The following is a 431253-nucleotide window of genomic DNA, read 5'->3' on the forward strand; positions in this document are numbered from 1 at the left end:
ACCGCGTGGGTGGCCGCGCGCCGCGAGCACGAGCTGCGCGCCCAGGCCGAGGACCTGCGCCGGTCCCAGGCCGAGGCCCGGGAACGGGCGGTGCTCGGCGAACGCGTCCGGATCGCCCGCGAGCTGCACGACGTCGTCGCCCACCACGTGTCGGTGATGGGCGTACAGGCATCCGCCTGCCGCCGGGTGTTCGACCGCGACCAGGGCAAGGCCCGCACCGCGCTGACCGCCATCGAGCAGAGCGCCCGCACCGCCGTCGACGAGCTGCGCCGGATGCTCGGCGTGCTGCGGACCTCCGCCGGCACCGACGCCGCGCCACCGGCGGCCGGCGGCGTCGAACGGATCGACGAGCTGGTCGAGCGGGCTCGGGCCGCCGGGCTGACGGCCACCCTCGGGGTGTACGGCGACCCGGTCGCGTTGCCCGAATCGGTCTCCCAGACGGCCTACCGGGTGACGCAGGAGGCGGTGACCAACACCCTGAAGCACGCCGAGGCGGCCCTGCTCGACGTGCGGGTCCGGTACCTGGCCCGGGAGGTGGAGGTCGACGTGACCGACGACGGGCGGGGCGGCGGCCGGGCCGACACCGTCGGGTTGGGCCTGATCGGCATGCGCGAACGGGTCACCGCCCACGACGGCGAGCTGGAGGCCGGGCCGCGGGCCGGCGGCGGCTGGCGGGTACGCGCCCGCTTCCCCCTGGCGGCGTCGGCGGACCGGCCGGTGGGCCCACAGCGGGAGCCGAGCGGCAGGCAGCAGGCGGCAGCCGGCGCGGAGCCGTCGGCATGAGCGCGGCCACCCAGCAGGCACCCGACACCGGTCCGACGGTGCGGGTGCTGCTCGCCGACGACCAGCACCTCGTCCGTACCGGCTTCCGGGTCATCCTGGAGGTGGAGGGCGACATCGAGGTGGTCGGTGAGGCCGCCGACGGCGAACGGGCCGTCACCATGACCCGAGCCACCCGCCCCGACGTCGTACTCATGGATGTGGAGATGCCCGGGATGGACGGCCTGGAGGCCACCCGGCAGATCGTCGCCGACGGTCCCGGGGCGCCCGCGGTGCTGATCCTCACCACTTTCGACCGCGACGACTACCTGTTCGCCGCGCTGCGGGCCGGGGCCAGCGGCTTCCTGCTCAAGAACGGCACGCCAGAGGAACTGGTCGAGGCGATCCGGGTGCTGGCCAGGGGCGACGGTCTGCTCGCCCCGGAGATCACCCGCCGGGTGATCTCCACTTTCGCCCGACCCGGCGACCCGGCGGGCACCGCCCACCGGGGCCCGGACGCCGATGCCGCGCTGGCCGAGCTGACCCCGCGCGAACGGGAGGTGCTGATGCTGCTCGCCGCCGGGTCGAGCAACGCGGAGATCGCCGCGGCCATCCACCTGGGAGAGGCGACGGTGAAGACGCACGTGAGTCGGGTACTGGCGAAGCTCGGCCTGCGCGACCGGGTGCAGGCCGTGGTGTTCGCGTACGAGAACGGGGTGGTCCGCCCCGGCGGGTGACGGCGTCCGCCGCGAGGTGGACCCGCCCGCTCACTCGCCGGGCGGACGGCGCGGCGGCGTGATCGATCTAGCGTGGGTGTGTGACCAGAACGCTTCGCCTCGACGGCGTCGACCGCAGCTTCGGCGACCGTCAGGTGCTCAGGAACGTGTCCTTCGAGGTGTCCGCCGGCCGGATGACCGGTTTCGTGGGCGCCAACGGCGCCGGCAAGACCACCACCATGCGGATCATCCTGGGTGTGCTCGCCCCCGACGCCGGCGAGGTGAGCTGGGGCGGCACCACGCTGACCCGGCAGGACCGCCGCCGCTTCGGCTACATGCCAGAGGAGCGGGGCCTCTACCCCAAGATGACCACCCGCGAGCAGGTGGCCTACCTGGGCCGGCTGCACGGGCTGGACGCCGCCGCGGCACGACGTTCCACCGACGCGCTGCTGGACCGGGTCGGGCTCGGCGAGCGCGGCGACGACCTGCTGGAGACGCTGTCGCTGGGCAACCAGCAGCGCGCCCAGATCGCCGCCGCGCTGGTGCACGACCCCGAGGTGCTGGTGCTCGACGAGCCGTTCTCCGGCCTCGACCCGCTGGCAGTGGAGACCGTCGTGGCCGTACTGCGGGAACGGGCCTCGGCCGGCGCGCCGGTGCTCTTCTCCAGTCACCAGCTCGACGTCGTGGAGCGCCTCTGCGACGACCTGGTGATCATCGGGGACGGGGTGATCCGGGCAGCCGGCAGCCGGCAGCAGCTACGCGACTCGTACACCGTGCCCCGCTTCGAGCTGGTCGTGGAGCACGACGCCGGCTGGGTACGCGACCACCCCGGGGTGACTCTGGTCGAGTTGGACGGCGCGCGGGTGGTCTTCGACCTGCCGGCCGGCACCGACGAACAGCCCGTGCTGCGGGCCGCCCTGGCGCGCGGCCCGGTCCGCGCCTTCCGTCCGGTCAGCCCCTCGCTCACCGAGATCTTCCGAGAGGTCACCCAGTGAACGTCACCCAGGCCACCCGGCTGGTCGCCGAACGCGAGATCCGGGTCAAGCTGCGCGACCGCACCTTCCTGTTCGGCACGCTGTTCTTCCTGTTGATCGCCGCGGCCGGCACCATCCTGCCGCCGCTGTTCTCCGGTGGGCCGTCCACGGTGGCCGTGACCGAGAGCCTGGCCGCGCCGCTGCGCGCCGCCGGGCTGGAAGTCCGGGTCGTCCCCGATGACCGGGCCGCCGAGCAGGCCGTCCGCGACGACGACGTGGACGCTGCAGTGGTCACCGGACCAGCCGTCCTGGCCATGGACGACGCCCCCGACGACGTGGTGACGGCCCTGAGCACCCAGCCGACCGTGCGCCTGCTCGATCCGGACGCGGTCGATCCGGTGGTGGCGTTCCTGGTGCCGTTCGTCTTCGCGTTCGTCTTCTTCATCACCTCGCAGACGTTCGGTGTGCAGATCGCGCAGAGCGTCATCGAGGAGAAGCAGACACGGATCGTGGAGATCCTGGTCGCCGCCGTGCCGGTCCGGGCCCTGCTGGCCGGGAAGGTGGTGGCCGGGGCCATCCTGGCGTTCGCGCAGATCGCCCTGATCGCGGTGGTGGCGGTGATCGGACTTCAGATCGGTGACAGCGGAGGTCTGCTCAGCCTGCTCGCCCCGGCGATCGGCTGGTTCGTACCGTTCTTCCTGATCGGTTTCGTGCTGCTCGCCGCCATGTGGGCCGCGGCCGGCGCGCTGGCCAACCGGCAGGAGGACATCGCCGCCGTCTCGACGCCGGTGCAGCTCGCCGTCATGCTGCCGTTCTTCGCGGTGATCTTCCTGAACGACAACGCCACAGCGATGCGGGTGCTGTCCTACCTGCCGTTCTCGTCGCCCACGGCCATGCCGCTGCGGCTCTTCACCGGCGACGCGGCCGGCTGGGAGCCGATCGTCTCACTGGTCCTCCTGGTGCTCACCGCCGGCGCGTTCCTCCTCGCCGGAGCCCGGGTGTACGAGGGGTCGCTGCTGCGCACCAACGGCCGGACCTCGCTGCGTACCGCCTGGCGGGAGCGGGAGACGATCGGCTGAGCCAGCGGTCCGCCCCACGCGGGCGCCGGTGTCCTGATCGGATGCCGGCGCCCGCTGTCGTGCGGCACCGTTCCGAGCGCTGTTCGGCGGCCGTGAACAGCGCGAACACTCCTACGTTGAGCCGATCCTCACGGCAACGACCTGGTCGTCGCCGGTTTCCGGACCGGAAAGGCTCTCGATGTCCCCACCGATCAACGCACGGCAACTCCGCCGTCTGCTCAGCGTCGTGCTCGCGGTCGCCCTCGCCAGCACCCTCACGGCCCTCGTCCGCCCCGCGCCGGCCGCCGCCGCCCCGGGCGACCTCATCCTCAACGGCACGTTCGACAACGGCAGCACCGAGCCCTGGTGGACCCGGCTCGCCTCGACCAGCACCACTGTCAACGCCGGGCAACTGCGCGTCCGCACCAGCGCCACGGTGGGCAAGCCCGTCTGGGAGGACCTGGTCGGTCACTTCGAGTTCGGGGTGACGGCCGCGCAGTCGTACCGGTTGCAGTTCGACGCCTCGGCCGACGTCAACCGTTCCCTGCGCGTCTCGGTCTCCCGGGCGGACACGCCCTTCACCTCCGCCGTCGACCAGAGCGTTGCGCTGACGTCCTCGATGCGCCGGTTCACCTTCGACTTCACGTCCCCGTTCGGCGACCCGAAGGCGGTGCTGCTGTTCCACTTCGGCGGCCAGGCCGCCTCGACGGTCCGGTTGGACAACATCTCGCTCACCCCGCTGGCCGTGAACCCGGCCACCGACCCGATCCTGTACTGGAACGGTGTCCTGCTGTCCACCTACAAGGCGCTGGACCTGCCACCCACCTCCTCGTCCCGCGAGGCCGCCATCCTGCACGCGGCGATGCACGACGCCGCCGTCTCGGTCACCGGGGTCGGCAACCCCTACCGGGTACGCGTGCCGGTCAGCTACCCCGGCACCATGGACAACGTCGTGGCGCCGTCCCTGCACGCGGCCATCGACAAGGCGGCGTACGACGTGCTGACCGCGCTCTACGGCGGTCAGGGCCAGTCCTACTCCCAGGCCCTCGCCGGCGCTGTCGCCCTCCGGCCGTCCGGGGTGAACGCCGCCGAGGCCGCCCGTGGTGGCACCGTCGGCGCGGCCGCGGCCGTCGCCAACCTCCAGGCCCGCGCCAACGACGGCTCCGGCAACAACACCCCGTACCAACTGGACGGCGTCCCCGGCTCGTGGCGGCCGACCAACGGCAAGGCGGCGGTCAGCCCGAACTGGGGCCTGGTCACCCCGTTCGCGCTCACCTCGGGCCAGCAGTTCCGGCCCGGTCCACCGGCCGGCGCCACCGGGTACGCCGACCTGCTCAGCAAGCAGGAGTACCGCACCCAGGTGCAGGAGATCCGCGACTACGGCGGCCGGACGTCGTCGCTGCGGACCCCCGAGCAGACGCAGATCGCGTTCTTCTGGGCCAACGACCTGGGGGGCACGTACAAGCCACCAGGTCAACTCTTCTCGCACACCCGGATCGTGTCGGAGCAGCGTCAGCTCGGCATCCTGGCCAACGCCCGGCTCTTCGGGCTGGTCGCCCTCGCCCTCGCCGACGCCGCCATCGCCGCCTGGGACGCCAAGTACCAGACGCCTGTCGACCTGTGGCGGCCGGTGACCGCCATCGAGGCGACGGAGGGCCCGGGTTGGCAGCCGCTGTCGCAGACCCGCGAGGGGGTGCCCTACACGCCGGCCTTCCCGGCCTACGTCTCCGGGCACGCCACCTTCGCGGGAGCCTGGTCCGCGGTGATGAAGAGGTTCTTCGGCACCGACGCGATCGCCTTCGACGCCACCACTGACGATCCGCACGCCGTGGACGTGGTCCGGCACATGACCGGCTTCGACCACGCCGCCGAGGAGAACGCGTTGAGCCGGATCTACCTCGGCGTGCACTATCGGTTCGACGCGGACGCCGGGCTCGCCACCGGCCGTTCCGTGGGCGCGTACGTCTTCGCCAACCGCCTGCGACAGTGAATCGTCAGTCGGGATGACGGGGGCTCCCCGTCCGGTTCCTGGACCGGGCGGGGAGCGTCACGCGTGACCGCTACGCCGCGCAGTTCCAGTGGCTGAAGTCGCCGGTACGAGACCAGACCTCTCGTGCCGTCCTGATGTTCCAGGCCGCGTCCAGCGCCGTCTGGCGGTCGACGCCGAACCGGGACACCTCCATGTCGCTGAACTGGAACAGCCCCCAGCGTCGTGTTCCGTCCTCGCCGACCTCCACCCGGTACGGGTCCAAGCCGGACAGGCAGCGCGCCACCTGCACCGCCCCGGCCGGGTCCTCCGGGAACGTCCGCCGCAGATGTTTGCCGATCCGGTCCTCCGACCAGCTGGCGGGCACCTTGCGATCGCCTGCCAACTCGTCGAACAACCGCTCGTCAGCGGTGCCACTGACCGGCAGAGCGCCAAACGCCTGGAACACCATCACCCGGCTGGTGGTGTCCGGGCCGAACCAGCCGTCGACCGGCACTGTGAGTCCGTCGGCCACCAGGTGCTGCTGGAGGTTCAGCACGCAGGGGCCGTACATGCCCTGGCGCAGCACCTCCGGGCATCCAGCGGTCGGCGAGCCGTCCGCTGTGGGAGGTGCGAGGGGTCGCAGCGCCCCGGCCGCTCCGACCGTCAGGACGCCGAGCACCGCCAGCAGCGCCAGGCGAAGCCAGCGACGGGCCGGCCAGGGCGCTTCGGGTCGCTGTGGAACCGAGCCGACGCTCGGGCGGATGTTCGCGGTGGCGGTCGTGGACGGGCCGGCAGGGGTCCGTGCCGCGTCATTGTCCCCCCGGCCCTGCTCGCCGAGGCGAGCCTCGAGGTCCCGCCGTGTCTCCAGCCACCTCTCGGCCTCGGCCGCCGGGGTGCCGCAGGCGGCCAGCAGCGCGACGACGGTGCGTTCCCGGGGCAGCGTCGTCCGCCCCAGCATCGTCGCGAGGGTGCTCGGTGGCAGCCAGTGCCCGGCCGCCGAGGCTTGTCGGGCGAGCTCCCGATAGGTCAGACCGGAACGTCGCCGCACCTCCCGGAGCGACGCCACGTACTCCCCCGCCGTGGCCGCCTGCGGCACCGGATCGCGGACAGCGTCATCCATCGAATCTCCCCGTGTCGTTGGTGGGCGGGCCCGAACCCGTGCCGGCGCGAGCCCGTCGGCCGTACACCGGTCAGCGGCGCGGCCATCGAGAAAAGACGCTAGGTAACCCGGTCGGCCAGGACAATGCCCTGGTCGCCGCGCTGGGCTGTCCGGGCAGCTCAGGGCAGCATGTCCGGATCCTGTCCGACCATCTCGGACAGTCGCCGGGACCCGACTTGCCTCCGCGTCCACAGTGTCTGGAGAATCGGGCGATGACCACGGGGGAGCTACGCCCGGACGACGCGTCCGACCCGGCCGAGTTCGTCGAGATGCTGCGCCAGCTCAAGGACCGGTCGGGGCTCACCTACCGGCAACTGGAGCAGCGTGCCGCGTCGACGGGTGACGTGCTGGCCCGTAGCACAGCGGCGGACATCCTGCGCCGGTCCACACTGCCGCGCCCCGAGGTGGTGGCCGCGTTCGTGCGGGCGTGCGGAGCGGGAGATCAGGCCGAGACGTGGGTGCGGGTCCGGCACCGCCTCGCGGCAGGTCAGCTCACCCCGCCGTCGCCGGCGGCGGACCCCTCGCCGGTCGACGCGGTCACGACCGTGGCCCCGGAGCACTCCGGCCCCGCCCGCGCACGGTGGTTCGCGCGGCCCGCGCCGCTGGCGCTGCTCGTCGTCGCCCTGCTGGCCACGCTCGGCGTCGGCTTCTGGATCGAGCGACGCGACGACGAGCGAGGGAAGACCGCGCAAACCACCGATCCGACCGCATCGGCGGGTGGCGGTGCCCGGTCGCCGAGCGCGGGGCCCAGTCAGATCCGCCCCGTCCGCAGCCCGCACCTCTGCCTCACCGAGGGTCGCGATCGCACCGGCCAGTACACCAAGGAGATAGCGGTCCAGCGGCCCTGCACGGAGGCCACCCCACCGGACACCTCACTGGAACCGGTGGCCGACGGAATGTTCTTCATCCACTGGGTCCACCCGGTGCTCGGCAAGGGCTGCCTCACCATCCGCGACGAGGATCCCGGCCGGAACCTGCTCGAACCCTGGAACGAGAAGGACTGCAGCGCGAACAGGCCGAAGCAGGTGTTCCACTTCGAACCAACCGGAGCGACGCCCGACACGTACCGCATCCGGCCCGACCGTACCGAGTTGTGCGTCGGCCTGCGCGACGACGACAGCGCCGTGGCGGACGCGGCGCTGGTCGAGCCGTGCACCGGTGGCCCGGATCAGGTGTTCCTGGTCAACGCGGTGCCCGGTAACTGACGTCGGCGCCGCTCAGCGCGCCGGTGGCACCTGATCCCAGCCGGCGGGCAGCGGGGGCGCCGTCCAGGTGGGGTCGGGCTGCCAGGTGGCCCACGACAGGTCCCACCAGCGCTCACCCCCGTCGAGTAGGGCGGCGATCCGGTCACCCTCGGCCTGGATGGCGTCCGCCATGCCCGGGTAGCGCCCCTCGACGAGGCGCTGGGCGAACATCTCCACGTCCTTCCAGACGTACCGGTCGGCGTCCGCGGCCCACCACAGGTCCAGTTCGTGGTCCAGGGTGTCCACCCCGATCGGGGTACGCCGCACCGGGTCCTGGAGGTTGAAGTACCAGCCGGCGAAGTCGCGCCCCGGCCCGGTCCAGAACACGTCGATCGAGTGCGCCTCACCGGGGCGTTGCAGCATCAGCTTGCCGTGCCCGGACCAGGAGCGGTGCCCGGCGGCCTCCCACGGGTGCCGCCCGCAGGGGAACACACCCGTGTCCGGAAAGCCGAACTCCGCCCCCGGTGGGAGGTAGAGAGCGAGCAGATCAGGCGAATCCTCGACGCAGATCGTCGGGCAGCCGAACCAGACCTCACCCCGCAGCACCTCACGCCGTACCACGGTGTCGCCAGGCGCGAACGGCTCCGCCACCACCAAGGCACCTCCTGGTTCGCCGCCCGCCGGCGACCCCCGCCGCGATCGTGCACTTCCTGTTGGCGATATGCCCTGCGTGACCCGGTCTGTCGGGTCAGAAAGTGCACGATCGCGGCGGGGTGAAGCGGGAGCGGGGCGGTCAGGCGTCGACCGCCGCCATCACGTCGTCGCTGACGTCGAAGTTGGCGTAGACGTTCTGCACGTCGTCGCAGTCCTCCAGGACGTCGATCAGCTTGAAGATCTTGCGGGCGCCCTCTTCGTCCAGCGGCACGTTGACGCTGGGGATCAGGGAGGACTCGGCCGACTCGTACTCGATGCCGGCGTCCTGCAACGCCGTGCGCACCGGGATCAGGTCGGTCGGCTCGGAGACCACCTCGTACGCCTCGCCGATGTCGTTGACCTCTTCGGCGCCGGCGTCGAGGACGGCCAGCATCACGTCGTCCTCGCTGGTGCCCTCCTTGGGGACGATCACCACGCCCTTGCGGGAGAACATGTACGACACCGAGCCGGCGTCGGCGAGCGAGCCGCCGTTGCGGGTCAGCGCGGTCCGTACCTCGGTCGCCGCGCGGTTGCGGTTGTCGGTGAGGCACTCGATGAGCATGGCCACGCCGCTCGGGCCGTACCCCTCATACATGATCGTCTGCCAGTCGGCGCCGCCAGCCTCCAGGCCGGAGCCGCGCTTGACGGCGCGATCGATGTTGTCGTTCGGCACCGAGCTCTTCTTCGCCTTCTGGATGGCGTCGAAGAGCGTCGGGTTACCGGAGGGGTCACCGCCGCCGGTCCGCGCGGCCACCTCGACGTTCTTGATCAGCTTGGCGAACATCTTGCCGCGCTTGGCGTCGATGACGGCCTTCTTGTGCTTGGTCGTCGCCCACTTTGAGTGGCCGGACATCTTCTACCTCCGTTGCTACCCGCCGTCTGCATCGACCGCACCGCTCACGCCCGCTCCCGCCGGCGCACGCGGAGGTGCCGGTCAGCTCTGGTGGAAGCCGTGGCGGGCAGATGGCCCTGCCGAATCTCCGCAATCCTACCGACGTCCCCCGGGTCCCTGTCACGCACCGCGCACGGCAGGACCGCCCGGCCCCGGCGGATCAGGGCAGACGGGACAAAAACCCTGGGCGAAGCCACGACCGCGGCGAGCATCATGGACAGCTCGGCGCGGTCGCCCGCCGTTCAGCAGGCGGCGCGGACCAGGTCCACGAAGTACGCGTGCACCCGCAGGTCACCGGTGAGCTCCGGGTGGAACGAGGTGGCCACCAGGTTGCCCTGTCGGACCGCCACGATCCGGTCGGCGGCCGGGCCGTCGGACACCACCCCGATGACCTCGACGCCGGCACCGACCCGCTCGACCCACGGCGCGCGGATGAACACCGCGTGGAACGGCTCGCCCGGCACCCCGACGACGGTCACCGGCGCCTCGAACGAGTCGACCTGCCGGCCGAAAGCGTTGCGCCGGACGGTCATGTCGATGCCGGCGAAACCGCGCTGATCGGGTCGACCGTCGAGCACCTCGGTCGCCAACATGATCATCCCGGCGCAGGAGCCGTAGACCGGCATGCCGTCGGCGATCCGCTTGTCGATCGGCTCGCGCATCTCGAAGATGTCGGCGAGCTTGCTCATGGTGGTGGATTCGCCGCCGGGGACGACCAGGCCGTCGACCGCGTCCAGCTCCGCAGGGCGGCGGACCGGGCGGGCGTCCGCGCCCGCCGCGGCCAGCGCCGCCACGTGCTCGCGGACGTCGCCCTGGAGCGCGAGCACACCGATCACGGGTGCCGTCATGGTCGCACCGTTCCTCTCCGCCTCCGCCGTTCGGGAAGAGCGCTCACCAACCGCGCTCGGCCAGGCGGTGCGGCTGCGGGATCTCGTCGACGTTGATGCCGACCATCGCCTCGCCGAGACCCCGGGAGACCTTGGCCAGCACGTCCGGGTCGTCGTGGAAGGTGGTCGCCTTGACGATCGCGGCGGCCCGCTGGGCCGGGTTGCCCGCCTTGAAGATGCCGGAACCGACGAAGACGCCCTCCGCGCCGAGCTGCATCATCATCGCCGCGTCGGCCGGGGTGGCGATCCCGCCCGCGGTGAACAGCACCACCGGCAGCTTGCCGCTCTCGGCGACCTCCTTGACCAGCTCGTACGGGGCCTGCAACTCCTTGGCCGCGACGTACAGCTCGTCGGTCGGCAGCGAGGACAGCCGGCGGATCTCCTGGCGGATCTTGCGCATGTGAGTGGTGGCGTTGGAGACGTCACCGGTGCCCGCCTCGCCCTTGGAGCGGATCATCGCCGCGCCCTCGGTGATCCGGCGCAGCGCCTCGCCCAGGTTGGTCGCGCCACAGACGAAGGGCACTGTGAACGCCCACTTGTCGATGTGGTTCGCGTAGTCGGCCGGGGTCAGCACCTCGGACTCGTCGACGTAGTCCACGCCCAGCGACTGGAGGATCTGCGCCTCCACGAAGTGGCCGATGCGGGCCTTGGCCATCACCGGGATGGAGACCGCCTCGATGATCCCGTCGATCATGTCCGGGTCGCTCATCCGGGACACCCCACCCTGCGCGCGGATGTCGGCGGGCACCCGCTCCAGGGCCATCACGGCGACGGCGCCGGCGTCCTCGGCGATCTTGGCCTGCTCGGCGTTGACGACGTCCATGATCACGCCGCCCTTGAGCATCTCGGCCATGCCACGCTTCACGCGGGCGGTGCCGACGACGGGGGCGGTACCGGTGTTCGAGGCGGTGTTTTCGGGCACGGCTCATCGCTCCTTGGACATGCTCTGGGGGTGGCAGCGAAAATGCTACGCGCGGTTCAACGCCGCACCGACAGCCAATCAGACCCCCGGTGGCCTGCACTGTGGCAGTGGTCACCGGCTCGCCGCGGCAGCCACGGCGCCGCTCGGAGGTCAGGCGGCGGGGACGTCCGCCGGCACGACGAGGGTCGGGTCGTCGATGTCGAAGTAGCGCGGCCACTCCCGGCCCCGCCCCATCCGCAACAGGCGCACCAGCGGCCGGCTGCGCGCCGAGCGGGCGTCCCGGACCAGGTCCGTGTGCACCTGCCGGGACAACGCCAGGCGACGACTCGCGGCGATCACCGCCGCGCAGTCCGGGTCGCCCGGGTCCAACTGGACGCCGCGCAACTGCCGGGTCAGGTCGTTCTCCGCCGCCTCCCGCTCGTCCGGGCTGGCGTCCAGGGCGATCCGGGCCGCCGCGTACAGCTCGACGCCGAAACGCCGCTCAGCCAGGACCGCGGCTGCCGCCGCCCGGCGCAGCAGGTGGGCGTCGAGGGCCCGGGCCGCCAGCTCCGCGCGGCCCTGTAGCCGCTCCACCCGGCCGGCGGTCCAGATGAGGTACGCCGCGACTAGCCCCACGACCACGCTCGCGGCCACCACCCACCACATGTGCGGCATCGTAGTGCTGCTCCGTTTCGTCCGATTGGGCGCGGCCGGACCGGTCCCACCGGTCACCTCCGCACCATCCGTCACACCGGCTCAGCTCAGCCCCACCCACTCCTGGTCGATGACACGCCCGTCAGTTGCCTCGATCGCCGCTGCGTATACCTCCAGAACACGGCGAGCAACCACCGGCCAGTCGAAATTCGCGACCACCTGATCGCCGCAGGCACTGAGCGTGGCCCGCGCGGCCGGGTCGTCCAGCAGCTCGGCCAGCACGTCACGCAGCCCCACCGGGTCACCGGTGGGGAAGAGCCGACCGGCGCGACCACCGTCGAGCACCCGCCGGAACGCGTCCAGGTCACTGGCGATGACCGTCGTCCCTGCGGCGAGGGCCTCGGTGAGGATCATGCCGAACGACTCACCGCCGGTGTTCGGGGCGACGTAGAGGTGCACACTGCGCAGCATGCGCGCCTTGTCCGCTTCACTGACCAGGCCGAGGAAGGTGATCTGCTCGTGCAGCTCGGCCGGGAACTGGTCGTACAGGTCGTCGGGGTCGCCCGGGCCGGCGACGAGCAACCGCAGACCGGGCCGGGTGGCGGCCAGCGCCACGAACGCGTCGCGCAGCACCGGGAAGCCCTTGCGTGCCTCGGTGAACCGGCCCAGGAAGCCGAGCGTGCCGCCGGTGCCGGCCGCGCACTCCCCCGGCCAGCCCGGCAACGGCTCGGCGTCGGCGAACTTGGCCACCGCCACCCCGTTGGGGATCTCCACCGCCCCGCCGTCCATGTGCTCGACCTGCACCTTGCGGGCCAGCGCGCTCACCGCGATCCGGGCCGTGATCCGCTCCAACACGATCTGGAGCACACCCTGCGCGGCGGCGAGGACCCGCGAACGGGTCATCGCGGTGTGGAAGGTGGCCACCACCGGGCCACGGGCGGACAGCACGGCCAGCAACGACAGACTCAGCGTGAGCGGCTCGTGCACGTGCAGCACGTCGAAGTCGCCGTTGGTGATCCACCGCCGCACCCGGGCGGTCGACACCGGGCCGAACGCGATCCGGGCCACCGACCCGTTGTACGGCAGCGGAACGGCCCGGCCGGCGGACACCACGTACTCCGGCAGCGGCGAATCCTCGTCGGCCGGCGCGAGCACGCTGACCTCGTGGCCCAGCACGATCAGCGCCTCGGCGAGGTCCATGACGTGGTTCTGCACCCCGCCGGGCACGTCGAAGGAGTACGGGCACACGATGCCGATCCGCATCCGTCAGCCCACCTCCTCAGGCCGGGCCGGAGGCCGACGAGGGCAGCGTCGCGCCCTGCCCCGACCTCGCCTGGTCCAGCCACATCCGCTGCAACATGTGCCAGTCTTCCGGATGCCGGGCGATACCCGCCGCCAGACGGTCGGCGATCAGCTGGGTCAGCGACCGGACCCGCTGGTCCAGCGGCCCCACCTCGGGCCCCGGCACCGGCAACGGACCAGCCAGCGACGCGCAGGCGGCATCCGGTTCGTACCACAGCGAGGCCACGTAGAGCGGCGCGCCGGTGTGCAGCGCGAGCAGCGCCGGCCCGGCGGGCATCCGGGTCTTCCCACCGAAGAAGTCCACCTCCACCCCCCGGGCGGAGAGGTCCCGGTCGGCCAGCAACGGCACCACCGCGCCAGCTCGTAGCCGGTCCAGCAGCACGTCGAACGCCGGACGCGGCCCCCCGTGGGTCGGCAGGATCTCCATTCCCAGACTCGCCCGGAAGGCCAGGAAACGCTTGTACACGCCCTCCGGCTTGAGCCGCTCCATCACCGTGGTGATCGGCCAACCGGTCGCCGCCACCCAGGCGCCCGCGGCATCCCAGTTACCGGCGTGCGGCAGGGCCACCACCGCGCCGCGACCGGCGGCCACGTCGGCGGCGAGCAGCTCGGCGCCGTCGAGCCGGAAACCGGACAGGATCTGCGAGCGGCTCAGGGCGGGCAGCCGGAACGCCTCCATCCAGTACCGGGCGTACGAGCGCAATCCGCGCTTGACGAGATCGTCCAACTCGGCGTCGGGCAGCTCCGGGCCGACCACCCGGCGCAGGTTCGCGCGCAGTCGGGCCGTACCCGCGCCGCCGGCGCGGTGGGCGCGGTCCGCGCCCGCCTGGAACACCGTCGCCACCAACGGCCGGGGTAGCGCGCGGACCACCCGCCACCCGGCGATGTAGCCCAGCTCGGTGAGGTTCACGCGACTCTGCCGCCGGTCGTCCGACGCCGGGCCGGAACGCCACTCATGCCTGGCCGTCCGGCTGGAGCTGCTGGGCCTGGCGGTAGACGTGCGTCATCCGCTGCCCCACCGTGAAGATCGACACGGCGGCGAGCAGCCAGAGCGCGATCTCCAGGGCCGGATCGACACCGACACCGGTGAGGATCCCGCCGACCCCGACGATCAGCAGTCGCTCGGTGCGCTCGGCGATGCCCACGTTGCAGGTCATGCCCAGCCCTTCGGCACGGGCCTTGACGTAGGAGACCAGGCTGCCGGCGGCGAGGCAGACCAGGGCGGCGGCCACCCCGGAGTGGTCGCCCTGCGTGGCCAACCAGTACGCCACCGCGCCGAAGACGGCGCTGTCGGCGACCCGGTCCATGCTCGAATCGAGGAAGGCGCCGAATTTGGTGGAGCCGCCGCTCATCCGGGCCATCGTCCCGTCGAGCAGGTCGGTGAGCGCGAACAGGGTGACGATCAACGCGCCCGCGACCAGGTGGCCGCGAGCACCGAAGCCGAGCGCGCCGACGAGCACACCAACGGTGCCCGCGACGGTGACGGCATTGGGGGTGACGCCCGCGCGCAGCAGGGCGCGGGCAATCGGCTCTACGACGCGGGTCATCCCCGCGCGGGCCGACACTTGGAAGATCTTCGCCATGGCGGTCCCCACGATAACGGTCCGCCCAGCTCCGCCGATACGGACGGTACCGCCGACCCGCCCGGGGGAGGCTTGTGCCTACCCGGCAACGGGTGTGAGATCGAGCCGGGAGGTGAGCCAGCTCACCCGTCCGCCCGTCCCGTTCCCGCTGTGCAGCAGACCACCGGAGGATATCGCCGCGCACTCGCCCCGGGCCGCTTCCCGTCGCGCGGCGGTCGCCACCACCACCGGCTGAGGGAGGTGCGCCCCATGGCGCAGAAGAGTCACGAGAAGGGTTCCACCGGCGGCACGCCGGTGGTGACCGAGCCCGAGCGGGTTCGCAACGTGGTGCTCGTCGGGCACTCCGGGGCGGGCAAGACCACACTGGTCGAGGCACTGCTCGCGGCGACCGGCACGATCGGCCGCGCCGGCACCGTGGTCGACGGCACCACGGTCGGCGACCACGACCCCGCCGCCGTACGCCAGCAGCGCTCGGTCAGCCTGTCCTGCGCGCCGCTGCTGCACAACGGCATCAAGGTCAACCTGCTGGACACCCCCGGGTACGCCGACTTCGTCGGTGAGCTGCGCGCCGGGCTGCGGGCCGCCGACGCCGCGCTCTTCGTGGTGTCCGCCGCGGGCGGCATGGACGCGGCCACCGTCGCGCTCTGGGAGGAGTGCGCCGCCGTCGACATGCCCCGCGCGGTCGCGGTGGCCCGACTGGACCAACCCCGCGCCGAGGTCGACGAGACGGTGGCGCTCTGCCAGCGCCTCTTCGGCGACAACGTGATGCCCCTCTACCTGCCGATGCTCGGCGATGACGGGGTCTCCACCGAGGGGCTGCTCGGCCTGATCACCCGTCGGGTCTTCGACTACAGCGCGGGGCTGCCCGCCGACGTCCGCGACCCGGACCCGGAGCACCAGCGGGCCATCGACGAGTCCCGCGACGAGCTGATCGAGGGGATCATCGCCGAGAGCGAGGACGAGACCCTCATGGACCGCTACCTCGACGGCGAGGAGATCAGCGACGAGGTGCTCATCGACGACCTGGAGAAGGCCGTCGCCCGGGGCCACTTCTACCCGGTGGTGCCGGTCTGCGCCCAGACCGGTGTCGGGCTGGACGTGCTGCTGGAGGTGCTGACCGCCGCGTTCCCGTCGCCGCTGGAGCACGAACTGCCGGCGGTGACCGGCGTGGACGGCTCGCCGCGTCCGCCGCTGAGCTGCGACCCGGCCGGGCCGCTGGTCGCCGAGGTCGTCAAGACCACCATCGACCGCCACGTCGGTCGGGTCTCGCTGGTCCGGGTCTTCTCCGGCACGCTGCGCCCCGACCAGACCGTGCACGTCTCCGGGCACGGCATGGCCGAACGTGGGCACCCCGACCACGATGCCGACGAGCGGGTCGGGCACATCTACACACCGCTGGGCGCCACCCTGCGGGAGGTGTCGCTCTGCGTCGCCGGTGACATCTGCGCGATCACCAAGTCGGGCAGCGCCGAGACCGGCGACACCGTCTCGACCAGGGACGACCCGCTGCTGATCGCACCCTGGGAGATGCCGGAGCCGCTGCTGCCGGTGGCGATCGCCGCCCGCAGCCGCGCCGACGAGGACGCCCTGGCCCGCAACCTCGCCCGCCTGGTCGCGGGCGACCCCACGCTGCGGCTGGAGCGCAACCCGGAGACCCACCAACTGGTGCTCTGGTGCATGGGCGAGGCACACGCGGACGTGGTGCTCGACCGGCTGCGCGCCGGCGGCGTCGAGCTGGACACCGAGCCGGTCAAGGTGTCGCTGCGCGAGACCCTGACCGTGCCCGCGAAGGGGCATGGTCGCCACGTCAAGCAGTCCGGCGGCCATGGCCAGTACGCGGTCTGCGACATCGAGGTCGAGCCGCTGCCCCGCGGCAGTGGCTTCGAGTTCGTCGACCGGGTGGTCGGCGGAGCGGTGCCGCACAACTACATCCCGTCCGTGGAGAAGGGCGTCCGCGCCCAACTGGAGCGCGGCCTGGTCGCCGGGCACCCCGTGGTGGACCTGCGGGTGACCCTGGTCGACGGCAAGTCGCACAGCGTCGACTCCTCCGACGCGGCCTTCCAGACCGCCGGGGCGCTGGCGCTGCGCGACGCCGCCGAACGTGGCCAGCCGGCCCTGCTGGAGCCGATCGACGAGGTCACCATCCGGGTTCCGGACGGCTCGGTGGGCACGGTGATGGGCGACCTGTCCGGCCGGCGCGGCCGGGTGCTCGGCACCGAACCGGACCCGGACACCGAGGGCCGTACCCTCGTTCGCGCCGAAGTGCCGGCCACCGAGCTGCTTCGGTACGCCGTCGAGCTGCGCTCCATGACGGCCGGCACCGGCACCTTCCGCCGCCACTTCGTCCGCCACGACCCCATGCCCGCCCACCTGGCCGACCAGACCCGCAAGGAACAACTCCCCTAAACCCCGCCCCAGGCCCGGCGATCTTGCACTTTCTGTTGTCCTCATGTCGCTGTTGCGGCACAGGTCGCCGCAGGAAGTGCAAGATCGGCGGAGCGTGAGGTGACGCCGGGGGTCTACGGGTGGACTGTGGGGCGGGTGGGGCGGGGCCAGTGGGGGCGGTCGGCGTCGCGCAGGGCCGCGGTACGGACGGCGGCGAGTTGACGCTCCACCTCGACGAACTGGTCCGCCGGCAGCGGGCCCCGGTGCAGCGCGGCGGCGTTCTCCTCGACCTGGGCGACCGTACGGCAGCCCGGGATCGGGATGGTGCGGCCGCTGCGCGCCCAGATCCAGCCCAACGCGCCCTGCGCGAGGGTGCGCCCGTCGGCGGTGAGCGCGGCACGGACAGTGCCGACCCGGCGCAGCCACTCCGGTGCCGGCCGGCCACCCCGGAACCACTCCAACCAGCCCGGGGTCAGCCCGCGTACGTCGTCGCGGGGCAGTGTCGACCCGGCCGAGTACTTGCCGGTGAGCAGCCCCATCCCGAGTGGGCCCCGGTTGACGCTGGCCAGGTCGTACTTGTCGCAGACGGCGAGCAGCTCGGGGGCGTCGCGCAGCACCGACAGGGCGTGTTGCACGGCGGTGGCACCGGCGGCGGCCTGCCCGAACGCGGCCGCCCGGTCGGTGCGGTCGGTGCTCCACCCGTACGCCCGGATCAGGCCCTCGGCCACCAGGTCCTCACAGGTCCCGATCAGCGCCTGCGCCCTCGGCACCGACAGGTCGGCCAGGTGCAGCTGATAGAGGTCGATCCGGTCGGTGTCCAGCCGGCGCAGTGAGGCGGTCACGGCACTGCGCAGGTATCCGGGCGACGCGTCCTCGCCGGTGGCCTGCCGGCCGGCCTCGTCGAAGGTGTAACCCCACTTGGTGGCGATCACGGCGTCGTCGCGGCGACCGGCGAGCGCGCGACCGAGCACCCGCTCGCCGTGCCCGGCCCCGTACGTGTCGGCGGTGTCGAAGAGGGTGATGCCGAGGTCGAGTGCCCGGCGGACCGCCCGCACCGACTCGTCGTCGTCGACCGCGCCCCAGCCCAGCGGCTGGGTGCCCTCCGCCCAGGGCCCGCCGATCGCCCAGCACCCCATGCCGAGGGCGCTGACCTCGATGCCGCTGCGCCCCAACACCCGCGTCGTGACTGCCATCGGCCGATCGTGCCACCTTCGGCGGGCCGGGGCGTAGCAGATCGGCGGGCGGACACGCGGGTGCAGGGAGACGGTCACGGTGCGGCATGATCAATGCCATGCGACGGCTCGGGGTGGACATCGGCGGGGTCATCATCGAGCCAGCCGACGACGACGCGGACACGTCGTTCTTCGGCGCGCACTACCTGCGTACCCCGGCCGTCGTCGGGGCGTTCGACGCGCTCACGGCGCTCGGTCCGGCGTTCGACGAGGTGCACCTGGTGTCCAAGTGCGGGGAGTCCACCGAGCGGCGTACCCGGGACTGGCTGGCCCACCACGACTTTCCGGCCCGCACCGGCATCCCGGTCGAGCGGGTGCACTTCTGCCGCACCCGACCGGACAAGGCGCCGATCGCCAGACGCCTCGGCCTGACCCACTTCGTGGACGACAAGCTGGAGGTGCTCGGCTATCTCGACTCGGTGCCGCACCGCTTCCTGTTCCGGCCCCGAACGGCCGAGGTCGCCGCACACGCCGCGCTGCTGCCCCGCGTACGCCGGGTGGAGAGCTGGTCGGAGCTGACCCCGCTGCTGCGCGCCGACTAGCCGGACCGGTGCGGAGGCCGCGCGACCGGCGCGGCGCGGCCGGCGGCGGTCAGGACGGCCAGGCGCGGGCGAGCAGGTCGCGGGTGTCGCCGAGCAGCTGCGGCAGGACCTTGGTACGGCCGATCACCGGCATGAAGTTCGCGTCGCCGCCCCAGCGCGGCACGACGTGCTGGTGCAGGTGCGCGGCGATGCCGGCACCGGCCACCCCGCCCTGGTTCATGCCCAGGTTGAAGCCGTGGGCGTTGCTGACCTTGCGGATCACCCGCATGGCGGTCTGGGTGTACGACGCCAGCTCGGTGGTCTCCGGCACGTCCAGGTCCGTGTAGTCGGCGACGTGCCGGTAGGGGCAGACCAGCAGGTGCCCCGGGTTGTACGGGTAGAGGTTGAGCACCACGAAGACGTGCTCGCCCCGGGCCACCACCAGGCTCTCCTCCGGGGGCAGCTGCGGCCCTCGGCAGAAGGGGCAGCCGGTGGGCTTCTCGTAGCCCTCGGCCGGGCGGTCCTCGCCGGAGATGTAGGTCATCCGGTGCGGCGTCCAGAGCCGCTCCAGGCCGTCCGCCATGCCGTCACTGTCCGTGTGCCGTTCCGCCCCTGTCACGAGCCGATCCTACGGAGCCCCGCGGGCACGCCGCGACACGCGCCTTCGGGAAACCCGGGACTGCAAGTTCTTGACGGATCAAAGTCAAGGCATGAAACTTCCATGCATCCACGTACTTCCATGCATTGATGGAGGGCTACATGTTCCGACGGCTCGGCAGGTTCCTCGCGGCACTGGCGTTGACCGCCGCCACCACAGTGGCCGGCGTCACCCTCACTGCCGGCGCGGCCCAGGCGGACGGCTGCTACACCTGGGGACGCACCCTGTCCCAGGGGGCGTCCGGCGAGGACGTCCGGCAACTCCAGATCCGGGTCGCCGGCTACCCCGGCTACGGCGCGGTGCTCACCCTCGACGGCGCGTACGGCCCGGCCACCCGATCGGCGGTGATCCGCTTCCAGCAGGCGTACGGGCTGCCCGCCGACGGCATCGCCGGCCCACAGACGTTCAACCGGCTCTACGCCCTCCAGGACGACGACTGCACCCCGGCCAACTTCAGCTACCCCGAGCTGAACAAGTGCAACAGCGACTGGTCCGGCGGCGCGGTCTCGGCGAGCACCGCCCGGTTCAACGCGCTCGTCTCGATGTGGAAACTCCAGGCCATGCGGCACGCCCTCGGCGACGTGTCCATCGCGATCAGCAGCAGCTTCCGCAGCTACGCCTGCAACAGCGCCGTCGGCGGAGCGTCGAACAGCCGACACCTGTACGGCGACGGAGTCGACCTGGTCGGGTCCCCGTCGTTCTGCCGGCTGGCACAGCAGGCCCGCAACCACGGCTTCGGGCAGATCCTCGGCCCCGGCTACCCCGACCACAACGACCACACCCACGTGGCAGCCGTCGGAGGCTGGTCAGCGCCCAACTGCGGCATCTGACACCCCGCCACCGCCTCCGGCGCTACCTCCGGGCGCAGCGCTCTCGGCGCCACGCTCTCGGCGCCACGCTCTCGGCGCCACCTCTGGCGAAGATCGCGCTCGAACATGGAAGTAGTGGCCTCCCCCACCTGGGAGGCCACTACTTCCTGGATCGAGCGCGATCATGCGGCACGCGGGCCGCGAGCGAGCCGTGACGGGCCGCGAGCGGGTCGCCCGAGCGGGCCGCGGGCGGCACGCCGACGGCAGGCAGGGGTCCCGTTACTCGGCGGCGGCGGACGGGCCGATGTTGGTCCGTGAGCTGACCACGTCCAGCACATGGGTGACGGCTTCGGCGACCGGCACCCCGTTGCGCTGGGAGCCGTCGCGGTAGCGGAAGGACACCGTGCCGGCGGCCACGTCGTCGTCACCGGCGATCACCATGAACGGGATCTTCTGCTGCTGGGCCGTCCGGATCTTCTTCTGCATCCGGTCGTCGCCCGCGTCCACCTGGGCCCGGATCCCCTCGGCGCGCAGCGCCGCGACGAAGCCGTGCAGGTAGTCGGTGTGGTCCTCGCGGATCGGGATGCCGACCACCTGCACCGGGGCCAGCCAGGCCGGGAACGCGCCCGCGTAGTGCTCGGTGAGCACGCCGAAGAACCGCTCGATCGACCCGAACAGCGCCCGGTGGATCATCACGGGCCGCTGCCGGCTGCCGTCGGCGGCCTGGTACTCCAGCGCGAACCGCTCCGGCTGGTTGAAGTCGACCTGGATGGTGGACATCTGCCAGGTCCGGCCGATGGCGTCACGGGCCTGCACGGAGATCTTCGGCCCGTAGAACGCCGCGCCGCCCGGGTCGGGTACCAGGTCCAGGCCGGAGGTCTCGGCGGCGGTCCGCAGCGCCTCGGTGGCCTCGGCCCAGTCCTCGTCGGCCCCGATGAACTTGGGCGAGTCGTCCCGGGTCGACAGCTCCAGGTAGAAGTCGTCCAGGCCGTAGTCGCGCAGCAGGTCGAGCACGAAGCTGAGCAGCGTGGACAGCTCACCGGCCATCTGCTCGCGGGTGCAGTAGATGTGCGAGTCGTCCTGGGTCAGGCCACGGACCCGGGTCAGGCCGTGCACGACGCCGGACTTCTCGTACCGGTAGACCGTGCCGAACTCGAACATCCGCAGCGGCAGTTCCCGGTACGACCGCCCGCGCGACCTGAAGATCAGGTTGTGCATCGGGCAGTTCATCGCCTTGAGGTAGTAGTCCGCGCCCTCCAGTTGCATGGGCGGGAACATGGTGTCCGCGTAGTACGGCAGGTGACCGGAGGTCTGGAACAGCTGCGCCTTGGTGATGTGCGGGGTGTTGACGAACTCGTACCCCGCCGCCTCGTGCCGCTGGCGGGAGTAGTGCTCCATCTCGCGGCGGATGATGCCGCCCTTGGGGTGGAAGACCGCCAGGCCGGAGCCGATCTCGTCGGGGAAGCTGAACAGGTCGAGGTCCGCGCCGAGCTTGCGGTGGTCGCGCCGGGCGGCCTCCTCCAACAGCTTCAGGTACGCCTTGAGCTCGTCGCGGGTCGGCCACGCGGTGCCGTACACCCGCTGTAGTTGGGGGTTCTTCTCCGACCCCCGCCAGTACGCGGCGGCGGAGCGCATCAGTTTGAACGCGCCGATCAGTCGGGTGGTCGGCAGGTGCGGGCCCCGGCACAGGTCCGACCAGCAGACCTTGTCCTCCTTGGCGTCGAGGTTGTCGTAGATGGTCAGCTCGCCGCCGCCCACCTCCATCACCTCGTCGGTGTCCAGGCCCTCACCCTTGACCTCGATCAACTCCAGCTTGAACGGCTCGTCGGCCAGCTCGGAGCGCGCCTCGTCCAGGCTGCCGAAGCGGCGACGACGGAACCGCTGCCCGGACTTGATGATCTCCTGCATGCGCTTCTCGAGCTTGCTGAGGTCATCGGGCTGGAACGGCTTGTCGACGTCGAAGTCGTAGTAGAAGCCGTTCTCGATGGGCGGGCCGATGCCCAGCTTGGCCTCGGGGAAGATGTCCTGCACGGCCTGGGCGAGGACGTGCGCGGTGGAGTGGCGCAGCACGTTGAGCCCGTCGGGCGAATCCAGGCTGACCGGCTCGACGACGGTCTCCTCGGCTGGCGTCCAGTCCAGGTCGCGCAGCTGGCCCTGCGGGTCGCGGACCACGACGATCGCCTTGGGGCCGTTCGCGGGCAGTCCGGCCGCGGCCACCGCGTCGGCCGCCGTGGTCCCGGCGGCGACGACGACGGGGTCGGCCACGGCGGGGGTACGGGGTGCGGACACGGTGACTCCTCCAAGTGGTACGAAACGGTGCCGATCCTCGGCTCCTGCCGATGCTATCGGTCGCCCCGCCTCCGACCGGGAAGGGCACCTCCCTACCGCCGACGTTGAACCTTTCGCGCCTCGCAGCCGAACTAGAAGGTGTGGCCGGAAACCGGTGCCGGCCGCGTCGACACGGATGGGGGCACGAGATGGCGAGCACGCACGGCGGTGGCCGTCGGCGGCGGATCGTGGCGGCGACCGCGGTGACCGCCGCTGGGCTGCTGCTCTGGCCTGGCACGGCGTACGCGGCGGACGTGACGACCACCCCGACCGAGGCCCGGCAGGGCGACGCGGTACGGCTGGAGTTCAGCGTTCCGGAGGAGCGGGCCGGCACGAAGACCAACCAGATCGAGGTCCGACTGCCGGCCGACGCGCCGATCGCCGAGGTCTACCCCATGTCGGTCAACGGCTGGGCGCCCCGGATCAGCTCCCGCACCCTGGACAAGCCGGTGGCCGGTATCCACTCCTCCGGGGTGAGCACTGTGACGACCGCGGTCACCTGGGTCCGGGTCGGGGCGAGTGACCCCGGGCCGGCTCGGCTGGCGCTCTCCATGGGGCCGATGCCGCAGGCCGAGCGGCTCACCTTCGAGGTCGTCCAGACGTACGCCGATGGCACTGTGGTCCGGTGGGCGGACGCCACCGGCCCGCACCGGGCCCCGACGCTCGCCCTGCTGCCGGCGGCGCCCGGCGCGGCGGGGCCGGCCGCACACGGCGGGCACGCCGGCCCGGCGGCCGGCGCACCGGACGCGGCGGACAGCGGTGCGGACGCCGCACCGCCGGCCCCGGCGGACGGCGCCGACGAGGGCAGCGCCGACGGGATGCTGGCCGCCGGCCTACTGGCCGGGCTGGGCGGCGGCGCGGCGATCGGCTGGCTGGTCAGCCGGTGGCGCCGCCGCGACCCGGACGAGGCCACCGCGCTCGCCGAGGTGACCGGCGGCCCGGACGAGGCCGCGACGCTGGCCGAGATAACCGGTCGCGGAGACGACACCGCAACGCCGGACCCGACGCCCGCCGACCCGCAGCCCGCTGTTCCCGCAGCATCGCGGTGATCCACTGCGCTTCCTGGGAACCGCGGCATCCCCGCCGCCCGGACGACCCGATTTGCAGGAAGCCGAGGTGATCGTGCGCAGGGCCGCGCAGGGGCAGGCGCAGCGCAGGGCAGCCCCCCGCCTGGCCAGGGCATCCCCCCGGGGAGTCAGGGGAGCCAGGTAGGTAGCGGCTCGCGGGCGGCGAGCCACTTTTCGGGCACCCCGCCCGGGGTGCCGACGCCGGTGTGCGCCGCCACCACCGCTCCGGCGATGGCGGCCGTGGTGTCCACGTCCCCACCGGCCCGTACGCACGTCTCGATGGCCGCCGGATAGTCGTCGAGGTGCGTGGCGGCCACCCAGAGGGTGAACCCGACGGTGTCCTGGGCGATCACCCGGGAGCCGTTGCCGAGCGCCGCCACCACCCGGGGCAGCGGCCGGCCGAGCAGCCCGGCGGCCCGGTGTACGCCCCGATGCACCTCGGTGCCCGGGTCGAGCGCGGCGGCGATCCCGGCGAGCAGCCGCTCCGGGGCCGGCCGGTGCCCGTCGAGGCGGGCCCGGGCGGCCAGCGCGGCGGCGACGGCGATGGCGACCGCCCCGGCGATCCCCTCCGGGTGCGCGTGCGTCACCTCTGCGGACGCACGGGCCTGCGCCGCGGCGCGCGCCGTCGAGTCGGCGAAGTACGCGCCCAGCGGGCCGACCCGCATCGCCGCGCCGTTGCCGCAGGAGCCCTGACCGTCGAAGGCGGACGCGGCGGCCAGCGGCCACGGGGTGCCGCTGCGGATCAGCCCCAGGATGAGCATCGCGCCCGCGCCGTAGCCCCGTCGCTCGGTACATCGCTCGGCGAAGGAGAGGGCCAGCCGGTCCCGGTCGATGCCGCCGGAGTCGGCCAACTGGGCGAGGACCGAGCAGGCCATCTCGGTGTCGTCGGTCCATTCCCAGGGCGCCGGCGGCAGCGCGTCGGCGGCGAGATCCACGGGCGCGGGCCCCGGCAGGAAGTACTGCGCGCCGAGCGCGTCACCGGTGGAGAGACCGGCGAGGCTGTCCCGGGCGAGCGCCAGGCGGGCATCGGCGAACAGGGTGAACGACATCGTCGTACCAGCTTGCCCGGTCGCCAGGCACGCCGCAACGCGATCAACTTGCCAGGCCAAGTACGGTCTTGTCGTGGCCTCCGTGCTCCTGGTCGAAGACGATCACGTCGTACGCGGCGCGATGCTGCGTTCCCTCACCGACCGGGGGCATGCCGTACACGCCGTGGGTACGGCGTTGGACGCCCTGCGCCGGGTCGCCGCGGAGACACCCGACCTGGTGGTGCTCGACCTCGGCCTACCCGATCTGGACGGCTCGGACGCGCTGCGGATGCTGCGCGGCATCACCGACATTCCGATCATCATCGCCACCGCCCGCGACGACGAGCAGTCGGTGGTCAAGCTGCTGCGCGCCGGCGCCGACGACTACATGGTCAAGCCGTTCACCGGCGCGCACCTGGACGCCCGGATCACCACGGTGCTGCGCCGGGCGGGCCGGGCCAGTCGGTCCGTGCAACCCGCGGTGCACAGCGTCGGCGGGCTGCGGGTGGACGTGGGCGAGCGCAGCGCCCAGCTCGACGGGGAGCCGCTGGCGCTGACCCGCAAGGAATTCGACCTGTTGGCGTATCTCGCCGCACGACCTGGGCGGGTAGTGTCCCGCCGGGAACTCTTGGAGGAGGTATGGCGGCAGCCATCGGTCGGCGAGGATCAGACCATCGACGTTCACCTGTACTGGCTCCGCAGAAAGATGGGCGAGTCCGCGGCGAAGCCGCGCTACCTGCGCACCGTGCGGGGGGTCGGATTCCGGCTGGTGGCACCGGACTGAGGACGGCGCTGGCCCTGCTCACGGCCGGCATGTGCAGTCTCGTGGCGCTCGCGTTCCTGATCCCGCTCGGGCTCAGCCTGCGGGAGCAGAGCCGGGACGAGGCGATCGCCGACGCGGCGCGGCGCAGCGCGCTGGTGACCGGCGCCCTGGCGGTGAGCACCGACCCGGCGGTCGTCGAGCGTGCCGTGGTGGCCAGCGCCGAGGGCGCACCCACCCGGCCCGTGGTGCACGGGTTGGGGCTGGACGAGTCGGCTGGTCGGGCCAGCGGCAGCGACCTGGACCGGGCCCGCTCCGAGCGCCAGTCGTTGGTCGTCGACGTCGACGGCGGTGTGGCCCGGCTCGACCCGGTCGTCCTCGGTGACCGGACGGCCGTGGTCGAGGTGTTCCTTCCGGAGTCGACGCTGGGCGAGGGCGCCGGCGGCACCTGGCTGCTGCTGTTCGCGGTCGGCGCGGCGATGGCCGGCGCGGCGGTGCTGGTGGTCGACCGGGTCGCTGCCCGCGCTGTGGACTCCACCCGCGGTCTGGTCAAGGCCGCGCTCTCCGTCGGCGACGGCGACCTCGGCGTACGCGTCGAGCCGACCGGTCCGCGCGAGCTGGCCGAGGCCGGGTACGCCTTCAACCGGATGGCGGATCGCCTGGACGCCGCCCGCACCGACGAGCGGGAGTTGGTGGCCGACCTGTCGCATCGTCTGCGTACCCCGCTGACGGTGCTGCGGTTGGACGCGGAGGCGTTGGAGTCCGACGACACCAGCGTGGGTTCGTTCAGCCCGGCCGAGCTGGACCGGCTGCGCGGGATCCGGCGGATCCGGCAGGCGATCGTCACCCTGGAGGGTGAGATCGACGTGCTGATCAAGACCACCCGTAAGACGGTGGCGCTCGAGGCCGGGCCGGCGATGTGCGACGTCAGCGAGGTGGTCCGCGACCGGATGGTGTTCTGGGCGGCGTTGGCCGGTGACCAGAACCGGCCGCACCGGGTCAACGGCGCCCAGCTGCGCATCCCGGCGCCGGTGCCGCGGGCCGAACTGGCCGCCGCGCTGGACGCGGTCATCGGCAACGTCTTCCGCTACACCCCGCAGGGCACCGCGTTCGAGGTGGCGGTGTCCCGGCGCGACGGTTACGTGGCGATCCGGATCGACGACGCCGGCCCCGGCATCGCCAACCCGGACCGGGCGCTGCGCCGGGGCGCCAGTGACCAGGGCTCGACCGGGCTCGGGCTGGACATCGCCAAGCGGGTCGCGTTGCAGGCCAACGGCTCGGTGAGCATCGACCGCGCCCGGTTGGGCGGGGCCAGCGTGGTGATGCTGCTCGCCGACCCGGAGGCGACGCCCCGGCAGGTCAGCCGCTTCGGTCTGGTCGGTCGGATGGCCCGCGACGCCCGAGACACGAAGGCCACCGGACGTCGTTGGCCCCGCCAGCGCCCCACCGACGACTGACCCGGCCCGAACCCGGGGCTGTGCGCCGGCGCAAGTCTTCCTTAGATCGCGGTTAACGACCGCGTTGGATCGGCTGCGGGCTGACAGGATCACAGCACGAACCCACCAGTTCCACCGGCCGAGCGCACCACGCACCCATGGCCGGTGGAGCCGCGCGCGCGGCGGGAGTCACAGGTCCCCCCACACCCACGCTCCCGCCGCGCGCCCTGCTCAACCAACCGGCCCAGCCGACCGATCAGCCCAGCCAACCAGCTCAGCCGGCCGTGGCGAGGTACGCGTCGATCTCGGCGAGGATCCGCTGCTGGCCGGCGGCGTCCAGGAAGGACGCGGTCACCGCGTTGCGGGCCAGCCCGGCCAGGCCCTCGGCACCGACGCCGAGCAGACGGGCGGCCACGGCGTACTCGTCGTTGAGGGTGGTACCGAACATCGGTGGGTCGTCGGAGTTGATGGTGACCAGCAGCCCGGCCTCGACCAGCCGGGGCAGCGGGTGCTCGTCGAGGGTGGCCACCGCCCGGGTACGGACGTTGGACGTCGGGCAGATCTCCATCCCGATCTGTCGCTCCGCCAGGTACGCGAGCAGCTGCGGGTCCTGCGCGGCGGAGATGCCGTGCCCGATCCGCTCGGCGCCCAACTCGTTCAGCGCGTCCCAGACGGTCTGCGGCCCGGTGGTCTCCCCGGCGTGCGGCACCGAGCGCAGCCCGGCGGCGCGGGCCTGGTCGAAGTAGGGCCGGAACTGCGGTCGGGGTACGCCGATCTCCGGACCGCCCAGACCGAAACTGACCAGCCCGTCCGGGCGCTCGTCCAGTGCGATGCGCAGCGTCTCCTCTGCCGCGGGCAGGCCGGCCTCGCCGGGGATGTCGAAGCACCAGCGCAGCTCGATGCCGAAGTCGGCCAGGGCGCGCTTGCGGGCGTCCTCGATGGCCTCGCAGAACGCCGGCGCGGGAATGCCCCGTCGGACATGCGAGTACGGGGTGATGGTCAGCTCCGCGTACCGGACCTGTTGGCGGGCCAGCTCGCGGGCCACCTCATGGGTGAGGATCCAGACGTCCTCCGGGTCGCGGATGAGATCCACGACGCTCAGGTAGACCTCGATGAAGTGTGCGAAGTCGCGGAACTCGAAGTAGCTGGCGAGCGCGTCCGGGTCGGCCGGCACGGGGGTGCGCCCCTCGTGGCGCGCCGCCAACTCGGCGACGATCCGGGGCAGGGCGGAGCCGACGTGGTGCACGTGCAGCTCCACCTTGGGCAGGCCGGCGATGAAGGTGGACAGGTCGGTCACGGGTTCTCCTGAACATGGTCGCCGGTGCGGGCGACGACGAAGACGCGGCGGAACGGGAAGTACACCTGACCCTGCCGCACCGGGTACGCCGCGCTGAGCCGTACCCCCAGCTCGGCCCGGAAGGCGGACCAGCCGGCGGCGTCCAGTGCGGCCCGGACCGGGCGCAGCGCGGTGCCCTCCATCCAGGCCAGCACCGGGTGCTCGGCGGCGGGTCGAGCCGGCAGCAGGTGCACGTAGGTAGTCTCCCAGGCGTCCACCGCGCAGCCGGCGGCGGTCAGCAGCGCCGCGTAGTCGGCCGGGTCGTCGACCGGGTCGGCGCGCAGCAGCGGGGCGACCTCGGCCCGCCAGGTCGGTCGGTCGGCGACCTCCCGCAGGGCGCGGTGGGAGTCGGCGGCGAAGTTGCCGGGGACCTGCATGGCGAGCCAGGCGCCGGTGGGCAGCTCGGTGGCCCATCGGCGCAGCAGCTCCTGGTGGCCGGGGACCCACTGCAGCGCCGCGTTGCTGACCACCACGTCCTCGTCGGCGGCCGGAACCCAGTCGCGCAGGTCGGCGACCGCGAAGTCGACCGGCGCACCGACAGCCTCGGCCCGCTCGATCATGTCGGGTGAGGAGTCGAGGCCGCGCACCCGGCTGGTCGGCCAGCGCTCGGCGAGGACGGCGGTGAGCTGGCCAGGGCCGCAGCCGAGGTCGACCACCGCCCGGGGTCGCTCGGCCGGGATCCGGGCGAGAAGGTCGTGAAACGGCCGTGATCGCTCGTCGCCGAAGCGCAGGTAGGTCGTCGGGTCCCACATGGTCGCCTCCCAAACCGTACGTCCGTACTGCTGACGGTACGGCTCGCGTGGCAGGGTGGCAACCCGATCACTAGGCTCGGGGCATGGAACAGCGCAGCTTCAACCGGCTCGGCCGGACCGTTGGCGCGGTCGGCCTGGGCGCGTGGCAACTCGGCGCCGACTGGGGCACCGTCAGCGAGGACGACGCGATGGCGGTGCTCGCCGCCGCCGTGGACGCCGGAGTCACCTTCCTCGACACCGCCGACGTGTACGGCGACGGCCGCAGCGAGCAGCTGATCGGCCGCTTCCTGCGCACCCGACCCGACGCCGGGCTGACCGTCGCCACCAAGATGGGCCGCCGCGTCGAGCAGCGCCCGGAGGCGTACACCCTGGCCAACTTCCGGCAGTGGACCGACCGCTCCCGGGCCAACCTGGGCATGGACACCCTGGACCTGGTCCAGTTGCACTGCCCGCCCACCGAGGTCTTCTCCTCCGACGAGGTCTTCGACGGCCTGGACACCCTCGTCGCCGAGAAGGCCATCGCCGGGTACGGAGTCAGCGTCGAGACCTGCGACCAGGCCCTCACCGCGATCGCCCGACCGGGGGTGGCGAGCGTCCAGATCATCCTCAACGCGGTCCGCCACAAGCCCCTGGAGCGGGTCCTCCCCGCCGCTGCCGCAGCGGGTGTCGGCATCATCGCCCGCGTGCCGCTCGCCAGTGGCCTGCTCTCCGGCCGCTACGACGAGCACACCGAGTTCCCCGCCGACGACCACCGCAACTACAACCGGCACGGCGCGGCCTTCGACGTCGGGGAGACGTTCTCCGGAGTCGACTTCGATCGAGGTCTGGCCGCCGTACGCCGGCTGGCCCCGCTCGTCGACGCGGACCGCACGATGGCGCAGTTCGCCCTGCGGTGGGTGTTGGACCAGGCGGGCGTCACAGTGGTCATCCCCGGTGCCCGCGACGCCGACCAGGCCCGACGCAACGCCGCCGCAGCGACCCTGTCCCCGCTCACCGACGAGCAGTTGGCAGCCGTCCGCGAGACCTACGACGAGCTGATCCGCCCCCAGGTGCACGACCGGTGGTGACCCGCGCGCCCGGGGTGCTCGCGTCACGTCACCCGGCCGGCGATGCTGGACGGCGGCGCGCCGCCCCGGGCGGCGGAGAGGGGACGCGATGAGGGGCTGGCTTCCGCTCACCCTCGGCCTGCTGGCCGTGGTGATCGGTGCGGTGTGGACGGTCCAGGGCCTCGGCTACGTCAGCGGCAGCGTGATGACCGACGAGAAGATCTGGGCGGTGATCGGCCCGCTCGTGACGGCGGCCGGGCTCGTGGTGATCTGGCTCGGCCTACGCTCGCGTCGACGCTGACCGCTCGCCCCACCAGCGAGCCTGAGCAGGCGAAAGCCCCGCATCCCAACCGGGATGCGGGGCTTCACCGTGACCCGTGAGCCGGATCGTCCCACTGGCCGGCGGGGGCCGGCCGTCCTACTCAGATGGGACGGACCTGCTCAGCCTGCGGGCCCTTCTGACCCTGAGCAATCTCGAACTCCACCCGCTGGTTCTCCTCCAGCGAGCGGTAGCCGCTGGTCTGGATGGCCGAGAAGTGGACGAACACGTCAGCACCCCCACCATCGACGGTGATGAAGCCGAAGCCCTTGTCAGCGTTGAACCACTTCACGGTTCCCTGAGCCATGTGTTTCTCCCTCTAAAAACTGGCGGCCGTGCACGCCGTCCGGCCGATTGGCCGTTTTTGAGCAGCGGTGCCTGAGGCGGCCCCACGAAGGAGACTTCTCTCAACCCACGCCATCTCGCAACAGCGGGGACCAGCAAATCACGGAGGTAAAAAGTCTGTCACGACCTCTCCGACGAATTTCTCCGACATGTGACCTGACGGATGCCTCAGGTGCGCTGGGCGGCGTGCGATGCCATGCGAAAGCCCCCTTCCCATCGATGCGGGAAGGGGGCTGAAGTCGCTGCTGGTCAGTCCGGCCAGCTGCCGGTCATCCGGCGTACGCCGACCGCGCCACCCCGGTCGACGGCGGCCCGGACGACCGCGAAGATGGCGCCCTGCAACGCCGCGGCGGCCAGGACCTCGCCCCAGCCGCGATCCTCGTCGGTCGCGTTGGGCGCCTCACCGTCGCCCGCGGTGACCTTCCAGACCTGCCGGAAGATCGCCCCGGCCACCGTGCCCGCGGCGATACCCAACAACACGCCGACCGGCCGGTACGCGACCCTGCCGATGCTCTTACTCACCTACGCCTCCCCCGCACGATCATCAGCACCACCACTGTGGCCACCGCGCCGGCCGCGATGGCCGCCCACGGCACCGGGTTGCGGCGCACCAACTCGCCCTTTTCGTACGCCTGTGCGCGTACCAACTCGCCCTTTTCGTACGCCTGCGCCCGCGCCATCCCGGCGCCACGCGCGGCCTGACCCCGGACCCGGGCGACGGTCTGCGCCGCCTGCTCCCGCATCCGCTCCTTGGCCTGCTCGGCGGACTCCTTCAGGCGCGCCTTGACGTCGGCCTTGGCGGCCAACGCCTCCATCGTCTCGCCCAACTCGACCCGGGTGCGACGGATCTCCTCGCGGAGGGCCTCCGTGTCGCCGGTCCCATTACCGGTCATTGCCGCCCCCTGTCCTTCACCGCGGCGGTGACAGTGTCCATGTCTGCCCGGAGGCTACGGACCGTGGCCGCCGGCACCGGCGGGACGGCACGGCTGACCTGCTTCTTGCCCACCAGGGCAAGGATGCCGGCCACCAGGAAGCAGGCCACCGCCACGATCAGCGCCGCGGCCCAGGCGGGCAACACCAGGTCGAGCAGCAGGATCGCCGTGGCGACCAGCGCACCCAGACCGAAGAACGCGAGCGCGCCGCCGCCGCCGAACAGGCCGATCCCGATGCCCGCGTGCTTACCCTTCTGGGTCAACTCCGCTCGGGCCAGCGTCAGTTCGTCCCGCACGAGGCGGGAGATCTGCTCAGTGGCCCGCTGCACCAACTCGGCGGTGGAGGGCTCGCTCCCGTTCTGGGATGTGCGGGCTTTCGCCACGTCAGCCATGCTGTCCTCCTTTCCTCATCACCGCGCTGTATGCCCGAAGTCGCCGCTCGTCAATCCTAAAGGGCGCCAAGCAGCTCACCGTCCCGGTTGTCCGGACGCCGCGCCGCCGATACGCGACCAGCCCGCCGCGATCACGCCAGAGACGTCCGGCAGCACATCCCCCACCCAAGCCCGACCAAACCTCCCGCAACCGACCCGCTCCCCGCCCCATCCCCTCCCCGCCGCCCCGTCCCCCTCCCTCGCAGCGGTGATCATGAAGTTGGCGGGGACAAACCGGGCGGACCCACCCGCCAACTCCATGATCGTCGGGTCTGACGCGCAAGATCGTGCTCAATCCTGGTTGTAGTGGCCTCGATGTGGGTGGAGGCCACTACAACCAGGAAGTTGCACGATCTTGCGGGGCAGGCGGCGCGGGCGGGGCGGCGGCGCGGGGCGAGGCGGGGCGGGGGCGCTGGGCGAGGGCGGGGCGGGCGGGCTGGGGGTGAGGGGTGGGTTATTGGGGGCGGGTTTCTTCGGGGCCTACGAAGGCTTCGCTGCGGGCGTCGCCGTCGTCGCTGCCGCCGAAGACACGGGCGTCGTCGGGCGCCTCGGTGTCGGACAGGCGTCGGGCCGGACGCCTCGGCTGCACCCACTGCCAGGACAGGTTGCTGTTGGAGTCGCCCAGCTCGGTGCGCAGCCGGGGCATCGCGGTCGGGCGGTTGTCCCGGATCCAGGCGACCAGGTGCTCCCGGACGAGGCAGCGCAGGTCCCACAGGCTGCCCGCGTCGGCGGCGCTGACCAGCGCGCGCAACCGGACCGTCCCGCCGGTGGCGTCGGTGACCTGGAGGACGCAGACGCGCCCGTCCCACAGCTCGGTGCCCTCGACGAGGCGGCGCAGCTCCTCGCGCATGGTCTGCACGGGCACCGCCCAGTCGACGTCGAATTCGGCGGTGCCGAGCACCGCCGCCTCCGTCCGGGTCCAGTTCTGGAAGGGCTTGCTGGTGAAGTACGAGGTGGGCAGGATCAACCGGCGGTCGTCCCAGATCTGCACCACGACGTAGCTGAGGGTCAGCTCCTCGATGCGACCCCACTCCCCCTCGACAACGACGACGTCGTCGAGCCGGACGGCGTCGCTGAAGGCGAGTTGGAGGCCGGCGAAGACGTTGCCGAGCAGGCTCTGCGCGGCGAGCGCGGCCACCACACCGACCACACCGGCCGAGGTCAGCACACCGGCGCCGATGCCGCGCACGCTGGGGAAGGTCATCAGCATCACGCCGACGGTCAGGATGACGATCACCGCGATGGTCAGTCGGCGCAGCATCACCACCTGGGTCCGGACCCGCCGGGCGTGGCGGTTGTCCGGTACGTCGACCCGGAAGCGGGCCAGCGCGGTGTCCTCCACGACGACCAGCAGGCAGGCGACCAGCCAGGCCAGGGTGGCGATGACACCGAGGATGAGCAGGTGCAGCAGCAGCCGCCGCCAGCTCTCGCCGACCGCGTACCCGGTGGTGAAGCGGACGGCGAACTGCACGGCCAGGACCGTTCCGGCGACCTGGAACGGGCGGTGCGCGTGGTCGGTCAACTCGGTCAACAGCAGTGACCGGCGACCGAACCGCCGGGTCAGCCGGTGGACGACCTCGACCAGGAACAGGGCAACCGCCGCCGCGACGAGCGCGGCGACGGCCGTTTCGAGATAGTTCTGCACGGCTTCGGTGCTCCCCTTCAACCAGGCGTCGGGCACTTCGGGCAAAAGCCCAAGAGTGCCCGACAGCCCGGGAATCGACCAGTTCAGACCTTGCGGTACCGGGACTGGAGGAAGCAGTAGACGCCGAAGGCGGCGATGCCGAGGGCGACCAGGGCCAGCAGGAACGTGCCGTAGGACTGCTCCTGCAGGGTGTGCAGCGCGGCGTCCAGACCACGGGCCTTCTCCGGGTCGTAGTTCACCGCGGCGACGATGACCAGCAGACCGGCGATGCCGTACGCGACGCCCTTGGCGATGTATCCGGCCATGCCCAGCCGGCGGGCGAGCTGGCGGGTCTTCGGGCTCATCTCGCCGGTCTTGAGGTGCTTCTCGAACTTCTTCCGGGCTCCGTAGATGATCAGGCCGATGCCGATCGCGGCGACGACCAGCCCGGCCAGGCCGACCAGCCAGCGGCCACCGCTGGAGGTCATCAGCTTGCCGGTCAACGCCTCCTGCTGGTCGGCGCTGTTCGATCCGGCGTCCTTGAAGACCTTGAAGGCGGTCCAGGCGAAGTAGAGGTAGACGATGGTCCGGCCGGCCGAGGCGAGCCGTTCCATGACCCGCTCCTTGCTGCCGCGCTCGGCGCGGTGCCCGACCGCCGCCTCCAGCGCCTGCCAGATCGCCATCGCGAGCAGGCCGACCGCGACGGCGATGACCAGGAACTTGCCGAGAGGCTGTGCGGAGAGGGTACGCAGCGCTCCGGACTGGTCGCCGTCGTCGGACGACGTGCCGAACGCGATCTGCAACGCCAACCAGGCGAAGAGGAGGTGGACGATGCCGTAGCCGATGAAGCCGGCCCGGGCGAGGAGTTCCAGCCACCGGCTGTCCGCCGTACGGGAGGCGGTGGCTTCGGCGCTACGGGTGAGTGACATGGCGTCACAATCTCCGATTCGGAAGATTCCCAAACGTCGGCCACCGCCGCCCGCCCAGCTCAGCTGCCCGGGTTGCGCGATACGCGAATCTTGACCTGCTGGTCGGTCACGCTGTCCAGGGTGACCGCGAAGCCCCCGGCCTCGGCGGCCTGCTGGCCGGTGGTGAGGGTGAGCTGCTCACCGGCGACCTCGACGGTCACCTGGTCGCCCTCGGCGCCGACCAGTTTGGCCTCGACACCCAGGATGGTGGCGCTGGCGTCGACACCCCGCTCGAAGGTGACAGTGCAGGCGTCCAGCCCGCAGTCGGTGGAGGCGCCCTGGGAGCTGCACCCGGCGAGCACGGCGAGGCCGAGTGCCAGACCGGCGAAGAGACCGGCGGCGCGGCGGACGGGGGGAATGGGCATGGTGGCGGGTCGGTTCGTCACCTCGCCAAGAGTACGAGACATCCGCGAGGTCGCCGCCGAACGGTGATCACTGGCGGCCGGAAAGGGTACGAGGAGGACCGGCTAGGGTCCGGGACATGCCGTTCGACATCGCCCGCACCCGGGCCGCCTACCCCGCCCTGACCGAGGGCTTCGTCCACTTCGACGGTGCCGGCGGCACCCAGACCGCGGCCGGTGTGATCGACGCGGTCACCGATGCCATGCGGTCGGCGGTCGGCAACCGCAGCGCCGCCAACGTTGCGGGCCGCCGGTCGTTGGAGCTGGTGGCCGAGGCCCGCTCGGCGGTGGCCGACCTGCTCGGCGCCGACCCGGCCGGGGTGGTGCTCGGCCCGAGTGCGACAGCGCTGACGTACACCCTGGCCCGCACGCTCGGCGCGGCCTGGCGCCCGGGGGACGAGGTGGTGGTCTCCCGGCTCGACCACGACGCGAACGTGCGGCCGTGGGTGCAGGCCGCCGAGGCGGCCGGCGCGACGGTGCGCTGGGCCGAGGTCGACCGGCACACCGGTGAGCTGCCCGCGGCCCAGTACGCGGACCTGGTGGGTGAGCGGACCCGGTTGGTCGCGGTGACCGCCGGCAGCAACGCCATCGGCACCATGCCGGACGTGCCGGCGATCGCCAAGACCGCGCACGCGGTCGGCGCGTTGGTCTACGTCGACGGGGTGCACTCGGTTCCGCACGGGCCGACCGACCTGGCCTCGCTCGGTGCCGACGTGCTGGTCACCAGCGCGTACAAGTGGTCCGGCCCGCACCTGGCGGCGATGGTGGCGGACCCGGCCCGGTGGGCGGCGCTACGCCCGGCGAAGCTGGTGCCGTCCTCCGACGCGGTGCCCGACCGGTTCGAGTACGGCACACCGAGCTTCCCGCTGCTGGCCGGCGTGGCCGCCGCGGTGGATCACCTGGCGGGGCTGGACCCGGACGCGGTCGGGGACCGGCGGGCCCGGCTGCGGGCCGGGCTGGCCGCCGCCCAGGCGCACGAGGAGGCGCTACTGGACCGGCTGCTCGCCGGGTTGGCGCAGCGGCCGGCGATCACCGTCTACGGCTCGCCGGCGCGGCGCTGCCCCACCGTCTCGTTCCGGGTCGCCGGGATGTCCCCGGCGGCCACCCAGGAGGCGTTGGGCGCCGCCGGGTTTTGCCTCTCCGTCGGCGACTACTACGCCTACGAGTACTTCCAGCTCATGGGTCTGCGCGACAGCGGCGGCGCGGTGCGGGCCAGCATCTACCACTACAACACTGCCGACGAGGTGGACCGGTTGCTCGGCGAACTCGACGCGCTGGCTGGGCGGGCGGGGAGAATGGCCGGATGAGCACCCTGGTCGAGGACAACCCGGCGAAGCACCGCTTCGAGATCCTGGTCGACGACGCGCTGGCCGGCTTCACCGCGTACCTGCCGCGCGGGGAGGTCCTGGTCTTCACCCACACGGAGGTGGACCGGGGCTTTCAGGGCAAGGGGGTGGGCGGCACGCTGATCCGCGGCACCCTGGACCAGCTCCGGGCACGCGGCACGACAGTGGTGCCGCAGTGCCCCTTCATGTCCGCGTTCATCGACAAGCACCCCGAGTACGCCGACCTGGTCGCCGACCTCCCGTAGCGCGGGCCGTCAGCGGGCGCCGGTGAGCACCTCGGCGGCGGCCTGCCCACTGGCCCGGGTGGCGCCGTGGGTGGCCAGGTGCACCGCACCGGTGACCAGCTCGGGCACGCCCAGTTCGACCACGACGGCGTCCGGCCGGGCGGCCAACGCGCGGTGCACGGCGGCCCGCATCCAGTCGTGCCGGTGCTGGTCGCGGACGACCAGGACCAGGGGGCGGCTGCCCGCACCGGCGCCCGGGTCCGCCGGCACGTCGGGTTCGGCGTAGCGGACCGTGCTGGTGCCGGGCAGCAGCTCGGTCAGCGGTCCGCCGATGCCCCACGGGGTCTCGGCGCCGATGGCGATGTTGCGCGGCGGCTCGAACTCGACGACGTGCGCCGCGCGGGTCAGGGGCAGCGCGACCGTCGTGCCCGGGGCGGCGGTGACCCGGACGGCCCGGCGGGCGGCGACCAGCCCGACGTCGGTGGCGGCGCGCGCTCCGGCCGAGCCGGCGCCACGGGCGGCCACCGTCCAGGCGGCGAGTTGACCGACGCGCTTGGCGGCCTCGGCGAGACGTTCCTCGGGCAGCTCACCGGAGACGACGGCGGCCACGATGGCGTCGCGCAGCTCGCGGGCGGCCTGCTCGTCGGCCCGTTCGCCACCGATGCAGATGGCGTCGGCCCCGGCGGCGAGGGCGCGGACCGTCGCCCCGGCGAAGCCGTACCGGTCGGCGACCGCGCGCATCTCCACCGCGTCGGTGACCACCACGCCGGAGAAGCCCATCTCGTCGCGGAGCAACCCGCCCAGGATGCGCTGACTCAGCGTCGCCGGCAGGTGCGGGTCGAGGGCGGGCACCAGCAGGTGACCGGTCATCACCGCCTGCACCCCGGCGGCCACGGCGGCGCGGAACGGGGCCAGTTCGCAGGTGTCCAGCCGGTCCCGGTCGGCGGTGATCCGGGGCAGGTCGTGGTGTGAGTCGACCCGGGTGTCGCCGTGCCCGGGGAAGTGTTTGGCGCAGGCCGCGACGCCGCCGGCCTGGAGCCCGCGGACCCAGGCGGCGGTGTGCCGCGCGACCAGCACCGGGTCGGCACCGAAGGAGCGGACGCCGATCACCGGGTTCGCCGGATTGGAGTTGACGTCGGCGTCCGGGGCGTAGTTGAGGGTGATCCCCGCCGCGGCCAGCTCGGCGCCGAGGTCACGGGCGACGGCCTCGGTCAGCTCCGGGTCGTCGACCGCGCCGAGGGCGAAGTTGCCGGGCCGGGAGCTGCCGTGCACCGACTCCAGCCGGGTGACGTCGCCGGCCTCCTCGTCGATCGCCACCATGACGTCCGGCCGTTCCGCGCGCAGCGTCGCGGTCAGGGCGGCCACCTGCTCGGTGTCGACGACGTTGCGGGCGAAGAGCACCACCGAGCCGAGACCCTCGCCGAGCCAGCGGCACACCCATGGCGGTGGGGTGGTGCCGACGAAGCCGGGTTGCAGGACGGCGGCGGCGAGCGCCGGGAGGTCGCCGTTGCTTGTTGTCACGCCGCCCCCTCGCAGTGATCGGTGTCGATCACCGGCGACGGTGCGCCCCCGTCGATCCGCTGGTTGCGCTCGCTCATGCGGCCCCCGTACCCCATCTCTCGCGCGCTCTTGGCGCACCGCCACCGGCAGGCGGTCCTGCCATGGTCACACTGAGCGATTCAATAGTCAATAAACCTTACAGTTGCCTGGCGGCCCGCTCCCCGGGGAGAGTGCGGGGATGGATCCCGTCCTGCTGGCCGACGCGACGAGCCCGGCCGACATCCCCGGCGTACGCCTGCTCGGCCTTGTGGTCGGCGCCCTGCTGCTCCTCGCCGCGATCCGGGCGATGTTCGGTCGACGCTGAGCGACCCGTGCCGATCCGGGCCCGACGGGCCGGGTGTGGTCGACCGCGACCGGGGTACGGCTCTCCCCATCAGCAGATCCGCGTGCCGAAGGGGTAAGCCATGAAGATCGGATATTTCCTGTCCAGTGAGGAGTTCACGCCAGCCGAGTTGCTGGAGCAGGCGCGCGGTGCCGAACGGGCCGGCTTCGAAGCGCTGTGGATCTCCGACCACTACCACCCCTGGGTGGACGCACAGGGCCAGAGCCCGTTCGTCTGGTCGATGATCGGCGCGCTCAGCCAGGTCTGTTCGCTGCCGGTGACCACGGCGGTGACCTGCCCGACCCTGCGGATCCACCCGGCCGTGATCGCGCAGGCGGCGGCGACCAGCGCGGTGCTGCACGGTGGGCGGTTCGTGCTCGGCGTCGGCACCGGCGAGGCGCTCAACGAACACATCTTCGGCGACGCCTGGCCGCAGGCCGACGTCCGACTGGAGATGCTGGAGGAGGCCGTCGAGGTGCTGCGCGCACTGTGGGGCGGCGACTTCGTCAGCCACCACGGCAAGCACTACACAGTGGAGCAGGCCCGGATCTACACGCTGCCCGACGCTCCCCCGCCGATCTACGTCTCCGGCTTCGGGCCGAAGTCCATCGACCTGGCGGCGCGGATCGGCGACGGTTACGTGAGCACCATGCCCGACGGCGAGATGGTCCGGCGCTTCCGCGAGAACGGCGGCGGCGACAAGCCGTGCCAGGCCGGCTTCAAGGCGGCGTACGCGGACAGCGAGGAGGAGGGGTTGCGCATCGCGTACGAGCGCTGGCCCAACGCGGGGGTGCCGGGTGAGCTGTCCCAGGTGCTGCCCTCGCCGCGGCACTTCGAGCAGGCCGCCGAGTTGGTCAGGCCGGAGATGCTGAAGGAGGCGTTCGTCTGCGGCAACAGCGCCGACGCGCACCTGAAGATGATCGACCAGTACGCCAAGGCCGACTTCGACGAGGTGTACGTGGCCAACACCGGCCCGCACTACCAGGGCCTGTTCGACCTCTACCAGCGCGAGGTCCTGCCCCGGCTGCGCTGAGGCGACGGTCAACGAGCCGGCCGTCGAGGGCGTGGCGGGTGCCCCTGCCTGTGATCGTCCGAACGCGTTTCGGCGGTCATGGGCTCGGGTACCTCCGGCCCTCGATGAAACTGTCCACGCACTCGATGACGTTGCGCCGCGCGGCCCGCAGCCTTTTCGGCTGGAAGGCGCTACGGCCCAACCAACTGGCCGCCATGCGCGCCGTGATGAAGCGGCGAGACGCCCTGGTGGTGTTGCCCACCGGAGCCGGCAAGTCGGCGATCTACCAGATCCCGGCCAGCCTGATCCCCGGCCCCACCGTGGTGATCTCCCCGCTGCTGGCCCTTCAGCAGGACCAGATCGCCTCCCTCAACGAGCGGCAACGCCCGGAGTTGCGAGCGGTGCGGATCAGCTCGAACGAGTCGCCCACCCAGCAGGCCGAGGCGATCACCGAGATCCGTGAGGGCCGGGCGGAGTTCCTCTTCATCACCCCGGAACAGCTCAGCAACCCGGACCGGATGGCCGAGGTCGCCGCGCTGAAGCCGGCCCTGGTGGCGATCGACGAGGCGCACTGCATCTCGGCGTGGGGGCACGACTTCCGCCCCGACTACCTGGCGCTCGGGCACCTCATCGACGGCATCGGCCGGCCGCCGGTGGTCGCGCTGACCGCCACCGCCTCCCCTCCGGTACGCGACGACATCATCGCCCGGCTGCGACTGCGCGACCCGGAGGTGGTGGTCTCCGGGCTGGACCGGCCGAACCTGTTCGTCGAGGTCGCGCACTGCCCCACCGAGGACTACCGGTGGCGGCGACTGATCGCGCTGCTGAGCGACGACGAGCGGCCCGGGATCATCTACGTGCCCACCCGTCGTGCCGCCGAGGAGCTGGCCACCCGGTTGACCGACGCCGGCTACCCGGCGCAGTTCTACCACGGTGGGATGGCGGCCGGCGCACGCCACGAACTGCACGAGGCGTTCCTCGCCGACCAGGTGCCGATCATGGTGGCGACCTCGGCGTTCGGCATGGGCATCGACAAGCCCAACATCGCCTGGGTGGTGCACATGGCGCTGCCCGACTCGCCGGACAGCTACTTCCAGGAGATCGGCCGGGCCGGCCGCGACGGGCAACCGGCCCGGGTGCTGCTGCTCTGGAAGGCCGAGGACGTGGGCCTGCAACGGTTCTTCAGCGGCGGCCTGCCCGACGTCGAGGAGCTGCGCGATCTGGCCGCGCTGCTGCGCCGCAAGCCGGCCACCAAGACCGAGCTGCGCGAGACCACCGGCCTCGGGCCGCGCAAGCTGGGCCAGTACCTCTCCCTGTTGGAGCAGGTCGGGGCGGCCGAGCCGCGCGCCCGGCAGCGCATCGGCGCACCCCGTTACTCGCCCACCCCGACCGATGCCGCCGCGGCGGCGCTGGCCGAGGCGGAGCGCCAGCAGACCGTGACCCGGTCCCGCACCGACATGATGCGGGCCTTCGCCGAGACCAACGCCTGCCGGGGGCAGACCCTGCTGGCCTACTTCGGCGAGCAGATGACGCAGGTCTGCGGCCACTGCGACAACTGCCACAACGGCACCAGCGTGGCCGACCAGGGCGCGGTCGGGCCGTTCCCGGTGCACAGCCAGGTGCGGCACCCGGAGTGGGGGTCCGGCATGGTGCTCTCCTACGAGGAGGACAAGATGACGGTCCTCTTCGAGGAGGTCGGGTACAAGACGTTGTCGGTGCGCGTGGTGTCCGAACAGGGCCTGCTGACCCTGGACTAGCCTGACCCGGGTGCCGCTATCGGGCCCGGTGGATCGAGCAAGCAGAGCACCGATTGACCAAGCAGAGCAGGGCGGAAGGGGCATTGCCGTGATCGAGCAGCCGGCGTACACCGGTTTCGGTTTCTCCGACGGGGAGTGGGGGTTGCTGGTCGGCCTGCCGCAGTCGGTGCTGACCGCGGCGAGCGCCGCCGAGTCCGACGGCACGCGCCGGACCATGGCGGAGAACGCGGCCGGGCTGGAGACCATCGCCGCCGGCCGGGAGTCGGCCAGCCCGCTGGTCGCCGCCGTGGCCGGCGAGATCGTCACCCGGGTCGGTGACCCGGACACCGGGGAGGAATTGCCGGCCATCGCGCCCGCCGACCCCCGGGCGTACATCGACGACGTGCTGCTGCGGGCCGGCGAGGCCGGCGCGTTGCTGGCGGCGCGGGTCGACGAGGGTGAGGCCGGTGCGTACAAGCACTGGCTCGTGAAGATCGCCGAGCAGGTGGTGGGGGCCGCGTCCAGCGGTGGGCTGCTGGGCATCGGCGGCGAGTCGGTCAGCGACTCCGAGCGGCGTTTCCGCGACCGTCTCGCGCACGTGCTCATCGACTGACCGACGACAGCGACGTGTCGGCCGGACCGGTCGGCTCGACGGCCAGCGCCGTGGAGTCGGCCGGTCGGACGCCGCGCAGCGCGACCAGCGCGGTGACCGCGCCCAGCAGCATCACCGCCATGGCGGCGTACGCGGCCAGGTGCAGCCCGTCGGTGAACGCGACGGCGGCGGCGTGCCGCACCGCGTCGGCCAGCTCCGCCGGCAGCCCCCGGGCGACCGCGAGCGCGCCGCCCAGGGTCTCCTGGGCCGCGGCGGTGGTGTCGTCGGGCAGCCCGGCCGGCAGGCCGTCGACGATCTCGCGGCGATAGACCGCCGCGCCCACGCTGCCCAGGATCGCCATTCCCAGCGCACCGCCCAGCTCGCTGCTGGACTCGGTCAGCGCCGACGCGACACCGGCCTGCTCGGGCGGCGCCGCGCCGAGGACCAGCTCGGTGACGAGGGACATCACCATCACCAGGCCGCCCGCGTAGACACTGGCGCCGACGAGCAGCAGCCACAGCGGCGTCTCCGGGGTCACCCGGGTCAACACCACGAAGCCGACCACGGCGATGCCGAACCCCGCACCGATCAGGTACGCCCGTTCGACGCGCTGGGCCAGGGCGGCGGCGGCCGGCGCGACTGCGCCCACGGCGAGGGACGGCACGAGGCTCCACAGCGCCGCCCGCAGCGGGCTCAGGCCGAGCACCAGTTGAAGGTGCTGGGTGGTGAAGATGGCGAAGCCGACGATGGCGAACATCGCCAGCAGGTTGACCGCGAGCGACCCGGCGAAGCCGCGACGGCGGAACAGCGCGAGATCGACCATCGGGTACGCCCGGGTGCGCTGCCGGTGCAGGAAGAGCGCCCCCACCAGCAGACCGCCGACGATGGCGAGGACCCGCACCGGGCTGAGGCCGTCGCGGGCCATCTCCTTGATGCCGTAGATGACCGGCAGCAGCGCGCCCAGCGACAGTGCCGCGCTGATCAGGTCGAACCGCCCGGTCGCCGGGTTGCGGAACTCGGGCACCAGGAGCGGCACGAGCAGGAGCAGCATCAGCATCGCCGGGATGTTGATCAGGAAGATCGAGCCCCACCAGAAGTGCTCCAGCAGGATGCCACTGAGTACCGGGCCGATCGCGATGCCACCGGTGAGGGTGGCGGTCCAGATGCCGATGGCGGTCCCGCGCTGCTTGGCGTCGTGGAACATGTTGCGCACCAGGGCGAGCGTCGAGGGCATCAGGGTGGCCCCACCGACGCCGAGCACGGCACGCGCGGCGATCAGCGTCGCGGTGCTGTCGGCGTACGCGGCCAGCAGCGACGCCGCACCGAACGCGGTGGCGCCGATCAACAGGAGTCGGCGGCGGCCGATCCGGTCACCCAGAGCGCCCATGGTGATGAGCAGCCCGGCCAGCACGAAGCCGTAGATGTCGAAGATCCAGAGCTGTTCGGTGGCGGTGGGATGCAACTCCGCGCTGATGAACGGGACGGCGAAGTAGAGCACCGACACGTCCATCGAGACCAGGAGCAGCGGCAGCATCAGCACCGTGAGCCCGATCCACTCCCGCCGACCCGCTCGCGGTGCCAGTGTGGTGGTGATCGTCATGGTCACTTCCCTTTCTGCGTAGGGCGTACGCTGTTATGCGTAGACCATACGCAGAACTAGGATGACGGGGCAAGGAGGAAATGTGGCGGCGAAGACAGACGACAGCGGGCCCGTGCTCCCGGCGGCCATCGAGAGCGCATGGGGGCTGCGGGAGCGGCCACCCAAGGGCCCCCGGCCGGGAATGAGCGTGCCCGCCATCGTGGACGCCGCCGTACGCGTGGCCGACGCCGACGGCCTCGCGGCCGTCTCGATGAGCCGGGTGGCCAAGGAGTTGGGCGCCGCGACCATGGCCCTCTACCGGTACGTCGGCTCGAAGGACGAGCTGCTGATGCTCATGGTGGACGCCGGATACGGCCCGTCCCCCGGCCCACCCGCGCCGGAGGACGACTGGCGCGCCGGCCTCACCCGGTGGGCCTGGGCCGAGCACGAGGTGCTGCGGCAGCGGTCCTGGCTGCTGCACGTGCCGATCAGCGGCCCACCGATCACCCCTCAGCAGCTCGGCTGGATGGACGACGGGCTGCGCTGCCTCGACGGCACCACGCTCGGCGAGGGCGAGAAGATGTCGGTGCTCCTGCTGATCACGGGGTACGTCCGCAACGAGGCCACCCTCACCTCGCAGATCGCCGAGGGCAGCCGGGCCGCCGGCGTCGACCCCAGCGAGATGATGCCGGCGTACGGTCGACTGGTGGCCCGGCTCATCGACCCGGCCCGCTTCCCCGCGCTGCACCGGGTGCTGAGCGCCGGTGTGCTCTACCAGGACGACGACCCCGACGACGAATTCGTCTTCGGCCTGGACCGGATCCTCGACGGCGTCGAGGTACTGATCCGACGCCGGGCGGGCTGAGGGAGCCCCATGCTGCCGAAAGACATCATCGACACCACAGTCCTGCCACCGGGCGAACGGTTCGGCATGTGGCTGGACCTGATCGCACGCACCTCGGTGCCGCTACGCATCCAGTCCGCGCACAGCGACGACTTCGCCGCCCGCGCCGACTTCGTCGACCTCGGCCCGATCCAGTTGGTGCAGTACGAATACCCGTCCCTGGACGCCACCCGGACCCGGAAGCTGGTCCGTCAGTCCGATCCGGAGCTGTACATCCTCGCCCTCACCACCGGCGGCGTCGGCACGTCCAGCCAGGACGGTCGTCGCAGCGAGATCCTGGCCGGCGAGTTCACCTTCTACGACGCGTCCCGGCCACACGACGTCTGCCACCACGCCACCGAGCCCGAGCGGGACCAGGCCACCTCGATCGTCACGATGATCCCGCACACGGCGCTGCCCCTGCCGCCGCAGCGGATGGCCGCGCTCTACGGCGGCCGAATGTCCGGCAGCGAAGGGATCGGGGCGTTGCTGGCGCAGTTCCTGCTTCAGGTGACCGGGCACCCCGAGCAGTACCATGCCGCCGACGCCAGCCGGCTCGGCGCGGTGGGGCTCGACCTGGCCACCACAATGCTCGGCCGGCACCTCGTCGCCGAGGACGCCGTGCCCACCGAGGTCCGCCGCCGGGCGCTGCTCACCCAGGTGCAGTCGTACATCCACCGCCACCTCGGCGACGCGACCCTCGGCCCGCAGGTGGTCGCCGACGCCCACCACATCTCGGTGCGGTCCCTGCACCGGTTGTTCGAGGCCGAGGACACCACGGTGGCCTCGTACATCCGGGATCTGCGACTGGCCCGGTGCCGGCGCGACCTGACCGACCCGGCGCTGCGCAACCAGCCCGTGCAGACCGTCGCGGCGCGGTGGGGTTTCTCCGACAAGGCCCACTTCAGCCGGGCATTCCGGGGGGCGTACGGCACCACACCGCAGGAACACCGCGACAGTGGCTCGGATCTGGCGCGGATCGTCAACCGCCAGGCGTCCACGGTCAACTCGCTGCCGGCAGACTGACACCAACGCGGCCGGCCATCACCTGGTGGGCCGCCAACGGGGGCCGTGGCGAGGCGCCCGCCGCGCGAGCGGCGGGCGGCCGCCCGGTGGCATCCCGCTGACGCCCGAACTCCGGCTCCGTCGCGCTTCCCCCCAGAACCGCCGACGGGGCCGGTCAGGCCCCCTCCAGCAGCTTCAGGACGACCTGCTCCGCCTCCTCGCGAGGCGCCCGCGGATCCACCGGCGCCACCACCCCGTCGTGGTAGAGATCGACCACCCGGGGGTCCACGTAGGACGCGCGAGCCACCGTCGGCGTGTTGCCCAGCAGCTCCGCCACCTCACGCATCACGGCGACCACCGCCTTCCGCCGGGCGGTCACCGAGCGGGCCGGGCCGACGGTGGCCAGCTCGGTGGCCGCGAGCACTGTGGCGTGCCAGGTGCGGAAGTCCTTCGCTGTCATCTCGCCACCGCTGGCATCGCGCAGGTAGCCGTTGACCTCGTCGCTGCGCACGTCGCGCCACTCCCGGCCGTCCCAGTAGCCGAACAGCCGCTCCGCCCGCCGCCGACGACGGCGCAGATTCACCAGCACCTGGCACAGCTCCGGGTCCTCGATCCGGCGTACCTGCTCGATGCCTCCCTTCGCGGGAAACACGAACACCACGCAGCCGCGCCGGGACCGGGCATGCTCGGGGCGCAGGGTGGCCACGCCGTACGTCGGGTCGTCGCCGTTGGCGTACTGGTCGCTGCCGACCCGGAACATCCCCATGTCCAACAGTCGGGTCACCGTCGCCAGCACCCGGTCCCGGCCCAGTCCACGGCCGTCCAGGTCGCGCCCCACCCGCTCGCGCAGCGCCGGCAGCCGCCGGGCCACCTCCAGCATGTGGTCGAACTTCGCCTCGTCCTGCTTCTCCCGCCACCGCTGGTGGTAGATGTACTGCTTGCGTCCAGCCGCGTCGATCCCGATCGCCTGGATGTGCCCGTTCGGGTGCGGAGCGATCCACACGTCCTGCCAGGCCGGCGGAATGACCAACTCCCGCAGCCGGGCCAGGACGTCCGGATCCCGCACCGGAGCCCCGGACGGGTCGACGAAGAGCCAACCCCGTCCGCGCCGACGCCGTCCGTACCCCGGTCGACCCGGGTCGCTACGCCGCAACCGCACCGGAGACCCGCACCACCCTCTCCACCTCGGCCACGGCGGCCAGCACCTCGTCAAGGCGCAGAGCCGCCATCGTCGGGTGGCTTCCTACCCCGTCCCATCTGGGCCAATCCGCCTCGCCGGCCCAGAGCACCCGGTGTCGTGGCCGATCCGGTGGAGGCCCCCAGAGCGCCGGTGGCACCGGCCCGAAGAGGACGACCGACGGGGTGCCGTACCCGGTGGCCAGGTGGGCGACCCCGGTGTCCCCGCTGACCACCAGCCGGGCGTCGGCCACCAGCGCGGCGAGCGCGCCGAGGTCGGTCCGGCCGGCCAGCACGGCGTCCGAGCTCAGGTCCGCCGCCTCGGCCACCCGGGCCGCCAACGCCCGTTCGTCGGCCGAGCCGGTGAGCAGCACCCGGTGCCCCTGGTCGGTCAGTGCCCGGGCCAGCGCGGCGAACCGCTCGGCGGGCCACCGCTTGGCCGGGATCTTGCTGCCGGGGTGCAGCACTGTGACACCGCTGGGCAGCCCCGTCGCCCCGGGCCGACGCAGGCTGAGGTCGGCGCGGTCGGCCGGGATGTCGTACCAGGACAGCAACCGGCACCACCGGTCCACCTCGTGCTCGTCGACGGCCCAGCGCGGGCCGTCGGCGCAGCCGGCGTCCGGGCTGGCGAAGGCCAGCAGCCGACCGGGCCGGGTCGCCGCGAGCAGCCGGTGCGACTGCGGGCCGCGCCCGTGCAGGTTGACAGCGACCCGCGGGGCCGACCCCACCCGGAGAGGGCGATCCAGCCCGGCGGTGTCCACCAACCGGTCGACGCCACCCACCAGGTCGACCAGCGGGGCCAGCCAGCCGGGCGCGGCGAGCGCCAGCTCCCGCGACGGGTACGCGGCCCGCAGCGCCCGCAGCGCGGGCACCGCGGTCACCAGATCGCCGACGCCGAGGGCGCGCAGCACGAGGATCACGGGTACGAGGTCTCCTGCTCGGCGCAGACCACCATCTCGCGCACCGCGCAACCGGGCGGCTGGTTGAGCGCGAACATGATCGCGGCGGCGGTGTCGGCGGGCTCGTTGAGGTTCGCGTCCGGCCCCGGCTTGTACTGCGGGTCACGTTCGTCGAAGAACGCGGTGCGCATCCCACCCGGAATGAGCAGGGTGACGCCGACCTGACCGGCCAGCTCGGCGGCGAGGGCTCGGGTGAACCCCACCACGCCGAACTTCGCCGCGCAGTACGCGGTGGCGTCGCTGACCGCCTTGACACCCAGGGTGGAGGCGACGGTGACGATGCGGCCCCGGGAGGTCAGCAGGAACGGCAGCGCGGCCCGGATCACCGCCGCGGTAGCCAGCAGGTCGACGGCGACGATCCGGTCCCAGGTCTCCCCCGGCAGGTCGGCGAGTCGGCCCGGCACGTCCGTGCCGGCGGCGGTCACCACCGCGTCCAGGCCACCGGCCTGCTCGGCGAGGTGCTGGGTGGCCACCTCGGCGGCTCGCGTGTCGGCCAGGTCGCACTCGGTCCAGGACACCCCGTCGGCCGGCGGCTGCCGGTCCAGCACGAGCGGTCGGCCACCGGAGGCGGCCACCGCGGCGACCACCGCGGCGCCGAGGCCGCTGGCGCCGCCGGTGACCAGGACGGTGGGCCCGGCACCAGGCCGCGTGGCGGTCATCGGGTCCGCTCCGCGAGCGTGCGGACGATCAGGTCGGTGGTGGAACGACCGTCCAGATAGGGCACCACCACGGTGTTCCCACCCCAGCGGCGCAGGACCTCCGCCTCCGGCAGGGTGACGCTCGCGTCCCCACCGCCGGTGGCGTAGTCGCCGCCCTTGACCCACACGTCGGGGCGTACCCAGGACAACGCCGTCTCCGGGGTCGGCTCGTCGAAGATGAGGACCGCGTCGACGCAGCTCAGGGCGGCCAGCAGCCGGCTGCGGTCAGCTTCGGACTGCACCGGCCGGTCCGGCCCCTTCAACCCGGCCACGCTGGCGTCGGAGTTCAGGCAGACGATCAGGCAGTCGCCGAGTTGCCGGGCCGCCTCCAGGGTGGCCACGTGCCCGGCGTGCAGCAGGTCGAAGCAACCGCCGGTCGCCACCACCGTGCCACCCGCGGCGCGTACCTCACCCAGGAGCGTGGCAACCGCGGCGACTCCCACCCGGTCGGCAACCGCACCACCTCGTGGTGGGTGTTGGAGGGCTCGCGGCCCCGGCGCACTCCTGGCCCGCACCGTCGGCGCCGACGGAGGCAGCGCCGTGGCCACTCCCCCACCCGCCACGTACGCGGACGCCTCGGCGACCGCCACCTGCACCGCCTCGGAGACCAGCGCGCCCTGGGCCAGTGCGAGGCTGGCCGCCGCCGCGAACCGGTCGCCGGCACCGCAGGTGTCCCCCTCGGCGCTACCCGGCGTCGGCACCACCAGCGGCGTCGACCCGGCGTGGCAGAGCAGCGCGCCGTCACCGCCCAGCGTCACCGCGACCGCGCCGGCCCGCCAGCGCCGCCGTAGCCCCTGGGCACCCCGGGAGGCGGTGGCCAGTCGGGAGGCGCCGGGCAACGCGGGGACCAGCTCGCGCACCTCGGACTCGTTGGGGGTGGCCAGGTGTACGCCGGGCACGGCCGCCGGGCCGCGCGGATGCGGGTCCCACACCACCGGCGCGCGGGTGGCGGCCAACGCGTCGCGCAGCGCGGGCTGCCGGGCCACCCCCCGGCCGTAGTCGCTGACCAGCACCGCCGACGCCGCGGCGATCACCCGGAGCACCTCCTCGGAGGGCTGGCCCGGCTCTCCCGACGTGCCGCCCCGGTCGTGGCGCAGCAGAACCCGCCCCCGGGCCCGCAGTCGGATCTTCTCGGGCGTCGCGCCGGAGAGGGCCAGTGGGTACACCTGCACGCCGGCGGCGGCGAGCAGAGCGCTCAGCCGGGCCCCGCCGGCGTCGTCGGCGAGCGCGGTCACCAGCACCACCTCGGCGCCCTGCGCGGCGGCGAACACCGCCGCCAGACCGGCGCCCCCCGGTCGGTCGGTGGCCGCGGTCTCGTCGAGCACCGGCACCGGGGAATCCGGGCAGAGCCGGTTCACCACACCTTCCACATCCCGGTCGAGCAGGGTGTCCCCGAGCACCACCACCGGTCCCCTCACGCTTGCCTCCTCATCCTCACGCGTCGACCTGCTGTCCGGCTCACGCGTCGACCTGCTGTCCGGGCCCGCCGTCGAGCACCACCTCGACCCCGGTGCGTACCGGCGCGGCAGGCAGCCGACCGGCCGGTGCGGTCTCCCCGGGCACGGGGTGGACGACCGCCGGATCGGCGGCTGCCGTCAGCGCGGCGGGCAACTCCTGTTCGAGGTACTCGCAGAGCAGATGACTGGTCACCAGGTGCAGCTCCTGGACGACCTGGGTGTCCGGGGACGCGACGGCCAGCACGTCGTCGCAGGCGTCGGCGAGCGGATTGGGCGCGGCGCCGGTGAGCGCCCAGGTGGTCACCCCGACGTCGCGGGCCGCCCGCGCGGCGGCGACCAGGTTGGCGCTGGTTCCGCTGGTGCTCAGCAACAGCAGGACGTCGCCCGGGCGGCCGTGGGCGCGTACCTGGCGGGCGTACACGTCGGTGTAGCCGTAGTCGTTGGCGATGGCGGTGAGCGCGCTCGTCTCGGCGTGCAGCGCGATCGCCGACAGCGGCTGGCGGTCGTCGTGCAGCTTGCCGACCAGCTCGGCGGTGAGGTGCTGGGCTTCGGCGGCGCTGCCGCCGTTGCCGGCCACCAGCAGGCGACCCCCGGCGGCCAGCCGGTGGGCCAGGTCCGCGCCCCAGCGCGCCAGCTGTCGCTCACACCGCCGGTACGGCACCAGCGCCGCCGCGAGATTCGTCAGGTGGGTGTCGAGCAGGCTGCCTGTCGGCATCAGGCCACCACCCGGGTCGGCCGGCGCACGGCGGCCACCTCGCTGTAGACCTCGACCAGCCGCTCGGCGGTGGCCGCCCACGAGTACCGCTCCCGGGCCCGCTCACGCGCCGCCGTCGCGTACGCGAATCGCCTGATCCGGTCGTCGAGCAACCCCTGGATCGCGGCGGCCAGCGCCTGCGGGTCCCGGGCCGGCACGAGGTCACCGGTCGTCCCGTCGACAACGGTGTCCCGGATGCCGCCCACGGCCGTTCCGACGACCGGCACCCCGCAGGCCATCGCCTCCAGCGGGGTCAACCCGAACGGCTCGTACCAGGGCGCCGCGACCAGCAGGTCCGCCGAGCGGTACCAGCGGCCCATCTCCTCCCGGGGCACCGCGCCGGCCAGGTGCACCCGATCGGCCACCCCGCACGACTCCGCGAGAGCCCGCAGCCGGCGGGCGTACGGGTCGGTCTCCAACAGCCCCTCGGGTGGCCCGCCGACGACCACGCACTCGGCGTCCGGAACCAGCGCCATCGCCCGGATCACGGTCTGGAAGCCCTTGCGCTCGACCAACCGACCCACGGTGAGGATGCGGGCCCGTCCCGGTTCCCGGTCGGCGGCCGGTCCGAGCGGGGCGAAGGTGGCGAGGTTGACCCCGGAGGGCACCACTGTCATCCGGGACCGCGGCACACCCATCCGGACCAGTTCGCCCACCTCGTCGCGGCACTGCGCGACGATCCGGTCCACCGAGCGGCCCAGCTCCCGCTCGTAGGAGACCCGTCGGGCCGGGCTGGTGTCCTGCACACCCTGGTAGCGGCGCTTCACCGTGCCCAGCGCGTGGTACGTCTGCACCACCGGCACCCCGGTCTGCCGGCCGGCGGTCAGCCCGGCCAGGCCGCTCATCCAGAAGTGCGCGTGGATCACCTCGGGCACCCAGTCGCCGCCGCGCCACCGCTCGATCAGCCAGTTGCTGAACTCCCGCATGTGCGGCAGCAGCGCGTCCTTGGCCACCGGCTCGGCCGGGCCGGCCGGCACGTGCACCACGTCGTACCCGTCCGGGCTGCGGACGGTCACCGGCAGGTCCGGCGCGTCGCGGCGGGTGTAGACCCGCACCTCGTGCCCGGCGGCGGCGAGCGCGGCGGACAGCTCCGCGACGTGCGTGTTCTGGCCGCCGGCATCCTCCCCTCCGAGGACGGCGAGCGGGCTGGCGTGCTCCGAGATCATCGCGATCCGCATACTTCCTCCTCCAGCAGCCGGTCCCAGTCAGCGAGGAAACGGTCGAGGCCGTACCTGTCGCGCGCGGCGGTTCGCGCCGCCGCTCCGGCCTGCCGCGCGGTAGCCGGTTCGGCGATGAACCGGCGGGCGGCGTCGAGCAGGGTGTCGGTCCGGGTGGCGAGCGCCCCCGCCTCCGGGGGCACCGCCATCACCGCCTCGGTGGTGGCGAGCGCGACGACCGGCATGCCGATCGCCATCGCCTCGATGAGGCTGAGCCCGAGGGAGGTCCACCGGCACAGGTGCAGGTACGCCCGCCGCCGGGCCAGTTCGGTGTGCATCCGCTCCTGAGGCACGTCGTCGTGGCTGGTCAGCCGGTCGGCGGGCAGCCCGAGGTGGTCGGCCAGGCCGGCGACACCCATGCCGAACACGTCCAGCGGCGCGATCTCGGCGAACTGGGGCAGCAGGTCGGTGCCGGTGACCCGACCTCGCCGTACCGGCTCGTTGATCACCACGGCGAGCCGGTCCAGCTCGCCGGTGTAGGACGCGGAGGGGGCGACGATGCCGTGGTCGACCACTGTGGTGCGGGTGGTGCCGGTGTCCCAGAAGATCTGGTTGAACCCGGTCACGTGGGCGATGAGGAGGTCGTCGCGGTCGGCCATCGGGTGGCGGGTGTTCGGCACGTCGCCCTTGGGAGTGTTGTGCTCGACGTAGATGGCGGGAAGGTCACGGCCGGGGCGGCGACGAAGCCACTGCTCGGCCCGGTCGATCTCCTCGGGACGTTGCAGGATGACCAGGTCGACGTCCGCGCTCGGCAGCTCCTCCGGGCTGACCTCGACCGCGCTGTCCGGCCACGGGTAGGTGCGGGCCCGGCCGAGGCCGTACGGGCCGCGGTCGGGTGTGGTGGGAATCAGGTAGCGATGGCTGCCGTGCACGAACGACGTGGTCCAGGAGCCGTGCACGTGCCAGAGCAGGATGTTCATCGGCCACCACCACCGCTGACGGCGAGGGTCCGCAGCGCGTCGACCACGTCGCCCGGGTCGACGCCACTGAGGCAGGGGTGCCCGGGGACCGGGCAACTGGCCGCCCGGGTGTCCCGGCAGGGAGCGGCGGCGTCGCCGAGCCGAACGGTCGGCACCCGGTAGGGCCCCCACTGACCGAACGGAACGGTCGGCGCGAAGAGACTCACCACCGGCACACCGGCGGCGGCCGCCAGGTGCGCGGGCCCGGTGTTGCCGACCACGACCGCGCTGGCGTCCGCGACGATCGCGGCCAGCCCGGCCAGGTCGGTGCGTCCCCCCAGGTCGGTGCCGCCGGCCGCGGCGACCCGGGCGGTGACCGCGCGCTCGTCCGGGCCGCCGGTGACCAGCACCCGGTGCCCCGCGTCGGCCAACGCCCGGACGATCCCGGTGGCCACGTCGGGCGGGCAGGCCCGGCTGGACGCGGCCGACCCGGGGTGCAGCACCACGTACCCCGGATCGCCGACGTCGACCGGGCGCGGCGGCACGGCGTCTCGGCGCAGCCGCAGGACCGGTTCGTCACCGTCGGGAAGCCGGTGGCCGGCGGCGGCGGCCAGGGAGAGGGCACGTTCGGGTTCGGGGACGCCCACCGGCACCCGGTGCCGGATGTCCAGCAGCGAGCCCGGATAGTCGTCGCTGATCGCCGCGATCCGAGCGATCCCCGCCATCCGCAACAGCAGCGCCAGCGGCAGGGCGGACTGGTGGAACGAGGTGAACACCACCGCCTGGTCCACGCCGACCGTGCCCAGCCGCGCGGACAGGCTCCGCATGGCCTCCGGGTCGACCGGCCCCGGCGCGGGATCGATCCACGGCAGCGGATGCTCGATGATCTCGTCGACGCCGGGCAACAGGTCGGCGGCGGCCCGACCGCGCGGCCCGCACAGCAGCACCACCCGCTCCGCTCCGGCCGCGACGGCACGGATCGCCGGGCCGGTGACCAGCACGTCACCCGCCGAATCCGAGCGGACCACGAGCGCTGTCCGTACCGGTTCGGTGGGCGGGGTCGAGGGCTGCACGGCCTGTTGGCGGCGCAGGATCTCCGCCACCGCCGCCGGCAGATCGGTGGCCACCCACCCGGCGGCGGCGACCTCCTCCGGCCGGGTCACCGGGGTGGGCACCAGGACCCCCGCGGCCCCGGCGGCCATGGCGGCACCGACGTCCCGGCCGATGTCGCCCACGAGTACGCAGCGGGACGGCGTGGTGCCCAGCTCGCGGGCGGCGGCGTACACCAGGCCCGGCGCCGGTTTGCGGCAGTCACAGCCGTCGGCGTCGTCGTGCGGGCAGACCAGCCACGCGTCGAACCGGCCCAGCAGCTCCTCGACGCGGGCGTGCACCGCCCGCATCTGTTCACCGGTGAAGTAGCCCCGGGCCAGGCCCGACTGGTTCGTGACGACCGCCAGCCGCAGCCCGGCCGCGCGCAGCCGGTCCAGCGCCGCCCGCGCGCCCGGCACCGGCCGCACCTTCTCCGGGTCGCCGTTGTACGGCACGTCCTCGATCAGGGTGCCGTCGCGGTCCAGCAGCACCGCGTCGTAGAGCACCGCTCGGGGGCTTGCGACAGACCCGGCGGCGCGGTCAGCAGCGGCATACACCTGGGCTGACCTGCGCTGATACGGATCCTCCTGGTCCTGTCGCACAGCCGGCGGGTTCCCTGCGCCCCGAGGAGTAAACGTCGTCGTCGAGGGGGTGGGCCAGCGCCGCCAGCGATGCCCCGGGTCGGCCTTACCCGCCGTCCGAGAGAAGCTAACCCGGTCAGCTGTTAGCCCGTGCCGTGCTCCGGGTATGGGATCCCGGTGGCGATTGTGGAGAAAGTGATCGACGCTTCCCCGCAGCAGGTGTTCGACGTGCTCGCGGACGGATGGACGTACAGCGACTGGGTGGTGGGCACCGCTCACGTGCGAGACGTGGACGACGCCTGGCCTCGGGTGGGCAGCCAACTGCACCACCGGGCCGGGCCGTGGCCGTTCTCGTTGCAGGACGCCTCGACGGTGCTGGTCTGCGAGCCGCCGCACCGGCTCGTGCTCAAGGCCGGGCTCTGGCCGGCGGGCGAGGCGATCGTGGCCTTCACCCTGGAGCCGGTCGGCGACGGCGCCACCCGGGTGCGTATCGGCGAGGACTTCGCCGCCGGCCCGCTGCGCTGGGTCCACAACAAGATCAACGATCTGGTGCTGCACAGGCGTAACCGGGAGACGCTGGCCCGACTCTCCGACATCGCCATCCGACAGAAGGGGTCCTCGTGACCCGGACCGTGGTGGTGACCGGCGCGAGTGCCGGCGTGGGCCGCGCCGTCGCCCACGCGTACGCGGCGCGCGGCGCCCGGCTGGCGCTGCTGGCTCGGGGCGAGGCGGGTCTGGTCGCCGCCGAACGGGAGTGCCGACTGCGCGGGGCGACCGACGTGCGGGTGTACCGGGTCGACGTGGCCGACGCGGGCGCGGTGCAGCAGGCCGCCGACGACGTGGTGCACCGCTGGGGCGGCATCGACGTGTGGATCAACAATGCGATGGCGTCGGTGTTCGCGCCGGCCTGGGAGATTCCGGCGCGCGAGTTCCGTCGGGTCACCGAGGTCACCTACCTCGGCACCGTGCACGGCACCCTCGCCGCGCTGCGGCACATGCGGGCGCACGGGCAGGGCACGATCGTGCAGGTGGGCTCGGCGTTGGCCTACCGGGGGATCCCGCTGCAGTCGGCGTACTGCGCGAGCAAGCACGCCGTCCAGGGGTTCAACGACTCGCTGCGCGCCGAGCTGCTGCACGACTGCCCGGGGGTGAAGTTGTCCATGGTGCAGCTGCCTGCGGTCAACACACCGCAGTTCTCCTGGGTCCGCACCCGGCTGCCCCGGCATCCGCAGCCGGTGCCTCCGATCTTCACTCCGGAGCTGGCCGCCCGGGCCATCGTCTGGGCCGCCGACCGCGGCACCAGGGAGCTGAACGTGGGTGGCCCGACCTGGCAGGCACGGGTGGGCGACGCCCTGTTCCCCGGCCTGCTGGACCGGAAGCTAGCCCGCGACGGCTACGACAGCCAGCAGACCGGTGAGAAGATCGATCCGGCGACCTGGCGGGACAATCTGGATCACCCCGGCGATGCGGACACGGACCGGGGCACGGCTGGCGTGTTCCGCGAACAGGCGCGTGACCGGTCCGCGGCGCTCTGGGTCGGCACGCACAAACCGGCGCTCTCCGGTGTCGCGCTCGCCGTCGCGGCGCTCGCCCTCAGCGCTGTCGCTCGCCGTCGTCGCTGACCAGCGCACGCCTCTGACCAGGGCTTCGACCCCCGTACGCGGTGGACGGCGAGGGTCCGCAACGCCCGGAAGGGGTGCCTCCCTCGGACCGAATGCGGGAACTAGATACCCTTTCCATGACCCTTGTCCGCAAACCGAGGATGACCGACATGATCAAGCCGGTGCAGTTGCCGACGCCGTGGCGGGACGCACGCCTGACCGTCGTGGTGCCCACGTACAACGAGGCGGGCAACCTCCCGGCGCTGGTCGAGCGGCTGCTCGCGCTGCCGCTGCCGGGGCTGCGCATCCTCGTCGCCGACGACAACTCCCCCGACGGCACCGGGGAGGTGGCCGACAAGCTGGCCATCGAACACCCTGACCGGATCGAGGTCGTGCACCGCGCCGGCAAGGAGGGCCTCGGCCGGGCGTACGTGGACGGGATGACCCGGGCGATCGAGGGCGGCGCCGAGTACGTGGCGCAGATGGACGCCGACCTCTCGCACCCGCCCGAGGCGCTGCCGGGGATGCTCGGCGCGCTGCTCTCCACCCAGGCCAGCGTGGTGATCGGTTCCCGCTACGTGCCCGGCGGCGAGCTGGACGAGAACTGGCCGCTCTACCGCCGGGCGCTCAGTGGCTGGGCCAACCTCTACGTGCACACCCTGCTGCGGGTACGCATCCGCGACCTCACCGCCGGCTTCAAGATCTGGCAGGCCGAAGCCCTGCGCGACATCGACCTGGAGCGGGTGCAGTCCAACGGCTACAGCTTCCAGGTGGAGATGCACTACCTCGCCACCAAGCTCGGGCACACCATCCTGGAGGTGCCGATCCGCTTCGAGGAGCGGCGCGACGGCGTCTCCAAGATGACCACCGCGACCAAGGTGGAGAGCGCACTCATGCCCTTCCGCCTCCGCAGCAAACACCGCAACATCACCCGCTGACAACGCGATCCCACTCCCCCGACCCCGCCTGGGTGATCAAGAGGTTTGCGTCAGATCCGCCGACGCTGGCGACGCAAACCTCTTGATCACCGGGAGCCGAGGTGGGTGGGGGCGGGCGTTAGGCGGGGTAGATGGCGCGGTTCGCTGTGGCGATGGCGGCGGCGTAGGCGCGGCCGGTCAGCGCGCGGTCGCGGGCCAGCGCGGCACGGGCCGCGTTCGCGCCCGGTGCGCCGTGCACACCGCCGCCGGGGTGCGCCGACGCGCTGGCCAGGAAGAGCCGGTCCACCGGGGTGTCCGCCCGGCCCAGGCCAGGGATCGGCCGCAGGAAGAGCTGCTGGTACGCGGCGGCGGTCCCGCCGCCGAGCGCGCCACCGACCAGGCTCGGATTGCCCTTCTCCAGGTCGGCCGGCCCGGCCACGTGCCGGCCCACGATCAGCTGCCGGAAACCCGGGGCCGCCGCCTCCAGCACCTCCTCCATCCGCTGCACGTGCCCGGCGACCTCCTCGGCCCGCCAGTTCCGCCGGAACGGCAGATGGGTGTACGACCAGAGCGACTCGGTGCCCGGCGGAGAGTGGCTCGGGTCCGCCACCGACATCTGCCCGACCAGCAGGAACGGGTCGCGGGGCAGCTCGCCACGGGCCAACTCGCTGGCGTAGTGGGTGAGCCCGTTCAGGTCCGCTCCGAGGTGCACGGTGCCGGCGCCGGCCAGCTGCCGGTTCGTCCAGGGCACCGGCGCGGAGAGCGCCCAGTCCACCTTCAGCGTGGAGCCGTCCCACCGGAAGTGCGCCAGGTCCTCCACCAGCCGGGACGGCAGTGCCGCGGCGCCGACCAGGTCGAGGTAGAGCGCCGGCGCCGGCACGTCGGCGAGCACGGCCCGCCGGGCCCGCCACAGCGCGCCGCCGACGGTCCGGACCCCCATCGCCCGACCCCGGGCGGTGAGCACCCGATCGGCCCGGGCACCGTAGATGATCGTCCCGCCGCGCCCCTGAAGCCGGTCCACCAGCGCGTTGGTGATCTGCTGCGCGCCGCCGTCGGGCACCGGCCAGCCGACCTGCTGGCCGAGCATGGCCAGCAGCCAGCCGTACACCCCGGAGCCGGCCTCCTCCGGGGAGAGGTCGGTGTGCAGGGCACAGCCGGCCAGCAGGGCCGGCCCGCCGGGGCCATCGAAGAGTTCGTCGCCGAGTTTGCGGACCGGTACGACGAGCCGGCGCGCGAGCCGCAGCGCGCCGGCGACGCGCAACCGGCGCAGCAGGCCCAGCCCGCCGCGTACCGGAGGGAACGGCGAGGTGATCGCGTCCAGCATCGGCTCGGCCACGTCGAGCCAGTCGGTGTACGCGTTGAGCCAACGCTTACCGTCCCCGGGTGCGAACTGCTCCAGCGACGCTGCCGTGACGTCCGGGTCCCGGTTGATCACCGCGGCTCGACCGTCCGGCAGCAGGTGCGCCAGCACGTCCGGCGAGTGCCGCCAGGACAGGCCGTGTCGACCCAGGTCCAGGCCGCCCAGCACCGGTGAGGCGTACCCGAGGGGGTAGAACGAGCTGTAGAGGTCGCTCAGGTAGCCGGGCGCGGTGACCTCGGCGGAGCGGACCGCGCCACCGGGCACCGCGGTCGCCTCCAGCACCACCACGTCCCAGCCGGCGTCGGCCAGCAGGTTGGCGGCCACCAGACCGTTGTGCCCGGCGCCGACGACGACGGCGTCCGCGCTCTGCGCGGTGGTGGTTGTCATCGGATCCGCCTACCCGGCGCGCAACCGGGCGAAACGCGTTTGCCTCCTCCAGGCCGGGGCATCCAGCGCCGCATGTACACGGTTGCGCAGCTGGTGGGCGGGGTGTGGGGTGCGGGCGGCGACGGCGGCGAACTGGTAGTGCGTGATCCGGCGGACGACGCGCTGGTGAGCACGGTGCCGGTGGCCACGGCCGACGAGGTGGGCAAGGCGACCCAGGCGGCCCGCAACGCGGCGGCCCAGTGGGCGGCGACCGCCCCGGCGGAACGGGCGGCTGCGCTGCATCGGGCCGCGGACGCGGTGGAGGCGGTCGTCGAGGAGTTGGCGGCAGCGGTCACCGCGGAGATGGGCAAGCCGTTGGCGGACGCCCGCGGCGGCGTCGAGGCGGGGATCGGCACCCTGCGACAGTATGCGGAACTGGCACCGCTGCGCGGCGGGCGCACGCTCAACGGCGAAGCCGGCGCGCTGGACTTCCTGACGCCGCAGCCACGCGGGGTGGTCGCGGCGATCACCCCCTGGAACGACCCGGTGGCGGTGTCGTGTGGACTGCTCGGCGCGGCCCTGGTGACCGGCAACGTGGTGCTCTACAAGCCGAGCGAACGGACACCGGCGACGGGTTGGCTGCTGGCCCGAGCACTGGACCAGGCACTGCCGGCCGGGGTGTTGTCACTGCTCACCGGTGGCCCGGAGGTGGGTGCGGCACTGGCGGCGCAGGACGTCGACGTGGTGGCCCACGTGGGTTCCACCGCGACCGGGCGGGCGATCGCCGCCGCGGCGGCCCGCACCGGCGCGAAGGTGCTCCTGGAGAACGGCGGCAGTGACCCGTTGATCGTGGACGCGGGCGTCGACCCGGAGTGGGCGGCGGAGCAGGCCGCGCTCGGCGCGTTCGCCAACGCCGGGCAGATCTGCGTGGCGTTGGAGCGGCTCTACGTGCACCGGGAGGTGGCCGACGACTTCGTGGCCGCGCTGGTACGACGCGCCGGAGCGCTGCGGGTCGGACCGGGCCGGGATCCGGGCACCGAACTGGGCCCGCTGGTCGACCGGCGGCACCGGGACCACGTGCACGGGCAGGTGGCGGCCGCGGTGGCGGACGGCGCACGGGTGCGGGTGGGCGGCGAGGTGCCGGACGGGCCGGGGGCGTTCTACCCGGCCACCGTCGTCACCGACTGCCGTCACGACCTGCCGTTGGTCCGGGAGGAGACCTTCGGGCCGGTCGCCCCGGTGGTGGTCGTCGACTCGTTCGACGAGGCGTTGCGCTGCGCGGCGGACTCCCCGTACGGGCTGGCCGCCACGGTGTTGACCCCGTCGATGAGTCACGCGCAGCGGGCCTGGCGGGAGCTGCCGGTGGGCACGGTCAAGGTCAACGCGGTGTTCGGGGGTGCGCCTGGGGGTGCCGCGCATCCGCGCCGGGCGAGCGGGCAGGGCTTCGGGTACGGCCCGGAGCTGCTGGACGAGTTCACCGCCACGAAGGCGGTGCACATCGAGGCGCCGGGCGGCGGGCACTGGTGAACGGTGCGGGCGGACGCAGGGGTGGCGCGTCCGCCCGTACCGCGTCGGTTGTGCTCCGGTGCGGCCGCGGTCAGTCGCCGCGGGCCTTGCGGGTGGCGCGGTCGTTGGCCTTCTCGATGGCCGTGACCAGCTCCGGTTTGGTCATGCTGGACCGCCCGGGCACGTCGAGTTCGCGGGCCACCGACATCAGGTGGTCCTTGGTGGCGTTGGCGTCCACGCCACCGGCGGTGGGGGCCCGTCGTTCCGGCCCGCCACCGGCGGCCTGCTGGTCGCTGGGGCCCTTGCGGCCCTTCGGCTCCCAGTGGTCGCCCACCTTCTCGAACTGATGCTTCACGGCGGCGAAGGCGGTGCGGTGCGACCGCTCCCCCTCGCCGTAGGTCTCGACCGCCGAGTCGTGGGTCTTCTCCCAGGTGCGCTGCGCCTTCTCCGGGGAGCGTCGCAGCGTGCTGGGCAGGTCTTCGCGCCCGGGCATCTCGTCCTCCTCCGTGTCGACAGGGTCACTGTGACCGTTCCCCGGTGACCGGGGGGCAAACCCTGGCGACGCCGGCCGGGTACCAGGTGGGTTTGTCGATTTCACCATCCGGGTACCGCCGGGCCAGGCCAGACCGGACGACCGGTCATCCGGCGGCCGGGGCGCAGGGAGCGGGCATGACGACCACGGAGCCCGGTACGACGCTCGACGGCACAACGGGCACCCGGGTGCCCGGACGGATGCGGCAGTTGAGCTGGCGGACCTGGCGCGGGGTGCTGGTCCGCAGCGTGCAGAACTTCGTCAACGACAACTGCTCCGACTGGGCCGCCGCGCTGACCTACTACGGGGTGCTGGCGCTCTTTCCGTCCGCCATCGTGGTGGTGGCGCTGGTCGGTCTGGTCTCCGACGGGGAGCGGACCCTGGACACGGTGGTCGACCTGGCCAATCAGGTGGGCGCCGGGTCGGTGCTGACCAACGACGAGGGCGGCGTGGTCGGGGTGATCCAGACCGTGGTGCTCGACCAGAGCAACCCCCAGCTGCTGCTGAGCTTCGGCCTGCTCGGCGCGCTCTGGTCCGCGTCGGGTTTCATCGGCGCGTTCACCAGGGCCTCGAACGCCGTCTACGGGGTGACCGAGGGCCGCCCGGTCTGGAAGCTTCGGCCGCTACAGATCGGCCTGGCGGCGATCACGCTGGTGCTGCTCGCGGTGGTCGCCCTCGGCCTGATCGTCAGTGGGCCGGTCACCGATGCGGTCGGCGACCTGATCAACGCCGGCGGCCTGGCCCGCACGACGTGGAGCGTGGCGAAGTGGCCGGTCCTCGCCATGATCATGATGGTGCTGCTGTCCCTGCTGTTCTGGATCGCGCCGAACGTGCGTCAGCCCCGGTTCCGCTGGCTCACCCCGGGCGGCGCGGTGGCCCTGATCTCCTGGGCGGCGGCCTCCTTCGGCTTCGGCCTCTACGTGGCCAACTTCGGCTCGTACGACACCACCTACGGCAGCCTCGGGGCGGCCATCGCGTTCCTGGTCTGGCTCTACCTGTCCAACTCGGCGCTGATGCTGGGTGTGCAGATCAACGCCGAGGTGCAGCGCGGCCGGCAGTTGCAGGCCGGCGACCCGGACCCGGAGGAGCCGGTGCTGCCTCCCCGCAAGCCCGCCGACGACTGAACCTCCGGTTCGACCGTGGTGTCCGGTTCGTCGCCGGGCCGGGGGCCGGTTCGTGGTCCGGTGCCGGTTTACCGAGCGGGGTGCCGGGTAGCGCAGAAGGCATGGAGCGTGGCAACAGCAAGCACGGACCGAGGATCGACGAACAGATGAGTCAGGAGGTCAGCGGCCTCGTGCAGGGGCCGGGGACCGGCGGCTCTCGGGTCGACGAGTTCCGGGTTCCGGAACCGGCCGGTGAGGACCAGCCGGAGGCGACCACCGCCCCGGCCGGCGAGACGCGCACCGGCGCCCCGAAGGGGATGAGCTCCACGGACGTCGAGCAGCGCAGCCGGCTCGGCCGGTTCATCTCGATGAGCGCGCTGCCGGGCGACCGTCTGGTGCTCGTCGCCAGCGCCCGCGAGAACGAGGCGCCGGACGACATCGTCGCGGCGCTGGAACGGCTGCCCGAGGGCACCGTCTACCAGACGGTCTCCGAAATCTGGGCGGCACTGGGCAACAAGAACGAGACGACTCGCTGGTGAGCGGATCGCCCCCGATCCGGCAATCCACCAGCGACTGAAGGAGGTTCCCCGATGAGTGGCGTTACCGAACATGTGGACGTTTCCGTGCCCGTACGCACCGCGTACGACCAGTGGACGCAGTTCGAGGAGTTCCCCCAGTTCATGGAGGGTGTGCAGGAGGTCCGGCAGCTCTCCGACACGATGACCCACTGGACCGTGGACATCGCCGGGGTGAAGCGCGAGTTCGACGCCGAGATCACCGAGCAGCTCCCCGACGAGCGGGTCGCCTGGCGCTCGACCGACGGCACCCAGCAGGCCGGCGTGGTGACCTTCCACCGGTTGGACCAGGACAAGACCCGGGTCACCCTGCAGCTCGAGTTCGAGCCGCACGGCGTGGTCGAGCAGGCCGGCGACAAGCTCGGCATCGTCGACCGCCGGGCCAAGGGCGACCTGGAACGGTTCAAGACCTACATCGAGCGGCGTGGTCAGGAGACCGGCGCCTGGCGCGGACAGGTCGACCGTCCGCAGCCGTGACCCTGAGCAGTGACACCGATGGCCGCCAGAATCCTGGCGGCCATCGCCGTGTCCGAGCCTTGTCGCGCGCCACCGTTTGCGATCATCGCGCCCGGGTACCGCTGAAGACATGACCGACGACAACATCAGGGTGTGGCGGGATGAGGAACGGCTTCCGTTGGAAGAGCTGGAGCAGGCCGTGGCCGGCTCCAGCCTCGACGGGCAGGCCGACGACGTGACCGGCAACGACGCGGGGGAAGAGGCGACGTTCGGCCACGGGCTGGCAGCGGACGACAGTAAGGGGCAGGCCCAGGGCAACAGCCGGGAGGACACCGATCCGGAGCGCCGCTACCGTCCGTCCACCACCGGGCGGACCGGCCCGGACGCGGGCTGACCCTCCCCACCGGGCTGAGTGGGCGCCGGCTGCCCGGTGGGCCGGTCGGTCGAGCGACGGGCGCCCCACTCGTACAGCACGATCAACGCCAGCGCGAGCACCAGCAGGGCCGAGCCCAGCACCTGCACCGAGGTATTGCCGATCAGCACGCCCAGCCCGGCCGGGACGAGCGCCGCGCCAACGCCCGCGGCGCCGATCTGCAGCCCGATGGCCCGGTCCGCGTGCGCCGCGCCGACCCGTTCCGCGGTGGTGAGGGTGAGCAGCGGAAACACCGGCGCGGCGGCGAAACCGACAACGACCAGGCCCAGCACCGCCAGCAGGGCCGGCCCGGGAACGGCGATCAGGGCCGCGCCGACGGCCATCCCGGCCAGACTGACGCGCAACACCAACCCCGCCCCCAGGCGCTCGGCCACCAGACCCTGCACGACCCGACCGACGAAGAGGCTGCCCCAGTACGCGGAGACGCACCCGCCGGCCAACGCCGCGCTGAGCCCGCGCCCCTCGGTCAGCAGCAGGAACGCCCACAGCCCAGCGGACACCTCGATCGCCACGTACAGCACGAAGGCGAGCGTCCCCGACCAGACCGCCGGCAGCCGCAGCGTGTCCCGAACCGGGACCCGGAGGGTCGGCGCCGGCCCGGTCTGGACGGCGGCACCCGCCTCGGTGGGCACCGGGGCGCCCGCCTCGGTGTTGGCTGGAACGCCGCGGTGCCAGGCCCGCACGGTGAGCGCGAACGCGGCGGCGAGGACGAGTTGGGCGGCGGCCACGATGCCGTACCCCCAACGCCAGGCGAGCCCGGCGCTCAGCACCCCGGTCATGATCAGTGGACCGATGGCCACGCCGAGGCCGAAGAAGGCGTGCAACCAGTTCATGTGGCGGGCCCCGAAGGCCCCGGCGGCGTACGCGTTGAGCCCGGAGTCGACCGCACCGGAGCCGAGCCCGAGCAGCAGCGCACAGCCCACCAGCACCGCCAGCACGGGGCTCACCGAGTAGCCGGTCAGCGCCAGGCTGGCCAGCAGGGTGCTGCCGGCGAGCAGGGCGCCCACGCCGACCCGGGCCAGCGTGAAGCCGGCCAGCACGCTGGAGGTGAGATAGCCGACGGTGCCGGCGGTGAGCACCCACCCGACCGCCTCGGTCGGCACGTCGAAGTCGCTCCGGATCGAGGGCCAGCTGACGCCGAGCAGGCCGTCGGGCAGGCCGAGACTGACGAACGCGAGGTAGGACAGCAGGAGCAGTGCGGCGCGAGGGCGCGCGGGCGGGGTGGACACGAGACACCATCCTGCCGCAGGGGCACCCTAGCGCCGTCGGCACCCGATCGCCCTCGGCGCAAAGAAGTCGTGTCCGTACGGTCGAGAAAACGGACAGCTCATCCAGAATCGGCCGATCGGAGGACGGCAACCCGGCCGGTTCGCGTAAGAATTTCGGGATGCATCAAGGCTCCGGAATCCTCTCCACGCGTCAGCGCCGGCTCGCCTGGCTCGGCTTCCTGCTCGCCGCGCTCCAGGCGCCCGTGTCCGCCTGGCTCGTCGCCGACGAGTCGTGGCTGTTCAGCCTCTGCGTCGCGCTGATGGTGGCCACCGTGATCATCGCTGACGACGCGGCACGGCGTCGCCCGGCCAACGCGACAAGCGACTAGCCTCCGCCGTCCGGCCGGGCCTCGTGGCCCGGCCGGCCCCGGCTACGGCGGCGTTCCTTCATCTCCGCCTCGTAGAGGTGGCGCCGCCCACCCACCAACTCGTCGCGGGCCTGCTGGTCCAACTCCCGGAACAGCGCGTGGTAACCGTCGTCGAAATCCTCGACGATCTGAAACGTCCACCGTCCGGCGATGACGTTGCGGCCACGCAGCTCCGTGGCGATCCGGTCGGCGAGATGTGGATGCCCGGCGGCGCGAAACTGCTCCACCGCGTCGTCGAGCATCAGGTCGGCATGGCCGATCAACTGGTGCACCGAGTAGAGGTGCCCCCGGGCCCGCTCCACACACTCCAGCGCCTCGCTGAGCTTGCCGAGCGCCGCGACCGTAGCGTCGCTGACGCCGTCCGGCCGCCGGTGCCGCTCGTCGGGTCCGTCCGCCTGCTGTCCCATCCGTGCCTCCGTGCCGGGTGCCGTCGTCCGTGGGTGTTCTCCTGCTGCCCCGTCTGTGCCGGATCAATCCCCCAGGTCAGCGGCGACCGCCCAGTGGCGCAGCCGACATCCGCCGAGCGGACGAGGTCGGCACTGTCACGGGTCGGTTAGCCTCGGTCACCATGCGTGTGCCGTTCAACCGGGTCGCCTCCCGTACCGCCGTCGACTCGGCGCGGTCCACCCTCGCCGCCCTCACCGTCTCCGTGGGCACTGCCGGGCTCACCGCCGCCGCCGCGCGACCAGGGCTGCTGGCCCTCGTCGACCAGCATGCGGCGGCCGTCCGGGACAGCCTCGACGGGGACCGCACGCCGCTGACCTCCGCGGCGCTCGCCGGCTACGCCGAGGGGGTGCGCGCCGCCGCCCTGGAGCACGGGTGGACTCCGCCCAGCGGGCCGGTGGACTGGAGCCACCCGGACTGGCTGCTCGCCCGGCTGGTTGCGGTCTGCGCGCTGGCTCGCGCACTCGACCAGCACTGACACGCGAGGGAGGGCACCCCGCGTCGTCCGCGGAACACCCTCCCACCCGTCGTGCTGTTCCGCCCGCTACGAGCGGTACTGCTGGGCTTCGTCCACCCGAGGCATGGCCTGGGTGCGGTCGCCCCCGCGGTCGGCCATCTGCCGCTCCACGTCGCTACGCCCGGCCGACGCGGCCTGACGTTGCTGCTGCACCGCCCGAGCCTCCTGGGCCGCCCGGTCCAGCCAGCCGTCCCAGCGTTTCTGCATCGGCTTCACGAGACCACCGCCGACGCCGACGATCAGGATGCCGGCCACCGTGGCGAGCACCGCGATCAGCACCGGGGTGGTCACCGTGGTGGCGATACCCACCTGGTTCAGGGCGGCGATCACACCGAGCGCGATGATGAAGATCGCCGTCAGATCGGCCAGGACCTTGCCGTACGAGAGCCCTCCCAACGCCCCGGTGACCAGATCCCGGACAGCGTTGGCGATCGCGGCCGCCACCACCACGATGACGATCGCGATGAACGCGCGCGGCAACCAGGACACCACGCCGCTGATCAGGTCACTGATCGCGTTGGGCCCCCAAACTCCGAAGGCGAACTGCAGCGTGAACAGCAGTACGGCGTAGTACGCCAGTCTGGCCAGAATGTCGCTGGCGTCGTACTTCGTTCTCTCCAGGGCCCGTTTGATGCCACCGCGTTCGACCGCCTGGTCGAAACGCACCCGTTCCAGCACCGTATCCACGATCTTGAGGACGGCTCTGGCGATGAGCCAGCCGACCACGAGGATGACGATGAAGGCCACTGCCTTCGGGATGAAGAGCAGCACCGACCTCCAGGTGTCGGCGATGGCATCGCCGATGTCGGCCTGCCGGACCGCGAGGGTTTTCAGCATGATGTCCCTCCTGTCGCATGGACTGCGCCGGGCGCATACCCGGCAACCGGTCCGGCACTCCGCGCAGCGCGCGACGTTTTTCCCGACAGACCTCCGGACAGGGGCCCTGAACTGCCCGAACGGCCACCGCGACGGACGCGGCCACGGCCCGCCGCCACGGTCGGATGCCTTTTCCGGTCGGCCGACTAGGCTGCGAACATGCCAGGAACGGTCGGGCGGGTCCCCACGCCAGCAACTCCGGGCCCGGGCGCACCCACCGGGTCCCGCCCGGCCGTCGGCGCGCTCGCCCACGACTGGGCCAACACGCCGCTGGGCCCGGCCGACGACTGGGACGTCGCCCTCCAGGCCGTGGTGGAGCTGGTCCTCGCCTCGCCGATGCCGATGGCCCTGGCGTACGGCGACGACCTCGTCCTGCTCTACAACGCCGGCTACGCCGAGCTGCTGGGCACCAAGCACCCGAGCGCCCTCGGCCGTCCGGCCGCCGAGGTGTTCGCGGAGATCTGGGCGCTGCCCGGCGTCGGCGCGGTGATCGAGCGCTGCTACCGGCAGGGCGAGGCCTTCCTGGAGAAGGAGTCCACCCTGCCGTTGGTCCGTGGGCACTCCGCGACGGTGGAGCAGGCGGTCTTCACCCGGGGCTACTCACCGGTGCGCGACAGCGCCGGCCAGATCGTCGGCGTGTTGACGGTCGCGGCCGAGACCACCCACGTCACCGAGCAGTTGCAGAGCCTCAGCGAGGTGGCCGCGGCGCTCGCCGGCACCCTCACCCTCGACGACGTGGCCCGGGTGGCGCTGCGGTACGCGATCACCACGTTCGACCCCGACCAGGCCTCGTTCGCTGTCGACGAGGGCGGCGGCGGCTGGCGCATGGTGCGTCGGGTCCGTGGCGAGTTGTTGGACGAGGCCGACGAGAGGCTTCCCCCGCTCTGGCGGCGCGCGCCGGTGGACTGGTCGGCCCCGGTGGTGCAGGCGGCCCGCTCCGGCGCCCCGTCGTTCACCCGCGACGGGCAGCCGCTGCGGGACACCGCCGTGGACCGCCACGACCAGAAGGTCCGCGCGATGGCGGCCCTGCCGCTGGGCACCTCGGTGGTCCGCGGCGGGCTGGCGGTCGGCTACCAGGTTCCGCACACCTGGTCCCCCGCCGAACGGGCGCTGCTTGCCGCCTCGGCCGAGCTGATCGGCCAGGCCGCCGAGCGGGCCCGCCGGTTCGAGACCCAGCACGGCACGGCCCAACTGTTGCAGCGCAGCATGTTGCCGGAACACCTGCCGGATCTGCCCCGGTTGCGGATCGCGGCCCGCTACGACCCGGGCGTGGACGGCAACGCGGCCGGCGGTGACTTCTACGACGCGTTCCTGCTGCCCGACGGCTCGCTCGGCGTGGTGCTGGGCGATGTCGCCGGGCACGACGTGCAGGCCGCCGCGCGGATGGGGCAGGTCCGGGCCGCGCTGCGCGCCCTGGCCCTGGCCGACCCGACGCCCGACGCGGTCCTGGCCGGCCTGGACCGGCTGGTGACCAGCCTCGGCGCGGAGGCCGGCACCCACGAGCTGTTCGTCACCGTGGCGTTCGGGGTGATCGACGCGGAGCGGCGGGAGCTGACCCTGTCCAGCGCCGGTCACCCCGCCCCGTTGATCCGTCGCGGTGACCCGGATGGTCGGTTCCACGCCGAGTACGTCGACGTCCCGCCCGGGCCGCCCCTGGGATTGGGCGGCCGGCCCGGCACCACGACCGTCCCGTTCCGCCCCGGCGACACTCTGCTGCTGTTCAGCGACGGGGTGGTGGAGCGTCGTCGGCAGAGCCTCAGCGCCGGGCTGGCCACCCTGAGCGACGCCATTGCCAAGGCCGGCAGCGGCGACCCCCGGGCGCTCTGCGCGGTGGCCACCGCGGCCGTCCCGGGCGGCACGGAGGACGACGTGGCCGTGCTGGCGGTCGAGCACGCGCTCAAACCGAGTCGTTCGGCGAGCATGGAGGTGCCCGCCGAGCCGACCGCCCCCAGCCGGGTCCGGCACTGGCTGACCGGCCAGCTCACCGAGTGGCAGGTGCCCGAGTCGGTGATCGGGGCGGCGGTGCTCTGCACCAGCGAGCTGACCACCAACGCGTTGCTGCACGCCGGCACGGCCGCACGGGTGGAGATCGACCTCAGCGCCGAGCGGCTGCTCGTCTCGGTCGCGGATTCCGGCACCCGGGGCACCGTGACCCGGGCCCGTACCGACACGTTGAGCAGTCGCGGGCGCGGCCTCGGCCTGATCGAGGAGCTCAGCGACGCCTGGGGCACCGACCCGTCGGTCCGGGGCTCCACGGTCTGGTTCGAGATCCTCACGCCGCCGGCCGCGCATCCCTGAGCCGCCCGAGGGTAGGAGGACGCCCATGGCTACCGATCGACCCGCCGGGGTCCTCTTCGATGTCGACGGCACCCTGGTCGACACCACCTACCTGCACACCGTGAGCTGGTGGGAGGCGTTACGCCAGACCGATCAGCCGGTGCCGATGGCGGTGGTGCACCGTTCGATCGGGATGGGATCGGACAAACTCCTGGATCATCTCCTCGGCCCGGAGCGGGACCGCGACGCCGACTCGAAGCTGCGCGACGCGCACGACACCCTCTACGCGGAGTACTGGGAACGGCTCACGCCGCTACCCCGGGCGGCCGACCTGTTGCGTGCCTGCGCCGAGCGGGGGTTGCGGGTGGTGCTCGCCACCTCCGCCGCCGAACACGAGGTGGCCGCGCTGCGCCGGGCGCTGAACGCCGACGACGTGGTGGACACGGTCACGTCCTCGGCGGACGCGAAGGAGAGCAAGCCGGCACCGGACATTCTGGAGGCGGCGCTGGAGCAGTCGGGGTTGACCGCCGAGCGGGTGGTCTTCGTCGGCGACTCGGTCTGGGACGTCGCCGCGGCCGGCAAGCTGAACATCCCCTGCGTCGGGTTGACCTGTGGCGGCACCAGCCGTGGCGAGCTGGCCGGTGCGGGTGCCGTGGCGGTGTACGACGACCCGGCCGCGCTGTTGAACGAACTTCCGGATTCGCCGCTCACCCGGCCCCGGTAAGGATCACTCCGGTTCACCGGCACGTACGCGCATAGCCGGAGCCCTTGCGGGGCAAGGTCTGTCACCACCTGCCCGCACCTCGCGGGTGCGGGCAGAAGGGTGGTGCCGTGGAGCCGGTAGATGTGGCGTTCGCGCTGGTGGGCTTGGGCGCTCTGCTCGCGGGCATCCTGCCGCGGGTGCTGGAGCGGCGCCCGCTGTCCATGCCGATCGCCTTCCTCGCCCTCGGCATGCTGGTGTTCCTGCTGCCGGTCGGGTTGCCGTCACCGGACCCCCTGGCCCACCCGGAGCTGACCACCCACCTCACCGAGATCGGGGTGATCGTCGCGCTGATGGGCGCCGGGCTGAAGATCGACCGGCCGTTGAGTTGGCGGCGGTGGTCGTCCACCTGGCGACTGCTGGCGATCGCGATGCCCCTGTGCATCGCGGCGGTGGCCCTGCTCGGCTGGTGGTGGGCGGGGCTGGTGCCGGCCGCCGCGCTGTTGTTGGGCGCCGCGCTGGCGCCCACCGACCCGGTGCTCGCCGCCGACGTGCAGGTCGGCGAGCCGACCGACGTGGAGGATTCCGAGGACGAGGTCCGCTTCGCGCTGACCTCCGAGGCGGGCCTGAACGACGGGTTGGCGTTCCCGTTCGTCTACGCGGCCATCGCCATCGCCTCGACCAGCCTCGCGCCGAGCGACTGGTTGGCCGAGTGGTTCACCGTGGACGTGCTCTGGAAGATCAGCATCGGTGTCGGCGGTGGCCTGCTCATCGGCTGGCTGCTCGGCAAGCTGTTCTTCCGCGCTCCCAGTCAGCTGCGGTTGGCTCGGCACGCCGAGGGGTTCCTGGCGCTGGCCGCCACGTTCCTGGCGTACGGGCTGGTGGAGGTGGTCGGCGGGTACGGCTTCCTGGCGGTGTTCGTGGCCGCCCGGGCCATTCGGGCCGCCGAACGGACCCACGAGTTCCACTCGGTGCTGCACGACTTCGCCGAGCAGGTCGAACGGCTGCTCACCCTGGTGCTGTTGCTGCTGCTCGGCGGCGCGATCGTGGGTGGTCTGCTGGGCCCGCTGACCTGGCCGGCGGCCGCCGTCGGGCTGGCGCTGGTGTTCCTGGTGCGGCCCCTGATCGGCTGGTTGTCGTTGCGCGGCGCCCCCGGACGCCCGGCCGAGCACTGGGTCATCTCGTTGTTCGGCATCCGCGGCGTCGGCTCGTTCTACTACCTCGCGTACGCCACGACCAAGGCCGACTTCCCGCAGGCCGAGCTGCTCTGGGCGACCGTCGGGCTGGTGGTGCTCGTCTCCGTCGTGGTGCACGGCATCACGGCGACCCCGGTCATGCAGCTGCTGGACCGGGAGGGAGAGCGGACCTCCGACCCGGCCGAACGGGATCCCGAGGCCAGGCCCGTCGCGGCAGCCGGACACGCCTGAACACGGGCCTCAGGCCAGCTGTGCCTCAGGCCGGCCCGGCCTGGCCGGGGCGCTGTTGGCTCAGGCGAGCCGGGCGGCCAGCGCGCGGCCCAGGTCCCGGCCGGAGCGCCAGGCGCTCTGCACCCGGGGCTTGCCGAACGCGTCGCCGGCCAGGCCGATCCCGTCGGCGTCGAGGTGGTGGGTGGCGCCGCCGGCGTCGCTGGTCGGCTTCGCGTACGTCCAGCGGTGCACGTGCACGTCGACGGCCTGCTCGGGCAGCCCGAGCAGGTCCCGGACGGCCTGTTCGATCGCCGGGCCGGCCCCGGTGGGTTGGGCCAGGTGCCCGGCCGCGAACTCCGGCACGGTGTGCGCGACCAGCACCGGCGCGCCGTCACCGCGCCGGTCACCGTCGTCGCAGACCAGGTTGAGGACCGGGTGGTCGTTGACGAACGCGCCCCGGAAGTCCGACCAGCGCCGGGTCGGGAAGCGCAGCACCGCGGCCAGGGACGGCGACCAGCGTTGGGCCTGCACGACCCGGGTGGCGTCGGCCAGGGCCGGGTCGAGCAGCAGGGCGGCCTGCGGGCCCGGCATGGCCAGGGCGACCGCCGCGAACGACTGCCCGTCCACGACCAGGCCGGGTTCCACCGTGAGCACCAGCCGGTCGACGGTCACCGGCACGGGGCCGGCCAGGTGCTCGACCAGCGACCGCAGCCCACGGGGGGCGGCGAAGCGCATGGGCCCGGGCACCTCGCGGCTCCCGCTCCGGTCGTAGGCCTGGAAGGTGTCGGTCCATTCGCGGACCAGCCCGGCGGCGCGCCACTGTTCGACCAGTGCGGCGAAGTCCGGGTCGGTGGCGGTGAAGTAGGCGGCGCCGATGTCGGCGGGCCGACCCTGGAAGCGTTTGCTGGCCATCCGGCCACCGCAGACGTGCCCCCGCTCCCGGACCTGCACCGGCACCCCGGCCCGGGTCAGCTCGACCGCACAGGCCACCCCGGCGATGCCCGCCCCGACCACCACCACGCTCGACCGGTCCTCCGTCATCCGATGATCGTAGGTGGCGGCATTCGGGCATGAACCGCCGATGATCGGGGTACTGGCACACCTGTTCGAAAGAAAGGGTGATGATGATGACGGACCGCCGTACCGAGCAGGCCGACCAGAATGCCGCGATCAAGGACCCGGACGAGTGGGTCACTGGGGACGAGCCGCCGACCGCCGCCCAGGAGTCCTACCTGAGCACGCTGGCCCGGGAAGCTCACGCCGACCTCCCGGACGACCTGACCAAGGCCGAGGCGTCCAAGCGCATCGACGAACTCCAGGCCGAGACGGGCCGAGGCCAGTAGTCCCGGCCCTCTCCACGCGATCTTGCACTTTCTGTCGCGACAGAAGGGCACGCAAGCCGCAGACCGTCGGCAGCAAGTGCAAGATCGCGGGCGAAGGGCGGGGTCAGGGGCGGGGTAGGCGGTGCAGCCGCACCTCGGTCAGGCTGCCCGCCTGCACCTCCGCGGTGAGGTAGGTGGCGTGGGGTTGGGAGCGGCGGTCGGTGGGTGAGCCGGGGTTGAGCAGGCGCAGCCCACCGGGTGCCTCGGTGTCCCAGGGGATGTGCGAATGCCCGAACACCAGCACGTCGACGTCGGGAAAGCGGGTCGCGCACCGCTTCTCCCGGCCGGTCCTGGGCCCGGTCTCGTGCACCACCGCGACCCGCAGGCCGTCGAGCTCGACCCGGGCCACCTCCGGCAGCCGGGCGCGCAGCGCCGGGCCGTCGTTGTTGCCGTACACCCCGATCAGTCGGCGCGATCGCGCGGTCATGGCGTCGAGCAGGGCCTCGTCCACCCAGTCGCCGGCGTGCACCACCACGTCGGCCGCCTCGATGGCCGCCCAGAGAGGCCCGGGTAGGTCCCGGGCCCGCTTCGGTACGTGGGTGTCCGCCGTGAGCACCAGCCGCATACCCGCCATTGTCCCCCGAGTCCCGGCCGCCCACCCGGGGGACGTGGGTGGACGGCCGGGCTCCGCGTCCGCCACCCGACCCCGTGCGTCATCGACGCTCGGGTACGGGTGCCGAACCGGTCAGGGGGCGGTCACGGAAGGGTCCAGCGTTGCGCCCCGGTGCCGTTGCAGGTCCAGATCCGCAGTTGCCGACCGTCGGTGAGGTCCGAGTTGGGGATGTCCAGGCACCGTCCGGACTGGGGGTTGCGCAGGCTGCCGTCCGGCTGGGCGGCCCACTGCTGGGCCCCGCTGCCGTTGCAGTCGTAGAGCTGCACGAGGGTGCCGTCGGTGGTTCCGCTCGCCTTCACGTCCAGGCACTTGGCGAGCCCCCGCACCGTGCCGTCGCCGGGCAGGGTCCAGCGCTGGGCGGCGGTGCCGTTGCAGGTCCAGGTCTGCACCCTGGTGCCGTTCGCGGTCTGGCTGGAGGCGATGTCCGCGCACTTGCCGAGGGCCTTGACCTCACCGGTGCGTGCCCCGCCGGTGCCGACGCCCGGGCCGGTGAAGGTGTAGCTGTCCACGTCCAGCAACGCCCCGCTGCCGCCGGTGACGACCAGGTACAGGTCGTGGGTGCCGTCGTCTGGCCTGGTCACCGTGGCGCTCAGTTCGGTGTAGTTGTCCCAGCCGCCGGTGTTCGGCACCGCGATCCGGGCGACCTCGGTGCCGGTCGGTGAGTCGTACCGGAAGGAGATGGTGCCGCCGGGGCCGCCGGAGGAGACCCGGGCCCGGACACCGGTGATCCCCTTGAGGCTCACCGCGTGGTGCCGGACGCTCTCGCCGTTCTGGACGTCACCCAGCCGCTTGCCACCCTCGGCCGCCGCCTGGTCGATCACCTTGGGGCCGTTGAGCTGGACGAAGTGCTCGGCCTGCCACTGTTTCGGGTAGAGGCTGATCTCCTGCTCACCGGTGAGTGCGGCCGAGCCGGTCGCGCCGCGATCGGTGTAGCTGCCCCGCAGGACGAAGAACAGCACCGAGTCGGGGCCGGCGTGCACCGGACCGGTGTTGAAGGTGGCGCCGCAGCCGGTCCCCTCCCCCTCCTCGTGGGCGTGCTCCTGGTGGCCGAGCGCGGCCCGGACGACCACCGCCGAGCAGGCCGGTGTGCCGTCCTGCGGGTCACTGGCGGTGGCGCCCACCGCCAGGTCCTGCCCCCAGTCGAAGAGCCCGCCGGCGGGCAGGCCGGTCAACGTGACCGTCGGCCGGTTGTTGCCGACCACCACCGACACCACTGTGGTCGCGCTGCGGCCGGTGCCGTCGTTGACGGTGAGCCGGGCGCTGTAACTGCCGTTGGCGGAGTACGTGAAGGACGGGTTCGCGGCGGTCGAGTCGGTGCTGCCGTTGTTGGTGAAGTCCCACGCGTACGTCAGCGGGTCGCCGTCCGGGTCCGAGCTGCCGGCGCTGGAGAAGGTCACCGAGAGAGGGGCCAGGCCGTTGTCCCGGTTGACGGTGGCCTTGGCGGCCGGCGACCGGCCACCCTGGACGTAGTTGATTTTGTAGAGACCGGCGTCGACCGCACCGGAGAAGTAGCCGCTGCCGTATTCCAGCAGGTAGAGCGAGCCGTCCGGGCCGAACTGCCAGTCGATCGGGTGGACGAGCTTCATGCCGGCGAGAACCGGCTCGATGACGGTCGGCGCCCCGGTCGACGGGTTGCCGTTGTCGAACTGGACCTCCTTGATCCAGTTGCGGCAGTACTCGGAGATCAGCCACTTGTTGTCGTAGTAGGCCGGCCACTTCACGTCCGAGACGAGGTTCGGGTCGTAGTGGTAGACCTCGACGTGGTTGGGCGACCCGCACCCACCCGGGTTGTCCAGCGCCGGCCAGTCCTCACTGCCGCCGTGCTGCTCCCAGACCAGCGCCGCCTTTGTCGGCGGAAGCTGCTGGACGCCGGTGTTGCGGGGTGAGTTGTTGACCGGGCCGGTCGAGCCGCCGCAGGGGAACCAGCCACGCGGTGTGGCCGTGGCGAAGTCCCAGTCGTTGTAGGCGACATTGGGGCCGCCACAGTACGGCCAGCCGTAGTTGCCGGGCCCGTTGGCCCGGTTGAACTCGTCGTAGGCCGCCGGGCCACGGTTGGCCAGGTCGGTGCCGGCATCCGGGCCGACCTCGCCCCAGTAGAGGGTGTTGTTGGCCTTGCGGTCCACCCAGATCCGGTACGGGTTGCGCACACCCATCACGTAGATCTCCGGGCGCGTCCGCGCGGTGCCGGCGGCGAAGAGGTTGCCGGCGGGGACGGTGTAGCTGCCGTCGTTCTCCGGGTGGATCCGGTTGATCTTGCCGCGCAGGTCGTTGGTGTTGCCCGAGGTGCGCTGCGCGTCGTACTGGGCGTTGCGGTTCGTCCGCTCATCGATCGGGGCCATCCCGGCGGAGTCGCCGCCGGAGTTGGTGTTGTCGCCGACGGCGAAGTACAGGTTGCCGGCGGTGTCCCAGCTCATCGAGCCGGCCGAGTGGCAGCAGAGATCGCGTTCGGTGGGCCACTCGATCAGCACGTCCTCGCTGCCCGGGTCGAGCAGCAGTGTGGACGGATTGAAGGTGAACCGACTGATCCGGTTGACCAGCGGGGTGACCTTGGGCGAGTAGAAGAGGTAGACCCAGCGGTTGCTCGCGAAGCTCGGGTGCAGGGTGATGCCGATCAGGCCGTCCTCGAAGCGGGCGTCCAGCGCCAGGGTCAGGGCCACCGTGGTGGACCTGGTCGCCGGGTTGTAGAGGCGGACCTGGCCACCGGCGCTGCTGGTGCCCCGGTTGATGTAGAAGACCTTGCCGTCGGGTGCGACGGCCAGTTCGATCGGTTCGCCCATGGAGAGGCCGCCGTCGAGGGCGACCTTCTCGAAACCGTTGGTGGCGGGCGGGGCGAGGGCGGCGGCCTGGGCCGGGGACGCGGCGGCCGGTAGAACGCTCGCCTGCGGGACCAGGCAGAGGGTGACCAGGACGGTGAGCAGGGTGGTGGCGCTGACGAGCCGTCGACGCAGAGTGCGGGACACGAGACCTCCAGCTGTCCGGGGATCTCGGTGCCGCTCCCGCCGACTGGAGGAGCACCGCGGTGTTTCCCGGACATTAACGTCTTTCACTGGAAGGCGATAGAACTTCGCGTCATCGAATCGAAAGTTGTCAAGATTTACACGAAAGTACGGGCTCAGCGACGCGTCGGGGTGAAGTGCGCCGGAGGCATTCCGCAATGGCGCAACGTCGGGTCCTGCTCGACATCGGTGAGCACACCGGCGGCATTGATGAGGCCGATGTGCGAGAACGCCTGCGGGAAGTTGCCCAACTGCTCCCCGGTCTGCTGGTCGATCTGCTCGGCGAAGAGACCCAGGTCGTTGACCCGACCAGCCAGATCGCGAAACAACTCGTGCGCCCGGTCCCGCTCGCCGGCCAACGCCAGGCAACTCACCAGCCAGAACGAACAGATGACGAAGCCCGCCGGGTCGCCGTCCCAGCGCCGCAGCAGGCCGTCGTGCGACAGTCCCCGCTCCACCGCGCGGACCGTCGAGCGCATCCGCGGGTCATCGGCCCGCAGAAAGCCCACCAGCGGCATCACCAGCACCGACGCGTCCAGTTCGTCGGAATCGAAAATCCCGGTGTACGACTGGAGCCGGTCGCTCCACCCCCGCTCGAGGATCGCCGCGCGCACCTCGTCCCGGGCCGCCGTCCAGCGGGCCAGGTCCTGCGGCCCGCCGAGCTGGTCGCCGAAACGGACCGCCCGGTCCAGCGCCACCCAGCACTCCACCTTCGAGGACACGTGGTGGTGTTGGACTCCACGCTCCTCCCACATCCCCGCGTCCGGCTGTTTCCAGTCCTGCTCGGCCTGATCGGCGAGCACCCGGAGCAGGTGGTAGACGTCCGGGTCGAACGGTTCCAGCTGGTCGCGCATCAGCCAGGCGGCGTCCATGGCCGCGCCGTAGATGTCGTTCTGCCGCTGCCGCCACGCGTCGTTGCCGGTCACCACCGGCGGGCTGTCGCGGTAACCGCCGAGCTGCTCCAGCTGATGCTCGGTGAGGTCCCGCTCCCCCAGCACCCCGTACATGATGGGCACCGGCTGGTCGCCGATGCGGCCCATCGCCCGACCCAACCAGGCGAACTGCCGCCGCACCTCGTCGAAGCACGCCGACCGCCACAGCGCCCGCAGGGTGTGGCTGAAGTCGCGCACCCAGACGTAGCGGTAGTCGTAGTTGCGGTCCCCGCCGAGCTTCTCCGGCAGCGAGGTGGTCACCGAGGCCACCACCGCGCCGCTGGGCCGGTACGTCATGCCCTGCACCACCAGTCCGCTGCGCCGAACCTCCTCGGCGTAGAGGCCCTGGTACTCGTGCTCGTCGGCCCAGGACCGCCAGCCGGCGACGGTGTCGGCGATCGTCTGGTCGGCGTCCGGTACCTCAGGCAGTGGGGCGTCGTAGGTCGGGGCGTACCCGAGACTGAAGTTGTGGGTCGTGCCGGCGCGGACGGTGAACGTCGCCGCGGCATCGCCATCGTCGCCGCACGCCAACCGCACGCTGCTGCGGAAGGTGAGCCGCGCGGCCCCGGCGATGGCCTCGAGCATGTTCTCACGCTCGACCAGGTACGCGATGGTGCGCCCGTACTCGAAGCGCGGACGGTAGTGCACCCGCATCGGCACCGCGCCGGAGAGTCCCTGCACGCTACGAACCAGCACCTGCGGTGGGTGCATCCCGATGTGGTGACCTCGCGAGCCGGGCTCGAAGGCGAGCGCGTCGGTGAGCGCGACCTCCCCCTGCGCGGTGCGGAAGACGGTCCGCAACACCAGGGTGTCCTCCAGGTAGCTGCGTTCGACACTGAAATCGATCTCCGGTCGGATCGACCAGTGCCCCGCGCCGTCGTCGAGCAGCCGCCCGAACACCGACGGGGCGTCGAACCGGCCAGGGCACCACCAGTTCACCGAGCCCGAGGCGTCCACCAGCGCCGCGGTGCGGCCGTCGGCGAGGAACCCGTAGTCGCTGATCTGTCCGCTCTCCACCTGACTGCCTACCCGGGCCGTCAGCACCCATTCCCCTCCGGTCCGACGGTGGTGACCGCGTTACCGGTCGGCCTGGAGGGGAACCCGGCGAGCTGACGAGGGAGGATGCTCATGACGTCAGCTTCGGGGCCGACCGCCGCCTGGCGGTCCGGCACACAGGGTGGCGACCTGCTTCCATCCGGGCCGGCCGGCCGCCTGTCGACACCGGCCGGGGACGGCCACGGGCCGGAGGCCGGCCCGCCGACCGTGACAATCGGCTCGTACCCGGACTATCCGACCGCGCAGCGGGTCGTCGACTACCTGGCCGACAACCGCTTCCCGGTGGAGCACAGCGCCATCGTCGGCACCAACCTCACCCTGGTGGAGACGGTGCTCGGACGAATGACCACCGGTCGAGCCGGCCTGCTCGGCGCCGGTACCGGCGCCTGGTTCGGGCTCTTCATCGGCTTGTTGTTCGGCATCTTCACCGTCGGCAACTGGCTGGCGGTGATCCTGGTCGGGCTGGTCATCGGTGCGATCTGGGGTGCCGTGTTCGGTGCGGTCGCGCACGCCATGACGGGCGGCCAGCGCGACTTCACCTCGGCCAGCTCACTACGGGCCGGCCAGTACGCGGTGACAGTCGACGCGCAGCTCGCCGACCAGGCGCGGCAGCTGCTCGGTCGGATGCAGATGTCCGGCTCGCCGTCGAACGCCCGCTGAGCGACGACACCGGCCGTCCCGGCGACACGCCGGGGCGGCCGGCCGTTCAGTCGTGGTACGTCAGCTCGCCGGCGCGGATCTCGACCTCGACCCGGTTCTCCGGCGGTGCCAGCGGGCAGGCCCAGCGGTCGTCGTAGGCGCAGCTGGGGTTGTAGAGGTAGTTGGCGTCCAGCCGGACCCGGTCGCCGGGCAGTAGCTCGACGCCCCGGCCGAAGGTGCCCTTCACCGTGTCGGTGAGGTACCGGCCTCCGCCGTAGCTCTCCCGCCCGCAGGTGCCGTCACCCAGCGGAACGAACAGCCCGCCCCCGTACGCCTCGATCCACCACAGGGTCAGCGGCCCCCACGGCGTCTCGGCCACCGCGACCCGCCGGTACGAGACCACCCCGTCCGGGCCACCGGTGTCGATGCGCAGCTCACCGCCGGCCGGCCGCAGGGGTGCTTCCACCACGGCCTCCGGGTCGGGCGGGAAGTAGCGCACCCCGGCGAAGTCGGGCCGCTCTGCCACGGGGATCGGGCTCTGCGGGTGGGTGGCGAAGAGTTCGTCGCGGCCGGCGCGGAAGCCGGCCAGGTCGACGTCGGACAGGTACAGCCGGGCCACCCGCTCCCGCCAGTCGGCCAACTCGAGATCATCCACGCCACCGAGCCTATGCCGTGGCTCTGCGGCAGCTCAGCGCGACGGCCAGTTGGTGAGGACGGCGTCGAGGGCGTCCAGGGTGCGCGACCAGGAGTCGTCGGTGGGGCGCGGAGTGTGCCGGAAGCCGCCGGTCTTCTCCAGGCTCACGAACCCGTGGAACGTGCTGTGCATCATCCGCACCGCGTCGGTCTGGTCGGGCTCGGAGAGCCGGTAGCCGCGCAGGATCGCCCGGGTCATCTCGGCGTGTCGCACGCCCGCGCTCGCGGCGGCGGTCTCCGGGTCGAGGTCGATCTGCATGGCGGCGTAGCGGCCCGGGTGCTCTCGCGCGTAGGCACGGTACGCGTTGGCGAACGCCACCAGCGCCTCCTTGCCGGCCCGGCCGGCGAGCGCGGCGGCGACCCGGTCGGCCAGCTCGGCCAGTGCCAGCAGGGCGATCCTGACCCGCAGTTCGTGCGCGTTCTTGAGGTGGAAGTACAGGCTGGCGTCCTTGACCCCGAACTGGCGTGCGAGCGCGGCGACCGTGACGTTCTCGACCCCCACCTCGTCGGCCAGCTCCGCCGCGGCCAGCGTCAGACGCTCGACGGTCACCCCGGCACGTGCCATGCAGCACACTCCCAACCTAGCCGTAATAATCGCTTGCCTAAGAGGGCTAGGCTACTACCTATGTTAGTCCTGACCGAATCCGTCATCCGCGCGTCCTTCGTCAATTGCAGCAAGGGCGAGGCGAAGCGGCTGGCCGTACCGAACGATCTTGAAATGCGCCAGTGGGACGACCTCGACTTCCTCGGCTGGCGGGATCCCTCCGCGCCGCAGCGGGCCTACCTGGTCGCCGAGACCGACGGCAAGCTGACCGGGGTGGTGCTGCGGGCCGCAAAGCATCAGATGGGACGCGTACGGCACAGCATGTGCTCGTTCTGCCTGACCACCCACCTCGGCGGTGGCGTCTCGTTGATGACCGCCCCCAAGGCCGGCCCGAGCGGACGGCAGGGCGACTCCGTGGGCACGTACCTGTGCTCCGACCTGGCCTGCTCGCTGTACCTGCGGGGAAAGAAGCACGCTGGGCCCCCCGCGCCCGAGCCGCTGCCCCTGCCGGAGCGGATCGACCGGGTCAGGACCGCCCTCGCGACATTCCTCGGCAAGGTCACCGAGTGACGGTTCGAGAGGACCCGCGCGGCCGGGGCCGGAGCGTGTTCGGGTCCCGGCCGGCCTTCGGCTAGCGGTCGGTGGACAGGCGGGCGTGCAGGTGCTCGTCGTAGCGGCGGCCGTCGCCGTACCGGTACGACTCGCGCAGGGTCCCCTCGGCCGGGTAGCCGGCCCGGTCGGCGACCCGGCAGGACGCCGGGTTGGCCACCGCGTGACACAGCTCCACCCGGTGCAGCCCGAGATCCGCGAACGCCCAGTCGGTGAGCCGGACGACGGCGCGGACCGCCACCCCGCGCCCACGCGCCGCCGGCACCGTCCAGTAGCCGATGGAAGCGTCGCCGTGGTGGATGTGGTGCAACGACACGGAGCCGAGCAGCTTGCCGTCCGCGGCGTCGGTCACCGCCATCGAGGCGTGGTCGCCGGCCGACCAGTCGGCCCGGCGGCGCACCCAGACCAGCGCGACCTCGTCGTCGACGGGGCCGCCAGCCTGCGGGTTCCACTGGGCGATCGCCGGGTCCCGGAGGGCGTCGCGCACGGCCGGGGCGTCCTCGTCGCGCCAGGGGCGCAGCAACAGGTCGGCGGCGGAGAGTTCCACGTGTTCCACGAGGCCGGAGTCTGGCACAACCCGCGGTCTGCGCGCCGCCGGATTAACGCGGATTTCCTTCAAAGCTGCACTATGTGACGGCCAGCACGGGAGGAAGTGACGCAGGCGACGGTCAACGGCGTTACTTAAATTTTGAAGGAGTGCTATCGTCGTGGGCATGACCGAGAGCCTGGACAGCACCCGAGAGGCCGCCTGGCGCGCCTACATCGAGGCCAGCCAGCGTCTCTACACGCAGTTGGAAGAGGATCTGCGGGTCGACAGCGACCTCAGCTTCGCCGACTACCACGTGCTGGTCCTGCTCTCCGAGGCACCCGGGCAGCGGCTACGGATGGGTGAGCTGGCCAGCCGGTTGATCTTCTCGCCCAGCCGCCTCACCTACCAGGTCTCCTCCATGCAGCGTCGTGGCCTGGTCAGCAAGGAGCCCTGCCCGGACGACCGGCGCGGCAGCGAGGCGGTGCTCACCGCCGCCGGGCTGCTCGCCCTGCGGGAAGCCGCACCCCACCATCTGGCGTCGGTGCGTACCCATCTCATGGACGACCTCGACGACGCCGAGGTCGCCTGCCTCACCCGGGTCTTCGACCGGCTCGGCGAGCGCCTGCGGGCATCGCGGGTCGGCTCGACCACCCCCGCCTCACGCTAGGAGCCTCGACATGCCCGCGATCACCGTCGACAACGTTCTCGTCCTGCCCCGCCTGCCCCGCCTCGACGAGGCCGCCGCGATCCGCCCGGTCCGCACGGTGACCACGGCGCCCAGCGGCTTCGAGGGTGAGGGCTTCCCGGTCCGTCGCGCCTTTGCCGGGGTGTCGACCGCCGACCTGGACCCGTTCATCCACCTCGACCAGATGGGCGAGGTGGACTACGCGCCGGGCGAGCCCAAGGGCACCCCGTGGCACCCGCACCGCGGCTTCGAGACCGTCACGTACATCATCGACGGCGTCTTCGACCACCAGGACTCCAACGGTGGTGGTGGCACCATCACCGACGGCGACACCCAGTGGATGACGGCGGGCAGCGGCCTGCTGCACATCGAGGCCCCGCCGGAGCACCTGGTGATGAGCGGCGGGCTCTTCCACGGCACCCAACTGTGGGTCAACCTGCCCCGCTCGGCCAAGATGAACCCGCCCCGCTACCAGGACATCCGGGGTCGGGAGTCGGCACTGCTCACCACGCCCGACGGCGGCGCGCTGATCCGGGTCATCGCCGGCGAGGTCGCCGGGCACCGCGGCCCGGGTTCGACCTTCACCCCGATCACCATCACGCACGTCACCGTGCAGCCGGGCGCGCAGGTCGACCTGCCCTGGCGGCCCGACTTCAACGCCCTGGTGTACGTGCTGGGCGGTCGCGGCACGGTCGGCACCGACCGGCGGCCGGTGCGTACCGGCCAGCTCGCGGTGCACGGCCCGGGTGACGCGCTGCGGTTCAGCGCCGACACCGCTCAGGACAGCAACACCCCGGCACTGGACCTCTACATCATGGGCGGTCAGCCGATCCGGGAGCCGGTGGCACAGTACGGCCCGTTCGTGATGAACACCCGGGACGAGCTGCTCAAGGCGTTCGAGGACTTCCAGGCCGGCCGCCTCGGCGTGATCCCCACCGAGCGGCTCCCGCACACCGGCGGACAGGGCACCCGGCCCTGACCGCGGTCGACCGCTGAGTTCGGCGCCGACGCCTCCGGTTCACCCCGAAGGCGTCGGCTTCGCCTCAGGAAACCGCAAAAATCCCGGCGACGCCCAGAATCACCATCACCAACACCGCTACCAGCGCACCCCGTTCGCTCTCCACCGCCGGCTCGCGGTTCTCGGTCACGGGATTCGTCGTGTCGCGGGGCATGGTGTGGCCTCCTCGGCTGTTGTCGCGTCGCTTTCCATGGCGTTGGCCAGGTCACCGGTCTGGGGGCCTGGCGTGCGGACCCGCGTCGGGGGTCCTACCGTGAGGACGTTGCCGACCTCCAGGGGGGCTGGACGGTGCCGTTGCAGGACTGGTTCCTCACCGCTGAGGAACGCGCCAACCCGGTCTCTGGCATACCCGTATGGACCACGGGAAACCTCGCCGAGCCGTTGATTCACGGTGCCGCGTACTTCGACCGGCTGGTCGACGAGGTCGAGGCCCTGGGCCCCGGCGACCACCTGTTCTTCACCGACTGGCGGGGTGACCCGGACCAGCGACTGCGCCGGAACGGTCCGACGGTGGCCCAACTCTTCGCGCAGGCCGCACAGCGCGGTGTGGTGGTCAAGGGGTTGATCTGGCGCTCGCACCTCGACGTCCTGGCGTACAGCGAGGCGGAGAACCGCGACCTCAGCGAGACGATCTCGGCCGCCGGTGGCGAGGTGCTGCTGGACCAACGGGTCCGGCGCGGCGGCTCGCACCATCAGAAGCTCGTGGTGCTGCGGCACCCGGACGCGCCCGAGCGGGACGTGGCCTTCGCCGGCGGGATCGACCTGTGCCACAGCCGCCGCGACGACGCCGCGCACCACGGCGACCCACAACCGGTGCAGATGTCACCCCGGTACGGACCCAATCCGCCCTGGCACGACGTGCAGCTCGCGGTGCGCGGTCCGGTGGTCGGCGCGTTGGACACCCTGTTCCGGGAACGCTGGACCGACCCGATGCCGCTGGACTCGGAGAACCCGATGGCCTACCTGCGGGACCGGCTGCGCGGCTCGGACCTGCGCCCCGACCCGCTGCCCGAACAGCCGGCCGATCCGCCGCCCTGCGGTCCGCACCAGATCCAGGTGCTGCGCACCTACCCCGCCGTCCGCCCGCGCTACTCGTTCGCACCGGACGGGGAGCGCACCGTGGCCCGGGGCTACACCAAGGCGGTACGCCGGGCCCGCCGACTGATCTACCTGGAAGATCAGTACCTCTGGTCGGCCGAGGTCGCGGACCTGTTCGCGCACGCGCTGCGGGACAATCCGGACCTGCACCTGATCGCCGTCGTCCCCCGCCACCCGGACGTGGACGGCAGGCTGGCCTTGCCGCCGAACATGGTCGGGCGCGAGCAGGCACTGTCACTGTGTGAGCGGGCCGCACCGGACCGGGTGCACGTGTTCGACGTGGAGAACCACGCCGGCGACCCGGTCTACGTGCACGCGAAGGTCTGCGTGGTCGACGACGTCTGGGCCAGCGTGGGCAGCGACAACTTCAACCGGCGGTCCTGGACGCACGACAGCGAGCTGTCCTGCGCGGTGCTCGACGACACCCGGGACCGGCGGGAGCCCACCGACCCCGCTGGGCGGGGCGACGGCGCGCGGAGCTTCGCCCGGGACCTGCGACTGCGGCTGTGGCGCGAGCACCTGGACCGCGACCCGGACGGCGCGGACGACGCCGACCTGCTGGACCCGGCGGACGCCGTCGCGGCCGTCACGGCCGCCGCCGACGCGCTACAGCAGTGGTACGACGACGGCCAGGTGGGAGAACGGCCGCCCGGGCGGCTGCGCCCGCACCGCCCCGAACGGCTGCCGTGGTACACCCGGGCCTGGGCGCTGCCGGTGTACCGGCTGGTCTACGACCCGGACGGCAGGCCGCTGCGGGCGAGGCTGGCCGGCACCTGGTGACGCGCTCGGGCCGGCTCCGGCGCGGCGACCGCGTACACGTTCAGCCCGCCGGGGTAGGCGAACGACGAGCGCGGTGAGTAGTAGCCGAAGCCGATGGTCAGCGGGTTGGCCGGGCGCAGCGCGTACATCGGGTGGCCAGGCTGGAGGAACTCCACCGACTCGATCTCGAACGGGGCGACCGGCTCGGCGACGAACGGGTAGGCCGAGCTGAGCAGCTGGCCGTCGCGCCGGGTGAAGTAGCGGTGGTGCCCGCTGCTGATCGCGTGACCGGTCTCCCCCACCCGACACCGGGCCCGGATCAACGGCGTGCCGTCGATCTCCGTCTCGGAGAGCAGGTCCTCGCCGTTCACGTCGATCCGGGTGCGCCCGGCGAGCACCGGGGCGCCGCGGGCGAGGGCGTACTCGCGGACCCGCCGGCTGGAGGCCACGTAGTGGGTCCACCAGCCACCGGCGTTGAGGCCGCCGGGCGCGTCGACGCCCAGCAGCGAGACGCCCAGGTAGGTCAGCGAGTACGCACCGAAACCGGAGGTCTGCGTCTCGTCGTCGACGATGTACTGGTTGAGGAAGACCTGGCGGTCGGGGCGGGGGCAGAGCCCCGGCGGGACCAGCGCGGCGACCGCGTCGGGATCCGCCGGCAACCAGCTGAAGTAGAGGGTGCGGCTGTTCACGACAAGCTGGGGAGCGGCTGGATCGAGCACGGTGCCTCCGAACCGGGGTTGTACAGGCGACGCTACGGCCAGTCCCACCAGCGGGACAAGGACGGATAGTCGACACTCCTGGCGACTTGTCGGATTTCATGTTGACCAGTCGACGCGCCCCGTGGGCCGATCGGCCGGGCCAGCCGGCCGACCGGGCAGCGGATCGCAGCGGGAACAACGGGTAAGGATCCTCACAGCCAGCCGAGTTTCCGCGCTATTTGCCTGTTTTGTTGCTCAACACGCCTTAAGTACATCAACCTTTCGGCTAGATTTCCGGGAGACGATCAGGTTAAGGTGACTCCCGAACGGCCTATTGGAAGCTAAACCAAAGCGTCACGTCTTTTTAGTCAGCGGACGAGGTGCAGGGAGGACCACCCATGACCGCGCCAACGATCACCGAGCAGCCGAGCGCCGCCGTCAAGGCCACCACCAAGCTCGACCCGCGCGCTCTCACCGACAGCGCCGCCGACCTGCTCAACGCGATGGCGGCGCTGCCCGCCAATCACCCGTCGCGCGCCGCTCTGCGGGACCGGGCGATCGAGGCCTGGCTGCCGCTCGCCAACCACCTGGCCCACCGCTACAGCGGGCGCGGCGAGCCGAACGACGACCTGGCGCAGACCGCCGCGATCGGCCTGATCAAGGCCATCGACAAGTTCGACCCCGAGCGCGGTGTCGACTTCGCCGGTTACGCGATCCCCACCATCATCGGCGAGCTCAAGCGGCACTTCCGGGACCGCACCTGGGACATCCGGGTGCCCCGCCGGCTCCAGGAGCTGCGGCTGGCCATCTCCGACGCCAACAGCTCGCTCCTGCAGACCCTCGGCCGCTCGCCGACGGTCGCCGACATCGCCGCGCACCTCAAGCTCACCGAGGAAGAGGTGCTGGAGGGCCTGGAGGGCGCCCGCGCGTACAACGCGGTATCGCTGTCCACCCCGACCGGCGACGGCGAGCGCGCCACCGAGCTGGGCGACATGCTCGGCGGCGAGGACAGCGAGTTCGAGCTGGCTGAGCTGCGGGTGGCCCTCGGCCCGGCGCTGGCCACCCTCGACGAGCGCGAGCAGAAGATTCTCACGCTGCGTTTCTACGGCAACCTGACCCAGTCGCAGATCGCCGACCAGATCGGTGTCTCGCAGATGCACGTCTCGCGGCTGCTGACCCGCGCGCTGACCAAGCTGCGCGGCCAGCTCGACGGCACGTACTGACCGGTTGACGCACGGAGGGCCGGGTCCCTGGACCCGGCCCTCCGTGCTGTCCGCACTGTCACGTGAGCGTTACAGTGCGACCACGGGATGTGCTGGTCGCATTGACCGACCGGCTCAGCGCCCGACCGGCTCGCGCCACATTGGCCAGAACGGCGTTCCGTCGGGCACCCGGAACGGCTCGCCGGCCAGGTAGCCGTGCTTCGCGTACAGGTCCCGGCTACGCGGGCTGCTCGCCTCCAGGTACGCCGGCATGCCGTTGGCGTCCAGCCAGGCGTGGTGGTGGCGCATCAGCGCGCTGCCCAAGCCCTGCCCCTGCCGGTCCGGCCGGGTCGCCAGGAACGCGAGGTGGTGGTGATCCGGATGCGGGTGGTTCGCCGCGAACAGTTCGTCGAGGTGCTGGAACCGGTCGGTCCACTCACCGCAGGCAGCGGCCAGTCGGGCGTCGTAGTCCGCCGGCGGCGGCGCCGGCTGGCCGACCGACGGAAACCAGACCGCGACCGAGGCCCGGTCCGCGGTGGCGTGGACGATGCCGTGCCGCATCGCGTGCCCGACCAGGATCTCGAAGTCTCCGGCCAGTACCGCCTCCCGCTTGCTCGGGTCGGGGACCAACCAGTACGTCACCTCCAGGACGGTGAACGCCTCGGCGATCCGACCCGCCACGAGGGTGGTCTCCTCCGGCCCGAGTTGCTCGATGACCACGCTCATCGGGTCACCTCCACGGCGGCCGGCGCCTCCGGCTTGACGGCGGCCGCGGCGCTCGCCGCCCCCAGGCCGATCCGGGCGTACGTGTCCGGGCGGTTGCTGCGCAGCAGCAGGGCCCAACCGATGCCCAGCAGGGCGGCCACCGGGTACGCGGCGGGAAGCGCCCAGCGCAGCGTCGAGTCCGGCGCCACGCCGAGCAGGTTGGCGAAGTTCGACACCGCCAACCAGATGATCACGAAGAGCGCGATGGTGGCCAGGCCGGGCGCGATGGCCCGTCGCCAGAGGTTCTCGCCCCCGGCGGAGCGGGCGAAGTAGGCGATCACCGCCACCGAGGTGGTGGCGATCAGCAGCAGGACACCGAAGCCGCCGGTGGTGCCGACCCAGAAGAAGAGCTGGACCACCGGATCCCAGCCGTTGACCGCGTACAGCAGGATGACCAGCAGTCCGAGGACGCTCTGCGCCACCGAGGCGGCCCGCGGCGCCCCGGTACGGGCCGAGGTCTGCCCGAACACGGCCGGCAGCACCCGCTCCCGACCGAGCGCGAAGGTGTAGCGGGCCGTGGTGTTGTGGAACGAGATCATCGCGGCGAGCACCGAGGTCAGGAAGAGCACCTGCCCGATGGTGACCGCGGTGTCGCCGAGGTGCGCGGCGGCCAGGTTGAAGATGAGCCCGACACTCTGCTCGCCGGCCTCGGCGACGATCTGGTCCTGCCCGACCGCGACGGTCATGGTCCAGGACGACAGCGCGTACAGCCCGGCGATGATCGCCACCGAGAGGTAGGTGGCCAGCGGCACCGTCCGCTTCGGGTCCTTGCTCTCCTCGCTGAAGACCACCGCCGACTCGAAGCCGACGAAGCCGAGGACGGCGAGCACCAGCACCGCGCCGACACCCGGTACGAAGAGGTTGTCCGGCGAGAACGGGGCGAAGCTGACCCCACCCTCGGCCGGGTGGCCGAGCTGTCCCAGGTCGAAGACGAGGACCACCACGATCTCGGCGACCAGCAGCGCGGCCAGGACCATGCCGTTGAGGTCGACCCGGAGCAGGCCGAGCAGGCCGACCAACGCCCACGCCACCAGGGCCACGACGGCCCAGTGCGGGTGCCCGCCGAAGAGCCGGTCGAGCACCGGCTCGGCCGCCACGCCGATGGTGCCGTACAGCCCGACCTGCAACGCGTTGTACGCGATCAGCGCGACCCAGGCGGCGCCCACGCCGGCAGGTCGGCCGAGGCCACGGGAGACGTAGGCGTAGAAGGCGCCGGCGTTCTCCACCCGGCGGGACATCGCCACGTAACCCACCGAGAAGAGCGCGAGCACCGCGGCGATCAGCAGGAAGGCCAGCGGTATGCCGGTCACCCCGATGACGCCGTAGCCGGTGGTGACCACGCCGGCCACCACGGTCAGCGGCGCGGCGGCGGAGAGGACGAAGAAGATCACCGAGGGGATGCCGAGACGGCCACGGGCCAGGGCTTCGGAGACGTTGCTGGGTCGGTCGACTGTCGATGTCGGGGGCATACGACTACTCCGATTGTCGAGGGGAGGGTTGGGGGTTACCGGGGGGTCAGGGGATGCCGCGCAGCACGGCGGCGCCGACGGCGGCCTCGGTGTGCCCGACGAGTTCCTTGAGGGGTGCCGGCAGCGCGGGGATGAGGACGTTCAGCCGGTGGTGCGCGCGGGGGCCGGCGCTCCACAGCACCTCGCGGGTCAGCCCGGCGGCCACGACCAGGCCGAGCAGCAGGGCGTCCGGCACGCCCGGCGGATCCGGCCGGTCCAGCAGGGCCCGCAGCCGGGTGGCCGGCCAGGCCACCGCGTTGAGGTCGATCGGCAGGTAGCTGACCGTGGTACGCAGCAGCCGGCGACTCTCCTGGCGGCGCAGCACCCCGGCGCGGGCCAACCGCTCCCCCACCGAGGTCGTGGCGCTCTGCGCCAGGAAGCTCAGCCAGGTGCGCAGCTCCCGGTGCTGGGACTCACCGACCAACTGGTCCAGCACGGTGTGCGCCAGGGCATCGGCCGGCGGACGCCGGTTGATGACGGAGATCTGCCCGGCCGTGACGGTGATGTGTCCATAAAGGATCAGCTCGCCGAGGAGCCCGCCGGCCAGCCCGAGCCCGGTCGCCGCCGGGTGGAGTTTGGCCTTGCCGCGACTGTCGTTGTGTGCGATCAGGAAGAACTCGTCGGCGATGAGCAACGGTCCTCCCGCACAGGTGTGTCCACAGTGATCGTGACCGGGAAAGGATGCACCGACAGCTACTGCAACGCAACTCCCAGATTTGAAAGTTGCACTCCGTGCATCTGCGACCTGCGGATCTTGCCGTGGCAGACTCGGACGGTGACCGCCACTCCCGCCATCCGACCCGCCGCCAGCCCGACCGTGCGGCGACGCCGCATCGCCCGGGAACTCCGCCAACTTCGGGAACGCGCGGGCATGACCCTCGATGTGGCCGCCCGTCAGCTCGACATGTCGAAGAGCAACCTCTCCCGGATCGAGACCGCACAGATCGGCATCAAGCCGCGCGACGTCCGGGCCGCTCTCGCGCTGTACCAGGTGACCGGTTCGGATGCCGAGGCGCTGATCGAGATCGCCCGGGGGGCGCAGCAGCGCGGCTGGTGGCAGAACTACAGCGACGTACTCCCCGAGTGGTTCGAGTTCTACGTCGGGCTGGAGGCCGAGGCGGCGGCGCTGCGCACGTACGAGGCCGAGTCGGTGCCCGGGCTGCTGCAGACCGAGGCGTACGCCCGGGAGATCTTCCGGCGTACCGCCGGCGAGGACGGCCTGGAGCGCAAGGTCGCCGCCCGACTGCGCCGGCAGGAGGTGCTGCGCCGCGAGGACCCGGTCGATCTGTCGGTGATCCTCAACGAGGCGGTGCTCCTGCGCCCGGTCGGCGGCGCCGCGGTGATGGCCGAACAACTGGTCCACATGAGCCGGATCGCGCAACTACCCAACGTGACAATCCAGGTACTTCCATTCGCGGCTGGCGGGCATCCGGCCATGAGCACCCCGTACGTGATCCTCAACTTCGCCGATGCCGCCGACGCGTCCGTGGTTTACCTGGATAACCTCACGATGGGGCTGGCTCTGGAGGAAGCCGATCATGTGCTCGGGTATAGCCTTCTGCACGAGGAGCTGTGCCGGATGGCGCTCGATCCGACGGCGTCGTTGACCCGTCTTGAGCATGCTTCTCGTAACTTTGCGTGACCGCTCCTGCGGCACGCCGACGCAGACGAGAGGTACCGCGGATGACGGCGTACGACCTGACCCGAGCGGACTGGCGCACCAGCACGCGCAGCAGCGGCAACGGCAACTGCGTGGAGGTCGCGACAGTCGACGGTCAGGTCGCCGTCCGGGACAGCAAGGACCGTTCCGGCCCGGTGCTCGCCTTCGGTGCGCCGGCCTGGCGGGCCTTCGTGCTCGGCGTCGGCGAGGTCCGTCGCTCCTGACGCACCCGTCCCGGTGCGAGACTGGGCCGTGCTCTCCGACGTAACAGTTGACCTGCCGGTCCGTCCGGTGCTGCCGGCGCTGGTCGCGGCACTCGACGCGGCCGGCGCCGGTGTGCTGGTGGCCCCGCCGGGCACCGGCAAGACCACCCTCGCGCCGCTGGCCGTGGCCGACCGGGTGACCGGTCGGGTGGTGATCGCCCAACCCCGCCGGGTGGCGGCCCGTGCCGCTGCCCGGCGCATGGCCGAGCTGCTCGGCGAGCGGGTCGGTGAGCGGGTCGGCTACGCGGTGCGCGGCGAGCGCCGGGTCGGCCCGGCCACCCGGATCGAGGTGGTCACCACCGGCCTGCTGGTCCGCCGGCTGCACCACGACCCGGAACTGCCCGGCACGGGCGCCGTGCTGCTCGACGAGTGCCACGAACGCCAACTCGACGCCGACCTCGCGTTGGCCTTCACCGTGGAGGCGCGCGCCACCCTCCGGCCGGACCTGTGGCTGCTGGCGATGTCGGCGACCCCGGACACCGACCGGTTCGCCGCGCTGCTGGGCGGGCCCACCCCGGCCCCGGTGGTACGGGCCGACTCGGCGTTGCACCCGGTGGAGCGGATCTGGGTGCCCCCGGCGCGCCCGATCGCCCCACCCGGGGCCGGGCCGGTGGACCGGGCCCTGCTCGACCACGTGGCAGCCACCGTCCGGCGGGCGCTGCGCGAACACGACGGCGACGTGCTCGTCTTCCTGCCCGGGGCCGGCGAGATCGCGGCGGTCACCGGCAGGCTGGCCGACCTGCGGGACTCGGTCGCGCTGCTGCCGCTGCACGGGCGTCAACGCGGCACCGAGCAGGATGCCGCGCTGCGTCGCGCGGACCGACGGCGGGTGGTGCTGGCCACCGCGCTGGCCGAGACCAGTCTGACCGTCCCGGGCGTGCGGATCGTGGTGGACGCCGGGCTGTCCCGGGTGCCCCGGATCGACCTGGCCCGCGGGCTGGGTGCGCTGGTCACCGTGCCGGTCTCCCGCGCCGCCGCCACCCAGCGGGCCGGCCGGGCCGGCCGGGAGGCCCCCGGGTACGTCTACCGCTGCTGGTCGGCGGCGACCCACGAGCGGCTGCCCGCCCGCGCCGAGCCGGAGATCGCCACCGCCGACCTGACCGGCTTCGCGTTGGAGCTGGCCGCCTGGGGCCGACCGGACGGCGTCGGGCTCGCGTTGCCCGACGCGCCGCCGGCCGCCGCGATGACGGTGGCCCGGGACACCCTGGAGACCCTGGGCGCGGTCGACGCCGACGGTCGCATCACGGCGCGGGGGCTGTCGATCGCCGCCGCCGGGGCGCACCCACGGCTGGCGCGGGCGCTGCTCGACGGCGCCGGCCGGGTCGGCGCCGACCGGGCCGCCGAGGTGGTCGCCCTGCTCGCCGAGGAGAGCGCGGCAGGCCCTGGTGACGATCTGGCCGCCGGTTGGCGTCGGCTGCGCACAGGCGTGGACGCGGGCGCGACAGCCCGTTGGCGCACCGAGGTCCGCCGGCTGCGGGCCGCGCTGCCTGCCGGCGCCCCGCCGAAGGGCCGCGCCGACGCCGTCGGCCGCGCCGGCTCGGGTGGACTGAGCGACGATCTCGCCGCCGGGCTGCTCGTCGGTCTGGCGTACCCGGAACGGTTGGCACGGGTGCGGCGGCCGGGCGGCTCGGCGTACCTGATGACCGGCGGGACCGCTGCGGAGCTGGCGACCGGCTCGGGACTGGTCGGGTCCGACTGGCTGGCGGTGGCGGTCGCGGACCGCACGCCCGGCGCGCCGTCGGCCCGCATCCGCCGGGCCTCCCCGGTGGACGAGGCGACGGCCCGGGAGGCGGCCGGCCCGTTGCTGCGCACCGACCGCGAGGTCGGCTGGTCCGACGGGGACGTGGTGGCCCGGGAGGTGACCCGGCTGGGCGCGATCGAGCTGGTCCAGCGGCGGCTGGACCGGCCGGACCGGGCGGAGGTGGCCGCCGCGCTGCTGACCGGCCTGCGTCAGGAGGGACTGGGGTTGTTGCCCTGGACGCCGGCGGCTCGGGCGCTGCGCGAGCGGCTCGCATTCCTCCGCCACCACCTGGGCGAGCCGTGGCCGGAGGTCGACGACGACTCGTTGCTCGACGCCGCGCCGACCTGGCTGGGCCCGGAGCTCGCCGCCGCGCGACGCCGGGCCGACCTGGCGCGAGTGGACGTGCCGTCGGCGCTGCGTCGACTGCTGCCCTGGGCGCAGGCCGCCCGCCTCGACGAGCTGGCCCCGGAGCGGATCGAGGTGCCGAGTGGCTCTCGGATCCGGCTGGACTACGGCGATCCGGCCGCGCCGGTGCTCGCCGTGAAACTTCAGGAGACGTTCGGCTGGCCGGCGGCCCCCCGCATCGCCGACGGTCGGGTGCCGGTGCTGCTGCACCTGCTCTCCCCCGCCGGCCGCCCGGTGGCGGTCACCGCCGACCTGGCGTCGTTCTGGCGTACCGGCTATCCGCAGGTCCGCTCCGAGCTACGCGGGCGCTATCCGCGGCACCCGTGGCCGGAGGATCCGGGAACGGCGACACCCACCCGGCACGCCACGCCACGTCGGCGCTGAGCGCCGGCCTACTCCTCGACGACGTCGGCCACCACGACTGTGACGTTGTCCGGCGCGCCGGCGTGCAGGGCCAGGTCGATCAGCTTGGCGGCGCAGGCGTCCCGGTCCGGATAGCCGCTGAGCACCTCGGTGAGGGTGTCCGGACGGACCACGTTGGAGAGGCCGTCGCTGCACAGCAGCCACCGGTCGCCGGCCCGGGGCACCATGGTCGCGTACGACGGGGAGACCTCGTCACCCTGCAACGCCTGGGTGACCACGGCCCGGCGCGGGTGGCTGCTGGCCTGGTCCGCGGTGATCACGCCCTGATCCACCAGCATCTGGACGAACGTGTCGTCCCGGGTGACCTGCTTGAGCACGCCCTCGCGGAACAGGTAGGCCCGGGAGTCGCCGACGTGCGCGAGTGCCAGACAGCTGCCGGTACGGGCGAAGAGCAGGGCGGTCAGCGTGGTGCCCATGCCCTGGCGCTCAGGATCCTCGGCGACCGCCTGTCGGATCCGGGAGGTGGCCAGTGCGATGCCACCTTCGAGCGCGGCCACCAGGGCGTCCTCGGGTGTCTCCACGTCCAGCGGGGCGACGGCGTCGATGGTGAGGGCGCTGGCCAGGTCGCCGGCGGCCATTCCGCCCATGCCGTCGGCGACGGCGACGAGCCAGGTGCCGGCGTGCAGGGCGTCCTGGTTTCCGCTGCGGATCAGCCCACGGTCGCTCGTTCCCACGGAACGCAGCTTCAGGGTCATGGGAGGCAGCCTGCCAGGCGAAGGGCGCAGTTGTCTCTAGGAGATCAGGACGACGGCGCGTGGCGCGGCCAATCTCACGTCCGGGTGGCGGCGCGTCGGGGGGTGCCGCTCGGGCTGACCGCCCTCGTCGGATGCTGAAACCCATCCAACCAGATCAATTGACATGGCGTACCGGCACTGGAAACATCGAGCCGATACCTGGGAGCGCTCCCAGGTAGCCTTCGCATCACCGTGCCACCACCAACGTCCCACTTTCCGTCCCGGAAGGACTCCCCGTGACGCCATCCCGACGCCGCCTCCTGTTGGCTGCGGCGACCACACTGGCCCTCACCGGCGCGGGCGCCGGCGCGGCCCACGCCGACCCACCACCGGACGCTCCCGAGCAGATCGACAACGGCGACTTCAGCGCCGGGGTGAGCCCCTGGTTCTCCTTCGGCACCGGCGCGCTGGCGGTGACCGACGGCCAGCTCTGCACCACCGTCGCGGGCGGTCTGGCCAACCCGTGGGACGCCGGCATCGGCCAGGACGGCGTGCCACTGATCGCCGGCGCCGAATACACCCTCGGCTTCGCGGTCTCCGCCACCCCCGGCGCCGCGGTCAAGGCCGTGTTGCAGCTCGGCAGCGCCCCGTACACCACGTACGCGGCCGTGGACGCCACCGCGACCGGCACCCTCCAGCGGGTCGAGCAGACCTTCACCGTCCCGGACGACAACCCCAGCGCCCAACTGATCTTCCAGGTCGGCGGTTCCGCCCAGGCGCAGACCATCTGTCTGGACGACGTCTCGCTGCGCGGCGGCGAGCCGCCCGAGCCGTACGAGCCGGACACCGGGCCACGCGTGCGCGTCAACCAGGTCGGCTACCTTCCCGGCGGCCCGAAGAACGCCACGGTTGTCACCGAGGCCACCGAAGCGCTGGCGTGGCAGCTGCGCAGCGCCGCCGGCGCCGTCGTGGCCAGTGGCACCACCACCGCTCGCGGTGTCGACGCCGCCTCCGGGCAGAACGTGCAGACGGTCGACTTCTCCAGCTACCGCACCCCCGGCACCGGGCTCACGCTCACCGTGGACGGCGAGACAAGCCACCCGTTCGACATCTCCGGCACCCTCTACGACCAGCTGCGCTCCGACTCGTTGCAGTTCTTCTACGCCCAGCGCAGCGGCATCGCCATCGACGGTGACCTGATCGGCGACGAGTACGCCCGACCCGCCGGCCACCTCGGCGTCGCCCCCAACCAGGGCGACACCAACGTGCCCTGCCAGCCGGGTGTCTGCGACTACTCACTGGACGTGCGCGGCGGTTGGTACGACGCCGGCGACCACGGCAAGTACGTGGTCAACGGCGGCATCGCCACCTACCAGCTGCTGAACACCTTCGAGCGGACCAAGACGGCGGCCACCGCCAACGGCGGCGCGGAACTCGCCGACAGCACGCTGCGGGTGCCCGAGCGCGACAACGGTGTGCCGGACATCCTCGACGAGGCGCGCTGGGAGCTGGAGTTCCTGCTGCGCATGCAGGTGCCCGCCGGCAAGCCGCTCGCCGGCATGGTCCACCACAAGATCCACGATCAGAACTGGACCGGGCTGCCCCTCGCGCCGCAGGACGACCCGCAGCCGCGCGAGCTGCACCCGCCGTCGACCGCGGCCACCCTCAACCTGGCCGCCACCGCCGCCCAGTGCGCCCGGCTCTTCGCCCCCTACGACGCGGCGTTCGCGACCCGCTGCGGCACTGCCGCGAAGACCGCCTACGCCGCGGCCAAGGCCCACCCGGCGGTGTACGCCAGCCCGACCGACGGCACCGGCGGCGGCGCGTACGACGACAGCAACGTCACCGACGAGTTCTACTGGGCGGCGGCCGAGCTGTACCTGACCACCGGGGCGCAGAACTACCTGGCCGACCTGACCGCCTCGCCGCACCACACCGGAAACGTGTTCGACGCACGGGGCTTCGGCTGGCAGAGCGTGGCCGCGCTGGGCCGCCTCGACCTGGCCACCGTGCCGAACGGGCTACCCGCCGCCGACCTGGCCCGGGTCCGTGCCTCGGTCACCGCCGCCGCCGACACGTACCTCGCCGAGCTGCGCCGGCAGGCGTACGGGCTGCCGATGCCCGGTGACGCCAACAGCTACTTCTGGGGCGGCAACAGCAACGTCATCAACAACGCCGTGGTGCTGGCCACCGCGTTCGACCTGACCCGCAACCCCGTCTACCGCGACGGCGCCGTGCAGGCCATGGACTACATCCTCGGTCGCAACGCCCTGAACATCTCCTACGTCACCGGGTGGGGAGAGCACGCCGCGCAGAACCAGCACAGCCGGATCTTCGGCCACCAGCTCGACCCGAACCTGCCCCGACCGCCCGCCGGTTCCCTCGCCGGCGGCCCGAACGCGGCCCTCCAGGACCCGTTCGTGGCGCAACTGCTCGCCGGCTGCGAGCCGATGTTCTGCTACGTCGACGACATCAACTCGTACTCGACCAACGAGGTGGCGATCAACTGGAACTCGGCGCTGGCCTGGATCTCCTCGTTCCTGGCCGACCAGGGTGACGCCGGCGCGGTGCCGGCCACCACCTGCACGGCGCGCTACACCAACTACGGCGCCTGGCAGGGCGGCACCGGGTTCACCGGGCAGCTGACCATCCAGAACACCGGCACCGCGGCCATCAACGGCTGGAGCGTGCGCTTCGCGTTCACCGGTGACCAGCGGGTACGCGAGGCGTGGCTGGCGAAGGTCGCCCAGTCCGGCGCGACGGTGACCGCGCGCAACGAGTCGTACAATGCCAAGATCACGCCCGGCGGCACTGTGACGTTCGGCTTCAACGCGACGACAGGCGGCGGCGCCAACCCGGGCCCCGGCCTGGTCACTGTCAACGGGGCGGCCTGCTCGCTGACCTGACCGACGTCCTGGTGACCGCCCTTCCCGGGCGGTCACCAGGACCACACGATCAGCGCGGCCGACGGGTCAACCGCCGGCCGCGTTGTGCTTCGCCACCAGGCTCGGAAGTTCGTCCAGCGAGTCGATCCGGAACAGGCACCGCTCGGCCACCGAGGAGGGGTCGAGGATGTACCCCCACGGACCCCGTCGGATCAGGCACGTCTTCATGCCGGCCTCCAGGGCCGGGCGGACGTCGTTGTCGGGTCGGTCGCCCACGTAGAGGATCGACGACGCGACACCACCGCCCGCGTCGACGACCCGCTCGAAGAACGCCGGTGCCGGCTTCGCCACGCCCCACCCGTGCGACGTGCCGATCACGTCCACGGGAAGGTCGAGACCGCGCAGGGTCGCCTCAGCGTGAGCTGGCTGGTTCCCGGCCAGACCCACGAACAGACCCTGGTCCTTCAAGGACGTCAGGCACTCACGCGCGTCCGGGTACAGGTCCTCCTCGGCGAACGACTCCGGCTGGCCGGCAACCTCCCGACGGGCCAGCTCGGTGGTGAAATCGAAGTCGGACCGGAAGACCCGGAACGTCTCCTGGTAGTCCAGACCTCTGGCGATCACCGCGCCGAAGACTGCCGAGAACGTGTGCCGGGGCACACCGAGCCAGTCGGCCCAGTCGGCGAACTCGTGAGACTCGTCGAGAATGGTGCCGCCAACATCGAAGAAGACTGCGCTGATCATGTCTGTCCCCGTTCCTCGTAGCGGTCGCTGAGGCGCGGCCGCTGTCGCGGTCGCGGTGTCGCTGGAGCTTAGGTGGGGTTGCCGGCAGTCGGTGTCCCTCTCGGCGGCGCTGTCGAGCTGATGACGTGGACGAATCACCGGACCGGCGGCAAAACCGGTGGAGCGGTAGTGCGGCGTCAGCCATGGTGAGGCCCATGGATGGCGACGAACTGGCCGGTGCGGAGCGTCGGGTGTGGGCGGCGATGCCGGCAGGGACGCGGACCGCGCTGGCCGGGCTGTCCGGGGCGGACCTGCGGACTCTGCTGTTGGCGGTGGCCCGCGACCGGGCGGCGGCCGTCCGCCCGTCGGAGGTGGTACGGCGCTGGCGCGAGGACCGGTTCGTCCGCCCGGCCGGCGCCGACCCGCGCGTGCTGGCTCGGGTGGAGGCCCGGATGTGGCAGTTGCTGCCCGCCGACGTCTCCGGTGTGGAGCTGTCGCCGGTCGTACCGGTCGGCACCTGCTCGGCGGTCGCCCGGGGCGGCCAGAACAGGATCGTCACCACGATGCGCGCCAGCGAGGTGCTGAGCGACCCCACCAACGCCCTCGCGGTCGAGGCTGCGGTGCGCCGCCGTCGGCAGAGCGAGGTGCATCTGGCCGCCGTCCACCGGGTGCTGCGGGCGCAGGATTTCGGTGCCGGGGCGTCGGCGCACTTCCGGCTCTTCGCCCTGGTGTCCAGCGCCCGGGACACCGGCTCGGGCGGGACCGAGGCTCGGCTGCTGGTCCGGCACCTCAGCTACTGGCGAACCGTCCTCGCCGAGCTGGCCCCGGCGGCCGTCCCGCAGTTGCACGTCACCCCCTTCGACGACCAGGTCGTCCGGGAACGGCTGGCCGACACCGTTCGACCGGCGCTCGCCGGGGGTACGGTGCCGCTGGTGGACGAGCCGGAACGCGCCCGCGGTCGGGGCTACTACACCGGTTGCGCCCTCCGGGTCAGCCTCCTCGGCGGCGACCTGGAGATCGGCGACGGCGGCCTCACCGACTGGACCGCCCGGCTGATGGGCGACGCCAAGGAACGCTGTCTCATCTCGTGTCTCGCCACCGAACGTCTCATCGACCACGCGGTTCACTGACGCGCGGCTCAGCTGGTGGCCGTCCCACTGGTCCGAACCCGGCCCACAAGCCGGAGTCGTCGACAGCCGGAGCCGCCACACCAACCCAGGCCCGCATCCAGCTCGTCGCCGGCAGAGTGCTGAAGGCGGCGTGTGACCGGTGCCGCACCCCGCGGGGCGCCGCTGTGGTGCCCACCCGCCCTACGGTCGGTGAATGGGCACCACAACGGACGTTCGCGGCCGCTGGCGGTCGCTGTCGCCGCTGCCGCCGCCCGGTCGGCTGCGCACCCTGTCGTTGGCCACTATGGCCAACACGGTCGGCACCGGGCTCTGGGTGACCGGCGCGGCGCTCTATCTCACCCGTTCGGTGGGGCTGACGCCGACCGAGGTGGGACTGGGGCTCACCGTCGCCGGCCTGGTCGGGCTGACCGCGAGCGTGCCGCTCGGTGGGCTCGCCGACCGGCGTGATCCCCGGGCGTTGCGTGCGGTGCTGCAACTGGCCCAGGCCGCTGTCGCCGCCGCGTACCTGCTGGTCGGCTCGTTTCCGGTTTTCGTGCTGGTGGCCACGATGGACGCGCTGCTGGTCTCCGGCAACCTGGCGGTCCGCGCCGCGCTGGTCGCCGCGGTCGCCGGCCCGCAGGGCCGGGTGCACGCGTTCGCCACCCTGCGCGCTATGGCGAACCTGGGCGTGACGCTCGGCGCGGGGCTGGCCGCGTTCGCGTTGGTGGCGGACGCCGGGTGGGCGTACCGGCTTCTGGTGCTCGGCAACGTCGCGACCTACCTGGTCTCGGCGGTGCTGATCATGCGACTGCCGTCGTATCCGCCGGTCCGGCGGGCGGTCCGGCCGCGACCGGCGCGCGCGTTGCGCGACTGGCGCTTCCTCGCGGTCGCCGGCGCTTCGGCGGCGCTCTCCGTGCACGGGGTGGTGCTGTCGCTGATCCTGCCGCTGTGGGTGGTGAGCCACACCGATGCGCCCCCGGTGACGGTCGCCGCCGTGCTGCTGGTCAACACGGTGCTCACCGTGCTGCTCGCGGTACGGCTGAGCGGGAGCGCCCGGGACGCGGTGCCGGCGGCGGCGACGATGCGTCGGGCCGGCCTGGTGCTCGCGGCCGGGATGCTGCTCTGGGCCACGACCGCCGTCGTGCCCACCGTGGCCGCGATCGGCCTGCTCCTGGGCGCGACGGTGATCTACACGGTGGGCGATCTGTGGCACAGCGCGGCCGGGGCGGCGCTGGCCTACGACCTCGCCGCCCCGGACGCGATCGGCGCGTACCAGGGGGTCGATACCCTGCTCGCCGGGCTGGCCCGCGCGGCCGGGCCGGCGGTGCTGACCTGGCTGATCCTCGACGGGGGCCCGATCGGTTGGTCGGTCCTGGCCGGGCTGCTCGCGGTCACCGGGCTGGCCGTGCCGCCGCTGACCCGACGGGCCCTGGCGAACCGCGCCGAGCCGCTTCCGGCCAGCGCTCAGCCGATCTCCTCGTCGACGTAGCACCAGCGCCAGGCCTCGCCCGGCTGCGCCGAGCGGATCACCGGGTGGCCGGTGGACGCGAAGTGCTTGCTCGCGTGCTGGTTCGGCGACGAGTCACAGCAGCCCACCTGCCCGCAGCTCAGGCAGGTGCGCAGGTGCACCCAGTAGGTGTCGCCGATGGCGACGCAGTCCGCGCACTCGTCGGGGGTACGGGGCTCGGCGGCACCGGCCTCGGTCAGGTGCTGACAGCTCACTTCTCAACCTCTCGCAGCAACGACTCTTCCAGGTCCAGGTCACGGTAGGCCTGCACCAGCACTTCCTCAGGGATCCGGCCGGAGTCCCGGGCCGCCCGGAACACATCCCGCTCGGCGTCGATCATCTCCTGCCGCAGCCGACCGTACGCCTGCGACGGGGTCTCCCGCTCGTCGCCGCCGAGTCGTTCCCACGCCATGTTGGTGCGGTCCTCCACCGCTCGGCGCAGCCGGTCCACCACCGCGCCCGGTGCGCTGTCGGCCAACTCGTCGAGGCGGTCCTGGGCGGCCTTGCTGGCCTGCTGCTGCACGGCGGCCGCGGACAGCGCGTCCTGCACCGGGTCGTCCGCTGGCAGCTTCAACCGGCGGGCGACCAGCGGCAGGGTGGCGCCCTGACCGACCAGGGTGAAAACGATCACGGCGAAGGCCAACCAGATCAACAGCGCCCTGGGGTACGACTCGCCGCCGGCCAGGGTCAGCGGAAGGGCCAGCGCGGCAGCCAGGGTCACCACGCCCCGCATGCCGGCCCAGCCGATGATGATCGGGAACTTCGGTGACGGCCGGGCGTCACGGCGGCGAACCCGGGGGACCAACCGGGCCAGGTAGGTGGCCGGGAAGAGCCAGACGAACCGGGTCAGGAAGACGGTGGCGAGCACCGCGAAGGTGATCAGGATGAGCGAGCCGATCGGCTCGTCGAGATCGCGCAGCACCTCTCGCAGTTGCAGCCCGACCAGCAGGAAGACCAGGCCCTCCAGCAGGAAACGGACCAGCCGCCAGAACGCGCCGATCTGCAACCGGGACGCCGCCGACAGCAGCTGGGGCAGCTTGTGCCCGAGCACCAGGCCGGTGACGACCACGGCGACCACACCGGAGGCGTGCAGGTATTCGGCGGTGAACACCACCGCGAACGGGATGATCAGCGACAGCGCGTTGTCCAGCAGCGGGTCGGTGATCCGCCGATGGAGGAAGCCGAACACCAGCGCCCCGAGCGCCCCGATCAGGATGCCGCCGCCGGTGGACCGCAGCACCTCGATGGCGATCTTGTCGGCGCCGACGGCCGAGCCGACGGTGGCCATCGTCGCGACCCGCAGCAGCACCAGCGCGGTCGCGTCGTTGACCAGGCTCTCGCCCTCCAGGATGGTGACGACCCGGCGGGGCAGCCCGACCCGACGGGCGACGGCCGTGGCGGCCACGGCGTCCGGTGGGGCGACCACCGCGCCGAGGGCAAGGCAGATCGCGAACGGCAGCTGCGGCAACAGCAGGTGCAACACCAACCCGACCACGAACGCGGTGAACAACACCAGGCCGACCGCGAGCAGCAGGATCGGCCGGATGTTGTTCTTGAACGCCGGCACCGAGGTCTCCAGCGCGGCGACGTAGAGCAGCGGCGGCAGGATCCCGACCAGCACCAACTCCGGGTCGAGTTCGATCTGCGGGAAGCCTGGCAGGAACGAGAGCGCCAAGCCGAGGACGACCAGCACGATCGGCGCGAGCAGACCGAGCCGGCGGGCCAACGCGGCGCCCAGGGTGGCGATCGCCAGGAAGACGACGACCGGAAACAGGCTTTCCATGGGGTACGAGCCTAGGGGTACGCCTGTTCGGCCTCGATCAGCCGCCCGGGCGCAGCTTCGGCAGCACCTCCGCCCCGAACGCGTCGATGAAGCCGCGCTGCTCCTGCCCGACGTGGTGCAGGGCGATCTGGTCGAAGCCGAGCTGCGCGTACTCCTCCAGCCAGCCGACGTGCCGACCCAGGTCCGCCGACACGTTCACCACCTCGGCGACCCGCTGCGCCGGCACGTCGGCGGAGACCACGTCGAAGTGTTCGACGGTCTCCAGGTCCCAGCAGACCGGCGGGGCGAAGACGTTGCTGCGCCACTGGTCGTACGCGAGCGCCTCGGCCTGAGCCTGCTCCGGTGCCCAGGAGACGTGCACCTGGAGGTGCAGCGGCCCACGCCCGCCCGCGTCCCGGTACGCGTCGATCATCTCGCGCAGGTGTGCCACCGGGGCGTTCACGGTGATCAGCCCGTCCGCCCATTCGGCGCACCAGCGGGCGGTGGCCACGCTGACGGCGGCGCCGACTAGCGCGGGCGGCTGCTCGGGGCGGGTCCACAGCCGGGCCCGATCCACCCGGACCAGGCCGTCGTGGCTGACCTCCTCGCCGGCCAGCAGGGCCCGGATCACGTCCACGCACTCGCGCAGCCGGGCGGCGCGCACGTCCTTGCGCGGCCACGGGTCGCCGGTGATGTGCTCGTTGCTGGCCTCGCCGGTGCCCAGGGCCGCCCAGAACCGGCCCGGGTACATCGCGCCGAGGGTGCCGATCGCCTGCGCGATGATCGCCGGGTGGTACCGCTGACCGGGCGCGTTGACCACGCCGAACGGCATGCCGGTGGCCTGCAACGCCGAGCCCAGCCAGGACCACGCGAAGCCGGACTCGCCCTGCCGGGCGCTCCACGGGGAGAAGTGGTCGGAGCACATGGCGGCGTCGAAGCCGGCCCGCTCGGCGTGGATCACCGCCTCCAACAGGGCGCGTGGACCGATCTGCTCATGCGAGGCGTGAAACCCGAACGACGTCATGGGCACACTTCCTACCCACGACGGCACCGGCTGACGCGTGCCTCACCCCGAACTACTCGGCGTGCGCGCCGGCGCCGGCCGACGCGGCGCCCTCCCCCACCCAGACCGTCTTGGTGTTGCAGAACTCCCGCATGCCCAGCGCCGACAGCTCCCGCCCGTACCCGGAGTTCTTCACACCGCCGAACGGCAGCTCCGGGTACGAGGTGGTCATTCCGTTGATGAAGACGTTGCCGGCGTCCAGGTCGGTGGCGAAGCGCTCCTGCTCGGCCGGGTCCCGGGTCCAGGCGTTCGAGCCGAGTCCGAAGCTGGTGCCGTTGGCGACCTCGATCGCCTCCTCGTACGACGAGACCCGGAACAGGCCGGCGACCGGGCCGAAGACCTCCTCGGACCACATCCGCATCCGCGGGGTGAGGTCGGTGACCACGGTCGGCGGGTAGAACCAGCCGTCACCGCTCGGCGGCTCGCCGCCGCAGAGCACCGTCGCGCCGTTGTCGACCGCGTCGCGGACCTGAGCGTGCACCTCGTCGCGGCCACGCTCGCTGGCCAGCGGCCCGACGTCGGTGTTCGGGTCCATCGGGTCGCCGACGCGCAGCGCGGCCATGTTGGCGGCGAACTTCTCGGCGAAGGCGTCGAACACGTCGGTGTGCACGATGAACCGCTTCGCGGCGATGCAGGACTGGCCGTTGTTCTGGCAGCGGGCGGTGGTGGCGACCTCGGCGGCGCGGTCCACGTCGGCCGAGGGCATCACCACGAAGGGGTCGCTGCCGCCGAGTTCGAGGACGGTCTTCTTCAGCTCCCGTCCGGCGATCTGCGCGATGGACCGGCCAGCGGGCTCACTGCCGGTGAGGGTCGCGGCGCGTACCCGGGGATCGCTGAGGATGTGGTCGACGGCCTCCGAGTCGACCAGCACGGTGGTGAAGGCCCCCTCGGGGAAGCCTGCTCGCCGGAACACGTCCTCCAGCAGCAGCGCGGTCTGCGGCACGTTCGAGGCGTGCTTGAGCAGACCGGTGTTGCCGGCCATCAGCGCCGGGGCGGCGAAGCGCATCACCTGCCAGAGCGGGAAGTTCCACGGCATCACCGCGAGCACCACGCCGATCGGTTGGTAGCGGATGAACGCCCGGGTGGCCTTCACGGCGTCGGCGTCGGCCGGCTCGTCGGCGAGGAACGCGGGGGCCTTGTCGGCGTAGAAGCGGGCGGCCGTGGCGCACTTGGTCACCTCGGCCTGCGCGGCGACGTACGTCTTGCCCATCTCCGTGGTCATGATCCGGGCGATCTCGTCGCGCTCGGCGTCCAGCAGGTCGGCGGCGGCCTTCATCCACTGGGCGCGCTGGTCGACGGTCGTCGCCCGCAGCTGGTGGAACGCGAGGTCCGTGCGTTCGATGGCGTCGTCGAGTTGCTCGGTGGACATCGCCTCATAGGTCTTGAGCACCTGTCCGGTGGCGGGGTTGGTGGTGGCGATATGGGGCATTCCGTCCTCCTGTCACTCGAACAACGAGTGTCGTACGCCTGGCTCCTCGCGACGGCGGGCGGCGCGGCGGCGCTGGATCACGACCAGGTCGACCACGGCGACCACGGCGAAGATCGCGCAGAGTACGCCGAGCCAGGCGATGCCGGCCCAGAACGCCAGCACCGCGAAGAGCACCATGATCACCAGCCCGAAGCTGGCAAGGGTGAGCCGAAGGTTCAACGCGCTGTTCGCGTGGCCGACCGTGCCACGGGCGCGCCGGGGCTGCGATCTCGTCATACCCACCGACCTACCCCCGATCGGCCGGATTAACCGGTACCGGTCGCCCGCACACCCGCACCCGCCGGTGTGCTCCGGCACATCCGTTCGCGCCGCGGCCTCGTCGACCGCAGGATGGGCGCATGTCAATGACCCTCGCCGTGCCGGTGACCGTCTCCATCGCCCGCCGCGTCGATCCCGGCCGGGCCAACGAGATGGTGGCTTGGATGCGGGCCGGCACCGCGCTGGCCGAGGCGTTCCCCGGGTTCCTCGGCGCCGGCTGGGTGCAGAGCGGCCCCGGTTCGCCGGAGTGGCACATGCTCTACCGCTTCGCCGACGCCGAGACGCTGCGCCGCTGGGAGGAGTCGCCGCAGCGGCACTGGTGGCTCAGCTCGGCGCAGGGCATCGTCGAGCACACCCGGGTCGAGCGGCGTACCGGAATCGAGGGTTGGTTCGACAGGCCGCTGGAGCAGTCGGTGGACCCGGTGGAGCCGGCCCCGCCCGCGTCGCCGCCGCGCTGGAAGCAGGCGGTGACGATCTGGCTGGCGTTCTTCCCCCTGAGCCTGACCGCGACCCTGCTGACGAGCCGTTTCCTCGACGCGGTGCCGCTGGCGGCCCGGGTGCTGCTGATGACGCTCTGCCTGACCCCGCTGATGACCTATCTGGTGCTGCCCCGGATCACCCGGGCGTTGCACTGGTGGCTGCACGGTCAGCGGGCACCGTGGCGGGACGCATAGCACCCCTACGGCCTCCGCGTCGGCACTCTGCCGCATACCCGACAGCAACTTCCCGGCAAACCACCTCCTGCGCATAGAGTTACCGCGCTGTCGCTCTGTGCTGCGGGAACGGGAGACATCATGCCTCGACGCTGGGTCGCCGCACTGGCCTGTCTCGCGGCGCTGGTCGCGCTGGCGTGCGAGGGCGGCAACTCCGCGACACCCCGCCCCACCACGAGCGCCGGACCGTCGAGCGGGCCCGGCGGCATCGCCGCCCTCGGCGACTCGATCAGCACCGGCTTCGCCTCCTGCCTGGTGCTCACCTCCTGCGAGCGCAACTCCTGGTCCACCGGGGACGGGTTGCGGGTGCAGAGCCACTACCGGCGGTTGCTCGAACAGAACCCGGCGATTCGCGACCGGACGTACAACCATGCCCGTCCCGGCGCCCGCGCGGACGCCCTGGCGGGTCAGGCCCAGGCGGCGGTACGCGACCGCGCCGACTACGTCACAGTGCTGATCGGTGCCAACGACGTCTGTCGGGGCGGGGCGGACGCGATGACGCCGGTGGCCCAGTTCCGGGCCGACGTCGACCGGGGGCTGCGGGTCCTGCGGACCGGCCGGCCGAAGGCCCGGGTGCTGGTGGTGAGCATCCCCGACCTGTACCGGCTCTGGGAGGTCGGGCACGACGACGCCCGGGCGACCCGCGCGTGGCGGCGGGGCATCTGCCCGGCCCTGCTGGCCGACGCGACCTCGACCGCACCGGCCGACCGGGCGCGCCGGGCCGCCGTCCGGGACCGGATCGACGCCTACAACGCCGAGTTGAAGGCGGCCTGCCGGGCGTACGGGGCACGGTGCCGGCACGACGGCGGCGCGTTGCACAAGGTCCGGTTCACCCTGGACCTGCTCAACCCGCTGGACTGGTTCCACCCCAACGCCACCGGCCAGGGCCGCATCGCGGAGGTGACCTGGCGCTCCTCCGGCCTGGCCAGCTGAACGACCCCGACGGGCCGTCAGCGTTGGCGCGGCTCCGGGACGGCGTTGCCGCGGGAGCCGTAGAGGGCCCGGGACCGCTGGGCGAGGTCCTTGGTAGCCGAGGAGTTGGCCCAGGTGCCGAGCACGATGGCCGCACCGGGGACGATCTTGGCGACCATCCGCTTCGCGGCCCGGACACCGGCCATCTGGGCCAGTCGGACGCCGAGTTGCAGCATGACCCGACCGAGCGGACGCTGACCGCCCAGGCCGAAGAGCGCGTCGGCGCGTTCCCGGCCGGCGGCCACGCCGAGCGCCAGCCGGGCGCTCTCGGCGACCTTGTGCACCCGTTGGAGCACCAGCAGGTCGGTGGCCCGGTCATTGTGCAGGGGGTCGACGTCGTAGGCGGCGGCGATGTGCAGCACCATCCGCGCCTGGGTCCAGGCCAGCACGCCCACGTCGATCACGGCGCCGGGCAGCCCGGCCGCGCCGGAGACCGCGCCGGACAGTCGGGCCAGGTTGACGAACTTGCGGGCCGCCTGGTCGGCCAGGACCTCGGCGGACACCCCGGGCTGCTCGGCCCGGGCACGGGCGGCCCACTGCACGGCTTCCGGCCCGAGGCGGCGCACCGCCTCCAGGGCAAGGTGCTCCGGCGCGTACTGCGGGTCGTCACGCATCCGGTCCCAGAGTCGGGCCGGCGGACCCTCGGGGGCGTCCACCGGCCCGGCCGGCAGGTCGACGGACGGCTGCGGAGTAGGGGTGGCGGGCTGACCGCCGACGGGCGGGGTGTCGGTCACCAGGTCTCCCCAGGGGTGGAAACGGTGGACAGGGCGGCCGATGGAGCGGTCAGCGGCGGCGGTTGGAGAACCGCGCTGCCAACCCCTTCAGCTTCTGCTGGTTGCCCGGCTTGGCCATCTCGCGACGGCCCCGGTCGACCATCTGCTGCCCCTTCGGTGATTTCAAAAACGCGCTGATCCGCTGCATCAGTGACATAACGTCCTCCTGTCGACGATCCCTCAGTCATGTGTACCCCGTACCCGCAACACATGTACCCGGGATGCGACAGCCTCAACCCTGACCGTCCATAGTGGGCGGTAGGTTACCGCCCCGCCGGCACGATGGCGTCGACGACCCGGGTGGCCCGCCACTCGTGCTGCTGGTAGTGCTCGGGGTACGCGGAGACCTGCACCGCCTGGGCGGCGTCGGTGAGCCGCATCCGCTGCCAGCCGGGCACCTGCTCCAGCGCGCTGAGGAACTGCCGGGTGGCGAACTCGGGGTCCATCAGCCGCCCCACCGGGCCCCAGCCGCTGCTGGAACGCTGCTGGAACAACCCGACCGAGTCGTGGTCCCAGCCAACGCCCTGGTGCGGATAGTCCTGCGACTCGGGCAGCACGCCGCTGGCCACGTTGTAGAGATTGCTCTCCTGCATGGCGGTGGCCACCGCGATCACCAGACCCCGGCGCGGCACACCCATCTTGCGGCCGGTACGGACGATCGCCTCGGCGTTCTCCATCTGGTCCTCGTCCAGCCCGGCGACGGGTGCCGGATCTGTCGGGCGAGCCGGCGCGACCTTGCGGGCCGGCGCGCTGGTGTCCGGGTCGGCGGGGCTCGCCGCGGCGGACTGGGCGGCGGCAGAGGTGCTCGGGGCAGCCGTGCGGTCGAGGGAACGGGAGGCGCGCTGCTGCTCGGCGCGCTGCGCCAGCTCGGCGCTGGAGAGCGATCCACTCCGGGTCGCCGCGTCGGCGTCCTCGTCACGAACCTGGACGACGGCGGTCAGACCCAGGCAGCACACCACACCGGTGGCCAGCGCCAGCTGTGCCCGGCGTCGACCGGTCAGGTCCCGGGCGTACGCCCGGAGCCGGCTCGCGGCGGTTGTCCGTTCGGTTGAGGTGCCATCCTCCATATCGGCAGTGGGCCTGCTCGGGGCGTACGGGTCGTCGAGGGTGCCGTCGTCACGCATCAGCCGAGGCTAGGCAGGTGGAAACCCTGATCACGCACGGTGATCACGTGGCGCTCGACACAGATCGGGGTCGTACTGGTGGACGACCTGGGCGGGGTGACCCGCCCGGGGAACGGACCTCGCGTACCGGATGAAGCTGGCGCCGCACGCGGACCGGCACGGGACCGGACAGGGTCGACCATTTCACCCCTGAGCCTGACATGATCGACAAACTCGGCCTTTGGGCCGAACCATCCCTCGGCCGATCGGCCAGGAGGCTCGGCCTGGTGGCGTAAACAACCGATTGGTCCGGTCACGCCCACCACCCGGCCAACGGATCGCCCGACGCAGGAATGCACCAGGATGGCGGGTACGTTGCCCGAACGGGTGCCCTCCGTCGCGACGGCACCCCGCAGGCACATTTCAGGGAGGTCCGCACCGGTGCTCGACCCACACGAGCTCTACCAGCTCACCGACGATCTGCCCGACCTCGGGCAGCCGGTCCTGATCCAGGCCCTCACCGGGTTCGTGGACGCCGGAAACGCCAGCCGACTGGCGCGTGAGCAGCTACTCACCTCGCTGGAGGGTCGGCCGATCGCCACGTTCGACGTCGACCAGCTCTTCGACTACCGATCGCGACGACCGGTGATGACCTTCGTCGAGGACCACTGGGAGAGCGTCGACGCGCCCAAGCTGGAGCTGCACCTGCTGCAGGACGACGACGAGACCCCGTTCCTGCTGCTCACCGGCCCCGAACCGGACCTGCAGTGGGAGCGTTTCGTGGCCGCCGTGGCCGGGCTCGCCGCCCGCCTGGACGTCCGGCTCACGGTGGGGCTCAACTCGATCCCGATGGCGGTCCCGCACACCCGGCCGACCGGGGTGACAGCGCACGCCACCCGCCCCGAACTGATCGCCGGCTACGAGCCCTGGTTGCAACGCGTCCAGGTGCCCGGCAGCGTCGGTCACCTGCTGGAGTTCCGCCTCGGCGAGCAGGGCCGCGACGCGCTGGGCTTCGCCGCCCACGTGCCGCACTACGTGGCGCAGACCGAGTACCCGGCGGCCGCCGAGGTACTGCTCACCTCGGTGTCGCGCAGCACCGGGCTGCTGCTGCCCGGCGACGGGCTGCGCTCGGCCGCCGAGGTGGTCCGGGTGGAGATCGACCGGCAGGTCGCGCAGACCGAGGACGCCGCGGCCCTGGTCCAGGCCCTGGAGGAGCAGTACGACGCGTTCGCCCGAGGTCGGGGCGAGAAGAGCCTGCTCGCCCCGGATGCCGGCCCACTGCCCACGGCCGACGAACTCGGCGCCGAACTGGAACGGTTCCTGGCCGAACAGACCCGTCCCGGCGACACCCCGGGCAGCTGACCCGGCGTCACGGCGGCGGATGCGGCAGGCTGGGGGCATGCGCCTGGCGACCTGGAACGTCAACTCGGTGAAGGCCCGCCTACCCCGGCTGCTGGAGTGGCTGGCCGACACCGGGCCGGACGTCGTCTGCCTGCAGGAGACGAAATGCCCGGACGGCGCCTTTCCGGTGACCGAGGTGGGCGCGCTGGGCTACACCGTTGCCAGCCACAGTGACGGCCGGTGGAACGGGGTGGCCATCCTGTCCCGGGTCGGGCTGGGCGACGTCCGGGTCGGGTTCGCCGGTGAACCCGGCTTCCCCGAGCCGGAGGCCCGGGCCATATCCGCCACCTGCGACGGGGTGCGGGTCTGGTCGGTGTACGTGCCCAACGGCCGGACGCCGGACGACCCGCACTACGCGTACAAGTTGGCCTGGTTCGCGGCGCTGCGCGACGCGCTGGACGCGGAGCTGGCCGGCGGGTTGCCGGTGGCGGTCTGCGGCGACTTCAACGTCGCCCCGACCGACGCCGACGTCTGGGACCCGGCGGTCTTCACCCACTCCACGCACGTCACCCCGCCCGAGCGGGCGGCCCTCGCGGCGCTGCGCGACCTGGGCCTCAGCGACGTCGTACCCACTCCGATGAAGGGTCCGCACCCCTTCACCTACTGGGACTACCGGGCCGGCATGTTCCACCAGAACAAGGGCATGAGAATCGACCTGGTGTACGCGTCCGCGCCGTTCGCCCGAGCGGTCCGCTCCGCGTACGTGGACCGCGAGGCCCGCAAGGGCAAGGGCCCCTCCGACCACGCGCCGATCGTGGTCGACGTGGATCTGGTCCCGGCGGTCGAGGCGTTCTGAGCCCGCTCCGCCGTCCCGGCTGCCCGCCTGGTGTGCAGCGGGCTGCCGTCCTGGTGCCGCGTCCGCTGGCTAGGGTGGGCAGATGGCAGTCGTGAAGATCAACGCAATCGACGTACCACCCGGTGGCGGCGCGGAGCTGGAGAAGCGGTTCGCCGCCCGGGCCGGCACCGTGGAGAACTCCCCCGGTTTCCTCGGCTTCGAACTCCTCCGCCCGGTCGCCGGCGAGACCCGCTACTTCGTCTACACGAAGTGGGAGAGCGAAGAGGCGTTCCAGGCGTGGGCCGCCGGCCCGTCGCGCGCCGCCCACGCCACCGCTCCCGGCGACAAGCCCCGTCCCCCGGTCTCCACCGGCGCCAGCCTGCTGGAATTCGAGGTGGCGCTGCACGTCCCTCAGCCCTGACCATCCACGCGGCTTGATCCACCCCGGTTGAGTGAAACCGGGGTGTCCGAGTCCGTGGGATACCGCGACATCAAGGATCCCGTGTCGATCACCACCGCGGGACTGGGCCGCACCTTCAGCCAAATCGCGCCGGACCGGGCGTTTCCGTTGCTAGCGTCGAAGCGGCCCGAGCGGTAGCCGGCCACCAGTCGCCCTACCGCCCGGCACCTGCCGTTCACGCTGGGCGGTCTCAGGAAGGTGCGGGGTCCGGCCATGTTCGACGGCTTCGAAGAGTTCGACATCGAGACGCCCGGCGCGACGATCCACGGACGCCGCGGCGGGAGTGGGCCGCCGGTTCTGCTGCTGCACGGCATCCCCGAGACGCACCTCATGTGGCACCAGGTCGCGCCACGGCTCGCCGAGGACTACACAGTCGTCGCCACCGACCTGCGGGGTTGGGGCGACAGCGGTAAGCCGCCGAGCAGTCCGGATCACGAGCCGTACAGCATGCGCGCCATCGCCCGCGACCAGGTCGCGGTGATGCGGAGCCTGGGCCATGAGCGGTTCCGACTCGTCGGCCACGATCGCGGAGCGCGCTGCGCGTACCGGCTCGCGCTGGACGAACCGGACGCCGTCACCCGGCTGGCCGTGATGGACGTGGTGCCCATCGGCGACGTCTACAACCGCGCCGACAAGACGTTCAGCCTCTCCTACTGGGTCTGGTCCTTCCTGGCGGCGCCCGCCCCGGTGCCCGAGCAGTTCATCGACGCGGCGCCCGCGGTGCTCGTCGACTTCATGCTCGACACCTGGCCCGAGGTCAAGGACGCCTTCCCCGCCGAGATCCGCGCGGCGTACGTCAAGCAGTTCAGCGACCCCGCCACGGTGCACGCGATCTGCGAGGAGTTCCGCGCGGCCGCGACGCTGGACTACCAGCAGGACGAGGCGGACCGCGGAAACCGGAAGATCGCCTGCCCGGTGCTGTTTCTCTGGAGCCAACACGGCCAGGTCGCGAAGCTCTACGACGACCCGCTCGCGATCTGGCGGGAGTGGGCCGACGACGTACGCGGCGAGCCGGTCCCGGTCGGGCACTTCATTCCGGAGGAAGCCCCCGACGAGACCACCCGCCAACTCCTGGCCTTCCTGAGCTGACGCCGGCCCGGCCTCACCCGGCCCGGCCTCAGGACCTGCGGGAGGACTGGAGGGTGGCGAAGGCGATGACGTTGTCGGCGTAGCCGGTACGGCCCCCGATGAACTGCCCACCGCAGGTGATCAACCGCAGCCCGGGTGGCCCGTCGTGGCCGTAGATCCGCTCGGCGGGCAACTGGTCCTTCGGGAAGTGTTCGACGGTGTCGACCCGGAACACCACCACCGACTCGTCCGCCCGGGCCACCTCGATCAGGTCGCCGGGGTGCAGCTTGCCCAGGTCGTAGAAGACCGACGGGCCGGTCTTCGTGTCCACGTGCCCGACGATCACCGCCGGGCCAGGCTCACCGGGGGTGGGCCCCCGGTCGTACCAGCCGGTTTCGTTGTGCCGTTCCAACGGCGGTACGGCGATCGAGCCGTCCCGTGCCTGCCCGACGGGCGCCACCGGCGCGGTCACCTTGATCGCCGGCACCGAGAGGCGCACCGGGCGACTGGCCGACAAGCCGACCGACTCACTGCGGGCCGGCCGGTCGCCGCCGGTCGGGGCCAGGTCGAACGGGCCGACCGAACGGCCCAGCCCGGCCCCGGTGGCGAAGACCCCGGCCAACACCAGCACCACGGCCAACGGCACCGACCAGGGGCTGCGACCGGAGGGACGACTACGCCGGGGGGCAACGGCGGTCGGCGGACGCGCGGCCACCGACGGGCGGTCGGGATCCGGCGGGCGGTTTGGATCCGGCGAGCGGTTTGGATCCGGCGAGCGGTGGGGCCTTGGCGGGCGGTCGCCCGGCCAACCATCGTCCAAGGGCAGCCGAACGTCATCGGGCGGTGAGGCTGGGCGGCCGGCGAACGGCTGGCGGGCAGCGTCCGGAGGCGAGGCGGGCCGGCCAGCGAACGGCTGGCGGGCAGCGTCCGGAGGCGAGGCGGGCCGGCCAGGCGCCGGCGGGCGTGAACCGGCCGGCGGCGGCGTGGGGCGGAAGATCTCCATGGCGGGCCTCAGCGACGCGCGGCGGCTCGGGGGCGGCGCAGCGCCATCACGGCAAGGATCAGCCCGGTGATGATCAGTGCCGCGCCGCCGGGCAGCAGCAGCTTGCCGGTCACCCCGCCGGTGCTCCCACCGAAGCCGGTCGCCGGACCACGGCTGGGCTGGACGGGGACCTTCTTGACCACCTGGAGCATTGTCGAGGCGGTCTCGCCGTCGCGACACTCCAGCTTGACCCGGTAGTTGCCGGGGCGGGTGCGCTCGCGGACCATCGGCGCGGCGGTGAGCACCCCGCGCTGCGGCTGCACGCCGACCGCCCCGAAGGCGTCGGAGACCACGGTGGCGCCCACCGAGTTGTCCCGACAACTGGCCCGGATGCCGACCAGGTAACCGGGCTGCACGGTGCTGGGGCTCACCTCGACGAAGATGTCCACCGCCGGAGTCGGTTGGGGCGCTCCGCCGGGCAGCCCTTCGGGCTGCGGCGCGGGCGCGACAGCCCACTCGGACGCGGGCCCGACGGCAGCAGCCCACTCGGACGCGGGCGCGACGGCAACGGCCTGCTCGGGCACGGCAAGAACGGCAGCAGGCCGCTCGGGCACGGGAAAGACGGCGACGGCAGGCTGGGATGCGGCAAGGGCAGAGGCGGCAGGCCCGGGTGTGGCGAGGGCGGGCGCGGCGAGGGCGGGCGTGGCGGCCAGCAGGGGGCCGGCCAGCACGGTCACCAGCGACAGGGTCACGACGCCGCGGGTCACTGTCACGATGCCCCCTCTCGACGCCGTGCGGCCGGGTCGGGCGGTGGAGCACCCGACCTGCCGTACCAGTTGGATCCTCTCATTTCCGGTCGCACATCACATCCGATCCGCCGGCGGCGTCGCGTACGCTCGGGTCGCTGTGACCGCCACCGACCATGACCCCGCCGTCCCGCCCGCGAGCCGGACGATCCGCACGTTCCACCCCCGCCGGGGTCGGATGAGCGACCGGCAGACCGACGCGCTGAGCCGGCTCTGGCCCGCGTACGGCCTCGATGTGCCGGACGGACCTGTGCTGCCCGTCGACCTGGCCGACCTGTTCGGTCGCCGGGCGCCCGTGGTGCTCGAGATCGGCTCGGGCATGGGCGACAGCACCGCTGCGATGGCCACTGCCGACCCGGATCGAGATTATCTGGCGGTCGAGGTGCACACGCCGGGAATCGCCAACCTGCTCGACCTGGTGGAGCGTGGTGGCCTGCGCAACGTGCGGGTGGCGCAGGGTGACGCGTTGTCCCTGGTCAGCGGCTTGCCCGAGGGCGTGCTGGACGCCGTGCACGTCTTCTTCCCAGACCCGTGGCCGAAGTCCCGCCACCACAAGCGGCGGCTCATCCAACCGGCGCACGTGGCGCTGCTGCGGTCCCGGCTGCGCTCCGGCGGCATGCTGCACTGCGCGACCGACTGGGCCGAGTACGCCGACGTGATGCGGGAGACGCTGGAGGCGGACCCGGAGCTGGTGGACACGTACGGCGGCTTCGCGCCACGGCCGGCGCACCGACCGGTGACGAAGTTCGAGCGGCGAGCGATCAGGGCCGGTCGGCCGGTCGCCGACCTGCTGTACCGCCGACGGTGACCGGCGAAACGCCCGAACCGGCATTCGGCGGCGCGTTCGGGGCGGCCCGGCGGGGGTCCGGTGCGGGCCGGGTTGGCGTACCGGGGCATGATCCAGGCACCATGGACAGGCTATGACGCTCACCGCCGCGCTGCCGACAAGCGCCGACCCCGACACCCTCTTCGACGCGTTCGCCGGCTGGGCGAAGGAGCGCGGCCTCGACCTCTACCCCCATCAGGAAGAGGCGGTCATCGAGATCGTCTCCGGCGCCAACCTGATCATGAACACGCCCACCGGCTCGGGTAAGAGCCTGGTGGCGATCGCCGCGCACTTCGCGGCCCTCGCCGACAGCCGGACGACCTTCTACACCGCGCCGATCAAGGCGTTGGTGTCGGAGAAGTTCTTCGCGCTCTGCGAGGTCTTCGGCGCCGAGAACGTCGGCATGCTCACCGGCGACGCCAGCGTCAACGCCGACGCCCCGATCATCTGCTGCACGGCGGAGATCCTGGCGAACCTGGCGCTGCGCGAGGGTACCAAGGCCGATGTCGGCCAGGTGATCATGGACGAGTTCCACTTCTACGCCGAGCCCGACCGGGGCTGGGCGTGGCAGGTGCCGATCATCGAGCTGCCGCAGGCCCAGTTCATCCTGATGTCCGCCACTCTGGGGGACACCACCCGCTTCGTCGACGACCTGACCCGGCGCACCGGGCGGCCCACCGCCGTCGTGCGCACGGCGGAGCGGCCGGTCCCGCTCATCTTCTCGTACGCGATGACGCCGCTGCACGAGACGCTTGAGGAACTGCTGGAGACCAAGCAGGCCCCGGTGTACGTGGTGCATTTCACCCAGGCCGCCGCGCTGGAACGCGCCCAGGCGCTGACCAGCGTCAACGTCTGCACCCGCGCCGAGAAGGACATGATCGCCGAGGCGATCGGTGGCTTCCGGTTCACCGCCGGCTTCGGCAAGACGCTGTCCCGGCTGGTCCGGCACGGCATCGGCGTGCACCACGCCGGCATGCTGCCCAAGTACCGCCGCCTGGTGGAGACCCTCGCCCAGGCCGGCCTACTCAAGGTCATCTGCGGCACCGACACCCTCGGCGTCGGCATCAACGTGCCGATCCGCACCGTGCTGTTCACCGGCCTGTCCAAGTACGACGGGGTCCGTACCCGGCTGCTGAAGAACCGGGAGTTCCACCAGATCGCCGGGCGGGCCGGCCGGGCCGGCTACGACACCATCGGCCGGGTCGTGGTGCAGGCCCCGGAGCACGTCATCGACAACGAGAAGGCCCTCGCCAAGGCCGGTGACGACCCGAAGAAGCGGCGCAAGGTGGTCCGCAAGAAGCCGCCGGAGGGCTCGATCGGCTGGGGTCAGCCCACCTTCGACCGACTCGTCGACGCCGAGCCGGAGCCACTGACCTCCAGCTTCCAGGTCAGCCACTCGATGCTGCTCAACGTCATCGGCCGGCCCGGGGACGCGTTCACCGCGATGCGGCACCTGCTCACCGACAACCACGAGGAGCCCGCCGCGCAGCGCCGGCACATCCGCCGCGCGATCGCCATCTACCGGGCTCTGCGTGCCGGCGGGGTGGTCGAGGAACTGCCCGAGCCGGACGAGACCGGCCGGCGAATCCGGCTCACCGTCGACCTCCAGCTCGACTTCGCCCTCAACCAGCCGCTCTCCCCCCTCGCGCTGGCCACCATCGAGCTGCTCGACGCCGAGTCCCCGTCGTACGCGCTCGACGTGCTGAGCGTCATCGAGTCGATCCTCGACGACCCCCGGCAGATCCTCTCCGCGCAGCAGTTCAAGGCGCGCGGCGAGGCGGTCGCCGCCATGAAGGCCGAAGGCATCGAGTACGAGGCGCGCCTCGAACTGCTCGACGAGGTGACCCACCCGAAGCCCCTGGCCGAGCTGCTGGAGGCCGCGTACGAGATGTACCGGCAGGGGCACCCCTGGGTCGCCGACCACCAGCTCTCCCCCAAGGCTGTCGTCCGCGACATGTACGAGCGGGCCATGACCTTCACCGAGTACGTGCAGTTCTACGGGCTGACCCGCTCGGAAGGTCTCGTCCTGCGCTACCTGGCCGACGCGTACAAGACGCTGCGCCAGACCGTGCCCGAGGACGCCAAGACCGAGGAACTGATCGACCTCATCGAGTGGTTGGGCGAGCTGGTCCGCCAGGTCGACTCCAGTCTCATCGACGAGTGGGAGCGGCTGCGTAACCCGTCCGACGTGGCCGAGGTGGCCCAGGCGCACGCCGCCCTGACCGATCGACCACCGGCGGTGACCCGCAACGCGCGGGCGTTCCGGGTGCTGGTCCGCAACGCGCTGTTCCGACGCGTCGAGTTGGCCGCGCTACGCCGCTGGGACCTGCTCGCCGAGTTGGACGCCGAGGACGGCTGGGACTACGACGCGTGGGCCGACGCCCTGGCGCCGTACTTCGAGGCGTACGACTCGATCGGGGTCGGGCCGGACGCCCGCGGTCCGGCGCTGCTCATGATCGAGCAGGGCCGGGAGCGGTGGACCGTACGGCAGATCTTCGACGACCCGGACGGCGACCACGACTGGGGTATCAGCGCCGAGATCGACCTGGTGGCCTCGGACGAGGTCGGCGCGGCGGTGGTGCGGATCACCGACGTCGGGCAGCTCTAGCGAGCGTCTCGAAGGGGGTCGTCCGTATGCCGGACGGCCCCCTTTGTCGCGTCTTCCGCGCCCCTTCTTTCGCTGGGCGATGTCAGACCTGTCGATTAGAATGTATGTACTAATCGAGTTCCTGACCTGCAGGATTACGATCCGGGAGGACGCCCGTGACCGCGCCCGCCTCCACGCCCCTCACCCCCTACGCCACACTGCTCGGCTTCACCCGCTACGTCGACCGCACCGGCCCCACCAAGGCGACCTTCGTCGGCGGGCTGCGCAAGCAGCGCGCCAGCCGGTCCGGCTTCAACCCGCACGGCCAGTTCGTCAAGGCGCTCAAGGCCGACATCGCCTTCCACACCGGCGGCACGCACCTGGCCGGGGTGGCCGACATCGTCAAGCCACGATGGCGCCCGCTCTACCAGGCGCTCGTCCCCGGTGCCACGACCTGGCTGCACTCCCTCGGCGAGCCCGCCGCCGTCGATCTCGCCCAGACCCGCGATGCCCTGGCCATGCTGGGCGACCTGCCCGTCAAGATCAACCCCCACTTCGGGGTACGCCACGCCGACGGCCGCGCCGAAGCGGTCCGCCTGCACTTCGACGAGGCCCCACCGAGCGAGGAGTCGGTGCTCGCCACCCTGCACCTGATGGCCCGACACATGGACGCGGTGCTGCCGCACGCCGAGCCGGTCCTGGTCGACGTCCGCCGCGGTCTGGCCCACCGCATGCCCACCGACGCCAAGCCCGACCAGATCGAACGATGGCTCTCCGGCGAGGCCGCCGCCTTCCGCGCCATCTGGTCCACCGCCGCCTGACCCACCCCCGCTCTCCACGTCCCACGCACTCCACGCCCCACGCACTCCACGCTCCACGCGCCTGCCCGGCATGTCGCGCTCGATCCAGGATGTAGTGGCCTCCTGAGAAGCGGAGGCCACTACATCCATGTTCGAGCGCGATCATGGGGATAACGACGCGCATCGACGCCGGTGTGGTGACCGTGGTTATCCACAGGGGCAGCGTGACGCGAAGCGGTTCGGCCAGCCTGAGGCCCATGCCGAAAGCTCCTCGTCGGCCGCCGCAGTTGCGGGGTCGGGTCTTCCGTGGTTCGACCGCCGTCTCGCGAGGCCTACTGACCCGCAACGAGCTACGCAGTTCGGCGTGGCGACCGCTCTTCCGCGACGTCTACGCCGATGCCCAGATCGCAGTCACCCACACCACCAGATGCACCGCCGTCGGACGCTGGTTGGTCCCACCCGGTGCGGCCATCGCAGGGCGCGCTGCCGCCGGCCTGTACGGCTGCGCGAAGCCCGGCCCGAGCGAGCCGGTCGACGTCCTCGTTCCCGCCGCCACCCGGATCGGCCCGACCGCCGGCATCCGGGTCCACCACGGAGAGATCGACTCCGGCGACACCGTGGACCGGGCCGGGATCACGGTGACCAGCCCCACGCGTACCTGCTGGGACCTGGCCCGTTGGCTCGATGTGATCGAGGCGGTGGTCGTCATCGACGCCATGCTGGCCAACCGGCTGACGACCGCGCCAGCCCTGCGCGAGTACGCGCTGAGTCGGGCCGGTCGGCGCGGCTGGCGATCGCTGCTACGCGCGGTCGACCTGGCCGACGCGGGTGCGGAGTCCCCCCAGGAGTCCCGCACCCGGGTCGGGCTGGTGCTCGCCGGCCTGCCGAGGCCGGAGACGCAGTGGGTCGTGGCCGATCACGGCAGGTTCGTGGCCCGCCTTGACCTGGCCTGGCCACAGTTCAAGGTCGCGGTGGAGTACGACGGACTCTGGCACGACGACCCCGAGCAGTTCCATCGGGACCGTCAACGCCTCAACCGACTGCTCGGCGGCGACTGGATCGTGCTGCACCTGACCGCCAAGCGCCTCCGGGACGACTTCGACGGGTTCCTCACCGAGGTCCGAGCCGCCCTACGGGCACGCTCGCGCTCCCCCCGGTGACGATGATCGCGCTCGAACATGGAAGTAGTGGCCTCCCCGCCTAGGGAGGCCACTACTTCCTGGATCAAGCACGATCATGAGCCGGCGCACGGGTGCGGAAGATGTGCGGGGTGCCTGCCTCGCACGGGTGCGCGGGTGAGCGCCTCGCACGGGCACGCGGGGTGAGCGCCTCGCGCTGGTGGGACGTCAGGCGGCGGGGAGGTACTTGGCCAGGTCGTCGAGGATCTTGTTGGCGGCGCCGACGCCGATGCCGGTCATCCAGACCTCGTCGGAGACGGGGTACGCCTTGCCGGCCTTGACCGCGCCGAGGCCCTTCCACAGCGTCCCGCCGGCGACCTTGGTCTGCTCGGCGGCGGCCTTGTCGCCGTACGCGGTCACGAAGATGACGTCACCGTCGACCTCGTTGATCCGCTCGGGGCTGACCAGGTCGAAGCGCTTGTCCTCCTTGTTGGCGAGCAGCTGCCGCTCGGGGCGGCCCAGGCCGGTGTCGCCGATGACGATGCCGGAGAACGAGTCCGGGCCGTACACCCGGATGTTGCCGGGCAGGAACCGCACGATGGAGACCTTGCGTGCGGCGGCGTCTCCGAGCGTCGCGCCGAAGTCCTTGGCCCGCTTCTCGTACGTGGCGAGCAGATCCTTGGCCTGCTGCTCACGGCCGAGCGCCTTGCCGTCGAGGAGGAGGTTGTCCTTCCAGGTGATGCCCACCTTGTCGGTGAACACGGTTGGCGCGATGGCGGCCAGCTCGTCGTAGAACTTCTCCTGGCGGAACTTGCTACCGAGGATGAGGTCCGGCTTCAGCGCGTTGATCGCCTCCAGGTCGGGCTCGGTGAGCACCCCGACCTCCTTGATGCCGGCGAGCTTGTCCGCGCCGAAGTACGTGGGCCAGCTCTTCGCCTCACCGGCGGTGGCCGCGCCGACGGGTGTGATGCCCAGCGAGAGCGCCGTGTCGATCTTGTCGGTGTCGAGCACGACGACGCGCTTGGGCTCGGCCGGGACCTTGGTGGTGCCCATGGCGTGGGTGATCTCCCGGGTGTCCCCGGCGGTGGAGCCGGCGACCGGGTCGCTCTCACCGCAGGCGGTGAGGCCGGCGCCGAGGGCGACGGCCGCGGCGAGAGCTGCGACGAGACGACGCATCAGAGTCCTTTCGAGGGGTGCGAGCCGGCGAGCGGGTTGGCCGCGTCGCCGGTGGCGGGTCGGGCGTCCGGTACGGACGCCGTCAACGAATCGGGGTCACCGGCGGCAGCGGGAGTTGGAGCGTTGCCGCCGGTGTAGGAGGGCACCACCAGCGGCGCGCCGGTCACCGGGCAGGGCACGACCACGCAGGCCAGCCCGAAGACGTCGCGGACCAGGTCGGCGGTGAGGATCTCCCGGGGCGGGCCGGCGGCGACCACCGCGCCGGCGCGCATGGCGACCAGGTGGTCGGCGTAGCGGGCGGCCTGGTTCAGGTCGTGCAGGACGGCGACCACGGTGCGGCCCCGCTCGGAGCGCAGCCGGTGCAGGAGGTCCAGCACCTCCACCTGGTGGGCCAGGTCGAGGAAGGTGGTCGGCTCGTCCAACAGCAGGGCGTCGGTGTCCTGGGCGAGGGTCATGGCGATCCACACCCGTTGCCGCTGACCGCCGGAGAGGCTGTCCACCGGTCGGTCGGCCAGGTCGGTGACGTCGGCGAGGGCCATCGCCTGGTCCACCGCCGCGCCGTCCTCCGACGACCACTGCCGCCACCACCGCTGGTAGGGCTGTCGACCGCGCCCGACCAGGTCCGCCACCGTGACGCCCTCGGGCACCAGCGGGCTCTGCGGCAGAACTCCGAGGCGGCGGGCGACCTCCCGGGTCGGCAGGTCGCGGATGGCGGTGCCGTCCAGCAGCACCGTGCCGCGGCGGGGGGTGAGCAGCCGGGCCATCGTGCGCAGCAGGGTGGACTTGCCGCAGGCGTTGGGTCCGACGATCACGGTGAACGCGTCGGTGGGCAGGTCGAGGTCGAGCCCGTCGAGCACGGTCCGCTCGTCGTAGCCGGCGACCAGGTCGCGGGTGGAGAGCATCACACGACTCCTTGAGGCGTCACGACGACCGCCGCCGGCCACGCAGCAGCAGGAAGATCAGGTACGGGCCGCCGATCGCGGCGGTCAGCACACCGGCGGGTAGTTGGGTGGGTGCGAACAGGCGTCGGCCGGCCAGGTCGGCCAGTACCAGCAGGAGGGCGCCGAGCAGCGCCGCGCAGACCAGCGGTGGCCGTTCGGCGCGTACCAGCCGACGGGCCACCTGCGGGGCGACCAGCGCCACGAAGTCGACGGCGCCGACCTGGGCGGTGACCATCGCGGCGACGAGGACGCCGGTGCCGGCGAGGCCGATCCGACGGGCCACCGGGCGCAGCCCGACGCCCCGGGCGGTGTCGTCGTCCAGGGCGGTGCTGTTCAGCGCCCACCCGGCCCAGGCCAGCACCGGCAGCAGCACCAGCAGGGTGCCGGCGATCCAGGCGGCCTCGGTCCAACCCTTGCCGGCCAGCGTGCCGATCAGCCAGATCTGGGCGCGCAACCCGTCGATCGGATCGGCGGTGAGCATGACCACCTCGGTGAGCGCCCGGAAGCCGAACGCGACCGCCACCCCGGCGAGCACGAAGCGCTGCGCGGCCAGCCCGTGCCGGGCACCGAGAGCGAACAGCAGCACCGCCGCGAGCAGCCCGCCCACCAGCGCGGTGGGCGCCACCAGCACTGCGGCCATTCCGCTGGTCAGGGCCACGGTCGCGGCGAGGCCGGCCCCCTGGGTGATGCCGATGACGTCCGGGCTGGCCAGTGGGTTGCGGGCCACGCTCTGGATCAGCGTGCCGGCCACGCCGAAGGCGGCGCCGGCCACGGCCGCCAGCACGACCCGCGGCAACCGAAGATCAAAGACCACGAGGTCGTACGGGGTGCCAGCTCCGGACAGGGCGCGCAGCACGTCGGCCGGGGCGACGTACGGGGTGCCCAGCGAGAGGCTGAGCACGACGGCCAACATGAGCAGCACGGTCAGCACGGCGGCCACCAGCACCGCGCGACGGCGGATCAGCAGGCTGACCGGGCCGATCCGCAGCAGCGACCGGCCGGGCAACCGGACAGAGTCGGCGCCAGGCGAGCCGCCGGACACGACGGTCGACAAGCCGGCGGACCCAGCCGAACCGGGCGGGTCAGCGGCGCCAGCCGGTCCGGACGGCACGGAAGGGCTGGGTGGGTCAGCGGGGCCGGAGGAACGGCGGGTGGTGGTCACGCGGTCACCACCCGGGCGCGGCGGACCAGCACGGCCAGCAGTGGCGCGCCGATCAGCGCGGTGACGATCCCGGCCGGGATCTCACCGGGCGGGGCGACGAGCCGACCGACGATGTCGGCGGCGAGCAGCAGTGCCGGCCCGAGCAGGGCGGAGACGGCGAGGGTCCAGCGGTGGTCCGCGCCGACCAGGGCGCGGGCCAGGTGCGGCACGGCCAGCCCGACGAACGCGACAGGGCCGGCGGCGGCCACCGCGGCACCGGTCAGCAGCACGGCGGCAAGGCCACCACCGAGGCGGACCAGACCGATCCGGTGGCCGAGACCACGGGCCACGTCGTCGCCGAGGGCCAGCGCGTCCAGGCCCCGGGCCACCAGGGCGGCCAGCACCAACCCGACGAGGACGAACGGCAGGACCTGCGCGGCGACCGACAGATCCCGTCCGGCCAGCCCGCCGACCACCCAGAAGCGGTACTCCTCGAAGGTGCGGGCGTCGATGCTGAGCAACGCGTACACCCCGGAGGCCAGGCTGGCGTCGAGCGCCGCGCCGACCAGCGCGAGGGTGACGGGGCTGGCGCCCTCGCGGGCGCGGGTGGCGATGGCGAAAACCAGCAGCCCGGCGATCAGGGCCCCGGCGATGCCGAACCAGACGTACCCGGCGAGCGTGCCGACGCCGAAGACGGAGATCGCGAGTACCACCCCGAACGACGCGCCCGCGCTGATGCCGAGGATGCGCGGCTCGGCGAGGGGGTTGCGGGTGAGCGCCTGGAACAGCACGCCGGCCACGGCCAGCGCGAGCCCGACCGCGAGGCCGAGCGCGGTCCGGGGCATCCGCAGCTCACGGACGATGGTGCTGGCGTCGCCGCCGTCCGGCGCGACGAGCGCGTGCCAGACCTGGTCGACGCCGAGTTGTCGGCTGCCGAGCGCGAAGCTGGCCAGCACGGTGAGCAGCAGCACCAGCGCGGCCCCGACGGTGACGGCCACCCGGCGGCCGGTGCGGGTGCCGGACCGGTTGCGGGCCGGGGTCGGCCGGGTGGCGAGGGTGGTCACGAGTCTCCTGCACGTTCATGCTTAGGTTCGCCTTACCTTAGCCGCTCGGTTGAGGCTCACCTAACTGGCACTTGTCGATCCGCGACAGGCTGAGCAGGGCAGACGCCCGCGCGGAGAGGGCGACGCACCTAGGGTTGGCTCATGCGATTCGACCAGCACACGGTCGTCCTGCTGACCCGGCCGTCGGATCCGCCGGAGCTGCCGCAGGACGCGATCGACCGGTTGCGGGACGCGCACCTGGCCCACCAGGCGGGCCTCGTGCAGCAGGGGCTGGTGCTCGCGGCCGGCCCGTTCCTGCACCCCGACGACGAGCAGCTGAGGGGTTTCGTGGTGCTGTCCATCGCCCCGGACGAGGCACGCGCGCTGTTCGCCAACGACCCCGCCGTGCGGGCCGGTCGCCTGGTCGCGCGGGTCACGTCGTGGCTGCTTCCGGAGGGCACCCTGCGGTTCGAGAGCGTGCCGGTGCCGCAGTCGATGCTGGATGCGGCCTCCGGGGACTGACCCCGGGCCCGGTCAGCCGGCCGAGCCGCTGCCGGTCTCCGCCGGCAACTCACCGAGCGGGACCACCCGCAGGGCGTCCATCGGGCCGACGACCACCCGCAGGTGCGGGAAGAAGTCCCCCAGCACCTGCCGGCACCGGTCACAGGGCACGACGACCTCGCGGCCACGGTCGGCGACGGTGACGATCGTCTCCAGGGCGGTGACGCCCTGCGTGGCGGCCGTGCCGATCACGACAAGTTCGGCGCAGGCCCCTCCGGTGGCGTGCTGAACGTTCACGCCGCTGAAGACCCGCCCGTCCGCGGTCCGGGCCGCCGACGCGACAGTGTGGTGCTGGCTGCGACAGCGCAGCTTGGAGACCGCCGTGGCAGCCTGCACCAACGCGCGGTCGGTGTCGCGCATCTCCATCCGGCTCCCCCAGCGCTCGACGTCGGCCGCCAACTCTAGGGCCCGCTCGTGGCCCTCAAGGGACCGGAGGTGGCCGTCGGAGAGCCGGCCGCTCGGTAACCCAGGGGCGGTGCGCCGCCGGGCTGCCTATCCTTGGGCACGACATGCAGAATCCAACCGCCTCCGTCGCGTCCGACCCCGTTCGCGAGCTGCACCGCCGTCTCACACCTCTGATGTTCCGCGACCAGCGCCGGCTCCAGCGGCGACTGGACGGTGCCCGCAAGCTGCGCGACCCGCAGCGTCGGGAGGCGGCGCTGACCGAGATCACCGCCGACCTGGTCCGGGCCGAGCAGCGGCTCGCCGCCCGGCAGGCGGCGGTGCCCGTGATCACGTACCCGGTGGGCTTGCCGGTCAGTGAGCGCAAGGACGACATCGCCGCCGCCATCCGCGATCACCAGGTGGTGATCGTGGCGGGCGAGACCGGCTCCGGCAAGACCACCCAGATCCCCAAGATCTGTCTGGAGTTGGGGCGCGGGGTGCACGGCCTGATCGGGCACACCCAGCCCCGGCGGTTGGCCGCCCGGACGGTGGCCGACCGGATCGCCGACGAGCTGGGCACCGAGTTGGGCGACGTGGTCGGCTACAAGGTGCGTTTCACCGACCAGGTCAGCGAGCGCAGCCTGGTGAAGCTGATGACCGACGGCATCCTGCTGGCCGAGTTGCAGACCGACCGGATGCTGCGCCAGTACGACACCCTGATCATCGACGAGGCGCACGAGCGCAGCCTCAACATCGACTTCATCCTCGGGTACCTGCGGGAGCTGTTGCCCCGACGACCCGACCTCAAGGTGATCATCACCTCGGCGACCATCGAGACCGACCGGTTCGCCCGGCACTTCGCCGGCCCACCCACCGCCGACGAGCCGGAGGGCGTGCCCGCGCCGGTGGTCGAGGTCTCGGGGCGTACCTACCCGGTGGAGGTGCGTTACCGGCCCCTCGTCGAGCTCGCCGAGGGCGAGGAGGACGGCGACGGCGACGACGAGAACGTCCGCGACCAGATCCAGGCGATCGGCGACGCCGTCGAGGAGCTGGCCGCCGAGGGCCCCGGCGACATCCTGGTCTTCCTCAGCGGCGAGCGGGAGATCCGGGACACCGCCGACGCGCTGGGCAAGCTGGTGCAGAAGAAGCGAACGCTGCTCGGCACCGAGATCCTGCCGTTGTACGCGCGGCTCTCCTCCGCCGAGCAGCACCGGGTGTTCGCCGCGCACTCCTCGCGCCGGGTGGTGCTCGCCACGAACGTCGCGGAGACCTCCCTGACAGTGCCCGGCATCAAGTACGTGGTGGACCCGGGCACCGCCCGCATCTCCCGCTACTCCAGTCGGCTCAAGGTGCAGCGGCTGCCGATCGAGCCGATCTCCCAGGCGTCGGCCAACCAGCGCAAGGGCCGGTGTGGTCGTACCTCGGACGGCATCTGCATCCGCCTCTACGACGAGCAGGACTTCCTCTCCCGGCCCGAGTTCACCGACCCGGAGATCCTGCGGACCAACCTGGCGTCGGTCATCCTCCAGATGACGGCGATCGGGCTCGGCGACCTCGCCGCGTTCCCGTTCATCGACCCGCCGGACAAGCGCAACATCACCGACGGCGTCAACCTGCTGCACGAGCTGGGCGCGTTGGACCCGACCGAGGCCGACCCGGCGAAGCGGCTCACCGCGCTCGGCCGGCGGTTGGCCCAGTTGCCGGTCGACCCGCGCCTGGCCCGAATGGTGGTCGAGGGCGAACGCAACGGCTGCGCCACCGAGGTGCTGGTGATCGCCGCCGCGCTCTCCATCCAGGACCCGCGGGAGCGGCCCGCGGAGAAGCAGGCCCAGGCCGACCAGGCGCACGCCCGGTTCGCCGACAAGGAGTCGGACTTCGTCGCCTACCTCAACCTGTGGCGCTACCTGCGCGAGCAGCAGCGGGAGCTCTCCTCCAGCGCGTTCCGCCGGATGTGCAAGGCGGAGTACCTGAACTACCTGCGCATCCGCGAGTGGCAGGACATCGTCAGCCAGCTGCGCCAGGTGCTGCGTACCCCGTCCGACGGCGACCGGCGTGGCGGGCGGCCGGCGCGCGACAGCTCGGACGACGCGGACGCCGGCCGGGGCCGCCGGGGTGGCGCGGACCTGCCGGAGGAGATCGACACCCCGAAGGTGCACCAGTCTCTGCTGCCCGGCCTGTTGTCGCACATCGGCCTGAAGGACGCCCAGAAACACGAGTACCTGGGGGCGCGGGGCGCGAAGTTCGGGATCTTCCCCGGGTCGGCGTTGTTCAAGAAGCCGCCGCGCTGGGTGATGGCCGCCGAGTTGGTGGAGACCTCCCGGCTGTGGGGGCGCATCGCCGGCCGGGTCGAGCCGGAGTGGGTCGAGCCGCTGGCGCAACACCTGGTCAAGCGCAGCTACAGCGAACCGCACTGGGAGAAGAAGCAGGCCGCGGTGATGGCCTACGAGAAGGTCACCCTGTACGGCGTCCCGCTGGTCAGCTCCCGCAAGGTCAACTTTGGGCGGATCGACCCGACGCTGAGCCGGGAACTGTTCATCCGGCACGCCCTCGTCGAGGGCGACTGGCAGACCCACCACCAGTTCTGGGCGGACAACAAGCGGCTGCTCGCCGAGATCGAGGAGTTGGAGAGCCGGGCCCGACGCCGGGACATCCTGGTCGACGACGAGACCATCTTCGGCTTCTACGACCAGCGGATCCCGGCCGACGTGTCCTCCGGCCGGCACTTCGACAGCTGGTGGAAGAAGACCCGCCGCGAGCAACCCGACCTGCTCACCTTCACCCGTGACCTGCTGATCAACGACGGCCGACCAGGGGTCGACGAGGACGACTACCCGGACGAGTGGCAGGCCGACGGGGTGCGCCTGCCGCTGACCTACCGGTTCGAGCCGGGCACGCCGGACGACGGCGTCACAGTGGACATCCCGCTGCCGCTGCTCAACCAGGTGCCGGCGGAGACCTTCGACTGGCAGGTGCCGGGGCTGCGCGAGGAGACGGTGATCGCGCTGATCCGCTCGCTGCCCAAGGCGATCCGCCGCAACTTCGTCCCGGTGCCGGACTACGCCCGGGCCGCCCTGGCGGCGATCACTCCCGGCGAGGAGTCGCTGCTGGACGCGCTCACCCGGCAGCTGCGCCGGATGACCGGGGTGACAGTGCCCCGCGACGCCTGGGAGCCGGGCAAGCTTCCGGCGCACCTGCGGGTGACCTTCCGGGTCCTCGGCGACGACGAGAAGCCGGTCGCCGAGGGCAAGGACCTGCCGGCCCTGCAACGCCAACTCCGCCAGGAGGTACGCCAGGTGGTGGCGGCCGCCGCACCGGAGGTGGCCCGTACCGGGTTGCGCGAGTGGAGCATCGGCACGCTGCCCCGGACCATCGAGCAGGTCCGTGCCGGTTACGCGGTCACCGCGTACCCGGCTCTGGTCGACGAGGGCGCCACGGTCGGGGTGAAGGTGTTCGACTCCCCCGCCGAGGCGGAGGCGGCGCACTGGGCCGGCACCCGCCGGCTGCTGCGGCTCACCGTGCCGTCCCCGGCGCGGTTCCTCCAGGGGCGGCTGGACAACGAGGCGAAGCTGGCGCTGAGCCGCAACCCGCACGGCGGCGTCCAGGAGCTGATCGAGGACGCGGCGGGCGCCGCCATCGACCGGCTGATCGGTGTGGCCGGCGGGCCGGCGTGGGACGCCGACGGGTTCGCGGCCCTGCGCGAGAAGGTCCGCGCCGACCTGGTCGACACCGTCGTCGAGGTGATGGACCGGGTCCGCAAGGTCCTCGCCGCCGCGTACGCCGTCGAGCAGCGGCTCGGCGCGACCCGCAACCTCGCCGTGGTGGCAGCGCTGGCCGACATCCGCAGCCAGCTCGCCGGGCTGGTGCACGCCGGTTTCATCACCGAGACCGGGTACGCGCGCCTGCCCGACCTGCTGCGCTACCTCACCGCCATCGAGCGTCGGCTGGAGCGGCTGGGCGGCAACCCGCAGCGGGACCGCCAGCAGCAGGACCGGATCGCTGTGGTGCAGAAGGAGTACGCCGACCTGCTCGCCAACCTGTCGCCGGCCCGCCGCCAGGAGACGGCCGTCCGGCAGATCCGCTGGATGATCGAGGAGTTGCGGGTGAACGTCTTCGCCCAGGCGCTGGGCACCCCGTACCCCGTCTCCGAGCAGCGGATCTACCGGGCGATGGACGACGCCGAGGGCCGCTGAGCCGACGGCCGGGCCGCTGCCGACCACGTCGCGGCGGCGGCCCCCGTCCGGCCTCTTCACGGCGGCGCGTCGGCGGGTCAGGTCAGTGGCTCGACGCCCGGGGGCAGTTCGCCGAGGTCGATCGCCGACTGGATGTAGTCGAGCAGGATGCGCCGAAGCTCCCGGCCGGCATGGGTGGGTACGACGTCGCGCCGACGGGCCACCGCGATGGTCCGCCGCACCCCGGGCGGGGCGAGGGGGGTGATCCGCACGCCCGGCCGGCGAGCCAGCACGATGCCGGGCACGAGAGCGATGCCGAGGCCCGCCTCGACGAAGCTGAGCACTGCGTCCATCTCGCCGCCGTCCACGGCGAAGGTGGGTTCGAAGCCCGCCTCCCGACACGCCTGGATGGTCGCGTCGCGCAGGTCGTACCCCTCCCGGAACATCACCATCGGCTGGTCCCGCAGGTCGGTGATCCGCACCTCCCCGGTCAGCGACGCGGTGGGCACCTCCCCCACCGAGGCCACCACCAGGCTCTCGCGCAGGATCGGGTCGACCCGCAGCCCCGGGTCGGCCCCCTGCGCCGGCATGATGATGAGGGCCAGATCGAGGTCGCCGCGGAGCAGGTCGCGGACCAGGTCCTGCGAACCGCCCTCTTCGACGCGCAGGTCGACGGTGGGGTGCGCGTCGCGGAAGCGGCGCAGCACCGGCGGGGCGAGCGAGGTGGCCAGACTGGGGGTGGCTCCGAGCCGGACCCGGCCCCGGCGCAGCCCGACCAACTCCTGGACCTCCCGGGTCGCGGTCTCCACGTCGGCGAGGATCCGGGTGGCCAACGGCAGCAGCACCTCCCCCGCCGCGGTGAGCGCGATGTTGCCCCTTAGCCGCTCGAACAGTGGTGCCCCGAGGTCGGCCTCCAGAGCGTGAATTTGCTTACTGAGAGAAGGCTGAGTGATGCCCACGAGGTCGGCGGCTTGGGTGAAATGTCGTACTTCGGCCACCGCGACGAAGTACCGGAGCTGATGGAGCTGCATCTACATAGCCTACGGCTATCAACACTGCGAGTTTGATGCATTGGACGACTGATCGAAGTGCTCCTAGCGTCGGTCCTGTGGTAATCACGAAGACTCGGTCGCCCATCCGCTCGAACGTCGGCCTCAAGGCCGTCATGGCGGTGACGGGCATCCTGCTGGCGCTGTTCCTCATCGCCCACATGCTCGGCAACCTGAAGGTGTTCACGGGGGAGACCTCGTTCGACCACTACGCGCACTGGCTGCGCGACATCGGCAAGCCACTGCTGCCCGGCGTCTGGTTCCTGTGGATCCTGCGCACGGTGCTGGTGGTGGCGGTCGTCGCCCACATCGTGGCCGCCACCGTGCTGGCCCGTCGGGCCCGCGCCGCCCGCCCGGTCAAGTACGCCCACCGCAAGAAGGTCAACGGCAGCTACGCGGCCCGCACGATGCGCTGGGGTGGAGTGATCATCCTGCTCTTCGTGATCTACCACCTGCTGGACCTGACCACCGGCACGCTGAACCCGGTCGGCGACGCCAGCAAGCCGTACGGCAACGTCGTCGCCGACTTCGCCCCGGAGCGCTGGTACGTCACGCTCTTCTACACGCTGGCCATCCTCGCGGTGGGCTTCCACCTGCGCCACGGCGCGTTCAGCGCGTTCCGCAGCCTCGGCCAGCAGACGCCCCGCGGCGAGCGCAGGGCGCGTACCGCGGCTCTGATCTTCGCCGTGCTGCTCTGCGCCGGGTACCTGGTGGTCCCGTTCGCCGTACTCACCGGATTGGTGTCCTGACATGGAACTCTTCACCGAGGGCGACCCGATCGCCGACACCAAGGCTCCCGCCGGCCCGGTCGAGAAGCGTTGGGAGACCCGGCGCTTCGAGGCCAAGCTGGTCAACCCCGCCAACCGCCGCAAGATGACGGTGATCGTGGTCGGCACCGGCCTGGCCGGCGGCTCCGCCGCCGCGACCCTGGCCGAGCAGGGCTACCACGTCAAGTCCTACTGCTACCAGGACAGCCCGCGGCGAGCCCACTCCATCGCGGCACAGGGCGGCATCAACGCGGCGAAGAACTACCGCAACGACGGCGACTCCGTGCACCGGCTCTTCTACGACACCGTCAAGGGCGGCGACTTCCGCTCCCGGGAGTCGAACGTGCACCGGCTCGCCGAGGTGTCGGTCAACATCATCGACCAGTGCGTCGCCCAGGGAGTGCCGTTCGCCCGCGAGTACGGCGGCCTGCTGGACACCCGCTCCTTCGGTGGCGCCCAGGTGCAGCGCACCTTCTACGCCCGGGGCCAGACGGGCCAGCAACTGCTGCTCGGCGCGTACCAGGCCCTGGAGCGGCAGATCGGCCTGGGCAACGTGGAGATGAACGCCCGGCACGAGATGCTGGAGCTGGTCCTGGTGGACGGCAAGGCCCGGGGCATCGTGGTCCGGGACCTGGTCACCGGCGAGATCAGCACCGAGATGGCCGACGCCGTGGTGCTCGCCTCCGGCGGTTACGGCAACGTCTTCTACCTCTCCACCAACGCCAAGGGTTGCAACGTCACCGCCACCTGGCGCGCGCACCGCAAGGGCGCGTACTTCGCCAACCCGTGCTACACGCAGATCCACCCGACCTGCATTCCGGTCTCCGGCGACCACCAGTCGAAGCTGACCCTGATGAGCGAGTCGCTGCGCAACGACGGCCGGGTCTGGGTGCCGAAGACCAAGGGTGACGACCGCAGCCCGAAGGACATCGGAGAGGACGAGCGGGACTACTACCTGGAGCGGATCTACCCCTCCTTCGGCAACCTGGTCCCCCGCGACATCGCCTCCCGCGCCGCGAAGAACGTGTGCGACGAGGGTCGGGGCGTCGGGCCGACGAAGCTCGGCGTCTACCTCGACTTCGCCGACGCGATCGGCCGGCTGGGCCGCAAGGCCATCGAGGCCAAGTACGGCAACCTCTTCGAGATGTACGAGCGGATCACCGGCGAGGACCCGTACGAGGTGCCGATGCGCATCTACCCCGCCGTGCACTACACGATGGGCGGCCTGTGGGTCGACTACGACCTCCAGTCGAACATCCCCGGCCTGTTCGTGATCGGCGAGGCGAACTTCTCCGACCACGGCGCGAACCGGCTCGGCGCCTCGGCGCTGATGCAGGGCCTCGCCGACGGCTACTTCGTGCTGCCCACCACCATCGCCAACTACCTGGCCTCCGGTCCGCTGGAGAAGGTCGACGCCAGCCACCCGGCGGCCGTCGAGGCGCGCACCGACGTCGAGGACCGCGTCCAGCGGCTGCTCGCCGTCGACGGCGACCGGACCGTGGACTCGTTCCACCGGGAACTGGGCCAGATCATGTGGGAACACTGCGGCATGGAGCGCAGCGAGGCCGGGCTGCGCAAGGCGATCGACGAGATCCGCGCCCTGCGCGAGCAGTTCTGGCAGCGGGTCAAGGTGTCCGGCACCGGCGAGGAACTCAACCAGTCGCTGGAGAAGGCCGGCCGGGTGGCCGACTTCTTCGAGCTGGCCGAGCTGATGTGCATCGACGCCCTGCACCGCGAGGAGTCCTGCGGCGGCCACTTCCGGGCCGAGCACCAAACCCCCGACGGTGAGGCGCAGCGCGACGACGACCGGTTCGCGTACGTGGCGGCCTGGGAGTTCACCGCCGACGGCGAGCCCTCGGTGCTGCACAAGGAAGACCTGAAGTTCGAATACGTCCACCCCACGCAGCGGAGCTACAAGTGAACCTGACCCTGCGCATCTGGCGCCAGAAGGGCCCTGAGGACAAGGGTCGGATGGTGACCTACCCGGTCGACGACGTGTCCCCGGACATGTCGTTCCTGGAGATGCTCGACGTGCTCAACGAGCGGCTGATCCTCGCTGGCGAGGACCCGGTGGCGTTCGACCACGACTGCCGCGAGGGCATCTGCGGCATGTGCGGCCTGATGATCAATGGCGACGCGCACGGGCCGCAGCGCGGCACCACCGCGTGCCAGCTGCACATGCGGCAGTTCTCCGACGGCGAGACGATCGACATCGAGCCGTGGCGGGCCAGCGCCTTCCCGGTGGTCAAGGACCTGGTCGTCAACCGGAGCGCCTTCGACAAGATCATCGCGGCTGGCGGCTACGTCACCGCGCCGACCGGCAGCGCGCCCGAAGCCCACTCCACCCCGGTGGCCAAGGCCAACGCCGACGCCGCCTTCGAGTCGGCGGCCTGCATCGGCTGCGGCGCGTGCGTGGCAGCCTGCCCGAACGGCTCCGGCATGCTCTTCACCGCCGCCAAGCTCACCCAGCTCTCGCTGCTGCCCCAGGGCCAGCCCGAGCGCTACACCCGGGTGATCGGCATGGTCGACGCGCACGACGAGGCCGGCTTCGGCGGCTGCACCAACGCCGGCGAATGCACCCCGGCCTGCCCGAAGGGCATCCCGCTGAACACCATCGGCCGACTCAACCGCGACTACCTCGCGGCCACCGCCAAGGGAGCCAACAACACCCCCGGTTCCTGAGGTCCACCGCACGACGCCAGACCGCCGTATCCCGCTTTCCTCGGGGGTACGGCGGTCTGGCGTTTGGCCTCCCAGGCCCCCACCGCAACCACCGCCAAGCACGACGCCAGCCCCAGAGACACGCCAGGGGCAGGCCGCCGGTTCAAGTGCCCGAGCCCGGGTAGCAGTCTTTGAGACGGCAGTGAGAAGGGATGAGGGACATGAAGGCGCTCACCTGGCAGGGCAAGCGGGACGTACGGGTCGAGGAGGTCCCGGACACTCGGATCGAGGAGCCGACCGACGCGATCGTGAAGATCACCTCGACCGCGATCTGCGGTTCCGACCTGCACCTCTACGAGGTGCTCGGGCCGTACCTGAAGCCGGGCGACGTCCTGGGCCACGAGCCGATGGGCATCGTCGAGGAGGTCGGGTCGGAGGTGACCGGGCTCAAGCCGGGCGACCGTGTGGTGGTGCCGTTCAACATCGCCTGCGGCAGCTGCTGGATGTGCGAGCGCCAGCTCTACGCCCAGTGTGAGACCACCCAGGTCACCAGCGAGGGTAAGGGCGCGGCCCTGTTCGGCTACACCTCGCTCTACGGTTCCGTGCCGGGCGGGCAGGCCGAGTACCTGCGCGTCCCGCAGGCCCACTTCGGGCCGATCAAGATCCCGCAGACCGGTGCGGACGAGCGCTACCTCTACCTGTCCGACATTCTGCCCACCGCCTGGCAGGCGGTGAAGTACGCGGACACCCCACGAGGCGGCACCCTGGCCGTCTTCGGCCTGGGCCCGGTCGGGCAGTTCTGCGCGCGGATCGGCCGCCACCTCGGCGCGGGCCGGGTGATCGGGCTGGACCTGGTTCCCGAGCGGCTGGAGTTGGCCCGCCGGCACGGCATCGAGGTGCTCGACGTGAGCCAACTGTCCGACGTGCCGAGCGCGTTGATCGACCTGGTCGACGGGCGCGGCCCGGACGCGGTGATCGACGCGGTCGGGATGGAGGCGCACGGTTCGCCGGCGGGGAAGTTGGCCCAGACCGCCGCCGGGCTGTTGCCGGACAAGCTGGCCCAGACGATGACCGACCGGGCGGGCGTGGACCGGCTGTCCGTCCTGCACGCCGCGCTCAAGGCGGTTCGCCGTGGCGGCACCGTGTCGCTCTCCGGCGTGTACGGCGGCGAGGCGGACCCGATGCCGCTGATGGAGATGTTCGACCGCGGCATCCAGCTGCGGATGGGGCAGTGCCACGTGCGTCGGTGGACCGACGAGATCCTGCCGCTGCTCTCCGGCGACGACGACCCGCTGGGCGTGGAGGACCTGCGTACCCACCGGTTGCCGCTGGCCCGGGCGCCGCAGGCGTACGAGATGTTCCAGAAGAAGGAGGACGGCTGCATCAAGGTCGTGCTCGAACCATGAGTGCGAGGAGTGCGGCCGGGTTGCGAGCCCCGCGGTCACGAATGCAGCCGGTGCCGTGAGCCGGGTGGTCGTGATCGTTGGCGCGAGCAGCGGGATCGGCCGGGCGACGGCCCGGGCGTTCGCCGGGCGCGGCGACCGCTTGGTCCTCGCCGCTCGCGCCACCACGACCCTGGCCGAGGTACGCGCGGAGTGCGCCGACGTCGACGTGCTGACCGTGCCGACCGACGTGACCCGGCCGGACGCGCTGGACGCGCTCGCGGGCGCCGCGATCGACCGCTTCGGCCGCATCGACGTGTGGGTGCACACGGCGGCGGTGATGGCCTACGGTCGCTTCGACGAGTTGCCGGAACGGGTCTTCGACCAGGTGGTACGGACCGATCTGCTCGGCGCGGCCGGCTCGCTGCGGGTGGCGCTGCGGCACTTCCGGGCCACCGGGGCCGGCACGGTGATCCTCACCGGTTCGGTGCTCGGACACATCACCGCGCCGTACATGAGCGCGTACGTGGCGAGCAAGTGGGGGTTGCAGGGTCTGGTCCGGACGGTGCAGCAGGAGTTGCGCGACAGCCCGGAGATCCGGCTGTGTCTGGTCAACCCGGGCAGCGTGGACACACCGGTGTACCAGCAGGCGGCCAACTATCTGGGTCGGATCGGGCGACCTCCGCCGCCGGTCGCCGGTCCACAGCGGGTGGCCCGGGCCATCGTGGACTGTGTGGACCGGCCCCGCCGGGAGGTGTCGGTGGGCCGGCTCAACGTGGTGCTGCGGGCCGGCTTCACCGTACTGCCGGGGGTCTACGACGCCCTCGTCGGTCCGTTGATGCGGGCGGCGGGCCTGAGTGGACGGCCGGTCGCCGCGCACGACGGCTCGGTCTTCGCCGCGAACCCGGCCGGCGAGGCGGTACGCGGCGGCCACCTGCCCGACCTGCGGCAACTCGTGTCCGGCCCGGTGGTTGCGGTGGGCGCCGCGCTGCGCCGACGATTCGGTTGACCTGTTCGGGACTGTTCGGGACATATTCGGGGGCATCGTGCATCGATCAACTCGCCTAGTGTGGTGGGCCAGCAAGCGCTCTGGCACACCACGATCGGGGAGACGATTGACAATGCGACTGAACCGCAGAACGGCACTCGGGTTGGGCACGGTGGCCACCGCCGGCACGGTGCTGGGCGCCGCCGCCCCGGCGAGCGCCGCCGAGACCACCGAGGCGTCGCCGACCACCCCCGCTCGGGCCGCCCGCCGGGTCGCCTCCGTCTTCACCAGGCACAGTGCCGAGGCCGGCGGCAACTGGCAGGCGTACGTCAGCGTCGCCGACCCGGCCGGTGCGCCGGTGGTCGCGGTCGAGGCTGACGCGGACCGGCGGATCGAGGCGTACAGCGTCAACAAGATCGCCGTCGCCACGGCGGTGCTCGACAAGGTCGACCGAGGGCTGCTCACCCTGGACCAGCAGGTCGAGGTGAGCGCGGCGATCGTCGTACCGGGCGGTGACGGCATCTTCAGCCTGGACGGCGCGTACCCGAGCCTGGTGACCATCGGGCACGTGCTGGCCAACCTGCTGACCGTCTCGGACGACACGGCGGTGCGGCTGTGCGGGCTGGTCGCCCCGGCCGCCGAGATCAACTCCATCCTGGTCGCGAAGGGCTTCCCGAACACCCAGGTCCAGCCGGTGGCCAACCCGAACCGGTTCTTCCTCGGCACCAGCACCCCCCGGGAGACGCACGACCTGCTGCGCGCCCTGGTCGCTGGCACGCTGCTCTCCCCCGCCTCGACGACGTACCTGCTGGGCATCCTGCGCTCCCCGGTGGCGTTCACCGACGGCATCCGGCGCACCATGTCCTCCGACGAGCGGGCCCGGATCGCCACCAAGGCCGGCTGGTACGCCGACGCCCGGCACGAGGCCGGCGTGATCTTCGACCGCTCCGGCGCGGCGGTGCTCACCTACGCCCTCTTCGCCGACGGGCAGGCCAACCCGGAGGACTTCGGCGCGACCCACCCGGCGGTGCAGGCCCGGGCCGCCATGGGCCCGAAGTTCCTGGCCGCGGTCGACCGGATCGCGGGCGTGGGCAGGACGTTCCGGATCACCGCCCGACGCCCCAGCAACGGCGGCTAGGACACCCGGCAAGTCCGTCCCGGGTCGGTCGCCGCTGTCGGCGACCGACCCGGCGTGGCGACCACCGAGGCACGGGTCGGTCCGGGTGACTACCGTGTAGGGCGGACACGTCGGAGGGACGGCAATGGCACGAGCGCAGAACACGGACGTCGAACGGTCGCTCGGGCGGCGAATGCGGGGCGCCGCCGGCCTGGCCGCGCTGGCCGGCCTGGCCTGGGTCGCCCGGGATGTGCCGGCGGCGCTGGGTGGCCGGCTCAGCGGGGCGCGGGCCGAACGGGCGGCCCGCTCGCCGCAGTTCCGCGAGGGCACCTTCCACAACCGTGCCGGCACCCGCACGATGATCGCCGAGCCGGGGCGCAACCTGGTCCGCGAGCTGATCTTCGGCAAGCAGAAGCGGCGTCCCACCGCTCCGGTTCCGCTGCTACGCCCCAGCGCGTCCGTGCCGCCGGGGCGCGCCGACGCGACGGACGCCACCGACGAGCTCAACATCGTCTGGTACGGCCACGCCTCGACCCTGATCGAGATCGAGGGCCGGCGGGTGCTGCTCGACCCGGTCTGGAGTGAGCGGTGCTCCCCCTCGGGCCTGGTCGGCCCGCGCCGGCTGCACGAGCCACCGGTGGGCATCGACGAGCTGCCCCCACTGGACGCCATCCTGATCTCGCACGACCACTACGACCATCTCGACATGGCCACCGTGCGGGCGCTGCTCGTCGGACAGTCCGCGCCGTTCCTGGTGCCGCTCGGCGTGGGCGCACACCTGGACCGCTGGGGCGTACCCGCCGAACGGATCATCGAGCTGGACTGGGCCGAGTCGCACCAGGTCGCCGGCTTGACGATCACCGCCACCGCAGCGCAGCACTTCTCCGGACGCGGGCTGCGCCGCGACGGCACGCTCTGGAGCTCGTGGGTGGTGGCCGGGGCGCGCCGCAAGGTCTTCTACACCGGCGACTCCGGCTACTTCGACGGGTACGCGGAGATCGGCGCCGAGCACGGGCCGTTCGACGTGACGCTGATGCAGATCGGCGCGTACGACCGGGCCTGGCCGACGATCCACATGTTCCCGGAGGAGGCGGTCAGCGCCCACCTCGACCTGCGCGGTGGGCTGTTCGTGCCGGTGCACTGGGCGACGTTCAACCTGGCCCTGCACGACTGGTCCGAACCGGTCGACCGGCTGTGGGCCGAGGCGAAGGCCCGCGACGTACGGCTCGCCGTGCCCCGGCCGGGCGAGCGGGTGGTGGTCGACGACCCGCCCGCCGTCGACGGCTGGTGGCAGGCCGTCGCCTGAGTCAGGCCAGGCAGGCGTCGCCTGACGTCGGGCCAGGCACGCCTGACGTCGGCCGTCGCCTGACGTCGGGTCAGAGCACGAACGCGTCGGTCCAGAGCGCGCCGGACCGGCCGGAGAGCGCGTCCAGCATGGCCACCGCCTGGCCGTCGGTGAGCTGGGCGACGAAGTCCACGATGGCTCGTCCCCGGGCACGACCGATCCGGTCCGGCGTACGCGGGTGCAGCTCCGCCTCGGCCAGCTCGACCAGGTCGTGCAGTCGGCGGGGCAGCCGGGACTCCTCCTCCGGGTCGAGCAGCCACTCCCAGAGCGCCTCGACCAGGGTGCCCAGCAGCCGGGCCTGGCCGCGCTGGTGCAGGGCGAGATCCGGACGGGCCAGCACGAAGCGGTGGTGGACGAACTTGAGCACCTGCACCTCGTGCCACTGCGCGCAGCCCAGCAGCACGTGCCCGGAGCGCACCGACGGCTGTTCGGTGACCGTGATCGCCTCGACGAAACGGGTGGACCAGCGGGCGGAGAAGCGGGCCACGTACTGCTCGGCCTCGATCGAGCCGTCGAACGGCATCGCGAGCAGCCCGTCCACCAACTCCTCGCGGACGTGCTCGACGGCGGCGGCGAACGCGTCGTCGTCGGCGATCCAGGCGTCCTTGCGGTGCAGTTGCCGACGTAGCCGCTCGATCGCCGCCCCGGGTCGCCGGGCGGCCGTGGCCAGCGCCGCGTCGGTGATCGCCCGCAGCTGCCCGCTCTCGCGCTGCCAGGCCATCAACTCCGCGGAGACCGAACCCTGCTGGAGCACCCCGACCCGGTAGAAGTCCTCCACGTCGTGGATGGCGTACGCGATGTCGTCGGCGGTGTCCATCACCGACGCCTCCACGGTCTGCTGCCAGTCCGGGATGCGACCGGCGAACGGCGCCCGGGCCTGCCGCAGGTCGTCCAGCTCGGTCCGGTACGCGCCGAACTTCGACGAGCCGCTCTCCGGGTCGTCCGGCGGCGGGGTGGCGCCACGCGGCGGCGGGTCCATGGTGCGCGGGTGCGGGTCGGGGTGGTCCAGGCGGGTCCACGGGTACTTCAGCATGGCCGCGCGGACCGCCGCGGTCAGGTCCAACCCGGTGGTGGCCGCGCCGCGGATCTCGGTGCTGGTGACGATGCGGTACGACTGCGCGTTGCCCTCGAAACCGTCGGAGAGGCCGAGACGCTGGCGGGCCAGCCGGTCCAGCACCCGCTCCCCGAGGTGCCCGAACGGTGGGTGGCCGAGGTCGTGGGCGAGCGCTGCCGCCTCCACCACGTCGGGGTCGCAGCCGCCGAGCTTGTCCAGCAGGTCACGCCACCGGTCGTCGGCGCTCAACCGTTCAGCGACCGCCCGGGCCACCTGGGCGACCTTCAGGCTGTGGGTGAGCCGGTTGTGCACCAGCAATCCGGAGCCGACCGGGCTGATCACCTGGGTGACACCACCCAGGCGGGCGAAGAACGGCGAGCCGACGATCCGGTCCCGGTCGGCACGGAACGGGTTGGCCGTGAGGTCGCCGAGGGCTCGGGCGCTGCCGCCGAAGAGCCGCCGGGCGCGCGGCTCCGCAGCAGATTCCATGATCGCCACGCTAGCGCAGGCCAGACGGGACCGCCGCCGGTCACCCCGGCCGGGCGCGGTGGTTCGGTTCCCCGCCCCGGCCGGGCGCGGCGACAGCGCCAGGGCCCGCCCGGCAGAATGCAGGCGTACCCACTCCCGAAGGCGGATCGAGATCGTGACCCAGTCTGTTCATCAGCGGATCGCCGACGAGCTCGGCGTGGCCGAGCGTCAGGTGCGGGCGGCCGTGGAGCTGCTCGACGGCGGCGCCACAGTGCCGTTCATCGCCCGCTACCGCAAGGAGGCCACCGGCCTGCTCGACGACACCCAGCTGCGCACCCTGGAGGAGCGACTGCGCTACCTGCGCGAGCTGGACGAGCGGCGGGCCGCGGTGCTGGAGTCGATCCGCGGCCAGGGCAAGTTGGACGAGGCCCTGGAAGCGCAGATCATGGCCGCCGACTCGAAGTCCCGGCTGGAGGACATCTACCTCCCGTACAAGCCGAAGCGGCGGACCCGTGCGCAGATCGCCCGCGAGGCCGGGTTGGCGCCGTTGGCCGAGACGCTGCTGGCCGACCCGGGTCAGGACCCACGGGCCACCGCCGCCGGGTTCGTCGATGAGGAGAAGGGCGTCGCCGACGCCGCCGCCGCGCTGGAGGGCGCCCGGGCCATCCTCATCGAGACCTTCGCGGAGGACGCCGACCTGATCGGCACTCTGCGCGAGCAGATGTGGTCGCGGGGCCGGCTGGTTTCCCGGGTACGCGAGGGCCAGGAGGCGGCCGGCGCGAAGTTCGCCGACTACTTCGACTTCTCCGAGCCGTACCCGAAGCTGCCCTCGCACCGGATCCTCGCGATGTTCCGGGGCGAGAAGGAGGGCGTGCTCGACCTGACCATGGAGTCGGAGGAGGCGGGCGAGGCGGACGCCGTACCGACCGGCCCGACCCGGTACGAGGCGGCCATCGCCGGCCGGTTCGGGGTGTCCGACGCGGGCCGCCCGGCCGACCGTTGGCTGACCGACACGGTCCGCTGGGCGTGGCGTACCCGGATCCTCATCCATCTCGGCGCGGACCTGCGGATGCGGTTGTGGCAGGCGGCCGAGGAGGAGGCCGTCCGGGTCTTCGCCACCAACCTGCGGGACCTGCTGCTCGCCGCGCCGGCCGGCACCCGGCCCACGATGGGCCTGGACCCGGGCCTGCGGACGGGCGTGAAGGTGGCAGTTGTGGACGCCACCGGCAAGGTGGTCGCGACCGACACCATCTATCCGCACGAGCCGCGCCGGCAGTGGGACGCGTCGGTGGAGACGCTCGCCCGGCTGGCCGGGGCGCACGGGGTGGAGCTGATCGCGATCGGCAACGGCACCGCCTCCCGTGAGACCGACAAGCTCGCCGGTGATCTGATCGCCCGGCATCCGCAGCTCAACCTGACCAAGGTGATGGTCTCCGAGGCCGGCGCGTCGGTCTACTCCGCCTCGGCGTACGCCTCGCAGGAGCTGCCCGGGATGGACGTGTCCCTGCGCGGCGCGGTCTCCATCGCCCGCCGCCTCCAGGACCCCCTCGCGGAGCTGGTCAAGATCGACCCGCGTTCGATCGGCGTCGGCCAGTACCAGCACGACCTGTCCGAGGTGAAGCTGTCCCGGTCGCTGGACGCGGTGGTGGAGGACTGCGTCAACGCGGTCGGGGTGGACGTCAACACCGCCTCCGCGCCGCTGCTGACCCGGGTCTCCGGGATCGGCGCCGGCCTGGCCGAGAACATCGTGCTGCACCGGGACGCCAACGGGCCGTTCCGTACGCGTACCGAGCTGAAGAAGGTGGCCCGGCTCGGGCCGAAGGCGTTCGAGCAGTGCGCCGGCTTCCTGCGCATCCCCGGCGGCGACGATCCGCTGGACTCCTCCAGCGTGCACCCCGAGGCGTACCCGGTGGTGCGTCGCATCCTCTCCACCACCGGGCAGGACCTGCGCTCGGTGATCGGCAAGAGCGGCATCCTGCGCGGGCTGCGGGCCACCGACTTCGTCGACGACCGGTTCGGCCTCCCTACCGTCACCGACATCCTGGCCGAGCTGGAGAAGCCGGGCCGGGACCCCCGCCCGGAGTTCCGCACCGCCACCTTCGTCGAGGGGGTGGAGAAGATCAGCGACCTGACCACGGGGATGGTGCTGGAGGGCGTGGTCACCAACGTGGCCGCGTTCGGCGCCTTCGTCGACGTCGGGGTGCACCAGGACGGTCTGGTGCACGTCTCGGCGATGTCCCGGACCTTCGTGAAGGACCCTCGCGAGGTGGTGAAGTCCGGCGACGTGGTCAAGGTCCGGGTGCTCGACGTGGACGTCCCCCGCAAGCGGATCTCGCTGACCCTGCGCCTGGACGACGAGCCCGCTGCCGGCGGCGGCGGTCGGACGAGTCAGGAGGGGCGTGGCGGCCCGGCGCAGCGCGCGCCGCAGGGTGGTCGCGGCGGCGGACAGCCCGACGGCCGTGGCGGACAGGGCGGTCGCGGGGGCGGGCAGCAGGGCGGTCGCGGTGCCGGGCAGCAGGGCGGCCGTGGCGGACAGGGCGGTCGTAGCGGCGGACAGGGCGGTCGTAGCGGCGGACAGGGCGGTGGCGGCGGGCAGCAGGGCGGCCGTGGCGGGCAGCGGCAGGGCGCACCGGCGCCGGCCAACGACGCGATGGCGGAAGCCCTACGCCGCGCCGGATTGGCCTGACCCGTTCAGCACGTCAACCCCGCCCCGTCCCGTCGATCATGGAGTTGTGGTGGGCGACAAATCGCCTGAATAACACCAAGGCAGGCACCACAACTCCATGATCGACGAAGCCGCGCCGCCCTTCTCCGCCGATCTTGCAATTACTGTCCCGACATAAGCGGCAATCCGCCTGTCTCGACGACCGAACCTGCAAGATCGGCGCGGGTGCCCGCCCCCTGGCCGGGACAACCACGGGGGCGGCCGGCGCCGGTGGCGGGGAAAATCTGCTCGCGCCGCCGCAGCGTCGGGGCGATGATCTCGCGGTGAGGATGCACGCCGACCAGGTGGACGTGAGCGTGGACGTGGTTTCCGCGCTCGTGGCCGAGCAGTTTCCGCGGTGGCGGGGCCTGCCGGTCCGGCCGCTCCCCTCGACCGGCACGGTGAACGCCCTGTTCCGGCTGGGCCGGGACATCGTGCTGCGGTTTCCGCTGCTCCCCTCGACCGATCCCGAGCTGCGCGCCGAGCTGCGCCGCGAGCAGGAGCACGCCGTGCTGCTCGGCGGGCACCTGCCGGTCGCGGTGCCCGAACCGCTCGGCCTCGGCGAGCCGGGCGACGGCTACCCCGGGCCGTGGACGGCGTACCAGTTCATTCCGGGGGAGACGGCCCACCCCGACCGGATCGCCGACCTCGACGTCTTCGCGCGGGACCTGGCCGGCGTGGTGACGGCTCTGCGCGGCATCGACACCGGCGGGCGGATCTGGTCCGGGAACGGGCGCGGCGGGCGGCTGGCCGCTGAGGACGCCGGCGTGCGGGCCGCGCTCGCGGTCAGCGGCGCGCTCACCGACACCACCGCGCTCAGCCAGGTGTGGCAGCGGTGTCGGGACGCACCCCGCGACGACGCCGCCGACGTGTGGATCCACGGCGACCTGATGCCGGGCAACCTGCTGGTCCGCGACGGTCGGCTGGCCGCCGTCATCGATCTGGGCGCAGTCGGCGTGGGCGACCCGGCGGTGGACCTGATGCCGGCGTGGAACCTGTTCGACGCGGGTTCCCGGGAGACGTACCGGCGGGTGTTGGGCGTGGACGACGCGGCCTGGGAGCGGGGGCGCGGCTGGGCCCTGGAACAGGCGATCAACGCGCTGCCGTACTACGTCGAGACCAACCCGGTGATGGCCGGCATCGCCCGGCACACGCTGCGGGCCGTGCTCGTCTGAGTCGGCTCGCGTACCGTCGGCGTCGTGGGTGAGCGGAACGCCCGGGAGTGGCGGGATCAGCAGCGGCAGGCGGTGCGGGCGCACGCCGACGCGGACGCGCGGCGGCGTGCCGCCGAGCACGCGGAGGCGGCGGAGCTGGTGGCCTGGTTCGTGGCCGAGGCGACCCGGCGAGGGCTGCCCACCACCCGGCTGGTCGCCCGGGGATACGACGGGCGTGGGCGCTACCGGACCGGGCTGACCGGCTGGTACGTCGACCGTGCCGAAACCCGGGCGGTGGATGTGGCCGGCCGGTTCCACCTGCTGACCGTGCCGGGCGGCATACGGGCTCGACTGTTCGGCGTCGACCCGCAACCCAGCCCGGCGCCGTTGGTCGTCGGAGCGGGGGGTCGCGACGGTGAGTCGATCCCGCTGCGGACGCTGCTCAACCGGCTGTTGGGCGACGGGCCCGGCTCTACCACCAGGTCTGCTGCACCACGAGGGTGAGCAGGTCGGCCGCCTCGTCCCACACTCGGTAGGCGGCCACCGTCACGTCCGCCGCCGCAGGCAGGGTGGCCAACGGGGTCAGCGCCCATACCGGGCTGCCGGACGTCTTCGACGGCAACGTGAGCAGTTTCAGCTGCCTGCTCCACACCGAATACCGGGAACGGTCGTTTACTCATAGTAGCGACCTTCTATCATCGATTCATCCCTATATAACCGGTTCAACCCAAAGGCACAAGTGGTGAATCTCGTACACATTAAAGAGGATCCTCACTTCTTTTCAGCAGGAACCACGCCATGCTGAGTGTTCCGCTCGCTGGCGGAATCGTGCTCACACTCGTCGTCGGCACCCTGCTGCAGCCACTGATCCTTCGCCTGCTGAGAGCGGCCGCGGTTCTCGACATACCGTCGGAGCGCTCCTCGCACAGCACACCGATCCCGCGCGGCGGTGGTGTGGGGGTCGCCGCGGCGGCTGGGCTCGCACTTCTCCTGAACGAGCACGCACGATCCATCGCCGTACCGCTGCTCTTCTTCGCGGCGATCGGGCTCCTGGAAGACCTCCGGGGTGTCCCGATCCGCAGCCGACTGCTTCTGCAGTTGCTCGCCGGCGTGGGCACGGCCCTGGTCCTGGTGCCCGGTGGGCAGGCGTTGTACGTCCACGTGCTTCTGGTTCTCGCCCTGGCGGCCTGGCTGACCTCGTATGTGAACGCCTTCAACTTCATGGACGGCATCAACGGCATCTCGGCCGTGCAGGCGATCCTCGGCGGAGTGGTGTACGCCGTGCTCGGAGTGCTCACGGACCTCCCGCTGCTGACCGCGGCCGGCAGTCTGATCGCCGCCGCATCCCTGACATTCCTCCCCTGGAACGCCTGGGTCGCGAAGGTCTTTCTCGGTGACGTCGGGTCGTACGCCCTCGGCGGCGCGCTCGCCACGATCGCCGCGTACGCCGTCGTTCGCGGCACCCCGCCGGAGGCAGCCGTGGCGCCACTCGCCCTTTATCTCGCCGACACGGGCTGGACGCTCCTGTGCCGTATCCGGAACGGCGAGGCCTGGTATCGCCCGCACCGCCACCACGCCTACCAACGGCTGACCGACGGCGGATGGTCACACCAGCGGGTCACCGTGGCGACGGCCGTCGTCGGGGCGGCCGTGGCCGGCTGCCTGGTTGCCGCGTCCTTCAGCGGGCCGATCACCCGCGCCGCACTGGACGCCACGGCTCTCGCGATCCTCGCCGCCTATCTCGCTGCCCCGGGGTGGCTCGCCGCCCAGCGACGACAGCCCTCGTCGGAAGGAAGGACGATCCATGCCAGAACTGTCAGCTCAACGAGCCGGTGACCTCGCCGGCCGGCCGGGGAGCCGGCCGATCGACAAGGTCGCGGTGCTCGGCAGCAGCGGCTTCGTCGGTCGAGCGGTCGTCGCCGAGTTGGGCAACAGAGGCGTCGAGGTCCAGCCCGTCGCCGCGCCGCGCTTGTCGTGGCCGCTCACTCACGCTCTTCGTGCCGATTCCGTGCCGGCAGATCTCTACGAGGATGTCGTCGACGCACTCGCCGCACAGCTCGACGGCGCCCAGACCGTGATCAACACGGCCGGACTACCGAACGGGTCCGCCCCGGACAGCGCGGAGTTGTACGGCGGAAACACCCTGCTACCCACCCTGGTCGCCCGAGCCAGCGCTCTGGTCAACGCCAGGCGACTGGTCCACGTCAGTTCCGCGGCAGCGCAGGGGCAGATGGCGCTCGACGAGACAGCACGGACGATGCCATTCTCGCCGTACTCGCGTTCCAAGGCGATCGGTGAACGCCTGCTGCGACGCGAGGACTGCATCGAGACTGTCATCTACCGGTCGACCTGGGTGCACGACGTGGATCGGCCGAACACCCGCGCCCTCATCCGGCTCGCACAGTCGCGCGCGAGCTGCGTCGCCGGCGACGGCACCGCACCAACGCCCCAGGTCCTCATCGACGATGTCGCCGCGGCGATCACCCATCTCGGGCTCGTCGACGGATCAGTACCGCCCATCGTTCTTCAGCCCTACAACGGCATGACGACCGGGCTCCTGCTCCGCCTTCTCGGTGGTCGCGAGCCACTGCACCTGCCACCACGGGTGGCGCGCTACGCGACGCGCTGCCTCACCGCGTACGGGCGGACGAGTCTGAACGCCAACGCGCATGCCCGTCGCGTGGAGATGCTCCTGTTCGGCAAGCGACAGGTGCCGGGCTGGCTCGCCGACCAAGGGCTGGCGCCGCAACTGCGCCCCGAGGCATGGGAGCGACTGAGAACCGCCGGGACCGGGCCGACACCGGCCTCGCCACCGGGCGCCGAGGCCCTCGCGCGACCGAGAACAGGTGACTCGCAACAGCACGACACCAGCGGAGCGGCCGGGGCAAACCGGTACCTGACGAAGTAGCTCCGCCCCCAACAGGAAGGTTCTCCATGACTCTCGCCCCCGTGTCGGGCTCGGCTGGCCTGATTGGTTCCTTGGCTGCTCCGGCTGCGGTGACACCGCGGTGAGAATCGGGATCATCACGCAGTGGTACGACCCGGAGGGTGGCTCTGCCGTTGTGCCGGGGATCATCAGTCGGTCGCTCGTCGCACTTGGGCACGAGGTGCACGTGCTTACCGGCTTCCCGAACTATCCGTCCGGCCGACTGTCTCCGGGGTACCGGATCCGTCCGTACCGGTTCGAGAAAATGAACGGAGTCTCGGTGCACCGGGTGCCGCTGGTGCCCAGCCACGACCGGTCAGCAGTCCGACGGGCTGCCAACTATCTCAGCTTCGCGGCCTCGGCGGCGGCCCGGTTGGACCTGCTCCGCAAGGTCGACGTGTGGCTGGTCTACTCCTCGCCGGCGACTGTGGCGCTGCCCGCGATGATGGCCCGTTGGCTGCACGGACGCCCGTACGTGATCCTCATGGAGGATCTCTGGCCGGACACCCTGGCGGAGAGCGACTACGTCCGCCCTGGCCGTCGCACCGACCTGATAATCCGGTTGCTCGCACGGTTCTGCGACTCGGCGCATCGAAACGCATCGTCGGTGGCCGTCATCGCGCCGGGCATGGCCGACATCCTGAACAGCCGCGGAGTCCCGCGAGACAAACTGTCGGTCGTCTACAACTGGGTCGACGAGCGGGTCTTCCGGCCGAGAACACCAGATCCGCAGATGGCGGCCTCCCTCGGGCTGGAGGGCTTCGTCGTCATGTACGCGGGGAGCATGGGGAACCTCCAAGGGCTCGATGTCGCCGTCGACGCACTGGAATACCTCGCCGACATCCCGGACCTGACGCTCGTGTTCGCGGGCAGCGGCGTGGAAGAGCGGCGGCTACGCGAATCGGCCGCACGGTACGCACCCGGCCGGGTGGTCTTCCTCGGCCAGCAGCCGATCGAGCGGATGGTCGAGCTGATGCCACTGGGGGATGTCCAGTTGATCTCCTTGCGCGACCAGCCCTTCCTCCGCTCGATCATGCCCAGCAAGGTGCAGAGCACCCTCGCGTGCGGCCGTCCCATCGTCGCCGCCCTGGCGGGTGACGCGGCCCGGCTCGTCGACGAGTCCGGCGCCGGATTCGTCGCTCCCCCCGGCGACCCTTACGCCCTGGCCGACGCGATCCGTCGGATGTACGAGTTGGGCGCCGAGAAACGTGAAGAGCTGGGCCGCAGCGGCCGGCAGTTCTACCTGGAACGACTCTCGGAACGGGTCGGCAGCGTTGCCCTCGCCAGGCACCTGGAGAAGGCGGTTCGGAACCACGTCCCGGCCGATCGGTGACCACCGCGCCGACGGCGCCGCCGAACCCGGCAGCTCACCCGGCGGCACCGGTGGACGAAACCGGACGGCGGCGGCTCTGACCGTGACAGCGGCCAGGCTCACTGGGCGGCCAACAGGATAGCCGGACCTTCGGCTCAGATAACCCGAAAACGGCCAACAGCGCCGCTTCGCCCTGTAACAAGGACAAGGAGCGCAAAGCTCCTTCTGCCGGGCGGCGGAAGTAGTCGGAAGACGGGACAGGGAGCCAGTACATGCCCCAGGACACGGAGCACACGGAGCGGCTGGACCAGCGGACGCGACGAGCCAGGGCTCGCCGCCGGGCCATCGGATTTCTCGCAGCCGACACCACCGCCTGGGTCGGCGGCTCAGTCGCGGCCGCTTGGACCCGGTCCGAGTTTCAGCTTCCTCCCGGCCAATTCGGCCGAGCCGCAGCGGTCGGAACGGCCGCGGCGGTCATACACGTGGCAGTGGCGGCGTTGCGCCGGCTCTACTCCGGACGACACCCGCTCGGCAGCCTGCAGGAGGTCCAGGGCCTCGCCGGCACCACCATCACCACGGCTGGGATCGTGCTGCTCGGCCTGCTGCCGTCCGGCGAGCGACCGGTTCCGGCAAGCACCCCTCTGGTCGGCGGCGCGCTCGCCCTGCTGTTCATGCTCGGCGCCCGGTTCGCGTACCGGCACCGCCGCGACCTCGCCATGCGGCCGGATGTCCGGTCGTCGACGCCGGTGCTGCTGTTCGGAATGGGAGATGCCGGCCAGGGGCTGCTCCGGGCCATGCTCAGCGACCCGCGCGGTCGGTACCTACCGGTCGGCGCGCTGGACGACGACCCGGACAAGCGCGACCTGCGCATCGGCCGGGTCCGCGTGCTGGGTGGACGGAACGATGTCGCCACCTCGGTCCGGCGAACCGGTGCCACCGCCGTCATCTTCTCGGTCGCCAACGCGGACGCCGCGCTGATCCGCCAGATCCGCGGAGCCACCCTTGATGCCGGCGCCGTGTTCAAGGTGCTGCCCCCGGTGCGGGACCTGGTCGACCACCGGATCACCGTCACCGACGTCCGGGACGTGCAGATCGACGACCTGCTCGGCCGCCGTCAGGTGGTCGGTGACCTGCCGCTGAGCACCAACAGCCTGACCGGGCGGCGGATCCTCGTCACCGGCGCCGGCGGGTCCATCGGTTCCGAACTCTGCCGTCAGGTGATGAAGGCCAACCCGGGTGAGCTGATGATGCTGGACCGGGACGAGTCGGCACTGCACAGCCTCCAGATGTCGCTCGTCGGTCGGGCCATGTTGGACGGCCCCGAGCTGATCCTCGCCGACCTGCGGGACGACGAGGGCATTCGGCGGATCATCCGGGAGCGCCGACCGGAGATCATCTTCCACGCGGCGGCGCTCAAGCACCTGACCCTGCTGCAACGGCACCCGGGCGAGGCGGTCAAGACGAACGTCTGGGGCACCCTGTCGGTGCTGGACGCCTGCCAGGATGTGGCGAAGTTCGTCAACATCTCCACCGACAAGGCGGCCAACCCGATCAGCGTCCTCGGCTACTCGAAACGGATCACCGAGCGACTGACCGCACACGCCGCGTCCCGGTTCCCGGGGACCTTCCTCAGCGTCCGGTTCGGCAATGTGCTGAGCAGCCGCGGCTCGGTGGTGACCGCGTTCCAACGGCAGATCGAGGACGGAAGGCCGCTGACCGTCACCCACCCCGACGTCACCCGCTACCTGATGACCGTCCAGGAGGCCGTCCACCTGGTGCTCCAGGCCGCCGAGATCGGGCAGGACGGCGAGGCACTGGTGCTCGACATGGGTGAGCCGGTCCGTATCACCGACCTGGCGCGACAGATGGCCGACCAGGCGTCCAGTTCCGTTCCGATCGTCTACACCGGCCTTCGCCCCGGCGAGAAGCTGCACGAAGACCTCCTCGGCACCGGTGAGGTGGACACCCGGCCGTTCCATCCGCTGGTGTCGCACGTGGCCGTCCCGGCGCTCGACCCGATCGAGGTCAGCGGGCTCGACCCGTACGACGACACGGCGAAGATCGTCGAGCATCTCGCGCTGCTCTGCGCCCAGCCGGTCGGTCCGATGGCGAAGGGTCCGCTGGGCGTACCCCTGCAGTCGCACTGACCGACCCCGCCGCAACGACGGCGGTGCACGGGGTGACGCCGCGGCGGCGTCACCCCGTTCCGTTGGCTGAAGGGTGCCCCGCGGTCACCGCACCCCGTGCGCGCGGGCCGGGAGCAGGCGTACCGACACCAGGGCTGGCGACCACAGGTTCGTGGTTGCCAGCCCTGGTGTCGGTGCTGCTGGTCAGCGGCGGATGCCCGCCCAGTCGTGGTGTCGGCGCACGGTGGAGAGGATGAAGTCGACCACTCGCCGGGAGGTGTCGGGCACCTGGTAGTCGACCGGGCAGGGCACCCCCTCCGCGGCGACCTGCGCCACCGTCACCTCGACGGCCTCGACCACGCCCTGCGGGTCCAGGCCGGTCATGATGATGCCGCCAGCGTCGAGCGCCTCGGGGCGTTCGATCGACTCGCGCAGCGTCACCGCGGGGAAGCCGAGGATGGCGGCCTCCTCGCTGATCGTGCCGCTGTCCGAGAGGGTGCAGTAGGCCCTGGTCTGGAGATGTACGTAGTCGAGCAGCCCGAACGGGTCGTGGAAGGCGATGCCGTCGAGTCCGGTGGCGTCCGGGGCCAGCTCCTCCAGCCGCTTACGGGTGCGCGGGTGGGTGGAGACCAGCACCGGGAAGCCCCACCGGTCGCGAACCGCCACCAGGCAGTCCAGCAGCCGCTGGAGCCGGTCGGGGCGATCCACGTTCTCCTCCCGGTGCGCGCTGACGAGGAAGTAGCGGCCCTGGGCGAGTTCCAGTTGACTCAGGATGGTCGAGCTGGCGATCGGCGTCCGGTAGTGCTCCAACACCTCCCGCATCGGCGAGCCGGTGTGCAGGATCCGGCGCGGGTGCAGCCCCTCGGCGAGCAGGTTGCGCCGGGCGTGTTCGGTGTAGACGAGGTTGAAGTCGGCCACATGGTCGACCAGCCGCCGGTTGGTCTCCTCCGGCACGTTCAGGTCGAAGCACCGGTTGCCGGCCTCCATGTGGTAGACCGGCACCCGCATCCGGCGGGCCATCAGTGCGGCGATGCAGCTGTTGGTGTCACCGAGCACCAGCAGCGCGTCCGGCCGCACCTCGGCGATCGCCGCCTCCATGCCGACAAGCACCCCGCCGAGGACCCGGCCCAGTGATGAGGTGTCGACGCGGAGGAACCGATCCGGCTCCCGCAGGCGCAACTCCTTGAAGAACACGTCGGACAGGGCGCTGTCCCAGTTCTGCCCGGTGTGCACCAGCGTGTGATCCACCGTGTCGTCGAGTCGAGCGATCACCCGGGAGAGCCTGATGATCTCGGGTCGGGTGCCGACCACCGTCATGATCCGGGTCATGCCCGTCCTCTCTCTGCTGTCACGTGAGCGGTCGACCTCACGCGCTGACCGTCAGTGGCGCCGGCCCGGCCGGCTCCACCGTCTCGGCCCAGGTGTCCGGCCGGTCCGGGTCGAAGAGCTCGTTGGTCCAGAACATCGTCACCAGTTCGTCCGCACCGGTGTTCACCAGCTTGTGCGCCCACATGGTGGGCATGTCGATGAGGGCTGGCTCGGCGCCGCTCACCGGAAACCGCAGCACCTCGGAGTCGCCGACCCGGCGCAGGCTGATCTCGGCCGAGCCGCGCAGCACCACGAACCGTTCCACCTTCGCCAGGTGGAAGTGTTCTCCCCGGGTGATCCCCGGACGGGTGGTGGAGCAGAACGTCTGCCCCGCCCCGCCGTGCGCCTTCACCGTCTCGACCAGTTCGCCACGGGCATCGGCCCGCCGGGGCAGTGTGATCGGGTAGTGCGCCGGGAAGCAGTGCGACCGGTACGTGTTGAACAGCCGTACGTCGTGCCGGTTCAGCAGGGACGGGATCTCCCCGGTCCGGTACGTCGCGGCCATCCCGGTGAGCCGGTCCGCGAGAGCCTGGACGCCGACGCGCAGCGCCGGCATGGCCGGATCCCACGATCCACCGTCTGGCGCCCCGATGAGACGCGCCGCGGCGTCGGTGACGTGCACCAGGCTCAGCTCGCGATCGGCGTGCACCTCGGGCCACCCACCCTCGGCGAGCAGTCGGCAGAAGGTCGCCACCGCCGAGTTGTAGTAGGGCCGGCCGTGCTCGCCGTACAGGTTCGGCAGCAACACGTCGTCGAGGTCGACGCCGGTGTCCGCCAGCACCCGGGCGGCAGCGGCCTTGGCATCGCCGTACGGTGTGCCGTTGCCGGACTGCACCGAATTGGCGTAGACGACCCGCGCCGGCGGGTCCGCGCAGTGCTTGAGGCCATCGGCGAGCTGGGTGGCGAGCTGGATGTTGCCGGCGGCGACCTCGGCCGGCTCTCCACGGTTGACGCCGGCCAGGTGCAGCAGACAGTCGTGGCCGGCGATCTTCGCCGCGGTCACGCCGGGGTCGACCAGATCGGCGCGGCTGAGCACGGTCGGCTCCGGCCAGCCGAGCACGCGTAGCAGTACCCGGACGTGCCAGCCGAGAAAGCCGCCGCCACCCGTGACGGCGAGCCTCAGCACGCCAACACCGGGTCCCGCAGGGCCAGCTCCGCCCGCACCTCGGGCAGCGTCTTCAGCAACTCGACAATCTCGGGTACGCCGAGCTGCGGCGCGTTCGACGAGTTGAAGTCCTCGGTCAGCCCGTCGCCGACTTCTCCCTCGGAGACGTAGAGCGCGTAGTTGAGGTCGCGACCGTCCAGCGGCACCCGGAGAAAGTCCCCGAAGTCCTCGGCTTGAACGAGTTCCTCCCGACTGGCCAGCGTCTCGGCCTGCTTCTCGCCGTGCCGTACGCCGATCACGTCGAGCTTGGCGGGCACGTCGAAGAGCTGACACACCGCCTCGGCCAGGTCGCCGACGGTGCAGGCCGCGGCCTTCCGAATGAAGATGTCACCGGTCCGGGCGTGCTGGAACGCATGCTCGACAAGCTCGACGGAGTCGGCCAACGACATGACGAACCGGGTCATTCCCGGGTCGGTCACGGTGGGCGCCCGGCCTGCCTTGATCTGCTCGATGAAGAGCGGGATCACCGAACCACGCGAGTACATGACATTGCCGTACCGCACGCAGGAGACCGTGGTGGCGCTGTTCGGGTTGTTCCGGGCGTGCGCCTGGACGACCTTCTCCATCATCGCCTTGCTCATGCCCATCGCGTTCACCGGGTAGACGGCCTTGTCGGTGCTGAGGACCACCACCGAGCCGACACCGTTACGCTCGGCGGCCTCGACGACATTGCTGCTGCCCAGCACGTTCGTCCGTACCGCCTCAAGTGGGAAGAACTCACACGACGGCACCTGCTTGAGCGCGGCCGCGTGGAAGATGTAGTCGATACCCCGGCTGGCCTTGAGCACCGAGTCGTAGTCCCGGATGTCCCCGACGTGGTAGCGGACCCGCTCGTCGCCGAGCAGCCGACGCATCGCGTCCTGCTTGGCCTCGTCCCGGCTGAGCACCCGCACCTCGCCGACGCCGCGGGCGAGGAGCCGACGAACCATGGTCTGGCCGAAGGAACCCGTACCGCCGGTGATGAGCACGCGGCGTCCGGCTACTGGGTTGGTCACGGAAGCTCCTCTTCGTCGGTCAGAATCGCGCGCGCCCGGAGACAGTCGGACGCTCACACGTCGAGCAACGAGCGAAGGATCGGCCAGACACGTCGAGTTGGGATAAATCGGATGTCTTGCCAGAGCTCTGTCATCGCTGATGTGCGAGTTCGCTCATCAGGTCCAGGATGGTCACCCTGGACGAGTCGGCGCGCCACGACCGGTAGGCGTCAGCCGCCGCGATCCTGGCGGTGCGTCGCTGTTCGGGAGTGAGGCCGGCCCACCGCTCGATCTCCGCCGCCCAGGCGCTGGCCGTGAACTCCGGGATCACCGCCCCTCCCCCATCACGCAGAACGGAGTTCCACGGTGTCCGGTCGGAGCAGAGCACCGGGCAGGAGCCCGCGAGGCTCTCCGCGATGACGTGGCCGAAGTTCTCCCCGAGGGTCGGCAGGACCAACGCGTCGTGGTCCGCGAACACGCCCACCACGGCCGACGGTGCGACGCTCCCGTGGTATTCCGCCCGGACATTGGGCGGGAGCGCGGCCAACAGCGCCTCGCAACGGCGCCAGTAGGCCGCGTCCTCTATCGGGCCGTACACGTCCAGCACCACCGGTTGCCGTACCAACGTCAGGGCCTCCACCGCGAGGGCAAGGTTCTTCATCGCGGCGATCCGTCCCACGAACACCAGCCGCAGCGGTCCCGGTGTGGCGGAGGAGAGAGCAGGCACCGGGGCCGGCTCGGGCGGCAGCGCCGTCTGGTTCGCGTTGATCCGGACCGTCGCCCAGGGGAAAATCATGCGGATGTCCGCGGCTTCCCTCTCCGTCGAGGCGTGAAACTCGACGGAGAGGCTGCGGAGTACCCGTCTCCAGCCCTTGACGAACAGGCGCTTACGGCCGGCCTTCAAGGACAGCGCGCCGGGCGAGCATTCACCCCGCGGAGCGACCATCACCCGTTCCGTCCGCAGAAGGCCAAGTCGGGTGGCGAGGACCGGTACCAGCGACATCGGCGCCCACAGGCTGTTGACGTAGAGCAGGTCAAAACGCGTCGCCCGCAACTCTCGCCATAGGCGGTACCACTGCCGGGGCTGCCTCCTCGGGAGGTAGAAGATCCTGGCCCGGCCGCGATCCACCCACTGACCAGACAAACCCGGGTACGCCTCGGTCGCGCCCATGTCGCGATCTCGGGTAACCAGAATCGGGGCCACCCCTGGCGAGGCGGCGTCGAGAATATGGGCCACGGACCGGACCGGGCCACCACCCCGAAAACCGGGCTCAAAGAAGGTGGAGGTCACCAGGACACGGAACAGTGCCGGTTCCGGGAGAATCGCCCGACCACCCTGGGTCGGACGGGGAATCAGGCGGTTCTCTCGCACCAGGAACCTCCCACGTCCAGCGCATCGGTGAACGATTCTGCAAACGATCGCCCGCCCCCGCGGTTACCGATTTCGCGAGTTTTACCCGCTGAGAGATTCGTCTCTGCCACGCCAAACGTGAAAGACGCGGTGGCGTTATCGCGCCACCGGTATAACCGTGCCATGACCACCGTCGAGGCCGCTCGCGTTCCCGCCCCCGATCGGCCGACGTCCGTCGGGCCGGCGTTGGTCGTACTGGGCACGTCGGGGCACGCCCGGGAAATTGCCTGGATCGGGGAGTCGGCAGGCTACCCACTGCTGGGTTGCCTGGGGCCACCCCTGGCCACGGCGGCGGCGCGTCTGCCGGCCCCCTGGCTCGGCGAGGACGACTGGCTCGACAGCGCCGACCCCTCGGTGCGTTACCTCATCGGCGTTGGCGACGGTTCGGTACGGGCGCGGATCGACAGACGGGCCGGCCGCAACGGCCGCCGCGCCGGGTCGTTGGTCTCTCCGGCAGCGACCGTCGGGGCGCGGTGCTCGCTGGGTGATGGCAGCATCCTGTGGCCCGGCGCGATCCTGACCACCGACGTCCGACTCGGTCGACACGTGCATGTCGGTACCGGCGCGACGGTGAGTCACGATACCGAGATCGGTGATTTCGCCACACTCCTGCCAGGGTGCCGGATAGCCGGCAACAGCCGCATCGGCCGAGGCGCGACCATCGCCGCAGGAGCAACCGTCATCGACAACATTTCGATCGGAAAAAACGTGCTGGTAGGCGCTGGCGCAGTGGTTGTCCGCGACGTTCCTGAGAACGTCGTGGTGGTGGGTGTTCCCGCACGGATTCTGCGGTCGGACCGCCCCGCAGTGCACTGATCGAAGAAAATTCTCATCTTTCGGAAAGGCGCGGCATGAGTCGAGTCGCACTGATCACCGGCATCACCGGGCAGGACGGCAGCTATTTGTCGGAACTCCTCCTCGACAAGGGCTACACGGTGCACGGACTGAAGCGCCGTTCGTCCAGCTTCAACACCGAGCGCATCGACCGGATCGATGTTCACCCACGTAACCCTGAGGCGCGCCTCTTCCTGCACTACAGCGATCTGGCGGACGCGGGTTCGCTGGTCGCCCTGCTGCGTGACATTCAGCCCGACGAGATCTACAACCTTGGCGCGCAGAGTCACGTGCGAGTCTCCTTCGACATCCCGAGCTACACGGCTGACGTCACCGGGATGGGCGCGCTGCGGCTGCTCGAAGCGGCACGGCTGGCCGGCGTGAGCAGCCGCTTCTATCAGGCGTCCTCCTCCGAGATGTTCGGATCGACCCCGCCTCCGCAGCGCGAGGAGACTCCGTTCCACCCACGCAGCCCATATGCCTGCGCGAAGGTCTTCGCCTACTGGGCGGCCGTGAACTACCGGGAGTCCTACGGGATGCACTGCTCCAACGGCATCCTGTTCAACCACGAGAGCCCTCGTCGGGGCGAGAACTTCGTGACCCGGAAGATCAGCCGGGCGGTCGCGCGGATCGAGGCCGGAATTCAGGACAAGCTCTACCTGGGCAATCTCGACGCGGTCCGTGACTGGGGGTACGCACCGGAGTACATGGAGGCGGTCTGGCTCACCCTTCAGCAGGACGAGCCGGGCGACTTCGTGGTGGCGACCGGCGAGGGACACACCGTGCGTGAGTTCGTCGAGGCGGCCTTCGCGCACATCGGACTGGACTGCGACAGGTACGTCGTCACGGACCCGGCCTACTTTCGCCCCGCCGAGGTGGACGCGCTGATCGGCGACTACAGCAAGGCCCGCCGCCAACTCGGGTGGGCCCCCAAGACCCATTTCACCGATCTGGTGCGGATCATGGTGGACGCCGACAGGCAGTTGCTCGAGGACGAGCGAACGGGCCGGCTGGTCCGGGTTGACCGGTGAGAATCGGCGTCGATGCCACCTCGGTGCGGCCGGGACATTCGGCTGGGATCGAGGCGTTCACATACGGTCTGCTCAACGGCCTGACCGATGGTCCGCATGAGCTGATCGTCCACGTCCTCAATGGCACCGGCGACGAGTGGCGCCAGCGAGTCCCGTCGGCACGGATCGGGTGGTCCGAGGTCCGTACGCCTCTGCGCACGGACAACCGCATCGGCCGTCTGCTGCGGCGGCACGCCCCACGCAGTGCGGTGACGTCGGTAGCTCTACGTCGTACCGTCAACCTCGTCCGTCAGTGGAACCGCTCGCCGGCGGCGGGGGTTGACGTCACGGTCTACCCATTCGCGGCCGTACCGGTGCACGCGGAACCGTCGGTCATCGTGCTACACGACCTGCGTCATCTCCAGCCGGGCCTCGGCTCCCCTGGCTTCGCGGAGGTCATCCGGCGCAACGTCGCCGCAGCGGCCGCCGTGGTGGTGTCCTGGCCGCACCCCTACGAGCAGGCGATGCGGGCGTTTCCTGAGGCACGCGACAAGATCGCGCTGATTCCACTGCCTGCCTTCCATGCCGCGCGGAAGCTACCACCGACCGAACCTGAGCCGGGTCTGCTGGTGTTTCCGTCGTCGACCGCGCCGCTGAAGAACCACGCCACGCTGCTGGAGGCGATGGCATTGCTTCCGGAGTGCCGAGTCGTGTGCCCCGGTCCTCTGGTGGAACCTGAGGCCAGCCGGCTGCTCGCTCGCGCCGCCCGCGCCGACCTGCGAGGGCGGGTTTCCTTCCCGGGCTTCGTGAGCACCGAGGAGCTTGCGTCGCTCTATGCCCGTGCCTCGGCGGTGGTCGTGCCCTCCCTCTGGGAGGCGGCCAGCGGGGCCATGCTGGAGGCGTTCAGCTGGGGGCTCCCCGTCGCCTGCGCCGATTCGGAGCCTCTGTTGGCCCAGCTCGAATTTACCGGGGCCGATGCAGCCGTCTTCGCGGCGCAGGACCCGGCCGCACTGGCGGCAGCCGTCCGGCGGTTGCTACAGGAGCGGCAGCACTACGCACGCGCGTCCCGGGCAGCTGGGGAACTACTGGCGGCCCGCACGTGGCGGGACACCGCTGTCGACTACGTCGCCGTGCTGGACTGGGTGCGGTCCGGTCGGACCGGGCCGATGCCTCGGTCGTCGTTCGCCCAGACGCTGCTATCGGGGGGAAACCGTTGAGTACGCAGGATCGCTATCCGGTTGCCCGGCCCTACCTGTCGGACCTTGAGGAGCGGTACCTGGTTGACGCGTACCGGAGCGGCTGGATCTCCTCGCAGGGCCCATATCTGCAGAAGTTCGAGGAACAGTTTGCGGCCAGGTGCGGTGCGGCGGCCGCCGTGGCCACCGGCAACGGCACTGTGGCGCTTCATCTCGTGCTCGCAGCCGCTGGGATTGGTCCCGGCGACGAGGTGATTGTTCCGGCTCTCACCTACGTGGCCACCGCGAACGCGGTGACCTACTGCGGCGCTCGGCCGATCTTCGTCGATGTGTCGCCGCAGTCGTGGTGCATCGACGTGGAACAGGTAGCGGCCTCGATAGGCCCCCGTACCCGTGCCGTCATCGCCGTCGACCTGTACGGCCACCCGGCGGACTACGCCGCTCTTCGGCCGCTGTGCGAGCGGCACGGACTGCTCCTGGTCGCTGACGCCGCCGAGTCGTTCGGCGCTACCCTGAACGGCCGTCCCACTGGCGATCTGGGCAACGCCACGACCTTCTCGTTCTTCGGCAACAAGGTGATCACCGCTGGTGAGGGCGGTTGCGTGACCACCTCCGACGTGGCGCTGGCCGAGCGGATGCGGCTGCTACGGAACCAGGGCATGGACCCACACAGGCGCTACTTCTTCCCCGTCGTCGGTTTCAACTATCGGCTCACGAACCTGGCTGCGGCGCTACTCTGCGCCCAGCTCGAACGCGCCGACGAGATCATCGGCCGGCGTGACGCGGTCGTCGCCACGTACGAGCGCGAGCTGACCGACTCGCCACTGCTCTTCCCTCAGCCGGTCGTGCCCGGGGTGCGACGAGCACCATGGATGGCGTCGTTCCTCGTCGGCCCTCCTGGTACGGCCGGCCAACGCGACGAACTCGCCCGAGCGCTGGACATGCTCGGCGTCGAGACACGACCGTTCTTCGTTCCCATCCCGGACCTGCCGCCGTACGCGCACGCCGCCGGTGACCACCCCGTCACTGCCGACCTGTCTCGGCGGGGGATCAACCTGCCGACATACGCCGAACTCACGGACGTGGACCTCAAGGTCATCGTGGATCGGGTACGCACAGGGCTCGCCGGGATCACCGGCCACCGCTGACCCTGGAAGCGGAGAGTGTGGACCTACTTCCACCGGCGCCCGAATCGGGTGTCGGCAAACCGCCCGGTTGGCTGTCCGCGACGGTCCGGCCACCGGTCTTCTGCAGGTAGCTGATCCACCACGCCGCGGCACTGATCAGCCCCATGAGCGCCAGGGCGACCGCGGCGCCGACCGCCCCCCACACCACGGCACCGGCCACCACCATCGGGATTCTGAGCACGCCGAGGACACCGCCGAGGAGCAGCGCCCGCCGTGCGGCGCCTTGAACCCGGTGCCCCGCGAACCCCACCATGGCCACCCCGCTGAGAAGAACCTCGAGCGCCAGCAGCCACAACAGCGGCTGCGCGTGCCGCCAGTTGTCGCCGAGGACCGACTCCCCCACATGGTCGGGCAGCAGCAGGACGAACAGGCAGGCCGGCGCGGTGGCGAGCAGCAGAACCACAGTTACCCGCACGGCTGCGCGCCGTCGTGCAGGCCCCGCCGCCATCCGGACACGGGCGAGGTGAGGAATGACCAGAGAGGATGCACTTCCCACCAGGAGCGTCGCCGGGCCGAGTACGGTTCGTCCCGCGCTCAACGCGCCCACGACGGCCATACCTACTGTCACGCCCAACGCCGTCAGGGCGAGTTGTGCCGATCCGGCGGTGAGCAGGAACTGGAGGCCGTAGCTGACAGCCGCGCGGCTGCCGGTGCGGTCGAGGAGCCACCCCGGCCTGATCTTGTGACCGTGCAGGAGGGCGGTGGCGTAGCCGAGTAGAGCGCCGGCGCCCGCCCAGAGGCCGAAGACGCCTGACGGACCCACCACCCCGGTGAGGCCCAGCAGGGCAGCGAGCGCGGTCAGCGCAGTCCAGATCACCTCTCGCAGGCAGGGGGGGCGCGGCCGTCCCACGCCCACGCCGATGTTTCTCGCGTAGTCGTGCAGCAACAGGCCGGGCAGAGCGATGGCGACAAGGATCAGGTAGCTGGAGCGGTCGGCGATCCCACCGGCGAGGAATGGAACGGCGCACCCGACGCCGACAGCGGCTACCCGGCGGGTGCCCGCCGCAACCGTGGGACGGTTGGCCCGCTGCACCGCCGCCTCGGCAAGGACGGCCTCGGTGACCACCGTCCGGGACAGCCCGGTGACGAGTACGTAGAGGGAGAAGGCCAAGGCGAAACGGCCGAGGTCGTCGATGGGCGCAAGCCGTACGACGGTCAGCGACAGGAGCAGATTTCCCAGGCTCGACACGGCGGTCGTCAGGACTGCCCACGGGGCACGCGCGCCGACAGACCCCCGGACGAGGGCACGGAGGCGGCTCGGCCGCCCATGGTGTCGGTGTGCGGTCGCACCGATTGGGCGGGTCATCCCTCGGTCAGGCCCGCCACGTAGTCCGCAGGTCCGCGGCAAGCGGCCACCTGACCTCCGGCTTCCGGTCAACGGAATGTCGACCCGGCATCCGATTCTTCAACAGCAACAGCAGCGCGAAGACGGGCAGTGCGGCGACCGTGTGCTGAAGGAAAGCGATCATGGCGTCGGGGTAACCGCTGGACCAGAGCAGCGGGCCAGCCAGCACGAAGCAGAAGAGGCTGAGCCGGATCGGTCCCGGCGCGCCGCGTGCCCGGAGCAGGAGTAGGGCCAAAGCCGCCCAGCCAGCGAAGTAGACCGGCACCCCCAGCCAGCCGACGAGGAAGTACACGTTGCCGAGCGCGAGAAAGCTGTACGACGAGGTCGCCGAGCCGCCGAGGTACTGGTTTATCAGGACTCCGGTCGAGATGGTCGGCCGGTCCGCGTCGAGGATCCGTGGCACCAGGCCGTACCGGACGAATTCGCTTGGGCCGGGCTGCCCGACGTCCACCGGAACGTCGTACTCGGCCGCGTGAGCGAGCTGCAGATCGAGCCGCATCCGGTCCTGGGCACTGACATCGTCGGCCACGCTAACCCCGCCATCGACCCGGATGTCGTTGCGCACGGCGAACAGCGTCGGCCACGCCAGCAGGAGCACCACACCGAGGATCACCACCTCCCGCAACCGGAACAATCCGCAGATCGCGCCGGCGCCGGCGACGAACGACAGGAAACCGAACAGCGGAGATGTAATGCCGGTCAGCGCCGCCGTCGCGATCTGTCCGGCGACCAGGAGGCCGATCCAGCCGAGCACCCTGGTGCGGTTGGCAAGGCCACCGAGGAAGCTGGAAAGCAGCAGCGCAAATGCCAGGTAGGACCACCCGGCCGAGAGCGCGGCCACCCGCGCGACCGGGGAGGCGGCTACCTCGTCGCCCAACTGGGTGAAGATGGTCCCCTGACCGGCACGGGCCCCCGTGATCGAGGCGGCGATGCTGACCACGGCGACCAGCCGAGCCACCAGATACTGGTGGCAGTGGGACGCGTTCACCGCGGCGATGCCTGGCCGCCAGCGGCGTCCAGGACGAGCCATACCGGCGGCCGTCTCGACAAGTAGCGTGCCGATGAGCGCCGCACTCAGCAGCCGAAGGATGAAGGCGGTCTGCGGGTTGGCGTTGAACACGGCCATCGGCACAAAGAGCAGCGCGTACGGCGCCGCTACCAGAATGGTGATCGGGTAGTGCCGCAGGAACCAGATCACCCTCCCGCCGGAATTGCGCGCGGATCGCTGCGGAGATGGCAACCGGTGCGGTGTGGTTCCCGTCGGAGACGAGAAGGCAACCCGAGTAGTCGGCACCACTGTCAAACGACGCTCCCCCTCGTCAGAAACGGACATCGGTCCAAGGCACCCGTCGGCTTCACGGCACGAAGAGGGCATGCTTCCCGGCCCGAGTCCGGGCGGGATCGGAGATCTGGGCGAAGCTGATCGAGTCCGCGATCAGCTCGGGATGGTCCTTTCGCAGTTCGCGCACGAAATAGGCGCCGACGTCCGCCAGGTCGAGTCGCCGGTCGGCCTCGACGTGGATACGCAGTGCGTCCGGACGCACCTGCCGGAACTGAACTCCGATGATGCCCGGGTACGACTTGAGGATGTGGACTGGAAGGATGGCGGACAGGTCGAGGAGTCCTCGTGCCGAACCGACCCGGACGATGTCCTGCTGCCGGCCAAGGACCGCGCGGAACGCCAGAGCGTTACCGTCCACCACGTCGCTCGGCTCGACGCGGTCGCCGATTGCGTAGTGCACCAGCGGGAAGAGACGATCCGCCAAGGTGGTGACACTGAGTTCACCGTCACCGTCGGTAAGACAGACGAAGCTGTCCCAGATGACTCTGATGTCCCGCGTGCTCCGGTGGGACATGGCGAGCACGCCCGTCTCGGCCGAGCCGTACTCAATCACCGCCGGGACCTTGAACACCCGCTCGACCATGGCGATGTCAGCGTCGCTGGCCGTCTCGGCACAGAGGACCACCGCCCGCAGCCGCCGCGGTTCCCCCAGGTCGAGTTGGTTCCGTTCGATGTACCGCGCCAGTTTGAACACCGCTGAGGTGTAACCCGTGAGCGCTACCGGATCACGCTGGCGCACCGCCAGGTAGTGCATGCGCAGTGACGGTTCGCTGAGATCGTAGGCATTGAGTCGGGTGACGTTCACGACCAGGTCAGCGAGCCTTCGCTTTATCTGGGCCAGCTGGCCGGGCAGGCCGGCGCCGAAGAGGTGGGAATGCCCCCACAGCAGCACCGCCGGATCGGTCGGACGGACCCCCGCCCAGTGCCGGCCGAGGTACGCGTCGACCCACCGCCCGTCGGCTTCATCGGCGCCACGGGGATATCGCGTCGGCTGCCCGGTGCTGCCTCCGGTGGTGTAGGCGTCGCGGATCCGGCCGTTCTGAAAGATCTCGTCCTGCCGGGCGATGAGGACTTCCTTGGTCAACGGCGGGAAACCACGCAGGTCCCCGAGCTGGTCGATCCGATCCGGAAGACCGTGCTCGCGGCGCCACGACCGGTAGAACGGCACCTCGGCGATGCAGTACGTCCACACCTCGTTGAAGCGTCGTACCTGGTGCCGTTCGATCCGCGTCCGGTCCCGTGCCTCGTCGTACAGGGCGACCTTCCGCGCCAGCGCTTGGTGACGGGCACGCAGGACTGCTCGACCAAGCCAGGAACGGTCCACTTGGCCTACACCTCTCAGTCGATGTCAGGGTTGATGGGGGATCGCACGGGCCGACGCTCAGGGGTCGAGGGGCCTGCGTCCGAGCAGGTAGATGTCCGAACAGAGAGTGGGTCGGCTACGAAGCACCCGGTCCACCACTGGGGTCAACGTCCGGACGAGCGGATGGGCGTGGCCGCGGCCCAGCCAGTTGCGACCGATGATCCGCACGCTCGTCAGCCTCATGTCCCGAGCTATGTACCGCAGGTCGTCGACGTCGGGTTCCCGCACGTGGCCGCGAAAGTGCGGGCGCTCATACCAGTCGGCCATGGACGACCACTTGCCACGCCCCAACGGGACGGTCACACGTTTGCGGAGGTTGACGCAGTTGGGTACGCCGAGCAGGAACCATCCGCCGGGGCGCAGCGCCGTCGTCACCTCAGCGAACAGACGCTTCGGTGAGCTGTGCCAGTGCTCCATGCTGTCGAAGGTGGTGATGACGTCCATCGAGCCGGGCGCCAGGCCCAGTCCATCCCGGACGACGTCGCGGACCTCGATCTTGACGCCGACACCGCGATGCAGGTCGAGCAACTCGTCGGTACGGGTTTCATTCCCGGGGTCGGCGAAGTCGTCGATCAGGGTGACGGACATCCCCGCTGCGGCGCACCCGACCGAGAAGAGCCCTGTCCCGCCTCCGATGTCGGCAACCGCCCCGGCGGGCACGAGCCCGGACACCAGCCCGATATGGAACGTCTGCCGCTCCACCTCATGCTCGAGTGCTGCCCGCCACTCCGGCGGGTAGCGCGTGGCCAATCTCCGCAGTTCCTGCCTGATGGCGTCTGCCTGCATGCTGCTTCCCTTCTGAACCGATGCTGCTCCTGTCCGTCAAACGAAGCAGCACGAACACTGGTACCGCCGAAACCGCGTGCTGAATGACGGCGATCATCGAATCGGGGTAGGTGCTGGACCACAGCAGAGGGCCGGCGAGCGTGAAGCAGAGCGCGGCAAGGCGCATCGGACCGGGCGCTCCGCCGACCCGCAGCAGCAGCACCATGAGGGCCGACCACAGCCCGTAGTAGGCGATGACCGCCCACGGTCCGTCGAGGAAGTACACGTTGCCCAAGGCCAGGAAGCTGTAGGCCGAGGTGGCACTGCTACCGAGGTACTGATTGATCTCCACTCCGGTGGAGATGGTGGGTCGGTCGGTGTCGAGCACCCTGGGCACCAGCCCGTACCGGAGGTAGTCCACCGGACCGGGCTGTGGCAGGTCCACCGGGACCCGGTGGTGGGCTACTGCCGACATCTGGAGGTCCAGCCGGAGGCGGTCCTCGGCGGTGACCTGCTCGGACACACTGACCCCACCGCTCTGGCGGATGTCGTTGCGCAACTCGAATAGGGTGGGCCAGGCAAGGGCGACCACCACCGCGGCAACCGCGAGGTAGCGGGCCCGGATGACTCCGGAGATGGCGCCAGCCGCCGCCACGAATGAGATGAACCCGAGCAGGGGCGCGGCACGGGCTGTCATGACGACGAGAAGCGCCTGGGTCAGCGCCAGCGCGAGCAGCCAGCCACCAACCCTCCGCGTGCTGGCACGGCCGCCCAGGGTGGACGCGATCAGCAGAGCGACGGCAAGCGTCGACCAGCCGGAGACCAGAGCGGTGAGACTGCCGAGTGGTGAGTCGGGGAGGCCCCCGGAGACCTGCGTGAAGATGGTTCCACGCCCGACCACTGCACCGGTCAGATCCGCGACGATGCTGGCCACGGCGACGCAGCGAGCGACGGCGTAGATGCGCGGATGACCGTTCACCGCCCGTACGCCGCGAGCCCAGCCGAGCGCTGAGCCACGCAGCGGCAGCGCGGCCGTTTCGACCAGCAGACTGCCCGCCAGTGCCAGTCCGACCAGACGCATCAGAAATCCGAGGTCGGGATTCTCGTACACCACAGCCATCGGAAGGATGAACAGCACGTACGGTGCGAGCACCACCAGGCTGACCGGATAGCACCGGAAGATTCGTGCGGCCCACGGTCCGGCCGAGCCCGAGCCGGCGCCCACGCCGTCGCGCCCAATTGGACGCCGAGCCGGCGCTGCGGGAGGGCTGAGCACTCCGGCACCCCTCACCGCGCCACCCGTGCCCAGCAGGATCCGTCGTTCATTCGACGAGTTAAGACCATCTCACCCATAAAACACACGAGAGCACCATAGCTGGGCGAAACGGACAGCAACCGAGAAGTCGCCCAGAAGCGGTTGACACCCCCCTGCCAAGCTGCGGCTGATGTCACGGCAGGACATCACAACTGGCACCGGCACCGACACGGCCAGTCACCTCTCGCCCATCGACCTATTGACACCGATAACGCCGCACCGAAGGCTCGCGCCTACAGGTCCTTCACCCAAGGAGGCGCGATGAGACCGAGACGACTGGCGATCGCCGGCGTGGTCACCCTGCTCGGCGCACTGGCACTGACCCCACCGGCCAGCGCGCGGCCGCCGTCCGACCCGGGCGTCCGCGACGGCCTGGAGGTGTACGTCGGCACTGTCGACGCGAAACAGCGGGAGCAACTGCGCGCGGCGGGGGTCGACCTCGGTCACGACGCGAAGGTGGACGCGTCCGGCCGCACGACGGTCGAGACGGTCCTCAGCCGACGGCAGGCGAAGCGGTTGACCGACAAGGGCGTACCGCTGTCGGTGAAGAAGGTGCGAGGCAAGGACGCGTCGCAGGCGCTGCGGGAGCAGGCCGCAGCCGGCTGGACGAGTTTCCGTCCCTACGGTGAGCCGGGCGGCCTGCGAGACGAGCTGAACGCCACCGCGGCCCGGTATCCCAAGCTGACCAAGGTGGAGACGATCGGTCGCAGCCAGCAGGGGCAGCCGATCGTCGCCGTGAAGGTCACCAAGAACGCGCGGACCGTCGCGGACGGCCGGCGACCGGCGGTGCTCTACGCCGGTGCGCAGCACGCCCGCGAGTGGATCACGCCGGAGATGACCCGCCGGCTGATGCATCACGTGCTGGGCAGCTACGGAACCGACCGGGAGATCACCCGACTGCTGGACACGACCGAGCTGTGGTTCCTGCCGGTCGCCAACCCGGACGGCTACGACTTCACGTTCACCCCCGGCAACCGTTTGTGGCGCAAGAACCTGCGGGACAACAACGGCGACGGGCAGCTCGGCTCGGGCGACGGCGTCGACCTCAACCGCAACTTCAGCTACAAGTGGGGGTACGACAACGAGGGCTCGTCGCCGGAGCCGAACAGCGAGACCTACCGGGGCCCGGGCCCCAACTCCGAGCCGGAGACCAAGGCCCTGGACCGGCTCTTCAAGCGGGTCGGGTTCGAGTTCTTCGTCAACTACCACTCGGCGGCAGAACTACTGCTCTACGGCATCGGCTGGCAGGTGAGCACCCCCAGCCCGGACGACGAGATCTACAAGGCGATGGTCGGGGACGACGCGCACCCGGCGGTGCCCGGCTACGACCCGGACATCTCGGCGGAGCTGTACACCACAAACGGTGACACCGACAGTCACGCCACCGTCAGGTACGGCACGCTGGGCTTCACCCCGGAGATGTCCACCTGCGAGGCCGCCTCGGCCGTCGACCCGGACGACCAGTGGCGCCCCGAGGACTGCGTCAGCGGTTTCATCTTCCCTGACGACGAGGCGCTGATCGCTGGCGAGGTGAGCAAGAATCTGCCGTTCGCGTTGGCCGTGGCCCGGTCGGCGGCGGACCCCGACGAGCCGGTCTCGGTGGTCGGTCGGAGCACTCCGGACTTCGTGGTCGACGCCTTCGACACCTCGTACGGGCGCACCCAGCAGGTCGCCTCGATCACCCGTCGGGCGCTGAGGAACGTGCGGATGCACTACACGGTCAACGGTGGGCGGCCGAAGACGGTCGCGGTCCGCGAGTGGCGCGGCGGCGAGCGGTACGGCGACACACACGACGACTACTACGCCGAGCTACGGGGCACGGTCAGCGGCGCGAAGCCGGGCGACCGGGTGGAGGTCTGGTTCACCGGGAACAAACCGCGTGCCGGGGTGGTGGCCAGCGAACACTTCACCTATCGGGTGCACAACGACGTCGGCGGCGACGTGCTGGTCCTCGCGGTGGAGGACGTCACCGGCGTCAGCCCGGCGCAGACCGGTACCACCGCGAAGTACGCCGACGAGGTCGCGGCGTCGCTGGGCGCAGCCGGGCGCAGCAGTGACGTGTACGACTTCGACGCGATGGGCCGCAGGGCGCCGCACCCGCTCGGCGTGCTGTCGCACTACCAGGCGGTGGTGTGGGAGACCGGCGACGACGTGATCCTGCGCTCCCCCGGTCAGGTGGCCGGCACGACGGCCAGGGCGGCACTGGAAACCGAGCTGGCCGTTCGGGACTACCTGAACGAGGGCGGCAAGTTGCTGGTCAGCGGCCAGTACGCGTTGTTCGCGCAGGGCGCCAACGGTTCGTACGTCTATCACCCGGACGCGCCACCGGAGTGCACCGACGCCGAGGCCGCCAGCTGTCTGCCGTTGTTGAACGACTTCCAGCAGTACTGGCTGGGCGCGCACACCTACGTCAGCGACGGCGGAACCGGCCCGGACGGGGAGCCGTTCCCGGTCGCCGGGACCGACGCGGCGTTCACCGGCTTCGACGGGCAGCTGAACGCATCCGGCTCGGCGGAGAACCAGGCGCACACCGCGTCGTTCCTGACCACGTCGAGCTTCCTGCCGCCGGACGAGTTCCCGCAGTTCGCCAGTTCCGCGCCGGTGGGCTGGACGCGACCGGGCGGCGCGCCGTTCGATCCGCGTACGGGTGAGTGGTACCTGTACAGCGGGCAGACCGACGAGTCGTACAAGCGGCTCACGCGCACGGTGGATCTCACCGGGGCGAGCAGCGCAGAGTTGCGCTTCTTCACCTCCTACGAGATCGAGCAGGACTGGGACTTCATGTTCGTCGAGGCGCACGAGGTGGGTAGCGACGACTGGACGACCCTGCCGGACGCCAACGGCAAGACCAGCACGGTCACCGGGGACAGCTGCGCCGAGGGTTGGGTGGAGCAGTTGCACCCGTTCCTCGCGCACTACCAGGGCGCGGACTGCTCCCCCACCGGGAGCACCGGCAGCTGGAACGCGGCGAGCGGGTCGTCGGGAGGCTGGAAGGAGTTCGTGGCCGACCTGTCGGGCTACGCCGGTAAGCAGGTCGAGGTATCGATCACGTACGCCTCGGACTGGAGCACCCAGGGTCTCGGCGTCTTCCTGGACGACGCCCGGGTGCTGGCCGACGGGTCGACCGTGGCGGAGACCTCGTTCGAGTCGGCCGACCTGGGTGGCTGGACGGTGGCCGGCCCGCCGCCCGGCTCCGCTGGCAACGCCAACGACTGGTCGCGCAGCCAGCAGGCGTTCGAGGAGGGCTCGGTGGTGGTCACCGGGGACACGGTGTACCTGGGCTTCGGGTTGGAGGGTCTGCCTCCGGCGGCCCGCGATGACCTGGTCGCCCGCTCGCTGACCCACCTCACCGGGCAGCCCCGCCCCTGATGGTGGCGAGGTGCGCCGACGGTTCGCGGACCGTCGGCGCACCTTCGCTGTACGCCGGGTACGGTCGCCGCCGATGTGGTGAGCTGTACGGGTGTCGGGGCTGGGACTTGTGCTGCACCCCACCCGGGATGTCACCGAGGTGGTCGGGATCATCGAACGGTGGGCGAAGCGTCACCACAAGACGCTGATGGTGCGCGAGGAGGACCAGCACCGCGTCTCGTCCTGCATCGTGCCGGTGCCGGCGGACGAGGTGGCGGCCCGCGCCGACGCCTTGATCAGCGTCGGCGGCGACGGCACCATGTTGGGTGCGCTGCGATCCGCCGTCCTCGACCCGAAGCCGGTGCTCGGCGTACACCTGGGTCGTGTGGGTTTTCTCGTCGAGATCGAGCCGCCGGAGCTTCCTGAGGCGCTGAGCCGGTTGCTGTCGAAGGAGTTCACCATCGAGTCGCACGCCTGCCTCGCCTGCGACGTGTGTGGCGACGACGTGGTGGCGTTCAACGACATCGCGCTGGTGCGCCAGCCCGGCTCCGGCTTCGTCAACGTCACACTCGCCATCGACGGCCAGCAGTACGGCTACTACCGGTGCGACGCCGTGGTGGTCAGCACCCCGATCGGCTCCACGGCGTACAGCTACGCCGCCGGCGGCCCGCTGATCTCCCCGGCGGCGGACTCGATGGTGATCACGCCGGCGGCGCCGATGGCCGGCATCTCCCGGTCGGTGGTGCTCTCACCGAGCGAGAAGATCCGGCTGGAGCTGGAGCCCGACTCGTCGCCGGTGGTGGTGGAGATGGACGGGTTGGTGTTCCGCGACCCGGCCACCGAGGGAGCGGTGGAAATCAACTACCGCCGCAACGCCGGCCTGGTGGTGCGCTTCGACCCGCTGCGCTACCAGGAACGCAACCAGTTGAAGATGACGCTGCTCGACCTGCCGTTCCTCCCCGAGCAGCTGCGCGAACTGCTCCCCGAGGAGCTGCGCCGCACCCAGCGGGAAATACCTCCGCCCTGCTGACCCGCCCCCAACCTCATCCTGTTGATCAAAGGGCTCAGGCCTGGGCCAGGACCGAGTCCACCAGGTTCTTGGCTTCTTCCTGGATTTTCTTGAGGTGGTCGGGGCCTTGGAAGGACTCGGCGTAGATCTTGTAGACGTCCTCGGTGCCGGAGGGCCTCGCGGCGAACCAGCCGGACTCGGTGCTGACCTTGAGGCCGCCGATCGCCGCGCCGTTACCAGGTGCGGTGGTCAGCGTCGCGGTGATCGGTTCACCGGCGAGCTCGGTCGCGGTGACCTGCTCCGGGGAGAGCTTGCCGAGCACGGCCTTCTGCTCCCGGGTGGCCGGGGCGTCGATCCGGGCGTACGCGGGCGCGCCGAAGCGTTCGGCCAACTCCGCCCAGTGCTCGCTCGGGCTGCGGCCGGTGGTGGCCTGGATCTCGGCGGCGAGCAGGCAGAGCAGCAGGCCGTCCTTGTCGGTGGTCCAGGTCGAGCCGTCGCGCCGCAGGAACGACGCCCCGGCGCTCTCCTCGCCACCGAAGCCGACAGCGCCGTCCAGCAGGCCGGGTACGAACCACTTGAAGCCGACCGGCACCTCGAGCAGCGGCCGACCCAGGTCGGCGGCGACCCGGTCGATCATCGACGAGGAGACCAGGGTCTTACCCACCGCGGCGGCCGGCCCCCACTCGGTGCGGGTGCGGAAGAGGTGACGAATCGCCACGGCCAGGTAGTGGTTGGGGTTCATCAGCCCGGCGTCCGGGGTGACGATGCCGTGCCGGTCGGCGTCGGCGTCGTTGCCCGTGGAGATCTGGTAGTCGGCCCGCGCGGCGATCAGCGACGCCATCGCGTTCGGCGAGGAGCAGTCCATCCGGATCTTGCCGTCGCCGTCCAGGGTCATGAACCGCCAGGTCGGGTCGACCGTCGGGTTGACCACGGTCAGGTCCAGGCGGTGCCGCTCGGCGATCTCGCCCCAGTACGCCACGCTCGCCCCGCCCAGCGGGTCCGCGCCGATGCGGATCCCCGCGTCGCGGATGGCGTCGACGTCGATCGCGGCCGGCAGGTCGTCGACGTAGTTGGCGAGGAAGTCGTACTCCCCGGTGGTGTCGGCGGCCCGCGCCCGCGCGTAGGTGATCCGGCGGACCTCCTTGAGCCCGGCGGCGAGGATGGCGTTGGCCCGGTCCTGGATCCACCGGGTCACGTCGGTGTCGGCCGGCCCACCGTTGGTGGGGTTGTACTTGAAACCGCCGTCGTCGGGCGGGTTGTGCGACGGGGTGATGACGATGCCGTCGGCGAGCCCGCTGGTCCGCCCACGGTTGTGCGTGAGGATCGCGTGCGACAGCGCCGGGGTCGGGGTGTAACCGTCGCGGCTGTCCACCAGCACGGTGACCCCGTTGGCCGCGAGCACCTCCAGGGCGTCCACCGCGGCCGGCGCGGAGAGCGCGTGGGTGTCCCGGGCGAGGAAGAGCGGCCCGTCCAGCCCCTGCTCGCGCCGGTAGTCGCAGAGCGCCTGGGTGACCGCGAGGATGTGGTCGGAGTTGAACGCGTTGCGCAGGCTGGAGCCGCGGTGGCCGGAGGTGCCGAAGGAGACCTGCTGGGCCGGGTCCGCGGGATCCGGATGCTCGGCGTAGTAGGCGGTCACCAGGCGCGGCACGTCGACCAGGTCGGCGGGCTCGGCGGGCTGGCCGGCACGGGGGTGGGTCACTGCGGGATCCTCCTCGGGGAGTGCCTCTCGGTCACGGCACGACCTTCTGGCCCTTGCCGATCACCACGATGCCGTTGTCGGAAACGGTGTAGCGCTGCCGGTCCTTCTCCAGGTCGACGCCGATCTCGACGCCCTCCGGGACGAACACGTTCTTGTCCAGGATGGCCCGCCGGACCACCGCGTGCCGGCCGATCTCCACACCCTCCATCAGCACCGAACCCTCGACGTGCGCCCAGGAGTGCACCCGCACCTTCGGCGAGACGATCGAGTTCTCCACCAGCGAGCCGGAGATCACCACACCCGGGGAGACCATCGAGCCGACCGCCCGGCCGACCCGCTCACCCCACTGGTGCACGAACTTCGCCGGCGGCCACGGCGGCTGCTCGGTGTAGATCGGCCAGTCGAAGTTGTACATGTTGAAGACGGGGTGCACGTTGATCAGATCCATGTGCGCGTCGTAGAACGAGTCGAGCGTCCCCACGTCCCGCCAGTAGCCGCGATCACGGTCGGTGCTGCCCGGAACCTCGTTGTCGCGGAAGTCGTAGACGTTGGCCTCGCCGCGTTCGACGAGCATCGGGATGATGCTGCCGCCCATGTCGTGCTTGCTGGACTTGTCTTCGGCGTCGCGCTCGACCGCCTCGCAGAGCGCCCGGGTCGTGAAGACGTAGTTGCCCATCGAGGCGTAGATCTCATCCGGCGCGTCGGGCAGACCGACCGCGTCGGTGGGCTTCTCGCGGAACGCCCGGATCCGCTTGCCGTCCTCGCCGACCTCGATGACGCCGAACTGGTCGGCCATCGACAGCGGCTGCCGGATGCCGGCCACGGTCACCGCCGCACCGGAGGCGATGTGGTCCTCCACCATCTGCCGCGGGTCCATCCGGTAGATGTGGTCGGCGCCGAAGACGATCACGTAGTCGGGCTGCTCGTCGTTGATCAGGTTGAAGCTCTGGTAGATGGCGTCGGCCGAGCCGGCGAACCACCACGGGCCACGACGCTGCTGCGCCGGCACCGGGGTGACGTAGTTGCCGAGCAGCGTGGACATCCGCCAGGTCTTGGTGATGTGTCGGTCGAGGGAGTGGGACTTGTACTGGGTCAGCACGACGATCTTGAGATAGCCGGCGTTGGCCAGGTTGGAGAGGACGAAGTCGACCATGCGGTACATCCCGCCGAACGGGACGGCCGGCTTGGCCCGGTCCGTGGTGAGTGGCATCAGGCGCTTGCCCTCCCCACCCGCCAGGACGATCGCGAGCACCTTGGCAGCCATGCCCCGACGCTATCCACCCTCGCCCCACTTCACCACTCGTACGGGGAGTCTTCTGCACTAGGGTGCGGGGTCATGACGGAACCCATCCCGCTGCGCGTCGATCTGCTCACCCGCGAGTACCCACCGGAGGTCTACGGCGGCGCGGGCGTGCACGTCGAGTACCTGGCTCGGGAGTTGCGCCGCCTCGCCGACGTACGGGTGCACTGCTTCGGCCTGCCGCGCACCGAGCCGGGCGTCACCGCGTACGCCGAACCGCCGGGCCTGACCGGCACGAACGCCGCGCTGCGCACGATGGGCGTGGACCTGGAGATGGCCGCCGGCGCGGCCGGCGCCGACGTGGTGCACAGCCACACCTGGTACGCGAACCTGGCCGGCCACACCGCGAAACTGCTGCACGGGGTGCCGCACGTGGTGACCGCGCACAGCCTGGAGCCACTGCGTCCGTGGAAGGCCGAGCAGCTCGGCGGCGGATACGCGCTCTCCTCCTGGATCGAGCGCACCGCGATGGAGGCGGCCGACGCCGTGATCGCGGTCAGCGGCGGCATGCGCAACGACGTGCTCACCGCGTACCCGCAGATCGACCCCGACCGGGTCCGGGTGGTCTACAACGGCATCGACACCATTCAGTACGCGCCGGACCAGGGCACCGAGGTGCTCGACCGGCTCGGCGTCGACCCGTCCCGCCCCAGCGTGGTCTACGTGGGCAGGATCACCCGGCAGAAGGGGCTCCCGTACCTGTTGCGGGCCGCCCGGGAGTTGCCGGCGGACACCCAGCTCGTCCTGCTCGCCGGCGCGCCGGACACCGCCGAGATCGCCGCGGAGGTGGAGGAGCTGGTCGCCGAGTTGCGGGCCAACCGCTCCGGCGTGGTCTGGGTGGCCGAGATGCTGCCCAAGCCCGAGGTGATCCAGGTGCTCACGCACGCCACCGTCTTCGTCTGCCCGTCGGTCTACGAACCGATGGGCATCGTCAACCTGGAGGCGATGGCCTGCGAGACGGCCGTGGTGGCGACCGCGACCGGCGGCATCCCCGAGGTCGTGGCCGCCGACGAGACCGGCCTGCTGGTGCCGATCGAGCAGGCCACCGACGGCTCCGGCACCCCACTGGACCCGGACCGCTTCGTGGCCGACCTGGCGGCCGCGATCAACACGCTGCTCGCCGACCCGACGCGTACCGAGCGGTTCGGCCTGGCGGGCCGGCGGCGTGCGGTGGAGCACTTCTCCTGGGACGCCATCGCCCGGCAGACGCTCGACGTCTACCGCTCGCTGCTGGTGCGGGGGTCCTGACGGGGAACGCCGCTGGACCGGCGGTGCCGGTAACTAGATCAAGCTGCCGAGCCACAGGCCGAGCGCGGCCAGCACGAGGCTGGCGCAGAGGCTGCCGAGCACGTTGAAGGCCTCGACGGCGGCGTTCTTGCGCAGCAGTCCCAGGGAGTGCCATTCCTCGGTGGAGAAGGTGGTGTACGCGCCGAGGAAGCCGACGCCGACGATCGTGGCGAAGTCCTGCGCGCCGGCGGCGGTGTGTTTCACCGCGTAGCCGGTGACGATGCCGAGCACGAAGGCGCCGGAGACATTGATCAGGAAGGTGCTCGCCGGGAAGGACTTGCTGGGCCCGGTGGACCGCGCGCTCCACCACGGCTTCACCAGCGCGTCCACCCCGGCTCGGGACAGCGCACCCAGCCCGCCGGCCAGGAACACTCCGATGCCCACCCACATCACGCACCCCTTCCCGCCGGGTGCCCCACCCGCAGCTCCGCCAGACGGGCGCCGAGCGCCGCCGCGATCACCCCGCCGACGATCGACACGACGAGGTAGGCGATGCCTATTCCGCTGCGCCGCGCCCCGATGAGTTGGTCAGCCTCGACGATGAAGTGCGACCAGGTCGTGAACCCTCCGATGAGTCCGGTCGACAGAAACGGCTTGCCCCACGGGCCCGGCAGCCGGTGTGCCGCGAGCAGCGTCATCACGGCGCCGAGAGCGAAGGCACCCACCATGTTGATCACGAAGGTGACCCAGGGGAAGTCAGGTGGTGTGGACGGGGCGAGGCCGAGCCCCAGCAGGTAACGCAGGGTGGCACCGATGCCACCGCCGACGACGATCGCGAGGATTGTCGTTCGCCCATTCACTCACCGTCGTCCTCCCCTGACGCCCCGGCTGGGCAGCCCTCACCCGTACGGTCGACGCCCGCTGATCTCCCCGACGCCCTGGGACAGGGCTCAGATCGCCGTTCCAGGCGGAGATTTGAGCAACGAGGTCGCCTGCGCGGGATGACCGGCGTGCCCGTTGCGGAGCGCGCTGGCCGCGATGCGGATCAGGTCGATATTGACGCCGGCAGCGCCACTGGGGTCGTCCACCCTCAGTTTCACGTCGAGGCTCACCACCGTTTCGCCCCAACCCTGCGCCTCGATGTTGAGGTGCGCCACCTTCTGTGATCGGAGGTGTGGCAGGTAGCCGAGCGGAGCCACCTCGACCTTGTCGGCGTCCGGCAGGGCGTTGAGCTTGGACTGCTTCTTGGTGTTGGGGTTCTCGACCAGGTTGCGGAAGTCCTCGGTGCCGCCCAGATTGACCTGGTAGGAGCTGACCAGCGTGAGGCCCCGCTCCTGGAGTAACCGCAGCAGCGCGTTGTGCACCACGGAGGTGCCGAACTGGCTGGCCAGGTCATCTCCGAGCAGCGGCAGACCGGCCGCCTCGAAGCCGCTCAGCACCTGCGGATCGCGGGCGACCGGGTCGGCGGTGGTGTTGATGAAGGCGACGCCCGCCGTGCGCGCCGCCTCGGCGTACGCCCGGGCGACCTCCGGTCGGCCACTGGGGGCCGAGTAGAGCAGCACCTCCGACCCGGCCAGTGCCGCCGTCACCCGTTGCACCTCGCTCGCGTCGACGAGGCCCTTCGTGACCGGCACACCCGCGCTCGGCAGGTCGCAGTTCAGCCGAGGGAAGTTGTTGGGCGCCAGGAAGATCGCCTCGGTCAGGTCCCGACCGACCTTTTCCGCGGAGGTGGCGAAGGCCGCCACGACGTCGATGTCCCCCACCCCGAGGCCGTCGATCATCGGCCTGCGGATTCCGACCAGACTGCCGCTCTGGCGGTAGAGAGCAAGCCCCTGCACCAGTGCCGAGGTGTTGTTACCGACACCGACAACCGCGACTTTCACCCGTTCGATCATGGCCGGAGGCTACGGCACCTCCGGTGTGGTGCTCCGCCCCTGCGGGACCATCATCGACGCCGGTCGTCCAGCTTGGCGGCGACGGGCATCCGGAGTTCATCCCACCGGCCTGGCTCAACCCCGACCGGCTCCCCCGCCGCAACCACTACCACCGGCGCAGATAGCCAACGACGCCGCTGCCGGCAGCCCGATCGCGGGGCGCACGTCACGTGACGTGGAGGGTGGCGGCGAGCTGGGCCAGTTCGGGCGGCGCCAGGGCAAGGGGTCGTTCGTGGCACCGAACCCGCCGGCCTGACTCCCTGGGCCACCGCTCGGAGGTATTCGCTCGACGCTGGGTTGACCGGCCGCCACGATGTGGGGCCATGGCCGACGACGGGTTGAGACATCTCCTCGAGACGTGGGCGGACGTCGATCCGGCGCGGTACCCGTTCGACCCGGGCGAGATGTCGGTGGCGGTCCGGACGTTGGTCCCTCCGCCGCCTGCCCGGCCGACCTTCGGTGAGGGTGGGTGGGTCGGATTTTCCGAGGCCTCCGCCTGGGTCGACTCCGTCAGCGTGCTCCTGTCCGACCGGTACGGCCCGTGGGCCGACCACTGGTACTCGGGGCCCTGGGAGAGGGAGCAGTTGGGCTTCGTGACCGATCGCATCCCGACGTCGGCTGACGCTCCTGCGTTCGTCGCCGATTCGTTGCTGGCCTGGCGGCGCTGGTTGGAGAGCCTCGCTGAGCGTTTCGACCGCATTCTGCCGTCGCTCTCTCCGACGCGGGCCGCCAGTGCGGCGGATGCCGTCGCCGCCTGGGAGGCCGCCGTCGCGCAGCTGATGACGTTTGCCGCCGCCCCCGTCGTCGACAACGAAGGCTGGCCGGGGTGGTGTGATGTCACACTGCGGTGGTTCCTCACCGCCGCCGGCATACCGGCGGAACGAGCGCAGGCTGTGGTCGACGGAGCGCTCAGACGGTTCGGCTGGTGGGCGCCGCTGACCGCGGTGGAGATCGGCGAGGTCGCCGAGCGGGTCGCCCGCGACGTGCTCAGCCCCACCGGGATCGCGCCGGCCGACCGAGTCGACAACTGGCCCGACACCTGGCCGGACGGTTGGCCGTCCTGGCGGGCGTCGAACACCGCCCCGGGCGCGGGGCCGCCGTCCGACCACGGGCACCACAGGTGATCTCACCTCGGCGCAGCCCGAAGATCCGCACAACGTCGGGGACGTTGCTGCGTCGACCACGCCTCTGGGCAGCAACGTCCCCGAAAGTGCGCGGATCGTGCCGCGCGTTCCCAGGTGTGGGGCGGACCGGCCGGCTTGGCCGCGCGCGAACGGATCTCGCGCAGTAGGTTGGCGGGGTGACTGGACGGTTCCCGATCGAAGACGTCTCCCCCGTCGTCTCGTGCGGGCGATACCCGGCCAAGGCGGTGGTCGACGAACCGGTTCCGGTGTCGGCGCGCGCCTACCGGGAGGGGCACGACGCGCTGGGCTGCAACGTGGTGTGGGCTGGTCCGGACGGCGCGAGCCGGCCGTTCACCCGGATGCGCCCTGGCGAGCCCGGCCAGGACCGCTGGCACGCCACCATCACACCGGACGCCGTCGGCTCGTGGACCTTCTCCGTGGAGGCATTCCAGGACCCGTACCTGACCTGGCAGAACGCGGTGACCAAGAAGATCGCCGCCGGGCAGGGGCCGGAGGACCTGGCCAACGACCTGGCCGAGGGCGCGCGGGTGCTCGCGGCCGCCCGGGGCCTCGTGCCGACCGCCGACCGGCCCCGGGTCGCCGACGCGCTCACCGCGCTGGTCGACACCGATTTGCCGCTGGCGCAGCGGGTCGACAGGGCGCTGGGCCTGGCCGACCTGCTCTGGGACCACCCGGTCCGGGAGCTGGTCACCGCCGGTGACACGTACTCGATCTGGGTTGACCGCAAGCGGGCGCTCTACTCGGCCTGGTACGAGTTCTTCCCCCGCTCCGAAGGGGCGGTGGGTGGCCGGTCCGGCACCTTCGCGACCGCCACCGAGCGGCTGCCAGGGGTGGCCGCGATGGGCTTCGACGTGCTCTACCTGCCGCCGATCCACCCGATCGGCCGGGTCAACCGCAAGGGCCGCAACAACGCGCTGACCGCCGGGCCGACCGACGTGGGCTCGCCGTGGGCGATCGGCGCCGCCGAGGGCGGCCACGACACGATCCACCCCGACCTGGGTACGCCGGCGGACTTCCGGGCCTTCATCCAGGCGGCGGCGGCACAGGGCCTGGAAGTGGCGATGGACCTGGCGTTGCAGTGCGCGCCGGACCACCCGTGGGTCGCCGAGCACCCGGAGTGGTTCACCACCCGGGCCGACGGCAGCATCGCGTACGCGGAGAACCCGCCGAAGAAGTACCAGGACATCTACCCGGTCAACTTCGACAACGACCCGGAGGGCATCCGGGCCGAGGTGCTGCGGGTGGTGCTGCACTGGGTCGGCGAGGGAATTCGGATCTTCCGGGTGGACAACCCGCACACCAAGCCGTTCGACTTCTGGCACTGGCTGATCGCCGAGGTCAAGGCGGTCGACCCGGACGTGCTGTTCCTGGCCGAGGCGTTCACCCGGCCGGCCATCATGCACGGCCTCGGCAAGATCGGCTTCACCCAGTCGTACACCTATTTCACCTGGCGCACGACGGCGGCCGAGATGCGGGCGTACTGCGAGGAGCTGATCGAGGCGGCCGACTACATGCGGCCGAACTTCTGGCCGAACACCCCGGACATCCTGCACGAGTCGTTGCAGCACGGCGGCCCGCCGATGTTCAAGATCCGGGCGGTGCTGGCCGCGCTGCTCTCCCCCTCCTGGGGCCTGTACGCGGGCTACGAGCTGTTCGAGCACGTGGCCCGACCGGGCGCCGAGGAGTACCTGGACAACGAGAAGTACGAGCTGCGACCACGGGACTGGGCCGGCGCCGAGGCGCAGGGCCGCTCGCTGGCGCCGTTCCTGGCCACCCTCAACCGGGTACGCCAGCACAACCCGGCCCTGCACCAGCTCCGCAACCTGCGCTTCCACGAGATCGACAACCCGGCGCTGCTCTGCTGGTCCAAGCACGACCCGGAGACCGGCAACACGGTCATCGTGATCTGCTCGTTCGACCCGCGCGTCGTGCAGTGGGGCAACACCACCCTCGACATGCCGGCGCTCGGCTTCGACTGGCACGAACGGTTCACGGTGCACGACGAGCTGACCGGCACCAGTTACGACTGGGGTCAGCGCAACGCGGTACGGCTCGACCCGTACCTGCAACCCGCGCACGTGTTGACAGTGCGTCGCCCGACCCCGCCGACCCAGCCGCAGCCGGCCGGCGCCGAGCCGGCCGACCTCACCGTCGCCGAGGTGCCGGACGATCTCTCCGGCGGCACCGCGCCGACGACCCCGGCCACGAAGACCCCGGCCACGACGACCCCGGCCACGAAGACCCCGGCCACGAAGATTCCGGCCACGACGACCCCGGCCACGGTGGCGTCCCGGCTGTCCGCCGCCCGCTCGTCCCGTTCCGCGCCGACCGCTCCCGCCCCGAAGGACGCCCGATGGACCAGCTGATCTCCGGCGCGACGCACGACCCGCACGCGCTGCTCGGCGCACACCCCGCCGACTCCTCCACCACGATCCGCACGATGCGCCGGGGCGCCGGGGACGTCGCGCTGCTCGTCGGCGACGAGCGGTACCCGATGAAGCGAGTGCACGACGCGGGCGTCTTCGAGGCGCAGGTCGACGGCACCGTGCTCGACTACCGGGTGGAGGTCGACGGCACCGCCCACGACGACCCGTACCGCTACCCGCCGACCCTCGGCGAGCTGGACCTGCACCTGATCCGCGAGGGCCGGCACGAGCGACTGTGGGAAGCGCTCGGTGCCCGGGTCTTCGACGAGGGCGTGGCGTTCAGCGTCTGGGCGCCCAACGCCCGTGGGGTGCGGGTGATCGGCGACTTCACCGGCTGGGGCCCCGACGACGGCTGGCCGATGCGGTCGCTCGGCTCCAGCGGGGTGTGGGAGCTGTTCGTCCCCAACGCCCGGGCCGGGGCCCGCTACAAGTACCGGGTGCTGGGCGCCGACGGGCAGTGGCGGGACAAGGCCGACCCCCTCGCGGCGTACGCCGAGGTGCCGCCGGCCACCGCCTCGGTGGTGCACCACTCGACGTACCGGTGGGACGACGCGGACTGGCTGGCCCGGCGGGCCGAACGGCAGCCGCACCAGGAACCGATGAGCGTCTACGAGGTGCACCTCGGCTCGTGGCGGCCCGGCCTGGGCTACCGCGAACTGGCCGAACAACTCACCGCGTACGTCACCGAGCTGGGCTTCACGCACGTGGAGTTCCTGCCGGTGATGGAGCACCCGTTCGGCGGCTCCTGGGGCTATCAGGTGACCGGCTACTACGCGCCGACCTCCCGGTTCGGCGACCCGGACGAGTTCCGCCACCTCGTCGACCGACTGCACGCCGCCGGCATCGGCGTACTCCTGGACTGGGTGCCCGCGCACTTCCCGAAGGACGAGTGGGCCCTCGCACGGTTCGACGGCACCCCGCTCTACGAGCACCCCGACCCGCGGCGCGGCGAGCACCCCGACTGGGGCACGTACGTCTTCGACTTCGGCCGCAACGAGGTACGCAACTTCCTGGTCGCCAACGCGCTCTACTGGTGCGACCAGTTCCACGTCGACGGGCTGCGGGTCGACGCCGTCGCCTCGATGCTCTACCTGGACTACTCCCGCAACCACGGCGAGTGGGCCCCGAACAAGTATGGCGGCCGGGAGAACCTGGAGGCCATCGCGCTCATGCAGGAGGTGAACGCGACCGTCTACAAGCACCACGCCGGCGTCGTCATGATCGCCGAGGAGTCGACCGCCTGGCCGGGCGTCACCCGCCCCACCGCCGACGGCGGGCTGGGCTTCGGGTTCAAGTGGAACATGGGCTGGATGCACGACACCCTGCTCTACACCTCGAAGGACCCGATCTACCGCCAGCACCACCACCACCAGCTCACCTTCTCCCTGGCGTACGCCTGGAGCGAGAACTACGTGCTGCCCATCAGCCACGACGAGGTGGTGCACGGCAAGGGCTCACTGGCCGGCAAGATGCCCGGCGACACCTGGCAGCGGTTGGCGAATGTCCGCGCGCTGCTGGCGTACATGTGGGCGCACCCCGGCAAGCAACTGCTCTTCATGGGCTCCGAACTGGCCGACGACCGGGAGTGGAGCGAGGAGCGCGGCCTCGACTGGTACCTGCTGCACGACCCGGCCCGCGCGGGTGTGCAACGACTCGTCGGTGACCTCAACCGGGTCTACCGGGAAACCCCGGCGCTCTGGGCACAGGACACCGAGCCGGCCGGGTTCCGCTGGATCGCCGGCGACGACGTCGCCAACAACACCGTGTCGTTCGTCCGGATCGCCCCGGACGGCTCGACGCTGGTGTGCGTGGCGAACTTCTCCGCCCAGCCGCTGCACGACTACCGGATCGGCCTGCCGGCCGGCGGCACCTGGCAGGAGGTGCTCAACACCGACGCGCACCACTACGGGGGGTCGGGGGTGGGCAACCTTGGCGAGGTACGGGCCGAGAACGTGCCGTGGCACGGAATGGTCGCCTCGGCGGCCCTCCAGGTCCCGCCGCTGGGCGCGGTCTGGCTGCGGCAGGGCTGAGCGGCTGACCCATCCCCCATCATCAGTTGATGCGTGGTAGTCAACCCCGCTCCGCCTCGTCGATCATGGAGTTGTGGTGGGCGACAAAGTGCCTGCATAGCACCAAATCAGGCACCACAGCTCCATGATCGACCGAGAAGCGTCGCCTTTCTCCGCGATCTTGCACTTTCTGTCGCGACATCTGGCGGCATTCGGCATATTTCGGCGACCGAAACTGCAAGATCGGCACTTGGTGGGGGCGATCCCGTCAGGCGTCAGGCCTGACGGGACGCCGCGATCGACGCCCGGTCGAGCAGTCGGACAAGGACAGGAATCTCCCGATGGAGGACGCGCTCCAATTCATCGACGACGGCGGTGAGCGTCGCCTCGGAATCGACCATCCAGCGCATCGACGTGTCGCCGAACCGAGGATCGAACCGGGTCGACCAGAGGCAGTCCGCCACCGAAGGCAGCTCACGCTTACCCGGAATGGCGCTCCGACTCCAATCCCATTTGGCACTCATAAGGAATCCGGCGTTGACGTAGAAGGGCCGCCGCGATGGGTTCGACGCGTCAGATGTCTGCACATCGACTACGAGCCAGTCGCCAAGCGGCGATCGGAGACGAAATTCACGGCCGGCGGCAGAGAACCCGTACTCAGCAAGGATTCGGCCTATTTCCCTGACCACGACGTCGATCGGTGACCGGGATTTCACACAACCAACTCCCTCGCCCCTCGTCGCCTGCTCGCGTGGTCGGATGGGACCGTAGCGCGGCACGGCAAAGTTCGCCGTGGGGCTGAGGCGGCCCGGTCATGCCGGCCGATGTCCACGAGGATTCGCTGGTCAGTTGAGGAACGCGGAGATGTCGGCGGCTATCTCGTCCGGGTATTCGCCGTTGAGGGCGTGCGAAGCGTCCGGGTAGGTCTTCACGGTGCCGTGGGTCAGGGACCGCTCCGCCAGCTTCGCGGCCTCGCCAGCGTCGTGCAGCCGGGACTTTCCCGCCATCAGGACGAGGACCGGAACGTCGACCGCGGCGAGTTGGTCCTCGGACGGCCGGGTCGGGGCGGCCAGCTTCATCACGTACGCCTGCATGCCGGCCTCGATCATCCGGGCGACCGGTACGTCCTCCACGGGGGCGCCGTTCGCCGTCCAACTGGTGAAGCTGTCGCGCCAGGATCGGGGCGCCCAACGAACGCTCACCGGGATCGACCGCAGCACCACCTCCGCTGACAGACCAGCGAAGACCAGGACCGGATCGAGCAGCACGACACTCCCCACCTTCTGCGGCCGGTGCACCGCGAGGTTCATCGCCGTCCAACCGCCGAACGACACGCCGACCAGGTGGATGGTCGGCTCGGGCAGCGCCAGCAGGACCTCGTGCAACCACTGCGCGTGCGCGGTCGTGCCCGTGATGGGGCGCTGCTGAATGCTCATACCCGGCTCACCGAGCAGGTCGACGGTGTAAACGCCGCGCAGCCGCAGCAACGACGGCAGGTTGTCCGCCCAAACCGGTGACGCCGACGCCCGGCCGGGCAAGAGCAGCAGGGGCGCCGCTGCCGGCTCGGTGCCGCCGCTGAAGTGGTAGAGCCGTACGACGCCGTATCCGGTTCGGACATCGAGCGTGCGGTCGGGGGCCGGCAACTGCGCCATCGCCTCCCGGTACGCACCGACGAAACGATCGTGGGACTCCGTCGACGTGAAGTAGCCGACGGGTGCTGGGTCGCGCAGCGCGTACGCGATCGCCACCGTGATCACCGCGAGCACTGCGGCCGCCCGGATCAGAAGGTGTCGATGCGCCCGCAGGAATCCGCCCACCCTCCGAACGACCTTCATCACCATGAGGTCAGATTACTAACCGCATGGTAGAAAATACAACCGTCAGGTCAGAGAGTGGGGTGCGAAGGGGCCGGTACGGTAAGCGGGTGCACCCGAACGACCCCACGTCAGCGCAGGTCCGCGCCGCCAAGCCACTCACGATCACCGAGCAGGCGCGACGGGCGCAACTCGTTGGCGTGACCATCGATCTGGTTGCTCGGCACGGCTATCCGGGCACCTCACTCGCCCGGATCGCGGAGGCGGCCGGCATCTCCAAGGCCGCCGTCCTCTACCACTTCCCGTCCAAGGACGCGGTCGTGCGGACCGCCTACGCCTCGGTCCTGGAGTCCCTCACCGATTACGTCGGCGCCGAGGTCGGGTCGCGATCCGGCGCGTCTGCGGTGGAGGCCTACGTCCGGTCCCTGGTCGCGTACCTGCGGGACCACCCGGACCACACCCGGATGATCGTCGAGGCGTTGAGCGAGGACACCGGCATCGGTGACACGCCGAACGCGCGCAGTCGGCGGGAGGCCGTCGCCGGTTTGATCGACGCGGCGCGGGCGGCCGGCGACTACCGGCCCAGCATCGACCCGCAGGCCACCGCCGTCATCGTGAACGGGGCCATCGACGCGATCGTGTCGGAATGCCTGGCCGACCCCGACTTCGACAGCCGCCACGCAGCCGAGGAACTGGTCACCATGCTTCGCCGGTCCCTCGGCACCGCACCGCAGGACAGAGGGTTGACCGAGATGTGAGCTGCCTGAATCGCGCCGGTCACGAGCACCAGGAGCAAGGCACCACCGAAGACCGCAACAAGCGAAACGACCACGACCACCGAAGCCAGGTGGCGGATGACGTGGTTGGCGCGCAGTACCTGAGTCAACGCGGTAAGGGCACCAGCCAGGAACGCCAGCCGCCAGGACAACACGTGCAGACGGTAGGACGCGCGACGCCAGAGTCGCAGCTCGCGGTCCCGGATCGCAGGGTCCATGGGCTCACGTCCCTCGTCGAGACGCGCAACGACGGCCCTCACCACGGCGGTTGACCCAGGCGTAGTACCTCGGGACGCCCACCACCGTCCGCAGTAGATAGAAGCCCACGCACATGAGCAGCAGGAGGACCACGCCGCGGCGCACGATGCCCAGGGCCGCCAGAGCCAGAGCCCAGATCCGCGACGCCGGGCGGCCGTACCGGCAGTCGGTGTTGCCCTTGCCGTGGCAGACCTCCCGGAATTCGACCGGCCTACTGCGGTCGCCGGGGGTGACGGTCGAGTGCCGCACCACGGTCCGCACCTCACGACCGTCGCTGGTCCGGACTGTCACCGCGCAGTGCCACCAGTAGCCGAACCCGTCACCACTCACCGGACCGACCCTGCGGCAGTCGTTGACCGTCGCCTCCGCCGGCCGCTCGGAGGGGGTCGACCTCACCATTCCCGTGCCCGGGTAGAAGCTCGCGACCGTGTCGAGCGCCAGTGTCCAGCCGACGGTGCCCGCCGCGAGGGCAACCACGACCGCGAACTGCGTCAGACGCCCCCAGAACGGCCCGCGCCGCTCGTACACGGCGATCTGCTCGCCCTGCACACGAGCGGTCTGGTCCACGTCCCCGTCGTTCAGCGCCACGCGCCGCCGTCACCGACGTCGGCCGCACCCGAATCAGCCCCGGTGATCCGAATGGCCTGCCTGATCTGCCGAACTGTCTCGTCCCGATAGGGGACGGCGTCGCGCACCTGCCAGACGAAGCCCGGGCCCGTGGGGAGGATGGCGCAAAAGGAGACGGTGTCGCCGTACCGGGAACTGATCGTCAACCGCGCGCCGGACGCGGGTTCGGCGGCCGTCACGTCCGGAAGGCTCATGGACCTGGCGCGAACCCAGGTCTCTAACGGGTTGTGGATTTTCCAGATCCGAGCTGGCGCGAAGAGCAGGCGTCTGGTGGTGAGGACGAGGAGGGCCCCGTAGGCGCTGAACACCGTTCCACCAATGGGAAAGTATCCCCGTTGGGTGAACAGGATCCGTTCGTCAGACGCCAACTGTGGCTGCGCGTATCGCACCATCCACCCCCGGTCCCGCCCGCCTGCTCGGGCGGGTCGGATGGGACCGTAGCGCAGCACGGCAACTCTCGGCCCGGCCGCTGCCGTTCCCCCGAAGCGTCGAGACGCTCCGGGGGAACAGACGCGGCTCAGAGCCGGGTGATCCGGACGGCGTCGGCTACGACGTACCCCTGGGCGCTGGTCCAGCGGCTGACCCCGACGACCTGGCGCGTCCCAGCGGCGAAGTCGTAGGTGCCCAGCACCCGCCACTGCCCGCCGCCGCTGCGCTGGTCGACGGAGGCCGTCACGGTCCCGTTCGCGGTGGCCACCAGGTGCGGCGTGGCGCTGTTGTAGCCGGGGTCGGCCGGGTACCAGACCTCGACCCGGTACGAGCCGGCGGCGGGCAGCGTCGCGCTGAACCAGGCCGGGTCACTGACCGCCTGCGGCTCGGCGAACCGGTAGTTCGTGCCGTACCGCGCGGTGAGGTACGACGAGGTGCCCCAGGTGGCGGCGGCGGTGAAGCCACCAGTTGTGGTGTTGTCCACGATCACGCTGAACGTGCCGCCGGTGCCGGTGACCACCCGCGCGTTGCTGGCCGGGCTCTCGTGGTGCAGCCGGTCCAGGGCGGTCACCAGGTACCGGTAGGTCGAGCCGGCCGCGGCGGTGGCGTCGGTGAACGTCCCGGTGCTGCCTGAGGCACGCACCGTGCCGAGCAGGTTGCGGGCGTCGGCCAGGTCGCAGGGGTCGACCGAGCCGTCGCCGGGCAGTCGGTACACGGCGTATGAGGCGGTGCTGCCGGCGGCGCCACGCTGCCAGTTCACTGTCACGCCGCCGCTGCCGCGTACCGCCGAGGTGAGGTTCGGCGCGGCGGGCGCGGCACCGCCCACCCCGGCCGGTGCCAGGGCGGGCCGGCGGTAGTGGTCGGTCGTGACCCGGGAGACGGCACCGATGCGGTCGGCGCGTACGTCCTTGGCGCTGAAGTGGATGTCGCCGAGGATCCGGGGGTAGGCGCGGTTGAGGGTCAGGTGGTCGGTGAGTTCGGCAGGGTCCTGCCAGGCGGCATCCTGCCCGGATGCCCCGGCGCGGTAGGTGGCCTGCCCGACGAGCAGCTGCACGGTGGTGCCGGTGACGGTCTCCGACCACCAGCGGACCAACTCCGCGTAGTCGGCCGCAGGGTGGCCGATCTGCCAGTAGATCTGCGGGGCGATGTAGTCGATCCAACCCTGCTTCACCCAACGTCGGGTGTCGGCGTAGATCGCGTCGTACGACTGGAGGCCGGTGGTGCGCGAGCCGAGCGGGTCGGTGCCGGCGTTGCGCCAGATGCCGAACGGGCTCACGCCGAGCTTCACCCACGGCTTCGCCGCCCGGATCTTGGCACTCATCTCCTGCACCAGCAGGTTGACGTTGTTGCGCCGCCAGTCGGTGATGGTGCTGAAGCCGGCACCGTACTGGGCGTAGGTGGTCTGGTCGGGGAAGCCCCCACCGCTGCCCGGGTACGGGTAGAAGTAGTCGTCCCAGTGGACCGCGTCGATGTCGTAGCGGTTGACGGCGTCCATCATGGCGGTCTGCACGAAGGCGCGGACGGCGGGGATGCCGGGGTTGTAGTAGAGCTGGCCGTTGTAGGCGACGGCCCAGCCCGGGTTCTTGCGGGCCGGGTGGCTGGCGGCCAGCTTGGTGAGGTCGGTGTGGGTCGCGACCCGGTACGGGTTGAACCAGGCGTGGAACTCCAGGTTGCGGGCGTGCGCCTCGGCCACCATGAAGGCCATCGGGTCGTAGCCGGGATTGCCTCCCTGGGTTCCGGTGAGCCACTGCGACCACGGCTCGTACGTCGACGGCCAGAACGCATCGGCGGCCGGGCGGATCTGCACGACAACGGCGTTCATCCGACGCTGCTTGGCCAGGTCGAGCCAACCCCGGTACTCCGCCTGTTGGGCGGCGGCGGTGAGCCCGGTGCGGCTCGGCCAGTCGATGTTGGCCACGCTGGCGATCCACATGCCCCGCAACTGCCGTTTCGGGGTGGCCGGATCTGTCACGCAGGCTGCCTGGGCGGCCACCGGCGCGGTGTCCGGCGGCGTGGCTGGGGAGGGAGGTGCGGCTGTGGGGAGGGCCGCGCCGAGCGTCAGCGCCGCTACCAGCGCCAGCCCCGGAAGGGATTGATGAAAGTCTCTGCGCACGAAAATATGTTCAGTGCTGCCGGACTGCCACGCAAGTATCCTTCACAGCTTTCACTCTACGAAGTCAGCCACTGACCGTTCGGGACGGGACTCCCGCGGGCCGGTCTTGGCGCCGAGGCGCCGAGAGCGCCGCCGGCGTCAGAGGATCAGACCAGGCCGGCGTCGCGCAGTAGCTGCCACAGGCCGGCGCCGTCCGGGGCGGACAGCCACTTCTGCCCCACCGGTCCCGCCGACGACGAGCCGGCCGGGGCCGGCAGACTGCCGGCCAGCACCGACTGGGTCGGGGAGAGCCGGCGGATCGCCACCCCGGCGACGTTCTCCGGGTGGGCGGCGGCGAACTCCCGGTAGATCTCCTGGTCGTGCTGCCCGTCGTCGCCGACCAACAGCCACTTCACGTCGGGAAACTCCTTGGCCATCCGGGCCAGGGTGACCCGCTTGTGCTCCCGCCCGCTGCGGAACCACCGGTCGGCGGTCGGCCCCCAGTCGGTCAACAGCAGCGGCCCGGCCGGGTAGAGGTGCCGGGACAGAAACCGGGTCAGCGTCGGTGCCACGTTCCAGGCGCCGGTGGAGAGGTAGAAGACCGGGGCGCCGGGGTGCGCGGTGACCAGCCGCTCGTAGAGCACCGCCATTCCGGGAACGGCATTGCGGGCGTGCTCGTCGAGCACGAACGTGTTCCATGCGGCGAGCAGCGGCCGGGGCAGCGCGGTCACCATCACCGTGTCGTCGATGTCGGAGATGATGCCGAACTTGACCTTCGGGTCGAGGATGCGCACCGGGGCGTCGACCGGCTCGGCGTCCGGGACGCTGAGCCGGACCGTGCCCCAACCGGGCGGCAGGTCGGCCTCGACCAGGGTGTCGACGAAGCCACTGCGGTCGGCCCGCGTCTCGTGCCGCACCCCGCCGGCCTCGATGGTCACCGTGACGTGCTTGGCGGGCAGCGTGGTGAAGCTGCGCCAGCCGCGGACCTTGTCCAACCGACCCCGCTGGCGGGTGTCCGGACGGCCCAGCAGCACCCGGCACATCACCCGCACCCAGCCCGGCGCGCCGTAGCCGGTGTACGCGACGATGTTGACCCGCCAGCCGGTGCGCCGCAGCCGACGCTCGACGAGCTGGTGCACGGCGTCCTCGATCCGCGCAGCCCGGTGCAGGTTCGGAACGGCCAGTTGGCCGGCGGGAGTGGGTGGCACGCGCCAACCCTGCCACACGTCGACAGCCACGGCCACGCGAGCCGACCCCGGCCGCGCCGCTGCGGTCCGGCCATCGTGGGGGCGATCCAGCCCACCCCGGCTGCGCCGATCCACCTCGGCGACCCGGCCGAACATGAAACACTCCGGTCGGGACGACGACGGGGGCGCTGGTCGTGTCGCATCCAGAGCAGCACCGTGGGCGATGGCGCCCGCGACTCGATCGGCCGGCGCTCGTCGCGCTGCTGTTCGGGCTCGCCGGGGTCGTCTACCGGCTGGTCCTGACGCTGTTCACGGTGCCGGTGTCGAACAGCGACGAGGCGACCTTCGGCCTCGCCGCGCTGCACATCGGGCAGGGCCGGGAACGCCCGGTCTTCCTCTACGGTCAGCACTACATGGGGATGTTGGAGTCGTACCTGGCCGCTCCCCTGGTGGCAGTGGCCGGGCCGAGCTGGCCGGTGCTGCGCCTGCCGATGCTCGCGCTGTACGCGATCTTCCTCTACCTGATCCACCGGTTGACCCGCCGTCTCGGCACCCCGTGGTTCGCCGCCTTCGTGGTGGGTCTGCTCGCGCTCGGGCCGGAGCGGGTGGTGCGCGACCAGCTCACCGTCGTCGGTGGGCGGCCGGAGGTGAAGCCGGCGGTGCTGCTGATGCTGCTGATCACTGTGGGGTTGGCGGCCGGCACGGTCCACCGCCGACGGCTCGCGATCGGCCTGTTCGGGCTGCTCGTCGGACTGGCCGTCTGGTCGGACTGGCTGATCCTGCCGTACCTCGCGGTGGCCGGGTTGGCCCTGGTCTGGGCGGTACGGCGGGAGCTGCTCGGCTGGTCCGGTCTGCTGCTGGTGGCGGGGGTGGTCGTCGGCGTGGCCCCGATGATCGTGGACAACCTGCGGGCCGGGCCCGGTGAGGACTCGCTGTCGGTGTTCCGGGAGGTCAGCACCAAGGCGGGGCCGCAGCCGCCGTGGTCCGACCGGGTCCGGGGCGGCCTGCTGGAGGGGGTGCCGCTGGCGCACGGGCTCTGTCCGGTGGACGGCTGCGGACGCTGGCAACAGTGGTTCGGCGTGCTGTACCCGGTGCTGCTGCTGGCCGGCGCGGCACTCGCGGTGCTCGCGTACCGTCGCGCCGCCGGAGCACCCCGTGGGGAGCGGGTCGGACGCGCCGCCGGAGGGCTGCGTGGGGAGCGGGTCGGGCCGGTCGTGCAGCTCGCGCTGATCGCCGGCGCGGCGTTGACACTGCTGTCGTACGTGCGCAGTCCGCTCGCCGCCACCAGCCCGCTGGACAACGCCCGCTACCTGTCGGTGCTGCAACTGTCGCTGCCGGCGGTGCTGTGGCCGCTCTGGGTGGCGGCGCTGACCGCCTGGCGGGGCACCAGCAGCGTGCTGGGGCGGCTCACCGGCGCGCTGTCCGCCGCCGTGCTGGCCGCACTGACCGTGACCACCCTGGTGATCACCGTGCTGTTCGCGGCCACCGGCACCGCGGCGTCGCGGACCGAGGAGCGTCAGGCCCGGGAGTTGGCCGCCGCGCTGCGCGCCGACGGACCCCACGAGGTGTACGGGGACTACTGGACCTGCAACCGGTTGATCTTCAACACGGATGAGTCGGTGGTCTGCGGGGTGCTCGACGGAAACCTGTCGCCGGGGCAGAACCGCTACCGGCCGTACTGGCGGCAGGTGGGGCGGGCCGAGCGGCCGGGCTACGTGGTGGAAGTCGACTCGCCGATGGACCGGCGGTTGCGCCGGTTGCTCGCCGACCGGGCCGACGCCGCGCCGGTGCGGGAGGTCGGCGGCTATCGCGTGTACCACCCCGACACCCCGGTGCGGCCCTGGCGGTAGGGGCTGGTCGTACGCTGGCCGGGCCGGCGCGTGGGGCGCCGCCGTTTCGCCCGTCGAGGAGACCCATGCTCATCCTGTTGCCGCCCTCGGAGGGGAAGGCCGACGCCGGCACCGGACGGCGCTGGGCCCCGGACCGGCTGTCGCTGCCCGAGCTGAACCCGGCCCGCGAGCGGGTGCTGGACGCCCTGGTGGGGCTGAGCGCCGGGCCGGACGAGGAGGCCGCGCGGGCGGCGCTCGGCCTCAGCGAGGGCCAGCGGGGCGAGCTGCGGCGCAACGCCCGACTGCGGGAGGCGGCCACCGCGCCGGCCGAGCGGCTCTACACCGGGGTGCTCTACGAGGCGTTGGACCTGGCCTCGTTGCCGGCCACGGCGCAACGGGCGGCCCGCCGGTCGATCCTGATCAGCTCGGGGTTGTGGGGCGCGGTCCGACTGGCCGACCGGATCCCGCCGTACCGCTGCCCGATCGGCGCCCGCCTGCCCGACGTCGGGGCGCTGTCGACGTACTGGCGCAGGGAGCTGACGCCGGCGCTGGACGGCGCCGCCGGGCGCGGCCCGGTGCTGGACCTGCGCTCCGGCGCGTACGCCGCCACCTGGACGCCGCGCGGTGAGTTGGCCGAGCGCACGGTCACCGTGCGGGTTCTGCACGAGCGGGAGGTCGACGGCGTGCCGGTCCGCTCGGTGGTCAGCCACTTCAACAAGGCGACCAAGGGACGTCTGGTCCGGGACCTGCTCGTCGCCGGCGCCCGGCCGCGCACCGCTGCGGAGCTGGTGGGCACCCTGCGGGAGTTGAAGCACACAGTGCTGGAGCACGACACCGCCGCGGGCCGGGTGCGCCAGGTGGATCTGGTGGTCACCGACCTGTAGCGGCACCCCAGCCGCAAGATTTGCTCAAGGCTGGGCCGGACCGGTTCCGTAACGGCGTGCCAGGGGCCACGGTAAGGCAACCCAGACTCCGACAAGGGAGCCTCCGTTGACCCACGAACCCGCCCTGCTCGACCGGCCCCACACCCCGACCACCCCATCCCCGCTGGGCTGGCTGACACTGGGCGACGCGTTCGAGGCTGCCTGCCTGCTGCGTTGCACACCGCCACCGACCGCCGCCCGGCCCAGCGCGGTCCGGGCCGAGTACACCGCCGGGGTGGAGTTCAACCGGGAGGACGCCGCGCAGCGGATGCGGCAACTGCTCAACCGGCTGGACATCCCGGTCACCCACGAGGTGGCCGTCGGCGGCCTGCGCCGCCGCTATGAGCTGCACCGGCTGTGGGTGCCCCGGGAGCACCAGGGCGCGTACACCCGGATGTTGGACGCGGGCTGGTGGCAGGGGCGACGCGAGCTGCTCGGCGGGCCGCTGCCCGGCGCCTCCCCGGCCCGCCGACGGTTGGTGACCCGCCTGGCGGAGGCAGCCTGGCGCTCGGCGTTGCTGGCCGCCGGGCGGCACGTGCGCCGGCACATCCTCGGTGTCCGGCTCACCGACCGGGAGCTGGCCGCGGTGCTGATCCGGGGCGCGGCCGTGCTCGACGTGCCGGCCCGGCTCCGCCCCGGCACCGGTTGCTTCCTGGTCAGCGTGGCCGACGGCCCGGACCGGCAGCGGATCCTGCGCAGTGCGGCGTTGGAGCCGGCGCGCGGCCCGATGGCGGAACCCGGACCGGCGACGGCGCGCGGGGTGACCCGGGGCGCGGGCGTGACGCCGACGGGTCGCGCGGCCTGCTGATCGGGTTCCGACCGTCCGGCACGTCGCCAACCCGGGCTTGCGCGCACCCGCCCGACGGCGCACAGTGCACCGCGTGAGTCGTACCTCGTCCCGCCGCGCCGGCCTGGCCACCCTGTCGACGGTGCTGCTGATCGCGAACCTGGCCGTCGCCAGCTGCCGGGACGCCCCGACCGAGCCGACGTCGATCCGGATCGCCACCGGTAGCCCCACCGCGGTCTACTACGCGTTCGGGCAGTCCCTGGCGGCCATCCTCAACCGGGAACTCCCCGACGTACGGGCCAGCGTGGTGATCACCGCCGCCTCGGCGGAGAACGTGCAGCTCGTCGGCTCCGGCGGGGCCGAGCTGGGCTTCACCCAGGCCGACGTGCTGCCCACCAGCACGGCGGGAAGCCCTGCGGTCGACGCCATCGCCCGGGTGTACGACGACCAACTGCACCTGGTCACCACGAGCGGCGGCCCGGTCCGCACGGTCGCCGACCTGCGCGGCCGGCGAGTCTCCGTCGGCGCGGCCGGCTCGGGCACCGAGATCACCGCGACCCGGCTGCTGGAGGTGGCCCGCCTCGGTGGTGACGAGGTGCGCCGGGAAAGGCTCGGACTGGACGACTCGGTGGCGGCGCTGCGCTCCGGGCGGATCGACGCGTTCTTCTTCTCCGGCGGATTGCCGGTCCGGGGCATCGAGGAGTTGGCCGACGCCAGCGCCATCCGGATCGTGGACCTCAGCGAGTGGACCGAGCCGCTGCGCTCACGCTACGGCCAGGTCTACGTCTCCCGGGACATCCCCCGCTCGGTGTACGGGGTGGACGCGGTGACCACGGTGGCCGACCCGAACTACCTGATCGTCCGGGCCGACCTGCCGGAGCCGTTGGTCCGTGAGGTGACCCGGCTGCTGATGGACCGCCGGGCCGAGCTGGCCGCCGCCCATCCGGCGGCGGGACGGATGAGCCCTCGCTCGGCGATCGTCACCGCGCCGCTGTCGCTGCACCCCGGCGCCGCGTCCTGGTACCGCGCCACCAAGCCGTGACGGCCGCGCCTCACCGCATCGGGGAGGGTCGCAGGTCGGCGGCCGGTTCCTCGTCCGCCGGCTCCACCGCAAGGGTCGGCGTCGGGAACCACAGGGCGGCGACCAGCCCCCGCGACTCCCCCGGGCGCATGGTGAGCCGCCCGTCCGAGGCGTCCACCAGCACGGCGGCGATGGTCAGACCGAGCCCCGCGCCGTCCACGTTCTGCGCGTCCGGGGCCCGCCAGAACCGCTCGGTCGCCTGGCCGAGCTGACTCTCGGTCATGCCGGGGCCGGAGTCGCGAACCTCCAGCGCCACCCCGCCGTCGCGGCGGGCCACCGTCACCGTCACCGCCCCGCCCGCCCCGCTGAACTTCACCGCGTTGTCGATGAGCGCGTCCAGCGCCTGGTCGACGGCGGTCGGCACGGTCTGGGCGTACGCCGGGGCGTCGGTGGTGGCCAGCCGCAACGCGACCGACCGGTGCCGGGCCAGCGGCGCCCACGCGGCCACCCGGGAGGCGGCCACCGCGGCGGCGTCCACGGTGACGCGCTCGTTCTCCTCCCGTTCGGCCCGGGCGAGGGTGAGCAGCGCGTCGAGCACCAACGCGAGCCGGTCGGTCTCCTCCAGGGCCAGGCGGTGCTCGGACCGACCGTCCGGGTCGGTGAGGCTGGGCCCCAACTCCTCCACCCGCAGCCGCAGCGCGGTGAGCGGGTTACGCAGTTGGTGGCTGGCGTGCGCGACGAAGGCACGCTGCCGGTCCATCACGTCGGAGACCACGTCGGCCATGTGGTTGAAGCTGGCCGCGAGGCGGCGCAGCTCCGGCGGCCCCAGCCGGTGCTGCACCCGGGCGCCCCGGTCGCCCTCGGCGATCTCGTGGGTGACCGCGTCCAGTTCGGTGACCGGGCGCAGCACCCAACCGGCCAGCCCGAACGCGGTGAGCACGCAGGCCAGCACGGCGAGCAGACCGGCCAGGGCGAGCAACAGCCACCACGCGACGACGGCTCGGCGGATCGGGCCGGCCGGAGTCACGATCACCACCGCTCCGAGCACCTCACCTCCGTCGTTGATCGGTACCGCCACCACCACGGGGTCGGTCGTCCAGGGCCAGACCGACTCGGGGGCGCTGGTCTGCTGCCCGGACAGCGCGACGTCCAGCACCGTCGCGGTCCCCGGGCTGGCCTGCCACCTCGGCGACGAGACCGGGATGTTCCGGTCCCGGTCGACGATCGCGGCGCTGATCGCGTAGAGGTCGTCGTAGCTGGTCAGCTCCGACTCGATCGGGCCGGGCCCGCCGTCGCGCAACGCCGGACCGGCCAGCGAGGCGAACCGGGTGGCGTCGGCGAGCCGGTCGGCGCGGACCCGTTCGGTCTCGCGGCTGGCCATGGTGGCGGCCAGTGGGGTCTCCAACGCGATGAGGACGAGGACCATCAGCAGCAGATAGCTGATCACCAGGCGACGGCGCACGTCAGCTCCTCACGCGTCGCGCAGCCGGTAGCCGACGCCGCGTACGGTCTCCACCAGGCGGGCGTCGCCGAGCTTGCCGCGCAGCGACCCGACGTGCACCTCGACGGTGTGCCGGTCGGCCCAGGTGGTGCCCCAGGCGTCGAGCAGGATCCGATCGCGGGGCACCGCCACCCCGGGCTGGCGGGCCAGCGAGAGCAGCACGTCGAACTCCTTGCGGGTCAACGTGACGGCACGGCCGTCGACGGTCACCGTCCGCGCGGCCACGTCGATGCGGACCGGCCCGGCCTCGATGAGGTGCCGCTCGGGCGCGGCGTTCGCGGCGCGGCGCAGCACCGCCTCGATCCGGGCCTGCAACTCCACCATCGAGAACGGCTTGACCACGTAGTCGTCAGCGCCCAGCCGCAGACCCAGCACCCGGTCACGTTCCTCACCCCGGGCGGTCACCGCGATGATGCCGAGCTGACTGCTGCGCCGACGCAGTTCCCGGCACAGGTCCGTGCCGTCCCCGTCGGGCAGGGTCAAATCGAGCAGCACCAGGTCACAGGGTGCGGCGGAGAGCGCGGCGGCGACGGTGGCGGCGTGCTCGACCTCGTACCCCCGGCGGGTGAGGGCGGACGACAGCGCAGCGGCCACCCGGCGGTCGTCCTCCACCAGCAGGATCCGCACCCGTGCCCCCGTCCCTCGCAGCGCTGTTCTGCGAATGGTGGCAGAAGTGCGCGCGGACCGGGAGGCCGCCCACCCGCGCTGGGCGGGCTACCGGCCGCTTCGGGCGTGTGTCGAAGTCCTCGGTCGAGCCGGGGCGGAGTCCAGGCGGCGGTCCGGCAAGGCGGAGGTTGGCCCGGATACCGGTGTTGTATCGGGGCCAACCTCCAACGCGGCCGGCCGTCGTCTGGGCCCGCCGCAGGCCGGCCAGGGGCTTCGACACACGCCCTAAAGGCCGAAGGTGTCGTCGGCGATGGCGTCCCGGACGCCGTCGGTGAACCCGCGGAAGCCCGGATCCTCGTGGCTGGCCGGCACGCTGGTGACGCTGACCCCGCTTGCCTGGGTGACCGCGTCGACCAGGGCCGGATAGTCGATTTCGGCATCCTGGAAGGCGTCGTCGTCCGCCTCGGCCAGGTTGATCACGTGCTGCACGTCGTCGGACGACGTGTCCGGGTCGTCGGCCCAGTCGCCGCCGGCCTGGTAGCACTCGTCGTACAGCGCGCGCTGGCTGTCGGTCCAGTCGTCGTCGTAGCTCTGCATCGCCCATCCCTCCGCAGCCCTTGACCTGAGCATGCCCGGCGGGAGGCGACGGGCGCGGCGGTACCGGCGAAAACTGGGCGGGAGCGCCGACCACGGCCCCGTACGCTGCTGTGGTGATCTACAAACTGCTGTCGAGCGCCGAATGGGACGACGCCCTCGCCACCGGTGCCTTCACCGGCTCCGCGGTGGACCGGCAGGACGGGTTCATCCATCTCTCCGGTGCCGACCAGGTGGTGGAGACGGCGCGGCGGTACTTCACCGGTGCGACCGGGTTGACACTGCTCAGCGTCGAGGAGGAGCGACTGGGCGACGCGCTGCGGTGGGAGCCGTCGCGCGGCGGGCAGCTCTTCCCGCACGTGTACGGCCCGCTGCCGGTCGCGGCGGTGGTGGCGGCGCGGGCGTTGCCGGCGGACCTTCCGGCTGCCGACGCGGTGGCCGCCCTGCTGGACTGACCCGGTGACCGCCCTGCTGGCTGACCCGGTGGCCGTCCTGGCTGGCACGGACGCGCCCGACCCGACGGTGTCGGGCCGGGCGCGATGCCGTAGTGACGGGGCTCAGTGGCAGAGCCGGTCGATCTCCTGCTGGAACCGGTCCATCGGGTTCGCCTCGGCGGGGCCGAGCAGGTAGGTCTTCAGCTCCCGGCGGGCCTCGGTCATCGGGTCGTCACCGGCCCGGGTGACCGACACGATCTTCTCCAGCTCGCCGCAGTCCTTGGAGAGCAGGTACGCGGCCCGCGCCGTCGGGTACTCGCGGCGGAAGTCGTCCTCGGACAGGCCGGCCGGGTTGGCCACCACGTACGGCCGCTGGCTCTGCACGAAGTCGGACACCACACTGGAGACGTCACTGATCAGCAGGTCGGTCTGGTTGAAGCAGTCGAACAACGCCGGTGTGCGGCCGGTGACCACCAGGTGCGCGGTGCCGTCCAGTGAGGACGCGTCCGGGTTGCCGCCGGCCGCGCGGATCGCCGTGACGATCCGGTCGTGCACGACCTTCGCCGCCCTGGACCGCGACCCGGTGAGCGGGTGCGGCTTGTAGATCAGGCGGACCCGGGGATTCGTGGCGAGCAGCCCCTTGACGATCCGCTCACCCATCAGCACCAGCGAGGTGTGGTACGGGTCGTCGTCGAGCCAACCCTCCCAGGTGGGCGCGTAGAGCACCGTGAACGGCCGGTCCACCGACTCGGCGCCGAAGGTGTGCACCCCGGCGAGCTGCGGCCGACCGATCTCGACGATGTCCGAGTCGAGCACCCCCACGCCGGCACGCGCGTAACGCTCCCGGCCGGCCAGGCCGGCGACCCAGACCTCGTCGTACACCTTGCTGTAGGGGTTGACGCTGGCCTGCTTGTCGCTGTCGCCGTGCCCGACGAAGACGTGCTTCGTACCCGGCTCGCGGAGCATGTGGATGTTCGCGCCGACGTTTGCGGAGTAGAGCGCCGCGCGGATGCCGCCGAGGTCGAGGTTCATGAAGTCGACCCCGGCCGGTACGCAGATCACCGGCAGCCGGGTGTCGGCCAGCTCCAGGAACGCCTCCCGGCTGCGCATGAGCACCACCGCGCGCTGCTGGAGCGCCTCGGTCGGGGCGAGCCACATGTTCGCCTGGTAGACGTCCTTCGCCGGGCCGGCGAAGTAGAGCGCCACCTCCGGCCGGTAGCTGTCCAGCCAACGCTGGACCGCCGGTAGCAGCGGACCCTGCCCCGCGCCCCGACCCCGCAGCCAGGTCAGCGCGATGATGGCGCCCACCAGACCGGTCGCCACGACCGCCACCGCGCCGGCCACGAAGAACGGCGTCGGATCGTGCTGCACCGCGGCGGCCACCCCGGCCGGCACCAGCAGCAGGTTGAGCAGGGGCATCCGGTCACCGGCCACCGCCGCCGCCCAGACGGGCGGCTGGGGGGCGCTGGACAGTGGACCCAGCTCGATGTTGCGCACCATGGCGGAGAGCGGGTTACGACGCTCGATCATGGTGGAGAGCGCACCGGCGAAGACCGACACGACCCACACCGCCGCCGGCAGAACGAGCAGCAGGCTCAGTTCGCCGCCGTTGAGCCGCACTTCGGCGACGACCAGCAGCACGGCGGCCAGGTCGCGGGTCAGCTGTCGGTACGACCAGTGCAGGCCCACCTTCTCCAACAGCAACTGCGACGAAGGTGACCAGCGGGCGACGGCGAACTCGCCGAGGATGGCGGCCAGCCCGGCGACGGCGAACAGGCCGATCCAACCGAATACGCCACCGACGAGCATGACCAGGTAGGCCAGTACCAGTAGCGCACTCTGGGCGGCCACCCCGAGGCGTCCTGTCAACGTGCCGAACAACGAATTTCGCTCCCTACTAGATCGGTTACGGGCAGGGCCTGAATTCGTCACGGCATTACCCGACGAGGGCAGACTGAGGCGTCGCGCCCCGTTCGCCGCCCATCACCTTGAGTGACTGCTGCGGAACTGGAAAGCTGTCGACAGCTGGCAGCCTCAACCCATGTCTGAACTCCCGCATTACAGCCCGCACGGCGGCGATCGAATCCCCTACGTGCCGCTCGCGCACCTATGACCTTAACGCGAGGGGACATCGGGATGCCGCTCAGGTATCAATGCCCTTTCCGGTTGGAAACTCGGTAGCCATCCGTCCAGCGCGCTCCGTCACGCGTCGTGGACGAGGGTGGATTTTCCGGGCCTCATCCGCGACGGAAGCAGGTCATCGCTCCCGGCCGCCCACGGGTGGCGAACTGCTGGAAACCCAACTGCGGAGCCAGGTCCCGGGCCACCTGGTTGCCCGTGTAGACACAGATGGTGGTGACATCGAGCCGCTCGATCGCCCCGGCCAGCTCAGGTAGCGGCGCGAGTTCGGGCTTGCCGTTGGCGAGCGCTACCAGCTTCAGCCGGTCCTGGGCGAACGGCGAGTCGATGCCGTAGTCAGGCAGGTAGCGGTCGTTGGGGCTGACCACCCGCATCCTGCTGGTCACCATCGGGGCGGTGTGCATGAGGGTGGACGGAGCCAGCACCACGCCGTCGGGCCGGTCGAGCCGGGTCATCCAGAAGACGATCGACTTACGCTGCTGGGGCAGCTTCCAGACCGGCTGTTCGTGCACCGTCACATAGCTCTTCGACGACCACATGGGCGTGCCGAAGAGGGCGAAGCAGGCGACCAGTACCGCCGCGATCGCGGCGCTCCCGAGCACCCGCAGGCGCGGCAGGTCGACGGTGCAGAGGATGCCGATCACCGCCGGAAGGGCGAACATCCACGGCATCCGCCAGAGCACGACGCCGATACCGGTCAGGCTGTTGAGCGCATCGAGGACGCCGGGGAAGAGCAGCACACTCATCGCCAGTGTGCTGCCCGCGACGAGCAGTTGGGGCGTCCGCCGACGAGCGATCAGGGGACCGAGCCACAGGGCCAGGCCACCGATCACGCCGAGCACACCGAACAGGACGGTCCGCCGGTAGGTGGCCTCGGCGTCGTAGAAGGCCGCAGCGGCGTTTTCGGTGATGGGGCCGGCGTTGAGCCGCGACCAGATCGTCGCGCCGATCGGGTAGACCAGCGCGGCAGCCCCGGCCAGGATCGCGTCCCGCCACCGGCCGACCACCATCATCGCGAACACCGCGCCGCCGACCAGCAGCGGCAGGACGATGGCGGAGGTGGTGGAGAGGCCGGTGGCCACGATGGAGAGCGCTGCGATGAGTAGCAGCCCGCGGCGGGACCGCGAGTCGAACCACTCGGTCAGGTAGACCCACATCAGCGGCACGACGGCCGCCACGAACATGGTCTTGCCCTGGTGCAGTCTGGTCAGGTGGAAGGTGCCGAGGGCGGCGTCATCACCGGCGACCAGGTAGAGGTAGGTCACCGCGACGGTGAAGGCGAGCGCGGCACGGCGCGGCGCCCAGCGCTGCACCAGCCGCCACAGGGCCAGCACCGCCACGACGGACATGACCGGCGTCACGATGTACCACGTGGCGGAGGCGGCGTGCAGGCCGAAGACGTGGGCAAAGGCGCCGTAGAAGACCTCGATCGAGGGCACCGGCGGCTGGGAGTTCATCGCAGGTGCGACACCGTCGGTGAACAGGAAGTCCCGCAGTGGCACCTCGTCGCGTTCCGCCACCCAGACCGACTTACCGAGGAAGAAGGCGTCGTCGACGGAGTTGCGGGCGAAGAAGAGTCCGGAGATCGCGGCCAGGACGGCAACGATCAGGGCGTACGCCGACGAGAGCGGGGTCGCGGCGGCGGCTGGGGCGACGTCGGCCGGGGTGGCGAGCCAGCGACGCCGGACGAGGAACATGGCCCCCGCCGCGGCGAGAGCGCCGAAGCCACCCGGGATCCACCACGGGATTCCCTCCCCGACGCCGCCCTCGACGGTGGTCAGCCCCGCCGTGACTGCGGCGACCGTGCCCGCACCGAGCACCAGGGCGAGCAGCGGGCGCGGATACGCCGCGGCGCCGCCCTCGACGGCCTCCTGATGAACACGACCAGCGGCGGAGGACGCACGCCCCCTGCGGCGCCACAGCCAACCCCCGAGGCCTGCCAGGCAGCCGCCGATCCAGATCAGGAACGTCGCCGACGGCGCCAGGCCGAACAGGAAGGCCAGGTGGTAGAGAACGGTCCAGAGCGCGAACGCCACCACCGCGCCATCGGTGATCAGCACCGGGGCGGCCGCGACCAGCGCGCGGACCCGGGCCGCCGGGGCCCGGCCGGTGTCGTCGGAGGGCTGGGGAGCCTGGTCGGACCTCGGTGCTGGGTCCGAACCGGTGGGCGCGACGGCGATGCTGTCGACGTTGGCCACGGGTGTCCTTCTCATCTGGGGAGCAGGCGGGCTTCGGCACGGTGACGGCCGGGTGTCAATGGGGCAGCGTAGCGGAGACCGGTAGCTGAACCATTTTCCGTGTGGCGGGGTGTCGCGGGCGTGGTCAGCCGGAGACCGGGGCCGCCCGGGGACGGGGCAGCACGCTGTCGGCACCGAGCCCGACCGCCACGGATTCGACCAGATTGTCGAGATAGCCGTCGGTGAGTGGGAGACGGGCGATGGCGAGCCGCCAGTAGAGCGGCCCCACGATGAGGTCGACGGCGGCGTCGGACTCCGTGTCGGCGGGCAGTTCGCCACGCTGCACGGCCCGGGTGACCAACTGACCGCCGATCTCCTGCTGCCGGGCGTGCAGCACCTGACGCAGGGTCGCGTCGATGCTGGGGTTGCGGGCCGCCTCGGCCAGCAGGTCCGGGATGATCTGCGACGCCAGTGGGTGCCGCAGCGCGTGCGCCACCGCCTGGAAGAGCAGCGCGAGGTCACCGCGCAGCGTGCCGGTGTCCAGTGCGGGGAGCTTGCCGTGTGCCGCGGCGGCGACGACCTCCAGGACCAGGTCGAGCTTCGAACTCCACCGTCGGTAGATCGCCGTCTTGCTGACACCGGCCCGCCGGGCCACCGCCTCGATGGAGAGCCGGCCGTAGCCGACCGCGGCGAGCTCCTGCATCAGCGCCCGGCGGATCGCCGTGGTGATCTCGTCGCGCAGCACCGCCGCGCCGGCCGGCGCCCGCCTCTTTTCGGTGGTCATCGAGGGCTCTTATCGCAGGTCACGCCGGATAGCGTAGCGCAACGACGGTACGGTTGCGTCCCGACGTGTTTCGGACTACTGTCCTCGCAGCGACGAGGCGGCGCCCCGCGCAAATTTCCCACTAGGATTCGATCGTCGCGAGCAACCCCCGTCTGCACGAAAGATCGGAGCGCCATTTCCATGGCCACCACCGCGCTGGTCGACCCCGACACGGGCCTGACCCAGGCGCAGCTGGCCGCTCGGCACGGGCTACGCGTCGCCGGTGAGCGACCCAGCCTCGTCGAGTACAGCCGCCGACTCTGGGCCTACCGGCACTTCATCGCCGCGTACGCCAACGCCAAGCTCGTCGCCTCGTACAGCAACGCCAAGCTGGGTCAGCTCTGGCAGGTGCTCACCCCGCTCACCAACGCGGCGGTCTACTACCTGATCTTCGGGGTGGTGCTCGCACAGAACAGCATCCCGAACTTCATCGCCTACCTGACCACCGGGTTGTTCATCTTCAACTTCACCCAGAGCGCGGTGCTGGCCGGCACCCAGTCGATCAGCAGCAACCTGGGACTGATCCGGGCGCTGCACTTCCCCCGGGCCAGCCTGCCGCTGTCCACCACGATCACCCAGTTCCAGCAACTGCTGGCCTCGATGGTGGTGCTGATCGGCATCGTGCTGGTCACCGGCGAGCCCCTCACCTGGGAGTGGTTGCTGCTGGTGCCGGCACTGCTGCTGCAGGCGGTGTTCAACGCCGGCGTGGTGCTGCTGGTGGCCCGACTGGGCGCCAAGTCGAGCGACCTGAAGCAGGTCATGCCGTTCATCATGCGGACCTGGATGTACGGCTCCGGCGTCCTCTACAGCGTCAGCCTCTTCGACCGGCTGCCCGGCTGGGCGACGACCCTGGTGCAGTACAACCCGCTGCTGGTCTACATCGAGCTGGCGCGCTACGCGCTGCTCGAGGAGGCGCCGCTGCTCAACGAGTCGCTGACCCAGCTCTGGCTGGTCGGCGCGGGTTGGGCGCTGGTCGCCGGCATCGGCGGTTTCATCTACTTCTGGCGCGGCGAACAGGAGTACGGCCGTGGTTGAGCACTTCGACGCCCACACCGAGGCGAGCGCGACGATGACCCGCACCCAGGAGCGCATCCCGACAGTGGTCGTGGACGACGCGCACATCATCTACCGGGTGCACCAGGGTGCGGCCGGCGGCACCACGCCGGTGGCCGCGCTGCGCCGGCTGGTCAAGCGCACCCACGCGCCGAACGTCCGGGAGGTGCACGCGGTCAAGGGCATCTCGTTCACCGCGTACCGGGGCGAGGCGATCGGGCTGATCGGCAGCAACGGCTCCGGCAAGTCCACCATCCTGCGGGCCATCGCCGGTCTGCTGCCGGTGAACAGGGGCGCCATCCACACCCAGGGGCAGCCGTCGCTGCTGGGCGTCAACGCCGCCCTGCTCAACGACCTCTCCGGGGAACGCAACGTCGTTCTCGGGTGCCTGGCCATGGGCATGCACCCCGATGAGGTGGCCAGGCAGGCCGCGGGGATCATCGACTTCTCCGGGATCAACGAGCGGGGTGACTTCGCCAGCCTGCCGATGCGGACGTACTCGTCGGGCATGGCGGCCCGGCTGCGGTTCTCCATCGCCGCCGCCAAGAAGCACGACGTGCTGCTCATCGACGAGGCGCTCGCCACCGGCGACAAGGGCTTCCGCAAGCGCAGCGAGCAGCGGGTGCGGGAGCTGCGGGAGGGCGCGGGGACGGTGTTCCTGGTCAGCCACCAGCTCTCCTCCGTACGGGACACCTGCGAACGGACGATCTGGCTGGAATCGGGCGTCATCCGGATGGATGGCCCCACCGACGAGGTCATCCGGGCGTACGAGGCGTACGCGAACAGCAAGTAGAGTTCCGGCGAACGTCCGGCATCGACATGGCACCTGAGGACCGCGTCGCCCGCGTTGGGGCGACGCGGTCCGCGCGTTAAGGTTCATTCCGTCGCCGCTCGGGCGGAAACTTCCGTTAACGCATCCCTGAGAGTGAGGATCCGGCAATGACGCAGGACCAGACCCCTGGCCCGGACGCCGAAGCGGAGACCCCGACGCCGTGGCGGCCCGCACGGACAGTGGCGGTGGTTCTGGCCGGCGGCACCGGGACCCGGCTGGGCCTCGGCATCCCGAAGCAGCTGCTGAAGATCGCCGGTAAGCCGATCATCGAGCACACCCTGGCGGTCTTCGAGGCGGCACCGGAGATCGACGAGATCATCGTGCTGATGGCCACCGGCCACGTCGAGGACGCCCGGCAGATCGTCGAGAAGGCCGGCCTGCGCAAGGTCACCAAGGTGATCGAGGGCGGCGACACCCGCAACGCCACCACCCGGATCGCGCTGGACGCGGTCGGCCCGGAGGACTGCAACATCCTCTTCCACGACGCGGTACGCCCGCTGCTCAGCGGCCGGATCGTGCGCGAGTGCGTCAACGCGCTCTGGAGCTACGACGCAGTGGACGTGGCCATCCCCTCCGCGGACACGATCATCCAGGTCGACGACAACGACTGCATCACCGACATCCCGGTGCGCTCCCGGCTGCGCCGTGGTCAGACCCCACAGGCGTTCCGCTCCCCCACGATCCGGGCGGCGTACCAGATCGCCGAGGACGACCCGGACTTCGCCGCCACCGACGACTGTGGCGTGGTGCTGCGCTACCTTCCCGGCACCCCGATCAAGGTGATCGACGGTTCGGACGAGAACATCAAGGTCACCCACCCGGTCGACGTGCACCTGGCGGACAAGCTCTTCCAGCTCGCCGCCGCGCAGGCGCCCCGACTGACCGACCACCGCAGCTACAGCGAGGAGCTGACCGGCCGGACCATCGTGGTGTTCGGCGGCAGCTACGGCATCGGTCACGAGTTGACCGAGCTGGCCCGGCGCTACGGCGCCCAGGTCTTCCCGTTCAGCCGTTCCAGCACGGGCACCCATGTGGAGCGGGCCGAGGACGTCGAGGCCGCGCTGACGACCGCCTTCGAGGCCACCGGCCGGATCGACCACGTGGTGGTCACCGCCGGCATCCTGGAGAAGGGCGCCCTCGCCGAGATGGACGAGGAGACCATGGACCGGCTGCTCCAGGTCAACTTCGTCGGCCCGGTGACCATCGCCCGCCAGGCCCTCCCGTACCTCCAGCAGACCAAGGGCCAGTTGCTGCTCTACACCTCCAGCTCCTACACCCGGGGCCGGGCCCGCTACGCGCTCTACTCGGCCACCAAGGCCGCCCTGGTCAACCTCACCCAGGCGCTCGCCGACGAGTGGGCCGACGTCGGTGTCCGCGTCAACTGCATCAACCCGGAGCGCACCGCCACCCCGATGCGGACGCGGGCCTTCGGCGAGGAGCCGGAGCACACCCTGCTCGCCGCGGAGGCCGTCGCCCAGTCGTCGCTGGACGTGCTGATCTCCGATCTGACCGGCCAGGTGATCGACGTACGCCGGGCGCCCGGTGACGGGCCCACGCCGAGCGTGCCGGCGCAGTCCGGGTCGGGTCGGGTCGAGACGCCGGCCGGCGCGACGTCCGCGAACTGACGCCGACGGCTGCGGAACCACGAACGGAGCGACATGCGCGGCGACCTGGTCCGAAAGCTGGCCGCCCGGTGCCTGACCACCGGGTTGGCCGTGCTGGCCTTTGTCGTGCTGGCGCTCACCGGCGCCACCGGGTGGGGGCTGGCGTTGGCCGTCGCCGCGCTGGCCGCCTCGGCCGCCGAGCAACGGATCCGGCCGGGCGCCGACCTGGTGGCGGAGACCGCGTTGATCGCCGCGGCGGTCCTGGTCGGTTACTCCCGGCGGCTGGACGACGGGCTCAACCTCGCGCTGGTCGCCACCGGGCTGGTCCTGCTGGGGCTGGTGCTGCTGGTGGGCCCGCTACGCACCGCCGGCGGCCTGGAGATCCGGGCGGCCAACCTGCCGGTACGCGCCTGGACGCCGCTGATCGCCGACCGGCTCGGCACGGCCCTGCTCGGGCTGCTCGCCGCCCTGGCGCTCGCCGCAGCGCTCGCCCTGCCGGCCGGCGTGGCGCTGGCCGCCAGCCTGCTGGTCGGCGCGGGCGCCGGTGCGGTCGCGCTGGACCTGGCCCGACGGCGGTTCCGGCCGAGGGCCGGCGGCGGGTCGGTGGCCGCCGCGCTGCGCCGGCACCAGCCGGAGTTCCTGCTCTACTTCTCCGCGCCTCCCGGCTCGGAATACCAGGTCACCATGTGGTTGCCGTACCTGGAACGGATCGGGCGGCCGTTCCTGGTCGTGTTGCGTGAGCCGGAGTTCCTGGCCCCGATCGCGGCGGCCACCGACGCACCGGTGGTCTACTGCCCCACCCTGGGGGCGATGGACCAGGCGTTGGTGCCGAGCCTGCGGGCGGCGTTCTACGTCAACCACGGTGCGAAGAACAGCCACTGTGTCCGGTTCACCCAGCTCACGCACATCCAGCTGCACCACGGCGACAGCGACAAGGCGCCGAGCGCCAACCCGGTGTCGGGGATCTTCGACCGGATCTTCGTGGCCGGGCAGGCGGCGATCGACCGGTACGCCCGCGCCGGAGTACAGATCCCGGCGGACAAGTTCGTGGTGGTGGGTCGCCCACAGGTCGAGTCGATCGAGGTACGCCCGGAGCCCGCGCGAGGGTTGGCGCACCCGACGGTGCTCTACACGCCGACCTGGACCGGGCACCACGCCGACGCCGACTACTGCTCGCTTCCGGTGGCCGAAGGCCTGCTGCGCCGGCTGTTGGAGCGCGGCGCGACGGTGATCCTGCGGGCCCACCCGTACACCACGCAGAACCCGGCGTCGGCCCGCCAACTGGGCCGCCTGACCGAGCTGCTCGTCGCCGACCGGGCCCGCACCGGCCGCCAGCATGTGGTCGGCGCGGCGGCTCGGCAGCTGAGCCTGACCGAGTGCGTCAACTCCGCCGACGCGCTGGTCTCCGACGTGTCCGGCGTGATCTCGGACTTCCTCTACTCCGGCAAGCCGTACGCGGTCACCGACATGGGCGACCAGGGCGACCGGTTCGTGGAGCGGTTCCCACTGGCCGGGTCGGGTTACGTGCTGCGCCGGGACATGTCCAACGTGGACGCGGTGCTGACCGACCTGCTGGACACCGACCCGCTGGCCGAGGCCCGCTGGGCCACCCGCCGCCGCTACCTGGGTGACTTCCCGGCCGAGGCGTACGCCGAGGCGTTCCTGACCGCCGCCCGCCGGGAGCTGGCACCGGCCGAGACACTGACCGCGTCCACACCGGCGTAGCCGCTCAGCGGTACGGGTCGAGCAGCGCCAGCACCGCTGCCGGGTCCTCCACGTGCGCGTTGTGCCCGAGACCGGGAAGCGTGGCGACCGGTACGCCGTACTCCTTGAGCTGTTCGTCGGTGACCATCGGATCGTTCTCCCCGCGCGCCAGCACCACCGGCACGTCGGTTGCCGCCAGAAGCGCCGCCAGGTCGGGTTCGCCGACGGCGAAGGCGGTCGGGTCCATGGCGAGGCGCCACCGGCCGTCGACCTGGCGCAGCCCGGCGTCCACCACCGGGTGGTCCGGCGAGACCAGGCCGGCCAGCCCGGACACCCGCAGGTAGCGGCGAGCCGCCTCGGTGCGGCTGGCGAACCAGCTCACGGGGCGGGCGGCGACCTCGGCGGCGCGGGTCAGCTCAGCGGGTGACCAGAGCGCCTTGATGCCCAGCCCGACCACCGCGTCCACCGGCGCACCGGCGTCACGGGCGGCGAGCGCCAGGCCGACCACCCCACCCAGCGAGTGTCCGAGCACGACCAGCCGGTCGTCGGGGGCGAGGGCCTGCGCGATCTGCTGGGCGAAGCCCGCGAAGGAGTACGACGGCAGCGGCGACGCCCAGCCGTGACCGGCGAGGTCCGGTGCCAGCCATCGTCCGGGCCAGTGCTGCTCGAGGTACGGCGCCCAGGGCAACCACACGTCCCCGGTTGCTCCCATGCCGTGCAGCAGCAGCAGGACCGGCCTGCGGCCGGCGTGACCACCCGTCTTCTCCACCACGGCCGCAGTCTCCCACGGTTCACGGTCGGGTACGAGAGCCGTCGATGACGGACCGCGCGGACAACCGCTGCGGGCGCCGGCCCCTTGTGGGGGACGGCGCCCGCGGCGGTCAGCGTGCCCGGGTCAGGCGGAGTAGCCCCGGCTGGTGATCCAGTTGGCCAGGTCGATCGTGGTGATCCAGTACGACGGGTCGGCCGGGTTCGCCGAGTCGGCGATCCGCACGGTGCGACCGTTGTCCTTGTAGCCCACGACGGCGATGTAGTGCCCGCCGCCGTAGGAGTGCCAGCCGCCGTCGGTGTCGGTGGCGTCTCCGACGACGTTGGCCACCACGCCCCGGCCGTCGGTGATGGCCTTCACCACGTCGGCCTGGAGGCGGTCCATCTGGGCCGGGCTGGGCGCGCCGGGGAACATCCGGGTCCGGTACGGGGAGCCCTTCACCTCGGCGTTGAGCACCCGGGTGGTGTCCTCGGCCGAGTTGGTGCCCATCTCGGTGGTGCCCAGCTCGGCGCCGAGCTCCTCCTGGGTGCGGTCGACGCCGGCGGCGCTGAGCGCGTTCCGGGTGGCCGCCGGGCCGCAGTTGTAGTAGGTGTTCTGCGCCTCGTAGTCGTAGTCGAGCACCTTGGTCGCCGGCGGCTTCGGCCGCTCCGGCTTCCGGGTCAGGTCGGGGTTGCTGCTGGCCTTGGCAGCGGGCGACGCGGCGCTGGTGGCCGGGGCGGCCGTGGTCGACGTGGCGCTGGCCGAGGGGGACGCGTCCCGTGCCTCGCCGCGGGAGGCGGCGACGTCACTGCGCATCTCGGCGACCGTGGTCGCGCTGCGCTGGCCGGCCGGGGCGTCGTCGGCAGTGGTGAGCAGGGCGCCGGTGGTGGTGGCGATCGCGAGGGCCGCGGCGGAGGCGGCGACGATCTGGTACGGGCGCTCGGTGGCGAGGCGGCGGAGCTGACGCTGCAGGGTGTGCTTCACGGGGTCCTCCACGGATCGGGGGGAGAGCGGCACACCGGTGCCGGACCGGTATCCGGGCAGGCGCCAGCGCGCGGACAGGGGTCCGCGGATGGTGAACCGCTCAGGGGAACGCCCGGCGCGGCCGGGCGGGGAAGGCGATGACCCGGAGGGTCAGCTCACCGTCACGCGACGAATGAGCGGGTGCATCGCCGCGCCGTGGAGGCGGGGGAACAACCGAGGGGTGGAAAGGTGCTGCACGAGGATGGGACTCCTTCCGACACCGCCTACCGGGTTAGCTGACGGATTCGGGCGGGAAGACGCCCTACCGCGGGCCGTGGCTCGCGGATTCACCCCGGACTTACTGGTGGGTCCCCGGTTCGTTGATCACGATTAAGCGGGTCGATGCGGCGTCGCGTCTTGCGATCGGTTACCGCACCGGACGGGACGACACTACTGGCGTCTCAACGCCCTGCCAAGCCAGGTTCACCTGCGTAAACCCCAATTGGCGCGACAATTTCTGCGCGTATTACCGATGACGTGACTCGATGGGACAACCGGTTACGGCGACGCCTGCGGGCGACAACCGGACAGGCCGCAAAAAACGCGGCCACAATCGCGGGAACAATCCCGCCGATCGCGCCGGCCGTCCCATTTCGCGATCAGGTGACCGGCCTCACATCACGGATTGGGCTCAACCCACCCGGGCCGGGCGCCACCGTGCCACGACGGCGGGACGCAACGCCCCGGCCACCGTGCGGCGCGCTGGCACCAGGGTCGGGCGGAGCCGGGCCGCCGCCGCGTACGCCTCCTCGGCGAGGGCACGAGCCGACTCGGCGGCCAACTCCGCGTCGCGCCAGGCGGCCCGCTCACGGTCGGCGGCCACCTGGTAGTCGGCCAGCCGCGCATCCCGGACCACCCGGCTGATCAGCACCTCCTGCTCGACCGGGTGTCGCCGGGGATCCCAGCCGCGCCGGTGCCCGAACACGTCGCCGAGCTGCGCCATGGTCAGGTCGCCCCGCCAGTACGCCGCCATCGCCGCCCGGTGCAGATAGCGTTCCCGGGCGGCGTACTCGGCGGGGGTGTGCGGGGTCTGCGGGGTGGGCAGCGCCCCGGCGCCGGCGAAGCGACGCGCGGCGGTGTCCGCCTCGTCGTACCCGATCCAGGCCTGTTCCAGTTGCTCCTGAGCAGTCAGCCAGGCGGCACGCCGGCGCTTGGCGGTGGTGGTCGCGCCGGCTGCGGCGACGGCCACCTCCTCGGCGTAGCGGCGCAGGTCGACGGCCTCGGCGGCGGCCAGCTCCCGGGCAGTGGGCCCGGCCGGGAGCGCATCGTCGGTGGGCCGGTCCCGTTCGGGGCGCGCGGCCAGCACGGCGAGCAGGCCCAGGGTCAGCAGGAACAGCGTCGACCAGATGGCGGCGGCCTGCGGCACCTCGGTCACGAACTGGTAGAAGACGACGGTCTCCATGGTCGGCACCTCGGGGAGAGAGCAGTGCGATGGGAAGCCGCGCCGACCGGCGGGCCACGGCGGGCCACGGGTCGGCGGGTCAGGGAGCGGGTGGGTCGACAGGGCGCGGTGTCGGGACGGTCGTCCCGGTGGCTCAGCGCGCGGGTGGGGCCCGGGAAGCCCGACCGTCCGCTGCGTCGACGAGAGGCAGCCGGTCAGATTCGGCCGCGCCGACCGGCAGCACGCCGGCCGCGATGGTGCCCTGATCGCCAGGGAGCGCCATCAGCGTGTCGACCGACCATGCCGGGACCGATTCCTCGGCGGCCTCCGGTGGCATCGCCGGGGCCGGGCGGGCCGCACTGTGTGCCTCGCCGCGCCGGTAGCAGGCCGCCAACGACCCGACGGCGACCGAGGCCGGCACCGCGCTCGACGTCGGCACCGGGCCGGGTGTCGGCGTGGCGGCCGTGGCCGGGCCTGCGCCGAGCGCCAGGGCCGCGACGACGGCGAGGCTGGTCAGCACCCGAGTCGCCCAGCGCGCCACCCACCACAGCGGACAGGTGAGCGCGACCGGAAGCACATCCCCACGCTACCGTCGCGCTGACCCGGGCGCACCGACCACGGGCGTGTCGGATCACGCCGCGCCGACCCCGTTGACCAGGGTGGACGTTGTCAGCGCAGGTCGACGTACGTTGATCGACCGCCGGCCCGACCGACCTCCTCGGCAGGTCCGTCGACCTCGCCGCGGGCGCTGCTCGCGGGGTTTCGTGCGTCGTCGTCGCCGGCCACCCGTTGTCGGGGGACGGGCACCGGACGGGCCGCACGGCGCGGCGCGAGCCGGCGCATCATCGGGGTTTCGACGAAGCGGTGCAGCAGCCCGGCGAGGATCAGGTTCGCCGCCAGGAAGCCGAGCACCACGGCCGGGCCACGCCAGCCCGCGAAGCCGACCCCCCAGGTGCCGCTCCAGCGCAGCACGCTGGTCATCACCAGCACGTGCACCAGGTAGAAGGCGAACGAGACCTCACCGAGCCAGACCACCGGCCGGGACCGCCACGGCGAGCGCCGACCCCGCACGTCCGCGTCCGCAGCCGCGGTGATCACCAACAGGTACGCGACCGCGAGCAGCGTGGTCCACAGCTCGGCGCGGATCCACTGTGCGGCCGCCACCCAGGTGACCAGGAACACCCCGCTGGCCACTGTCAGTCCGGGACCGCGCCAGAGCCCTCGGCGCATCAACTCGGCCGCCACCGCGCCCAACCAGAACTCCAGCGACCGCACCGGCGGGAAGATCTGGGTGAACCACCAGCGGCTCACCTCCGGCACCAACTCCTGCGCCGGCCAGAGCGCGAGGATCAGCAGCGGCAGCGCGACGATCAGCGCCCAGAGCAGCTTCGGCCGGGCCCGGCGCAGCAGTGGCAGCGCCAGCGGCAGACAGAGGTAGAAGAAGAACTCGCAGGACAGCGACCAGCTGACGGTGTTGATGCTGTAGAACCAGCCGGGCCGGGGGTCCCACGCCTGCAACAGCAGCAGGTTCTCCAACGCGGCCGCCGGCAAAACCGGGTCGGCGAACCACCAGGCGACCACCAGCGTCGCCGCGAACAGCACCAGGTGGTTCGGGTAGATCTTGGCGATCCGTCGCCGCCAGAAGGTGAGCCGGGAGTCCCCCTCGCGGGCCGACCAGACGAGCACGAACCCGCTGAGGATGAAGAAGAACTGCACCCCGGAGAGGCCGAGGGTGAACAGCGCGTCGATGACGGCCTTGTAGTCCGGCTCGGCGATGATCCGCATGGTGCCGGCGTGAAAGCCGAAGACCAGCAGCGCGGCGATCCACCGCAGCCCGGTCAGCGAGGGCAGCCGGGGCGGGGCGGGTGCGGGCCGGGCGGCCGACGTCGCGGCGACGCTCGTCATGCCGGGATCCCGGCGCTCGGCAGGGTCACCAGCACGCTCGTAGCCTCCTGTCGCGGCGTCGGACGGCGCGACGGCGACGCCCACGACGACCCGGCAGGGCCGCACCGAGGCACCCTACCGGGTCACTCCCGGGTGAACCGGACGCATCCCACCCGCCCCACGAGCCCGCGGTCCCCGGGCCGGAAACCGCCCATTGGCCGGCGTTAACCTTCCGCTGGGCGGGAGTTCAGAGAGTCCACCATCGGCGGCAACGTCAGGTTCCGGGGCCGGCCACCCGGGTCGTCGAAGGTGGCGGACGTGGTCAATGAGCCGACGCACGCACCGCTGCTGAGCATCGTCGTGCCCGTGTACGGCGTCGAGGCGTACCTGTACCAGTGCCTCGAGTCGATCCGGGCCGACATCCCGGCCGGCGATTCGGACGCGGTCGAGCTGATCGCCGTCGACGACGCCTCCCCGGACGGCTGCGGCGACATGCTCCGCTCGTACGCGGTCAGCCGCGACGGCGTGCGGGTCGTGCACCTGAGCAGCAACGTGGGTCTGGGGCTGGCCCGCAACGCCGGGCTCGACGTGGCCACCGGCCGGTACGTCTGGTTCGTCGACAGCGACGACTGGTTGCCACCGGGCACGATCGCGGCGGTGCTGGACCGGCTGCGCCAGCACCAGCCCGACGTGCTGATGCTCGACCACCTGCGGGTGCACGAGGACGGCCGGCGGGAGGTCGACGCGAGCAGCCCCCTGCTGCGCGGGATCACCGGCGTCACCCGGTTGGCCGACCAGCCGCAGTTGCTGCGGGTGCAGCACACCGCCTGGAACAAGGTGGTCCGCCGGGACTTCATGGACGAGCTGGAGCTGCGGTTCTTCCCCGGCTGGTACGAGGACATCCCGTTCAGCCATCCTCTGCTGATCGGGGCCGAGAAGATCTCCGTGCTGGACCGGGTCTGCTACCTGTACCGCCAGGGCCGCCAGGGCGCGATCACCTCCACCCGCAGCGGCCGGCACTTCGACGCCTTCGCCCAGTACGAGCGGCTGATGGACTGGGTGGCCCGGAAGCACCCGGACGAGCGGTTGCAGGCCGAGCTGTTCGAGCTGATGATCAGCCACTACCTGGTGGTGGTGGGCAACGACGGCCGGCTGCACCCACACCTGCGGCGCGACTTCTTCCACCGGGCCGCCGCGCACTACCGTCGCTACCTGCCCACCGGTGGCTACCCGCTGCCCCCGGGCGTGACCGGGCTCAAGCACCGCCTCATCGGGCGGGGTGACTGGGTCGCGTACTCGGCGCTGCGCCAGGCCCACCGGGTCGCTGGTCGCCTGCGTCGACCCGGCCCGGCGATCGGCGCCGACGGCGGTTCACTCGCCGCCGACGAGGACCCGGGGCGAGGGGCGAGCGCCGCCGCGACGCGCGACGGTGGGCTCACAGCGGAGCGGCGCGACGCGCTGGCCGTCGGCCGGCTGCCGTGATCGACCCCACCGCGCAGCACGCCGGGAGCCGGGGCGGCTCCCGGCGCCCTCGTTTTCCAGGTCGTCCGCCCGCCGGGCGGACGACGACAGCACCACCGCACCCCGGTGCGGACGTACCTGAGCAGAGGTCGGAATGACGGCGACAATCAAGATCGGACCGCACGCGGTCGGTGCCGGGGAGCGACCGTTCGTGGTCGCCGAGATGTCCGGCAACCACAACGGCGATCTGAACCGGGCGCTGGCCATCGTCGACGCGGTGGCCGCGAGCGGGGCGCACGCGCTCAAGCTCCAGACGTACCGGCCGGACACCATCACCATCGACGTCGACACCCCGGCGTTCCGGATCTCCAGCGGGCACGAGCTGTGGGGCGGGGAGAACCTGTACCGCCTCTACGAACGCGCGCACACCCCGTACGAGTGGCACGCCCCGATCTTCGAGCGGGCCCGTGAGCGGGGCCTGACCGTCTTCTCGTCGCCGTTCGACGCGACCGCCGTGGAACTGTTGGAGTCGCTGGACGCGCCCGCGTACAAGATCGCCTCGTCGGAGCTGGTCGACCTGCCGCTGATCCGACTGGTGGCCAGCACCGGCAAGCCGATGGTGATCTCCACCGGAATGGCGACGGTCGCCGAGATCGACGCCGCCGTACGCACCGCCCGGGCCGGCGGCGCGGCGGGCATCGTCCTGCTGGCCTGCACCGCGTCCTACCCGGCGCCGCCGGCCGACAGCAACCTGCGCCGGTTGCCCGTGCTGGCCGGCGCGTTCGACGTGCCGGTCGGGCTCTCCGACCACACCCCCGGCATCGGGGTGGCGGTCGCCTCGGTGGCGCTCGGCGCCTGCTTCATCGAGAAGCACGTGACGCTCGACCGGGCCGACGGCGGCGTGGACTCGGACTTCTCCCTGAACCCGGCGGAACTCACAGCCCTGGTCGCCGAGTCCGGCCGCGCGTACGAGGCGCTGGGCGGCACCGCGATCGGACCGACGCCCGCGGAGCAGGAGGGGCTGCGGTTCCGCCGGTCGCTCTTCGTGGTCGAGGACGTCCGGGCCGGCGATCCGGTGACCGCGCACAACGTCCGCTCGATCCGGCCGGCCGGCGGGCTGGCACCCGTGGAGATCGACCGGGTCCTGGGCCGCACCTTCGCCACCGACGTCCCGCGCGGCACCCCACTGAGCTGGGACCAGATCTAACCCACCCCACCCCGCGATCTTGCAGTTACTGTCCCGGCGCAAGGCATGTAAGCCGCGATTCGGCGTCAGACAGTGCAAGATCGCGGGGTGGGAGGGTCGGGGCGAAGCCGACGGTGACCACCAGGTCATCCACCCGGAGGGTCCGCCAGATCGCCGACCCGTCGGCCGGCGTACCCAGACCATGGCGCCGCCACCAGGCCGCCACCGACACATCGGCCAACTTGCACCAGCATTCGGCCCGGGTCCAGCGGGCCCAGAAGTCCGCAGTGCCGAAGCGGCGGGCCAGCGCCGGGGGCACCGGGGCATCGGCGCGCTCCGCATCGACGGCCACCCGCCAGCCGGGCGCCGGTGGGCCGTACCAGCCGACGCACCGTCCATCGTCGAGGTGACTGCGGGTCACCGCCTCGGCCATCGCGGCCGGCGACCCGATGCGCAGGTGCTGCTCGGCGGCGACGAGCAGCCCCGGCACCGGACGCGGCACGGCCGTCCCGCCGTGCCGTGCTGGTCGCAGCGGCGGGGGAACCGGCCGCAGGTCAGATGGCGGCGGCACCGTCCACCACGATGACCTGGCCGTTGATGTTGGTGTGCTCCCGCAGCAGCATCCGCACGACCGGGGTGACCTCCACCGGCTCGGTCAGGTGACCGGTCGGGGTGCGGCGCACGATCTGGTCGAGCTGGGTCGGACCGAGCACGGCGGACATCTCCGAGGCGAAGAACCCGGGCGCGACCGAGTTGACCAGCATCCGGCCGCCCAGTTCGCGGGCGAGCGAGCGGGTGGCGGCGTCCATGCCGCCCTTGGTGGCCGAGTACGCGACGAGGCCGGGGAAACCGCGCTGCCCGCAGATCGAGGTGATGTTGACGATCCGCCCGCGCAGCCCCTTGGCGAGCATCCGGCGTATCACCAGCCGGGTCAGCTGTAGCGGGGCCGTCAGGTTCGTCTCGATGATCCGGGCGATGTCGTCGGCGGCGGTGTGGGCGTGCAGGGAGTCCTGCCCCATGGCGGCGTTGTTGACGATGCCGTCGATCGGGCCGAGGCGCTGCTCCACCTCGCGGACGAAGCTCTGCGCGGCGCGCAGGTCGGTGACGTCCACCGAGCCGACGTGCACCCGGTCGGGGTGCTCGGCGGCGAGCTTCTCCAACTCCGGGGTGATGGTGCGGGCGAACGCGGCCACGCGTACGCCCGCGTCGAGCAGGTCGGTGACGATGGCCAGGCCCAGGCCACGGGAACCGCCGGAGACGAGAACCACGGAGCTGGGCGGGACGAGCTGGGTGTCGGCTGGCTCAGACATCGCTCTTCAGGGTCTCCTTGACGGGAATGTCGGTCAGGACGCGAATGCGGCGCGGCACCGCGTGCTCGGGGAGCCGGTCGGCGCACCAGCGGACCAGCGCGGCCTCGTCCGGCACACCGCTGTCAGCGCCGGACGGGCCGGCAGCGGCGAGGACCACCTCGGCGACCACCATCCGCCCGAGAACCGGGGCGCGGCGGCCGGTCACCCGGGCCCAGGCCACCGCCGGATGACCGGTGAGTACGCCGCGGACCACACCGGCGGAGACCTTGCTGCCACCGACGTTGATCTCGTCGGAGTCCAGTCGGCCGGTGATCAGCACCCGGCCGTCGAGCACCTGCACCCGGTCCCCGGTGCGGATCGGGCCGGCGAGACCGGCCCCGTGGTACGGGGAGGTGACCACCAGCTCGTCGTCGCGGACCGAGAGCGTCGGCCGGCCCGGGGTTTCCCGGTCCAGCCAGTCGACCGGGAACCCGGCCCGCCCGTCGTGCACCACAATGGACGCCCCCGCCTCGGAGGACGCGTAGATCCAGGAGATCCGGGCGGTCGGGAAGACCTCCCGCAGCTGGTCCAGGATCGCCTGGTCCACCGGTTCCCCGCCGAGGGTGATCTGGCGCAGGGGCACCCGGGCCAGCGCCTCGGCGTCGCGGTAGAGGGTGCGCCGCCAGAAGGTCGGGGTGCCGGAGGCCGCGTCCACCCCGTGGGTGGCCGCGACAGTGGGCCAGTCGTCCAACTCGTCGGGCTCGACCACCACCAGGTGCTGGCCGGGCTGGGTCAGCGACAGGGTGACGACCTGCCACCAGGCGTACGTGCCGGGGGCGTACGGGCAGAGCCAGGTCCGCTCAGGCTGGTCGGCCCGCACCGTGGTCAGCGTGTCGAGGGTGTGCCCGACCCGCTTCGGACGCCCGGTGGACCCCGAGGTCAGCAGCCAGAGTCTTCCCGCCTCGGCGGCTCGCGGCCGGGCCGGTGCGCTCGGGTGCACGCCGTCGTCGTCGAGGACGCCGACGGTGAACCCGGCCGTCAGCAGCTCGGTGCGCATCACCGCGTCGACCCGACTCACGGTGCTGAGCAGCAGCTCGGTGCCGTGCACGGCGTGCTGCCGCGCCGCGGTGAGCGCGTGCACGGCCGAACGGGCGAGCACCGCCGCCGGGTCGGGCAGGGTGGGCGTCGGCAGCGAACGCCAGGTCAGCGCGGCACCACCGACGACGAGCCGGTTGTCGGCACCGGCTGGCTCCGGGCCGGCGGGGGTCGGGTGGCGCGACGTCGCGACGGTCACTGGTGTTGAAGCTCGACGAGGAAGTCGAGGACGTCCCCGACGGTGGCGATGCGACGCAGCCCGGGGGCGTCGAAGTTGAGCTCCTCCCCCGTCTCGTCCTCCACCCGCAGGGCCAGCTCGGAGAAGTCGAGCGACCGGAAGCCGATCTCCCGCAACTGCGCCGCGTCGTCCGCGGGCAGCTCCTTGTCCTGATTCTTCAGCACCTGAGCCATGAGGTCGCGGATCTGCGCGCGACTCAATTCGTTCATGCGCCGCAGTCTACAACCCAACGAATGCATATCTGATTTCCCGGTAGGCCCGGGTAAGGTGCCGGAACCCGACGTGAACGGCTAGGAAAGCGAGACGCACGTGCTGCGCGAAGCGACGACGGACGACGTTCATCTGATGTTGTCCTGGCGTAATCAGGAAACCAATCGGCAGGTCAGCAAGACCAGTCACGAGATCACTGCCGAGGAGCACGCCCGATGGTGGTCGGCGGTCCGCGCCGACCCGTCCCGGCGAGTGCTGGTGTACGTCCGCGACGACCGGCCCTGCGGTGTGGTCACCTTCTTCGACCTGCGGTTGGACGGCCCCCGCACCGGCGCGTGGGGCTTCTATCTCGACGCCGACGGGCTGGACGGGCGGGGCGAGACACTGCCGGCCTGGCTGGGGGTCATGCGGGAGGCCGTCGAGTACGCCTTCGACGGGCTGCACCTGGACCGACTCGACGGGGAGGTGCTCGGCCACAATACCGTCGTACGACAGATGAACCGGCGTTTCCGATTCGTCGAGGGAACCCCGCGACAGGAGCTGTCCGACGGCCGGGAAATCACCGTCATCCCGGTTTCTCTGGCTCGGGCAGACCGCCGCCAACGCTGATTGCCGGACCCTTTCCCGCATTGGACAGAAAGCATTAACCGACCGTGCTCCCGGTGGACATCCGCCGTTCACGAATAGCGGTGTCCACCGAAGCGCGGTGGGTCAGGCCCGCCGCCAGGCGGCCCAGTGCTGCTCCGGGTTGCCGCCGAGTCGGACGAAGCCGTACGCCGTGCCGTCCCAGTCGTCGACCTGCCCCGGTGCCCAGCGGGCGAACACGACCTGCGCCGCGGCCGGTGGCTGCCTGTCGCCGAACCACCGGACGTCGGCCCAGGTCACTTGGTGGCTGAGGTTGAACCGGAGGGTGTAGTGCACGTTGGTCGAGGCCCACACCCGCTCGCCGGGGCGTACGCCGACGTCGGCAACCCGGGGCGACGGCGCGGTGCTCGCGACGGTCGGTCGCACGATCCGTTGGTCGATCACCTGCATCGTGACGAGATTGACCACCACGACGGCACCGAGGACGGGCAGCCGCAGGCGGGGCACCCGGACCGTGGCGACGAGCAGCACGCAGCCGGCGATGCCGACCAGCGACCCGACCACCGGTCGTAACTCCCGCCAGCCCTCGGTCAACGCCGCCAGGTCCGGTGCGCTGAACCCGCCGTAGCGCAACCGGTGGCCCTGGCTGGCCACGTACGCGAGTCGGACCGCGACCAGCGCGCCGCCACCGACCAGCAGCGCCACCGCGACCGCCGCCCGGCGCAACACCACCCGCCAGCCGGCGGTGAACAGCACCCCCAGCCCGACCAGCAGCCAGAGCGGCGCCAGCATCTGCACGTAGCGGCCGTAGATCGCGTCCAGCGGCTTGCCGGTGATGCCGGACAGGATCACCGACGCGCCGCCGGCCACCCCGACGGTCACCGCCAGCGCCACGCCCATCGTCCAGCGGGCCGCGTCGCCGTGCCGCGGGCGCCACAGCTCGCGCACCGCGCCGGCCCAGGCCACCCCGGCCATTCCGAACGTGATCACCACGAGGTACCAGAGCTGGGTGGTGACCGCGGCGCTCACCCGGACCATCCCCTGGGCGGAGGTGATCGCCTCGAACGTGCCGCCGTCGGGGGTGCTGCCGAGCAGGTAGACCTTGCCGCCGAGGTGGCGGATGGCGGCCTCGTTGACGAGCGCCATGGCGAGCACCGGCAGCATCGCCGCGAGCACCACGGGCGGGCTGATCCGGCGGCGGACGAACAGCAGCAGCACCAGCCCGGCGTGCACGGCCACGATCACCAGGCCGCGGGAGTGCAGCAGGTGAAACCCGCCGACCAGCAGGCCCACGGTGGCGGCGGCGAGCGGGCCGGGCCGGGTGATCCAGCGGTGCACGGCGAGCAGCCAGGCGACCACGAGCGGCGCCAGCACCGCGTCGATCATGGCGACGCCCGCGTAGAAGGCGGTGGCCGGCAGGGTCGCCGCCGCGACCGCGCCGAGCAGCGCGTACGAGCGGCGCAGCTGGAACAGGCGGCGACCGAACAGGTACGCCAGCGGCAGCAGCGTCGAGTTCACCATCGCGTTGATCAGCTGGACGATCCGGTAGCTGTCGGTGAAGTCCCGGTCCCCGAGGAACGCCGGCGAGATCAGCATCGGGTAGCCGACCCGGCGCAGCAGGTCGTTCTCGCTGCTGAATCCCCCCGGGCCGCCGGCCAGAGCGCGCGCGGTGTTCAGGTAACTGTCCTCGTCGGTGTGCGCGATGGGCAGCACGATGTGCCGGGACCACCACATCCGCCAGGCCACGCTGAGCACCCAGCCGACGACCAGCAGTAGCGGCACCAGCCAACGTCGGGCGGGCGGGCCACTCGGCGTCTCGGCCACCACCACCGGCCGTTCGATCACGTCACTACCGGGTGCCATGAACGCCTCCAGAATTGCCGGCCGGACCGGCCCGCGCTGATCCGACAGGCCCGTCGACCGGCGTCGGTGACGCCGGGGTGGCCCGCTCGCACCGAGCCGGTGTGGATGTCGGGTGAACGTGGGACCCGGCTGCGCGCCGGGCCGCCGGGTCGTTCGCGCGGTCACTGTAACGGCCCGATCCGGCCAGGTCAGCCCACATTCGGCGCGGTCGGAAGTGTTCGCCTACGCGGTGTTCGGCATTCACGGGAGCAGAGGTTGTGGTTCACCCACGAGCGCCGAGGAGTTAACCCGCCATGGCTAGCGTGTCACCCCGGTCGGCCGGCCCAGGGCCGCTCGTTCATCCACGAACACGGGAGCACCACATTGAGTGAGTTGAATGGATCGTCCATTCTGATCACCGGGGGAACTGGTTCCTTCGGCAGGACGTTCCTCCGGCACATCCTCAACGAGGCCGACCCCGCCCGCGTGGTGGTGTTCTCCCGCGACGAGCTCAAGCAGTACGAGCTGCGCCAGCAACTTGGCGACGACCCTCGGCTGCGCTGGTTCATCGGCGACATCCGGGACCGGCACCGCCTCACCCGCGCCATGCACGGCGTCGACCACGTGGTGCACGCCGCCGCGCTGAAGCAGGTGGACACCGCGGAGTACAACCCCTCGGAGTACATCGCCACCAACATCACCGGGTCGCAGCACGTCGTCGACGCGGCGATCGAGGCCGGCGTCAGGAAGGTCATCGCGCTCTCCACCGACAAGGCGTCCAGCCCGATCAACCTGTACGGCGCGACGAAGCTGGTCGGCGACAAGCTGTTCGTCTCGGCCAACCACTACGCCGCCCAGCACCCCACCCGCTTCGCCGTGGTGCGTTACGGCAACGTGGTGGGCAGCCGCGGCTCGGTGGTCCCGCTGTTCCGCCGGCTGGCCGCCGAGGGCAAGAGCCTGCCGATCACCGACAAGCGGATGACCCGCTTCTGGATCACCCTGGACCAGGCCGTGCAGTTCGTCATGGACTCGTTCGACCAGATGCAGGGCGGCGAGCTGTTCGTGCCGCGTATCCCGAGCATGCGCATCCTCGACCTGGTCGAGGCCGTGGCCCCGGACGCCACCACTCACGAGATCGGGATCCGGCCGGGCGAGAAGCTGCACGAGGAGATGATCGCGCCCGACGACAGCCGGCGGACGCTGCGCGCCGACGGCCGGTTCATCGTCCAGCCGACCATCGCCACCTGGGGCTACCAGGCACCGGTCGACTGCGACCCGGTGCCGGACGGTTTCGCCTACCAGTCGGACACCAACGACGAATGGCTCACCGTCGAGCAGTTGCGCGACATGCTCGGCATCAACGGATGACGGGGATGCTCCCGTACGGCCGGCAGTCGATCAACGAGGACGACGTCGCGGCCGTCGCCGACGTGCTGCGCGGCGACTGGCTCACCACCGGTCCGCAGGTCGACGCCTTCGAGGCCGACCTCGCCCGGTGGACCGGCGGAGTCGGTGTGGCCGCCGTCTCCAACGGCACCGCGGCGCTGCACGTGGCGTACGCGGCGGCCGGGGTGGGGCCGGGCGACGAGGTGGTCGTCCCGCCGATGACGTTCGTGGCGACCGCCAGCAGCGCGATCGCCCTCGGCGCGAAGATCGTGTTCGCCGACGTCGACGACGAGACGTTCTGCCTCGACCCGGCGGCGGCCGCCGCCGCGGTCACGTCGCGGACGACTGTCGTCGCCGCGGTCGACTACGCCGGCCACCCCGCCGACTACGACGCGCTGCGCAAGTCGGTCGAGGGCAGCGACGCGCTGCTGCTCGCCGACGCGGCGCACTCGATCGGCGGGACGTACCACGGCCGGCCGGTCGGTTCGCTCGCCGACCTGACCACGTTCTCGTTCTTCCCCACGAAGAACCTGACCACCGCCGAGGGCGGCGCCGTCGCGGCGCTGGACCCGGAGATCCTGAGGCGGGCCCGCCGGTTCCGTGGCGTCGGTGTGGTCCGCGAACGCGACGACCTGCGTTTTCCGGATGAGGGCGGCTGGCACCAGGAGGTGCACGAGTTCGGGCTGAACTACCGGCTGCCGGACGTGCTCTGCGCCCTGGGCCGCAGCCAGCTACGTCGGCTCGGCGAGTTCACGGCCCGCCGCCGCGCCCTGGTCGCCCGCTACGACGAGGCGCTGGCCGACCTCGACGGCGTACTGCTGCCCAACCGCAGGTCGTGGGCCGATCCGGCCTGGCACCTCTACCCGATCCGGGTGCTCGACGGGCGTCGCCGCGAGGTGTACGACCGGATGCGGGCCGCCGGCATCGGCGTCCAGGTCAACTACATCCCGGTGCACTGGCACCCGGCCTTCGCCGACCTGGGTTACCGGCGCGGGTCCTGCCCGGTGGCCGAGTCGTTCTACTCCCAACAGCTGTCGCTGCCGCTGTACCCAGGGCTCAGCGACGCCGACCAGGACCGCGTCATCGACGCGCTGACCGCCGCGGTGCGGGGCGGCTCGCTGCGTTCCGCCGCCTGATGGGAACCTGATGCACCACGCCAACCACTTCTACGGCCACGCGCACGTGCTGGCCCGGTACGCCGGTCTCGGCGACCGGCACCCACCCCGGATCAACGGGTACGTGCAGCACGGCTGGAACATCGGTGACGGCCTGGCCCCCGGCCACCCGTACGCCGACCGCACCCCCAGCCTGCTCTGGTCGGAGCAGACCCGCCGCCGGGCCTGGTCGGTGGGGCGACGCAACGTGGTCGTCATCGGCGCGCCGTTCAGCTACCTGTTGGCCATGCGACCCGAGGAACCACCGGCCCAGGACCGGGAGGGCACCATCTGGTACCCGTTCCACGGCTGGGAGGGTCAACACGTCAAGGGCGACCACCGCAAACTGATCGCCCTCATCCAGGACACCGAGCCCGGCCCGGTCACGGTCTGCCTCTACTGGCACGAGTACCGGATGCGCAACGTGCGCCGGCTCTACGAGCGCGCCGGGTTCCGGGTGATCTGCCACGGGTACCGGGGACACTGGTGGAAGGACACCGATCCGGAGTTCCTCGACCGACAGCTCACCGAGCTGCGCCGTCACCGCCGGGTGGCATCCAACCGGCTGACCAGCGCGATCTTCTACGGCATCGCTGCGGGGTGCGAGCCGGCGGTCTACGGCGACCCGATGATCCTGTCCAACGAGGATCCCACCTTCGGGGGCACCGCTCGGATCCGACGGCAGTGGCCGCAGCTGCACGGCACCACTGTCGACCTGCCCACCGCGGTCGATATCGCCCGCGCCGAGCTGGGCACCGACCACCGCTGCACGCCGGCCGAGCTCCGCGAGCTGCTCGGCTGGGCGAACCTCCAGGAGGAAGAGGAAGACCGTGACGACTGAGACGGCACCCGCCGACCGGATCACCCTGCCGGGCGGCGAGATGCTGGCCTGGTCGGATCTGCCGCAGGAACGGCTGGCCAACGGTGGGCCGCTCGCCGCGCTGGCCGCCCGGTTGGTGCCGCCCGGCGCGCGGGTCCTGGTGGCCGGTCCACACGACCCGGCGCTGCTCGACCAGCTCACCCACGCCGAGGTGACCTGCCTGCTACGCAGCCACCCGGACGCGGTGGCGCTGGCGCACCGGGCCGCCCGCGTGGTGGTGGGTGGCCCGGCCGGGCTGCCCGACGACGAGACGTACGACGTGGTGATCGCCGCTGCCGGGCTGGACCCGGTGGAGTCGGTGGAGGGCACCCGGCTCGGCTGGGACGCTGTTCTGGCGCGACTCGTCGCGGCGGTGCGACCGGGTGGCGCGTTGCTGCTGCGCCTGGACAACCCCCTGGGCCTGCACCGGCTGGTCGACACCACCCCCTGGTACGCCCGCCGCGACGACTCCGCCTGGGTGATCGGCGGCGTGCTGGACCGCGCCCACCCGGCCAACCGGGACCAACTGCGCGAGCGGCTCGGCGCGGCGGGGCTGCGGCCGACCGCGTGCTGGGCCGCGTACCCCGGCGTCAGCACCCCGACGGCGCTGCTGGACGCCGACCACCTCGACCGGGACGCGGGCTCCGGCCTGTTCGAGGCGGTTCTGCACGGCGCCTGCGCCGGAGGTTTCACCAGCGCCACGGTGCTCCAGGACCCGGCCCGGCTCGCGGTGGACGCGCTGCACGCCGGGCGCGCCGCCGATCTCGCACCGGGCTGGTTGACGCTCGCCCACCGGCCCGCGGACCCCACGGACCCGAAAACGCCGACGGTCGACCGGGATCTGCCGGTGGCCCTCGTGCAGACCGGTCGCCCCGGGATCGGCGTGCTGGAGGTGCTGCACGGCCCCTCCGGTTGGCGCTGGGGGCTCATCGCGGCCACCGAAGCGACGAGGCCGGCCGTCGCGCCGTTCGCCAGCCGCGAGGCCGCGTACCGGGACGCGGACGCGCTGTCCGGACCGGTGCCGTCCGGCCGGCTGCTGCGTACCCTGCTGCTCGACGCGGCCCTGCGCCGCGACCTGGCCACCCTGCGCGCGCTGCTGCGCGGTTACGCGGGCTGGCTCGCCGATCAGGCCGACACCGACGGCCGGATCGCCGGCGCGGCGGCGCTGGCCGGCACCGACAACGTGGTGGTCGACGGCGAGCGGTACGCGGTGCTCGACCCGAGCTGGCGGGCCACCGCCGCGCTGCCCGCCGACGTGGTGCTCGCCCGCGGGCTGTGGCGCTTCGCCGCGGGCCTGCTCACCGGCGGGTACGCCCACCCGTGGCCGTCCACTCTCGACGTCGCGGGCCTGACCGTGGTGCTCGGCGGACTCGCCGGTCACGACCTCGACCGCGCGACCGTCAGCGAGGCGGTCGAGGCCGAGGCGGCCATCGCCGCCGCGTTGCACGGGCTGGACGCCGCCGGCACTGTCGACCTCGCCGCCGAACTGCATGCCGTCGCGCCGACCGATCCGCCGGTGGGCGGGCACAGCTACCAGCAGCTACGCGAGGCGTGGCTGCGCCAGCGCGAGGAACTCACCCGGTTGGCCGCGCTGACCGCGTGGACCGAGGAGTTGCTCACCTCGCGGGAACGGGCGCTGCGCCGGGCCGAGACGACGATCGGCCTGCTCAGCGGGTCGCTCAGCTACCGGGTGGGCCGGCTCGCCATCACCCCGGCCCGCCTCGCCAAGCGGGGTGCGCGCGCCGCCAAACGTCGGGCCACCGCGGTGCTGGCCCCCAAGCAGGAGGAGCAGCAGTGACCGGCGTACCGGTGCCCGGGGTCTGCGCGGACGACGCGGGGCCACGGATCGTCGGCATCGTGCAGGCGCGGATGGGTTCGTCCCGGCTGCCCGGCAAGGTGCTCCGTCCGCTCGCCGGACGCTCCGTGCTGGGCCGGGTCGTACGGGCCGCGCGGGACAGCGGCGTTCTGGCCGACCTGGTGGTCGCCACCAGCACCGACGCGGTCGACGACGCGGTGGCCGCCGAGTGCGCGCGGCTCGACGTACCGTGCCACCGCGGGCCGGTCGACGACGTGCTGGACCGGTTCGTGGGCGCCCTCGCGGCGCACCCGGGGGACGCCGTCATGCGGTTCACCGCCGACTGCCCCCTGCTCGACCCGGAGATCATCACCCTGGTCGCGTCGGTGTACCGGGCGGTCCCCGGGCTGGACTACGCCAGCACGTCGATCGCCCGGACCCTGCCCCGAGGGCTGGACGTCGAGATCATCCGAGCGGAGGCGCTGCGTACGCTGGGCCGGCTCGCCACCGACCACCACCGGGTGCACGTGACCTCCTACGCGTACACCCATCCGGAGCTGTTCCGGGTGCTCGGGGTGACGCTCACCCCGGATCGTTCCGCGCTGCGGCTCACCCTCGACACCGAGCAGGACTGGAGGCTGGTCAGCGCGATCATCGACCACTTCGGTGACGTCAGCGTGCCGCTGGCCAAGCTCGCCGACTGGCTCGACGGTCAGCCCCGGCTGCGCGCGCTCAACGCCGACGTACGACAGAAGCACCTGGAGGAGTCCTGAGCACCCTCAGGGTCGGGTTGCGTTGCGACGCCGGGCCACGGCGCGGCGTCGGCCACCTCGTCCGCTGCCTGGCGCTCGCCGAGGAGTTCCTCGCCCGCGGCGCCGACGTCACCGTGTTCGGCACCGTCGAACGGCTCGACTGGGCAACCGCGGAGCTGGCCGCGCGGGGCATCCCGCTGCTCCCTGGCCCGGACTCGGCTGCCGAACTGGTCGAGACGGCCCGCCGACACCACCTGGACGTGCTGGTCCTCGACTCCTACGAACTGGACCCGGCCGGGGCCGGCGCCCTGCGCGCCGCCGGCGTCTACACCCTCGCCATCATCGACGGCGACAGCCGGGGCCAGGTCGCGGACCTCTACCTCGACCAGAACTTCGGAGCGGAGCTGCCGGCGCCGGGGGCCGGGGCGGAACTGCCCGGGCCAGGGGCCGGGGCGGAACTGCCCGGCCGGCTGCTCGCCGGGAGCGGGTACGCCCTGCTGCGCGACACCGTGATCGGCGCTCGACCGCCGGTCGCCCCGCCCGCCACGGCGGTCAGCCGCCCCCGGGTGCTGGCCTTCTTCGGCGGCACCGACGCGGTCGGCGCGGCCCCGGTCCTGACCCGGGTGCTGGTGGCCACCGGTCATCCGATGGACCTCACGGTCATCGTCGGGCGACCCGAGATCGAGGCGGAGGTCGACGACGTCGCCCCCGGCCGGGGGCAGACCATCCGATCGGTGCCGCCCACCACCTCCCTGCCGGCACTGATCACCGAAGCGGACCTGGTGGTCAGCGCCGCCGGCACGTCCACCTGGGAACTCTGCTGCCTCGGCGCACCCAGCGCACTGGTCTGCGTGGTCGACAACCAACGTGAGTCGTACACCCGGGTGGTGCGGCACGGCCTGGCCGCCGGCCTCGGCGAGCTGCCGGAGCTGACCGCCGGTGGTGTGGCCGGACGAGCCGCCCGAGCGACGGCGGCACAGACCCTGCGTGGGCTGCTCAGCTCGCCGCAGCGGCGCGCGACGCTGGCCGCGCGCGCCTGGGCCACCGTCGACGGGCAGGGCCGGACGCGGGTGGTGGACGCCGTGTTCGACGCCGTACGCGCCGCCACCGTCCCCGGCTGACGGCGGCAGATCAAGGTCAGGGTCACGCTCGATCCTGGAAACAGTCCCCTCGAACGCGCGGGAGGCCACCACATCCAGGATCGAGCACGATCTTGCAGAGGGGTATCGGGCCCGCACCCTTCGGCGCTAGCACGGGTGTACGAAAGTGCTGCTAGGGTGGCCGTATGACGCAGGCCGCCTATCAGCCGTCGATGCTCGACCTGGCCGACGCCGGGCCAACGCTGGGGCCGCTGCCCGGCCAGATCCGCCGGCACCAGCTCAGCCGGGGCGCCTGGGTCGACCACCTCCCCGGGTGGGTGCGCGGCTCCGACACGGTCCTCGACACCCTGCTCACCGACGTGCCCTGGCGCGCCGAACGGCGCACCATGTATGACGCGGAGGTCGACGTGCCCCGCCTGCTCTGCTGGTACGACAGCGCGAGGCCACTCCCCCACCCCGTGCTCACCGCCGCGCGGGCCGCGCTCACCGAGCACTACGCGCCCGAGTTGGGCGAGCCTTTCGTCACCGCCGGCATGTGCCTCTACCGGTCCGGGCGCGACAGCGTGGCCTGGCACGGCGACACCATCGGCCGCTCGGCGCACACCGACACGGTCGTCGCGATCGTGTCGTTCGGAGCACCCCGGCCGCTGCTGCTACGCCCACGCGGCGGCGGAGAGAGCCTGCGCTTCCCGGTGGGCCACGGCGACCTGATCGTCATGGGCGGCTCCTGCCAACGCACCTGGGAACACGCCATCCCCAAGACCACCCGACCCGTGGGCCCCCGGGTGAGCGTCCAGTTCCGCCCCCACAACGTCGCCTGACTGTGGGCCTGCACTAGGGCATGATCAGACGTTCGAGGCGGCGGCGGACCTCCTCGGCTGCGGGGTCGCCCACGTCCTCGTAGATCCGGGCGGCCAGGCGCCAAGCGGCAGCGGCAGCGTTGCGGTCACCCATCCCTTCCCGGGTGTCCCCGAGTCGGATGAGGGTCTCCGCCTCGTGGTACCGGTCCGCGGAGTCGCGAAAGAGTTCGATCGCCTGCTCGTAGCAGTTGGCCGCGCGGTCGCGTTCACCGAGGCGGTCGTAGGCGAAGCCGAGGCTGTCCAGCGTCGCGGCCTGACCGTTGCGGTCGTCGGTCCGTCGTTGCTGGTCGAGGGCCTCGGTGCAGCTGGCGATGGCCTGGACATAGTCGCCGGTGGTGGCGAGCAGCCAACCGATCGCGTTGAGCGTGCGGGCTTCGCCCGCGTGATTGCCGACCAGCCGGTAGAGCCGCAGCGCCTCGCGACCGTGTGCGAGCGCCTCGTCGAGCCGGCCGTCCAGGTAGCAGAGTTCGCAGTAGTTGTGCAGCGTCTGGGCCTGGCCGATCGGGTCGCCGAGACGTTCGTGCAGCTCAAGCGCGCGCTTGAGCCGGTACTCGGCAGTGGTGCGGTCGCCCAGTCGGGTCAGCGCGCGGGAGACCAGCCGGTTGGCGACGGCCTGACCGGCGAGGTCGTCGACCTTCTCCGCGGCGCCCAGCGCGACCTCTTGGATGGCGAGCTGGTCCTGCCAGAGGCCGCGCGGCGCCACAAAGGTGGTCAGCGCCCACGCGATCTGCCAGGCGTACGTCTCGAAGCCGTTCTCGGCGGCCTGTCGGACCACCCGGACCAGCACTCGATGCTCCGCCGTGAACCAGGCGAGCGCGCCGTCGTGATCGGTCACCGACCGCCTGGCGGGTACGGGCAACGGCGGCAGCGGCTCGATCGGGGGCCACTGCGGCTGGAGTAGCCGGGCGGCCGGATAGGCGGCGTGCAGGTAGTGGTCGTACAGGCGCTGTCGGGCTGCGACGTGTTCGTCGCCGCGCTCCGACGACCGTGCGAGCTCGGCCGCATAGGCGCGCAGAAGGTCGTGGAAGGCGAACCGGCCGGGCGCGTGCTCCGCCAGCAGATGGAGCCGGGTCAGTTCCCGCAGGATCGGCGTGACGGCGGCGGCCGACACACCGGCGAGAGCCGAGGCCGCGGCGGTGGTCAGGTCCGGGCCCGGATGCAGCCCCAGCAGGGTGAACAGCCGGGCCGCGTCCACCCCCAGGGCCAGGAACGACCACGAGAAGACGCGCCGGACGTCGCCGTCGGCCAAGGCGTCCAGCCTCGCCTCGGCCGAGTGCAGTTCGGCGGCGATCGCGCTGAGCGGGAACGTGGGATGGGTCGCGGCACGCGCCGCCACTATCGACAGTGCCAGCGGAAGCCGGCCTGCGGCCTCGATGATGTCGGCCACCGCCACCGACTCGGACGCGAGCCGGCTGACCCCGAGACGCCTGGCGAGCAGGCTCCTCGACTCCTGCGCCGTGAGCACGTCCAGTGTCAACGGCGTGGCACACTCGGCGGCGATCAGGCCGCCGAGCCGGTCGCGGCTGGTGACCACGACCATGCAGCGGCCCGCACCGGGCAGCAGGGCGCGCACCTGGGCGGAGTCGCGAGCGTTGTCGAGCACCAGGAGCATCCGGCGGGAGGCCAGCAGGCTGCGGTAGAGACCAGTCCGGGCCTCCATGTCGGAGGGTATCCGGGCGTGGGCCACCCCGAGCGCTTCGAGGAAGCCGGACAGGGCGTCGGGCGGGGACACCGCGCCAGCCTCGTCGTAACCGCGAAGGTTCACATAGAGCTGGCCGTCCGGAAAGCGGTCGGCAACCCGGTGCGCCCAGTGCAACGCCAGGGCCGTCTTGCCAACTCCGGCCATGCCGGACACCACGGAGATGGCCCCGCTCGTCGACCCGTCAGCCCCGCCGTCCAGAAGCCCGTCGAGGCCCGCCAGCTCGACGCTGCGTCCGACGAACTCCGGCACCGCACGCGGCAGTTGCTCGGGGCGCTGGATGAGCGGCCCGACTGCCGTCTCCGGCGCCGGCCGGTCCGACCCCGTTGGCGGTGGCCCCGCCAGCCCCGGGCGGTGATGCAGGATGTCGTCGTACAGCGTGACGAGCTCGGGTGCGGGATCGAGGCCGGTCTCCTCCGCCAGCGTCTGTCGGGCCTGCCGGAAGGCATCCAGTGCGCCGGCCACGTCTCCGATGCGGTACAGGCCCACCATCAGCTGGCCCCACGCCCGCTGCCGCAGCGGGTGCCGGTCGAGCAGGCCGCGCAACCGGTGCACGACGTCCGCCGACGCGCCGAGCGCCAGCACCGCCTCGGCGTAGTCCTCCTCGACGAGCAGCCGCCGCTCCTCCAACTGCGCCACCCGCCGAGCCAGCGTCGAGCGCAGCGGCAGGTCGGACAGCGGCGCACCACGCCACAGGCGCACCGCGGCGGAGAGTTCGGCCTCGGCCCGGTCCAGATCGGAACTGGCGAGCGCCTCACGACCCCGCGCCGCCGCGGCGTCGAACAGGTCCACGTCCCGTTCGCCTGGGCCCACCCGCAGCAGGTAGCCGCCGGCCGCAGCGGTTATCCCATCCCAGGTCGCCCCACCGCCCAGCGACCGCCGCAACCCGCGCACATAGGTGCGCAGATTCGCGGCGGCCGACGCCGGTTCCTCGTCGCCCCACAGCATCGCGGCCAACTCGTTGGTGCCGACGACCTCATTCGGGCGCAGCAGCAGGGTCGCCAGCAGGAGACGCTGCTTCACCGAGCCCAGTGGAACCGGCCGGCCGTCGCGGTACACCCGGAACGGGCCAAGGAGTTCGAAACGCAACCAGGCACCTCACATGTGGGCGCTGCCAGTGCCGCGACGCGTACAGCACCCGGACAAGCGGGCGAGTAGATGAGCTGTGCGTGAGTTGTGCGGCGGTTGTACCGGCCCCACCGTACCTTCTCCACGGGGGGCCCGGAGCGGTGAGGACGGTTCTACCGTCCTCACCGCCCCATCCAGGAGCGCCAATCGCCAGGCCTGTTTGCACGGCGATGGCGCGAGGCAAACGGGACCGTCTGTCCACACCTGGCGCGAGGCCACCTCGCCTCGTCGTGTCAGGTCTGACACCGCCGGCAGACGCGACGCGTCCCAGCACCGTTTCCCCCTCACGAATCCCGACCAGAGGAGATACATGTCGTCGCACCGATCCACCCGCCGCGTCCTCACGAGAGTCGCGATGCCCGCCGTCGGCACGGCATTGGCCATCGGCATCAACGTCTCCATCGCCACGCCGGCCGCGGCCAGCGGCTCCTACACGGGCCGGGCGTTCGTCCATGGCACCGGCGCGGTGTCTGACGACTTCGATGACGAAGGCGTCACCAACGTCACCACGCACCGCAACTCGAACGTCGCCTGTCTGTGGCAGACCATTCTCTGGGCGAACGGCTACCTGCCCTCGTCCGGTGTCGACGGCGTCTTCGGGGACCAGACCGATGCCGCGACGAGGAACTTCCAGCGCGACAAGGGCCTCTCAGCGGATGGCTCGGCAGGCCGGAACAGCTGGACGAAGGCCGGCGACAAGCTGGTGCAGCACGACAACCAGAACGGGTGGCTGTACGTGGTGTACCACGGGGCTACGGGTTCCCGGAGCCCGTACGGCTCGCACCAATTCGTCCTACAGCGTTCGCCCGACGGTAACTACCGGTTCTACCCGCCTCAGGGCAGCGGCCCCTACTGGGCCGCCTACAACTCCCGCACCTGCTGACCTCGCCCAGAACCATGTACGGCTAAACCGGGAACCGACCCACGCGGTGACCAGCGACTCGCAAGGTAGGTCCGGACGCGACGGGACCGGTCGTCCGGGCCTACCTTGCGGTTCTCCGGCCTGATCGCCACTGGTCCAGCGGTGACCGGGCGCCGTACTACAGGAGGCCGGCCAGTTTGTAGAGGACCAGGGAGCCGGCTACCGCGACGTTCAGGCTGTGGCCGTGGCCGACCATGGGAATCTCCACCGCCGCGTCCAGTTGGTCGAGCGCCTCGGGCGGGATGCCGGTCGCCTCGTGCCCCAGCAGCACCACGGTGCGCCCCCGAGCGGCGGGCAGGTCACCGAGCCGGACGGCCTCGTCGGCCAGTTCCACCCCGAGGACCCGGGTGCCGGCGGCCCGTTCGGCGGCCAGCCATCGCAGCGGGCTGCCGACCCGGTGGACGCAGCCCGGCCGCCGCAGCGTGTTGCCCCGGGCCACGGCCTCGTCCACCCAACGAAACGGTGGCACGGCGAGGCAGGCGCCGACCGCGTCGCACGTACGCAACAGGGTGCCCAGGTTCGCGCCGTGCAGCGGCCAGAGCGGCGCGGCGATCAGGTGACCCCAACAGCGGTGTGGCCGGGGACGGCGGGCGGCGCGTAGCTCGCGCCTCGGCCGGACCCGGATGGCGGCGCTCACGCCGCGCCGGCGACTCCGCCGGACAGGAAAGAAATCATCTTGAGGGGCGCTTCGCGGTGCACCCGGACCCTCACCGACAACAGAGGCCACCACCATACCGCGCTGGCGGACGCCCCACCCCACATGATCGTGCTCGATCCAGGATCGAGTGGCATCACCGCGTCGGCGAAACCACTACTTCCAGGATCGAGCACGATCTTCGGGCCGCAGGTGCCGGGCCGGCCCCGGGGACGGCCCGACAACGCGGGTGGGGTCAGTCGCGTTCGATCAGGTGGCCTACCACCGTCGGGCCGAGCATCACCGCGAAGCCGCTGCCGTCGCGGCGTGGGTCCGCGGCGGGCAGTTCCACCGGGTCGCCGGTGGCGGTCGCGCCGACCGGTCGCGGACCAACCCAGGCGACGGCCACGTCCGTCTCACCCTTGAGGAAGCGGTGCGCGCGCACGCCGCCGGTCGCCCGGCCCTTCGCCGGGTACGCCTTGAACGGCGTCACCTTGACCGTCGCGCCGGTGGAGGTGACCACCATCGGCTCGCCATGCACCGGGTCGTCGGTGCGCACCGCGCCGAAGAACGCGACCCGCGCCCCGGTCGGCAGGTTGATGCCGGCCATACCGCCGCCCTTGAGGCCCTGCGGCCGGACCAACCCGGCGGGGAAGCGCAACAGCGACGCCTCCGAGGTGACGAAGGTCAGCGTCTCGGTGCCGTCGGTCAGCCAGGTCGCCCCGACCACCTCGTCACCGTCGCGCAGACCGATCACCTCGAACTCGTCGGAGCGCACCGGCCACTCCGGCGAGCAGATCTTCACCGCGCCCTGCCGGGTTCCCAACGCCAGCCCCGGTGAGCCCTCCGCCTGCCCGCCCAGCGGGGCCAGACCGACGACGGTCTCCCCCGCCGCCAACGGCACCAGCTCGGCCGCGGACATACCGCCACGCAGTGACACAGTGCCCGCCTGCTCGGGCAGCACCGGCAGCGGCAGGACGTCGACCTTGAACGCCCGACCGGCGCTGGTCAACAGCAGCACCCGACCACGGGCGGTGGAGTGCGCGATGGCGCGTACCGTGTCGTGCTTGACCCGGCCGTTGCGTCGGCGCCCCTCGGAGCTCTCCTCCGACTCGGCAGCGGTCCGGGCGACCAGCCCGGTCGCGGAGAGGATCACCTGGCACGGGTCGTCGGCGACCTCCAGCGGGCCGGCCGGCGCGGACGCGGCCAGCACCTCCTTCAGGTCACCGTCGACAAGCGTCGTACGGCGTTCGGTGCCGAACTGCTTGACCACGGCCGCCAACTCGTCGGAGACCACCTTCCGGAGCACCCGCTCGTCGTCGAGGATCTTGCTCAGCTCGGCGATCTCGGCGCGCAGCCGCTCCTGCTCGGCCTCCAGCTCGATCCGGTCGAACTTGGTCAGGCGGCGCAACGGAGTGTCCAGGATGTACGTGGCCTGGATGTCGGAGAGGCCGAATCGGCTCATCAGCCCGTCCTTCGCGGCCTGCGCGTCGTCGCTGCCCCGGATCAACCGGACCACCTCGTCGATGTCCAGCAGCGCGATCAGCAGACCGTCGACCAGGTGCAGCCGCTCCTGACGCTTGCGCCGACGGTACGAGGTGCGCCGGGTGACCACCTCGTACCGGTGGGCCAGGAAGACCTCCAGCAGCGCCTTGAGGCCCAGCGTGCGCGGCTGCCCGTCGACCAGGACCAGGTTGTTGACGCCGAACGACTGCTCCAGCGGGGTCAGCCGGTAGAGGTCGGCGAGCAGCGCCTGCGGGTTGACCCCGACCTTGCACTCGACGACGAGCCGGGTGCCGCTCTCCCGGTCGGTGAGGTCCTTGACGTCGGCGATGCCGGTCAGCCGCTTGGTCTTGGTGACCTCGTTGGTGATCGCGGCGATGACCTTCTCCGCACCGACACCGTAGGGCAGCTCGACCACGGTGATCGCCTGACGACCCCGGCTGCCCTCGATCGGGCCGATCTCCACCTTGCCGCGCATCCGCACCACGCCGCGCCCGGTCTCGTACGCCCGGCGCACCTCGTCCAGGCCGAGCAGCACCCCACCGGTGGGCAGGTCGGGGCCGGGGACGAACTCCATGAGTTTGTCCAGAGTGGCGTCCGGGTGGTTGATCAACCAGCGGGCCGCGGAGACGACCTCCGCCAGGTTGTGCGGGATCATGTTGGTGGCCATCCCGACCGCGATCCCGGACGCGCCGTTGACCAGCAGGTTGGGGAAGGCCGCCGGCAGCACGGTCGGCTGGGTCAGCGACCCGTCGTAGTTGGGCTCGACATCGACCGTGTCCTCGCCCAGCTCACCGACGAGCAGCATCGCCTCGCGGGACATGCGTGCTTCGGTGTACCGCGAGGCGGCCGGGCCGTCGTCGGGGCTGCCGAAGTTGCCGTGCCCGTCGATGAGCGGCACGTTGAGGGAGAAGTCCTGCGCGAGGCGGACCATGGCGTCGTAGATCGCCGTGTCCCCGTGCGGGTGGTACTTACCCATTGTGTCGCCGACAATTCGGGCAGACTTCACGTGCCCACGGTCGGGGCGGTAGCCCTGCTCGTACATCGACCAGAGGATGCGCCGGTGCACAGGCTTGAGGCCGTCGCGGGCGTCGGGCAGGGCGCGGGAGTGGATGACCGAGAACGCGTACTCCAGGTAGGAGTCGGAGACCTCGGTGACCAGCGGGTTGTCGAAGACCCGCGCGCCGGCCTGGTCGAACGAGGAGAGGTCGACCTTGTTTTCCTTACGGCGTGCCATGACTCAGCTCTCCACTGGAACGGAACGGGCGCTCATGCGTCGATCGCATCCCGGTCGACGCGGTCGGCGGAGTCGATGAGCCAGTTGCGACGAGGCTCGACCTTCTCGCCCATCAGCAGTTCGAGGATGCGTTCGGCGGCGTCGACGTCATCGAGGGTGATCCGGCGGACGGCCCGGGTCGCCGGGTTCATCGTGGTGTCCCACAACTCGTCGGCGTCCATCTCACCGAGACCCTTGAACCGTGGGATGGGCGTGACGATCTGCTTGCCGGCCTTCTCCAGCTTGCGGACCGTCGTCTCCATCTCGGCCTGGGTGTAGGTGTAGACGGTCTGCGGGCTGCGCCCCTTGGTGGTGATCTTGTGCAGGGGCGGCATCGCGGCGTAGAGCCGACCGGCCTCGATCAGCGGTCGCATGTACCGGGCGAACAGGGTGATCAGCAGCGTACGGATGTGGGCGCCGTCCACGTCGGCGTCGGCCATGATCAGCACACGGCCGTAGCGCAGCGCGGAGAGGTCGAAGGTGCGCCCCGAGCCCGCGCCGAGGACCTGCACGATGGCCGCGCACTCGGCATTGTCCAGAACCTGCTGGAGGTTGGCCTTCTGCACATTGAGGATCTTGCCGCGGATCGGCAGCAGCGCCTGGTATTCCGAGGAACGGGCCATCCGGCTCGTGCCCAGGGCGCTGTCACCCTCGACGATGAACAGCTCGCTGCGATCGATGCCGGTGGCCCGGCAGTCGACCAGCTTCGGGGGCATGGACGCGCCCTCCAGGGCGGTCTTGCGCCGCGCGGCGTCCTTCTGTTGCTTCTGGGTGAGCCGCACCCGGGCGGCGTCGACGATCTTCTGCAGGACGGTGCGCGCCTCGGCCTTGGTGCGCCGGTCCTCCAGCCAGGCCTTGATGTGCGCGTCGACCAGGGACTGGAGAACCTTGGTGATGCCGGTGGTGGAGAGCTCGTCCTTGGTCTGCGAGGTGAACTGCGGCTCGGGGATCCGCACGTGCACCACCGCCGTCATGCCCTCCAGGACGTCGTCCAGGGTGGGCGGCTCCTCCTTGGCCTTGAGTAGACCGCGGGTGTTGCGGATCGCGTCGGCGAGCGCGCGGACGAGGGCCCGCTCGAAACCCTTGCGGTGGGTGCCGCCGTGCGCGTTGCGGATGGTGTTGGTGAAGCATTCGACGGTGCGCTCGTAACCGGTGCCCCACCGGAACGCCACCTCGACCTCGGCGCGCCGCTGCACGTTGGACTGCATGACGCCGTTGGCGTCGGCGGCGTTCTCCCGGTAGGTGCCCTCGCCGTTGACCAGCAGGGTGCCGGAGACCGGCCGGTCGCCGGCCGGGGCGAGGAACTCCACCATGTCGCTGAGCCCGTTGGGGTAGTGGAACCGCTCCTCGGCGGGCGTCTCGCCGGTCAGGTCGCGCAGCAGGTAGGTCACGCCGGGGACCAGGAACGCGGTGTTGCGAAGCTTCATCCGGACGGCGTCGACGTCGAGCGCGGCGCCGGTCTCGAAGTAGCGGGCGTCGTGCCACCAGCGGATCGAGGTGCCGGTGCGCTGGCCGCGCTTCATGGCGCCGGTCACCTGGAGCCCGGGGCCGGCGGTGAAGGGGGCGTCCGGCCCGTCGCCGTCGAAGATGCCCGGGACGCCGTGCCGGAACGACATCGCGTGGATCTTGCCGGCCCGGCGGACGGTCACGTCGAAGCGGCGGGACAGCGCGTTGACCGCCGATGCGCCGACGCCGTGCAGACCGCCGGAGGTCTTGTAGCCGGAGCCGCCGAACTTGCCGCCGGCGTGCAGCCGGGTCAGCACCAGCTCGACGCCGGAGATGCCGGACTTGGCGTGCACGTCGGTGGGGATGCCGCGGCCGTCGTCGTCGACCTGCACCGAGCCGTCGGCGTGCAGGATCACCTCGACGTGGCTGGCGTGACCGGCGACACCCTCGTCGGTGGAGTTGTCGAGGATCTCGTTGACGAGGTGACCCACGCCACGGCTGTCGGTGGAACCGATGTACATGCCGGGCCGCTTGCGGACAGCGTCCAGCCCCTCAAGGTGGGTGAGGTCATCGGCCCCGTACAGGGTGTCAGGCTCTGCGGTCAACTGGTCGTACTCCCCGGTCTCGGCGGTGTGCTGCCGGTCACCGGCGACATCAGCCGGCGTGGCGCGCCGCAGCGAGCCTAGCCCGAGGCTAGGACAACCACCGGAGGACCTACGCGACCCGCCGCGCGCGCCCCTCCGGACGTGAGCCAACCGACAGCCGCCGCGTGATCATGGAAGCACGCAGAGACACCGCCACCGGTACGCTCACCCATGATCGCGGCCGGTTGAGCGCGGGGTGCATGCCGGTCCGGGTCGAGGAGATCGGGAGGCGGTCGAGGTGGACGAGACGATTCGCGAGGCGCTGCGGCGCTCGCTCGGCACGCCGGCCCGGCGGTGGCTGCTGGTGGGCACCCTGGTGGTGGGGCTGCTGGCCGCCGTGGCGCTGGTCGCGGCGGCGGATCCCGCCGACCGGACCTTCGCCGAACTCTCGGACACGGTGCAGAGCCTGCTGTCGGTCGCGACCCCGCTCTTCGGCATCATGCTGGTACGCGACCTGCGCCGGGCGCCCGTCCGCCTCCCGGTCCTGCCCACCGTGCTCGCGGTGGGGCTGCCGGCGGTCGTCATCGGCATGGCCGGTGTGCTGATCTGCGCCGCGACGCTGGCGCTGCCCCCGGCCGACGTCGCCGAGGCGCCGTGGCGGTTCGCCGGGACGGTCGCGGTGGGCAGTGTGCTGGTGCAGATCGTCGCCGGACTGGTGGGCACCGGGCTGGGCCTGTTGCTGCGCTCGGTGGTGCTGGCGTTCCTGGCCACGATCATCCTGCCGCTGGGGCTGTTCGCGCTGCTGGGCGCCGTGGACGCCCTCCGCCCGGCGCAGCCGTGGCTCACTCCGTTCGGCAGCGTGCGCAACCTGCTCTCGGGCGAGATGAGCGCCGTGGCGTGGGTGCAGTGGCTGTGCGTACTCCTGATCTGGGGTGTCGGGCTGAACGCCCTGGGCGCGGCCCTGTTGAACCGCCGCGGCCGCCCGACCGGTCGCTGACTCACGCACGATCGTCGCGGGTCGGCGCGGTCGACAAACGGAGCGCGGGTCCAATCTCGACGCGATAGCCCGTCAGTCCTACGGGCGCATGTCTTTCGTCGAACGAATCTGTTACGGGCCATTGACGCCCGTCGCGCCGGGGTGATCTGATCGCGCTCTCAGAGAATCTTTCATCTTTCGATGGTTGGGGGCCCCATGCCCAGGTTCCGGCGTACCGCGCTCGCCGCGGGACTAACGATCGCCATGGCCGCGTTGTCGACCGCCGTCGCGCTGCCCGCACCCGCGTCCGCCGCGTTGCCCACCGCAGCGGTGGCACTCGGGGACAGCTTCATCAGTGGCGAGGGCGCCGGGGCGTACACCCCGGTCGTCGACGTCAACGGAGTCAGCCAGGGCTTCCCCGGTTGGACCGCGGCGAACAACAACGCGTTCTTCTGCCACCGCTCGGCGAACGCCTCGCTCAACCAGGCCAACCTGCCCGGCATCCAGAACCGGTTCAACCTGGCCTGCTCCGGTGGTCAGCCACACGACATCGCCAACGCCTCCCAGGCGCGGACCAACGGTCGTACCGTCGCCTCACAGCTCAGTCAGCTGCGCGCCGTCGCGCAGACCCAGGACATCGACCTGGTGCTGATCGGCCTCGGTTCCAACAACAGCTCGTTCACCTTCGGCAGTGTCGCGGAGAAATGCGCCAACCGGTTCATCGCCGACGCCTGGACCGGCTGGTGGGAGTTCTGGGCGTACCTGAACGGGCCGGTGGAGCAGAAGCCGTGCAGCGACGCCGACCTGGCCACCGCCGCGCAGCTCAGCGCCGCGACCGCGGAGACCACCGCGGCCGTACGCCAGATCCTGACCACCCTCGACCAGGTGGACGCGGACGGGCAGCACCGGGTGGTGTTCCAGGACTACACGAACCCGCTGCCGCTGGACCTGAACCCGCAGTTCCACGAGGAGGACAGCCGGGACGACACCCGGGACAAGTTCCGTGACCTGGGTGCCGAGCGGTACGCGGGCGGTTGCCCGATCCACCGGGCCAGCCTGGCGCCGGGGCACCGCTTCTCGCAGGGCCTGGGCAGCATCGTGAAGTCCACCCGGGACACTCTGGCGGCCGAGTTCCCCGCCGACGAGTTGGTGTACCTGAACGTGCAGCAGGCCTTCAACGGCGCTCGGCTCTGCGAGCAGACCAGCAGCCCGAGCGGCGCGCTGGCCACTCCGATCCGGCTTCAGGACGGCGCGACTGGCACCTTCGTCACCAGCCTCGCCGGCAAGGACAAGATCGCCATCCAGCGCATCGCCAACACCTGCGTCACCTACTTCCAGACCTGCCAGGAGTCGTGGCACCCGAACGCCACCGGGCACCAGGTGCTCGGCCAGTGCCTGAGCGGCGCGGCCTCCACCAGCGCCCGTTCGGTGGCCTGCGTGCGGGCCAGCAACGGGGCGATCTCGGTCTCCTGACCGCAGCGTCCTTCGGAGGGCTCCGCCATTTGGCGGGGCCCTCCGTCGCGTCCGTCGAGCGCGGGGCGCGTCTGCCCACCGCTGTCGTGGACCCCGACGGCCTGCTGCTACCCGCCGGTAACGTCAGGCCGTAGGCTGGGCCGGTGAACGGGGACCCGGAGTACGCGCAGGAGTTCGTCGACGTCGACGGTGGCCGGTTGGGTGTACAGGTCTATCCGGAGCCGGCCGGGGTGCCGGCCGCGCCGGTGGTCGTGATCTGGCCCGCGATGGGGGTCCGGGCCCGGTACTACCGGCCCTTCGCCGCGGCTCTGCGCGCCGCCGGACTGGCAGTGGTCGTGGCCGACCTGCGTGGCACCGGGTCGAGCACGCCCGCGCCGAGCCGGGCGGACCGGCACGGTTACGCCGAACTGGCCGACGACGTCGGCGCCGTCCTGGCCGCCCTCAAGCCACGTCTGGACGGACGCACCCGACTGCTCCTCGGGCACTCGCTCGGCGGGCAGGCCGCGCTGCTGCACCTCGCCCTGCACGGCAGCGGCGAGGTGGACGGACTGGCGCTGGTGGCGGTCGGCATCCCGTACTGGCGGAGCTACCCGGGCCGTCGCGGCCTCGGCGTACTGCCCTACACCCAGGGGATCGCCGCCACGGCGGCGCTGCTCGGGGTCTGGCCGGGTTGGGGCTTCGGCGGTCGGCAGGCACGCGGCGTGATCCGCGACTGGGCCCACACCGCGCGGACCGGCCGATTCCCCCGGCTCGACGGTACGGACACCGAGGCCGCCGTCCGCGCGGTACGAACCCCGGTGCTGGCCGTCAGTGTGGACGACGACCAGTTCACCCCGCACGAGACCATGGACCACCTCTGCGCGAAGCTCGCCGACGCGCCGGTGACCAGGGAGCGGTACACAGTGGCGCAGGCCGGTACGACGTTGGACCACTTCACCTGGGTCCGCGCCGGTGTCCCGCTGGCGCGGCGGATCGCCGGTTTCGTCGGCGACCTGCCGCCCCGCTGAGCCGTACCGGCCGGTCGGCTCACTCGTCCTGGTCCAGCGGCACCAGGTCACCGTCCCGCTCCACCTGGATCTCGGCGTGCTCCTTGCGGGGTGCGACCTCTGCGGTGTTCCGGTGTGGGTCGTTGTCGGGGTGCATGAGCACCGCGTCTGTTTTGGGGGTCTTCTCCCGGCTCTCGTCCGGCTGCGACATCGCGTTCCCCTCTCGTCGGCGTCGCTCGGGATCTACCCGCCACCGGGCGAACGACTCCTGCCCGGGTCAGGTCGAGCCGCCGACGCCACGGATGTCCGGTAGTCGCCCTCCACGGCGCGGATCGGCCCGCTCGGGGCGGGGTTAGCCGCCCGACCGGCGGGTAAGCCGCACCGCCCGACACGGCGGAAGGGGATCACATGTCCGAACGGCATACCGCACTGCGCTCGATGCACGATCTGGGCCTGGCGGCCTGGTTTGGCGGCTCCCTCATGGGTGCCTTCGGCGTCAACGGCGCAGCGGCGAAAATCAGCGACTCGACCCAGCGGCTCCCGGTCGCCTCGGCCGGATGGTCCAAGTGGACACCGGTCAACGCGGCCGCGATCGGCGCGCACCTGGCCGGCGCCGTCGGCGAGTTGGTGACCGAGAGCCCACGGGTGGCGGCCCAGTCCGGCGTCGCCCGGGCCAGCGCCATCAAGACGGCGTTGACCATCGGCGCGCTGGCGGTCACCGGCTACAGCCGGTTGGTCGGCATGCGGCTGGAGAAGGCCGGCGGCCCGTCGGTGAGCGGCGCCACCGAACCGAACCACCAGACGCCGTCCAGCGTGGCCTCGTCGCAGCGGCAGATGAAGCTGCTCCAGTGGGCCATTCCGGCGCTGACCGGGACCCTGGTCGTGGTCACCGCGTACATGAGCGAGCAGCAGAAGCCCGGCCAGGTCTTCCGCGGGATGCTCGGTCGCGCTGGCGGGATGAAGGGCGCCTCGAAGACCATGATCAAGATGGCGGGAATGAGCAACGGCAAGCGGCCGATGGCGATGGCCGGACGCTGAACGTCGGGCCGGCCGGCGTCCCGCCGCCACCTCGACGGCGGGGCGCTGGCCGGCCGTACGCGCGCACCGGAGCGATGACGGATGCCCCGTGCGCGGCGGCGTGCCGGCGACATGTCGTGCGCCGCACTCGGGCGGGCGGTCCCGGCCCGAGGACGGCACATCGTCCGCCGCTGGCGGCGGACCGACGAGCGGGGTGGCCATGACGGCGCACAAGGGACGCAGCGGGGACAACGACCGACTGGAGCCGGAGGCGACCAACCCGTGGGGCACCGGCGACGGCTTCGACGCCGACGCGCCCTGGGGCACGGCGGACGACTCACCGATGGACGAGGGCAGCGAGGAGACCGCGGTGCCCGAGGGACGGCGCGGCGAACGACGCGCGGGTGCTCCGGCGGGCCGGTCGGACCAGGCGGGACGACACGGCTTCGGCTCGGTCGAGCCGACCCGTACGACGATGGCAGGACCGGGGGCCCCACCGGATCCCGCCCCCAGCGGCCGGAGCTTCCCCGACGACGCGGACATCGGCGAGTCGACCCAGGACGCCCTGCGCAGCCGGGGACGCCGGTCCTGAGCGGACCGGCGCCGGGCCGAGCGGCCCGTGCCGCGATCAGCCGGTCGCCGGGACGGCCTGCTCGACGACCATCGTCTCGGCGAGCAGTTGCGCGAGCCGGGTGGCGTCGCGCTGGGCCTGCCCGGCGCAGCAGTTGTTGAACAACACGTGCAGCTCGTCGGGGAGATCGGCGAACTCGGCCAGCCGTCCGGCCCAGTGCCGCAGCTCGTCCTCGGCGTACGCGTACCGGAACTTCTCCTGCTTGTCGCCCTCGCCCCAGGCGTCGCTGTGACCGTGGAAGCGGACGATCGCCGGTTCCGCCGTCGTGGTCAGGATCGGCGGCACCGACGACGGGTGGCCCTGTGGCATGTCGACGCATACCACTGACAGGTCGTGGGCGCGTAGCAGGTCCAGAGTGTCCGACGCGGCGTCGTCGTCCAACCAGGAGCCGTGCCGCAGCTCCACAGCGACCCGCCACGGCCGGCAGCGCTGCGCCAGCTCGACGATCCGGCGTTCGGCCGCGGGGCTGCGCACCAGCCACGGCGGGAACTGCAACATCACCACACCGAGCTTGCCGGCCGCCGCGATCGGGTCGAGGGCCGCGCGGAACCGGGCCCACAGCTCGTCGTACGCCGGCTCCGGCAGGTCCCGGCGGCGGATCCGGCTCGGGCCGCCGGCCGGTCGCAGGTCCCGGGGCAGCACGGCGACCGGTGTCGGGTGACCGGTGAAGAGGCTGAACGCCTTGACGTCGAAGGTGAAGTCGTCAGGTGTGGCGTCCACCCAGCCCTGGGTCGTCTCCGGCACCGGGATGGCGTAGTAGGACGTGTCCACCTCGACCATCGGGAACTGGCTGGCGTAGAAGCCCAGTCGACGGGCCGGGGTGCTGGCCGAGCGCGGGTACCACCCGGAACGCAGCAGGGACTGGTCCGCCCAGGACGACGTGCCCACCTTAATCACACCCATGTCATTCAGTGGACCGCCACCGGCGCGGATCGGCAACCGCTGGCGGGTCTTCGGTCGAGAAGGTGTCGTGCCCGAAAGTGTCGGTGCCTCGCCCTACGGTGGCACCGGGTGGACATCAACGAAGGGTGGCGGCATGACCAGCACTGAGCAGCTCACCGGTGAGCGCACCGACCTCCTGCAGAGCCTGCGCAGGCACCGCGCCTTCCTCTTGCAGACGGTCGACGGCCTCACCGACGAGCAGGCGGCCAGCCGCCCCACCGTCAGCGGGCTCTGCCTCGGTGGTCTCATCAAGCACGTGTCCGGCGTCGAGCGCCGGTGGATGCTCTTCGCCGTCGGCGGCGCGGAGGCGATGGGCCGCGAGGAGATCGACTGGGTCGGTCAGTTCCAGATGTTGCCGGGCGAGACCCTCGCCGGGCTGGTCGAGCGCTTCCAGGAGGTGGCCGCCCAGACCGACGAGTTGATCGCCACCCTCGACCTGGACGCGGCACACCCGCTGCCGCAGGCGCCGTGGTTCGAGCCAGGGGCGAGCTGGACGGTCCGCCGGGTGCTGCTGCACCTGATCGCCGAGACGGCCCAGCACGCCGGGCACGCCGACATCCTGCGGGAGTCGATCGACGGCGCCAAGACGATGGGCTGACTCCGACGTCGACCGTCGCCGGGCCGAGCGCTGCCGCACCGCCTCAGCGCAGGCGGTGCCGGCGTTCGGTGGTCCGGTCTCTCGCGTAGGCGTCGGAGTGACCCCAGCGGCCAGGGATGTCCAGCAGCTCCAGCCGACCGAACCCCTCCGGCACCGCCGGGTTGACCAGCAGGTTGTCACCGGTGGGTCGCAGGCCCAGCATGGTGCCGAGCAGCATCAGCAACGCTCCCGACGACCACGCCTGCGGGCGGCAGCTCGTCGTCAACTGGACGGGGTAGGTCGTGAGGTCGCGCTCGTAGCCGGCGATCACTCCCGGCGTCGCGCCACCGAGCGTCTGCGCCATGTCGAAGATGCCGTCCGCGATCCGGGCCGCCTGCACGTCGAGGCGGTAGCGGCGCAACCCGGCGGCGATCAGCGCGTTGTCCGACGGCCACACCGCGCCCAGGTGCGTGCCCACCGGGTTGTACGTGCGCTGCCCCGCGGCGAACGTGCGTACTCCCCACCCGCTGAACAGTCGCGGCCCGACCAGATGCTCGGCGACCACCTCCGCACGGTCGTCCGCGACGATCCCGCTCCAGAGCAGATGCCCGATGTTGGAGGTCAGCGCGTCGACCGGCTCGCCGTACGGGTCGAGCGCCAACGCGTAGTACTCCCGGTGTGGCAGCCAGAAGTCCCGGTTGAAGCGCTCCTTCAGCGCTGCCGCCTCCCGTTCCAACCGGTCGGCGTACGCGGGGTCACCCCAGAACTCCCGGGCCAGCCGGGCGCCGCGCCGCTTCGCGTCGTACGCGTAGCCCTGCAACTCGCAGGTGGCGCGGGGGAAGGCGGGTTCCCGACCGTGGGCGTCGACGATGGCGTCCGGGGAGTCCTTCCAGCACTGGTTGATCGTGCCGTCGCGCTCGTTGCGGCGCTGGTAGCGCAGGTAGCCGTCCCCGGTCAGGTCGCCGTACTCGTCGATCCAGTCCAGCGCCATCCGGGCCGGGTGGCGCAGCTCGCGGACCAGGTCCGCGTCACCGGACCAGCGCTCGTACTCGTCGAGCAGCACGACGAAGAGCGGGGTGGTGTCCGCCGCGCCGTAGTACAGCGCGCTCGCCCGGTCGCCGAACGCTCCCGTCTCGCCGTACCGGAGCTGGGCCAGGATCTTGCCGGGCTCCTCGTCCAGCGCGTCGTCGAGCTGGCCGCCCTGCATGAGCGCCAGCATCCGTAGCGTCGCCGGAGCAAGTTCGGGGGTGAAGGCCATCGTCTGGAGGCAGGTGATGATGGCGTCCCGTCCACACAACCCCATCGCCCACGGCAGACCACCGATCGGCACCCGCTCGCGGTACGACAACGGCTTGTACCGCAGTGCCTCCAGGTCGGCGAGGCTGCCCCGGTAGAGCTCCTCCAGGCCGTTGCGTTCGGCCACCAGCTGCGGCGCCCGGTCCAGCCACTGCGCCAGGTCCTCGCGCATCCCGGTCCGCACGGTCTGTTGGTGCGACTGGAGGTCGGCGCGGAGATCCCGGCCTTCCTCGCCGCCCATGGTCACGCTGACGTGCAGGTCGGTCTCCCACTTCCCGTCGGGCGCGATCCGGATCCGGAACGTCATCCCCTGCTCGTCCACCTCGGCGGGCACTGTGCTGCGCACTGTGGTCTCGCGGACGAACCGGTCCCGCTGGTAGCGCAGCACGAGCCGCTGGCTCGCCGGGTCGGCGGTGACCTCGACGGCCCGCTGCCGGAGCTGCCCGACCTCGACGATGTCGGTGAAGTCGCTGGCCATCTCCATCCGGACGGTGAACTCGGCGGGCTGCGACGAGTGGTTGAGCACTGTGATGTTCTCGTGGAAGCAGTCGTGCACCGAGCGGTGCCTGATGATCGACATTTCGGCGTCGACGTAGTGACTCGCCGCACCGGGGACCAGGAAGAACCGGGTCTCGAAGTAGGTGAGGTCGTCGCGGGCGAGTGCGTTGATCCGTTCACCGTCGATCCGGAGCACCCAGTGGGACAAGAAGCGGGTGTCGTAGGCGAAGAGTCCGACCGGGGCCTGCGGGTCGACCTCGATGTCGCCCTGGGCGTCGCTGATCGCGAACAGGTTGCCGGCGATGACGTGCACCAGTTCCTGCTTCACGGTCGCTCATCCCGAGCGGTCGTGTCATTCCGAGCGGCCGTCGCGGCCCGGCCGACCAGCGCGGCTCGGCCCAGCTCGTGCGGGTGACGGGCGCCGTCCGGCCCGGAGAAGATCCGCCTCAGCAGCATCAGCAGTCGCATGTTGCCCTGCACGGTCAGCTCGTTGCGCAGCAGGCCCGCGCCGGGGTGCAGCTCGCCGCGGGCCATCCGGTCGAAGACCGGCCGGTCGGCCCGCACCACCAGCTCGGCGTCGTCGGCCGAGCGGGTCACCCGGACCTGTTGGTCGGCGATGGTCAGGTACCAGTGATCGGTGCTGCCGTCGTCGCGGACGTCGAGCCGCAGCGTCCCCGCGGTGGTCTCCGGCAGGTCGGGCCGCCGACCGGTGTCCAGCTGTCGCAGGTACTGCTCCGCCGTCGCGCCCATCGGGTCCCCTCCCCACGGTTTCCCGCAGGATCACCCGCGTCGGGGTGAGCCGGGCTCACCTGGAAAGGGTGAGGGGCGCGTCAGCCGGCCTCGATCAGGCCGCGCACGTAGGCGGCCTGGCCCGCGTGTTGCAGGTCGTCGTCGACGATGCTGACCAACCGGACGCCGAGGGTGACCGGCGGGTCCCACCCCTCGTCGACCACGCGGTCCAGGTCCGCCGGGCCCAGGCCGGCCAGGAAGCTTCCGGTACGCGCCGCGACCGCCTCGTAGTAGTCGATCAGCGCCTGCGCGCTCTCCGGCCGCACGGCGGCGACCTGAGCGGGAGAGTGCCCGTAGCCGGTGTTGTCGGGGTCGGCGGCGAGCCCGAACCGACCCGCCCAGTCGCCGCTCACCCAGATCTGCTCGGCGTCGAGCAGGTCGGCGACGTGGTGGTCCTGCACCCGGGTGAGGTGCCAGACCAGCCAGCCGACCGAGTTGGCGCCCGGCCCGGGCTGGTGACGCAGTTGCTCGGGGCTGAGGCCGTCGACGGCCGCGCGGACGAGGTCGGGCAGCCGGTCGTACGCCTCGGTCAACAGGTCACTCACGTCCACGGGTACGCCTTCCTGGTCGGTTTCCGAACAGGTACCGCCGGACCAGGGCGCGCAAACCTCGGCGGCTACGGTGATCGAATGGTCGCCGCGGTGGAGTTGTACCTGGACCCGGACGCCACCCGCCGGATCCGGGTGCTCTGGGACGCGCTGGAGGCCGAGGGGGTGCAGAGCATGCGCTCGCTGCTGGAGCAGCGCCACCGTCCGCACGTCTCGCTCATGGTGGCACCCCGTTTCGACAGGGTGCAGGTCGCCGAGGCGCTACAGGGGACGGTGGTGGCCGCTCCGCTGCGGCTCGACTTCCAGCACGCCGGTCAGTTCGTCGGTCGAGTGCTCTGGCTCGGCCCGGCGCCCACCCCGGAGTTGCTGGCGCACCACCGGCTGGTGCACGACCGGCTCACCGCCGCCGGCATCGCCCTCGCCGAGCACTACCAGCCGGGGCGGTGGGTGCCGCACTGCACGCTCTCCATGCGGGTGCCGAACACGCTGATGGCCGCCGCGGTGCGCCGCTGCCTGGAGGTGTTGCCACTGGCCGCGACAGTGGTCGGCGCGGCGCTCACCGACCACGCGCGCGGCATCGTCCACCCGCTGCCTTGACCGCGCCTCGACCGTCGAGGCGTAATGTCCGGTTTGGCGGGCGACAGTCGGAAACCCGAAAACAAGCGGTGCGGATGCGGCCGGGCGTGGGAAGGTTCGAGTGGCTGTCGTACCGGTGGTGGGCTGCTCACAGGCGGTCCGCCCGACCGGTGTGGCGCGGGGTCACCCCGCGCCACCCACGGCGGCTTCGACGAGGAGAGGCAGGGCCCATGCAGGCTCAGCGCAGGCCACCGCGCACGGAGCGGAGCCAGACCCGGGACGACCGGACCGGCGGCGGAATGACCGGGGCGGCCACGCCACTGACGATCTGGGCGGCCGCCGTACTGCTCTGCCGGATCGGTGCCGGCGACGACGACGTCGAGGACGAACGGCACATCCTGCGCGGCATCGAGTGAATCCCGGCCGCGCGGCTCAGAGCCAGCCGCGCCGCTTGAAGATCACATAGAGGGTGCCGCAGACCAGCAGCATCAACAGCAGCGCGAAGAGGTAGCCGAAGCGCCAGTTCAGCTCCGGCATGTGGACGAAGTTCATGCCGTACACGGTGCCGATGAGGGTGGGAGCGAAGAGGATCGCCGCCCAGGAGGAGACCTTCTTCAGCTCCTCATTCTGGCTGTAGCTGGCCGCGGTGAGGCTGCGCATCTCCTCGTTCTGCTGCTGTGAGACGAGGGTGGCGTTGACAGTCAGGATGTTCTGCAACAGGTGCCGGAAGCCGTCCACCCGCTCCACCACCTGGGTCAGGTGGTCGGTCACGTCGCGCAGGTAGCGGCGCAGCTCCTCATCCGTGCTGCCGGCGCCGTCGGCCAGCGCACCGAGCACGCTCAGCAGCGGGCGGGCGGCCCGCTGGAACTGGATGACCTCGCGGCTGAGCCCGTAGATGCGGCGGCTGGCGTTCGGGTCGCCGCCGAACACCTGGGTCTCGATCTCGTCGATGTCGTTCTCAAGTCCGGCCACCACCGGCGCGTACCCGTCGACGACCTGGTCGAGGATCGCGTAGAGGACCGCCTCCGGCCCCCGGGCGAGCATCTGCGCCTCGGTCTCCAGCCGCCGCCGCACCGCAGCCAGGTCGGGTGCCTCACCGTGTCGGACGGTGACCACGAACCCCGGGCCGATGAACAGGTGCAGTTCGGAGAACTCGACCTCCTCCCGGAGGTCGTTGTAGCGGGCGGCGCGCAGCACCACGAACAGGGTGTGCCCGTACCGCTCCAGCTTGGGCCGCTGGTGGGCGTTGATCGCGTCCTCGACCGCCAGGTCGTGCAGCCGGAACTCCCGGGCCAGCGAGGTGATCTGCTCGATGTCGGGCCGGTACAACCCGATCCAGGCCATCGCGCCGTCCTGCTCCTGGAGGCAGCGGTACGTCTCGGCGAGGCCGGACGGCGAGGCGAACCGGTGCCCCCGGATGTAGACCGCGCTGTCCACCAGGCCGCCGTGGGACGCGGCGGGCGACTCCGGGGACGGCGGCACACCGACCCTCGTCTCGTACTCGTCGAGTTGGCGGCCGAAGCCACCACCCGGGCGGAAGCGACGGCCGCCGACCATGCCCTGTCCCCTCCCCCGGTGCCGTCCCATCCAGCCCGGGCGCTGCTTCCCCCCTGTCCTGGGCCCTGAAACCCGCTGTGGCGTCGGCTGGGTTCCGCGCACCGGCGGACGGGGCCGGCCCGTGGGGCGGATACTCACGGTGACCGTGGGCGGGATGACGGGGGACGCGCCGGTGACTGTCGACAGACGCGCCGGCCGGTTGCGGGGGTGGCTGCTCGACGCCGGCTCGGACCAGGCCGTGCAGCACCCGGGGCCGCACGGGCGCCCGCCGGAGCACCGGCACCACCCGTGGTGGAAGGTGATGTGCCTGACCGGGGTCGACTACTTCTCCACGCTGGGTTACCAGCCGGGCATCGCGGCGCTGGCCGCCGGGGCGCTCTCACCGGTGGCGACCCTGGTGCTGGTGCTGGTGACCCTGCTGGGGGCGCTGCCGGTCTACCGGCGGGTGGCGGTGGAGAGCCCGCACGGTGAGGGTTCCATCGCGATGCTGGTACGCCTGCTGAGCTACTGGCCGGGCAAGTTGCTGGTGCTGGTGCTGCTCGGTTTCGCGGCCACCGACTTCATCATCACCATCACCCTCTCGGCCGCCGACGCGACGGCGCACATCGACGAGAACCCGTTCTGGCCGAGCGGGCTCAAGGGTCACGAGGTACTGGTCACGCTGCTGCTGGTGTCGCTGCTGGGCGCGGTTTTCCTCAAGGGATTCACCGAGGCCATCGGGATCGCGGTCGTCCTGGTAGCGGTCTATCTGACGCTGAACGCGGTGGTGGTGGCCGACGCGCTGTGGCGGGTCGCGACGCATCCGAGCGCGGTCGGCGACTGGACCACCACGCTGACCACCGGGCACGGCGATCCGTGGCTGGTGGTCGGGCTGTCGCTGCTGGTCTTTCCGAAGCTGGCGTTGGGGCTGTCCGGCTTCGAGACGGGGGTGGCGGTCATGCCGAGCGTACGGGGTGACCCGCAGGACTCGGAGGCACGGCCGCTGGGCCGGATCCGTGGCGCGCGCCGGCTGCTCACCACCGCGGCGGTGATCATGAGCGTCTTCCTGATCACCAGCAGCGTGACGACCACGGTGCTCATCCCGCCGGAGGCCTTCCAGCCGGGCGGGCCGGCGAACGGGCGGGCGCTGGCCTACCTGGCGCACGCCCACCTCGGCGAGGTGTTCGGCACCGTCTACGACCTGTCCACCATCGGAATCCTCTGGTTCGCCGGGGCATCGGCGATGGCTGGTCTGCTCAACCTCGTGCCGCGCTACCTGCCCCGTTACGGCATGGCGCCGACCTGGGCGCGAGCCGTCCGGCCGCTGGTGCTGGTCTTCACCGCCGTGGCGTTCCTGATCACGATCGTCTTCGAGGCCAGCGTGGACGCGCAGGGCGGCGCGTACGCCACCGGGGTCCTGGTGTTGATCACCTCGGCCGCGACGGCGGTGACGCTCGCGGCGCTCCGAGCGCGTCAGCGCGGGCGCACCATCGCGTTCGGAGTCATCGCGGTGATCTTCGTCTACACCACCCTGGCGAACGTGGTGGAGCGCCCGAGCGGCGTCAAGATCGCGGCCTGTTTCATTGGCGGGATCATCCTGGTGTCGGTGCTGTCCCGGCTGATGCGGGCCTACGAGCTGCGCGTCGACCACGTCGAACTGGATCACGCCGCGGCTCGGATGATCGACGAACGCGCCGGCCGACGGATCCGCCTCATCGCGCACGAACCCGACCGGCGCGACGAGGCCGAGTACCGCGCCAAGCTGGCGCAGACCATGGCGGACAACGACTTTCCCGACGACGGCGACGTCATCTTCGTCGAGGTCACTGTCACCGACCCGTCCGACTTCGAGACGGAGCTTCTGGTGCGCGGCGGGATGGTCGACGGCCGCTTCCTGGTGCTCAGCCTGGCCAGTTCGTCGGTGCCCACCGCGCTCGCCGCCCTGTTGCTGGAGATCCGCGACCGCAGCCGCCGGCGCCCCCACATCTACTTCGAGTGGTCCGAGGGCGGCCCAACCCGCAACTTCCTGCGCTACCTGGCGTTCGGACAGGGCGCCATCGCCTCGGTGACCCGGGAGATCCTGCGCCGCCAGGAGCCCGACCCGCACCGTCGGCCGCACGTGCACGCCGGCTGACCTGCGAGCCGACAGTCCGTCGGGCACCGTGAGCGTGGTCATAACGACTGGACGATCCACCCGTTCCTGCTGCTAGCCTCGGCGCAGGTCATGAGCGCCAGCGCGAAGCCCCGGCTCGCTGGCCGGCAACCCTCCTCCGCGGTGGGGTGCCCCGGGTGAAGACCAGGCACCGGCAGGACGTCGGTGCAAGCGTGGCCTGGCACCCAGGTCAGCACAGACCCGGGAGAACCATGCGCATCCTCAGCACCACCCCACCGACCGACGTCGCGGACTCCCGCACCGGTCGACCCTCGCCCGCACTGATCCGGCGACGGCACGTGGACATGATGCGAATGTGCAGCGCCGCCTGTCGTCGCGGCATCGCGCTCTAGCACCACCTTCCCGAGCTCCTTTCCCACCGGTACGCCCATCGGGCGCGCCGTCGGTGGCGCACGTCCGTGCGCGCCGAGACACCACCCTTCGGAGACACCCGTGCGATTCCTTCCTGCCCTGACCCGCGCCGCCGCCCTGGGCGCGGCCACGATCCTGGCCGCCACCGCCCTCACCGCCTGCGGCGACGACAGCTCGTCCGACGCCACCGCAAACCCGTACGGCCTGGCCCAGTCGGGCGTGCTGCGCGCCGGAACGCTGACCGACGCCCCGCCGAACGTGTACCTCAAGGACGGCAAGTTCACCGGCTTCGACAACGACCTGCTGACCGCCGTGGCCGGCAAGCTCGGTCTCACTGTCGAGTTCGTCGGCACGGACTTCTCCGCGCTGCTCAGCCAGGTCAACAACCGCAAGTTCGACGTGGGCAGCTCCTCGATCACCATCACCGAGGCCCGCAGGAAGACCGTCGACTTCGGCAACGGCTACGACTTCGGCTACTTCGGCCTGGACGTCCCGGCCGGGTCGCCGATCACCGGCTTCGACCAGCTCGCCGGCAAGCGGGTCGTGGTGGTGCAGGGCACCGTCCAGGACGACTACGCCACCGGCAAGCAGCTCAACCCGGTGCGGGTGCCCGACTACAACGGCGCGATCAACCAGCTCAAGGCGGGCACCGCCGACGCCTGGATCGCCCCGGCGGAGATCGGCGAGAAGTCGGCCACCGACAGCAACGGAAAGATCACCGTGGCGGCCAAGCAGCTCAGTCCGGCACCGACCGCGTACGCCGTGGCCAAGGGGAACGACAAGCTGCGCGAGGCGCTGAACAAGGGCCTCGACGAGGTCATCGCCGATGGCACCTGGAGCCGGTTGCAGGCGCAGTACTACCCGGGCCGGCCGATCCCGGCGGACTTCACACCGGGCAGCGGCACGGTGAAGGCCCCTTCCGCGTCGACCGCGCCGTCGGCGTCGGCTTCCGCGTCGACCGCGTCCTGAGCCGGTGACGAGCGAGCAGGGCGGTAGGAGGAGCGACCGATGGATCCGTTGAGCACCCTGTGGGAGACGTTCTTCGACTGGGACGCGATGCGCGAGGCGCTGCCCGAGATGCTGACCGTCGGGTTGCCCAACACGCTGATCCTGGCGGTCTCCGCCGCCCTGCTCGGCTCGGTGCTGGGCCTGCTGCTAGCCGTCGCCGGCATCTCCCGCAGCCGGTGGCTGCGCTGGCCGGCGCGGGTCTACACCGACGTGTTCCGGGGGCTGCCGGCCGCGGCGACGATCCTGCTGATCGGCGTCGGGCTGGCCCCGCTGGGCATGCAGGTCTGGGGGCCGGATCCCTACCCGTTGGGCATCCTGGCGCTGTCGCTCATCGCCGCCGCGTACATCGGGGAGATCTTCCGCTCGGGCATCCAGTCGGTGGAGGCCGCCCAGTTGGAGGGCGCCCGTGCTCTCGGCTTCTCCTGGGCCGACGCGATGCGGCTGGTGATCATTCCGCAGGGCATCCGGCGGGTGCTGCCGGCCTGGGTGAACCAGCTCATCGCACTGATCAAGGACTCCAGCCTGGTCTACTTCCTCGGCCTGGTGGCCAGCCAGCGGGAGCTGTTCCGGATCGGCCAGGACTACGCGGCCACCACCGGCAACGAGTCGGCGCTGCTGCTGGCGGGGCTCTGCTACCTGGCGTTGACCGTCCCGCTGACGCACGTCGTCAACTGGATCGACAGGCGGCTGCGCAACGGCCGGCCGGCTACCGCGTCAACCGAAGAGGACGACGACATCGCGTCGTACGCCGTGACGGAAGGAGATCGGCGATGACCACCGCCACGACGACCTCGGTCAGCCTCGACGTACGCGACGTGCACCTCGCCTTCGGACCGAACCGGGTGCTGCGCGGCGTCGATCTCTCGGTGCCGCGCGGGGCGACGGCCTGCGTCATCGGGCCGTCCGGGTCGGGCAAGTCCACCCTGCTGCGCACCATCAACCGGCTGATCGAACCGGACCGGGGCGACGTGCTGCTGGACGGGCGCAGCGTGCTGGGCGACGACCCGGACGCGCTGCGGCAGCGGATGGGCATGGTGTTCCAGCAGTTCAACCTCTTTCCGCACATGAGCGTGCTGCGCAACGTCACGCTGGCGCTGCGGCGGCTGCGCAAGCTCGGTGCGGACGAGGCGGAGACCGTCGCCCGGGCCCAGTTGGAGCTGGTGGGGCTGGCCGGTAAGGCGAACTCCCGGCCGGCGCAGCTCTCCGGTGGCCAACAGCAACGGGTGGCGATCGCCCGCGCCCTGGCGCTGCGGCCCGAGGTGATGCTCTTCGACGAGGCCACCTCGGCGCTCGACCCGGAGTTGGTCAAGGGCGTCCTCGGGGTGATGGCCGACCTGTCCGCCGCCGGCATGACAATGGTGGTGGTGACCCACGAGATGGGCTTCGCCCGGCAGGTCGCCGACACCGTCGCCTTCATGGACCGGGGCGTGGTGCTGGAGGCCGGCCCACCCGAGGCGATCTTCGAACGGGCCGAGCATCCGCGGCTTCGCCGTTTCCTCGACCAGGTGCTCTGAGCCGCGCCGCCCGACAGGTTGCCGACGGTCACTCGGTGGGCCCGCGCCCCAGCAGCCGGATCTCCTCGTTGTCCAGCGCGGACTGGAGCTCCTGGAGCACCAGGTCGTCGATCTCCCTGTTGTCGCGCAGCCGGGTGACCTCCCGCCTCTTGTGGGCGAGAACGCCGAGGCGCAGTCGCCGTTCCAGGCGGCGCTCCTCGGCGGTGCTCCCACCGCTCTCGTCGAGGTCCTCCAGATGCCGCCGGTACTCGGCTTCCAGCCGACGCACCGATTCATCCTGAGCACCGATCTCCGCGGCGACCTGGGGAAGAGCGGCCAGGCCCACCTCGGTGGCCCGCCGCCGGGCGTTGCGGGCCTCGTCGACGCGCTCCGGGTCGCCGCTCAGCCCGGCCCAGCGCACGACCAACGGCAGGGTGGTGCCCTGAAGCAGCATGATCAGCACGATCACCAGCGCGGTGACGAAGATGATCAGATCCCGTTCGACCACCGGTTGACCGTCGACCATCACCGTGGGGACGGCCAGCGCGGCGGCCAGCGAGACCGCGCCCCGGAAACCGGACCAGCCCGCCACGGTCCCCACCCGCCAGGCGGACGGCCCCTGGCTCGGGTCCATTATCCGGCGACGCCGTAGCCGCGCCGACTGCGCGGTGAGGTAGACGAAGAGCAGGCGGGTGCCGATCACGACCAGGGTGACCACCAGCACGATCACCAGAGCCCGTTCAGGCGAGGTGCTGGTGATGCTCCGCACCGAGCGGGGAATCTGCGTGCCGAGCAGGACGAACAACCCGCCGTTGATCAGGAACGTGGACAGGTCCCAGAACGCGTACGCCAGGACCCGGGACCGGGCGCGGATCACCCGTGGTCCGGCGTAGGCCAGCACCAGGCCGGCGACCACCACCGCCAGCACACCGCTGGCGTGCACCGAGTCGGCGAGCAGGAAGGCGCCGAACGGGGTCAGCACGCTGAGCGCGCCCTCGCGCAGCGGATCGTCGAGCCGCTTGCGGATCAGCACCACGGCGGCCCCCACCAGCAACCCGGCGACCACGCCGCCGACGCTGGCGCCCACGAACTCCTCGCCGATGCCCAGCACGCCCGGCTTGGCGCTGTGGCTGAGCAGACCCACGGCCACCGCGAAGACCACCAGCGCGGTGCCGTCGTTGATCAGGCTCTCCGCGTGCAGGGTGGTGAGCAGCTTCCGGGGCAACCGTTTGGCCAGGCCGGTGACCGCGGCGGCGTCGGTCGGCGCGAGGACCGCGCCGAGCACCCAGGCGGCGGCGGGGTTCACCCCGAACGCCTGCGCGGCGAACGACACCGTGACCATGGTGAGCACCACCAGCACCACGGCGAGCAGCCCGATCACCGGCAGGTTGGCCCGGATCTCCCGCAGGCTGATGGTGAGGCTCTCCCGGTACAGGATCGCCGGCAGGAAGATCAGCAGGACCAGGTCGGGTTCCAGGGTGACCTCGGAGAGCGGTGGCGCGAGCCCGAGCAGCACCCCCAACGCGATGAGCAGGACCGGCGGGGCGACCCGGTACCGACCGCCGAGGGTGGTGCCGACGAGGACGGTGACACCCAGCGCCACGATCAGGATGAGCGCCTCCACGGGTACCCCCCTCCGACCATGGCCGACGGTGCACGCGCCGGTGGTTCCATCTGACCGCACCGGCCGGTGGGTTCCGGCGGAAACCGACAAGTCGCCGCGGGCGAGGGTCAGGCGACGGCCCGGGCGCGCGCTGTCACCGCACGGGCCGTACGGCGGTGTTCGGCCGCCTCCTCGGGCCGGCCCAGCGCGGCGGCCAGGTCGGCGAGGTGCCCCGCCACCGGGCCGACGGTGAGCACCCCGCTGCCGGCGGCCAGCTCCTCGGCGGCCGGCAGCAGCTCGGCGTGGACCCGGGCCATCGTGGCCCGGTCGTCGAGGGCGCGCGCCGCCCGACCGACGAGGCAGAGCCGTACCTCACGCAGCAGATCGTGCGGCCCCTCGGGAAGCGCCCGCAGCGCGGCCGCGGCGGCGTCCCGGTCGCCGGCGGCGACCAGCAGCAACGGTCGGACCCACGGCTCGTGCGGACCCCAGTCCAGGTCCGCCCGGTCGTCCACGCCGAGCCCCGTGGTCAGTTGGTCGGCAGCGCCGGGCCCGGTGGCCGGCCGGTCGGCAGCGCCGATGGTGTCGGCCAGCCGCAGACCGAGCAGGGCCAGCGGGAGTAACCCCTGGGTCAGCCCCGGCATGGCGTCGGCGCTGACCCGGGCCGCCGCCCAGCGGTACGCCCGCGCCGCCGCGTCCGACTCGCCGTCGAGGGCCAGGCGCAGTGCGGCGTACCACCGGGTGAAGACACCGACCAAGGGCAGCTCGTACCGTTCGGCGAGGCGGTCGGCGGCGCGGGCGTGCGCGTCGGCGGCGGGCCGGTCGGCAAGTGCGCAGTTGGCCTGGACCAGGACGAGATGGCCGAGCACCTCGAAGGTCACCAGGTGATGCCGGGCGGCCAACTCGACCAGTTCCTCGCCGATCCGGGCCCGCGCGTCGGCCAGACCGACGCGGTGGAAGGCGTGCATGAAGCGGGCGTTGAGCGCGAAGGCCAACAGCCCGGGATCGCCGATGTCGCGAGCGATCGTCTCGGCCTCGACGGCGGCGCGGCGACCACGTTCGGTGGTGGTGCCGCGCAGCTCCAGCGCGAGGGTGCTCAGCAGCCGACTGCGCTGCGTCGAGCCGATCGGGCCCAGCGCGGTGAGGGCGTGTTCGGCGGCTCGGACGATGTGCCCGGAGAGCAGGTCGTCGTCGTTGCGCGTCCAACTGGCGGGCACGTCGAAGCCAGCCAGGGCCTCCTGGATCAGCAGGGGGTCGCCGGTGGACTCGGCGACGGTGATCGCCTCGGCACGCCGTAGCCGCGCCTCGGCCAACCGGCCGGTCACGGCAAGCGCCCGCCCCAGGCCGAGCAGCGCGGTCACCCGCCCACGCGGCTCGACCCCACCGGCGCGGTCGTACGCGTCGATCGCCTGGCCCCACAGGCGGGCCGCCTCGTGGGGGTTGCCGCCCCGTTCGGCCCGCTCGGCCGCCACCCGGGCGTACGTCGACGCCTCGGCGGCGTGGACCGGCCCGCCGGCGCGCAGCAGGTGGTACGCGAGGGCCGCCGGCTCGACGGGTTTCCGCTGTCGCAGCACCTCGGCGACGGCCGCGTGCCAGGCGGCGCGGCGCGGCGCGGACAGGTCGGCGTAGAGCGTGTCGCGGACCAGGATGTGAGTGAAGCGAAGCCGCCCGTCGGACTCCCGCTCGGTGAGGAACCCGGCCGCCAGGGCGCGGTCCACCGCGTCCAGCGCTGTCGTCGGGTCACCGGCCAACACGCCCAGCACGTCCGGGTCGAGGTCCCGGCCGAGCACGGCCGCCTGCCGCAGGACGGTACGGGTCGAGGCGGGCAGCTGCGCCAACCGGTGCCGGATCACGTCGCGTACCCCGGGCGGCACGGCGGCCAACCCTGCCTGCCCTGTGCTCGCGTACAACTGGGCCAGCTCGCGGACGAAGAACGGGTTACCGCCGCTGCGCAGGTGGATCGACCGGGCGGTGGCCTGGTCCAGTTCCGCCCCGACGATGGCGCCGGCCAGTTCGCCGGTCGCCGAAGCGGGCAGGCCGGCAAGATACTCCCGGACCGGCTCCAGCCCGGCGGCGCGGGCCAGGGTGGCGGTCAGCTCGGGGCTGATCTCGGTGGCCCGGTAGGTGCCGAGGATCAGCACCGGTCCGCTGGCCGGCTGCGGGCCGGTGAGCAGTGCGGTCAGCAGGTCCAGGGTGTCGCCGTCGGCGCGGTGCAGGTCGTCGAGGACCAGCAGGACCGGCTCCCGGTCGGCGACCGCCGAGATCAGCGAGGCCACCGCGCGGTGCCGACGGAATCGCACGGTGGCGGGGTCGGCCGAACCGTCAGCCGCCGCGCCGTCTTCCGAGTCGGCGGCGGCGGGGGCGGCCGGCCCGGCGAGCGCGTCGGTGATCTGGGTCCACGGCCACGCCGGCGGAGCGCCCTCGTACTCCGCGCTGCGTCCCCACGCCGTGGTCCAGCCCTCGGCGGCGAGTCGCCCGGTCAGGGCCTCGGCCAGTGCCGTCTTGCCGGCGCCCGGGTCGCCGCTGAGCAGGGCGAGCGTGGGCTGGCGGCGGCGGGACGCGGCCTCGGCGGCGCGCCGCAGCCGCTCCAGCTCCGCGTCGCGGCCGACGAACGGGCGCTGCTCCGCCTGGACGGGTCGAACGGGTTCCCCGAGGCGGGGGGTGACGGCCCGGTCGAGGGTAGGGGCGAGGTGCGGCGCCTGGGCCAGGATGTCGGCTTCCAGCCGGCGCAGCTCGGGCCCCGGGTCCACGCCAAGCTCGGTCACCAGGACGTGGCGGGCCTCCCGCAGCGCGGCCAGCGCGTCGCCCTGTCGGCCGGCGCGGTACCGGGCCGTCGCGAGCAGTCGCCAGGCGTCCTCGCGCAGCGGATGGCTGGCCAGGTGTGCTGGTAGGTCCGCAGCGGCCTCGTCGGGTCGGCCCACCGCCAGGAGCGCCTCGGCCCGCCGCTCGACGGCGAGCATCCGCAGCTCGTCCAGCCGGTTGATCTCCGCGACCGCCCAGGACTCGTTAGCGCAGTCGGCGTACGCGGGCCCGCGCCAGAGCCCGAGCGCCGACTCCAGCGCGGCCAGGGCCGGCGCGGGACGCCCGGCCGCCAGCAGCCGGCCCGCCTCGCCCACGGCCGCCTCGAACTGCCCGGCGTCGACCGCGTCCGGGGCGACCTTCAGCGCGTACCCGGGCGGCTCGGTGACCAGGATCCGGGGCGGCTGCCGGGGTGGTCTGTCGGGCTCCAGAGCCCGGCGCAGGTCGGCGACGAAGGTCCGGATCGCGCCCACCGCACCGTCCGGTGCGACCTCCCACAGATCGTCGACGAGGCGATCCACCGGCACCACCCGACCGTGGGCGATCAACAGCCGGCCCAGCACCAGGCGCTGCCGGTGTCCCCGTAGGGGGACCGGGCCGTGCGCGGTCGCGGCGATCACCGGCCCGAGTACGCCGAAGGTCACCGCGACGGGCGCCGTCAGCTGCCTGGTCATGGCACCAATCTAGGCCCGTGGCCCGGCCGGCACTGATCCGACGCTGACCGGCTGCTGATCACCGCCGGGCAGGCTCGGTGACGTACGACGGCGACGGGCCACCGCCCCCGCCGGCACTGCTCACCAGGAAGGTTCCCCGTGGACCCGAAGATCAACGGATTCGACTACCGACGCGTCACCGTCGCCGACGGCGTGACGCTCAACGCCGCCGTGGGCGGTTCCGGGCCGGCGATCGTGCTGTTGCACGGCTTTCCGCAGACCCACCTCATGTGGCGGCACGTCGCCGCCGATCTCGCCGCCGACCACACGGTCATCTGCCCCGACCTGCGCGGCTACGGCGACAGCGACAAGCCCGTCGACACCGACGGCACCGGGTACGCCAAGCGCACCATGGCAGCCGACATCGTGGCGCTGGCCAGCGCGCTCGGTCACGACCGGTTCGCGTTGGCCGGGCACGACCGGGGCGCCCTGGTCGCATTCCGCGCCGGCCTCGACCATCCGGCGGCAATCAGCCAACTGGCCCTGCTCGACGTGCTGCCCACCCTGGACATGTGGGACGTGCTGCACGGCGCCAGCGCCGCGGTGGCGTTTCACCTCTACCTGATGGCGCAGCCGCCCGGCCTGCCCGAGGAGTTGATCGCCGGCAGCCCGGACGCCTTCTTCGGTCACTTCCTGGACATCTGGACCCGTGATCCGGAGGCCCTGCCGGCGGAGGTGCGGGCGGCGTACCTGCGTGCGTCCCGCGACGCCATTCCCTCGATCGTCGCCGACTATCGGGCGTCCGCCGGGATCGACGTGACCCACGACGCCGCTGACCGGGCGGCCGGAAACCGGCTGCGGATGCCGGTGACGGTGCTCCAGCAGGACTGGGGCGCGGCGCTGGGCTACGACGCGGCGGCGGTGTGGCGGGCCTGGGCGCCGGACCTGGACCACCAGACGGTCACCTGCGGACACTTCATGGCGGAGGAGGCCCCGGCCGAGGTGGTCCGGGCGCTACGCGCCCTGCTCGCCCGTTGATCGATCGGCGACCCGGCTACCGCTGTCACCCTGGGCAAGATATCCGACACTGGCTGTCACTGGGTGGTCGCGCGGCCGGGTCGCCGCGCCCCATCCGCCGCAAGGCCCCGAAACCGGCCAGTAATGGGCTTTGACCTGCGGGAACGCGACGTTACACCAGGTGGACGATGACCGGTCATCGGTGATAGACAGGCAGATAACGGCAGCCAACGACGTCGAGTCGCTCCATTTCTCGCCCAACGACCGTCCACAGGCAACGAACCACTGGGCTTCGCCGCACGGACCGCAGCTCGACAGTCGCGAACCACCGAACGGCACTGGTCCACCGGGCGCTGCCGGACGCCGGTCACCGACCAAGGAGTTGCCGTGGGAAACCTACGTATCCGATCCCGCCACCAGCCGTACGAGATCGCTGTCCTGGCCGCAGCACCACTCTGCGGCATTCTGATGATGACCCTCGATGTGCGGCCGACGTCCGTTCAGACGTCGATGCCGCAGCCCATCCAGGTCGCCTGGGAGCTGGGTCTGATCGTGGTGGGCGTGGGTGGTCTACTGGGCATCCTGTGGCCCGGCCGGCTCTCCACCGGGCTCGGCCTCGAACTCGCGTCGGTGCTGGTGCTCGGCACGATCACCGGCATGTACGCGGTAGCCGTGTTGGTCATGTCGGGCCGCAACTCCATCGTCGCGACGTCGTTCGTCATGGCGGTGACGGTCGGGTCGCTCTGGCGGGCCGCGCAGATCGCCATCGACCTACGTCGCCTGGCTCGAGCGTGCGAGTTCGTGACCTACGAACAGTTGCAGGCAGGTGTCACGTGAATACCGCACCCGCGCCAGCCGCACCGCACTGGGTGCAGGTGGCGCTCAGCGTGCTCGGCATCCTCGGCGGAGGCACCGGTCTGGCCGCGATCGCCACCGTCGTGGTGCAGCGGGGCAAGTTCAAGGCCGACGCCGCCGACACGCTCACCGAGGCCGCCCTCACGCTCGTGCAGCCGTTGCAGACGCGGATCACCCAGCTGGAGGGCGAGGCGTTCAGCGCCCGGTCCGAGCTGGGCACGCTCCGCGAGCAGGTCAATCAGTTGCAGTTCGTGGTCCGGGTGCTCACCCGGACACTGGACCGCTGGCGTGCCGCGATCCGCGCCCCCGACGCCACGTTGCGCAAGGTCCGTGCGACGGTGGCGGAGTCCGACCGGATTCCCGAGATGGACCGTTGACCGCAGTGGTGTCCCCGCACCGCCCGGCCCGCGGCCGGCAGGCTCAGCCAGCACCACGGAGGCGTTCGGCGAGTTCGCGCACCGCCGCCCGGAACTCCGGGTCGGCCTCGCCCGGATGGTGTCCCCGCAGCGGCGGCGCAGACCGCTCCCCCGGCGCCGGCAGCAGATCCGGTGGGTCCCGCAACCGCCGGTCGACCTGGCCCGCCGGATCGGTCGGGTCCGGGGGTGGATCGCCAGGGCGGTGTGCGGCGAAGACCCAGCCGCCGACCGGGTCGGTGTCCCGCCAGAGGTTGATCCACCGCCACTCGACCCGCTCCCCCACCGCACGCAGCACCTCCTCGTTGAGGTAGGCCGGAAAGAGCCGGGCGTACAGGCGGTCCATTGGTGACCCGTAGGTGAGCAGCGCGACCCGTTGACGTACGCGCGGCGGCAGCCGCAGCACCGCGAGAGCGAGCAGCGCGGACCCGTGGCTGTGCCCACAGAGCAGAACCCCGACGTGCCGCTCGGCCAGTTGGCTGATCCGGTCGGCCAGTTCCGGCACCGCGCGGTCGGCGTAGCTCGGCGGGGCGAAGGGGTGCGCGGCCCGGGGCCAGAAGGTTCCCAGGTCCCACAGGATGCCGACGTGCCGGCGAAACCACGGGGTCCGATAGGCGAACACGCCACTGGTCAACAGCGTGAGCAGCAACGCGGCGAGAAGGTAGCTGCCCCCGCTGAGCCCCATCTGGACGGCTCCGACCGGCAGCCCGAGCAGTTGCCGGGTCAACTCCTCCGGTTCGCGCCCGGTACGCCCCAGCAGACTCGTGGCCAGTCCGACCACCGCGAGCACCGCGTACGTGGCGGCCAGCAGACCCAACCACTCGGTGAACCGCGCCCGGGCTATGGTCCTCGTCGTCAGCCGCAGCCGGCCGACCGCTTCCGGCGGCACGACCGGGAAGTCACGGGCGGCGATCGCCGCCGCCGCACGCTGCCGGCGCCGCCGCGACACGACGGTCAACGCGCCACACAGCAGCACCGCCGCGACCACGTGCAGGAAGAAGGCCAGCAGCGTCCAGCGGTACGGCGACGGCGGCCCACCGTCACCGCGGTAGCCACCGAGCAGCTCCCCCGTCTGGTAGACGAGGCCGGCGGAGAGCGCGCCGGTCAGGCCGACCGCGAGGGCGGCGAGGACCGCCGCGCCCAGGCCACCCGGCAGCGCGGACCGGCCGCCCACCCGACCGCGCTGCCACAGCACCACCACGCTGAGCAGCACCAGCAACGTCATCTGGCCAAACAGTGCCACACCCGCGATCCCGTCGTAGCCGGGAAGCCCGGTCGCCGACGACCAGTCGCGCCGGTCGCTCGCCACGGTGGCGAGGGTCGCCACGCTCAGGACGGCCGCCACCACGCCCGCCGTACGGGCGGTCCAGGTGGCCGTTCGCACGGTCGCCGCCCGGTCGATCATCCCGGGAGCGGCGAGCAGACCGACGCAGGTCAGCAGCACCGCCGCGCTGAGCGCCAGCAGCAGCGTCGTGGAGAACGACGCGCCGCTGGCGCGACGGGCCGTGAGCAACACGACATCGAGTACGGCGAGAGCCGCGGCGACGTGGATCGCGCGCAGCCGGTGCACCAGCGGCTCCACCGCCCACAGTGGATTGTCGGCCGGGCCGGACCGACGGGTGCCGAGGAGGCGCAGGACCCCGATGGCGGCGATCGGCAGGAGCGCCAGCACGGCCAGCCGCAGCCCGACGTGCCGGTCGTCGAGCCCGGCCATGGTGTCGAAGGGCGGGCGGCAGCGAGCCGCACCGAGACACCGCCAGGCGAGCAGGTCGAGGGCGACGCCCGCGATGGACACCACGTACAGCACTGTGAGGTTGAGCGCGAGGAGCCGACACAGCACGCTGACCGCGGCGGCGCGGCGGCGGCCGGTGGGGCGCATCCAGACGGCCACGTTGCTGAGCATGAACGGCAGCAGGAAGACCATGGCGAGGGTCCGGCCGACGGTGCCCGAGGGCAGGTCACCCCAGCGGTACGCCTCCAGCGTCAGCCCGTCCGGACCGACGTCGTCCGACCGGGTGGCACGGTGGAAACCACCGCTGCCATCGCCGGCAACCTGCCGGACCTGCGGCTGGTCGAGGATGACAGTGGGGGCCGCACCGGACACCCCGTGCACCCGCAACTCCACCACGTCGTGTCGTCGCGGTTGGTCGCCGTGCTGCGGCCTTCCCCCTGGCATCGGCGGAGCTATCCGGGTCGCCGCTGGGAGGGTGCGTCGCTCTCCCCGGGCTCGCGCATGGACCGCCGCAGTGCCGGCATCGCGTCGAACAGGACGATCAGCAGCAGCACCCCGGCGACGACGGCGCTGTTGACCAGTTGCGGAGACCGCACGGTCGCCAGCCCGCCCACGATTATGGCCGGCACACCAACCAGGCGCGCCCAGGGCCAGCTGCCGTCGACCACCGCCGCAAGCAGGATCCGGGCGGTCAGGAACAACGCGGGGCCGATGACGCCCACGATCGTCTGCCCCTTGTCGTGGTCTCCCGGATGGCCGATCGTCATTTCCATGGCCACCGAGGTGGCCAGCACACCGGCGATCATGACGAGGTGCAGGTAGCCCGCCATCAGCGTCAACTTGCTGCCGGGCGGGCCCTCCGCCTCGATTCTGGCGCCCAGCCGCCCGCCGGCGGGCACCAGATAGAGCCGGGCGAGGGCCACCGCGGTCACGAACGCCAGGACGAAGGCAACCGTGCTGTCCCGGTCCAGGCCGGACCCGCTGTAGGTGACGCCGGCGATCAGGATCAGCTCACCAAGGCCAATGATGATGATCTGTTGGTACCGCTCGGAGAGGTGTGTTCCGTTCACCTGGAGTTCCGGCCAGGTGCTGCGTCCGAGCCGCGGGAACGGCCAGCGCAGTCGGGCCAGGGCGTACTCCATGACGAGGGCGAGCGCCCAGAGCACCTCCCGGGCCGGGGTGACGGCCGCCCCCACCACCCAGAGCACACCGGAGATCGCGAACCAGACCGCCACCCGCAGGCTCCGCACCTGGAGCGGGTGCCCCCGCAGGCCGGGGATCAGGATCGCCGCCCGACCCAGGTGGATGGCCACGTAGGCGACGGCGAACACCATGGCGTGCCCGTCGAACACTGTGGGTACGGCCGCGGCCATCAACAGACCGCCGAACATCGTCCACAGCAGCAGGGTGACGATCAGCGGGGCCCGGGGGTCGAACCAGTCCGCCGACCAGGCGGTCACGAACCACACCCACCAGAGCGCCGCCAACATCAGCAGCACCTGGAAGCCACCGTTGAAGGTGGGGTCGTCGAGCAGCGCCCGGGACAACCGGGTCAGCGCGAAGATGAACGCCAGGTCGAAGAAGAGCTCCAGGAACGACGCCTTGCCCGGGTTCTCCCTTCGGAGCAGCAGCTGTCCCGGAAGACTGCCCGCCATCGCCATCCTTCCCCGGCCCGCGGCTGCCACCGCCGCTCCAGTCGTACCACCCGGGCTGCCGGGCCCGGGCCGGTTCCGTCGAGCCGGGCCGTCATGGTCAGCGGCCGGCGCTGCCGTCGCGCTGGGCGATCAGGTCGGTCGCCACGGTCCAGAGCCGCTCGGCGTTGCCCGGGTCGACCGCGTACGCGGCCACCCCGCTGTAGTCGGCGGGCCGTTCGGTGACGACCGGGGCCTCGGCGCAGTCCTCGAAGTAGCGACCGCCGACACCGGCCAGCAACGGGGACGCCGCGAGCAACACCGAGGTCGCGGCACCCTGTTGCGGGGTCTTGTGCATCTCCTTGGGCGACTTGAGCCCACCGGTGTGCTTCTGCAACCCGGTGGCGATCGCGCCCGGGTTCAGCGCGTTGGAGTAGATCCCCTCGTCGGCCCAGCGGCGGGTGGCTTCCACGGCGAGCAGGGCCTCGGCGCTCTTGGACTGCCCGTAGGCCAACAGCGGGTCGTAGGGCCGGAACGCGAAGTGCAGGTCGTCGAAGATCACCGGGGAGAAGAGGTTGCCGCTGGAGCTGACCGACACCACCCGGGCGCCGCCGGCCGCGGCGAGGGCGTCGTGCAGGCCGACGGTCAACGCGAAGTGCCCCATGAAGTTGGTGGCGAACTGCATCTCCCAGCCCTCGGCGGTGCGCTCCAGCTCGGGCAGCGCCATGATCCCCGCGTTGTTGACCAGGATGTGCAGCGGCTGGTCCCAACCGGCGACGAACTGGCGTACCGAGGTCTGGTCGGCCAGGTCCAGCGCGCGGACGGTGACCCGCTCCGCGCCGATGCTGGCCGCGATGTCGGCGGCGGCCTGCTCACCCGCCGCGACCCGGCGGACCCCGAGCACGACCTCGGCGCCGGCGGCGGCGAGCGAACGGGCCGTCTCGATGCCGATACCGGCGGCGCCGCCGGTGACGATGGCCCGCTTGCCGCTCAGGTCCACCCCGGCGATGACCTCGTCGGCGGTCGAGGCGAAACCGAAGGGGGTCGTGATGCGCTCTGTCATTGCTGTCCCGTCTCTCGATCACGCTTACTCCGACACTGTCACCCCGGTGGCAGGCGCTAGCCGGTTCCCTGTTTTTCCTGGTAGTGGCAGGACCAGGCTGGGCGGTCGGTGGCGGCTCCTACGATGGGCGGGTGAGCACGGCCGGCCCGCTGGGCGAATACCTGCGTGCCCGGCGCGAGCTGATCGGGCCGGGTGACGTCGGCTTGCCGGCGCACGGCCGCCGGCGGGTGCCCGGCCTACGGCGCGAGGAGGCGGCCCTGCTCGCCGGCATCAGCGCCGACTACTACCTGCGGTTGGAGCAGGGGCGTGACCGGCACCCGTCGACGCAGGTGGTCGAGGCGCTGGCCCGCGCGCTGAGGCTGGACGCGGACGCCGCGGCACACCTGCACGGCCTGGCCCGGCCGGTGCCGGCCCGCCGGGCGGCGCGACCCTCGGAGCGAGTGCCGGTGGGCATTCGGCAGTTGGTCGGTTCGTGGGCCGAGACGCCGGCCTTCGTGCACGGTCGACACCTGGACGTGCTCTTCGCCAACCCCGCCGCGAGCGCGCTGGCGCCGATCTTCACCGCCGGGGTGAACCTGCTGCGCGCGGTCTTCCTGGACCCGGGCGTGCCGGCGCTCTACCCGGCTCTGACGGCGGTCGCGGCCAACGCGGTGGCCGGCCTGCGCGCACAGGTCGGCCCCGAGGTGGACGACCCCCGCCTCATCGAGCTGGTGGAGGAGCTGACGGCCGGCAGCGAGCGGTTTCGGCGGTTGTGGGCCCGGCACGACGTCACGGCCCGTGCGGGCGGCGGGGTGCGGGTGTTCCAGCACCCGGAGCTGGGCGAGTTGGCGCTGCGCTACGAGAAGCTCGCGATCAGCGGCACCACCCAGTCGCTGGTCGTCTATCACGCCGAGCCGGGCAGCCCGTCGGCGCGCTCGCTGGCCCGGCTGGCTCGACGGGCGGCACCGCGCTAGCGTCGCCGCCCCGGAACCGGCCGGCTATCGGTTGGCCGCCCGCTCGGCGACCACCACCGAGATCCCGTCGAGGACGCGTTGCAGACCGAACTCGAACGCGTACTCCGGGCCGTACGCGGCGCCGTGTTGCTGGCCGGCGGCGGTGCCGACCCGGGACGCGGTCGGGTAGGCGCCGGGCTTCAGGAAGGTCTCCAGCCAGGGCGCGTGCGACTGCCACCACTGACCGTCGGTCATGCCGGTCTCGCGCTCCAGGTCGACCACCTCGGAAGCGGCCCGGGCGGCGCTCTTCACGTGACCCAGCACGAGGGTGAGCACCGCGTCGACCTCGACGTCGGTGAGCCCGATGTCGACGATCGCGCCGAGCTCGTAGTCGTACTTGGCCATCAGGTGCGGACCGAGCACCGGTCGGGTCGTCTCGGCCCGCAGCATCCAGGGATGCCGTTGGTAGAGCGCCAGATTGTCGCGGGCGATCCGTTCCAGCCTGGTCCGCCAGTCGCCCTCGACGGTGGGGCGCGGCATCTCGCCGTACGCGGTGTCGATCATGACGGCGACGAGTTCGGCCTTGCCCGGCACGTAGGTGTAGACCGACATCGTGCCGACCCCCAGCGCCTCACCGACCCGGCGCATGGTCAGCGCGTCGAGCCCCTCGGCGTCGGCGATGTCGATCGCGACCCGGACGATCCGGTCGACGCTGAGCGCCGGACCGGCGCTGCGGCTGGTCGGCTCCCGGGTGCGCCAGAGAAGGGCCAGGCTGCGGGCCGGGTCCGCGGTCGCCTTGCGCTCACTCGCCATGGTGCGGCCATCCTAACAACGAGGCCGTACGCCGTACGACCGCGCCGGCCTGCTCTCGCGCGCCCTGCCCGCTGTCAGAGCGCCTCGCGGTCGTCGGACAGCGTCGGACCGGCGGCGGCGGGCACCAGGTGTCGGACCTCCGGCTCCCCGTCGGTCAGCTCCCGGGCCCGTTGCTCGGCCGCGCGGTCCTCACCGGTCAACCGGCCACCGTGCTGGCGCAGGTGCTCGTCCCAGGACGGCACCAGATACACCTCGACGAACCGGTCCACCGTCTCGGCCGGGCGGAACAGCCCCCAGCGCATCGCGCCGGTCCGCTGCCGCGCGCCACGCACCAGGTCCATCGCCGCCAGGAACCGTTGGGTCCGCTCCGGCCGGACGGTGTACTGCACGGTTACCAGCACCGGCCCCACCCCCGGGTCCGGCTCGTGCGCCAGGTGCAGTTGCGGCCAGTAGGCCGCCGGCTCCCGGTTCACCGACCGCAGGTCCGGCAACGGCCAGATCCGACTCGTCACCGTCCCGACCAGCATCAGCACCGCCGCCGCCAGGTACGCGAGGACCAGCCCGGCCATGTCGGCCACCAACCCCCAGAGCAGCGCGCCGACCGCCTGCCCACCGGCGAAGCACACCTGGTAGACGGCCAGGCCCCGAGCCCGTACCCAACTGGGCAGGAAGAGCTGCATCTCGGCGTTGACGTTGGCCAGCACCGTCACCCAGGCCATCCCGGCGGGCAGCAGGGCGAGCAGCACCAGCGGCACCGCCCGCACGGTGCCGACCACGGTCAGCGCCACGGTGAACAGCGCCCCGGCGATCAGCAGGAGCTGGTTGGCCGACAGCCGGGTACGGATCACGGCCAGCAGCACCCCACCCGCGATGGCGCCCACGCCGAGGGCGGCCAACAGCACCCCGTACCCGCCGGAGCCCAGCCCCAGCCGCCGACTCGCCACCAACGGCAGCAGAGCCCACAGCGCGCTGGCCGGGACCACGAAGACCAGCGCACGACGCAACAGCCGGCGGACGATCGGCGAGTGGCGTACGTAGCGGCTGCCGGCGCGCAACGCGGCGGTGAACCGCTCGGGCACCTCGACCGCGCGGGCGTTACCGGGCCGCCAGCGCCACAGCGCGTACGCGAAGATCGCGAAGGCGACCGCGTTGATGCCGAAGACCGGGGCGACGCCGGTACGGGCGATCAGCACACCGGCCACCGCGGGCCCGACGGCCCTCGCGACGTTCACGCTTATCGAACCGAGTGCGGACGCCGACCGCAGTTGGTCCTGCGACACCAGCTCCGGAATCACCGCCGCCCAGGCCGGCAGGGTCAGCGCCTGCCCGACCCCGAACGCGAAGGTGAGGGTCAGCAGCAGCGCCGGCGGCATCCGGCCGGCCAGGGTGAGCAGCGTCAACGCCACCGCCACCGCCACCAGGAACAGCTGCACGGCGATCAACAGGTGCCGGCGGTCGAAGCTGTCGGCCAGCACCCCGGCGGGCAGTGCCAGCAGCAGCACCGGCAGCAGACTGGCGGTCTGCACCAACGCGACCAGTGTGGAGGCGTTGGAGTGGTTGATCAGCAGCCACTGCGCGCCGACGGTCTGCATCCAGGTGCCGATGTTGGCCGCGAGCAGGGCCAGCCACAGGTTGCGGTAGACCGCCGTACGCAGCGGCGCCCAGGCCGAGGCCGGACGGTCGTCGGGTCCGGCTGCGGCCGTCACCACCGCCCGTCCGCGCGCAGCACGCGCTCACCGGAGACGTAGAGGTCGTCGGGTTCGAGCAGCAGCAACCGGACGACCTCGGTGGCGACCTGTTCGGGCATGGCGTACACCTTGTCCAGGAACTCGGCACCCACCCGTTCCTGTAGCCGCGTCGGCATCGGCCCGGGATGCAGCTGCATCACCTTGACCCGGTTGCTGTGCTGGGCCTCGGCCAGCGAATCGACCAGGCTGTTGCCGTAGCTCTTGGTGGCCCGGTAGACGGGGATGCCGGGCCGGGGTGCCGCCAGCGCCAGCGCGCCGATGTAGACGACGTTGCCGTGGCCCTGTCGGTGCAGGTGCCGCACCGCCTCCCGCAGCAGGTACGTGATGCCCAGAACGTTGATCTCCACGGCCCGGCGGATGTGTTCCACCGACAGGTCCCCCAGGTCGCCGCCCGCCCACATGGAGGCGCAGGCCGCCACCCCGTCGATCGTGCCGAAGCGCTCGACCACCTCGGCGAACCCGTCGCGGACCTGCTCGTAGGAGGAGACGTCGCAGACGGCGCCGTCGCAACCCAGCTCGTCGGTCACGGCGGCGACCTCGGCCGGCACGTTGCCGAACACCACGACCTGATGCTCGTTGACGAGCAGTCGGGCCACCGCGAGGCCGAGACCGCTGGTCCCGCCGACCACCACGAAGGTTCTGGCACCCATGTCTCTCCAGCCGCCGGCACAGGTCACGCGGGCCGCGTGACGGCGCGTTCTTCCCGTTTCCGGACCTCGCACACCCGTTCGGCGGTAGTGCTGGGCATACCCCGAAGAGTGGATCTGGACGGCTGGGGCACCCTGTCGCGCCCGATTAGCGTCTGCTGCATGACCACGGAACACCCTTCGCACCTGGCCGAGGCGCTACGCCGCCGCCGCTGGCTGATCTCCGCGTGGCCCTGGCGCGCGCTGGCCTACCTGGTGACCACGGTGCCGATCGCCGGCGTTCTCGGCGTCGGACTGCTCGTCATCGGCGCGCCCCTGCTGGCCGCCGTCAACGGGCTCCGCCAGCACGGCCGACCGCCGAGCATCGCGCTGATGCTGTTCCTGGCGACCGGCAGCCTCACCCTGTTGGCGTTGGCCCCGCTCGTGAGCTTCCCGGTGGCCGTCGTCGAGCGGTGGCGGGTCGGGCTCGTCGACGGTCGTCCGCTGGCCTCGTCGCCGTGGCCGGGCCTGGTCGCCCGCTACCGCAGCGCCGCGACCTGGCGGGAGGTGGCGTACCTGTTCTGGCTGGGCGGCTTCGCACCGGTCGCCTACTGGGTGTTCCTGGTGCTGGTGCTGCTCGACCTCGGGATGATCTCCAGCCCCTGGCTGGCCGGCGACGCCAACCAGCCGGTGGTGATCTGGCAGCCGATCGACAGCACCGGCGAAGCCATTCCGTACGCGATCCTGGGGGTGCTGCTGATCCCCGTGCTCTGGTACGCGATCGGTCTGCTCGCCGCCGTCCAGGCAGCCGTGGCCCGATGGTTGCTGGCCCACCCGGTGGATGCGGCGGCGCTGCGCGAGGTCACCCGTTCCCGCACCCGGCTGGTCGGCGCGTACGAGGCCGAACGCCGCCGCATCGAGCGCGACCTGCACGACGGCGCACAGCCCCGGCTCACCAGCCTCACCCTCCAGCTGGGGCTGGCCCGGCTGGACGTACCCGAGGACTCCCCCGCCTCCCGACCGCTGGCCGTGGCGCACGACCAGGCCCGGGGTCTGATGGTGATGCTGCGGCAGTTGGTGCACGGCATCCGCCCGCAGAGCCTCACCGACCTCGGCCTGGCCGGCGCCGTACGCGAGCTGGCCGACGCGGCCACCATCCCTGTCGCCGTGCACGCCGACCTGCACGACGAGCTGCCGGAGATCGTGGAGACCACCGCCTACTTCGTGGTCTCCGAGGCGCTGGGCAACGTGGCCCGGCACGCCCGGGCGACCCGCGCCGAGGTACGCCTCACCCGGGCCGGCGGTGACCTCGTCGTCGAGGTGACCGACGACGGTCAGGGCGGCGCCGACCCGGCCCGGGGCACCGGCCTGACCGGGCTCGCCGACCGGGTCGCCGCCGTGGACGGCCGGCTGCTGCTGTCCAGCCCGCCCGGCGGGCCTACAGTGGTCCGGGTGGAGCTGCCATGTCGTCGGTGACCCGGGTGGTGCTCGCCGAGGACGAGGTGCTGCTGCGCGAGGGTCTGGTCGCTCTGCTGACCCGCTTCGACTTCACGGTGTGCGCGGCCGTCGGCTCCGCACCGGACCTGCTGGCGGCGGCCCGCGACCACCGACCGGACCTGGTGCTGACCGACATCCGGATGCCGCCGGGTCGACGCGACGACGGGCTGCGCGCGGCCGTCGCGCTGCGCACCGGGCGACCTGACCTCCCGGTCGTGGTGCTCAGCCAGTACGTGCAGACCGGGTACGCGGCGGCGCTGCTGGACAGCGGCGACGGCCAACGCGTCGGCTACCTGCTCAAGGACCGGGTCGCCGAGGTCACCGAATTCGTCGACACGCTCCGCCGGGTCGCCGGGGGCGGCACCGCCATCGACCCGGACGTGGTCCGGCAACTTCTGCACCGCCCCCGCGACCCGCTCGCCGCACTGTCCGCCCGGGAACGCGAGGTGTTGGCGCTGCTCGCCGAGGGGCGGTCCAACGCGTCGATCGCCGGCCGGTTGCACGTCAGCGAGGCGGCGGTCGGCAAGCACGTCGGCAACATCCTGCTGAAGCTCGACCTGCCCCCCAGCGACGACACCAACCGTCGGGTGCTCGCGGTCCTCACCTACCTGCGCGCCGACCCGGTGAGCTGACGGGCCGAGATCGGGCCCGACCGGCCCCGGCGTAGATTCTTCTCAGCGGTACCGACGCCAGGTCAGGGCGCGGACCAGGGAGACGGGGGCACGGCATGGCGAAGGCGCTGCGGGTTGGTCTGCTGGGGTACGGGCTGGCGGGACGGGTGTTCCACGCGCCGCTGATCGCCGCGACTCCCGGGCTGCGGCTCGACGCCATCGTGACCCGTGATCCGCAGCGACGCGAGCAGGCGCGACAGCACTTCCCGGACGCCCGCCTGGTCGACGACGCCGACGAGCTGTGGCGTACCCCGGACGCCCTGGACCTGGTCGTGGTGGCGACGCCGAACCGGCAGCACGTGCCGATGGCGCGCGCGGCGCTCGCCGCCGGGCTGCCGGTCGTCGTCGACAAGCCCCTCTCCCCGACCGCCGCGGAGGGCCGCGTGCTGATCGACGAGGCGACCGAGCGGGGGGTGCCGCTGACGGTCTTCCAGAACCGGCGTTGGGACGGTGACTTCCTGACCGTCCGCCGTCTGGTCGAGCAGGGCGAGTTGGGGCAGGTGCTGCGCTTCGAGTCCCGGTTCGAGCGGTTCCGTCCGACGATCAAGCCGGGCTGGCGGGAGCTCGCCGGTCCGGAGGAGGCCGGCGGCGCCCTCTTCGACCTCGGCGCCCACCTCGTCGACCAGGCGGTGCAGCTGTTCGGCCCTGTCGACCGGGTCTACGCGGAGGTGGACCGTCGCCGCGCGGGCGCGGCCGTCGACGACGACGCCTTCGTGGCGTTGACCCACGCCAACGGGGTGCACTCGCACCTGTGGATGGGCGCGGTGACCGCTCAGCTCGGGCCGCGGCTGCGGGTGCTGGGCGACCGGGCCGGCTACACCAGCTACGGGCTGGACGTGCAGGAGGCGGCGCTGCACGACGGTGGCCGACCGGACCAGCCGGGCTGGGGTGAGGTCCCGTCGGACCGCTACGGCCTGCTCGGCGTCGACGGTGACCTGCGGCCGGTGCCGACCGAACCCGGCGCCTACCAGAGCTTCTACGCACAGGTGGCGGCCGCGCTGCGCGACGGCGCGCCGATGCCGGTGGATCCCCGGGACTCGGTCCACACTGTCGAGTTGATCGAGCTGGCCCACCGGTCGGCGGCCGAGGGCGTGGTCCTGCCGGTCCCGACCGCCTGACCGGGGCGGACACCCGACCGGTCGGCACCTCCCGCCACCCGGGCTCCTGACGCGTACGCGAAAACCAGTGGAGCGGCGCCGCCGTGCGCCGTTACCGTGCTGCGCAACCAGGTCGTCTAGGCAAGGACGTGCCGTTGTACACCCTGTGAGACCTCCCGAGAGCTGATCTGTCGCGCGTCGCGCAGTTGCGCCGCGCTCCTTTTTGCTGCGGACTTCTCACTGAAACCGGTGTACTTCTGTGCTCATAAATTGGGCCGTCGTGCCTACCTGTCTGCCCATCGTTCGTCGCCGTTGCCACGCGTGCGCCTCCCAACGCCTCCGGGCGAGTGGCAAGTTCCGTGTCAACGCCAACCACAAGCTCCTCGACGTCTGGCTGCTCGCGCTCTGCACCGCCTGCGGGGAGACGGCCAAGCTCACCGTCCTGGAACGGATGACGGTGCGCTCCATCCCACCCGAACTGCTGGACCGGCTCCACGCCAACGACCCCGGCCTGATCGCCGAACTGCTTCAGGATCCGGCCGTCCAGCACCAGAACCGACTCGCTCTGGACTGGACCGACGCCTGGCGTCTCGACACCGGCGGATCGGATCACCTGGACCTCGACGTGATCGACGTCGCGGTCCGCAACGCGGCACGGATCCCGGTCCGGCCGACCCGACTGATCGCTGAGGGTTGCGGTCTGTCGCGGGGCGAGGTCGACCGACTCCTCGCGGAGGGGAAGGTCGTTTCGGCGTTCCGGTTGGGTGGCAAGCTCTCCGGCGACTTCACCTTCACGCTGAAGCGCTGACCCCCGCCATCGGGCCTGTCCGGCAGGATGCCGGGCAGGCCCTGATGGCAGCGGTTTCGGCGGCCCGCACATTGATCGACCCGGTGTCCGTGAAACTGCGAGGGCGGACCGCCTCCGACACCAGTTTCACCGAGTTCGGGTGGATCATGGCTCGGCAGCCTCAGTCGGCGTCCTTCTCGGAGCGAGCGTCGTCCGGCGCGCGGGCGTCGTCGTCGGTGAGCGCGTCGTCCGACGTCCTGGGCAGGTTGGCGAGCCGACGCTCGGCCTCCCGGGCCTCATCGTCGATCCTGGGGTTCTCCTCGTCGGGACCGTGCGACATGGGGACCTCCATCGGGCGCGACCGGCAGACCCACGTGTACCCGGCCTGAGGGCGGAGACACGGAGGTGACGACGATCCCTTGGTCAGGTACGGCCGGACGGGTGCCGGGTGCGCACTGGAGTCGGGCTCTTGAGAGGCCGTGGCGAGCTGGCGGCTGCCTTGAATGCCACGCTCGCGACGACTGCCCGCACCTGGATTCGGCATTGGCGCCTCTGGCAGACGTTGCGTCCGTCATGCTTCAGAGGGCGGTGACCTGTGCGTCGGATGCGGTCGGCGGCTGAACCGCTGAGCGCCTTCGGCGGACCAACGTACCGAGCGCCGGGCCGGTCGGCGGGCGCGCCGGGCTGGAGCCCGGGAGCGTTGCCGACCCGGCCCGGTGCCGGATCAGCGCTGCTTTAGCTCGCGCCAGGATGGGTGGGTGCCGCGCCAGGCGTCGGCGAGGATGGCCGCCGAGGCCCGGCTTGGGCACTGCTGCACCCGCTCACGACCCGACGCCCCACCGATCTGGGCGCGGACCTCCCAACCCTGCCCGTCAGTACGGATGTACACGTCCCGGCGCCCGCGCGGGGTCGTGTCTCCGTTCCACCAGTGCTCCTCCACCTTCATTCGCCGACCGTATAGCAATTCCCGCGCCGAGGGTACGGCGCAGGTATGCCCGGACCGGGGCAAGGGCGACAATCCAGGCGCATTTCGGGCCAACCGTTGACGGTTCGAAACCATAACGGGCGGTTCTCCCGCTCCTGACTTGCGAATCAGGAACCGCGCCCCACTCTGTCCCCTCCCCACAACTCCCACCCCCAGTCCATGTTGATCGAGAGGTTCGCGTCACGAATCGCGTTCCCGGTGACGCGAACCTCTTGATCAACACGAGATTTTGCGGGGCGGCACGGTCAGGTCTGGGTTGTCAGGAGATAATCGTCGGCCTCAGGGCTCCAGCGCAGGTCCAGTACGCCGGCGGTGGCGGCGGCCTTGCAGAACTGCAGGAAGCTGCGGTAGCCGAGCTTCTTCTCGCTGAAGTCGGGGCGGGCCCGGCGCACCTGGTTCTTCAACCCGGACAACGCCACCGGGTTGCCGCCGCTGCCCAGATCGGCCACGACGCCCCGGAGTAGGCCGAACGCCACCTCGCGGTCACCGTGCTCGGGCAGCGAGACCTCGGGGTCACCCTTCGCCGGGCCCTCGCCCAGCTCGATCACGTTGCGCTCGGCGAGGTGGCGCAGCAGTTCGCCGAAGGTACGGAAGCCGTAGTCGGACTCGCTGAAGGTGGGGTCCTTGCGCAGCAGGGTGCGCTTGAGCCGGGAGGCGGTGACCTCACCGTTGGCACTGCCCTGCAACCCGGCGACCGACTGGGCGACGAGCACGGCGAGGGCGTCCACGTCGCGGCCGGGCTCCTCCCCCGCCGGGCGACGGTCCACCTCCGGCTCGTGCTCCCGCTCCGGCTCGGGTGGGCGCTGTTCCACGCCGGCCTGCCGGGTGGTGGGACGAGCGCGCCGGCCACGGGCCGGCGGGATGTCCACGCCCTCCAGGCGGTCGTAGTACAGGAACTCGTCGCACGCCGGAGGAAGCAGCCCCGAGGTGGACCCCTCGACCCCGACGCCGATGACCCGCTTGTTCAGCTCGCGCAGCTTGTGCACCAGCGGGGTGAAGTCGCTGTCCCCACTACAGATCACGAAGGTGGAGATGTAGTCGCGTTCGAACGCCAACTCGATCGCGTCGACGGCCATCTTGATGTCCGCGGCGTTCTTGCGGGACGCGCCCATCCGCTGCGGGATCTCGATCAGCTCGACGTGGGACCGGGTGAGCATCCGGCGGTCCTCGTCGAAGTAGGACCAGTCGGCGTACGCCCGGCGGACCACCACCCGACCTCGTTCGGCCAGCGCGTCGGCGATGGGCCGGAAGTCGAAGGCCGCGCCGCCGCGATGGTCGCGCGCGCCCAGCGCGAGGTTCTCGTAGTCGAGGAAGAGGGCAATACGGTCTTCTTGATCCACGCGGACCAGCCTACGCCGGGCGTGACCTGGTCGGGGCGGGCGACGCGCGACACCTCAACTCGACGACCGTCCATTTCTTGCGGCCAGACACTCGTTTATTTTCATTGCTCGATAGGTGTCTTGCAGTGCCCTGTCTGGTGCTGCATCATGACGATCAATGTCGGGCGTCGGGGGAACGCCGGGCGGACCTCCACCACCACCCACCCAGGAGGGTCACCGATGTTTCGCAGCCTCACGCCCGCGCGGGGACGCCCCGGCCGGCCCAGCGGCACCGCCGTCGCGCTCGCGGCCGGTCTCGCCGTGCTGGTCGCCGGGCCCACCGCGGCCGCCGCCAGTCCACCCGCGTCCGCCGGCGCGCAGCCGGTGGTCACCCGGGCCGCCCTCGATCCGGCGCTGGTCGCCGGACGCGGCGCGGACGTCGACTTTCTCGAGCAGGAAGCGGAGAACGCCCGCACCAACGGCGAGATCATCGGGCCCGACCGGACCGCCTACACGTTGCCCGCGGAGGCTTCCGGCCGCCGGGCGGTCCGGCTCACCCCCGGGGAGTACGTGGAGTTCGTCCTGCCCAGCGCGGCGAACGGGATCACCGTGCGGTACAGCATCCCGGACGCGCCGCAGGGTGGTGGGATCACCGCGCCGCTGCGGGTCGCCGTCAACGGCAGCCACCTGCGCACCATGACGCTCACGTCGCAGTACTCGTGGCTCTACAACCAGTACCCGTTCACCAACGACCCGCAGGCCGGGCTGCTGCACCCGGACTGGTGGATCACCGAGTGCCAGTGCGTGCCGTCGGCCACCACGCCGTACCCGAGCATCGACAAGCCGTTCCGGCCCACCCACTTCTACGACGAGCAGCGGCTGCTGCTCGGACGCACCTACCGGGCCGGCGACAAGGTCCGGCTCACCGCGCCGCCCGGTAGCGCCGCCGCCTGGACCGTCATCGACCTGCTCGACTCCGAATTGGTCGCGCCGCCGCACGTCCGGCTGCTCGCCGCGAACGTGCTCGCGTTCGGCGCCGACCCCACCGGCCGGCGGGATTCCGCCGACGCGCTGGACCGGGCCATCGCCTCCGCTCGGCGCGCCCACCTGAAGGTGTACATCCCACCGGGCACCTACCAGGTCAACCGGCACATCATCGTCGACGACGTGACCATCGAGGGCGCCGGCAACTGGTACACCACCATCAAGGGTCGCGAGGTCGCCCTGCCGACTCCCGCGCCGGACGGGTCGGTGCACACCGGGGTCGGGTTCTACGGGCGGGACGCCGCCGACGGCGGAAGCCGTAACGTGCACCTCTCCGGCTTCGCCATCGAGGGCGACGTGCGGGAGCGCATTGACACCGACCAGGTCAACGCGATCGGTGGGGCGATGAGCGACTCCACCATCGACGGGCTCTACCTGCACCACACAAAGGCGGGCCTGTGGTTCGACGGCCCGATGCGCAACGTCCGGGTCACCAACAACATCATCGTCGACCAGATCGCCGACGCGCTCAACTTCCACACCGGTGTGACCGACTCCCTCGTGTCGCACAACTTCGTCCGCAACACCGGCGACGACGGCCTGGCGATGTGGTCGGAGAAGACGGCCAACGCACGGAACACGTTCGACCACAACACCGTGCAGTCACCGACCCTGGCCAACGGCATCGCCATCTACGGCGGCACCGACACCACGGTCTCGCACAACCTGGTCGCCGACCCGGTACGCGAGGGCAGCGGCCTGCACGTCGGGGCCCGATTCGGCGCGGAGCCGTTCACCGGACACCTGCGGTTCACCAACAACACCACGGCCCGCGCCGGCACGTACGAGCTGAACTGGAACATCGGACTGGGCGCGATCTGGGTCTTCGCCCTGGATCGCAGCATCGAGGCGCCCATCGAGGTGACCGGCGACGCGTACCTGGACAACACCTACAACGCGATCATGCTGGTCAGCGACTGGCCGGTGAAGGATCTCTACTCGATCTCCGATGCGCGGTTCCGGGACGTCCGGGTCGACGGCACCGGCACCTCGGTGGTCAGCGCCCGCGCGGCCGGGTCCGCCTCGTTCGCCAACGTGGACGCCCGCAACGTCGGGGCGGTCGGCGTCAACAACTGCGGATCGTTCCACTTCACCCCGGCCGGTTCGGAGTTCACGCTGACCGACCTCGGCGGCAACGACGGCGGGTGGCTCGCACCGTGGCTGCTGCCCAACACCATCACCTGCGACGACCGGCCGCCCGTGTCGCCGCCGCCGCCTCCGGCACAGTGGTGACAGACGGTGGGCGGCCCGGGAAGTCGGGCCGCCCACCGTCTGTCAGCTGCCCAGCCGCTGCCGCGCCAGGAACTTCGGCACCACCATCCGCCACGCCTCGGTGACCAACTCGGTCATGTGATCGTGGTCCAGTCGCGCGGCGTGGCAGCACATCCAGTGGAAGCGCAGGTCGGCCTCTCCCGGCAGGAAGAACAGCTCCGGGTCGGTGGCGACCAGCCCGGCCCGCTCCTGCTTTGGGAACGCGAAGCTCATCGTCGCCTCGTCCCGCGAGAAGGCGACGTAGACCATCGACCCAACCCGGAACTTCACCCGGTCCCGGATCAGGTGCTCGCTACTGCGCGGCAGCGTTCGGGCGAGAGCCCGCACATCGGCGACGGTGACCACGTCCCGACCGTACGGCCGTCCGGTCCCCCCGTCGACCGCGACGAGCGGGTCGGGCGACCGGGACGTCAGCGCGCCCGCACGTACGCCAGCGGCACGCTCGTCGGTTGCCCGTTCCATCTGCCGAGCAGGGTGGGCCCGGCGCTGTCGGCAGCGCCGGGACGGCGGACGACGACCAGCTCGACAGTGTCGGTGTCGATGAGCGTCCTGTCCTCATCGACCACCCGACGCACGACGCCGAACGGTGTCGGGTTGGCGTCCCCGGCGCCGTCGACGACGACGGTCACCGTCGGCTCCCGCACCTCGCGCCGGCCGTCTACTTCGAAGTACTGCTCCGCCTGGCCACTGCCGGTGAGGATCGCGTGGGCGAGCGCGGCCGCGTACACCGGATCGGCGCAGCCGTCGTACACCCAGCGCCGGCCGAGCACCGAGTGCTCGGTGGTGCCGACCAGCCAGGCGTCCGCACCGTCGAGGGGCGCGGCGCGGTAGGTGAGCGGAACATGGTGGACCGGCCCGTCCGCGGCGCCGACCAGCATCGTCTCGATGCCGACCTCGCCGGCCGGGTCGTCGAAGCGGTAGGCGCCCCGGCTCACCACCTCGACGCCGGTAGGTCCGGCGTACCACTGTCGGTCCGGCAGCCAGGCCGTCAGCAGGTCCAGCTTCGTGGGGTGCAGGGTCGCCCTGTGCAGCAGTGCCATGACGGCAGCCTAGTCAGAGGCCCGCGCACTGTTGCCCGCCGATCGTGCAGCTCTCCGGCTCCCGGGCCTTCGGCCGGCTGTCGCGGACGTCGAAGCTGATCGTCTGGGATCCCCCGGCCGCCACCGCGGCTCCGGTGAAGGTGATCACCCGTCCGTCCTGTCGCCAGTTCGCGCCGTCGACGTCGTCGACGGTGGTGCCTTCGGCGAGGGTGACCACCACGGCCCAGTCCGCCACCGGTGCGCCGCCGGGGTTGCGGACCACGATCTGGCCGGTGTAGCCGAACAGTCGGTCGGATTCGGTCTCGTAGCGGGCCGTGACGGGCGTCGGTGGCGGAGCCGGGGTAGCCGACGCGGGCGTCCGCGACGGCTTCGCCGACGGGGTTCGGCTCGGCCGGGCGGTCGCCGACGCGGTGGTCCGCGAGGGACGCGCCGAGGGGGTCGCCGCGGGAGCGACGGTGGTCCTGTCGGCCGTCACTGTCGGCGACGCGGTCGCGGTCGGCGTGGGCGCGGCGGCCGGCTTCGGGTCGGGCGGCAACGTCACCCATGCCGCCGTCCCCGCCACCAGCACGGCTCCCGCGAGCACGGCGACCAGGGTGCGACGCCGACGGGGGTTGCGGCCGGCCCTGCCCCGTACGCCGATCAGCGGCAGTTCCGCGGTCATCCCACCGTCGGCTCGGCGCAGGTCCACCTGCTGAAAGGCGAGCCAGTCCAGGATGGCCGGCAGCCGTACGGTCAGCGCCTGCCGGAGCTGTTGCTCGCGCGGCTCGTGCTGCCCAGCGGACCACGCGCCGTGCGTGCTGACCTCCCGTACCTCCAGTCGGCAGCCCTGCTTCGTGGTCGTGACCGTGCAGGTCAGCTCGCTGAGCCGCCCGGCCTCGTCGCAGGCCAGCACGAGAAGGTCCGGCTCCTGCCGCTCGGTCACCTCGACCTCGACGTTGGCCTCGAAGCCGGGCAGGCCGGCGGTGTGCAGCAGCATCCGGTCCGGTACGCCCTCGACCATCTCGGCCTCGGCGAACCACCGGCCGAGCAACTCCCGATCGGTCAGAGCGCGCCAGACCCGCTCAGCCGGGTGGGACAGGTCGACCTGGGCACCGATCTCGATCACGGCGAGACTCTAACGGGTTGCCCGCCTGGCCCCGTCCCGCCCGCCCGAACCGGTTGCCGGTGTCCTGCTCAGCCCCAGCGGCTGGACCGCTCGACCACTGTGGCCAGCGCGGCTCGGGCGCCGGCGCTCACCTCGGCGACCACCTGCGCCGCCGGCACGTCCCGGGCCAACGGGTGCGCCTGCCCGGCCCACAGGTTGGCCACCGACGCGTCCGCGTCGCGCCGGGCGGCGGCGAGCAGTGGACGCGTCAGGTGCAGCACCTGGGGGTAACCGCTCGGTGCCACCGCGTCGTGCTGGCGCAGGAAGTCGTTGGCCACGCCACGGGCCCGCTTACCGGTGTACGCCCGGGTCAACGCGGTCGGCGCGGCACTGGCCACCGCCGCCCGGTGCATCGGCGAGCTGCCCGCCTCCGGGCAGCGCAGGAAGGCCGTGCCGAGTTGCGCGGCGGCAGCGCCGGCAGCCAGCACGGCGGCCACCGAGGGGCCGTCGACGAGGCCGCCCGCGGCCACCAACGGCCGGTCACAGCGGGCGGCGGTCAGCCGGAGCAGCGGCAGCAACCCGTAGTCGTCGTCGTCCGGCAGGCCGCCGCGATGCCCGCCGGCCTCGGTGCCCTGCACCACCACCGCGTCCACACCCAGGTCGACGGCGGTGGTCGCGGCGTCCGGACGGGTGACGGTGGCCCACACCTCGGTGCCCCGCTCGCGCAGGGCGGTCACCGTCGCCCGGTCGGGCAGCCCGAACACGAAGGACACGACCGGGACCGGGTCCGCGAGCAGTGCGGCCAGCTTCTCCGGGTACGCGTCGTCGCCGCCCACCGGCTCGCCCAGGCTCACGCCGCGCTGCGCGGCCTGCGGGGCGAGCCGTTCGGCGTACGCCCGGACGGCGGCCTCGTCGACGCCGCCGGGGCCGGGCAGGAAGAGGTTCACACCGAACGGCCGGTCGGTACGCGCGCGGACCTCGGCGACGTCGGCGACCAGCCGGCCGGTGTCGATCATCCCGGCGGCGAGGAAGCCCAGCCCACCCGCGGCGGACACGGCGGTCACCAGCGCGGGCGTGGACGGGCCACCAGCCATCGGGGCGGCGACGATCGGGTGGCGCAACGTGGACAGGACGGACATCCCCCCATCCTGCCGCAGGCCCGGCCCGCTCACCGGCGCGCGGTGTGCCTCCACCACAGCACGCCGGCCAACCCGAGCAGGACCAGCAGTGTTCCCGCGCCGAGGGCGAGCGGCCAGGTCCGCCCAGCTCCGCCGCCGAGCTCCCCGGCAGCCGGGCGGACCGCCGTGGGCGACACCGGGTCGACGGACTCCGTCGAGGGCGCGGCCGTGGCCGTGCTGGCGGTGGCCGGGTAGCGCAGGATCGTCGAGCGGGTGCCTGCTGGTTGACCGGCGGACTCGGAAACGGTGAGCAACGACCGACCGTCGCGACTGTAGGTGATCGACTCGCCCTGGGGCTCGTCCGGCAGCGGGGTGATCCGCGGGGTGCCGGTGGTCAAGGCGCGGACCACGTCGCCGTCGGGCACGTCGTACTCGAAGGCGTCGGCGTAGCTGCGCAGCACCACCCGCCGTCCGTCCGGCGCGTTCGCCGCGCCGGTGATCACCCCGCGCCCCAGGAACGAGAACGGGTTGCTGGTCGTGGTCGAGGGCACTGTCACCTGGCCGAGCGCGGTCAGCGGCGTCGTCGCGTCCGACCGCAGCGCGGTGGCCGGCGCGTACAGGAAGACCGTGCCACTGCCGCCCTTCGTGACGATCAGCGGCCGACCGGACGCGTCGAGCAGCAGCGCCTCGGCGTCGTGCGGACGGTCCGGGTAGGTCATCCGGTGCAGCACCGGCTGCTTCGCCCCCGAACCCAGCCGCCACACGCCGACCGTCGGCCGGGAGCGGTCGTTGTCACCGATGTCGGCGACCCAGACGGTGCCGTCCCGGCCGATGGCCAGGTCCTCGGTGTCGCGGGGCCGGGACGGGAAGGAGACGGTGCGCACCACCGCGCAACGCTGGTCGAGGAAGAAGATCCGGCGGCGGGCCTCGTCGTCGGCCCCGTCGTTGATCACCACGTACCCGTCGTCGGTGGCGACCATCCCGGAGATCTCGCGCAGCCGGTCGTCGCGCACCTGGCAGACCGGCGTCCCCGCCGCCGCGGCCGCTGTGGCAGCGCCCGGCACCAGCACGACGGCCGGCGGCACCACGCCCGCTAGCAACGCGGTCACCACCGCCCCCGCACGAGCACGCCGCCCCCAGGTCAACCGTCCACGTCCCCGCATCGCCCACCCTCCTCGTCGCGGCCGTGACGGCCACCCGCCCATCCTGGCCGATCCCGGCCACGGCCGGCGGTCATCGGGGGGACGCGCCGGGCCCCCTGGGGGATGTACTGTCGCTCCGCCTGATCTCAAGCCGGAGGGTGGACATGTCCGTGAGCGACACCGCGCCCGCCACCAGGTTCGGACGGCGGCTGCTGCGCCGCCTCGGCCGCCCGGCCGGTGGCCCCGCCGTCGCGTGGGTGCCGCTCGCCGCAGTCGTCTGCGGCCTCTTCACCGGCGCGCTGGCCAGCCGGGCCGCCTGGGAGACGTCCCGACCGCAACCCGACCGGACCGAGGCCGCCGCCGTCCTCACCGAGGCCTTTCCCGGCCACGACCTCGACGAGATCGACACCCCGCCGGCGCTCTTCGTCGTCTACGGGCACGCGCTGCGCCTGGGGACCGTCAAGACCCTGGTGTTCGGTGACGGCGGCGAGTATCAGGAGAGCGCCACCGGCGCCTTCGCCCTCGGCGCGCCACCGGCGCCCGTCGCACAGATCGTCACGGTGGCCCGGGACCGCCTGACCGGTGGCGGCTGGCGGGTGTACGACCCACAGGTGTCCGATCGCGTCAGCTGCGCGGACAAGATGTGCGCCACCCCGCAGGCGGTCACCGACACCGCGCTGACCGCCCGACGTGGCGACACCATCCTGAACGCCTCGATCTCCTCGCAGACAGCCGTCGACGCCAGCTACCTCTCGGTCGAGCTGCACCGCGCGCCACCGCCCCTGGTGGTCCCCGCCGGAGTGCTCGGCACGGTGCTGGGCGCGGTGGCCGGTTGGCTGGTCTTCGGCTGGGTCAGCCGACGCACCGAGGGACGCCGTAGCCGCGGTGCGGTGCACGGCCTGATCGGTGTGGCCACGGTGCTGTGGTGGCTGCCGGTGCTGGTGAGCGTCCCGTTCCTGCTGCGGCACCACCTCGGCGAGCCGCACCCGGCCTGGCACCCGTACTGGGAGTGGCTGGGCCAGCCGACCGCCTCGCTGCTCTTCCTGGTGGGTGCGGTGTGCGCGCTGCTGGCACTGGCGCTGGCCGCCGGAACCCGCCGGAACACCACGCCCGAGGCGACGGCCGACTGACCGGTAGCGGCCCACCCAGGGCCGGCCCCCGTCGGGTGCACGTGGACCGGCCCTGGGCGTCCGTCAGCGGACGGACCAGCGCTGCGCACCGGTGCCATTGCACGTCCAGAGCTGCGTGGTCGTGCCGTTGGCCGTGCCGGCGGAGGTCACGTTGACGCACTTGCCGGCGGAGGTGAGCACGATCGAGCCGTCCGTACGGAACGTGAAGCGCTGCGCGGCGGTGCCGTTGCAGGTCCAGATCTGCACCTTCGTGCCGTCGGCGCTCGCCCCGCCGTTCACGTCCAGACACCGATCGCCGTAGACCCGCAGCTCCCCTGCGGCGGTGCGGGTCCAGCGCTGGTTGGCGCCACCGTGGCAGTCCCAGATGATCGTGGCGGTGCCGCTGGTGGTGCTGGCGCCGGAGACGTCCAGGCAACGCCCGGAAGCGGGGTTGAGCAGGCCGACCGCGGTGCCCACCGGCGGCCCGCCCGCCGGGACCAGGCTGCCTGGCACCGACTGCAGCGCGGCGTACCAGCGGGCCGCCATCTTGTCGTACCCGCCGGCGTTGGGGTGGACGCCGTCGGCGAGGTCGGCGGTGGTGAGCGCGGCGTGCATGTCGACCAGGTGCACCCGGCTGCCCTTCTGCGCCACGATCCCGGGGATCGCCGCGTTGTACGCCTGCACCCGGGCCTCCCGGTTCGGGTCGGACTCCGGGGTGATGGTGGCGACGAAGACCTCCGCCCCCGGAGCCGTCGACCTGATCTTGTCGATGAGACCGGAGAGGCGGGCCGGAGCGTTGGCGAGGTCGTAGTTCTGGTTCACGTCGTTGGTGCCGATGTGCAGCAGCACCGTACGCGGGTCGGTGGCCTGCAACCAGGTGACGATGTTGGCGTCGAGCTGGTCGATGCGCCAGCCGGAGTGGCCCTCGTGGTCGTGGTCACCGAGACTGGCCGGCCCGTTGAACCCGGAGCCGACGAAGTCGACCGTGTAGCCGCCGCCAGCCAGCCGCTGCCACAGGTTGATCCGGTACCCGCCGGGCACGTTGAACCCGTCGGTGATCGAGTCTCCGAGTGGCATCACGCGTACGCCACCGTTCGACTCGGCCTGGGCGGGTGCGACCGGGGCCAGCGCCAGCACGGCACCGAGGGCGAGCCCGAAGGCCCCGGCGGCGGCCCGTCGTGCGTTCCATCGCATGGTTGATCCCTCTCCTCGAAGGTCGTCTGGGACCGTCGGTGGCAGGCCATCCGCCGACAACGACGACCACCCGGACGCATCCATTGATCCTGAGCGATGGGCTGTTCAGGCTGAGCCGATTCTGGCGCGGCGCGAGCCGAACGCCGGACTGGCTGCGCCGAGCGGTCCAGGGGGCCCCGCTTCCGACTGCCGGCCTTGACGTCCGCCGAGGACCGCCGAGGGTTACCTGTCGGTGCGCAGACCGGTACGGTCCGAGATGTCCACGGTCACGGCAGGCCCGGACGACGGCGCCCCGCCGGGCCCGGCGCCCGGCACCGCCAGGCCGACCGGCCATGGAAGGGGCGCAGGGTGCGGATCAAAGTGGGGTTGTGTGTCGTGGCGCTCGTCGCGGCGGGACTGACGGTCGGCACACCGGCCGCCGCCGCACCGTCCGCCGTCCCGGTGGCCGGCGCCACCGTGGTGCCGATCCAGGTCACCGGTGACCCGGCGACGCGGTTCAACCTGGTGCTGCTGGGCGACGGTTACACCGAGGCCGACCTACCCACCTTCCGCGCACACGTGGACCGGCACCTCAACACCCTGTGGACGATCGAGCCGTTCAAGTCCTACCGCAGCTACTTCAACGTCTACACGGTGGAGATCGTTTCAGCGGAGTCCGGGGTGGACTGCGACCCCGGCCTGTCCGCGCCGCGACGCGACACCGCGCTGGGCATGGGCTTCTGGGGTGGTTGCAACCCGGCGAGCGTGCAACGTCTGCTCACTGTCGACGGTGCCGCCGCGAACGCGTACGCCGACCTGGCGGTCGGCACCAACCCCGGCAACCGCCAGTTGGTCGCGCTGGCCAACAGTGGCACCTACGGTGGGGCCGGCGGCAGCAACGCCACCGCCTCCGGCGGCAACGCGCTCTCCGCGCTGATCAGCCCGCACGAGCTGGGGCACTCGCTCGGTGGCTTGCAGGACGAGTACGACTACTACGGTCGTGGGGTGCCGGGCGACACCTACAGCGGGCCGGAACCGGACTCGGTGCACCACACCGTGCTGACCGAGCGGCAGATGCGCGACACCCGGGCCAAGTGGTGGCGCTGGTTGGGTGAGCCGAGCGAGGCGGGCGGAACGATCGGCCGCTACGAGGGCGGCCTGTACCTCCAGCGTGGGGTGTGGCGACCGAGCCGGCACTCGATGATGAAGTCGCTGGGCTTCTACTTCGACCAGGTCGGCCGGGAGCGGATGACCGAACGGATCGCCGCCCGGGTCGGCATCGTGCAGGGCGGTACGGCCACCGACCAGGCGGTTGGCGCGGACCGGCTGCTCTGGGTGGACACCCTGCACCCGGTGAGCCACGCGCTGACCGTGACGTGGTCGGTGGACGGTAGGGCGGTGCCGCGTACCGGCAATGCCCGCCATCTGGACCTGCGGAAACTACGGCTCTCTCCCGGCCGGCACACGGTGACCGCCACGGTGACCGACCCGACGGAGTTCGTCCGCGACCCGGCGGTCCGCAGCTCACCGGCGCTGACCCAGACCCGCGCCTGGACCGTGGACACCGCGGTGCGTACCCCGGCGGTGGAGTCGCCGCTGGCGATCACCGCGTCCACAGCGACCGACCGGCCCGTCGGCGCGCACGATGTGGTGTACGTGCGGACCAGCCAGCCCACCGATCGGGTGCCACGCGTGCGCTGGACGCTCGACGGCCGGCCGGTGGCCGACACCGGCACCGACCGGGACGTTGACCTGGGCGCGCTGCGCCTGTCGCGGGGTACCCACCGGCTGACCGCCCGGGTGGACGAGCCGGGCACCGGGAGGGCGGTGACCCGCACCTGGACGGTGGACGCGACGCGGCCCGACGTGGCGTACGCCCTCTCCGAGCCGCTGCTCACCGTCACCCGGCCCGGCCGACCCACCGAGTACGTGTACAACGGCCCGTTCACCATGGGGTTGACCGGCACCGACGACGGCACCGGTCAGGTCACCTCGGAGTTCCGGCTCGACGGCGACGGGTGGCACAACTACTACGGCTGGCCCACCGATGCCCGATCGCCGTTCCTGTTCACCGCCACCGGCACCGACGTGGACGGCCTGGTCTACGGCAACCTCGGCTCGGGCGGCCTGTCCGTGTCCCCGTTCGCTGAGCGGTCTCCCGGGTACGGCCGGCACCGCGTCGAGTACCGGGGCATCGACGCCGTCGGCAACATCGGGTCGGCCCGCGCGTTCGTGGCCACGCTGATCCCGCCGCCACCGGCCTGCACCACAGTGGTCACCGGCCGACACGCCGGTCCGCTGACCGTCACCGCCGGTGTCACCTGCCTGCGCGCGGCCACCGTGACCGGCCCGGTCACCGTCGCGCCCGGCGCCGCCCTGGTCGCCCAGGGCTCCTCGATCGCCGGGAACCTGACGGCGTCCCGCGCCACGGCCGTCGAGGTGCTGAACACCGAGGTACGCGGCGCGGTGGCGCTGACCGGCACCACCGACCACGTCACGATGGTGGGAGCCCGGGTGGCCGGGCCGTTGGCGCTGGCCGGCACCGCATCGGCGCCCATCCTCGCCGGCGGCCAGGTGGGCGCGTTGGCCTGCTCGGGCGGCCCGGCCCCGGTCGACCTGGGGGCGCCCACCACGGTGCGGCCCAGATCTTGAGCAGCGTGGCGGCGTGAGTGCGGCGCTGGCGGGTAGGCAGCGGCCCGGCGGTATGTCGACACCCGCCGGGTGGGAGGCTCCGATGAGCACGTACCGGGACGAACAGGGCGGCACGTTCCCTCCGCCGGAGGCGGATGCCCTGGAACAACGGCAGGACGCGTTCGACGTCGGGCCGCCGGATCGGGTGTCGGGCGACGTGGACCCGGAGGCCGCCGAGGCCGACCTGGCCGAACAGGGTGCCTTCCCGGCGGGCACGCTCGAGGAGGTGACGTCGCTGCCAGCCGACGCCGACCCGGCGGACGCCCTCGAACAGCGCCAGGAGATCCCGGCCCGAGACGAGGGGCGTCGCACCTGACCACACCCGCCCAAGCCGGCCAGCCGCCCACAGGGATCCGGCCACCCACACGGGGTCCGGCCCGACATGGTCGCTAACGGGTTGTACCTGCGAGTCATAAATGACTCACAGGTACAACGCCCGTGGAGGGATGTCCGGGGGCGCTCCACTCACGCAGGTCGTCCGCGTCAGCGCGCCCGGCCAGGCGGCCGGCCCTGCTCACGCCGGCAGCACCGACCAGCCGGCTCAGCCGGCGACGACCTGCCAGAGGAGAAACGCGTTGAGCGCCACCACCAGCACGGCCACCAGGGACGCGGCGGCGGTGGTGAGTGGGTGGTTGACCAGGTTGCCCATCAGGTCGCGTCGGCGGGTGAAGGCGACCACCGGGATCAGCGCGAACGGGATGCCGAAGCTGAGGATGACCTGGGACAGCACGAGCGCCCGGGTCGGGTCGAGGCCGATGGCGAGCACGGCCAGCGCGGGCAGCAGGGTGACCAGCCGACGCAGCAGCAGCGGTATCCGCCGACGCAGGAAGCCCTGCATGATCACCTCTCCGGCGTAGGTGCCGACGCTCGTGGAGGCGAGCCCGGAGACCAGCAGGGCGACGGCGAACCCGAACGCGGCGGCGGTCCCGATGGTCTGGCCGAGCCCGGCGTGCACCCCCTCCAGGCTGTCCGCACCGCCCGGTCCGCCGCCCCGGAAGCTGGCCGCGGCGATCAGCAGCATGGCGAGGTTGACCGCGCCGGCCGCGCTCAGGGCGAGCAGCACGTCGGTGCGCTGGCCGCGGAACAGGATCCGACGCTCGGTGTCGTCGGCGGCGGGAATGCGGTCGCGGGTGAGCGCGGAGTGCACGTAGATGACGTGCGGCATGACCGTCGCGCCGAGGATGCCGGCGGCCAACAGCACGCTGTCCGTGCCCTGTAGGCGCGGCACCATGCCCGCCATGGCCGAGCCGGGATCGGAGCCGGAGGCGAGCAGGTTGGCGGCGAAGGCCAGCACGATCACCCCGAGCAGGACGGCGATGGCGACCTCGAAGGCGCGGTACCCGCGCGAGCGCAGGGCGAGCACGGCGAACGCGGCCGTGCCGATGATGATCCCGCCGGGCAGCAGAGGGATGCCGAAGAGCAGGTACAGGGCGACCGCGCCACCGATCACCTCGGCCAGGTCGGTGGCCATGGCGACCAACTCGGCCTGCACCCACATCACCCGGTTCACCGGCCGGGGAAGGCGTTCCCGACACAGCTCGGGCAGGCTGCGCCCGGTGGCCAGACCCAGCTTCGCGGTGAGCGTCTGCACCAGCATCGCCATCAGGTTGGCCACCACCACGACCCAGACCAGCAGGTAGCCGTAGCGGGCGCCGGCGGCGGAGTTGGTGGCGAAGTTGCCGGGGTCGACGTACGCGACGGCGGCGACGAACGCCGGGCCGAGCAGGATCAACCGCCCGCGTACGCGGCCCCGGGCGCGAGCGGCCTGTAGTGGAGTCGCCCTCGACGTCGTCAGTTCGTTGGTGACCACCGAACACCTCCCCGTCCACGCGGATCGCTGCCGGTCCCTTCCCCCCGGGCTGACCCTTGGGTGCCAACAGGTGGCCTGCCAGTGCCACCACGGTCCTGCCCGCCGCTCCGGGCCCCGATGCGCCCGACGGCAGGCACGCGGCGCGCCGGACGAGACGCGCCGGGCCCGGACAGAACGTGCCGCGCCGGGCTTGACAGCCGGCGGGTCACCGATGAGGCTGTCTATTAGTCCTACTGTCGTAGGACAACAGGAAGGGTCAACGGGAGTGATCGAGTTCGTACTGGACAGCCGGTCGAAGGTGAACACCTACATGCAGCTCGTGCAGCAGGTGAAACAGGCGCTACGGGTTGGCCTGCTGACACCGGGCGACCAGTTGCCGAAGGTCCGGGACGTCGCGCAATCCCTGGCGATCAACCCGAACACGGTGCTGAAGGCGTACCGGGAGTTGGAGATCGAGGGTCTGGTCGGTGGCCGACCGGGGGTGGGCACGTTCGTTCAGCGCACCCTGGCCGGCGCGTCCCTGCCCAACCAGGCCGAGCTGCGCGACGACCTGGTCGCCTGGCTGCACCGGGCGCAAGCGGCCGGTCTCACCGCCGAGGACGTCATCGCCCTGGTGGAGACGACGCTGCGCGCCACCCTCGCCGACGACGCCCCGCAGAAGGAACCCGCGTGAACGGAACGAGAGGACAAGGGATGGACATGGTCTTGGAAGCAGACCGGCTCGGCAAGCGGTACGGCAGCACCTGGGCGTTGCGGGACTGCTCTCTGCATCTGCCGGCCGGCAGGATCGCCGCGCTGGTCGGGCCGAACGGCGCGGGCAAGAGCACGCTGTTGCACCTGGCCGTCGGGCTGCTCAAACCCGATGCCGGCACGGTCCGAGTGTTCGGTCGCTCCCCGTACGGTGACACGGAGGGACTGGCCGACATCGGGTTCGTCGCCCAGGACACCCCGCTGTACCGGGACTTCACGGCGTCCGAGCTGGTCATCGTCGGCGGCAAGCTGAACAAGCGGTGGGACGCGGCGTTGGCCCGCCGGCGGCTGGCCCAGCTCGGCATACCGCCGGACAAGCCGGTCGGCAAGCTCTCCGGCGGTCAACGGGCCCAGGTCGCGCTTGCTCTGGCACTGGCCAAGCAGCCACGGCTGCTGCTGCTCGACGAACCGGTCGCCAGCCTCGACCCCCTGGCTCGACGGGAGTTCCTCCAGTCGTTGATGGGCAGCGTCGCGGAGTCGGGCACCACCGTTCTGCTCTCCTCGCACCTGCTGGCCGACCTGGAACGCGTCTGCGACTACCTGATCGTGCTGAACGCCTCCCAGGTGCAGCTCACCGGCGCGGTCGACGACCTGGTCGCCGGGCACCGGCAGCTCGTCGGGCCGCGGCACGACGGCGGCGCTGTCGGGGGCGTCACCGCAGTCATCCGGGCCAGCCACACCGACCGGCAGTCCACGTTGCTCGTCCGCACCGACGGGCCGGTCACCGATCCGGCCTGGACGGTCCGCGAGGTGAGCCTGGAGGACGTCGTACTGGCCTACCTGGCCGACGGCACCACGCAGACCAGTCACAGCGAGTGGGGGGTAGCAGCATGATCTGGTTGACCTGGCGGCAACATCGCAAGCAGGCGTTCTACACCCTGCTGGGGTTCGCGGCACTCGCCGCTCTGCTGGTCCCGATCGGCCTGTCGATGCGGAACACCTTCGGCGACCTCGGGCTGGCGGACTGCGTCAGCCAGCTTGCCCGCGCCGACGTGGCGCAGACGACCCGCGAGACCTGCGACGCGGGCTTCCACCGCTTCAGCAACCAGTACAGCAGCCTCAACCTGGTGGCCGTACTGCTGATCACCCTGCCGGTGCTGGTCGGCCTGTTCTGGGGCGCCCCACTGGTCGCCCGGGAGGTGGAGCAGGGTACGCACCGGTTCGTCTGGACCCAGGGTGTCGGCCGCAACCGGTGGGCCCTGGTGAAGTTCGGGCTGGTCGGCGTGTCCGTGCTGGTCCTCGCGATCGGCTACGGGCTGGGCATGTCCTGGTGGGTGGAGCCGCTGACCCAGGCCGCTCAGGAGGGCCGCCTCGGCATGATCGTCTTCGATCTGCAGGGCATCGCCCCGATCGGCTACACCCTCTTCGCCGTGGCGCTCGGCATCTTCGCCGGCACGGTGTGGAAGCGAATGCTGCCCGCCATGGGCATCACCCTCGCCGGGTTCATCGGCGTACGGGCGGCGGTGGAGATCCTGGCCCGTCCGCACTACCAGGCCGCCCGCACCAAGACCTTCCCGATCGAGGGGGATGGGCCGCCCGAGATCAGCCGGGGGGACTGGATCCTCACCCAGGGCGTCCGGAACCCCGACGGGACGATGATCGCGGAGGACACCCGGATCCAGTGCCCGCCGGGCGGGAAGGGGCCGGACGGTCGGGTCTGCGGGTCCGAGTTGGGCCTCGAACCGGGCGCGTACAACTGGCAGCTCTACCAGCCGGCGGACCGGTTCTGGCTGTTCCAGGGCATCGAGACGGGCATCTTCGTCGCCCTCGCCGTGCTCCTGCTCTACCTGGCGGTGCGCCGGATACGCCGGATCGCCTAGCGGGGCGACGGGTGGTCGTCGGGGAGCGGGGGCCCCGGCGATCACGCGTCAGCGCAGGCCCTCGACGGTCAGCGACAGCCAGGACGCCAGGCCGTGCAGCTCCTCGTGCACGGCCCGGGTCACCTCGGGGGTGAAGGGCAGGTCCTCGTGGACGGCGTGCACGGTGAGCTTGCCGCGCCGGCGCTCGGCCGTGGCGTCCACCTTCCCGACCAGCCGATCACCATGCAGGATCGGCAGCGCGAAGTAGCCCCACCGTCTACTCGCCTTGGGCTTGTACATCTCCAGCACGTACTCGTACTCGAAGAGGTCGGCGAGGCGGACCCGGTCGTGCACCAGCCGGTCGAACGGCGACAACAGCGCCGTACGCCCGGTGAAGGGCTGACCGAGCGCGGCCGGGTCCACACGCCACTCCCCCGCGACGCCCTCGATGATCGCTGGCTCGCCGGCGTCACCGACCTCGGCCGGCTCGCCGGGCACGACCACCGCCTTCTCCCGAGCGATGCCCAGCGCCCGCAGCCGTCGCTCGTTGCGAAGTCGGCGCGCATGCTCCAGCTCGATGACGGGGACGTCGGCCGGGTAGACCCGCTCGGCCACGTCCCAGAGCCGCTGTCGGCCCTGGCGGCCGGCGATCGCGACCTCGCCGCGCAGGACCAGGAACTCCAGCATCTGGGTGACGTTGCGGTTGTTGGTCCAGCCCGACGACGGCCAGGGCACGGCGCTCGTGTCCGGGATGTCGCGGGAGAGCAGCGGACCGGAACGGCCGAGCAGGTCGAGGACGTCCCGTCGGAACGAGTCGTTGGCGAGCAGCCACTCGCGGTGGCGCTCATGACCGGGCGACGCCGCCATCGCCGCGAGGAAGAGCCCCAGGTCGTCCATCGGTCGCACCATCGCCTGGTGCTCGAAGAGCGTCCGGTCCCGTTCGAGGGCCTCCCGCATCTGCGTGGGCTGGTACGACGAGCCGAGCCGGCTCCAGCAGACGAGGTCGGCGCTGGGCGCGACGGCGGCGGTCGGGTCGATCTGCACCAGGGTCAACTGGCGGACCACTGTCAGCAGGTCGGTCGGACGCGGAGCGGCCAGCAGCTGGGCCCGGATGGCGATCCGCCGCGCCTGGGCCCGATCGAGTCGGTGCACACCCACGCCGGCGAGCCTAACGACGACCACCGACAGAGAGTCGGATCGCCATCCGGGCTCGAGCTCAGCCGGCCAGCCGTCGGTACCGGGCGACCGAGAGCGGCAGGAAGACCGCGACCAGGACGAGCGGCCAGAGCACCGCCAGCAACGGATAGTGCTGCGCCGCCCAGGAGTCGCCGCCCCAACCGGGGTTGCCGAACAGCTCACGGGTGGCGCCGACGGTCGCCGACAGCGGGTTCCACGCGGCCACCGCTCCGAGCCACGCAGGCATGGTGGACGGTGCGACGAACGCGTTGGAGAGGAAGCCGAGCGGAAACTCCAGGGTCTGCACGGCCACCACGGCGGTCTGCCCACGGGCGACCAACCCGAGGAAGATGCCGACCCAGATCAGGGCGAAGCGCAGCAGCAGGATCAATCCCACCGCCGCCAGCGTGGCACCGAGCCCACCGTGTGCCCGCCACCCGATTGCGAGACCGGTCAGCAGCAGGACCCCGAGGGTGACCACCGCGAACAGCATGTCGGCCACCGCCCGGGCCGCCAGCGGCGCCAGCGGTGAGACGGGCATCGATCTGAGCCGGTCGGTCACCCCGCGCTCCAGGTCCTCGGCAACGGCGATGGTGGTGAGGCTGATGCCGAAGACCATGGTCATCACGAACATGCCGGGCATCAGGAACTCTCGGTAGCTGCCACCGCCGGGCACCTGCAACGCGCCACCGAACAGGTAGGCGAACATCAGCACGATCAGGATGTTGAAGCCGAGCGAGGCGATCAGTGGGCCAGGATCGCGTCGCCACCGGGCGAGACCGCGCCAGATCAGCGTGCCGCTGTCGCCCAGGAGGGCGGGCCGGCCGGGCGTCAGGTCCACCGGCGGGGCCGGCATGCTCACCGCGCTCATGCCGCCACCTCGGCGGTCGCCGCCCGGTGCCCGGTGAGGTGCAGGAACACGTCGTCCAGGGTTGGGCGGCGCAGCGCGACGTCCGCCACCGGGACGTTCACGGCGTCGAGCGCCCGCAGCACGTCGACGAGCGCACCGGCCTGGTGACCGACCCGGACGCTCACCATCCGCCGGTCCACGTCGACCGTCGGTTCGTCGTCGGCCGCCCGGCGTACCTGGGCGACGGCGGCGGCAAGGTCGGCCGTCGCTGCGACGACCACCTCGATCCGATCGCCGCCGAGCCGGGTCTTGAGGTCGTCCGGAGTTCCCTCGGCGATCACCCGGCCGGCCTCGACCACCGAGATCCGGTCGGCGAGTTGGTCGGCCTCGTCCAGTTGCTGGGTGGTGAGCAGCACTGTGGTGCCGGTGCGTACCAACTCCCGGACCGACTCCCACACCTCGTTGCGGCCGCGCGGGTCCAGCCCGGTGGTGGGCTCGTCGAGGAAGAGGACCGCGGGAGCCAGGATCATGCCGGCCGCCAGGTCGAGCCGTCGGCGCATGCCGCCGGAGTACGTGCTCACCGGCTGCTCGGCGGCGTCGGCGAGACCGAAGCGGTCCAGCAGCTCGACCGCCCGCTGCCGGGCCCGGCGGCGGCCCAGGTGGAACAGCCGGCCGAAGAGCACCAGATTCTGCCGGCCGCTCAGCGCCTCGTCGAGCGCGGGATGCTGCCCCACCAGCCCGATGCGGTAGCGCACCTGGTCGGGCTGGCGGGTCACGTCGAAGCCGGCCACCTCGGCACGACCCTCGTCGAGTCGGAGCAGGGTGGACAGATCCGTACCGAGGTGGTCTTCCCCGCCCCGTTCGGGCCGAGCAGGCCGCACACCGTTCCCCGCGGCACCCGCAGGTCGAACCCGTCCAGCGCGTACCGGTCCCGATACCGCTTGCGCAGCCCCTGCGCCACTATCGCGTCGGCTCTTGTCATCAGAGCGCTCCCCTCCCGCAACTGTCTGCCCGCATTACCGTACAACGTACGATAGCGCGTACGGGAAGGGCCATGGGGGCCAGATCGAGTGGAGGCAGGGTGTGCCAGCGGCAGTCGTCGCGGCCGACGTCAGGTCACTTCCGGAGCCAGGCGGCACCGGCGGGGAGTCGCCGCTACGCGGGGTTGGCGGTCCCGACCTGGCCCGCGACGCCGACGTTCAACGGGTCGGCCAGGAGTTTGTCGAACGCCAACTCGGCTGCGCCGATCAGGACGGCGTCGCGGCCGAGCGCCGCCGCGCGCAACCGCAGGTGCTCGCGGGAGGCGGGCAGTGGCATGGTGTCGAGCCGGTCCCGGACCACGTCCGCACCGGCGGTGAAGATGTCGCGCAGCGAGCCACCGAACACCACGGCGTCCGGGTTGACCACGTTGACCAGGTTCGCCACGCCGAAGCCGAGCCAGTCCGCGACCTGCTCGACCGCCGCGCGGGCGGTCGGGTCGCCGTCCGCCGCCGCGCGCAGCACCTCGGCCACCGCCGCTCGGTCGCTCGGGTCCCGGCCGGCGTGCCGCAACAGCGCGGCTTCGGAGATCTCGGTCTCCCAGCAACCGCGTGAACCGCAGCCGCAGGGCAGGCCGTTGGGGTTGACGACCATGTGGCCGACCTTGCCGCTGTGGCCCCGGTGGCCGATCACCAGTCGGCCACCGACGATCAGGCCGGCGCTGATGCCCAGATCGCCGTGCAGGTAGATGACGTCGTCGATGCCGACCGCGACGCCCCGGACATGCTCGGCCAGGCCGGCGATGTCGGCCAGGTCGCCGGCCACGAAACCGGGGCCCGAGCTGAACTCCGCCTCCAGCGTGGCACCGAGCGTCTCGTCGATGCTGGCGACCCGGATCCTGCCGTCCGGGTCGCGGGTGGTGTCGGTGACCGCGGCGGCACCGCCGACCAGCAGCGCGTCACCGACCACGGAGCGTTCCATGTCGCGGACCAGGTCGGCGAGGGGCCCGACGGCTTCGATCGCCGACATGCCGCGGGGTCGGGGGATTTCCCGCAGATCGAGGATCTGCCCGCCGAGGCCGACCCGGGCGGCACGCAGCCGGTCCGCGTCGATGCTCAACGCGTGGGCGTAGACCCGGTCGGAGCGAGGGCTGACGACCAGTGAAGGGCGGCCGGCGCGGCGGGCGGTGGTCGGAGCCTCCTCGGTGACCAGGCCGCTGGCGACCAGGTCCGCCGCGAGGGCGCCGATGGTGCTTCGGTTGAGGCCGAGCCGGCTGGTCAACTCGGCGCGGGACGTCGGTCCGTGCAGGTGGACGTAGCGCAGCACGGCGCCGAGGTTCTGCCGCCGGATCTCCTCCTGGCTGGCGCCGGGAACCGACGGCAGCGGGGATTCGGCGTTGCGGCCGACGCCGGCTGGCCTGGCCCGTACTGGTATCGCCACGGTCAGACCTCCTTCCGGGTCGAGGCCGGTTGGTGCGGGGGTGCAGGGACGACGATGGGTCCCGGTAGAGGAGACCCGGGACCCATCGGCGTTACTAGCTACCGTGCGGTGATTACTTGGTGAGCGGCGCGAGCTTCGGGTCGTTGGCGTACGCCTCAGCCGCGTTCGCCTTGGTGACGGCGACCGGCGGGAGCAGGTACGTGTCGACGACCTTGCTGCCGTTGTTGTAGGACTTGGTGTCGTTCACCTGCGGCTTGTCGCCGGCCTGGAGAGCCTTGACCATGTTGATGGTCTCCTTCACCAGGTTGCGGGTGTCCTTGTTGATCGTCATGTACTGCTCGCCCTTGACGATCGACTTGACCGACTCGACCTCGGAGTCCTGACCGGTGACGACCGGGGTCGGCTTGCCAGCACCCTTGACCGAGGTCAGGATGGCGCGGGCCAGCGTGTCGTTCGGGGAGAGGACGCCGTCCAGCTCCTTGTTGCCGTAGGTCGAGGTCAGCAGCTGGTCCATGCGGGCCTGCGCACCCTCGGCCTTCCAGCCCTGGATGGCGGTCTGCTTGACGTCCTTCTGACCCGAGGCGACGACCACGTTGCCCTTGTCGATCTCCGGCTTGAGCACGTCCATCGCGCCGTTGAAGAAGACACCGGCGTTGTTGTCGTCCGGCGAGCCGGAGAACAGCTCGATGTTGTACGGGCCGTTCGGCTTCTTGGCCTTCATGCCGTCCAGCAGGGCCTGGCCCTGGAGCTGGCCGACCTTGAAGTTGTCGAACGCCACGTAGTAGTCGAGGTCCGGCGTGTTGGTGATGAGCCGGTCGTAGGCGATGACCTTGGCGCCGGCGGCGTGCGCCGCGGCGACCTGGGTCGCCAGCTGCGCGGCGTCGGTCGCGCCGATGACGATGACCTTGGCGCCCTTGGTGGTCATGGCGGTGATCTGGGCCTGCTGGTCGGCGACAGTGGTCGACGCGCCGGCGTACTGCACGTCAGCCTGGAAACCGGCCTCCTTGAGGCCGTTGCTGAACAGGTCGCCGGCGAGGACCCAGTTCTCCGAGGTCTTGGCCGGGAGGGCCACGCCGATCAGCGAGTTCGCCGCGAAGCCCTTGGCGGCCTCGCCGCCGGAGTCGCTGTCGCCGTCGCGGCCGGAACCGCAGCCGGCGAGGGCCAGCATGGCGGCGGCGCTGATGGCCACCACCGACGTGCCGAAGAATTTACGCATGGTGAGGACTTGCCTTTCTAGATGGTGAGGCGGGTGGAGAGGTCGGTGACCGTCAGCCGGACACCGCTGCCTTGGCGGGCTCGCGCTCCGCGTCCGGCGGTGAGGCGGGTGGGGCGGAGTCCTCGCGGCGGAAGGGCCGCATCAGGCTCCCGATGATGGAGAACCGCCCCTGGCTCTTGTTGTAGACGTCGATCGCGACGGCCAGCAGCAGGACCAGGCCCTTGATGATCTGGACCTTGTCGGTGCCCACGCCCTGAAGCTGGAGGCCGTTGTTGAGCACGGCCATGACGAGACCACCGACGATGGAGCCGCTGATGGTGCCGATGCCGCCGGCGACGGCCGCGCCGCCGATGAAGACCGCGGCGATGGCGTCCAACTCCCAGCCGTTGCCGTCCTGCGGGCCGGAAGCCTGCGAGCGGGCCACGAAGATCATGCCGGCCAGCGCGGCCAGGACGGACATGTTCATCATGACGAAGAAGTTGACCCGCTTGAGCTTCACGCCGGACAGTTCGGCCGCCCGGGAGTTGCCGCCCACCGCGTAGATGTGCCGGCCGCCGGCCGTGTTGCGGGTGTAGAAGGAGTACGCGATGACCAGCGCCACCAGGATGATGCCCGAGATCGGGAAGCTGGTGCCGACGCGACCGCTGGCGAAGCGCAGCGCCGCGAAGGCGATGACCCCGACCATGACGGCCATCCGCAGGATCGAGATCCACATCGGCGCCGGGTCGGCGTCCATGGCCCGACGGGTGTTGCGGGCCCGGATCTCACGCCACACCACCGCCACCGCGGCGGCCAGACCGAGCAGCAGCGTCGCGTTGTTGTAGCCGGTGTTCGGCCCGAACTCGGGCAGGAAGCCGGAGCCGATCTCCCGGAAGCCCTCCGGCACCGGAATGCTCTGCGCGTTGCCGATGAACTGGTTGCCACCGCGGAACAGCAGCATGCCGGCCAGGGTGACGATGAACGCCGGCACCCCGACGTACGCCACCCAGAAGCCCTGCCACGCGCCGATCACCGCGCCGATGGCGAGGCCGAACACGATGGCAGCGGGCCAGGGCAGATCCCACTCGGTCATCGACTTGGCGACCAGGATGCCGGTGAATGCCGCGACCGAGCCGACCGAGAGGTCGATGTGCCCGGCGACGATCACCATCAGCATGCCGATGGCCAGGATCAGGATGTACGAGTTCTGCTGGAACAGCGCGATCAGGTTGTCCGACCGCAGCGTCAGCCCATTGGTCCAGATCTGGAAGATCAAGACGATCGCCACCAGGGTGAAGATCATCCCGAACTGGCGGGCGTTGGAGGTCGTGCCTCCAAACAGGTTCTTCTGAAGGTCCTTGATACGGCTCATCGGGTGGCCAACTTCTTCGTCGAGGTCATCTGCTTCATGAGGGTCTCCGGGTCCGCGTCCGCCCGGGCGATCTCGCCCGTGATGGCACCTTCGAACACGGTGTAGATGCGGTCGCAGAGCCCGATCAGCTCAGGCAGCTCCGAGGAGATGACGATGACGCCCTTCCCCTGGTCGGCGAGCCGCTGGATGATGCCGTAGATCTCGTACTTGGCGCCCACGTCGATGCCGCGGGTCGGCTCGTCGAGGATCAGCAGGTCCGGGTCGCTGAACATCCACTTCGCCAGGACGACCTTCTGCTGGTTGCCGCCGGAGAGCTTGGAGACGCCCTCGTCGACCGTCGGGGCCTTGGTCCGCAACTCCTTGCGGTACGCCTCGGCCGCCTGGTACTCCTCGACCTCGTTCAGGACGCCGTGGTGCGAGATCTTGGACAGCTTGGCGGCCACCGTCGACGTCTTGATGTCGTCGAGCAGGTTGAGGCCGAGCGCCTTGCGGTCCTCGCTGACGTACGCCAGCCCGTTGTCGATGGCATCCGCCACCGACTTCAGGACGATCTCCTTGCCGTCCTTGATGATCGTGCCCGACTCGTACACCCCGTAGGAGCGGCCGAAGACACTCATCGCGAGTTCCGTGCGACCCGCGCCCATGAGACCGGCGAAGCCGACGATCTCGCCGCGGCGCACCACGAAGCTCTCGTTCTTGCAGACCTGCCGCTCGGCGGAGATCGGGTGCCGGACGTTCCAGTTGCGGACCTCGAAGAAGACCTCGCCGATCTTCGGCGTGTGGTCCGGGAACCGGCTGCTCAGCTCGCGGCCGACCATGCCCCGCACGATCCGGTCCTCGTCGACCCCGTCCGCCTTGACGTCGAGGGTCTCCACGGTCCGGCCGTCGCGCAGGATGGTGATCTGGTCGGCGATCGCCTCGATCTCGTTCAGCTTGTGCGAGATCATGATCGAGGTGATGCCACGGGAGCGGAAGCCGCGCAGCAGGTCCAGCAGGTGCTTGGAGTCGGCCTCGTTCAGCGCCGCGGTGGGCTCGTCGAGGATCAGCAGCTTCACGTCCTTGGCGAACGCCTTGGCGATCTCCACGAGCTGCTGCTTGCCGACCCCGATGTCCTTGATCAGGGTGTCCGGGTCCTCTTCCAGACCGACCCGGGCCATCAGGTCCAGCGCCATCCGGTTCGCGGCCTTCCAGTCGATCGCGCCCCGCTTGCGCGGTTCGTTGCCGAGGAAGATGTTCTCGGCGATCGACATCCCTGGAATGAGCGCGAGCTCTTGGTGGATGATCACGATGCCGGCGTTCTCACTGGCCCGGATGTCGGAGAACTTGCTCTCCGACCCCTGGTAAATGATCTTGCCGTCGTAGGTGCCGTGCGGGTACACGCCGCTGAGCACCTTCATCAGGGTGGACTTGCCCGCACCGTTCTCGCCGCAGATGGCATGGATCTCGCCGGCGCGAACCACCAGGTTGACGTCGGAGAGGGCCTTGACTCCGGGAAACTCCTTGGTGATGGAGCGCATCTCAAGGAGGATGGGCACGTCGCTCATCGCTCGTACCACCTCGCCAACGTCATCGGTTGCCTCCGGAAGGTTGAACCTTCACTTGGTTTTGTTGTTGACGGCAACGTATTGCGGCCGGAGGGCCATCCGCAAGGCGAGGGACTGTTGAAAAAGTAACAATCCGGTAATATAGATGTCGCACAGTGTTCGTCCGCCACAGCGGCAACGACAGCCCCTCCCGGTGCCCCAGGCCTGGCCGCCGCACCCAGGCTCACCTGCGACAACGCGCCAATCGACCCCGGCCGTTCCCGCAGCTTTCCCACCAGGAAAGATGCCTCAGGGGCGGTGCACCCGGTAACGCAGCGCACATGCCACGCCATCGAATGATGGGAATCGGGCATCAACCCAGCGCCGTACGCGGGGCGCACCACGAACCTCTGTCAGCTGATGTGACCCACGCCTCTACCGGCCGTACGCATCGACGGCCACCATCCTGGAGCACTGTGCGCCGGACGACGGGTCAGTGCCCCGACGTCCGTTACGCGCAGTTCGTGACGGCACACCGCGACCCGCAGCCGGGGCGTCGACCGGTCAGCTCGGGTGCAGCACCGCCTTGATCACGCCGTGCTCCCGCCGGTCGAAGTGGCGATACAGCTCGGGGGCGTCAGCCAGGGTGCCGTGGTGGGTGACGATCACGCTGGGCCGCGCCCGGCCCGCGACGACCAGGTCCCGCAGCAGGACCGTGTAGCGGCGGTCGTGGGTGCGACCGAACCGGACCGCGACCCCCTTGCTGAACAGCGCTCCCCACGGCGCGACCAGGTTTTCGTGACCGTCCGCGCCGGGCGCGGGGTGTGGGTCCCGGTCCGGGTACACCCCGGCGACCGCGATCGCGCCGGCGGCGTTGACCAGCCGGGCCGCGTCGGCGATGACCTGGTTCGGACGCTCCCGGTCGGGGTGCTCCCGGTCGCGGGCCTGGAACCCGACCGCGTCGATGACCTTGTCGACCCCGCCCAGTTTCTCCTCGCCGAGCGGCAGCCCGGTCCGGGCCCGGTCGGCCCGGATCTGCTCGACCGGGTCGCCCCGGCGGAAGTCGATCGGCACGGCGCCGATCTCGCCGGCCTTGTCGAGTCGGGCGTCGACGCCGTCGACGGAGTACACGACGCGGGCACCTCGGAGCAGCGCCGAGTAGGCGCCGAGCAGGCCGATCGTGCCGGCGCCGAACACCGCCACGGTGTCACCGGGGCCGACCTCGGCGAGGGTGGTGGCGGCGTGCCAGCCGGTGACGAACGCGTCGGCCAGCAGCACGAAGTCGTCCTCGTACGCGTCCCCCGGCTCGCCGGGCACCGGTACGCAGTTGGCGTCGGCCCACGGCACCCGCAGCAGGTCGGCCTGCGCTCCCCGGTACGGACCCATCCCGGCGTACCCGTACGCCGCGCCCGGCCCCTCGGCCCGGGCCCGCAGGCAGGCCGCCGAGAGCCCGCGGGCACACATCACACACGTCCCGCAGAACAGGTGCGTGGGGATCACCACCCGGGTCCCCGGCCGGACGGTCTGCACCGCGGCGCCCACCTCCTGCACCACACCCAGCGGTTCGTGCCCGAGCACCAGGCCGGGCTCGGCGCTGGTGCGTCCGTCGTACATGTGCAGGTCGGTGCCGCACAGGGCGGTGGAGGTTATCCGCACGAGCGCGTCGGTCTCCGCCTCCAGCGTCGCGTCGGACACCTCCCGCACCGCGACCGTCCGGACGTCGGTGTAGACGACGGCTCTCATCCCGGCTCTCCTGTTCGGCGGTGGAACGGCCGGTCTTCCCCCGACTGGGCAGTTCATGCCTGCCCGACCCGGCAGGCTGGTGCTATCTTAGGGCCCCTAAGTTATTTCCTAGCGAAGCAAAGGTTCGGTATGCCACGGCAGGGTCTGACCAACGCGCGCGTCTCGGCCGCCGCGGCCGAACTGGCGGATTCGGTCGGCCTGTCCCGGTTGACCGTCGCGGCCGTCGCCCGACACTTCGGGGTCTCGGACGCGGCCCTGTACGTGCACGTCCGCAGCCGGGACGCGTTGATCGAGCACGTCGCGGTCCGGGCGGCGGCCACGTTCGCCGACGCGCTGGCGATCGCGGTGGCGGGGCGGGCCGGCCGCCAGGCCCTGGTCGGGTTCGCCGACGCCTGGCGCGCGTTCGCCGTCACCCATCCGGGGCAGTACGCGGCGACCCAGCTTCAACTGCCGCCCGAGGTCGGCACCCGGTCAGCCGGGCACCTCCGCATGATCGAGCTGAGCTACGCGATGCTGCGCGGGTACGGGCTCGACGAGCCGGCCCTGACCGACGCCATCCGATTCGTCCGGAGCACCTTCCACGGCTTCGTGAGCCTCGAAACGGTCGACGGTTTCGGGCACCCCCGCGCTGTCGACGCGTCGTGGCAGTCGATCCTCGACGCGCTGCACACCACGTTGAGCAACTGGCCCACCCAGAAACAGGAGCAGCAGTGAGCAGCCACGATCAGTCGGTCGAGTCGGCCGACGGGACCCACCTGGTGGTACGACGACTGGGCGTCGGAGACCCCGCCGTCCTGGTGCACGGCTCGGGTGGCGGGCTGCACTCCTGGGCCACCGTGGCGGAGCACCTGGCCCAGGACCACGAGGTGTGGATGCCGGCCCGGCGCGGCTACGGTCCCAGCGACGTCCCGGCCGGCACCAAGTCCTTCCGGAGCGAGACCGCCGACCTGCTCGCCGTCATCGAGGCCGCCCGGCGATCCTCGGGCCGGCCCGTCCATCTCGTCGGCGCGTCCTACGGAGCGACACTGGCGTTGCACACCACCTTGGCCGAGCCGCGCGCCGTACGCTCCCTGGCGATCTTCGAGCCGCCGCTCTTCGCGGCCGGGCCGCAGGTCGCGCCGCTGCTCGACCGGTACCGCGCCGCCTTCGAGCGCGACGACGCCGCCGCGATGGCAGCGGCCCTGAACGACGTGACGCGGGTTCCGGCCGAGATCGTCGCCGCGATGGCCGCCGGAGCGGGCGACCGGGTGCCCGACCCGGTCGAGGCGCGCCGCTCGGCGGTCGGCTGGCTGCACGATCTGGAGGCGCTCGCACAGGACAGCACCGACATCACCCGGTGGTCCTCGATCACCGTGCCTACTCTCCTGCTGGCCGGCGCGGACACCTGGGAGCCGATGCCCACCACGATGAACGCCCTCGCGAGGGCGATTCCGGCGGCCCGCTACGTCGTCTGGCCGGGTCAGTCGCACTTCGTGACCATGACGGCACCCACCCTCGTCGCCGACGCGTTGTGGCAGTTCTTCGCCGCACAACCGGCGGCCTAGCCGAGCCGGCCGAGGCATCGCCGGCCCAGCCGAGCCGGCCGAGGCATCGCCGGCCCAGCCGACACACGTGACCGGCGTCAGCCGATCGAACGCACCCGGGTCGGGCCCGATGGCGGCGACCGGTGATCCACCGGCGCACGAGGCGTACCCCCGCGCGGGGTGTCTCTCCGGTCGCCGTCGGGCAGGATCCGCACCGGCGGCGCGGATCCTGCCTCCACATCGATGGGATGTCGGCGGCCCGCTCGGTGTGGCGGGGTCAGTGGCCGGCGTTCTGGCCGCCGTCGACGTGCAGGATCTCGCCGGTGACGAACGGGGCGGACTCGAGGTAGAGGACGGCGTCGACGACGTCGCTGGTCTCACCCATCCGGCCGACCGGGTGCAGGCCCGCGAGCGTCTGGTGCGTTTCGACAGGGTGCATCGGGGTCTTGATGATGCCGGGCGCGACGGCGTTGACCCGTACGCCCCGGGCCGCGTACTCGATGGCCAGGGACTTGGTGGCGGAGCTGAGGCCGCCCTTGGTCAACGACGCGAGCGCCGACGGAACGTGCGAACTGGGCTGGTCGACGAAGCTGGTCGTGATGCTGACGATGTGCCCCGAGCCTCCGGCCAGCAGGTGCGGCAGGACCCGTCGGGTGAGGTGGAAGAACCCGGCGAGGTTGACCCCGGTGACCAGGTCGAACTCCTCGTCGGTGTAGTCGGTGAACGGCTTGGCGACGAAGACCCCGGCGTTGTTCACCACTGTGTCGATCCGCCCGAAGCGGTCGAGTGCGGCGCGCACCACCCGCTCGGCGGTGTCGGCCTCGGCGATGTCGCCCTGAACCGTGACGATCTCCGGGTCGTCGGACGCGCCGATCGAGCGGGAGGTCGCCACGACGCCGTACCCGAGCTTGCGGTAGGCGGCCACGAGGTCGGCGCCGATGCCCTGGGAGGCCCCGGTGATCACAACGACCTTCTGGCTCTGACTGCTGTTCATGAGGGAACCACCTTCACTAGACGACTGGTCTACTAAAAGCTAGCCGACCGGTCGTGTATCGTCGAGGCATGGGTCGGACCAGTGACGCGAAGAACAAGATCCTCGACGCGGCCGCCACGCTGATCGAGCAGCGCGGCTACACGGCGCTCGGCGTGGCCGAGATCTGCGCGGCGGCGGGCGTGCCGAAGGGCAGCTTCTACTACTTCTTCGAGTCCAAGCAGGCGCTCGCCCGCACCGTCATCGACGAGCACTGGGTCACCCAGCGCCGCCAGTGGGAGCAGCTGCTCGGCAGCGAGCGCGACCCGCTACAGCGGCTCCGGGACCTGTTCGAGGCCACCGAGGAGGTCCAGCGCGTCGGCCAGCAGAAGGCCGGCGTGGTCGCGGGCTGCCTGTTCGGCAACCTCGCCCTCGAACTCAGCAACCAGGCCGAGGAGATCCGCGGTCGGCTCCAGGAGATCTTCGAGGAGCAGATCAGCCTCATCGAGCAGGTCGTCGTCCAGGCGAAGGAGCGCGGCCTGGCGGGCCCCGCGGTCGACAGCCGCGAGGCCGCCCGATCGATCGTCGCCCAGATCGAGGGGCGGGTCCTGCTCGCGAAGTTGCTCAACGACCCGACCCAGCTGGAGACGCTGTGGCGCAACTGCCTTGATCTCCTCCAGGTGCCGGCGCAGGCCCGGACCACCACCGGCTGAACGGACGACGGTCGCTGACCGTCCACTCTGGGCGCACTGCTCGGCCGCTCAGTAGCATCGGCGAGGCACGATATTCAGGCGGACCACTCCCCGACCGGATCGAGCAGCCGACATGACGACCGAGCAGACCACGTCGCCCCCGCGTGCCGGTGTCGGCATCGCCGCTCAGGGGCTGGGCCAGAGCGTCCGGAGCGGTCGCCAGATCCTGACCGACATCTCAGTGAGCATCGCGCCGGGCGAGCTGGTCGCGATCATCGGCGCCAGCGGCGCCGGTAAGACCACCCTGCTGGAGATCCTCGCCGGGGTACAGCGACCGGCGGCGGGCACCGTGACGTACGACCGCACCGCCGCGGCCGGCACCATCGGTGTCGTTCCGCAGGACGACATCATCCACCGCGAGCTGCCCCTGGCCCGCACCCTGCGGTACGCCGCCCGACTACGCCTGCCCCCCACCACCAGGCCGGCCGAGATCAGTGACCGGGTCGCGGAGGTGCTCGCCGAGCTGCGACTCACCGACCGGGCCGCCACGCCGGTCGGCCTGCTCAGCGGCGGAGAGCGCAAGCGCGCCAGCATCGCCGTCGAGCTGCTCACCCGACCCGGCGTGTTCTTCCTGGACGAGCCCACCTCCGGGTTGGACCCGGCGATCGCCGTGGAGCTGCTCCGGGTGCTCCGCGCGCTCGCCGACACAGGTGCCACCGTCGTGCTGACCACTCACCAGATCACCGACGTGGACCATTGCGACCGGGTCGTCGTGCTGACCCGTCAGGGCCGGCTGGCGTTCACCGGCACCCCGGCCGCCGCCCGGGAGTTCTTCGGCCTGCGGTCCCTGGTCGAGGTCCACCTCCGGCTCGACGAAGCGACGCACCCCGCCGAGTGGCCCGATCGCTTCGCCGAGCAGCGCACGGCCGAACAGCCGCCCCGTACCACCGACGACGCTGACGTCGCCGCGACGCCGCCCCGGCGCGTCGGCCGGCTGCGCCAGTGGGCGGTCCTCACCGCGCGCAACACGGAGATCGTCGCCCGTAACCGGCTGACCCTGGCGATCCTGCTCGGCTCGCCGCTGATGGTGCTCGGCATGTTCGCGCTGCTGTTCCGCCCGGGGGCCTTCGAGCCGGCCAGACCCAGCCCGACGGTGACCGTGATGATCCTGTTCTGGATCGCGTTCGGCGGCTTCTTCTTCGGGCTGACCTACGGGCTCCTCCAGATCTGCACCGAGCTGCCGATCCTGCGCCGGGAGCGGCTCGCCGGTGTCCGGCTGGTCCCGTACCTGTTGGCGAAGGTCGCGGTGCTGCTGCCGCTGCTGGCCCTGGTGGACCTGGCCCTGCTCGGGGTGCTGCGCGGCATGGACCGGCTGCCGCCGGTCGGCGGCGCCGACTTCGCCGCCCTGTACGCGACCCTGCTGCTCTCGTCGGCGGCGGCGCTCGCCCTCGGTCTGCTCTGCTCGGCGGCCGTGTCCGACGCGGCCCAGGCGACGCTCATGCTGCCGATGCTCTGCTTCCCGCAGGTGCTGTTCGTCGGCGCGATCCTGCCGGTGCCGGCCATGGCGGTCGGCGGTCAGTGGCTCAGCTACGCGATGTCGAACCGGTGGGCGTTCGAGGGCCTGGGGCACACCGCCGGGGTGGAGCGGCTCTGGCGCGACGGCGGCTCCCCGCTCGGCCCGCCGCTGCTGGCCACGTACGAAGACAGCTTCTCGCGGCCGGTGTGGGTCGACTGGCTGGTGCTCGGCGGTTTCGTGCTGCTTTTCCTGGGCGCGGCCTGGGCGGTCCTGCTCCGACGGGATCCCCGTCGTGCGTCCTGACCCGGCGCCGCCCGCCTCCCCCACGACGCTGCCGGGATACGACGCCACCGGCCGGATCGACGAGCTTCGCGCCACCGAGTACCGACACCTGGACACCGACGGGCAGGTGTACCTCGACTACGCCGGAGCTGGGGTGGCCGCCCAGGCGCAGGTTCGCGCCCACCACGACCGGTTGCTCGCCGGCCTGTACAGCAACCCCCACTCGGAGAACCCCACGAGCGTGGCGGCGGGCTCGCTGGTGGAGTCGGCGCGACGCGCGGTGCTCGACTTCTTCCGCGCCGACCCGGACGAGTACGCGGTCATCTTCACCCCGAACGCCAGCGGCGCCTGCCGGCTGGTCGGCGAGGCGTACGACTTCGGCCGGTCCGCGCCGCTGGTGCTCACCTGGGACAACCACAACTCGGTCAACGGCATCCGCGAGTACGCCCGGTCGGCTCGCGCGTCCGTACGCTACCTGCCACTGAACGGGCCGGAGCTGCGGGTCGCCGAGTCGGACCTGGTCACGGCGCTGGACGCCGGCCGAGGCCGCCTGGCTCGTCGGTGGGGCCGGCCCGGTCGGCGCGGGCTGTTCGCCTACCCGGCGCAGAGCAACTTCTCCGGGGTGCAGCACCCGCTGGGCTGGGTGGAGCTGGCCCACCAGCGCGGCTACGACGTGCTGCTCGACGCGGCCGCCTTCGCGCCGACGAACCGGCTGGACCTCAGCGTCGTCCGGCCGGATTTCGTCTGCCTGAGCTGGTACAAGCTCTTCGGCTATCCCACCGGGGTCGGCGCGCTGCTGGCTCGCCGTTCGGCGCTGGCCCGGTTGCGTCGGCCGTGGTTCGCCGGCGGCACGATCCGCGCGGTGAGCGTGCAGGGCGACTGGCACCGGCCGATGGACGACGAGTCGGCGTTCGAGGACGGCACGCTCAACTTCCTGAGCATCCCGGACGTGGAGTTCGGGTTGCGCTGGCTCGACTCGATCGGCGTGGACCTCGTCCACGCCCGGGTCGGCCTGCTCACCGAGTGGCTGCTGGGGCGGCTGGCCACCCTGCGGCACGACACCGGCGGGCCGCTGGTCCAGCTGTACGGGCCGACGACGGGTGCGGGGCGCGGTGGCACGGTGACCTTCAACCTCCGCCACCCCGACGGCACGCTGGTCGACGAACGGCTCGTGGCGCGGGAGGCGGCAACGGCCGGGCTCTCCCTGCGTACCGGCTGTTTCTGCAACCCGGGCGCTGCCGAGGGCGCGTTCGGGATGAGCCGGACGTCGATGCGGCAGCGGCTGTTGGCGGGGGTCGACACGATCGACCAGTACCTCGCCGCGCTGGGGCTACCGACGGGCGGCGCGGTCCGCGTCTCATTCGGACTGGCCTCGATTGCGACCGACGCGGAGCGCCTCGTCGACTTCGTCCAGTCGACCTACCTCAACCGGAGTGCCGGTGCGAAGTCACCTCTGCCACCTCGGCTGCGCTGCTGACCTGCCCGACCCCGCCGACTAGCTGACCTGGGCGACCGGCGCCGGACGGTGCTTGATCTCCTCCATGAACGGGAACCGGGCGGTCAGCTCGGCGAACGTCAGGCCGGCCCGCCAGGCCGCGGCCACCTGGGCGACCTGCACCAGGTCCATGACGTCACCGCGGGCGAGAACCTCTCCCGAGACGCGCAGGTCAATCATGAAGTACCGGGCCTGGGACCCCAGCCCCACGCAGACCACGCCCTCGTCGGAGTGCAGCTCGGCGCAGGTGAACCGGGCCCGCCCCTGCTCCGGCGCGGTCACCCGGCCGACGTCGAGCCCGTGGCGGGCAGCAGTTTCGATCAGCGCGGGGGCCAGGCCACCCCGCTCGACCAGATCCGGGTAGAGGCGCACACCCAGCGCCGTCGACGCCTCGCTCATGACTGACTCCCACTTCCTTGTGACAGAGACCAGCAGCGCGCAGGTTACGGGAACGTTTCCGGCACGCCTCGTCATCCTGTCCCGCGTGGACGCCCCACGGCAATAGGAAGGGTCGATTCGACCGCTATCGAGTAACCCTCGGCCACGCCGAACTCCTTCGATGCGACCGGTGTCGTCCATCTCGGAGGCACCGAGCAAGGCACCGGCGACGACCGGATCGGCGCTTCGCCGCTCACTGGTCAGCATCGGGCGGTAACGGACGGTCGTGATATTGGAAACACTCTTGACAGAAAGCCACGATATCGACATGCTTCGCTTTAGAGAGCGCTCTCTATCCTCGTAAACCGCCTCCACCACCCCCAAGCTGAGGAGCCTCCCGTGTTCACAGCCCGGCCCAGCCTCCGCTTCCGCCCCCTCGTACTCCTGGCTGCCGCCCTCGTCGCGACCGCGACGGCGCTCGTCGTCCCGGCGCACCCCGACCGGGCCGAGGCCGCCATCGGCCCCATCAGCTGGCAGGACGAGTTCAACTCCCCCGCCGGCACGCCCGTCGACCAGAACAAGTGGCGGTTCGACATCGGCGGCGGCGGCTGGGGCAACAACGAGCGGCAGTACTACACGAACAGCACCAGCAACGCCGTCCACGACGGCCAGGGCAACCTGGTCATCACCGCCCGCCGGGACAATCCCGCCAACTACCAGTGCCACTACGGGCGCTGCGAGTACACGTCGGCGCGGTTGTTGACGGCGGCCACCTTCACCCAGACCTACGGGCGGTTCGAGGCCCGGATCAAGATCCCGCGTGGTCAGGGCATCTGGCCGGCCTTCTGGATGCTCGGCACCGGCGGCGGGTGGCCCGACGCCGGCGAGATCGACGTCATGGAGAACATCGGCCGGGAGCCCAACACCGTCTACGGCACCGTGCACGGGCCCGGCTACTCCGGTGGCGGCGGCATCACGGGCAGTCGCACCCTCGGCGCGCCGCTCGCCGACACCTTCCACACCTACCGGGTGGACTGGGAGCCGAACGTCATCACCTGGTACGTCGACGGGGTGCAGTACCACCGGGTCGATCCCGCTCGGCTCGGCGGCAGCCGTTGGGTGTTCGACCACCCCTTCTTCATGATCCTCAACGTGGCGGTCGGTGGTAACTGGCCCGGCTACCCGGACGGCTCGACCCAGTTCCCGCAGCAGATGCTCGTCGACTACGTCCGGGTGTCCAGCTACACCTCGGGCGGCGGGGGCGACCCGACTCCCGGCACCAACCGGATCCGGGGCGCGCAGAGCGGTCGCTGCATCGACATCCCCGGTGCCAACCCCGTCGAAGGCGCCAAACTCCAGATCTGGGACTGCAACACCACGGCGGCCCAGAGCTGGACCTTCGCCTCCGACGGGACCATCCGCGCGATGGGCAAGTGCATGGACCCGGCCTGGGCCGGTACCGCCAACGGCACCGAGGTCAACCTGGTCAGTTGCAACGGGAACACCGCGCAACGCTTCACCCTCAACGCCGCCGGCGACCTGGTCAACCTCAACGCCAACAAGTGCGTGGACGTGCGGGAAGCCAACCCCAACAACGGCGGCAAGCTGCACCTGTGGGACTGCCTCGGCGCCGCCAACCAGAAGTGGTCTCGCATCTGATCACCCGAGCGAAGGCGTGGGCCGTCCGAGGAGAACTCGGGCGGCCCACCGCCGTTGGAGCCCTCGCCCACCTCGAACCGGATTAACTCGATGGGCGGGGAGGCCAGCCTCATGCCCACTATGTTCGGATTAGTCCAGAATCCGGCAGTTCCGGGAGTGAGCTCATGTCGCACCACCTCGATACGCCCCTGGCCGCCCAGGGCGGCCAGTTGTACATCGACGACCTTTACGTCTTCAACGGTGACCGCGCCACGGTGTTCGTCATGGACGTCAACAGCTCGGTGACCAAGGCCGACATCAAGCGCGGCTTCCACGCCGAGGCGCGTTACGAGATCAAGATTCACATCAACGGCGCCGAGGTGGAGGACCTGACCTACCGGTTTGCCTTCGGCGAGCCGGACGGCGACTCCCGGCAGGCCCTCCAGTTGTACGAACTCACCGGAGCGGACGCCCGCGACGACGCCGCGATGGGCACCCCCATCGCCGAGGGGCGAACCGGCGAGGTGACGACCGGCGGCAACGTCCGGATCTGGGCCGGCCGGATCACCGACCCCTTCTTCATCGACCTGGACGAACTCGCCACCATCAACGGCGCGGTCAAGAACGGTTTGCGGGTGGACCGCTCGGCGTGGCGGGCCGACCAGGCCAAGAACAGCTTCGCCGGCACGACCGTCGAGTCGATCGTCCTCGAGGTCTCCCACGACGAGCCACTCCTGCGCGACGGCACCGAGATCGGCGTGTGGTGTCGCACCATGCTGGCCACCGACGCCGGCGGATGGCGCCAGATCAACCGCGCCGGCCACCCCATGATGTGGCCGATCTTCTGGCCCCACGACACCGACTTCTCCGACCCCGCCAACTTCCGGCACCCCAGCAACGACCTCACCGAGGGCGGGGAGGAGATCGCGAACGCGGTCGCCGGGGTGGTCAAGGCGAACGGCACCGCACCGGACCCGCAGGCGTACGGCTGGAGTGTCGCCCGGCAGCTCTACCCCGACCTGCTGTCGTACAAGGTCGGCACGGCAGCGAACTTCGGCTTCGCGGTCCGCAACGGGCGCACCCTGGCCGACAACGCGCCCGAGGTGATGTTCTCCCTGATCCTCAACACCGGCACCACGGCCGGCCTCACCTCGGACGTCACCAAGGCCGCCCGTTCCGCCACGTTCCCGTACGTGGTCGCGGCCTGAATCCGCTCGCGGGGCTCGGCGGTCAAGACGGCGCCGAGCCCCTTTGCCGTGCGCCCTCCGCGACGCCACGAACGCTGGCCCGGACCACACGGAATCGCGCGCAACCACCGGGTGACCCTCGTACTATTCGCCCCCGTATGGGCGTTTTGAGTAGTTAATCTCTGAATCGCTTCCTATGGGTTGTTGAGGACAAAGGAGACTCGATGCGTAGAAAGATTCTCGCGGGCTTGGCCGGCGTAGCCGCCGTCGTCGCGCTGGCCGGCCCGGCCGCCGCGGACACGACGGGCGACACGATCGTGACGCTCACCGTCGACGCCGCCGGTGGCCTGTCGATCACGGTCCCGGCGACGGCGAACATCGGGAACGGCGTGGAGGGCACGACGGTCTCCGGTCAGCTCGGCCCGGTCACCGTGCTGGACCAGCGCGGGGCGCTCACCCCCAACTGGACCGCCAACGTCATCTCCACCGACTTCGTCACCGGCGGCGGCTCCTCCGGAGAGACGATCCCGAGCATCAACATCCTGTACTGGTCCGGCCCCGCGACGGCGACCGCCGGTGGCGGCACCTTCACGCCGGGGCAGCCGACCTCCGGCGACCAGGTGATCATCAATGTTCCCCGAACGGCGATGAGCCACACCGGCGGCACCGGCAACAACTTCGCCTCCTGGAACCCCACCCTGGTGGTGAACGTGCCCGTCGGCACCGTCCAGGGTGTCTACACGGGGACGGTGACACATTCGGTGTTCTGAGCCGTTCGGCCGGCTGGTGCTGCTGTCCGCGGTCGCCCTCGTGGCGCTCGGGGTGTCGGCGGCACCAGCCGTTGCCGTGCGGGAGCAGCGACAGGATCCGGCCGAGGAAGCCGCGATCAGCATCCGCGTGCTGGACATTCCGGCCAGTCGGGCGCAGGACCCCCGCGCCCAGGTCTACATCGTGGATCACCTGAAGCCCGGGGCGACGATCAGCCGCCGGGTCGAGGTGCAGAACACCTCCGCCGAGACGCAGAAGATCGAGTTCTATGCCGGCGCGGCGTCGGTCGAGAACAACGCCTTCACAGTGCCCGAGGGCCGTACGGGCAACGAACTGAGCGGGTGGATCCGGCTGAAGACCGCCACGATGGAACTGGACCCGGGCGAGCGACGACCGGTCGAGGTCGAGGTCGCCGTGCCGAGGAAGGCGTCGAAGGGCGAGCGATACGGCGCGGTCTGGGCGCAGGTCACCAGCGCGAAGGAGCGCGCCGGCAACGTCACCCAGATCCACCGGGTGGGCATCCGGGTCTACCTCGACATCGGCCCGGGCGGTGAGCCGCCCACGGACTTCCGGATCGAAGGGCTGGCCGCGGAGCCCGGCACCGGTGAGTTCCCCGTGGTCACCGCGAAGGTCACCAATACCGGCGAACGCGCGCTGGACATGACCGGCTCCCTGTCGCTGAGAAAGGCGGCGGTCCAGGCCGGCCCGTTCAAGGTGACCAACGGCGTGACGATCCTGCCCGGCCAGAGCGGTCAGGTTCGGATCGAGGTCAACCAGGCCCTGCCCGCCGGAACCTGGGACGTGCACGCGAAGCTCGCCAGCGGCACCGTGGAGCGCACCGCGACCGGGACGATCGTCCTGCCCGTCGCGGCGCCGATGACTGTCGCGACGTCCGGCGGGCCGAGGTGGCTGGTCTACACGGTGGGCAGCATCGCGCTGCTGGTGCTGGCCACCCTTGCTGGCTGGTATCTCGTCCGCCGACGCCGGACCCAGCTGGCCTGACGTTCCCGGACCAGAGACTGCCCGGCCGTTCCGTTCGGAACGGCCGGGCAGCGACGTCTGACGGAACGGGGCTGCGCAACAGCTGGCTGGGCTAGATGACGGAGTGCGTCACGACCGCCACGTAGTCGCCGACCACCACCGAGGACGGGAGGGCCACCAACAGGGTGGGGTTCCAGGTGGCGGAGTTCGGGCCTCCGGTCTGTCCGGACCACCCGGCGGCCGTCCGCGGGGTGTTCAGCACCGCTCCAGGCTGCGGGACGAAGGATCCGACCCCGGTGCTGCCCAGGGCGGGCCCGGAGGCGTACGTGATGTTGCTGTTGGGGATGGTCTCGCCACCCGAGCCGGAGCCGGTGGTGAAGTTGGTGCTGGTGACGACGCTGACCCAGTTACCGGAGAACGGCCCGCGGTCGTCGGTGACGGTCACCGGTCCGAGTTGGCCCGAGACGCCGGTCGTGCCCGAGGTGACGGTGCCGAGCGCCGAGATCGCCGGAACGCTGATGGAGAGCCCACCGAGCGGGGTGATGACCAGGTCGACCGGTCGGGTCGCGGACTGGTCGAACGAGTCGGTCACCCGGACGGTGAACGGGAACGTGCCGGACGCGGTGGGCGTGCCGGAGAGCAGGCCGGTGACCGGGTCGAGGGTCAGCCCGGCGGGCAGGCTCCCGGCGCTGACCGACCAGGCGAACGGGCCGGTGCCGCCGGTCACCGTGAGCTGGTACTCGTACGGGTCGTACGCCTTGCCGGGTGGAGGCGGTGGGAAGGTCAGTGTCGGTGGCGCGTTGACCGTCACCGACCCGGAGGGGGCCGACTGCGGGCCGGTCCCGCCGGCGTTCGCCGCGGCCACCCGGAAGGTGTACGTGGCACCGGCGGTCAGCCCGGTGACGATCTGGGTGGTGGCGGTTCCGCTGAAGACCCGGGGTGTCTGCGCCACTCCGCCGAGATACGGCGTCACGGTGTAGCCGGTGATCGGCGACCCGCCGTTGGCCGGGGCCGTCCAGCTCACCGTGGCGGCGTTGGTTCCGGCGGTGGCCGAGGTGTTCGTCGGCGTACCCGGCAGGGTGTACGGGACCACCGCCGCCGAGGGTGGGCTGGCCGCGCCGGTCCCGTACGCGTTCACCGCCGCCACCCGGAAGGCATACGACGATCCCGCTGTCAGCCCGGTCAGGGTGCGGCTGGTGGTGGAGGCGTCGAACGTGAGGATCGGCTGGGTGACGCCGTCCCGGATCGGGGTGATCAGGTAGCTGGTGATCGGGCTGCCGTTGCTCGCCGGCGCGGTCCAGCTCACGGTGGCGCTGGTGACACCCGCGACCCCGGTGGGCGTGGTCGGCGTGCCCGGCACGGACGCGTAGACGTAGGTCGCCGATCCGACGGAGCCCCGGGTGACGACGCTGACGGTGACCGTCGCCGGGCTGGACCGGGCGGGCATGGCGGAGATGCCGAGCGTGCCGTTCGGGTTGACGGTGAAGCAACCGGGGGCCGGGCCGGAGGTGCACGGCACCAGCACCACCGAGGTGCCGGCCTGCTGTTCGGCTGCCGTACCGACGGTGATCGCTGTCGCGCCGGTGAGATTGCTGCCGCCGACGGTGACCGCGATGCCCCCGGCGATGGAGCTCTGCGCCGGAGTGACGGTGACGCCGGTGGGCGCAGTGGCCGGCGCGACAGGTGTGGTCACGGTGGAGTAGCCGGGGTTCGCGTCGATCGACGACGAGGTCGCCACCGTCGCGGTCTGGATCTGCGTCGGCGTCACAGCGGTGCCGGTGACGGTCGCGGCGACGGTGATGGGTGGGAGGGAGGTGCCGCCGGCGAACGGACCGTTGCTGTTGGTGCAGGTGACGGCCTGTCCGGATGGTGCGGCGCAGACCCAACCGGAGCCGAACGCGCCACGCGGTACGACACCGGTGGGCACGGTCTGGGTGACCGAGATCGGCGACGTCTCGGCGGTCCCGGCATCGACCCCGGCGGTGATCGAGTAGGTGACCGGGTCACCGGGCTGCGGGGTGGCCCCGACTGCGCTGGTCTGGGACACGTTCAAATCCGGCACCGGGTTGAAGCTGACCGCCCGAACGTTGTCGATCTCGTGGAAGTCGGTGACCGAACCGGTGGAACCAACCCAGCCGAAGGCGAGCTGCCGGGGGTAGCCGCTGGCGTTCAGCCAGGTCGGCGACGGGTACAGACTCGGGGACACGACCGGAAGGGGTCCTTCCAGGATCCGTGCCGACCCGCCGACCGGAGTGAACCTGACCCGGTACTGGCCGCCGGGGGTGGTGATGCCGGTATCGGTGGTGAACGGGGACGAGGTGGTGTTGATGACGACCTCGACCGGCACCACGGACGCCGCCCGGGTGGCGGCCCGCAGCGGCAGGGCGGGGGTGGAGGTGCTTCCAGCGGTGCTGTTGATCGCGCAGTAGCCGACCGCGTTCCGGCCCGGCCCGCGAATCACCACCTGGCCGGGGACCCGCGTGTTGGTGGTCGAGATGTACGGCGGATTCGTGCAACCGGTGCCCTGGTAGAGGCTGTTGCTGAAGTTGCCGAAGACGTCCAGCCCGATGCCCAGGTAACCATTGGACAGACCCACCGAGCCGCCGTTGAACGCCGCCGAGTAGCCCAGCGATCCGCCCGACTGGCCGATGACCCCCGGGGACCGCGGGTTGGCGGGGTCGACGGCGGCCAGCGCGAACGCCAGCCCGTCCGCTCCGGGGCTGCTGCCGCCGTACTGGTAGGTGTTGAAGGTGACGTGCAATCCCTGGGAGGTGGGCACGCTCACCGCACCGAACACACCGCCCTGCCGGTTCGCGACGGCCGAGGTGAGGCGCAGCTTGCCCGAGCCTTGCGGATCGGTTGCCGTCGGGCAGCTCAGGAGCGGGCCGATGGTCGAGTTGCCGGCGGCGCTCAGGCAGGCGGCGTTGGTCGCGTTCGCGGCCGGCACGCCCGGCACCGCTACCGCGCCGACGCCGTCCGGGGTGTTGTTGTGGAACGGCTGGTCGAACAGCACGGACCCGGCCGCCCACGCGGGGAGCGGCGCGACCGCGAAAGCCCCGGCGATCACGGCCGCCACCAGCGCTGCGCTGCTGATCGGCCGAGGCCAGCCCCGAAACGACATGCCCACTCCCAGCCTTCACTCCAGTCCCGATACGGACTATATCCCCACAAAACGCCCAAACTTCTCGTACAGCGACAAAGCCGGTTCGTACCCGGCCACGCAAAAGCGGACCGACCCCTCGGTCACGCCGAGGAGGTCGGTCCGCTGAAACTGGAGGCTGTCAGCCCTCGATGTCCCGAGGGTCACGGCTGCGGGGGTAGGTGTTCTTCTCCCCGATCGTGCCGTCCTGCTTCTTGATCACGTGTTCGACGCCGCGGTCGGCGGCCATCTCACGGCCCTGGGCCTGCGCGTCGGCCTTCACGTCATGCGTGCTGCTGGCCCGCTCGTTGCCCTCCGGCTTGTTCTTCCACTGCCCGTCCTCTTGGTACGTGTCGACGTCACCCTTGGCCATGACCGGCTCCTCCCTGCGTCTGCGCTGTCCCTCAAGTCAGTGCCCCCGCGCCGTGCCGGGCAAACTGCGGTCCTCAGGAGACGGCCGGGCAGTTGTTGCTCACCCGCCGCAGGATCTGTTCGCGTTCGTCGGTGGTGATGCCCGACGGCGTGCCGTCGAAGTGGGTCTCGACCTTGTCCCAGCCGCGGCGCTGCTCGTAGTGCAGGTGCGGGGCTCCGGAGTTGCCGGTGCTGCCGAGCCGCCCGATCTGGTCACCCTGGGCCACCTTCTGACCGACCGTGACCAGCGGCGGTTCGAGCATGTGCAGGTACTGCGTCTCCCACTTGCCGCCGTGGTCGATCTTCACCCAGTAGCCGCCGCCGCGCCCCCGGGGGCCATCCGGGTTCTCCGGGGTCCGACCACCCAACGAGCCGTTGATGCCCGCCACGGTGACCGTTCCGGCGTACGAGGCGAGCACCGGCCGCCCCCACGTCTCACCCTCGGTCGGGAAGAAATCGACGTCGTAGTCGTCGTGCCCGGGGTAGGTGCTGAGCTGCCACGTCTCGCCGCAGGTCACCGGCATCTGGAACAGCGGGCGCGGCCCGGCCGGTCGCAGCATCGGCACCGCGACCACCGCGACGCCCAGGACGGCCGCCGCCGCGACGAGCGCGAGGAGGAGGCGGATGGCACGGCTTCGAGGGCGGCGGTGGGAACGGGCTCTGGTGGGGCGGCCGGTCGTCACCGGCCCGAGCATGGCAGATCCCGGCAACCCTCCGATCCCGAGGTGGCGCACCCACAGCCGTGACATTGCAGTCGCATCGCCAAGAGGGTACGGTCAGATGCAATGCAGTTGTATTGCAACGAGAGTGGGCTGCCATGCACGTGATCGCGTTGTCCGAGGTGACCGCCGAGATGACCGCCCTGGTGGGCGGTAAGGCGGCCGGGCTGGGCGAGCTGATCCGGCACGGTGAGCGGGTCCCCGACGGTTTCTGCGTCACCACCGAGGCACACCGGCTCGGCGTCGTCCCCACGGCCGAGGTCGTCGCCGCGTACCAGCGGCTCGGCGCGGGCCCGGTGGCGGTGCGCTCCAGTGCCACAGCCGAGGACCTGCCGGACGCGAGCTTCGCCGGGCAGCAGGACACCGTCCTCGACGTCACCGGCACCGCCGAGCTGATCGCCGCCATCGAGAAATGCTGGGCCTCACTGCACGGCGACCGCGCGACCGCCTACCGCGACGCCCGGGGCATCGATCACCAAACGGTGCGGATGGCCGTCGTCGTGCAACGCATGGTTGCACCCACGGTGGCCGGAGTGCTGTTCACCGCGAACCCGCTGACCGGCCGCCGCGACGAGATGGCCGTCGACGCGGCTCCCGGCCTCGGTACGACAGTGGTCGACGGCGCCGCCGCCGTCGACCACTACATCCTCGACGACGTCACACGCACCGAGGCCGGATGCCTGACGTCCACGCAACTGGCCCGTCTCCGCGCCACCGGCGAGCGGTTGCAGGCCCACTTCGGCTGCCCGCAGGATGTCGAGTGGGCCATCGACGCGGACGACGTGCTGTGGCTCCTCCAGTCCCGGCCGATCACCAGCCTGTTCCCCGCCCCACCGCTCAGCGAGAAGCCCCTCCCCCGCGTCTACCTGGAATTCGGGCACGTCCAGGGCATGCTGCAACCGGTCACCCCGATGGGCATGTCGACCCTGCGGACGCAGATCGCCGCGATGCTCGCCGCGCTCGGGGTGCGGGTCGAGATCGTCGACATCGGCGGCCGCCTCTACGGCGACCTGACCGACCTCGCGCGCGACAGGTCGTCCCGCAAGCGACTGGTGAAGCTCCTGGCGGTCGACTTCGGGCCACGCGCCCAGGCGGTGATGCAGCACGTGCTGGCCGATCCCCGGTTCGCCCCGAGCAGCGGCGGCTCCCGGCGCGGCGGGGCACCGGGGGCCGCGTCGCTGCGGACGGCCCGCCGCGCGGTGGTGGGGATCCTGCGGGCGCTGGCCCGTCCCGAGGCCGCGCGGACCCGGATGTTCGAGGCGATCGAGCAGCTGAGGGTAAGCGCCGCCGCCCCCGCCGACCTGCGTACCACCGCCGATCGGCTGCGCTTCGTGCAGGCGCAGGACGAGGCCGACGCCGACGACAGCGCCGACGCGATCATGTGGCCGATCGTCGCCGGGATGCTCGCCGCCGCCCTGCCGACCGCGCTGCTCAAGGGCGTCGCCGGCCCGGACGAGATCCACACCGTGCTCGGCGGCATGCCGCACAACGTCACCATCGAGATGGACCTGGCCCTCTGGCGGCTCGCCCAGGGCGTGGGCGAGCACCGCCAACTCCTCCTCGACACCCCGCCGGCCGAGTTGGCCGCACGCCACCTGCGTGGGACGCTGCCCGACATCGGCATGGCGGCCTTCCTGGACGTCTACGGGCACCGGGGCGTCGCCGAAGTCGACCTCGGGGTGCCGCGCTGGGCGGAGGACCCCACGCCGGTCTTCGCCGCGATCTCCAACTACCTGCGGGTCACCGATCCGCAGCAGGGCCCCGACCAGCGCTTCCGGCGGGCCGCCTCGGCGGCCGAGACAGCACTGGAGGAACTGGTCACCCGGGCTCGCCGTCGACGGCCGGTGCGCGGCACGATCGCCGGTTTCCTGTTGCGCCGGGCGCGGTCGTTGGCCGGCCTGCGCGAGGCCGGCAAGTTCGCCGGGCTGTACCCGTTGCGCGAGACCCGTCGCCAACTGCTGCTCATCGGCGCCGACCTGCACGCCCGCGGGTTGCTGGGCCAGCCCGACGACATCATGTTCCTGACCCTCGACGAGGTGCACACCGTCGTACACCAGGGTGCTGATCTGCGCGGCACCGTCACCGCCCGACGGGCGGTGCACCGCCGGGAGCTACGGCGTCGGACGGTGCCGGTGGCACTGCTCTCCGACGGTACGGATGTGGAGGCCGTCCTGCCGGCGGCATCGACCGGCGACGGGACGCTCGCCGGAGTGGGTGCGTCGGCGGGCCGGGTGACCGGCCCCGCCCGGGTCGTGCACGACCCGGGCACCGCCCACGTCGAGCCCGGCGAAGTCCTGGTGGCCGCGACCACGGACCCCGGCTGGACCCCGCTGTTCCTCACCGCCGCGGCGCTGGTCACCGAGACCGGCGCGATCATGGCGCACGGCCCGACGGTGGCCCGTGAGTACGGCATTCCCGCCGTCATCTGCGTGCCGGACGCCACCCGGACCATCACCACCGGACAGCTCGTCACCGTGGACGGCGGCGCCGGAACGGTCACGCCGCACGGACCGTCGGCCCCCGAGCAGGAAGGACGACCATGACCGACACGAAGACACCGACCAGGGCGCGGGTGGGCCCGCTGCTGCGTCGGGCGGCCGAAGCCGAGGCCGCGACGTGGCGCAGTCTGTACGTGTGGGCGCGGCGCCGGCCACTGCCGCTGGGGCCCGGCGACGAGCCGTTCGGCTACCTCGGCGTGGTCAAGCCGATCCTGGGCATCTTCATCGGCCTGTCGGTCGTGGAGATCCCGATCTTCGACGTGGTGGTCACCCACGTGGTGCCGTGGCGGCCCGCACGCTGGATCGTGCTGGGCCTCGGAATCTGGGGTCTGCTCTGGATGATCGGCCTGTTCGCCAGCATGACGATCCACCCGCACGTCGTGGGCGACCGGGGCCTGCGGGTGCGGCTCAGCTGGGGCGTGGACATCTGGATCCCGTGGACGGACGTCGAGGCGCTGCGCAAGCGCTACCGATCGCTGCCGTCGAGCAGATCGGTGCAGGTCGAGCAGGAGGGCAACCGCCGGGTGGTGTCCATCTCGGTCGGCAGCCAGACCAGCATCGACGTCCTGCTGCGTCGGCCGCTGACCTTCGACCTGCCGAAGGCCGGGTCCACGCCGGTCAACGAGCTGCGACTGTACGCCGACGACCCGGACGGCCTGCTGCGCAGCGCGCGGGGCACTCCGGTGAGCCAGACCGTCAGCCGGTGACCGTCGCGCTGGCGGAGTCTCCGGGCCACCCACTGTGAAACGATCGAGGCCATGCCCAAGAAGGTCGATCACCAGGAGCGACGCACTCTCATCGCGGACGCGCTGATGCGGGTCGCCGCGGATCAGGGCTTGGAGGCCGTCAGCCTCCGGCACGTGGCTGCCGCGGCCGGCGTGTCCGCCGGGATGGTCCAGCACTACTTCCGGACCAAGGACGAGATGATGGCGTTCGCGTTGAGCGTGGTGCGGGAGCGCAGCCAACTCCGGGTCACCGAGGCGGTGGCACGGCTGGGCGAGACCCCGTCGCCCCGGCTGCTGCTGCGCACGATGCTCGCCGCGTTGTTGCCGCTCGACGAACGTACCCGCGACAACGGGCGGGTGGCGCTCGCGTTCCTCGCCTACACGGCGGTGCGACCGTCGGCCGCGCCCAGCCTGCACGAGGACACCGCGCAGTTCACCGGGTTCATCGCCAGTGTCCTGCCCGACCGCCACGGTGCCGCCGCCGCGGCCGGCCTGCTGGCGCTGATGGAGGGGCTCGGCGTCTATCTGCTGGGCGGGCAGTACACCGCCGAGCAGGCGCTGGGCGCGCTGGACGCCCAGCTGGACCTGCTCTTCGGCTCGTCGGCGGCCGCCTGAGCGGTAGTGGTCGTAGCGCGCCCTCAGCAGCGCGGCACGTTCGGGATGTACCCGTCGTAGCCGGTCAGCACGAAGGCGTCGGAGACGTAGCGGTTGGTGCCGATCCGGTTCCAGACGGCGGTCGTGCCGTACGGGCCGGTGACAGTGCTGCCGACGGCCTGGCAGTAGACGGCGACGGTGGCGCCGTCGGCGACGGAGCCGACGACCGGATAGCTGGCACCGGGGCCGGAGCGCACGTTGAGGCTGGACGCCTCGGTGGTCACCGTGCCGGAGCCGATGCCGGTGATTCCATTCACCAACTGCAGGTAGTAGGTCCAGTTCCAGTTCGGGCCCGGGTCGGTGTGGGTGGCACCGGGCACCTCACGGTGGGCGATGATGTGCGCCCGGTCCCTGGGTATGCCGTACTTCGCGGCGAGGCTGCGGGTGAGCGTGGCCGAGGCGCGGTACATCGCGTCGGTGAACCAGGCGGGGTTGTCGACGAACCCCTCGTGCTCGATGCCGATCGACTCGGTGTTGTAGGTCCAGTTGCCGGCGTGCCAGGCGATGTCCTTCTCCCGCACCGACTGGGTGACGGCCCCGTCGGAGGAGCGGAAGGTGTAGTGCGCGCTGGCCTGCGCGGCCGGGTTCTGGAACCAGCTGACAGCGCCGGCGTACGAGCCCTGCGTCAGGTGGATGACGATGCGGGTGACCGGGTGACTGCCCGGTCGACTGGCCACCGTGTAGTTGCTCGTGCTGGCCGGCGCCCACGCGGCCGGCCCGTAGTCGGTGCTCAGGGTGCCGATCCCGCCGAGCACGGCGGCCCGCTCCAGGCCACCCCGCCGGGGCGCGACCGGTCGCCCGGCCACCGTCTCGCCGCGCTCGGTGAACCCGGTCCGCAACAGGTCGTAGACGGTGTCGGCGTAGAGTCGCGCGACCGACGCCTCGCTGGCGCCGCCGTACCGGGCGACCGTTCCGTACCAACCGTTCACGTCGTCGCGCGTCGCGGCGGTGAGGCCGGCCTGATCGGCGTACGAGCGCAGCACGGCCGCCGCCCCGAGCACGTTCGCCGCAGGTTCGGTCCGCAGCGCGGCCGGACTGAGACGGGTGAGCGCGGCAGCTTCGTCCAGGGTGCGCACGCCGGGGGCGCTCGCCAGGTGCATCAGCCCGTGACCGCCCGCCGCGCTCGGCGTGCGGGCGTGCATGTCCAGCCGCGACTCGGCGTAGCCCAGCGCCACCAGCAGGTCGCGTGGCACGTCGTACCGCGCGGCGGCGGTGTCGAACGCGACGGCCAGCGGGGCGGCCGGCGCGGGCGTCCCACCGGGGTCGGCGACAGCCGGTGACGCGACCGCGACGACTCCGGTCAGGGCGGTGGTCAGGGCGAGCAGGAGCCGGCCTCGGTGGAAGGTGCGAACGGACATGAGCCCTCCTTGCGTTGACTGAGGGTTGGCGGCCGGTGGGCCGCCAACCCGCACTGATGAACCTCGTCAGCACCAGCCGTTGATCGGGCCGTTCACGCCGGTCGACAGGTAGGCGTCGGACACCCAACTGCCGTCGCTCAACCGGTTCCAGAGCGCCGTGGTGCCGTACCGGCCGGTGTGGGAGGTGCCGTTGGCGGAGCAGGAGATGGTGACCGTGGCGCCGTCGGCAACCGAGCCCAGCGAGCCGTAGCCGGTCCCCGGCCCGGCACGTCGGGTGAGCACCCCGCCGCCGTTCGCGTCGACCACCCCCTGGTTGAAGCCGAGCGCGCCGTAGTTGTACAGGCCGCCGCCGGCACCGGCCCAGGCCGACCCGTGCCGCGCCCCGCCCTGGTAGGCGGCGGCGCCGTTGGCCAGTACCCACTTGCCGATGTCGTGGCCGGCGATCGGCACGTACGCGCTGTTCTGCCGGAGCCCGAAGTGGACGTGCCGGCCGTAGGCGGCTCCACCGCAGGTGACATCGGTGCCGGTGTTGCCCAGGACGGCGCCCTGGCCGACGCTGGCGCCGTTGACGGAGATGCTGTTCCACAGGTGGTAGTAGTCGGTCGAGTAGCCCCGGTCGTGAATCACCCGGATCCACCCCTGACACATCGTGTACGCCGCTCCGGCGCGGGCGGCGCGGACCACCTGGTCACCACCGGCCAGGTCGACCGAGCTGTACGGCGACTCGGTTCCACCCCAGCCGTGCGGGCCGCTGGTGAGCGTCCACGTCTGGCCCACACCGAACGGCAGGGCCATTCCGGTCCGGTAGTCCCCGCCCGCGTACATCGGGGTGGGGGTGGTGGTGAGCACGCTCTTCTCCTGGCTTGTCACCAGGGGCGACTCGGCGGCCAGCGCACCGAAGGTGGCCTCGCCGTCGAAGGCGATGCGCCACCCGGCGGGCTCGGACCGGGCGATGAAGATCGACCCGGTCGGGTGGGCGTCCTCCTGTCGGGGCGCGAGCGCGACGGCGGTGCCGAACGCCCACCGGCCGCTGGTGCGGCTGACGGTGATTCGGGTCTCCGGTTGGGCACCGGCGGCGGACAGCTCGGCGGTGCCGAGCAGTTTGGCGGTCACCGCAGCGGTGAGCGTGGGGGTCACGGCCGCGGAGGCGGCGCTGGGGGCGGCCCCGATCAGGCTCGTGACCATCAACAGGGCCGCGGCGACGCCGCCGGCCAATCGTCGACCGTTTCTCATCGTGCCCTCGCTTTCGATGGGGTCCAGGCCGGAGCGATGGAGCACCCGCGGCCACTGAGGGTTGGGATACTGGCGGGGTTGACCAGGGGTTATCGCACGGCCACGGAGACGGGCATAAATATTGATGGTGATTGTTGTGTAGTAAAACGTCGAAGTCAACGCACCAATCGAAGGTTTTCTACATCGTCCGTTTCGCGCATCGACCACCGGGCAGGATGATGGACCGACGAGGATGAACTGATGAGCCGTGCCCTTCGATCCCGGCCGGTGCTGGTCGAGGAGGCACACCGGGCCACCACCTTCGAGATCTTCTTCGACCTGGTCCTGGTGTTCGCACTGACGCGGCTCATCGATTTCATGGCGGAGTCGCCGGAGCCGCTCACCCTCTACCAGGGGCTGCTGCTCCTGCTCTGGTTCTGGTACGCGTGGAGCTGCTACACCTGGCTGGCCAATCAGGTCCGCGCGGACAACGCCCCCGTGCTGGCCGGGATGCTCGCGGCGATGGCCGCCATCTTCGTGGGCGCGCTGGTGATCCCGGAGGCGTGGCAACGCCACGACGGCGCGTTGAGCCCGCCGCTCACCCTGGCCATCGCCTACATCGTGGTCCGTGGGCTGCACCTCGGCCTGATGACCTACGCCTCGTCCGGCAACCCGCAGTACCGCCGGCAGACCCTGCGCTTCGCCGTCTCCACCACGATCGCCTGGTTCCCGCTGCTGGTGGGAGCCGTCCTCGGCGGGACCGCGCAGACCGTGCTGTGGACCGTGGCGTTCCTCGTCGACTACGGCGGCGGCCGGATCGCCACCGCCGCCAGCTTCGGGGAGGTCCGCAGCGGGGCGCACTTCGCCGAACGCCACGGTTTGGTACTGATCATCGTGCTCGGTGAGTCCCTGCTGTCGGCCGGGGCCGGCGCGGGTCTGGCGGTGATCGCCTGGCCGGTGCTGCTGGCCGCGGTGTTCGGCTTCGTCGCGACCGTCTGCCTCTGGTGGCTCTACTTCGTGGGCGTCGCCCCGGCCGCCGCACAGGTGCTGACCTCAGCCTCGCCGCGCTCCCGGCGTCGCCAGCAGTTGGCGTCGGACGCCTACACGCTGGCGCACCTGCCGCTGGTCGCCGGGGTGGTCTACTTCGCCCTGGGCATCCACCTGATCCTCGCGAGCCTGGCCGACCAGCCGCGGCACCCCGCCGGGGAGCCGATGGGGTGGCCGGCCGTGGCCGTCCTCTACGGCGGTACCGCGCTCTACCTCGTCGGCCGTCTGCTGTTCCTCTGGCTGACCGTACGCGGCACGCCGGGTCAGCTCGTCGCGATCGGCGTCGTCCTCCTGTTGCTGCCGGTGGCCCGGATCCTGCCCGCGCTGGCCGCCCTCGGCCTGCTGACGGCCTTCCTCACCGCCCTGGTCCTGTACGAGCGGCTGCCCCGGGCCGACTGACCCCTCCTCGACAGGGAGATGTCAGACGACCCGGGGCGACCGGTTCAGCTCGCCCTGGCGCCCCGCGCCTTCAGTCGGCGCAGCTCGTCAGCGGACATCAGCCAGGTGGAGTTCGTCGTCCCCAGGCCGAGAAGCACCTGGTCGAAGGAGTTGCCGTCGTTGTCGTCGGTGTAGCAGACGCTCACCTCACCCCAGGGCGACGCGGCGACCGCGAAGTGCTCCTGGCGACCCGTCGTGGTCTGGCTCAGCGCCTGGGCCGCCAGCCGGCCGGTGGACGTGCCGTCCGGGTTGAGGCCGCGCGCCCAGACGTCCGGGTTGGTGCCGGACACCGTCCAGCCCACCACGACGTTGTCCTGGTCGTCGATGCCGACCCCGGGAGCGATGGCACCGCTGCCGGTGGAGACCGGGACCTCGTCGTGCCGGGCCGTACCCGCCGCGGTGAACGATCGAGCCCAGACACCCCGGGTACCGAGGTGGTCGGATTCCCACCCGACGGCGAAGTCACCGGCGAAGTTCGCCGCGACCGAGGCACGCTGCTGCTGCCCGCCGCTCTGGGCGTTGGCCGTACGCCGCGACAGCGTCACGGCGCCGTTGGACCGGGCCAGCCGGGTCAGCCCGATGTTGTACGAGCCGTTCGCGTCGGCGTCCTCGTCCCAGACCACCAGCGCCTCGCCGGAGGCGGACACCGCCACGTCGGGACGGTGGTGCGTGCCCGTCGTCTGTGAGGCCGTCACCTCGTACGCCTTGGTGGTGGCCGCGGTGAAGCCGGCGGCCCTGACGGTGGCGGGAGCGGATCCCTGCACGTCCTCCCAGACCACCGTGAAGCCGACGGCGGCGGCGTTGGTGGGTGCGCCGTCCGGGTCGACCGAGACCTTCGGCCAGATCTGCTGCCCGGCGTCGCTGGCGTTGGCCTGTCCCGAGCCGAGCACCGCGCCGACGGGTGACACCACCCGGTACTGGATGTTGTAGACGCCGTTGCCGTCGCCGTCCGCGGCCCAGACCACCACGGCGTTGCCCCGGTCGTCGAGCCCCACATCCGGGCTGAGGTGTCGCCAGGCGGCTCCGCTGGTCCCCCCGGTGGAAAGCTTCAGCTCGTACGCGGGAGTGCCGTCGCGGAACAGCCGCAGGTAGATCTCGCTGTGGGTGTCGTCCTCCGGGGCGGTGCCGTCCCGGTCGTCCTCCCAGACCACGGCGACGTGGCCGTTGCGGTTCATGGCGATGGACGGCAGGTCCTGGTCGCCGGTGGCGACGCTGTTCGCGGTGGTCCAGGTGACCGCCTCGGCGGTCATCGCGGTCGGGCCGGGAACCACGTTCGGGACCAGCAGGGATGCGGTGAGCAGTGCGGTGATCACGGTCATGGTGGCTCTCTCCCTTACCCGGCCTGCAGGCCGGGCTGGCCGTCGAGGATGACGAACGAGCGCACGGTGGACGCCGCCGCGCCATGCTCGGTCACGGTGTTCACCGCGCGGAAGTCCGCGCGGACCTGGCTGCGGCTGATGGTGGTACGGACGTAGCCGCGCCGGTCCGAGTAGAACTTCAGGTGCGGGTTGGCCGCCGCGTTCGGGACCGTCGTGCTGCCGCTGCCGTTGCCGGTGGAACTGATCGAGGTGCAGACCAGCTCGGTGCCGATGGTGGCCGAGGAGGGGTTGGCGTAGTCGGCCTTGAGATCGTTGGCCCACGACCGGTGCACGTCGCCGGTGAGCACCAGCGGGTTGCGCACCCCACGTTGCTGCCAGCCGGTCTGGATGCGGCTACGGGAGGCCCGGTAGCCGTCCCACGCGTCCATGCTCGTCGCCCCGTTCGCGTCGAGCTGCTGGGCGAAGAAGACCTGCTGGCCGAGGATGTCCCAGGTGCCGTAGCGCTGGGCCAACCCGTCGAGCAGCCACGCCTCCTGGGTGGCGCCGGTCAGCGACCGGGAGGCCAGGTCCGCGTCGGCGCAGACCTTCCAGCCGTCCCCGCAGGCCTGGTCGTCGCGGAACTGCCGGGTGTCGAGCATGTGGAAGGTGGCGAGTTGCCCCCACCGGACCCGCCGGTACAGCGGGATGCTGTTGCCGTTCGCGGCGGACGCGGGTCGCAGCGGCATGTTCTCGTAGTAGGCCCGGTACGCGGCGCTGCGCCGGGCGGTCCACTGGGCTGCGGTCAGCGTGGGGCTGCTGTCGTTGCGGACCATGTTGGCGTAGTTGTTCTCCACCTCATGGTCGTCCGGCACGACCAGCCAGGGTGCCGCCGCGTGGGCCGCCTGCAGGTCCGGGTCGGACTTGTACAGCGCGTACCGGCGGCGGTAGTCGGCCAGCGACACGATCTCGGCGCCGACGTGCTGCCGCACGCTGGAGCTGCCGACGCCGCCCTCGTAGATGTAGTCGCCGAGGTGCAGGATCAGGCCGGGGTTGTCCTCGGCCATCCGCCGGTACGCGGTGTAGTAGCCGGCCTCGTAGTGGGCGCAGGAGGCAAAGGCCATCACCAGGTCGCGGCCGAAGGCGCTGGGCGCCGGGGCCGTCCGGGTCCGCCCGACCGGCGAGATCTGACCCTGGGCCCGGAACCGGTAGTAGTAGTCGGAGTCGGCGGCGAGCCCGCCCGCGATGACGTGCACGGAGTGCGCGTCGGCGTACCGGGCGACCACCGAGCCAGAGGCGACCAGCGAGGTGAACCGGTCGGTGGTGGACACCTGCCACTCCACTGTCACGTCGGCGTTGGCCATGCCGCCCTGCCCGTCGGCGTTGAGCGGGGAGGGTGCCAGCCGGGTCCAGAGGACCACGCTGTCGGGCGCCGGGTCACCGGACGCCACACCGAGTTTGAAAGGGTACGGCACCGCGGCGCGGGCACCCTGGAGGGGTGTCACCGCGACTCCGGCGGTCGCCAGTCCACCGAGGACGAAAATACGACGGCTCAGCCTTGTCATGGTCAACAGCCTCGGGAACGTCGATGAACGGCGATGGCTGCGGGGCGGAATCCGACATGACGGGATGCTGTCCGCGCCAAGGCGTTCAGGTGTCCGGACCGCCGGGGCCGGGGGCCGGACCGTCAGGTGAGCGGCGACGGCGACTCGGCGCCGGGAATCACCAGCGTCGGTGTGCCGGACCCGTCCGCCGGGACGCTCCAGACGTCGGGCTGACCGTCGTCCCGACGCAGCGTGTAGGCCAGCTTCCCGTTGTCCAGCCACGCGGCCTGGTCATCGACGCTGCGGACCTCGGCGGTCGCGGTGACCCGCATGCTCGACAGGTCCAGGACCGACAGCCGCCAGCCCTTCGCCGGGTCGGCGTCGACCGCCTCCTTGAACGCGAGCCGGGTGCCGTCCGGTGACAGCGACGGGCACTCGACGTTCTCCTTCAGCGTCTCGACCGTACGGGCGGCGAGGTCACCCCGGACGAGGTACCTCTCACCCCCGGTCGCCATGGTCGCGTAGAAGCGGTTGTCGTCGGCGGTGAAGGTGACGCCCCAGTAGTTGACGTCCGCGTTGCGGTATCCCCGGCCGTCCCGGGTGATCGCGAACTCTTCGAGCGAGGCCACAGTGGTGCCGGTACGGGTGTCGAGGATCCCGGTGCGGGTGGAGAAGCCGCTGGAGGTGTACGAGTCGCCACCGACGAACGTCGTCCAGGAGACCATCCGGCCGGAGGCCGAGACCCGGGCCCGGTTCGGCAGCCCCGGCACACTGACCGCACGGGTCTCGCGCAACGTCGCGTCGAGCACGACGACCTGGTACGACCACGCGGTCTCCGGCTTCAGGCAGACCCCGGTGCCGGCCGCCGCGTACACCCGGAGGCATTCCAGGCCGGCGACGGTGCGCGGCCCGGCGGGGTCGGTCGCGGCGACGGTGGAGACGTGCCGATCGGTGATCGCCAGCAGACGTGGCCCGGGTGCCAGGGTGACCACCTGCTCGCCGCCGGCGGGAGGAGGCGGCGTCCGGGGAGCCTGCGCGGCCGTGGCGGCGTAGCCGGCTGCCACGGTGCCCAACAGCACGGCCGAGGCGACCACCACGCCGAGCTTCGCTCGGGTCGACATCGCGGTCATCGGGGCACCTTCCGGGTGGTGAGTCGGGACGGGGAGGCCAGCAGGAGCAGCGTGCCGACCAGGACGCCGGCGACGGCCACGGCCGCCGCGCGGATCGCGTTCTCCGGCCCCCACGCCTGCCAGGCCAGACCGAACAGCACGGAGGAGACGAGGTACGCGAGGGCCTGCCCGGTCTGCACCAACGCGATTCCGGTGGTCCGCAGACGCGCCGGCAGCACCGGACCGGCGAGCGCGATGAGCACGCCGTCGGTGGCCGCGTAGAAGGCGCCGTACAGCGTCAGCGCCAGGGCGATCAGCGGCCAACCGTCGACCGGGCCGGCCAGCAGCAGGTACGTCGCACCGAGGGCGGTGTAGCCGCCGATCACCACGGGCAGACGACCGATCCGGTCGGCGAGTACGCCGAGCGGGGCGGCGAGCAGAAGGTACGCCAGGCTGGTTCCCACCGCGAGCAGCGGGAACCAGCGCAGGCCGATGTCCATCCGGCGTTGCAGCAGCAGGTAGACGAAGCCGTCACCGATGGTGGCCAGCCCGAGCATCGCGGCGGCCAGTACCAGTCGCCGGGCCGGTCCGCCGCGCAGCAGCCCGAACGCCTCGCGGACGGAGACCTTCGGGTCGTTGGCCTCGTCCGCCGCCTCGCCGTCCGTCACCCCGCCGGGCGGCTGCTCCCGGACGAAGAGCACGAGCACCACGACGGCCAGGGCCGCGACGCAGAAGCTGGTGACGAAGACCGCGTCGTACGACTGCCCGACGAGCAGCAGGACCGCGAACGCGGCGAGTGGCCCGAGGAACGCGCCGACGCTGTCCATCGCCCGGTGCACCCCGAACGCCCGACCCAGCGCCTCGGGTGGCGTGGAGAGCGTGATCAGCGCGTCGCGCGGCGCGCTCCGCACCCCCTTGCCGATCCGGTCGACGGCGATGACGGCGCCGATCGCCGGGATCGACCGACCGGCGAGCAGCAGCCCGAGCTTCGCGACCGCCGAGAGCGCGTACCCGACGCCGGCGATCAGCTTGCGCCGCCGGAACCGGTCGGCGGCGAAACCACCGACGACGCGCAGCAGCGCGGTGGCGCCGGTGTGGACGCCGTCCAGCACGCCGAAGGCCACCGGGCTGAGGTGCAGGCCCAGCACCAGATAGAGCGGCAGGACCGCGGCCACCATCTCGGCCGACACGTCGGTGATCAGACTGACCGTGCCGAGCGCGACGACGTTGCCGCTGACCATCGCGAATCGGCGGCGTCGGGGCCCCGACCCGGGTTGGTCGGCGACCGGTCGGGAGACGGTCGACAGGTACACGAGCATCTCCTCTGAGCGGTCGACGGGCAGCCATCGTCCGTACTCGGTGGAGGTGGCACAACGGACCGCGGGTGGCATCCGGGCGAGGGTCGGGTGAACGAGCTTCCAACACCGAGGTGTTCGCCTGCCGGGACGCGATGTTCATCCGCCCGTCGCCCGCCGGCTCATCGACCTTCCTACATTCCTTGCGCTCTTCCCACGAGGTAAGGAGTCCTGGATGGACATGCGATTCCCCCGTCCGTCGGTGACGCTGGGGGTGGTCACGGTGATCGTCGCCGCGACCGCCGCCGTCGTCGTGACCGGCGCTGGCGCGGCGTCGGCGGCGAGCGTGACCTTCACGCCGGTCGCCGACACCTACGTCCAGAGCGACGCGGCCGCCACCAACTACGGCACGTCCACGCAGGTAGTGGTCGACAACTCGCCCGTACGGCGCTCGTTCCTCCGCTTCACCGTGAGCGGTGTCAGCGGCACGGTGACCAGCGCCAAGCTGCGACTGCGCACGATCAGCGGCAACAGCGGCAGCGACGCCGGTGGCACGTTCCGCCGGATGTCCAACACGACCTGGTCGGAGACCGGCACCACCTGGAACAACCAGCCGACCATCGACGGGGCCACGCTCGGCACGATCGGCGCGGTCAGCGGCAACACCTGGTACGAGGTCGACGTCACCGCCGCGGTCACCGGCAACGGCACGTACAGCTTCGGCGCCACCTCGACCAGCGGCGACGGCGCCTACTACGACACCCGCGAGAGTGGCGCCGACGCTCCGCAACTGGTGGTCACCACCGGGACCACCACGCCACCCTCGTCGGGCGACCCGGTGTTCGTCGGTGCCGGCGACATCGCCGACTCGGGCTCCGGTGACAGCGCCACCGCGACGCTGCTCGACAGCATCCCGGGGACGGTCTTCACCACCGGCGACAACGTCTACGACAGCGGGACGGCGTCGCAGTTCACCAGCTACTACGAGCCCACCTGGGGTCGGCACAAGTCCCGCACCCGCCCGTCGCCGGGAAACCACGACTACAACACGTCGGGCGCGAGCGGCTACTACAACTACTTCGGTACGTCGGCCGGCCCGAGCGGTCGCGGGTACTACTCGTTCGACCTCGGCAACTGGCACGTCGTGTCGCTGAACTCGAACATCAGCATGTCGGCCGGCTCGACGCAGGAGCAGTGGCTGCGCGCGGACCTGGCCGCCAGCAGCAAGCCGTGCACGATCGCGTACTGGCACCACCCGCTGTTCACGTCCAGCTCCAACCACGCGCCGTCGACGTCGACGCGTCCGCTGTACCAGGCCCTCTACGACTACAACGCCGACGTCGTGGTGTGGGGGCACAACCACGTCTACGAGCGGTTCGCCCCGATGAACCCGGCCGGTGGCGCCGACTCCAGCCGTGGTCTGCGCAGCTTCGTCGCCGGGATGGGCGGCGCCGGCCACTACGGCTTCGGCACCATCCAGCCCAACAGCGAGGCGCGTAACAGCTCGGCGTGGGGCGTCCTGAAGTTCACCCTGCACTCCAACAGCTACGACTGGCAGTTCGTACCGGTCGCCGGCCAGACCTACACCGACAGCGGCACCACCACCTGCCACTGACGCACGCGTGCCCCCTGTCCGCGAGGCGGGCAGGGGGCACGTGCGTACCGGCCGAGCGTCAGCGGGCCGTGCCGGCGCGACGCTTGTTGTAGACGTCGAAGGCGACCGCGACGAGCAGGACGAGACCCTTCACCACCGACTGGGTCGACTGGTCGATGCCCATCAGCTGCATGCCGTTGCTCATCACCGCCATGATCAGACCACCGACCATCGCGCCCACCACGGTGCCCACGCCACCGGTGACCGCCGCGCCGCCGATGAAGGCCGCGGCGATCGCGTCCAGCTCGAACATGTTGCCGGCGGCGGGCTGGGCGCCGTTCGACCGCGACGAGTAGATGACGCCGGCCACCGCCGCCAGGAAGCCCATGTTGACGAACATCCAGAAGTTGACGGTGCGGACCTTCACCCCGGACAGCGCCGCCGCCGACAGGTTGCCGCCGATCGCGTAGACCTGGCGACCGAAGACGGTACGCCGGGTGAGCAGGCCGTAGACCAGCACCAGGACCGCCAGGATGATCAGCACGATCGGCAGCCCTCGGGCGTGCGCCAGCTGCCAGGCGAAGTACATGAGGACCGCGCCGACCAGCACGACCCGGGCGACGAAGAGCGGGAACGACTCGACGGGCTGCTGGTAGCGGATCCGCGCCACGCGGGTGCGGAAGCCGCTGACCGCGTAGCCGGCCACGGCGATGGCGCCGATCAGCAGCGTGAAGGCGTCGAAGCCCTGCCCACCGAGCAGGCCGTTGAGGAAGCCCGCCGCGACCTGCTGGTACTCGGACGGGAACGGCGACAGCGAGATGTTGTCGAGCACCCGCAGGGTCAGACCCCGGAACAGCAGCATGCCGGCCAGGGTCACGATGAAGGCCGGAATGCCGGCGTACGCCACCCAGAACCCGTGCCACGCGCCGACCGCGACGCCGACGACCAGCGCGGCCACGACGCCGATCCACCAGGGATGGCCCTGCTGGATCACCAGGACGGCCGAGACCGCTCCGGTGAGCGCGACGACCGATCCGACCGACAGGTCGATGTGCCCGCCGATGATCAGGATGACCATCCCGATCGCGAGGACCAGGATGTACGAGTACTGGAGAACGATGTTGGTGATGTTGCCGGGGCTCAGCAGCACCCCGTCGGTCAGGACCGCGAAGAGCGCGACGATGACGACCAGGGCGACGTAGATCCCGCTCTGCCGCAGGTTGTTCAACACCAGCGCCCGCAGGTCGTTCGTCCCGCTGTGCAGGGCGGCGGCGGGCGGGCTGTCCGGGGGCGTGGGGTGCTCCGTCGAAGGGGTCTTGATGCTGGTCATCCGACGAGCTCCTTGTCCTTGGTCATCAGCTCCATGAGACTCTCCTGAGTCGCCTCGGCCACCGGCATCTCGCCGGTGATCCGGCCGGCGGCGAGGGTGTAGATGCGGTCGCACATTCCGAGCAGCTCCGGCAGCTCCGAGGAGATGACGATCACCGCCTTACCGGCAGCCACCAGCCGGTTGATGATCGTGTAGATCTCGTACTTGGCGCCGACGTCGATGCCGCGGGTGGGCTCGTCGAGGATCAGCACGTCCGGGTCGGTGAACAGCCACTTCGACAGGACGACCTTCTGCTGGTTGCCGCCGGAGAGTTTGCCGACCACCGCCATGACGCTCGGCGTCCGGATGTTCATCTCCTTGCGGCTGGCCTCGGCAACCTTGATCTCCTCGTTGCCGTTAACCCAGCCCAGACGGGACAACCGGTCCAACGCGGCGGCGGACACGTTGCGCCGCACGTCGTCGATGAGGTTGAGGCCGTAGCGCTTGCGGTCCTCGGTGACGTAGGCGATGCCGTTGTCGATCGCCTCGGCGACGGTGCGTGCCTGCACCTCCCGCCCGTGGACGAAGAGTCGGCCCCGGATGTCGCGCCCGTAGGACCGACCGAACACGCTCATGGCCAGCTCTGTCCGCCCGGCCCCCATGAGGCCCGCGATGCCGACGACCTCACCGGCGCGTACGGACAGCCCGACGCCCTCGACGACCATGCGGTCCTGGACCGGATGGCGCACCGTCCAGTCCTCGATGCGCAGGACCTCGTCACCGGGGGACGACTCGCGGTCGGGGTAGAAGCTGTCCAGGTCGCGCCCGACCATGCCCCGGATGATCCGCTGCTGGGTCACCTCGTCGGACCGCATGTCGAGGGTCTCCACCGCGCGCCCGTCACGGATGACCGTGGTCGAGTCGGCGATGGCGGTGATCTCGTTGAGCTTGTGCGAGATCATGATGCAGGTGATGCCCTGCTCCTTGAGGGCCCGCAACAGGTCGAGCAGGTGCGCCGAGTCGATGTCGTTGAGCGCGGCGGTCGGCTCGTCCAGGATGAGCAGGCGCACCTTCTTCGACAGCGCCTTGGCGATCTCCACGAGCTGCTGCTTGCCGACGCCGAGCTGGATGACCGGGGTGACCGGGTTCTCGTGCAGCCCGACGGACGCCAGCAGCTTCGCCGCTTCGGCGTTGGCGAAGTTCCAGTCGATGAGCCCGCTGCGGCCGCGACGCTCGTTGCCGAGGAAGATGTTCTCCGCGATCGACAGGTACGGCACCAGGGCGAGCTCCTGGTGGATGATGACGATGCCGTTGGCCTCGCTGTCGCGGATGCCACGGAACTGCATCGGCTTGCCGTCGAAGAGGATCTCGCCGTCGTACGAGCCGGACGGGTAGACGCCGGACAGCACCTTCATCAGGGTGGACTTGCCGGCGCCGTTCTCACCACAGATGGCGTGGATCTCCCCGCGGCGCACTGCGAGGTTGACGTCCTCCAGCGCGGTCACGCCGGGAAAGGTCTTGGTGATGCGACGCATCTCGAGGATGGTGTCGTCCATGGTCACTGTCCTCCGTCAGGTCTGGACGTGGTACGCGCCCAGGCGTCGGGCCCGGCGGGTGACCGCCGGGCCCGACGAGTGGCTTACTTCTTGGCCTGACCGGCGGCGACCTCTTCCGCCGTCCAGTAGCCGGAGTCGATCAGCGTCGCCTTGATGTCGTCCTTGTAGACGGTCGCGATCGGCAGCAGGTACGCCGGGACGACCTTGACGCCGTTGTTGTACGTCTGGGTGTCGTTGGCCTGCGGCTGCTTCTTCTGCAGGAACGCCTCGGCCGCGTTCACGGCCTGCTCGGCCAGCAGCCGGGTGTCCTTGAAGACCGTGGAGCTCTGCACCCCGTCGTTGATCAGCTTGATCGAGGCGATCTCCGCGTCCTGGCCGGTCACCACCGGGAGCTTCTTCGCGCCCTTGCCGTAGCCGGCGTTCTGCAGGGCGGTGATGATGCCGCGGGAGATGCCGTCGTACGGCGAGAGCACGCCGTCGACCTTCGAGCCGTCGTTGTAGCTGGAGGTGAGCAGGTTCTCCATCCGCTTCTGCGCGGTCTCCTGCTGCCAGCGCAGGATGGCTACCTGCTCGGGGGTGGTCTGCTTGGACTTGACGACCAGCGTGCCGTTCTCGATGAACGGCTTCAGCGTGTCCATCGCGCCGCCGAAGAAGTACTGGGTGTTGTTGTCATCCAGCGACCCGGCGAAGAGCTCGACGTTCAGCGGCCCCTTGGCCGTGCCCTTCGAGCCGTCCTTGTTCAGCAGGCCGAGACCGACCAGCAGCGCGGTGCCCTGGGCGACGCCAACCTTGTAGTTGTCGAAGCTGACGTAGAAGTCGACGTCCTTGCTGCCACGGATCAGCCGGTCGTAGGAGATGACCGGGATCTTCGCGGCCGCGGCGGCCTGCAGCTGGCTGCTGAGCGCGGTGCCGTCGATCGCCGCGAGGACCAGAACGTCGGCACCCTGGGTGATCATCTGGTCGACCTGCTGCGACTGCGTGGGGATGTCGTCGCCGGCGTACTGGAGGTCGACCTTGTAGCCCTTGGCCTCGAGCTTCGACTTCACCGCGTTGCCGTCGGCGATCCACCGCTCCGACGTCTGGGTCGGCATCGAGACACCGATGGTCAGATCGCTGGGCTTCTCGTCGCCGGACTTTTCACCGCTGCCCGCACCCCCGCCGCTGCACGCCGCCAAACTCAGCGCCAGTGCGGCGCCGCCGAGAGCAACCAGGAATTTCCTGCCCACGGGCTTCTCCTCTCTGGACTCCCCCGCCGACTGCCGGGGCCAAGTGTCATCTTTCGGGTAGTGTTAGCGCTCACATAGATTGCGTCAACACCAGAGCCGAAATACCGGTGTCACGGTCTCGTAACGGAGCATCCAGGCGAGCGTAGCCATGTGGCCGATCCACCGGAAGGGCAGGACGCGGCGACTCAGCGTGGTCGTCCGCAGCACTCTACAGACCGATGCCCGCGGACGACGGCTGTCGTCCGCGGGCATCGGCATCACGCCGGATCAGGTGGGTCGCCGCGACCTCGGCGGTCGGCTGTCGGCTACCGCTGCGACCACCGCTGGTTCGCCGCCCCGGTGCAGGTCCAGAGGAGCACCGTGGTGCCGTTGGCAGTCCCGTTGTTGTTGACGTCCAGGCACAGCCCCGACTGGGCGTTGCTGATCGTGCCGTTGGCGTTGACCGCCCACTGCTGGTTGGTCCCGCCGTTGCAGTCCCAGATCTGCACCTTGGCACCGGCCGCGGCGTTCAGCGGCGCGTCCAGGCACTTGCCCAGGGCCTGCAGGGTCTGACCGCTCCTGGTCCAGCGCTGGTTGGCGGCGCCGTTGCAGTCCCAGATGACCGGCTGCGTGCCGTTGGTCGTGTTGCTGTTCGGCACGTCGAGGCAGCGGCCGGAGGCGGCGCTGGCGTACGCACTCGACGTGGTGGGCGGCGGCGTCGTCGGAGGAGTCGTCCCGCCACCGCTGACCCGGTACACCACGGTGCCGTGCGCGGGGACGCTGGCGCTGATGGTCCCGCTGCTGGAGCTGGTGCCACCGGTCCACGCGTCCACCAGCGTGAACGACGAGCCGGACTTGCCGATGGCCGCGGCCGTGGTCGAGATCGTCGTCGTCGAGCCGCCCTGGTTGAACAGGGCCACGGCGACGTCACCGTTGGCGAGCCGCTTGGCCAGCACCCGACGCGTGCCGTCGAACGACACCTGCGTCCCCTGCAACCCGAGCGAGTCCTGGTTGATCGCGATCAGGTTCGCGTTCTTGAGGATCGTCTGCGTCGCGGCGTTCATGTTCCGCACGTCGTTGCCGGCGATCAGCGGAGACGCCATGATCGCCCACATCGCGAAGTGACTGCGCATCTCCGTATCGTTCATGCCGCCGCGGCCGACCTCCATCATGTCGGGGTCGTTGAACCCACCCGGCCTCGCGTAGGACGCCAGCGGAACGGTCACGTTGATGATGTTCTGGATGCCCATCGGGTAGCCGTTGCTCTGGCCGGTGTCCCACGCATTGGTGATGTCCTCGGTGGTTCGCCACATGTTCGCCACGTCGCCCCAGTTGCGCTGCGGGCCGGTCTTGGCGTGGATGCTGTTCGGGTTGATGCTGTAGACGATCGGTCGACCGGTGGCGGCCAGCGCGTCACGCATCTTGGCGAAGGTGGCCACCTGGTCGTTGATGCTGCCCTCCGGCGAGCACCAGTCGTACTTGAGGAAGTCGACACCCCAGGCGGCGAACTGGCGCGCGTCCTGCACCTCGTGGCCACGGCTGCCCGTCGCGCCGGGGTAGGAGCCGAAGTACTGCGCGCAGGTCTTGTCGACCGGCACCTGGTAGAGGCCGAACTTCAGGTTCCGGGCGTGCAGGTAGTCGCCGAGCGCCTTCATCCCGCTGGGGAACCGGCCGGGGTCACCCTGGATGTTGCCGGAGCTGTCCCGGTTGGGGTTGAACCAGCAGTCGTCGACAACGACGTAGTTGTAGCCCAGGTCCCGCATGCCGCTGCTGACGATCGCATCCGCCGTCTGCCGGATCAGCGCCTCGTTGATGTTGCAGCCGAACGAGTTCCACGAGTTCCAACCCATGGGGGGAGTGCGCGCCACGCCGTTGTCCAGTGCCTGCGCCGTCGGGGCGCGAAGGCCGACCAGCGCACCGGCGAGCAGAATTCCGGCCGCCAGTACGCTCCCCCAGCGACGACCTCGGGTATTGCGGTTCATCGAGCCTCCTTGTCGGTGACGCCCGCCCGTGATTACGATCTCTGGTCGGTACGCCGATAGTTGGACGCCAATTTTTGTTAGCGTTAACAGAGACGCCCATCATGTTACGGCGACATTTCACGAGGTTCAATACCTTCACCGCGTCGTATCGCTTGGCATCGATTGGTCACGCTGCGCAACGCATCGAGTCGCGTCTTATCGAGCGAGGAAGCCGAAAATTGGCGTGCTCCGGCGCGGGCCCGCACCCGCGTGCACCGCTGGGGCAGAGAGCGGCGGCGGGGCCGCTCCCCGCACTACGCGGGGTGCGACCTCCGGTCGGTCCGACCCGTCAGCGACGAGGTGGAGCGACGCTCTCGCGGGCCACCAGAGCGGGGGCGATGGTCTGCCGCAGCGCCCCACCGGTGCCCGACTCGATCTGGGACAGCAGCATCTGCAGGCTCGCTCGCGCCACCGCGTCGAAGTCCGGTCGGACGGTGGTCAGCGGCGGAATGAAGTACGCCGCCTCCGGCACGTCGTCGAAGCCGACCACGCTGATCTCGTGCGGCACCCGTCGACCGAACTCGTGCAGCGCCCGCAGCACGCCCAGCGCGAGATGGTCGTTGGCGGTGAAGACGGCGGTGACCTCCGGCATCCGCGCCAACATCTGCCCGCACCGGTAACCCGACGCCGCGGACCAGTCCCCCGGCATCGGCGGCGGCGGATCCAACCCGGCGGCCAGCAGCGCCTGCCGCCAGCCGTCGATCCGACCCACGCTGTCGAACCAGTCGGTCGGCCCGGAGACGTGCCAGACGGTGCGGTGCCCGGCGTCGAGCAGATGTTGCGTCGCCGCCCGGGCGCCGGCCACCTGGTCGACAGTCACCAACGGCACCGGCCGGCTCGGGTCGCCGTCGACCGTGACCAGCGGGACATCCTTGGGCAGGCGCTCCAGCGCCTCACCGGCCGACTCGACCGGGGCGATGACCACGATGCCGGCGACCCGATGCGACAGATGCCGTTCGACGGCCGCCGAGATGGAGCGGTGGTCCAGGTTTCGCACGCTGCCGACGCTGACCGCGAACCCCTCTTCGGCGGCGGTCTGCTCCAGGGCGGCCAGCAGCGACGCCGGACCGTAGAGCGTCGTGTTCTGCGCGACCACACCGATGACCTGCGATCGACCGGTCACCAGAGCGCGTGCCGCGCCGTTGGGGCGGTAGCCGAGTTCGGCGATCGCCGCGCGTACCCGAAGCCGGGTCTGCTCACGGACGTTGGGATGCCCGTTGAGCACCCGCGACACCGTCTGATGGGAGACACCGGCGAGACGAGCAACGTCCGTCATCGCGGGACCGTGGACGGCCATTTCACTCCCCCCGCTACATCTCCGGCCCGCGGCCCGTCGACGTCGACTGGAGCGGCCCGGCCCGATCCCCCTCGCTCAGTCACCACGCCGGTGCTGAATCCCAGGTGACCAGCGCTGGATCGCCGACAGTCTACGCCAGCAACGGCCCCGAACACGGCACGGCTCTGCGGAGGCCGCTCCACGCGCCGATGCCGTACGACGCGACGCCCGTCCGGAGTCACCAACCAACGGGTACGGCACACGGTCCCGATGTCATGCGCCGGCCTGCCCTCGCTCCTGGACAGAGCGTGGAACAGGCCGGCGAGGACCTGACGCGGTGGCGCGGACTTCGCATGCCGCCAGGGCTGCGTCGCCAGCGCCACCGGTCAGAGCGATCGTCGTGTGACCGGCGTCACGGGGTGGTCAGGTCGAACCGCCGCACGGTGACCGCGCCACCGAGCGACTGCGTCGCGTGGTTGAAGATGGCAAATCGGTAGCCCATGAAGAACTGCCAGTTGTTCGCCAGCGTCAGGGCGTTGCCGAACGAGGTGAAGTTCACCCCGTCGGTGCTGTACGAGAAACGGGCCTGTCGGCCGGAGCCGGGCCTGATGTCGGCGTTGGCGCGCAACCAGATCCGGCCACCGGAGACGGCGGTGCTCGCCACCTCGCTGCCGGTGCTGGTGGTGTTCCAGCTGCCGTCCATCGTCAGCCCGTTCTGCATGACCAGCCTGGTGGACCCGTTGTCCCGTCGGACTCCGATCCAGGCCGACGAGTTGCGTAGGACCGCCAGGCCGGTGCGGTCACCATCGCGCATGGTGGAGTAGTCCAACTCGATCGTCGCGGTCGAGGTGGGGCCCTGGATGCGGTGGGTCAGCGTGTTGCGCGCCTTGTACAGGTCGCCGGTGACGGTGGCGGTCTGCAGGTTCAGCCCGTTGTTCACCGACCACTTGCTGTTGTCCGGGTTGTGGTTCCACTCCCACTGCGGGCCGAGGGTGGTGCCGGCGAACGTGTCGGTGCCGGTGAGCGGCTTGACCGCCCGGGGCGGCGCGGGCAGGTTCGGCTTCGGGTACGAACTGCCCCAGGTGCCGTTGACCGTCTGCAGCACCGGCCAGCCGTCGCCGGTCCAGGTGATCGGGGCCATGGCCGGCATCCGGCCACCGGGGTACGCGTCGACGAAGGACATGTAGTACCAGTCGCCGTTCTGGGTCTGCACCAGCCCACCCTGGTGGGGCACACCGCCACCGGAGATCGGGCCGGGCAGGTTGAGCAGCACCTGCCGCTGCTCGTACGGGCCGAACGGGCCGTTCGTCGACTTCAGCACGTACTGGCCGTTGGCGGGGCGGGTGAGCCAGATGTAGTAGGCGCCGTTGCGCTTGTAGAAGCGGGCGCCCTCCAGCGTCCCGATGCTCGACGGCGTCTGGTACACCTGCTGGGCGCGGACCTGGGACTTCCCGTCCGCGGACAGCTGCGCCACGCTGATGGTGCCGTTGCCGTACGCCACGTACATGGTGTCGTTGTCGTCGATCAGCATCCCCGCGTCGTAGTAGCAGTTGGGGATGGTGGTGTGCTTGCTCCAGGTGCCGTCGACGGCGGACGCCGTGTAGATGTGGGTCTGCGCGAAGTCGATGCACCCGGCCCAGTAGTACGTCCGGTTGCTCGGCCGGTAGTTCAGCGTCGACGCCCAGATGCCGTCGACGTAGGCGTTACCACCGCTCATGTCGTACTTCGAGCCGAAGTCGAGTCGAGGCACGGAGTGACCGGCGAACTCCCAGTTCACCAGGTCGTACGAGCGCAGGACCGGCGCGCCAGGCGAGTAGTGCATGGTGGACGCCGACATGTAGTAGGCGTTGTCCACCCGGATGATGTCGACGTCGGCGAAGTCCTGCCAGACCACCGGGTTCGAGTACGTGCCGTTCGACGGGGGTGGCGTCGTGGGGTCGGTCCCGCCGTCGACGCGGACGAGCTGCCACTGCTGGTTGGTGCCGTTCCAGTCGTCGTACTGCACGATGTTGCCGCCGTCGGCGGTCGAGGCGCCCTGCACCTCCATCACCTTGTTGCTGTTCCGGTTGATCAACCGGACGTAGCCGCCGTCCGAGTCGGCCAGCCGGAACTGCTGGTTGGTGCCGTTGAGGTCACTCCACTGCACGATGCTGCCACCGTTGGCGGTCGAGAAGCCCGAGACGTCCAGCACCTTGCCCGACAACCGCGACTTGAGTCGGTAGTAGCCACCTCCGGAGTCCACGAACTGCCACTGCTGCTGGTTGCCGTTGTTACGCGTCCACTGGGTGATCCGCGCACCGTCGTTCGTAGCCAGGTTGTACACGTCCACGGCCTTGCCACTGTTGCGGTTCACCAACACGTACCAGGCGCTGGTGTCGACGGTGGCCGCCGACGCGGGCGACGCGGCGACGGCAGCAGCCGCGCCACCGACCACCAGCACCATCGCGGCGACGGCGAGTCTCGACAGCCACCCGCGCCGTCGTGGCGCACCCCGGGGAACCCGACCGATGGAAAGCATGATCCTCCTCTGCTGACGCGAACCGTGCGGTCTGGGTCGGCGTCCGCGGCACCGGGCGGGGCACCGAGCTGACCACGCCCGGCCATGTGATCGCTAACACCGATCGCCCGACCGTCGCGGTGACGAGGTGCCGAAACCGCGGGGGTAGGACGTGCGCGCGGCCGGACCAGCCAACGACATCGACCATCTTGGTTATAGACTGTGAGCGATAACATGCTGTTAGTCAAGGCGTAACACAACCGCCTCGTGGCCCCGGCTGGCGCACACGCGAACGGGTGGCCCACCCCCGCCCGCAGGCAGGGGTGGACCACCCGTTTGGTGCGGTCCGACCGCGCGAATCAGAAGCCGCGGGCCAGCCGGTAGTAGGCCTGGTTCCAGCGCAGCTCGTCGGCGAAGCGGCGGGGCTCCGTGGCGGCGTCGATGACGACGAGTTCGGTGCGGCTCATCTCCGCCAGGTCGTGCAGCTCCTCCACGCCCACCGCCTGCGACAGCACGGTGTGGTGCGGCGCGCCCGCGGTGATCCACGCCTCGGCCGAGACCGGCAGGTCGGGGCGCGGACGCCAGACGGCACGGGCAACCGGCAACCGGCGCAGCGGCTGCGGCGGCGCCACCACGTCGATCTCGTTCGCCACCAACCGGAAACGCTCCCCCATGTCGGCCAGCCCGAGCACCACGGCCGGACCGGGCGCGGCGTCGAACACCAGCCGGACCGGGTCCTCCCGGCCACCGATGCTCAGCGGATGGATCTCCACATTGGGCACGCCGGAGGCGATCGTCGGGCAGACCTCCAGCATGTGGGCGCCGAGCACCACCTCGTTGCCCGGGGTGAGGTCGTAGGTGTAGTCCTCCATGAACGACGTGCCGCCGCTCACGCCCACCGACATCGCCTTGAGGGTGCGGACCAGGACCGAGGTCTTCCAGTCGCCCTCACCGCCGAAGCCGTAGCCGTCCGCCATCAGCCGCTGCACGGCGATGCCCGGCAGCTGACGCAGCCCCCCGAGGTCCTCGAAATTCGTCGTGAAGGCCCGGAACCCGCCCGCGTCCAGGAAGGCGCGCATGCCCAACTCCACCCGCGCGGCGTACCGCAGCGAGTCGTGTTGCTCGCCGCCGGGCAGCAGCTCGCCGACGATGCGGTAGGTGTCCTCGTACTCCTTGACCAGGTCGTCCACCTGCGCGTCGGTGACCTCGCCGACCACCTCGACCAGGTCGTTGACGCCGTAGGTGTTGACCGAGACTCCGAACCGCAGCTCGGCCTCGACCTTGTCGCCCTCGGTCACCGCGACGTCGCGCATGTTGTCACCGAAGCGGGCCAGGCGCAGCGACCGCATCGCCGACCAGCCCAGCGCGGCGCGGGCCCACGCCCCGATCCGAGTGGTCACCCGCGGGTCGCTGACGTGCCCGGCCACCGTCTTTCGGGCCACACCGAGACGCGTCTGGATGTACCCGAACTCACGGTCGCCGTGGGCGGCCTGGTTCAGGTTCATGAAGTCCATGTCGATGTCGTTCCACGGCAGCAGAACGTTGGCCTGGGTGTGCAGGTGCAGCAGCGGTGTCTGCAACGCGTCCAGACCGGAGATCCACATCTTGGCCGGTGAGAACGTGTGCATCCAGGCGATGACCCCGACGGCACCCTGAGCGGCGGCGTCCCGGCAGACCTGCAGGATCTCACCGCTGTTGGTCAGGACGGGCTTCCAGACCACGCGGGCGGGAATCTGCGGCGAGTCGTCGAGTGCGGCCGCGATCTGGCGAGACTGCTCGGCCACCTGGCGGAGCGTCTCCTCGCCGTACATGCCTTGGCTGCCGGTGAGGAACCAGATCTCGGGTTCGGTGTGTGGTGCCATGGAGTTGCCTTCCGCGAGAGGGGCGGTCACTTGTAACGGATTCCGATGAGGCGCTGAAGGAGGATGAACGCGAAGAGCAGACCACCAATCACGATCTTGGTCCACCAGGAGTTGAGGCTCCCGTCGAAGGTGATCAGGGTCTGGATCACACCGAGGACCAGCACGCCGAGGACCGTGCCGAAGACGTAACCCGCGCCGCCGGTGAGCACCGTGCCACCGATGACGACGGCGGCGATGACGTCCAGCTCCATCCCCACGGCGATCAGCGGCGCGCCGGAGAGGGTGTAGAACGACAGCAGGATCCCGCCGATGGCCGAGCACAGACCACTGATCGTGTAGACGGCGATCCGGGTCCGGCCCACCGGCAGACCCATCAGCAGCGCCGACTGCGGGTTGCCGCCGATGGCGTACACGTTGCGCCCCAGTCGGGTGTAGGCCAGCGTGTACGCGGCGATCACGACCACCACGAAGGCGATCAGCACGCTGATCGACACGAAGTTGCCCCGGGGGTCCCCGATCCGCTCCTGCGACATCGAGGTCCAGAACCCGTCGGTGATCGGGATCGACGCGCCGGAGATGAAGGTGCACATGCCCCGGGCGAAGAACATCCCGGCGAGCGTGACGATGAACGGCTGGATCTCGAAGAAGTGGATGACGCAGCCCATCAACAGGCCGAGCGTCGGACCGATGAGCAGGGCGATGACCAGCACCAGCGCCGCCGGCATGCCGTCCTGCAGCAGCGCGGCCGACACCATCGCCGTCATGGCGACGACCGAACCGACCGACAGGTCGATGCCACCGGTGAGGATCACGAAGGTCATGCCCACCGCGACGACGAGCAGGAAGCCGTTGTCGATGAAGACGTTGAAGATGACCTGGACGTTGGAGAACGCCGTGTACTGCGAGACGCCGATGCCGTACATCACCAGCAGCAGGGCGAGCGTCGCCAGGACCGGTATCTGCTTCCTCGGCAGCCGGAACCGGGTACGACCGGCGGTAAGCGTTCCAGTGGTCATGCCGGCACCTGCTCCTTCGGCTTGTCGGCGATGGTGGCGGGCGGCGGGACGTTGCGCCTGCGTCGGCGGAACCGGGCCCGGAAGGCCGGCGCCTGGATGAGGCACACGGCGATGACGACGACCGCCTTGAACAGCAGCGAGGTCTGCGGTGAGATGTCCATGGCGTACACCGTGGTGGTCAGGGTCTGGATGATCAGCGCGCCGATGATCGTGCCGCTGAGGAAGAACCGGCCACCCGCGAGCGACGTACCGCCGATGACGACCGCGAGGATCGCGTCAAGCTCGACCCAGAGGCCGGCGGCGTTGCCGTCGGCGCTGGAGACGTTGGCGGTCATCATGAAGCCGGCGACCGCGGCACAGGCGGCGCTGATCACGTACACCAGGAAGATGACCCGGCCGGACCGGATGCCGGCGAGCCGGCTGGCCATGGCGTTGCCGCCCACCGACTCGATGATCATGCCGAGTGCGGTGCGACGGGTGAACGCGGCGACCAGCAGGGCCGCCGCGAGGGCGATGAAGATGGCCAGCGGCAGGGTCAACGCGTGGCCCAGACCGATCGCCCGGTACGGCTCGGAGTTGATGGTGATGATCTGGCCCTCGGTGATCAGCTGGGCGAGACCCCGGCCGGCCACCATCAGGATCAGGGTGGCGATGATCGGCTGGATACCGATGACGGCCACCAGCACCCCGTTCCAGGCGCCGAGCACGAGCGAGACACCCAGCGCCATCGCGAGGGCGGTCACCACCACACCGAGGCTGTTCTGGTCGGGCTGCTTGCTGATGTACATGCAGGCGATCGCGCCGCTGATCGCGCAGAGCGAGCCCACCGACAGGTCGATGCCGCCGGTGGAGATGACCAGGGTCATGCCCAACGCGACGAGGATCAGCGGAGCGCTCAACCGCAGGATGTCGATCGGCGTGCCGTACAGGTGCCCGTCCTTGAGCTCGATGGACAGGAACCCGGGCCGGTAGATCGTGTTCGCGGCGAGCATGGCGAACAGCACGGCGGCGGGCCAGAACAGCCGGTGACCGATCATCGTCCGATAACGGCTCGTGGTGTCGTTCATCGGTCTGCCTCCTCCCGGTGGGATCCGCTGGCGATGGTCTGCATGATGCGGTCGGCGTCCAGGCTCTCGTCGTTGGCGAGCTGCGCGACCATCTGCCGGTCCCGCATGACCGCCACCTTGTGGCTGAGGCGCAGCACCTCCTCCAGCTCGGCGGAGATGAACAGCACCGCCATACCGCCGTCGGACAGCTGCGTCACGAGCTTCTGGATCTCGGTCTTCGCGCCGATGTCGATGCCCCGGGTCGGCTCGTCGAGGATCAGCAGTCGTGGCTCGGTGATCAGCCACCGGGCCAGCAGCACCTTCTGCTGGTTGCCGCCGGAGAGGTTGCGTACCGGCACCTCCGGGTCGGCGGGCCGGATGTTGAGGGCCTTGACGTACTTGTCGACCAGCTCGTCCTGGCGCCGACGCGGAATGGGCCGCAGCCAGCCGCGTGCCGCCTGCATGGCGAGGATCATGTTCTCGCGGACCGACAGGTCCGCGACGATCCCCTCGGCCCGGCGGTTCTCCGAACAGAAGCCCACGCCGTGGTCGATGGCCTGCGCGGGGCTGCGCAGGCTGCTCGCCGTGCCGTCGACCGCGACCTGACCGTCGTCGGCGCGGTCGGCGCCGAACAACAGGCGCGCGACCTCGGTACGCCCCGAGCCCAGCAGGCCGGCCAGGCCGACCACCTCGCCGGCGTGGATGGTGAGGCTGAACGGCTCGACCGCACCCGACCGACCGAAGTTCGACACCGCCACCAGGGGGGTGCCCTCCTCCAGCGCGGCCAGGTCCCGCCGGGAGTGCTCCTCGATGCCCTCCAGGACGTCGAGCTCCTTGCCGATCATCTTCTCCACCAGGGAGAGCTGGGGCAGCTCGGTGGTGAGGTACTCGCCGACGAGTCCGCCGTTGCGCAGCACGGTGATCCGGTCGGAGATCTCGTAGACCTGGTCGAGGAAGTGGGTCACGAACAGGATCGCGATGCCCTGGTCGCGCAGTTGCCGCATGATGCGAAACAGCTGCGCCACCTCGCCGGCGTCGAGGCTGGACGTCGGCTCGTCCAGGATCAGCACCCGCGCCTTGATGTCGATCGCGCGGGCGATGGCGACCATCTGCTGGATCGCGAGCGAGTACGAGCCGAGTGGCGCGCTGACGTCGAGGTCGAGGTCGAGGCGGGTCAGCAGGGCTCGGGCGCGACGGCGAACCTCACCCCAGCGGACGGCGCCGAGGAGCCGAGGCTCACGGCCGATGAAGATGTTCTCCGCCACCGAGAGGTTGGTGCAGAGGTTGACTTCCTGGAAAACGGTGCTCACACCGGCGGCGGTCGCCTGCATCGGCCCGGTGAACGACACGGGCTCACCGTCGAGGGTGATCGCGCCCTGGTCGGTGTCGTAGACGCCGGTGAGCACCTTGATGAGGGTCGACTTGCCGGCGCCGTTCTCGCCCATCAGGGCGTGCACCTCGCCGGGGAAGAGCCGGAAGTTGACGTCGTGGAGTGCGCGCACCCCGGGGAAGGACTTGCTGATCCCGGTCATCGTCAGGACCGGACGGCTATCCGTCATCCCATCAGACCTCTTCTGGGTTGTCGACACGGAAGGGCCGCCACGCTCCCGCCACGCCCGCCCGGTCGTCCCTGGGGGTCGCTCGGGCGGGCGTGGTTCGGGAGTCGTCGCGGGCCGAGCCCGGTCCGTTTCGGGTAGGGAAGCGACGCGGCGGGGCCGCCACGCGAACGCGGCGACCCCGTCGTCGATCAGTACTTGCGGTTGGGCAGAGCTTCCTTGGCCTGCTCGGTCGTGAAGGTGGTCTCCTCGGTCTCGATCCGAGCAGGCACCTCCTCGCCCGCGTGGACCTTCTTGGCCAGGTCCATCAGCTGCGGGCCGAGCAGCGGGCTGCACTCCGCGATGAAGTTGAACTTCCCGTCGGCGAGAGCCTGCATGCCGTCCTTGACGGCGTCGACCGTGATGATGGTGATGTCCTTGCCGGGCACCTTGCCGGCGGCGGTGATCGCCTCGAGCGCGCCCAGACCCATGTCGTCGTTGTGCGCGAACAACACGTCGATCTGCTTGTTGGCCTTGAGGAACTGCTCCATGACCTGCTTGCCGCCGGCCCTGGTGAAGTCACCCGTCTGAGAGGCGATGATCTTCAGGTTCGGGTTGGCGGCGATCGCCTCACCGAAGCCCTTCTTACGGTCGTTCGCCGGCGCCGCACCGGTGGTGCCCTGCAGCTCGACGATGTTCACCGGGCCCGAGGCGGTCTTCTTCTGCTCGACCAGCCACTCACCGGCGAGCCGGCCCTCCTTGACGAAGTCCGAGCCGAGGAAGGTCTTGTACAGCGACTTGTCGGCCGAGTCCACCGAGCGGTCGGTCAGGATGACCGGGATGCCGGCGTCCTTGGCCTCCTTGAGCACGGTGTCCCACCCGGACTCCACCACCGGCGAGAAGGCGATCACGTCGACCTTCTGCTGGATGTAGTTGCGGATCGCCTTGATCTGGTTTTCCTGCTTCTGCTGAGCGTCGTCGAACTTCAGCTCGATACCGGCCGCCGTGGCGGCATCCTTGATCGAGGTGGTGTTCGCGGTACGCCACCCGCTCTCCGCACCGACCTGGGAGAAGCCCATCGTGATCTTGCCGTCGTCCTTGGACCCGCCGCCACCGGTGTCGCTGTTGCCGCAGGCCGCCACGCCGCCGACCAGCAGCACGCTGGCGAGGACCGCGGCAGCGCGCCACGGAGCGGACTGCGTTCGCATCTTTCCCATCGAATCTCCTTGGCTGGATGTGGTGGGTAACCGCGCCGACCGCCGAGGTGCGAAAGAGCGGCGTACGCGGGTGGTGCGTGCTGGTGCGTCGTGGTGCAGACCGACGGGTCTCGGATGATCGGTGCAGGGGTCAGGAACCCGCCGGTGCGACTGGTTGTTGACCGTAGACGTTCTGGTAACGGTCATAAAGAGCATCGATGTCTGCCTGGGCCATCGGAACCGGCTGCCCAAGGGTGTGGGCGAGGTGCGCGGTACGGGCCACGTCCTCACACATGACCGCCGCCTTGACCGCCGCGCGGGCGTCGCGGCCGATGGTGAACACGCCGTGGTTGCGCATCAGCACCGCGGGCGAGCGGTGCCCGGAGAGCGTGGCGACGATGCCCTTGCCGATGTCGTCACCGCCGATCAGCGCGAACGGGCCGATCGGGATCTCCCCACCGAACTCGTCGGCCTGGGCGGTGAGGTGGCAGGGGATCGACTCCCCACACGCGGCCCAGGCGGTCGCGTACGAGCTGTGCGTGTGCACGACCCCACCGACCTCGGGCATGGCCCGGTAGACGTAGGCGTGGGCGGCGGTGTCGCTGGACGGGGCGAAGTCGCCCTCGACGAGAACGCCGTCGAGGTCGCACACCACCATGGTGGCCGCGGTGAGGTCGTCGTAGCTCACCCCACTCGGCTTGATCACCATCAGGTCCTGGCCGGGGACCCGCGCGGAGACGTTGCCGGACGTCCAGGCGACCAGGTTGTACCGGGTCAACTCGGCGTGCAGGCGGGCGACGGTCTCGCGCAGCTCGGCGATCTGTCGGGTCACCTCGGCGTTCACGCCACCACCTCCAGCGGGGCCTCGTGGCTGGTCGCGGCGGTCTCGACCGCCGCGTTGCGGATCGCCCGCAGGCGGAGCATGACGTCGTTGCCGCCACGTCCGAAGTGGTCGTGCAGCGCCCGGTACTCGGCGTAGAGGGCGTCGTAGGCGCGGGCCCGCTCGGGGTCCGGACGGTAGACGGCCTCGTGCACCCGACCCATCGCCTGCGACGCCTCGTGGATCGAGGGGAACTCACCGGCGGCAACGGCGGCGTGGATCGCCGAGCCGAGGGCCGGCCCCTGCGCCGAGGCGATGATGTTCAGTGGTCGCCTGGTCACGTCGGCGTAGATCTGCATCAGCAGCGCGTTGTTGGTCAGACCACCGGCGATCACCAGGTCGTTCACCGGGACTCCGGCGTCGACGAACGCCTCGATGATCATCCGGGTGCCGTACGCGGTGGACTCCAGCAGGGCCCGGTAGATGTCCGCCGGCCGGGTGGCCAGGGTCATGCCGACGATCATCCCGCTGAGGTCGTGGTTGACCAGCAGGGAACGGTTGCCGTTCCACCAGTCCAGCGCGATCAGGCCGTGCCCGCCGACGGGCTGACTCGCGGCCAGCTCGGTGAGGCGTTCGTGCGAGTCGACGCCGGCTGGAGCCGCGTGCTCGACGAACCAGCCGAAGATGTCGCCGACTCCGCTCTGCCCAGCCTCGTAACCCCACGCGCCGGGGCTGATGCCGCCGTCCACCACACCGCACATGCCGGCCACCTCGGCGACCTCCGCGCCGTTGACGACGTGGCAGGTCGAGGTGCCCATGATGGCGACCAGCCGACCGGGCTGCACCGCCTGCGCGGACGCCGCGGTGACGTGCGCGTCGACGTTGCCGACGGCCACCGCGATCCCCTCCGGCAGGCCGGTCCAGGCGGCGGCCTGGGCGGTGAGCGAACCGGCCCGGGCGCCGAGGGGCAGCAACGGGCCGTCCAGCTTGGCCACGAAGTCGCCGAAGTTGGGGTTGAGCGCGGTCAGGAAGCCCTCGGAGGGGTAGTGACCGTCCTGGAGGATGCCCTTGTAGCCGGCCGTGCAGACGTTGCGGGTCTCGGTACCGCAGAGTTGCCAGACGATCCAGTCGGCCGCCTCGATGAAGCGCTCGGCCCGGTCGTAGACCTCCGGGTCCTCCTCCAGGATCTGCAGACCCTTGGCGTACTGCCACTCGGCGGAGATCTTGCCGCCGTACCGGCCGATCCACGGCTCGGCCCGCTCATGGGCCAGCGCGTTGATCCGGTCGGCGTGCGGCTGCGCGGCGTGGTGCTTCCACAGCTTGACCCAGGCGTGCGGTCGGTCGCGCAGCTCGGGCGTCTCGCACAGCGGGGTGCCGTCGGCGAGCGTCGGCAGCACGGTGCAGGCGGTGAAGTCGATGCCGATGCCGACCACCGCCGCAGGGTCCACCCCCGCGGCGGACACCGCCGCCGGGACGGCGTACCGCAGAACGTCGCGGTAGTCCTGTGGGTTCTGCAGGGCCCAGTCCGGGGGCAGCGTTCGACCTCCCGGAAGCGCCGTGCTGATCACGCCATCGCCGTACTCGTGCACCGCGGTCCCCAACTCGGCACCATCGCCGACACGGACCACCAGAGCTCGCCCGGACAGGGTGCCGTAGTCGACACCGACGACGTAGCGGTCGTCAGCTCCGTCCACACGGTTCATGTTCACCTCCACCGTTAACGGGGATAGTGTTAACGCTCACATCCAGGCTCGTCAAGACATCTACCCGCAACAGCTCCGTAACGGAACGCGGAAGGCGGACCGACTCGGGAGGGTAGATAGCGGACCGGTGCAAACCCCAAGATTCCACCCTCAACGGCAGCAGCCATCCGACGAATGGGGCCCTCGGCCGGTACGAGTGGCGCCCGGAGACCGTCGACACGCGGCGCGACAGGTCCAGGGCGCCGCACACCGCGGCGTTGCCGTCCGATAGCGACCACTTCTCCCCCCGGTGCTGATGGCAGCGATAACATTCCCGGGGCGCTGCGGTCGCGTGCCCGGATCCGCCCGACAGCCATCGACGACCATGCGGGCTCATGGCTGGGCGCTCCGGAGGACGGCCCGCCCACCGCGAAGCCGGACGGCATGCCGGTGTTATCGATAACATTCAACGTCTTGGCGTGCCCGCGTCCCGGGTCGACCCCCGCGCCAAACGGCGCCCCGGGCGGCGCCGGGAAACAAGGTCCACTCGCGCTCCGGGAAGTCGCGGGGTCCGCGCGACGGCGTGATCGGCCGACGTCACGAAAGCCGAGTCGATCAGGCACCCGCGCCGCCGACCCGCCGGTCGATCACGCACCCGCGCCGCCGACCCGCCGGTCGCACGACGCCACGAGCCGGCGGCCCGGCCCCTGTGGGCCGAGCCGCCGGCTCTTTGTTGCGTTGGCGGGACTGAGCGCGCCGGACGGATCAGGCCGTCCGGTTGCGGTTGTACAGGGCCTTGGCCCAGAGGAAGCAGCCCACGGTGATGACGGCGCACCAGACGACCGCGATGATCCCGTTGGCGCCGATCCCGGTACCCAGCAGCAAGCCGCGAAGGGTCTCCATGACGGGTGTGAAGGGCTGGTAGTCCGCGAACCACCGCACCGCGGTCGGCATGGAGTCGGTGGGGACGAACCCGCTGCCGAGGAACGGCAGGAGGATCAGCGGCATGGGCAGGTTGCTGGCCGTCTCGACGCTGTCACTGACCAGGCCGAGGGCGACGGACAGCCAGGTGAGCGCAAAGGTGATCATGGCGAGCACGCCGATCGCGGCGAGCCATTCGACAGCATTGGCGGTGGGCCGGAACCCGACCAGCAGCGCCACGACCGTGACGGCCACGAGGCTGAGCATGGTCTGCACCAGGCTGCCCAGTACGTGACCCGTCAGGACCGACGGTCGGAAGATCGACATTGTGCGGAACCGGGCGATGATCCCCTCGGTCATGTCCATCGCGACCGAGATGGCGGTGCCCTGCGCGGCGCTGACCACTGTGATGAGCAGGATGCCGGGGGTGACGTAGTTGGCGTACTGGGACCGGTCGCCGGACGGGCCGAGACCGGCGCCGAGCGTGCCGCCGAAGACGTAGACGAAGAGCAGCAGGATGATGATCGGGATGCCGATGAGCAGGAACGTCATCGACGGGTACCGCCGCATGTGCAGCAGGTTTCGCCGGAGCATGGTGCTCGAGTCGCGGACGGCGAGGGAGAGGGTGCTCATCGCGCGGGAGCCCTTTCGTGGTCGGGTCGGCTGGCCCGGGTGTCGGGCTGACCGGTGAGGGTGAGGAAGACGTCGTCGAGGTCGGGGGTGTGCACGGAGAGCCCCGCCACGCTGATCGAGGCGCGGTCGAGCTGGTCGAGCAGGGATCGCAGCGACCCGACCCCGCCGTCACTCGGCACCTGGAGGGTCAGCGCCCCGTCGTCCCGGGTGGCGGCGGCGAACGTCCGGGCCGCCGAGTCGAGCCCCTCCTGGTCGGCGAACTGCAACACGACGTGGCCGCCCGGGATGAGCCGCTTGAGCTCGCGCGGCGTGCCCTCGGCGATCAGTCGGCCGTGGTCGAGGAACGCCACCCGGTCGGCGAGCTGATCGGCCTCCTCCAGGTACTGCGTCGTGAGCAGGATGGTCACGCCCTCGGCGGCGAGCGCGCGGATGATGTGCCACATGGCCCGGCGGCTGCGCGGGTCGAGGCCGGTGGTCGGCTCGTCGAGGAAGATGACCCGGGGCTCGCCGACCAGGGTCATCGCGAGGTCGAGCCGTCGGCGCATGCCACCGGAGTACGTCGACACCGGCTTGCCCGCCGCCTCGGTCAGGTCGAACTGGTCGAGCAGGTCGGCGATCCGCCGCCGACCGGCGGCCTTGTCCAGGTGGCACAGGTCGGCCATCAGGATCAGGTTCTCCCGACCGGTGAGCAGGTTGTCGACGGCGGAGAACTGGCCGGTGACGCCGATCAGCGCGCGTACCGCGTCGGGTTCCCGGGTCAGGTCGTGGCCGAAGACGCGGGCGTTGCCGCCGTCGGCGTCGATCAGGGTCGAGAGGATCTGCACGGTGGTGGTCTTGCCGGCGCCGTTCGGACCGAGCAACGCGAAGATGGTGCCCTCGGTGATCATCAGGTCGATGCCGTTCAGCACGACCTTGTCGCCGTAGGACTTGCGCAGGTCGGTGGCGACGATCGCGGGGTTCATGGAACTGGTCATGGTCTCCTCATCAATGGTCGGCGGAGCGGTGGATCAGGCGCGGCGGATCATGATGTCGCCGTAGGAGGTGTTCGCCCGGACCTCGACCGTCTCGTCGGTCTGCGCCGGGCTGTCGGTCGACTCCAGCGCGTTGTGCACGCGGCCGTGCTTGGAACTGACGTCGAGCCAGGCGGCGGTTCCGCGACGGATCCCGACCTCGATCGCGCCGTAGGAGGTCTGTGCATCGATGGCGCCGCGGGTGACCGCACCAAGCCGCAGGTTGCCGTAGGCGGTGCGCGCCGTCACCGAGGCCTGCGAGGCGTCCACCGTGATGTCGCCGTAGGCGGTGTTGATCCGGACGTCGCCACCGCTGTGGCCGATCCAGCAGTCGCCGGACGAGTTCTTGATCTCGGCGGTGCCGTCGACAGCGCCGATGCGCACCTTGCCGGACGAGGCCTTCACCCGGGCGGAGCCCAGCACACGCTCGACCGCGACCTCCCCGTGGCTGCTGTCGATCTCCAACGGCCCGGTCTCGTCGAGTCGGATGCCGCTGCCGGTCTTGATCCGACACTCGCCGAGCCGACCCTCGCAGCGGAACGCCGCCCACGCCGCCTCGGCGTACACCCGCGACCCGGTCGGCACCTCGATCTGGACGTCGACCGACGGCCCCGGGCCGAACCCGTAGCGGCGCCAGCTCTTCGGCACCCGGATCACCAGTCGCCCGGCGGTGAACTCGACGGTGCTCTGGTCGGCGGCGCTCACGTCGGCCTTGCTCGACGGGTCGCGGGGCCGCACCGTCACCACCGTGTCGGTGCGGTCGCTCGCGGCGATCCAGGCATCGCCGATCGGCAGCTCGATCTGGACGGAAATCGGTTCTGGCGTCTCGAAAACAGGCATGGTGGTCTCCCGAAAGGTGGTCGGCGAAGGTCGCCGCTGGTCAGCGGCGTGGTGGTGGACGGGGTACGGGGAGTTAGCGGGCCCAGCCGGTGAAGTGCTGGCCGGAGGTCGGCTCCACCCGGCGGGGTGGACGACGCTGCGTATCGCCCGCACCGATGGCACCGGCGACGGCGCGCACCAGCCAGGCGTTGACCGACAGCCCGGCGCGGCCGGCGGCGTCCTCGACGCTGGCCTTCAGGTGGTCGGGGAGCCGCAGGTTGATCCGCGAGGTGCCACCCTCTTCGCCGTCGGGCGCGGACACCGGCACCGACAGCGGCGGCGGCCCGCTGGGTTCGCTCGCCACCTCGACCGGCGGGTTGGCCGGTGTCACCACGAAGTCGGGCTCGCGCCCGCGCAACCGAACGTGCACCGAGCCCGGTGCGAGGTCGCGGGTGATCTCGTCGGCCGCGTCGGACAGCGCTTCGAGCAGCGTGAGACGGGTGGCCGCCTCCAACTGCGCGAAGAGGCGTTCGGCCAGCGCCCGGGCCTCCGGGTCCACGCCCTCCGCGGCCACGGCGAACTCGTTACGCAGGTTCTCGACGTATGACCTCAGCTCCATGGCACCATCATGGCACCACTTTGGCTCAGAATGCAACAGGCATGGCTCAGGAAGGCGTCACCACCTGGCACCGCCGGGGGTCACCCGGCTCTCAGAGGTCGCCGAAAAGCCTCCGGACCAGGTGGTTCGCGTCCTCCTGGCTCAGGCCGGAGGCGACCAGGAGGTCACTGACGGTCGTCCGGACCTGTGCCACCACCACCGCACCCGAGAAGCCGACGCCGTCCCGATAGGCGTGCCCGGCCGTCCGGACCGCTCGTAGCGCCTGCTCCCGAGCCCGGTTCGGCTCGTCGCCCGCGGCGAACTGCCGCTTGAGCAGGCGTACCGCCTCGGCGAGATCAGCCACCGCCGCCGGCAGCGATTCCGGCACCGGCTCGCCGTCCTCGATGAGCGTCACCGATCGTCGGATCAGGGTGCCGCTGTTGCGCACCGCCCGGTCGATCGGCTCCGCCGCCTGCGCGTAGCGGCCCACCGGCCCGCGCCGTTGATGCCAGTACACCGGTGACAGGGTGCTCGCCTCCCGGGCGCCCTGGGTCGCCTCGACGAACGCCTTCAACCGGCCCGCGCTCTGCCGCAGCTCGCCCCGCGCGGTACGGGCCAGAGCGGCATCCCGCTCGGCCAGCGCCTCTGCGGTGGCGTCGAGCTGGGTCGCGAGGAGATCCAATGCCGGCCGCGCGGCCCGGTTGAGCACCCGTAGTGGGTTCAGCGGCAGCAACACGGCGGTGACCAGCAGCGCCACCCCTCCCCCGATGAGCGCGTCCACGAACCGGGGGATCTCCAGATCCCGGACGGCCGGGCTGAGCGTGGCGATGAGCACCGCCGTCGCCCCCGCCTGGATCACCACCGCCGCGCTACCCGCGAGGAAGAGCGCGACGACGATCGCCAGCACGACGATCAGGGCGAGCTGCCACCACCCGGTGCCGATCACCAGGAGGAGCAGGTCACCGATCAGCACTCCCACGGTGACACCGATGATCAACTCGACGGTGCGACGCAACCGCTGGCCGACCGACGCGGCAAGCGTCGAGACGGCGGAGATCGGCGCGAAGACAGGCTGCGACACCTGCAGCAGCGAATGCGCCACGAACCAGGACAGCCCCGCGGCCAGGCCGGCCTGTAGGGCCAGGCCGCCGATGGTTCGTACCCGGCGGGCCCGGTCGCGCAACGCGGCCACCACCCGGTCCCCCCACCGAACGACGGTCGACGGGCCCGCGTCCGCTCCGCGCCGACCGGCAGCGACCATGGCGGCACCTACCCCGCCCCGACCGGATCAATCCTCGCCGGCAGGGGCCGGCCGGTGACCGCCGATGGGCCCGGCCTGGGGACGGTAGCGCCCCGGCCGGCCGAGATTGAGGGCGTCCGGATCGGGTAGACCCGGCTCTGCCGTCACCGCGGTCGGCCGGCTCCGAGCGTGACGTCGGGCTGGGTCGCGGGACAAGGCTGCGAAACGCCTCGGGGGGACGTCGGATGGATCAGCGCGGTTGAGCGGGCCGGACGACTCCGGTGACGTCGTGGAGCTACGGGTGCACGGAGTCTCCGGAGCGAGCGCCGCACAGGTGCTGGGCCTGCAACAGACCAGGCAGGTCGCCGGTGACCGCAGTGGCGGGTTCTACCGGCCGCGCCCCCGGTACTCGGACAGCGCCGTGCACGGGGTGACGGTTGAGGCGTACCGCTGGGGTGACCTGCCCTCCGGGACCGTGGCCCGCACCCTGGCGGTGGTCTTCCTGCTCCCCTTCATGCTGGTCAACGTGGCGATCTGGATGCGCCCGGCCAATCCCCGTTCCGAGGCGACGGTCAAGTCCCTGTGCCGGGTGCTGGCGCTCACGCTCACCGTGTTGTACGTGCTCGCCATCGCCGGCGTCGCCCTGGACCTCGTCGGTTGGAAGTGCCTGGCCTCGCCGGACTGCCTGGCGGGACGCAGTTGGTTGTCCTGGCTGGGTGGACGCCCGGTCGGACTGCGGCTGGCGGTGCTCGCACTGGTCCCGGCCGCCGCGATCGGTCTGATCTGGCGGGTCAGCTGCCGTCCGGGGCGGACCTTCGAGGCGTTTCGGGCACCCGATCAGGGCACCTCCGCGTCTCGGCTCGGCACTGTCGGCCAGTGGGACGCGGAACCACTGGTGGGCCGGTTGCGTGCCATCCACGTCGCGGCGGCCTTCGCGACGCTGGACCTCGTCCTGCTTCTGGCCCGCGGCGCCGGTGACGCCTCGGCGGCCACCATCGCGCTGACGGTGGTCACGGGGGTGATCCTGACGGGCTGCGTGGGACTGCTCTGCACACCGCCGCTGATGGACCGGGCCCCCGGCGACCAGCGGCTCGACCGGGTCACCCGCACCCTCCGGACCGCTGCCATCGCCCTGACCGTGGTCGTCGTGGCACACGTGCCGACCAGCTCCCAGCCGTGGCCGCAGGAGCACGGGCTTCCCGGCTACGACCCGACCCTGGCTGGTCTGTTCGTGGCGCAGACGACGCTGTTGGCCGCCCTGGGCGTGGTGCTGCTCTCGCACCGGCGCCGGGAACACGGCGCCACCCCGCTGTTCGGGCTGGGCGCTCTCGTTGTCGCCGCCACCGGGATCAGCATGGCGGTGGCGTACTCCGCCGAACTGGTCTACCGGGTGGCGGACTTCCTGGACCGCGACGTGTCCACTGGAGCGGGCATCGCCTCCGGCCCACCCCGCGCCTACACCTGGGCGATCTACGGCTTTTTCCGGGCGGTGCTGGCCACCGCGATCGTCGCCGTCCTCGTCACTCTGATCTCCCGCCGGAGTCGCCGCCGCGCGGCGGCGGCGATCGTCGGGCGCGACTTTCCGCACCCACCGGCCGAGGCGGGGCCCCGGCTGCGGCAGGTCCGAGACGCGATAGCCCGGGCTCGCTTCACCGAGAAGCTGGTGCCGCTGGCCGTGCTCTACGGTTGCCTCGCCGGACTCGCCACGGCCACCACCACCATCGGCCTGCTGGGGCAGTTCCCGAGCGACGTCATCGAGCGGAACATCGGACTGCCGGCGGACGCGATCACGTTCGCCATCGCGTTCGGAAGCTGGGTGATCGCGGCGATCATCCTCGGTCTGATCATCGGCGGCATCTTCGCGTACCGGACCGAGCCGTACCGCCGGCACATCGGTGTCCTCTGGGACCTCGGCACCTTCTGGCCCCGGGCCGCCCACCCGTTCGCGCCGCCCTGCTACTCCGAGCGGGCGGTGCCGGAACTGGCTCGCCGGATCACCTACCTGGTCGAGCGCGGCGACGCGGTGCTGCTCACCGGGCACAGCCACGGCTCGGTACTGCTCGCCGCCACGGTGCTCCAACTGCCGCCGCAGGTCGGCGACCGGGTCGCCCTGCTCACCCACGGATCCCCGCTGCGCCGCCTCTACGGACGGCTCTTCCCCGCCTACGTCGACGACGCGGCACTGCACGAGATCGGCCGGCGGGTGGGGTGGCGCTGGGTGAACCTGTGGCGCGACACCGACCCCATCGGTGGCTGGATCTTCTCGCCGCGTCCCGCATCCGCACCGGCCACCACCGGTGACCCGGCCGCCGCGGTGGATCGTCGACAGCGTGATCCCCGCGACGTGGTGACACCCCCCGGCGACAGCGTCGCCCCACCCATCCACGGGCACTGGCCGGGCGAGTCCGACGAGCCGTTCACCGAGGCGGTACGGGAGTTGGCGCAGCGCCTCGGTGGGCGGGCCGGCCCGCCCGGGACGCCGAGGTAGTGGACTGGCTCAGTGTCCCCGGCCCGCCCGGGTACGCCAGTCGTCCAGGGCGGTGCCGGCGAGGCGGGCACCGTCGGCCGGGACGAGGGAGCGTTCGCCCAGCTTGGCGCCGAAGTACCGGGCGTCGGGGTCGGCCACCACCGAACGACGGTCCTGTTCGTCGGCGAGGAGGGACCGGCCCAGTTCGTCGAGGCGGAACTGCTCCGGGCCGGCGACCTCGACCACGGAGTTCGTCGGCGCGCCGAGCGCGACCTCGGCGACCGCGGCCGCGACGTCATCCGCGGCCATCGGCTGAATGAGCACCGGCGCCAGGTGCACGGTGTCGCCGTCCGTGGCGGTGTCGATGATGCCCTGGAGGAACTCGAAGAACTGGGTGGCGTGCACCACCGAGTACGGGAGTCCGGACGCGACGATGAGCTTCTCCTGGGCGACCTTCGCGCGCATGTACCCGCTGTCCGGGATCCGGTCACACCCCACGATGGAGAGCGCGACGTAGTGGTGAACCCCGGCGTCCGACGCGGCGGCGAGGAGCGTCCGGGTCGAGGTCTCGAAGAACTCCAGTACGGCGGCGTCCTCGAACGACGGCGAGTTCGACACGTCGACGACGACCTCGGCGTCGGTGAGGGCACCGGCCACCCCCTCGCCGGTCAGGGTGTTCACGCCGGTCTTCGGCGATGCCGGCACCGCCTCGTGGCCCTGGGCGCCGAGGCGGTCCACGAGTTTGGAACCGATGAGGCCGCTGCCCCCGATGACGACGATCTTCATGGCCGCACCACGTCCTGTCTGCACTGGGTTGAATCGTGCTGCAAACCAGTAAGACGGAAAGCGTGCACCGATGCAGGACAATCGCCGGAGAACAGTTCGACGGAGATCAGGGAGGTCGACGTGGCCACGGTGTCCCACCCGGTGTTCGCTCGGGTCTACGAGCGGCTCAGCGTCGCCATGGACCGCGCCGGCACTGCGGCCTTCCGGCGGGACCTGGTCGCCGGCCTCTCCGGCCGGGTGATCGAGATCGGGGCGGGCAACGGGCGGATGTTCGCCCACTACCCGCCGGGGGTGACCCAGGTCCTCGCGGTCGAACCGGAGCGGCGTCTGCGTGCCGCTGCCGAGCGCGCCGCGTCGACCGCACCGGTTCCGGTCACGGTCGTCGACGGTCTGGCCGAGGCGCTGCCCGCCGGGGACGGCGAGTTCGACGCGGCGGTGGTCGCGTTGGTGCTGTGCACCGTGCCCGATCAGGCGAGCGCGATGGCCGAGATCAGCCGGGTGCTGCGCCCCGGAGGCCAGGTGCGGTTCTTCGAGCACGTGGCCGCCGAGGAGGCCACCGGTCTGCACCGCGCCCAACGAGTCCTCGACGCCACACTGTGGCCGAGGCTGTTCGCGGGCTGCCACACCAACCGCGACACCGTCGCCGCCATCGGCGCGGCCGGCTTCGAGGTGGAGGAGCTGCGCAGGTTCCGTTTCCCGGCCACCAGCAACAGCCCGTCCTCCCCCTGCGTCCTCGGCCGCGCGGTCAGGCCGGTCCCGACGGCCCGGTGACAGGCCGAGGTTCATTCGACCGCCCGGCCGCACCCGCCGTCCGCCTGCCTGCCTGCCGCGGAGGCGGCGAACAAGAACGCGAAGGTCAGTCCAATTCAGATAGATTCACTTCGGCTATTGTCCCAATTTGCCCTCATTTGAACACCTGACGTGATGTGGTGGTCAGCGCGCTTATCAGCGCCATACAGGCCGTATCACGCAGGACGCCGCTCGCTTGGACGTCTCCTGCGAGTAGTACCCACGGAGGGTGTTCTGTGACAGCTAAACCCAAACATTGGCTACGGCGGCGACTCGTCCTGCCGTCGCTCGCGGCTGGCGCAGCCGCCACAGTGGCAGCCAGCCTGCTGCTCTTCAGCTCGACCGCCGCCAACGCGCAGGAGGCACCGGTCAACCTCGGGACGGCGGCCGACTTCTCCGTCCTGGCCGGAGCGGAGCCGACCAACACCGGCCCCAGCTTCCTGGCCCAGAGCCTCGGGCGGTTCCCCGGAAACACCGCGTCCGGCTTCGGAACGGCAACCATCGGGGGCGAGGTACACCTCGGCGACGCGGTCGCGCTTCAGGCGCAGAGCGACCTGACCATCGCCTTCAACGACGCCGCCGGCCGGACCCCGTTCACCGTCCTGCCGGCCGAGCTGGGTGGCAACACGCTCAACGAAGGGGTCTACCGGATCGGGGCCGCCCAACTGACCGGACCGTTGACGCTCAACGGCCAGGGCGACCCGTCGGCCGTGTTCATCTTCCAGGTCGACTCCTCGCTGACGACGGCGTCGAACAGCAGCGTCGTGCTGATCAACGGGGCCTCGGCCTGCAACGTGTTCTGGAAGATCGGCAGCTCGGCGACGATCGGCACCGGCACCACGTTCGTGGGCACCATCATGGCTCAGGCCGCGATCACGATGGCCACGGGCGCGACCCTCCAGGGCCGCGCGCTGGCGCGTACCGCCGCCGTCACCCTCGACACCAACGTCATCACCGCGCCGACCTGCGCCGGGCCGACAGGCCCGCCCGGACCGACCGGCCCACCCGGGCCCACCGGTCCGCCCGGCCCGTCCGGTCCACCCGGCAGCCCCGGAGCACCCGGTAGCCCCGGTGCACCTGGCAGCCCCGGCGCACCCGGAAGCCCCGGCGCACCCGGCAGCCCCGGCGCGCCCGGCAGCCCAGGCGCACCCGGCAGCCCCGGCGCGCCCGGCAGCCCCGGCGCGCCCGGCAGCCCAGGCGCACCCGGCGCACCCGGCAGCCCCGGAGCCCCCGGCGCACCCGGTAGCCCCGGCGCACCTGGTCCGTCCGGACCTGCCGGAGCACCCGGAGCACCCGGAGCACCTGGAGCACCTGGAGCACCTGGCAGCCCAGGTGCACCCGGCAGCCCTGGCGCACCCGGTCAACCTGGTGGTGGCGGCAAGCAACCCATCCTGCCGGTCACCGGCGGCGGTGCGGTCCCGGCCATGACCGGCGTCGGAAGTGTGCTGGTCGTGCTGGGCGCGGTCGCGTTCTTCCTGGCCCGGCGTCGACGCCTGGAGTCCTGATCGGTGGCCCGGCCGGGTGTGATCCCGGCCGGGCCACGCCACGTCGGCCCGCTCCCCACCGGAAGCGGGCCGACGACGCGTTCGCCACGGACGGTCAGTCGATGAGCCCCAGCTCGCGCATGGCGTCGTCCTCGCGCTCGTGCGAGAGGTGGAAGCAGGATCCGTGGCCGGGGGTCGTCGAGGCCCACCTCGTCGACCCGCACGGCCGTCACCGGCGGGGCAGCCCGGCCAGCCAGACGTCCAGCTCCGCCGGGGAGCGCAGCAACACCACGGGCGGTGCGGACGGGTCGGCCTGCCAGGCCCGCATCCGCTGTCGGGCCCGGCCGAACGCGGTGACATGCCAGACCAGGATCGAGTCCGGGGACAGCACGCTGCCCAGCGACTCGCGGTTGCCGTTGCAGATCACCTCGCCGGTGACCACCCGACGGACGGTGCGGCGGAGCAACCGCCCGAACGAACGCCATCGTGGATAGTCCAGGCCGACGACCAGATCGGCGCGGGCCATCGGGACGTCGCGCCAGCCGTGGTACGCCCCGTCGATGATCCAGCGGTCCCGTCGGCAGATCTCCTCGATCCGGCTGCGTTGCTGGGCGACCGGCACCTCGACCCAGCCCGGTTGCCAGAGCAGATCGTCCACCGGATACCAGGGCAGTCCGAGGTGTTCGGCCAACCGCGCCGCGAGGGTGGACTTGCCGGAGCCGTACACCCCGTAGACCAGGATGCGGCGCGGTGCGCTCATCGCGGCAGCGTACGTCGTGAAGGAAAATCAGTTGTCGTGCCTGGCGCGCCTCGGCCAGAGTGACGTCCATGACGTACTGACGGACTCCACCCCCTGCTCCGCGCCACCGGTGATGCCTCCCGGGGGCCGTGACGCCGTCCGCTTTGACGTTCGCAGCCAGAGATGAGCCTCTCCTTGTCCCAGCACCACCTCCCTCGGGAGCCCCTGCCCCCGTCCGCCCCGGCCACCGTCACGGTGTTCGCCTCCGCCGCGAGCTGGATCGAGTCCGATGCGCTCGCACAGTGCCAACAGGTCGCCGCCCTGGACGGCATGCGGCACGTCGCCGCGATGCCGGACCTGCATCCCGGCAAGGGCGCGCCCATCGGCGCGGCCATGGCGTCGACAGTGCTGTACCCGTTCCTGGTGGGCTCCGACATCGGCTGCGGCATCGCCGTGTTTCCGATCAAGCTCAAGCGGGCCGTACCGGAGCGGCTCGCCGCCCGGTTCCCTGACCTCGACCAGGCGCTCGACCCGGTGCGCGACGCCGACGACCCCGCCTGGGCCGCCGTCGAGGGTGACGTTCCGGCCGGTCACCTGGACGGTCTCGGGACGGTGGGCCGGGGCAACCACTTCGTGGAGCTGGCCCGCGTCGACACCGTCTTCGACGTACGGCACGCGGGCCGGCTCGGGCTCGACGCGGGCGATCTCGTGCTGATCGTGCACAGCGGTTCCCGTGGTCTGGGCGAGGGGATCCTGCGGGCGCACACCGAGGTCCACGGCGCCGGGGCGGCGCCCGACCCCGCCGCCTACCTGGGCATGCACGACGACGCCGTGCGCTGGGGTTCGCTCAACCGCCGGGTGCTGGCCGCCCGGGTGGCGCACGCGTTGGGGGCCGAGCCCACCGCGCCGATCGTCGACCAGTGCCACAACCTGGTCGAGGTCCGCGACGGGATGTACCTGCACCGCAAGGGAGCGGCGCCGGGTGACGGGCGCGATGTTCTGATCGCCGGTACCCGGGGAACGGCGTCCTACCTGGTGGCCGCGCACGCCGGGCCGGAGGCAAACCATTCGGTGGCCCACGGCGCTGGCCGCAAGATGTCGCGCGCCGACGCCCTGCGGCGGGGCCGGGCCAAGCACACGGTCGAGGAACTGCGCCGTACCCCGGTGGGTTCGCTGGTGGTGTGCGGTGACCGGCAGCTGCTCTTCGAGGAGGCGCCCACGGCGTACAAGCGCATCGAGCAGGTGATCGCCGACCTGGTCGAGCACCGGCTGGCCACACCGGTGGTCAGCACGACGCCCCTGGTCACCTACAAGACGGCCGACCTCGGGTCCGCCGCACGCTCGGAGCGGCGGGGCCACCGCGGCCGGCGAGGCCGCTCGTGACCGCGTTCCTGCTGATGTCGGCCGGGCGTGGGCCGCAGGAGTGCGCCTGGGCGCTGAGTCAACTGCTGCGCCGTCTGCGGGGCGAGGGCGTCCGCCGGGGTCTGACGATCCAGCAGGTCGAGGCGGTGCCCGGTGACCGCGCCGGCACCTACCGGTCGGTCCTGATCCGGATCTCCGGCATCGACGCCGAGGCGTTCGCGGCGTCGTGGACCGGGACGCTGTGCTGGCAGGCCCCGAGCCCGTACCGGTCGGGCACCGGCCGGAAGAACTGGTACGTCACCGCCCAGCCGCCCGAACGCGACGCTCCGTCGACGACGTTTCGCGAGGCGGACGTCGACATCGTCGCCTGCCGCACCGGCGGGCCGGGTGGTCAGCACCGGAACAAGGCCAGCACGGCGGTACGCGCAACGCACCGCCCCTCGGGCCTGGTGGTCGTGGTGGACGAGGAGCGGCAGTTCAGCCTCAACCGCCGGATCGCCCTCGACCTGCTGCGCCAACGCATCGAGCAGGGCGACGAGGCAACGCGGCGTGCCGTCACCACCGCCCGGTGGCGCATCCACGACGGGCTGGTTCGCGGCGATCCGGTGCGGGTGGAACGTCCGACGCCCCGGCGACCGGGAGGCTAGCGACTCAGACCTCCAGCACCGCGTCCGCGAATGCCTGCGGTGCCTCCTGCGGCAGGTTGTGCCCGACACCGCCCCCGACGGTCCGGTGCTCGTACGGGCCGGCGAACTGCTTGCCGTAGACGGTGGGCTCCAGGTGCGGCGCACCGTTGGCATCGCCCTCCAGCGAGATGCTGGGCACCGTGATCTTCGGCTTCGCGGCCAGGCGCTCCTCGATCTCCTCGTACTGCGGCTCGCCGTCGGCGAGGGCGAGCCGCCAGCGGTAGTTGTGGATGACGATGTCGACGTGGTCGGGGTTGTCGAACGCCGCCGCGCTGCGGTCGAACGTCGCGTCGTCGAACGTCCAGCCGGGGGACGCGGTGTGCCAGATCAGCTTGGCGAAGTCACGTCGGTTCTTGTCGTACCCTTCCCGACCGCGCTCGGTGGCGAAGTAGTACTGGTACCACCACGCGAACTCCGCCTTCGGCGGCAACGGGACCGTGCCCGACTTCTGCCCGTCGATCAGGTAGCCGCTCACCGAGACCAGACCCCGGCAGCGCTCGGGCCACAGCGCGGCGACGACATCGGCGGTCCGCGCGCCCCAGTCGAACCCGGCGAGCTTCGCGGTGTCGATGTTCAGGGCGTCCATCAGGGCGATGAGGTCGAGCCCCATGGCCGCCGGTTCACCGTTTCGCATGGTGTCGTCGGAGAGGAACCGGGTCGTGCCGTAGCCCCGCAGGTACGGGACGACGACCCGCTGACCGGCGGCGGTCAGCAGCGGCACGACGTCGGCGAAGCTGTGGATGTCGTAGGGCCACCCGTGCAGGAGGATCACCGCGTCCCCGTCGGGCGGCCCGGCGTCCACGTATCCGACGTTCAGGACTCCGGCGTCGACCTGACGCAGGTCAGTGAACCCGCCAGTGGCCCTTGCCATCGGTTTCTCCCCGCGTCCGGACCTGCTCGGATGTGCCGATCAGGCCCGAATCTAGCGACCTGCCCGGAGCCTGAGCGCCGTTCACACAAGGACCGCTCGACGGATGCCGACCTGGGTAGGATGCCCGCTCCCGCAGACCTTCCCGGTGGAGGTCGTGGGGCCGTGGCCGGATGACCGTAGGGTGATGGCATGGCTGAGCGACCTCTGACCCTGATGGCGGTGCACGCCCACCCCGACGACGAGGCGACGAGCACCGGCGGCGTCCTTGCCCGCTATGCCGCCGAGGGGGTCACCACCGTGCTCGTGACCTGCACCGACGGGCGATGTGGGGACGGCCCGGGTGGCGTCAAGCCGGGCGAGGAGGCGCACGACCCGGCGGCCGTGGTGGCGATGCGCCAGGCCGAGCTGGAGGCCAGCTGCGCCACGCTGAACGTCACCCACCTGGAGACCCTCGGCTACGCCGACTCGGGGATGATGGGCTGGCCCACCAACGACCTGCCCGGCGCGTTCTGGACGACACCGGTGGCGGAGGCCGCGGCCCGGCTCGCCGAGCTGATTCGGCGGTACCAGCCGGACGTGATCGTCACGTACGACGAGAACGGTTTCTACGGCCACCCGGACCACATCCAGGCCCATCGGATCACCATGGCCGCCGTCGAGCAGACGGACGTCCCGGCGAAGGTCTACTGGACCACGGTGCCGCGTACGGCGTTCGCGGAGTTCGGCCGGATCATGAAGGAGCTCGGCGTCGAGTGGGCCGAGCCGGACGCGGCGTCGGAGCCGGGGCCGCAGCTCGGCCTGCCCGACGACGAGATCACCACCTGGGTCGACACGAGCAAGTACGGCGCGCAGAAGTTCGACGCGCTGGCCACACACGCCAGTCAGACCGAGAACATCTTCTTCCTGCAACTGGGCCAGGAGCGGTTCACCGAGCTGATGGGCGTGGAGACCTTCGTCCGGGTCCGGGACCGGACGGGCGCGCCGACCCCCGAGGACGACCTCTTCGCCGGTCTGCGCTGAACACTCTTCCGTAGCGCCACCAGGCATCGTCGACCACCGGGTCGACGATGCCTGCGGCGTGCGCCGCGATGACCTCACCACGCGAACCGGTCGGTCGCCGGTCGCCGGTCGCCGGTCGCCCGAAAGTTTCGACCGCCAGCCACTCAGCGCTGGGCAGGTCATGTGATGAATTTCCGGAAGTTTTCAGCGTTGACGCCCAGACATAGATCGGCTTAACGTTTCGAGCACGTTTCCGGTTTCCGGCCGGAACTACCGGCGTCACCCGACCCGATCGGCTTCCCCGCCCGTCAACACCGAACCCTCACCTCCTAGATCGACTTTTGCCTATTGATCGTCTGGAAGGGAAGGCACATGAAGTTAAGACAGTGGTCGACCGTCGGCCTGGTCGCCGTCGCGACCATCGCCACGCTGAACACGGTGCCGGCGACAGCGAGTCGACCGTACGACCCCACGACGCAGAGCCTCGGCACCCTCGGCCTGCGCCATGGCCTGCACGTCGGCACCGCGGTCAACATGGATGCCCTCAACGACGCCAGCGACCCGCAGTACCGCAAGCTGGCCTCCTCCGAGTTCGCCTCGGTCACGGCCGAGAACGTGATGAAGTGGGAGAGCCTGGAGCCGACCCGCGGCGCCTACAACTGGGGGCCGGCCGACCAGTTCGTCGACTTCGCCAAGCGCAACCGGCAGAGCGTGCGCGGTCACGTGCTGGTCTGGCACAACCAGCTGCCCGCCTGGTTGACCAGCGGCGTCGCCGACGGCTCCATCAGCAAGCAGGAGTTGCGCGAGCTGCTGCGCAAGCACATCACCACAGTCGTGAACCGCTACAAGGGCAAGATCTGGCAGTGGGACGTGGTCAACGAGGCGGTCAGCGACCCGTGGGACACCCCGTCGACCCTGCACTACAAGGGCTTCTGGGCGCAGAACCTCGGGCCCGGCTACATCGCCGACGCGTTCCGCTGGGCGCGGGCCGCCGATCCCAGGGCCCTGCTGTTCTACAACGACTACAACATCGAGGCGTTCGGCTCGGGCAACCCGGCGGACGACAAGACCCAGTTCGTGTACGACATGACCAAGAGCCTGCGCGCCCAGGGCGTCCCGATCGACGGTGTCGGCTCGCAGGGCCACCTGGGCACCCAGTACGGCAACTTCGACACCCTCCAGGTGACCGCCGCGCTGAAGAAGTTCAGCGGGCTCGGCGTCGCGACCGCGTTCACCGAGGTCGACGTCCGCAGCCAGCTGACGGAGGGCGTCCAGGCCGGCAACTCGGAGGAGATCAACCCCCGGCTACAGGCGTCGGCCGCGAACTTCAGCGTGCTGATGAAGGCGTGCCTCGCCGTGCGGAGCTGCCTGTCGTACACCGTCTGGGGTTTCAGTGACAAGCATTCGTGGGTGCCGGGCTGGTTCGACGACCCGCCGGAGGGCCTGGCCACCATCTACGACGAGAACTACCAGCCCAAGCGGGCGTACCAGGAGTTGAAGTCCGACCTGATCTTCGCAGGGCCGCCGTACGTCCTGCCCCGCATCGCACCCAAACCTCGCCGCTGACGCGCAGATCACCGTAGGGCCGTGTGGAGCTTCCCGAAGCTCCACACGGCCCTTGTGCCACCACGGACGTCGGCGTTCGACTCACGTTCGGTGCTTCCGGTGCGCCATCCGGACGCCATCGGAGGGCTGGTGCCGGATCTGCCGGTTTATTGATGGTGTTGGTGTCACTATGGCAGGCGTGGGAACTGCGAAAACTGCCATGCCTGCGATCTCGCCGCTCACCGGCGATCCCATCAAGCGGGCCGATGCCGAGCGGCTAGCGGGGGTGCTGAAGGCCTTCGCCGATCCGGCGCGACTCCGGTTGCTCAGCCTGATCCAGTCCGCGCCGGAAGGTGAGGCGTCCGTGAGTGACCTCACCGCGGCGCTCAATCTCTCCCAGCCGACGGTGAGTCATCACCTTCGGATCCTCACCGAGGCCGGCCTACTCGAACGCGACAAGCGTGGGGTCTGGGCGTACTACCGCCTGGTGCCCGCCGCGATCGCGCAGATCGCCGACCTGTTGACGCCGCCCCGGAAGCGGGCGACGAAGAGGGCCCGCTGACCGGGGCGCAAGGCCGGCTCGTCACATCCGCTCCAGCGTGCGGATGCCGAGCAGGTGCAGCCCCTGCCGCAGGGTCCGGGCGGTCAGCTCGGCCAGCAGCAGCCGGCTCTCCCGCAGCTCATCCGGAGCACGCAGCACCGGGCAGCGCTCGTAGAACGCGTTGAACGCGGTCGCGAGTCGGTGCAGGTACGCGGCGAGCTGGTGAAACTCGAGACTCCCCTCCAGTTCGCCCACCACCCCGGCGAAGCCGAGCAACTCGACCGCGAGCGCCCGCTCCGCCGGCTGCGCCACCACGATGGGCGCGTCCGGCCGCACGGCGGTCCCGGCCCGCCGCAGCACGGACCGGATCCGGGCGTACGCGTACTGAAGGTAGGGCGCCGTGTTGCCGTCCAGCGCCAGCATCCGCTCCCAGTCCAGGACGTAGTCCTTGGTCCGGTCGACGGACAGGTCGGCGTACTTGATGGCGCCGATGCCCACCGCACGGCCGATCTCGTCGGCGGTCCCGGCGTCCAGATCCGGGTTCCTGCTCCGCGCCAGGTCGGTGGCACGGGCGACCGCCTCCTCCAACAGCCCGACCAGCTTCACCGACTCACCGGCCCGGCTGCGCAGCATCCGCCCGTCGGCGCCGAGGATGGACCCGAAGCCGAGGTGCTCGGCCCGGGCCGGCGGGCAGAGCCAGCCGGCCGCCTCGGCGACGGCGAACACCATCGCGAAGTGCTGCCGCTGCGGCAGGCCGACGACGTACAGCAGCCGGGTAGCGCCCAGCTCGCCGACGCGCTGCCGCAGTGCGGCCAGGTCGGTGGCCGGGTAGCCGTACCCACCGTCGCTCTTGCGCACGATCAGCGGCAACGGCTCGCCGTCCCGGCCGCTGAACCCGGGCGGAAAGACGCACTCGGCCCCACCGCTGGGCAGCAGCAGCCCCAGCCGGTCCAGGTCGTCGACGACGTCCGCGAGCAGGTCGTTGTAGGCGCTCTCGCCCCGAAAGTCGGCCCCGGACAACGTCACGTCGAGCAGGTCGTACACGCTCAGGAAGTACCGCTCGGACTGCGTCACCAGCAGCCGCCACAACCGGCGGGTCCGCTCGTCACCGCCCTGCAACGCGACCACCCGCAGCCGCGACCGTTCCTGGAACGCCTCGTCGGCGTCGAACTTCACCCGGGCCGCCCGGTAGAAGGTGTCCAGGTCCCCCACCGACAGGTTGTGCGCGGCTTCGGCCTCACCGAGGTCGATCAGGTGCTCGATCAGCATGCCGAACGGTGTCCCCCAGTCACCCAGGTGGTTGACCCGCACCACCCGGTGCCCCAGCCAGTCCAGCAGCCGCACCGCCGCATCACCGATGACTGTGGAGCGGAGGTGCCCGACGTGCATCTCCTTCGCCACGTTGGGCGCCGAGTAGTCGACCACCACGGTCTGCGGCGACGCCGTCGGCGGCACGCCGAGCCGGGCGTCACCGGCCAGCCCGGCGACCAGGTCGGCCAGGGCCCGGTCGGCAAGCGTCAGGTTGAGGAAGCCCGGCCCGGAGACCTCCGCCGACACGCCGACATCGTCGAGCACGGCGTGCGCCAGCACCGCTGCGGCGATGTCGCGCGGCGGGCGGCCGAGCCGCCGGGCCAGGGCCAGCGCCGCGTCGGACTGGAAGTCCGCACGCGGAGACCGCCGCACGAGCGGGTCGACCGGGCCGCCGGCCACCGCCGCGAACGCCGGTGCCAGCCGATCGGACAACAACTTTTCAAGATCCATGAGTACGCCGATCTCGCTCGGACCCGCGCTGTCACGCGAGCCGTTGACGGGGAGATGCGGGCGGATCGAGGACGACCAACGAACGACCGGCGGCTCGATCCGCCGGTCGCGGGAAACAGGTCAGCGCGGGCGGGCGACGGATCGCCGGCGTCGCCCCGCACCGACCTGGACGTCACACGACAGTCCGGTGGTGCACTGAGCGATCACACTGGTCATGCGGGGCAGCGTAGCGCCCCGGCCGGTGCCACGACACACGAATTCCCGTGGTCCACCGATGCCCGAGACGCCGCGTGGTCGTTTCGGTCGACTCGGGGCAGGGAACTGCCTCGGGACAGACGAGGGGTGATGATGAGCCGATACACAGCACTGCCGATGGCCCGTACGCGACGCGCGCTCGCGCTGCTCGGCACCGTTGCACTGGCCGCTGCCTGCACCACCACCGAGGACCCGCCCGGCTCGACGCCGGCGACCACCGTGCCGGCCACCGCGTCGGCGTCAGCGCCCCCGACAGAGCCACCATCGCCGAGCGCGAGCACCCCGGTGACCATCCCGACCTCGGCCTTCGTCGAGCTGCCCGCCGAGCTGCGGAAGTCTCCTCGACGGACGACGCCCGTCGAGGAGGCCCTACCGAAGCTGTGCGGCAACGAGTTCGGCACCGGCGGCCGGCAGGTCACCGCGAGCGCCGCGATGACCGTCACCTATCAGAAGGCCGGCGAGCCCTCCAGCAACGTGCCGCAGGGCATGATCCACCAGACCATCTTCACCTTCGACGGCGATGGCGCCCCGGGCTACCTGGGCCGTCTCCGCACCGCCGTGCAGGCCTGCCCCTCGTACGACCAGGCCGGAAACCGCGTCACCGTCAAGAGTCAGGCACTGCCGGGGGTCGGCGACGAGGCGTTGCTGCTGACCCGGACCTGGCCCGAGACGAGCCTGAACGGCGAACGCACCGGCGACACCGCGTCCAGCCAGATCGCGGTGGCCCGCGTCGACAGCGCGGTGACGGTCTTCGACGACCAGGGGTGGGAGGGCACCAGCGGCAACCCCGCCATCCTGGACCGGGTCGTCCGCGACGGCGTCCGCACCATCGACGCCTGGCAGCGGTAACCCGGGGTCGCGCCACCAACGGCTTCCACCGATCGGTTCGATCCTCGGTCGGATCATGGACAACAGGACGCAAGCTGCGCCGACGCCCGGAGACTTGGGGACCTCGGTCCACAGTGGGGGTTGCCGGATGCGGCAGTCTGCCGGGCCATCAGCAATGGTCGGTGGAGGAGGTCGTCATGTCGGACGGTCAGGAGACGAAGGCACCGTGGCTTCCACCGCGGTGGTTCATCCGGCTGGCCTGGTCGGTGCACCGGGGCCTGCACCGGGTCACCGGCGGCCGGGTCGGGCTGTGGCGACCGCGCGAGCACCGGTGGGGCACGCTGCGGCTGACCACGACCGGACGCCGCACCGGTCAGCAGCGCAGCGTCATCATCGCGTACTTCGAGGACGGTCCGAACCTGGTCGGGGTGGCGATGAACGGGTGGGGCGAGGGCGCCCCCGCCTGGTGGCTCAACCTCCAGGCCCGCCCGGACGCGTCCGTCGAACTGACCGAGGGGCGGCGACTGGTCCGTGGCCGTGCCGCCACCGCCGACGAGCGGGCCCGACTGTGGCCCCGCTGGCGCGAGGCCGACAAGAACTTCGAGGCCCACGCGGCGCGGCGGCGTTCCGAAACCGCGGTGGTGGTGCTGGAGCCCAGATCGGATGGCGGTTCCGGGGTTGCTGGCGCAACCCCGTGACCTCCTCGCCCTCGGGTCCGCCGGGTTACCGAACCGCCACGCGGGTCAACGGCCGAACGCCAGATAGAGACCCAGGCCGAAGTTCACGACCAGGATGATCGCGCCGACGACGGCGAACCAACGCTGCCAGGTCGTCCACCGGACCGTCCGCTCGGACGCGACGATGCCCGCCTCCTTCACCAGCGCCGCCGCGATCTTGTCCCGCTCAGCGGCGTCTCGGCGGTCCGCAGTCACGTTGGCGCTGAACCGGGTGACGTTGCCGCGGAGTTCCTCGGTGAGAGACCGGAGCGCCTGCGTCATCGAGTCGATCGACCCGTTGATCTTTCGCAGGTGCTCATCGTGCCCCTGTAGACGCTGCTCGATCCGGCCCGCGTCGAGACCGCGGGCGTAGGCGGCGGCCTTCTCCTCGGTGTTCTCCGGGCTTGTCACCGCGACCTCGTCGGCCGCGAGGACACGGCCCCGTCCCGGTGCGCGGACGGGACCACCGCGGGCTCCAGGTGCGAGGGCGGGGGCTGGGGCGCGGTGCTCGTGAGACGCATGGACGCCACCTCCTCCTGACCCTGCACCACCCGGTCCGACACATCAGTCGTACCACTCGCAGACCTTGAACGCCACTGTTGGGATCCGACAAAACCGCAGGTCAGAGCGGCATTACCGGCCAGGGCGTCCGGAAGTCAGAAGCTTCGGACGGTGGCCCGAGCGGGCCCCGGGGAGACAACCGCGGCGGTAGGGCACGCCGCGCGCGTACATCCCGGGTGGTAGGTCCGTTGGCAACTCCGGCCTGACGACTCACGTGCAGTCCTCTACCTACGCTGCTGCCTGTACCCGTCATCAAACCGAGGGGACCCACGATGTCCGTCCAACACCTGCTCGCCGCCGCCATAGCCGCCCCGCTCGGGGGGATCGCGTCAGCCGCACCGGCAGCCGCGCACGTCTCGGCCCAGCCGACCGCCGCCACTGCTCTCTCCATGAGTTCCGGGCGTCTCGGTGCCAGTGCGGCCGTCCTGCTGGGACTGGTCGGCGCGGTCATCGGAGCAGTGGCCCTGGCCCGCCCCGCCAGTCGTCTCGGTACCGGCTCGGGAAGCCTCGGAGCCGTCCTGGCCCTGACGACGGGGCTGATCAGCGTGGTGCTCGGTGGGCTGGTGGTGGCCACTTCCGACAGTGGTATCGGTACGGGTAACGGACGAGGCGGGGCCTATGTGGCCCTGGTGGTCGGGGTGGTCGGCGTGACGCTCGGCGGGCTGGCCCTGCTTCGCGCGCGCCGCACCGGCCGCCTGGCGGGCTGACCCTGACCCGGTTCCGGCGTGGATCGGCCTGACTGATCTCGTTCCATCCGGAGGCTGGCCCGCCGGTGGTCGTTTCGGCCGACCAGCCCATGCTGGCGGTCAGGAGCGGGCGAGCCAACCAGGCACGGTCAGACCGGACTCGTAGGCGAGGATCACCAACTGCGCTCGGTCCCGGGCATGGGCCTTGGTCATGATCCGGCTGACATGTGTCTTGGCGGTCGCCGGGCTCAGCACCAACCGCGCCGCGATCTCGTCGTTGGAGAGGCCGGCGGCGACCAGCGTCAGCACTTCACGCTCCCGCTCGGTGAGCGCGCTCAGTCGCGGCCCGGGGTCGGGATGCGTGGCCCGGGCCGCGAACTCGGCGATCAACCGCCGGGTGATCGACGGCGCGATCAGCGCGTCACCCCGGGCCACCACCCGCACTCCGTGGATCAACTCCGCTGGCTCGGTGTCCTTGACCAGGAAGCCGCTGGCACCGGCCCGCAGCGCGGTGTAGACGTATTCGTCCAGGTCGAACGTGGTCAGAATGATGACGCGAGCATCGGAGTTCGCGACGATCTCACCAGTGGCGGTCAGTCCGTCGAGCCCGGGCATCCGGATGTCCATGAGGACGACATCGGGTCGCAGTTGCCGGGCCAGCCGCACCGCCTCGAATCCGTCAGCAGCCTCGCCGACCACCTCGAGCCCGTCCTCACCGTCGAGAATGGACCGGAAGCCGGCGCGTACGAGGGTCTGGTCGTCGACGAGAAGCAGCCGGATCACATCTGCTCCCCCACCGGCGTCGGCGCGGGTCGCATCGGCAGGCGAGCGCTGACCCGGAAGCCCCCGTCCGGCCGCGCGCCAGTGGTCACCGAACCGCCGAGTGCCCGTGCCCGCTCCCGCATTCCGAGGATTCCGCTGCCCGGCGAACCGGGCTGGCCGGTGCCGTCGTCCTCGACCTCCACGAGCACGTCGTCGTGATCGGGCCGGACCCGGACCACCGCGGTGGTGGCATCCGCGTGACGCGACACGTTGGTGAGCGCCTCCTGGACGATCCGATACACCGCCAGATCGACCTCCGGCGGTAGCGACCGCGTCTCGGCCAGCTCGGTACGGATCTCCAACTCCGGTCGAGCGGCCGTCCTGATCAGATCACCGAGGCGGTTCAGACCGGGTGCGGGCACGACCGCCGGGGCCTGCCGCAGTGCGCCCAGCGTCGCGCGCAACTCACTCAACGTCTCCTTGCTGGTCTGTTTGATCGCGGTGAGGGCCTGCTCGGTCCGGACCGGATCGGGTCGGTGCAACGCGGCGCTGGCCTGCACGTTGATCAACGACAGGTGGTGGCCGAGCACGTCGTGCAACTCCCGGGCAATGCGCAGCCGCTCCTCGGTGGCCCGTCGCCGGGCCTCCTCCTCCATCCGCTGCTCGGCGACGACCGCTCGGGCCTGCGCCTCGGCGAGGTAGGCACGGCGGTTGCGCGTCACGCCGACGATGACAGCGACGAGCCAACCGGCGTGCAGCAGCGTCGCCCCGTTCATGGTGTTCGGGGACCGGTTGTAGCTGTCCGCCACGGCGAAGGCGATCACCGAGGCGAGACCGAGCCCGATGGCGACCGCGAGATGTCCCTCATCGACGACGGTGTAGAGCGCCACGACGAACACCAACATGATCGGACCGGGCCGGTGCAGCAAAGCTCCGTACGCGCCGATGGCGGCCAGCGCCACGACCCCTACCGGCACCGGGTGGCGACGGCGGACGTACAGCGCGCCGGTGGAGAGCAGCACCGCCAGCAGCGCCGCCCATTCGGCGGCGGTGTCGATGCCGCGCGACTGGACCACCAGGCCCGTGACGGCGACCAGACCCACGGCGGGCACCAGGGCCACGTCCGCCATCCGGCCCCGCCACCCTGACATGGGCCGAAGCCTAGCCTCCCGCGATCCAGCGGGAGAAGGTCCGACTGGACGGTTCAGGTGTGCCGGTGGCCCTCGGCCAGGTTCGCGTCGTAGCCGGCAGCCTGGAGGGCGAACAGTTCGGCGTACCGGCCGCCGGTGGCGACGAGGTCGGCGTGTGTGCCGGCCTCGACGAGCCGGCCGTGGTGCAGGACGAAGATCCGGTCGGCGTGCCGGACGTTGGCGAGCCGGTGCGTGATGAGGATCGTGGTGGCACGACCCCTCCGGTCCCGGATGGTCTGGAACAGGGCGTCCTCGGCGCGGGGGTCGAGCGCGGAGGACGGCTCGTCCATGATCAGCAGTTCGGCGTCGCGCAGGAACCCGCGAGCCGCCGTGATGCGCTGCCACTGCCCACCGGAGAGGTCCTGGCCTCGCGCGAAGGTCCGGTCGAGCAGCGTCTCGTACCCGTGCGGCAGTTCATTGATCATGTCGTGGGCGACGGCGCGGCCGGCGGCGGCCTCGATGCGATCCTGCCGGGCCTCGCTGTCGACGTCGCCGATGGCGATGTTCGTGGCCGCGGTGAACGGCCACTTGTGGTATTCCTGCGTCACCACAGCGATCCGGGCGCGCAGCCCGTCGACGTTCCAGTCCGACAACGGGCGGCCGTTCCACTCGATAGTGCCCTCGGTGGGGGCGCGAAGGCCGGCGATCATCGCGGCGAGGGTCGTCTTGCCCGATCCGTTCTCTCCGACGAACGCGACAGTCTGCCCGGCGGTGATCGTCAACGTGACGCCGTCGACGGCGGGGTCGTCCCGATCGGGGTAACGCAGGCTCACCTCGTTGACGGTCAACTCCCGCAGCCGATCAGGATCGGCCGCGGCAACGGGTCCGGTGCTGGTCGGTAGGTAGGCGTCGGCGCGGGTCATGAACCCGGTGTAGTCGCCGAAGTGCTGCCCCTCGGTGTAGACGTGGTCGACCTGAAAGGTGGCGATGGCCAGGGACCGCTGCGCGGACTGCACCGCGATGACGCAGGTCGCCGCGGCGGCGAGCGGGATCTGCCCGTCGAGGAGCAGCAACCCGAGCAGGGCGTAGACGGTGCCGGTCGCGAGACCGCCGACGATGGCTCCGACCGTGGTGGTCGTGGTGACCCGCCGGGCGAGGGCGAGCTGAATGTCGGTCTCCACCTGCATCACCCGGTCGTACTGGTCGAGCAGGAACCGGCGCAGCCCGTAGGAGCGCAACTCCGGGGCCGAGGCACGTTCGGCCATCAACTTGTGCAGCAGCCACAGTCGACGTCGACGCACCGATCCGGCGGTGTACGTCTGGTAGCGCAGATGCCCGGCCCGCAACGACGCCCACGCGTTGGGCACCGTGGCGACCAGCAGCGCCAGCAGGAGCAGCGGATGGATGATGACGACGGCCGCCGCCACGGCGAGCAGCCCGGCCAGCCCGGCGAGCAGGTTCATCGACGCCTGCACCAGCCCGATCGTCGACTCGGTGCCGCGCGAGGCGCGTTCCATGTCATCGGCGAACGCGTCGGCGTCGAACGCCTCCAACCGGACCGCTGTCGACACCTCGAACAGGCCCCGCTCCACCTCACGACTCACCCGGGGCGTCAACCCGTTCTGCGCGTACCCGGTGGCGATGCCCATCCCGGCGCGGAGCGCGACCGTCGCCGCCAGCACGGCCAACGCGGGCAGCGCCGCCCGTACCTTGTCCGCGGTCGGCCCACCGGCGAACAGTTCCACCAACACCCGCTGCGTGGCCAACAGACCGAAGGCGGCCATCACCCCCGCGCCGACAGTGGCCGCGGCCACCACACCGGTACGGAGCCGGTCCGCGCGCCAACTGATACCGATGGCTGTCCAGACGAGCCTGGGCAGCTCCGCGAAGACGGCGAAGACGCCGGCCTCCGCGCGCGCCCGGACCCCCGTCTCCCACCACATCTCCCGCAGCTCCGGCAGCACCGACTCGTTGCGCGCGGGGCCGGGTTGGCCCGGTCGAACGCGGCGGGCCTCTGCGGTGGCGGTCTGGAACATGTCGTACCTCCCGGGGCGGCAGCCGTCGCCGTCTCAGCCAGGGCAGGCGGATTGGCGGGTTCCTGGAGGATTGGACCACCCAGACATAGCCCTTAGCAATTGACCGATCACTAATCGTCATGGATGACGTGGTGGCCGGATGCGGAGCTACTCCATCCCGTCGGACGCCCGTGCCATGATCGCGCTCACCTCACAGCAAGGAGCATGGCGGCATGGCCACGGCGATCGTTCGGGACGAGACAGCGACAGGGAAGGCCATCGACCACTGGCCGTTGAGCGGGCTGCCGGAGCGCATCTCCGCTCGGGAGCTGGTCCGGCTACGCGTCCGCGAGGAGGTCGCCCGGTTCAACGCCCAGCAGTCCGAGCACTTCCGGGGGTTGGTTCAGCCAACCGACACGGAGGCCACCCTGAACGGCTACCGGGTCACCTCGGGCAGGCGACTCGACTGGGAGCAGCAGGCGGATGCCGCCTGCAGGGCCTTCGCCCGCAACGGCTTCCTGCTGCTGGTCGGGCACCGCCAGATCGAGGACCTCGACGAGGAGATCGACCTGCTGGCCGACCCGGAAGTGGCGTTCGTACGGCTCGTCCCGCTGGTGGGCGGCTGACATGGCTGACTGGGCAGCGCTCCTCCCCGTCCTGACCGATGCGGACCGACGTCGGGTGGAATTCGGTCTCGCCGAGGCGGACGCTCGAATCAGGGCCGTCCTGCACGTCGCCAGCACTTACCACTGGCGGTCCTCGGTGACCAACGTGCCGGAGTGGAGCGCGGTCGAGACGTGGCCCGCCGAGCTGCGCCGTAGCGCCGCCCTGGCCATGCACCTGGAGTCGGCGACCAGTTCGACTCCCACCGCGCTCAACGATGTGGTGCGGAGCCTCGCCGACGGCGATCTGCCCTGGACGCGGGAGGATCTCGTCTGGTGCCTGGAGGTCTGCGCGCGCGGCGAGTCCTACGACAACGGGGCGCACCTGGAGTTACCGGCCATGGTCGCCGCGCGCCTGGCGCCGGTCGAGTTGGCCGACCTGGTGCCGGCCCTCGACGCCCTCGTCAGCGAACTGGCCGGTGACCACTTCGTCGCAGCGGAGCCTCGACGACGCGCTGTCCTCCTGATCGGTGCGGGCCTCGATCGTGCCACCGGCCGGCGTGTGCCGTCCTGGCTGCTCCACGACGGAGACGGGTTCGGGCCGCTCGCCCGCGCCGAGCTGGGTGTCGTCCTCGCCGCGCCGGGCGTGCCGGAGTTGCTGGCGCACTGCGCCTCGCTGGAGAAGCCGACAGCGCCAGCGAAGTGGCAGCGCCGCGTCGACGACCTCCTCGCCACCGCGCCGGGCGGCACCGGGGCCGTGCAATCGATCCTGGAGGCGTTCGCCGCCTACGGTCGGCCCCTGCACGACGACACCGACCGCCTCCTCCGCGGCCTGGTCTGGGCGCTGTCGCGCCAGCCGGACGAGCGGGCGACGGACCTGTTGGCGCGGGTCACCGCCGCCGCGGCGGCGGCGCCGCGACAGGCGCCGGGCTTCCCCCATGCCCAGAAGACGGCGGTGGCGGCCATTCAGCTGCTCGCGGGACGCGACGGCGAGGCGCCGTTACGCACGCTGGCGAGGCTGGCGGTCACGGTCCGGAACAAGGCGGTGCAGAGCCGCGTCCAGACCGCACTGGCCAACCTCGGGGCCCTGCGCGGGTGGTCGCTCAACGAGGTGATGGAACTCGCCGTCGACGACCACGGGCTCGCCCCCGACGGTCGACTGTGCACAGGGGTCGGGCCGTACGAGGCGGCGGTCGAGGTGATCGGCGAAAAGGCCCGCCTGACCTTCTCGCGTGACGCCGTCCCGCTCAAGGGCGTTCCGGCTGCGGTGAAGCAGGCGTACGGTGGCGAACTCCGGCAACTGCGTGACCTCGTCAAGAGCGTCGGCGCGACGCTGTCCGGCGAGCGCCAGCGGGTGGAGGGGCTGCTGTCCGAGGAGCGCACCTGGTCGTACTCGGACTGGTCGGCCCGATACCTCGACCACCCGGTCACCGCGACCTACGGGCGGCGGTTGGTGTGGGAGACCAGCAGCGACGGCCACCGGTGGACGGCGGGCCTGCCCCGCCCCGACAGCGACGGTTGGACGATCGCCGACCTGGAGGGTCGGGCCGCCCGGGGGGATCGGGTCAGGCTCTGGCATCCCGTCCGCGCGACGACGGACGAGGTCCTCGCCTGGCGGGAGCACGTCCTCGCCACCGGTCTGACGCAGCCGTTCAAGCAGGCCTTCCGAGAGGTCTACCTGCTCACGCCCGCCGAGGAGCGGACGCACACCTACTCCAACCGGTTCGCCGCCCACATCCTGCGCTACCGGCAGGCGAACGCGCTCGTCCGCGCCCGGGGCTGGCAGGCCGGATACCTCGGCACCTGGGACGGCGGCTACGAGAGCGAAGCCACCAAGCCCTTCGGCGGTGGTATGTGGCGGGCGTCGTTCCACCACCAACTGGTCGCCAACACGGATGAACGCCGCTACGACGTCGAGTTCTGCTCCACCGACCAGGTCCGCTTCGCCCGACGCGACGGCGCGACCTGGCAACCGACGCCCGTCGTCGACGTGCCACCGCTGGTGTTCAGCGAGGCCATGCGGGACGTGGACCTGTTCGTCGGCGTCACCTCGATCGCCAGTGACCCGCAGTGGGCCGATCGCGGCGAGGATCGCTTCCACGCCTACTGGCACAGCACGGTCATCGCGGAGCTGACCCCGTCGGCGCAGGTGCGCAGGGACGCACTGGCTCGGCTGCTGCCCCGCACGAACATCGCCGATCGGGTGCGCCTCTCCGAGCGGTACCTGCACGTTCGCGGCACCATCCGCAGTTACCGGATCCACCTCGGGTCCGGCAACATCATGATGGAGCCCGACGACGCCTACCTGTGCATCGTCGCGGCGCGCGACCGCACTGGCCGGCTGCACCTGCCCTTCGACGACGACCCCTTGTTGTCGACGATCCTGTCCAAGGCGTTCATGCTCGCCGCCGACGACACGATCACCGACCCCACGGTGCTCGGGCAGCTCGCCAGATGACCGGAAGGCCCAGTGATCAGTCCTTCCTCAGGACGTCGAGCTGGGCTCGCAGCGCCGCGGCGATCTCGCCCGCCGCGACGATCTGATCCGGCGTGAGGGCGTCGACGAAGAGCTCCCGGATGGCGCGCAGGTGGGGAAAGGTGGCCCCCCTGAACGCCTCGGCACCGGCCGTCGTGAGCAGCACCTCCGCCCCGCGGGGAACCGTGGCGCACTCCTGGCGGCGGATCAGGCCGCGCCGCTCCATCCGCCCGAGGTGGTGGGAGAGCCGGCTCCGCTCCCACCCGATGTGCGAGGCGAGTTCGGAGGACCGCATCGCCTGGCCCTCCGCCTCGCTGAGGGCGAGGAGCACGGAGTAGTCCCCGGTCGAGAGCGAGGAGTCGCCCTGTAGTCGGGACTCGAGCCGGGAGCCGAGCGCTGCCGTCGTCTCGATGAAGTTCCGCCAGATTCGCAGCTCGTCGGCGGTGGGGAGTTGGCGTCCGCCCCGCCGGCCGGGTGTGGCCTCCGTCATCTCACTCTCCTGGGAATTGACGTGTCAATCGCCAAGTTAGCATCATTGACACGTCAACCGGTAGGTCCGCTCCCGTGGGTCGCCGGCGGATTGCACCGAGGAGGAGACGATGGCAGCTGCAGACTTCGAGCTGGGGCTCAACTCGTTCGGGGAGGTGGCCACCGACGGCGACCGGGTTCTGAGCGACGCCGAGACCGTACGGCTACTCGTGGACGAGGCACGGCTCGCCGAGTCGGCCGGACTCGACGTGTTCAGCCTCGGTGAGCACTACCGCGAGGGCCACAACGACTCGGCCACACCCGTGCTGCTGGCCGCGGCCGCGACGGCGACCGAGCGAATTCGCCTCGGCACCTCGGTCACCGTGCTCAGCACCAACGACCCGGTACGGCTCTACCACGAGTTCTCCACCCTCGACGCGGTCTCCAACGGCCGCGCCCAGATCGTCCTCGGCCGGGCATCCGCTACCGAGTCGTTTCCGCTGTTCGGTTACGACCTGGCCGACTACGAGCGGTTGTTCGAGGAGAAGCTCGACCTCTTCCTGCGGCTTCAGCAGGACGAACCGGTCACCTGGTCCGGCACGGTACGAACCCCACTGACCGCGCAGCGGCTGCACCCACGGATGCGGTCGGGCGGCATCCCGACCTGGATCGGTGTCGGGGGAAGCCCGAATTCGGTCATCCGCGCCGCCCGGCACGGACTTCCGCTCATGCTCGCGATCATCGGCGGGCGCCCCCAGCGCTTCGCCGGCCACGTCGACCTCTACACCAGGGCGCTCGAACAATTCGGGCATACCCTGCAGCCAATCGGGCAGCACTCACTCGGCCTTGTCGCAGACACCGACGAGGAGGCGGTGGAGACGTGGTGGCGATACTGGCAGCCGGTCGTGGCGGCCCTGGCCGCCGAACGCGGCTTCTACAAACCGGACCGTGCGCGCTACGAGGCCGAGATCGACCACGGGGCGCTCTTCGTCGGTTCGCCCGAGACGGTGGCGCAGAAGATCGCCACTGTCGCTCGCGACCTGCGACTGAGCCGCTTCGACCTGAAGTACGACATCATGCACCTGCCCCGTGAGGCACGCGCGCGCACCATCCAACTGCTGGGCAGTGAGGTCGCGCCGCGGGTCCGGGAGCTGCTGGCTAAGGAGCCCAACCATGTCTGATCTGCTGTTCGGCCTGGACACCTTCGGCGACGTACCGCAGGACGACACCGGCAAGCTCGTCTCCCACGCGGCGGCGATCCGGCAGGTCGTCGACGAGGCCGTGCTCGCCGACCAACTCGGGGTCGACGTCATCGCCCTGGGCGAGCACCACCGGCCGGAGTACTCGGTCTCCACGCCGGAGACGGTGCTGGCCGGAATCGCCACCCGCACCTCGCGGATCCGGTTGGCCTCCGGCGTGACAGTGCTGAGTTCGGACGACCCGGTACGGGTTTTCCAGCGCTTCGCCACAGTGGACGCGCTGTCGAACGGCCGAGCCGAGGTCATCCTCGGCCGCGGCTCGTTCACCGAGTCGTTCCCGCTCTTCGGCTACGACCTGCGCGACTACGACACGCTGTTCGAGGAGAAGATCGAACTGTTCGTCAAGTTGCTGGACGAGAAGCCGGTCACCTGGAGCGGCACCCTGCGTGCCCCACTGGAGAACGCCGACGTGTTCCCGAAGACGGAATCGGGTCACCTGGACACCTGGGTCGGTGTGGGTGGCTCGCCGCAGTCGGTCGTCCGTACCGCCCAGTACGGGCTGCCACTCATGCTCGCCATCATCGGCGGCGCACCCGAGCGCTTCGCGCCCTACATCGACCTGTACCGCCGGGCGGCCGATCAGCTCGGTACCACCGCGCACCCGGTCGGCATGCACTCGCCGGGCTTCATCGCCGACACCGACGAGCAGGCCAAGGAGATCTACTGGCCGCACTACCGGATCATGCGAGACCGGATCGGCAAACTGCGGGGTTGGCCCCCGATCCGGCGTCAGGAGTTCGACTCCGAGGTGGAGAACGGCTCCCTCTACATCGGTTCACCGGAGACGGTGGCCCGCCGGATGGCCCGTGCGATCCGCAGCCTCGGCGTCGGCCGGTTCGACCTCATCTACTCGGCCGGAGCGCAGCCGGCCAGCGCCCGGATGCGCGCCGTGGAACTCTACGGCTCGAAGGTGATCCCCATGGTCCGCGAACTGCTGGCCTGATCAGCACTTCCCAAGCGAGAGGACGACCATGTTCGACAACGACCGGAGCCGGCCGGCGACCCTCGGCATCCTCGGGGCCGGCAAGGTGGGCACGGTGCTCGCCCGGCTCGCCGTCGCCGCCGGCTACCGGGTACGGGTGGCCGGCTCCGGCGACCCGGCGAAGATCGCCCTCACCGTCGAGGTCCTCGCCCCGGGGGCCGAGGCAACGACGGCGGTCGACGCGGCGGCCGACGCCGACATCGTCATCCTCGCCCTGCCCCTGGGCAAGTACCGCAGCGTTCCCGCCGAAGCGTTGCGCGGCAAGCTCGTCGTCGATGCCATGAACTACTGGTGGGAGATCGACGGCATCCGCGACGACCTCACCAACCCGCGTACCTCGTCGAGCGAGACCGTCCAGGCGTTCCTGTCCGGCTCACGCGTCGTGAAGGCGTTCAACCACATGGGCTATCACGACCTGGAGGACGAGGCCCGGCCGACGGGGGCGACCGGCCGCAAGGCCATCGCTGTCGCCGGCGACGACGACGCCGACCTCGCCGAGGTCGCGGCCCTGGTGGACGCGCTCGGCTTCGATCCGGTCGTCGCCGGCCCGTTGGCCGAGGGGGTACGACTCGAACCGGGCAGCGAGTTGTTCGGCGCCAACGTGAGCGCCGACGAGGTACGCGCCATGCTCGACCGCTTCCCGGAGTCGGAGCGGGGACGGATCATCACCGCCGCCCGCACGGCGTCGTAGAGGCACCTGCGGCCGCTCAGGGGTCAGCGATGATCGGGTCGGAGGGAGCCGGAAACCGGCCCTCCGACCCGATCATCGTCATCGTCCCCCGGGCACTAGTTGTTGTTGCGCCACCACGGCGACCATCCGGAGCAGCCCCAGGCGCCACACGCCCGGAATCGCACGCGACTGCCTTGATCGTTGTAACGGTGAGTCGTGCCGTCCTCGTAGAAGTCGTAGTTGCACACTCCCCATTCACCCTCGCCTTCGAGGTTCTGGCAGTCGCCGCTGCGGTAGTTGTGCCAGGTCCCGCCGTAGTAGAGCTGGTTCTCCCAGATCCCGATGGCCGCGTAGGGCGTGTCGCGGTCGTAGACCCAGATCTGGTCGCCGTAAGCCCGGAAGCAGGCCTGGGCCGGCGACGACGAGTTGGCCGAGGGGGGCGGTGCGTCGACGCAGTCCACGACGTCGGGAGGCCAGCCGGCCGGCGTCGCGATGGTCGCCGCCGCCGGCGCGCCGGCGAGCAGGACGAAGAGGGCCGCCAGGGCCACGATGAAAGCTGGGCGCGTTGCTCTCTTGACTGACATGAGGCGAACCAATCATCGCCACTCACGCCCAACAAGGCATCAGGGTGTTCGGAACGGTTCGGAGCCGTCCCGAACGATGAAAGACAGCTGTCGAACGAGAAAGCGACAGTCTCCGCGGTCAGGCGGCGCCGAACGCCGCCCACGGTTCGAGGAGCTGGCCCACGGCGTACTGCTCGTCGAAGTCGGTCGGGCCGAGCGCCTCGGTCGCGGCGGCGCGCATCCTGGCGAGGTCCGCCGCGTCGTCCGGGTCCGGTACCTGGCCGAGTGCCGCGAACGCGGCATCGGCGACACCGATCATCCTGGCCGCGCGGGAGTGGTCCCCCTCGGCGGTCGCGAGCGCGGCGCCGGCGACGCAGACGTACGGCACGAAGTCGGCCCAGCCGTTGTGGAACACCCGCTCGCGGTTCTCGGCGAACAGCGTTCGGGCCACGTCCAGGTTGCCCAGCCCCAACTCGCAGAAGGCGAGGTTGTGGAATTCGGAGTTGACCGTCTCGGGTTGGCCGAGCGCCTCGTTGAGCGCGATGCTCTCCCGGTACAGGTCCCGAGCTCGGAGCAGGTCACCGGACATTCTCGCCACGCCGGCCAGCACATGCCTCGGTCGTTCCTCAAGGGCCCGGTCGCCGGAGCGCAGCGCCACCGCGAGAGCCTCCCGGGCCCGTGCCTCTCCTAGCGGCAGGTCACCGCCGCGAATGGCGACCCGGGCGAGGCTGTACCGGGCCTCCACCTCGCCCGCCAGGTCACCGGCCGCCTGGGCCCGCTCGATCTCGGCCTCGCTCATCCGCACCACGGCGTCGCTCTCGCCTCGGCGAAACGCCGAGCGGACGTTCTCGCTGAAGGTCACAGGTCTCCTCTTCCTTCTGGCCGGTCTCGCCCGTCAGGCCGCCTGGAACACGGTCCAGGTCTCCACGAGCGCGAAGCCCATCGCCTCGTAGAGCGGTCGACCCATCGGGCTGGCGTGCAGGTACGCGGCGTCCGCGCCGGCGGTGACTCCGTCGCGCAGCGCCGCTTCGGTGAGCGCCCGGCCCAGGCCGCGACCCCGGGCGGACGGTACGACAGCGATGTTGAACACCCCGATCACGCCGGACGTGTGCATTCCGAGCCCGGTGCCGACAGGGCTGCCGGACTCCTCAGCCAGATACCCGGTGATGGCGTCGCTATCGAGCACCGCGCCGCCCATCAGCGGGCCGAAGGCGCCGTCGGGCGCCTCGAAGCTCCGGGTGAGGGCGTCGGTGTACCTGTCGCTCTCGGCGGCTCCGACCCGGCGGACCAGCGCCTGCTGGGCCGAGCCGGCCCGGAACACGATGTCGTCGGTGGCGCAGGCCATCAGGGGGAGGTCGCTGCGTCCGCGCAGCCCGTGCCGGGCCGCCAGTTCGGCGACCTCGTCGCTCGCCGCACCGCGAATGATGATCGACCAGTGCGGTGTCTGCCGGCTGACCTCGGTCGCCAACTCGTCGATCGCCACGAGATCCGGCTCGGTGGCCGTCTCGAGGACCCCGTTGAGCGTCGGAACGCTGGCGTGGGTGAGCCCCGCGCGAGCGGTGCCCCGCTCGGCGTACCAGCCCTTCGGCGTGACCCGGCAGAGGAGTTGGATCGCGTCGAAGTACGCCGTCGCCATCTGGTCGGCGGTGGTGCTCATATCTGGTTCCCCCCGGAACGCCTGCTCGCCCTCGCCCAGCAACTTAGCCACTGGGCTGGTTGGTGAGCACCTTCGAGAGGCCGAGGTCACCCCGCAGCGGCACTTCACCAGCAGGAGGGCGGTCGTCGAACGATCAGGAATCGAGAAGCTCGCGAGCGCCGCCCGGCCTAGCCTTTTCCCAGACAGTCGGCAGCGCGCCGGGTCAGACGACGAGAGGGAGCCCGACAATGTCCGCGAAGACCACCACGACCGGGTCCGACGGCTTCAGCCCCGAGGAGCGGGCCGCGATGAAGGAGCGCGCCGACGAACTGCGCGCCGAGGGCAAGAAGGGCGCCAAGAAGGCGGACGGGCTGCAAGCGGTCCTCGACCGGATCGCGCAGATGGAGCCGGACGACCGCGCGCTCGCCGAGCGGGTGCACGTGACGGTGACCGCCGCCGCCCCGGGCCTGACGCCGAAGACCTGGTACGGGATGCCCGCCTACGCGAACGAGGACGGCAAGATCGTCGTCTTCTTCCAGGACTCTGGCAAGTTCAACTACCGGTACTCGACGCTGGGCTTCCAGGACCCGGCCAACCTCGACGACGGCGACCTCTGGCCGGTGGCGTACGCGTTGCAGCAGTGGAGCCCGGCCGTGGAAAAGAAGATCACCGAGCTGGTGCAGACGGCGGTCTCCTGACCGACGCCCGCCCCCTGTCGGCTCGCTCACGGTGCGATGATCGAGGGCCGGAGCCGACGGAGACAGGTGGTGCGGACGATGCGGTATGGGCCGCCAGCGGTACGACGAGTCCCTCGATGACCGGCCGGGCCGGCGAGGTGTTCGACACCGGTCGGACGGTGTCCGACATCGAGTCGTTGCTCGCCGCGGACCTGCCCACGGGCGGCGTGCCGGTCAGCGAGGGAGACCCGGTCACCGGTGAGTGGACGGGCACCCGAGGCGAGGGCTTTCGGATCGTCCCGCTCTGGGAGAGCGAAGCCCTGACGGGTGTGTACGGTCCCGAATGGAACGAGGCGGAGGATGCCGCCGAGGCTAACCTTGCCCTGGTCGTAGCGGAGTTGGACCAGAGGTGGGGTGCCCACCGCAAGGTCTCCATGCGGGTGCCGCTGTTTCGGGATCAGGCCGGTGAACCCATGCCGGCACTGTTCCAGTCACTCTGCGACCTGGACTGCTACGGCGACCTGGCGGTCTGGGGGCCGACGGTGACCGAGGGTCGGTGGATCGCGGTCTCGGTCAACCAGTGTGACGGCGACGCTCCGATGATCATGACAGCGGTTGTCGGTCAACTACCGATCATCGAACTGTCGGACTGACCCGCTCTGCACCCACGCCCCGGTACGGGGCGTCATCGACGTCGCCCACGGCTCCTATGGTTCGTGCATGTCGATCACAGACCACGCGCTGGTTGTCGAGGCGGCGGAAGCTGGAGCCGCAGTTGTCCGCTCCCGGTACGGCTCAGCACTGACGCGAATCATGAAGACCGGCGGTGACTTCGCCACCGCCGCCGACGTCGAGGCCGAGCAGGCCATCCTCGACGTCCTGCGCGCGGCGCGTCCGGACGACGCCGTGGTGGCCGAGGAGAGCGGGCACACGGGTACGGGCGACAACGGACGCACCTGGCTGGTCGACCCGCTGTGCGGCACGTTGAACTTTGCCGCGCGGACCATGCTGGCCTCGGTCAACGTCGCCCTGCGCACCGGGCCGGACGTCACCGTGGCGGCCTCGGCGGACCCGTTCGCCGATGAGGTGTTCTGGACCGACGGCACCGCCGCGTACGTCCGGGGTGCGGGGACGGACGAGCGACTGCTCCCGTCGGCCGAGTCGACGCTGGTCGACCTCAACCTCGACCCGCCCTTCCCCAACCGGGACGTCTTCCTGGCCGCCCGCATGCTCACCGACGAGGGCTTCCTCGCACAGTTCCGACCGCGGGTGGTCTCCACCAGCCTCGCCGTGGCCTGGGTCGCAGCCGGTCGCCGCGCCGCCTATGTGACGGACCGCCACGACCTGCGCAACAGTGTCCACTTCGCGGCCGGAATCGCGCTCTGTCAGGCGGCCGGCTGTGTGGTCACCGGGCTCGACGGCCAGCCGCTGCACGCTGGTGGGGACGGTCTCGTCGCGGCGGCGGACGAGCGGACGCACGCCGCTCTGCTGACGCTCGTCCGGAAACAGGGCTCGCGATCGACTCGGCCTTGACATGAAGTGCGGTTGAGGTTCTAGCGTCCCTAGATGATCACGTCAGGGCCGTCGCGCCCGGACGTACGTCAGCTGAACGACCACCGTCGAAGGGATTCCGATGTTCCTGTCCCGCCTTCTCCTGTTCCTGTCCCGCCTTCTCCGCCCGCGTACCGTCGCGAGCGCGCACTGCGACCTCCCCTGCGGCGTCTACGACCCGGCGCAGGCGCGCATCGAGGCCGAGTCGGTCAAGGCAATCTCCGAGAAGTACCAGGCCAGCGACGACCCGGAGTTCCGCACCCGCGCGCTGCTCATCAAGGAGCAGCGGGCCGAGCTGGTGAAGCACCACCTCTGGGTCCTGTGGACCGACTACTTCAAGCAGCCGCACTTCGAGAAGTACCCCCAGCTGCACGGCCTCTTCAACGAGGCGACCAAGCTGGCAGGTGCCGGCGGCGCGAAGGGCGCCGCGGACCCGGCGGTCGCCGAGCAGCTCCTCGGCAAGATCGAGGAGATCTCGAAGATCTTCTGGGAGACCAAGCAGAGCTGATCAGCCGGCACCGGGTGGCACCGGCCACCCGGTTCGGCGTACCACGTTCGGGAGGAACCGCATGACGTCGCGTACCGACCTCGTCGAAGAGTTGATGGGCCGTTTTCCACACGTGCCGCGGGAGGCGGTCCTCAAGGAGGACCTGCTGCGGGGCGGGCTCGCCTTCGACGACGCGGCACTGACCGACAACGAGCACGGCGACGTCAAGCCGAAGTCGTACTTCATCTTCTCCTTCGATCACCGGACGCTGCCGGAGTTGGGGACGGCGGCGCTGCGCCGGCCACCGGAGGAGATCGTGCTCACCGGGGGTCCGTACGAGCTGCGTCGTACCGTCGTCTCGGTCCGCACCAACCCCAGCTCGCCGTACCGCGTCGGCACCGACAGCGACGGTCGACTGCGCCTGTTCCTGGACGGACGGCCGATCGCCGATGTCGGGCTGCCCCCCATGCCGGCGTATTACCGCCACACGCTCGCCAACGGCAAGTCGGTGATGGAGGTCGCCCCGACGATCCAGTGGGGCTACCTCATCTACCTCACCGCGTTCCGGGTCTGCCAGTACTTCGGCGCCAAGGAGGAGTGCCAGTACTGCGACATCAACCACAACTGGCGGCAGCACAAGCAGGCCGGCCGGCCCTACACCGGGGTCAAGCCCGTCGACGAGGTCCTCGAGGCGCTGGAGATCATCAACCGGCACGACGTCGACCGCGCGTCGCAGGCGTACACGCTGACCGGTGGCAGCATCACCTCACAGGTCAACGGGCTGGCCGAGGCCGATTTCTACGGCCAGTACGCGCAGGCGATCGAGGAGCGGTTTCCGGGACGGTGGATCGGCAAGGTCGTGGCCCAGGCGCTGCCCCGAGCCGATGTGCAGCGGTTCCACGACTACGGAATCCGCATCTACCACCCCAACTACGAGGTGTGGGACAAGCGGCTGTTCGAGTTGTACTGCCCGGGCAAGGAGCGGTACGTCGGCCGGGAGGAGTGGCACCGGCGCATCCTCGACTCCGCCGAGATCTTCGGCCCGCGCAACGTGATTCCGAACTTCGTGGCGGGCGTCGAGATGGCCGCCCCGCACGGCTTCACGAGCGTCGACGAGGCGATCGCCTCGACCACCGAGGGGCTTGACTACTTCATGTCCCGGGGGATCACGCCCCGGTTCACCACCTGGTGCCCGGAGCCCACCACACCCCTGGGCCGGACGAACCCGCAGGGCGCGCCGCTCGAATACCACGTCCGCCTGCTGGAGGCCTACCGGGCGACCATGGACGCCCACGGCCTGTCCAGCCCGCCCGGGTACGGCCCCGCCGGGCCTGGGCGGGCGGTCTTCTCGGTCAGCTCCTTCATGGACACCCTGCCGTCCACGGATTCGTGACGGACACACTCGGCTGGCCCGCAAGGGGATACGCCGTGGAGCGGTATACCTCAGAGGCATATTCATACCTCTGAGGTATACCGCTCAACACCGCAACCGCCCTGACGAAGGTGACCGACGGCGGTCGGCCGAGCCCCACTCGTCTAGCTGGCGTACGTCTCGAACTCACCGACCCGTGGCGTACCGCTGGAGCTGTTGATCTTGAAGTTGATCTTGCTCATCGCGGCGGCCGAGAAGGTGATCGCACCGGCCCCGCTGCCGGAGGCCAGGACGGCTCCGTTGTCGTTGTTGATCAGCTGCCAGGACCCGATGGAGCCCTGGGTGCCGGACGGCTCGCGGATCACCACCCGGGACACCTGGGTCGCCGAACCCCACTTGATCGAGATCGTGCCGGTCGACCCGGCCGGCGACCAGTAGGTGCTCAGGTTGCCGTCGCGCACGTTGCCGTAGCTGGTCCCGCTGGCCTTGCTGGAGCCGTCGGCGCCGGCGCCCAGGCTGAGGTTGGTCCCGCCGGTGGGCGGAGGCGTCGTGGGCGGAGGCGTCGTGGGCGGCGGGGTGGTGGGTGGCGGGGTGGTCGGCGGTGGAGTGGTGGGCGGCGGGGTCTGCGGCGAGCAACTGCCGTTGGACACCTTCAGGCCCGTGTTGGCGCCGACCGTCTGACGGACGATCTCCGGCACGCAGCTCGCCCCGTCGAGGCTGTACGGGTACGGGATGCTGACCGTGGTGTTGGAGGTCGGGTTGGGGCCGGCGGGGTAGTTCTCGCTGCCGGCGTTGGACCAGGTCACGTTGTCGAAGACGTTGCCGGCGACCTGCCAGTAGCCGCGCTCGTTGGTGTAGAAGGTGCCCAGGACGTCCTTGGAGTCGCGGAAGTAGTTGTTCTCCACTTTGGCCCTGGCCCCGGCCCGGGAGTTGATCCCGGATTCCCGCAGGCTCACGTAGTGGTTGTTGTAGATGTGGGCGACCCCGCCGCGCAGCAACGGCGTGCGGGAGTCGATGTTCTCGTAGAGGTTGTGGTGGTACGTGATGAAGCCGTTCGACAGGTCGCTCTCGCTGGACCCGACGAGACCGCCGCGACCGGAGTTGCGCAGGATGCTGTAGGACAGCGTCACGTACTGGGTGTTGTCCTTCATGTCGAACAGGCCGTCGTACCCCTCGGACTCCCCGCCCGAGGCCTCCAGGGTGACGTGATCGACCCAGACGTTGCGGACCGTGCTCTCCATGCCGATGGCGTCCCCACCGTTGGAGGTGGGCGAGCCCGACTTCTTGACGTTCCGCACTGTCACGTTCTGGATGATGATGTTGCTGGAGTCGCGGATGTGGATGCCGAGCTGGTCGAAGACGGCGCCGCTGCCGACCCCGATGATGGTGACGTTGCTGATCTGCTTGAGCTCGATCACGCCCGCCGCGGTGTTGCAGCTCGACCCGGACACCTTGCTGGTGTTGCCGTGGTTGATGGTCCCGGTCACCTCGATGGTGATCGGGGTGCTGCTGCTGGCCCGACCGCACAGTGCCGCGTGGATCGCCGTGCCCGTGCTGGCCCGCACCGTCTGCCCGCCCGCACCGCCGGTGGTCCCGCCGTTCTGGGTGGCGTAGCCGGTGGCGTTACCGACCGCCGCCGATGCCTGCGGGGTCGGCAGCGCCACCCCGGCAGCGATCAACACGGCTGCCGTGGCCGCCGCGGCCAATACCGTCCGACGTCGCAACACGACTGGTCGTCTCATGTCGCCTCACCTTCGCATTCGTCTCGTTCCAGGCTTCGCCCCGACGGACATCGCGACCGCACCTGCCGACGAACATCATTCGAAATTGGCGACAGTCAATCGCGGGGATTTCACCGAGGTCTCTCACGCCCTGGTAGAAGCGGGGATGTGTCGTGCGAGCGGGGTGTGCCCGGTAACACCGCTCGTCCGACCGTCAAATGAAACATCGATGCAACGCAATCGTAGGAAAGCGGTTTCCCTGAAAGCAATAGCTGACGCTTGCAGGTTTGTTGCAGTGGGTCTCGAGAGGGTCGGCCGCGCGGTCCGGGCGTCGGCGGCGCGGGTTCCCGGCCTGTTGGGCGCTCGGTATTGACACCGCTGGGCCCGCCATCGATGCTCTGCTAAATCAGTTTAGCGACCGGCTCGCTCCGACCCGTCCCACTCCCGGTCCCCGGGCGGATCGCCGACTGAGCGCGCCACCCCCGAAGAAAGGACCCGCATGAGACTGCGAAGAGGACTGATCCCGCTCGCTGCCACCCTCGTCCTGGCCGGCGCCTCCGGCACGGCGTACGGCAGCGCGAGCGGCAGCCGGGGCGACACGGACGGAATCCGCAGCATCACCCCGATCACCACCGTCTACACGTACGGCCAGAAGGTCTCGGCGGTGGCGATCGAGTACGGGGCCACGGTCAACCCCCGCACCCTCGACACCGCCACGTTCTCGGTGACCGACACCATCTACAACTTCCGCTTCAACCCCATCGAGGACCTGCCGAAGCTCGCCGACCGGACCGTCACCCACACCTACACCAACGGGACGCCGGGTACCCGTGCCGACCACCGATCGGCGCCGGGCAGGTACGTCATCGTCGAGCTCGACCCCGCCGACACCGGCGGCTCGACGGTCATCGTCTCCAAGTGCCCGACCTTCCTCTGCACCGTGAAGGTCAATCCCGAGCTGCCGACCCGGGTCGTGCAGCGCAAGGACGTGCACGGCCAGCCCGGCCGCGGGGCCGGCAAGGGGCCGGTGCTCGCCCGGGCCACCCCGCGCGAGTCCCGACCGGTCACCGAGAGGCCGGTCGACCAACTGGTCGACGAGTTCACCTACGGCTCGTTCCTGAGTGGCGGAATGGTGCTGCCGTACCACTACCACCTGCCGAAGAACTACCAGCCGGGCCGCAGGTACCCACTGATGGTCGTCCTGCCCGGTCATGGCATGGGCTGGGACGGTGACAACCTCGGCGTCCAACTCGCCGCCGACATCCCGGCGACCGCGTGGCTCCAACCGCGCTGGACCGGCACCGCCGAGGACGTCATCGTCCTGGCGCCCCAGCACCAGCGGGTCGGTGGGGTCGCCGAGGCGGACCTGCTGGTCAAGCTGCTCGACCAGTTCGTCGACCAGTTCGCGGTGGACACCCGTCGGGTGTACGCGACCACCGTGTCGTACGGTTCCCAACTGCTCTGGGAGGCGTTCGCCAAGCGTCCGGACCTGTTCGCCGGCGGGTTGGTGACCGGTGGTTTCCCGGTCAACGCCACCCAGGCGACCGCCATCGCGGCGGCCGAGGTGCCGGTGTGGATCACCCACGGCGAGCACGACCACCTGCTCAACGTCTCGGGCGCGCGTAACTCCACGGCGGTGCTGCGGCAGGCGTACGCCGCCCGGGGTAAGACGCCGGAGCAGACCGCCGACCTGGTGCGCTACACCGAGTACGCCGACGCCGCGTTCTCGGTGCCGGACTACCACGCGGCGTTCGGACCGACCTATGAGGACGCCAGCATCCTGCGCTGGCTGCTGGGCCGGTCCAAGCCCTGAGGCCACGGACCGGGCGACGCCTCGCCGCGATCCGGCAGCGCGATCCCCTCGCGCCGACGGGTCACCGGCGGGCGTCGCCCGCGTCGGGCTCGGCAGCAGCGGGCGCTCCCCCGACGAGCACGGACTCCTGACCCTCCTGCCGGCCCTCCTGCCTCGCGCGGGCCAGCAGCCCGGCCAGCCGACGCCGCCGGTGCCGGGCCGCCGCCCGCAGCCCCAGGAGCAGGCCGGCGAGCAGCCCCAACAGTGCGAGCTGCGCCCACGGTACGACCCAGGTGGTGACGGTGGCGGAGGCCGGTCGGAGGTCGGCCCCGGCCTGGCCGTCGCCGAGCAGCGTCGGCGAGGTGCTGACTGTCGTGCGGAGGCGCACCAGGGCCCAGACGCCGTCGACCCGGGTTTCCACCGTCCGAACGCCGCCGGGCAGCAACTCCTCGACGGCACTGGTGGCGTCGTGGCTGCTCCGGTCCAGGAGGTCGGACATCGCCACCCGACTCGTTCCGCCGACCCACACGTTGCCGTCGTTCTCGACGGTGTAGCGGACCCGCACCGTGCCACCGGCCAAGGGGTTCCACGACGGGGAGTACGTCGCGCCGAGGCCCCGGACGGCCAGGGCGGCCTGTGCGGAGCCGTTCACCCGCAGCATCACCCGGAAGCCGACGCGGCTCTCGACGTTGACCGTGCCGCCGGTGCTGGTGACGGTCGCGGCGATGCCGGCCGGGTGGTCGCCCGGTGTGGCGCCCCGGGGCACCGTGATCCTGAACGGCACCACCCGTGTCTGGTTGGGGCCGACGGTGACCTTCTCCTGCACGTCGATCCAGGTGCCGCCGTCGACCGAGGGACGGTCGGACGACAGCATGTTGAAGCGGCCCTTGTCGGTGAGGTAGCCGTCGGCGGCCTTCAGGGAGAAGGCGACGGCGGTACGGCTGAAGTTCCGTACCGCCAGGTGCTCGGTCACCGCCTGCCCCGGGTCGAGGCTGGCGTTGATCCATCGGCGCTGGTCCGGCCCGGTCGCGGTGGCCGGTTGTACCGTCCAGGTCAGGGCCTTCGGGTCGGGTTCCGCCGCCGCCGCGGTCGGCGCGGCCGCAACCGCGAGGGACGCGACGGCGAGGACGACGAGCGCCCGGCGCAGCGGGGTGACGGTCATGAATCGGCCCTTCGGCACGGGGCTGGGCGGGGGCCCGATCCGGGCCCCCGCCCAGGCCACTACTCGAACAGTGAGAGCGTGAGCGTGGAGCTGTACGCGCCGGCGGCGACGTCCACGGGGGTCCGCAGGTACAGGTCGGCGTTGACCGAGTACGAGTCGCTGGCGACGGCCTCGGAGTCGAAGGCCGAGACCAGCAACTCCTGGTCGACGAGGCCGACATTGTTGCCCGGCTGGGTCGGCTCATCCAGGCTGGTCACCACCTCCTCGCCCTCGGTGACCAGGCCGGTGTCGCCGCCGTCGAGCAGGCGCGGCTTCCAGCCGAAGTGGTCGGCGGTGATCGGCGCCTGGCCGGCGGCACCGGCGAAGTCGGTCGCGCTGCCGAGCACCGCCCAGTTGGCGCCGTCGGGCACCTCGTCGGCGACGCGGGTGTCGGTGACCGTTACCGTCGGCAGCGTGCCGACGAACTGGCGTACCAGCAGCGTCGAGCCGTCCTCGGACAGCGCGACGGCGTCGCCGGCGATCGACAGCGCGAGCACGCCCGGTTCCCTGATCTCGTCGATGTCGACAGTGACCCGCACGCTGGCGTCGTCACCAGGCTCGGCCAGTGCGGGCGACGGCAGCACCGCCGCTCCGGTCAGCACGGCGCCGACGACGCCGGCCGCGAGTGTCTGCCGCCGTTTGTATGTCTTCATGTGATCTCCGTTCTCCGCCATGAGGGGTTATCCGCCGCAGGTGCCGGCGGGGTGTTGCACGGTGCGGACGGTTGTCACGTCGTGTCCGCCGACCGCCCCGGTCACCCGGGCCGTCGCCGAACCCGCCGGCACCGACTCGGCGCGGGTGTTGAAGGACTGGTAGGCGTTCGCGCCCGGCGCGACGGCCGTGAACGAGCGCTCGCCGTACGGCGTCTCGAGGGTGATGCCCACCGGCGCGTCGTGGTCGTTGCGCGCCTGCACCGCCACGTACGCCTTGCCGCCCACGCACCGCGTGGACGCGGTGAGCGTGACGGGCAGGTCGGAGCTGTCCGCCGCGAAGGCCCAGTTGTCGATCTCGAAGAGGTCGACGCCGGCCGGGCCGGTGTAGGTGAAGTAGACGTCGTGCACGCCGCTGACGCCGTCAAGGGCGGCGGTCACCTCCGCCCACTGTCCGACCGGGGTGTCCACCGCGACCGTGCCGACGACGGGCCCGTTGACCTCGTCCAGCCGGACCTGGATCTGCCCTCCGGCGGCGAGCGCACGCACCCGCGCCGTCAGGCTCTGCGCGCCGTTGTCCCCGAAGTCCACCGAGGACAGCGCCGTCCAGTCCCCGTTGTCGATGTCGCGGACCACGAGGTTGGGTGCCGCGCCACCGAACTGGGCGGAGCTGCCGTCGACCTTCGTGGTCGCGACGCCCTTGCTCCAGCCGAAGGTCTCGGCCTCGAAGACGCGGTACGGGTCGAAGTCACGGACCTGGTCCACGCCGGCGTAGGTGCCGACCACCTGCTGAATGGTGCCGTCCGGGTTGAAGGTCAGTTCCTGGATGTGCGGGCTGCGGTACCCCTGGGTGGTGTTGCCGTTGATGCGCTTGTTCAGCGTCGGGGCGTGGTACGTGAAGTAGTACTTGCCCCCGAACTCGAACACCGACTGGTGGTTGTTGCCACCGGTGCCGGCCCCGAAGAACTGCGACTGGTTCGGGAAGAGCACCCCGGCGTAGGTCTCCTTCGGCCACGACATCGGCCCGTCGGAGATCATGTAGCCGATCTGGCCACCCCCGGGATACCCGGGGAGCGGCTGCTGGCTGCCACCGAAGTCGTTCCCGCCGAAGTGCGAGGAGTACGAGAAGTAGTACTTACCCTGGCGCTTGAAGACGTGGCCCGCCTCGAAGGCGACCGGGGCGTCGACCACCGCGGCCGTTCCCTCGGTGGAGACCATGTCGTCGCCGAGTTCGATCGAGCGGATGTTCTTCGGGTTGTTGAAGCGCTCGGCCGGCGGCATGCTCGTCGACGCGGGACCACCACCGAAGTAGAGGTACGGCTGACCGTCGTCGTCGACGAACGGGGCCGGGTCGAACTTCCACGCGACGGTCTCGGCGCCGGGGGTACGGCCGTCGATCAGCGTGCTCGTGCGCTCGCTGGTCCACGGGCCGAGCGGCGACGCACCCGTGATCACGTTGCTGGAGCCACCACCGTTGGCGTAGTAGAGGAAGAACTTCTCCACCCCGTTCACCACCTTCTTGGTGATGCCCGGAGCCCACGAGTTGGCGGTGAACGGGGCCACCCCGTTGGGGCCGGCGACCTGGATCTCACCGTGGTCCGTCCAGTTCACCAGGTCCTCCGAGGAGATCACCGTGATCTGGTTGATGTCGCCGTAGTTGATCCCCGGCGAGACCCCGGTGGCCGGGTTCGGGGCGTAGCCCTGGGTGTCGTTGGTCATGTACATGTAGACCCGGCCGTCGTGCACGAGGCCGAAACCGTCAGCCCCGAACTTGTGCCCGATCAACGGGTTGTGCTCCCCGGGCAGCTTGCCGACCACCTCGATGGTCTTCGACGCGGGCGCGGGCGGCGCGGCGCCGACCACCGACACGTCGTCGAGCTTGAAGTCCATCAGGTGCAGAGCCGGGTCGGTGGATGGCGTGCTCGTCCAGGGGGTCTCGAAGAACAGGCGCGCCGTCGACACGCTCTGCGTCGTCGGGATCGTGAACGTTCCGGTGAACTGTGCCCACTGGCCCTTCGTCGCCGTCACGCTGACGAGGTTGGTGTAGGTGCCACCGCCGTAGTGCATGGTGGCGAAGAACTGCTTCGTCGCCGGTCCGCTCTCGTTCTCGTACTTGATGCGGGCGGTGAGGGTGTAGGCCTGGCCGGCCTGCACCTTGCCGCTGAGGTCCTGCATGGGGCCGGACCCGGTGGTCGTCCGGCTGGTGACGAGCGCCGCGTTCGCGCCGGCGTAGGCGTCCGACGTGGCCGACAACTGGGCTCCGTCGGAGGCGTTTCCGTTGTTGACGAACCAGTTGGCCAGGCCGTCCTCGAACCCGCCGTTGACGACGAGGTTCGTGTCGGCGGCCTGGACCGGCGCTGCCGGGGCGACGAACCCCGTGGCCAGCATCAGGCCGACTGTCGCGAGCGCTGCGACCCGTCCTCGGGTCGCCCGTCGCATTCGTTGTTCCACGAGACATCCTCCTTCATCTCTGACGTGCGGTCATCGGTGTACGGGGGATCGGTGGGTGCACTTTCCGTGGGTGGTCCGGACATCAGGGGTCGACTGCCGCCACCGGCCCGACAGTGGCCGACGGCACGGGACAGGTCCGCTGTTCCGCGCCGGCCGGCCGGTCGCCGGTGGTGCTGGTCGGTGGGCCGAGGGCTCGTGGTGGGGCTATCCGCCGCAGGCGCTGGCGGGGTGCTGGGCGGCGTGGACGGTGGTCACGTCCCGGCCGGCGACCGCCCCGGTGGCCCGGACCGCCGCCGCGCCGGCCGGCACCGACGACGCGCGGGTGTTGAACGACTGGTAGACGTTCGCCCCCGGCGCGACGGCGGCGAACGACCGGTTCCCGTACGGGGTCTCGACGGCGATCCCGACGGGCTCGTCCGAGTCGTTGCGCACCTGCACCGCCAGGTACGCCTTGCCACTGAGGCAGCGCACCTGGGCGGTGGTCGTCACGGGCAGCGCCGCCAGCACTCCGAGTCGGGCCAACTGGTAGCTGAGTGCCCGCTCCGGTGCGTCGATCTGGTTCTGCGTTCCGAACTGGCCGGCTCGTGCCGACGTCGCCGCCGCGAGCGCGGATTGCGTGGCGGCCCAGGCGTCGGCCGGGTAGTGCCGCGGGTCGAGTGTCTGCGCGTGGGCGATGGCCGCGTCGAGGGCGGTGGTGTCCAGCGGCCGGGCCTGCGCGGTCAGCACGTCGCTGAGCAGGTAGTCGTCGAAGTCGACGTGGCCGCCGGTCTCCTGGGTCGCGTAGGTGAACAGGCCCACCCGGTGACCCATGAAGTGGGCGAGGCTGCCGTCGAGCGTCTGCGGGCCCGCCCGGTTGCCCAGCCGGGTCCACTGGACCCCGTCCAGGCTGTAGTAGAACGTCGTCCACAGCTGGCCGACCGGCGAGGAGAAGTCGAGGTCCGCCTTCACGTGCACCTCGGTCGCATCGCCCAGCGACACCGTCGTGCCGGGGACGAAGTTCTCCAGCGTCGACTGGTCGAGGTCGACAGCGAACGGCTGCGACCGGTTCACCACGCCGAGGGTGTTGACGTCACCGACGCGCTTGACCGCCACGTACGAGAATCCGCGGTTGTAGGCGGCAAGGCCAGCGACGTCGCCGTTCTTCATCCCGGAGATGTCCATCCGGGTCTGGACCGACTGTCGTGGCCCGAACGTCCGCTGCGAGAGCGTGTTGCGGGCCTCCTCGAACCACGCCAGCTCGGCCCGGTTGGACAGCTTCGTGTAGACGTACTGACCGGTGACCACAGTGCCGGCCGTCAACCGCAGCCAGCCGTCGCGGTCGGTGAGCGACCAGTACCGGTTGTCCGGCGCGTGGTTCCACTCCCACGCCAGGTCCAGCCGTGACCCGTTGGGGGCGATCTCCGCCGGGTCGAGCGGGGCGGGGACCGTCCACCGCTCGTCCTGGTACGCCTTGTGCGGCGCGTCGTTGGCGAAGTCGTCCGAGGCGACGATGCTCTTCTGCCGCTCGAACAGCTCCTCGGCCGGGCTGAGCCGGATCGGCTTGTCGAACAGGCCGTTGACCGGCACGACGCCGTTGGTGCCGAAGGTCGGCCACCCGTTCTGCCAGGTGGCGGGGATGAGCGCCGGGATGCGGCCGATCGGGAACGTGTCCCGGAAGAACATGCCGTGCCAGTCCGTCCCGCCGCCCGCCCGGCTGATGGGCACCAGGCTGCCCTGCGCGAAGCCGTTGGAGTTGAGCACTCCGCGCGCCTCGTAGGTGTTGACCCCGCCGGCCGAGGTGTAGCGCCCGAGCAGGTCCTTCGACCGGAACATCACCACCTGGCGCCCCTGCCCGGACGGCCAGGTGATGATGACGGCGTAGTACCAGCCGTCGATGTGGTAGACCTGCGCACCCTCGAACAGGCCACCGATGAACGGCTGCCCGGCGTAGTTGTTGGCGGTGAAGATGTTCGGGTAGTCCTGCGCGATGGCGGTCAGGTCGGCGTTGAGGCGTACGGCGCTGGTGCCGCCGGAGCCGTAGAAGATGTACGGCGTGCCGTCGACGTCGAAGAAGAGCGACGGGTCGTGCAGGCCACGGTTGAGGGCGGTGCGCTGCCAGGGGCCGTTCTCGATGTCGTCGGTGCGGTAGAGGTACGCCCCGCTGAGGTTGTTGGTGTTGAAGACGGCGTAGAACGTGCCGTCGTGGTAGCGCAGCGACGACGCCCACTGGCCCTGGCCGTACGAGTTCTGGCCGTTGCGCAGTGAGAACGAGTCACCGATGCTCGCCCGGTCGAAGACGTAGTTGACGATCTCCCAGTTGACGAGGTCGTACGACTTCATGATCGGCGCACCCGGGCTCAGGTGCATCGTCGTGCTGATCATGTAGTAGATGTCGCGGCCCTCGTCGTTCTCGGCGGCTGGCACCCGCTCGACGCTGATGTCCGGCACGTCGGCGTTGAGCAGTGGCACCGAGTAGGTGCCGGCGCCGGTGTCGGTCGAGGTGTACGACGATCGGGGCGACCATCCGTCGGCGGCGTGCGCGGCGGCGGGGGTCGCCACCAGGCTCGCACCGACGAGAACGGCCGCCGATGCGAGCGCACACAGTGAACGGAGGCGATCCGGGCGCACTGTGGACACCAGTCGGGTCACCATGGTGGTGGTGTGGCGAGCGGCGGCGTTCAGGCTGTTCACAGCGGATGCGCGGGCGATGTTCAGGACACGCGAGCGGACCGACACGACCAAGGCGAGCTCCAAACGCGAGAGCGGCGTGAAGGCCATGGTGTTATCGCTAACAACGCCTGTCAAGACTATCGATGAAACGTGCCCGAAGTATCCCCGTAACACCTTCCGCCGGCCACAGTGGACAGACGTGCCAGCGGGTGACCGCCGTTCACGGGTCCGCCGGAGCGGGTGCTCCGGCGGGCTCCCCGGTGCCGACTGTGGCGACACCGGGGAGCCGCAACCCGGTCGCCTCAGTCGTCGAGGCAGGCGCGGACGGCGGCGGTGAGCAGATTGGCGCGCTCGTCGCCCATCCCACGCATCTGGTTGACCACGTAGCCGAAGCCCACCTGATGCTCGGCGTCGGCGAAGGCCAGGTTCCCGCCCGCGCCGTCGTGGCCGAAGCTGCGCTCACCCAGCAGGGGCCGGGCCGGTGGGGAGTGCAGCAGGAAGCCGGTGCCCCAGCGCTGCCCGGTGTCCGGCGGGCCGTGCCGCTGCTGACCACGCGAGCGAACCACTACCGCGTCGTCCACCGACGCCGCCGTGAGCAGCGGTCCGCAGTGGAGTTCCGACACACAGGCGGCGTAGAGGCGCGCGAGACCCTCGGCGGTGCTCACCGCGCCCGCGCCGGGAACCCCGGCGGCCCGGATGGCGTCGTCGTTGAAGCTGACCAGGCCGTCGGCGTCGGCGGGAAAGGCGAAAGCGCCCCCCATGGTGATGCCCCGTTCGGCGACCGGGTCCACGAACGGGTCAGGGTCCGGGGGCGGTGCCAGGCCCCAGGCGACGGTGTCGCTCTCGGCGGCCGGGAGCCCCAGCCAGGTGTGCAGGCCGAGCGGGCCCGCGACGGTGTCGGCGAAGAACGCGCCGGGCAGTTGGCCGGTGACGCGGTGGATCACCTCTCCGACCAGCCAGCCGTAGGTCATCGAGTGGTAGCCGTGCGCCGTACCCGGTTTCCACAGCGGGGCCTGCGCCTCGATCGCCTTGATGACCGGATCCCACGCCAGCACCTCGTCGAGGGTCAGGGGGCGGTCCACCGCGGGCAGACCAGCCTGGTGCGTGAGCAGCCAGCGCACCGGGATGTCCGCCTTGCCGTGCTGTCCGAACTCCGGCCAGTAGCGCGTCACGGGAGCGTCGAGGTCGAGCCGCCCCTGTTGGGCCAGCAGGTAGGCGCAGATCGCCAGGATCCCCTTGGTGCAGGAGAAGACGACGACCGGCGTGCGCGCGTCCCAGGGCCGCCCGGTACGGGTGTCGGCTACCCCGCCGTACAGGTCGACGACCTTGCGGCCCCGCACGTAGACGGTGACCGCGGCACCGACCTCTCCCCGGGAGGTGAAGTTGTCGCGGAAGACGTCGGCGACGGGCCCGAAGCGATCGTCGACGTCGCCGTGGATCTGCGGCTGTGTGACCACTGCCTACCCCTTCACTGACCCTTGGATCAGGGCCTTGATGAACTGTCGCTGGAAGATCAGGAACACGATGAGGGTCGGGGTGAGGATCAGCAGCGACCCGGCACACAGCAGCACCAGGTCGGTGCCCCACTGGCCCTGGAACGCTCCGAGCGCCCCGGCCATTGTGCGTTTGGTGGCGTCGTCCACGAGGACGATGGCGAGCAGGAACTGGTTCCACGTCCACAGGAACATCAGGATCGTCAGCGAGGCGATCGCCGGTCGGGCGAGCGGCACCTGGACCCGCCAGAACAACTGCCACGTGCTGCTGCCGTCCACCCGGGCCGCCTCGGACAACTCGACCGGCACGTTGGTGAAGTGTGCCCGCATCCAGAACACCGCGAACGGCATGTACAGCCCGATCAGCGGCAGGATGATGGCCCAGCGGGTGTTGAGCAGGCCGAGGTCCTGCATCTGGTAGTAGAGCGGCGTGACAACGGCCTCGAACGGCAGGGTCAGACCCAGCAGGAAGAGACCGAAGACGAGTCGGCCACCGGGCACCCGCAGCTGACCGAGCCCGAAGCCGGCCATGGTCGCGATGAGCACCGACACCGGTACGACACCGGCCACGATCAGCAGGCTGGAGCGGAGCAGGGCGCCCATGTTCGCGGCGGTGAAGGCGTCGGCGAAGTTCCCCCACTGCGGGTCGGACGGCCACTCGAGCCCGCTGGGCACTGTGCCCCGGGGCTGCAACGCCGCCGAGAGCATGCTCACGAACGGCAGCAGGGTGACGACGATCAGGGCGATCAGGAACACCCGGCCGGTCAGCTGTTCGCGTCGGCTCAGGTTCACGGCTTCTCCCCTCGGCTCAGGCGCTGGATCGGCAGCACACACGCCAGCACGAGCAGCATGAGTACGACAGCGAGCGCCGAGGCGAGCCCCACCTGCCGCTGCGAGAAGGCCAGCCGGTAGATCTCCAGGCCCGGCACCGTGGTCTGGAGGCCGGGGCCGCCGCTGGTGGAGATGTAGACGATGTCGAAGCTCGCCAGCGCCGCGATGATCGTGACGGTGAGGCAGACGCCGATCTCCTGGCGCAAGCTGGGCAGGGTCACGGCGAGGAACTCGCGGACCGGACCGGCACCGTCGAGGCGGGCGGCCTCGTACAGCGCCGGATCGATCTTGCTCATGCCGGTGACCAGCAGAATCGTGCAGAGGCCGAGCAGGACCCAGGCCCCGATGACGCCGACGGCGGGCAGCGCCGTGTCGAAGTCGCCGAGCCAGGCGCGGGCGACGCCACCCAGCCCGACCGCGCGCAGCGCCTGGTTGACCAGACCGTTCGACGAGAGCAGCCAGCTCCACGCGATGCCCGCCGCCACCAGGGGGATGACCTGCGGCAGGAACAGGATGGTCCGGACGACGGTGCCGAACGCGCCGGTGGTGATCCGGCGAACCATGCTCGCCACCAACAACCCGAGTGCGACGGGGATGAAGCTGAAGAAGACGATCAGCACGATCGCGTTGCCGATGATTTTCAGCAGGTCGCTGTCGGTGAAGACGGTCAGGTAGTTGTCCAGGCCCACCCAGCGGGCCACCCCGATGCCGTTCCAGTCGTAGAGCGAGTACTGGAGGGTCAGGACGAGCGGGCGCAGGACGAACACCGCGTACATCACCAGGGCGGGCAGGACGTACAACCAGCCGGTCCCGGCCGCGCGGGCCCACCGGAATCGGTGGGCCCGCGTCGGGGTGGGGCGGGTACGACGATCGTCGCGCCCGGTTGGTGCGCTGCCGAGGGCAGACGTCATCGGGACAGTTCCTTCTGATACTCGGCCTGGACCGCCTTCACGTACCCCTCGGGCGTCTGCTGACCGGCGATCAGCTTCTGCATCTCCGGCGTGATCGCGGCGGCGAAGATGCCGCCGGTCGCGTTCGCGGTGAAGTCCACAGCGCCGTTCTCCGCGCCGAGCTGCTGCGACGCCTTCAGGGTCTCGGCCAGCACGGTGTTCGGGGCGGCGGCCGGCACCGGCAGGTCACTCGGGCCGCCCGGGCTGGAGCCGCCGACGGTCACCGAGATCTCGCGGGCCTTGGCGTTGGTGTGCACCCAGTTCAGGAAGTACGCGGCGGCATCCGGGTTCTTGGCCTTGGCGGAGACGCCGAAGGTGTTGGGGGCGGACATCGCCACGTGCTTTCCACCGGGAGACTCGGTGGGGAAGAGGAAGAAGCCCACGTTGCCGGGCATCGACTTGTCGAGGTTGGCCGACTCCCAATCGCCGTTGAACATGAACAGGCCGTTGCCCTTCTGGAACTCCCCCACCATGCCCGCGTAGTCCAGGGCGTTGGCGTCCTTGGTGAAGTAGCCGGCCTGGGCCCACTTCTGAATGGTCTGGGTGGCCTTCAGGGCGGCCGGGGTGTCGAACGTGGCCCCCGGCTTCTGGAAGATCCAGTCGGCGACCTGGGTCGGGTCGCCGAACTGGTTCTGTAGCGCCTGGTGCGGGAAGTTGATGCCCGCGGTGTTCTTGTTGAACTGCATGATCGGCTGAACCCCGGCGGTCTTCGCCTTGGCGAGCAGCTCCTCGAACTCGGCGACAGTGGCCGGCGGCTGGGTCATGCCGATCTGGCTGGCCAGCTTCTTGTTGTAGAAGACGCCGGTGACGCTGTAGCCGAGCCCCATCCCGTACAGCGAGCCGGTGCCCCGGGTGTTCTCGCCGACGCGCAGCTGCATCAGCTGCGAGGCGGGGAACTTGTCCCAGCCGTACGCGGTGAAGTACGGGTCGAGGTTCTTGAGCAGGTCGTCCTTGACCAGGTCGACCATGGTCGGGAGCCGGATGATGTCGGGCGAGTTGTCCGAGGCCATCACCCGGGGCGCGTTCTCCACGATCACCGTGAACTGGTCCTCGCGGATGTTGAACTTGACGTTCGAGTGCTGCTTGGAGAACTCGTCGGCCAATGCCTTGGCCAGCGGGAAGCCGGTCTCCGCGTACATGTCCAGGGTGATCGGGTCGGTGCCCAGCTCCGTCTTGACGGCGGCATCGGACTTCTGGGTCGACGACCGGTCCTCGCCCGGCGCGCTGCAGGCCGTCGCGGTCATCCCGACCGCCAGCAGCGACGCGAGGAGCACCGTTCTCCGTCGCGGAAACTTTGTCAGCAAATCTGCCATTTCATGACTCCTCGACATCTCCACGCGTCCCGCGACCCATGGCCGCGCGACGGCTCCACCGGGACCACCGCGACCGCGCGGCCGCCACGACACGTACGCCGTGACCTGTCGCCCGGGCGCAGCACCCGTACCGTCAGCAGAAAAGAACCCGGCACGGCCACCGAAGGTGCCTCTGGATGCACCAGAAGTGGTCGCTAAACTGATTTAGCAGAGCATGCGCGCGGCACGGGAAGCTGTCAAGGACAACTTGGCAACGGTGCGGAAACGTCGGGTTCACCCCACGCCGACGTGACCGGCGCTCGATCCCGGACGGCGACGCATCATGATGGGCGGGAGCGGCGCCTGTGGCACCGCGCCTGATTCGGAGGACTGATGGGCCGCAACAGAGCAACACTCGCCGACGTCGCGCGGAGAGCCGGGCTGTCCAAGACCGCCGCGTCGATGGTGCTCAACGGCAGGGAGGGCACCCGGCTCTCGGCCGAGGCGCACCAGCGGGTGTTTGCCGCCGCCGAGGAGCTCGGCTACCGGCCCAACCTCGCCGCGCGCAGCCTGCGCACCCGCAAGACGGCCACCATCGCGTTCGTCTCCGACATCGTGGCCACCACCCGGTTCGCCGGCGACCTCATCCGCGGCGCCCTGGACGCGGCCCGCGAACGGGACCACGTCCTGCTCATCACCGAGACGCAGGGCGACGCCACCTTCGAGCAGTACGCCATCGAGGCCGTCCTGGACCGGCAGGTCGACGGGGTGATCTACGCGGCGATGGCGACCCGACGGCTGACGGTGCCAGCGGCCATCCTCGGCGGCCCGGTGGTGCTGCTCAACGCCACCAGCCCCGACGGCCTGCCCAGCGTGGTCCCCGACGACGAGGGGGCCGGTCGCTCCGTCGCCACCGCCCTGCTGGAGCTTGGCCACCGCGACGCGATCGCGCTCATCGGCCGCAACCGACTCAAGGAGGACGACCCGGAGGTCTCGCTCGCCGCCCGCGCCCGCCTGCACGGCATCCGGCAGACGCTGGACGAGGCGAAGGTCGGCCTCCTTGCCGAGTGTTTCTGCACCGAGTGGTTGCCCGAGCACGGGTACGCCGCCATGCGCAGCCTGCTGAGCAAGCCGAAGCGACCCAGCGCGATCATCTGTATGAACGACCGGCTGGCGTTCGGCGCCTACCAGGCACTCGGCGAGGCGGGGCTGACCGTCCCGGAGGACATCTCGGTCATCTCGTTCGACGACGACCCGATCGCCGCCTGGTTGCGTCCGAGCCTGGCGACCACGGCGCTGCCGCACGAGCAGATGGGACGACGAGCGGTCGAGCTGCTCCTGGACGGGGGCGCCGCCGAACCCTCGCTCGTTCCGATGCCCCTGCGCCGACGCCGGTCCCTCGCGCCCCCGGCCAGCTGACCACCGGCCCTCCGATCCGTGCGGCGGATTGTCATGGCCGACGCTAAAACGGTTTAGTGCTAGGTTTCCGACCATGCTTCGTCTACCCGACCACTGGGTGTGGGACAGCTGGTACGCGCGGGACGACAACGGCCTCTGGCACGTGTTCTTCCTGCGCGCGTCCCGCGCCCTGCACGACCCGCACCGCCGCCACCGCCGGGCCACCATCGGCCACGCCGTCTCGGCGGACCTGCGCTCGTGGCGCCTGGTCGCCGACGCCGTGGTCCCCGCCGACGCCCCCAGCTGGGACGACCTGGCGACCTGGACGGGCTGCACGGTCCGCGGGCCGGACGGACGGTGGTACCTGTTCTACACCGGGGTCGGTCGTGCCGAGGACGGGCTCGTCCAACGCATCGGACTGGCCGTCTCCGACGACCTCATGACCTGGCACCGGCACGGCACCGAACCGATCGTCCAGGCCGACCCCACCTGGTACGAGCTGCTGGACAAGGAGCTGTGGTACGAGCAGGCGTGGCGTGACCCGTGGGTGTTCCCCGACCCCGACGGCGAGGGTTGGCACATGCTCATCACCGCCCGCGCCAACAGCGGTCCGGCGAACACCCGTGGCGTCGTCGGCCACGCCACCTCCACCGACCTCGTCACCTGGACCGTCGCGCCGCCGCTGTCGACTCCGGCCGGCTTCGGTCACCTGGAGGTGCCCCAGGTGGCGGTCCTCGACGGGCAGCCGCTGCTGCTCTTCTCCACCGAGGCCACCGGCAGCGCTCGGCGCGACGACCACCGGATCTGGGTGGCGACCGGCGAGACCACCATCGGGCCGTGGGACATCGCGTCCGCCCAACCGTTCGCCCACCCGCACCTGTACGCACCCCGGCTGGTCCCCGGACCCACCGACGGCTGGTCCCTCATCGGCTTCCTCGACCACGTCGACGACACGTTCGTCGGGGAACTCACCGAACCCATCCCGGTCCGCTACGAAGCCGTGACCGGGTTGACAGTGGACCCGGTGAGGGCGAACGCGGCGCAGTAGACCGGACAGGTCCGGGCTGAGGCGTGTCGCCCCGGCCCGGACCTGTCAGCGCCCAGCTGCTACATCAGCTGCGCAGCTGCCACTGCTGGTTGGTGCCGCCGGTGCAGGACCACAGGATCAACTTCGTGCCGTTCGCCGTCGCGGCGCCGTTGGCGTCCAGGCAGAGACCCGACTGCACCCCGGTGATCGTGCCGTTGGCGTTGACGTTCCACTGCTGGTTGGCCTGACCGTTGCAGTCCCAGATCACCACGGTGGTGCCGTTGGTGGTGCCCTGACCGGAGGCGTCCAGGCACTTGGTGCCGTACACCATGAGCTGCCGGCTGGCGGTGTGGGTCCACCGCTGGTTGGTGGCCGCACTGATGCAGTCCCAGATCTGAGCCTGCGTGCCGTTGGTGGTGCTGGAGTTGCCGATCTCGGCGCACCGGCCCGACTGGGCACCCACGATCTGCACGTTCTGCGGGTTGGTGCCGCCGCCGCTCTGCACGCCAGCCGAGTTGATCACGGTCTGCGCACCCGACGGCCAACTGCCGTTGCTGACCGTGACGTTGCCGTTGACCACGTTGCCGCGGTCGCCGTTGGTCACGTTCGTGGAGTTGTTCGTCGACCAGTTGTTGGTGACGGTGAAGTTGCCCATGTTCTCCGCGTACCAGTAGTTGGCGGTGGCCCAGGTACCGGTGGAGGAGAACACGTTGTTACGGGCGGTGTAGTAGCGGGAGCCCTCGTCGAAGTAGAGCCCGAACCAGCCGTTGGTCCGCAGGCAGTAGTTCTGGTTGATGGTTCCGCCCGGGTTCGCGGACAGCGTGTAGATGCATCCGCCGTCGGTCATCTGCTGCATCACGTCGTGCACGTAGTTGCCGATGACCTGGTTGTTGGCCGCGGTGGTCGCCGTGGTGTAGCGCGGCTGGTAGTTGTACAGGCCCCGGTTCGCGTAGTGCTGGCTGCCGCCCGCGTCGTTGGCGCCCCAGCCGTAGCCGACCGACAGGCCGGTGTACGGCATGTTGTAGACCTCGTTGTACGAAACCGTCGCCGTGTTCACGTAGGTGGTCAGGATCGAGACCACGCCCCGGTACTCGAGGCCGAGATCGTGCACCCGGTTGTTGCTGATGGTGATGTTGCGGTTGACCATCCGCTGGTCACTCGGGTGGTGGGCGTCGGCCCGTACACCGCCGACCACGACGCCGCCGGCGGAGTTGCGGGCGATCTCGGAGCGGGTGACGGTGATGTTGCTGGCGCCCAGGCCGACACCGCTGGCGTGGGCGTTGGCGTCGTTGCCGATGCCGATCGCGGTCTGCCCGAGGTTGACGAACTGGGAGTCGCTGAAGGTGATGGTGTTGGCCGCGGAGACCTGCACGGCGGCGGGCATCTGGTTCCAGTTGGGCCGGGTGGCCTCGAACTGGGGGCAACCGGCCTGGCAGGAGGTCAGCGCGTCGGCCGGCCGGGACCAGGTGCCGGTGATGTGGGCGCCGGTCTGCTGGTCGGCGAAACCGTTGCTGCTGCTCGGGCCGAGCCAACTGGTGCCGGTGAAGGTGATGCCGCTGAACGAGATGTGGTGTGCCGGCGAGGCGAGGGTGCCGCCCACGTTGACCAGGGACTGCAACTGCGGCAACTCGACGCTGACCGAGCTCATGTTCTGCCCGGCGAGGGGGATGTAGTTGAGCTGGCCGTTGCCGGGGTTGAGGTACCACTCCCCCGCCGAGTCCAGGAACTCGTACGCGTTGGTCAGGTAGAAGGGGCCGGCGCGGTGCGGGCTGGAGAGAGTGTCGAACCCGAAGGTGTTGTTGTTCCACGCGGGCTGCTGCATCGTCAGGAAGTTTCCGCTGATGCTCTGCACCGGCGAGTACCGGTCGGTGAACGAGCCGACGCTCTCCACCTCGACCCGGTTCTGGTTGCCCAGGTTGTTGAGGTAGCTGAGCGCGCCGTTGGAGAACCGCATGCCGGACGTGGTGAAGGTGAAGTCGGAACGGTTCACGGCGGTGCGTGCCCTGGTGGCGACGGCGCCGTTGACGTAGAGCTGACGGGAGTCGAGCCCGGCGCCGACGTTGGCCCGCCAGATGTTCTTCCCGGAGTCGACGAGCGACCAGCCGGTGACCGCCCGGGCGCCGGTGATCGTCGGACGTGCGCCGGAGGCCGCCCGCCAGATCACCTGATAGCCGTTGTTGCCCGAGTCAGCCGCGGTGAACCGCAGCGGCGACGAGAGCCGGTACGCGCCGTTGGCCAGCTCCACGACGATGTCACCGGACATCGCGCTGTTGATCGCCCGCACCGCGGCCTGGGCGGCGGTCAGCGAACACGGTTGGCTGGCCGAACATGCGGTGCCGCTGCCGGAGGGCGACGCGTAGAGGGTGGTGGTGGCCGCGAGGGCCGGAGACGCCGAGGCGGTTACCGCTACCAGGGCGGTCACCGCCGTCGCGGCGGCGCCGGCCAGCAGTCGGCGCAGCGACGAAAGGGACGAGGACACGGGACGGTGCTCCTGACGTGAGAACGAGGTGGGGATGGCGGAGCGGCCTCGACCAGCGCGGGGGTGGGGGGGTCGGGACGGTCATCCGAGGATCTCCCGGAGATAGCGAAGGCCGTCCGTGGCGAGACGGTCCTGCGAGGGGGCCAAGGGACGCCAGATCGCCGCGGCGGTGGCGATGGCCTCGTTCTCCGCCGTGAACGACTCGATGCAGATCGCGCCCTGGTAGCCGGTGTCCCGCAGGACGGTGAAGAAGCGGGGCCAGTCGAAGTGGTCAGCACCAGGAGCGCCCCGGTTGGTGCCGCTGACCTGGACGTGCTTGATGTGCCGGCCGGCAACCGCGAGGGCCGCGTAGGGGTCGGCCTCCTCGATGTTCATGTGGTACGTATCGATCATGATGCCGACGTTCGGCGGTAGACCGTCGATCAACTCGACCGTCTGCTCGATCGTGTTGACGACGCTCGTCTCATAGCGGTTCAACGCCTCGACACCGATGCTCACGCCCACCTCGCCGGCCTGCTCGGCCACCGGCGCCAGGGCCCGCCGGAAATCCGCGTAGCAGGCCTCGCGAGCCGCCGCCGACATCCGCCAGGTGCGGCCGACCGAGGCGTACGCGGGGCCGCCGACGCATCCAGCGCCGACGGCCGCCGCGCTCGCCACGCAGCCCAGGAGGTACGCCACCGTCGACTCGACGACCGCTGGTGCGGCGTCGACCAGTTCCCGCCCCGGCGGGGTGACCGCACAGACCCCGGCGGCGACGAGGCCGTGCGCCGCCAACAGGTCCCGGGTACGGATCGGATCCCAGTCGCCGGGCTGCTCGATCGGCAACTCGACCGCGTCGAAGCCGAACGCGGCGATCCGCGGGATCAGCTCGGCCAGGGCCTTGTCGTCGACGGGCGAGGTCCAGACCCACGGGTTGACGCCGATGGCGTACATCGGGCCCTACTTCCAGCGCTGCGGGTAACCGGGCAGGTCGGTGCAGCCGCACATCGCGTAGTGCAGCGGTGGCATGCCCGCGTCGAGGTACTGGTCCAGGTTGTCCTGGGTGACGGTCGGCTGCGGCAGCTTCCACGGGTTGGACACCTGCTGGCCGTCGAGGATCCGCAGCGCCGCGATGATCGGCGTACGCCACTGGTAGGTCGGGTAGGTCGGCGCGATCGCGGTGAGCTTCTTGTCCTTCCAGATCTTCAGGAAGTCGAGCTGGTCCTCACCGTTCATCGGCGGAACGGGCTTGCCCGCGTCCTGGAACGCCTCGACCGCCGCGACGGCCACCGCTCCGGCGTCCATCCAGACCCCGTCGATCGTGCCGTACCGCTGGATGTAGTCGTCGACGATCTTCTTGGTCTTGGCTGGATCACCATCGGTGAACTCGACACCGACGACGTCGACCTTCGCCTTGTCGAACGCCACCTTCGCCGCCGACCAGCGGGTCTCCAGGACGTCGACGCCGGGCAGGATCCGCAGAGCGAGGACCTTGCCACCGGGCTTCATCTTCTGGCTGACGAACTCGGCCCCGACGTGGCCGAACCCGTAACCGCCGATGGGGTTGATGAACGTCACCGGGCACTTCGTGTCGACGCCACGGTCGAAGACGACGACCGGCAGCCCGGCCTTGCAGGCCGCCTCGACGGCCGGGGTGAGCGTGGCGGTGGTGTTCGGCGAGACGATGAGCGCGTCGCAGCCCTTGCCGAGCAGATCGTTGATGTCCGCGATCTGCTTCTGGTCCTTGCCCTCGGCGTCGACGTGCACGAACTCCGCGATGCGGCTCTTCTGCGCCTCGACCTCGGCCTGCATGGTCTTGAAACCGACCTGCCGCCAGGGGTTGTTCAGGGCCGCGTTCGAGAAGCAGATCTTGTGTGGGCCGTTCTTCTTGAACTTGGCGGTGTCGACCATCGTCGGGTTGAGCACCTGCTCCCACGGCTTGTCGGCCGGGCCGGTCGGTGCCGCGTCGAGCAGCGCCAGCTCGGCGTCGTAGTCGGCCTGCACGAAGAACTTCGACTGGTCTCCGGTGCCGGAGCCAGCGGCTGCGGATGCACTCCCCGACGGGCTCGCGGCCGGCTCGTCGGTGGCACAGGCGGCGAGGGACAGCAGGGTTACAGCGGCAATCGCCGCCATGGAACGTCGCACTATGGTTCCCCTTTATCTCGACGAAGAACGCGTTGCCGAGACCGCCACGGCGAGCAGGATGATCCCGCCCTGGACGGTCGACCTGAGGGCGCCGGAGACGCCGTAGAAATTCATGAGGGCGAACAGCAGTTCGAGGGTCAGCGCGCCGAGCATCGCTCCGACGACCGCGCCGCGCCCCCCGCCGAGCGCCACCCCACCGAGGACGACCGCGGTGATCGCACCGAACTCCAGACCTGCTCCGGCCTGGAACGACACGCCGCTGTAGCCGCCCAGGAGGATGGCCGCCACCGCCGCCGCGAGCCCGCTGAGGATGAAGGCGAAGGTCCGGGTACGCCACACGCGTACGCCGCTGAGCTCGGCGGTGCGCGGGTTGTCGCCGACGGCGACCAGCGTCCGGCCGAAGTCGGAGCGCATCAGCAGCACGGCCGCCACCGCCAGGACCACCAGGACCAGCAGCGCGTACGGCACGCGGCCCAGCACCGGCACGTCCTCGAACGCCCGCCGGCCGAACCGACGGAACTCCTCGGAGAGCCCGCCCTTCGGGGCGCCGTCCGACCACAGGTAGACCGCGCCGACGAGGATCAGGAACATGCCGAGGGTGGTGATGAACGACGGCACCCGCAGCCGTGTCGTGATCAGGCCGTTGACCAGCCCGACCAGTGCGCCGAACGCGAGCAGGAGCAACACCACCGGCCAGGTACGCGCCGGGTCGCTGTCGATCAGCCGGGCGGCGACCACCACCTGGGCGGTGACCAGGGAACCGACCGAGAGGTCGAACTCGCCGGACACGATCACGAAGTACTGGCCGGCGGCGAGCAGGATGATCGGCGCCGAACGACCGAGGAAGGACATCAGCGACTGCGGGGCCAGGAAGTCGGGCTGCCGGATGCCGACGAGCACCAACAGCACCGCGAGGATCGCGAGGATCGGCAGGACACCACCGGGACGCACCCGCGGCAGACGCAGCGGCAGGGAACGGGGCTGGACGGTCTGCATGGCTAGGCCGCCTTTCGCATGGCCCGGCGGGCGTAGACGGCGACCGCGGCGATGATGATGACGCCCCGGATCACCTGCTTGAAGAAGGCGTCGACCTCGAGCTGGTTGAAGATGGCGTCGATGCTGGCCAGCAGCAGCACCCCGCCGACCGTGCCGATGACGCCGCCGCGCCCACCGGCGAGGGCGGTACCGCCGATCACCACCGCGGCGATCGACTCCAGGTCGTAGAGGCCCTCGGTGCCGACGCGCGGGGCGCCCGAGCCGAGCCGACTGGCGAGGTAGATGCCGGCGAGTCCCGCGCACATCGAGCACAGCACGTGAGCGGTGACGAGGACCCGGTCGTTGCGGACGCCGGAGAGCCGGGCCACCTCCGGATCCCCGCCGACGGCGACCAGATGGTGGCCGAAGCGGGTCCGCGAGAGCGCGAACCACGCCGCCGCGGTGACCGCTATCAGCAGCAGGAACGACACCGGCACCGGACCGACGCGCTGGTAGCCGAGCGCCTGCACCAGCGAGGGTGCGGTGGTGCCGGCCGGACCGTCGTAGCCGTTGTCGAGGTAACCCTTGAGCAGCAGCCCGACGCCGAGGGTCGCGATGAACGCGTTGACCCGGAACCTGGTGACGAGGAGCCCGTTGAGCAGCCCGACACCGGCGCTGACGACCAGCACCAGGCCGATCGCCGGCAGCACCGCGCCGTCGCTGCCGTTCATCGTCTCGGCCGCGACGAGGGTGCTGAGGCTGATCACGTACGCCACCGAGAGGTCGAGCGAGCCTCCCAGGATGACAAGGGTCTGGCCCACCGCGACCAGCCCGAGGCCGGCGGCGACGTGCAGCAGACTCACCGTCGTGGACTGGTTGAAGAGCTGACCACCGTCGAGCAGGACGACCAGCCAGCCGATCGTCAGGGTCAGGGTCAGGGCCACGAACACGCCCGGTACGGAACGCCGGGCCGGCAACAGCGACAGAGCGCTCACCGGGTCACCTCTGCTCGCGACTGCGGGGCTCGCAGACCCGGCCCACTCCTCGCGCTCACTGGGCCGGCTCCCGCACGGCGCCGACCGCCAACGCGACGACCTCCTCCTCGGTCGCGCCGGCGGGCAGCTCGCCCGCGACGCGGCCGTCCCGCATGACGACGATCCGGTCACTCATCCCCAGCAGCTCCGGTAGATCGGACGAGATCATCAGCACGGCCGCGCCATCACGGGCGAGGCGGCGGACGAGGTCGTGAATGGCTGACTTCGCGCCCACGTCGATGCCCCGGGTGGGCTCGTCGAAGAGCAGGATCCGCGGGTTGAGGGCGAGCCATCGGGCCAGCACGACCTTCTGCTGGTTGCCGCCGGACAGAAACCGGATCTCCTGGTCGTCGCCGGCGCCGCGGATCTCCACGGCGGCCAGCAACTCGCGTACCCGGGTGGTCCTCGCCGCCCGGCCGGACCGGGCGGCGAAGACGGCCCGGCTGGCGAGCAGCGCGTTGTCCAGCACCGACTGCCGGGGGACGATCCCTTCGCCCTTGCGGTCCTCGGTGACGTAGGCGATGCCGGCCTGCATCGCGGTGCGGGGTGAACGCAGTCGGACCGGCCGGTCGTCGAGCGTGACGTCGCCGGTCGTGAACGGCGACACCCCGAAGATCGCGCGGGCCAGCGCCGAGCGCCCGGAGCCCTGGAGGCCGCCGATGCCGAGCACCTCGCCGGCGCGCAACTGGAGGCTGACGTCCCGCAGCTTCCGGTTTCCCGCGTCGCGAAGGTTGAGCCGCACCGGGCCCCGGTCCTCCGGGGCGGCCCGGTCCGGGTAGTAGCTGGACAGTTCCCGGCCGACCATGTGCCGCACCAACTCGTCGGCGGTGGTGTCCGCGGTGTCCACTGTGGTGACACGGCGGCCGTCCTTGAGCACGGTGATCCGACCGGACAGGTCGAAGACCTCGGCGAGCCGGTGCGAGACATACAGCAGCCCGATGCCCCGCTCCTGGAGTCGGCGCACCAGCGCGTAGAGCAACTCGACCTCGTGGTCGGCCAGCGCGGCGGTCGGCTCGTCCATGATGAGCAGCCGCGCGTCCAGGGCGAGCGCCTTGGCGATCTCGACGACCTGCTGCTGCGCGACGCCCAGCTGCCCCACCCGGGCGTCGGCCGGCAACGTCGTCTCACCGATCGAGGCGAGCAGCCGCGTGGTGCGGTCGAGCATCCCCCGACGATCGACGAGCCCACGTCGGACCGGCTCGTGCCCCAGGTAGACGTTCTCGGCGACGGTGCGCTCCGGGAGCAGGTTGAACTCCTGGTGGATGATGCCGATGCCGGCCCGCTGCGCGTCGCGCGGGCCCCGGAACGTACGTGTCGCACCGGCGAACTCGACAGTGCCCCCGTCCGGGGCGTACCCGCCCGAGACGATCTTCATGAGGGTCGACTTCCCGGCACCGTTCTCACCGACCACGGCGTGCACCTCGCCCGGCGCGACATCGAGGTCGACACCGTCGAGAACGCGGACTCCGAGGAAGGACTTGCCGATGCCCCGAAGGGTGAGAAGCGGCGTCGGCGGCGGATCTGACATCCCGAAAGCCCTCACAGACAGTAGTCATCGACAAGATTAAATGCCACACTACGGCGGCTTCGAGGCGCTGGACAACAAACTTTCGTACCAACAGCGAGGACTTACGTTCTTGCGGTGCAAACATTCCCTTGACATCCGCGAAACATCACACGTATGAAGATAGATGTTTGGATGCGGGTCCGCAATCCTCGATCAAGTCCGACCGCCAGGCCGGGTGGTGATTGACGGGCGGTGCCGCAGCGAAGGGGCCGAGCGCGACCGCCGTCCACCGGGCAGGACGTCGGATGTTACTTTCTGCATTGACAGTCTTCGATCCCTAGCTCATCCTGACCTCGTGGACCACGGGACGAGAACCACGGCCACCATCACGCTGTGTGACGTCCCGCAGGTCTGACTGCCGTTGCGGCGAACGGCATGAGGACAGGCCAGCGCGCCCGTGTTCCTCGCGTGTCCAGGTCAACCTGACGCGTCGTGGGACCCGTGGCCGCATTCCCTACGCCCGCCCAACCTAGGAGACGGCATGCGTCGTAACACATTGCTCATCTCGGTGATCGCCGGCCTGTTACTGGCGCTCGGACTCGCCCCACCCGCGTCGGCGGCCCCGGCCTTCCGCGCCCTGCTGTTCACCAAGACCGCCGGCTACCGGCACGACTCGATCCCCGCCGGGATCGCCATGTTCCAGCAGCAGGCGGCGGCGAACAACTTCGAGCTGGTGGCGACCGAGGACTCCAGCGTCTTCACCGCCAGCAACCTGGCGACCTTCGACGTCATCATCATGTTCCAGACCTCCGGCATGGTCTGGACCTCGGCGGCCCAGCGTCAGGCGGTGGAGGGTTACCTCGCCAGCGGCAAGGGCATCGTCGGCATCCACAACGCCACCGACATGGGCATCGACACCGAGTACCCGTGGTGGGACCAGACCATCAACGGCGGCGCCCACATGCCCGAGCACTCCCCCGGCGTGCTGCCCGGCACCGCCATCGTCGCCGACAAGCAGCACCCGTCGACGGCCGGTCTGCCGGATCGGTGGAACCGCAGCGAGGAGTGGTACAACTTCGACACCAACCCGCGCGGCAAGGTGCACGTTCTGGTGACCGCCGACGAGCGCACGTACAACCCGGGCTCCCGGGCAATGGGCCCGGACCACCCGATCTCCTGGTGCCGCAACACCGCCGGCGGGCGGGTGTGGGCCACCGCGATGGGCCACGCGATCGCCTCCTACAGCGAGACGAACTTCCAGAACCACGTTCTCGGCGGCGTGAAGTGGGCCGCCGGTAACGTCCCCGGTGACTGCGGCGGCACCGTCTGGGGCAACTTCGAGAAGCGCACCCTGGACGACAACACCGTCGACCCGATGGCGATGGCTGTGGCCCCGGACGGACGCGTGTTCTACGTCCAACGCGGCGGGCAACTGAAGATCTTCAAGCCGTCCACCAACAGCACGGTCACCGCCGGCACGCTGAGCGTCTACACCGGCGGCGAGGACGGCCTCACCGGCATGGCACTGGACCCCAACTTCGCCACCAACGGGTACGTCTACCTGTACCACTCGCCGGCCAGCAGCTCGACCGACATCAACCGCGTCTCCCGCTACACCCTCAGCGGCGACACGCTGAACATGTCCAGCGGCGTGACGATCATCGACATCCCGGCGTACCGGGACCGGACGTTCCCGGAGCCCGGCCACACCGGCGGCTACATCGAGTTCGGTCCGGACGGCAACCTCTACATCGGCACCGGCGACGACACGCCGCCGAACCTCGACCCGAACTGGCAGGGCTACGCCCCGCTGGACTGGCGCTCGGGCAAGTCCAACCTGGACGCCGCCCGGACCGCTGGCAACACCAACGACCTGCGCGGCAAGCTGCTGCGTATCCGCCCCGGGGCCAGCGGCAGCTACACGATCCCGAGCGGCAACCTCTACCCCCAGGGCACGGCGCAGACCAAGCCGGAAATCTACGCGATGGGCTTCCGCAACCCGTTCCGTTTCTCGATCGACGCGGCCACCGGCTGGGTCTACCTGGCCGACTACGGGCCGGACCGCAACCCGCCCACCACCAACCGGGGCCCCGAGGGCCTGGTCGAGCTGAACGTGATCAAGACGCCCGGCAACTACGGCTGGCCGTTCTGCCACGGCAACAACCAGCCCTACGCGCCGTTCAACCCCGACACCGGCGTCGTCGGCGCGAAGTTCAACTGCTCCGCGCCGGTCAACAACTCGCCCAACAACACCGGCCTGGTGAACCTGAAGCCTGTCGTCATGCCCAACATCTGGTACGGCTACCCCGCCTCGACGACCTTCCCGGAGCTCGGCTCCGGCGGCTCCGCGCCGATGGGCGGCCCGGTCTACCGGTACGACGCGGCGAACCCGTCCGCGACGAAGTTCCCGCCCTACTACGACGGCGTGCACTTCTTCTACGAGTGGTCGCGCAACTACATCAAGGAGGTGCACTTCGACTCCTCCTCGGCGGTGACCCGCACCAACCCGTTCCTGCCCGGCGGCGGCTTCAACAAGCCGATGGACATGGAGTTCGGCAAGGACGGCTCGCTCTACCTGCTGGAGTGGGGCACCAACTTCGGCGGCGGCAACAGCGACTCCGGGCTCTACCGGATCGACTACATCCAGGGCGGCCGGTCACCGATCGTCAAGGCCACCGGCACACCCACCAGCGGCACCGCACCGCTCACCGTCCAGTTCAGCAGCGCGGGCACGTCCGACCCGGACGGCAACACGCTGAGCTACCTGTGGACGTTCGGCGACGGCACCACCTCGACGGCGGCCAACCCGTCGAAGACGTACACCTCCAACGGCAACTACACGGCCCAGTTGAAGGTCACCGACAGCACCGGTAAGACCGGCTTCGCCAACGTCCCGATCACCGTCGGCAACAGCGCCCCGGTGGTCACCATCACCACACCGGGCAACGGAGGCATGCTGACCTTCGGCGACAAGGTGTCGTACCAGATCACCGTGACCGATCCCGACGGCGGCACTGTCGACTGCTCGAAGGTCATCCTCAACCCGGCGCTGGGTCACGACGACCACGCTCACGAGACCACGGAGTACCCGGGCTGCTCGGGCACCATCTCCACCGACCTGCTCGGTGGGCACCCCGATGGCGCCAACCTGTTCTACGTGCTGAACGCGCGGTACACCGACAACGGCGGCTCGGGAGGCGGGTCCCCGCTCACCGGCACGGCGCAGGCGATCCTGCAACCGAAGCACAAGCAGTCCGAGTACTTCAGCAGCCAGTCCGGCATCCGGGTCGTCGACCAGGCCGCCGCGGAGAGCACCAAGCGCATCGGTGACATCTCCACCAACGACTGGATCGCGTTCAACCCGATGAACCTGTCGGGCATTTCGACGGTCAGCTACCGGGTGTCGTCGCCTTCCGGTGGCGGTTCGATCGAGCTGCGCGCCGGCTCGCCGACCGGCACCCTGCTGGCCACCACCACGGTGCCCAGTACGGGCGGCTGGGACAACTACCAGTCCACGACTCCGGTGAGCGTCGCCGCGCTCACCGGGACACAGACGCTCTACATGGTGTTCAAGAACAGCAGCAACTCGTTCGATCTGGACTCGCACACCTTCGGCGGCAACGGCGTCGGAACACCCGGTACCGGCACCGGCGGTGGCCTGGCGGGGAAGACCTACACGGTCACGGCACAGCACAGCAACAAGCTGATGGACGTCAGCGGTGTCTCCACCGCCGACGGCGCCCAGATCACCCAGTGGGCGTCCACCGGTGGCAACAACCAGAAGTGGCAGGCGGTCGACGCCGGCAGCGGCGCGGTCTACCTGAAGGCGGTGCACAGCGGCAAGTGCGTCGAGGTGGTCGGCAGTTCCACCGCGGCGGGTGCCTTCCTCCAGCAGGCCACCTGCAACAACGGCAACCAGCAGAAGTTCACCGCCACCGCGACGGGTACCTCCGGCGTGTACACGGTGCGCAACGTGCTGAGCGGGCTCTGCGTGGACGTCAACGGTGCCGCCACCACCGACGGCGCGCGGCTGTTGCAGTGGACCTGCCACAGCGCCGCCAACCAGCAGTGGCGGTTCACCGCAGTGTGACCCCGCGGCTGTCGCCGTAACAGGTGACGTCCCGGTCGGGACCGGTATCCGGGTAACGGAGCCGATCCCGGCCGGGACGTCGTCGTCGATCAGGCAGGTCGTCCGGGCGGCACGGCGAGCAGCCCGTCCGCCGCCAGGTCGTCCCACAACTCCTCCGGCACGACGATCCCGGACCGTCGCACCGTCTCGACCGCCTGCGCCTCGTTGCGGACGCCGACAACCGTCGACACCACGGCCGGGTGCCGGCGGACGAAGGCGAGGGCCGCCTGCGGCAGGGTCACCCCGTACGTCTCGCAGACCGTGGCGATCCGCCGCGCCCGCTCGATCAACGCCGCCGGAGCCTGCTGATAGTTGTAGACGGCGTCGGCCGGCGGCCGGTCCCGCGAGAGCAGCCCCGAGTTGTAGACGCCCGCGATGACCACGCCCACCCCCCGGTTCTCGGCGGCCGGCAGCAGGTCGGCGGCCGCGCCCTGTTCGAGCAGGGTGTACCGCCCGGCGCACATCATCACGTCGACGTCGGTCTCCCGGACGAACCGAGCCAGCATCGCCGACTGGTTCATGCCGGCGCCGACGGCGCCCACGACGCCCTGGTCCCGCAGGTCGATCAGGGCGGGTACGGCCTCGTGTGCGGCCTGCTCCCAGTGGTCGTCCGGGTCGTGCAGGTAGACGACGTCGATCCGGTCCAGCCCGGTCCGTTCCAGGCTGGCCTCGATGGAGCGGAGCACGCCGTCGCGGCTGAAGTCCCACACCCGCCGGTGGGTCGCTGGCACATCGAACCCGTCGGAATCCCGCAGGTGCGCGTCCTGGGGCGACGGCGCCAGAAGTCGCCCGACCTTCGTCGACACCACGTACTCGTCGCGCGGCCGTTGGCGCAGTGCGGCGCCGAGGCGGCGCTCGGACAGCCCGAGACCGTAGTGCGGCGCCGTGTCGAAGTACCGGACGCCCGCCTCCCAGGCGGCGTCGACCGCCGAGGCGAACTCCTCGTCCGTCGTCGTCCGGTACAGGTTGCCCCCCTGGGCCGCGCCGAAGCCCAGCTCGGTGAGCCGTAGCTGCGGGCGGCGCGGCAGTGCACGCGCCATCATGACGGCTCCAGCCGGTAGACGCGACGTGCCGTCTCGCCCCAGACCGCCGCCCGGCCGGTCCCGTCCTGGCCCTCCAGCAGCTCCGCCACTGTGTCGACCCACCGCTGGTACGAACTGGCGAGCAGACAGACTGGCCAGTCCGAGCCGAACATCAGCCGGTCCGGCCCGAACGCGTCGAGGGCGTCCTCGACGGCGGGTCGAAGGTCAGCCGGCGTCCAGTGCGCGAGCGGCACCTCCGTCACCAGCCCGGAGAGCTTCGCCGTCGTGTTGGGCGAGGCCGCCAACGACCGCAGGTCCCGGCTCCACTCGGCCATCTCGGGGCTGCCGAGCGCGGGCTTGCCCAGGTGGTCGAGGACGAAGCTCACCTCGGGCAGGTCGCGCGCGAGACGCGCGGCCATGGGGAGCTGGTGTTGGCGTACCAGCAGGTCGAAGACGAGGCCGGCGGCGCCCACCGCCGCGATCCCCCGACGGACGTCGGGACGGTCCAGGTACGCCGGGTCGCTCTCGGACTGCACGAGGTGACGGATGCCGACGAGGCGTTCCCCACCTCGGGCGGCCCGCAGACCGTCGAGGCGCTGCGCAACGTCGTCGGCGGTCAGGTCCACCCAGCCGACGACTCCACGGACCAGAGTGTCCTCGGCCGCCACTCCCAGCAGGTCGACCGTCTCCGTGTCGGAGGCGACGGACTGCACCACCACTGTCGCGGTGACCCCGGCCGCCCCTGCCAGCGGCGCGAGATCGGCGGGTTCGAAGTCGGCGTCGATGGCCGCCATGGTCACCGGGTCGATCCACGGCTGCGGGTGCCGGGCGCGAACCCAGAGGTGGTGGTGCGCGTCGACGATCCCGGCCCCGGGCTCCTGTGCGCCCATCATCGGCCCAGCCAGCCGCCGTCAACGGGCAGCACGACGCCGTTGACGTAGTCCGACGCGGTCGACGCCAGGAACACCGTGGCGCCGCCGAGATCGTCGGCCCGGCCCCACCGCCCGGCCGGGATCCGGCCGAGGATCGCCTCGTTGCGGTCGGGGTCGTCGCGCAGCGCCTGGGTGTTGTCGGTGGCGATGTAGCCGGGCGCGATGGCGTTGACGTTGACCCCGCGGGCCGCCCACTCGTTCGCCAGCGCCTTGGTGAGGCCAGCCACGCCCGACTTCGACGCGGCGTAACCGGGGACGGTGATGCCGCCCTGGAAACTCAACAGCGACGCGGTGAAAATGATCTTCCCTCGGCCGCGCTCGACCATCGTCCGGCCGATCTCCCGGCTGAGGATGAACTGGCTGCTGAGGTTCACCTCGATCACGTGGTCCCACATCTCGTCCGGGTGCTCGGCGGCCGGGGTCCGGGCGATCGTGCCGCCGTTGTTCACCAGGATGTCGACCGGCCCGAGAGCGATGATGTCGCCGGCCAGCCGGCGCACGGCCGCCCGGTCGCCGAGGTCCGCCCGCAGCGCGGTGAACCGACGGCCGGCGGCGCGCACCCGGCGTTCGACCTCGCTGCCCTCCGCCTCGAGCTGGGCGGAGACGCCCACGATGTCGGCGCCGGCCAGGGCCAGGGCCTCGGCCATGGCGAGGCCGATACCGCGCCGCGCCCCGGTCACGACGGCGGTCTGGCCGGACAGGTCGAACAACGCCGTCACTGGTTACCCTCCCGCACATCGAGCAGCACCTTCATGACGCCGCCACCCTCCAGCGCCTCGAAGGCCGCGCTCGCCGCCTCGACCGGCTCGACCCGGGAGATCAGCTGCCGTGCCGGGATCGCACCCGAGGCGACCAAGCGGATCGCCTCCACCATGTCGTCGCGCTGATACAGCCGGGCACCCAGGAGTTCCAGCTCGCGCCAGAAGAACCGGTGCAGGTTGACCTCGCGGGGCTGAGGATGGATCGCCACCATGACCAGCCGCCCGCGAGTGGTGAGGACGTCGACCGCCGTGGTGACGCCGGCCGGGGAGCCGGACACCTCGAAGGCGATGTCGGCGCCCGCGCCATCGGTACGGTCGTTGACCAGCGCCACGACGTCGGTCGCTCGCGGGTCGACGGCCTCGATCCCGATCCCCTCCGCCACCTGGCGTCGGAACGGGTCCGGCTCGACGAGGAGCACCCGCGCGCCACGACCCCGCGCGACGATGGCGATCAGGACGCCGACCGGCCCACCACCGACCACGACCACCTGGTCGTCGGCGGTCACGTTCCCCCGGCGTACGTCGTGCACGGCGACCGCCACCGGTTCGACGAGCGCCGCGTGGTCGAGCGGCAACTCCTCCGGAAGCGGCAGGACCAGCTCCACCGGCACCGTCCAGGAGGACTGCATGGAACCCGGTGAGTCGATGCCGAGGAAGTTCATCGCGTGGCAGACGTGGGAGTTGCCCCGCTGGCAGGCGGCGCAGCGTCCGCAGGGCCGGGTCGGCATCACGGTGACGGCCTGGCCGATGCGCCAGCCGGTCACGCCCTCGCCGACCGCCGCGATCCGCCCGGACATCTCGTGCCCGATGATCGCGGAGTCACCAACGCGGGCGTCCATGTCCCCGTGGTAGATGTGGAGATCCGTACCGCAGATGCCGGTGTACGCCACCTCGATCCGTACCTGGCCGGGACCCGGTGGCTCCGGGTCCCGGTTCTCGATTCCGAGGTCTCGCGCTCCCCGGTAGACGACTGCCTTCATCGTTCCTCCGTCTCGACGGTCGGTACGTCGGTCGTGCCGACCGGGCATGGTCGTGGGTGCATCGCCGTCGCGATGCACCCACGCCTTTCCTGTTCTGGTGGTCAGCTCAGTGCCGTACGGTCGGCGACACCTCGTTGCGGGAGTTCAGCGACACGACAGGCACCTGGCCGGTGGGGATCACCCCGTCGACTCCGGCCAGCAGCCGTCGTCCGGCCCGCTCCGGCCGGACGTTGGGGCTGTCGGCCGTCTGCGCCTGCGGGCGGCGGTTGACCGCCCGGATCCGCTCCTCGTCCACCCGGACCCCTAGCCCGGGTGCGTCGCCGAGGATGAAGGCGCCGTCCTCGACGTGCAGGTCGATGGAGACACCAACGGGTGTGTGCAGGTCCTGCAACTCGCTCGTCAGGTGGTTCGGCACCGAGGTCGCGGCGTGCAGCAGCCCGACCGGGCTGTTGCCGATCGGGCTGACCGGCAGGTCGTGGGCGTGGGCCAGGGCGGACGCCCGCAGGAAGTGGGTGACCCCCCAGACGGCCGCCATCTGGACGATGTCGACCGCGCCGGCGGCGATCAGCGGACGGTACTGTTCGAGCCCGGTGAGGTTCTCACCGGTCGCGACCGACGCGGACACGCCTCGGCTGACCGCGGCGAGACCCTCGGCGTCCCAGCGCCGGACCGGCTCCTCGATCCAGATGAGGTCCAGGGTGCGTTCCAGTTCGCAGACATGCCGGACCGCCTGCTTGCGGGTCCACACCTCGTTGACGTCGAGCATCAGGCCCGGCCGTCGACCGTGTCCGGCCTCGGTCAGGACATCCCTGACCAGGCTCAGGCGATGCCGATCGCGCTCGATGTCGAGGCCGCCCTTGAGCTTGGCCGCTCGCAGGCCGCGGCTCGCGTAGACCTCGTACTCCGCGACGAGTTCGTCGTCGGTGAGCCCGATGTCCAACCCGGACGCGTATGCGGTGACCCGCCGGTCCCGTCCGCCCAGCAACCGCCACAGCGGTTCGCCGACGGCCTGCGCCTTGATGTCCCACAGTGCGGTGTCCAGAGCACCGATGGTGCCGAACACCGGCCCGGCGTGGCCCGCCTTGAACGTGTGCCGCAACATGCGGTCGTACAGGGACGTCACGGCCCGGGGGTCTTCACCCTCGATGGCTGGAAAGATCCGCTCGATCTCGACGTGCGGCCCGAGGCCGACTCCCGAGATGCCCTCGTCGGTGTCGACGATGACGATCGAGACCGGGACCACCCCGTCGGAGAAGACCCCGTTGGCGTCGCCGACTGGTCGGCCCCATTCCTGAACCGTGGAGAGCGTCCGATATCCCGTGATCCGCATGTCAACCCTTCGTGGAACCGGCGGCCACGCCGTCGGCAATTTGGCGCTGGAGGAACAGGTAGACCAACAGGACGGGTATCGCGGCGATCAGCACCCCGGAGGCGAAGGTGGGGATGTTGTCGGAGTACTGCCCGCGCAGCGAGGTCACGCCGATCATGAGCGTCCGGTGTTCGGCCGAGGGCATCATCACCAGCGCCATGAGGACGTCGTTCCAGCAGAACAGGGCGTTGAGGATGCCGACCGACAGCAGCGCCGGGGTGCCCAGCGGCAGCATGATCCGGCGGTACACGCCGTACACCGTGCTGCCGTCGATCCGCGCGGCGTCGACGATCTCCGGCGGAATGCCCTTGTAGTAGCTCGTCATGAGAAAGACCGTGAAGGGCAGGAACTGGGCCACGTAGACCAGGATCAGGCCGGGGTACGTGTCGATGAGCGCGGTGTCGGCCATGATCCGGGCGAGCGGCACCATGATCACCTGGAACGGGATGAAGAGCCCCGCGAGGCAACCCAGGAACAACGCCGACGAGCCGCGAAACCGTAGCTGGCTCAGGGCGAAGCCGGCCATCGACCCGAACAGCAGCAGCAGGAGCACCGACGCCGTCACCACGATCAGGGAGTTGACGAAGTAGCGGCCCATGCCGACGCTGGTCCATGCCGTGCTGATGTTCTCCCAGCGCAGAGCGTCGGTCAGGCCGAACCGGTCGAGGATGTAGTCACGCCGGGTCTTCATCGCGACGTTGGCGGTGAACAGCAGGGGGTAGATCGTCGCCAGGGCGAGCAGCGACATGGGGATGGCGATCAGCCACCGTCCCAGGCGGAGGCGAGACATCAGTCCTCCTTTCCGGATCGTTCGAGCAGTTTGATCTGCAACAGCCCCACGACGAGCATGATCATGAAGAGGATCGTCGAGGCCGCCGACGCGAGAGCCGGACGGTTCATCTGACCCTGCTGCTTCCAGATGTAGAACTCCGGCAGGTACGTCGACCCCTCCGGGCCACCGCTGGTCATGACGTAGAGCAGCCCGAACATCGAGGTCAGCATCCCGATCATCGTGGTCACGAAGACGAACTGGATGGTGCGCGAGAGGGCCGGGATGATCACGTGCCAGACGATCTGGCGCAGAGTCGCCCCGTCCACCCGGGCGGCGTCCAGGAGCGCGGCGTCCAGCGTGGCGAAGCCGGCGAGGAACACCACCAGGGCCATCCCGAAGGTGGCCCAGATGTGCACACCCACCACCATGAACATGGCGATGTCCGGGTCCCCGAGCCAGTCCACCGGGCCGACACCGAACGACCCGAGCACGGCGTTGAGCGGGCCGTCGAAGGCGAGCAACAGGTTGAAGATCGCACCGACGATGACCGGTGAGAGCACCGCCGGAAAGAAGTAGACGCTGCGGTAGAAGCGGTGACCCGGCACCCGGAGGTAGATGAACGTCGCGAGCAGACCGGGGATCGCCACCGCCACCGGCAGCAGCAGCACCAGCAGCCCGACGTTGCTCAGCGCGGTCTGGAACAGCGGATCCGCGAACAGCTCGCGATAGTTGCCGAACCCGACCGCCGTCCCGTTCTGCTCGCCGTCACCGGTGAAGGAGAAGTTGACGCCGAGCAGCAGCGGGTAGAGCCGCAGCAGCACGATGATCAGGACGGCCGGGAGGACCAGGATGTAGGGGGCGTAGCGCTCGGCCCCCAGGCCGCCACTGATGCGACGGAGTCGTGGGCCACTCCGATGCGCGGCGGGGGTGACCGCCGCCCCACCGGTCCGTCCGGCCGAAGCCGGACGGACCGACGGTTGCGTGTTTCCGATCGGCACGAGGTCAGCCCGCCTGGTCGGAAGCGGCCAACTGCTTCACCACCTCGTCGACGGTGATCGACCCGCTGAGCAGCTGCTGGGAGAGGCGCCCCATCAGGTCCAGCGTCTTCGAGGAGAGCGCCACGTGCAGAGCGGGCTTGCCGCTCTTCAGCTCGCCGACGATCGTGGCGACGGCCGGTCCGGCCTGCGACACGTCGATGGTGGTGTCGGCGGCGATCGCGCCGGCGTCGGCGTAGAAGGCCTTCAACGCGTCGGCCGAGCTCAGGGAGCGTGCCAGGTCGGCAGCCACCTTCGGGTCCTTCGTCCACTTGGCGACCGCGTAGCCGATGCCACCGTCGTACGGGAGGGTCGGCGTGGTGCCGGCGGTGACGATCGGGGCCTTCATGACGCCGAGCTTCTCCGGGGTCAGGAACTCGTTGAAGTCCTGCCAGTGACCCACGTCCGACATCAAACCCATCACGTGCGCGGCCTTACCAGACTGGAAGAGCGCGAAGGAGTCGTTGAACATGGCCGTCGAGTTGGCCCCGTCGCTGTTCATCTTCTTGTCGCCGGTCTCCTTCCAGAGCTGGAAGAGCCGCTTGACGTTGGCCGAGTTCCAGTCGCGCTTGCCGGCGATCCAGGCGTCGTACTCCGCGGCGGTGAGGGTGGTCGAGCCCATGCTGGAGAGCCAGAACTGGATGCCGACGCCCTCCTTGTTACCGAGCGCGAAGCACTTGGAGCCCGCCTTGGCGATGGCGGCGCAGTCGGCGACGAACTTGTCCCATGTGGTGGCCGGGCTCGCCGGGTCGAGGTTCGCCTTCTGGTAGACCGTCTTGTTGTAGTAGATCGGGTAGCCCTGCAGCGTCACCGGGGCGGCGTAGATCTTGCCGTCCTTGCTGAACGCGTCCCAGCCGGCCAGCCGCTGCTTGTCCTCGGCCACGTAGTCGTCGAGGGGCACCAGCGCGTCCACCCGGTCGCGGATCTGGCCGCCACCGTTGAACAGCATGACGTCCGGGCCCTTGCCGGACTGGATCGCCGCACCGAGCAGGGTGTAGTACTGGTCGAAGGGCTGTGCGACGAACTCGACCTCGACGTCGGGGTGCTTCTTCTTGAAGTCGGCCTTGGCCTTGTCCAGATAGGATTTGGCAAATGGCTCGCCGGACTTCCAGTCCCAAACGACCAACTTGCCGTCCGAACTTGTTGACTTGCCCGAATCGCTAGCACTTCCACAACCGGCCAGGGCCAGGCCCACAACGAGGACGGCCGACCATATTGCGCGCTGTCTCATCGATTGTCACCTCTGTGAGGGGGTTGGCCGGCGGGTGCCCCGCGAGCCAAATGTTGACCGGAAGGTAACTCGTATGACGTGTGACGTCAACAGTCGGCCGTACACTGACCCAGACGTCGTGCCACGGCGAGCCATTCGGAGGGGGACATGACGCCACCGCAGGAGACAGCCCTGAACAGCCCGGCGACCCCGGCATGGGTGCGTCGGCCGACCAACCTCGCCAGGGCGGTCACCGCCGAGCTGGTGGAGCGCATCGTCCGCGGCGTGCACCCGTCCGGGACATCCCTGCCTCCCGAGCCGATCCTCTGCGAGACCTTCGGCGTGAGCCGGACCGTCGTCCGGGAAGCAGTGAAGATCCTTCAGGAGAAGGGGCTGGTGCAGGTCCGTCAGGGGGCCGGCACCATGGTCACCCCGCCGTCACACTGGGACATGCTCGACGAACTCGTCCTCGCGGCCACCATCGCGGTGGACGACAGCCTCGCCATCCTCGACGACCTGGTCGTCACCCGCCGGGTGCTCGAGTCCGACATGGCGAATGTCGCCGCCCGCCTCGCCGACAGCGAGACCGTCGATCGGCTGCGGGCCATGGTGGACCGGATGGACGAGCTCGTCGACGACCACGTCACCTACCACGACCACGACCGGGCCTTCCACGACACGATCATGCAGGCATCCGGCAACCGTATCGCCCGTGGCGTCGTACGCGCGCTGGAGAGCCAGGTCATCAACACCGCCCGGTACATGGGCCGGACCGAACGGGCGTTGTGCGTGGCGTCCAACCAGGGGCACCGGCGCATCTACGAACGCATCGCGGCCCACGACCCCAACGGCGCCGCCGAGGCGATGTTCACCCACATCACCGAGGCCTGGCTGGTCCGTCGCAGTGGCTCGGGGAGCCCGGTCCGCCTCGAACGCTGAGGGTCACGGGCAACGGACGGCACCCGCCCCCGAGGTACGGGAGCAGGCGCCGCCGGCTGTGGCCGACAAGAGTCACGAGAACTGGGCGAAGAACCTCCAGATCTCACCCTTGGTCCAGGTGGTGATGCCGCTCTCGGCGTAGGTGCCGTCCACCGGGCCGGGCATGTGACCGTTGTCGTACGCGGCCCACTGCACCGGGTATCCCGCCCGGCAACCCGAGTAGGCGGTCGTGATGTGGGTACGACTGCCGCCGGCCGGCTCGCGCGGGCTCTGGGCGGTGCAACCGTTGTTGCGGACGAAGGTGTCCCGCAGCGCCCTGCCCTGGGAGATGTTCAGGACGTTGTCCGAGATGCCGTGCAGCCCGAAGTACGCGATCGGCTGCGTACCACCACTGCACCCGCTGATCTGCGCACCGGAGATGACCGCGACGGCCCGGAAGACGTTGGCCCGCGCGCAGGCGACGGCGTAGCTCATGCCGCCACCCCAGCTGAAGCCGAGCGCGAACCGCTGCCTCGGGTTGACGCAGAGGCTGCTCTCGATCCGGTTGATCATGTCGTCGACGAAGGTGATGTCCTCACCGCCGGAGTTGCCCCAGCCGTTGCCGAATCCCTGGGGCGCCACCAGGATCGCGCTGTTGTTCGACTGCTCCTGCTGCCCGTAGTAGGACCACGCGGTCCCGCTGGTGCCGCCGGAGGAGATCTCCTGCATGGTGCCGCCCCGCCAGTGGAAGGCGAAGATCAGCCGGTAGGGGTTGCTGTTGTTGTAGTTGGCGGGCACCCGCAGGATAAAGGTCCGGCTCTTGCCGTTGCTCTGGATCGTGTGCGTGCCGCTGGCCAGCGTCGGTGCCTTGCCGCACCCGCTACCACCCGACGGCGGCGGGTTGCCGCCGTCGACGGGGACGAGTTGCCACTGCTGGTTGGTGCCGCCCCAGTCGGCGTACTGCACGACGTTCCCACCGTCGGCGGTGGACGCGCCCTGCACCTCGACGGCCTTGTTGCTGTTGCGGTTGATCAGCCGAACGTAGCCACCGTCCGAATCGGCCAGCCGGAACTGCTGGTTCGTGCCGTTGAGGTCCGACCACTGCACGATCGCCCCGCCGTCGGCGGTGGAGAAGCCGCTGACGTCGAGCACCTTGCCCGAGTGCCGCGACTTGATCCGGTAGTAGCCACCCCCGGAGTCGACGAACTGCCACTGCTGGTTGACGCCGTTGTTGCGCGTCCACTGGCTGATCCGTGCGCCGTCGTTGGTTGCGGAGGCGTACAGGTCCAGCGCCTTGCCGCTGTTGCGGTTCACCAGCACGTAGGAGGCGTTGGTGTCCACTGTCGCTGCCGCCGCGGGCGCCGCGTCGACCGCGACGAGTGTGCTGGCCGCCATGACCGCGGCCGCCGCTGCGGCCAACCCTGACCGCCAGCCAGATCTCTGTCGAGAGGCGGGACGAGCCTCACCGAGGGCTTTCATGGTCCACTCCTTCGATCGGGGTCACCCACGAGCGGGAGCGCCCGCGCGTGCCCTGGCGTGCGTGCCGGCGTCCTGGTGGTGGCGTCAGCACGGCTGGGGTGTTGTGTGCGAGCAACCCGAGGCCAACCGGTGCGTCGATGGCGGTGCCACGATCCGGGCTTCGTGGCAGGCCGCGCCGAACCCCCCGCGGCGCAACGTCCTGGCTCCCGGTGGCCGGGCGGCCCGCAGGGTGAAAATTAGCGGGTGATACGTCATACGTCAAACGATTGGTATCGATCCGTCGGGTCGTAGTCAGCGCGACCTGCCGGCCACGGCGGCCCGCCCCGGATGGGGGCGGGCCGCCACTGATCACACCTCGCCTGGGCGGGCGCCGGCCGGATCCCGAGCGGCCGGCAGCTCCCGCTCCCCCAGCCGTGGCGGCGGTCGTCAGCCGATCCGGACCAGCTGCCACTGCTGGTTGTTGCCGCCCCAGTCGGCGTACTGGACGACGTTCCCACCGTCGGCGGTGGACGCGCCCTGCACCTCGACGGCCTTGTTGCTGTTGCGGTTGATCAGGCGTACGTAGCCGTCGGCCGAATTCGCGAGTCGGAACTGCTGGTTCGTGCCGTTGAGGTCGGACCACTGCACGATCGCTCCGCCGTCGGCGGTGGAGAAGCCGCTGACGTCGAGCACCTTGCTGGAGTTGCGGGACTTCACCCGGTAGTAGCCACCCCCCGAGTCGACGAACTGCCACTGCTGGTTGACGCCGTTGTTGCGCGACCACTGGCTGATTCGCGCCCCGTCGTTGGTGGCCGAGGCGTACACGTCCAGCGCCTTGCCGCTGTTCCGGTTCAGCAACACGTACCAGGCGCTGGTGTCCACCCCGGAGCCCGGCGGGGGCGTGGTGGGCGGGGTCGAGCCGCCGTTGAGGGCGTCCAGGACCGCGGTGTACGCGGCCTTCTTGTTGCCGTTGCAGTCGAACAGCAGGGCGTTGTCGGAACCGCGCCACGAGTCGCAGTCGCGCACGCCCCAGGTGGTGATGCCGGTGCAGCGCGAGACCGCCAGGCAGGCGCGGGTGACAGCGCCGTAGATGTTGGCCTGGTTGCCGCCGGTCATCACGTCCAGCTCGGTGATCTGCACATCCACACCGAGATCGGCGAAGCGCTGGAGGTTGGC

379 protein-coding genes, 1 pseudogene and 2 riboswitches (1 of these 382 only partly in view) are annotated in these 431253 nt (G+C 71.2%); of the genes and pseudogenes, 173 read left to right on the forward strand and 207 right to left on the reverse strand.

Going from position 1 to position 431253, the window contains the following annotated elements; genetic code table 11:
* The 5 genes from ABTW72_RS08150 to ABTW72_RS08170 form a co-directional block, all read left to right on the forward strand.
* On the forward strand, window positions 1-783 hold the 3' portion of the coding sequence (locus ABTW72_RS08150; RefSeq protein WP_350855806.1) for a sensor histidine kinase. It extends 555 nt beyond the left edge of the window; the window shows 783 of its 1338 coding nt (coding positions 556-1338); its start codon lies beyond the left edge, outside the window; the stop codon is at window positions 781-783.
* Window positions 780-1496: a response regulator gene (locus ABTW72_RS08155; protein ID WP_350855809.1), complete on the forward strand. Its 717-nt coding sequence runs from the start codon at window positions 780-782 to the stop codon at window positions 1494-1496. Before ABTW72_RS08150 ends, ABTW72_RS08155 begins: the two co-directional genes overlap by 4 nt.
* A gap of 80 nt (window positions 1497-1576) precedes the next feature.
* Entirely contained in the window at window positions 1577-2470 is an 894-nt protein-coding gene (locus ABTW72_RS08160) for an ABC transporter ATP-binding protein (RefSeq protein ID WP_112583369.1), read from the forward strand.
* Window positions 2467-3528: an ABC transporter permease gene (locus ABTW72_RS08165; protein ID WP_350855812.1), complete on the forward strand. Its 1062-nt coding sequence runs from the start codon at window positions 2467-2469 to the stop codon at window positions 3526-3528. The genes ABTW72_RS08160 and ABTW72_RS08165 overlap by 4 nt, the downstream gene beginning before the upstream one ends.
* 178 nt (window positions 3529-3706) lie before the next feature.
* Window positions 3707-5497 carry a carbohydrate binding domain-containing protein gene (locus ABTW72_RS08170; RefSeq protein ID WP_350855815.1) on the forward strand — a complete coding sequence of 597 codons (1791 nt, stop codon included), beginning with the start codon at window positions 3707-3709 and terminating at the stop codon, window positions 5495-5497.
* Between the two features lie 70 nt (window positions 5498-5567).
* Here ABTW72_RS08170 and ABTW72_RS08175 read toward each other — a convergent pair whose 3' ends face one another.
* A complete protein-coding gene (locus ABTW72_RS08175) occupies window positions 5568-6596 on the reverse strand; it encodes a peptidoglycan-binding protein (RefSeq protein WP_350855818.1) in 1029 nt (342 codons plus the stop codon).
* A gap of 251 nt (window positions 6597-6847) precedes the next feature.
* Between ABTW72_RS08175 and ABTW72_RS08180 the strand changes: the two genes are divergently transcribed.
* On the forward strand, window positions 6848-7840 hold the full coding sequence (locus ABTW72_RS08180) for a helix-turn-helix domain-containing protein (protein WP_350855821.1): 993 nt from the start codon (window positions 6848-6850) through the stop codon (window positions 7838-7840).
* 12 nt (window positions 7841-7852) lie between these two features.
* On the opposite strand, the gene ABTW72_RS08185 is transcribed toward ABTW72_RS08180, so the two are convergent.
* The 8 genes from ABTW72_RS08185 to pgsA form a co-directional block, all read right to left on the reverse strand.
* Window positions 7853-8470, reverse strand: a complete 618-nt coding sequence (locus ABTW72_RS08185; protein ID WP_350855824.1) for a ribonuclease FAU-1 family protein — start codon at window positions 8468-8470, stop codon at window positions 7853-7855.
* Window positions 8471-8612: 142 nt separating this feature from the next.
* A complete protein-coding gene (locus tag ABTW72_RS08190) occupies window positions 8613-9365 on the reverse strand; it encodes a YebC/PmpR family DNA-binding transcriptional regulator (RefSeq protein ID WP_124771632.1) in 753 nt (250 codons plus the stop codon).
* A gap of 281 nt (window positions 9366-9646) precedes the next feature.
* A complete protein-coding gene (gene pdxT, locus ABTW72_RS08195) occupies window positions 9647-10252 on the reverse strand; it encodes a pyridoxal 5'-phosphate synthase glutaminase subunit PdxT (RefSeq protein WP_350855827.1) in 606 nt (201 codons plus the stop codon).
* Window positions 10253-10295: 43 nt separating this feature from the next.
* Entirely contained in the window at window positions 10296-11213 is a 918-nt protein-coding gene (gene pdxS / locus ABTW72_RS08200) for a pyridoxal 5'-phosphate synthase lyase subunit PdxS (protein WP_350855830.1), read from the reverse strand.
* Window positions 11214-11363: 150 nt separating this feature from the next.
* On the reverse strand, window positions 11364-11867 hold the full coding sequence (locus tag ABTW72_RS08205) for a hypothetical protein (protein WP_112583378.1): 504 nt from the start codon (window positions 11865-11867) through the stop codon (window positions 11364-11366).
* 81 nt (window positions 11868-11948) lie between these two features.
* Window positions 11949-13109: a glycosyltransferase family 4 protein gene (locus ABTW72_RS08210; RefSeq protein ID WP_350855833.1), complete on the reverse strand. Its 1161-nt coding sequence runs from the start codon at window positions 13107-13109 to the stop codon at window positions 11949-11951.
* Window positions 13110-13125: 16 nt separating this feature from the next.
* Window positions 13126-14058, reverse strand: a complete 933-nt coding sequence (locus tag ABTW72_RS08215; RefSeq protein ID WP_350855835.1) for a phosphatidylinositol mannoside acyltransferase — start codon at window positions 14056-14058, stop codon at window positions 13126-13128.
* A 43-nt stretch (window positions 14059-14101) separates the two neighbouring features.
* The gene (gene pgsA / locus ABTW72_RS08220) at window positions 14102-14731 is read right to left on the reverse strand and encodes a phosphatidylinositol phosphate synthase (RefSeq protein WP_112602096.1); all 630 of its coding nucleotides are present in this window, start codon (window positions 14729-14731) and stop codon (window positions 14102-14104) included.
* A 249-nt stretch (window positions 14732-14980) separates the two neighbouring features.
* On the opposite strand from pgsA, the gene ABTW72_RS08225 reads away from it, so the two are divergent.
* Entirely contained in the window at window positions 14981-17137 is a 2157-nt protein-coding gene (locus ABTW72_RS08225; protein ID WP_350855838.1) for an elongation factor G-like protein EF-G2, read from the forward strand.
* A 113-nt stretch (window positions 17138-17250) separates the two neighbouring features.
* Here ABTW72_RS08225 and ABTW72_RS08230 read toward each other — a convergent pair whose 3' ends face one another.
* Window positions 17251-18309, reverse strand: a complete 1059-nt coding sequence (locus ABTW72_RS08230) for an aldo/keto reductase (protein WP_350855841.1) — start codon at window positions 18307-18309, stop codon at window positions 17251-17253.
* 98 nt (window positions 18310-18407) lie between these two features.
* On the opposite strand from ABTW72_RS08230, the gene ABTW72_RS08235 reads away from it, so the two are divergent.
* The gene (locus tag ABTW72_RS08235; RefSeq protein ID WP_350855844.1) at window positions 18408-18890 is read left to right on the forward strand and encodes a hypothetical protein; all 483 of its coding nucleotides are present in this window, start codon (window positions 18408-18410) and stop codon (window positions 18888-18890) included.
* Window positions 18891-18939: 49 nt separating this feature from the next.
* Here the strand turns inward: ABTW72_RS08235 and ABTW72_RS08240 are convergent, their stop codons facing one another.
* On the reverse strand, window positions 18940-19452 hold the full coding sequence (locus tag ABTW72_RS08240; RefSeq protein WP_181518504.1) for an HIT family protein: 513 nt from the start codon (window positions 19450-19452) through the stop codon (window positions 18940-18942).
* A 176-nt stretch (window positions 19453-19628) separates the two neighbouring features.
* On the opposite strand from ABTW72_RS08240, the gene ABTW72_RS08245 reads away from it, so the two are divergent.
* Window positions 19629-20357, forward strand: coding sequence for a D-Ala-D-Ala carboxypeptidase family metallohydrolase (locus ABTW72_RS08245; RefSeq protein WP_238682954.1), 729 nt, complete (start codon window positions 19629-19631; stop codon window positions 20355-20357).
* Between the two features lie 258 nt (window positions 20358-20615).
* On the opposite strand, the gene thrS is transcribed toward ABTW72_RS08245, so the two are convergent.
* Complete coding sequence (gene thrS / locus ABTW72_RS08250) at window positions 20616-22625, reverse strand: threonine--tRNA ligase (RefSeq protein ID WP_124859091.1); 2010 nt, start codon at window positions 22623-22625, stop codon at window positions 20616-20618.
* A 188-nt stretch (window positions 22626-22813) separates the two neighbouring features.
* On the opposite strand from thrS, the gene ABTW72_RS08255 reads away from it, so the two are divergent.
* On the forward strand, window positions 22814-23713 hold the full coding sequence (locus ABTW72_RS08255; RefSeq protein ID WP_350855848.1) for a DUF1775 domain-containing protein: 900 nt from the start codon (window positions 22814-22816) through the stop codon (window positions 23711-23713).
* Between the two features lie 146 nt (window positions 23714-23859).
* Here the strand turns inward: ABTW72_RS08255 and ABTW72_RS08260 are convergent, their stop codons facing one another.
* Window positions 23860-24780 carry an ADP-ribosylglycohydrolase family protein gene (locus tag ABTW72_RS08260; protein WP_350855851.1) on the reverse strand — a complete coding sequence of 307 codons (921 nt, stop codon included), beginning with the start codon at window positions 24778-24780 and terminating at the stop codon, window positions 23860-23862.
* A 73-nt stretch (window positions 24781-24853) separates the two neighbouring features.
* Here ABTW72_RS08260 and ABTW72_RS08265 point away from each other — a divergent pair, with 73 nt between their 5' ends.
* Window positions 24854-25543, forward strand: coding sequence for a response regulator transcription factor (locus ABTW72_RS08265; RefSeq protein ID WP_030338220.1), 690 nt, complete (start codon window positions 24854-24856; stop codon window positions 25541-25543).
* Between the two features lie 29 nt (window positions 25544-25572).
* On the forward strand, window positions 25573-26976 hold the full coding sequence (locus tag ABTW72_RS08270; RefSeq protein ID WP_181539338.1) for a HAMP domain-containing sensor histidine kinase: 1404 nt from the start codon (window positions 25573-25575) through the stop codon (window positions 26974-26976).
* A 253-nt stretch (window positions 26977-27229) separates the two neighbouring features.
* Here the strand turns inward: ABTW72_RS08270 and ABTW72_RS08275 are convergent, their stop codons facing one another.
* Both ABTW72_RS08275 and ABTW72_RS08280 read right to left on the reverse strand, forming a co-directional pair.
* Window positions 27230-28252: an adenosine deaminase gene (locus tag ABTW72_RS08275; RefSeq protein WP_350855855.1), complete on the reverse strand. Its 1023-nt coding sequence runs from the start codon at window positions 28250-28252 to the stop codon at window positions 27230-27232.
* Window positions 28249-29043, reverse strand: a complete 795-nt coding sequence (locus ABTW72_RS08280; RefSeq protein ID WP_350855857.1) for a trans-aconitate 2-methyltransferase — start codon at window positions 29041-29043, stop codon at window positions 28249-28251. Before ABTW72_RS08280 ends, ABTW72_RS08275 begins: the two co-directional genes overlap by 4 nt.
* An 83-nt stretch (window positions 29044-29126) precedes the next feature.
* Between ABTW72_RS08280 and ABTW72_RS08285 the strand changes: the two genes are divergently transcribed.
* Together ABTW72_RS08285 and ABTW72_RS08290 are read left to right on the forward strand one after the other, a co-directional pair.
* On the forward strand, window positions 29127-30110 hold the full coding sequence (locus ABTW72_RS08285) for an aldo/keto reductase (protein WP_350855859.1): 984 nt from the start codon (window positions 29127-29129) through the stop codon (window positions 30108-30110).
* An 88-nt stretch (window positions 30111-30198) separates the two neighbouring features.
* Complete coding sequence (locus tag ABTW72_RS08290; RefSeq protein ID WP_091401705.1) at window positions 30199-30390, forward strand: hypothetical protein; 192 nt, start codon at window positions 30199-30201, stop codon at window positions 30388-30390.
* Between the two features lie 121 nt (window positions 30391-30511).
* Here ABTW72_RS08290 and ABTW72_RS08295 read toward each other — a convergent pair whose 3' ends face one another.
* The 7 genes from ABTW72_RS08295 to ABTW72_RS08325 all read right to left on the reverse strand — a co-directional run bounded on the left by ABTW72_RS08295 (window position 30512) and on the right by ABTW72_RS08325 (window position 35094).
* Window positions 30512-30715: a cold-shock protein gene (locus ABTW72_RS08295; RefSeq protein ID WP_030338233.1), complete on the reverse strand. Its 204-nt coding sequence runs from the start codon at window positions 30713-30715 to the stop codon at window positions 30512-30514.
* 287 nt (window positions 30716-31002) lie between these two features.
* A complete protein-coding gene (locus ABTW72_RS08300; protein WP_091401703.1) occupies window positions 31003-31275 on the reverse strand; it encodes a DUF4235 domain-containing protein in 273 nt (90 codons plus the stop codon).
* Complete coding sequence (locus ABTW72_RS08305) at window positions 31272-31646, reverse strand: DUF3618 domain-containing protein (protein WP_091401702.1); 375 nt, start codon at window positions 31644-31646, stop codon at window positions 31272-31274. The genes ABTW72_RS08300 and ABTW72_RS08305 overlap by 4 nt, the downstream gene beginning before the upstream one ends.
* Window positions 31643-32077: a phage holin family protein gene (locus ABTW72_RS08310; protein WP_030338239.1), complete on the reverse strand. Its 435-nt coding sequence runs from the start codon at window positions 32075-32077 to the stop codon at window positions 31643-31645. Before ABTW72_RS08310 ends, ABTW72_RS08305 begins: the two co-directional genes overlap by 4 nt.
* Before the next feature lie 493 nt (window positions 32078-32570).
* Window positions 32571-33761, reverse strand: coding sequence for a mechanosensitive ion channel family protein (locus tag ABTW72_RS08315; protein WP_350856711.1), 1191 nt, complete (start codon window positions 33759-33761; stop codon window positions 32571-32573).
* An 83-nt stretch (window positions 33762-33844) separates the two neighbouring features.
* The gene (locus ABTW72_RS08320; RefSeq protein ID WP_350855865.1) at window positions 33845-34669 is read right to left on the reverse strand and encodes a DUF1206 domain-containing protein; all 825 of its coding nucleotides are present in this window, start codon (window positions 34667-34669) and stop codon (window positions 33845-33847) included.
* 59 nt (window positions 34670-34728) lie between these two features.
* Entirely contained in the window at window positions 34729-35094 is a 366-nt protein-coding gene (locus tag ABTW72_RS08325; protein WP_372432984.1) for a hypothetical protein, read from the reverse strand.
* Window positions 35095-35189: 95 nt separating this feature from the next.
* On the opposite strand from ABTW72_RS08325, the gene ABTW72_RS08330 reads away from it, so the two are divergent.
* Complete coding sequence (locus ABTW72_RS08330) at window positions 35190-36416, forward strand: cysteine desulfurase-like protein (protein ID WP_350855867.1); 1227 nt, start codon at window positions 35190-35192, stop codon at window positions 36414-36416.
* Window positions 36413-36700: a GNAT family N-acetyltransferase gene (locus ABTW72_RS08335; protein WP_350855870.1), complete on the forward strand. Its 288-nt coding sequence runs from the start codon at window positions 36413-36415 to the stop codon at window positions 36698-36700. The genes ABTW72_RS08330 and ABTW72_RS08335 overlap by 4 nt, the downstream gene beginning before the upstream one ends.
* Window positions 36701-36709: 9 nt before the next feature.
* Here ABTW72_RS08335 and ABTW72_RS08340 read toward each other — a convergent pair whose 3' ends face one another.
* Window positions 36710-38200, reverse strand: coding sequence for a glycoside hydrolase family 3 protein (locus ABTW72_RS08340; protein WP_350855873.1), 1491 nt, complete (start codon window positions 38198-38200; stop codon window positions 36710-36712).
* A gap of 217 nt (window positions 38201-38417) precedes the next feature.
* Here ABTW72_RS08340 and ABTW72_RS08345 point away from each other — a divergent pair, with 217 nt between their 5' ends.
* From ABTW72_RS08345 to ABTW72_RS08360, 4 genes are all read left to right on the forward strand, one after another.
* Window positions 38418-38543 (forward strand): hypothetical protein, encoded by a 126-nt coding sequence (locus ABTW72_RS08345; protein ID WP_255750123.1) that lies wholly within the window; start codon window positions 38418-38420, stop codon window positions 38541-38543.
* Between the two features lie 100 nt (window positions 38544-38643).
* Window positions 38644-39594: a TIGR03557 family F420-dependent LLM class oxidoreductase gene (locus ABTW72_RS08350; RefSeq protein ID WP_350855876.1), complete on the forward strand. Its 951-nt coding sequence runs from the start codon at window positions 38644-38646 to the stop codon at window positions 39592-39594.
* Between the two features lie 104 nt (window positions 39595-39698).
* A complete protein-coding gene (locus tag ABTW72_RS08355; protein WP_350855878.1) occupies window positions 39699-41330 on the forward strand; it encodes a RecQ family ATP-dependent DNA helicase in 1632 nt (543 codons plus the stop codon).
* A gap of 88 nt (window positions 41331-41418) precedes the next feature.
* Window positions 41419-41922 (forward strand): hypothetical protein, encoded by a 504-nt coding sequence (locus tag ABTW72_RS08360; protein WP_350855881.1) that lies wholly within the window; start codon window positions 41419-41421, stop codon window positions 41920-41922.
* Here the strand turns inward: ABTW72_RS08360 and ABTW72_RS08365 are convergent.
* Complete coding sequence (locus ABTW72_RS08365) at window positions 41912-43501, reverse strand: MFS transporter (RefSeq protein WP_350855884.1); 1590 nt, start codon at window positions 43499-43501, stop codon at window positions 41912-41914. The two genes, ABTW72_RS08360 and ABTW72_RS08365, sit on opposite strands and share 11 nt — an antisense overlap.
* A gap of 82 nt (window positions 43502-43583) precedes the next feature.
* Between ABTW72_RS08365 and ABTW72_RS08370 the strand changes: the two genes are divergently transcribed.
* Window positions 43584-44345 (forward strand): TetR/AcrR family transcriptional regulator, encoded by a 762-nt coding sequence (locus ABTW72_RS08370; protein ID WP_350855886.1) that lies wholly within the window; start codon window positions 43584-43586, stop codon window positions 44343-44345.
* A gap of 9 nt (window positions 44346-44354) precedes the next feature.
* Window positions 44355-45389 (forward strand): AraC-like ligand-binding domain-containing protein, encoded by a 1035-nt coding sequence (locus tag ABTW72_RS08375; RefSeq protein WP_350855889.1) that lies wholly within the window; start codon window positions 44355-44357, stop codon window positions 45387-45389.
* Between the two features lie 154 nt (window positions 45390-45543).
* Here the strand turns inward: ABTW72_RS08375 and ABTW72_RS08380 are convergent, their stop codons facing one another.
* From ABTW72_RS08380 to ABTW72_RS08415, 8 genes are read right to left on the reverse strand one after another with little or no spacing between them, the layout of a single operon-like run.
* Complete coding sequence (locus ABTW72_RS08380; protein ID WP_350855892.1) at window positions 45544-46527, reverse strand: DNA topoisomerase IB; 984 nt, start codon at window positions 46525-46527, stop codon at window positions 45544-45546.
* The gene (locus ABTW72_RS08385; protein ID WP_350855895.1) at window positions 46511-47464 is read right to left on the reverse strand and encodes a glycosyltransferase family 9 protein; all 954 of its coding nucleotides are present in this window, start codon (window positions 47462-47464) and stop codon (window positions 46511-46513) included. The genes ABTW72_RS08380 and ABTW72_RS08385 overlap by 17 nt, the downstream gene beginning before the upstream one ends.
* Window positions 47461-48162 carry an SDR family oxidoreductase gene (locus tag ABTW72_RS08390; protein WP_210785226.1) on the reverse strand — a complete coding sequence of 234 codons (702 nt, stop codon included), beginning with the start codon at window positions 48160-48162 and terminating at the stop codon, window positions 47461-47463. Before ABTW72_RS08390 ends, ABTW72_RS08385 begins: the two co-directional genes overlap by 4 nt.
* Window positions 48159-49619, reverse strand: coding sequence for a PfkB family carbohydrate kinase (locus tag ABTW72_RS08395; protein ID WP_350855899.1), 1461 nt, complete (start codon window positions 49617-49619; stop codon window positions 48159-48161). Before ABTW72_RS08395 ends, ABTW72_RS08390 begins: the two co-directional genes overlap by 4 nt.
* Window positions 49620-49659: 40 nt before the next feature.
* Complete coding sequence (locus ABTW72_RS08400; protein WP_502892172.1) at window positions 49660-50373, reverse strand: D-sedoheptulose-7-phosphate isomerase; 714 nt, start codon at window positions 50371-50373, stop codon at window positions 49660-49662.
* Entirely contained in the window at window positions 50373-51590 is a 1218-nt protein-coding gene (locus ABTW72_RS08405; RefSeq protein WP_350855902.1) for a glycosyltransferase, read from the reverse strand. Before ABTW72_RS08405 ends, ABTW72_RS08400 begins: the two co-directional genes overlap by 1 nt.
* Entirely contained in the window at window positions 51575-52549 is a 975-nt protein-coding gene (locus tag ABTW72_RS08410; protein ID WP_350855904.1) for a glycosyltransferase, read from the reverse strand. Before ABTW72_RS08410 ends, ABTW72_RS08405 begins: the two co-directional genes overlap by 16 nt.
* A complete protein-coding gene (locus ABTW72_RS08415) occupies window positions 52546-54219 on the reverse strand; it encodes an HAD-IIIA family hydrolase (protein WP_502892173.1) in 1674 nt (557 codons plus the stop codon). The genes ABTW72_RS08410 and ABTW72_RS08415 overlap by 4 nt, the downstream gene beginning before the upstream one ends.
* 174 nt (window positions 54220-54393) lie before the next feature.
* On the opposite strand from ABTW72_RS08415, the gene ABTW72_RS08420 reads away from it, so the two are divergent.
* From ABTW72_RS08420 to ABTW72_RS08430, 3 genes are all read left to right on the forward strand, one after another.
* A complete protein-coding gene (locus ABTW72_RS08420; protein WP_350855910.1) occupies window positions 54394-54822 on the forward strand; it encodes an SRPBCC family protein in 429 nt (142 codons plus the stop codon).
* Window positions 54819-55820, forward strand: a complete 1002-nt coding sequence (locus ABTW72_RS08425) for an SDR family oxidoreductase (protein ID WP_350855913.1) — start codon at window positions 54819-54821, stop codon at window positions 55818-55820. The genes ABTW72_RS08420 and ABTW72_RS08425 overlap by 4 nt, the downstream gene beginning before the upstream one ends.
* A gap of 149 nt (window positions 55821-55969) precedes the next feature.
* Complete coding sequence (locus ABTW72_RS08430) at window positions 55970-56737, forward strand: polyprenol monophosphomannose synthase (protein ID WP_091402208.1); 768 nt, start codon at window positions 55970-55972, stop codon at window positions 56735-56737.
* 118 nt (window positions 56738-56855) lie between these two features.
* Here the strand turns inward: ABTW72_RS08430 and ABTW72_RS08435 are convergent, their stop codons facing one another.
* Entirely contained in the window at window positions 56856-58463 is a 1608-nt protein-coding gene (locus ABTW72_RS08435) for a phytoene desaturase family protein (protein ID WP_350855915.1), read from the reverse strand.
* A gap of 72 nt (window positions 58464-58535) precedes the next feature.
* Here ABTW72_RS08435 and ABTW72_RS08440 point away from each other — a divergent pair, with 72 nt between their 5' ends.
* Window positions 58536-59969: an aldehyde dehydrogenase family protein gene (locus ABTW72_RS08440; RefSeq protein ID WP_350855918.1), complete on the forward strand. Its 1434-nt coding sequence runs from the start codon at window positions 58536-58538 to the stop codon at window positions 59967-59969.
* A gap of 70 nt (window positions 59970-60039) precedes the next feature.
* Here ABTW72_RS08440 and ABTW72_RS08445 read toward each other — a convergent pair whose 3' ends face one another.
* The gene (locus ABTW72_RS08445) at window positions 60040-60441 is read right to left on the reverse strand and encodes a ChaB family protein (protein ID WP_112620837.1); all 402 of its coding nucleotides are present in this window, start codon (window positions 60439-60441) and stop codon (window positions 60040-60042) included.
* 176 nt (window positions 60442-60617) lie between these two features.
* On the opposite strand from ABTW72_RS08445, the gene ABTW72_RS08450 reads away from it, so the two are divergent.
* From ABTW72_RS08450 to ABTW72_RS08465, 4 genes are all read left to right on the forward strand, one after another.
* Window positions 60618-61604, forward strand: coding sequence for a YihY/virulence factor BrkB family protein (locus ABTW72_RS08450; protein ID WP_350855921.1), 987 nt, complete (start codon window positions 60618-60620; stop codon window positions 61602-61604).
* A gap of 101 nt (window positions 61605-61705) precedes the next feature.
* Complete coding sequence (locus tag ABTW72_RS08455) at window positions 61706-62122, forward strand: DUF2795 domain-containing protein (protein WP_350855923.1); 417 nt, start codon at window positions 61706-61708, stop codon at window positions 62120-62122.
* 51 nt (window positions 62123-62173) lie between these two features.
* Window positions 62174-62635: an SRPBCC family protein gene (locus ABTW72_RS08460; RefSeq protein WP_091401658.1), complete on the forward strand. Its 462-nt coding sequence runs from the start codon at window positions 62174-62176 to the stop codon at window positions 62633-62635.
* 109 nt (window positions 62636-62744) lie between these two features.
* The gene (locus tag ABTW72_RS08465; RefSeq protein WP_350855926.1) at window positions 62745-63008 is read left to right on the forward strand and encodes a hypothetical protein; all 264 of its coding nucleotides are present in this window, start codon (window positions 62745-62747) and stop codon (window positions 63006-63008) included.
* On the opposite strand, the gene ABTW72_RS08470 is transcribed toward ABTW72_RS08465, so the two are convergent.
* Window positions 62963-64276, reverse strand: a complete 1314-nt coding sequence (locus ABTW72_RS08470; protein WP_350855929.1) for an MFS transporter — start codon at window positions 64274-64276, stop codon at window positions 62963-62965. The genes ABTW72_RS08465 and ABTW72_RS08470 overlap by 46 nt on opposite strands.
* 158 nt (window positions 64277-64434) lie before the next feature.
* On the opposite strand from ABTW72_RS08470, the gene ABTW72_RS08475 reads away from it, so the two are divergent.
* Entirely contained in the window at window positions 64435-64644 is a 210-nt protein-coding gene (locus ABTW72_RS08475) for a hypothetical protein (protein ID WP_091401653.1), read from the forward strand.
* Here the strand turns inward: ABTW72_RS08475 and ABTW72_RS08480 are convergent.
* A complete protein-coding gene (locus ABTW72_RS08480; RefSeq protein WP_350855932.1) occupies window positions 64641-65090 on the reverse strand; it encodes a hypothetical protein in 450 nt (149 codons plus the stop codon). The genes ABTW72_RS08475 and ABTW72_RS08480 overlap by 4 nt on opposite strands.
* Window positions 65091-65251: 161 nt before the next feature.
* Here ABTW72_RS08480 and ABTW72_RS08485 point away from each other — a divergent pair, with 161 nt between their 5' ends.
* Window positions 65252-65605: a DUF6401 family natural product biosynthesis protein gene (locus tag ABTW72_RS08485; RefSeq protein WP_350855935.1), complete on the forward strand. Its 354-nt coding sequence runs from the start codon at window positions 65252-65254 to the stop codon at window positions 65603-65605.
* A 66-nt stretch (window positions 65606-65671) separates the two neighbouring features.
* On the opposite strand, the gene ABTW72_RS08490 is transcribed toward ABTW72_RS08485, so the two are convergent.
* Entirely contained in the window at window positions 65672-66481 is an 810-nt protein-coding gene (locus ABTW72_RS08490; RefSeq protein ID WP_112678021.1) for a mechanosensitive ion channel family protein, read from the reverse strand.
* A gap of 198 nt (window positions 66482-66679) precedes the next feature.
* Between ABTW72_RS08490 and ABTW72_RS08495 the strand changes: the two genes are divergently transcribed.
* The 3 genes from ABTW72_RS08495 to ABTW72_RS08505 all read left to right on the forward strand — a co-directional run bounded on the left by ABTW72_RS08495 (window position 66680) and on the right by ABTW72_RS08505 (window position 70924).
* On the forward strand, window positions 66680-68818 hold the full coding sequence (locus tag ABTW72_RS08495; RefSeq protein WP_350855938.1) for an ATP-binding SpoIIE family protein phosphatase: 2139 nt from the start codon (window positions 66680-66682) through the stop codon (window positions 68816-68818).
* Window positions 68819-68843: 25 nt separating this feature from the next.
* A complete protein-coding gene (locus ABTW72_RS08500; RefSeq protein WP_350855941.1) occupies window positions 68844-69521 on the forward strand; it encodes an HAD family hydrolase in 678 nt (225 codons plus the stop codon).
* A gap of 107 nt (window positions 69522-69628) precedes the next feature.
* A complete protein-coding gene (locus ABTW72_RS08505; RefSeq protein ID WP_350855944.1) occupies window positions 69629-70924 on the forward strand; it encodes a cation:proton antiporter in 1296 nt (431 codons plus the stop codon).
* A gap of 60 nt (window positions 70925-70984) precedes the next feature.
* Here ABTW72_RS08505 and ABTW72_RS08510 read toward each other — a convergent pair whose 3' ends face one another.
* On the reverse strand, window positions 70985-71923 hold the full coding sequence (locus tag ABTW72_RS08510) for an NAD(P)/FAD-dependent oxidoreductase (protein ID WP_350856717.1): 939 nt from the start codon (window positions 71921-71923) through the stop codon (window positions 70985-70987).
* Between the two features lie 104 nt (window positions 71924-72027).
* Here ABTW72_RS08510 and ABTW72_RS08515 point away from each other — a divergent pair, with 104 nt between their 5' ends.
* Window positions 72028-72246: a DUF3072 domain-containing protein gene (locus tag ABTW72_RS08515; RefSeq protein ID WP_091402204.1), complete on the forward strand. Its 219-nt coding sequence runs from the start codon at window positions 72028-72030 to the stop codon at window positions 72244-72246.
* Window positions 72247-72349: 103 nt separating this feature from the next.
* Here ABTW72_RS08515 and ABTW72_RS08520 read toward each other — a convergent pair whose 3' ends face one another.
* From ABTW72_RS08520 to ABTW72_RS08530, 3 genes are all read right to left on the reverse strand, one after another.
* Window positions 72350-72850, reverse strand: coding sequence for a metallophosphoesterase family protein (locus tag ABTW72_RS08520; RefSeq protein ID WP_350855947.1), 501 nt, complete (start codon window positions 72848-72850; stop codon window positions 72350-72352).
* A gap of 131 nt (window positions 72851-72981) precedes the next feature.
* A complete protein-coding gene (locus ABTW72_RS08525) occupies window positions 72982-75858 on the reverse strand; it encodes a ricin-type beta-trefoil lectin domain protein (protein WP_350855950.1) in 2877 nt (958 codons plus the stop codon).
* A gap of 152 nt (window positions 75859-76010) precedes the next feature.
* Entirely contained in the window at window positions 76011-77843 is a 1833-nt protein-coding gene (locus ABTW72_RS08530; protein ID WP_350855953.1) for a glycoside hydrolase family 15 protein, read from the reverse strand.
* 111 nt (window positions 77844-77954) lie between these two features.
* Here ABTW72_RS08530 and ABTW72_RS08535 point away from each other — a divergent pair, with 111 nt between their 5' ends.
* Window positions 77955-78542 (forward strand): YflT domain-containing protein, encoded by a 588-nt coding sequence (locus ABTW72_RS08535; RefSeq protein ID WP_350855955.1) that lies wholly within the window; start codon window positions 77955-77957, stop codon window positions 78540-78542.
* 46 nt (window positions 78543-78588) lie between these two features.
* On the opposite strand, the gene ABTW72_RS08540 is transcribed toward ABTW72_RS08535, so the two are convergent.
* Both ABTW72_RS08540 and ABTW72_RS08545 read right to left on the reverse strand, forming a co-directional pair.
* On the reverse strand, window positions 78589-79176 hold the full coding sequence (locus tag ABTW72_RS08540) for a DUF1684 domain-containing protein (protein ID WP_350855958.1): 588 nt from the start codon (window positions 79174-79176) through the stop codon (window positions 78589-78591).
* Window positions 79177-79209: 33 nt separating this feature from the next.
* On the reverse strand, window positions 79210-79779 hold the full coding sequence (locus ABTW72_RS08545; RefSeq protein WP_350855961.1) for a TetR/AcrR family transcriptional regulator: 570 nt from the start codon (window positions 79777-79779) through the stop codon (window positions 79210-79212).
* Window positions 79780-79839: 60 nt separating this feature from the next.
* On the opposite strand from ABTW72_RS08545, the gene ABTW72_RS08550 reads away from it, so the two are divergent.
* The gene (locus ABTW72_RS08550) at window positions 79840-80328 is read left to right on the forward strand and encodes an FBP domain-containing protein (protein WP_350855963.1); all 489 of its coding nucleotides are present in this window, start codon (window positions 79840-79842) and stop codon (window positions 80326-80328) included.
* A gap of 61 nt (window positions 80329-80389) precedes the next feature.
* Here ABTW72_RS08550 and ABTW72_RS08555 read toward each other — a convergent pair whose 3' ends face one another.
* The gene (locus ABTW72_RS08555; RefSeq protein WP_350855966.1) at window positions 80390-80923 is read right to left on the reverse strand and encodes a GNAT family N-acetyltransferase; all 534 of its coding nucleotides are present in this window, start codon (window positions 80921-80923) and stop codon (window positions 80390-80392) included.
* A gap of 157 nt (window positions 80924-81080) precedes the next feature.
* Here ABTW72_RS08555 and ABTW72_RS08560 point away from each other — a divergent pair, with 157 nt between their 5' ends.
* Both ABTW72_RS08560 and ABTW72_RS08565 read left to right on the forward strand, forming a co-directional pair.
* Window positions 81081-81563, forward strand: coding sequence for a MarR family winged helix-turn-helix transcriptional regulator (locus ABTW72_RS08560; protein ID WP_350855969.1), 483 nt, complete (start codon window positions 81081-81083; stop codon window positions 81561-81563).
* 10 nt (window positions 81564-81573) lie between these two features.
* Window positions 81574-82560 carry a pirin family protein gene (locus ABTW72_RS08565; RefSeq protein ID WP_350855972.1) on the forward strand — a complete coding sequence of 329 codons (987 nt, stop codon included), beginning with the start codon at window positions 81574-81576 and terminating at the stop codon, window positions 82558-82560.
* A gap of 64 nt (window positions 82561-82624) precedes the next feature.
* On the opposite strand, the gene ABTW72_RS08570 is transcribed toward ABTW72_RS08565, so the two are convergent.
* Window positions 82625-82753, reverse strand: coding sequence for a hypothetical protein (locus ABTW72_RS08570; RefSeq protein ID WP_256441970.1), 129 nt, complete (start codon window positions 82751-82753; stop codon window positions 82625-82627).
* A gap of 134 nt (window positions 82754-82887) precedes the next feature.
* Here ABTW72_RS08570 and ABTW72_RS08575 point away from each other — a divergent pair, with 134 nt between their 5' ends.
* Window positions 82888-84477, forward strand: a complete 1590-nt coding sequence (locus ABTW72_RS08575; protein WP_350855975.1) for a phospholipase D family protein — start codon at window positions 82888-82890, stop codon at window positions 84475-84477.
* Here ABTW72_RS08575 and ABTW72_RS08580 read toward each other — a convergent pair.
* On the reverse strand, window positions 84426-85175 hold the full coding sequence (locus tag ABTW72_RS08580; RefSeq protein ID WP_350855978.1) for a hypothetical protein: 750 nt from the start codon (window positions 85173-85175) through the stop codon (window positions 84426-84428). The two genes, ABTW72_RS08575 and ABTW72_RS08580, sit on opposite strands and share 52 nt — an antisense overlap.
* Before the next feature lie 377 nt (window positions 85176-85552).
* Here ABTW72_RS08580 and ABTW72_RS08585 point away from each other — a divergent pair, with 377 nt between their 5' ends.
* The gene (locus ABTW72_RS08585) at window positions 85553-86377 is read left to right on the forward strand and encodes a SigB/SigF/SigG family RNA polymerase sigma factor (protein ID WP_091401616.1); all 825 of its coding nucleotides are present in this window, start codon (window positions 85553-85555) and stop codon (window positions 86375-86377) included.
* A gap of 114 nt (window positions 86378-86491) precedes the next feature.
* On the opposite strand, the gene ABTW72_RS08590 is transcribed toward ABTW72_RS08585, so the two are convergent.
* The 3 genes from ABTW72_RS08590 to ABTW72_RS08600 are packed head-to-tail and all read right to left on the reverse strand — an operon-like array spanning window position 86492 to window position 89263.
* The gene (locus ABTW72_RS08590) at window positions 86492-87082 is read right to left on the reverse strand and encodes a GNAT family N-acetyltransferase (RefSeq protein WP_350855981.1); all 591 of its coding nucleotides are present in this window, start codon (window positions 87080-87082) and stop codon (window positions 86492-86494) included.
* Window positions 87079-88590, reverse strand: a complete 1512-nt coding sequence (locus ABTW72_RS08595; protein WP_350855984.1) for an APC family permease — start codon at window positions 88588-88590, stop codon at window positions 87079-87081. The genes ABTW72_RS08590 and ABTW72_RS08595 overlap by 4 nt, the downstream gene beginning before the upstream one ends.
* 46 nt (window positions 88591-88636) lie before the next feature.
* On the reverse strand, window positions 88637-89263 hold the full coding sequence (locus ABTW72_RS08600) for a GOLPH3/VPS74 family protein (RefSeq protein ID WP_350855987.1): 627 nt from the start codon (window positions 89261-89263) through the stop codon (window positions 88637-88639).
* 183 nt (window positions 89264-89446) lie between these two features.
* Between ABTW72_RS08600 and ABTW72_RS08605 the strand changes: the two genes are divergently transcribed.
* The 3 genes from ABTW72_RS08605 to hrpB are packed head-to-tail and all read left to right on the forward strand — an operon-like array spanning window position 89447 to window position 93082.
* Complete coding sequence (locus ABTW72_RS08605; RefSeq protein ID WP_279635848.1) at window positions 89447-90271, forward strand: helix-turn-helix domain-containing protein; 825 nt, start codon at window positions 89447-89449, stop codon at window positions 90269-90271.
* Between the two features lie 41 nt (window positions 90272-90312).
* Window positions 90313-90513 carry a DUF397 domain-containing protein gene (locus ABTW72_RS08610; protein ID WP_112583435.1) on the forward strand — a complete coding sequence of 67 codons (201 nt, stop codon included), beginning with the start codon at window positions 90313-90315 and terminating at the stop codon, window positions 90511-90513.
* Between the two features lie 28 nt (window positions 90514-90541).
* On the forward strand, window positions 90542-93082 hold the full coding sequence (gene hrpB, locus ABTW72_RS08615) for an ATP-dependent helicase HrpB (RefSeq protein ID WP_350855990.1): 2541 nt from the start codon (window positions 90542-90544) through the stop codon (window positions 93080-93082).
* Between the two features lie 8 nt (window positions 93083-93090).
* Here hrpB and ABTW72_RS08620 read toward each other — a convergent pair whose 3' ends face one another.
* The gene (locus tag ABTW72_RS08620) at window positions 93091-93816 is read right to left on the reverse strand and encodes a PP2C family protein-serine/threonine phosphatase (RefSeq protein WP_112583436.1); all 726 of its coding nucleotides are present in this window, start codon (window positions 93814-93816) and stop codon (window positions 93091-93093) included.
* Window positions 93817-94091: 275 nt separating this feature from the next.
* Between ABTW72_RS08620 and ABTW72_RS08625 the strand changes: the two genes are divergently transcribed.
* Window positions 94092-96701 carry a glycoside hydrolase family 9 protein gene (locus ABTW72_RS08625; protein WP_350855993.1) on the forward strand — a complete coding sequence of 870 codons (2610 nt, stop codon included), beginning with the start codon at window positions 94092-94094 and terminating at the stop codon, window positions 96699-96701.
* 66 nt (window positions 96702-96767) lie between these two features.
* Here the strand turns inward: ABTW72_RS08625 and ABTW72_RS08630 are convergent, their stop codons facing one another.
* Window positions 96768-97424, reverse strand: coding sequence for an HAD family hydrolase (locus tag ABTW72_RS08630; protein WP_350855996.1), 657 nt, complete (start codon window positions 97422-97424; stop codon window positions 96768-96770).
* Window positions 97425-97618: 194 nt separating this feature from the next.
* Between ABTW72_RS08630 and ABTW72_RS08635 the strand changes: the two genes are divergently transcribed.
* Both ABTW72_RS08635 and ABTW72_RS08640 read left to right on the forward strand, forming a co-directional pair.
* Window positions 97619-98533, forward strand: a complete 915-nt coding sequence (locus ABTW72_RS08635; RefSeq protein WP_350855999.1) for a hypothetical protein — start codon at window positions 97619-97621, stop codon at window positions 98531-98533.
* 193 nt (window positions 98534-98726) lie between these two features.
* Window positions 98727-100001, forward strand: coding sequence for an MFS transporter (locus ABTW72_RS08640; RefSeq protein ID WP_350856002.1), 1275 nt, complete (start codon window positions 98727-98729; stop codon window positions 99999-100001).
* Here ABTW72_RS08640 and ABTW72_RS08645 read toward each other — a convergent pair.
* The 5 genes from ABTW72_RS08645 to ABTW72_RS08665 are packed head-to-tail and all read right to left on the reverse strand — an operon-like array spanning window position 99977 to window position 104549.
* A complete protein-coding gene (locus ABTW72_RS08645) occupies window positions 99977-100234 on the reverse strand; it encodes a UBP-type zinc finger domain-containing protein (RefSeq protein WP_279517376.1) in 258 nt (85 codons plus the stop codon). The genes ABTW72_RS08640 and ABTW72_RS08645 overlap by 25 nt on opposite strands.
* Window positions 100231-101802 (reverse strand): Na+/H+ antiporter, encoded by a 1572-nt coding sequence (locus ABTW72_RS08650; RefSeq protein WP_350856006.1) that lies wholly within the window; start codon window positions 101800-101802, stop codon window positions 100231-100233. Before ABTW72_RS08650 ends, ABTW72_RS08645 begins: the two co-directional genes overlap by 4 nt.
* Before the next feature lie 37 nt (window positions 101803-101839).
* Window positions 101840-102805, reverse strand: coding sequence for a TIGR03885 family FMN-dependent LLM class oxidoreductase (locus ABTW72_RS08655; RefSeq protein ID WP_350856009.1), 966 nt, complete (start codon window positions 102803-102805; stop codon window positions 101840-101842).
* A gap of 52 nt (window positions 102806-102857) precedes the next feature.
* Window positions 102858-104273 carry an NADP-dependent succinic semialdehyde dehydrogenase gene (locus ABTW72_RS08660; protein WP_350856012.1) on the reverse strand — a complete coding sequence of 472 codons (1416 nt, stop codon included), beginning with the start codon at window positions 104271-104273 and terminating at the stop codon, window positions 102858-102860.
* 12 nt (window positions 104274-104285) lie between these two features.
* On the reverse strand, window positions 104286-104549 hold the full coding sequence (locus ABTW72_RS08665) for a DUF6343 family protein (protein ID WP_091401582.1): 264 nt from the start codon (window positions 104547-104549) through the stop codon (window positions 104286-104288).
* Between the two features lie 122 nt (window positions 104550-104671).
* Between ABTW72_RS08665 and ABTW72_RS08670 the strand changes: the two genes are divergently transcribed.
* Window positions 104672-105265 (forward strand): antibiotic biosynthesis monooxygenase, encoded by a 594-nt coding sequence (locus ABTW72_RS08670; RefSeq protein WP_350856016.1) that lies wholly within the window; start codon window positions 104672-104674, stop codon window positions 105263-105265.
* 120 nt (window positions 105266-105385) lie between these two features.
* Window positions 105386-106237, forward strand: coding sequence for a GDSL-type esterase/lipase family protein (locus ABTW72_RS08675; RefSeq protein ID WP_350856019.1), 852 nt, complete (start codon window positions 105386-105388; stop codon window positions 106235-106237).
* 17 nt (window positions 106238-106254) lie between these two features.
* Here ABTW72_RS08675 and ABTW72_RS08680 read toward each other — a convergent pair whose 3' ends face one another.
* From ABTW72_RS08680 to ABTW72_RS08690, 3 genes are all read right to left on the reverse strand, one after another.
* A complete protein-coding gene (locus ABTW72_RS08680; protein WP_350856022.1) occupies window positions 106255-107010 on the reverse strand; it encodes an EcsC family protein in 756 nt (251 codons plus the stop codon).
* A gap of 49 nt (window positions 107011-107059) precedes the next feature.
* The gene (locus ABTW72_RS08685) at window positions 107060-107206 is read right to left on the reverse strand and encodes a hypothetical protein (RefSeq protein ID WP_167337326.1); all 147 of its coding nucleotides are present in this window, start codon (window positions 107204-107206) and stop codon (window positions 107060-107062) included.
* Between the two features lie 106 nt (window positions 107207-107312).
* Window positions 107313-108173 (reverse strand): peptidase M23, encoded by an 861-nt coding sequence (locus tag ABTW72_RS08690; protein ID WP_350856025.1) that lies wholly within the window; start codon window positions 108171-108173, stop codon window positions 107313-107315.
* A 420-nt stretch (window positions 108174-108593) separates the two neighbouring features.
* Here ABTW72_RS08690 and ABTW72_RS08695 point away from each other — a divergent pair, with 420 nt between their 5' ends.
* The 4 genes from ABTW72_RS08695 to ABTW72_RS08710 all read left to right on the forward strand — a co-directional run bounded on the left by ABTW72_RS08695 (window position 108594) and on the right by ABTW72_RS08710 (window position 111877).
* Window positions 108594-109514: a proteasome assembly chaperone family protein gene (locus tag ABTW72_RS08695; RefSeq protein WP_091401570.1), complete on the forward strand. Its 921-nt coding sequence runs from the start codon at window positions 108594-108596 to the stop codon at window positions 109512-109514.
* Between the two features lie 37 nt (window positions 109515-109551).
* Complete coding sequence (locus tag ABTW72_RS08700; RefSeq protein WP_350856028.1) at window positions 109552-110349, forward strand: exodeoxyribonuclease III; 798 nt, start codon at window positions 109552-109554, stop codon at window positions 110347-110349.
* A gap of 82 nt (window positions 110350-110431) precedes the next feature.
* Window positions 110432-110749: an antibiotic biosynthesis monooxygenase family protein gene (locus tag ABTW72_RS08705; protein ID WP_112584657.1), complete on the forward strand. Its 318-nt coding sequence runs from the start codon at window positions 110432-110434 to the stop codon at window positions 110747-110749.
* 252 nt (window positions 110750-111001) lie between these two features.
* On the forward strand, window positions 111002-111877 hold the full coding sequence (locus ABTW72_RS08710) for an alpha/beta fold hydrolase (protein WP_350856032.1): 876 nt from the start codon (window positions 111002-111004) through the stop codon (window positions 111875-111877).
* Between the two features lie 28 nt (window positions 111878-111905).
* Here the strand turns inward: ABTW72_RS08710 and ABTW72_RS08715 are convergent, their stop codons facing one another.
* On the reverse strand, window positions 111906-112571 hold the full coding sequence (locus ABTW72_RS08715) for a class F sortase (protein WP_350856035.1): 666 nt from the start codon (window positions 112569-112571) through the stop codon (window positions 111906-111908).
* A gap of 296 nt (window positions 112572-112867) precedes the next feature.
* Window positions 112868-113614: a hypothetical protein gene (locus ABTW72_RS08720; RefSeq protein WP_350856721.1), complete on the reverse strand. Its 747-nt coding sequence runs from the start codon at window positions 113612-113614 to the stop codon at window positions 112868-112870.
* A gap of 130 nt (window positions 113615-113744) precedes the next feature.
* On the opposite strand from ABTW72_RS08720, the gene trmB reads away from it, so the two are divergent.
* From trmB to ABTW72_RS08740, 4 genes are all read left to right on the forward strand, one after another.
* Window positions 113745-114452, forward strand: a complete 708-nt coding sequence (gene trmB / locus ABTW72_RS08725) for a tRNA (guanosine(46)-N7)-methyltransferase TrmB (RefSeq protein WP_502892174.1) — start codon at window positions 113745-113747, stop codon at window positions 114450-114452.
* A 112-nt stretch (window positions 114453-114564) separates the two neighbouring features.
* The gene (locus tag ABTW72_RS08730) at window positions 114565-117078 is read left to right on the forward strand and encodes a DEAD/DEAH box helicase (RefSeq protein WP_112584661.1); all 2514 of its coding nucleotides are present in this window, start codon (window positions 114565-114567) and stop codon (window positions 117076-117078) included.
* A gap of 155 nt (window positions 117079-117233) precedes the next feature.
* On the forward strand, window positions 117234-117878 hold the full coding sequence (locus ABTW72_RS08735; RefSeq protein WP_091401551.1) for a hypothetical protein: 645 nt from the start codon (window positions 117234-117236) through the stop codon (window positions 117876-117878).
* Window positions 117879-118114: 236 nt separating this feature from the next.
* On the forward strand, window positions 118115-119017 hold the full coding sequence (locus ABTW72_RS08740) for an endonuclease domain-containing protein (protein ID WP_350856039.1): 903 nt from the start codon (window positions 118115-118117) through the stop codon (window positions 119015-119017).
* A 186-nt stretch (window positions 119018-119203) separates the two neighbouring features.
* Here ABTW72_RS08740 and ABTW72_RS08745 read toward each other — a convergent pair whose 3' ends face one another.
* The 4 genes from ABTW72_RS08745 to ABTW72_RS08760 all read right to left on the reverse strand — a co-directional run bounded on the left by ABTW72_RS08745 (window position 119204) and on the right by ABTW72_RS08760 (window position 123297).
* The gene (locus ABTW72_RS08745) at window positions 119204-120151 is read right to left on the reverse strand and encodes an ABC transporter substrate-binding protein (RefSeq protein ID WP_350856047.1); all 948 of its coding nucleotides are present in this window, start codon (window positions 120149-120151) and stop codon (window positions 119204-119206) included.
* Entirely contained in the window at window positions 120151-121053 is a 903-nt protein-coding gene (locus ABTW72_RS08750) for an ABC transporter ATP-binding protein (RefSeq protein WP_350856050.1), read from the reverse strand. Before ABTW72_RS08750 ends, ABTW72_RS08745 begins: the two co-directional genes overlap by 1 nt.
* A 19-nt stretch (window positions 121054-121072) precedes the next feature.
* Window positions 121073-122098, reverse strand: a complete 1026-nt coding sequence (locus ABTW72_RS08755) for a FecCD family ABC transporter permease (RefSeq protein WP_350856053.1) — start codon at window positions 122096-122098, stop codon at window positions 121073-121075.
* Window positions 122099-122250: 152 nt separating this feature from the next.
* The gene (locus tag ABTW72_RS08760; protein WP_091401545.1) at window positions 122251-123297 is read right to left on the reverse strand and encodes a FecCD family ABC transporter permease; all 1047 of its coding nucleotides are present in this window, start codon (window positions 123295-123297) and stop codon (window positions 122251-122253) included.
* A gap of 141 nt (window positions 123298-123438) precedes the next feature.
* Between ABTW72_RS08760 and ABTW72_RS08765 the strand changes: the two genes are divergently transcribed.
* Window positions 123439-123798: a YciI family protein gene (locus ABTW72_RS08765; protein ID WP_350856056.1), complete on the forward strand. Its 360-nt coding sequence runs from the start codon at window positions 123439-123441 to the stop codon at window positions 123796-123798.
* Between the two features lie 12 nt (window positions 123799-123810).
* Here the strand turns inward: ABTW72_RS08765 and ABTW72_RS08770 are convergent, their stop codons facing one another.
* On the reverse strand, window positions 123811-124203 hold the full coding sequence (locus ABTW72_RS08770; RefSeq protein ID WP_350856059.1) for a cytidine deaminase family protein: 393 nt from the start codon (window positions 124201-124203) through the stop codon (window positions 123811-123813).
* Between the two features lie 143 nt (window positions 124204-124346).
* Between ABTW72_RS08770 and hrpA the strand changes: the two genes are divergently transcribed.
* Window positions 124347-128411, forward strand: a complete 4065-nt coding sequence (gene hrpA / locus ABTW72_RS08775) for an ATP-dependent RNA helicase HrpA (RefSeq protein ID WP_350856062.1) — start codon at window positions 124347-124349, stop codon at window positions 128409-128411.
* A 77-nt stretch (window positions 128412-128488) separates the two neighbouring features.
* Here the strand turns inward: hrpA and ABTW72_RS08780 are convergent, their stop codons facing one another.
* Window positions 128489-129421 carry a LysR family transcriptional regulator gene (locus tag ABTW72_RS08780; RefSeq protein WP_350856065.1) on the reverse strand — a complete coding sequence of 311 codons (933 nt, stop codon included), beginning with the start codon at window positions 129419-129421 and terminating at the stop codon, window positions 128489-128491.
* Between the two features lie 35 nt (window positions 129422-129456).
* Between ABTW72_RS08780 and ABTW72_RS08785 the strand changes: the two genes are divergently transcribed.
* The 7 genes from ABTW72_RS08785 to ABTW72_RS08815 all read left to right on the forward strand — a co-directional run bounded on the left by ABTW72_RS08785 (window position 129457) and on the right by ABTW72_RS08815 (window position 137660).
* The gene (locus ABTW72_RS08785) at window positions 129457-130188 is read left to right on the forward strand and encodes a succinate dehydrogenase cytochrome b subunit (protein ID WP_181539347.1); all 732 of its coding nucleotides are present in this window, start codon (window positions 129457-129459) and stop codon (window positions 130186-130188) included.
* A gap of 1 nt (window position 130189) precedes the next feature.
* Entirely contained in the window at window positions 130190-132127 is a 1938-nt protein-coding gene (locus tag ABTW72_RS08790; RefSeq protein ID WP_112622245.1) for a fumarate reductase/succinate dehydrogenase flavoprotein subunit, read from the forward strand.
* Complete coding sequence (locus ABTW72_RS08795; RefSeq protein ID WP_210781353.1) at window positions 132124-132888, forward strand: succinate dehydrogenase/fumarate reductase iron-sulfur subunit; 765 nt, start codon at window positions 132124-132126, stop codon at window positions 132886-132888. Before ABTW72_RS08790 ends, ABTW72_RS08795 begins: the two co-directional genes overlap by 4 nt.
* Window positions 132889-133088: 200 nt before the next feature.
* Window positions 133089-134273 carry a zinc-dependent alcohol dehydrogenase gene (locus ABTW72_RS08800; RefSeq protein ID WP_350856727.1) on the forward strand — a complete coding sequence of 395 codons (1185 nt, stop codon included), beginning with the start codon at window positions 133089-133091 and terminating at the stop codon, window positions 134271-134273.
* A gap of 55 nt (window positions 134274-134328) precedes the next feature.
* Window positions 134329-135258, forward strand: a complete 930-nt coding sequence (locus ABTW72_RS08805; protein ID WP_350856070.1) for an SDR family NAD(P)-dependent oxidoreductase — start codon at window positions 134329-134331, stop codon at window positions 135256-135258.
* 112 nt (window positions 135259-135370) lie between these two features.
* The gene (locus ABTW72_RS08810) at window positions 135371-136375 is read left to right on the forward strand and encodes a serine hydrolase (protein WP_244166268.1); all 1005 of its coding nucleotides are present in this window, start codon (window positions 135371-135373) and stop codon (window positions 136373-136375) included.
* A 124-nt stretch (window positions 136376-136499) separates the two neighbouring features.
* Window positions 136500-137660, forward strand: coding sequence for an MBL fold metallo-hydrolase (locus tag ABTW72_RS08815; RefSeq protein ID WP_350856073.1), 1161 nt, complete (start codon window positions 136500-136502; stop codon window positions 137658-137660).
* A gap of 70 nt (window positions 137661-137730) precedes the next feature.
* Here ABTW72_RS08815 and ABTW72_RS08820 read toward each other — a convergent pair whose 3' ends face one another.
* Complete coding sequence (locus tag ABTW72_RS08820; RefSeq protein ID WP_350856076.1) at window positions 137731-139242, reverse strand: deoxyguanosinetriphosphate triphosphohydrolase family protein; 1512 nt, start codon at window positions 139240-139242, stop codon at window positions 137731-137733.
* Between the two features lie 154 nt (window positions 139243-139396).
* Here ABTW72_RS08820 and ABTW72_RS08825 point away from each other — a divergent pair, with 154 nt between their 5' ends.
* From ABTW72_RS08825 to ABTW72_RS08835, 3 genes are all read left to right on the forward strand, one after another.
* A complete protein-coding gene (locus ABTW72_RS08825) occupies window positions 139397-141907 on the forward strand; it encodes a Tex family protein (RefSeq protein ID WP_350856078.1) in 2511 nt (836 codons plus the stop codon).
* A 308-nt stretch (window positions 141908-142215) separates the two neighbouring features.
* Window positions 142216-143100 (forward strand): aminoglycoside phosphotransferase family protein, encoded by an 885-nt coding sequence (locus tag ABTW72_RS08830; protein ID WP_350856730.1) that lies wholly within the window; start codon window positions 142216-142218, stop codon window positions 143098-143100.
* 24 nt (window positions 143101-143124) lie between these two features.
* Window positions 143125-143583: a hypothetical protein gene (locus ABTW72_RS08835; protein WP_350856081.1), complete on the forward strand. Its 459-nt coding sequence runs from the start codon at window positions 143125-143127 to the stop codon at window positions 143581-143583.
* Here ABTW72_RS08835 and ABTW72_RS08840 read toward each other — a convergent pair.
* Window positions 143552-143731, reverse strand: coding sequence for a hypothetical protein (locus tag ABTW72_RS08840; RefSeq protein ID WP_350856084.1), 180 nt, complete (start codon window positions 143729-143731; stop codon window positions 143552-143554). The two genes, ABTW72_RS08835 and ABTW72_RS08840, sit on opposite strands and share 32 nt — an antisense overlap.
* A 146-nt stretch (window positions 143732-143877) precedes the next feature.
* On the opposite strand from ABTW72_RS08840, the gene ABTW72_RS08845 reads away from it, so the two are divergent.
* From ABTW72_RS08845 to ABTW72_RS08860, 4 genes are all read left to right on the forward strand, one after another.
* The gene (locus ABTW72_RS08845) at window positions 143878-144915 is read left to right on the forward strand and encodes an MraY family glycosyltransferase (protein ID WP_350856086.1); all 1038 of its coding nucleotides are present in this window, start codon (window positions 143878-143880) and stop codon (window positions 144913-144915) included.
* Entirely contained in the window at window positions 144884-145987 is a 1104-nt protein-coding gene (locus ABTW72_RS08850; RefSeq protein ID WP_350856089.1) for an NAD-dependent epimerase/dehydratase family protein, read from the forward strand. The genes ABTW72_RS08845 and ABTW72_RS08850 overlap by 32 nt, the downstream gene beginning before the upstream one ends.
* A 100-nt stretch (window positions 145988-146087) precedes the next feature.
* Window positions 146088-147338, forward strand: coding sequence for a glycosyltransferase family 4 protein (locus ABTW72_RS08855; RefSeq protein ID WP_350856091.1), 1251 nt, complete (start codon window positions 146088-146090; stop codon window positions 147336-147338).
* 461 nt (window positions 147339-147799) lie between these two features.
* The gene (locus tag ABTW72_RS08860) at window positions 147800-149464 is read left to right on the forward strand and encodes a polysaccharide biosynthesis protein (RefSeq protein ID WP_502892175.1); all 1665 of its coding nucleotides are present in this window, start codon (window positions 147800-147802) and stop codon (window positions 149462-149464) included.
* Window positions 149465-149647: 183 nt separating this feature from the next.
* Here ABTW72_RS08860 and wecB read toward each other — a convergent pair whose 3' ends face one another.
* The 4 genes from wecB to ABTW72_RS08880 form a co-directional block, all read right to left on the reverse strand.
* Window positions 149648-150772 (reverse strand): non-hydrolyzing UDP-N-acetylglucosamine 2-epimerase, encoded by a 1125-nt coding sequence (wecB, locus tag ABTW72_RS08865; protein WP_350856097.1) that lies wholly within the window; start codon window positions 150770-150772, stop codon window positions 149648-149650.
* Between the two features lie 37 nt (window positions 150773-150809).
* Window positions 150810-151937 (reverse strand): polysaccharide biosynthesis C-terminal domain-containing protein, encoded by a 1128-nt coding sequence (locus tag ABTW72_RS08870; protein WP_350856100.1) that lies wholly within the window; start codon window positions 151935-151937, stop codon window positions 150810-150812.
* Window positions 151931-152971 (reverse strand): SDR family NAD(P)-dependent oxidoreductase, encoded by a 1041-nt coding sequence (locus ABTW72_RS08875; RefSeq protein WP_350856103.1) that lies wholly within the window; start codon window positions 152969-152971, stop codon window positions 151931-151933. The genes ABTW72_RS08870 and ABTW72_RS08875 overlap by 7 nt, the downstream gene beginning before the upstream one ends.
* A 130-nt stretch (window positions 152972-153101) precedes the next feature.
* Window positions 153102-154241, reverse strand: coding sequence for a glycosyltransferase family 4 protein (locus ABTW72_RS08880; RefSeq protein WP_350856105.1), 1140 nt, complete (start codon window positions 154239-154241; stop codon window positions 153102-153104).
* Window positions 154242-154484: 243 nt separating this feature from the next.
* On the opposite strand from ABTW72_RS08880, the gene ABTW72_RS08885 reads away from it, so the two are divergent.
* From ABTW72_RS08885 to ABTW72_RS08900, 4 genes are read left to right on the forward strand one after another with little or no spacing between them, the layout of a single operon-like run.
* A complete protein-coding gene (locus ABTW72_RS08885; RefSeq protein ID WP_350856108.1) occupies window positions 154485-155177 on the forward strand; it encodes a NeuD/PglB/VioB family sugar acetyltransferase in 693 nt (230 codons plus the stop codon).
* 35 nt (window positions 155178-155212) lie between these two features.
* Window positions 155213-156226 carry a GDP-mannose 4,6-dehydratase gene (gene gmd / locus ABTW72_RS08890; RefSeq protein WP_350856111.1) on the forward strand — a complete coding sequence of 338 codons (1014 nt, stop codon included), beginning with the start codon at window positions 155213-155215 and terminating at the stop codon, window positions 156224-156226.
* On the forward strand, window positions 156223-157422 hold the full coding sequence (locus ABTW72_RS08895; RefSeq protein ID WP_350856114.1) for a glycosyltransferase: 1200 nt from the start codon (window positions 156223-156225) through the stop codon (window positions 157420-157422). The genes gmd and ABTW72_RS08895 overlap by 4 nt, the downstream gene beginning before the upstream one ends.
* Window positions 157419-158549, forward strand: a complete 1131-nt coding sequence (locus ABTW72_RS08900) for a DegT/DnrJ/EryC1/StrS family aminotransferase (RefSeq protein WP_350856117.1) — start codon at window positions 157419-157421, stop codon at window positions 158547-158549. Before ABTW72_RS08895 ends, ABTW72_RS08900 begins: the two co-directional genes overlap by 4 nt.
* Here the strand turns inward: ABTW72_RS08900 and ABTW72_RS08905 are convergent.
* From ABTW72_RS08905 to ABTW72_RS08925, 5 genes are all read right to left on the reverse strand, one after another.
* Window positions 158533-159777: an MATE family efflux transporter gene (locus ABTW72_RS08905; protein ID WP_350856120.1), complete on the reverse strand. Its 1245-nt coding sequence runs from the start codon at window positions 159775-159777 to the stop codon at window positions 158533-158535. The genes ABTW72_RS08900 and ABTW72_RS08905 overlap by 17 nt on opposite strands.
* A 124-nt stretch (window positions 159778-159901) precedes the next feature.
* A complete protein-coding gene (locus ABTW72_RS08910; RefSeq protein ID WP_350856123.1) occupies window positions 159902-161266 on the reverse strand; it encodes a hypothetical protein in 1365 nt (454 codons plus the stop codon).
* A gap of 22 nt (window positions 161267-161288) precedes the next feature.
* Window positions 161289-162443, reverse strand: coding sequence for a phenylacetate--CoA ligase family protein (locus ABTW72_RS08915; protein WP_350856126.1), 1155 nt, complete (start codon window positions 162441-162443; stop codon window positions 161289-161291).
* Between the two features lie 213 nt (window positions 162444-162656).
* The gene (locus ABTW72_RS08920) at window positions 162657-163424 is read right to left on the reverse strand and encodes a class I SAM-dependent methyltransferase (protein WP_350856129.1); all 768 of its coding nucleotides are present in this window, start codon (window positions 163422-163424) and stop codon (window positions 162657-162659) included.
* Window positions 163342-164559: a hypothetical protein gene (locus tag ABTW72_RS08925; RefSeq protein ID WP_350856132.1), complete on the reverse strand. Its 1218-nt coding sequence runs from the start codon at window positions 164557-164559 to the stop codon at window positions 163342-163344. Before ABTW72_RS08925 ends, ABTW72_RS08920 begins: the two co-directional genes overlap by 83 nt.
* Window positions 164560-164979: 420 nt before the next feature.
* Between ABTW72_RS08925 and ABTW72_RS08930 the strand changes: the two genes are divergently transcribed.
* Together ABTW72_RS08930 and ABTW72_RS08935 are read left to right on the forward strand one after the other, a co-directional pair.
* Complete coding sequence (locus ABTW72_RS08930) at window positions 164980-168087, forward strand: M14 family metallopeptidase (protein ID WP_350856135.1); 3108 nt, start codon at window positions 164980-164982, stop codon at window positions 168085-168087.
* Window positions 168088-168187: 100 nt separating this feature from the next.
* Entirely contained in the window at window positions 168188-169096 is a 909-nt protein-coding gene (locus ABTW72_RS08935) for an NAD(+)/NADH kinase (protein WP_502892179.1), read from the forward strand.
* A 34-nt stretch (window positions 169097-169130) separates the two neighbouring features.
* On the opposite strand, the gene pgm is transcribed toward ABTW72_RS08935, so the two are convergent.
* The gene (gene pgm, locus ABTW72_RS08940; RefSeq protein ID WP_350856141.1) at window positions 169131-170774 is read right to left on the reverse strand and encodes a phosphoglucomutase (alpha-D-glucose-1,6-bisphosphate-dependent); all 1644 of its coding nucleotides are present in this window, start codon (window positions 170772-170774) and stop codon (window positions 169131-169133) included.
* A 31-nt stretch (window positions 170775-170805) separates the two neighbouring features.
* The gene (gene glgC, locus ABTW72_RS08945; protein WP_091401467.1) at window positions 170806-172038 is read right to left on the reverse strand and encodes a glucose-1-phosphate adenylyltransferase; all 1233 of its coding nucleotides are present in this window, start codon (window positions 172036-172038) and stop codon (window positions 170806-170808) included.
* Window positions 172039-172110: 72 nt separating this feature from the next.
* Between glgC and glgA the strand changes: the two genes are divergently transcribed.
* Window positions 172111-173322 (forward strand): glycogen synthase, encoded by a 1212-nt coding sequence (gene glgA, locus ABTW72_RS08950; RefSeq protein WP_350856144.1) that lies wholly within the window; start codon window positions 172111-172113, stop codon window positions 173320-173322.
* A 33-nt stretch (window positions 173323-173355) separates the two neighbouring features.
* On the opposite strand, the gene ABTW72_RS08955 is transcribed toward glgA, so the two are convergent.
* The 3 genes from ABTW72_RS08955 to ABTW72_RS08965 form a co-directional block, all read right to left on the reverse strand.
* Window positions 173356-173751, reverse strand: a complete 396-nt coding sequence (locus ABTW72_RS08955) for a fluoride efflux transporter FluC (protein ID WP_350856147.1) — start codon at window positions 173749-173751, stop codon at window positions 173356-173358.
* The gene (gene crcB, locus ABTW72_RS08960) at window positions 173751-174161 is read right to left on the reverse strand and encodes a fluoride efflux transporter CrcB (RefSeq protein ID WP_350856150.1); all 411 of its coding nucleotides are present in this window, start codon (window positions 174159-174161) and stop codon (window positions 173751-173753) included. Before crcB ends, ABTW72_RS08955 begins: the two co-directional genes overlap by 1 nt.
* Window positions 174162-174251: 90 nt before the next feature.
* Window positions 174252-175196, reverse strand: coding sequence for an inositol-3-phosphate synthase (locus ABTW72_RS08965; protein WP_350856153.1), 945 nt, complete (start codon window positions 175194-175196; stop codon window positions 174252-174254).
* Window positions 175197-175558: 362 nt separating this feature from the next.
* Between ABTW72_RS08965 and ABTW72_RS08970 the strand changes: the two genes are divergently transcribed.
* From ABTW72_RS08970 to glgB, 3 genes are all read left to right on the forward strand, one after another.
* The gene (locus tag ABTW72_RS08970; RefSeq protein WP_350856156.1) at window positions 175559-176359 is read left to right on the forward strand and encodes a hypothetical protein; all 801 of its coding nucleotides are present in this window, start codon (window positions 175559-175561) and stop codon (window positions 176357-176359) included.
* Window positions 176360-176535: 176 nt separating this feature from the next.
* Window positions 176536-178746, forward strand: coding sequence for an alpha-1,4-glucan--maltose-1-phosphate maltosyltransferase (locus ABTW72_RS08975; RefSeq protein ID WP_350856158.1), 2211 nt, complete (start codon window positions 176536-176538; stop codon window positions 178744-178746).
* Window positions 178734-180836 carry a 1,4-alpha-glucan branching protein GlgB gene (glgB, locus tag ABTW72_RS08980; protein WP_350856161.1) on the forward strand — a complete coding sequence of 701 codons (2103 nt, stop codon included), beginning with the start codon at window positions 178734-178736 and terminating at the stop codon, window positions 180834-180836. The genes ABTW72_RS08975 and glgB overlap by 13 nt, the downstream gene beginning before the upstream one ends.
* Before the next feature lie 254 nt (window positions 180837-181090).
* Here glgB and ABTW72_RS08985 read toward each other — a convergent pair whose 3' ends face one another.
* Window positions 181091-181531, reverse strand: coding sequence for a DUF4304 domain-containing protein (locus ABTW72_RS08985; RefSeq protein ID WP_350856164.1), 441 nt, complete (start codon window positions 181529-181531; stop codon window positions 181091-181093).
* Between the two features lie 129 nt (window positions 181532-181660).
* Window positions 181661-182656: an alpha/beta fold hydrolase gene (locus tag ABTW72_RS08990; RefSeq protein WP_350856167.1), complete on the reverse strand. Its 996-nt coding sequence runs from the start codon at window positions 182654-182656 to the stop codon at window positions 181661-181663.
* Between the two features lie 83 nt (window positions 182657-182739).
* On the opposite strand from ABTW72_RS08990, the gene ABTW72_RS08995 reads away from it, so the two are divergent.
* Window positions 182740-183387 (forward strand): TetR/AcrR family transcriptional regulator, encoded by a 648-nt coding sequence (locus tag ABTW72_RS08995; protein ID WP_350856170.1) that lies wholly within the window; start codon window positions 182740-182742, stop codon window positions 183385-183387.
* 240 nt (window positions 183388-183627) lie between these two features.
* On the opposite strand, the gene ABTW72_RS09000 is transcribed toward ABTW72_RS08995, so the two are convergent.
* The 4 genes from ABTW72_RS09000 to ABTW72_RS09015 all read right to left on the reverse strand — a co-directional run bounded on the left by ABTW72_RS09000 (window position 183628) and on the right by ABTW72_RS09015 (window position 188019).
* A complete protein-coding gene (locus tag ABTW72_RS09000; RefSeq protein WP_350856173.1) occupies window positions 183628-184251 on the reverse strand; it encodes a DUF6346 domain-containing protein in 624 nt (207 codons plus the stop codon).
* Window positions 184242-184679, reverse strand: a complete 438-nt coding sequence (locus ABTW72_RS09005; protein WP_350856176.1) for a hypothetical protein — start codon at window positions 184677-184679, stop codon at window positions 184242-184244. The genes ABTW72_RS09000 and ABTW72_RS09005 overlap by 10 nt, the downstream gene beginning before the upstream one ends.
* 128 nt (window positions 184680-184807) lie before the next feature.
* Window positions 184808-186691, reverse strand: coding sequence for a family 10 glycosylhydrolase (locus ABTW72_RS09010; protein WP_350856179.1), 1884 nt, complete (start codon window positions 186689-186691; stop codon window positions 184808-184810).
* Window positions 186692-186978: 287 nt separating this feature from the next.
* The gene (locus tag ABTW72_RS09015; RefSeq protein WP_350856182.1) at window positions 186979-188019 is read right to left on the reverse strand and encodes an App1 family protein phosphatidate phosphatase; all 1041 of its coding nucleotides are present in this window, start codon (window positions 188017-188019) and stop codon (window positions 186979-186981) included.
* Window positions 188020-188192: 173 nt separating this feature from the next.
* On the opposite strand from ABTW72_RS09015, the gene ABTW72_RS09020 reads away from it, so the two are divergent.
* The 4 genes from ABTW72_RS09020 to ABTW72_RS09035 all read left to right on the forward strand — a co-directional run bounded on the left by ABTW72_RS09020 (window position 188193) and on the right by ABTW72_RS09035 (window position 192579).
* Entirely contained in the window at window positions 188193-189848 is a 1656-nt protein-coding gene (locus tag ABTW72_RS09020; RefSeq protein WP_350856185.1) for an ArnT family glycosyltransferase, read from the forward strand.
* 65 nt (window positions 189849-189913) lie between these two features.
* Window positions 189914-190711 (forward strand): peroxide stress protein YaaA, encoded by a 798-nt coding sequence (gene yaaA, locus ABTW72_RS09025; RefSeq protein ID WP_350856188.1) that lies wholly within the window; start codon window positions 189914-189916, stop codon window positions 190709-190711.
* Window positions 190712-190817: 106 nt separating this feature from the next.
* On the forward strand, window positions 190818-191558 hold the full coding sequence (locus ABTW72_RS09030) for a hypothetical protein (protein WP_350856190.1): 741 nt from the start codon (window positions 190818-190820) through the stop codon (window positions 191556-191558).
* A 121-nt stretch (window positions 191559-191679) separates the two neighbouring features.
* Window positions 191680-192579, forward strand: coding sequence for a TAXI family TRAP transporter solute-binding subunit (locus ABTW72_RS09035; RefSeq protein WP_502892180.1), 900 nt, complete (start codon window positions 191680-191682; stop codon window positions 192577-192579).
* Between the two features lie 10 nt (window positions 192580-192589).
* Here ABTW72_RS09035 and ABTW72_RS09040 read toward each other — a convergent pair whose 3' ends face one another.
* From ABTW72_RS09040 to ABTW72_RS09050, 3 genes are all read right to left on the reverse strand, one after another.
* On the reverse strand, window positions 192590-194020 hold the full coding sequence (locus ABTW72_RS09040; protein ID WP_350856196.1) for a sensor histidine kinase: 1431 nt from the start codon (window positions 194018-194020) through the stop codon (window positions 192590-192592).
* A gap of 9 nt (window positions 194021-194029) precedes the next feature.
* A complete protein-coding gene (locus ABTW72_RS09045; protein ID WP_091401433.1) occupies window positions 194030-194686 on the reverse strand; it encodes a response regulator transcription factor in 657 nt (218 codons plus the stop codon).
* A gap of 264 nt (window positions 194687-194950) precedes the next feature.
* Window positions 194951-195262, reverse strand: coding sequence for a hypothetical protein (locus ABTW72_RS09050; protein WP_112678573.1), 312 nt, complete (start codon window positions 195260-195262; stop codon window positions 194951-194953).
* A 113-nt stretch (window positions 195263-195375) separates the two neighbouring features.
* Here ABTW72_RS09050 and ABTW72_RS09055 point away from each other — a divergent pair, with 113 nt between their 5' ends.
* Complete coding sequence (locus tag ABTW72_RS09055) at window positions 195376-195714, forward strand: DUF952 domain-containing protein (RefSeq protein WP_350856200.1); 339 nt, start codon at window positions 195376-195378, stop codon at window positions 195712-195714.
* Window positions 195715-195816: 102 nt separating this feature from the next.
* Here ABTW72_RS09055 and ABTW72_RS09060 read toward each other — a convergent pair whose 3' ends face one another.
* The 3 genes from ABTW72_RS09060 to ABTW72_RS09070 form a co-directional block, all read right to left on the reverse strand.
* A complete protein-coding gene (locus tag ABTW72_RS09060) occupies window positions 195817-197574 on the reverse strand; it encodes a CDP-glycerol glycerophosphotransferase family protein (protein WP_350856203.1) in 1758 nt (585 codons plus the stop codon).
* A gap of 356 nt (window positions 197575-197930) precedes the next feature.
* Entirely contained in the window at window positions 197931-200045 is a 2115-nt protein-coding gene (locus tag ABTW72_RS09065; protein WP_350856206.1) for a DUF6077 domain-containing protein, read from the reverse strand.
* A 109-nt stretch (window positions 200046-200154) separates the two neighbouring features.
* A complete protein-coding gene (locus ABTW72_RS09070) occupies window positions 200155-200793 on the reverse strand; it encodes a TetR/AcrR family transcriptional regulator (RefSeq protein ID WP_350856209.1) in 639 nt (212 codons plus the stop codon).
* Window positions 200794-200973: 180 nt separating this feature from the next.
* Here ABTW72_RS09070 and ABTW72_RS09075 point away from each other — a divergent pair, with 180 nt between their 5' ends.
* The 4 genes from ABTW72_RS09075 (at window position 200974) to ABTW72_RS09090 (ending at window position 206046) form a co-directional block, all read left to right on the forward strand.
* Window positions 200974-201867, forward strand: a complete 894-nt coding sequence (locus ABTW72_RS09075) for an ABC transporter permease (protein WP_350856212.1) — start codon at window positions 200974-200976, stop codon at window positions 201865-201867.
* 34 nt (window positions 201868-201901) lie between these two features.
* Window positions 201902-202678 (forward strand): ABC transporter ATP-binding protein, encoded by a 777-nt coding sequence (locus ABTW72_RS09080; protein WP_350856732.1) that lies wholly within the window; start codon window positions 201902-201904, stop codon window positions 202676-202678.
* Between the two features lie 146 nt (window positions 202679-202824).
* The gene (locus tag ABTW72_RS09085) at window positions 202825-204342 is read left to right on the forward strand and encodes a D-ribitol-5-phosphate cytidylyltransferase (protein WP_350856215.1); all 1518 of its coding nucleotides are present in this window, start codon (window positions 202825-202827) and stop codon (window positions 204340-204342) included.
* 33 nt (window positions 204343-204375) lie between these two features.
* The gene (locus tag ABTW72_RS09090) at window positions 204376-206046 is read left to right on the forward strand and encodes a CDP-glycerol glycerophosphotransferase family protein (protein ID WP_350856218.1); all 1671 of its coding nucleotides are present in this window, start codon (window positions 204376-204378) and stop codon (window positions 206044-206046) included.
* A 4-nt stretch (window positions 206047-206050) separates the two neighbouring features.
* On the opposite strand, the gene ABTW72_RS09095 is transcribed toward ABTW72_RS09090, so the two are convergent.
* The 5 genes from ABTW72_RS09095 to ABTW72_RS09115 all read right to left on the reverse strand — a co-directional run bounded on the left by ABTW72_RS09095 (window position 206051) and on the right by ABTW72_RS09115 (window position 211082).
* Entirely contained in the window at window positions 206051-206797 is a 747-nt protein-coding gene (locus ABTW72_RS09095) for an alpha/beta fold hydrolase (protein ID WP_350856221.1), read from the reverse strand.
* 123 nt (window positions 206798-206920) lie between these two features.
* Window positions 206921-207769, reverse strand: coding sequence for a C39 family peptidase (locus ABTW72_RS09100; protein WP_350856224.1), 849 nt, complete (start codon window positions 207767-207769; stop codon window positions 206921-206923).
* 233 nt (window positions 207770-208002) lie between these two features.
* Window positions 208003-208143: riboswitch (cyclic di-AMP (ydaO/yuaA leader) on the reverse strand.
* 284 nt (window positions 208144-208427) lie between these two features.
* Entirely contained in the window at window positions 208428-209198 is a 771-nt protein-coding gene (locus tag ABTW72_RS09105) for a hypothetical protein (protein ID WP_350856227.1), read from the reverse strand.
* Window positions 209199-209331: 133 nt separating this feature from the next.
* Window positions 209332-209754: a hypothetical protein gene (locus tag ABTW72_RS09110; RefSeq protein WP_350856230.1), complete on the reverse strand. Its 423-nt coding sequence runs from the start codon at window positions 209752-209754 to the stop codon at window positions 209332-209334.
* A 92-nt stretch (window positions 209755-209846) separates the two neighbouring features.
* Entirely contained in the window at window positions 209847-211082 is a 1236-nt protein-coding gene (locus ABTW72_RS09115; protein WP_350856233.1) for an acyltransferase family protein, read from the reverse strand.
* Window positions 211083-211379: 297 nt separating this feature from the next.
* Here ABTW72_RS09115 and ABTW72_RS09120 point away from each other — a divergent pair, with 297 nt between their 5' ends.
* On the forward strand, window positions 211380-212543 hold the full coding sequence (locus ABTW72_RS09120; protein ID WP_350856236.1) for a glycosyltransferase family 2 protein: 1164 nt from the start codon (window positions 211380-211382) through the stop codon (window positions 212541-212543).
* Between the two features lie 133 nt (window positions 212544-212676).
* Window positions 212677-213729, forward strand: a complete 1053-nt coding sequence (gene pseI, locus ABTW72_RS09125) for a pseudaminic acid synthase (protein ID WP_350856239.1) — start codon at window positions 212677-212679, stop codon at window positions 213727-213729.
* Window positions 213730-213754: 25 nt separating this feature from the next.
* Here pseI and ABTW72_RS09130 read toward each other — a convergent pair whose 3' ends face one another.
* The 4 genes from ABTW72_RS09130 to ABTW72_RS09145 are packed head-to-tail and all read right to left on the reverse strand — an operon-like array spanning window position 213755 to window position 216539.
* A complete protein-coding gene (locus ABTW72_RS09130; RefSeq protein ID WP_350856242.1) occupies window positions 213755-214210 on the reverse strand; it encodes a hypothetical protein in 456 nt (151 codons plus the stop codon).
* A 52-nt stretch (window positions 214211-214262) separates the two neighbouring features.
* Window positions 214263-215018 carry an SDR family NAD(P)-dependent oxidoreductase gene (locus ABTW72_RS09135; RefSeq protein ID WP_112585527.1) on the reverse strand — a complete coding sequence of 252 codons (756 nt, stop codon included), beginning with the start codon at window positions 215016-215018 and terminating at the stop codon, window positions 214263-214265.
* Window positions 215011-216291 carry an AMP-binding protein gene (locus tag ABTW72_RS09140; RefSeq protein ID WP_350856245.1) on the reverse strand — a complete coding sequence of 427 codons (1281 nt, stop codon included), beginning with the start codon at window positions 216289-216291 and terminating at the stop codon, window positions 215011-215013. Before ABTW72_RS09140 ends, ABTW72_RS09135 begins: the two co-directional genes overlap by 8 nt.
* Entirely contained in the window at window positions 216288-216539 is a 252-nt protein-coding gene (locus tag ABTW72_RS09145; protein WP_091401397.1) for an acyl carrier protein, read from the reverse strand. Before ABTW72_RS09145 ends, ABTW72_RS09140 begins: the two co-directional genes overlap by 4 nt.
* 100 nt (window positions 216540-216639) lie before the next feature.
* On the opposite strand from ABTW72_RS09145, the gene ABTW72_RS09150 reads away from it, so the two are divergent.
* On the forward strand, window positions 216640-217149 hold the full coding sequence (locus tag ABTW72_RS09150) for a GNAT family N-acetyltransferase (RefSeq protein WP_350856248.1): 510 nt from the start codon (window positions 216640-216642) through the stop codon (window positions 217147-217149).
* Window positions 217150-217251: 102 nt separating this feature from the next.
* Here the strand turns inward: ABTW72_RS09150 and ABTW72_RS09155 are convergent, their stop codons facing one another.
* A complete protein-coding gene (locus tag ABTW72_RS09155) occupies window positions 217252-218988 on the reverse strand; it encodes a hypothetical protein (protein WP_350856251.1) in 1737 nt (578 codons plus the stop codon).
* Between the two features lie 363 nt (window positions 218989-219351).
* Here ABTW72_RS09155 and pseB point away from each other — a divergent pair, with 363 nt between their 5' ends.
* The 7 genes from pseB (at window position 219352) to ABTW72_RS09190 (ending at window position 226834) form a co-directional block, all read left to right on the forward strand.
* On the forward strand, window positions 219352-220335 hold the full coding sequence (gene pseB, locus ABTW72_RS09160) for a UDP-N-acetylglucosamine 4,6-dehydratase (inverting) (RefSeq protein WP_091401390.1): 984 nt from the start codon (window positions 219352-219354) through the stop codon (window positions 220333-220335).
* Window positions 220332-221489 carry a DegT/DnrJ/EryC1/StrS family aminotransferase gene (locus ABTW72_RS09165; RefSeq protein WP_350856254.1) on the forward strand — a complete coding sequence of 386 codons (1158 nt, stop codon included), beginning with the start codon at window positions 220332-220334 and terminating at the stop codon, window positions 221487-221489. The genes pseB and ABTW72_RS09165 overlap by 4 nt, the downstream gene beginning before the upstream one ends.
* Window positions 221490-221499: 10 nt before the next feature.
* A complete protein-coding gene (locus tag ABTW72_RS09170) occupies window positions 221500-222348 on the forward strand; it encodes a hypothetical protein (protein WP_350856257.1) in 849 nt (282 codons plus the stop codon).
* Entirely contained in the window at window positions 222338-224164 is a 1827-nt protein-coding gene (locus ABTW72_RS09175; RefSeq protein ID WP_350856259.1) for a class I SAM-dependent methyltransferase, read from the forward strand. Before ABTW72_RS09170 ends, ABTW72_RS09175 begins: the two co-directional genes overlap by 11 nt.
* The gene (locus ABTW72_RS09180) at window positions 224161-224934 is read left to right on the forward strand and encodes a cytidylyltransferase domain-containing protein (protein ID WP_350856262.1); all 774 of its coding nucleotides are present in this window, start codon (window positions 224161-224163) and stop codon (window positions 224932-224934) included. Before ABTW72_RS09175 ends, ABTW72_RS09180 begins: the two co-directional genes overlap by 4 nt.
* Window positions 224931-226034: a PseG/SpsG family protein gene (locus ABTW72_RS09185; protein ID WP_350856735.1), complete on the forward strand. Its 1104-nt coding sequence runs from the start codon at window positions 224931-224933 to the stop codon at window positions 226032-226034. Before ABTW72_RS09180 ends, ABTW72_RS09185 begins: the two co-directional genes overlap by 4 nt.
* Before the next feature lie 164 nt (window positions 226035-226198).
* On the forward strand, window positions 226199-226834 hold the full coding sequence (locus ABTW72_RS09190; protein WP_350856265.1) for an alpha-ketoglutarate-dependent dioxygenase AlkB: 636 nt from the start codon (window positions 226199-226201) through the stop codon (window positions 226832-226834).
* A 13-nt stretch (window positions 226835-226847) separates the two neighbouring features.
* Here ABTW72_RS09190 and ABTW72_RS09195 read toward each other — a convergent pair whose 3' ends face one another.
* On the reverse strand, window positions 226848-229595 hold the full coding sequence (locus tag ABTW72_RS09195; RefSeq protein WP_350856268.1) for an AfsR/SARP family transcriptional regulator: 2748 nt from the start codon (window positions 229593-229595) through the stop codon (window positions 226848-226850).
* A 460-nt stretch (window positions 229596-230055) separates the two neighbouring features.
* Between ABTW72_RS09195 and ABTW72_RS09200 the strand changes: the two genes are divergently transcribed.
* On the forward strand, window positions 230056-230583 hold the full coding sequence (locus ABTW72_RS09200) for a peptidoglycan-binding domain-containing protein (RefSeq protein ID WP_350856271.1): 528 nt from the start codon (window positions 230056-230058) through the stop codon (window positions 230581-230583).
* Between the two features lie 157 nt (window positions 230584-230740).
* Here ABTW72_RS09200 and ABTW72_RS09205 read toward each other — a convergent pair whose 3' ends face one another.
* The 3 genes from ABTW72_RS09205 to ABTW72_RS09215 form a co-directional block, all read right to left on the reverse strand.
* Complete coding sequence (locus ABTW72_RS09205; protein WP_112699877.1) at window positions 230741-231259, reverse strand: TrmH family RNA methyltransferase; 519 nt, start codon at window positions 231257-231259, stop codon at window positions 230741-230743.
* A 253-nt stretch (window positions 231260-231512) separates the two neighbouring features.
* On the reverse strand, window positions 231513-233996 hold the full coding sequence (locus ABTW72_RS09210) for a DNA gyrase/topoisomerase IV subunit A (RefSeq protein WP_350856274.1): 2484 nt from the start codon (window positions 233994-233996) through the stop codon (window positions 231513-231515).
* 32 nt (window positions 233997-234028) lie between these two features.
* Complete coding sequence (locus tag ABTW72_RS09215) at window positions 234029-236086, reverse strand: DNA gyrase/topoisomerase IV subunit B (protein ID WP_350856277.1); 2058 nt, start codon at window positions 236084-236086, stop codon at window positions 234029-234031.
* A gap of 277 nt (window positions 236087-236363) precedes the next feature.
* On the opposite strand from ABTW72_RS09215, the gene ABTW72_RS09220 reads away from it, so the two are divergent.
* The 3 genes from ABTW72_RS09220 to ABTW72_RS09230 all read left to right on the forward strand — a co-directional run bounded on the left by ABTW72_RS09220 (window position 236364) and on the right by ABTW72_RS09230 (window position 239521).
* Window positions 236364-237062, forward strand: coding sequence for a hypothetical protein (locus ABTW72_RS09220; RefSeq protein ID WP_350856280.1), 699 nt, complete (start codon window positions 236364-236366; stop codon window positions 237060-237062).
* 195 nt (window positions 237063-237257) lie between these two features.
* Window positions 237258-238514: an SGNH/GDSL hydrolase family protein gene (locus ABTW72_RS09225; RefSeq protein ID WP_350856282.1), complete on the forward strand. Its 1257-nt coding sequence runs from the start codon at window positions 237258-237260 to the stop codon at window positions 238512-238514.
* A 143-nt stretch (window positions 238515-238657) separates the two neighbouring features.
* On the forward strand, window positions 238658-239521 hold the full coding sequence (locus tag ABTW72_RS09230; protein ID WP_350856285.1) for an alpha/beta hydrolase family protein: 864 nt from the start codon (window positions 238658-238660) through the stop codon (window positions 239519-239521).
* A 19-nt stretch (window positions 239522-239540) separates the two neighbouring features.
* Here ABTW72_RS09230 and ABTW72_RS09235 read toward each other — a convergent pair whose 3' ends face one another.
* Entirely contained in the window at window positions 239541-239711 is a 171-nt protein-coding gene (locus ABTW72_RS09235; RefSeq protein ID WP_203149162.1) for a hypothetical protein, read from the reverse strand.
* Between the two features lie 197 nt (window positions 239712-239908).
* Here ABTW72_RS09235 and ABTW72_RS09240 point away from each other — a divergent pair, with 197 nt between their 5' ends.
* Both ABTW72_RS09240 and ABTW72_RS09245 read left to right on the forward strand, forming a co-directional pair.
* A complete protein-coding gene (locus ABTW72_RS09240; protein WP_350856288.1) occupies window positions 239909-240538 on the forward strand; it encodes a hypothetical protein in 630 nt (209 codons plus the stop codon).
* A gap of 199 nt (window positions 240539-240737) precedes the next feature.
* Window positions 240738-241109 carry a hypothetical protein gene (locus tag ABTW72_RS09245; protein ID WP_350856291.1) on the forward strand — a complete coding sequence of 124 codons (372 nt, stop codon included), beginning with the start codon at window positions 240738-240740 and terminating at the stop codon, window positions 241107-241109.
* A gap of 36 nt (window positions 241110-241145) precedes the next feature.
* On the opposite strand, the gene ABTW72_RS09250 is transcribed toward ABTW72_RS09245, so the two are convergent.
* A complete protein-coding gene (locus ABTW72_RS09250) occupies window positions 241146-242051 on the reverse strand; it encodes a DUF72 domain-containing protein (protein WP_350856293.1) in 906 nt (301 codons plus the stop codon).
* A 133-nt stretch (window positions 242052-242184) separates the two neighbouring features.
* Here ABTW72_RS09250 and ABTW72_RS09255 point away from each other — a divergent pair, with 133 nt between their 5' ends.
* Complete coding sequence (locus ABTW72_RS09255; protein ID WP_350856296.1) at window positions 242185-242688, forward strand: DinB family protein; 504 nt, start codon at window positions 242185-242187, stop codon at window positions 242686-242688.
* A 43-nt stretch (window positions 242689-242731) separates the two neighbouring features.
* Here ABTW72_RS09255 and ABTW72_RS09260 read toward each other — a convergent pair whose 3' ends face one another.
* From ABTW72_RS09260 to ABTW72_RS09270, 3 genes are all read right to left on the reverse strand, one after another.
* Window positions 242732-244789: an amylo-alpha-1,6-glucosidase gene (locus ABTW72_RS09260; RefSeq protein WP_350856299.1), complete on the reverse strand. Its 2058-nt coding sequence runs from the start codon at window positions 244787-244789 to the stop codon at window positions 242732-242734.
* On the reverse strand, window positions 244786-245211 hold the full coding sequence (locus ABTW72_RS09265) for an SCP2 sterol-binding domain-containing protein (protein ID WP_350856302.1): 426 nt from the start codon (window positions 245209-245211) through the stop codon (window positions 244786-244788). The genes ABTW72_RS09260 and ABTW72_RS09265 overlap by 4 nt, the downstream gene beginning before the upstream one ends.
* Before the next feature lie 80 nt (window positions 245212-245291).
* Window positions 245292-245801: a mycothiol transferase gene (locus ABTW72_RS09270; RefSeq protein ID WP_350856305.1), complete on the reverse strand. Its 510-nt coding sequence runs from the start codon at window positions 245799-245801 to the stop codon at window positions 245292-245294.
* A gap of 78 nt (window positions 245802-245879) precedes the next feature.
* Between ABTW72_RS09270 and ABTW72_RS09275 the strand changes: the two genes are divergently transcribed.
* Both ABTW72_RS09275 and ABTW72_RS09280 read left to right on the forward strand, forming a co-directional pair.
* Entirely contained in the window at window positions 245880-246395 is a 516-nt protein-coding gene (locus ABTW72_RS09275; RefSeq protein ID WP_350856308.1) for a 2'-5' RNA ligase family protein, read from the forward strand.
* Window positions 246396-246604: 209 nt separating this feature from the next.
* Window positions 246605-246790 carry a hypothetical protein gene (locus ABTW72_RS09280; protein WP_350856311.1) on the forward strand — a complete coding sequence of 62 codons (186 nt, stop codon included), beginning with the start codon at window positions 246605-246607 and terminating at the stop codon, window positions 246788-246790.
* A 16-nt stretch (window positions 246791-246806) separates the two neighbouring features.
* Here the strand turns inward: ABTW72_RS09280 and corA are convergent, their stop codons facing one another.
* Window positions 246807-247931 carry a magnesium/cobalt transporter CorA gene (gene corA, locus ABTW72_RS09285; protein WP_350856313.1) on the reverse strand — a complete coding sequence of 375 codons (1125 nt, stop codon included), beginning with the start codon at window positions 247929-247931 and terminating at the stop codon, window positions 246807-246809.
* A 172-nt stretch (window positions 247932-248103) separates the two neighbouring features.
* Between corA and ABTW72_RS09290 the strand changes: the two genes are divergently transcribed.
* From ABTW72_RS09290 to ABTW72_RS09310, 5 genes are all read left to right on the forward strand, one after another.
* The gene (locus ABTW72_RS09290) at window positions 248104-250044 is read left to right on the forward strand and encodes an amino acid transporter (RefSeq protein ID WP_350856316.1); all 1941 of its coding nucleotides are present in this window, start codon (window positions 248104-248106) and stop codon (window positions 250042-250044) included.
* An 86-nt stretch (window positions 250045-250130) separates the two neighbouring features.
* Window positions 250131-250242: riboswitch (SAM riboswitch) on the forward strand.
* A 32-nt stretch (window positions 250243-250274) separates the two neighbouring features.
* The gene (locus tag ABTW72_RS09295; RefSeq protein WP_167362419.1) at window positions 250275-250415 is read left to right on the forward strand and encodes a hypothetical protein; all 141 of its coding nucleotides are present in this window, start codon (window positions 250275-250277) and stop codon (window positions 250413-250415) included.
* 100 nt (window positions 250416-250515) lie between these two features.
* On the forward strand, window positions 250516-251403 hold the full coding sequence (locus ABTW72_RS09300; RefSeq protein WP_203120409.1) for an ABC transporter substrate-binding protein: 888 nt from the start codon (window positions 250516-250518) through the stop codon (window positions 251401-251403).
* Window positions 251404-251442: 39 nt separating this feature from the next.
* Window positions 251443-252216: an amino acid ABC transporter permease gene (locus ABTW72_RS09305; RefSeq protein ID WP_350856319.1), complete on the forward strand. Its 774-nt coding sequence runs from the start codon at window positions 251443-251445 to the stop codon at window positions 252214-252216.
* Entirely contained in the window at window positions 252213-252956 is a 744-nt protein-coding gene (locus ABTW72_RS09310; protein WP_350856322.1) for an amino acid ABC transporter ATP-binding protein, read from the forward strand. Before ABTW72_RS09305 ends, ABTW72_RS09310 begins: the two co-directional genes overlap by 4 nt.
* A 28-nt stretch (window positions 252957-252984) precedes the next feature.
* Here the strand turns inward: ABTW72_RS09310 and ABTW72_RS09315 are convergent, their stop codons facing one another.
* Window positions 252985-254559, reverse strand: a complete 1575-nt coding sequence (locus ABTW72_RS09315) for a Na+/H+ antiporter (protein WP_350856325.1) — start codon at window positions 254557-254559, stop codon at window positions 252985-252987.
* Between the two features lie 107 nt (window positions 254560-254666).
* Window positions 254667-258008 carry an ATP-binding protein gene (locus ABTW72_RS09320; RefSeq protein ID WP_350856328.1) on the reverse strand — a complete coding sequence of 1114 codons (3342 nt, stop codon included), beginning with the start codon at window positions 258006-258008 and terminating at the stop codon, window positions 254667-254669.
* A 138-nt stretch (window positions 258009-258146) separates the two neighbouring features.
* Here ABTW72_RS09320 and ABTW72_RS09325 point away from each other — a divergent pair, with 138 nt between their 5' ends.
* The 3 genes from ABTW72_RS09325 to ABTW72_RS09335 all read left to right on the forward strand — a co-directional run bounded on the left by ABTW72_RS09325 (window position 258147) and on the right by ABTW72_RS09335 (window position 260236).
* Window positions 258147-259025 carry an alpha/beta fold hydrolase gene (locus ABTW72_RS09325; protein ID WP_350856331.1) on the forward strand — a complete coding sequence of 293 codons (879 nt, stop codon included), beginning with the start codon at window positions 258147-258149 and terminating at the stop codon, window positions 259023-259025.
* A gap of 366 nt (window positions 259026-259391) precedes the next feature.
* On the forward strand, window positions 259392-259841 hold the full coding sequence (locus ABTW72_RS09330; protein WP_350856334.1) for a hypothetical protein: 450 nt from the start codon (window positions 259392-259394) through the stop codon (window positions 259839-259841).
* On the forward strand, window positions 259838-260236 hold the full coding sequence (locus ABTW72_RS09335) for a hypothetical protein (RefSeq protein ID WP_203117832.1): 399 nt from the start codon (window positions 259838-259840) through the stop codon (window positions 260234-260236). Before ABTW72_RS09330 ends, ABTW72_RS09335 begins: the two co-directional genes overlap by 4 nt.
* A gap of 43 nt (window positions 260237-260279) precedes the next feature.
* Here ABTW72_RS09335 and ABTW72_RS09340 read toward each other — a convergent pair whose 3' ends face one another.
* The 3 genes from ABTW72_RS09340 to ABTW72_RS09350 all read right to left on the reverse strand — a co-directional run bounded on the left by ABTW72_RS09340 (window position 260280) and on the right by ABTW72_RS09350 (window position 264698).
* Window positions 260280-262448 (reverse strand): hypothetical protein, encoded by a 2169-nt coding sequence (locus ABTW72_RS09340; RefSeq protein WP_350856337.1) that lies wholly within the window; start codon window positions 262446-262448, stop codon window positions 260280-260282.
* An 8-nt stretch (window positions 262449-262456) separates the two neighbouring features.
* Window positions 262457-263659, reverse strand: a complete 1203-nt coding sequence (locus ABTW72_RS09345; RefSeq protein WP_350856339.1) for a low temperature requirement protein A — start codon at window positions 263657-263659, stop codon at window positions 262457-262459.
* Window positions 263660-263756: 97 nt separating this feature from the next.
* Window positions 263757-264698 (reverse strand): SDR family NAD(P)-dependent oxidoreductase, encoded by a 942-nt coding sequence (locus ABTW72_RS09350; protein WP_350856342.1) that lies wholly within the window; start codon window positions 264696-264698, stop codon window positions 263757-263759.
* Window positions 264699-264829: 131 nt separating this feature from the next.
* On the opposite strand from ABTW72_RS09350, the gene ABTW72_RS09355 reads away from it, so the two are divergent.
* On the forward strand, window positions 264830-265651 hold the full coding sequence (locus ABTW72_RS09355) for a helix-turn-helix transcriptional regulator (RefSeq protein WP_350856345.1): 822 nt from the start codon (window positions 264830-264832) through the stop codon (window positions 265649-265651).
* A gap of 24 nt (window positions 265652-265675) precedes the next feature.
* On the opposite strand, the gene ABTW72_RS09360 is transcribed toward ABTW72_RS09355, so the two are convergent.
* From ABTW72_RS09360 to ABTW72_RS09370, 3 genes are all read right to left on the reverse strand, one after another.
* Complete coding sequence (locus ABTW72_RS09360) at window positions 265676-266443, reverse strand: TetR/AcrR family transcriptional regulator (RefSeq protein WP_350856348.1); 768 nt, start codon at window positions 266441-266443, stop codon at window positions 265676-265678.
* 74 nt (window positions 266444-266517) lie between these two features.
* Window positions 266518-268152 carry an MFS transporter gene (locus ABTW72_RS09365; RefSeq protein WP_350856350.1) on the reverse strand — a complete coding sequence of 545 codons (1635 nt, stop codon included), beginning with the start codon at window positions 268150-268152 and terminating at the stop codon, window positions 266518-266520.
* Window positions 268146-268841, reverse strand: a complete 696-nt coding sequence (locus ABTW72_RS09370; RefSeq protein WP_350856353.1) for an SDR family NAD(P)-dependent oxidoreductase — start codon at window positions 268839-268841, stop codon at window positions 268146-268148. Before ABTW72_RS09370 ends, ABTW72_RS09365 begins: the two co-directional genes overlap by 7 nt.
* A gap of 159 nt (window positions 268842-269000) precedes the next feature.
* Between ABTW72_RS09370 and ABTW72_RS09375 the strand changes: the two genes are divergently transcribed.
* The 4 genes from ABTW72_RS09375 (at window position 269001) to ABTW72_RS09390 (ending at window position 272890) form a co-directional block, all read left to right on the forward strand.
* On the forward strand, window positions 269001-270293 hold the full coding sequence (locus ABTW72_RS09375) for a sensor histidine kinase (protein ID WP_350856356.1): 1293 nt from the start codon (window positions 269001-269003) through the stop codon (window positions 270291-270293).
* Window positions 270281-270946: a response regulator transcription factor gene (locus tag ABTW72_RS09380; RefSeq protein ID WP_350856359.1), complete on the forward strand. Its 666-nt coding sequence runs from the start codon at window positions 270281-270283 to the stop codon at window positions 270944-270946. The genes ABTW72_RS09375 and ABTW72_RS09380 overlap by 13 nt, the downstream gene beginning before the upstream one ends.
* A gap of 95 nt (window positions 270947-271041) precedes the next feature.
* Window positions 271042-272103, forward strand: a complete 1062-nt coding sequence (locus ABTW72_RS09385; RefSeq protein WP_350856362.1) for a Gfo/Idh/MocA family oxidoreductase — start codon at window positions 271042-271044, stop codon at window positions 272101-272103.
* Between the two features lie 259 nt (window positions 272104-272362).
* Window positions 272363-272890 carry a DUF1062 domain-containing protein gene (locus ABTW72_RS09390; protein ID WP_350856365.1) on the forward strand — a complete coding sequence of 176 codons (528 nt, stop codon included), beginning with the start codon at window positions 272363-272365 and terminating at the stop codon, window positions 272888-272890.
* A 160-nt stretch (window positions 272891-273050) separates the two neighbouring features.
* On the opposite strand, the gene ABTW72_RS09395 is transcribed toward ABTW72_RS09390, so the two are convergent.
* The 3 genes from ABTW72_RS09395 to ABTW72_RS09405 form a co-directional block, all read right to left on the reverse strand.
* On the reverse strand, window positions 273051-273209 hold the full coding sequence (locus ABTW72_RS09395; RefSeq protein WP_350856368.1) for a hypothetical protein: 159 nt from the start codon (window positions 273207-273209) through the stop codon (window positions 273051-273053).
* Between the two features lie 384 nt (window positions 273210-273593).
* Complete coding sequence (locus tag ABTW72_RS09400) at window positions 273594-273815, reverse strand: hypothetical protein (RefSeq protein ID WP_030335934.1); 222 nt, start codon at window positions 273813-273815, stop codon at window positions 273594-273596.
* A 284-nt stretch (window positions 273816-274099) separates the two neighbouring features.
* Window positions 274100-275194, reverse strand: coding sequence for an NYN domain-containing protein (locus ABTW72_RS09405; RefSeq protein ID WP_350856372.1), 1095 nt, complete (start codon window positions 275192-275194; stop codon window positions 274100-274102).
* A 219-nt stretch (window positions 275195-275413) separates the two neighbouring features.
* Here ABTW72_RS09405 and ABTW72_RS09410 point away from each other — a divergent pair, with 219 nt between their 5' ends.
* Window positions 275414-277450, forward strand: coding sequence for a glycosyl hydrolase family 28-related protein (locus ABTW72_RS09410; protein ID WP_350856375.1), 2037 nt, complete (start codon window positions 275414-275416; stop codon window positions 277448-277450).
* A 42-nt stretch (window positions 277451-277492) separates the two neighbouring features.
* Here the strand turns inward: ABTW72_RS09410 and ABTW72_RS09415 are convergent, their stop codons facing one another.
* From ABTW72_RS09415 to ABTW72_RS09435, 5 genes are all read right to left on the reverse strand, one after another.
* The gene (locus ABTW72_RS09415; protein ID WP_350856744.1) at window positions 277493-277951 is read right to left on the reverse strand and encodes an MmcQ/YjbR family DNA-binding protein; all 459 of its coding nucleotides are present in this window, start codon (window positions 277949-277951) and stop codon (window positions 277493-277495) included.
* Complete coding sequence (locus ABTW72_RS09420) at window positions 277900-278529, reverse strand: CG0192-related protein (protein ID WP_350856378.1); 630 nt, start codon at window positions 278527-278529, stop codon at window positions 277900-277902. Before ABTW72_RS09420 ends, ABTW72_RS09415 begins: the two co-directional genes overlap by 52 nt.
* A 13-nt stretch (window positions 278530-278542) precedes the next feature.
* Window positions 278543-279634, reverse strand: a complete 1092-nt coding sequence (locus ABTW72_RS09425; RefSeq protein ID WP_350856381.1) for an SRPBCC domain-containing protein — start codon at window positions 279632-279634, stop codon at window positions 278543-278545.
* Between the two features lie 68 nt (window positions 279635-279702).
* Window positions 279703-280752, reverse strand: a complete 1050-nt coding sequence (locus ABTW72_RS09430; RefSeq protein ID WP_350856384.1) for an NAD(P)H-dependent flavin oxidoreductase — start codon at window positions 280750-280752, stop codon at window positions 279703-279705.
* 29 nt (window positions 280753-280781) lie between these two features.
* Complete coding sequence (locus ABTW72_RS09435; RefSeq protein WP_350856387.1) at window positions 280782-281894, reverse strand: NHL repeat-containing protein; 1113 nt, start codon at window positions 281892-281894, stop codon at window positions 280782-280784.
* 143 nt (window positions 281895-282037) lie between these two features.
* Here ABTW72_RS09435 and ABTW72_RS09440 point away from each other — a divergent pair, with 143 nt between their 5' ends.
* The gene (locus ABTW72_RS09440) at window positions 282038-283003 is read left to right on the forward strand and encodes a hypothetical protein (RefSeq protein ID WP_350856390.1); all 966 of its coding nucleotides are present in this window, start codon (window positions 282038-282040) and stop codon (window positions 283001-283003) included.
* Between the two features lie 63 nt (window positions 283004-283066).
* Here ABTW72_RS09440 and ABTW72_RS09445 read toward each other — a convergent pair whose 3' ends face one another.
* Window positions 283067-284176, reverse strand: coding sequence for a ricin-type beta-trefoil lectin domain protein (locus ABTW72_RS09445; protein ID WP_350856393.1), 1110 nt, complete (start codon window positions 284174-284176; stop codon window positions 283067-283069).
* 348 nt (window positions 284177-284524) lie between these two features.
* On the opposite strand from ABTW72_RS09445, the gene ABTW72_RS09450 reads away from it, so the two are divergent.
* Both ABTW72_RS09450 and ABTW72_RS09455 read left to right on the forward strand, forming a co-directional pair.
* Complete coding sequence (locus ABTW72_RS09450) at window positions 284525-286807, forward strand: M64 family metallopeptidase (protein WP_350856396.1); 2283 nt, start codon at window positions 284525-284527, stop codon at window positions 286805-286807.
* 82 nt (window positions 286808-286889) lie between these two features.
* Window positions 286890-287162 (forward strand): hypothetical protein, encoded by a 273-nt coding sequence (locus ABTW72_RS09455; RefSeq protein ID WP_350856399.1) that lies wholly within the window; start codon window positions 286890-286892, stop codon window positions 287160-287162.
* A 225-nt stretch (window positions 287163-287387) separates the two neighbouring features.
* Here the strand turns inward: ABTW72_RS09455 and ABTW72_RS09460 are convergent, their stop codons facing one another.
* Window positions 287388-288656: an Nramp family divalent metal transporter gene (locus ABTW72_RS09460; RefSeq protein WP_350856402.1), complete on the reverse strand. Its 1269-nt coding sequence runs from the start codon at window positions 288654-288656 to the stop codon at window positions 287388-287390.
* 265 nt (window positions 288657-288921) lie between these two features.
* Here ABTW72_RS09460 and ABTW72_RS09465 point away from each other — a divergent pair, with 265 nt between their 5' ends.
* The 3 genes from ABTW72_RS09465 to ABTW72_RS09475 are packed head-to-tail and all read left to right on the forward strand — an operon-like array spanning window position 288922 to window position 291226.
* Window positions 288922-289329: a GntR family transcriptional regulator gene (locus ABTW72_RS09465; protein WP_030335957.1), complete on the forward strand. Its 408-nt coding sequence runs from the start codon at window positions 288922-288924 to the stop codon at window positions 289327-289329.
* Window positions 289330-289349: 20 nt separating this feature from the next.
* On the forward strand, window positions 289350-290240 hold the full coding sequence (locus ABTW72_RS09470) for an ABC transporter ATP-binding protein (protein WP_350856406.1): 891 nt from the start codon (window positions 289350-289352) through the stop codon (window positions 290238-290240).
* Window positions 290237-291226 (forward strand): ABC transporter permease, encoded by a 990-nt coding sequence (locus ABTW72_RS09475; protein ID WP_350856409.1) that lies wholly within the window; start codon window positions 290237-290239, stop codon window positions 291224-291226. The genes ABTW72_RS09470 and ABTW72_RS09475 overlap by 4 nt, the downstream gene beginning before the upstream one ends.
* 48 nt (window positions 291227-291274) lie before the next feature.
* On the opposite strand, the gene ABTW72_RS09480 is transcribed toward ABTW72_RS09475, so the two are convergent.
* The 8 genes and pseudogenes from ABTW72_RS09480 to ABTW72_RS09515 form a co-directional block, all read right to left on the reverse strand.
* Entirely contained in the window at window positions 291275-292363 is a 1089-nt protein-coding gene (locus ABTW72_RS09480; RefSeq protein WP_350856412.1) for a DNA glycosylase AlkZ-like family protein, read from the reverse strand.
* A gap of 58 nt (window positions 292364-292421) precedes the next feature.
* A complete protein-coding gene (locus tag ABTW72_RS09485) occupies window positions 292422-293252 on the reverse strand; it encodes an ABC transporter permease (protein ID WP_350856415.1) in 831 nt (276 codons plus the stop codon).
* A pseudogene (locus ABTW72_RS09490) lies at window positions 293249-294213 on the reverse strand (ATP-binding cassette domain-containing protein). The gene ABTW72_RS09485 and the pseudogene ABTW72_RS09490 overlap by 4 nt, the downstream one beginning before the upstream one ends.
* Before the next feature lie 173 nt (window positions 294214-294386).
* Entirely contained in the window at window positions 294387-295649 is a 1263-nt protein-coding gene (locus tag ABTW72_RS09495; RefSeq protein ID WP_350856418.1) for an ROK family transcriptional regulator, read from the reverse strand.
* A gap of 112 nt (window positions 295650-295761) precedes the next feature.
* Window positions 295762-296865: a substrate-binding domain-containing protein gene (locus tag ABTW72_RS09500; protein WP_350856421.1), complete on the reverse strand. Its 1104-nt coding sequence runs from the start codon at window positions 296863-296865 to the stop codon at window positions 295762-295764.
* 52 nt (window positions 296866-296917) lie between these two features.
* The gene (gene mmsB, locus ABTW72_RS09505; protein WP_350856424.1) at window positions 296918-298216 is read right to left on the reverse strand and encodes a multiple monosaccharide ABC transporter permease; all 1299 of its coding nucleotides are present in this window, start codon (window positions 298214-298216) and stop codon (window positions 296918-296920) included.
* On the reverse strand, window positions 298213-299760 hold the full coding sequence (gene mmsA / locus ABTW72_RS09510) for a multiple monosaccharide ABC transporter ATP-binding protein (RefSeq protein ID WP_350856427.1): 1548 nt from the start codon (window positions 299758-299760) through the stop codon (window positions 298213-298215). The genes mmsB (ABTW72_RS09505) and mmsA (ABTW72_RS09510) overlap by 4 nt, the downstream gene beginning before the upstream one ends.
* A 543-nt stretch (window positions 299761-300303) precedes the next feature.
* Window positions 300304-301482: an alcohol dehydrogenase catalytic domain-containing protein gene (locus ABTW72_RS09515; protein ID WP_350856430.1), complete on the reverse strand. Its 1179-nt coding sequence runs from the start codon at window positions 301480-301482 to the stop codon at window positions 300304-300306.
* 129 nt (window positions 301483-301611) lie between these two features.
* On the opposite strand from ABTW72_RS09515, the gene ABTW72_RS09520 reads away from it, so the two are divergent.
* Both ABTW72_RS09520 and ABTW72_RS09525 read left to right on the forward strand, forming a co-directional pair.
* On the forward strand, window positions 301612-302196 hold the full coding sequence (locus ABTW72_RS09520) for a TetR/AcrR family transcriptional regulator (RefSeq protein ID WP_350856433.1): 585 nt from the start codon (window positions 301612-301614) through the stop codon (window positions 302194-302196).
* Entirely contained in the window at window positions 302193-303026 is an 834-nt protein-coding gene (locus ABTW72_RS09525) for an alpha/beta fold hydrolase (protein ID WP_350856436.1), read from the forward strand. The genes ABTW72_RS09520 and ABTW72_RS09525 overlap by 4 nt, the downstream gene beginning before the upstream one ends.
* Window positions 303027-303282: 256 nt before the next feature.
* Here the strand turns inward: ABTW72_RS09525 and ABTW72_RS09530 are convergent, their stop codons facing one another.
* Window positions 303283-303999, reverse strand: a complete 717-nt coding sequence (locus tag ABTW72_RS09530) for an SDR family NAD(P)-dependent oxidoreductase (protein ID WP_350856439.1) — start codon at window positions 303997-303999, stop codon at window positions 303283-303285.
* A 68-nt stretch (window positions 304000-304067) separates the two neighbouring features.
* Here ABTW72_RS09530 and ABTW72_RS09535 point away from each other — a divergent pair, with 68 nt between their 5' ends.
* The 3 genes from ABTW72_RS09535 (at window position 304068) to ABTW72_RS09545 (ending at window position 307942) form a co-directional block, all read left to right on the forward strand.
* On the forward strand, window positions 304068-304688 hold the full coding sequence (locus ABTW72_RS09535) for a TetR family transcriptional regulator C-terminal domain-containing protein (protein WP_350856442.1): 621 nt from the start codon (window positions 304068-304070) through the stop codon (window positions 304686-304688).
* 112 nt (window positions 304689-304800) lie between these two features.
* Window positions 304801-306486 carry an ABC transporter ATP-binding protein/permease gene (locus ABTW72_RS09540; RefSeq protein WP_350856445.1) on the forward strand — a complete coding sequence of 562 codons (1686 nt, stop codon included), beginning with the start codon at window positions 304801-304803 and terminating at the stop codon, window positions 306484-306486.
* Window positions 306476-307942, forward strand: a complete 1467-nt coding sequence (locus tag ABTW72_RS09545) for an aminotransferase class V-fold PLP-dependent enzyme (RefSeq protein WP_350856448.1) — start codon at window positions 306476-306478, stop codon at window positions 307940-307942. Before ABTW72_RS09540 ends, ABTW72_RS09545 begins: the two co-directional genes overlap by 11 nt.
* An 18-nt stretch (window positions 307943-307960) precedes the next feature.
* On the opposite strand, the gene ABTW72_RS09550 is transcribed toward ABTW72_RS09545, so the two are convergent.
* Window positions 307961-308359: a hypothetical protein gene (locus ABTW72_RS09550; protein WP_112585399.1), complete on the reverse strand. Its 399-nt coding sequence runs from the start codon at window positions 308357-308359 to the stop codon at window positions 307961-307963.
* A gap of 378 nt (window positions 308360-308737) precedes the next feature.
* On the opposite strand from ABTW72_RS09550, the gene ABTW72_RS09555 reads away from it, so the two are divergent.
* The 4 genes from ABTW72_RS09555 (at window position 308738) to ABTW72_RS09570 (ending at window position 312933) form a co-directional block, all read left to right on the forward strand.
* A complete protein-coding gene (locus ABTW72_RS09555) occupies window positions 308738-309997 on the forward strand; it encodes a family 16 glycosylhydrolase (protein ID WP_350856451.1) in 1260 nt (419 codons plus the stop codon).
* Between the two features lie 164 nt (window positions 309998-310161).
* The gene (locus ABTW72_RS09560; protein ID WP_350856454.1) at window positions 310162-311184 is read left to right on the forward strand and encodes a DUF4331 family protein; all 1023 of its coding nucleotides are present in this window, start codon (window positions 310162-310164) and stop codon (window positions 311182-311184) included.
* Between the two features lie 203 nt (window positions 311185-311387).
* Window positions 311388-311933, forward strand: coding sequence for a hypothetical protein (locus ABTW72_RS09565; protein WP_350856457.1), 546 nt, complete (start codon window positions 311388-311390; stop codon window positions 311931-311933).
* Window positions 311934-311949: 16 nt separating this feature from the next.
* Window positions 311950-312933, forward strand: a complete 984-nt coding sequence (locus ABTW72_RS09570) for a COG1361 family protein (protein WP_350856460.1) — start codon at window positions 311950-311952, stop codon at window positions 312931-312933.
* A 91-nt stretch (window positions 312934-313024) separates the two neighbouring features.
* Here ABTW72_RS09570 and ABTW72_RS09575 read toward each other — a convergent pair whose 3' ends face one another.
* From ABTW72_RS09575 to ABTW72_RS09585, 3 genes are all read right to left on the reverse strand, one after another.
* Window positions 313025-316033 carry a fibronectin type III domain-containing protein gene (locus tag ABTW72_RS09575; protein ID WP_350856463.1) on the reverse strand — a complete coding sequence of 1003 codons (3009 nt, stop codon included), beginning with the start codon at window positions 316031-316033 and terminating at the stop codon, window positions 313025-313027.
* Window positions 316034-316193: 160 nt separating this feature from the next.
* Window positions 316194-316424, reverse strand: a complete 231-nt coding sequence (locus ABTW72_RS09580) for a DUF2188 domain-containing protein (RefSeq protein ID WP_088947139.1) — start codon at window positions 316422-316424, stop codon at window positions 316194-316196.
* 73 nt (window positions 316425-316497) lie between these two features.
* Window positions 316498-317157: a M23 family metallopeptidase gene (locus tag ABTW72_RS09585; protein WP_350856466.1), complete on the reverse strand. Its 660-nt coding sequence runs from the start codon at window positions 317155-317157 to the stop codon at window positions 316498-316500.
* Window positions 317158-317279: 122 nt separating this feature from the next.
* On the opposite strand from ABTW72_RS09585, the gene ABTW72_RS09590 reads away from it, so the two are divergent.
* The 3 genes from ABTW72_RS09590 to ABTW72_RS09600 are packed head-to-tail and all read left to right on the forward strand — an operon-like array spanning window position 317280 to window position 321019.
* Window positions 317280-319724: a PEP/pyruvate-binding domain-containing protein gene (locus ABTW72_RS09590; RefSeq protein ID WP_350856468.1), complete on the forward strand. Its 2445-nt coding sequence runs from the start codon at window positions 317280-317282 to the stop codon at window positions 319722-319724.
* Window positions 319721-320386, forward strand: coding sequence for a hypothetical protein (locus tag ABTW72_RS09595; protein ID WP_350856470.1), 666 nt, complete (start codon window positions 319721-319723; stop codon window positions 320384-320386). Before ABTW72_RS09590 ends, ABTW72_RS09595 begins: the two co-directional genes overlap by 4 nt.
* Before the next feature lie 51 nt (window positions 320387-320437).
* Window positions 320438-321019 carry a TetR/AcrR family transcriptional regulator gene (locus tag ABTW72_RS09600; RefSeq protein WP_350856473.1) on the forward strand — a complete coding sequence of 194 codons (582 nt, stop codon included), beginning with the start codon at window positions 320438-320440 and terminating at the stop codon, window positions 321017-321019.
* A gap of 23 nt (window positions 321020-321042) precedes the next feature.
* Here the strand turns inward: ABTW72_RS09600 and ABTW72_RS09605 are convergent, their stop codons facing one another.
* Together ABTW72_RS09605 and ABTW72_RS09610 are read right to left on the reverse strand one after the other, a co-directional pair.
* Window positions 321043-322416: an N-acetylmuramoyl-L-alanine amidase gene (locus ABTW72_RS09605; RefSeq protein WP_350856476.1), complete on the reverse strand. Its 1374-nt coding sequence runs from the start codon at window positions 322414-322416 to the stop codon at window positions 321043-321045.
* A gap of 66 nt (window positions 322417-322482) precedes the next feature.
* A complete protein-coding gene (locus ABTW72_RS09610; protein ID WP_350856479.1) occupies window positions 322483-323649 on the reverse strand; it encodes a peptidoglycan DD-metalloendopeptidase family protein in 1167 nt (388 codons plus the stop codon).
* 240 nt (window positions 323650-323889) lie between these two features.
* Between ABTW72_RS09610 and ABTW72_RS09615 the strand changes: the two genes are divergently transcribed.
* The gene (locus tag ABTW72_RS09615) at window positions 323890-325074 is read left to right on the forward strand and encodes a low temperature requirement protein A (protein ID WP_350856481.1); all 1185 of its coding nucleotides are present in this window, start codon (window positions 323890-323892) and stop codon (window positions 325072-325074) included.
* A 44-nt stretch (window positions 325075-325118) separates the two neighbouring features.
* On the opposite strand, the gene ABTW72_RS09620 is transcribed toward ABTW72_RS09615, so the two are convergent.
* From ABTW72_RS09620 to ABTW72_RS09635, 4 genes are all read right to left on the reverse strand, one after another.
* Window positions 325119-326432 (reverse strand): hypothetical protein, encoded by a 1314-nt coding sequence (locus tag ABTW72_RS09620; protein ID WP_350856484.1) that lies wholly within the window; start codon window positions 326430-326432, stop codon window positions 325119-325121.
* A gap of 14 nt (window positions 326433-326446) precedes the next feature.
* A complete protein-coding gene (locus ABTW72_RS09625) occupies window positions 326447-327973 on the reverse strand; it encodes an alkaline phosphatase D family protein (protein ID WP_350856486.1) in 1527 nt (508 codons plus the stop codon).
* Window positions 327974-328095: 122 nt separating this feature from the next.
* The gene (locus ABTW72_RS09630; RefSeq protein ID WP_350856489.1) at window positions 328096-329082 is read right to left on the reverse strand and encodes a TolB family protein; all 987 of its coding nucleotides are present in this window, start codon (window positions 329080-329082) and stop codon (window positions 328096-328098) included.
* Window positions 329079-330452: an MFS transporter gene (locus ABTW72_RS09635; protein ID WP_350856492.1), complete on the reverse strand. Its 1374-nt coding sequence runs from the start codon at window positions 330450-330452 to the stop codon at window positions 329079-329081. Before ABTW72_RS09635 ends, ABTW72_RS09630 begins: the two co-directional genes overlap by 4 nt.
* A gap of 139 nt (window positions 330453-330591) precedes the next feature.
* Between ABTW72_RS09635 and ABTW72_RS09640 the strand changes: the two genes are divergently transcribed.
* A complete protein-coding gene (locus tag ABTW72_RS09640) occupies window positions 330592-331971 on the forward strand; it encodes a CBM96 family carbohydrate-binding protein (protein WP_350856494.1) in 1380 nt (459 codons plus the stop codon).
* A gap of 58 nt (window positions 331972-332029) precedes the next feature.
* Here the strand turns inward: ABTW72_RS09640 and mmsB (ABTW72_RS09645) are convergent, their stop codons facing one another.
* From mmsB (ABTW72_RS09645) to ABTW72_RS09730, 18 genes are all read right to left on the reverse strand, one after another.
* Entirely contained in the window at window positions 332030-333280 is a 1251-nt protein-coding gene (gene mmsB, locus ABTW72_RS09645; RefSeq protein ID WP_124860737.1) for a multiple monosaccharide ABC transporter permease, read from the reverse strand.
* Window positions 333277-334815 (reverse strand): multiple monosaccharide ABC transporter ATP-binding protein, encoded by a 1539-nt coding sequence (gene mmsA, locus ABTW72_RS09650; RefSeq protein WP_350856497.1) that lies wholly within the window; start codon window positions 334813-334815, stop codon window positions 333277-333279. The genes mmsB (ABTW72_RS09645) and mmsA (ABTW72_RS09650) overlap by 4 nt, the downstream gene beginning before the upstream one ends.
* 83 nt (window positions 334816-334898) lie before the next feature.
* On the reverse strand, window positions 334899-336041 hold the full coding sequence (chvE, locus tag ABTW72_RS09655; RefSeq protein WP_091401170.1) for a multiple monosaccharide ABC transporter substrate-binding protein: 1143 nt from the start codon (window positions 336039-336041) through the stop codon (window positions 334899-334901).
* A 305-nt stretch (window positions 336042-336346) separates the two neighbouring features.
* A complete protein-coding gene (locus tag ABTW72_RS09660) occupies window positions 336347-338002 on the reverse strand; it encodes a glycoside hydrolase family 27 protein (protein WP_350856500.1) in 1656 nt (551 codons plus the stop codon).
* 328 nt (window positions 338003-338330) lie between these two features.
* Complete coding sequence (locus ABTW72_RS09665; RefSeq protein ID WP_181539476.1) at window positions 338331-339317, reverse strand: LacI family DNA-binding transcriptional regulator; 987 nt, start codon at window positions 339315-339317, stop codon at window positions 338331-338333.
* A gap of 412 nt (window positions 339318-339729) precedes the next feature.
* Entirely contained in the window at window positions 339730-341835 is a 2106-nt protein-coding gene (locus tag ABTW72_RS09670) for a family 43 glycosylhydrolase (protein WP_350856503.1), read from the reverse strand.
* A gap of 338 nt (window positions 341836-342173) precedes the next feature.
* Window positions 342174-343676: an L-arabinose isomerase gene (gene araA, locus ABTW72_RS09675; protein ID WP_350856506.1), complete on the reverse strand. Its 1503-nt coding sequence runs from the start codon at window positions 343674-343676 to the stop codon at window positions 342174-342176.
* Between the two features lie 26 nt (window positions 343677-343702).
* Window positions 343703-344692 carry a galactofuranose ABC transporter, permease protein YjfF gene (gene yjfF / locus ABTW72_RS09680; RefSeq protein WP_210781560.1) on the reverse strand — a complete coding sequence of 330 codons (990 nt, stop codon included), beginning with the start codon at window positions 344690-344692 and terminating at the stop codon, window positions 343703-343705.
* The gene (locus ABTW72_RS09685) at window positions 344689-345759 is read right to left on the reverse strand and encodes an ABC transporter permease (protein WP_350856510.1); all 1071 of its coding nucleotides are present in this window, start codon (window positions 345757-345759) and stop codon (window positions 344689-344691) included. Before ABTW72_RS09685 ends, yjfF begins: the two co-directional genes overlap by 4 nt.
* Window positions 345756-347297: a sugar ABC transporter ATP-binding protein gene (locus tag ABTW72_RS09690; RefSeq protein ID WP_350856513.1), complete on the reverse strand. Its 1542-nt coding sequence runs from the start codon at window positions 347295-347297 to the stop codon at window positions 345756-345758. Before ABTW72_RS09690 ends, ABTW72_RS09685 begins: the two co-directional genes overlap by 4 nt.
* 188 nt (window positions 347298-347485) lie before the next feature.
* Complete coding sequence (locus tag ABTW72_RS09695; protein ID WP_502892176.1) at window positions 347486-348490, reverse strand: ABC transporter substrate-binding protein; 1005 nt, start codon at window positions 348488-348490, stop codon at window positions 347486-347488.
* 130 nt (window positions 348491-348620) lie between these two features.
* Window positions 348621-349313 carry an L-ribulose-5-phosphate 4-epimerase gene (locus ABTW72_RS09700; RefSeq protein ID WP_350856516.1) on the reverse strand — a complete coding sequence of 231 codons (693 nt, stop codon included), beginning with the start codon at window positions 349311-349313 and terminating at the stop codon, window positions 348621-348623.
* The gene (araB, locus tag ABTW72_RS09705; protein ID WP_350856519.1) at window positions 349310-350992 is read right to left on the reverse strand and encodes a ribulokinase; all 1683 of its coding nucleotides are present in this window, start codon (window positions 350990-350992) and stop codon (window positions 349310-349312) included. The genes ABTW72_RS09700 and araB overlap by 4 nt, the downstream gene beginning before the upstream one ends.
* Window positions 350993-351736: 744 nt before the next feature.
* Window positions 351737-352525: an ABC transporter permease gene (locus tag ABTW72_RS09710; RefSeq protein ID WP_350856522.1), complete on the reverse strand. Its 789-nt coding sequence runs from the start codon at window positions 352523-352525 to the stop codon at window positions 351737-351739.
* Complete coding sequence (locus ABTW72_RS09715) at window positions 352522-353499, reverse strand: ATP-binding cassette domain-containing protein (RefSeq protein WP_350856525.1); 978 nt, start codon at window positions 353497-353499, stop codon at window positions 352522-352524. Before ABTW72_RS09715 ends, ABTW72_RS09710 begins: the two co-directional genes overlap by 4 nt.
* A gap of 33 nt (window positions 353500-353532) precedes the next feature.
* Window positions 353533-354375 (reverse strand): DUF4097 family beta strand repeat-containing protein, encoded by an 843-nt coding sequence (locus ABTW72_RS09720; RefSeq protein WP_350856528.1) that lies wholly within the window; start codon window positions 354373-354375, stop codon window positions 353533-353535.
* A gap of 73 nt (window positions 354376-354448) precedes the next feature.
* A complete protein-coding gene (locus ABTW72_RS09725; protein ID WP_350856531.1) occupies window positions 354449-354973 on the reverse strand; it encodes a hypothetical protein in 525 nt (174 codons plus the stop codon).
* Between the two features lie 91 nt (window positions 354974-355064).
* Window positions 355065-356213, reverse strand: coding sequence for an FUSC family protein (locus tag ABTW72_RS09730; RefSeq protein WP_350856534.1), 1149 nt, complete (start codon window positions 356211-356213; stop codon window positions 355065-355067).
* A 238-nt stretch (window positions 356214-356451) separates the two neighbouring features.
* Between ABTW72_RS09730 and ABTW72_RS09735 the strand changes: the two genes are divergently transcribed.
* The gene (locus tag ABTW72_RS09735; RefSeq protein WP_350856537.1) at window positions 356452-358680 is read left to right on the forward strand and encodes a hypothetical protein; all 2229 of its coding nucleotides are present in this window, start codon (window positions 356452-356454) and stop codon (window positions 358678-358680) included.
* A gap of 9 nt (window positions 358681-358689) precedes the next feature.
* Here ABTW72_RS09735 and ABTW72_RS09740 read toward each other — a convergent pair whose 3' ends face one another.
* Window positions 358690-359445, reverse strand: a complete 756-nt coding sequence (locus ABTW72_RS09740; protein ID WP_350856539.1) for an SDR family oxidoreductase — start codon at window positions 359443-359445, stop codon at window positions 358690-358692.
* 120 nt (window positions 359446-359565) lie between these two features.
* Here ABTW72_RS09740 and ABTW72_RS09745 point away from each other — a divergent pair, with 120 nt between their 5' ends.
* Both ABTW72_RS09745 and ABTW72_RS09750 read left to right on the forward strand, forming a co-directional pair.
* Window positions 359566-360216: a class I SAM-dependent methyltransferase gene (locus tag ABTW72_RS09745; RefSeq protein WP_350856542.1), complete on the forward strand. Its 651-nt coding sequence runs from the start codon at window positions 359566-359568 to the stop codon at window positions 360214-360216.
* Window positions 360217-360470: 254 nt separating this feature from the next.
* The gene (locus ABTW72_RS09750; protein ID WP_350856545.1) at window positions 360471-361739 is read left to right on the forward strand and encodes an ice-binding family protein; all 1269 of its coding nucleotides are present in this window, start codon (window positions 360471-360473) and stop codon (window positions 361737-361739) included.
* 208 nt (window positions 361740-361947) lie between these two features.
* Here ABTW72_RS09750 and ABTW72_RS09755 read toward each other — a convergent pair whose 3' ends face one another.
* Window positions 361948-362478: an AAA family ATPase gene (locus ABTW72_RS09755; RefSeq protein WP_350856548.1), complete on the reverse strand. Its 531-nt coding sequence runs from the start codon at window positions 362476-362478 to the stop codon at window positions 361948-361950.
* A gap of 162 nt (window positions 362479-362640) precedes the next feature.
* Between ABTW72_RS09755 and ABTW72_RS09760 the strand changes: the two genes are divergently transcribed.
* Together ABTW72_RS09760 and prfH are read left to right on the forward strand one after the other, a co-directional pair.
* Complete coding sequence (locus tag ABTW72_RS09760; protein WP_350856551.1) at window positions 362641-363840, forward strand: RNA ligase RtcB family protein; 1200 nt, start codon at window positions 362641-362643, stop codon at window positions 363838-363840.
* Window positions 363837-364466, forward strand: coding sequence for a peptide chain release factor H (gene prfH / locus ABTW72_RS09765; RefSeq protein ID WP_350856554.1), 630 nt, complete (start codon window positions 363837-363839; stop codon window positions 364464-364466). Before ABTW72_RS09760 ends, prfH begins: the two co-directional genes overlap by 4 nt.
* 4 nt (window positions 364467-364470) lie before the next feature.
* Here the strand turns inward: prfH and ABTW72_RS09770 are convergent, their stop codons facing one another.
* The gene (locus ABTW72_RS09770; RefSeq protein ID WP_350856557.1) at window positions 364471-365376 is read right to left on the reverse strand and encodes an alpha/beta fold hydrolase; all 906 of its coding nucleotides are present in this window, start codon (window positions 365374-365376) and stop codon (window positions 364471-364473) included.
* A 189-nt stretch (window positions 365377-365565) separates the two neighbouring features.
* Between ABTW72_RS09770 and ABTW72_RS09775 the strand changes: the two genes are divergently transcribed.
* The 3 genes from ABTW72_RS09775 to ABTW72_RS09785 all read left to right on the forward strand — a co-directional run bounded on the left by ABTW72_RS09775 (window position 365566) and on the right by ABTW72_RS09785 (window position 368482).
* The gene (locus ABTW72_RS09775; protein ID WP_350856560.1) at window positions 365566-366396 is read left to right on the forward strand and encodes a PIG-L family deacetylase; all 831 of its coding nucleotides are present in this window, start codon (window positions 365566-365568) and stop codon (window positions 366394-366396) included.
* A gap of 351 nt (window positions 366397-366747) precedes the next feature.
* Window positions 366748-367941: an endo-1,4-beta-xylanase gene (locus ABTW72_RS09780; RefSeq protein WP_350856563.1), complete on the forward strand. Its 1194-nt coding sequence runs from the start codon at window positions 366748-366750 to the stop codon at window positions 367939-367941.
* Window positions 367942-368140: 199 nt separating this feature from the next.
* Window positions 368141-368482, forward strand: a complete 342-nt coding sequence (locus ABTW72_RS09785; RefSeq protein ID WP_112585316.1) for an ArsR/SmtB family transcription factor — start codon at window positions 368141-368143, stop codon at window positions 368480-368482.
* A 21-nt stretch (window positions 368483-368503) separates the two neighbouring features.
* Here the strand turns inward: ABTW72_RS09785 and argS are convergent, their stop codons facing one another.
* Entirely contained in the window at window positions 368504-370222 is a 1719-nt protein-coding gene (argS, locus tag ABTW72_RS09790) for an arginine--tRNA ligase (RefSeq protein ID WP_350856566.1), read from the reverse strand.
* Window positions 370223-370570: 348 nt separating this feature from the next.
* Between argS and ABTW72_RS09795 the strand changes: the two genes are divergently transcribed.
* Both ABTW72_RS09795 and ABTW72_RS09800 read left to right on the forward strand, forming a co-directional pair.
* Window positions 370571-371326: a superantigen-like protein SSL4 gene (locus tag ABTW72_RS09795; protein ID WP_350856568.1), complete on the forward strand. Its 756-nt coding sequence runs from the start codon at window positions 370571-370573 to the stop codon at window positions 371324-371326.
* 176 nt (window positions 371327-371502) lie between these two features.
* Entirely contained in the window at window positions 371503-372003 is a 501-nt protein-coding gene (locus ABTW72_RS09800; protein ID WP_350856571.1) for a nitroreductase/quinone reductase family protein, read from the forward strand.
* A 45-nt stretch (window positions 372004-372048) separates the two neighbouring features.
* Here the strand turns inward: ABTW72_RS09800 and ABTW72_RS09805 are convergent, their stop codons facing one another.
* Window positions 372049-372432, reverse strand: a complete 384-nt coding sequence (locus ABTW72_RS09805) for a hypothetical protein (RefSeq protein ID WP_350856573.1) — start codon at window positions 372430-372432, stop codon at window positions 372049-372051.
* A gap of 422 nt (window positions 372433-372854) precedes the next feature.
* On the opposite strand from ABTW72_RS09805, the gene ABTW72_RS09810 reads away from it, so the two are divergent.
* Complete coding sequence (locus ABTW72_RS09810) at window positions 372855-373289, forward strand: DUF6223 family protein (protein ID WP_350856576.1); 435 nt, start codon at window positions 372855-372857, stop codon at window positions 373287-373289.
* Between the two features lie 99 nt (window positions 373290-373388).
* Here the strand turns inward: ABTW72_RS09810 and ABTW72_RS09815 are convergent, their stop codons facing one another.
* Genes ABTW72_RS09815 through ABTW72_RS09825 form a run of 3 tightly spaced genes read right to left on the reverse strand, consistent with a single transcriptional unit; the run spans window position 373389 to window position 377103 of the window.
* Complete coding sequence (locus ABTW72_RS09815) at window positions 373389-374051, reverse strand: response regulator (RefSeq protein WP_350856579.1); 663 nt, start codon at window positions 374049-374051, stop codon at window positions 373389-373391.
* Window positions 374048-375181: a sensor histidine kinase gene (locus ABTW72_RS09820; RefSeq protein ID WP_350856582.1), complete on the reverse strand. Its 1134-nt coding sequence runs from the start codon at window positions 375179-375181 to the stop codon at window positions 374048-374050. The genes ABTW72_RS09815 and ABTW72_RS09820 overlap by 4 nt, the downstream gene beginning before the upstream one ends.
* A gap of 53 nt (window positions 375182-375234) precedes the next feature.
* A complete protein-coding gene (locus tag ABTW72_RS09825; protein WP_350856741.1) occupies window positions 375235-377103 on the reverse strand; it encodes an ABC transporter ATP-binding protein in 1869 nt (622 codons plus the stop codon).
* Window positions 377104-377408: 305 nt separating this feature from the next.
* Here ABTW72_RS09825 and ABTW72_RS09830 point away from each other — a divergent pair, with 305 nt between their 5' ends.
* Both ABTW72_RS09830 and ABTW72_RS09835 read left to right on the forward strand, forming a co-directional pair.
* Window positions 377409-377801: a hypothetical protein gene (locus ABTW72_RS09830; RefSeq protein WP_350856585.1), complete on the forward strand. Its 393-nt coding sequence runs from the start codon at window positions 377409-377411 to the stop codon at window positions 377799-377801.
* Window position 377802: 1 nt separating this feature from the next.
* Window positions 377803-380235 (forward strand): DUF4132 domain-containing protein, encoded by a 2433-nt coding sequence (locus tag ABTW72_RS09835; RefSeq protein WP_350856588.1) that lies wholly within the window; start codon window positions 377803-377805, stop codon window positions 380233-380235.
* A gap of 16 nt (window positions 380236-380251) precedes the next feature.
* On the opposite strand, the gene ABTW72_RS09840 is transcribed toward ABTW72_RS09835, so the two are convergent.
* Entirely contained in the window at window positions 380252-380743 is a 492-nt protein-coding gene (locus ABTW72_RS09840) for a MarR family winged helix-turn-helix transcriptional regulator (RefSeq protein ID WP_350856590.1), read from the reverse strand.
* 109 nt (window positions 380744-380852) lie between these two features.
* Here ABTW72_RS09840 and ABTW72_RS09845 point away from each other — a divergent pair, with 109 nt between their 5' ends.
* Genes ABTW72_RS09845 through ABTW72_RS09855 form a run of 3 tightly spaced genes read left to right on the forward strand, consistent with a single transcriptional unit; the run spans window position 380853 to window position 383653 of the window.
* Entirely contained in the window at window positions 380853-381902 is a 1050-nt protein-coding gene (locus tag ABTW72_RS09845) for an LLM class flavin-dependent oxidoreductase (protein ID WP_350856593.1), read from the forward strand.
* A complete protein-coding gene (locus ABTW72_RS09850) occupies window positions 381895-382923 on the forward strand; it encodes an LLM class flavin-dependent oxidoreductase (protein WP_350856596.1) in 1029 nt (342 codons plus the stop codon). Before ABTW72_RS09845 ends, ABTW72_RS09850 begins: the two co-directional genes overlap by 8 nt.
* Before the next feature lie 28 nt (window positions 382924-382951).
* Window positions 382952-383653 carry an NADPH-dependent F420 reductase gene (locus ABTW72_RS09855; protein WP_350856599.1) on the forward strand — a complete coding sequence of 234 codons (702 nt, stop codon included), beginning with the start codon at window positions 382952-382954 and terminating at the stop codon, window positions 383651-383653.
* A 95-nt stretch (window positions 383654-383748) separates the two neighbouring features.
* Here the strand turns inward: ABTW72_RS09855 and ABTW72_RS09860 are convergent, their stop codons facing one another.
* The 3 genes from ABTW72_RS09860 to ABTW72_RS09870 form a co-directional block, all read right to left on the reverse strand.
* Window positions 383749-384216 (reverse strand): hypothetical protein, encoded by a 468-nt coding sequence (locus tag ABTW72_RS09860; RefSeq protein ID WP_350856602.1) that lies wholly within the window; start codon window positions 384214-384216, stop codon window positions 383749-383751.
* Window positions 384217-384334: 118 nt separating this feature from the next.
* Window positions 384335-385057, reverse strand: a complete 723-nt coding sequence (locus ABTW72_RS09865; protein ID WP_350856604.1) for a tetratricopeptide repeat protein — start codon at window positions 385055-385057, stop codon at window positions 384335-384337.
* A gap of 33 nt (window positions 385058-385090) precedes the next feature.
* A complete protein-coding gene (locus ABTW72_RS09870; RefSeq protein WP_350856607.1) occupies window positions 385091-385903 on the reverse strand; it encodes a GNAT family N-acetyltransferase in 813 nt (270 codons plus the stop codon).
* A gap of 176 nt (window positions 385904-386079) precedes the next feature.
* Here ABTW72_RS09870 and ABTW72_RS09875 point away from each other — a divergent pair, with 176 nt between their 5' ends.
* The 5 genes from ABTW72_RS09875 (at window position 386080) to ABTW72_RS09895 (ending at window position 389939) form a co-directional block, all read left to right on the forward strand.
* Window positions 386080-386529 carry an iron chaperone gene (locus tag ABTW72_RS09875; protein ID WP_350856609.1) on the forward strand — a complete coding sequence of 150 codons (450 nt, stop codon included), beginning with the start codon at window positions 386080-386082 and terminating at the stop codon, window positions 386527-386529.
* Between the two features lie 116 nt (window positions 386530-386645).
* Window positions 386646-387161, forward strand: coding sequence for a hypothetical protein (locus ABTW72_RS09880; RefSeq protein WP_350856612.1), 516 nt, complete (start codon window positions 386646-386648; stop codon window positions 387159-387161).
* A 67-nt stretch (window positions 387162-387228) separates the two neighbouring features.
* Window positions 387229-388041 carry an inositol monophosphatase family protein gene (locus ABTW72_RS09885; protein WP_350856615.1) on the forward strand — a complete coding sequence of 271 codons (813 nt, stop codon included), beginning with the start codon at window positions 387229-387231 and terminating at the stop codon, window positions 388039-388041.
* Between the two features lie 121 nt (window positions 388042-388162).
* The gene (gene sodN / locus ABTW72_RS09890; protein ID WP_238686611.1) at window positions 388163-388567 is read left to right on the forward strand and encodes a superoxide dismutase, Ni; all 405 of its coding nucleotides are present in this window, start codon (window positions 388163-388165) and stop codon (window positions 388565-388567) included.
* Between the two features lie 61 nt (window positions 388568-388628).
* Window positions 388629-389939: a radical SAM protein gene (locus tag ABTW72_RS09895; RefSeq protein ID WP_350856618.1), complete on the forward strand. Its 1311-nt coding sequence runs from the start codon at window positions 388629-388631 to the stop codon at window positions 389937-389939.
* 143 nt (window positions 389940-390082) lie between these two features.
* Here ABTW72_RS09895 and ABTW72_RS09900 read toward each other — a convergent pair whose 3' ends face one another.
* Complete coding sequence (locus ABTW72_RS09900) at window positions 390083-391660, reverse strand: pectate lyase family protein (RefSeq protein WP_350856620.1); 1578 nt, start codon at window positions 391658-391660, stop codon at window positions 390083-390085.
* 478 nt (window positions 391661-392138) lie between these two features.
* On the opposite strand from ABTW72_RS09900, the gene ABTW72_RS09905 reads away from it, so the two are divergent.
* A complete protein-coding gene (locus ABTW72_RS09905; protein ID WP_350856623.1) occupies window positions 392139-393452 on the forward strand; it encodes a hypothetical protein in 1314 nt (437 codons plus the stop codon).
* Between the two features lie 61 nt (window positions 393453-393513).
* On the opposite strand, the gene ABTW72_RS09910 is transcribed toward ABTW72_RS09905, so the two are convergent.
* The 8 genes from ABTW72_RS09910 to ABTW72_RS09945 form a co-directional block, all read right to left on the reverse strand.
* The gene (locus ABTW72_RS09910) at window positions 393514-394593 is read right to left on the reverse strand and encodes a hypothetical protein (RefSeq protein WP_350856626.1); all 1080 of its coding nucleotides are present in this window, start codon (window positions 394591-394593) and stop codon (window positions 393514-393516) included.
* Between the two features lie 59 nt (window positions 394594-394652).
* Window positions 394653-395285 (reverse strand): hypothetical protein, encoded by a 633-nt coding sequence (locus tag ABTW72_RS09915; RefSeq protein ID WP_350856628.1) that lies wholly within the window; start codon window positions 395283-395285, stop codon window positions 394653-394655.
* 27 nt (window positions 395286-395312) lie between these two features.
* Complete coding sequence (locus ABTW72_RS09920) at window positions 395313-397733, reverse strand: family 43 glycosylhydrolase (protein ID WP_350856631.1); 2421 nt, start codon at window positions 397731-397733, stop codon at window positions 395313-395315.
* A gap of 204 nt (window positions 397734-397937) precedes the next feature.
* Window positions 397938-400403, reverse strand: coding sequence for a glycoside hydrolase family 43 protein (locus tag ABTW72_RS09925; protein WP_350856634.1), 2466 nt, complete (start codon window positions 400401-400403; stop codon window positions 397938-397940).
* A 281-nt stretch (window positions 400404-400684) separates the two neighbouring features.
* Window positions 400685-401839 (reverse strand): serine hydrolase domain-containing protein, encoded by a 1155-nt coding sequence (locus ABTW72_RS09930; protein ID WP_350856636.1) that lies wholly within the window; start codon window positions 401837-401839, stop codon window positions 400685-400687.
* A 3-nt stretch (window positions 401840-401842) separates the two neighbouring features.
* Window positions 401843-402667, reverse strand: a complete 825-nt coding sequence (locus ABTW72_RS09935; protein WP_124860646.1) for a carbohydrate ABC transporter permease — start codon at window positions 402665-402667, stop codon at window positions 401843-401845.
* Entirely contained in the window at window positions 402664-403617 is a 954-nt protein-coding gene (locus tag ABTW72_RS09940) for a carbohydrate ABC transporter permease (RefSeq protein ID WP_350856639.1), read from the reverse strand. The genes ABTW72_RS09935 and ABTW72_RS09940 overlap by 4 nt, the downstream gene beginning before the upstream one ends.
* Complete coding sequence (locus ABTW72_RS09945; protein WP_350856642.1) at window positions 403614-404930, reverse strand: ABC transporter substrate-binding protein; 1317 nt, start codon at window positions 404928-404930, stop codon at window positions 403614-403616. Before ABTW72_RS09945 ends, ABTW72_RS09940 begins: the two co-directional genes overlap by 4 nt.
* A gap of 411 nt (window positions 404931-405341) precedes the next feature.
* Between ABTW72_RS09945 and ABTW72_RS09950 the strand changes: the two genes are divergently transcribed.
* Both ABTW72_RS09950 and ABTW72_RS09955 read left to right on the forward strand, forming a co-directional pair.
* A complete protein-coding gene (locus ABTW72_RS09950) occupies window positions 405342-406367 on the forward strand; it encodes a LacI family DNA-binding transcriptional regulator (protein ID WP_350856644.1) in 1026 nt (341 codons plus the stop codon).
* A gap of 28 nt (window positions 406368-406395) precedes the next feature.
* Window positions 406396-407394 carry a family 43 glycosylhydrolase gene (locus ABTW72_RS09955; protein WP_350856646.1) on the forward strand — a complete coding sequence of 333 codons (999 nt, stop codon included), beginning with the start codon at window positions 406396-406398 and terminating at the stop codon, window positions 407392-407394.
* Window positions 407395-407458: 64 nt separating this feature from the next.
* Here the strand turns inward: ABTW72_RS09955 and ABTW72_RS09960 are convergent, their stop codons facing one another.
* The 6 genes from ABTW72_RS09960 to ABTW72_RS09985 all read right to left on the reverse strand — a co-directional run bounded on the left by ABTW72_RS09960 (window position 407459) and on the right by ABTW72_RS09985 (window position 415513).
* Window positions 407459-409852, reverse strand: coding sequence for an RICIN domain-containing protein (locus ABTW72_RS09960; protein WP_350856648.1), 2394 nt, complete (start codon window positions 409850-409852; stop codon window positions 407459-407461).
* An 81-nt stretch (window positions 409853-409933) separates the two neighbouring features.
* On the reverse strand, window positions 409934-410785 hold the full coding sequence (locus ABTW72_RS09965) for a sugar phosphate isomerase/epimerase family protein (protein ID WP_350856651.1): 852 nt from the start codon (window positions 410783-410785) through the stop codon (window positions 409934-409936).
* A 6-nt stretch (window positions 410786-410791) separates the two neighbouring features.
* Window positions 410792-411976 carry a substrate-binding domain-containing protein gene (locus ABTW72_RS09970; protein WP_350856654.1) on the reverse strand — a complete coding sequence of 395 codons (1185 nt, stop codon included), beginning with the start codon at window positions 411974-411976 and terminating at the stop codon, window positions 410792-410794.
* 12 nt (window positions 411977-411988) lie between these two features.
* On the reverse strand, window positions 411989-412972 hold the full coding sequence (locus ABTW72_RS09975) for an ABC transporter permease (protein ID WP_091401048.1): 984 nt from the start codon (window positions 412970-412972) through the stop codon (window positions 411989-411991).
* Between the two features lie 2 nt (window positions 412973-412974).
* Window positions 412975-413946 carry an ABC transporter permease gene (locus tag ABTW72_RS09980; RefSeq protein WP_112585260.1) on the reverse strand — a complete coding sequence of 324 codons (972 nt, stop codon included), beginning with the start codon at window positions 413944-413946 and terminating at the stop codon, window positions 412975-412977.
* A 55-nt stretch (window positions 413947-414001) separates the two neighbouring features.
* On the reverse strand, window positions 414002-415513 hold the full coding sequence (locus tag ABTW72_RS09985; RefSeq protein WP_350856658.1) for a sugar ABC transporter ATP-binding protein: 1512 nt from the start codon (window positions 415511-415513) through the stop codon (window positions 414002-414004).
* A 520-nt stretch (window positions 415514-416033) separates the two neighbouring features.
* Here ABTW72_RS09985 and ABTW72_RS09990 point away from each other — a divergent pair.
* Window positions 416034-419582, forward strand: a complete 3549-nt coding sequence (locus tag ABTW72_RS09990) for a ThuA domain-containing protein (RefSeq protein ID WP_350856661.1) — start codon at window positions 416034-416036, stop codon at window positions 419580-419582.
* Window positions 419583-419671: 89 nt separating this feature from the next.
* Here ABTW72_RS09990 and ABTW72_RS09995 read toward each other — a convergent pair whose 3' ends face one another.
* The 8 genes from ABTW72_RS09995 to ABTW72_RS10030 all read right to left on the reverse strand — a co-directional run bounded on the left by ABTW72_RS09995 (window position 419672) and on the right by ABTW72_RS10030 (window position 427617).
* Window positions 419672-420664 carry an aldo/keto reductase gene (locus tag ABTW72_RS09995; protein ID WP_350856664.1) on the reverse strand — a complete coding sequence of 331 codons (993 nt, stop codon included), beginning with the start codon at window positions 420662-420664 and terminating at the stop codon, window positions 419672-419674.
* The gene (locus tag ABTW72_RS10000; protein ID WP_350856666.1) at window positions 420661-421536 is read right to left on the reverse strand and encodes an amidohydrolase family protein; all 876 of its coding nucleotides are present in this window, start codon (window positions 421534-421536) and stop codon (window positions 420661-420663) included. Before ABTW72_RS10000 ends, ABTW72_RS09995 begins: the two co-directional genes overlap by 4 nt.
* Window positions 421533-422294 (reverse strand): SDR family NAD(P)-dependent oxidoreductase, encoded by a 762-nt coding sequence (locus tag ABTW72_RS10005; protein WP_350856669.1) that lies wholly within the window; start codon window positions 422292-422294, stop codon window positions 421533-421535. The genes ABTW72_RS10000 and ABTW72_RS10005 overlap by 4 nt, the downstream gene beginning before the upstream one ends.
* A complete protein-coding gene (locus ABTW72_RS10010; RefSeq protein ID WP_350856671.1) occupies window positions 422291-423316 on the reverse strand; it encodes a zinc-dependent alcohol dehydrogenase in 1026 nt (341 codons plus the stop codon). The genes ABTW72_RS10005 and ABTW72_RS10010 overlap by 4 nt, the downstream gene beginning before the upstream one ends.
* A 106-nt stretch (window positions 423317-423422) precedes the next feature.
* Window positions 423423-424646, reverse strand: a complete 1224-nt coding sequence (locus ABTW72_RS10015) for a mandelate racemase/muconate lactonizing enzyme family protein (protein ID WP_350856674.1) — start codon at window positions 424644-424646, stop codon at window positions 423423-423425.
* Window position 424647: 1 nt separating this feature from the next.
* The gene (locus ABTW72_RS10020; RefSeq protein WP_350856677.1) at window positions 424648-425475 is read right to left on the reverse strand and encodes a carbohydrate ABC transporter permease; all 828 of its coding nucleotides are present in this window, start codon (window positions 425473-425475) and stop codon (window positions 424648-424650) included.
* Entirely contained in the window at window positions 425475-426455 is a 981-nt protein-coding gene (locus ABTW72_RS10025) for a carbohydrate ABC transporter permease (RefSeq protein WP_350856680.1), read from the reverse strand. The genes ABTW72_RS10020 and ABTW72_RS10025 overlap by 1 nt, the downstream gene beginning before the upstream one ends.
* 4 nt (window positions 426456-426459) lie before the next feature.
* On the reverse strand, window positions 426460-427617 hold the full coding sequence (locus ABTW72_RS10030; RefSeq protein ID WP_350856683.1) for an ABC transporter substrate-binding protein: 1158 nt from the start codon (window positions 427615-427617) through the stop codon (window positions 426460-426462).
* Window positions 427618-427869: 252 nt separating this feature from the next.
* Between ABTW72_RS10030 and ABTW72_RS10035 the strand changes: the two genes are divergently transcribed.
* Window positions 427870-428640: a FadR/GntR family transcriptional regulator gene (locus ABTW72_RS10035; RefSeq protein WP_091401025.1), complete on the forward strand. Its 771-nt coding sequence runs from the start codon at window positions 427870-427872 to the stop codon at window positions 428638-428640.
* Window positions 428641-428712: 72 nt separating this feature from the next.
* Here ABTW72_RS10035 and ABTW72_RS10040 read toward each other — a convergent pair whose 3' ends face one another.
* Together ABTW72_RS10040 and ABTW72_RS10045 are read right to left on the reverse strand one after the other, a co-directional pair.
* On the reverse strand, window positions 428713-430098 hold the full coding sequence (locus ABTW72_RS10040; RefSeq protein ID WP_350856685.1) for an RICIN domain-containing protein: 1386 nt from the start codon (window positions 430096-430098) through the stop codon (window positions 428713-428715).
* Window positions 430099-430524: 426 nt separating this feature from the next.
* On the reverse strand, window positions 430525-431253 hold a 729-nt coding region (locus ABTW72_RS10045), incomplete at its 5' end, for an RICIN domain-containing protein (RefSeq protein ID WP_502892177.1).

This window comes from Micromonospora sp. NPDC127501, assembly GCF_040302185.1.
GTDB lineage: Bacteria > Actinomycetota > Actinomycetes > Mycobacteriales > Micromonosporaceae > Micromonospora.

What these genes read in the sequence shown, in the direction of transcription:
- ABTW72_RS08345 (WP_255750123.1), top strand. Translation starts at nt 38,418, where the DNA reads ATGGATCCCGTCCTGCTGGCCGACGCGACGAGCCCGGCCGACATCCCC.
- ABTW72_RS09975 (WP_091401048.1), bottom strand. Translation starts at nt 412,972, where the DNA reads ATGCAGACCGTCCAGCCCCGTTCCCTGCCGCTGCGTCTGCCGCGGGTG.
- ABTW72_RS08630 (WP_350855996.1), bottom strand. Translation starts at nt 97,424, where the DNA reads ATGATCAGCGCAGTCTTCTTCGATGTTGGCGGCACCATTCTCGACGAG.
- ABTW72_RS09430 (WP_350856384.1), bottom strand. Translation starts at nt 280,752, where the DNA reads ATGTCCGTCCTGTCCACGTTGCGCCACCCGATCGTCGCCGCCCCGATG.
- ABTW72_RS08675 (WP_350856019.1), top strand. Translation starts at nt 105,386, where the DNA reads ATGCCTCGACGCTGGGTCGCCGCACTGGCCTGTCTCGCGGCGCTGGTC.
- ABTW72_RS09310 (WP_350856322.1), top strand. Translation starts at nt 252,213, where the DNA reads ATGACCACCGCCACGACGACCTCGGTCAGCCTCGACGTACGCGACGTG.
- corA (WP_350856313.1), bottom strand. Translation starts at nt 247,931, where the DNA reads ATGGTCGGCGGCCGTCGCTTCCGCCCGGGTGGTGGCTTCGGCCGCCAA.
- ABTW72_RS08665 (WP_091401582.1), bottom strand. Translation starts at nt 104,549, where the DNA reads ATGACGAGATCGCAGCCCCGGCGCGCCCGTGGCACGGTCGGCCACGCG.
- ABTW72_RS09440 (WP_350856390.1), top strand. Translation starts at nt 282,038, where the DNA reads ATGTCCGTGAGCGACACCGCGCCCGCCACCAGGTTCGGACGGCGGCTG.
- ABTW72_RS09840 (WP_350856590.1), bottom strand. Translation starts at nt 380,743, where the DNA reads ATGACGGAGGCCACACCCGGCCGGCGGGGCGGACGCCAACTCCCCACC.
- ABTW72_RS09400 (WP_030335934.1), bottom strand. Translation starts at nt 273,815, where the DNA reads ATGAAGGTGGAGGAGCACTGGTGGAACGGAGACACGACCCCGCGCGGG.
- ABTW72_RS08535 (WP_350855955.1), top strand. Translation starts at nt 77,955, where the DNA reads ATGACGTCAGCTTCGGGGCCGACCGCCGCCTGGCGGTCCGGCACACAG.
- ABTW72_RS09910 (WP_350856626.1), bottom strand. Translation starts at nt 394,593, where the DNA reads ATGACCGTCACCCCGCTGCGCCGGGCGCTCGTCGTCCTCGCCGTCGCG.
- ABTW72_RS08455 (WP_350855923.1), top strand. Translation starts at nt 61,706, where the DNA reads ATGGAGCGTGGCAACAGCAAGCACGGACCGAGGATCGACGAACAGATG.
- ABTW72_RS08740 (WP_350856039.1), top strand. Translation starts at nt 118,115, where the DNA reads ATGCCGAAAGCTCCTCGTCGGCCGCCGCAGTTGCGGGGTCGGGTCTTC.
- ABTW72_RS09515 (WP_350856430.1), bottom strand. Translation starts at nt 301,482, where the DNA reads ATGAGAGCCGTCGTCTACACCGACGTCCGGACGGTCGCGGTGCGGGAG.
- ABTW72_RS08545 (WP_350855961.1), bottom strand. Translation starts at nt 79,779, where the DNA reads ATGGCACGTGCCGGGGTGACCGTCGAGCGTCTGACGCTGGCCGCGGCG.
- ABTW72_RS09420 (WP_350856378.1), bottom strand. Translation starts at nt 278,529, where the DNA reads ATGGCACTGCTGCACAGGGCGACCCTGCACCCCACGAAGCTGGACCTG.
- ABTW72_RS09905 (WP_350856623.1), top strand. Translation starts at nt 392,139, where the DNA reads ATGAGACTGCGAAGAGGACTGATCCCGCTCGCTGCCACCCTCGTCCTG.
- pdxT (WP_350855827.1), bottom strand. Translation starts at nt 10,252, where the DNA reads ATGACGGCACCCGTGATCGGTGTGCTCGCGCTCCAGGGCGACGTCCGC.
- ABTW72_RS08390 (WP_210785226.1), bottom strand. Translation starts at nt 48,162, where the DNA reads ATGACCGCCACGCGGCCTGGTGCCGGGCCCACCGTCCTGGTCACCGGC.
- yaaA (WP_350856188.1), top strand. Translation starts at nt 189,914, where the DNA reads ATGCTCATCCTGTTGCCGCCCTCGGAGGGGAAGGCCGACGCCGGCACC.
- ABTW72_RS09710 (WP_350856522.1), bottom strand. Translation starts at nt 352,525, where the DNA reads ATGAGCACCCTCTCCCTCGCCGTCCGCGACTCGAGCACCATGCTCCGG.
- ABTW72_RS09825 (WP_350856741.1), bottom strand. Translation starts at nt 377,103, where the DNA reads ATGTGGTGGGAGACGGGGGTCCGGGCGCGCGCGGAGGCCGGCGTCTTC.
- ABTW72_RS09690 (WP_350856513.1), bottom strand. Translation starts at nt 347,297, where the DNA reads ATGACGGATAGCCGTCCGGTCCTGACGATGACCGGGATCAGCAAGTCC.
- ABTW72_RS08990 (WP_350856167.1), bottom strand. Translation starts at nt 182,656, where the DNA reads ATGGTGATGAAGGTCGTTCGGAGGGTGGGCGGATTCCTGCGGGCGCAT.
- ABTW72_RS09280 (WP_350856311.1), top strand. Translation starts at nt 246,605, where the DNA reads ATGCAGGCTCAGCGCAGGCCACCGCGCACGGAGCGGAGCCAGACCCGG.
- ABTW72_RS08565 (WP_350855972.1), top strand. Translation starts at nt 81,574, where the DNA reads ATGCCCGCGATCACCGTCGACAACGTTCTCGTCCTGCCCCGCCTGCCC.
- ABTW72_RS08650 (WP_350856006.1), bottom strand. Translation starts at nt 101,802, where the DNA reads ATGGAAAGCCTGTTTCCGGTCGTCGTCTTCCTGGCGATCGCCACCCTG.
- ABTW72_RS08240 (WP_181518504.1), bottom strand. Translation starts at nt 19,452, where the DNA reads ATGGCGGACGGCCTGGAGCGGCTCTGGACGCCGCACCGGATGACCTAC.
- ABTW72_RS09370 (WP_350856353.1), bottom strand. Translation starts at nt 268,841, where the DNA reads ATGGGTGCCAGAACCTTCGTGGTGGTCGGCGGGACCAGCGGTCTCGGC.
- ABTW72_RS08590 (WP_350855981.1), bottom strand. Translation starts at nt 87,082, where the DNA reads ATGAGCGTGGTCATCGAGCAACTCGGGCCGGAGGAGACCACCCTCGTG.
- ABTW72_RS09665 (WP_181539476.1), bottom strand. Translation starts at nt 339,317, where the DNA reads ATGACGGACGTTGCTCGTCTCGCCGGTGTCTCCCATCAGACGGTGTCG.
- ABTW72_RS08570 (WP_256441970.1), bottom strand. Translation starts at nt 82,753, where the DNA reads ATGCCCCGCGACACGACGAATCCCGTGACCGAGAACCGCGAGCCGGCG.
- ABTW72_RS08495 (WP_350855938.1), top strand. Translation starts at nt 66,680, where the DNA reads ATGCCAGGAACGGTCGGGCGGGTCCCCACGCCAGCAACTCCGGGCCCG.
- ABTW72_RS09550 (WP_112585399.1), bottom strand. Translation starts at nt 308,359, where the DNA reads ATGAGCGAGGCGTCGACGGCGCTGGGTGTGCGCCTCTACCCGGATCTG.
- ABTW72_RS09995 (WP_350856664.1), bottom strand. Translation starts at nt 420,664, where the DNA reads ATGATGGCGCGTGCACTGCCGCGCCGCCCGCAGCTACGGCTCACCGAG.
- ABTW72_RS09375 (WP_350856356.1), top strand. Translation starts at nt 269,001, where the DNA reads ATGACCACGGAACACCCTTCGCACCTGGCCGAGGCGCTACGCCGCCGC.
- ABTW72_RS08845 (WP_350856086.1), top strand. Translation starts at nt 143,878, where the DNA reads ATGCTGAGTGTTCCGCTCGCTGGCGGAATCGTGCTCACACTCGTCGTC.
- ABTW72_RS09410 (WP_350856375.1), top strand. Translation starts at nt 275,414, where the DNA reads ATGTTTCGCAGCCTCACGCCCGCGCGGGGACGCCCCGGCCGGCCCAGC.
- ABTW72_RS09615 (WP_350856481.1), top strand. Translation starts at nt 323,890, where the DNA reads ATGAGCCGTGCCCTTCGATCCCGGCCGGTGCTGGTCGAGGAGGCACAC.
- ABTW72_RS09245 (WP_350856291.1), top strand. Translation starts at nt 240,738, where the DNA reads ATGACGGCGCACAAGGGACGCAGCGGGGACAACGACCGACTGGAGCCG.
- ABTW72_RS08205 (WP_112583378.1), bottom strand. Translation starts at nt 11,867, where the DNA reads ATGCCGCACATGTGGTGGGTGGTGGCCGCGAGCGTGGTCGTGGGGCTA.
- mmsA (WP_350856427.1), bottom strand. Translation starts at nt 299,760, where the DNA reads ATGAGCGACGTGCCCATCCTCCTTGAGATGCGCTCCATCACCAAGGAG.
- ABTW72_RS08685 (WP_167337326.1), bottom strand. Translation starts at nt 107,206, where the DNA reads ATGTCACTGATGCAGCGGATCAGCGCGTTTTTGAAATCACCGAAGGGG.
- ABTW72_RS09235 (WP_203149162.1), bottom strand. Translation starts at nt 239,711, where the DNA reads ATGTCGCAGCCGGACGAGAGCCGGGAGAAGACCCCCAAAACAGACGCG.
- ABTW72_RS09725 (WP_350856531.1), bottom strand. Translation starts at nt 354,973, where the DNA reads ATGGAGCTGAGGTCATACGTCGAGAACCTGCGTAACGAGTTCGCCGTG.
- ABTW72_RS09350 (WP_350856342.1), bottom strand. Translation starts at nt 264,698, where the DNA reads ATGACAGAGCGCATCACGACCCCCTTCGGTTTCGCCTCGACCGCCGAC.
- ABTW72_RS09560 (WP_350856454.1), top strand. Translation starts at nt 310,162, where the DNA reads ATGTCGCACCACCTCGATACGCCCCTGGCCGCCCAGGGCGGCCAGTTG.
- ABTW72_RS08520 (WP_350855947.1), bottom strand. Translation starts at nt 72,850, where the DNA reads ATGCGGCTGGTGCTCACGGCGGACACCCACGTACCGAAGCGGGCCCGG.
- ABTW72_RS09795 (WP_350856568.1), top strand. Translation starts at nt 370,571, where the DNA reads ATGAGCCGATACACAGCACTGCCGATGGCCCGTACGCGACGCGCGCTC.
- ABTW72_RS09500 (WP_350856421.1), bottom strand. Translation starts at nt 296,865, where the DNA reads ATGCGTAAATTCTTCGGCACGTCGGTGGTGGCCATCAGCGCCGCCGCC.
- ABTW72_RS08490 (WP_112678021.1), bottom strand. Translation starts at nt 66,481, where the DNA reads ATGCTGAAAACCCTCGCGGTCCGGCAGGCCGACATCGGCGATGCCATC.
- ABTW72_RS09090 (WP_350856218.1), top strand. Translation starts at nt 204,376, where the DNA reads ATGCGCGGCGACCTGGTCCGAAAGCTGGCCGCCCGGTGCCTGACCACC.
- ABTW72_RS08285 (WP_350855859.1), top strand. Translation starts at nt 29,127, where the DNA reads ATGGAACAGCGCAGCTTCAACCGGCTCGGCCGGACCGTTGGCGCGGTC.
- ABTW72_RS08705 (WP_112584657.1), top strand. Translation starts at nt 110,432, where the DNA reads ATGGCAGTCGTGAAGATCAACGCAATCGACGTACCACCCGGTGGCGGC.
- ABTW72_RS09785 (WP_112585316.1), top strand. Translation starts at nt 368,141, where the DNA reads ATGCCTGCGATCTCGCCGCTCACCGGCGATCCCATCAAGCGGGCCGAT.
- ABTW72_RS10035 (WP_091401025.1), top strand. Translation starts at nt 427,870, where the DNA reads ATGACGCCACCGCAGGAGACAGCCCTGAACAGCCCGGCGACCCCGGCA.
- ABTW72_RS09660 (WP_350856500.1), bottom strand. Translation starts at nt 338,002, where the DNA reads ATGAACCGCAATACCCGAGGTCGTCGCTGGGGGAGCGTACTGGCGGCC.
- ABTW72_RS09105 (WP_350856227.1), bottom strand. Translation starts at nt 209,198, where the DNA reads ATGGAGACCGTCGTCTTCTACCAGTTCGTGACCGAGGTGCCGCAGGCC.
- ABTW72_RS09320 (WP_350856328.1), bottom strand. Translation starts at nt 258,008, where the DNA reads ATGACCAGGCAGCTGACGGCGCCCGTCGCGGTGACCTTCGGCGTACTC.
- ABTW72_RS09075 (WP_350856212.1), top strand. Translation starts at nt 200,974, where the DNA reads ATGGCCACCACCGCGCTGGTCGACCCCGACACGGGCCTGACCCAGGCG.
- ABTW72_RS09880 (WP_350856612.1), top strand. Translation starts at nt 386,646, where the DNA reads ATGACCGGCCGGGCCGGCGAGGTGTTCGACACCGGTCGGACGGTGTCC.
- ABTW72_RS09065 (WP_350856206.1), bottom strand. Translation starts at nt 200,045, where the DNA reads ATGAGAAGGACACCCGTGGCCAACGTCGACAGCATCGCCGTCGCGCCC.
- ABTW72_RS09965 (WP_350856651.1), bottom strand. Translation starts at nt 410,785, where the DNA reads ATGTACGCCATCGGCGTCAACCCGTGGGTCTGGACCTCGCCCGTCGAC.
- ABTW72_RS08800 (WP_350856727.1), top strand. Translation starts at nt 133,089, where the DNA reads ATGAAGGCGCTCACCTGGCAGGGCAAGCGGGACGTACGGGTCGAGGAG.
- ABTW72_RS08500 (WP_350855941.1), top strand. Translation starts at nt 68,844, where the DNA reads ATGGCTACCGATCGACCCGCCGGGGTCCTCTTCGATGTCGACGGCACC.
- ABTW72_RS08430 (WP_091402208.1), top strand. Translation starts at nt 55,970, where the DNA reads ATGATCAAGCCGGTGCAGTTGCCGACGCCGTGGCGGGACGCACGCCTG.
- ABTW72_RS08375 (WP_350855889.1), top strand. Translation starts at nt 44,355, where the DNA reads ATGCTGCCGAAAGACATCATCGACACCACAGTCCTGCCACCGGGCGAA.
- ABTW72_RS08595 (WP_350855984.1), bottom strand. Translation starts at nt 88,590, where the DNA reads ATGCCCCCGACATCGACAGTCGACCGACCCAGCAACGTCTCCGAAGCC.
- ABTW72_RS09275 (WP_350856308.1), top strand. Translation starts at nt 245,880, where the DNA reads ATGGTCGCCGCGGTGGAGTTGTACCTGGACCCGGACGCCACCCGCCGG.
- glgA (WP_350856144.1), top strand. Translation starts at nt 172,111, where the DNA reads ATGACGGAACCCATCCCGCTGCGCGTCGATCTGCTCACCCGCGAGTAC.
- ABTW72_RS08330 (WP_350855867.1), top strand. Translation starts at nt 35,190, where the DNA reads ATGCCGTTCGACATCGCCCGCACCCGGGCCGCCTACCCCGCCCTGACC.
- ABTW72_RS08785 (WP_181539347.1), top strand. Translation starts at nt 129,457, where the DNA reads ATGCATTGGACGACTGATCGAAGTGCTCCTAGCGTCGGTCCTGTGGTA.
- ABTW72_RS08465 (WP_350855926.1), top strand. Translation starts at nt 62,745, where the DNA reads ATGACCGACGACAACATCAGGGTGTGGCGGGATGAGGAACGGCTTCCG.
- ABTW72_RS09115 (WP_350856233.1), bottom strand. Translation starts at nt 211,082, where the DNA reads ATGACGAGCGTCGCCGCGACGTCGGCCGCCCGGCCCGCACCCGCCCCG.
- ABTW72_RS09875 (WP_350856609.1), top strand. Translation starts at nt 386,080, where the DNA reads ATGTCCGCGAAGACCACCACGACCGGGTCCGACGGCTTCAGCCCCGAG.
- ABTW72_RS09415 (WP_350856744.1), bottom strand. Translation starts at nt 277,951, where the DNA reads ATGGAACGGGCAACCGACGAGCGTGCCGCTGGCGTACGTGCGGGCGCG.
- ABTW72_RS09585 (WP_350856466.1), bottom strand. Translation starts at nt 317,157, where the DNA reads ATGCTCGGGCCGGTGACGACCGGCCGCCCCACCAGAGCCCGTTCCCAC.
- ABTW72_RS10015 (WP_350856674.1), bottom strand. Translation starts at nt 424,646, where the DNA reads ATGCGGATCACGGGATATCGGACGCTCTCCACGGTTCAGGAATGGGGC.
- ABTW72_RS08765 (WP_350856056.1), top strand. Translation starts at nt 123,439, where the DNA reads ATGCGATTCGACCAGCACACGGTCGTCCTGCTGACCCGGCCGTCGGAT.
- ABTW72_RS09170 (WP_350856257.1), top strand. Translation starts at nt 221,500, where the DNA reads ATGCACCACGCCAACCACTTCTACGGCCACGCGCACGTGCTGGCCCGG.
- ABTW72_RS09630 (WP_350856489.1), bottom strand. Translation starts at nt 329,082, where the DNA reads ATGACCGCGATGTCGACCCGAGCGAAGCTCGGCGTGGTGGTCGCCTCG.
- ABTW72_RS09990 (WP_350856661.1), top strand. Translation starts at nt 416,034, where the DNA reads ATGCGTCGTAACACATTGCTCATCTCGGTGATCGCCGGCCTGTTACTG.
- ABTW72_RS08750 (WP_350856050.1), bottom strand. Translation starts at nt 121,053, where the DNA reads ATGCTCTCCACCCGCGACCTGGTCGCCGGCTACGACGAGCGGACCGTG.
- ABTW72_RS08155 (WP_350855809.1), top strand. Translation starts at nt 780, where the DNA reads ATGAGCGCGGCCACCCAGCAGGCACCCGACACCGGTCCGACGGTGCGG.
- ABTW72_RS08295 (WP_030338233.1), bottom strand. Translation starts at nt 30,715, where the DNA reads ATGGCTCAGGGAACCGTGAAGTGGTTCAACGCTGACAAGGGCTTCGGC.
- ABTW72_RS08850 (WP_350856089.1), top strand. Translation starts at nt 144,884, where the DNA reads ATGCCAGAACTGTCAGCTCAACGAGCCGGTGACCTCGCCGGCCGGCCG.
- ABTW72_RS09535 (WP_350856442.1), top strand. Translation starts at nt 304,068, where the DNA reads ATGGGTCGGACCAGTGACGCGAAGAACAAGATCCTCGACGCGGCCGCC.
- ABTW72_RS09985 (WP_350856658.1), bottom strand. Translation starts at nt 415,513, where the DNA reads ATGTCAGATCCGCCGCCGACGCCGCTTCTCACCCTTCGGGGCATCGGC.
- ABTW72_RS08260 (WP_350855851.1), bottom strand. Translation starts at nt 24,780, where the DNA reads ATGTCGTTCACCCTGTTCGCCGATGCCCGCCTGGCGCTCGCCCGGGAC.
- ABTW72_RS08710 (WP_350856032.1), top strand. Translation starts at nt 111,002, where the DNA reads ATGTTCGACGGCTTCGAAGAGTTCGACATCGAGACGCCCGGCGCGACG.
- glgC (WP_091401467.1), bottom strand. Translation starts at nt 172,038, where the DNA reads ATGGCTGCCAAGGTGCTCGCGATCGTCCTGGCGGGTGGGGAGGGCAAG.
- mmsA (WP_350856497.1), bottom strand. Translation starts at nt 334,815, where the DNA reads ATGGACGACACCATCCTCGAGATGCGTCGCATCACCAAGACCTTTCCC.
- ABTW72_RS08225 (WP_350855838.1), top strand. Translation starts at nt 14,981, where the DNA reads ATGGCGCAGAAGAGTCACGAGAAGGGTTCCACCGGCGGCACGCCGGTG.
- ABTW72_RS09565 (WP_350856457.1), top strand. Translation starts at nt 311,388, where the DNA reads ATGCGTAGAAAGATTCTCGCGGGCTTGGCCGGCGTAGCCGCCGTCGTC.
- ABTW72_RS09640 (WP_350856494.1), top strand. Translation starts at nt 330,592, where the DNA reads ATGGACATGCGATTCCCCCGTCCGTCGGTGACGCTGGGGGTGGTCACG.
- ABTW72_RS09610 (WP_350856479.1), bottom strand. Translation starts at nt 323,649, where the DNA reads ATGAGAAACGGTCGACGATTGGCCGGCGGCGTCGCCGCGGCCCTGTTG.
- pseI (WP_350856239.1), top strand. Translation starts at nt 212,677, where the DNA reads ATGACGGCGACAATCAAGATCGGACCGCACGCGGTCGGTGCCGGGGAG.
- ABTW72_RS08970 (WP_350856156.1), top strand. Translation starts at nt 175,559, where the DNA reads ATGGCCGACGACGGGTTGAGACATCTCCTCGAGACGTGGGCGGACGTC.
- ABTW72_RS09070 (WP_350856209.1), bottom strand. Translation starts at nt 200,793, where the DNA reads ATGACCACCGAAAAGAGGCGGGCGCCGGCCGGCGCGGCGGTGCTGCGC.
- ABTW72_RS09380 (WP_350856359.1), top strand. Translation starts at nt 270,281, where the DNA reads ATGTCGTCGGTGACCCGGGTGGTGCTCGCCGAGGACGAGGTGCTGCTG.
- ABTW72_RS09135 (WP_112585527.1), bottom strand. Translation starts at nt 215,018, where the DNA reads ATGTCTGAGCCAGCCGACACCCAGCTCGTCCCGCCCAGCTCCGTGGTT.
- ABTW72_RS08655 (WP_350856009.1), bottom strand. Translation starts at nt 102,805, where the DNA reads ATGACGTCGTTCGGGTTTCACGCCTCGCATGAGCAGATCGGTCCACGC.
- ABTW72_RS09810 (WP_350856576.1), top strand. Translation starts at nt 372,855, where the DNA reads ATGTCCGTCCAACACCTGCTCGCCGCCGCCATAGCCGCCCCGCTCGGG.
- ABTW72_RS09580 (WP_088947139.1), bottom strand. Translation starts at nt 316,424, where the DNA reads ATGGCCAAGGGTGACGTCGACACGTACCAAGAGGACGGGCAGTGGAAG.
- ABTW72_RS10020 (WP_350856677.1), bottom strand. Translation starts at nt 425,475, where the DNA reads ATGTCTCGCCTCCGCCTGGGACGGTGGCTGATCGCCATCCCCATGTCG.
- ABTW72_RS08930 (WP_350856135.1), top strand. Translation starts at nt 164,980, where the DNA reads ATGAGACCGAGACGACTGGCGATCGCCGGCGTGGTCACCCTGCTCGGC.
- ABTW72_RS08515 (WP_091402204.1), top strand. Translation starts at nt 72,028, where the DNA reads ATGATGACGGACCGCCGTACCGAGCAGGCCGACCAGAATGCCGCGATC.
- ABTW72_RS08270 (WP_181539338.1), top strand. Translation starts at nt 25,573, where the DNA reads ATGTGCAGTCTCGTGGCGCTCGCGTTCCTGATCCCGCTCGGGCTCAGC.
- ABTW72_RS09695 (WP_502892176.1), bottom strand. Translation starts at nt 348,490, where the DNA reads ATGGGAAAGATGCGAACGCAGTCCGCTCCGTGGCGCGCTGCCGCGGTC.
- ABTW72_RS09845 (WP_350856593.1), top strand. Translation starts at nt 380,853, where the DNA reads ATGGCAGCTGCAGACTTCGAGCTGGGGCTCAACTCGTTCGGGGAGGTG.
- ABTW72_RS09485 (WP_350856415.1), bottom strand. Translation starts at nt 293,252, where the DNA reads ATGAGCGCGGTGAGCATGCCGGCCCCGCCGGTGGACCTGACGCCCGGC.
- ABTW72_RS08170 (WP_350855815.1), top strand. Translation starts at nt 3,707, where the DNA reads ATGTCCCCACCGATCAACGCACGGCAACTCCGCCGTCTGCTCAGCGTC.
- ABTW72_RS09605 (WP_350856476.1), bottom strand. Translation starts at nt 322,416, where the DNA reads ATGTCCGTTCGCACCTTCCACCGAGGCCGGCTCCTGCTCGCCCTGACC.
- ABTW72_RS09860 (WP_350856602.1), bottom strand. Translation starts at nt 384,216, where the DNA reads ATGTCAGTCAAGAGAGCAACGCGCCCAGCTTTCATCGTGGCCCTGGCG.
- wecB (WP_350856097.1), bottom strand. Translation starts at nt 150,772, where the DNA reads ATGACCCGGATCATGACGGTGGTCGGCACCCGACCCGAGATCATCAGG.
- mmsB (WP_350856424.1), bottom strand. Translation starts at nt 298,216, where the DNA reads ATGAGCCGTATCAAGGACCTTCAGAAGAACCTGTTTGGAGGCACGACC.
- ABTW72_RS08620 (WP_112583436.1), bottom strand. Translation starts at nt 93,816, where the DNA reads ATGACCCTGAAGCTGCGTTCCGTGGGAACGAGCGACCGTGGGCTGATC.
- ABTW72_RS08320 (WP_350855865.1), bottom strand. Translation starts at nt 34,669, where the DNA reads ATGTCACTCACCCGTAGCGCCGAAGCCACCGCCTCCCGTACGGCGGAC.
- ABTW72_RS08365 (WP_350855884.1), bottom strand. Translation starts at nt 43,501, where the DNA reads ATGACGATCACCACCACACTGGCACCGCGAGCGGGTCGGCGGGAGTGG.
- ABTW72_RS08335 (WP_350855870.1), top strand. Translation starts at nt 36,413, where the DNA reads ATGAGCACCCTGGTCGAGGACAACCCGGCGAAGCACCGCTTCGAGATC.
- ABTW72_RS09685 (WP_350856510.1), bottom strand. Translation starts at nt 345,759, where the DNA reads ATGAACGACACCACGAGCCGTTATCGGACGATGATCGGTCACCGGCTG.
- ABTW72_RS08885 (WP_350856108.1), top strand. Translation starts at nt 154,485, where the DNA reads ATGACCACCGTCGAGGCCGCTCGCGTTCCCGCCCCCGATCGGCCGACG.
- ABTW72_RS09340 (WP_350856337.1), bottom strand. Translation starts at nt 262,448, where the DNA reads ATGCCAGGGGGAAGGCCGCAGCACGGCGACCAACCGCGACGACACGAC.
- ABTW72_RS09895 (WP_350856618.1), top strand. Translation starts at nt 388,629, where the DNA reads ATGACGTCGCGTACCGACCTCGTCGAAGAGTTGATGGGCCGTTTTCCA.
- ABTW72_RS09395 (WP_350856368.1), bottom strand. Translation starts at nt 273,209, where the DNA reads ATGTCGCACGGTCCCGACGAGGAGAACCCCAGGATCGACGATGAGGCC.
- ABTW72_RS08610 (WP_112583435.1), top strand. Translation starts at nt 90,313, where the DNA reads ATGACGGCGTACGACCTGACCCGAGCGGACTGGCGCACCAGCACGCGC.
- ABTW72_RS08910 (WP_350856123.1), bottom strand. Translation starts at nt 161,266, where the DNA reads ATGTCCGTTTCTGACGAGGGGGAGCGTCGTTTGACAGTGGTGCCGACT.
- ABTW72_RS08280 (WP_350855857.1), bottom strand. Translation starts at nt 29,043, where the DNA reads ATGTGGGACCCGACGACCTACCTGCGCTTCGGCGACGAGCGATCACGG.
- ABTW72_RS09835 (WP_350856588.1), top strand. Translation starts at nt 377,803, where the DNA reads ATGGCTGACTGGGCAGCGCTCCTCCCCGTCCTGACCGATGCGGACCGA.
- hrpA (WP_350856062.1), top strand. Translation starts at nt 124,347, where the DNA reads ATGCAGAATCCAACCGCCTCCGTCGCGTCCGACCCCGTTCGCGAGCTG.
- ABTW72_RS09210 (WP_350856274.1), bottom strand. Translation starts at nt 233,996, where the DNA reads ATGGCACGCCGTAAGGAAAACAAGGTCGACCTCTCCTCGTTCGACCAG.
- ABTW72_RS09520 (WP_350856433.1), top strand. Translation starts at nt 301,612, where the DNA reads ATGCCACGGCAGGGTCTGACCAACGCGCGCGTCTCGGCCGCCGCGGCC.
- ABTW72_RS08305 (WP_091401702.1), bottom strand. Translation starts at nt 31,646, where the DNA reads ATGACCGGTAATGGGACCGGCGACACGGAGGCCCTCCGCGAGGAGATC.
- ABTW72_RS09620 (WP_350856484.1), bottom strand. Translation starts at nt 326,432, where the DNA reads ATGACCGTGATCACCGCACTGCTCACCGCATCCCTGCTGGTCCCGAAC.
- ABTW72_RS09720 (WP_350856528.1), bottom strand. Translation starts at nt 354,375, where the DNA reads ATGCCTGTTTTCGAGACGCCAGAACCGATTTCCGTCCAGATCGAGCTG.
- ABTW72_RS08560 (WP_350855969.1), top strand. Translation starts at nt 81,081, where the DNA reads ATGACCGAGAGCCTGGACAGCACCCGAGAGGCCGCCTGGCGCGCCTAC.
- ABTW72_RS09255 (WP_350856296.1), top strand. Translation starts at nt 242,185, where the DNA reads ATGACCAGCACTGAGCAGCTCACCGGTGAGCGCACCGACCTCCTGCAG.
- ABTW72_RS09915 (WP_350856628.1), bottom strand. Translation starts at nt 395,285, where the DNA reads ATGAAGACATACAAACGGCGGCAGACACTCGCGGCCGGCGTCGTCGGC.
- ABTW72_RS08690 (WP_350856025.1), bottom strand. Translation starts at nt 108,173, where the DNA reads ATGCGTGACGACGGCACCCTCGACGACCCGTACGCCCCGAGCAGGCCC.
- argS (WP_350856566.1), bottom strand. Translation starts at nt 370,222, where the DNA reads ATGGATCTTGAAAAGTTGTTGTCCGATCGGCTGGCACCGGCGTTCGCG.
- ABTW72_RS08790 (WP_112622245.1), top strand. Translation starts at nt 130,190, where the DNA reads ATGGAACTCTTCACCGAGGGCGACCCGATCGCCGACACCAAGGCTCCC.
- ABTW72_RS08660 (WP_350856012.1), bottom strand. Translation starts at nt 104,273, where the DNA reads ATGCCCCATATCGCCACCACCAACCCCGCCACCGGACAGGTGCTCAAG.
- ABTW72_RS09475 (WP_350856409.1), top strand. Translation starts at nt 290,237, where the DNA reads ATGATCTGGTTGACCTGGCGGCAACATCGCAAGCAGGCGTTCTACACC.
- ABTW72_RS09265 (WP_350856302.1), bottom strand. Translation starts at nt 245,211, where the DNA reads ATGGGCGCGACGGCGGAGCAGTACCTGCGACAGCTGGACACCGGTCGG.
- ABTW72_RS08815 (WP_350856073.1), top strand. Translation starts at nt 136,500, where the DNA reads ATGGCACGAGCGCAGAACACGGACGTCGAACGGTCGCTCGGGCGGCGA.
- ABTW72_RS09145 (WP_091401397.1), bottom strand. Translation starts at nt 216,539, where the DNA reads ATGAACGAATTGAGTCGCGCGCAGATCCGCGACCTCATGGCTCAGGTG.
- mmsB (WP_124860737.1), bottom strand. Translation starts at nt 333,280, where the DNA reads ATGACCAGCATCAAGACCCCTTCGACGGAGCACCCCACGCCCCCGGAC.
- ABTW72_RS09250 (WP_350856293.1), bottom strand. Translation starts at nt 242,051, where the DNA reads ATGGGTGTGATTAAGGTGGGCACGTCGTCCTGGGCGGACCAGTCCCTG.
- ABTW72_RS08190 (WP_124771632.1), bottom strand. Translation starts at nt 9,365, where the DNA reads ATGTCCGGCCACTCAAAGTGGGCGACGACCAAGCACAAGAAGGCCGTC.
- ABTW72_RS09455 (WP_350856399.1), top strand. Translation starts at nt 286,890, where the DNA reads ATGAGCACGTACCGGGACGAACAGGGCGGCACGTTCCCTCCGCCGGAG.
- ABTW72_RS08635 (WP_350855999.1), top strand. Translation starts at nt 97,619, where the DNA reads ATGGATGGCGACGAACTGGCCGGTGCGGAGCGTCGGGTGTGGGCGGCG.
- ABTW72_RS08450 (WP_350855921.1), top strand. Translation starts at nt 60,618, where the DNA reads ATGACGACCACGGAGCCCGGTACGACGCTCGACGGCACAACGGGCACC.
- ABTW72_RS09595 (WP_350856470.1), top strand. Translation starts at nt 319,721, where the DNA reads ATGACCGACACGAAGACACCGACCAGGGCGCGGGTGGGCCCGCTGCTG.
- ABTW72_RS09225 (WP_350856282.1), top strand. Translation starts at nt 237,258, where the DNA reads ATGCCCAGGTTCCGGCGTACCGCGCTCGCCGCGGGACTAACGATCGCC.
- ABTW72_RS08400 (WP_502892172.1), bottom strand. Translation starts at nt 50,373, where the DNA reads ATGCCGACAGGCAGCCTGCTCGACACCCACCTGACGAATCTCGCGGCG.
- ABTW72_RS08485 (WP_350855935.1), top strand. Translation starts at nt 65,252, where the DNA reads ATGCGTGTGCCGTTCAACCGGGTCGCCTCCCGTACCGCCGTCGACTCG.
- ABTW72_RS08230 (WP_350855841.1), bottom strand. Translation starts at nt 18,309, where the DNA reads ATGGCAGTCACGACGCGGGTGTTGGGGCGCAGCGGCATCGAGGTCAGC.
- ABTW72_RS08550 (WP_350855963.1), top strand. Translation starts at nt 79,840, where the DNA reads ATGTTAGTCCTGACCGAATCCGTCATCCGCGCGTCCTTCGTCAATTGC.
- ABTW72_RS09820 (WP_350856582.1), bottom strand. Translation starts at nt 375,181, where the DNA reads ATGTCAGGGTGGCGGGGCCGGATGGCGGACGTGGCCCTGGTGCCCGCC.
- ABTW72_RS09345 (WP_350856339.1), bottom strand. Translation starts at nt 263,659, where the DNA reads ATGGCGGGCAGTCTTCCGGGACAGCTGCTGCTCCGAAGGGAGAACCCG.
- ABTW72_RS08955 (WP_350856147.1), bottom strand. Translation starts at nt 173,751, where the DNA reads ATGTGGGTGGGCATCGGAGTGTTCCTGGCCGGCGGGCTGGGTGCGCTG.
- ABTW72_RS09190 (WP_350856265.1), top strand. Translation starts at nt 226,199, where the DNA reads ATGACGCAGGCCGCCTATCAGCCGTCGATGCTCGACCTGGCCGACGCC.
- ABTW72_RS08965 (WP_350856153.1), bottom strand. Translation starts at nt 175,196, where the DNA reads ATGATCGAACGGGTGAAAGTCGCGGTTGTCGGTGTCGGTAACAACACC.
- ABTW72_RS09950 (WP_350856644.1), top strand. Translation starts at nt 405,342, where the DNA reads ATGGGCCGCAACAGAGCAACACTCGCCGACGTCGCGCGGAGAGCCGGG.
- ABTW72_RS08730 (WP_112584661.1), top strand. Translation starts at nt 114,565, where the DNA reads ATGACGCTCACCGCCGCGCTGCCGACAAGCGCCGACCCCGACACCCTC.
- pgsA (WP_112602096.1), bottom strand. Translation starts at nt 14,731, where the DNA reads ATGGCGAAGATCTTCCAAGTGTCGGCCCGCGCGGGGATGACCCGCGTC.
- ABTW72_RS08435 (WP_350855915.1), bottom strand. Translation starts at nt 58,463, where the DNA reads ATGACAACCACCACCGCGCAGAGCGCGGACGCCGTCGTCGTCGGCGCC.
- ABTW72_RS08350 (WP_350855876.1), top strand. Translation starts at nt 38,644, where the DNA reads ATGAAGATCGGATATTTCCTGTCCAGTGAGGAGTTCACGCCAGCCGAG.
- ABTW72_RS08440 (WP_350855918.1), top strand. Translation starts at nt 58,536, where the DNA reads ATGTACACGGTTGCGCAGCTGGTGGGCGGGGTGTGGGGTGCGGGCGGC.
- ABTW72_RS08235 (WP_350855844.1), top strand. Translation starts at nt 18,408, where the DNA reads ATGCGACGGCTCGGGGTGGACATCGGCGGGGTCATCATCGAGCCAGCC.
- ABTW72_RS08310 (WP_030338239.1), bottom strand. Translation starts at nt 32,077, where the DNA reads ATGGCTGACGTGGCGAAAGCCCGCACATCCCAGAACGGGAGCGAGCCC.
- ABTW72_RS09155 (WP_350856251.1), bottom strand. Translation starts at nt 218,988, where the DNA reads ATGGCACCCGGTAGTGACGTGATCGAACGGCCGGTGGTGGTGGCCGAG.
- araB (WP_350856519.1), bottom strand. Translation starts at nt 350,992, where the DNA reads ATGAACCGTGTGGACGGAGCTGACGACCGCTACGTCGTCGGTGTCGAC.
- ABTW72_RS09715 (WP_350856525.1), bottom strand. Translation starts at nt 353,499, where the DNA reads ATGACCAGTTCCATGAACCCCGCGATCGTCGCCACCGACCTGCGCAAG.
- ABTW72_RS08355 (WP_350855878.1), top strand. Translation starts at nt 39,699, where the DNA reads ATGAAACTGTCCACGCACTCGATGACGTTGCGCCGCGCGGCCCGCAGC.
- ABTW72_RS09295 (WP_167362419.1), top strand. Translation starts at nt 250,275, where the DNA reads ATGCGCATCCTCAGCACCACCCCACCGACCGACGTCGCGGACTCCCGC.
- ABTW72_RS08480 (WP_350855932.1), bottom strand. Translation starts at nt 65,090, where the DNA reads ATGGGACAGCAGGCGGACGGACCCGACGAGCGGCACCGGCGGCCGGAC.
- ABTW72_RS08745 (WP_350856047.1), bottom strand. Translation starts at nt 120,151, where the DNA reads ATGCGTCGTCTCGTCGCAGCTCTCGCCGCGGCCGTCGCCCTCGGCGCC.
- ABTW72_RS08640 (WP_350856002.1), top strand. Translation starts at nt 98,727, where the DNA reads ATGGGCACCACAACGGACGTTCGCGGCCGCTGGCGGTCGCTGTCGCCG.
- ABTW72_RS08780 (WP_350856065.1), bottom strand. Translation starts at nt 129,421, where the DNA reads ATGCAGCTCCATCAGCTCCGGTACTTCGTCGCGGTGGCCGAAGTACGA.
- ABTW72_RS09600 (WP_350856473.1), top strand. Translation starts at nt 320,438, where the DNA reads ATGCCCAAGAAGGTCGATCACCAGGAGCGACGCACTCTCATCGCGGAC.
- ABTW72_RS09165 (WP_350856254.1), top strand. Translation starts at nt 220,332, where the DNA reads ATGACGGGGATGCTCCCGTACGGCCGGCAGTCGATCAACGAGGACGAC.
- ABTW72_RS08445 (WP_112620837.1), bottom strand. Translation starts at nt 60,441, where the DNA reads ATGCCCGGGCGCGAAGACCTGCCCAGCACGCTGCGACGCTCCCCGGAG.
- ABTW72_RS09780 (WP_350856563.1), top strand. Translation starts at nt 366,748, where the DNA reads ATGAAGTTAAGACAGTGGTCGACCGTCGGCCTGGTCGCCGTCGCGACC.
- gmd (WP_350856111.1), top strand. Translation starts at nt 155,213, where the DNA reads ATGAGTCGAGTCGCACTGATCACCGGCATCACCGGGCAGGACGGCAGC.
- ABTW72_RS10040 (WP_350856685.1), bottom strand. Translation starts at nt 430,098, where the DNA reads ATGAAAGCCCTCGGTGAGGCTCGTCCCGCCTCTCGACAGAGATCTGGC.
- ABTW72_RS09435 (WP_350856387.1), bottom strand. Translation starts at nt 281,894, where the DNA reads ATGCGGGGACGTGGACGGTTGACCTGGGGGCGGCGTGCTCGTGCGGGG.
- ABTW72_RS08245 (WP_238682954.1), top strand. Translation starts at nt 19,629, where the DNA reads ATGTTCCGACGGCTCGGCAGGTTCCTCGCGGCACTGGCGTTGACCGCC.
- ABTW72_RS09885 (WP_350856615.1), top strand. Translation starts at nt 387,229, where the DNA reads ATGTCGATCACAGACCACGCGCTGGTTGTCGAGGCGGCGGAAGCTGGA.
- ABTW72_RS09385 (WP_350856362.1), top strand. Translation starts at nt 271,042, where the DNA reads ATGGCGAAGGCGCTGCGGGTTGGTCTGCTGGGGTACGGGCTGGCGGGA.
- ABTW72_RS09470 (WP_350856406.1), top strand. Translation starts at nt 289,350, where the DNA reads ATGGACATGGTCTTGGAAGCAGACCGGCTCGGCAAGCGGTACGGCAGC.
- ABTW72_RS08175 (WP_350855818.1), bottom strand. Translation starts at nt 6,596, where the DNA reads ATGGATGACGCTGTCCGCGATCCGGTGCCGCAGGCGGCCACGGCGGGG.
- ABTW72_RS09445 (WP_350856393.1), bottom strand. Translation starts at nt 284,176, where the DNA reads ATGCGATGGAACGCACGACGGGCCGCCGCCGGGGCCTTCGGGCTCGCC.
- ABTW72_RS09900 (WP_350856620.1), bottom strand. Translation starts at nt 391,660, where the DNA reads ATGAGACGACCAGTCGTGTTGCGACGTCGGACGGTATTGGCCGCGGCG.
- ABTW72_RS08810 (WP_244166268.1), top strand. Translation starts at nt 135,371, where the DNA reads ATGCGACTGAACCGCAGAACGGCACTCGGGTTGGGCACGGTGGCCACC.
- ABTW72_RS08920 (WP_350856129.1), bottom strand. Translation starts at nt 163,424, where the DNA reads ATGCAGGCAGACGCCATCAGGCAGGAACTGCGGAGATTGGCCACGCGC.
- ABTW72_RS09200 (WP_350856271.1), top strand. Translation starts at nt 230,056, where the DNA reads ATGCCCGCCGTCGGCACGGCATTGGCCATCGGCATCAACGTCTCCATC.
- ABTW72_RS09575 (WP_350856463.1), bottom strand. Translation starts at nt 316,033, where the DNA reads ATGTCGTTTCGGGGCTGGCCTCGGCCGATCAGCAGCGCAGCGCTGGTG.
- ABTW72_RS09855 (WP_350856599.1), top strand. Translation starts at nt 382,952, where the DNA reads ATGTTCGACAACGACCGGAGCCGGCCGGCGACCCTCGGCATCCTCGGG.
- ABTW72_RS09625 (WP_350856486.1), bottom strand. Translation starts at nt 327,973, where the DNA reads ATGACAAGGCTGAGCCGTCGTATTTTCGTCCTCGGTGGACTGGCGACC.
- ABTW72_RS09755 (WP_350856548.1), bottom strand. Translation starts at nt 362,478, where the DNA reads ATGAGCGCACCGCGCCGCATCCTGGTCTACGGGGTGTACGGCTCCGGC.
- ABTW72_RS09080 (WP_350856732.1), top strand. Translation starts at nt 201,902, where the DNA reads ATGACCCGCACCCAGGAGCGCATCCCGACAGTGGTCGTGGACGACGCG.
- ABTW72_RS08770 (WP_350856059.1), bottom strand. Translation starts at nt 124,203, where the DNA reads ATGGAGATGCGCGACACCGACCGCGCGTTGGTGCAGGCTGCCACGGCG.
- ABTW72_RS09590 (WP_350856468.1), top strand. Translation starts at nt 317,280, where the DNA reads ATGCACGTGATCGCGTTGTCCGAGGTGACCGCCGAGATGACCGCCCTG.
- ABTW72_RS09830 (WP_350856585.1), top strand. Translation starts at nt 377,409, where the DNA reads ATGGCCACGGCGATCGTTCGGGACGAGACAGCGACAGGGAAGGCCATC.
- araA (WP_350856506.1), bottom strand. Translation starts at nt 343,676, where the DNA reads ATGGCACCACACACCGAACCCGAGATCTGGTTCCTCACCGGCAGCCAA.
- ABTW72_RS08820 (WP_350856076.1), bottom strand. Translation starts at nt 139,242, where the DNA reads ATGGAATCTGCTGCGGAGCCGCGCGCCCGGCGGCTCTTCGGCGGCAGC.
- ABTW72_RS08670 (WP_350856016.1), top strand. Translation starts at nt 104,672, where the DNA reads ATGTCAATGACCCTCGCCGTGCCGGTGACCGTCTCCATCGCCCGCCGC.
- ABTW72_RS09540 (WP_350856445.1), top strand. Translation starts at nt 304,801, where the DNA reads ATGACGACCGAGCAGACCACGTCGCCCCCGCGTGCCGGTGTCGGCATC.
- ABTW72_RS08290 (WP_091401705.1), top strand. Translation starts at nt 30,199, where the DNA reads ATGAGGGGCTGGCTTCCGCTCACCCTCGGCCTGCTGGCCGTGGTGATC.
- ABTW72_RS08700 (WP_350856028.1), top strand. Translation starts at nt 109,552, where the DNA reads ATGCGCCTGGCGACCTGGAACGTCAACTCGGTGAAGGCCCGCCTACCC.
- ABTW72_RS08475 (WP_091401653.1), top strand. Translation starts at nt 64,435, where the DNA reads ATGCATCAAGGCTCCGGAATCCTCTCCACGCGTCAGCGCCGGCTCGCC.
- ABTW72_RS09085 (WP_350856215.1), top strand. Translation starts at nt 202,825, where the DNA reads ATGACGCAGGACCAGACCCCTGGCCCGGACGCCGAAGCGGAGACCCCG.
- ABTW72_RS08410 (WP_350855904.1), bottom strand. Translation starts at nt 52,549, where the DNA reads ATGAACATCCTGCTCTGGCACGTGCACGGCTCCTGGACCACGTCGTTC.
- ABTW72_RS09760 (WP_350856551.1), top strand. Translation starts at nt 362,641, where the DNA reads ATGAGCCTCTCCTTGTCCCAGCACCACCTCCCTCGGGAGCCCCTGCCC.
- ABTW72_RS09850 (WP_350856596.1), top strand. Translation starts at nt 381,895, where the DNA reads ATGTCTGATCTGCTGTTCGGCCTGGACACCTTCGGCGACGTACCGCAG.
- ABTW72_RS09360 (WP_350856348.1), bottom strand. Translation starts at nt 266,443, where the DNA reads ATGGCGAGTGAGCGCAAGGCGACCGCGGACCCGGCCCGCAGCCTGGCC.
- ABTW72_RS09740 (WP_350856539.1), bottom strand. Translation starts at nt 359,445, where the DNA reads ATGAAGATCGTCGTCATCGGGGGCAGCGGCCTCATCGGTTCCAAACTC.
- ABTW72_RS09050 (WP_112678573.1), bottom strand. Translation starts at nt 195,262, where the DNA reads ATGCAGAGCTACGACGACGACTGGACCGACAGCCAGCGCGCGCTGTAC.
- yjfF (WP_210781560.1), bottom strand. Translation starts at nt 344,692, where the DNA reads ATGACCACTGGAACGCTTACCGCCGGTCGTACCCGGTTCCGGCTGCCG.
- ABTW72_RS08255 (WP_350855848.1), top strand. Translation starts at nt 22,814, where the DNA reads ATGGCGAGCACGCACGGCGGTGGCCGTCGGCGGCGGATCGTGGCGGCG.
- ABTW72_RS09775 (WP_350856560.1), top strand. Translation starts at nt 365,566, where the DNA reads ATGGCTGAGCGACCTCTGACCCTGATGGCGGTGCACGCCCACCCCGAC.
- ABTW72_RS08180 (WP_350855821.1), top strand. Translation starts at nt 6,848, where the DNA reads ATGACCACGGGGGAGCTACGCCCGGACGACGCGTCCGACCCGGCCGAG.
- ABTW72_RS09530 (WP_350856439.1), bottom strand. Translation starts at nt 303,999, where the DNA reads ATGAACAGCAGTCAGAGCCAGAAGGTCGTTGTGATCACCGGGGCCTCC.
- ABTW72_RS08585 (WP_091401616.1), top strand. Translation starts at nt 85,553, where the DNA reads ATGACCGCGCCAACGATCACCGAGCAGCCGAGCGCCGCCGTCAAGGCC.
- glgB (WP_350856161.1), top strand. Translation starts at nt 178,734, where the DNA reads ATGGACCAGCTGATCTCCGGCGCGACGCACGACCCGCACGCGCTGCTC.
- ABTW72_RS10010 (WP_350856671.1), bottom strand. Translation starts at nt 423,316, where the DNA reads ATGAAGGCAGTCGTCTACCGGGGAGCGCGAGACCTCGGAATCGAGAAC.
- ABTW72_RS09730 (WP_350856534.1), bottom strand. Translation starts at nt 356,213, where the DNA reads ATGGTCGCTGCCGGTCGGCGCGGAGCGGACGCGGGCCCGTCGACCGTC.
- ABTW72_RS08460 (WP_091401658.1), top strand. Translation starts at nt 62,174, where the DNA reads ATGAGTGGCGTTACCGAACATGTGGACGTTTCCGTGCCCGTACGCACC.
- ABTW72_RS08405 (WP_350855902.1), bottom strand. Translation starts at nt 51,590, where the DNA reads ATGCGGATCGCGATGATCTCGGAGCACGCCAGCCCGCTCGCCGTCCTC.
- ABTW72_RS08210 (WP_350855833.1), bottom strand. Translation starts at nt 13,109, where the DNA reads ATGCGGATCGGCATCGTGTGCCCGTACTCCTTCGACGTGCCCGGCGGG.
- ABTW72_RS09305 (WP_350856319.1), top strand. Translation starts at nt 251,443, where the DNA reads ATGGATCCGTTGAGCACCCTGTGGGAGACGTTCTTCGACTGGGACGCG.
- ABTW72_RS09940 (WP_350856639.1), bottom strand. Translation starts at nt 403,617, where the DNA reads ATGACGTCTGCCCTCGGCAGCGCACCAACCGGGCGCGACGATCGTCGT.
- ABTW72_RS09800 (WP_350856571.1), top strand. Translation starts at nt 371,503, where the DNA reads ATGTCGGACGGTCAGGAGACGAAGGCACCGTGGCTTCCACCGCGGTGG.
- ABTW72_RS09240 (WP_350856288.1), top strand. Translation starts at nt 239,909, where the DNA reads ATGTCCGAACGGCATACCGCACTGCGCTCGATGCACGATCTGGGCCTG.
- ABTW72_RS09770 (WP_350856557.1), bottom strand. Translation starts at nt 365,376, where the DNA reads ATGGCAAGGGCCACTGGCGGGTTCACTGACCTGCGTCAGGTCGACGCC.
- ABTW72_RS09670 (WP_350856503.1), bottom strand. Translation starts at nt 341,835, where the DNA reads ATGCTTTCCATCGGTCGGGTTCCCCGGGGTGCGCCACGACGGCGCGGG.
- ABTW72_RS08830 (WP_350856730.1), top strand. Translation starts at nt 142,216, where the DNA reads ATGCACGCCGACCAGGTGGACGTGAGCGTGGACGTGGTTTCCGCGCTC.
- ABTW72_RS10000 (WP_350856666.1), bottom strand. Translation starts at nt 421,536, where the DNA reads ATGATGGGCGCACAGGAGCCCGGGGCCGGGATCGTCGACGCGCACCAC.
- ABTW72_RS09635 (WP_350856492.1), bottom strand. Translation starts at nt 330,452, where the DNA reads ATGCCACCCGCGGTCCGTTGTGCCACCTCCACCGAGTACGGACGATGG.